The sequence below is a fragment of the Enterococcus sp. AZ009 genome (assembly GCF_050548785.1).
Taxonomy (GTDB): domain Bacteria; phylum Bacillota; class Bacilli; order Lactobacillales; family Enterococcaceae; genus Enterococcus_D; species Enterococcus_D entomosocium.
The window spans coordinates 757672-1219044 of the sequence record NZ_CP172960.1; the positions used below are offsets into that span (position 1 = coordinate 757672).

The following is a 461373-nucleotide window of genomic DNA, read 5'->3' on the forward strand; positions in this document are numbered from 1 at the left end:
TTCAACGTTTTCTTTAAAGAATGCCGCTAGGGCTTCTTTGTCTTTATTTAATGGAATTTGACCATCTACTGGACGGTTGATCTCATTATTCAATTTGAAATAACTGACATCTTTGATTTCTTTCAAGCTCATAAATGGCTAACCTCTTTTCTTGTTTTGTTCGTATAAAAAAGGACTTGCGGTCTGGACGACTGACAAATCCCTCAAAAGCATCACATTGAGAAAAATCTTAGCTCGCTAATTGACGTAGTTGATCTGGACGGAAACCGATGATCGTTTGCGCATCAGAGGTAATGACTGGCACACTTTGAAATCCTTGTTCTTTCAAAAATTCTAATGCTTCAGGCTCATTATCGATATTGATTTCTTCAAAGGCAATCTGATTTTCACTTAAAAAGCGTTTCGCCATTTTACATTGCATGCAGTTGTTTTTAGAAAATAGTTTGATATTCATAATTGTTTCCTCCGAGTTGTAATAGTTATAAACCTAGTATAAATAAGTCTCGGAGAAAGTCAATGAAAAAACACTATATCTTGTGCTTGTGAATTCGGCATACACAATTTATAGTGTTTCTGTGTTTTTTATGCAAATGAAAAAAGCGGAAAATACTTAGAATTACAAGGTTTTTGCGTAATTATTAGAGGGGATATGCAATCAAAATGAGTAAAAAAAATCTCTATTGTGAAGGAAGATTCAAAGTTAAGTCGAAAACAGATTGACTTCCTATGGAAATGGCTCTATTATAATGATAATCATTCTCAATTAAAGTAGGTTAATTAAAAAAACACTTCACAAAAGGAGTAAGAACCAATGAAAATGGCGCAAACTTGGGCTTCTGGGACATACAAAATCGACTCGTTGGCAACAACCAAAGAAATCACGGTTCATTTAAACGATCTTGGCATTCGCACGGGGGTTGAAATCGTTGTGGTGCAAAAAGATCGCAAAGGCGGCATCATTTTGCACCAAGGGACGCGGATTGCTTTAGATGCACGGGTCATGGAACAAATCGATGTCACAGAAATCCAGCAGCAAACGGTCATTACCTCTTTGGATCAGCTGCAAGTTGGTGAAAGCGGGAAGGTCAATCAGATTGGTGCAAAAGGTGCTTTGCGCCGTCGTTTGATGGATATGGGGCTTACGAAAAACGTTCATTTGGAAGTAGTGAAACTGGCTCCATTGGGTGATCCAATGGAGATTCGGCTCCGCGGCTATGAATTGTCTTTGAGAAAGCAAGAAGCAGCGTTGGTTTTTATCGAAAAAGGAGTCGAAGCTTGATGACCTATCAATTTGCATTAGCAGGAAATCCCAATAGTGGGAAAACAAGTACTTTCAATCAATTGACTGGTGCCAAACAAACAGTGGGCAATTGGCCGGGTGTCACCGTAGAACGTAAAGCGGGGCGACTGCGAAAAGACCGGCACGTGCTGATCCAAGATCTGCCCGGGATCTATTCCTTGTCACCTTATACGCCTGAAGAACTGATTTCCCGCAATTATTTGATGGAAGCATCGCTGGATGCGGTGATCAATATTATTGACGGAACTAATCTTGAGCGAAATCTGTATTTAACCTTGCAATTATTAGAAATGAATGTTCCGACCGTGGCAGCCATCAACATGATCGATCTATTAAAGAAAAAAGGCTTGCAGATCAACTTCGAAAAATTGGCTTACGGATTAGGGATTCCTGTAGTGGGGATCAGTGCTTTGAAACAACGTGGTTTAGCCAAAATGATCGAGGCAGCGAAGCAAGCAGCCAACACACTACAGCTCCCTCCCCGCTACGATGCTCGTCTAGAGGCTGGCTTGACCGAGATCATGGCGATTTTGCCAGAGACGATCCCTCAGCAGCGAAAACGCTGGTTTGCCATAAAACTCTTCGAAAAAGATGAAGCGATTCAAACAATGTGTAAACTGACTGATTCCCAGCAAGCAGTCATTCAGGAGACGATTTCGATTTTAGAGATGATCTTTAAAGACAGCAGTGACGCCATTCTCGTCAATGAGCGCTATGGCTTCATTGAAGAATTGTTGGCGCTGGCAGTCATCAAGGAAACAGATCAGCACTTAGCCTTCAGCGACAAAATCGACCGCGTGTTGACCCATCGCGTATTGGCACTACCGATTTTTGCCTTCATTATGTGGGGAATCTACTATTTATCGATTCAGACGATTGGCACGATCGGCACTGATTGGGTCAATGATGTATTATTTGGCAGCTGGATTCCCGAAACAACAGCGCATTGGCTAGAACAGCTGCGGGTCGCCCAGTGGCTACAAGAACTGATTTTGGATGGCATCGTGGCTGGGGTCGGTGCGGTTTTAGGCTTTTTGCCGCAGATTTTCGTGTTGTTTTTTTGCTTGGCTATCTTGGAGGACTGTGGATACATGGCACGGGTGGCATTTGTCATGGACAGACTGTTTCGCAAGTTTGGTCTTTCTGGCAAGTCGTTTATCCCCATGTTAATCGCTACAGGTTGCGGCGTGCCGGGGGTGATGGCAAGCCGAACGATTGAAAACGAAAAGGATCGTCGGTTGACGGTGATGGTCACGACCTTTATGCCTTGTTCTGCCAAATTGCCGATCATTGCATTGATTTCGGGTGCCTTTTTCCCTCAGTATAGTTGGGTCGCACCATCGGCCTATTTTGTCGGCATGGGTGCTGTGATTTTTTCAGGGATCGTCTTGAAAAAAACGCCGCTTTTTGCAGGTGATCTGGCACCATTCATTATGGAACTGCCAGCGTATCACTTGCCGCAGCTCACAACGATTTTGAAAAGTGCCTGTGATCGAGCCATTGCTTTTGTAAAAAAAGCCGGAACGATAATCTTTGTGGCTTGTATCTTTGTCTGGTTTACCTCCAGCTACAGCTTTGCCTTGCAGCGGGTCAGTGAAGACCAAAGCATTTTGGCCTTTTTCGGTCGACTTTTGGCGCCCCTTTTCGCTCCCCTAGGCTGGGGAACTTGGCGAGGCGCCGTGGCGACGATCACTGGCTTGGTGGCCAAAGAAAATGTGATCGGCACATTCGGGATTCTCTACGGACAAACCGGTGAGTTGTCAGAAAGTGGGACGGAGATTTGGCAAGTGTTGCGCGGCGATTACACTGCTGTGGCGGCATACTCTTTCCTCGTCTTTAATTTACTATGTGCCCCCTGTTTTGCTGCCATCGGTGCGATCCACCGTGAAATGGGGGACAGCAAGTGGACGTGGTTAGCCATTGGCTATCAATGCGGCTTGGCGTACTGCGCCAGTTTTCTGGTGTACCAATTCGGACACGTCATCTTTGAAGGCGGACACCTCACGCTAGGTGTTTTTGCGGCAATAGTCATTGCTGGTCTATTAGTATTTGCTCTGGTGAAGAAACCATTCCGAGGGAGTGCGCCCTTGATCCAAGTCGTAGGAGGCGAAAAATGATTGCTACAGTAATTCTAAGCGGACTGATTTTTGGCTATGGCGGTCGTGTGGTGTACCGCATGGTGAAAAAGGATCATTGTTCTGATTGCCACAGCAGTTGTCCCGTGAAGCATGAGGAAGCAAAATAGAAAATAGCGGTTGTAAGTAAAAATTCGTGTGAAAACACCTACGGTAGAATTACAATTGAAACGGTAGATCTATAGCCATGAATAGAGTGTTTGCTTTAAGAAGTTCTTAGTTTATTTAAGAGCTTCTTTTTTTTATTGTGGGTGCAAGCAAAAGATCTGTCCATTTTTGGTTCATTTTTTCCTTGGTAGAATAAGTTTTGTGAACTGCTCAAGAAGGTTATCGAGAAAAACTGGAGGCTAGTAAAAAAAATAGGCAGTATTCCTGGTCTTTTTGAGAAGAGCAGTTCACTTAATCTGGAAGCGCGTACAAATATGTGGTCGCAAATCGTCTATTCAGGCCGAAACTTTTCACTTATAGTGTGTGTATAGGAATTATCTCGAGAAATTCTTTACTAAAACCTAAAGAAATTTTTTTAGAAAGGAAATCGTCGTTTGCAAACTACATTATTAACAAAAGAAAACATTTTACTTCAGCAAGACAGTACCAGTTGGCAAGAAGCAATCAAAAAAGCTGCCCAGCCGTTATTGAGGAATGGCAGCGTTTCAAAACAGTATGTCGAAGCGATGATTCAATCCGTCTTAGATGCCGGGCCGTATATCGTGCTTATGCCTGGGTTTGCATTGGCCCATGCCCGATCAGAAGATGGGGTTTGTCGCTTAGGACTAAGTGCGATGACCTTAAATACCCCCATCTCATTTGGTTCGCCCAATGATCCAGTGAAAGTCATTTTCTGTTTGGCAGCGATAGACCCGACCAGTCATTTGGAACTGATGAGTGAGTTAGCAGAGGTTTTAGCAAGGGACAATATCATTGATCGTTTAGCAAATGTGGAGACACCAGAAGCATTTATACAACTATTAGAAGAAACGAGGAGTTAAGATGGGATTCTTTCAAAAAAAGAAAAATGATGCATCGATCCAATCAGATGCAAAACCTAAGGCGAGTAATGGCAAGAAATTTTTGATAGCGGTTGCATGCCGTGCTGGGATGGGGAGTTCAACGCTGCTTCACATAAAAGTAAAATCAGTGATTGAAGAAAACGGCTATCCCATTGAAACGATTCATGGAAATCTAGATGTTCTCATTGGTTTTACGGGTGATGCCTTTATGAGTATGGCAGATATCGCAGCGGAACCTGATTTTCAAAACAAACCTTATGAAGTCATAGGTATTCAAAATATTATGAGTAAAGAAGAGATCCAAGGAAAACTAGAAACATTTCTTGAAACGATGCAAACAAAATAAATTGATGGAGCGAGGAATAAATTGAATGGCAATTTTAGTAATGAACCAATTCAGAAATACTGCTGTGTTGCTAATGATTTTAGCTTTGATCGGGTTACTTGCACAAAGAAAGCCTGCGAAGGAGACCCTGAGCGGTGTCCTCAAAGTGGGCATTGGGTTTATGATTTTTAATATTGGTGGTGGTCATGTAGGAACGATTGCTGCAAATTTCGCCACGTTGTTTCAGACCGCATTTGGTGTTCAAGGGACGGTTCTGGCAGTAGAGCCTGCTACAGCGTTAGCTATGGATGTATATGGTTTTGAAATATCAATGATTATGGGGCTAGGGTTCATATTCGGATTAGTTATTGCGAAATTGACGCCTTTAAAATCAATTTTCTTAACCGGTCAGCATTATCTTTTCTTTGCTGCTGTCATTGGGTTGATTTTTATTTCGAATGGTATGCCCACTTGGGTAACAGTTATCTTTGGTTCTTTGGTACTAGGTTTTGCAGGAGCAGGGTTGCCCAAATTGGCTCAGAAATATACAGATGAGCTGACAGGTAATGCAGGGGTTGCACTAGGTCACTTTAACTTGATTTTTTACTGGTTCTCAGGTGTCATCGGCAGTGTCATTGGCGGGGAAAATTGGCAAGCAAAGAAAGAGAAAGCAGCCAATCGTGAGCTTCCTGATTTCTTCTCCGTATTCCGAGATATTGTCTTCTCTGTTGCATTTTTCATGATTATTCTTTTCTACATTGCAACGATCGCAGCAGTTTTAAGTGGTCATATGGATGTCGTTCAAGAAATGGCTGGCAACGACTTATGGTTCTTGTATCCGTTGATTCAAGGGTTGCAATTTGCGGCGGGTATGTCTGTACTGATTTATGGTGTGCGTCAATTTATTGCTGAATTAACGGCTGCCTTCGTGGCGATCTCTGAAAAATATATCCCGGGATCAATGCCGGCAGTAGATGTTCCTGTGTTTTTCCAATATGCGCCAACCATGGTTCCTGTCGGTTTTATTACCTCGTTTATAGGTGGCTTAACAGCGACGTTTGCCATGGCTGCTATGGGTTCTCCCGTTGTACTTTTGCCAGCAGCTGGGATTGCTTTTTTCTCGGGTGGAACAATGGGTGTCTTTGGTTCAATAAGAGGCGGGTTGAAAGGGGCGATCATCGCATCCTTCTTAGGCGGTATTTTGCTGACTGCATTGCCTTTGGTGCTTTTCCCAGCTTTTTCTGAATTAGGCATCACAGACGCTGGATTTCCTCAAATCGACTACAATATTATCGGAATTTTACTAGATAAAATCTTAAAACTATTTAGTTAAACAGTATGATTAGCAAGGAGAAAGGTGGATACAATTTCTCCTTGCTATAAGGAAGGAAAATCTGTATTGAATGAAAAAAACGTTTTGTTTGAATATAGTACGAATTTAAAAGCCCAAAGCGATGCTCAATTTTATCGGCTTGAAGAAGAAGAAGTCTATCAACAGATGGTGAAGGCCAAAGAACTTATTCTCCATGCAGAAAAAAATCATAAGCGTGTTCATGTAACAGGCGTGGGAAAATGTTCCTATGTAGCAGGCTATGCAGCTTCACTTTTCTCATCTGTCGGCACGCCAACCTATTTTTTAGACACAACCGAAACTGTGCACGGATCGGCAGGACAAGTCGTGGCTGGCGATGTAGTGATTGCGATAAGTAATAGTGGGAACACCAAAGAATTAGAATATGCACTTGCTGCCTTAAAAGCCAATGGCGCTGTAATTTTAGCGGTAACAGGAAATGAAGATTCTTCCCTAGCTTCCTGTGCTGAAGTCACATTGTCTTCTTATGTTTCCCAAGAAGGGGACTCATTGAATAAACCGCCACGTTCCTCTGTGATCGCCCAAATGATCCAGCTGCAGGTTCTGTCGGTGTTGCTGCAAGAAGCAAAAGAAATCAATTTAGAAGATTACCTTAAATGGCATCCAGGGGGAAGCTTAGGAGCAACGACAAAAAAGGAGCTTACGCAATGAAAATCAGAGGAATTATACCAGCAATGGTCACACCATTAAATGAGAACGGCATCAATGAAGAGGGCACCAGAAAGCTTGTAAGGCATTTGATTGCTGGTGGTGTCCACGGGTTGTTTATTTTAGGAACCAATGGCGAATTTCATACCTTAAGCAAAGAAGAGAAAATCCAGTTTGCAAAAATCGTTGTCGATGAAGTATCGGGCAGAGTACCAGTATTTGCAGGTGCCGGAGACATCGCAACGAATAAAGTGATTGAATTAGTAAATGAGTTTGCAAAAATCGGCGTTGATGCTGCTTCCATCATAACGCCATATCTTTTGAAGTATACCGATGAGGAGCTGATTCATCATTACCGTGTGATTGCTGAGCAAACGACATTACCAATTATTTTGTACAATATTCCGCCAAATACTAGAAATTTCATCAATCGTCATGTTTTCTCGGAATTACTCAAAATTGACTCGATCATTGGGATAAAAGATTCAAGCGGTGATCTAGAAAACTTCAAGGGCTATCTTGAATTAAATCATCGAGAGGATTTCTCTTTGCTGATGGGAAGCGACTCTAAGATTTTAGAAGCGCTACAGTTAGGAGCAGATGGCTCTGTGGCTTCAACCGCAAATGTTGTGACGAAAACAGATGTGGCGATCTATGAACAATTTGTAGCTGGAAACATAGAACAAGCGCGGCAAGAACAAGCAAGTATTGATGATTTTAGAGAAGCCTGCAAATGCTCAACGATTCCGTCTGGGCTGAAATACTGTTTGCGGGCAATCGGACAGGATGTTGGGTTACCGAAACTGCCTGTTCTAGATCTTACGAAAGAAGAAAAGCAGCAGGTAGATCAAGTGCTTCAAAAATATGTACAAGCGGAAGGATTTACATTGAAAGTAGAACAGTAGGCTGCAGAAATGGGGGAACATTGATGGTAAAAATTGACTATAGGACGAGAAAGATGATGATGGCTCTGATTGAAAAACCGACCATCAGTTACGATTATCTTCAGCGGAATTATTCTATGAACCGCACTCAAATAGAGTATACCATTGATAAAATCAACCAGTTTCTATCTGCCCAAAAACTACCACTTAGCGTGAATAAGGAAAGTGTGATTCGACTGCCTGAAAAAAGCAAGGAATATTTGTTGGAGTCATTTTTACGTGAGCGTATGTTTAAGTATTATGAGATGAGTTCAAAAGAACGAGGAAAATATATCTTTTTGACGCTCTTTTACTACGAGAAAGACTATCTGTCGGTCAACCATTTTTTAGATGCGTTAAAAATCGGCAAAACAACCTTTATGAGTGATCTGCGCAAATTACAAGCGGAATTACATGGGTACGATATTTCAATCAGTTACTCGAGAAAAGAGGGGTATCACTTAGCAGGTGATGAACTGATGATTCGTTACGCTTTATTTCGAATGATTTTGGAAGATGTGACTAGCAAGGACGATGATTTTATTTACCGTTACTTTATTCATAACGAACGAATACAATTGGCGGATGAGCAGGACACCTATCTTTCTCTTCTTTTAGAAAAACATGCGATAGAGTTAGTTGAAAATAGATTGATTGAATTGAACTATATCCTTATTTTTTTATACCCAAGAATGGGCTTGAATGAATTTAATCTAAAGCCCTTTTCTAATGATCATGAGTTAGTAAAAATGAAGGAGTACCGCTTTGCTGAAGAAATTTTAGAAAACGCAGGGGTGATGAATAGTATAGAAAAGAACTATCTCTGTGGGTGGGTCCTGGGAATGGCATTAGGGAATGAAAAGGAATGGCTTCAAGGAAATTTGGTCATCATTGACTTGGTAGAAAGAATCGTCGAGAGATTTGAATTGCTTTCAGGTATTCGTTTCAAGGATAAACACTCTGTCATCAAGCAATTATATAGTCATTTTCGACCGACCTATTTCCGGATGCTGTTTCGATTACCGATCATCAATCCTATGCAGGAGAAAATTTTTGAAAAATATAATGACCTTTATCAGATCGTAAAAGAAACCTTGAGACCAATCAGTGATAGCTTTGATTCAAAGCTTCCAGATGAAGAAGTAGCCTTTTTAACAATGCACTTTGCGCTTTTGATCAGGAATTCTGAAGAATATATGGTGCAACAAAAAGTGGGGGTCGTTGTTTGCCCAAATGGTATTGGAAGCTCAGCAATCATTTACAATGAATTAAAGGAAATCTTTCCCTCTTTTATCTTATTGGGACCGATTGAAACAAGCGAACTGCATTCATTTGATCAGTCTTACGATATCATTTTTACGACAAAACCCAACTTTCAACTTTATCCGTTAAAAAAACCGATTTTTGTAGTAAACCCGATCATGTCTTACGAGGAACGAACCCAGTTGTTTTTAGATGTCAAATTCGAAACCAGTACAAGTATAAAGCCCAATACTGTTACGATCGACGGCTTGATGCAAGTTATTCAACAATATTCAACGGTTACCAGCGAGTCAGCTCTGCGGCATCATTTAGAGAAATTTGTACAAGAGACCTGCTCGCCAACGGCATCTATCATGTCTCAAAAAGAAAAAAAGACAAAAGAACCTGCAATGCTGTTGGATATGATGCGTCCAGAATTGATACAATTAAACAAAAAAGCCAGAACGTGGGAAGAGGCCTTTTATCTCGCAGCCAATCCATTGATTGAAAGAAAGATCATCACTAGAAATTACATCGATTCGATCATTCAACAAACCAGATCAGAAGGTGCTTATATGGTGATAGTCGATCAAGTTGCCTTACCGCATACGGTTCCTGAAGCAGGTGCAAAAAAACTTGGCATGGGATTGACAACATTAGAATCTGAAGTATATGTCTTAGGAACGATTCCTGTAAAGTACATCTTTACTCTTTCTGCGTTAGACAGCAAGCAGCATCTAAATGCGATGACTCAGTTTATTACCCTTATTGAATCCAAAGACTTTTTTCGAGAATTAGAAAAACATGAATGTCCGGAAACAGTTTATCACTGGTTTGCAGAGATTTTACGTACTGCTGTTGTATAAATTTTTTCGAAAAAACTGTAAGTATTATAGAATAAAGCATATACTCTTTGGTCTTTATTGAGAGAAGCGTGCGAAGGGGAGTAATTTGCCTTCATCGTTTGCTGCTGTTCATCCGAAAGCGAGGGATGTCATCCAGAACTGTTAACAGCCGAAGGATTATCTAATGATACTAATTTATGCCGTTTGAGGTTAGTCCAGTTCTACAAGAAAGATTCATTCGGAAATCAGCTACCATAGAAGTGGAGAAACAGTTCGATCACGATCGGGCTGTTTTTTATGCTTTATGAAATGACCTATTAAGGGGCTAAAAAGTATAGTATAATTATTTAATAAAAAGATATTATTTAGTGAATGTTGTGCGAAAGGGAATAGAAGCACTCTCTTTCGATTGTAATAGAATAAAAATTTGGGAAAAAGGACATTGAAAGGGTGGGTTCATGAGACAGCAACGAAGACAGGAACATCAGAAAAGGCAGCGGATCATTGCTGGGTTAAGTGTAGCATTATTGGCGATCACATTCGGAGTGATTTATCTAGTGATTCAAGCGACAAGCATCCCCGAACAGCGTCTTACAGCAGAATCGACAAAACCGACTAAGCCAATGCAAGAATCAAGTAGTTCTACCGAAACAAAGCCAGAAGTAAAAACCATCACAGTGACAGCTAGTGGCGATATGCTTTATCATACACCTGTTTATTTAAGCGCTTACGATGGAAAGCGTTATGATTTTGACAATGATTTTGAGCAAGTCAAACCGTTAATTGCATCGGCGGATCTTGCTCTGGGTGATTTTGAAGGAACCATCAATCCTAATAAACCGCTTGGCGGTTTTCCCTTATTCAACGCGCCTATCGATGCCGTTGCCAGCATCAAAGATGCGGGCTTTGATGTGATCGATCTTGCTCATAATCATATCTTAGATACGGGAATCGAAGGAGTCAAAACAACGGCGGCTGCTTTTCACGATCAAGGGTTGGCAACGATTGGTGTCACGGTCGACAATAGTGGAATTTTGGTCAAAGAAGTCAACGGGATCAAAGTTGCTCTCTTGGCCTATGCCTATGGCTTCAATGGACTTGAAGAAAGCTTAACTCAAGCAGAGTATGACACCTATTTGAAAGACTTGTCCCTCGATAAAGTGGAAGCAGAGATCAAAGAAGCGGAAACCTTGGCGGATATCACCATCGTGATGCCTCAGTCTGGTGTCGAGTATTCTTTAGAACCAACGGAAGAACAACAAACTGTTTATCGGAAGATGATCGATTTTGGTGCTGATATTATTTTCGGCGGCCATCCGCATGTAGCAGAACCAACCGAAATCATCGAAAAGGACGGTGAAAAGAAATTTATCATTTATTCAATGGGGAACTTATTGTCGAATCAACGTTATGAAACCGTCAATAACAACTATTGGACCGAACGCGGTGTCATTCCAGAAGTTGAGATCACCAAACAGGGAGCTCGGACCTATTTAAGTAAGATTGCCTTACATCCAACTTGGGTCTCCAAAGAGCCGATCCCTGATCGTACCTATTATGATCCAGAATACGGCGTCTTACAGGCCTTTGATTTTCAAGTTTACTTGGCCGAAGATTATCTACCGGATGGACAATACGCCAAACGTGTTCCTGAAGAAAAACGACAGCGCATAGAAACCGCCTACCATGAAATGCTGGAGCTGTTAGATTTGAAGTGGGAGCAGCAAAAAGAAAATCAAAATGACTAATAAGGCAACCTGACCAACAGGTTGCTTTTTTATTAGCTCTCGAGAAAACGAATCATGAAACGAATGGTGCTCCTTCCAACAAAACATGACAGTAGACTATCATTTATGAACAAAAAATGACACCTCAAACTGATAAAAATAAGTAATAATGTCAACATAAAGCATTCAGAAATGAGTCGGAAAGGATTCAGTAGATGATTTCTGAATAAAAGGGAAAGAAAGCAGGATGTGTCATGAGAATTATTATACTGACGAAAAATATATCATATGAGATTGATTTGCAGCGGGAGTTACAGATTTTGAGTCATGAAGTGTTCGTAGGGAAAAATACAGAAGAGGCGGAATGGTTGATAGAAAGCGCCAAATTATTTGACTGCTTATTTGTCAGTGAAACGATTGCAGATCCAGAATTTTTATTGATCAATCAGGCGTTGGCTCCTTATTATCAAAAACGAATCGTCCGTATCTTGCCAGGGAATATTGAACAAGAAGGTAGGATGGAAAAAGCTGAAAATGCCACGTACCTGAATCGCTCTTTTGTCGAGCTGAGAGAATTTTTGGCTGCACTACCACCAATTAGTCGTAAGTTAGAAAAAGCATCCGTCACGAAAGAATCCTTTCCTAAATTTCTTAGTCTGCAAGAACAGATCTTTTTTAACAATTTAGGAGAAGAGCAATTTATTAACCGAGAAGACCTGTGTTGGAAAATTTGGGGAAATGGTGGAACAAACTCGAGAAAATCTCAGTTGTCAATATTAGCGAAACGAATCAATGAAAAATTAGATGAATACGACTACACTGAAAAACGGGTTCGTACCGCTTGGGGCAAAGGCTATATCTTACAATAAAAAGAAAATTGTGTGATCAAAAGAGCATCGAAGCCTTATTTCTCACGAATAGACCTCTTTGTAGCTTCGACTGCTTTTCAGGTAGAAACGACTCTGTTTTCAAATTGAGTCGTTTTTTATATAAAAATATTAGTATTAAATAAATGATGGTATCGAAAATTATGATAATGCTTTTTTTTAGTGTTAAAATAGAGATAATCAGTAATGAAAAGGAATACTACAGGATTTAAAAAGCACTTTGGAGAAACGTGCTGTAGTATCTTTCAGAGGAGGAAATGTCGTGAAGAAGATTGAGTGTGTGATATTTGATTTAGACGGAACCCTATTAGATTCGAGAGAATGCAGCATCAAGGCGACAAAAGCAGCTTTTACAGAGATGGGACTCAAAGTACCGAGTGAGGTAGTCATTGAACATTACATGGGGATACCGATCGAAGAATCGTTTTTTAAAATGTCAGAACAGCCATTGGATCAAGAAACAGCAACGGAACTGATTCGGGTTTTTCGTACCTATTATCAAACATACGAGGAAAGTACCTTGAACGTATTTCCTGAAATTCCCCATGTCCTAGAAATCTTAATGAAACGAAAGGTTCCTTGTTTCGTGGTTTCAAGTAAGAAGACAGCGGTCGTCAAACGAAATTTGGCTGCTCAGAACCTGGTGGCGTTCTTTGAAGAAATCATCGGCTCAGATGCGGTGTCCCACTACAAGCCTCATCCAGAAGGAATCAATAAAGTAGTAACTCAGTATCAGTTTGATCCGTCAAGGACGATCATGGTAGGAGATGCTATTTTTGATATCCAGATGGGCAAAGCAGCCGGTGTCAAAACCATCGCTGTTACCTGGGGCAGCCACGATGCGAAAAAACTTTCCGCTGAAAAACCAGATGCTTTGGCAGAAGCGCCGCAGGATATTTTAGATTATATCTATGCTTGATCTATTTTTACTGATACAGTTTAAAAATCATTTCTATTTTTGATCTGTAGCGTGAAAAATAGAATGGACTGAACGTCTTCTTCCAGCAGTATATTTGAGGTTTCGACCAATGATCGATAGATTCGATTATTGGTTTTTTTTGTTGGTATGGATATGGGGCGTCTATTTACATGAAGCAACAATTTTAGCTATCTGTTGATTTTTGTGGATATTATAGTCATTTTCTTGTCATTAGAGACGATCTAGTTGCATTCGGGCACTACTTTTTAGCAGAAGGGAACGGGGCCGCCTCTTTTTCACTCTTATTTCTTTTATTTAATAAAAAGTAATTATAAGAGAATCTGAAAGGGAAACTATAATAGGCGTAACTGATTTTCTTAATGTGTCTGCATTGGTAAGAGCTAAAGACCCAATCATTTTTAGTGGTTTTTGGACAGCTAAGCTTCAATTAAAAAACCTATCGGAAGAAAATCAAAGCGAGCAGAAGGGATAGCGCTACTTTCACCAAAAAAAAATAGATGTAAAGGAGTAAGGATATGATATCAGAAAATATCAAGGAACCGAAAGACTATTTGTGTTATTCAAAAGAAGTGTTGCTAAGTTTAGGGGTAATGACAGATTTCCCCAAAATTTTTCATTTTTATCAAGAACTCTGCAATGAATTTGAGTACATTTATTATGATCGATCAAAAAATTTATTTGATCAGCTCAAAGCACTTCTAGCAATAGATGCGCAGATTCAAATTTTACTGGAACTTTTTGAAAATAGTAGAACAAACCTATGCAAAGAGTTTTGTATGGATGAGCATGAAATTATTTGTATGATCAAAAATGATAAAAAATCTTATTATCGCGAGCTTACAGGTCAAAAAAACAATCAAGTACCAAAATGGAGTTTAATTTATTTAAGTGAGGAGTAAGCATATTTTAGGATAATTCAACCATCTCAAGAAAGAACACATGGAGCAATAACGCGATGAACACGGGAGTAGAGGAATAGAAAGAGGGATCACAATAACAGAATCCCATCTTATGATCTAGTAAAATAGTCTAGCGCACTTTCCTTGTGATTTGTTATACTAATTCTAAGGAGCTGATCTTGACACCTTGTGTTCGGCAAGTACGTTCATGTGAGCGCTTTATTGATTGAGTGAGAAAAGAGGGAATGATTTGACGAAAAAAATTGTCTTTTTAGATGTAGATGGAACATTATGTGATGATGCTGGAAATGTACCAGAAAGTGCACGCCAAGCGATCACAGCGGCACATAAGAAAGGCCATGAATTTTTCTTATGTACCGGTCGTTCAAAGGCCGAAATTACAGAAGACGTGTTGGCACTGCCCCTAAGTGGGATGATTGGTGCCGGCGGCGGTTATTGTGAGGTGCATAATGAGGTGATTTTGCACAAAGTTTTTGAAAAAGAAGCTTTATTAAGATTGATTGATTTCTTAAAAGAAAACCAAATCGAGTATTACTTGGAATCGAACCAAGGTTTATTTGCAAGTACCAATCTAAGAAATCGTTTGCTGGAGATCGTCTTAGCAGGTGAGTCTGTTGAAAGTGAAGCAGGAAAACAACGCGTTCAAACTATTCAGTGGTTCCTTGATTTACTGATTGAGGACGAAGCGAAAATCGATTACGATGACGTGAACAAAGTTTCCTTCATCAATCATTCCATTCCTTATGAACAGGTCCATGACCAATACCACGAACAATTCCAAATGATTCGCAGTACGGTACCTGTTTTTGGCAAAGATAGCGGCGAGATCGGCATCAAGAATATCCACAAGAAAACAGCCATCGATTTTCTCTTGAACCATCTAGGGATCGATAACAAAGATACCTTGGCGTTTGGTGACGGCCATAATGATGTCGAAATGTTTGAAGCTGTTGCGACGGGAATTGCAATGGGCAATGCCTGTGAACAGCTATTGGCAGTAGCTGACGAGGTGACGGCTCGACCAGAAGACGGCGGGATTGCGCAAGCGCTCCAAAAGCACGGCCTCGTGTAGCTACTAAAAAACATGATTAGCACATGCTTTTTTATGCTAGTCAGGTTTCATAGCAACAAAGTTCAGAAGACCTGTAAAGTGATCGACAGAGTAGTTTTTTGCTTCATTCTTGTGAAGAAGACTCTGATTAGAAAGAAGTACTATCAGTGACTATACAACATACAATAGGTAAAAGGGGACAGAAGCCGAATTCTGGGCCTCTTTTTTTATTTCTAGATAAGATTTAACTGGGGACAAGACATGCACCCCAACTTTGGAAGCGGATACGTTATAATTTAGATACAATCAAACTTGGCCAAGGGAGATTAAAAAAATGGATAATAATCGCTTGAATTTCATTTATAAGTTAAATCATATTGTGAACGAAAATGAAGTAGGGACGGTTGAATTTGAACTTGCTAAATTTTTCTTAGAGAACTTCAAAAGCGTGACTCGCTGGAACATTTATCAGATTGCAGAAGAGCAGCATGTATCACGGGCCTCCATTCGACGATTTGCGAAACAATTGGGCTACGAGAACTTTTTAGATATGAAAAAAAACGCGGAAACTTTTGATGATGGAATCAATGAATTTCTAAAGTTTTACGGCTACTCTGATTTTTTGCCTAAGCTTCAAGCCAATATTACTTCGCTAATGGAAGAATTAAGTCTGCGGTTTAATACACAAGAAGTCGATCGTCTTGTCCGATTAATCAATGATAGCCGGGAAGTTATGATTTTGTGTTCAAGCAATATTACTGGTAGTGTAAAAACTTTCCAGCAGCGAATGGTTATCTTTGGTAAAAGAATTACTTTATTAACATCAAAGAGCGATCTGACATTAGCCTTGGAACATTGCCAAGATCCCTTGATCATTGTTTTTTCGCTATCGGGTCTCTTCGTCTCTTCTATGCTTGAAATACTAAAAGAGGTCAAGGCACCAACGATTTTGTTTACAAATAATAGAAACCCGATCTATAACCGCTATTTTGATAAATTGTATCATTTAAGTTCACAAACACATGAGAAAGAAATCACTGAGCTGCTTTACTATACGTATGGCATTGATTTCGTACTTGATCTACTATTCAATGGTTATTTACTTAAATTTAAGAGAGAAGGCAATGGGCATGCATTATAAAGATAAACCACTATTTCCAAAGGATTTTTTATGGGGCGCTTCAAGTGCGGCGTGGCAAGTTGAAGGGGCTGTAGCAGAAGATGGGCGTTCAACTGCGATCATCGACTTAAACAGCAAAAAGAAAAAGCCCTATACAGATAATTCGATTGCCGCTGATCATTACCATAAATACAAAGAAGATGTCCAATTAATGGCTGATGCGGGCTTTACTTCATATCGCTTTTCGATTGCTTGGCCTAGGATCTATCCTGATAATTCAGGGGTGCCCAATCAATTAGGCATTGACTTTTACAATCAGCTGATTGATGAATTAGTTGAACATGGCATTACTCCAATCGTCACTTTGTATCACTACGATATGCCAGTCTGGGTTGACGAAGAATTTAATGGTTGGTACGACCGAGGCATCATTGATGCATTTGACCAATATGTTAGAACCTGTTTTGAGTCATTCGGCGATCGTGTGAAATACTGGCTGGCAATTAATGAGCAAAACATGCAAATTGTCTATGGAGACTGGTTAGGAGTATGCAAATACCCAGAGACTTGGTTTGAAGATAAGTGGAAAGTCAATCATATTATGAACCTATGTCATGCAAAAGCGGTGATTGCGTGTCATGAATTGGTTGAAGACGGCAAGATCGGCCCGGTTCCTGGGATGGTTCCGTTTTATCCTGAGTCAGCAAAACCAGCAGATCAGATTGCAGCGATGAATGCAGAAGAACTGACGGAAAAAATCTGGAATGATTTTAATGCAAATCGTGAATACAATGGTTTTATTAAACGTTATTGGAAAGAAAATAATATTGATCCCGATATTCGCCCTGGGGATATGGAATTGGTTGCACAAGCAAAAATCGACTTTTTCGGCATCAACTGTTACCGTAGCAACGTAGCGAAGGAGTCACCAGTGGCATCCGATCATCAAGAAATTGGGTTGAACAAATCGGGGAAAAAAGGGGAATTTGTTTACCCAAATTATCCAGGGATTTTTGCGCAAACGGTCAATCCTTTTGTCGAGACAACCGATTGGGATTGGGAGATCGATCCAGTTGCTATGCGTTACTTGTTACGCTACATGGAAGACCACTATCATTTACCAATGGTGATTACTGAGAATGGTTACGGGGCGCATGAGAAGCTAGGTGAGGATGGAAAAGTACATGATCAAGAACGAATTGATTTTTTAAATGATCAGATTTATCAAGTCGGATTGGCGATTGAAGATGGCGCAAAAGTCTTTGGTTATAATCCATGGTCCTTTACTGATCTTTTGAGTACGGGCAATGGGATGGCGAAACGGTATGGACTTGTCTATATCAATACAACTGATGAAGAGTTACTGGATTTACGTAGAATCCCGAAAGATTCTTACTATTGGTATAAAGAAGTGATCCAATCAAATGGTCAAACGTTAGTACGTCCAAAAGGATGAGAAATGAGCGATAGAAGAAAGAGCTTCTATCGCTCCAAAAAATACTTTGATGAAAGCGGTTTATAAAATAAAGTGAGGATGAATCACTATGTCAAACTATCATGAACTGGTTGCGTATATTATAAAAAATATCGGAGGAATCGAAAATGTTCAAACAGTCAATCACTGTGCTACTAGGCTTCGTCTACAGCTAAGTGATCCGACCGCTTTTGATGACAAGCAATTAAAAGAAAACAAACTTATTTTGGGTACAGTGAGAAGAGGCCATGAAGTTCAACTGATCATCGGTCCGGATGTGCCAAAAGTATATGCAATTTTTACAGAAGAGCGAAATCAAATGAATGGTCAGGCGAAGGAGGAACGAAAAACGAAGCGCACCCTCAAAGACTACGGCTTGCTGGTTGTCGATTTTATCAGTGGAACCTTCGTTCCAGTTCTGCCCGTATTGGTAGCTGCTGGACTGGTATCGGCGGTATTGAATATTGGTGTGACCTTTTTCGGACTTGCAGCTGACAGTGGAACCTACACGATTTTAAATGCCATCAATGATGCGGGTTTTTATTTTCTACCGATTTATATCGGTTATAGTGCTGCCAGAAAACTTGGTATCAATGGGCTGATGGGTATGTTCCTAGGTGCGATCCTCGTCCACTCATTGATCAATGGCGTGGAAGGATTGAATTTCTTAGGAATCGCTATCCCAACGATGAGCTATAATACAACGACTATTCCCGTAATATTTGGTGTTTTGTTTATGGCGGTAATGGATCGAATCGGGGATAAGTGTATTCCGCAATCGATCAAGTATTTCGTCAAGCCATTATTAGTTATTTTAATTACAGTGCCTGTCACATTAATTGTATTAGGGCCAATTGGAAATGCAGTGGGCGGATACATTGCTAGTGGGTTGAGCTTTTTATACGACAAACTCGGTTGGTTTTCAGTTGGTGTCTTAGGAGCAATGACTCCGCTATTGGTCATGACCGGCACCAATCAAGCGTTGTTCCCCTTGGTCTTTGCTATGTTAGGGGACTACGGCTATGATTCATTTGTTATGCCGGCTATGCTAGCAGCTAACGTTGCCGTGGGTGCATCAGCCTTAGCTATTTCTTATACAGAAAAAAATACTGAAAAACGAGCATTGGCTCTTTCTTCAGGACTGACTGGTGTGATGGGGATCACCGAGCCGGCTATTTTTGGCATCTTGATCAACTATCGAAGTGCTTTTATAGGAGCGATTCTAGGTGGTGCAGTAGGTGGGATCATGGCAGGGTTTGTTCAACTAAAACAATATGCAGTTGTTTCACCAGGTCTGGTTGCGATCCCGACTTTTATCCCGACAGATGGTTCTGGATTCAATAGCAATTTTTGGTTTGCAATTGTCGTCATTCTTCTAGCTGTATGCGTTTCTTTTACTACAACGATTCTCTTAGAACGAAAAAGAGTTCAAGCAAGTCAAATGAGTAAAGCCGAAGATGCTTTGAAAGTCAACAGTCCAATATCGGGAAGCGTTATTTCCCTTGAGACAGTCAAGGACCCGATGTTTTCGGAAAAAATGATGGGGGACGGAGTGGCGATCATTCCTTCTGATGAGACCATAGTCGCTCCTTTTGATGGCTATGTGATTATGACTACACCCACCAAGCATGCGATTGGCTTAAGAGGTGAAAATGGGGTCGAACTTTTGATCCACATCGGGATTGACACGGTTCATTTAGATGGAAAAGGATTTACTCTTTATGTAGCTGAAAATCAATACGTTAAAGCTGGAGAAAAACTGATTTCTTTTGACGAAAAAGAAATCAGTGCAGCAGGCTATGATCTAACGATCCCCATCATTGTCACAAACACAGCTGATCATGAACCATTTGCTCAGACGATACAGCAAAAAGTAAATAGCAGCGATTATTTATTTTCAGTTCAATAATGGGTTCCCAATCATTTCTTTTTCAAGCTTCTTAACGCAGACATCAACTATACCTTCAAGTGAAAGCCCTGTCCTGAATTTTCAGCAGGGCTTTTTTATTTGATGTCCTTTCTTTGTCTCTACCAATGAATTGTATCGAAAAAATCCAGAATATTTCGAAAAATACCATTGCTTATTTATGGCAAAACCATTAGTATTATTAGAAAAACTGATGGTGAATCGATGATAAAGCGAGCCTTTAACAGTGAGAAAGCCGAATCAGTGGCATGAAATAGGAGTGATAAGTGTGGAAGAGTTATGGAATGTATTGAAACCAGCCGAACAAGTCGAACTGAAATTAAGAAAATTGTATACGCAGCATCATTTTTCACCTTATCACTCGAACAATTTTGAAGAGTATCGCAACTATCAGCAAAATGATCAGTTCTTGCGTGGTTCTTCCATCATCACGTTTACAGGCACGGATGGCAGGACGATGGCGCTAAAACCCGATGTCACCTTGTCGATTGCCAAAAATACACCTTCTGGAGAAGCGCGCAGAGTGTATTACGTGGAGGATGTCTATCGACAGGATCGCCAAGCAGGGGAATACCAAAAGATCGATCAAATCGGTTTGGAGCTCATTGACCAAATCACATGGGAAGATCAACTGGAGGTTGTAAAACTGGCGTGGGAAAGTTTGGCTCAGGTGGGAAAAGGGACCTTGGATCTGTCTCATATGGGGATTTTGGATGGCATCTGCCAACGCTTCCCCGAAGCGGATCGACAAAAGGTACTGCACTGCCTGCGGGACAAGAGTTCCCATGGCATGGATGCACTGACTGAAAAGGCTGGCTTGTCAGCAACAGAAGCTGAAAAATTAGCGAAACTGGTACGTTTGTCAGGTGATTTTGAAACCAAGTATCAAAAAGCCAAAGAACTGCTGGCAGAATATCCCCAAGCTCAAGCTGGTTTAGCAGAACTGAACCAACTGTATCAAGCATTGCAAAAAGAACAACTGTCAGCCTCCATTCGAATAAGGTTAGATTTTTCGATTTTAAATGATGCCGATTATTACAGTGGTTTGCTGTTTCAAGGATTTATCGAAGAAGCAAGAGAGACGATTTTATATGGGGGCCGTTATGATCGCTTAATGAGTCGGCAAGGCAAAGCGCAAGGGGCGATCGGGTTTGGTATGAAGCTCAACCATGTAGGGCAAAAGGTGCCGACTGACAACGAAAGTTCAGGCTATTTGAACATTGCGCTACCTAAAGGCCGTATGGGGGATGCCGTATACGATTTGTTCACGAAAGCCGGAGTCGCTGCGCAAGGCGTCTTTAAAGACAATCGCCAACTAATTTTTTGTGATGAAGAAAACAAGCTGCGCTTTTTCTTAGTCAAGCCTAGCGATGTAGCAATCTATGTGGAGCACGGAGTGGCGGATATCGGTGTCGTAGGCAAAGATATTTTAATGGAAAGCAAGGCGGAAGTCATCGAATTTCTTGATTTGCATATGGGGGTCTGCCGTTTGGCCGTAGCGGCGCGTAAGGAATTCGAGGAAGATTTCTCCCGACCGCTGCGGGTCTCTACAAAATATCCGCAGATCACCCGCCAGTTTTATCAAGGGTTAGGTCGCTCGGTGGAATTGATCCAACTGCATGGATCGATTGAATTGGCCCCTTTATTAGGTCTCTCCGATGTGATCGTTGACATCGTCGAAACGGGGACGACACTAAAAGAAAATGATTTAGAAGTGATCCAAGACATCGCGCCGTCTTCAGCGCGATTAGTGATCAACCACGCCACGTGGCGTTTCAAGCAAGAACGCATTCAAACAGTGATTGAGAAGGTGAGGGAGCAATTATGAGAATTTTTTCGACCCAAAAAGATACGATCGAAACGATTGTGGCAAGGAAACAGTCGGAAACGAAGGATGTTTCAACCGTTGTCGCCCAAATCATTGCCCGTGTTCAGCAGCAAGGAGATCAGGCGTTGTTTCAATTAATTGAGGAAATCGATCAAGTGACCTTGTCTTCCTTAACCGTCAGTCCAAGGGAGATAGACGCGGCTGTCCATGCCGTCTCACCCGAGCTGCTTAATGTGATGGAACAGGCGAAAGAAAACATTTTGGCATTTCATCAAAAACAAGTCCAGCAAGGCTTTGTCTTAACGAAGGAAAATGGCGTTGTGATGGGACAGCGGGTCTTACCATTAACAAAAGTCGGGGTCTATGTTCCTGGCGGCACAGCAGCTTATCCAAGTACGGTTTTGATGGATGTCCTGCCGGCAAAAATCGCCGGGGTCAAAAAAATCGTTATGATCACACCGACGGACAGTCAGGGAAAAGTTCCGGCTGCTATTTTAGCGGCAGCTTCCGTTGCCGGAGTGGATGAAATCTACAAAGTCGGTGGGGCCCATGGCGTAGCGGCATTGGCTTATGGAACAGAAACAATTCCCAAAGTCGACAAAATCGTCGGACCGGGAAATATTTATGTCGCCACAGCGAAAAAAATGGTGTACGGCGAAGTTGATATCGATATGATCGCAGGGCCCAGCGATGTGCTGATCCTCGCTGATGCCAGCGCAAATCCTCGCTGGCTGGCGGCGGATCTTTTGGCACAAGCCGAGCATGATCCCTTAGCGCAAGCCATCTTAGTCACAACAGAAGCAGCTTTGATTGAAGAAGTACAAGCCGAGCTTGAGTTGCAGCTGAAGCAACTGCCCCGCAAAGACATTGCTGCTGCGGCGCTTGAATCTAGCGGAAAGCTGATTCTGGTCAAAGATTTGACCGAAGCACTTACCATTGCCAATCAAATTGCTCCAGAACACCTTGAATTAGCGGTGGCTGATCCTTTTGCATTATTGGGACAAGTAGAAAATGCGGGCAGTGTCTTTTTAGGTCACCATACACCGGAAGTACTGGGAGATTATTTTGCTGGACCAAATCATACCCTACCGACAGAAGGGACGGCTCGTTTCTATTCGCCGTTATCAGTGGATGATTTTATTAAGAAAAGCAGTTATTTGTATTACCCAGAGGCAGCCATGAAAGCAGCTGGTCCAGCTGTAGCGTTGTTCGCGGAAACCGAAGACTTGATCGGCCATGCCCGTTCGATCAATGTACGAAGAGAGGGAGAAAAATGACCTTTTTACATCAAAAGTATCACAAGCTGACTCCTTATACACCGGGGGAACAAGTAGATGAGCAAGTCGTTATTAAACTGAACACCAATGAAAGTCCTTATCCGCCAGCGCCAAGTGTTCAAGCAGCGGTTGCTGATGCCGCCCAAAAGCTGAATCGTTACTCGGATATTGCTGCTGAAGTGGTGACAAACCCTCTGGCTGCCTATCTTGGCGTTACGCCAGCCCAACTGTTTCTCGGTAATGGCAGTGACGAAGTCTTGTCCTACCTCTTTCAAGGCTTCACGGAAAACGGCATCGCCTTTCCCGATGTGACCTACGGGTTTTATCAAGTATATAGTGCCTTGTACCAAGTCGCTGCCACCGTTGTTCCGCTGCAAGAAGATTTCTCAATCGCGTTAACGGACTACGATTCACTCAAAGGGACCGTCATTTTTGCCAATCCCAATGCCCCGACTGGGGTTTATCAAGAACAAAGCGAAATCTGTGCCTTTCTAAAACGGCATCCCGATCGCTTAGTGATAGTCGATGAGGCCTATATCGATTTTGGCGGCTCTTCAATGGTTTCTTTGATCGATCAATACCCAAATCTCTTGGTTGTGGGGACGTTTTCGAAATCTCGGCAGCTGGCAGGAGCACGCTTAGGCTTTGCGGTTGCCAATGAAGGACTGATCCAAGACTTGAATCGGTTGAAATTTAGCTTGAATCCGTACAATGTCAATAGTTTGACCCAAGCCGCTGGTGCAGCAGTTTTGCAGGAACAAGCGTATGTCGATGAGAAAATCCAAGCAACGATCCACGTGCGTGAGTGGAGCAAGCAAGCCCTAGCGAAATTCGACTTTGAGCAGACCGACAGCCAAGGGAATTTTTTGTTTGCAAGGCACCCTGCGATTGCCGGTAAAGAGTTGTATCAGGCACTGAAAGAGCAGAAAATCTTCGTCCGCTGGTTCAATCAGCCCCGCATCAAAGAGTATTTACGAATTACGGTAGGAACGAAGGCCCAGATGGAACGACTGATGACGGTGCTAACAACGATCATAGAAGAGGTGAAGGAATGAGAAAAGCAGAAGTTACCCGCAATACGACGGAAACCAAGATCCACCTGCAGTTGACGATCGATGGTACTGGTCAGCAATCAATCAAGACTGGTGTGGGGTTTTTAGACCACATGCTGGAATTATTTGTCCGCCACGGTCGCTTTGATTTGACGTTGGTTTGTGATGGCGATACAGAAGTAGATGCCCATCACACAACAGAAGACGTTGCCATCGCCATTGGCCGAGCGTTTTCAGAAAGTCTTGGGGAGCGACGAGGTATCAAACGCTATGGTAGTATGCTGCTGCCGATGGACGAAGCCTTAGTTATGACAGCGATCGATATTAGCGGTCGCGGCATGGCAGTCGTAGAGTTGGCGATACCGAGTGAAAAAATCGGGCAGCAGTTTGATACGGAGTTGGTTGAAGAATTCTTCATTGCTTTTGCCCGTGAATTAGGTGCTACGATCCATCTCCATCAAATCGCTGGCAAAAACAGCCATCACATTGTGGAAGCTTGCTTTAAAGGTTTTGGGCGTGCTTTAGGTGAAGCGGTGGCGATCAATCAAGCAGCCCCAGATGAGATCCCTTCAACCAAAGGGACGATTCAGTGATTCATGAGGGGGAAAATGATTACGTATCTTCCACACAGAGGGATGAGATAAGGAAAGGGGCGTATTATGTTAGCAATCATCGACTATGGGGTCGGAAATTTGTTCAGCTTGTCTCGTTCGCTGGACTATTTGGGTGTTGACTGCCGAATCACGCGTTCACTAGCAGAATTAAAAGCTGCCGACCGCATTCTTTTACCCGGCGTAGGGGCTTTTGGCGATGCCCGCCAAAAGTTGGCAGAGTTGTCGCTGATCGAACCGATCCAAGAATTGGCAGCAGCTGGCAAACCCTTTTTAGGCATTTGTTTAGGGATGCAGCTGTTGTTTGATAGCAGTGAGGAGTTTGGCACACATGCGGGGCTCGGTTTGATTCCAGGACGGATCGTTTCCATGCAAAGCGCCTTTGAAGAAGCCAAACTGAATCTGAAAGTGCCGCAGATTGGTTGGAATCGTTTGACTGTCAGAAAAGAAAGTCCCTTAGTCAGCGGTCTAGGGGAACAAGACTTTGTCTACTATGTCCACAGTTATTTTGCTACTGATTGCCAAGAGTATGTCGTGGCAGACAGTGACTATGGTCTAGCAATTCCCGGTATCGTGCAAAAAGACAATGTCTTCGGCACTCAGTTTCACCCAGAAAAAAGCGGGGCAGTCGGGTTGAAGATTTTAAAAGCATTTACGGAGGTGCCGCTATGAAAATTTTTCCAGCAATCGATCTGTTAGATCAAAAAGTGGTCCGTTTGTACCAAGGAGACTATGAGCAAAAAGAAGTGTTTGGGGATGATCCTGTGGCATTTGCTTGTTCATTTGAAGAAGCGGGTGCCAACTATCTGCACCTCGTCGACTTAGATGGTGCCAAAGCCGGCAAACTCCATTACTTTGATATCGCAAAAAACATCGTCCAGCAGACCAATCTGTTTGTCGAAGTTGGCGGCGGGATTCGTGAGGAGGAAACGATCCAACATTGTTTGGCAGCAGGCGTTCATCGGGTGATCCTCGGCACGATTGCCCAGAAAGACCCAGCATTCACAAAAGCGATGCTCAAGAAATACGGCAATAAGATCGCCATTGGAGTCGATGCCAAGGAAGAAAAAGTGGCAGTGGAAGGCTGGCTCGAGAAAACGGCAACAGACGCGTTTACTTTTTGCCAACAATTGGTGGCATGGGGCGCGCAAACGATCATCTTTACCGAAATCTCCCGTGACGGTACAGGAGAAGGCATCAATCTGCCGCTATACGAAAAACTCAATCAATTGGATTGCGACATCGTGGCATCTGGCGGCGTGGCTTCATTGGCAGATATCAAAGGATTAAAACAGTTGGGGATCTCTGGCGTGATCGTCGGGAAATCCTTATATAACGGCAGTCTCCAATTGGCCGATGTCTTAGCAGCAGGGGAGGAAAGGTCATGATCGCCAAACGAATCATTCCTTGCCTTGATGTGCGAGATGGGCGAGTCGTGAAAGGGGTCAACTTTGCTGGCTTAAAAGATGTCAATGATCCGGTGACTTTGGCGCGTTTTTACAATGAACAAGGCGCCGATGAGCTGGTTTTTTATGACATTACTGCTTCTGCAGAAGAACGCGGCTTATTCACGGACATTTTGCAGCGCGTGGCGTCAGAAGTGTTTATTCCTTTGACGGTGGGGGGCGGCATCAATCAAGTAGCAGATTTTGAGCGAGTCTTAAACTGTGGCGCCGACAAAGTCAGCGTCAATTCGGGAGCGCTTCGCCGACCAGAGCTGATCGCAGAAGGCGCGAAACGCTATGGCAGCCAGTGCGTTGTTTTATCCGTTGATGTTCGCCGTGTCGGTGAGAACTGGCATGTGTTTGCCAAAGGCGGACGGGAAGATACAGGCTTAGAAGTATTGGCGTGGATTCACCAAGCTGAGCAGTTAGGTGCTGGTGAACTAGTCATCAACAGCATGGATACCGATGGCGTGAAGCAGGGGTTTGATCTCGACTTGCTGAAAGCTGTCAGCGAAATCACCAAATTACCGATCGTCGCATCCGGTGGTGCTGGCAAAAGTGCCGATTTTATCGAGCTGTTTCAATTGCCAAATATTGAAGCAGGGTTGGCAGCCTCGATTTTTCACTATGGCGAGGTAAAAATCCCAGAGCTAAAAAAACAATTACAGGCCGTCGATATTCCCGTACGAACCGTATAGCGTTGGCGTTTTGACAGGCAACAGAAGGAGTGGATAACATGGTGCAAGTACGATTTGATAAACAAGGATTGGTTCCAGTGATCGTGCAAGATGTGGAAACGAATGAAGTTTTGACCTTGGCTTATATGAACCAAGAAAGTTTGACCTTGACCTTGAAGGACCGATTGATGACCTTTTATTCCCGCAGTCGCCAAGAATTGTGGCGCAAAGGAGAAACTAGCGGCAATTACCAGCATTTAGTATCATTGACCGCAGATTGCGATCAAGATGCCTTAGTCGCCAAAGTAAAAAAAGACGGACCTGCTTGCCATACAGGCACAGAAAGCTGCTTTACAGAGGTGCTTTATGGTACAAAATCCTCTCCAACCATCGATGCGTTGTATGAGCTGATAAAAGGTCGTAAAGATACGCCACAAGAAGGCAGCTATACCAGCTACTTGTTTGAAAAAGGCAGTGAAAAAATCTTAAAAAAAATCGGCGAGGAAGCAACCGAGGTCGTAATTGGGGCGATGAAGGAAGACCGTCAAGAAACCGTTTATGAGATTGCTGATTTGGCGTATCATACATTGGTTTTAATGGCAGAAATGGGGATTGATTTAGCGGCTATTCGCCAAGAGCTTGCCAAGCGTCATGTTGTGGATAAGAAAGTCAAACAAGAGCGGATGCAATAACGGTCAGGATTTTTCAGTAGAAAGAAAGTAGCTGACGATAAAAAAGAAGCCCTTCAGCTATTGCTTGAAGGGCTTCTCATCCGTGAGGAGAAAGTTGATCTGCTGGTTCTTTAAGTGAGCACATAAAATTGCTATTTGTTTTCTAACTCTTCGATCAATTCTTTCATTTCTTTGATTTCTTTTTCCTGTGCGTCGATGATTTTTTCTGCAAGTTCTTTTACTCTTGGATCAGACAAATCGGTATTTTTACTGGTTAGAATCGCAATCGAATGATGGGGAATCATGGCTTTCATCCAGGCTGTATCTCCCACGGCAGTTTGGCTTCTGACCATAAAAAGTGAACTAAAAAAGAGTGCAACACTGACAACTAGAATGCCGATATTCATTTTCTTGTTGTCATACATCTTCCACATAAACAATAGCATGATGATCGCCATCATCGCGCCCATCATAAGTGCCATAAACAGGCGGGTTTGGCTGAAAAAAATATGATCGAGGGCATAGACATTGAAATACATCATACAAAACATAATCACCGTCGATACCCCAATCATTACCAAAAATTTCCCATACTTCTTCATTTCTTTCCTCTCCCTTTTGTATACAAAATAAAAACAATAAAGCAATCCAAAACATCATCGTACCAGATGCTTTTTTTCGTTTATTGTTCTGTTAGAATAAATTTACTCCCTAAATCAAGTATAGCGGAGGAAGTAGAATGAGAGAAGCGATATACATTATTATGTTAATACTTTGGTATATAAAGCTTTATTATGCGTAGATTGTAAATAAGAGTCTAGCAAGATAAGAATATTGGATTTGATTAAAAAAAATATTAAATATATAATTAACGTTTTAATTATGTTAAAAAAATAAAATTGAGGTGTGACGATGAAAAGATATTATAGAAGATATAACCAACTAACTAGAGAAAAAAATAATAAAAAAGTTGGTAAAGAACTAAGAAAAATTTGTTTAGAAATTATTCCTATTTCATTATCAATATTAGGATCAATTTTTATAAGTTATAAATCAAACGATGTTCAAATGAAAATCTCTGAAAATAGTAGGATAATTCAAGAAGAACAAAATTTGCTTAAAAGAGAGGAGTTTGAGCTCAATAAAGCCAATACACATCCTGCATTTACATTTGACTTAAACGAATCTGAGAATACGATTCTTTACACATTAAATCAAAAAAAAGGAGAAATGAATAATGTGAACTTTTCTGTTTTTGAAATTATTTATGTATATGGTACTTATAATAATAAGAGTTTGTATATTCAAAAAGAGTTACAATATGAACAGTCACAAGAACAATATGAGTTTGAAGCATTATTTCCGAAAAGATTTGACACTTTAGAGACCACAAGAAAAATTAATGAAATGATTGATCAAAGTGGGGTAGATGCAACTATTACAGGGATGATAATCAATAGATTTTATAATGTATCTTATATGAATTTTGAACATGAGTATAGAGATGACTATTTTGAAATTGGTAAAAATGGAATAGGAAAAATTACAGAAAATCCACGATCAGGATATCCCTACAATTCAAATGGGCAATACAAACTTGTGGGAGGATACTTCGGGAGGAATAATACCATAGTAGATGATGATTGGTTAGCCGAGAGAATTTTCAGTTCTATTTCGAATCCAACTTTTCTTATTGAGCCGTCACTCTAAACAATTAATATTTTTCTGTTAGAAATTTTTATAGTTTGTTGGAATAAGGTAACGATATTACCGGGAAAATTAATAAACTATATCACTTGCTCCTTTATTTGTTATAATCAACCTAAGAAATGGATGGTGTATAGAATGAATCACAATGATCGCTTGACGCGTTTACGCTATGCTTTGGATATCAAAGATACTGACATGGTGAAAATTTTTGAACTTGGCGGCGCTTCTTTCACGAAAGAAGAAGTAAGACAATTATTGAAGAAAAAAGACCCTGAGACCTACGAGATTGAGTGTACCAATGAAGCCTTTGAGCGTTTCTTAAATGGTTTGATTCGCTCGCAACGAGGAACAAAGTCAGATGCTGCAGAACCTGTCTTAGAGTTGAACAATGGCAATGTGAATAATTTGATGCTGAAGAAAATAAAAATCGCCCTTTCCCTAACAACGGATGAAATGCTGAACATTTTCGAGCAAGCGGGAGTTACGGTTTCAAAAGGTGAACTGGGCGCCATTTTACGCAAAGAAGGCCATCGCAATTACAAGCCATGCTTAGACAAATATGCCCGCAACTTTTTAAAAGGATTGACGATCGAGTATCGGGATAACTAGTAAAAAATCAATAATAGACTGAACTTACAATGGGGCGCCTAAAGAGATGCATGTTATGTGTCTCTTTTTATGTGTGTAAAAATAACAATTTAAATCAGTGATTGGAACACTGACCGAGTCCAAGCTTGGAGCATGAAGAAGCAGGTTAAGTGAACGATCTGTTTGTTTGAATAACCTGTTCGTTGAAACCTGACAAGTTTGGTCATTTCTGATACAAATGTTGACGTGTTCAGAATGATGAACCATGCAATACTATCAAAATGAACAGGAGCATCCTGTGTCTAAAAGTTGTAATTAACAAGTCATCACCATCATCAGAAGGCGAAGTTTGTAGATAGGTGAAAGATAGGAAAGCGTATCGTATTTAAACGAATATAAAAGGAGAATGTTATGAAAAGGAAATTTTGGGGCTATTTGTCATTGGCGATCTTGTTAAGTCAGCCTGTGTTGGCACCTTTGGCACAAGTTATGGCTGAGGAACAGGAAACCATTCCATCAAACAAGGAAATAACGACACTAGGAACATTAGAAAAAGTGGAGGAGACTACTGAAACAGTCGCTTCTTCTCGTATAGAAGAATTCAACGGGGACACCACAAGTAACTCAGAATCGCAAGAAGTGTTTAATGATGATGAGAAAAATGGCTCGACGGAAAGGACAGAAAAAAAACTACCTGATTCAAGTGAAGACACAGCTAGCTTGGCAACCGAATCGTCAGCAGAAATGAAAGAGGCATTCTCTGATCGCAGCGTTCCATTGGACGCTTGGATGCCGGATAAGAATTTGCAAAATGAGGTAGCGAAAGGGCTAAACAAAACAGTTAATACAATCACTCAAGAAGATATGGCGAATCTAAAACAGCTAGATTTTTCTTCTTTAGTCAAAGACACAGTAGTCGATTTTACTGGCTTAGAATACGCTAGCAACTTACAAGCGTTATATACGACGTCTATTATTGCTGCGAATGTTCCCAAAATCACTATGGCGGACAATGCAACATTGTTTACCCGTCCTAATGTACTAGCACAAATTTTTCCAAAAGGATCTTTTTCAAATATCCACATAGGAAATTATGATGCCTATTTGACAGCCCAAGAATTAATTGGGGTTGGTCAATATCTTAGTGGATGGGTTACAGATTATCTGACGGTCTATGCAAGTAGCATGACGGATTTTTCTAAGTTAGAGCTATCTGCAGAACACCATCAAAATTCCCAACTATCTATTATGACTCAGGAGAAAATACTATTAGAGCCAATGTTAGTAAAAGACGGCCAATCTGATGTTCTTTATAAAGACCGTATGATGGTTGATACCCAAGGAAATGCGTTGCTCTCTTCTTTGTCCAACAAAAAGTATTCTTATTCGATTCGGGGGATAGATAAAAATGGCTATATCTTTCCCTTATATGAAAATGATGGGTTCGAATTGACTGAAGAAGGGATTCAATTTAAACATATTCCCGCCAATGTTGATTATTTATCAATCACTTCTCTTGTTCCTAATCGTTTATCCACCGAGAGAGCTGCTAGTACAGGTACCATTCAATATTTAGTGAATTATCAAATACCAGTGAAGTATGTGAATACTGCAGAAGATGTGACCGTCAAGTATGTTGATGAAAATAAAAAGACATTGTTACCAGACGTCACTTTATCAGGGGTTGTTGGTGAACCGTATACGACACAAGAAGAGCCGATTGCTGGCTATACATTGAAAGAAATCCAAGGGGATAAAACAGGTACTTTCAGTGATACCTCGCAAGAAGTCGTTTATGTATACAAACGCAGTGATGCCGCACCCGTGACAGTAAGATACGAAGATACAGAAGGCAATCAGTTAGCCGAACCAACGATTCTGAACGGCAAAGTAGGTTTGCCGTATGAGAGCAAGTCAGAATCTATTTCTGGTTGGTATGTAGCCCAAACACCCGACAATGCCAAAGGCATCTTCGGCGACACCGCGCAAGAAGTGGTCTATGTGTACGAACGTAGTGATGCTGCACCAGTGACGGTAAAATACGAAGATACAGAAGGCAATCAGTTAGCCGAACCAACGATTCTGAACGGCAAAGTAGGTTTGCCGTATGAGAGTGAAGCCAAAGAACTTTCAGGCTGGACTGTGACTCAAACGCCAGCGAATGCCAAAGGCATCTTCAGTGACACCGCGCAAGAAGTGGTCTATGTGTACGAACGTAGTGATGCCGCACCCGTGACGGTAAGATACGAAGATACAGAAGGCAATCAGTTAGCCGAACCAACGATTCTGAACGGCAAAGTAGGTTTGCCGTATGAGAGTGAAGCCAAAGAACTTTCAGGCTGGACGGTTTCTCAAATACCAAGCAATGCCAAAGGGATGTTCAGTACTACCGCACAAGAAGTCATCTATGTGTACGGTGCTGAAAAAGAGAATAAACCAGAGGATGATTCAGGAGCAGATACGCCTGAATCAGAAAACAAAACCCCTGAAGCAGAAAAAGAGGATAAATCAGGAAACAAAGACAATCAAATGAACACACAAACCAACACACAAACCAACGGGAAAAGTAAATTACCTGCCACAGGAGAACAACTAACAGGTCAACGAATCATGGGCTTTTTGGGAACGATCATTGTTCTATTTTCTTTCTTAGCAATTTGGCGAAGAAAAAGAAAAACTGAGAATTAAAGCTTCTCTATAAAGAGTAAAATATGTCCAGAATGGACGATTGGTTTAAAAAGTTAACCTTTTATGGAGTGGGGCGATCCACTCCTTTTTTGTAGGATGGATTGGACGGTTTCCTCGTCTCCTTAATCTTTGAATGGATTTTATCTGACTATTCCCAGTAGCTCAAAGAATTTCTGATCATTTGAGACTCTGATTCTTTATCAGACTAACGTTCCAAGACAATCTCGAATAACAGAATTATTTAGCAAGAATGTTTCATTGAGAGAAACGAATGAATCAACACCTAGGAAATGAAAATGCACGTTTAAAAGAGTATAATTACTGTAAAACTAAAGTTAAGAGGTATTACTATGTATAAATTTCTTTTAACTAAATTGGATCAAGATGTCTATGAGCTATTTGCGTATTTTTTTGAACATGCCATTGATCGTGAACTATTGAGTGACCTTGCGGATCATGTGCATTTATCAAAAAGAAGAATCGTTTTAGTTTTTGAGCGTGCAAGAGACTTACAAAAATCATACCCTTTTTTTGAAATCGACATGCGAGAAGGAAGGGAGCTAGCCCTTGATTTTGCGCCTAATTTTTTGTTGTCAAAATTCTATTCGGTTATGTTAGCAGAAAGTATGCCCTTTCAAATTTTAGACAGACTCTTTAGTGATAAATACGTGTCTTTGGAAGAAACCGCCCAACAACATTATGTCAGTAATCGCACGGTTCAAAGAAAGCTCAAGGAAGTAGAAACGATTCTTGAGAATTATCAAATCAAATTGAATTTAAAAAAGAAACCGTTATTTGTAGCGGAAGAATACCGAATTCGTCATTTTTTCCATATCATGTATTGGCAGATCTATGATGCGACGAATGTGCGTTATATTGGATTGTCGAAGCAAAGTGTTCGTGCATTGAAGGAGAAGTTGACAAGTTATCCTAGTTTTTATCGCGGTATCGATCAGGAAAAATTTATCCAACTGCTTGCACTAAGTCTTTATCGTTTTAAAAGAGGTTTTCCGGTAAAAGAGATTCCTCAAGAGATGAAGAAAATGGTCCATCACACGATTTCCTACGAGCAATTCAAAGAAGAGCTCATAAAACCATTGCTAAACGCTAACTTGATTCTAAGTGACGTTCCAGAAACAGAGTTTCTCTTCTTATATTATATGTTTTCTGTGATGACGACGTATTTGCCTGAAGAGATTCCTAGCCAACTAAGAGTTGTTGATCACTTCTCGGAAGGATCAATTGCAACAGCAAGACTGTTTGCAAAAACTGCTCAGAAGATCTTTCTCGTCCCTGAAGGGGAGATCGAGTATCTTTTCGTTAATGCCTTGAACATTCATTCTGTGTCACTCCTCTTTGCGTCGAAAAATAAAATTGATGCTTTTGGAAAAACGACAACGGATAAAGATTATCGCAGAGTCTTTCCCAAAATTTTTCCACTCGTGCAGGAGATGTACCAATCGTTAGCCCAACAATCCCCAATTTTTACTACCATGTATGCTTCCAATAATCGACTGCTTTTTCAATACAGCATGCTTCTTTCAATTGTAGCAAAAATCGATCGAACGACAGTCCGCATCTTTCATGAATCAAAATTTGGAAAAATTCAAGAAATCAGACAAAAAGAACGATTGAAACGCTGGTTTGGCTATACCCTCGCTTTCGTTTCAGAAAAACCAGATTTTGTGGTGACCGATTATCCAGTTGATCGGCAAGCCTTTTTGGACCAAAATCCAAACGTCCAATTTTTTAAGTGGAATAGCTTTCCAACCGGTGACCGGTGGCTGGAACTAATTGAAGCGGTGGAAACATTTCAGAATACCTCCAATAAAAAATACAATGAAAATGATTGATTTACCCAAGATTCAGCAAACAGGCAGTATTCTCAAATCTGAGAGGACTGCCTGTTTTTCTTTATAGCCAGAGGATAGAAATTTGCTGAACAACAGTGTCACACCTTCTATAGCTTGCAAAGTATGTTCGGAGATAAAGGTGATTATGTAAATGAACTGTACTAACTAGAATCAGTATTTATATAACAGGACGTATTTTGTATTTAATCAGTCACATATTGACGCGTTTCCAGCTAAAAACCGTGTGATAATACAGACATACAAGACTGGAATAAATCATTTTACATAAGAATCAACCATTAAAATACAGGAGGTGCTGGAGATGGAGGAACCATTTAAAATCCACACATTGCAAGAATATTTGAACTTTTATATTGAGGAATCTGAACGGCTTTTCAGTAAAGATGAGTATGGAAAAATCAAAGAAAAAATCCATAGAAACTGTTTAGAAATTCGCATGGCGATTCAAAAAATCAATCAAAAAAATTTTTTCGAACAGCTTGCGAAAATCAATACCCTTGAAGCAGAGATTTTGATTATTTTAGAGTGTAGTGAGCTTCGAGGCAGTGACAGTGTTGTGCCTTTTACTGAAGCGGAAATCTTGCAAGTGGCAAAAGAAGACAGCAAGACTTACTTTAAAGAAAGGTGCGGGCTGACATTGATCGCCCCAACCCCTCATTCCTTGCATTTTTCGGTGGAGTAGGAATTTATCAGTTGGAATGTACGGATTGACGCTCAAAGACAAAAAAAGCAATAATATGACCAAGTCAATTAACAGACATGGTTTTTACTATGAAAATAAATAGAAAGGGGAAACAAAACGAATGAAGCGATACGATATCAATGAGGACTGGGCACTTTCAGGTGTGATTGAAGCGGGAAATTTTGTTTTCGTGGGCTATTGCGTGGGGAACATCGGGCAGCCAATAGAGCAACAGATTGTAGGGGCATTGAATCATTTAGAAGAACGTTTGAAATTAGTCGATTTGACATTTGCAAATGTGGTTCAAATGGATGTACTTTTTAAAGATGTGTTTGATATTCCAGTGATGGAGAAGATCTTGAAAGAAACCTTCCATGGGAAATTTCCGGTTAGAAAATCAATTCAGACAGCTTTCGCTCATTCTGGAGAGGTAGGCATTCTTTTTCAAATCGATGCCATTGCTTTTAAGGAAGATCAGGGAAAGTAAGTACCTAGAAATCAAAATGGGCTTCGATGTTTTTGCTTGTTAGCCGTAGGATAAGGGGAGAAGATCAAGGGCGTCTTGGCTGTTTCTATGAATAAGAATGATAAACAAAAGGGGCTGAATATCCAGTCTCTTTTTTTTATCTCTATACAGCTATTTTTTCCTTCGAGATAATTGGATTGATCGGATAAACCCAAAGTTTTTTACGAGGACTCCGAACGCTTTGTAAACATAGTGTGAACCAGTTCTAGGAAGCAAGTTAAGCTATATTTCTTTTATTTTGTGCACACTTTCAGAGACACAGTTGTTCATATTCTTTATTTTCGTTTTATAAAATAGGACTTATTTTGTCATTTTCATGACAATTATTGTCGTGTTCGTCCCTGAAAACCATGCAATAATGCAGTCATAAGGAATGAGTCAGCGAACGTATTACATAGATGTAAGAAGTAGTTGTCAATGGGCAGCTTTTTTTAATTGGAGAGAGTGTAGCTGATCTTATTTACTTAATTTGAAAGAGGGAAAAGCAATGAAAAAACCAGCGAAGAAAGAACTTTTATCACGTATTCTGATCAGTTCTTCTGTTTTTATATTAGGCAGCCCATTGATCACGCAAGCAATTGTCAGTGTTCCGGCAGTAGCTGAAACGATCAGCACTTCAACGACAGAAGAAGTAACACGAAGTACAAATGAATTCATATCTGAACAACAAGAAGGAATAGGCGGACAAGCTACAGGTGAAGAAACCGTCGATTCAGAAACACAAGTAGTAGAAAGTACAGGGGAACAAGGGGCATCGGAGTCATCACAAGCAAGTGAAGATCAAGTGGAACCATCCACAGAGCGGATGACAGAATCCTCCAGTGAGCCAGAAGCCACTGAGAGCAGTACAACATCTGACGAGGAGTCGAAAACAAAAGTAGCGGAAGCAGAAAATATCCTTTGGTCAGGTAACTGGGGAACCGCTCCAGCCACATTAGATATTGAAGGAGTTTTGACCGTAGGAGCAGGTACATTGACAACGGCGGTGGACCAAGTGGTTCCTTTAACGGACGAACTTAAGAACATGGTCATAAAAAAAGTTATTCTCACTGCGCCCGTCATTTTGCCAGCCGATGTGGCAGGTTTGTTTGAGAGCTACTCCCACTATGGCACTGTACCCTCTCAATTGAATGAGATTGTTGGGCTGACTTATCTTGATACGAGTCAAGCCACCACGATGAATAGTATGTTTTATGGCTATAGCGGATCTACATTAGATTTATCGAATTTTGATAGCACCGGTGTTATAAATTCTTTGGGTGCTGGGATGAACCAGTTTTTAGCAAATGTACGCTATCTAAGAGAATTAACATTAGGACCAAAATTCAGTTTTGTTGGGTGGAACAATTGGCCAGGCAATTCCTATCCGGTGAACTTGGTTGACCCCAGTGGGATGTACGGATGGAATTCAAGTTATTATACCGGCTACTGGCAAAATGTAGGGACAGGTACCATAGATGCGCCATACGGTGAACATATATTGAAATCAGAGGAGCTAGTGCTGATTTACGATGGCACGACGATGGCTGACACCTATGTATGGCAGCCTCGGTTTATTGAAGGAGCACCAGTCACAGTCAATTACCTAGATGAAGAGGGTAATGAATTATTGCCACCTAATGTATTGACTGGCGGAAATATTGGCGATTCAATTGAAGTTGTTCCTGAGGAGATCCCTAACTATACATTGAAGGAAGTTCAAGGAGAGGAAAAAATTGTCTTTAGCAATGTTCCGCAAACGGTCACGTATATCTATAGTCCTAAAATAGAAAGTAATGAGGAAAGAAAAATTGTCGCACGAGTCATTCACTATTTGCATGAAGACGGTACAGAAGCTGCTCCAGATAAAGTAGACACAGTTGAATTTACTCGAGAAGTAAGGACGAATCTAGCTACTGGCGAAGAAACGTTTGGTGAATGGCAAGCAAGAGATGATGATACGATATTTGATTTAGTCAAAAGTCCAGAGATAGTCAACTACTATACAGACAGGGAGTTTATCGATGAAGTTATCGATGTAAAGGCCGATTCAGAAGATATTGAAGAATTTGTCATGTACTCGCCAAAGATAGTCGAATCTACGGAGACCAAAGAAGTCAAGCGAATGATCCATTATGTGTATGAAGATGGTAAAGAAGCCGCGCCAGACAGTGTCGACACGGTCACCTTTACACGCACAGTGACAACGAATGAAGCAACAGGGAAAAATACCTATGGAGAATGGCAAGCCCAAGATGATGACACGATGTTTGATGAAGTGTTAAGTCCAGAAATAGACAAGTACAATGCAGACCAAAAAATGGTTGAGAAAGTCACTGAGTTGACTGCAGAATCAGAAGATTTCGAAATAACCGTCACTTATTTGCCAAATATGATCGAATCTACGGAGACCAAAGAAGTCAAGCGAATGATCCATTATGTGTATGAAGATGGTAAAGAAGCCTCGCCAGACAGTGTCGATACGGTCACCTTTACACGCACAGTGACAACGAATGAAGCAACAGGGAAAAATACCTATGGCGAATGGCAAGCCAAAGATGATGATACGACGTTTGACGAAGTGTTAAGTCCAGAAATTGACAAATACAATGCAGATCAAAAAACGGTTGATAAAGTCACAGATTTGACGGCAGAATCAGAAGATCTCGAAATAACTGTCACTTATTTGCCAAACATGATCGAATCTACGGAGACCAAAGAAGTCAACCAAACGATCCATTATGTGTATGAAGATGGTAAAGAAGCCTCGCCAGATAAAACGGACACTGTTACTTTTACACGCACAGTCACAATGAATGAAGCAACTGGTAACAAGACCTATGGCGAATGGCAAGCCCAAGATGATGATACGATGTTTGATGAAGTGTTAAGTCCAGAAATTGACAAATACAATGCGGACCAAAAAACGGTTGATAAAGTCACAGGTCTGACTGCAGAATCAGAAGATCGCGAAGTGACTGTCACTTATTCGCCAAATATGATCGAATCTACGGAGACCAAAGAGGTCAAACAAACGGTTCATTATGTGTATGAAGACGGCAAAGAAGCCGCGCCAGATAAAGTAGACACGGTCACGTTCACGCGGACGGTCACCGCCAACGAAGCAACTGGTGACAAGACCTATGGAGAATGGCAAGCCCAAGATGATGATACGATGTTTGACGAAGTGAAAAGTCCAGAAATTGACAAATACAATGCGGACCAAAAAACGGTTGATAAAGTCACAGGTCTGACCGCAGGATCAGAAGATCGCGAAGTGACTGTCACTTATTCGCCAAATATGATCGAATCTACGGAGACCAAAGAGGTCAAACAAACGGTTCATTATGTGTATGAAGACGGCAAAGAAGCCGCGCCAGATAAAGTAGACACGGTCACGTTCACGCGGACGGTCACCGCCAACGAAGCAACTGGTGACAAGACCTATGGAGAATGGCAAGTCCAAGATGATGATACAACGTTTGACGAAGTGAAAAGTCCTGAAATCAAGAACTATCATGCAGACAAAGCAACAGTCGAAGAAGTTACAGAGCTGACAGAAAAATCAGAAAATCGTGAAGTAACAATCACTTACTCACCAAATATGACCGAAACAACAGAAACCAAAGAAGTCAAGCAAACGATCCATTATATGTATGAAGACGGCAAAGAAGCCGCGCCAGATAAAGTAGACACGGTCACGTTCACGCGGACGGTCACCGCCAACGAAGCAACTGGTGACAAGACCTATGGAGAATGGCAAGCCAAAGGTGATGATACAACATTTGATGAAGTGAAGAGTCCTGAGATCAAGAACTATCATGCAGACAAAACAAGCATTGAGAAAGTCACAGGTTTGACAGCAAAGGACAAAGATCGTGAAGTGACTGTTACTTACTCACCAAATATGACTGAGTCAACAGAAACCAAAGAGGTCAAACAAACGGTTCATTATGTGTATGAAGACGGCAAAGAAGCAGCCCCAGACAAAGTAGACACGGTGACCTTTACACGCACAGTGACAACGAATGAAGCAACTGGTGACAAGATCTATGGAGAATGGCAAGCCAAAGAAAACGATACGACATTTGACGAAGTGAAGAGTCCTGAGATTAAGAACTATACCGTCGATAAGGAAACGATCGAAGCAGTTACAGGAGTAGCGGTTGATAATCAAGACATCGAAGTCACCGTTACGTATGTGCCAAAAATGGAAACCGCAACAGAAACTGAGGAAGTCAAGCAAACGATTCATTACGTCTATGAAGATGGTAGCAAAGCGGCGGACGATCATACCGATAAAGTCACGTTCACCCGGGTGATAGCAAAGAATTTGGCAACTGGTGTAGTGACCTATGGCGAATGGAAGGCAAAAGACAACGACACGACTTTTGCTGAAATTTCCAGCCCAATGATTGAATATTGCACACCAGATAATGAGTTGATCGAAGCAATTACGAATATTCAACCCGATGCAAAAGATACCGAGTTGACTGTGATCTACAAAGCAAATACGGAAACGAAAGAGGAAAGTAAAGAGGTTTCGCGGACGATTCATTATGTTTATGAAGATGGTAGCCAAGCGGCAGAAAGTTATACGGAAACCTTAACCTATACACGCACGGAAACAACCAATCTGCTGACTGGTGAAGTCGCATATAGTGACTGGGCAGCCACAAATGGTGACACGACATTTGATGAGGTGAAAAGCAAGCAAATTGAGGGCTACACGGCAGACCTGACGACAGTCAAAGAACAAACAGGAATGACTGCAGAAGATGAAGATACGGAGCTGACTGTGACGTATATAAAAAATGCAACAGACGAAGCCAATCCAACAGACTCATCAAAAGAGTCAAGCAACACGCCAAATGATCAGACAAAAACAGATGATAACACACCGTCTACTGATATGAAAATAGCGACTAACGTATCAGAAACAACAAGAACAGTCACGAGTGAAAAAAGTCTTCCAAAAACAGGAGAGAAAGAGGAACCCTTCATATTATACGCTGGAGTGACTATGGCGGTATCATCCCTGCTAGCATTTTTCTTAAGACGCTTAAGACAGAAACGAAAATAAGAAATCAGAAAAAACTTTCTTATGAAATGAAATAGAATACTGGCGAAGTAGAAGACTGCTGATAAATTCCCATACTAATCTTGGAAATTTGTCAGCAGTCTTTTCATTATGATTTGAAGCTTGTTCAAGTACTGTCACGCACCAAAAATTCTTACCGCTTCAATGGAAAAACTCCTTCGTTTTCTGAAGAAAATTATGATATGATTTTGTGACAGAGACACGCTATGAAAGATAAAGGGAGGGATGGAACTATGAAGATAAAACAAGTGAGTGAAAACTATGATATCACACCACATACTCTTAGGTACTATGAACAAATTGGTTTGTTATCACCCAACTATACTGAGAATGGGTATCGAGATTACTCATACGAGGATATTGAGCGATTAAATACCATTAGAGACCTGCGTTTTTTTGATGTATCACTTGAGGAAATTAAGAACTACTTGGATACAAAGAATAAAGCGCTGACTAAAGAAATCCTTCATTTCGAGATGGAGCAATTAGAAGATAGAATCCATGCGTTAAAAGAGAAACAAGATTTGTTAAAAGAGCGAATTGACTTGCTTGTCTACGCTGAAAAAAAGCAAAACCATGAAATTGAACGTACATTTTATGAAGAACGGTACCTTGTTTTAAGTCAAGAGAAAGACACAATGGGGAAAGACTTGTACTTTGAACTTAAACGCCTGCACAAACAATTTGAAAAAGAACTGCATGCCAATAATCAAAATGTTTTCGGAACGATTTTACTGCCGCACGAAGACGCATTTAGGCATCAAGTTTTCTATTGTCTGACAAACGATTTGGCAGATGAGAAGGCATTTACAATGCCTGCAGGAGAGTATCTCGCTATTTATTATACGGGCACATATAAGCAGCGCTTAGCTGCTTTAGCAGAACTAAAAAGTTACCTAAAGAAAAATAGACTGGTCGCGAAAGGAAATTTTTATGAGTTCTACTTGATTGATTTTCATGAGACGAATTTACCGGAAGAATACGTGAGTAAAATAGAAATTCTCCTTGATCAACCCGATTAAAACAGAATCGATCAAGGAGAAACGTATCTATTGGTACTTAGTGATTCAGCAAGTTTATCGATAAGATGACTTATGAAATAGAACTGTTCTTATTTCTCTACTTTGGTATCCATTGAGTAGGTGGGAGTAGTTTCCTTTAGAATGACTCGTGTTACGTGCTTTTCAGATTCTACTAATAAGAAAAGTAGAGTTGCTGGGATAACACTGATAAGCAGTTCGGATAAAGTTAAAGAGGTGGTCTGTAAGATACTTTGCAATGGTGAAAAATAGACCATTCCTAATTGGAGAATCGCCATAACAAGTAATGAGTAAATCAAGGCTTTATTCTGCTTGATTTTGTTACTGAAGGCTGAATCCGTGATCTCACGACAGTTGATCATGTAAAAAGCTTGACCGAAAACGATCGCATTGATCAAAACGGTTTGTCTGACAGCTTCGTCGCCGAATGCATTCATCGTTAGAAAGCCGAAGAAGGTCAAGAGTAGGCCGACATAAACGATTCGAAAGAGTGTATATTTGGAAATGATTTTTTCTTTCATATCACGAGGTGCTCGATTCATGATCATTTTGTGAGCTGGTTCAAAACCTAACGCATAGGAGAGTGTAATTGACGCAACTAGATTTAACCAAAGAATCTGCACTGTGCTTAGTGGTAAAGGAAGATTTCCCAACATAGAAACGATCAGCAAAAGCCCCTGGGCCAGACAGGTTGGCAAGTAGAAGAGGATCGTCTTTTTTAAATTATCAAAAATTCGACGGCCTTCTTTGATTGCTTTTGCAATCGTTTCAAAATTATCGTCAATGAGGATCATGTCGGCAGCTTGTTTACTAACATCGCTTCCTTTAATTCCCATGGCGATCCCTACATCTGCTTTTCTAAGTGCGGGTGCGTCATTGACCCCATCACCAGTCATTCCAACGATTTCGCCTTGTTCTTGTAAATAAGTAACAATCATCAGTTTATGCTCAGGTGTCGTTCGGGCAAAAATATTAGTATTTTTTACCACTCTTTGCCACTCATCTGTGGATAAACGATCCAGTTCAGTTCCAGTGATTGCCCGTTCAGAATGGTCGATTCCTAATTTTTTGGCAATCGCTTTTGCGGTCGTTGGGTGATCCCCGGTGATCATTACGACTCTGACCCCGGCTTTTTTACAATCTGCTACCGCTTCGATCGCTGATTCTTTTGCTGGATCGATAATGCCAGCTAATCCGATGATTACGAGCTCGTCCATCTCTTCATGAGTCAATTCTGTCGTTGTATCTACATCTTTATAAGCAAACGCGATCACTCGTTGTCCCTCTGAAGCAAAAGCCAAATTGATCTTTTCCCACTGTGCATGATCAAACTCCGCTATCTGCCCATCAATATGTGCAGCAGTCGCTTTATTTAAAACGATATCTGGAGCACCCTTTACAAAAATCCGCTTTTTCCCATTGATCAAATGGCTTGTTGCCATATACTTATATTTTGAGTCAAAAGGTAATGTTTCTAGACTCTTGATCCGCGGTGTGCCAATACGATTGGTCCAACGTAATAAAGCTAATTCTGTTGCATTTCCGGTCACTGGACAGTGGCGATCATCGAAACTCTGTGTTTCTTGACAGTTTTGCATGATTTTTGCTAGCAGTTCATTGTTCGAGGAATCTGCTTGGTCTTCATGGCCAATCACAGTTACCTGTTTATTAGAAAACACATTGGTAAGGGTCATATCGTTTTTGGTCAAAGTACCTGTTTTATCAGAACAGATGACTGTCATTGAGCCAAGTGTTTCGACAGTAGGCAGTCCCTTTACGATCGCATTTTGATCCGACATATTTTTCACGCCGGAAGACAAAATAATCGTCAAAATAGAAGGCAATCCCTCAGGAATAGAAGAAACGATCAAAGCAATGATTGCTGACACGATATACATCGGACTCATGCCATAAATGAAGTAGCTGATCAATCCTAATAAGAAGATAAAGACGCCGATCCCTTTAAAAATAGCATGATTCATTTCGTTCACTTTTTTCAATAAAGGGGTTTCTTTCACTTCAATGGTTGCTAAAGAAGCATTGATTTTACCAATCTCAGTGTCCGAGCCAATTTCAACAACGAGCCCTTTTCCAGTTCCTGACTGTACTTGCGTACCTGAATACGCCATATTGGTTCGTTCAGCAAGTGCTATTTGCCCCTCTAAACGAGCACTTGTTTTTACGACTGCATCAGGCTCTCCAGTCAGAATCGATTCATCGATTTTTAGTTCATTCACGGTTTCCATACGCAAATCAGCAGGAATAACATCACCAGGTGCTAAATAAACACGGTCCCCTGGAATCAAATCTTCTGCATCGATTGAAAGACGTCCGTTTTCAGATTCGACTGTCGCCTTTGAACTAAGTAATTTTGAAATGCTAGATAGTGAATCATCTGCTTTTCTCTCTTGGTAGTAACCAATCATTGCGTTTAAAACGACAACGAGTAAAACGATCGCTCCTTCAACTAAACTTCCCGTAATAAATTTTAAAACAGCTGCACCGATCAAGACATACATTAACGCATCGTGGAAGTAAGATAAAAACTTCTTCCATTCGGGTGTCTTTTCTGATGCTTGTAATTTATTTTTCCCGTGTTTTTCTTGATACGCTTTACGTACCTCATTTGTGATAAGCGTCTTACTTGTCGCTGACTGCACCTTTTCAATATCCAAATTATGCCATTGTTTCATTATTTTCCCTCCGTTTTCTTTACATGAATAGCATAAAGGTTAGAGTGACTATAAGGTCAAACGTTTTTTGAAAATATTTTTTACCTATAGGCTAATTGCAAAAAAAATTCTTTAGATGGGCTGAAAATGGCGATTTGGATCCGTGTTTCGTTATAGGAGTCAAGGCGCTTGATTAATGAAGGTACCTACAAAAAGGCTAGCAAAACTATTATCAAATGGCTAAATCAATGTCCGCTGGTAAACTTGATGCCCAAAATACCAACTATTAATAAGACGACGAAAACCCAAGTCAGAAGGGATAGCTGGTCTTTAAAGAACACGACCCCCACAATAATCGATCCCACCGCACCTATCCCTGTCCAAACAGGATAAGCGATACTTAATGGTAGGTTTTTGACCGCTAAAGCCAAGAAGCCAAAACTGAAAAGCATTCCGATGACTGTTGAAATACTATACCAAAAGTGGCTAAACCCGTTGCTCAGTTTCATGGTAGATGCCCATACGACCTCAAAAAATCCTCCTAAAAGTAAATAAATCCATGTCATAATTTATTCTCCTCCTCAAAAAAATAAGCATTCAGTAAACTCTTCAAGGACCTAATGAGTTTACCAAACACTTCTATCACCCGGTGGTGTTTTGGATATTCAATTAATGTAACAATAATAAAATCTTAGCTGAAAAGGGAGAGATTGTCAAACTCTCTGAATTCAGAATCTTTTCATTTACTAACCATAGTTTGCATGCATTTCACAAAAGTTAGAATCAACAAAAGGAGCTGGATTCCCCAGCTCCTTTTATAATTGCTTTATACAGCTCAAAAAGTGGTGATAGTCACTTTTTTGTAAGATTGCTTGTTGAATATCTTCACGATCCATCAATTCTAATAAAAGACTATAGATTTCTTCGGTATCTTCATATTCGTCTTTTTGAATCGCAAAGAGAAAGACAAATTTAACCAAATCACCATTTCCCCAATCAACACCATCAGGAATGATCGCCACTGAAACGGCTGAGCGTTTTGCCAGCAATGTCATGGGGTGGGGGATAGCAAGCCACTCGTTAATATTGGTCTGATTGATTGCTTCTCGTTTTTTCACACTGTCATAAAAATCTTGGGGCACAAAATCTTTTTGGTACAATTGCTGCGCCATTTCCTTTAGTAAGGTTTCTTTATCTGCATGATTTTCATGAAGAAAAAATGCTTTTTGAAACAATGAATAGATGCCGTCTTTTGTTTCACTGAGCGTTTCAATGAACGGTTCGATTTTGCCAATTTCTTTATCTAGCTTGGCCATGTTGATGTAAATAGAGGGAACCGAAAACTGTTCTAATGGAACGGTTGTGATCACAAAATCAATCGCAGAAAGATCACATTGTTGTAGCTCGACGTAAGAAAAGCGATCAACGACTTCGATCGTTTCTTGATAGTGCTTGATAATTTTTGCTTCAATAATACGACTCATGGCTCGACCAGTTCCACAAACAAGGATGACGCGATGTTTATGATGATTTCTGATGGAATTCCTTTCCATAGCACCTGCGATGTGCAAAGCGATATAGCCGATCTCATCAGGAGAAAAATAAAAACCGTGTTTCAGGCTTACCGTTTCTAAATGAGTCAAACATAAATCATAAGCCTGTGGAAAAGATTTTTTGATCGTTGTCAGCAATGGATTGCTACGGCGTGCATCCATTAGATTCATATTGATAAAGCCCTCAATATGAGATGTCAGATCTTCTATTAGCATCTTGTCTGTCTCTAATGCATAGTTTGACGTCTGTTTGATCGCAGCTAATAATTCTTCCACAATGGCTTTCGCAGTTTTCGTGGAAGAATCGCTTGCATCGCCTGTTTCAACTAAACGTGGTGCGTTCATCGCGAGATAGTAAATGAAGTATTGTTTTTCTCCAGCAGTCAATTGTATATCAAATGCATGATCGATTTCTTCTAAGAAGTGACCTACAACTTTCTGGGCGTCTTTTTTGAGCGCGGGCACATGCAAGGGAAATTCGTTGATCTGATGACCGGCTATAAAGCGACTGATTGCTAAAGCAAAATGAGAAAGAATGTTTTTATGATAGTAATCAGAGTCTAATAAGTCTAAGGGTGCCAGATGATTTAATGACAATTCTTGCAAGCGGGTTAGATCAATCGTATCAAACAACTCAAGTTCCATTTCCGTGAAGCCGACCAAATACTCTTGGAGATCTTTTTCAATCAACAGATCACTGATTGCTTGGCGTTTGGCGAATTCGTTACCCAAGACTTCAAAGCCAATATTTGGACGATTTACTATTTTTAATTGATAGGTCGCTAAATTGTCTCGAGCCGTTTTTAAGTATGAGTAAAAAGTGTTTTTACTAATAAATAATCGATCAAGAAAATCATCCAAGGATAAAGGGGTTTCATTCTTAAATAAAAGGAAAAGTAGATAAGCTTGTCGTTCTTCACTCGTAGTTAGAAAGGACTCGGTAGTCGACATACTTTCAGTCCACCAGTCATGAAATCGTTCTTTTGAACCAATAGACAACAAATAGCCTTGTCCTCGAATCAACTTGATGGAGGCTCCTACATTTGTTAACAAATCATTCAAATTTGCAATGTCGGTCCGAACCGTTCGCTCAGAAATCGAGAAGCTTTTTGTTAACTCCTTCATTGGTAGCGGCGCCGTTTGTCTAGTTAATACTTCCATTAGATCATCTAATCGTTGATAAGCAAGTTTTGACACTTGTTTCACCTCCGTGCTCTTTCTCATCATACAATAGAAAGAATAAGAATGAAATGCTTCACCAGTACCGAAAGTTTCCAGAAGAGTTGGCAATCATTTTGGAAAACGCTTTACTAATGATTGCCGCTTGAATTGGAAATTTGTTGTGTTTACATGGTGAATCAGAAACCGTAAATTAAACGTGTACAGAAAATAAACCACACGAATTACGCTAATGGTTTCATAATAAAGGAAAGGAGCAGATGAGATGGATTTTCAGGAAAAAAATATTCTCTTGAATGTGGCTGTTACATCAAAAGAAGAACTGTTTCACGTAATTGCGCATCATGCCTATGAATCAGGGATCGTTACCAATGCAGCAGATACATGTGAGGCATTCATTGAACGGGAAGCACAATATTCAACCGGCTTACAAGAAGGCTTTGCTATTCCACATGCAAAAGCTGAACCGGTTTTGGAACCGACCGTTTTGTTTATTCGTTTAGAGCAAGCCATCGAATGGGAAACTTTCGATGATTCGGCAGTCAAAAATGTGTTTGCTTTGATGGTCCCTAAAAAAGATGAAGGAACGGTGCATCTGCAAATGCTGAGTCGTCTAGCAACCGCATTGCTTGAAGAGACATTCATCCAGCAGATTCAACAATCAGAAGACAAAGCTTATTTAGCAGAATTGATCAAAAAGGAAATGATGGGAGAGAAAATTATATGAAAATAGTAGGGATTTCCGCCTGTCCAGCAGGATTGGCACATACACCGATGGCGGCAAAAGCTTTAGAAAAAGCTGGTGCGAAACTTGGCTATGAGGTCAAGATCGAACAGCAAGGCTCGTTAGGGCAAGTCAATGAGATCACTGCAGCAGAAGCAAAAGAAGCAGATTTCTTGCTTTTAGCGACTGACCAAAAAGTTGTTGGGATGGAACGGTTTGAAGGAAAACCGCAAATTCGAGTAAATATCAATACGTGTATCAAAGCACCGGAAGCGGTGCTGAAGAAATGTGTCGCTGCTGTTGAACAAAGAAACGCAAACTAAAGGAAAGAGGCAAGGATGATGAAAAGAGTTCTAGCAGATTTAAAAGGCCACTTGATGAGTGGAATTAGTTTTGTACTGCCATTGATTATTGGTGCTTCACTGGTTGTTGCCATTCCGAAAATGATTGCTCTTGGTATGGGGATCACAAGCTTAGATCCTTATGCTGACACGGAAGGCTTTAAACATGCGCTTTATTTGATTGAACAAGTAGGGTGGACAGGAATCGGCTTGATCAATACTGTCTTGGCTGGTTTTATCGCGTATTCTGTTGGAGATAAGGCTGCGCTAGGTGCCGGCTTTATCGGTGGTGCAGTCGCTTCTAGCACCAATGCTGGGTTTTTAGGGGCAGTTATTGCTGGGTTCTTAGCAGGATACTTAGTGAAGTGGGCGAAAGAACATATCAAATTACCGGAGTCGTTTGCTGGGGTGATGCCGCTGGTAATTTTACCCTTGATTGCTACATTGTCTGTAGCAATCGTCATGGGCGCCTTACTCTCTGAGCCATTGGCGTGGATCAATACTAGTTTGGTTGAATGGATCCGAACCATGATTGAAAATGACGTTAACAAAATTTTACTGGCAGTCATCATGGGGGCAATGATTGGCTCTGACTTAGGGGGACCTGTAAACAAAGCTGCTTGGATGGCAGGAAATGTGTTACTAGCGGAAGGGGTCTTTTTGCCAGCTATCATCGTGAATGTTGCGATTTGTGCGGTACCATTTGGATATGCCTTAGCAACTTTGTTCCACAAAAATCGATTCAACAAAGAGCTACTGGATGCTGGGCGTAATAACTTTATCATGGGGTTCATCGGAATCACAGAAGGAGCAATTCCTTTTACATTAGTCAATCCATTACGGCTTGTGCCGATCAACATGTTGGGAGGTGCAATTGCTTCTGGTTTGGGGATCGCATTAGGAATGTATGACAAAATGCCACCAGTTGGGGGAATCTACGGCTTCTTCACTGTTGGAAACGGTTGGGCGTATTTGATTGGACTATTTGCAGGAGCAGCCTTCATCGGTTTTGTCGCGCCTTTATTCGTGAATTTCAATAAGCAAGAAGAACAAACAGAAGATATTGCCCTCGATGATATTGAAGTGAGCTTTGAAAACTAAGAAACAAGGCTGATTAGCTAAATAGTAGCAAAAGAAAAGGCACGATCAGGTGATTTTTCAAGAACGGTTTAAGGTATCTGACAAGGACAAGACTTGGGGAAGAAAACAAGAGTATTTGAAGAGAAACGATTTTCAAAATTCGAAGCATTTATGTAAGGATCAAATTATGCGTACCAGATGGTAAAAAAATTGAGAAAAATTAATAGGCACGAACGACACCCATCGTTACGTGCCTTTTTTAATCACGGGAGAGGAATGATTGAATGAAAAAAACAGTACATGTCGTACCCCACAGTCATTGGGATCGCGAATGGTATTTTACGACGAGTCGCTCGAAAATCTATTTGATGCACGATCTAAAAAACGTCATTGAACAACTAGAAAAGGATGATCCTTATGAAAGTTTCATTTTAGATGGACAGGCTTCTCTGTTAGATGATTACTTGAAATGGCGCCCACAGGACAAAGAAAGGATTCAACAACTTGTCCAACAAGGAAAATTGATCATTGGCCCATGGTACACACAAACCGATCAATTAGTGATCTCGGGAGAAAGCATTGTTCGAAATATGTTATATGGCATGAAAATTTGTGAAGCATTCGGAACCTACATGAATGTCGGCTATGTGCCAGATTCTTTCGGACAAGCAGCTAGTATGCCACAAATCTATCGTGAGTTTGGTATCACTGACACGATGTTTTGGCGCGGTGTCAGTGATGACGATGTTAAACACACAGAGTACAAATGGCGTGGAGAAGATGGTTCTGTGGTCAATGTTTACCAGATCCCAAGTGGGTACTACATTGGCGGTGCCATTCCTGAACGAGAAGCAGAATTAGCAGAGTTCTTACATCAAGAACCGTTTAAAACGACTTGGGGACGCAGTGCAACGGATCAAGTGTATTTTCCAAATGGTTTCGACCAAGCACCAGTTAGAGAAAATCTTCCAGAATTGGTTGATCGAATGAATCAACTGTATCAGGATGAGTATGAGTTACAATTTTCAACGATCGAAAAATACATTGCTGCGGTCAAAGCACGCCATCCTGAGTTGGAAGAAATCGCTGGTGAACTGATCAACGGAAAATTGATGCGAATTCACAAAACGATTTTTTCTTCACGTCCTGATTTGAAGGCGATGAACACTCAGATCCAACATTACTTAGTCAATGTCATGGAGCCTATCTTAACTATGGCTATGCAATTAGGATTTGAGTACCCCGTAGAAACAGTCATAGAGATTTGGAAGTTAATGTTTGAAAATGCGGCGCATGATTCGATTGGTTCTTGTGTTTCTGATACGACAAACGAAGATATCTATATGCGCTACAAGCAAGCGCGAGATATTTCTATGAATCTTGTCGAATTGATGTTACGACAGATTTCTATTGCAATCAACAACCCACAAGCAAAAGAAATTACTTTTACGCTTTTCAATACCTATGACACAAAACGTAATGGGGTGATCGAAGCAGAGGTTTATTTGCCGCAAAAAGAGTTTGCGATCCTTGACCAGTCAGGTCAGGCGTTACCTTATACGATTTTAGAGCTTACCGACCAAACGGAGTATGTGTTGAATCAGGGGAACATATTAGATCCAGTCAAGGAGATCTATTTGCCGGAGAAAGTCTATAAAGCAAAAATTGCCATAGAAACGACTGACGTGCCGAGTATGGGGTATACCCAGCTGACGATTGATTTAAAAGGTGATACAAGCGCACCATTGCAGGAGATTACAACCAATACGATCGAAAATGAGTACTATCAGATCACTGTCAATAGCAATGGTTCGTTGGATATTCTAGATAAAACCAATCAAGTGCTTTATCAAAATCAAGGGATTATTGAAGAAAATGGCGACGATGGTGATTCATTCAATTATTCACCACCTGTGAAAGATTTTGTGATTTCATCAATTGATGCGCAACCAACGATCTCGATTCTGCAATCAGCGATCTACCAAAAGATTGATGTGGCATTCACCCTGAGGGTTCCGAAGGATTTAGCTGAACGTGCAGAAAAGAAGATCTCGGCTTCACTGCCGATCCAATTGACGATCGTGTTAAAAAAACAATCGCAACAAATTGATTTCAAATTAACGGTTGAAAATCAACAAGTGGATAGCCATCGGGTATGTGTGCTATTTGATACCGGAATTGCCTCGAAATTTTCGCTGGCTGACCAACAGTTTGGTACATTGCAGCGTCCGGTTATGTTTGAAAAAGAAATGGCCCTTTGGGAAGCCAATAAAGAGCAATGGAATGAGCAACCGATCGCCATAGAAACGTGTCAATCGTTTGTCAGTTTATTCGATGCATCCCATGGCGTAGCAGTAATGCCTCAGGGTGTACGTGAATATGAGATCGTGGGGGAAGCGTTTGATACGATTCGCTTAACGATTTTCCGAACCTATGGCTTCATGGGGAAAGAGAATCTACTGTATCGTCCAGGGCGTGCTTCAGGAGAATCAGTGATTGCGACACCAGCTGCGCAGTGTCACAAAACGATGCATTTTGATTTTTCTGTTGCTTACTTTGCGCAAGGATTTGATCAAGCAAATGTTGCGCAACGTGCCAAACAAGCAGTAACACCGATCACGCTTTATCAATCCGCAGAATTCCTGAATTCCCGATTGATTTTTACTTTAGGGCCGGTTGAACCAACCTTACCGGCAAACTATAGTCTTTTTGAGATCAATGGCAATTTGACCCTAAGTGTATTGAAAAAAGCCGAAGCTCGTCCAGGTTATATTTTGCGTCTATACAATGGGCTTTTAGATGAAGTTGGACACGCGACGATCACATTTAACCATCCAGTGAACGTAGTAGAAACAGTCGATTTAAAAGAAGCTACAAAAGAAGCACTTCTTGTGGAAAAGAATGTAGTCACTCTTGAAAAGATAGGCCATGCAAAATTTGTGACATTGTATGTAGAATAATTGCTAGTGATCGAGAGTAAGGATATTCAAGTGCAGAGTTGAAGAAAATTCATAGTGAAAAGGTCAACCTCCCGTATACATTTTAACCAGATGTGTATGGGAGGTAGGTTTTATTTTTGACTATTTTTAACAGTTTTTGTTGAGAGTCTATCAATTCACAGCAATGAAAGGCAAAGAATTTTCTCAGCCACAGCTTTTCCTAAAATTTCCCCTCCAGTTTGAGAAAAATGCAGATGATCCCCCGAATCAAATGCAGAAGCTAATCTCGTTTTATCAGAAGGATCTCTTACCATATCATTGATATCGATCGTATTTGCTTGAGTCATTATCCATTGATTAAACGCAGTTCGGATAGCTTCTTTTTCCTCGGTCCAACTCGGCTTTCCTTGGTTGTAAGAATAGTTAAAAGGGGGAAGCGTGAGGGGAACAAACGGAATGTCTGCTTTTTTTGCCAGATTTATTAGAACTTTGTAGTGTTTGATCAACTCATCTTTGGTAGGTAATTCTGAAAGTGGAGAGCCCGTTCCTGGATGAAATAAGTCATTTAACCCAATCAATGAAACGATCAAATCTGGCTTTTGATCCACGACATCTGCTTGGAACCTGTCGATTCCTGCAACACCAAAGCTGTCTTTCCAACGAGAAATCCCTGAACCAGCATGTGTCAGACGATTGCCTGATATGCCAGCATTAAAGCTTGTTGCAATCAGACCACGTTTGTTTAGATTGTCGATGACACTATCACTAAAATATCCTTGATTCGTCAAAGAGTCGCCAAAAAAAGCAATGACTTTTGCATCAACTTTCGTTTCTAGAGCAACTGAAGTAATCCCAAAAATAAAGTTATTGGTTTCTCTTATATTCGAATGGACTACTTGATCAGATAGTAAGTTTGCCGAGGAAGATACTCGATTGATCTCGTTGGAGAATAATGCCTCTATCAGAATATCGGCTCCTTTGGTTACTGAAAAATCAATGTCATCTGTCCATAAAGTGGATCCAGCTGGGACAATGAATTGTGGTCGATTATCTAAGGTAATAACATTGGATTGTTGGTTTCCCGGATTACTACTGATTTTTATCGACTCTACGTTTAAATCAAAAGAATCATAGCGGTTACAAAGTTCGAGTGCTAATCGTTGTCCAGAAAGCGGCTGCTTGATTCTTAAACGTAATTTACGTCCATTAGGAGAAAAGTTTAGTACTTGGTAATTAGAAAATACTTGATGCCAAATTATTTTTTTCATCATATATCACCTTACAGTTCATCTGCAGCTTTCATTTTATCATTGAAACCAAAAAGCCAAGTCAAAAGAAAGGATAGCAAAAATGTTCCTATATGAGAGAGTAGATAAGCATAGAAGTTTTTATCGATCCCTGCAACCGGGTTGATAAAAGAGGCAAATCCTATAACACCACCTGCGAATCCATAGTTGACCAAGTGAAGGAAACCTGCTAGAGAACCACCAAAAATATTTGAAAGGGTCACGAGATAGAAGACTTTTTTGTATTTTAGTAGAATACCATAGATTGCAGGTTCGCCAACACCGCATATTTGTGAAAGAGTGGCAGCAAAGGCAACTTGTTTTAGTTGAGCTTTTTTTGTTTTCAATGCGATTGAGCACGTTGCACCCGCGATACCCATCATCAATACAGACGAGAAGGCATTCATCATACTAAATCCGTTAACAGTTAAATCGTTGACGATGATCGGAATCAATGGCCAATGCATGCCGAAGACCACTAAGACTGGAAAAAGTGCGCAATAGACTGCTCCGCCAATAATCGTGTTAAAGTCAAAAATGGTACTAATTCCGAATGCTAGCCCATCACTAATAATCGTTATGATTGGTCCGATGATAAGAAGAACGGCTAAGCTTAGTACCAGAACTTCAACGATTGGTGACACAATGGAAGAAATCACGAGAGGAACAATTTTCTTTAAAAACTTTTCAACATACGTTGCTAACCAAGCAGCGACCAGAATAGGGAAAACCGAAGCTGTATAATTCATAATGGGGAATTCTATGCCAAAAATAGCGACCTTCGCAGCTGTACTTGAAGCAATAGTGACTATATTTGGATGAATGAGTATCGCACCCACGACTGCCAGAACAATAGGATTCACCTTTAATTTTTGAGCTGCAGTAAAACCTAAGATGACAGGTAAAAAATAAAAAATGCCATCTGCAATCGTGCTAATCAATAGATAAGATTGCGAACTATCTTGTAATAAACCAAACGTCACCAACGAAGCTTGTAATCCTTTGATTATTCCAGCTCCTGCAAGAAGACCGATGACGGGCATCATTGAACCTGTAATTATGCCAATAAACTGATTGAAGCCATTTCGAAATAGCTGAAGAAAATCACTATTGGAATCATTTTCCACCACTCCCTCTGTAGAATCAAAGACTTGATCATTGTTTAACTGGCGCATTACTTCCTCGTAAATAGCATTTACTTTGTTTCCAACAACCACCTGATATTGTCCTTGAGCTTCTACTACGCCCATTACATCATCCAACTCTTTTATCTTAGTTGTATCGGCTTTCTCTTTGTCCACTAGATAGAAACGAACACGTGTAATGCAGTGGATCACATTTTTGATATTATTTTTTCCACCAACGTACTCAATCATGTACTCCGCTAACTGTTTGTCACTCATAATAAAACCTCCTCATTTCTTTTAACCGGTTACGCTCATTTTAAATTTGTTTAAACAAATAATCAAGCATTTGTTTAAACAAATTTAAGTTTTTTGTATAGGTAGAATGATATCATGTTATAATTAACTGAAAGAGTGAGGTGGAACTATGGTGAATAAGTTTCGGGATATATATGACACTTTGAAAAATGAAATTAATGAGGGACTCTATAACGATACAATGGTTTTACCGACCGAAATGGCGTTAATTGAGCGATTTGGTACTAGTAGAAATACAGTTCGCAGAGCGATTCAACTGCTTAATGAAGATGGATTGGTTTATAGTGTGAAAGGAAGAGGGGTAGTTATTCTTGAAAGAATCGAGATTGACAAGAAGTCTTTCAAGGTAGGAAATTTTCAAGGATTGAAGGCACTATCCGCAGATACTGAGGTCGAAAAAAAAACAATTGTGCAAGAATTTCACGAGTTGACTGTTGATGATTCATTAGCAAAAAAAATTTCATTTCCGGTTGGTGAAAGAGTATACCTTGTGAAACGATTACGCCTCATTGATGGGAAAGCGATGATGTCAGATACGAGTTATTTCAAAAAAAGTATCGTTAAGGGTCTTAATGAGAAAATCATAGCCGGATCAATCTACGACCATATCAAACAAAACTTAGATTTTAAAATCGCTGCATCAAAGTCTATAATGAAAGTTGAATCTGCAAAAGATTCTGACTTTAAAGAATTAGCTTTAGGAAAAAATAATTGTGTGGGAATATTGGAAAATGCGGTCTATAATGATATGGGAAAATTATTCGAATATACGACAATCAGGTATATTCCTAACGAATATGCACTCATTTCATTTGATCAAAATTAAAAACTGGTTTAGCTAAATAACATAAAAGATCATAGCAAAGGGATTTCTAGTACATTGTCTGTATACTTTTTTTCTATTGCACTTGTACAAATCAACTAGCTGTCATTTATTTCTAAGTTGATAAATGAATGTGAGTTATCTAAAACAAGACCGAATAAAAGCCAAAAGGTGGGAGAATACTATGAGAATTAGAGCTGCTGCATTGTCTGATCATAAAGAACTAGCTCATTTGTCGAAAGTACTAGGCTATCCAATCGAAGAAGAAGTATTGATCGAAGGCCTAAAGAGAATTTTAGCTGAGGAGGATCATCTCTTGCTGGTCGCTGAAATAGAGGGAAAAGCAGTTGGAATGATTGAAGCACAGCCATATTCAACAGTTTATTCTGCCGGGCGATTTTTTAATGTCCTAGGTTTGGTAGTGGATGATCAAGTGCAAAAGCAAGGCGTTGGCGGGAAACTACTGTCGGCAATTGAAGCAGAAGCCCGACAGCGAGGAATGCAAGGCATTCGATTAAATTCGAATGTCAAACGCCATGCTGCCCACAAGTTTTATGAAAACCATGGCTACCACAGCAGTCATGAACAGAAACGGTTTATCAAGGAATTATAAAAATGCAAAGACGCTGGAGGAGTGACAAACGACTCTTCAGCGTCTTTTTTGTATCCACGTTTTTATTTGTTCAATTTAAGACAGAAAATCTAGGTTCTAAGGGATCAATGCTAGCTGTAGCCTTCAGATACAAATGCATAGATCATGGAGGAACATTTCTTTAATCTTTTAGTGAAGAGGATAATTTTATTAACTGGTCCACGATTAAATAGATATCATTCTATTTCTATGACTTGAATAGTGGTAAGAAAATCACTCAATCGTTGAGGAAAATGGACGTACACTAGATAAACCCATTTAATTGCTACATTTTTATCCGTCTAATCATAGGAATGTATTAATGTTTGCTAAAGATCAATCAGATACTCAAACTTTTTTAGTTTTTGATAAGCTGATTTTCCTTTTCTTGAAAGTTTCACTTTGCTGAATTTAAATCGTCTTCGATTGGCTGATAGCAAGGATCGATGTAATCGAGTATTGATGATAGATTCAATTTCATTCTCTTCTTCTGTGGTTAATTTGATAGGGGAATACCCGCTTTTAATCAAAGAATATGAATATTCCAGACAGCTCATTTTATAAATAAAAGCAGTCAATTTTACTTTTTCGACCCTCATTTAATCACCCTTTCTTCTTAAAATATAGTAGTAAAGAAGATACAAAATTGCCATTCGATATTTACTTCGTGTTATGCAAATATTGAAAAAGAGATGAGTTTATGATGGAAGTTCCCTCTATTTATGGCCTGTTATTTTAGTAAGAAAGTTTTTTTTCTTATCTACTGATTTTTAATAACTAGAAGAAATACCCGGTAGTGATATGAATAGCCTAGCTATATCAAGGGAATGACATAGGAAAGCAACAACTTAAAAAAAGCAAGACCTAAAATTTTTAAAAGCTGCTTTTTTTGTTTTTTTTTTGCACGGTATTTTTGCGAATTTGGTGCCATTTTAAAAATGATTTTTACTATTTTTTTATTAAAAAACAATTGTTTTCTCTGGGGGGGACTTAGTATGCAAGAAATAATAAATGAATATACGGGTTATAAATAATTGTTATTTTTCTCAAAAATGCATGGCGCTATGAAAATTTCGATTTTGATTTTTTCTTACCCACTTGTAATCTATTAGATGCAAGAAGCAAACAGAACGCACCGTTTTTTTTCGAAAAGTTGAATCACTAATTTTAAAAGGTAGACTAAAAGATTTATTTTTCAAAAATATCTGTTAGAAGTGATTCAGCTTTTATAAAAGAAAAATACAATGAGTCATCTAAATTGATGGCTAATTTTCACTAAAGGAGGGTGGTGAATGAAATCAAAAATAGGTGAGGGAATGTTGGTCTTTTGCATAGTAGTTTTCATCCATTTTCCAACTATTGTTTATGGTACACAAACTCAAGAAGTGAAAACTGAAGGCATGATTAGTTTCACTGGTACATACGAACCCATTGGCGCGCCAGAGCCTAAGCCGCCAGTTCACGTTGTCAAGCCACCTTCAGATGGTAGTTCAAGTTTGGAAAAAACTTTTCCACAAACAAATATGATCACAAAAACTTGGTGGAAATCGATTGGATTAAGTTTACTTATCATTGTCGTTTGTTGGTGGGGGAAAGCATTGAAAAACATATATGAATTAAAAGAAAGTAGGAATGAAATATGAAATTTATTCGTTTAGCGTCAATTGCCGTATTATCTACCACTGTTTTAGCTGGAAGTGCGACCAAAGCTTATTCACAAGAGGTTCGAGATGTAACCTCGAATGGACAAGTTGAGTTTCGTCCGGCGGGTGAAGAGGATGGAGAGTTAGAGGTGGTGAATCCAGTACCAAATCCAGATGTGGAGATTGAACCCGAAATTCCTGGGACCACTGGAGAATTATCCATCATGAAAGTAGCAACGATGAATTTCGGTACACAAGTAATATCTAATCAAGATAGAGAATATAACATGGTTGCAGAAATGCAGCAAAAATCTGGAACAACGGGTGACGATAATAAAGTACCTTATGTCAGTTTTGCTCAGGTTCATGATCTACGAGGAACAAATGCCGGTTGGGATCTAGAAGTTAGTTTAAGTAATTTTGAGTCACAAACACAAAACAATATTTTGACGGGTGCTTGGATAGAGTTTGTTGGTTCTGAGATTAGGTACGAGGGAAGCAATAATTTAAATTCACCTAGCGCTCATGAAGATAATTTAGAACTACTCACAAACGGGGCTGCTCGTTCAGTGATGAGAGCGATAAAAGGTCAAGGCGCCGGGGTTTCTTCAGTTGTCTGGGGAAATCAAGAAGAACTGACAAATCAATTTTCCTCAGAAGATTTTGATTCTAAAAATGATGTTGTAGAAAATGGTGCCATCAAATTGCATGTTCCGGGTTCTACTGCTAAAGATGCGACCACGTATAAGGCAACACTGTTATGGGATTTGACAACGACTCCTAATGGCGATGTTGGTGATGAAGAAAATAATATTTAGTAAGAGCAGGCACCAGAAAACTTTATGAAAAATTCTCTACAGCGTTGCATGAATGTGTAGCGTTGTTTTTTTTAGAAAGGATGATTCATTTGAACCATACTCATATATCTACTTATTTACAGCATTTGTTCCTTAAATATAAGGTTTTTTTTCTTCTTTCGATTTTCTTGTTTCCAGCATTGGTCCAAGCCGAAGAAAGTAGCCTGAATTTTCATGTTGTACCGGAATTACCTGCTAGCCAAGTAGACAGTACAAATAGTTACTTTGATCTGAATCTAGCACCAGGTTCAAAAGAGAAATTGTCCTTAAAGCTTCATAACGGGAGTGAAGAAACCATTCAAGTGCGAATCACCCCTCATACTGCTTATACCAATGTGCATGGTTTCGTGGAGTATGGCAAAAAGGCAGAAGAACCGGACCCAACATTACTATATTCTCTTGACGAATTGATTGAATCACCAGATGTGGTCGAGCTCAGTGGAAATGAAACAAAAACAGTGAACTTATCACTTCAAATGCCAGACGCTTCCTTTGATGGATTTCTAGCAGGTGGGCTGCGTATTAGTGAAGTGAAGGAAGAGACAGAAGAAACGGTTAGTGAGCAAGAGGGGGTTGCAGTAAAAAATGAATTTGCTTATGTCATAGGAGTTGTGGTCAGCAATACTCGAGATTCTGTAGAACCAGATTTAGAACTCTTAGATGTTTTCCCAAATCAATTGAACTTTCGCAATGTAATTAGCGCGACGATTCAAAATGTGACGCCAACCTTTGTGAATCGACTAGCCATTAAAGCGAGTGTTCAGCGCGAAGGTGAAACAGAAATTCTTTATGAGGCAAGTGACGAGCAAATGCAGATGGCACCTAATTCCCACTTTCATTTTCCAATTCCTTTGGGAGGCGATCGTTTTGAAGCTGGCAATTATCTTTTGAAACTGACAGCAACTTCTAAAGGGGAGACGTGGTCCTGGGAACAAAAATTTACGATTGATTCTGAAAAAGCGCGAAGTTATAACCGTACAGATGTCACGATTGACGCAAGAACAAACTGGTGGATGATAGGATCACTTGTTTTATTTTTTGCGTTATTGGGGATGATCGTTTACGAACTCTATAAGAAAAAGCTTAAAAGAAAGTCAGGAGGTGTGAGATCGGATGAGTAAATTATTTAGGAAAGCGGTAATTTATATTATCGCTTTCAAAATGATTGCACAATCATTCTCTGTACCATTGAACATGGCTTTTGCAGAAACGCTTACTGATTTTGATGATGTATCTGAAACTAATGAATTTCCTTCTATCGTGGAGCAAACAGAAGCGGACGAATTAAAGGATGAAACCTTTCATTTTTCTGATACTTATCTTAAAGGAAAAGTATCAGAACCGATAATCGTAAAGATTTTTTCAAACAGTGAGTATCTATCTGTTCCTATTACTTTGCCAGAAGAGGCACAGATTGTTGAAGAAAAATTACCAGAGGGTATTTCTATAAAACAAGAAGCACAATTAGGTCGGTGGCTAATTGAATCCGTTCGTCCTCAAGATACATTTGACATTCCTTTGTTTTTCGAAGTTCCAGGGAAATATCAAGTATCTGTATTAGAAAAAATACTTGTTCTTGAAATAGAAGAAGAGCAACCTACAAATGAGGCTAGGGACACAGAGTCAGAGGAAAACAATGGTATTTTTCCTGATGAAGATGGAATTGCTGGACAAGAAAGTGTAGAAACGGGTATTGATTATGAAGCATACAGTGAACATCTTGAGTTATTCAATGAAGTTTTTGAAGGCACACCATTAAACGAGAACAGAAAAGTTATCGTAGATGTGAACAATCTGCAAGACTATTTTCATTTTATTGGCAACGCAAAGAATGACGGTTTTGGTCAAGTGACACTCACGGAAGAAGTAACCAATCAAGCCGGTGCCATAACTCTAAAAGAAAAAATGCTCTCTGGTTATCCTATGCGAGTCACTGGCTCGATTAATACTGGACGTCTCAGTAATACGGGTTTAGGTTCGAGTAGAGGTGGCGATGGGGTCGGCTTTGGTTTTCATGCGGATGACTTAGATGCTGTAGGTGAAACAGGTCAGGGGATGGGGCTTGCAGGATTGGCTTCTTCTTTTGGCTTTAAAATTGATACGTATAGAAACAGTAGCGCAACAGCTCTAACTGAAGCGGACCCCTCGTCAATAGATGGAACTTCAAACTCTGCATTTGGTGCATTTGTTTATACAGACTCAAACTCAGGCATCCTGCGAAACTATCAAGGGAATGAAGCGCCTCCTCGAGTCACAACAAATCCCAGTAATAACTCTTTTCGAAATTTCTCGTTAGTTTACAATCCCGGTGTCGACAACAAAATACTCAGTATTAGCTATGAAGGAAGAGTATGGCGAGTTGATGTTTCTCAGTGGATAGACACAGAAGACTTATCTTTTATCATTTCTGCTGCGACAGGTGGGTCAGTCAACCTCCATCAAATTCGTCTTGATCGCTTTGAGTATGTGGCAGCAGCTACGGAATATGATTTTATTGAAGGGGATCGGACCAATTTTTTGGACCATTTTCATTTGAGCGGTTCGGCAATTTATAATGACCAGACTGGAATCGTCACACTAACCGAGGATAGGAGCAATCAAAACGGTAGTATTTTACTTAAAGAAAAATTGAGTAATATCCATCCCTTTGAGTTTAAAGGCCGTGTCAATATTGGGAATGGAAACGGAGGACAAGGAGCATCGGGTAGTTCTTTGAGCGGAAGTGATGGCGGTGATGGAATAGGTTTTGGCTTCCATCAATCTGAACTTGATACGTTAGGTCAGTCTGGACAAGGGATGGGCATAGCAGGACTGCAAAACGCTTGGGGATTTAAATTAGATACTTATCACAATCGTGTGGATTCGGGATCTGCCACTGCAGATTTAGACGAGTTTCGATCCACTGGTGTTTGGCCTTTGGTTACCCACAATCCACATGGGTCATTCATCTATACCAGAGACGATGGAATGTTGACTAGCCATGTAAGTAACAATAACGATAGTTCAGCAGCAAAGGCGATCTTAAGGAATAATAATAATTTATTTAGAGAGTTTAAAATGACCTATAATCCCGGAGAGTATGATTCGATTTTGTCAATTGAGTATAATGGTCAGGTTTGGCACCATGATGTCAGTGAATGGCTATCTAGTGGAAATGTTACTGCTTTGTCTTTTATTATTTCAGCAGCAACAGGCGCTCAGAGTAATCTACAACAGATAGAGGTAGATTACTTTAAATATATTGTTGGAGAGGGATCGGTCAACGTTGAATACAAAGATATTGATACACAGGAGAATATTTTGTCTGGGGAATCCTTTACGGGCAAGTTGGGTGACTCCACTTTCATCGATCCTAAAAGTAAAGAAAGTGATGAACCATTTCTTAATGGCTATGATTTTGTAGGAATTAGTGAAGACTCCTCTTCGCTGATTGACGACAAAGGATATTACACATTTTCAGATGAAGAAAAGACAATTATTTATTACTTTACTAGAGCAAAAAATGAAGTCAAAGTGATGCACGTCGCCGAGCCAGGAACGATTGTTTTTAAAGAAGAAACCGTTGAAATTCCCGTGAATCAACACAAAGAATTTTCTGCAGAATATTTTGAAGGATATGAACTCTTATATATTCAAAATGATGAGGAAATCTTAGAAGATGTGCAATCTCTTACTTTAAAAATTCAAAGAGACTCTCCCAAATGGATCCGATTCGTTTATATAAAAGAAAATGATCGTGTTTCTCCGTTAGATCCACTAGCTCCAGATAAAGAAGTAAATCCTGAAAATCCCCCATCTCTGCCTGAAAACCAGGGATTGTTCAGTATTGATTTTGCATCCAATTTTTATTTTGGCTCCTTTGCAATTTCCGCACAAGACAAAAGATATTATGCTAAGCCACAAAGATTATTATCAGTTGATGGAATGTTCATTGAAGAGGAGATTCGACCAAATTACGTTCAAGTCAGCGATCGCCGTCCATCAAATACTCGTGGGGGATGGGAGCTCTCTGTGAGTCAAAACGAGCAATTCTATAGCGCTGAAACAGGATCGGAGTTAACAGGGGCAAGCTTTATATTCCAGAATCAACAATTAGTTTCAGTACAAGATGGCATCGAACCTGGCTTGCAGCAGACGACACCTATCACACTTATTCCTGGTGGAGCTAAACGCACGGTTTTAAAAGCTCAAGGAGCTGAAGGGACGGGAACATGGATTTATCGATTTGGTGATTTTGAAAGTGCTGGTCGAAGTGTGATTTTAGAGGTTCCTAAGGGTGCCAATCCTGATGCTGCAAGTTATAAAACGACATTAACCTGGGAGTTAAGTTCGGTACCATCTAATTGATTTCTCTCGTGAAAAAGTTTGTTTCTTTGGCTTATATAGGAAAATATCAAGTGAAAAGGTCTGCGATGGAGTTGATAGCTACTATCCATGCTACCGTTCGTTTAAGTTTGGACAAGTATTAAATCGAGAATCAGAATAGCCTATACGTGCATTTTGACAGATCATCTACACGTCATTCAATAATGATAAATCAATGATTCCTCCCTTTTTTATGGGCGCACATAAATTATTCTGACAGATATTAATAATAGGTGTCTTTCTTTGTTTAGTTGAAGGCTTACGATACTTTTCTGATCGCTTAACAGGTCTCTTTGTGGTGAAGTCTACAATCAAGGTATGTTTCTAAAATGATCAGTGTTGGATAGGGATCCATTGTTCAAGTGATAGAAATTTCTTAAAACATACCAGAGTTCCTAGGTTCTAAAAGAACTAAATGAATGCTAATAGAGCGAATGATACTTATGAACAAAGCGATACTAAAGCGAGTATTAGCAATCTATTTAAGTACTAGTTAGTAGATGGAAAGATAGAAAATGATTACAAATAAAGCGAGGAATATGATGCGTGAACTTCAAATTGCTTTTATTACAAGTCCTATGATCAGAAGATGGATGCGAATTTTAACTATTATAGAACAAGAAGAGACTTTTACAACTATTACGCTAGCTGATAAATTGGCAATCTCCCAACGTACACTAGTCAAAGATATTCATTTAATAAAAGAACACTTCGGTGATAGTGTTGCTATTTATTCAAATAATACTGGTTTTCGTTTTGCTGAAATCGATCGTCTAATGTACCAAGAGAAAAAAGAGGAACTTTTAGACCAAGATGCACTTTATGAAATATTGGAAAGAATTTTTTATGGTGATTTTGCTGACCTCGATGAACTCGCACATCAGTACAATTATGCAGAAACTACCCTAAGACGTTTTTTAAAAAAGACACAACCAACATTGGAAGAATACGATCTTAGCCTCAGCTTTAAACCTGTAAAATTTATTGGAGAGGAGTCAAACATAAGGAAATTTTTCTTTGATTTTTATTATGGAGGCGAACAAACTCCACAAACGGTTCGCCCCCCAGATGACCTGCATGCAATTATTCGAAAAGAACTTTCAGTAGAGTTGAAAACTTATAAAATAGGAACGGGAATTTCAATTGCTGCCTTCTATTCATTACTTTACTTGACTATGGTAAGAGTAAAACAAGAACAGTTGATTAAGGTTCCCGAATGGGCTAAGAGACTCGTTTATCAGGATGAGGATTACCAGTTATTTGAGTCACTGATCCCAATCATTGATAGAGAATACGGAATTCTCCTGCCGAAAGATGAGTTAGTCTGGCTCTATTTAATGATTGTATCAAAACGTACTACAAGTTGCTTGGAATACGAGCAGTGTTTTTTGCTGCGATTTGATCAATGGCCTCAAACTACTGCAATAGTCACTGATTACTTTTCAAATGAACTCTTTAGTCAATGGGATCGTCCTTTGTTAATAACCTTTACGAGGTCTTATTTCATTGCATGGCAATTAAGTAACGCTCTTTGGCCAATATGGAATAAACAGCAAATAGAAGTGAGACATATTGCCATGCAACAATCATCCTATGAAAAAAATGTAGCGTTCCTGAAAAAACATCAGGAGGAATTAAGATTATCTGCTACAGCACTTGAGGAATTAGCTGTTGGATTTACTTTATTTAGTGAACTTTTAATTCATTCTCATCAGCCTCGTCAAAATATTTTATTTTTATTGGAGGGCGATTCAATGGTGGTTCAAAGTATCCGTCTTCAAGCACAACGTTTGTTAGGCGAAAGCTATCAGCTAAATTTTTTATCCTTACCAGAGTTGACAGAGGAGCGCTTAAAATCTAATAAAACAGATTTAATAGTCACGAATTACCGACCATATATTTTTGATTATGAGTTGGAGAAAGATTATCTCCTTATTAATACAATTCCAAATCAGAAAGATTGGGATCAACTAATGCAGAGGTTAAATACTTTAGTGACAAGTTAACTTGATTAAAAAATACGTTTTGAAAATGAAGATAGATAATCTTATTAAAATACTTACTAGGGTTGATGATTTTACTTATTCAAAGATTAAGTACAAAAAGCAAAATTGTACACAAATCGAAAGATTGGAATTCATCATACTTTTTGTGTGCACTATGATTATTTTAAAACTCGTCATATTAAGGTATTGTGATGTTTCTATGGGGATTCACGAGGGAAATTAATGATGAGTCATGCTCATTAAATCTCATAATAATTACCGATTAATCGATGAGATGGTCAAAATGGAATTCGTTACTGGTAAAGTGAGAACATAAAAAATATTAGCTAGCGAGTAGCAGTTACGATTGCGTAGAAAAGGACGTGAGTTCTTTTCTACGTATTTTTTTGGTTTGCCTCATTGATTGAGTTGAAATATTTGGAGGGTTCATTTGTTATATATGGAAGGGATATTTTTCTTATTACATGAGTCGTATTAGGAAGTTTTAAATAAAAGTAGGCAAATTATATAGTAACAAGTTTATATAATGAAGATTTTGATGGCTAATTTATATTAAGCTTATATACCGATACAAAGCGAAATATTCTTTCTTTTTATTAAAATTAACAAAAGATTATGTAGATGGAAACGTTATCGAACCATAATGGGCTTTCTTCTTATTCCAATTTTTAGCGAAGTTTTCAAAAAAGACATATGGTTATTATTTGTTATATTAACGCTAAAAAAATCATCTTTTTATCTGCGTTTCTGAAAAGTGCAATATGCTATGAAAATTTAGATTTTAATTTCTTCACTACCCTGTGTAACCTTATATGTGTAATGAGGATGCGTAATTTCAATACTTTTAATTAGCGATCAAATTCATTGTTTTCGATCGTGGAAATATTCACTATTTGCGGTAAACATCCTTTTTTATTTTATAAAAGCGAAGCAGGTAAGTAATAAAATTTTAGGATCTATAGAAAAGAACGTAGCATGTCATCTTAGCTTTCGAACCAAAACCTTATTTTTCAATGACGCTCCTTAAGAAAAATGGTTCAAGGAAAAGAAGAAGGGGGATGAGTACATCAAATAGTTAGCTATCTCACTACATGTATAAACAGTCATGAGCATTCATTGAAATCATAGCAATGAGTAAAAGTTTAACGCAATGAATGGAAGATTTATCTCAAAAACTGGTCAAACTGATTAAATTGGAGAGTTGTTCAATGTTAAAGCACTCAAAGTTAGTTCAAATTAAAGCAAAACTTAGTAGCTATTATGAAAAAAGTAATATGCAAGGTCAAACGGTCATCTACATTTCGTGGTCAACTGGTCAAAGTAGGGCAGAAGTAAAGTCTTTCTGCTCGAAGGATTTTGATAGAACATGGATTAAGGTTCAAAGATTTTTTGAAAGAAATAATTTGAGTATGGTCAAGTATCTCAAATTTGATGTTGTCATCTACTCAAAGAAAATTCCTTATCAAAAATTTGACGAAATGCTAAAAGAAACACCAAGAAACAACTATTTTCGATATGGGATCGCTTTTGATGAGGAATTACGTATTTCTTTGCTGGAAGAAGAAATTAATGGGAATATGATTTTCCAACCGGATAGAGAGCATAAAATTGGGAAAAATAAACCAAATTTATCTTTCAATCATGTAAATCTGAGCAAATATCTTTTCCGGAAATATAAGAAACCTATTATTTTACCCGATCCCCTCAAGGCTATCACCATTTTTAGAACGAGAGGAATAATGGTGAATGAAGGCTCGGAACTCTATGAGCTTCAGTATCGTGGACCGGGGATCAATGTGAGACAGCATTTGAAGAAAAATATTGTATCTGATTTAGAAAGAGTGATTAAAGATGGGCGCAAATATTTAAGCGACCAAATACTTGATTCAGGAAAATTCATATATGGCTATTTTCCTCAGTTTAATAAAACGCTAATCAACTACAATACGGTAAGACATTTTTCCACTTTGTATGCGTGGTTAGAAGCAGTCGAAGACTTAGAAACCTATGAAGAAGATCTTCCGAAAATTAAGAGTGGGCTTGACTGGGGGATTCAAAACCTAACGACTGATATTGAAGGGCACTTGCTTTTCAAAGATATTATCGATCGAAGAATCGACGCCTTTGAATACAAACTTGGAAGCAATGCGATGGTGCTGTTAGCATTTTCAAAGTATCAAGAAATAACTGGTGATTTACAGTATGAAGAAATTCTTATCAATACGGTGAAAATGATCAAAGAATATTTTATTCAAGATGGAGATACAATTCACGTTCTAAACGAAAAGTTAGAAGTAAAAGAGGCTTTCCGGACAGTTTATTACGATGGCGAAGTACTATTCGGTCTCGCTAGAGCGTATAAGCAAATTCCAGATGATACCACTTTATCATTAGCGGAATCAATTTTGAAAAAATTAGTAGAAAAAAAATATTATAAATACCATGACCATTGGATAAGCTATGCCGTTAATGAGCTATCAGCTTTATTACCTAAAGAGGAATATTATGAGTTTGGTATTCGAAATGCTACAGAAAATTTGAATTTTATCAACAAACGAGACACTGCTTATCCTACCATGCTAGAACTTTTAGTTGCGGCTGCTAAATTTGTTGATCACTTAGATACAAGTGAACAATATTCACATTTGTTAGAGAAGTTTCCTAAAGCGAAGGATATAAAACCAACTATGGATAAGCGAGCGTTGCATGAAATGAACGTAGGGGTGTTTTATCCGGAGGTTGCTATGTATATGGCAAAACCAAATATCATTGCTGGTGGTTTTTTTGCAAGACACGATAATTTTAGAATGAGAATAGATGATGCAGAGCACTTTTTAAGTGGACTAATCAATTATAAGAATTATCTCAAAAGCAATTGAGGTTCACTTAATTGCTAAGTTTATATTTATTTTGAATGTGAACTTAGCAATTAATAGAAATCTTATTAATTACTAAAAGGGAGGAAAAAATGAAAAATCAATTTGATCACGTTCAGTCATTGAATAGGAAAAATATTAAGAAAAAAAATGCTAAAAATAAGCTAATTTACAATGCTATGATTGCTGGTGTAATTACAAGCGGCTTGTTTGTAGCTGAAACAAAAGTAAATGCCGAGTCTGTAAACGTTACAGATAGCACAGGAGGCTATGAAGAAGTTGCACCTCGAATAGGGATTAACTTTGGCTTCACAGATAAGTTCAATAAATTATCTGCAGATGAGGACGGGATTCACATAGCAACAGCAGGTGAATCTAATACATGGCTAAACATTGGTTTGATTTCTCAATTTAAGCAAACGATCTATTTAGATCCTGATTTAGCAGATCAATTCTTCTTAACCCCAAATTATACAGACTATATTTCAGGAACGATTTCTCGACCGTCAACTTTCTTAGGTTGGGGTGATGTAACTGAAGACATTAAAGATGTATGGGATGCGAGAACCGGCATTATCTCAGGTTATGAAACGATGGGGTATGATCCTGATACCCATTCCATCACCTATTATACCCCTAACTATTTAATTCAGTTGAGTAGTGTAGATATTGCTATTGATCTAAAGATTGATTTGGCAAGATGGAAAGAAGATAATCCTCGAGACAACATGGTGATTAGGAAGGATAATTACTCTGTTAGAAGTGTAACAACTAGTGCAGACTGGATTGTTATTGGAGGTAGTGGAACAATATCCGGGGAACTTTCTTCTGAGGGGATTTATAACACTTGGATAGAGAACCCGGTAGAGACGACTACATTATTAACTTCTGACGATCAAAATTTCTATGGAAATGGGAAGCAAGATCTCGTTAATGAACATGATACCGATTATTTTGTTGAACTATTAGTCAATGGTGTACCAAGAGATACAATTGGTATGGATGAAGACGGCAATTGGGAATACGATTTTGGTAGTTTTCTGCGAGAGGGTGATATCGTTACCGCAAGGGTAAAAGGAGTTCATCAATACGTATTGCGCAATGGAAAAAGGTATACAAAATATTCTGGTATTACTTACCATAGCACAGGTACAGATATTGTAGACTATGAAGATTGGGTAGTAAGTAATCCAATAGTTCATCAAGCGTACACTGGTGAGTATTTAGTTACTGGGTTAAACTTGCCACAAAATCGTCAAGCGGGAAGAACGTATGATTTAGTATTGACTATTGAAGGGCAGGAAGTCCTAAGAAGAGAAAATATCTCAAATGATTTTGAATTCTCTTCAATGTGGATCGTGGATGGATCACCAGCGCCGTTGCCTGAAGGTGCAGTTGTTGAAGCATATGTCATTGGAAAACAAGATGGGCATGAAGATAAAGTAAGCTCAACAACTACGATGATTGTTGAAAATATCGATGACTATGATCAATGGGAAGTTCAAGCTGCAAGAGTTGATCCATTAAAAGAAGACGATCAACTGATTAGTGGAAGTGTTCCACTTCAGAGTAGAGCGTACGAGAGAAGCTATAACTTAGAACTACTGGTGAATGGCCGTCTCGTTAATACTGAAGAAGATATTCCAGTAACAAGTAGAAGTTATGTATTCGCATATGATGTAAATGAATTAAATCTAGATCTTTCTTATGGCGATGAAGTAACAGTCAGAGTTGTCGGACAACAACCGGATGTTGCTAATCCGAGTCAGATAAGAACTAAGGCAGTTGAGACAACAGTAAATGTCGATGACACAACTGGCTACAATAACTGGGTAGTCAATCAACCAAAACTAAATGATATCTATGTTGGTGACAATGTAATAACAGGAAGTCATGAACAAGATGATACATTTGGTAGAACGTATTCACTTGACGTTTATATCAATGGTGAACTTGTAGAGAAGAATGTACCAATCAATGCTAGCGGTGAATTTGAAATTCCACTAGATGCTGAGCTCAATCTTGGTGATGAAGTAAGTATTGTTGTAAACGGACATCAGGAAAATCGTGATGATAAACAGTCTGATATGGTTGCTGTAATTATACAAGAACCTATTGATACTGACTCAGATGCTGATTCCGATTCAGATTCAGATTCCGATTCAGATGCTGATTCAGACGCCGATGCGGATGCTGATTCCGATTCCGATTCAGATTCCGATTCAGATGCTGATTCAGACGCCGATGCGGATGCTGATTCCGATTCCGATTCCGATTCAGATTCCGATTCAGATGCTGATTCAGACGCCGATGCGGATGCGGATTCAGATTCCGATTCCGATGCGGACGCAGATTCAGATTCAGACGCTGATGCTGATTCCGATTCCGATTCAGATGCTGATTCGGATGCGGATTCAGATTCCGATTCCGATGCGGATGCTGATTCCGATTCAGATTCAGACGCTGATGCGGATGCGGATTCAGATTCAGATGCAGATTCCGATTCAGACGCAGATTCAGATTCAGACGCCGATGCTGATGCGGATTCAGACTCAGATGCAGATGCCGACTCAGATTCAGATTCCGACGCTGATGCCGATGCAGATTCTGATTCAGATTCAGACGCTGATGCCGACTCAGATTCCGATTCAGATTCCGACGCTGATGCAGATTCCGATTCCGATTCAGATTCCGATGCTGATGCGGATTCAGATTCAGATTCCGATTCCGATTCCGATTCAGATGCGGACGCCGATGCTGATTCAGATTCCGATGCTGATGCGGATTCAGATGCGGATGCGGATGCCGATTCCGATGCGGACGCCGATGCGGATGCTGACTCAGATTCCGATTCGGATGCGGATTCAGATTCAGATTCCGATGCCGATGCTGATGCAGATTCAGACGCAGACGCTGATTCAGATTCAGACGCCGATGCTGATTCCGATTCAGATTCCGATGCGGATTCAGACTCAGATGCAGATTCCGATTCAGATTCAGACGCTGATGCTGATGCTGATGCAGATTCAGACGCCGATGCTGATGCTGATGCGGATGCAGATTCAGATTCAGATGCGGATGCCGATGCCGACTCAGATTCAGATTCCGATGCAGATGCGGATGCGGATTCCGATTCCGATTCGGATGCGGATTCAGATTCCGATTCCGATGCGGATGCGGATGCGGATTCCGATTCCGATGCGGATGCAGATGCTGATTCCGATGCGGATGCGGATTCAGATGCTGATTCCGATGCGGATGCGGATGCGGACGCCGATTCCGATGCGGATTCCGATTCAGATGCCGACGCGGATTCCGATTCCGATTCCGACGCGGATTCCGATTCCGATTCCGACGCGGATTCCGATTCCGATTCCGACGCGGATTCCGATTCCGATTCCGACGCTGATTCAGATGCGGATTCCGATTCCGATGCGGATGCGGACGCCGATTCCGATTCCGATTCCGACGCGGATGCAGATTCCGATTCAGATGCGGACGCCGATTCCGATGCGGATGCGGACGCCGATGCAGATGCAGATGCGGATGCGGATTCCGATTCCGATGCGGACGCCGATGCTGATTCCGATGCGGATGCAGATTCAGATTCCGATTCAGATGCGGATGCCGATGCGGATTCCGATTCAGATTCCGATTCCGATGCGGATGCGGACGCCGACTCAGATTCCGATTCAGATGCTGATGCTGATTCAGATTCCGATTCCGACGCTGATGCGGATTCCGATTCCGACGCTGATGCGGATTCCGATTCCGACGCTGATTCTGATTCCGATGCGGATGCGGATGCCGACTCAGATTCCGACTCAGATTCCGATTCCGATTCAGATGCGGATGCCGACTCAGATTCCGACTCAGATTCCGATTCAGATTCAGATGCGGATGCCGACTCAGATTCCGATTCAGATGCGGACGCCGATTCCGACGCCGATGCGGATGCTGATGCTGATGCGGACGCCGACTCAGATTCCGATTCAGATGCTGATGCCGATGCCGATTCCGATGCAGACGCTGATGCTGATTCCGATTCAGACGCTGATTCCGATTCAGACGCTGATGCTGATTCAGACGCCGATGCTGATGCGGATGCCGACTCAGATTCCGACTCAGATTCCGATTCAGATGCGGATGCCGACTCAGATTCCGATTCCGATGCGGACGCCGATTCAGATGCTGATGCCGATTCCGATTCCGATGCCGATTCCGACGCCGATTCCGATGCGGATGCCGACTCAGATTCCGATTCAGATGCTGATGCTGATTCCGATTCCGATGCGGACGCCGATGCTGATTCAGACGCCGATGCTGATGCGGATGCCGACTCAGATTCCGACTCAGATTCAGATTCCGATTCAGATGCGGACGCCGATTCAGATGCGGATGCGGATGCCGATGCCGATGCAGACGCCGATTCAGATGCGGACTCCGATTCCGATTCCGATTCAGATGCTGATGCTGATGCGGATGCCGATGCGGACGCCGATTCCGATTCCGATTCAGATGCCGACGCCGATTCAGATGCGGATGCGGATGCCGATGCCGATGCGGATGCTGATTCCGATTCAGATTCCGACGCTGATTCAGATGCTGATTCAGATTCAGATGCGGATGCGGACGCCGATTCAGATGCGGATGCGGACGCCGATGCGGATTCCGATGCGGATGCAGATTCCGATTCCGATTCAGATGCGGACGCCGATGCGGACGCCGATTCCGATTCCGATTCAGATGCCGACGCCGATTCAGATGCGGATGCGGATTCCGATGCCGATGCGGATGCTGATTCCGATTCAGATTCCGACGCTGATTCAGATGCTGATTCAGATTCAGATGCGGATGCGGACGCCGATGCGGATGCAGATTCAGATTCCGATTCAGATGCCGACGCCGATGCTGATGCTGATTCCGATTCAGATGCTGATGCCGATGCTGATGCCGATGCTGATGCGGACGCCGATTCAGATTCCGATTCAGACGCTGATGCTGATTCCGATTCAGATTCCGATTCAGACGCTGATGCTGATTCAGACGCCGATGCGGATGCGGATGCCGACTCAGATTCCGACTCAGATTCCGATTCAGATGCGGATGCGGATGCGGACGCCGATTCCGATTCAGATGCGGATGCTGATTCAGATTCCGATTCAGATGCCGACGCCGATGCCGATGCGGATGCCGACTCAGATTCCGATTCCGATTCCGATTCAGATTCCGATTCAGATGCTGATGCTGATGCTGATGCTGATGCTGATTCCGATTCCGATTCAGACGCTGATGCTGATTCCGATTCAGATGCGGATGCGGATTCCGATTCAGGCTCTGGCAATAAGAAACCGGGTAGCAAATTACCACAAACAGGTTCTTCCTCGATTGCAGCCTCAGTTGTTGGTGGTTTAGCATCTGTAGGTGCTGGATTTGGATTGTGGAATAGAAAGAAAAAGAAAAAGAAATAAAAATAGAAAGAAATAAAAATTGGATTGTTGATAGAACACACTCTTCGTGTTCTATCAACAATTTTAAGGATTAATAGTTTAGAGGTCAATGTATATGGCTAAAGACACGCTGAAGAAGTATATATCCAATATACTCATAGTATTTTTAATAATTTTAGGGGCAATAGCTATTTTTAGTGTTCCTCTAAAAAATCAAATCATTAATATGAATGTAAAACAGTTTTCCATCGAAAATATGACAAAGGAACAAGTGAAGGAGAATCATGAAAAATTAACAGAATTAGAAAATGAGCCCAGTGAGGAAAACAGTTTTGATTTTGAGTCAATCTCATTGACAAGTTTGTCTTCGATTGTCAGATTACAGCTAGATGAAAATAACGAAACAGTAGCTAAGGATAGGACGATGGGCGCAATTTTGATTCCAAGCGTAGGTATTGACTTACCTATTTTTTTTGGAGTAACAGATTTTACGTTAAGTTTTGGAGCAGGAACTATGAAACAAGACCAAGTTATGGGAGAGGGAAACTATAGTCTTGCAAGTCATAGAAGTGAAAGTAAAAGCTTATTATTTAGGCCTTTAGAGCATGTGGAAATCAATGATTTGATTTACATAACAGACTTGGAAAAAGTCTATATCTACAGTGTTTCTTTTAAAGAAATCGTAAACCCAGAAAGTACGTATTTAATTGAAGATATCCCCAATCGGAAGATGATTACTCTTGTGACATGTGATGATGCCAGAGGAACAAGAAGACTAGTAATTCAAGGAGAATTGATAGAGACAGTGGAATATCATAATGATTTTTTTGAATCTACTTAAAAATTAAATTAATGCTTACTTTTCCAATGGGACAGACGGTGTACCAAAAAACTCAATTAAGATAGGGTGAAAAAATTGTATATCTATTTATCTGTGCTTCTCGTGAGCATAGCCTTATTAATACTCATCTCATGGAGGATTTTTAAAGAGCGACAATTAAAGAAAACAGAATTAGCAATTGGAAATGATTTGCTGCTAAAAAAAAAATTAATAGTTTTTAAGCAAATACAGCAAAGTGTAAATATCTGGATTATTTTAGGTGTGACTGCCACAATGCTCCTTAGCCTAATTACATTAGGAACATTACAAATGAAAGATAAGAAGTATGTAGAAAATGTTTCGGGAGAATTAACGAAACTAGAAAAACAAGTAGATGAATTATCAAAAGCACAAGAAAAATTTTTGGAACTATCAATCTATAGCTATCCGGAAGAAGGTATTGGTCTTTCTGAGATTGATTGGAAAGATCTCCTTGCACAGATAACGCCAGAAGAGCGTTTTGTTTATGAAGAAAAAATAGGCAGGGATCTTACGCCCTATTTTGGTCGTACTGTGTCAATCATCACTAATAATGTACCTTTACAATACTTAATTTTGTCAATCTATATTGAAGTAAATAATCAACAAGATCTACCAAAGATACAGGAAAATATCGAAGTTTATTTAAGCGAAGTTCAAGACATAAGTTTTTTAAATCAGGCAAACATTCAAATTTTTGATAGCGATACAGAAACTATGATTTCTGATGAAGTATTTTTAAGGACAGATTCTGGTGAACTAGAATTGCTTGAAAAGGGCGATGATAGTGTGGAGCAAGAAAATGAAAATAAGACTGAAGTCAAAGAAAAAGTAGAGCAAAAAGGAGAAGTAATAACGAATGGCTAAGAAAGAAAAAAGTTTTTACAAAAAATTATTAGATGAAATTCAAGAAGTAAATGTTGAGTCTATTGATCTATATGACACTGAGTCTGAGTTAGAAAGCGATAAATTAGTCAAAGAGCACTCTCAGGAGAATAACAATAAGAAACAAGAGCGAACTGAACAACTTGAAAAAAAGGTCAATACATTAGTAGCTGAGAAGAACAATTTGCTTCAAGAACTAGAGATGAGTAAGAAAAACCATCAAAGAATAAATAATGATCTTAGCGCAATAAAAGAAATCCAGAAGCAGCAGGAGAATAATTTAAAAAAGATTACCGAAGATCGAAATAATTTAAAGGAACAATTACGACTAGCTCTTGAAGTAAACGAAACGACTGAAAAGGAATTACAAAAATCATTAAAAGAGAGAAACGAACTTTCAACTAAAGTAAAAGAGATTACAAGCCAAAAAGAAAAAATTGAAAATGACTTGGAATCAAAGAACAAAGAGACTAAAGACGGAAGTAATTTGAAGGAACAATTACGATTGGCTATTGAAGTCAAGGAAACGACTGAAAAGGAACTTCAAAAAGCAATAAATGAAAAAAATGAACTTTCAACTAAGTTAGAAGAAATGGTTAGTCAAAAAAATATGGTTGAAAGTGAATTGAATACACAAAACCTAGAGTTAAGAACAAAATTAGAAGAGATTGAAAATCAAAATAAAAATTCAGAAATAAAAGAAGCGTATCAGGAGTTAAAAAATAAATTCGAAACTAGTAAGAAGGATAACCAATATCTTACACACGAACTAAATAAAGCAACTCAAAAAGTAATTGAATTAACACAATCATTAGAGCAATACGGCCCTAATCATTTAAATAGTGAAGAATTAGAAAAAGAAAATACGGAAGATTATCGAATTGAACAACTAAAAAGCCAATTAACCAATGTTATTGCTGATACACAAAAAAGATATGATGAATGGCAGGTCGAGAAAGAGCAGTTAAAGGCAACCATCAACAAAGTTGAAGAAAGCTATGAAGAAAAATTAGAAGAAAAACAACATGAGATTGATACTTTGAAAGATAAGCTTTCTGAGAAAGAAATAGCAGAATTAGTTATTACAAAAAAAGATATTCCAAAAGCAATCCAGGACCTTCAGGAACTAGAGACAGAACTTGAAGAAATTCAAGAAGTTCAAGAATTAAAAAAAGAGTTGAGTAAATTAACAAAAGAAAAAGAGAAGTTGCAAAAAGAGAAAGAAGAGTTCGAAGAGGAAATTGGTGAAGTATTAGCATTCGCAAAACGAAAAGCTAAAAGAACTGTCGAAGAAGCACAGTTAGAAGCCAATAAAATGATTCGATTAGCAGAAGTACGTGTTAGTTCTATTCATGAGAGAGCAAAAGAGATTCTATTCGACGTAGATGAAACAAAAGACGAAGTGACAAATCTTTTTGAAGATTTGCAATTTAAAGTAAAACAGCTAGCACATAATAAATTACAATTTAATGACTTTGAAGAATACAAATAATTTTTGTGAAAGAGCATTCTTGCAACAGTCAACAGAAACAAGATAATCATACCATTTTTATCGGATATCGGTCATTTATGGTCAACTTTTGCAAAATACTAAGAACAAAGAATATTTAATATAGATAAATTTTTGTGTAATAATCTAACATTTTAAAAAAAAGCGTTTATTTGAATAGAAATAGGAAAGCAAGAAACAATGAAAGAGAGAATGAAGCGCGAGGAGGTATTAAGATGAAAAATAAGAAGATAGGTATCACACTAATCAGCCTAGGTGTATTAGCAGCACAAAGTTTTACCACACCAACTTTGTTGGCAAGCAATTTAACTGATCATCTTTCTGATAAATCAGAAGACGCAAGCCAATCCACCTTCTCAAAGGAAAGGAAGCAATCGAATGTTGATTTGCAAGAACCCAACATAGAGTTAGTTTCGAGTATGCGACAAGTGTCTAATGTAACATCGAATATAGCAATGAGTACCAGCTCCAAAACCGAATTGTCTAATGGTTATGTTCCAATAATAGAAGAGTCAAGTGAATCTTCCGATGAAAGTACCGACTTTCCAGAAGAGTCTCATTGGGAAGATGAAGAGTTGGGGGAAGAAAACACTGAAGAACAAGAGTCAGACAAACCTGAAGAATCGCAGCAACCAGATATCCCAATAGAAGAAACGATTCCGTCTGAAGTACCAGAAGCTGAACAAACAGTACCACCTTCTTCTGAGTCACCAGTGCAGCCCGATCCACCAACTTCCTCAACAAATCAAGAGGATCAAAGTTCTGATTCAGGAGCTAATCCATTTCCACCGAGTGCTCCGGTGACTCGACCACCTGCTACAGATCAAGAGATTGATACTATTTTTGAAGGTTTACTCAATAGTGCAGAGAATCAACTTCCAGATGCATTTAGAAGTAGTGAAGTGGCTGAATCAACGTTAGGGAGTTTCACATTACCGTTATTAGCTAGCTTTGACCACTCCTGGCAAGCTGCGTTGGTGTATCAAACCATTCGACAGGTTGGCGCAGATGACTTAGAGAGTAAAGAAGTCGATACTTGGCTGAAAGAACTTTATAACGAAGTACTGGCGACAAATCTAGAAAATCTTGATATGAAAGAATCAACCTATAATTCATTACAGCCTGGTGATATTCTCTATAAGGAAACTGCGGAAGGGAATCAATTATTGGGAATTTGGCTAGGAAACGATTATTATGGGACAATTGGTACACAAGAAATGTCAGAAACATTGGAACAAGAATCTCAAGAAGATGAAGTGAATGAAGACGTTGATTTAAATCAATCAGCGACTTCAGTGGTTTATCTTGAGAAGCTGTCCTATCAACAGGTCGATCAAGAAGAATGGGATGAAGAAAACATTTCATTATTGATTAAACGTGCGCAATCACCAGAGTTAACTGAAGTAGGTAAAGAGTTGGTGAAAAATTATCCAGCACAACTTGATTTCCAATTTAATACTGCTACACATGAATTTATCAAACAAATTAGTGAAAAAGCTCGGAAACTAGGGCAAGAGTATGACGTCTTTGCTTCAGTCTTGATTGCGCAAGCTATTTTAGAAAGTGGCAACGGTAGTAGTCTTTTATCAAAGGCACCCTATTATAACCTTTTCGGTATTAAAGGAAGTTATCGAGAAGGTGCAGTAGTGATGACTACCAAAGAGGATTTAGGAAATGGCGAAATGATTGAAATTCAAGATGCTTTTCGTGTTTATCCAAGTTACGATGAATCGTTAACAGATTATATTGCATTGATTCGCGGAGGCGTTTCCCACGATTCATTTTTTTATAAATCAGTCTGGCGCTCAGAAGCAAAAAACTATTTGCGTGCAACTGATGCTTTAACCGGAACCTATGCAACAGACACTAGCTATAATCAGAAATTGAATTCTTTGATTGCTGTTTACGAGTTGACCCAATACGATGAGGATCAATCACAACAAAGTGGTGTCTTCATTAAAGGATTGGAAGAAGTTCCAAATGAATATCGGGAGTTAATGACTTTCCCAGCTTATAATGGGAAAGATTATAATACTTCTGGTTCTTATCCTGTAGGTCAGTGTACTTGGTATGCATTTAATCGAGTCGCACAATTAGGTGGTCGTGTAGATGATTACATGGGAAATGGGGGAGATTGGGGAACTACTGGTCTTAGATTAGGTTATCAAGTTAGTCGAACCCCAAAAGCCGGGACCTTGATTTCTTTCAGCCACGGGACAGCGGGGTCGGATCCCAGGTATGGTCATGTCGCATTTGTAGAAGCGGTTGGACCGAATGGTATTTTAATTTCCGAAGCAAACGTTTATGGTGGTACAACGATTTCTTACCGAGTGATTGGCAATGATCTAGCTCGTTCCTCGTTGGTTCAATATATCACACCGAAATAAGCAATAATAAAAGAGGCAAGTAAAAGATGAATGAATCTTATTATGGAAAGGTGTAACTAAAAGAGTCAATAAGGAAATGAAGGTAGTAAAGCAGGAAGAGAAAATGCTCGATAGAACCTTAACATCAAAAGTCTTACAAGTATTAAAAGAAGAACGTCAGTTGCTCAAAATGAATGCTTAGTGGTATCGGCAGTGATGTAAAATAAAAGTAAAATGTTTAATAGTAGACTGGCGGTTATCAGTATTCTTTGGGGGATCTTCTCTTTCCAACTCGTTCGGATTCAAGGGGGATTCAATGAATCCGACGTTAATAGCATGTTTAAAATCACTTTTACATCTTAATCGTTTTTTTGTTGATCAAGAGTGACTCCCATAATGAAGGAGATTTTTATTGGCTATTGTCGCTTCTTCATAAATTACATCTGGAAATTTTTTTAAAGAAGAGGTTTCAAGAGTATCATTCATACATTATCTCACCTATTAAACTACTTTATCGAGAGGCATGCATTTTATTAGCTTCAAAAGAATGTTCACTATTTTTTGGAACGCATTAGAAAGAAATAATCACATAGAGAGGACCTTATGAATCATGCTATTCACAATGAAAGAAGAATATAGCAGCTATTATCAAAAAGAATTTGGGAATGCATCAAGAAAAGAAAAAGATTTGAAAGACTATTTAATTGATTTGTTGCGGCGTTTAAACCAACTAACTGATGAAATCTCAAAAGAAAATTTTTGGAGTGTGCTGCCAAGAATTTTGGGAATTGATGCAAAATTAAACCTATTAGTTGAATTGATTAAATTTGAAGAACTACCAAGCGAAGAAATTATCCGTATCATTGAAAATGACTATCAAAGCTATTTTAAAGAACTATGTGGGTATGATTTAAGTATGGAAACGAGATATTCTTTAGTATTTAACGTCGCATAAATGTATTTTGTTTTTTTGCAAAAAATCGAAGTTGTCTGATGGAAATCCTTTATACTGATTCTGAGAAATTTTCTTAAGAATCAGTATAAAGGATATTTTGTTATCTTCTCGATTCACCAGTACCAGCAGCTCTATTCCTTTCCAACAACAGCCGTTTAATCTCCTCATAAATCTCTCCGGTCTCCGGTGTCGCACGCTGACGATTCTGAATGATAAAAAGGTCACGATAGCGGTACTCTGGATTAAGTTCCTGCCAAGGCAACTCTTCTGGTAATGAAAGTTTCGAGATGATCGATTTGCCGATGTTTTGTTTTAGTAGGGACAAAATCACTTCGCTGTTATTGGCTTTGATGATTTGCGGATGCAAGTGCTGTGCGTACAGATAGGTTTCGTTAATGTAGTACATCCCCGAGTCGTTTTCCCGCAAGACCCAAAAATCAGAAGCGAGGTTGCCTGCTAACACCAATTCATCGCGATAAACGAATTCTTTTTGGATCAATGGCGAAACGATTGATTTTTCTATCAGCCCAATATGGGCTTTGTTTGATTCGACGGCATCGATTACTTCTTGAGAATTCATGATTTTGATTTCAAAGGCAAACGTTGGAAATTCTTCAATCAGCTGCGCCATGATGCTGGGCAGTAAGTAGACGGCGGTCGTATTCGAACAAGCGAGCACACACTCTGTTTTAAAATTTTTGGTGTCTTTGGCTTGCGAAAAAATAGTGGACAATGAGCGGAGAGACTCGACCACACGAGGATACAAAAACTCCGCTTGGCTGGTGGGTAAAATCAATTGTTTTCCTTTACGTTCAAAAAGTTTGAAGCCAAGTTCGGCCTCTAAGCGTTGGATTTGCAAGGAAATCGTTGGTTGAGTTTTATAGAGTTGTTTGGCGGCAAGACTAAAGTTTCTCGTTTCATAAACAACAATGAAGGTTTTGAGCAATTCAATCATTTTGGGGACTCCTTTATTATTAATAATATTTATAAATAGTATTTAAAAGTACAATTTTACAAATAGTTATCAGGTGATTATAGTATAAGTGTAGAGAAAAAAGAAAGCAAATTTAGTTGAAATTTTCATATGTTTAGAAAGGATGAGTTGATGAAAACATCGATCCAGCATTTTTTACATTCATTGCCAATCCCGATTTGTGGCTTGATTTTAGGCACTGTGTCTTTGGGGAATTTATTGTATTCAGAAGGAATGGAGACGGTTGGAAATGCGTTTTGCACCCTTGGTATTTTCATCATGGGGCTCTTCCTTCTGAAAGTATGCTTTACATTTAAGCACACGATGTCAGAGTTGCAAAACCCAATCGTTGCTTCTGTGGCGCCGACCTTTACGATGGCGCTGATGGTGATTTCCACTGTTTTTGAACGGGTCATTCCCGATGCAGTGGTGAATGATCTTCTCTGGTGGGGGGCTATCGGCTTACATTTTGCTTTAATGATCTATTTTGTTGTCGTGCATATTTTGCCTGTCGACCTTTCGCTGGAATACATTTATCCGAGCTGGTTTATTACCTTTGTCGGTATTGGCGTCATTCCCAATACTTCTGCTGTCTTTTTTAAAGAGCTGGGGGAAGTGATCGTCTGGATCGCATTGGTATTGTATTTTGCGCTTTTGCCGATTATTTTAAAACGAATCGTCCATCAGAAGCTGACGGAACGTGCGGCAGTTCCTTTGATCACGATTTTAACAGCACCAGGTTCTCTTTGCTTAGCAGGTTACCTTTCCGTATTTGAACAAGGCTCTGCTTGGTTTGTCGCCTTTATGCTGTTATTGTCACAAACGATTTATTTTTGTGTCGTCGCTTATATGAAAAACATGCTGGCAGTCGGCTTTTACCCAAGCTATGCGGCATTTACGTTTCCTCTTGTGATTTCAGCGACTGCTATGTTCAAATCAGGGCTGTTTTTTGCGAATCACCCACTGATATTTGGGTTTCTACAAGCCTTAACGATTATTGAAACAAGCTTTGCCGTGATTGTCGTCTGCTATGTGGTAGGAAAATATGCAATTCATTTGTATCAACAAACCAAAGCGCTGATTGCCGGCCATAGTTATTAAGGAAACACAAGAGTACACAAGAGAACATACATTTTTTGAGAAAATACGTAATATACGCAAAACAATAGCACAAGTATTTGAAAAGAAAAGGAAGGGTTCGCACATGAAAAGTACAAGCAGAAAAGTTGTCGTTGTCGGAACAGGTTTCGTTGGAACGAGCATTGCGTATTCCATGATCAATCAAGGACTGATCAATGAGTTAGTCTTGATCGATGTCAGTCGGGACAAAGCAGAAGGAGAAGCCCTCGATTTGTTAGACGGTATGTCATGGGGGCAAGAAAACATCAAAGTTTGGGCTGGAGAGTACTCGGAATGTAAAGATGCTGACATCGTGGTTATTACCGCAGGGGTCAACCAAAAGCCAGGACAAACACGGCTTGAATTGATTGATGTGAACGCCGAAATTATGGCAAGCGTCACAAAACAAGTGATGGCTTCAGGCTTTGATGGCGTGCTTGTTATCGCTTCAAACCCAGTCGATGTCTTAACTTATCAAGCATGGCGTGTGTCCGGGTTGCCAGCCAATCGGGTCGTTGGTACGGGAACGACCCTCGATACCACAAGACTTCGAAAAGAAGTGGCGGCAAAATTAGCCATCGATCCACGGAATATTCATGGGTACATCATTGGGGAACACGGTGACTCGGAAGTCGCTGTCTGGTCCCATACAACGATCGGTGGGCAACCGATCGTAGAATTGATCAAGCAAAAGGATCGTTTGACCGTTGCCGATCTAGCGGTTCTTTCTGAACGAGTAAAAAATGCTGCCTATGAAATCATCGATCGAAAACAAGCAACTTTTTACGGGATAGGGATGAGTGTCGCAAGAATCGTTCGAGCGATCTTAAATGATGAGCAAGCGATTCTGCCGGTATCTTCCTACCTTAATGGGGAATATGGCATCAACGATTTATTCACAGGGGTTCCTGCAGTCGTGGACCAAAACGGCGTCCGCGAAATTATTGAATTGACGCTTACCCCTGAGGAAAAACGGCAGTTTGATACTTCGTGTCATCAGTTACGAGCAGTAATTTCCACAATTGGACAAAGCAAAGTCAGCTGATCTCTAGAACACCAATAATGAAATCCTCGTGTTCGTTTTTGCCAAAGCATGGTTCGACTATTTACGGTCTGCCATGCTTTTTTTCATCTAGCAAAGAATGTTAAAAGGAAATGGCGTATTTTACGCGAAACGCCCAGTATTCAACTCTCTTTGTTCACACTCCTTTAGGAAAAAACATCCTCAGTGAATGACAGAAAAAGAATGATCGATCAACCTTACAAACTTTCCGAGTGGTAAAAAGTGACAAAGTGTCACCTTATGTGGTATTCTTCAAAAAGTGACACTTTGTCAATATTTGGAAAGTAGGAGGAAAGAACAATGTTTCTGGCTATAAAAGAAATGCGTTATTCAAAATTAAGATATGGGTTGATCGTAGGAATCATGTTTTTGATCGCCTATGTTGTTTTTATATTGTCTGGCTTAGCTACCGGACTTAACTGGGATTTTAAAAAGGCCATCGTCGACTGGGATTCATCCGCGATCGTTTTATCAGAAGATGCGAATGACACATTTGCGGCTTCGCAATTGACGAGAGGGGATTTAGACCGTGTAGAAGGGACACAAAAAGCCCCAATTGGTTTATACAGCAGTGTCATTACGGTCAACGATGAACAAGTCAATGTGACTGTTTTTGGTACACAAGACGATGCGTTCTTGTTACCAGAAGTCTTAGAGGGCAAGCTGTTTTCAAAAGAAAATGAGATCACGATTTCAGAAAACTTAGCAGAAGAAGGTATCAAGGTCGGGGATCAAGTGAAAATCGGACGCTCAGATGAAACCTTCAAAGTCGTTGGTATCACCCCAGAAACGTCTTATACGGTGTCACCAGTGATTTATACTTCCCTCGATACTTGGACGAAAATGAAGTTTGCTAATCAACCATTCGCATCTGATAAGGAGCAGCCCATCAATATCATTGTGACCAAATCAAGTGATCCGAAAGTCGATAACCAAGAAGGAACCCAGCTTAAAGTGTTGGCAACGGAAGACTTTATTGAAAAGCTTCCTGGATTTTCTGCCCAAAACTTGACCTTAAATGCCATGATCTACTTCTTATTTGTTGTTGCAACGGCAATCGTGGGGATTTTCATGTATGTGATCACCCTACAAAAAACAGCGATTTTTGGTGTGATGAAAGCCCAAGGGATTCGGACCAGCTTTATTGCCAAATCAATTATTGCGCAAGCATTTATGGTCGGTGTGATCGGGGTAGCCCTAGCCTTTGCGGCGGCATACGGCACCAGCTTGTTTTTACCAGATGCCATGCCATTTTTCTTTGAATTAAAGCAATGGCTGCTTTATAGCGGCATCTTGATTCTCGTGGCAGTTCTAGGCGGCTTATTCTCCATTCGGACGGTCACAAAAGTCGATCCAATCACGGCAATAGGAGGGTAACAAAGATGAAAGACATTTTAGTAATGAAGGATATTATAAAAAAATTTGGCAAGCAGCATACCGAAGTAACGGCATTAAAAGGACTGAATTTTCATGTTCAAGAAGGGGAGTTTGTCAGTATCATCGGTCCTTCTGGTTCAGGAAAAAGTACCTTTTTGACCATCGCTGGCGGCTTACAAAATCCAACAACCGGAGAGATCATCATCAACCAGGTGAACTTTTCCCAATTAAATGAAAAGCAACGAGGGAAGTTGCGTTTTAAAGAGATTGGGTTTATCTTGCAAAGCTCGAATTTGATCCCTTTTCTAACAGTAAAGGAACAATTTTATTTGGTCGACAAAGTTTCAGGAAAAGCCAAGGAAAAGGAACGGATTGATGAATTGCTTGCTTCATTAGATATTCTCGATCTTCAAGACAAGTTTCCCCGCGATTTATCTGGTGGGGAACGTCAACGAGTAGCAATCGGCCGGGCGTTGTTTAATGACCCAAGCTTGATTTTGGCGGATGAACCAACTGCCAGCTTAGACACGGATCATGCGTATGAAGTCGTGAAGTTATTGGTGAAAGAAGCGCATGAGAAAAAGAAAGCGACAGTCATGGTCACCCACGACGAGCGAATGATCCAATGGAGTGATCGCATTTTCCGAATGGAAGATGGCAATCTGATCGAACAAAACGCCCCATCAAGAGAAACTGCACAAGTCTGAGTGGAAAAGTAGAGGGATTTGTTTATAATAGAGGGAGTAGATTGCGAATGATGGAGGAGAATCCCTTGCCAAGTACAACATTTTTTCATTTAAAACAAGAGAAAAAAGAAAAAATCGATGCCGTGCTTTTAGAAGAATTTTTTAGCAAGCATATCAGTCAAGTCAAGGTCTCTGCCATCGTCGAAAAATCGCAAATTTCTAGAGGGGCGTTTTACAAGTACTTTCAAAACTTAGAAGATGCCTATGACTATGCGATCACCAACTATTCCAACCAAATCCATTCTGCGATTTTTACGTTTATCAATCGCAACAAAAATGATTTTTTCAAAGGGATCGAAGAATACTTGGCTTGGTGCAGTCAATGGTCACCTGAAGATGATCATTGGAAAATGATCCACTTATGTACCCAAAGCAATGCCTGGACGAAGCGCGATGCGATCCCTGACGATTCGCCCATGATTCGCCAATGGTTGGAGCTGTTGGAAGAAAATCGCTTCACGATCCATGATACGCAAGAAGCCGTCAGTTTCCTTTACTTTATTATGGCGGTCGTGATGGATAGTCTGACAGATTTTATTTCGAATGAATGGACCGCAAAAGAGCTGATCAAAGATTTCCGCTATAAGGTGCAGTGGATCAAGTATGGAATCAAAAAGGACAACAAAGAGTACAACAAAGAGGAATGAATGCTTCGGCAAGAGGATGGAGCAAATACCTCGCACGGCGGAGAAGTTCATTTACAAAGAAAGAGGTGCCAGACAATTGAAATAGTTGTCGGACACCTCTTTTTTGAGCAAATGGTTATTTTTTATTTACACGTTTCGCAATGATTGGCAAGATCAAGCCAATCAAAAGAAAGGCGATCGGCGTAATGATATTTAAGGCCAATTGGAAGAACCAAGCTTGCGGATCTGCCGCATAATCAAGCTTAGGAACCATCCCTAAAATGCAGGCAAAGGCCGTGAACAAGAAGCACCATAAGCCAATCCCAAAGCCAACTTTGGTGTTTTTCACGAATTTATAATCGGAAGTAAAGCGATTGGCGTGTTTGTTGACTAGCATAAAGGCTAAGAAGACCCATAAGTAACGCAGTGGCATGACAACTGAATTCAAGTTCAGCAACCAACGGTACAGTTCGGTCATATTGCCGATTCCTAGTGCTGGAATGATGATCAAAATGCTGACTAGGATACCAGTCATAATATATCCATTTACTGGTGTTCCTTTTTTGTTTAGTTTTGCTAAGCCATTTGGTACAAATTCTGAATCAGCATCAGACAGTAATATTTTCAATGGGGCATCAATTGAAAAGGCCAAAGCAGAGATTTGCGCCAACGCATTGGCGATGGAATAAAGAATGACAAAGAAGTTGCCGATTCCGTAGAAGTTTCCAAGTCGTTGAAAGGCTTCATAAGCGCCGTTGACCATCAAATCTTCTGGAATATGGTTGGCATCAAAAAGCATCCCCATAGCAATCGAGCCGAGCAAGGCACATAACGCCACCATACCAGCTAAAAAGATCATGCCTTTTGGAAATTCTTTTGCAGGATTTTTTGTGTTATTTACGTAAGGCGAGATTTTTTCACAGCCGCCTACCGCAAATACCAGCATCGAGATCGTGGTTAAATAGGTAAAGTCAAATTTAGGGATATAGGTTGAAACAGATGACATGTTTGGTGTAGCAATTTCAGCACCAGTCATTGCTGGAGCGGTGACTGCTAAAAGAATAAAAAGAATCGACATCACGAACATGGCTGTTCCCGCGATGTTCCCAATCATTTTTAAGGTCGTCAATCCTTTAGAGGCAATCCATAAAAAGAATAGAAAAATAGCTAAACAAATCAACGAGACTTCCATGGAACCCATCGTCGATACAAATGTACCATTTCCTTTAAATAACCAACTCAAGGACACTAAGATTCCTTGAGGTTTTTGTGCCAAATAGGGCACGTGCACGACCCAATAAGTCCAAGCAGCAAAAAAAGCCAACCGCTTTGTTGAGGTTTCTTTGATCCATGAGGAGACCCCACCACTTGACTCTTTGAAGGTCGATCCTAACTGACCAACACTTAATGCATAGGGTACAAAATAAAGAGCCATAATTAATAGCCACGAAACAACAACAGTCAATCCTTGTTGAGCGTAATTGTTTACAACATTTCCCAGTCCCCAAACAGAGACGAACGCCATCAGCGCAATATTATACCAGCGTAATTGTTTCTCATTCATCGCTTTCTCCTTCTTAAAATGATTTTTCTGACTGGTTAAAATAGAGCGTTTTTTGAAATTTAGTGAGAAAAAAATTTCTTTCCATAAGCGCTTGATCACTATCAAGTTTCTTATGCACTTTTTCACAAATGTCAAAGGTCAAATTGAATAAAAAAATTTCAGCTGCTCTTTTTTATCCAGTCATTGATTTTCCATAGTTAGGATAAACCTCTGAATTCTTTTGGTCAAGAAAAATTAAATTGTTATTTTAAAAAAATAATAAATTTCTGATGATAGAAAAAGCAAACATCATCATTCATTAATAATCTGAAAGAAATGCTACTACATTCGGTCAAGGGCGTGGATGAAATAGAGAACGTTTCATTTAAATGAATGGACGCATAAAGATGAAAGAAACCCTTTCGAAAGGCTTTTAGCTGGTACTTTTTGGATAGATTTTTAAGCAAAGGAAACAGAAGAGTAGCCATAGTTTTTTTGTTTTTCTAACAATAACTTTACGCTAACATTCTTTCAAAGAAACACGAAAACAAAGTTAGCTGGATTCTTCATTCCATCGAAATCACTGGTTTTTTTTCTTCAATTTATAGGAGTTGGGTGTTATTCGCTCAAATACTGGCCATAAAAGCAAATAAAAGACGAAGTTTCCACTGGCATGAAAGAAATCGAACAGTAGTCCTTGAAGGTAATAGGCAAGAAACGAAGGAAACTGATAAAGCCAAACCTCCATCAACGAAACGATCAAGCCATAAAGAAGTCCGCAAAGAAAGGCAAAGAAAGCTTGCAGGATACGATTTTTCTTGATGATCGGGATTTTTCCAAGCTGTTGAAAAAGAACGATGGTGCCGGTAAGTGCAGCCAATTGACTGATCGTCCAGGGACCCATGCCTAAATAGATATTTGTTCCGAGCAAACTTAGCAAGGCAATCATCAACGCATCGGTTAAGCAGTAAGAAAAAGCCACTAAAAATAAAAGGGCACTCATAGGCTGAACGTTAGGGATAAAGACAAAAACCAACCGTCCAACGATACACGCTGCGGTGAGCAGTGCTAAATGAGAAATTCTTTGAACGGAGAATACCTTGGATTGGGGAGGAAGCATGAAAATCGCCGACTTTCTAATTGATAATCATTCTCATTATACATGGAAAATAATATAATTCAAGATTGAAATACACATTATATAGTACGATAATGAAAACGGAGCACAATATGTTGTGTTTTTAGAAGGAGAGGGAAAGAAATGGACTACAAAAAACAAACGATTGAGAAATTGAACGAGGATATCAAGTTGTTCCAAGAAGTTTCGGCGATCACACCGGATATGACCAAAACATTTGAGGGAATCGCTCGTTTGATTATGTTGGATCGTTACTCATTCAAGGATCAAACCCATCAAACGTTGGGTAAGGATGATTTGGTGATTTTGACAACGAAAGCTGATCCTAAATATCCTGCACGAGGAATCGGTATTGTGAAAGCAATCGATGGGGAACTAGTCTCTATCGAAGTGAATGAAAGAAAACTTTGCGATCAAAGAAAAAGATGGCTTTATCACCTCGATCAACGGCATCAGCCAAGATCAAAAAGCCAATCTATTTTGGGTCTATACCGTCAATGACGAAATGACCGATAAAGGGGCACAAGAGTTGATTTTAAAGAACAATGACACTATCACATTTGATTTGAAAGCATTCTGATTTGTTTGATTCTAAGGATCTTTATTGGTGCAAAAGAACTTGCACATAAAGATCTTTATCTATACAGATAGACTCTTGCGTTGATTTTGGAGGTAGTTTTGCATTCAAGTTCTATTCAAGAGTCTATTCTTGTTTTTCTATCATAGTTTGGAGTGGTGGCTTATTTTATTTTAAAATTGGAATAATAGGAATAAAGATACCATTACATACATAAGTTTTAGCCATGATGTTTCTTTCGTATTTTGGCTTGCGTTCCTATTTTTTGTAGAAAATAATTTTTTTATAGTAGAGTGGAAATGGACAAAAATTTGATTTATCCGTTAGCTTAAGTGGCTAACGCTTCTATTCTCTAATATATGGTTTTACTTACTATTTTTCTTGCGATTGTTTCCCAATCTGCTTGTTGTTCATAAAAACAATGTTATCATTGTATCATCAGATGTGGGTGGCGAACAGTGGTCTAAAACACGAGCGTTGATTACAAATAAGGTTTTTTCGTTCTCTTTGTTTATTGATCAGAAAAGGTAGGAGGAGAATAATGGTTGAGGTACTTTTGATGTGTGGCGTTAGTGGTGCAGGCAAAACCACTTACTCAAAACAAAAAGAGCAAGAAGGTTATGTAAGATTAGCAATAGATGAATTAATTTGGGAAGACTATGGCGTTTATGGTGTTGATTACCCTTCGGAAAAATATGCAAAAGTTTCGTCATTATCTTCAGTTAAATTGAAAGAGCTTACAGTAAGGGCTGTTCAAGAAGGAAAAAACGTAGTTGTCGATTCTAGTTTTTGGGCTAAAAGTCACCGAGACGCTTATAGAGAACTACTGGCAGCATATGATGTGACGATTAAAGTAATCTATCTAAAAGCTGATTATGATACTTTACGAAAACGATTAGCGATCAGAAATAAAGTCCAGACTGCAAATTCCGCTTTTCCTATTACAGAAGAAATCCTTCAACGGTTTTTTTCGGGATTCGAAGAACCGATAAATGAAGATGAAGTAGTGATTGAGCAAAAGAATAAATGAAGTAGCATCAAAATGTTTTTACTCCTTTTCAATACATTTAGTCTTATTACTGTGCAGGACACAAAGGACAGTCATACTAGAAGCAAAACAGTGATTGGCAATTTCTTTTCTTGTTGCATTCTTCGATTAATAAACGGATCAAAAAGCAATCCGCTGAAGACAAAATGACTATGACAGCTGTTAAAGACCAAGAATCAATACAAGAAACCGCCCATTTGGTAAATAGGACGGCAAACAGTAAGCACTTTGAGCAATCGAAACCACAAGTTAAGGCTCAAAAAACGATTACTACAAGACTTGAAGACTTGTAAGAAAAATTAAATATATTCTTCCTCTTTATTTACGTACGTTATAATATGCTTAAGATTTTTAAATAGAAGGAGGAGAAAACATGGAAGTAATTACACCAACGAATGCAAGAAAAAACCTTTATGGAATCATTAAGCATGTTGTGGCTGACAGTCAACCTGTAGAAATTGCGAGTACAAAAGAGGAAGAAAGCGTCATCATGATTAGTAAGAGCGATTGGAACTCCTTACAAGAAACGCTCAACTTACAAAATGTGGGTGTACTTGATCGGATCAAACACTTTTAGAATGAAGAAAGTGAAGACTTAGGTGAAATTGATTGGGATAGAATGTAAAGATCAAAAAGAATGCTCGCAAAGATTTGTCTAAATTGAAGAGTATCAATCTAACTAGTAAGTTTGATGAACTGATCAAAGTCATTAAGGAAAATCCTTTTCAAACACCGCCGCCTTACGAAAAATTAACAGGATTACCTTACTGTTCAAGACGTCTCAATATCAAACACAGGTTGGTATACAGCGTGGAAGAAGAGAGTAAAACGATCACGATTCTCTCTGTTTGGTCACACTATGAACGTGGGATATAATATGCTAAACTATTTCGACTCTTTGTCAATAAGGACTGATGAGTCGTACAAAATCAAATCTGGGTCAGAATAAATAGCATTCTGGCTCAGATTTTTTGTTAGCTTACTTTGATTAGTTGATTGATCAAAATGATTCTAATTCTCATGTTCTCAAATGATTTAAATCTGTAGAATACTCGTTTCGTGATCGGTAAATGAGTCATCGTTTGAGTAAGGGAGAGAATCGTATTGAGATGCCTTCTTCATCGCTCAAACGTTTTTGAAGTTTTACACAGACCTCTTCAAATAAGAAATCCTCTTATCAAAAAAAATCCCTTTATTCGCAAGGTGATAATAATAAACAAAAAAATGGAACAGCATAAATGTTTTCGAAATGCTTTCGCACCAACATTTACCTGTTCCGTGGGTTTGGCACCCAATGGGCCGTGAGGGGCTCGAACCCGCGACCCGCTGATTAAGAGTTAAATAATTGATAGTTTTATTTAGTTTGAAAATGCTTTGGATATGTTGAATTTTAATAGGTATACCAAGGTTTTGAAATGTTTTTTAACACTAAAAAGCATAAACAAATATAAGTTAATAAAGAAAAAAATTAGAAGAATTCAAGAAAAACGTTGGCTTTATGGAAAACAAATCTAACAAATAAAGTGCTATAGAAAAACAATTTGAAAAGAATTATAAAAACTAAATTTAGCGAATATGAATATAGCGATGAATTGAGACAGATTATCAAATCTGTCTTTTTTTATTGCAACTAACTAAAAGGAGTGTACTTATGAGTAAAGTAAAAAAATTAATGACTACTCTCATGCTGTTTCTGACTTTGAGTGGTACGATCGTTGAACCTGTATCTGTGTTGGCAGAAACAGTGAACACGGTTGAGACACAAGAAGTACAAGAAGACACTACTGCAACTGAAGTAGTAGAATCGGCCACAGAAGAAGCAGAAACCAGCACCACTTCCTCCGATCAATCGACAAATACGAAGACTGATCAACAGGAAAAAATCGGAGAGAGTCAAAATGCAAATGATAGTCCGACGAGTGAAACAGCAGAAGAAGCGACGCAACCGTCAACTGAAGAGGCGGATCAATCGGTTTATGATTACCTCCGTGAACAAGGATACGAAATGCTCGCTGATGGCACGATCGTTAGTACGAATGGAACCTCTTATCGAGACGACTATTTGTCCGTTATTCAAGAAGTTCAAAACATGTTAAACCCAAATCCAATCAGATTACGAATGGCAAAAGCAGCGGGTCAATCGGTTTATGTGAACCGTGATTATGGTTCGTCTACAATCGGGTGGACGTATTCGAATGGCATTTCTGAACTAGGATGGTATGCGAAAAAAGATGCAAATGGTGGTATGCTCTGGTGTATTGAACCTGGGGTTCCCTTGAATTGGGGTGCAAACTATCCCTATACAACGTCAGAGGTTTCCCAAGACAAGTATATTCGGGCTTCGTTAGCTGTTTATTATGGATGGGAAAAACAAAAATCTGTCGTCAATGCTTTTTATACAGAGCGCTTGGTACAAGAAATCACTACCCGAGTAACTTCGGGTAGTATATATGATTATGCGGGTATGGCTAGTCAATCAGGCTACAATACGTTCCGTAAGAATATTTTGGAAGAAGTAGAAAGCTTCTTTACACTACCTTCATTTGCAGGTAAATCTTACACGGTAAAACTTGGAGAGACGTTAATATTAACAGATACGACAGGTAACTTACCAAAATACAAAGTGACAGCTGATACGGCTAATATGACAGTATCTCAATCAGGCAATACGTTAAAAATTACACCAAAATCAGATAGTAAGGAATCAGGGACACTAACATTACGCTATCAAATTGCAGCTGAATACGAAGGAGCAACAATTATTTACTCAGCGCCTTATTTACAAGATGTTATGAAGGCTAGAATTGGTGACCCTCGATTCTTCAATGTAAGCTTGAACATTGAATTACAAGGTCAAGGTGAAATCATTAAAGTCGACGAAAACGGCAAAGGATTAGCCGGAGCGCAATTTGAGATCACGAATAAAACGACCAACAAAACGGAAACCAAAACAACCGATAAAGACGGAAAAATCTCTGGTACATGGGATACAGGAACTGTCTTAGAAATCAAAGAAGTAAAAGCACCAACCGGCTATGTTTTGAATACGGAAAAGAAAACACTCACGATTGAAGCAAACAAAACGAAGTCGGTTACGTTCACAAACAAAAGCCAGTTAGGCTCGATTTCTATCGATAAGTCTGGTGTGGAGTTTGGAAAAGATATGGTGAATGGCAATTATACGTTGGCGGGTAATACTTTTGAGGTTTATGCTGGATCAAAAGCAACCGGCACGCCAGTTGCTACAATCACAACGGATGAAAAAGGGCAGGCAAAAACAAAGTCCCTTCCTTTAGGCACCTACACGCTGAAAGAAACAGCTGCTTCTGAAGGGTATTTGTTAAATACGAATACTTGGACAGTTGAAATCACCTATGCAGGTCAAAACGTTGAAATCACGAACGTAGATCAAAAAATTGAAAACCAAGAACAAAAAGGTTCGGTTGTTCTCACAAAACAAGATAGCGAAACGGGTACTGTTTCTCAAGGGGATACAACCTTTGCCGGTGCAGAATTCGATTTGTTCCGCAAGTCAGATAACAAGAAAATCGGTCATTATACCACCAATGACAAGGGACAGCTGACGGTCAATGATTTAGTGATCGACACCTACTATTTTTTAGAAACGAAAGCGCCGATCGGCTACGTCTTAGATAAAACGCCGGTTGAGTTTTCTGTTGAATACTCAGGTCAAACAGCAAGCGTCGCCAAACAAGCGACTGCAGTAAAGAAAAACAAAGTGATCACTGGCGGATTTGATTTGATCAAGACCGTAAATTACAACTGGTACACGACAGCCTGGAACTGGTTGACAGGGAAAGATCCTTCAGACCAACCAACCGTTCTTGAAGGCGTCGAATTTACCGTTACACAAGACTTTGGCAAGAAAGAAGTCGTTGGTAAAGCACTCACAGACAAGCAAGGCTATGTGTCATTTGATAAATTGCCTTATGGAACCTATGTGGTATCCGAAACGAAAGTACCAAACGGATATACAGGTATTGCAGACTTTAAAGTGACGATCAGCGAAGACGGTCAACGTTTCCACTATGTCATTGAAAATAAAGTAAAAGAAGCCAAGGTGAAATTTGTCAAAGTTGATGCTGAAACAGGAAAAACGATCGTTCGTTCAAATGCTGGCTTTGAAATCTATTCAAAAACCACCGGCGAACAATTAGTTATGCAGGATCTTCAAGGCAAAGAACAATCTGTGTTCTACACAGACGAAGAAGGCGTCCTTCAGTTGCCTACGCAATTTGCTTTTGGGAAATACTATGCCAAAGAGGTAAAAGCGCCTGAAGGCTACGTGGTGGCGAAAAACACGATTGATTTTGAAGTGACCGGTGAAGAAAAAGACGGTCTTGTGGTTGTTACGATCAAAAATGACAACCAAAAAGGACAAGTGACCCTACACAAAACGGTTCAAACGGCTATGTCCGTTGAAACAAAAGAAAGCGAGTATGGCAGCTATTCTGAGATTCAATTCGATCAAGCAAATGGCGAAGGCTTCAGTTTCAAGATCCGTCCAACGGAAGATATCGTGACAGCTGAAGGCACGATTCGTTTTACAGCTGGTGAATTCTTACAAAAAGACGGAGAAGATAAAGTTTGGACCACTGATTCTGAAGGGAATTTCCAAACAGACGCTTTCTTGTATATCGGGGCTTATGAATTGGTCGAAACGAGCGCACCTGCTGGTGTGAATTTGGAAGACACTCAACCGATTCCTTTTGAAATTACTTATGCAGGTCAAAACGTTGATATTACTTCAACTACGGCAACTGCTGAAAACTATCTTCAAGAAATCAATATTTATGGTCACAAACAACAGGAAGTGATCACTGGATGGGAAGATGGAAAAGCTGTTGTTGAATTGGAAAATGCCAATAATGGCCAAGTATTTGCACTAAGAACCGGACAAGACTTACAAATCGGTGATACAACACTGAAAGCCGGTACTACATTAGGCTATGCAGTAGTAAATGACGGTGTGCTTTCTTTTGAAAACATGCTGCTGCCGAATATTAAAGCCGATTACTACTTGCAAGAAGTGGACGCTGGTAGCGATCATGTGTTAAACGAAGAGCAATACTTCTTCACTTACACACCGGCAACGAATGATCGTGAACATGAGATCCATGTATGGGCAGACAGCTTTGCAGAAAATAAACAAGCGTTAACACGGATTGCTAGAAATCCAATTCTTAATAAATTGGCCCGTGCGACGGTCAAATTAGTGAAAACCGATGATTTGGACGGTCAAGCACTAGAAAATGTAGCGTTTGATTTAGTTCGTATCGATTCAATGATTGACGAAAACGGTGAAGAAACGACAACAGAAACAGTGATTTCTAAACATGCGACGAATGCAGCTGGGGAGATCGTTGTTGAAAATCTTCCAACTGGAAACTACAAATTCGTTGAATCTCGTCCATTAGACTGGTACGAAGACAATACTGACGATTTAAGCTTTACGGTCACACCTAAAGAAGATGGGTCTGTGATTGAAGTAAATGCAGTCAACTTCCGCAAACCGTTAGAGATCACGACAAAATTTGCGACGACAAAAGATGGGAAAAAACAAGCAAATCCTGATATTGATAATGAATTAACGGACTATGTAGCAGTCGATGGTATGAAACCAGGTCACACGTATTTTGTTGATACAGCATATGTCAATCGTGATACAAAAGAAGTCGTATCCACTTCTACGTCTGAGATCACAACAGACAAGGAAGGAACGTTTGAGTTCACAACAGAATTGTCCTTGCCAAAAGGCACGTTGAAAGACAGCACACGTCTGACTGCAACGCATGTCATTTATGAAGACAAAGACAAAACGAAGGAAATCGGCCGCCATGACGAATTGGAGAATGACGAACAAACCGTTACATTCATATCACCAAAAGTATCTATTCGCACGAAAGCACATACCGGTGACAATAAGACACAGACGTTCACTCACGGGGATATTATCAACGCCTATGACAACGTAGACCTGAGCCATGAGAACGTCTTAGACGGCACTGAAAGAGCATTTGAAGCGATTCTAGTTGCTCAAACACCAGATGGAAAAATGACCGATATTTGGACTTCTGGAAAAATTAATTACGTGGTGAATGACTCGACGATCGTTAAACAAGTGAAAACGAAAGTAGACACGTCTAAATACCCTGAAGGAACGACTTTCTTCTTCAAGGAAGTTGGTTACAACGAAGCAGGCGAAAAGGACTGTGAGCATAACTTCGATGGTAAAGACAAACAACAAGCTCTTACACCAGTGAAGAAAGGGACGTTGCCAAAAACAGGATCAACGACTTCTCTTTATTTGACGGTAGCCGGTGCTGCTTTATTACTAGCAGTGGCTTTGGGATATTTCTTCTTACGAAAAAAACAGATGAATAAATAAAACGAAAGGGAAGAGCCTTCATGGTCTTCCCTTTTTTGAGGGGAGATCATGAGTATGTTAAAAGCAATGCTTATTGGCATTTTTGTCGTTATAGCAGCCTGTATCGTATTAGCTGTCTACGCATGTTGTGTTGTGGCTGGTCGAGCAGACCAAATCGACGAGTTCAGATCAAAATATACAAAATAAAATTTCAGAGTTGGAGGAAATCAAATGAGTGAAACCTTGCACCATGATCCAGGGATTTTACATCTATCACTTGGACTAGACGTCCTACTAAATTATAACGAGGAAGGAACAAAAGTAACGACGGTTCAGTTATCGAAAAGCCGTCTTGGCGAGCTTATTCGTAACAATACGGTCACACGTACCAGTATTTTAGGCGTTCAAAAACTAGGCCTAATCGTTGGCAGCAACAGTAATATCGTGATCAACGTGGAAGACTTGATTGGTTTTAAAGACAAAACACCAGTTGTCCTTAATATCGACAGTGAACAAACAGAACAAACATATGAGGGGAAAGATATCTTTCAGATGTCACACTTTGAATTTATCGTTTCTGAAGAACAAGACCTTCGGCCTTCTCAAATTGAGCTTCTTTTTCATATTAATAAAAAATATCAAGCCTATTTACAAAAACAAGAAGCGGCAAAAAAAAGCGAAGAAGCGTAAAATTGCTATTCGAAAAAGTGCGATTGCGCATAAAAAATAACCTATTAGGAGGAAGCTATGAGTGAAGAAAAAGAGACTCGCTCTCAAAAAACGCCGAGTAATAAGCGAAAAATAGTTATAGCTGTCGCCTTAGGAGCGATATTTTTCAGTACAGCGCTCGGAATTAATGCTCTAAATTCGTCATCCAAAAGTGAATTCAAGGATATGGAACGTGTAACAACCAGTTCCCAAGATCAGAATACAAATAGTTCTTCGCAATCTAAAACCCAATCTGAGAGTGATCGTACTGACCAAAAACAAGATGATGAGAAAAAAAGCAGTGACACAACGTCTGCAGATTCAGGCTTGTTTGATTCTATTTTTTCCCGTATTCAAGGTTCCAGTGAAGAAACAAGCCCTGCTAAGTCATTGCTAACACTTTCAGAGCTGAAGGAAGTAGCCAAAGTAACGGAAACTACGGAAAAAGAAAAAAATTCAGGAAAAGATTTGGCAGTTAATACCGATAACGAAGGGCTTGGTCCTATTTTAGTAGGAAAAGATGTTGAAGAAACAGATAAAGACGAGGAAATAGAACCTACACCTCTACCTACACCAACGCCTATTCCTGATCCTAGTCCGGCTCCTGATCCAGAACCAACGCCTATCTTGCCAGTTGAGTCAAAGCCCAAAATTGTTGTTAGTCAATCCTACTTCGAATTGAACGAAGGCGATTCTTTTGATGTAAGTAACTACTATTCTGTCTTTGATTCAATGGATAAGTCACCAAGTGTGTGGATTGAGAATAGTACGCTTAGTGTTGGAACTAACACCATGATCATTCATGCGGTAAATAAATTTGGTTATTCAGATACAGCAACAATCACCGTACAAGTAAATGGCAGACCCAAAATTCATGCTTTTGCTACCACAATAGAAGTATCGATTCACGAATCTATTGACATGGTTAAATATTTTACAGCCACAGATCCAGAGGATGGGAATTTACAAGAGAAGATTGAATTCCTCTCAACTGTCAATACTGGAATCGAGGGAGAATATTTGGTGACTGCAACGGTATCAGACAGCAAAGGTTTTGAAGCAGTGCCTGTAACTATCCGATTCTTCGTTAAAAATGAAGCGCCTGTCATTCAGGGTGAATCTTCATATACGGTATCGATCGACGAATCATTCTCGATTCTAAATCAGCTATCTGTTACAGATAAAGAAGATGACCGAGATGGTTATCCGATTGAACTGACAAACGATAATATTTTAGAGAATAATCTTGATTTAAGGAAAGAAGGTAATTACACTATCAAAATCGGAAATGTATCCGATCGTGACGGCAAAAAGGTGGACGATAAGGTTATCACAGTGAAAGTTGTAAATGAGGCTCCTGTCGTTACAGTAAGCAATCAAACACTAAAAATTGGCGATTCATTTAATCCACAAGCCTTTTTAGATAGTATTTCAGTTTCTGATAAAGAAGACGATAAAAATCACCTGACACCAACTATATCGGTTGATGAAGAAACCTTGTATTCCATTCGTACAGATATACCAGGCGTTTATGAAATCGCAATAACCGCTACAGATAGTCACGGAAAATCAACAACCATTCTTACAATCATTACAGTTGTAGAAGACGATTCTGCTACAAGTGAAGATCCAGAAACAGAAGAGAATGAGTCGGATACACCTAGTGGGGACGGGGAAAATAGTGAAGTAGTTCCTGAAAATCAGGTTCCTGAAGAAACAGAGAATCACACGTCATTACCTACCGAAAATCACTTAGATTCTGTTGAAGCAGCACTAGAAGAACCTTCTAAAGAGGAACTGATCGAACACACTGATAGTTCTGATCTTGAGATCAATGAACAAGTGGATTTACAGACTCCAGACGTCTGAACAATCTTTAATAGAATAATAAATGGTGAGAGGATTTGATGGCGTGAAGGAACCGTACGATCCTTGTAGTCGTTCTCCACCGATAAGAAAGGAGAGATAATAGTCCTTGAATGAAAAAGAACTTGCTATTAAAAGGCTGCTCATTTCAATTTTAGATGCAATATTTGAACCTTCAGATGTGTATCAAGGGTTTATTGTTAAAGTGGTCCCAAAAGAGCTAAAAAAAGAAGGACAGTACAAGAATTTTGAAAGAACGATTCAACTGAATAACCTAACACGCTCACCACTAGAACTTTACTTGACTTGCTTAAGATGTCTTGCAATGCATATCGACACAGTAAACAACGAGTTCTTTCAAGAATCAGAAGGTGCGTACCCGATTTTACAGAAGCTGCTAGAAGCTTCACTAGAATTGGGTCTTTTTTCCATTCGAGAAATCGACGAACTAGAACAAAGAGGAAAAATAGCTGATATAGTAGCAAATTGCGGAAACTCAGCAGTATGGACATTGAAGTATCCTCTCCTGCCGGTTGCGTATGATGTCTATGTTATAAATGGCTACGCCATTAAGGGCGAGCTTAGAAGGTGGTCATATAATTATCAAAAGGACGGCAAAGTATGGCACAAATCTTTTTCAAGCCAAGAGGAAGCTATCCAGGAAAAGGAGCGACTTTGGGAAACAGCCGCTGAAATCACAGTAGAAGTGACAACGAAGCTAGAACGAATCTTTGACTTTGATTACTGCGTGGCTGTAAAACCGGATCTCGAATTAAATGATCTTTTTCAAGAGCATGGCTATGCTTATGAAGCATATGGCGTAAAGAAACACTATGTAAAAAAAGTACCTACGAAGAAATTCTTTCAAGAAAGAGAGTTTTTGATGCTCTATGAAGTGCCGTTTACTATCAAATTACCAAAATAAGAAAGGAGAAGTGGCATGGCTACTAAAAAAGAACGATCGGAAATCAAGAAAAAAACAATCAAACTCATGTCTTTAGACGGCATGGAGTATGATGAGTGGCTGCATGAACAACATGTAAAGTTCGTGGACGAGCAAGGAGAAAAAATCCTTGATCGATTAATGGACGAAAAATTGCAACAAACGAAAAAAAGCGACGTAAGTCAACCAACACAAGCAATCCATGGAGGAGAAGTAGAATGACAAAAAAGAGAACAGGTTATCAATGGTTAGGATTGGCTTTTGTCCTTTGGGCAATGGCTTTTTTATTTTTCACAATTGACTTAACTGCCTTTGCGGATGTTCAAACTACATTGAAAGATATTGAAACCGGTGCAGGCACACAATTCAAAGCAATCGCAAATATCGGAATCGGGATCATTATCATTCTTTTTGGTGGCGCCCAATTCTTAGGAGCAGAAATCAAGTCATGGGCTAAAAAATTATTGATTGGTGCGATTGTAGGTGCCATTGTAATCGTCAATTTTGACTGGATCAGAGATACTTTCTGGGGTTGGATCGGAGGATAACAAATGGTTGAAGTGGAAATTCTTGACGCTCAGATCAAGGGATTTACACTTCCTCTTTATCCTTTAGAATGGGAAGCGTTTCTGGAGGTTACTGAAGCAATGAATCCTTCAGAAATGCTATCCTTTCAGCTTTTGGAAGTTGATGGAGCGCCTTTTTATCAAGGGAAATATGAAAAACAATCAAGCCTAGAATCTTTCGAAGATGATTTAAAGAAAAAACTAAAACTCTTAGTAAAAAAGAAGGGAATCACAAAAGAAGAGGAGCAACAAATTCTCGAAATGACTGGTTTTATCGATAAAAAGCCTTCCTTACCAACAAAACACAAGCAGAAAGACGAAGCTACTTCCACTAGAATACCTAGACCAAGCAAGAAAGAGAAAATTTCGCAAAGTCAACGATCAAATATTTTTTTCAGGACGTATTCGATTTCCACACTTGTTAAACTTTTCCTGATTTTATTAATAGCAGCTGGTGCGTATTTTCTCAAAGAGGAATTTCTTTCAGGAAAAGAGGAGCCAACAACTTCTATTTCTTCAAGTGTCGAAATAACAAAAATTACCCTTGATAATTATATGGAAGTAGCGGAAAAAGAGACGGATAGACAAGAGGAAGTTGTCAATTTTTTAGTTGAGCAAGAAGCATTTGAACAGTTAGAAGCATTTCAAGAAGCCTATCCAACGGAGATTGGTAAGTTTGAAGTGGCTTTCAATCAAAAGGACTGGCAGACAGTGATAGAAGCGGATATTTCTACACTAAACAATGCGAGGAAAATGATGATGGCGATTGCGTTTATTCAATTAGACCAATTGGAAGAAGCAAAGCTAATAAGCGAAAGTCTGGAAGATGAGCAGTTAGCTATGCAGCTGGCTGTTGGCTATTTACGGCAGAAAAACGTGGATGAGGCAAAGAAGATCCAGGACAAATTAAACGATGATCAGTTGGCAGAAATGATTGATACAACGAAGATCTATGTTCAAATGATCTCTTACTATTCCAAAGAAAAAGATACGAAAAACCAAGAATTGTGGGAAAGAAAACTCGAGAAAATTGGTAACGAGTTTCTTCCATAGGAGGTAAAATTTGAAGACAAAGATAGGGTGCATTAATGAAAATTAGAATATACGGGAATGTATTTTTTAAAACGAAACAGAAATGTTAGTATTGTGGTAATATAATACTGATAAAACTTGATGCAAAAAATAACATCGGACGAAATTTTAGTCCAAATGGTTATTTTTATGCTGACATTGTTATTATAATCACATGTTTGTGTGTTTATAATAAAAAAGAAAGAGGTTTTGTTATGAAAAAGAAAATTTCTGTTTTAGTTTTATTGGGGAGTCTATTTGCACTGGAGTTTTCTCCGGCGGTACTTGCATCAGCTTCTGAAGTGAGCCAAGAACCAGTCACAAACGTGGTCGAAGTAAACGATGCTCCGGAAACTACCATAATTTCTGAAATAGAACTAGATGAATCATCAGGCAAAGAGGAAACTACAATTGTTGATAGCGATGGAAACTATTTAGGCAAGTTAAGTGTTCAAGAAGATGTGAGCATCACAACAAGACAAGCAGGGGACAAATATAAGCTTTCTAATAAAACTTATAGTGTATCTTTTATTGGAGTAACTTGTAACTTTGGTTATAAAGTAACTGTAAAAAACAAAAAGATCACAAGAGCGTATGGAACTTGGTCTAATGGTTTGCTTTGGTCAACTAGCTTAGGAAGCCCATATTATACGTCTACAACCTCCGGAGTAAAGGGGCAAACTTCGGTAGGAATAGATTGGTTAGGGTGGAATACAACGGTCAGACTATATGGAAATATTTCTGGTAACTATTTAGTTACAGGAATGAAGTTATCATAAATGTTTTCCATGAATTTATTGCCTCTCATCGCTATTGATATTTTGCTAATAGCTTTATGTTTTTTATTTGTTTATCAATATAAAAAGGAAAGACTTCTTTTTTGGAAAGTAGCTTTGATCATTAATATTTTCCTCATGATAGTTGTGTTCCTACCACAAATTATGTTTATCAAAGCTTCGCTCTTTTAATAGCTTGATGAATACGGGTCGTCTTCAGTGAATGAAGTCGACTTTTTTACTCCCTAAAATTTATTAACTACTTGAGAGAATAAAACGGACGATTGGATATGAGGAGGATTACACTATTTGGAGATGAAGGGAGTTTTTTAACAAAGAGAAAAAACAAAAATAAACCAGTCTTGAAGGTACACAGTTATCTTTGCAGCTAGCTATTGGATATTTAAGACAAAAGAACGTGGAAGAAGCAAAGAAGATACAGGATAAATTAAACGATGATCAGTTGGAAGAAATGATTGATACAACGGAGATCTATGTTCAAATGATCTCACACTATTCCAAAGAAAAAGACTCAAAAAACCAAGAATTGTGGGAAAGAAAACTCAAGCAAATTGGTAAAGAGTACCTTCCCCAATAACTATGAAAAAAGATGGAGGAGAGGTAAACATATTAACAAAGATCCGAGAATTTCGAGCGCATAGAAAAGTAAGGAAATGGAATAGATTGCTAGCTCAAGAGAATAATAAAGCCCTGGCTATTGGCAAAGGAGTCCGTTACCACCATTAGTGTTCGTAAGACCTATTATTATCAATGCTTCCCCTTTGCTTACAATTTTGTAAGGAGTAATTATTTTTCTATGTGGTATAGTTTTACATAGAAAGTATTAAAATAAGGAGTGGTAGCATGTTTGATAATAGCAGTTGGAGAAGAAGAAAAAAGAACGTTTATTCTAAAAGGAAGAAGCTTTTTACGTGCTTCACTTTAATGCTAAGTCTTTGTATACTTAGTTCGAATGTAATACCGGTTATAACTTATGCTACTGAACTTGATGCTTATGAGAAAAAACAATCAGAAGTTTCAGCTGATAATGAAGTTTTACCAGAAACGTTAGATGAAAATCTTAATTTTGACTCCATTACAAACTTTATTTCGGAACAAGTTGTTGATGATACGAATATCCAATTTACAGATGATGGCGTTTATATTGATGGCAAATTCTATACCCCAGAAGAATTTGATAAACTTCTAGATAAAATGGAGGATCCTACGGAAGTTTCGATCGAATTAACTGGAAATTCATCGGGACCAATTCAGTCCAGAGCTTTTTATATACCTGCCATTGGGTATGCAACTACTTGGCTTTATACTGTTCCTGGGATTGGACAAATAGCTGTGGTTGCAACTGCTGCTGTTGCTGTTGCATATGGGAGCTATATACTTAGTAAAGCCATTATAAAATCTGGACACTGGGCTTATAATAAAATAAGAGCGCATGTCAACGCTCGGCCAAGACCAAAAAATAAAACAACAACTAGATATAATTATCAAAAGTCTGTTTCAAAAAGAGATTATATCGCCTATAATTATAATATTTCAAATAAAATTCTTGATGGTAATGGGAGAGTAAAGATTAGGGATTTCAGGGATAAATTTGGTAATCCTCCCAAAGATTCAGATGGAAAATCGAGTAAAAGGTTTAAAAATGGTCGTTATGATATTCAAAAAGATAGAACAAATCATAAAGGCCGGTATAAATTAAATAAAGATGGTAAAAGAGTTGCCACAGTAGATGGTGATGGTACAATTTCAGGAAAATAATTAATTAAGAAAGTAGGAAATATAATGAACTTAAAAAATGATTGGAAATTAATTGCTGAAAATAATTTAGATCTAAAATTATTTTCAAACGTCGAAAATTCTAATGAATTAGTTATCAGAGATAAAAATGATACAGGGGCGCTCTGTTCCTTTGTAATTTCTGATAGTGATATCGAAATACAAGAAATGTCATGGGCTATTTCTTTAAAAATTAACTGGGAAGATAAAACGATATATTTAACTAATAGTGAAGAAAAAAATAATAGCTAATTGTTGTAGTTTTTCAACTTAGTCTTGATGAAATTTGTATAAGAAAATTTGACCATAGCAAGCAAGACAAGCAAACTATGATGACCTAGCAAGTATCCTCTATTCTTGAAAAAATAATAACCTCATTCTTGAGAGATTCAAGGTGATGAGCAAAGACAGATGACTAATTCATTTGTCTTTTTTTGTGCAAAAAAATCTGTTTTAGCGAATATATGAGAGGAGGTTCTTATGGTAACAAAAAATAAACAAAAAGAAATTAGCAAAGACCACAAAAAGAATTACGAAAAAGAAAAGAAGAATAATCTGCGCTTTTTGGCTAATCGAAAATTTCTTGCTTATTTTTCCGTGATCGCATTTTTGATGCTAATGACATTAGGAAATTGGCTTTTCCACCAGTGTGTTGCCTTTTTAAGCCAACCACTCTTTGATTTTACAGTGAAGCGAGCGCATGTTTCGTATGGTCAAACGATATTCTATTACCCACTATTGCGGTATCCACTATTTTATCTACTTCTTTTCCTTGGGATTGTGGCTTTAATTGGTTACTTTGATTTTAAACTATACACGTCATTTCGACCTCTAGAAGACGATTTAACACAAGGAACCATGCATTTTACCCCTGAAGAGGATATGGAAAAAGAATATGAGACAGTCCCTGTTCAAATTTTTGCTGAAGATGAAGATTTTTATGATGGAAAGCCAGGGTATCCAGTAGGTCGTAAACCGCAAACACCTGAAGAGAAAGAAAAAGGAATATTTCACTATTATGTGGATACGTCTGATTCGAACTCGGCGACCCTTGCCGGTACAAGGCAAGGGAAAGGCATTTACTTTATTGATCCTTTTATTGATATTTTAACCAGGGCCCGCTTAATTGCTAATCGGGCTTCTTTTGTCATGACTGCGACCAAAGGGGACGAGCCGAGAAAATGGTACAAAACACTGAAACGACGAGGGTACAACGTTCGAATCTGTAATACCGTGAATCAATATTTCTCAGACCCAATCCCAACCCTAGCTGTTTTCAATAATTATTATCGACACTACAAACGACTAAAGCAAAAGGCAGACAAAGCGAAACAACAAGAGGATAAAGCGAGTCGCATTAAGTATAACGTATTGGCCGAGCAACAATTAGCTAATGCAGAAAAAGCGATCAACCAAGCTGCATTCCTTTATTTCAAAGAAGTGAATGAAGGCAAAGATGGTGGTTTTTGGACGAAAGCTTGTCGTAACTTGTTTATTTCTACTGGTCTTGCTTTGGCAGATCAAGAGTTTGAACAAAATGAAAAAATGAAAGTAAATCCATATACCATCTACACAGTGGTCAATGACATGATGTCCAAACATATCAAAGAAGGCAGCCATGATTTTTTGAATCAGTTCGCAAAGGATAAAAAGGACCTACAGCGCTTGTTAGCTGAATATGAAGATAAATCATACTTGGATGTCTTTTTTAGTGAAATGCCAAGAAATCACCCTGCGAAACGTTATTTTGATGCAATCAAAGCATCTGCTCCCGCACAAGTGACGCTAGGAAATATCGTGACACATTTTGATGGAGATCTCCAACAATTCCTCATGAGTGCCAACGCAAAAATGACTGCTTATGATGATGGATTTGACCTTGAATCAATCGGATTTGATCGTGAACGCCCGACTGCAGTCTTTGTGGTTTTATCTGATGCAGATTCTTCTAATAATGCAGTAGGGGTCAATTATATTGATCAAATCTATCAATTGTTGCTCAATCGATGCAACTTAGAGGATGACTCTGCTTGTTATCGAGCAGTCCATTTTATTTACGAAGAAGGAGGAAATTTAGGCGTTGCTATTTCTGATTTAGCACGTAAGTGGACTTCAGGGGCGAGTCGAAAGCTATTTCAGCACCTGGTCTTACAAGATACCGAACAATTAACGTCGTTATACGACGAGCAAACAAAGGAAATCATTTTAGGGAATACGGCCAACCTCGTGTATATTCGAACGGGTTCTAAAGCTACTAATGAATATATCTCTGGACGGTTAGGAACTCGCTCAAATTATTCTAAGACAAGGCATAAAGACCCAACGTCGATCAGTTCTTCTGAAACTGAAAGTTCGGAACGAATCGATCTATTAGCCAGTTTTGAGTTAGAAAGAACGAGAACCGGTGAGTCAGTTGTCCTTCGAATCAATAAACATACGGATTTAAAAGGAAATCCGATTTACCAGTACCCAATTTTAAATTCTCAAGAAAATGATTCAAATATGATCCCTTTTTATGAATTTCGGAAGTTAGACAAAGTCTCTTGGGAAGAAATACCTGTAAACAACCAATTTGTGGAAATGGAACTTGAAGATTTGGATTGGTCACTTATGCCCCAAAAGGAAAAATCAGACAAACCAACTGTGGTGCAAAAGGAAGTCTCACCAATCGAAACCTACAAGAAACCTGTTCCTAAGAAGGAGGGGACACAATTGTCTTTATTGTCACTGGAAGAATTGATCCAGTTAGAAAAAAACAGTGGAAAGGAAGAAAGACGGAAAAAAGAAGAAAAAGCAAAAGTTTTAGAACGGCTATATTCGGTTGAAGAAAGGAAGCGATCGGTTAAAGAGTATTATTCAAATGAGCAAGTGGAAGAGATACAGAAAATAATGGCTCGTTTCTTTGTTGGACAAAAAGAGGTGTTACAAGAACTGAAACAAATACTTGAAAATGGCCAGGTACAGTCTTTATGTACATTCTTGTTATCAACCAGTGAAGAACGAATGATCAATCGTTATATACAGCAGTTTCGAGAATGGAAGGAGATAGCTTATGAGTGATAAAGAAATTTTAGAAAAGCTACTCGAATTTGCGCCATTCTTGAGTATTCAGAACATGATCAAGGATATTGGCCGAGCGGTACTCTATTGGATCTCCAGTGTTTTGATGTGGATTGTTGAAAAAGTAGGCGGGGTACTGACTGAAATGGTTAGTGTCTTAGGTTTTTACAAATCTGCAGATATGGCCGGAGACGGTGGAATACTAGAAACCTTTAGTGCTTTTCAAAAATTTGGCATAGGGATCACACTTTTGATTATAGGAGCGGTTCTGTTTCTAGGAAAAACTGAGGAAACCAGAGCTGTTCCGTTGAATGCTCTGTTGATGGTAGTTATCGTTATGTTACTTCCTTCAATCATGTCAGATGGAATTAAGATCGTAAATTCTACTGTCGATGCAGTTAGCAGCGAGCAAGCCGAATTTGGCTTTGACAGCTTCAAAAAAAATGTTACCGATGTTTATGTCTTAGCCGACAATGGGTGGACAACAACGGAACCAAAAAATAAGAATTACTTAGAAGACCGGAATTTTTTTGATGTAAATGAAAAAATCACAGATGCAGAAGATATTGATAATGGAGAGCCTTTGCTATATGAAGTGGTGAACAGTAAGTCAGGTAGTGGGAAAGAACTCCAAAAATTTGATTCTGATGGAGGAACAATCGCCAAATGGCTTATGAAACAGCTTTTTGTTAAAGGCTACTATCGGTGGTCGATCAATTGGCTACCATTGATTGCGACTCTTGCGTGCCTAGCATTCTCCCTGATTATTTCCCTTGTTCGTTGTGGTAGGTTAGGGATTGAACTCGGATTTAACTATATTTGGGCAAATATTGTTGCTTACTTCAGTATTCGAAATATCAAATTTCTCAAGACTGCAGTTTTAGAGCTTTTTTCAGGATTTGTTTTGATTCTCTCTATTTTTGGAATGTATGCGGTGTTTATTGCTTATAATTCCTGGCTAGGGACACAACAATTATCCGTATTAGCTCAGATATTTGGGATTATCGGAGGTGCATGGTTTATCTATGATGGTCCTTCTATCATTCAAAAAACGCTTGGTATCGACGCCGGACTATCTACAGCTGGAAGTTTTGTGATGGGAATCGGTGCAATGAAAGCTGTGAAGAAAGCAGGCGAAATGACTGGTAAGACGGTTAATGGTGCCGCAAACACGGCCGGTTTTGTGAAAGGATTATCTGAAGGAATGTCTTCAAAAGAGGAACCAAAAAATGATGAAAAAGCTGGTCTAAATTCCGAAATGGCGAAGAATACCAACGAGGATCTTCCGGAAGAAGAAAATAAGAACGGCAGTAACAACCAACAACCGGATGTGCAAAATCAAGAAGATTCGAATGAAAATTCCGAAGAACTTGATCAACCTCAAGAGAATGAGCCAGGTACAAATGAAGCAGAAACAGAGCAAGAAACAAACGAAGATCAATTACCACAAACGCCGGAAAATCAAGGAGATGTTGAACTTCAAGAAGAGCCAGAAGCTCGTATTGAAGAAAACCTTGAACTGTCTGAAAATGATGCGAGCTTGGAACAAACTGAGCCGTATGCGAATGATTACGAAAATAATATGGGGGATGATCACAATAACAATAGTGTAGATGACTTTGAAGGGGAATCCAGCGGTTTACCACATGTTGAAGAACAAACAACACTTACAGACCAACCAGAAAGCAACAATGATCAATCAAATCTATCGACAAGTGACAATGAAGTGCCAATCAATGAGTCAACTGCTACCAGTTTAAATTCAGGTGATGTTGATACCGAACAGACGGTTAATGAGAAAGATTCAGCTGTGAAAAATAATTCTGCAACTAAGAATGTCAAAGGAAATCATACGGAAAATAAAAAGCCGCAAAATGATAAAGATGAAGAAATGCCGAATCCATTCTCTAAAAAAGTCAATCAAATGGTCCATACGTCAAACTACCAAAAGAATACGAAAAATAAGGTAGGAAACATGGTTGATGGGTACAATCGAAACAAAGAATTTGGTCAGGAAGTAAATGAATGGTTAAAACAACGTAGAAACAAAAGAGAAGAGCAGCACCCTGAATCTGTCGCTCCTTACCTGGATAGAAAAAGAACAAAAAATAAATCAGAGTAGGTGAAGGAACAGTATGCACGATATTCAAAATGAGATATTCACAGAAACAAAATTTTGGGGCGCTATCTTGTTAAAAGATGGCGTGGCCGGACTTGTTGTGTTTAACCTTGCGAGAAGCGTCCAGAATGCGACTTACGGGCCATTACAAGGATTTTCCTTCTGGTTTGTAATCTTGATGGGCTTTTTTTGGTTATGTCCTAGTGTGAGTAATGCGAAACTGAGGAACTATCAACGATTATTTATTACTTTAACGAACAATCGATCTACCTACCATGCGATTGAGCGAATTGATTTTGAGGTACAGGAACGAATTGAAATGGTCATGGGGACAACCGAAGAAATTCGAGAGGAAGATGAAATGCTTTCCTTAGAAGAGCTAGAAAGCGACCATTTTGATAAATGATAAAGGGAAAGAAAATATTTATGGTACAATGACGGTGACAGTAAAGTTTAATGACGGTGGCTATCCAATTGAATGTGAGGTGGTGCGTATGAGCGTACTTCCAAAACCTTATGAAAGGAGATGCCTTTTGTCTGCGTACGAAACAATTCAGACGATTCTCGGTTTTGGTATGTTTACCATTGCGTTAATCAGTCTGGTTGTCAAGTTGCTTAAAAACGACAAAAAGAAATAACCGTCGCTTTAGCAGGAGTCGGTTATCTCTTTTTTAGATAATTAAATTTCTGTCACCGTTCTTTAAACGGTGCTGTCCAAGGGGAGTTGTTAGTGCAACTCCTCTTTACATAATCATAGTACCATAATTTAGATTTCCTTTCAATTATTGCTTATATAGACGTTCTTCCTTGAAGTAAGAACTAAGTACCTAGAATCAAAAAGTAGCAGCCTTAAATTTAAGAATCTAATAATCTCCCAATTTTGATATAATTATTTTAAAAAATAGGAGATGGTTTAATGAAGCTTAAACTGAAGTTATCCATAGATTCCAAAATTTTCCATTTGGTTGTTATATGGTTTATTTATTTCGCAACTAGTTTTGCGTTATATCTTGAAAGAGGTGGATATTTAACAGACCGTGACACTGTGATAATAAGCAATGTCTTAGTCTATCTGATTGCAATCGAACTGGCTATAATATTGGTACAAGCAGTATTATTTATTTCGAGTTTCGTAATAAATATATACTTTGAAATTCAAGAAAAAAAGAGGGAGAAGATTAGAAAAAATACCTTTCTTTGGATTTCAGAAGATAAAATTGGTGATGTCACTGAGCTTATAACAGATTTAGGATTGAGAGAAATAGAGTTTGATAAGAAATGCGAAAAAAATAAAACTCGATATTCTTATATCAAAAACCATATCCGCAATTCTTTATCAATTGAAGATATTAAACTATGGCATTCCCAATTAAAGGTAAAAGACAAGGACATAACCTATATATCTTTTTTAGTAGCGATTATCATATCTTTCTCTTCGATAAAAGAATTACTCGTATTTATTCCAGTTGCGTACAATTTTTTGATCAACAACGCACCACACAAATTCGTTGGCTGTATCATATTCATTGAAATCATATTCTTAATAGCTGTCTCAGTGAGAGGGCTGCTAAAATATGTAAAATTAGATTCTAGATTGACAAACTTCTTTACTACGATTTTAAACGATTTAATTGAAGAAAATTCGAATTTATAGTTTACCTAAGCATAGAGCGTTTCGTTAACCAAATGTTAATGGAACGCTTTTTTGTATTTATTGGAGGTGCAAATAAAGGAAATGATTAACTCAGAAGCGTTACTACAAGAATTAGATGAACAAGAAACGACCCCTAAAGTAGTGAAAGATCTCTTGCTTGAAGAAAAAAGGCAGAAAGTTCGTCGACTAAAACAAGAGAAGACCGTCTTATCTTTGATTCCGTATCGAAGAATCATATCTGAAGATTGTTTTGCGATGGAAAAAGAAGTCACTAATTTTTATCGAATCGAAGATGCGTCTGCACGTGACGGAAGTGAACAGCAGCGACAAGAAGCATTGCATGATTACCTGGTATTCTTACGTACCGTCCACAAGAATCTCAAATTGATCTTTACCAGTTTTCCAGTCGATATGTCGGAAAACATTGACTATGCACGTCGGCGCTTTAAGATGCGAAAAGGAAACAAAAATGTACAAACAGAACAGGCAATCACCCTTAGTCAACTAGAGTATTTAGATAATAACAAACCAATCAACACGGTTTACTTACAAATATTCGCCACAGATAAAGAAGAGTTAGAAGACGTTGAACGAGAAATTATGAGTGTCACTACGGCGAATTTCCGACCTGTCAAAATGTCATTAACTCAAAAAATCAAGCTACTTGTAAGATTGTATAATCCTTTATCAACAATTCCTATTGGTATTCCTTACCAGGATACGGATGAATCTGGCAGAAGACCGGATGTTCAAAAAATCGTTGATAAAAAAGGATATGATCCACTCTTTATTGGCCAGATTCAACCACTAGGGGGATTGAAACCTCATTCGCCAACAGAATTACAAATTGGTAATGGCTTCATTCGTGTATTGAATCTACTTGTTTATCGGCCAAAAAATAATCCGAATTTTTGGGGACAACATATTTTCAATATGAAGAATGCGGTGACAACGCTAGACATGCGATCGATCGACGTGGCTAATCCTATGGTAGAGAAAAATCTAAACAACTCCTTAGAAGAGTACGAAGATCAAGTAGCTACTTCAAAATCCAGAATATCGAAGAAAAAGGCGAAGAACGAATACTACAAATTAGATCAAACAGTTGAACAGATTCTTGAAGGTCAAGAGGTGCTAAAAGAAATCCATGTCCGTTATATAATCAGTGCGGAATCGATTGAAGAGTTGAACAGTAAAGAAAAAGAAGTCCATATGCAATTAGGTAAACGACAGTTTCAGGCGTCATGTTTCTTAGATGAACAGGAGCGACAATTTAAAGCTTCCTTTGTTTCTTATACGCAAGGACGGCAACTGATTCGAAGAAAAGGGAAAGAAATCAAAGGGTCTGCGCTTGCAGGCAGCTATCCATTTCATTTTACGAATCATATTGATCCAGATGCTCCATACTCCGGCTATCCTTTATACGGATCAGGAATTATCTGTCTATCACCTACACACAAGGATCGCCAAAGAAAATCGTACAGCATGATAATCGTCGGTAGTCAGGGGTTTGGTAAAACGACCGTTTCCAAGAAACTAGCGAAACAATTTGTAGAATATGGCAATAATCATTTTGGCTTCTACATGTCTGATGAAACAAAGCGTTTGACTGAATACCTGGGTGGAATCCATTTAGATGGCGCAGAAGCACGGTTAAATCCTTGTCAGATTTACGCTTCAGATGTGGATGCAAAAACAAAGAGAACGAAAGAACAACAGTCCTATTTAACAAATCTAACAAAAATGCGCTTGATTTTTGCTTTGAACAACGAAATAAAGAGTGATGATCCAGTGATGGTGGAGGCGAAAAAATTATTTCCCAAAGCCTATGCCAAGTATATGGAAGATCACAACCTTGATTTATCGAAAATCACTCAATATGAGCCAGAACAATATCCAATTTATTCGGATATTTTAGACTTTGCAAAGAAAGAACAGGTAAGTGAAGTTGAAGAATTCCGAAAAAAGAGCTTGTATGAGTTGGTATCGCAATTAGAATCTTTTATTGATAATTCAGGGAATATCTTTAATCAACCGTCAGAATTTGATTTTAGTCACCGGCAGTTAGTTACGTTCGATATGCAGAACTTAATCAAATCGGATAAAGCGACCTATAATGCGCAATATTATAACCTTTATACTGCTGCTTTCAGTGAAGCGGTACGTGTCGGGCAGAGGGAAAAATATCTCTTTGACCGAAAACAAAAGCGAGTGGATGAATTGATCTACACGAATATTACTTCAGATGAGTTCCATAATCCGATCCGAACGGAAAATTTGACCCTGTTAAATGAATTGGACCGCTATAACCGTGAAGCTCGCAAGTTGTTGATTGGACAAACGTTTATTTTGCATGACATTGCGGATGCATTTCCGGATTATACGGACGGAAAGATGGGTGAAATATCTAAAGCAGTAATGAACCTGTTTAAATTGACTACCTATCGCTTTTTGCTACAACAGGATAGCTCTTCAGAACAACTTATGAAGAAAATCTTTGGGAAACAGCTAAGTAACTATGATTTAGCGGAGATTTTCAAATTCGAAGAACGGGATATTCTTTTAAACATTAAGGGATCTACAAATATTAAATTTCGTTACGACCTAACCGATCGTGAGAAAGAAATCTTTGATGGAGGTCTATAATGAAGGACAAAAATGAGAAGAAAGAGCAGAAGAAAGAGAAACGAGCTAGACGTTGGCAACAGACGAAAAAGCTGACAAGGCGAATCGTCATTGGCAAACCAAAAGAGCCAGGAAAAAAAATGGAAGCAGCGAAGACAAAGACCCTTTATCTTATTGTGGTTTTTGTCTTTTTTCTTTATCTGCTATTGCAGCTGTTCGTTTAAGTAGGATTGGAGTGATCTAAGTGAGCCAATTAAAAGTGTTTACCGAAAAACAACTGAATTATGCACGTAAGACCAACATGCTCGCCTACATGCTAGAGCGAGGAGAACCATTCGAACAGGTTTCTTCAAAATTTGTTGAGCATAAGGACCATGACAGTTTACGAGCAAATATTAAAACAGGCGTCGTTAACTGGTATTCGCAAAATATTACTTCTTGGAACAACGCCATTGAGCTATCAATGGCGTTTTATAATGAACCTTTTGAAACAACTGTCGAAGACCTTTTACAGTTTCAAAGCACGAGGCGTGTAATGAATCAATCGATCAATAAGTCCTCGGCTAGACAAAATGTCTTAGAAAGCAAAATAGAGCCATTTAACCCTCAACACATTTCGACAATGGGAAATTATGATACAAGTGAACTCGGTCAAAAGGGGCGGTCTTACTTAAAGTCTCGTTATCTATCGGATGAAACAATTGATTATTTAGAAAAGCTAAATCTCGTTTCTACCGATAATAAAAACAATTTATTATTCAAGCACATTGATATAGGCGTCGGTAAAACTGGAAACATTGTAGGTTGCGATATACAGGGAACCTACGCACGATCTCTTGAAAAAAGAACCTCACTCAATGACAAAGGAAAGTTGAAATTAGCTCGTAAGTATTTTAAAGGCATAGGTGAAAACTCCATGAACAAGCGTGGCTTTTTATTTGGAGTGAATGTAGCTTATAACGTTCCGTTGACTTTATTTATCACAGAAGGCCCGATTGAATCAGCTTCTTTGTTTGAGTTGCAAAAAGAATCTCTGCCTGTTAACTCTTGGTTTTTATCTCTTTCGGGGTTAAAAGAAGACACCTTTTGGGAGACAAAAGGTCTATTACAAGAATTGACTAAAGCGCCAAAAGTAGAAAGTATTCTTGCCGTAAATAACGATGAAAAAGGACAAGAATTTGTTCAAGATGTACATGAAACCTACAAAGACGAAAGAGAGTACCAATCCGCCCACACACTCAAATTACTTCTACCTGAATTGGAGAATGGTGATTGGAACGAGATGTTGGAACTTAAAAAAACCGGACTATTAAATAGTCGTGCCGAAAAGTTAAAAGAAAAACGAGAAGCAGAAAAACTTGTTCAGTCGATGCAAATGTCGTACTCAGAGAGGGTTTGATCATGAGAGGATTAAAAATAAAGTTGCTGCTTATCGTAATTATTTCTGTCTTCACATTTTCGGCAGTAGCGATGTTTATAGAGCAAACTCAAACCATGATGGCCGGTATTTTGGGTATTGAACAAACGAGCCAGGCTGTTGAAATAAGTGGAAACAAAGACCTCTCAGCTGACGTCTTAGCATTAAAATCTATCGTTGAAAAAGAAGCACAAGCAGCAGAAATTTCCTCAGAAGTACCGTTTCTACTTGCGATTATGATGGTCGAATCGGGTGGTAGAGGGAGTGATCCTATGCAATCAAGTGAATCAGGAGGCATGCCGCCAAATAGCATTTCAAGTGTTGAATGGTCGATTCGTCAAGGAGTAAAGCACTATAAGACAACGTTAGAATTAGCAAAAAGATACGGTCTGGAAAATGATAAAAAGGCAATCGTACAAGCCTATAATTTTGGCTCTAGCTATGTCTCTTGGTTAGGGAATGGTAATAAAAAACATTCTGTTGATGAAGCCGAAACCTATTCAAGAAATGTTGTCGCACCAAGTCAACGTGCAAATGGGTATCCGAATGCAGGTCAAAAGTATTCTTACGTAAATGAAGTATCAAAAGCAGATGGGCGAACGTATCTTTATAGGGATTCAGGTAACTTCTTTTATGCCGAACTTGTGTACCAATACATTGATAATACAGAAAGCAGTCAAGCTCCTAATGGTGAATATGCTTTGCCAGTAGATAATCCTGTGATTTCGAGTGGATTTGGTTGGCGATCTGATCCATTCGGAGGAGGAACAGCCTTTCATAGAGGTCTGGATTTTGCGAATCCTTATGGTTCAAATATCAAAGCAATTGCAGATGGAAAAGTAATCACGGCCGGTCCACATTATAGCTGGGGGAACCATGTAGTAATCCAACATGCGAATGGTCAAGTAAGCTTGTATGCTCACCAAAGTAAGCTTTTAGTAACAGTCGGTCAGACTGTAAAACAAGGTCAAACAATCGGACAGCTTGGCAGTACAGGGAATTCAACAGGTCCTCATTTACATTTAGAAATAGCTAAATCGAGTGACTTATCGCAATCAAATTTAATCGATCCAGCTGAAGTTCTAGGATTGAAATAGAGAGAAAGGAAGAGGTCGAATGAAGAAAAAAAATAGTGCCGTAATTTTCATACTTGTTAGCGTTCTGAGCTTTGTTTCAGGTGTTTTGATTGCCCTAAATTATCTTCAACCAGTTCTTAAAGAGAAGGAAAATAGTACGTTGTTGTCTGAACAAAAAGCAAATCAGGAGACGATAAATTCTTATGTTGAAGAAAATAAATCTTTGCAAGAAGAACTTGATTCCCAGGAAGTGAATCTTCCAAAAGACACACGATCGGAACTAGAATTCAAGAATATTGAGAAAGTAGCCAAGGCTTTTACAGATGGTTTCTACACAAATAATTCAGATGATATTCAAGAGAAAATGGATAGTATTCAAGAGTATCTCACGCCAAAAGCCAAGGGAAAAATCGTTCCATATTGGGTAGAAAGTAACGACAAGATGACTGTTGAGCAGAGCAAAATCAGTGAAAAATACTACGTGAATTTAGAGAACGTACTGGGCGAAGCTACAGTAACCGGCTTCTTATATGTGTCTACAAGCTATGAAGAAGATAAACCTTTTACAGTACGTTATTTGGTACAGATGGATCTTAAAAAGAATGATAATAACGTATGGCAAGTGAATGAAATCCGAGAAACAGTCACCACGAATGATGTGCCGGAAAGATTCTATGAATAGAGGAGGACGGCACAAATGAAAAAAATTAAAGAACTGATTGAACGGATTGAAACGTTCAGAGATGACTTCCAAAAAGGACAGTCAAAGAAGACAAAAGTAAAACAAAAGCGAGCAAAACTATCACCAATAATCTATAAAGGGATGTTCCTATTTACGATAATAGGAACGCTCTTTTTCTTTACCTCAAGACTTCTATTTGAAGATGATAGTCCGATTATAGATAGCGGTTTTGGTGTAGAAAGTAGTCAGACAATCGGGAATGATACGGTTCAAATCTTCCAACGTATCTACAATCCCGAAACTAGATATATGGAGGTCATACTCCTTACAAGCCGCAATGAAACTAGCGTGAATCGAGAATACCAAGCATTTGCAGGTTCAGTCAAAGAAGGCAATAAAGGGGTCGCATTAGAGTCCAAACTAGAACCACTTTTTGATAATTACTATCTCTTAACTATTCCGGAACTTCCTAAAAAATGGACAACGATCCTGATTGATTTTGGCTACTCCGAGAAGAATATCAGCGTCAATCCCACTTACAATCAAGAAGGAGAAATGGTGTTTGAAGATAAAGAGGAAGTCAATCAAACAAGCTTCAATATAGATTATCGTAAAGTCCAAACGAGTAAAACCCTGGCCAAACGCAATGTGAATGATTATGTCATTGAATTGACCGAAAAAGATATTGAAAAAGCGATCGCTGAACGAAAAAAACTAAATGAGAGCATTCAAAAAATCGAATCAGAGATCGAAAAAACGAAGTCAAAAATATTAGAAAATGAGGCGTCAACTGAGTATTTAACTGCACGTGAAAAAGAAGAAATCGAGAATGCCAATAAGCAGCTGAATAGTCAAATTGATAGCTATTACAAAGCAATTGAAGAAGCACAAAAACAAATTGAAGTAGTAGAAGAACGACGTCAAAAACTGATCGATCGAAATCAAGCTGCTCAAATGGAAAGTGAGAATAAATAACAAAAAATCCATGGGCGACACAGGGGCGAATTGGGGCGAACCAAGGGTGCTAAATGCTAAGAAAAGGGGCGAACGGGGGGCGAATTCCTCAAAAAGAAGGAAAATCAAGGGTGACACAGGGGCGAAAATACTAGAAATTAAGGGCGACACAGGGGCGAAAAAGTAGAAAAATGCAATGCACAGAAAAGCCTTGCACTGCAAGGCATTACACCTTGTGTGTAATCCATTTTCCCTTATGCTCTTACACTAGACAGAGGCGAATAAGCCAATGTTAAGACCCCAGGAAAAAAATAGGGCCTCAATTGGCTATAAAAAAACGAGGGATGGTCAACGATGAGTCGGACAAAGCCACTACAAATTCGTGATGTAGATGAAGAGATCCACCAAAGATTGGTTAAGGTAGCGAAGAAAAAAGGATACAAAAGTCGTGATGAGATGTTGCGAGAAGTGTTAACGCAAATTGCTTATGATGAGTTCCAATTGGACAGTGAAATCAGGTACCGGCAGTTCATAGAAAAGCAAAAACAATTCATGGAATGGTTAGCTATAACCGTCGTTGAAAAATCCTATTCTGAAATAGAAAAGGATCCATTTACTGAATAAGATAGGAGGCAAGACTTATGGAAAAAGAAGAGTTAGAACAAGCAAGTCTAGAGGAAGAAAAGTGGAGAAAGAAAAACTATTGGGTAAAAGAATCCACTATCGATCGTATCCGCTATTGGAATGATGTGAGGAATGATAAGAATGAAGGCTACACCTTAGAAGCACTGTTAGACTTTTATGAAAAGAATCATTCCCAAGAACAGCAAGCGATGGAAGAATTATTGACTCTTCAAAGGCAACAAATGACTATCATACGTGAAGCTGAAATGAACAGTAAACTGAATCAACAATTACTCAACACGATGATGTGGTTTCATGAGATTGAAGGGTTTCAATCAATGGATTCTTTGCCACTAATTGAAGCAAAAAAACAATATCAAGAACTGCTTGAAAGTCAAATCAAAACAGCGCACCACCGGAAAAAATATAACCAAGTTGGTGATGATTGATGGCAAGACAAACAGCTGGCGTCATTTACTCAGCAGCGTTCGTCATCTCTAGTGCCCAGGCTTTCCATGAATTCATTGACTATATGAACCGAAGTTCCGCCGTTCGGAACGAAAACTTTGATAAGTACAATGTGTTTTCGGAACAGAATCAAGCGGATAGTTACAACAGTATTGAAGGTGGAAATGAAACCATGTTCTCCACCTATAACGACTATATGTCGAATCCCGAAAAGACAAGTTCTTCTTTTACTCGCCATTATGATCAAGCGCCACTCGAAGTAATGAATCACTTAAAGGATTACTTTACACAAGCACAAGAAAATCAATCGCCACTTTGGCAAATGGTTTTTAGTTTCAAAAATGAGTGGCTAGTTGACCATGCATTAATGAATGAAAAAACGAATCGAGTGGATACTGTTTCACTGATCGATGCAGCAAGAAAGGCAGTCACAGATTTAGAAAAGAAAGAAGGGTTAGAAGGCGAGTGGTCGGGCGCCATTCACTACAACACGAAACATATTCATGTCCATATCGGGTATGTAGAAAAAGAACCAACGAGGGAGTGGGGATATTATGAACACCCAACTGATCCAGAGAAAACTGGTTGGCAGTATATGGCCAAATTCAAACAGTCCGCCATAAAAAGTACACGCCGGACGTTTGTAAATACGCTTCTCAAAAATGAAACGCAATTCAAAGAGTTAAGCCAGTCGATACAGCAACAAGTGACCTTAGCAAAAGAGAATCGTAGTGAGTTTTTGGCTGGTCGATACGAAACGTTAGCAACCGATTTACTGCAAGCATTGCCTGATAACAAATACTTTTGGAAATATGGCTTTGCCCAAAGGCATGGTTTCAAAGAACCGCTCGATCGGATGGTCAATTTGTTCTTAAACACTGACGGAAAAGAAACGATGGAAAAAGTGGTTCGCCTTTTAAAACCAATTTCTGACGAATACGAATCAGCGTATGGAAATCCAAGAAACGCACCGACGTACTACGAGAATCAGTTGTATGGAAAAAATGGGTTATACGCTCAGATTGGAAACCAAATTTTGCATGAGGTAAGAACATTTGCCAAGAGTCAACAAATGCAAAAAGCAGTGGGAAATATGACTGCAGAAGAATTTGATGCCCTTCAAAAAGAACAAGCGGTTTTACCAATCGATTTAGGATCTTCAACAGAACAAGATTTTATTTCTCCGGAAATGGAAGATGTATTTCACCTGCTAAATGAGATCCCGCCACCTGTGGAAGAAGATGAAATTGAGCAACCGTTCATTGAAAAATCACCTGAAGTTAAGAGCGACTCGATTCCTACTGAACGGTCGAACCAACTCGCTGAAGCATTCGAATTGATGAAACAGCACTTTGACAAGCGAGATGAATCTTTAGACCAGCGTCAAATGGGGATACAGTATAAGCTGAATCAGGAGAACGCCGATCGGGAGGATACGATCGAGCGAAGAGCGATGTACATTCATGCGGTGGATAGTGAGACGGATTTTGTTCACTATGAACCAACAAGTATTCAAAAACATAAAACGTTGGATGAAGAATTCGTGTCAGCAAAAGAACAAAAATCTTCGGAGAGCGAGGAAGGTAACGAGCAACACAATCTTGATCGATTTTCAAAAAAGAACCGCACAATGATCCTGAGTCAAAACCCTGGGGCCACGTTTGTTTATGGTCCACAACAATGGAAACTAAATGGCCGTAAGGTGCGTGAAGACGAGATCGATCAACCGTTGATTATCATTGCGCCCTACAAAATAGAAGACACAGTCGTCTTTGAAGAAATTTGTGTTTACGATATTAGTCAAACAGAAGCCTATCAACCAACAGCTGCAGAACTCGAAGAGCTACTAAAAAAAGAAACCGCAAAGGGGAAAAGCGTGGCTCCAAGAAATGTTTCTCGATTCCAAGATCGTCGCAAAGAAATGGAAATGCGAAAGATGGTTCAATCATTAAGGAGATCTTGCGAAAACAGTCTGCAGCATTATCTAAATGAGCGTGCATATCGTGAACTGCAGTATGAGAGTCAATCAAATATTTAACAAAAACAATAAGAAAGAAAAGACGGTTTGGCGAAAGTGCCTGACCGTTTTTTTAGGAGGGAAATTATGGTTCAGACAGATACTGGAGATCAAGGATTAGATGTTAGAAAAGAACGAGAAAAGATTGTCGCTTATTTTGAAAAAGATCCAACGTTAACGATTTCGGTGGTTCCTGATGAGAATCAGCAAGAGCTGTATGTTTTAGCGGAACGTCTTCAAGACTATACAAAGGTTTATTCTTATCGAGATGTCGAAACCTTCATAGCTCAAAACCAGGGAATGCGCTCATTTCAGGAATTTGAAACACTTTATCGACCGATTGAGGAAGAGGACGAAATTGAAGAAATTGAAACTACCAATCTGCTCATACAAGAAGATGATGAAATGATTATCGAGGAAAAGGTGGCAATTAACAAAAGTAAAAAGAAGCGGAAAGAAAAAGCAAAAGGATTTGAAATGACTTAAATAGGTTCAAAATCTGATTCCCTCTTGTTAATATTAAACTAACGTAGTATAATTAAGTTAGTTTAAAGTTAACAAAAGGGGGGATTTATTTTGAATCAAAAGGTTGCTGATGCTTTAGAAAAATATGGTGGAAATCTATCTTTGAAAGATGCCCGAAAAGAGGGAATCCTCCCTATGACATTAGATCGGTTAGTTAAATCTAAACAAATCGAAAAGGTAGCACCAGGGTTTTATGCGATGAAAGATACGTTTATCGATGAACTATACTTGGCTCAAAGTGTTTACTCTAAGGGCGTTTTTTCTCACGAAACAGCACTAGATATTTATCAAGTGGGAACTTATATTCCAAAAAAGTTAAATATGACATTTCCTAAAGGCTATAATGTTCCTAAAGATCGCCTTGAGAAATATGCTATTCAACCTCACTATACAACAAAAGAAACATTTGAATTAGGGTTAACAGAAACAGAAAGCTTTTATGGAAACAAAATTGTTCTTTATGATCTGGAAAGAACCCTGTGTGACATGTGGAATTCACGATATACGGCAAGTGCAGAAGTAAAGCAAGAAGCGCTAAAAGAGTATATGAATAGCCCTAGTAGAAATACAAGTAAATTAAGAAAGTACATGCAAATTTTGAAATCGCCAAAAGAAATGAGTGCTTATATGGTACCGTTATATTAGGAGGAACAACTAAATGACCCCGACACAGTTTAAGGCAAAGACTCGAAACTTTGCAATGGAAAAACACTTGAACCCACAGATCGTCCAAAGATACTTTATGATGGAAAAACTACTGGAATGTATCTCAGAATCTGACTACCGAGATGATTTCGTCTTGAAAGGTGGATTTTTGATTGGCTCTAAGTATGGACTAGAGAATCGATCAACCGTAGATATTGATACTACTTTCCGAAATTCAAAGTTGACTAAAGAAAAACTAACAGAGATTTTTACTGAGTTGATGGCCAATCCAACAAAGGACGGGATTCAATTTGAACTTCAAGGATTATCAGAAACCCGAGAAGCTGATTTTTATCCAGGTTATCAAGCAAAAATAGTTGCTTATTTAGATACAGCACGTGTCCCTTTTAAATTGGATATTACGTCAGGTGATTCTATTATTCCGGAAGCTGCGATGTACGAACATAAATTAATGTTTGAAGATAAACAAATACAAATTCCTGCCTACCCAACGGAACAAATTCTATCTGAAAAGCTACATGCAACATTCAGTTTTGGTATCGACAATTCAAGGATGAAGGATTTTTATGATATGTATATGATTCCTAAACTGGAGAGTATCGATGCAGAAAGTCTATACAAAAGTATACGTGGTACCTTTAAACAAAGGTCTAATTCCACCTCATTCAAAAATCTATACAACAGCGAAATGCCTCAGCTGACTGAAAGCCGGTCACTGGCAGATAAATGGGAAAAATATCAAGGTGAAAACAATTTTGCTAAAGATATTTCCTTTGAATCTACATTGGAATCAGTTGGTTCCTTGATGAAATTGATACTGGATCAGGAGAAAATGGAGGAAAAAAAGAAATTAAAAAAAGAGAGAAAAATGAATAATGAGATGGAATTTTGAAGGATCAGCATAGCTGGTTCTTTTTTTTACAAATAAAAACTATTGTATATCCATGGATATACGAGTATAATAACGCATGAGGTGAACAGCAATCATGAAAGCAGTCAAAACTAGAATCATTGGAAACTCGCTCGTCATTTCTCTGCCCAAAGAATTACAAATAAAAGAAAATCAATACTTTTATTGCCACCAAAAAGAAAATGGCATTATTGAGCTTGTTCCAAAGATTGAAAATCCATTAAAGCAGAATAGCGATGAAAAGTAACTGGAGTCAACGCAATATTCTATCAGATAACGAGGGACAAATGTATCTAGTCCTTAGTGCAGATGTCTTTTACGACACATATGAGCGAGTGATCGTCTGCAAAGTGACAGATGCTGCAACTGAAGCACCATTAGAGGTCAAGATTAGCTTAGAGACTTCGAAACATTCGATGATTGTCGATTGTTCTGAGTTTTTTACGATCAATCCTTCTGCAGATCTGTACACGTTGTCCGGCACATGCGATGAAGGGGAGTTTCTTATAGTTGCTCAAACCTTCTTAGCCATTTTTGACTTTCCTTTTTTTGATTGAGTTTATCCATGCGCTACACTAACTTTCAGGAGGCGCACATGGACGAAAAGAAACAATCTACCTTACGAATGCTGTTTAAGCAATCATTTGCTGAAACTGTAGAAACGGTACAATCCTTTCAACAGTACTTGGAACAAATAAAGTTCCTCCATAAATACGATGTAAATGACCAACTATTTATTCATGGTCAAAATCCCGAAGCTCGCTATTTAGCGGATTTCGCTACATGGAAAAAAATCGGTCGTCAAGTCAAACGTGGAAGCAAGGCAATCATGACACTTGGGTTTTCCAATAATCAAATGATGGCTTCTTATTACTTTGACGTGAATCAGACCGTTGGGAAAGTGCTAGATTTTCCGGATTACAGTTTGGAAGAACACACGTGGCCAGATTTTATCACACAAGAAAGACAGGATATGATCGACTCTTTTACAGCAGACTTGGAAGATCCTGTTCATAGAAGATTGGCTTTAGAGATAGGTTTAGCCATGGTTCAAAGTAAAGCCTTGATTCAGCCAATTCCTGAATTTGAAGAACTGGCACAACTGCAAAATTTTCGGACGTTTGTGGAAGTAATGACCAAAGCAAACGAGATCAACCGATTTTTAAGTAAAGATATTTTGATTTATAAAACTGAGAGGAGCAAGGAAGATGAAATTGACGTATCAAGAAAACCAGAACGGACAGCTGATCCCGCAAATGGAGTATCCAGAAAACCAACCGCTCGGTCGTTTTGGCTCAATCGCCGTGGAAAAACTGAAGGAAGAACAGCCGACAGAGTATCAGATGAAACTGATGCAAGGGGAACTAATGACTTACGGCCACACTATCGACAAGAAGGTGTGGGAGCGAGTAGCAACACTAGCGGAACAGATGGAGCAACAGAATCCGTTAACCTTAGAGGAGCAGCAGAATCTGGAGACAGCTACCAAGATTCGCAACAACTATCGGGAACAAGCGATCGAACTAGCGATGAGCGAACTTCTGTAAAACAAAATGATCTGGAAACTGGTTTGGAAGAGACAACGTCTTCTGAACCTTTTTTTGTGTCTGCAGATGAGCAAAAAGACAGTAGTGCCTCTTTAGAAGCAGATCTATTTCCTGAATCATTGATTACCCGTCTTTTAAAGGACGGGACTGGAACTGTTGATGGAAAGTTCCGTGTTTCTCTAGCTTTTTCTCAGACAAAAGACATGATACAGCGTGTTCGTTTTTTGAAAAAAGAATTTGGCTGGTATGGCAAAACACTGGATCTCCCTGGAGCAACTTTTTCGTCCATGAATTCACGGCCAGACCGAGGTATTCGAATCACTAAGATAGTTGACGGTAAAGAATATGAGAAAGACTACAAATGGATTGATATTGCAGGAAGAATTGATTTCCTTATTGGTAGGAATGACTATTTGACTGCAGAAGAAAAAGAGCGAGTAAATGAAGTATTCCAAAAAACGAACGAACTTTCTCAGCCGATTGATGTAAGTGACCCAAAAGATGAAGCCACTGAATCACTGGATAAGGTAGAAGAAATCACTCTCTTTGATATTGATGATTTTGAAGCCACTGAAGAACCGCTCCAAGACAGTGGGTACGGCTCTGAGGTCGCCTTTGTTCCAATGCCAAAAGTTGAGAAGCCTTCTGTATCCGTCGAAAAACAAGAAAGCCACAACGTGATAACCAAAGGCAACAATCATTTTTCATTTCCGTTGGAATCGCTAGATGCCTTTTATCCAAAAGCAACTAAAGACAAGATACAGGCCAACATTGATGCGATTGTTTTAGTCAGAAAGCTCGAATCTGAAAGCAGAATGGCTACGGCAGAAGAACAAACGGTTCTGGCGAAGTACGTTGGATGGGGCGGGTTAGCGAGTATCTTCGATACCCGTGATGATCGATTGAAGACCGAGCGTGAACAGCTGAAAAAATTGTTGACTGAAGAGGAATACCGCCAAGCACGTGAAAGTGTGTTAACGGCTTACTACACAGATCCACGGCTAATAGAAGTGATCTATGAGAAGTTACAGACTATGGGATTCCAGGGAGGAAATGTTTTAGACCCTTCGATGGGAACTGGAAACTTCTTTTCTGCTATGCCTGAATCATTAAGAACTCAGTCCAATCTATACGGTGTTGAATTAGATCCATTGACTGGAGCGATCGCAAAACACTTACACCAAGATGCAACCATTGAGGTGACTGGTTTTGAGAATACCCCTCTAAACCAAAATGGCTTTGATCTCGTAATCAGTAACATTCCTTTTGATAGTATACAAATCGAAGATCCTAACTACGACCATAGCTATGCCATTCACGATTACTTTATAAAAAAAGCATTGGATAGTGTAAAAGAAGGCGGTATTGTAGCTGTTATCACGTCCACTTCAACATTAGATAAGCAGAGTGAAAATGTTCGGCGTGAGTATGCAAAAACAGGTGAATTGCTTGGTGCCGTTCGTTTACCAAGCAATGCGTTTAAAAAAATAGCAGGTACCGATGTTGTTACTGACCTTATATTCTTTCAAAAGAATTCGGAAATCGAGCGCTCATATACACCCAGCTGGGTTTTCGTTGGCATGCATAGAGATGTACCAGGAAAACCTTTTAACAACTATTTTGTGAAATATACGGACATGATACTTGGCGAACTTTCACTTAAGAATTTTCGTGGGAAAACCCTCGATGTGAAAGCAAATCCTGAAGCGAATTTGATTGATGAACTAAGGACTGCGATTGAAAAGATACCAGGGACGTTCGAGCTTACGCCTTCCTCTGAAGAGATCTCTATCGTAGAACAAAGAACAGTCAGTGAAGTTTCAGTTTCCGAGATCCCGAATTTCAATTACGGCCAAAGCCAAGGGAAAATCTATTTCAACAACAATGGCTATTTAGAAGCATTTGAAGGATCAGAAAAAGCCGAAAAACAACTTTCCCAATTGATCAAAATCAAAGAAGAGCTATTACAAGTGATTTATGTTCAACGACAAGAAGATTATAGTGTGGAAGAATTTCAGCTTGCACTGGCAAAACTGAATCAGGCGTATGATACCTTTGTATCTGATTTTGGTCCGATTGCGCAAAACTCGAAAGTGTTTCAACGTGACGAATACCTTCCATTACTTAAATCAATTGAAATTGTGCATAAGGACGGCTCTGTTGAAAAAGGGGATGTCTTTTTTAAGGCAACTATCCGGAGAAAAGAACCAGTTACAACAGTCGATTCTGCGATCGAAGCATTACAGCTGTCATTAGGACGGCGTTTAAAAGTAGATTTAGATTTTATGGCGGATGTTTATGGAAAAGACAAAGGAACCATAGTCAAAGAACTCGAAGGTCAAATATTCATTGATCCATTGAAGTATAAAGGGGATCAATTTGATGATGTTTGGGAAGTAAGAGAAGAATATCTAAGCGGTGATGTCAAACAAAAGCTAGTAGAAGCTCGGTACTTCAATGAAACCTATCCAGGACTATTTGAAAAAAATGTGTCCTCTTTAGAGGACGTGCAGCCTGAGCCATTGAAAGCTGGTGAAATCGATTATTCGGTTGGAAGTACCTGGATACCTAAAGAAACGTATGAACAGTTTATGTTTGAAACGTTTGAAACACCGCCGTGGATGGTTCGGGAACATTATGTCCAATTGGATTATGATCCAACCGCTTCTCGCTACTTTATTTCTGGAAAAAGTACACATAAAGGACCGATCGTCAGTAACCGCTACGGAACGGCACGTGCGAATGCGTATCTCATTTTTGAAAATAGTTTAAATCTCCAAAAAATCGAAATCCGTGATCGAGTGGAAGACGGCGATGGAAAATCACACTATGTATTAAATCCTAAAGAAACACAATATGCTCGTTCAAAACAAGAAGAACTGCAAGAGATCTTCAAGAATTGGGTCATGAATCATTCTCAAGTCCTTGAAGAGCTGCAAGGAATTTACGAAGAGCGATTCAATCGATTAGTACCGAGGGCCTATGATGGTAGCTACCTAGAGTTTGAAGGGCTGAATGAACAAATTGAATTGCGACCGCACCAAAAGAATATGGTTGCCCGAATTATTCAAAACGGACGTGGATTGATGGCTCATGTGGTGGGAGCTGGAAAGACGTTAACGATGATTTCTGCAGGAATGATGATGAAAACGCATGGTTTGATCAAGAAAGCGATGTATGTTGTGCCTAACCACCTGACAGGCGATTTTGGTACCGAACTTTTGCGGTTCTATCCGTCCAAAAAAGTGCTAGTTACAACCAAGAAAGACTTTGAGAAAGCCAATCGGCAACAATTCGTTTCTCGAATCGCTGTCGGCGACTATGATGCCGTGATTATTGGCCATTCTCAGTTTGAAAGAATTGCCTTATCTCCAGAACGCCAACGAAATATGTTAAAAGCAGAAATCAATCAGGTATCTGAAGCAATCGCTGCTTATCAAATGGCGAATGATGTTGATTCCTGGTCGATCAAGCAGATGGTTAGTTTTGAGAAAAGGCTCAATGAACGGTTAGCCAAACTGAATAAACAAGACAAGAAAGATGATTTGATTTACTTCGAGGACTTGGGCGTCGATTTTCTGTTTGTGGATGAAGCTCATTTGTATAAAAACCTCTATTCCTACACGAAGCTATCTAATGTAGCAGGGGTCAATGCGTCTAACAGTCTAAGATCCAGTGATATGGAAATGAAAGTGAAGTATATGCTTGAAGAAAATCAGGGTCGTGGTGTTGTTTTTGCGACAGGAACGCCAATCTCTAACTCGATGTCGGAAATGTATACCATGCAAAAATACTTACAACCAGATGTATTAAAAGACTTTGGTGTTTACCATTTTGACGCTTGGGCTTCCACGTTTGGCGAAATCGTCTCTTCACTGGAAATCACGCCTGAAGGCAGTGGCTATCAGATGAAGAATCGTTTTTCTAAATTCCACAATCTTCCGGAACTGATGAGTATGTTTAACTTAATTGCGGACATTCAAACCAAAGACATGCTTAATCTTCCTGTACCAGCAATTAAAGGAGAGAAAGCACAAATCATTGTTACTGAGCCTATTACCTATCAAAAAGATAAGATGGATCAGTTGGCTATGCGTGCGGAAAAAATCAGGAATCGTGAAGTGTCTCCAGAAGTAGACAATATGCTGAAAATCACGAACGAAGCGAAGTTAATGGCACTAGATCCACGCCTGTTAGATGACTACGATGAATCAAAATACGATCCACAAGAATTGAAACAAACCAAAATTGCACGTGCAGCTGAAAAGGTATTTTCCATTTGGTTAGAGACAAAAGAACAACGATCGACACAACTTATTTTCTCTGATTCCGGAACGCCAAAACCTGGGAAATTCAATGTTTACGATGAAATAAAGCGTCAGCTGATTGAAAAAAATATACCTGAAAACGAAGTGGCGTTCATTCATGATGCAAAAACCGAAGCACAACGTGATGCTTTATTTGAGAAAGTCCGAGAAGGTGAAGTCCGAATTCTGATTGGAAGTACCGGAAAAGTTGGGACCGGTACGAATATTCAGGACAAATTGATTGCAGCACACCATGTAGACTGTCCTTGGCGTCCTTCAGATATTGAGCAAAGAGATGGTCGGATTGTTCGACAGGGGAATGAGAACAAAGAGATTCAGATTTATCGTTATGTGGCTAAAGGAACATTTGATAGTTTCTTGTGGCAGATTCAGGAACAAAAGCTAACGTATATCTCTCAAGTAATGACTGGTAAGGCAATTACTCGAACCGTAGACGAGATGTCTGAAACGGTTCTAGACGCTTCTGAGATCAAAGCCGTTGCGACAGGTAATCCGCTGCTAGCAGACAAAATGCGGTTGGATAATGAGATCACGAAATTAAGAATGTTACAATCTTCGTATTTGAATGAGCGAGAGCTATTGAAACGTTCAATCGATCAAATCTATCCGTCAATGATCAAAAGCGGGGAGCAGCATATGGCCACGCTACAAGAAGACATTCAACGCTATAAAGACAATGATCCTGACGAGTTTTCGATCGTGATCGATGGCAAAGAATACACAGAAAGATCAAAAGCAGGAGAAGTCTTTGAAAGTGCCACGTTCCTTTATATGCGCTCTCCAGATTTCGTGGAAATCGGTGAATACAAGGGGTTTTCGTTTTCTGTGCGAAAAAGCGAATTAAGCTATGGAAGTTTGCAAGTACGTCTACATGGTAAAGGGCATTACGATTTACTCGTAGATCCTAGCACCCAAATTGGAAGCATTCGCCGGATAGAGAACAAAATCAATCAACTGCCCGAAATGTTACAAGAAGCAGCTGAAGAAGTCCAAGAAACAAAAGAAAAGATGGAAAGCGCTAAAGAACAAATCAAACAACCTTTCAGCCACGCTCAAGAATTACAAGAGAAGGTATTGCGCCAACAAGAGATTCAATCAGAAATTGAGTCCTCACTAAATAAGTCAGACACACAATCAATAGCTGATGAGATAGAAGAAACCGAGAAATCTCAAGTAGCGTATTCCAAAGAAGATTATTTAAACGAAGAAAGGGAGATGTAGTTTATAACCGCCCGTTGAATTTAATCAATAGCAAACTAAAAAAGATCCTCAATGAACAATTTGTTTTGTTATGAGGATCTTTTCTTTTTATGACTCATGATCGCCTTGATTTTCTCGTTCTTTCAACCATTCTTCAACTAGCTGTAAGTCTTCTTCCGTGGCCAAGTTTAAAATGAAACTTTTGGTTGCAGACTTTTTATTCCTATATTGCTTCGCTTTGGCATTTTTTTGTTCATACCTTTTTACAGCCTGTCTTAATGCTTCACTGGTTTTGTGCGATGAATTATCCAAATTTATCCCCCTTTTCTATTTTACACTATATCAAAAAAATATAAGAATATCCATATAACGTTTGCAAATATAAGCATATCCTTATATAATAGAGTTGTAAGGAAATAGATTTTCTAAATTAGAGGAGGAACCCGTTATGAACATGATGCTAAAAAACAAAGAATACCAAGTAAGATTTGAAGAATATGCCGATAACAACAATGTCGCAATCATGGTAGTAAAACCGAAAAAAGGTAGGATGCGTGAAGAAGAATTAGTCACTACTGCGACCGTAAACACAGATACAGCGATCAAACCAGATTTTGTAGCAATTAAAGGTTGGTCTGAAAATACAGGGATTGAACAAGCTTTGATTGATGCAGATGTCATTTGCCCAGAAAGACTTGGAGCGATCCGATGTGGTATGGCTGTCGCTTATGTTTATGAACTAACTCCTACAGCAAAAGAAGCCAAAAAGAATCAACAGTAGAGCATGGTTTATGGCACAGGAAAACGATTTATCCTGTGCCATATCTCTACATTCACTATGTAAGATCAATAAGGAGAATGCATATGGTAATCGCAAGAGGGAACAAAAGACTGCCAGTAACACTTAATGTACATAGGCAAAAAAGTCTATCACAGCTGAAAAAGAAGTATAGCAAGAGTGAATCAAAACTTTTGTGTATTGCGTTAGATATGTTGGTTGAGCAAGAAAAAGCTGGTTTTGAAATACCGAAACTGAGAGAGTGATACCACTTTATTCCTTAATTCATAATAGTGATGGCACTTTTTTAAATAAAACAGCAGCTTGATTAAATTTAATCAACACTACTTAACGCTTAGGAGGGAAATCATTTGATCACAGCAAAAAGTTACTTCAGCGGAGCCGGCGGTATGGATCTCGGAATGGTAGAAGCTGGTATTAATATTTTAGAGTCTTTTGAAATAGATAAAAAAGCAGTCGCAACATTAAAAATAAATTTCGACCATACAATAACGCAATGTGATATTACTCAGATAACTGTTTTAGATCAACAGGACGCTGATGTTTATATTGCTACTTATCCTTGTACCAAGTATTCAAATATCGCTGATATAAGTGGTACACGTACAGGTGATGATTTGTTTCTTCACTTTTTTAGACATATCGCTTTGTCAAAGCCCGAAGCTTATGTGATTGAAAACGTACCAGGTATGAGGAAATTCCAAGTTGTAATGGAGTGTATGACAAAGCTTCCAGATTACTACGTAAGGGTCGAATGTCCGGTAAACGCGAACTGGTGGCTACCTCAAGAGAGGAAAAGATTGATTGTGATCGGTACTAGAAAACCGTTTAACAACTTGGACTATCCGCTTGCTATTGATCAAATACCCGTAACAGTTGGGGATATTTTGGAAAGTGATCCAGAAATTCATATACCCGAATATGTGTACAAACGTCTTAATGGTGGCTACCGAGATAAACCAATTATTACACCTAGAAACGGTAAAGCACCGACATGTGTTGCGCATTATGCGAAAGACCGTAGCACACGTCTCGTAGATGATGGCAAGCGTATAAGACCTTACAGCGTTTTGGAATATCAAAGGCTCCAAGGTTTTCCCGACTGGTTCAAATTTGAAGGTACTGATAATGATGCGTATAGACAAATTGGAAATGCTGTTCCAGTTGATATGGGAAGATGGATTGGGCAACAGCTGAAAAAATACTTTGAATCTTAAGACAAGAAATGATAGAAAATCACTTTAGAAAGGAAGATGAAAATATGGGACATAGTCAGTTAGAACATAAAAGAATGTGGCTTGAGAAGTTGGAAAAAGACCTGTCAGAACTCAAATCTTCGGGGTATGAAAAAAACTCCGAAACGTATAAAGAGGCTGAACGGCAAACTAATAAAGCACGAAAAAACCTGAATAGGTGACATATGTGGAAATAGTCAAAATGAGAAGGTGCAGGGGAATGGAAACATTGAAAAAAGCACTGGAAAAGAGAAAAATTGAATGTAGGGTTGAAACTCCCGACACGGTTTATTGCGGATCACCGAAGGATTTGTTACTGGCAATATCGGAAAAGGAGTTGCAGCTGGAAGTGATCAATAAACGACTTGAGTCTTTATTTGGTGATAAACGTTGGGATATCGAAGTCGGTTAATGGAAGAAATAAGCAACTAATAAATGAGGAATCTTATTATGAGAACAGAAATTGAAATTCAAAAAGAAAATGTGCAATTTTTACATGATTTGATTAAAGAAAATCCAGAAGTGCGAATAGTGCCCTTGGTAAATTCAAAAATAGTGGAAGATGATGGGTATGCTTCATGGATGGGTTCAGTTGGAAAATCTGAAATCGATTATATATGGGATAACGGGGAAAGAATCTTTTTTAAATCACAAGATGAAGAAGAGCTAATTGAAAAAGAAATGTACGCTATTGAAGACGAGGTTAAATCACTTGATGAAAATCATTCACTATCAAAAGCAATCGGAAAAAGAGCTGTTGCGCGAGTTGAAGGATATAAGTGGGAAAAAGTGATTGTTTTGTGGATTGGGGTGCCTTAGTCAGAGGAACGCAATAGCTGATAAAGTCGCACAAATTATAGGTGAGGTAGTAAATCCATATCCACAAAAGACAGAAATAAGTGAATCGAGGTGACCTTCATGTTTCTGAAGAGTGTAGGGATAGATAGAGAAGAGCTACTAGAATTAATTGTATCTGAATACGTCTACGCTTTGTCAAACTACGGGAAAACACTTTTAGGAAAACCACCAGAAATAATTCTTGCCGAGGGGAAATTGGTGGGTGTTTGTATGGCATTAGGTGTTGGGTATGAAATTGATAATGAGGTCATAACATTCAGGTTGAATTCAAATAATAAAGAAGTGGCTAAGTTCCCTTTTGAGCCAGAAGAACCTTGGTGATTAAGTTATTCACCGGATTCAAAGAAAAGCTGCCCTCTTAGTTTCCGCTAAGAGAGCAGCAAATTATTATGTCTTGTAGAGTATACATGGTTATAAGATCTTAAACAATAAGAAGGTGTTATGATGGTAAGATTTGCCGTTGACTTTTCGTACTATGAGTTCGACCAATTAATATATTCAATATCCTGGGTGAAAGCTAAAACGAAGGAAAATGCAATCGACAAGTTAATTAGCAAATATGACTATATTCATATTCAGAATATTAGAGAATTACTTAATTAAACAAGATAGCATACAGAGAAATAACGGAATTCAAAAATGGATTTTTGTCACTTTTTAAAAAAAATTAGAAAACGCTATCTCATTAATGGTAAACTAAATTAGGAAAAAGGAATTATTGTGATGGATGAAAAAGCAAAACAAAAAATAGTAAAATTACTTGCTTTAGCAAATGACGCTAACGATGAAGAATCGATGTCTGCTTTAGCGAAAGCCCAAGAATTGATGCTTCAACACAATATTGACGAATCTGAAGTATTTAGTTACAAGCAAGAGCAAAAAGCCGAATCAGTGATAGATGTGGCTATTTATCAAGGACGTCCGCAAAAATGGCTCTATAGATTAGCGTCCATAATTGCTAAGAACTTTCGGGTTCGCTACTATTATGTATCTGGCGCACCGATTGAACTCCATTTCGTTGGAATCGAATCGGACGTTCAAGTCGCACAGATCACATTTGAATACGCCCGTGGTAGTGCCAGCTTCTGTGCAAAACAGTTTTTGCAATTGCCGGAAATTCGTCGCAAGTACAAGCGGAAATGGCAGCTCAAGCAAGATTATCTTGAAGGCTATTTACGGGGATTATCGGAGACTTTCAGAAAACAGGTTCTAACAAACGGTTACGCACTCGCTTTACAAGTGCCAGAAGTGGTCCAGGCTGCAGTCAAAGAAATTGGACTTGTCCCTGGGAAAGACACGTCGCATAACGTGAAAGATCGGGAAGCATTTTACTCTGGATATGAAGAGGGAGTACGCTTTACTGATAAAGATAAGTTAAGTGTATAGAGAAATTTTTTAAATATAATTAACAAAATTTTTAGGAGGAAAAGATATGGAGGATTTATTTTTTGACAAGGAACATATTGCCAAATTTAGCTGCATGATGAATGAACTAGGATTTGAAGATCTTCACGACCCTTACTGGACAAGCTTGACGTTTATTCTGTCTGGTAATGACAGATTGTTTAACCAACGTTATACACTAGTTAATTTTACAGGAAAAGAAATCAACAGTGAAACATGGTTTGACGGTAGTTTATCAGGCGGTGAGCAAAAATTACTTGCTTTAGCTTATAATTTATTTACAAATCAGGACTTCTATGAGTTCGAGAGTGGGAAAAAATACTACATTTCTCCTTTAGAAATTTTTTCTGGAGTAGATGAAACGGGTTACAAGCTTGCAAAGAATGCCATTGATGTGAGGCTTAAAAATATCTGAGTATGCTGTAATTAACCTATGCAAGGATAAATAGAGGAAACAAATGAAAAAGTTAGTTAAATAGGAGGGGTCTAGTTGAAAAAACATAGGAAAATCATAATTAAAGTTTTGGCGTATCTTTCTTTGGCCGCTCTGGTATTCTCAATTTTTATTTATTTTAGAAGTTTGACGAGTACTATCGAAAGTCAACAGCAAAGAGTTGAAGCGATGGATCTGAAAATCGATCGATTAGAAAAACAGTTGAATCAAGACCAGGACAAATCTGAACTTGATTATGAAGAAAATAATGATAATGGATTCTACGAGGGAGCAGTGGAATCTTACTTATTCAAAGATGACCAAATTCCTGAAGGAAAAGTATTTTTTACAGAAAATGAAGCGAGACAATATGGAGAATCGTACGCACAAGCAACAAATGTGACTAAGGTTGAAATAACACCGGTCGAAGCTGTACTATATTATAGTGATGGCGAACAAAAAGACGGGTATGTCTACGCTTGTAATATTCATACAGCTGATACAGTTCTAGATTAATATTATAGAGGTAGTACATTCAAACATAATAAATCTGTGCTTCCTCTATTGATCTTCAGCGAGGATCAGTAGAGGAAACAGGGGAAAAGAACTGGAAGTAGACACAATTTCAATATATTAAAAAGTTAGTGAGAAACTTTGAAATGCAATCATAGAATAATACGGATTATAGAAAATAGGAAGAAGGGAAAAAAATGATAGAAAAAGAAAGTAAAGAAAGTAAAGAAAGTAAAGAAACGATGGTAATGGAACTGAATTTAGAAGAAGCATTGATAGTATCTACTGTTCTAGGAATGGCAGATCAATTACTAAAGAAACCAGTACACGAAGAAGAACTCGACGACATAATACCTTTTTATGATGAAGAGGAATTAGAAGATGTAAAGAAACTGTACAAAAAAATCGAGTATAAACGTCGTGATACTTTTTATGGAGGATTACCATTTTAGGTTGGAGCAGACATTTAAATATTGAATATGGAGATACTGGAATATCCGTGCAGAAAATATTAAGTTTCTTCAATTAAGAAATCCAATTTATGAAGAAGGCAACCAGAAGTTTACATTGTAAACTAAGCATTTAATACCGATACGTAAACATTTGGTTTCTTTTATTTCTCATTAAATTTTGTCATACTTAAGCTATCAAAATGAAATGAGGGATAATGATGAAAAAGATTGTATTAACGATTTTACTATGTAGTGTTTCCTTTGTTATGGTAGGTAGTTTAACCACTCCAACAGTTGGGGCTGTGGAAGAGTCAAGTAACTCTGTTGCTTCGGATTATGTAACTAAAGAGGATGGGACTATAGAAATGATAGTTCCTGAAGATGAAGTTGAGCAAGATTTACAAAAACAAGTTGAAGACTATATTTCTAGTAAAACAGGATTAACAAGAAGTCCAACCTGGGTAAATCTCACTCAAAAAGTTATTGAAACAAAATATCCAGTAGCTAGTGGATATGCAGGAAATCAACCAACAAAAGGAACAAAATTTCCTTCAGGAGGTGGATTCTATTGGTCATCTGGAGGTGGACCTAACGTCAGCGTAAGTGCAGGTTTTGCAGGGATTAGTATTTCTACCAATTTAGGAAAATCAGGAACTTCAGGGAATTTTGTAAATGCACCTAACAAAACACAATACTTTAAACTACATGTGAGTGAAAAGTATAAAGTCCAAAAAGTAGCAGTATACGGAGCTCCTTACACAAATCCAAATGGACCAAAACAGTTCTTATATTATACTTACCCCAAAACACTTTATTCTCGAACCTTGTCAGCAAAGGCACAATAATTTAAGAAGGTGAAGCATGTGAAACAGAAATCGACAATAGTTTTGATTCTGATAACTTTATTAGTTACAGGTGCGTTTGTTTTTAATCTGATCACAAATAGAGTTCCTGATATCATTGGTTTTTTTGGTAGTCCAAACGACAATCAAATGACGCAAGTTACCTTTGATAAAAAAGGGAAATATGTATTATATTTTGACGGAAAAGAATATGATCGTGGGGAATATGAAAAATCAACCGAACATGCTTACACTTTAGATTCAAGTAACAATAATGATGGTTTGATAATTTTAACTAACAAGCAAAATTTCCTAATTATCCCCACGTTGCAAAATGATCCTATCTTATTAGATAAGATATCTGATGTACCTACTTTTATTGAATGAATTTTTTAAACAAAGACGCCCTTTTAGATAACTATTCTAAAAGGGTTGTTTTTATTTAAACCTCTAAGAAAGATCCATAAATTAAAAAGGGGTCAGAAACTTAATAGTTTTTGATCTTTTTTTATACCTCACTTTCTAGCTTATACATTACCTCACTATAAGTAGGTTAAGTTAAAATGTAATTATAGAAAAATAGAGCAAACGTCATTGTCCAAAAAGCTCTTTGAACTATAAAGAATCGTTTGTTTGGGCAAGCATTTTATCCATAAATATGTGTGTTTAGATTATTTTCTTCTTAGAGGTTATTAAGGGGTATTTTTTTATTCGCAGGATACTAGGAAATAACTATGAATTTTTGTTTTTCACCCAAAACAACCCTATAGATGAAGATGCTCGATGGAAAAATACTTTTAAACCAACATTGAAACTATGTCTTTATATTTTTTAAAAATCTTCCTCGGGAGCTTATAAGATACACCAGTAGCAAAATCGTTGGGTTATTATAATCTATGGAGACAGCTAAATATGCTAAAATTATTCTCAAGACAGTAATTTTAGATTTAAGAAAATATTTGTTTTTATAAGGAGAGGTCAAGTTAAAAATAAAAACAAGGTTATACAGTTATTAGGTGATAAAACTGCTTTATTTATCTTAGCGTTGTTACTAGGTATCGGAGGAGTCTTTTTATTGTTTAGCAAACTAACGTTCTTACTCGAACCAATTGCTACTACTTTAAAAATTATATCCCCTCCTATTACGATGACGCTTGTGCTGTATTTTATCCTCAAGCCTATAGTGAACTGGTTAACCCAATTAGGATTATCGAAGGTTGTTAGTATTCTTTTGAGCTTATTTGCTCTTGTTTCTGTGTTTATAGCATGTAGGGCAGCTAGTTGTTTGTCTGATTATTGGCAGTTTGACTTTTGTCGGCTTTTTGTTTATCGGAATGCCGTTTTCAGGTACTTTAGCGGTTCTAGTTGGGATAACGGCTATTGTTCCTTATATCGGACCGGTTGTAGCTTTTTTTCCCTGTGCAATCATTGCTTTAATGACTTCAACTATGATGTTTCTGCAATTGTGTATTGTGTGGGTAATAGTGCAGTTGTTAAACGGGGAACTTATCGAACCTCAAGTAATGGGAAAACATATGGTTATCCATCCAGTAACTATTATCTTTGTTTTATGGGTTATGGGTGACTTGTTTGGACTGTTTGGTTTGATCTTTGGTATTCCTTTGTATGCAATTGGAAAGATCTTAGTCATTTTTCTTTTTCGAAGATTTAAAAAGCGATATAATCGAATCCATTCAGAAGAGAAACCATATGAAAAAACATAGTTTAGCTTAGATTCATATATCAACTCTCCCGAAGATGTTTCTGAATAAAGTAATTGTTCAAGAGTTTTTTTCTATGAATCAAGTAATTATAATCTATCAAGCGATTATAGTCTTGAAGTGATTTTTCGAATGAACTTAAAGATTTTTCTCATACCTAGAGCGATGTTGCAGGTTTTCTTTGAGTAGGAAATTTGGAGAGATATCTAGGGAGCCCTTTAAACGAGGCTTTGTTAAGCGGCTATAAAAATGTTTTGATTTAGCTTTGTAATTTTTCAAATTTGAGTATAATAAAAATAGATCTGCTTAATTTAGACTTGCGCTGCCCGTTATTGAAGTTTCAGGCAGCGCTCTTTTTTATTTTACAGAGATATCTCCTTGTTTTTTCTAAATAAGTAATTAGTTGGCTCAGTCTATACATATGATGCGGAAACTTTTTCCATATGATAATGTTAATGAAATCCATGTCAGAGATTTAAAAGATTAATAAATCAAAATGCCCCAGATCTATACTCAATAGATTTGGTTTTTTTATGTTCCTTTAGTCAATATTTAAGAATGAAAAAATTGGGTTTCTAAGCTTTGTGATTTGTCCATTTATTTGAATGGGAAGAAGGTTGCATAAAGCCGTGCAAAAACGTCTTTTTGTTTTTTCTGCAGACTTGATAATCTAATGGAGGAGTAGGTCACTTAAAAATAATAGACACCAACAAAAACTAAGCGCGCTCTGTAAAAGCACATAAACAAGCAGTATTGGTAAACAGAAAATTTGCTGTTGGTAAGATTTGAAAGGAGGGAGCGAATGAAAAATAGCTTGCGCATTGCCAAGGGAATCATAGGTATATTATGTGTTTTTATTTTGATAAATACACCTATCTACGGTTATGCACAGGAAGCACGGTCTGTTGAAACAGAAGGAAGTATTAGCTTTACTGGAAGTTGGCCGTTAGACCCACCAAATCCTACGCCGCCTTCAGGGCCTGATAGAGGACCTGATTTAAATGCCAATCCATCTACACCTGGGTCAAGACCAAGAGGAAGATTACCTCAAACCAATGATGTGGCACAATTTTGGCTTATCTATCTCGGAATTGGGCTGATTTTCTTTGTCTTATGGAAGAAAAAGAAGAACAGTCAGGGAGATGAAAATTGAGCTAATAATATTATGGAGAAAGAAGGAAATAAAATGAAATTTTTACGCTTAGCAACGATTGCTGCTTTGACAACAACGGCGTTTGCTGGGGGAATCACTGCTTTTGCAGAGGAAGCTAGGGAAGTTACTACGGATGGACAAATTGAATTTGGTCCTAACGATTCAGAGAATACGATTGTTGAGCCTCCTGGCCCCGGGGAACCAGATGTCACAATTCCTCCAGTTCCTCCTGGTACTACAGGTCCTCTAACGATCTCTTACGCGCCAACTATGGATTTTGGCCAACAAGTAATTTCGAATCAAGATCAGGCCTATAACCTTGTGGCAGAGATGCAACAACTTACAGGTACAGAAGGTGATGAAAATAAAGTTCCGTATATCTCATTTGCCCAAGTTCAAGATACTCGTGGTACAAATGCTGGATGGGACTTACGGGTAACTTTAAGCAACTTCACTGCTGAAAATACACAAAACAACATTTTGACAGGTTCACGAATCGAGTTCCGATCTCCAGAATTGCAATACAATGGCAATAACCCTGATAATGCGCCAACGATTCATGCCGATGGGTTAATGCTAGAAGCTGGAGGAGCTGCACAATCTGTGCTTTCTGCAGCTGAACGTAGAGGTGCGGGAACTTCTTCCGTTGTTTGGGGAGATCAAGCTGATTTAAGTGCGCAATTTGCAGATGATGAGATTGATGTGGTTGAAAATGAAATGATTCGTCTCCATGTTCCAGGGGCAACTGTCAAAGATGCAGCGATGTATACTGCTACCTTAGATTGGGAATTGAATGATGTTCCAGGAATGACGGGTGAATCAAGATAATCCGAAGCAAATAACTAATAGAAGTGGAAACTCTCAAAAAGAAACTTAAATTATTTAAAATTACACCGAGAAGAAAGTAGGAAAATAATATGAAGTCAATTCGTTTAGTAACAGCAGCAGTACTGACTGCCACTATTTTAGCTGGTGGCGTAACCAATGTATTTGCCGCAGAGAACAGAGGCGCCGAAACGGATAATACTGTAACCTTTACACCTAATGAAGAAGAAGTGGTCATTAATCCACCAGTAATAGAACCAGAAATTGATCCTATTGATCCAGTTCCTCCAGGACAAACAGGCCCATTGACACTAGCATATGTATCACCAACATTTGATTTTGGTGAACAGGCAATCACTACCCAGGATCGCGCGTATTCAATGATTGCGGAAGAGCAAACAGCAGATGGGGAGCCAGTACCTTATGTTTCTTTTGCACAGGTAGTTGATACACGAGGAAAACACGAAGGGTGGACACTATCTGTAGACCTTACTGATTTTGTTTCGGCAACAAGCAACGATAGTCTATTAGGTGCTCAGATTGAGTTTGTCGCACCTTGGGTTGCCTATGAAGGAACTGATACAGATCGTACACCGTCAGCTGCTACAAATAATGGAGAGAGTTTATTTCTAAATGTTGGACAAGACGATGTTGTTGTCATGTCAGCAAATGATGGCCAAGGAGCAGGACGGTCTTCTCTTGTATGGGGTGACCAAACTGACTTAAATAATCAAGCGGAATCAAATGCAGACGATGAAGATGTATTAAACCATGGTATTCGACTTCACGTACCAGGGTCAGCTAACCCAGATGCAGCACGATATGCAGCTACGATGACATGGTCCTTATCTTCAGTAGCTGATAACGAAGGTGAAACAACACCTGAGGACTAATTAGTCAAAAAGAAATGGCCGTAACAGGCAGACAGCTTATTATTTTCTGTCTGCCTGTTTTGAAAGGAGAAAACAAATGATTACACAAAAGAAAAATCATCGTTGGAAACAACTGCTAATCATGTTAGTCACACTCAGTCTACTCCCTTTTTTTCCGTTGAAAGGATTTGCGGATACCGAATCAGAACTTAATTTTTTCGTCACTCCTATTCTTCCAGAGAGTCAGTTGGAAGGGGGGGCTAGCGGGTACTTTGATTTGAATCTAGGTGCGGGTCAGGTGGATTCTCTTGGTTTAAATTTACAAAATAGTTCTGACCAAGATATTGTGATTGAAATTACTGCTCATACAGCTTCCACAAATGTTAACGGTGTTGTGGAATATGGTAAGGATGCTCCCGATCCAGATCCTACACTGCCAGCATCTTTAGATGAATTAATTGAAACGCCGAATGAAATCACACTTTCAGGAAATGAGAGACGAACCATTGAACTGCCGTTAACCATGCCAGAAGAAGAATTTAATGGCGTTCTTGCAGGCGGTATTCGTGTCCGAGAGGTTAAAGCAGATGAAGAACAGACTGAAGAAGGGGAAGGCGTAGCCATTACTAATGCTTTTTCATATGTTATTGGTGTAGTCGTCAGCAATTCTCGCTCAGTAACTGAACCAGATTTAGAATTACTGGACGTCTTTGCGGATCAATTAAATTATCGAAATGTATTTAGTGCTCAGATCCAAAACTTTACACCAACATTTGTCAACAAAATGGAAGTTGAAGCAACTGTGAGAGCTGAAGGAGAAAGCGATATTCTTTATGAAGCCAAACAAACAGGAATGCAAATGGCCCCGAATTCACACTTTAATTTTCCAGTTTCACTAGAGGGCGATCGTTTTCGAAGTGGTACATATGTTATGGATATAACAGCGCGTTCTGAAGGGCAAGAATGGACGTGGGGAAAAGTATTTACCGTTGAAGCGGACGATGCTCGAAGGTTGAACCGTGAAGATGTGACAATTGTTGACGGAACGAATTGGTGGGTGATCGCCGCAATTTCGACTATTTTTGTGCTTGGTAGTGTTCTTTTTTATGTACTATACAAACAGAAAAAAGGAACGCCAAATGAAGGATTAAAGGAGTGAAATAGGATGCCTAAAAAACAAAAGATAGGGACATTTTTAAGTGTGTCTTGTTTAGCTATCAGCACAATTATGTCTCCTGTGGCAGTTGCTTATGCGGATATAACTAGCAGCGCAGAAGCAATAGAGGAAACTGCCAACGATGCAACTGAAATTAGCTCTCATTTTTTGTACCCTGGAGTAGGAGAAGAGGTAGAGCCACGGTTCTTCTTCACTCGCTCCCAGATGCAAGGTTCAGTAGAAGACCCCATACAAGTGACATTTTTTTCTGATCAAGAAGTGTTAGAGGCACGAGTATCTTTACCCGAAGAGGCAACACTCTTAAAAGAGCAGTTACCAACAGGGGTTTCAGTTGAGGAAGGAGAGCAGCCTCGAGAATGGGTTGTTCAGTCAAAACGAGCTCAACATACATTTGTCCTTCCATTGGTTTTTGACAAGGTAGGAAGCTACGAACTGTCTGTGGAAGAAACAACAGCTTATGTAGAAATCCGTGAGCAAGAAGAGACCCATGAAGAAGTTTCAACAGAAGATACAGAATCTTCCGATGAAGATCTCGCAGATCAAGAGGATTCAAAAGAAGATGATGCAAGCGGTGAAGATCAAGAGCAGGAAAATGAGGGGCGTGAGCCTGTAGCAGAAGCTCCGCAGGAGCAACAAACAGAGGAAGAAGAGACCAACGATGAGGAAGAGTTGACTGAGTCAACAGTCTTTGATGGAGAAACAGCAGAAGTCACTACGATGGCGCAATTCAGAGCAGCGGTCGCCAATCCTGATGTTGGCATCATTTCTGTGCAAGCCAATTTGACAGAGTCAACCGCAAATAGAGTAGGAGTTAATCGTCCGTTGCTTATTCAAGGAAATGGGCATACATTGAATTTTGGAATCGACGGGGCTTTCTTTCAATTAGACGAAGTAACACAAGCAAGCACGTTTCGAATTGAAAATGCGACACTGACAAAAGCTGGGACTACACCCTTAATCCATGCGATATCAGTAGCAGCCAGTAAAGATTGGACCGTAGAATTAGAAGATATTACAGAGGTGAATACGAATAATATGCGTTTAGCCTCTCTTCCAGAAGGAAGCGTTCATTTTACAGGTGGTGTATCAAACTTTACACGTACCACTTCTACAACAACCTTCATTGAAGCAAAAGAAGTCTTAGCAACAAATCAAGCAGAAGTCACGATTAGTCGTGGAAATGCGATGGTCTTCTTTTCTTCTGCCACTGTAGCGGATCCGAAGATCACTGTAGAACAGGGTGCGACAGTTACGATAACTACCTCCTCTGGAACAGCAAATACGATTAATCTAAGAGGAGTTAGACCTGAAATCGATTTGCATTCAAGTGGGGAATTGAGGATAACTACTACTGGGACTAACACGGAACCTACAAACACATCAAATAATGGGATTGCATTAACAGGCACCACACCTAAAATAACTATGACCTCTGGCGCACAAATGACAGTCACAAGTACAGCAGCTAAAAGAGGAATTCTTCTGTCTGGAGATGATGCACAGCTTTTAGTCAGTGATTCTGAGTTATCCGTTACTTCTGCGTCACAAGCAGCCATCCGCATTAATGGCCATCACCCCTCTTTTTCGTCAGAAAATAGCACGATTCAGTTATATTCTACGTCGGGCGGGACGACGAGTTTAGATGGTGCCTCTCCACAACTAATTTTTGATTCATCAAGGGTAACTATTACAAGTAGCACTGGTACACGAATAACTCTAAATGGTGCCAATCCAGTATTGAATCTGAGAAATAGTCAATTAGACATGAGTGCGACAACAGGACAAGGGATTTCTTTGGAGGGGGCAACGCCACAAGTACTCATGTATGATAGTCAGTTACTTATAACTGATACCGATGCTTCGCAAGGGATACGCTTACAGGGAACAGATGCATTACTTTCTTTGAACAATCAGAGTACACTGGCAATCACAGGTGGAGGAACTGGAGAGTTAGAGAATATCCAGATTGGGGGAAACAATGCTCGGCCGGAACTTTCAATCACCGGGGAATCTAACCTATCAGTAACAACAACCAGTGGAACAACTCGTGCGTCAAATACAGTAAATAACGTCATTCATTTACAAGGAGATGAACCTAAGCTCAATATCCAGGATGCTGCTTTAGATATCAATGTAGTTTCTGGAGCAAGACGAGGTCTTTTTGTGAATGGTTTGTCTGCTGATATTTCATTTGTTGATAGTAACATCAAGGTAAATACCCGCAATGATGCTAGGGCAATAGATAGTCTAGAAGCGAATACTGGATCTGCAGTAATTAGAAATAGCAAGATTACTATTCCAACGGGACTATTATTCTTAATGACCGGTGAAACACTAGAAATTGACAATTCTGAAATTGATTCTGCTAGATTGTTCCACCATGCTTTCAATGTAGAAATAAAAAACAATTCTTTTGTGAATCTTCATCATGATGGAATCCGATCAGTAACTGGACCTGGAGGATGGATAAGCCCAATCCAGCCTACAGAAGGTGTGATGGGATCCGACAGAGCGGAACAAACTGTTTCAATTACAACCGGTGCAGTAGTATCTATAAGGCGTTCTGACGGTGCCGGACCGAGCGCTAGCGGATTTAGGATGGCACTAGGCAATTCAACTGTTGCTGTAGAACAGGGCGGAAAGCTTTTTATAGATAATTTAGGAAACGGTACGCCTAATGATAGTCAATCTGGAGCTCCAAACGCAGGAGTATCATTTAGAAATGGAGACAATAATCGTTTTATTGTACGGGATCCAGGATCTGAAATATCAATTGTTGCTAGAAATGGTGCTGCTATAACAAATTCTTGGGGTGATAGCAAATTCTCTATGGGTATAGAAGTGAGTAATGGCGGTTATTTCTCAGCAGTTGGCAACACTAGCACAACAGCTTCGGGTACATTTAATGTTTCTACCTTGAATGTAAACTTCGACAATCCCTTATTCTTAGATTTTAGAAATTTACAATCAAGCGGTGGAGTTGTCTTTGCGACTGATAATCAATCCAAATTAACTGCTTTAAACAGTGATTTAGCTTTGTGGCAACGGTTAAGTGATTTAGATTCTGACCCCACTTTTAATTTTCGGCGTTTAGACTATTCATTCTCAGGTAGCAATCTTTCTACGTTGGTTAGCACAAGCAACCCTGAAGAACTGAACACGAATGTTATAGGAACTAGTGGTCTTTATCAGTTCAGTAGACTGTCTTCCAATAATGGCCGATGGGCAATTGCAGATGAACTTAGAGTCCCAACCAATGCCGATAAGAAAATTCACGGGCGAATAAGTCTTCCAGTAGGATTAGAGGATAGTCGTCCTGCTTGGGATGATGAAGCAATCGTTACCGTCGAAGTAGAGTCACCTTCTGGAGAAAGCACACAAGAATATACCGCTAAAACGGTTGGTCATACAGATGGCTCATCAGGAATCAGTATTTATGGAGAAGAACCGCGTGGCGGACTTTTTGAAATCGAATTGGATGAACCGCTAGAGGCTGGATCAAAAGTTCGTATAAGCAAAGTCGAACTAGCTAGTGGCGAACGTACAGATGGCTTTGAACACCAGATTTTGACAGATACCGTTGAAGTCTTTCCCATCATCCCACCCACACCTGCGCAATTTTCTTCGTCGATAATTGCGCAAAACAGTGCTACGATCCAAGGGAAGACAGATAATGTAGATGCCGAAGTAACAGCCACACACAATGGCGAACCGCTCAATACTGAAAAAGTTATGGTAGAACCTGATGGGAGGTTTACATTAGATTTAAGTGCTGTTTCCTTAGAAATGGATGATGAAATACAAGTCTTTTTGCGAGATACAGAAGGATCCGCTGAAGACGCTGGAGTGATCAATCCTCCTAAAACGAATAATCAACGTGGGAACATCAATCCTGCAGAGCCCCTGCTTTATCGAGATGCGGAATTTGAACCAGCCACTATTTTAACTGTTAGTGATTTAGGGCCTGTGTCTCCTGTAGATCCGATGAATCCAGATAGCGAAGTCAGTCCAGAAAATCCACCGGTACTACCTGAAGAACAAGGCTTGATAAGTATTGATTTTGTCTCTCAGTTTGACTTTGGAGAAGTACCGATTAAAGCAGATGGAGGTGTTTATGGTGCGTTACCTCAACAACTACTGAATGAAGATGGAACAGTAAGCGATGAAGAACGGCCAAACTACGTCCAAGTCTCTGATCGACGTCCAATAAATGATGGCTGGGAATTAACTGCGAAGCTTTCAGAAGAAGGATTCCGAAGTACGACTGGGGAGCCATTGAGAGGGGCACGAATTCTATTAGAAAATACCGAGATGGCCACAACGAGCACCAACACTAGTGTTGAACCATTTTACCAAAGTACCGCTATACTAGGGCCTGGAAATCTATGCTCTTTAGCTGTAGCACGTAATTCTGAAGGTGGCGGTACATGGATTCAGCGTTATGGTAACCAAGACACTGCGGGTTCAAGTGTCAAACTAGATGTCCCTGCTGGAGCGAACCCCAAAGCTGATAAGTATGAGGCAACCATTGAATGGCAGCTAAGCTTTACACCAGGGAATGAGTAATTGATTAGACGTTGAAAGTCAAGTTTTCGCTAAAATAAGCGGTGGCTCAAAGCAAGCCACCGCTTACTAACAATATAAATTAGACGTCTATCGAGAAAAGATTGGCATATCAAGGTAAGTGAAATGGTCTTAGAGCCAATCTACAATTGCCTTCATCAAGAATTAAGCAATCAGGAAGTCTTACACGCGGATGAAACAAGTTATCGTGTATTGGACAGTCACAAAGAAAAGACGTACTACTGGCTATATGCCTCAGGGAAAAGTGAAGAAAAAAAGTTGTGCTCTACGAGCACTCAAATTCACGTTCCTTTGACGAACCCCAAAGGTTTTTACAATCATTTAGTGGTTTCTTGCATACGGATGCTTATGCAGCCTACGGGAAGCTGACAGTAAACAATGTTTATTGTTGGGCGCATGTTCGCAGAAAGTTTTTTGAAGCACTAGGTAAATATCCAGCGTCAAAAAGTCACGCCAAAATAGGTTTAGACTACTGTGACAAGATGTTTCGAATCGAACGAACCTTTAATAAACTCAGTGCAGAAGAAAGATTTGTAGCGAGGAAGGAAATGTTGCAGCCTGTGATGACTGAATTTTTTAATTGGTGTGAGAGTTTTGCTTCTTTGCCTAAATCACAGTTAGGAAAGGCAGTCCGATATGCAGTCAAGCATAAAGAAGGACTCCAGCTTGTACTATTTGATGGGCGGTTGGAACTTTCAAATAACCGAGCAGAGCGCGCCATAAAAGAGTTAGTGATCGGTCGAAAAAACTGGCTGTTTTCTAAAAGCTTAAAAGGGACTAGATCAGCTGGAATTATTTTGAGTATCATCCAGACAGCTGTTGCGAATGGGTTAAACATACGCAAATATTTAAATCACCTTTTTACAGAAATTCCTAATCTGTCTTCGATGACACCTGAAGTGCTACGCGCTTATTTACCATGGAATCAGCAGATACAAGAAATCTGTAAATAATCCAGAGACAAATCACCTGATTTGAGTTTATCAAATCGGGCTATTTGTATTTAGGTACTATCCTATGACACGCTTACGTTGCTAAGAGTCATTTTACTGAGTATAGAGAAGAGAGTCATAAAAGAGTGTAATGATTTTATATCTTTTAAGCTACACTCGATTTTCAAGAATAAAATCGTGTGTAATCTTAGGGTTAAGCCAATAAAAGAGCTTGTTCCAGTCACTTGCTTCAGGAATGGACTTAAATAGAATACATTCGATATCTAATAAGTAATCCGTCAAGTAGTCAGAATAATTTGTGACCAACAAATCAATATTGTTTTCCTCAAAATAGTCTTGAGATAAATCACTTGAATTAGGATAGTAGACATTATGAAATTTTCCAAAGTATTTCTGGGACCAACTTTGAACGTAGTGGCTAACATAAACATTTCCTTCAAAAATAAAAGCGATGTTCTTAGGTTCCCCCCAAAAAGAACTAAGAAGTGTTTCTGTGTGCAAGACAAGATTTGAACAAATATCCTCAAAACTGTTCGGTGCAAACAATTCTTTGAACTGAGACGTAGAGGTAAGAAATGAAAAATAGTTAGAGTACTCTTGACTAAAATGATTTATTACAAATCCATTTACATCATCAATGTTTATTGGTGACGCTCCAGTGAGTAATTCTTTTATTTTCATAGTAGTAAAGAATGATTCTAACAATATAACAGCTCCTGCAGTATCTTTAATATCAGGTTGTACTAAAAGATAAAAGCTTTTCGTTAATTCTTTAATTGAAGGCCATGTATTCATTATGTTACAAAATCTGTCTTCAATTATTGGATTGATGATTTTTCTGTGACAAATGATACACCCAAAAATATAAATTAGCTCATTTTCTGATGGGATAAATCCAAAATTTGTTGAAATTGATCGATGGACTTGTTTAAACGTAGTAAACAGTTCTGTTTTATTAATGATTTCTATAAGTTTAGAATCTAGATCTACTTTATGTCCTAATCTAGCTCTCTCAAGAGAAATATAAAGCAAGTAACTAAAATAGCCATACGAAGTAAACTCATGCGAATTCTCAGGAAATAGTTCAGAAATATCATAGATTACTTCTTGAGTGCTTATAGACGGAAACACTGTATGTGGAGTAATATCCATTTCATAGTAAAATGCACAAAGAAAGCTTCGAATATTTACTTCGTCTCCTTCAAGAGTAACTGGATTTGCATGAAAAGTAATCTTATAAGGTGCTAAATGAAGGTTAGCTTCTCTTAAGTATTTTCGTAAAGTTTTTTCAGTCATATGAAGAATTTCAGACCATTCCGATAAAGGATGAATTTCACCAAAAAAAATAGATTCTAAGATAATAAAGATTGGTTCATTTCTTAAGAGGGCTCTCTTCTTTTCTATATACTCACTCGGTTTTATTTCTTCGAAAGAGTATCCGTTTTCTGAAGAGGTTAACTTTAAAGTGCCTCCAAAATAATCTCGTATAGCACCTAAATCGGTTATCAATGTTCGAGGAGAACTACTCGTAAGATCAATTAATTCGCTAAGTATACACGCCTTATTTTTTTCAAAAAAGTTTAAAATTTTTAACCAGCGAATAATGGATTTATCTGTTACAAACTTTAGTTGGAAGTGCTTCAATAAAATCTCCTCCTAATTAAAAAGGGATCGTCAATAATTTTGTGTAAATGATTCTTCCCTACTGCAGATTGTTTCTAATTCTCAATCAGTTGGCTTAGCATTTGTTCAAGTTCGCCTTCGGCCTGTTGAAAGCCTTTATGACTGCGACCTAGGAATTTTTGGTTGTAAGTATCAAAAGACGAGACTAAGAAACGTTCCATCGACTCTTCGTTTTGGAACTGTTCCTTGCGGTGGCTGTATTTCTTGATTTGCTTATTAAAGGATTCAATCAAGTTCGTAGAATAAATACTCTTGCGTATGGCCAAGGGGAAATCATAGAAAGTGAGCAAGTGATCGTTCGAAAGAATCGATTCAACCACTTTTGGATAGCTGGTTTTCCATTTTTCCGCAAAAGCACCACGTGCTTCCAACGCCACCTCTTTAGATGAGGCTTGATACACCATTTTAAAATCATCACAGACTTCCTTACGATCATCGACACGCACTTTGTGACTGATATTACGGGAAACGTGTACACAACAATGTTGAAAACGAGCTTTGGGATAGAACCGACTAATCGCTCCTACCATCCCCTTTAAGCCATCCGTGATGAACAGGAGGACATTTTTCAAACCGCGCTCTTGAAGGTCCAATAAAATTTCCTCCCAAATCGTGATGGATTCAGTCGGTGCAATCGCATAGCTCAATACTTCCTTTGATCCGTCCGGGCGAATGCCAACTGCGATATGAATCGCTTCCTTGGCGACGGTTTTCCGCTTTAACGGAATATACGTTGCGTCCATATAAATAGCAGCATAACGGTCATGAAGCTCCCGCCCTTTAAACGCCGTTACCTCTTCTGTAAATGATTTTGTTATATTGGACATGGTTTGGGGCGTGTAGTGATGCCCATACATTTTCTCAATCAAGTCTGCGATTTCCGACATGGTAATACCTTTTCGGAAGAGGTGAATGACGGTCTCCTCTAACGTGTCATTCGTCCGTCTATAAGCAGGAACAGTCTGTTGCTTGAACTCACCATTGCGGTCGCGCGGAATCTGGAGATGAAGTTCCCCATACTCGGTCTTGACCGTACGGTCATAGGAGCCGTTACGAGAATTACCCGTGTTAAAACCAATGCGATCATACTTTTCGTAATCTAGGAAAGCCGTTAACTCCGTTTTGAGAAGCGTATTGACTGCTTTCTCCAAATGGACACGGAATAATTCATTCAAATCGCCTTTGTTCGCTAGAGTCTTTAGAATTTCTGTAGTAAAATCGTTCATAGGGAAGTCCTCTCTTCTGTGAATGTGTTGTGGTAACTCTATTCTACAGAAGGGACTTCCTTTTTTCTATTTACACAAAATATTTTACACTCTCATTAAAAAAGCTATAGACTATAATTATATATCAATTATATATTTTATAAATAGTAACATGAAATCTTCTATTTGTAATCAATATAATTCGAATAGATTTCTTACCAACAACCCCGCTCAGATAATCAGATATTCAATGGATCTACATTGGGTATTTGATATAAGGAAAGAAACTGCATGATATATCGCAGAAATAGATTTTTAAATATTGATTTAGTTGTGTAGTATTTGGTCTAGGATAAAGAATAGTTAAAATATGATTTCTTATCCTTCAAAAAATTCCCATATCCCATGAGGATTACAAGTGAAAAAAAACTGTTTTGTAGGAGTTATTGAAGTAATTGCAGGATTGGAATATCTTATCTTAATTATATTAGGGAATACATGCTATTAGATAAAATATATTTTACGAGGAGTAAGTCAATATGATAAATGCTGAAAAGATAAGTACTGTTGAAGACTATCTCGCTCCTATTGATGAAAGTCTTGAGAAAAGTGACTTATTTGTAGAAAGTTTACTACTTAGAGAATATTACGAATCATTAAAAAGTGAGTTTAGACTTATCTTGGAGAATTCCAAAAACAACACATTTTTAAAGATTGCGGAACTATTACGGATAGATGCTCAATTTCAAATAATGGTCGAATTCTGTACAAATTTTCATTGGAGTAATTTTGAGTTAGAAGAAGAAGGATTGGTTGAACTGATTAGAAATGATTGTCAATACTTTTATCGGGAGCTTTCAGGGCTAACGATGCATCACCAACCACCCTGGGGCCTCATTTATTTGAGTGAACGTGTATAGAGAGGAACTGAGGATATTGAATAGCTCATTAGACATTTCTAAGGTTAATGCAAATAGAATCAAAAAGTCCTTTACTATTTCTTACCCGACGATAGATAGTTTTGGTCGATTAATGATAACTCAGTTAATGAATTGGTGCATTGAACTTTCGTTTATCCATTTAGAAAATGTTGGATTTGAATACCAGTATTTTGAAAAAAAGTATACAAATTGGATTGTAAATGAGTTCGCTATGAATTTCGAGCGTTATCCTGTATATAATGATCAACTTGTTATTGAAGCATACTCAACAACATTTAATAAATACTTCATGTATAGAACGTTTGATTTTTTTATCGATGAAGAACATGTTGGTTCTTTGGTATTAAGTCTATCTCTTATGCATCTTCAAAAAAGAAAGATTACTTCAATACCTTCTGAAGTTGGTCACGCCTTAGGAGCAAAAAAAAGCAATCGCCTTATTCGGTTTCCTGTAAAATCTAACGTGCAAGAGGGGGCTGTATTATTGACGTGTTTTGAAGTCCATCAAAGTGATATTGACTATAACCAGCATGTCACGAATAGTTCATACTTTAAATGGATATTCGATACTTTATCTCTAGATTTTTTGAAGGATAAAGTCATTCAAAACTTCTTAATGCGTTTTGAATCGGAAATTACAGATACTGCATTTGTTTATATAAAAAAAATTGTTAATGAGGGAAGTACAAATGCTGAAATAAGTTGGGAGATCGGGATAAACGACTCCCGAAGTGCAATAGCTTCTGTTGTTTGGAGCAACGTGTAAATTACTTATTGACCCTTTAATAAATAGGGGAATTATCCCAAAATATTGGGTGTTGATTGCATAGGTTATCTTTCTAATAACTTAGATACGATAAATTGGCTTTGAAATATTTGTATCTTTCATTTATAAATTAAGTAACGATCCTACTTCTCGGTTATCCTTTGTCAGAGGGGATAGTAGCTGTATCAATGGAACTATTTTGCTCCCTCGTAATGAAATATCTTCATTTATATTATCTTATAATTAATCAATCAAACCAACCTTCTATCTAAGAATACTGACTCTCTGGGAAAGGATAATCGAGAATGATACTTATTGTATGAATGAAATGATGCAAGATGAAACTGGAAAATATTGAATAATAAGAAGCGTTTATCTAATCAAAAAGGAAAAGTCCATGTAAATTTTTAAGGTTGATAATGAATGAAAAATAAACTGGTTCACGTAAAAATTGTGAGGTTGACGGAAAATCAAGAGTAGGTTAACTGTTCAAAAACTGTAGCAGGTGTACAAAGTTTAAGTAAGCAACTTGTGATAACGCGGCGTTCACCTCTAAATTACAAAAACATTAAAGGCGTGGTTGTTGTGTATTCGAGTGGGCTAACTAAAAACTATTCTTCTTTGGAACGTTGTTCAATTGAAGAGGAACTTAGTAGTGTAACCATTCAAAGGGTCATTCGAGCCTAATCTACAACACGAGATGGCAGAAAATTCTTTCTTATGTAAATTTGGTTTAGAAAAAGTTTACATCACTGACATTTTGAGCGAATGCTAATGTTTTTAGTCATTATTAAGCGAACAGCTAAGTAGTCAGTGGATGAAATGATTGGGTAATTTTGTGAAAAGACTATTGTTTGTATCAATCAACTAGACTTTTGAAAAATATTTCACCCAAAATTTCTGTTGTTAAAAAATGGAAGCATACTTCTGGGTTCCATAATTAAACGTAATCAGTACTATAAAAAAAGCGGAGGTTTACTATGAAAAAAATTAGTAAAGGCATTTTTTGTTTAGGTACAAGTGTATTGTTACTAGTTAATGCTTCTCCTATAGATTATCCTTTCTCCCCCTTGGCTCGTGGTACTGTTTTGCGCAATTATCGACGAAGAAATGAGCTATTAGAAGCATACAGTGAGTTAAAAGAAGGATAGATATTGAGACAAAGAGAAAGATTTTTCTCTTTGTCTTTTTTATGTATCAAGCTCTCTGTTTCTTATATCCGAGATATAAAAACTGAATCGACAGATAGGCAATGGAAGGGATTAAATGTTTAATAGTATTTAATCAGAATAAATTTAGATAAAGAATGATTAGAAAATAAAGGTTTTCTGAGCACTCTTATTTGGATCAAACTTCTATTATAATTTTTCTGTATTGTGAACGCAAAACTGTAACAAAATCTATGTTCAACTAAAAGTAGGAGTGGATGAATTTTAAAACAATTCATTTTTGTGGTCAGAAACTTAAAAGTTTTTGACCCTTATTTTTCAAATCATTTTGATGGCTCTATCGGCAGCTCACTTAATTAGGTTCATTAAGTACATTACATAATGTTAATTATTAAAATTCAAATACGTTGTTTGTTTAATCATAAGTTATTAAATAAGTAGCTATATAAATTTAGTCAATGATTAAAAAATTCGTATAAAAATGATATAATTGTGATAAGAAATTATATTTGGTGGAGGGGTCAAATTTGAGTCAGTTAGAAGAAAAAATCAATTACTATCAAGGAGCAAATAAAGCAGAAAAACCTCTAAGTGAAGTGCAAAAAACTATTGCACAAGCCATGCAAATGGAAAATCTTTCTATATTGATGGGCGCCGGTTGTTCTAGTTTTCTTATCAATAAAGAAGGAGCAGCCGTAAAAGAAGAAGCAGCCATATCAACAATGGCTGGTCTTTTTAAAGCTTTTATAGAGCAACACCAAGACTTCAAGATATTGGACGTCAGTATAGAAGATAAAGTTAACCAAAACCTTGAAGAACTAATGGACTTTATGAATGCGCTTAGACAAGTAAACCATATTAAGGAAATTGATGAAGAGATCGATAATAAGATTAATATTGTTAAAGAATTCATCACAGATAAAATTACTCAGGGCATGAATTGTAGTGAATTATCTGAAATTTATAAAAAGTTTTATTTAAAAACAATTTCATCAAGTAGAAAAAGTCCGATTAATATAGTAACTACAAATTATGATATGTATAATGAACGCGCATTGGATGAATTGAATTTTATCTATAACAACGGGTTTACTGGTTCATATAGGAGAACATTTAATCCAAATATATATAAATATATGTATGTAGACAACATGAATTTAAATAAGGATATATGGAATAGAGTAGATCATTTTTATAATTTATACAAAATTCATGGATCGATTTCATGGAAGAAAAGTGGAAATGATATATATGAAGTGTCTATGAATGAAATAGATAAAAGTTCTCTCGAAAATGTGATGATATACCCAACCCCTTTAAAAGATAGAAGCACCTTAATGGTACCTTACACAGACTTGATGCGATCATTTCAAGATAATTTAACTCAAAAAAATAGTGTATTAATTACATTAGGGTATAGCTTTGGAGATGATCATATAAACCGAATAATACTAAATAATTTATCAATTCCTTCATTTAGACTAATCATTTTGGGAGAAACTGATTATATAAATGGTGATAGTGAAGAAATAGAGACCAATATAGGAAAAATTAGAAATATGGATGATAGTAGAATTACAATCATTAATTCTAGTAACAAAATTCATTATTTTAAAAATTTTGTTGAAAAGTTGATGCCAGCTATTCCAAGTGAGGAACAAGAAAAACAAAAAATTTCTGATCAAATAAGCAAAGTTTTCTCAGATTTGAGCGAAAGCGGAGGAAACAATAATGGGTAATCGTTCTATTGGAAGACTAATTCTTATAAAAAACTCCATTGTTTTAGCAGAAGTATTCAACAATATAGATAACTATATAAATACATTTGATGGAACCAGGTTTGTTGGAGAGATTGGAACATATGTGTCAATTTATGAATTAGGTCGAACACTCATAGCGGAAGTATTATCTGCTGAAAGTTCTCAGCATGCTTCCAATGCTCCATTAGCTAAGCCCAATGCAAGCAGAATTATTTCATTAAGATTGATAGGCGAAATTACCAATAATGAGTTCTTTTTTGGGGTATCTAAGATGCCATTATTGTATTCTGAAGTCCACATTGTTACAAATGAAGAATTAAATGTGATGTTAGATGTATCCAATTCTGAAATTACCGTTTCGGATAGTAATACAAGAGTCTCAAAATTTTCTTTAGGAAAGTCAGTGTTATTCTCAGAATATGATGTGAAAGTAGATTTAGATAAATTTTTTGGCTACCACTCAGCTATTTTTGGAAATACTGGGGCGGGAAAGTCTAACTCTATTGCAAGAATAATTCAAAACATATTTTTAAAGTCAAATTATTCAGCTCTTGGATCTAGATTGATACTTATTGATTCAAATGGAGAGTATAAAAAATCTTTTTCTGAAATAGAAAAAATAAATAATGATATTAAGTGTCAATTCATAAAACCTCTCTCCGATCAGGATAATTTTGAAGTTCCAATTTGGCTTTTATCAGTAGATGATTGGGCTATCTTGTTAAATGCATCAGAAAAAACACAAATACCGGTTTTGAGAAAAACCATGGAAGTAGTTAAAATTTTTTATTCTGAAAATGATAGTTCTGAAGAAGCTAAGAATCATATATTAGCTTCTACTATCACAGGTATATTAAATAGTTCCGAGTCATCTCCATCTAAATCGGATAAAGTATGTTCATTATTGACCAACTTCCCAACTAAAAGCATAAAACTAGAAACAAAAATTAATAGTAAAAAAAATTTAAGAGACAGTTTGAATGTTAATTATGGAAAAATAGATGATATTGAAAATATAATATCCTTTCTACAAAAATATATAAATTTCTCTCTAATGGAAGAGATAAAATATAATCAATTAGTGCATTTTTCTCCTAATGATTTTTTAACAGCTATGAAATTTGCGATTCTATATGAAGGTAGCTTGAACAGTCAAAGAGTACAGGAGTACACCGCACCATTGGTTTCTAGGATGCAAAGCTTAGTAGAGTCGCCATTCAGTAAAATCTTTAATAAAACTAGATTTAAAAATAAAGAATCCTTTTTTGAGGAACTCTTGGATAACAGTAATATTTTAAACATAGATATAAGCGCTATGGATGATTCGATGTCGGAAGTACTTATAAGAGTATTGGCCAAAATAATTTTAGATTATCAAAAAGGCCATCAAAAAAAAGCAGATAAACCCATAAACTTATTTATTGAAGAAGCACATAGGTATATAAAAGATAATGGTCTTTCACATGGAACATATGATTTTGATATATTTCAAAGGATTTCAAAAGAAGGTAGAAAGTATGGTTTTCTAATATGTGTTTCTACACAAAGGCCTAGTGATTTATCAAAAACAGTAGTTTCTCAATGTAGTAATTTTATTGTTCATAGAATTCAAAATCCGGATGATTTAAATTATATCTCTCGAATGGTGCCTTATATCGACAGAGATACCATTGATCGCTTAACCTATCTACAAACAGGGCATGCTCTCGTTTTTGGCTCTGCAATTAAAATTCCTATGTTGACTTCGTTTGCAGAAGCAATACCTAACACAGATGGAAATAGTGCTAAAATATCAGAAAAATGGTATTTAGAAAAGTAAGTTGATTCTATTAAATAGACTCATTTTCTTCCTCGCATTTTTGATTCCAACATCTGATTTTAATATGACAGAGTATTTGAATAAAATTTTCCGACGAAAGAGACACAAGCTAGTTGTGTCTCTTTGGCGAAACAAGCGCTATCCATTGTGGCTCTAAGAGAAATGCACATTTCTTTTTGAGCCTTTTTCGTTCGCTCGTTTTAAATAAGACATATTGCATATTATAATGGTATTAAGTCTTATTAGGAGGGAGAGAGAAAATGAAGACAGTTGAACCCATTCGAGACAAAAAAAAGATCGATGCCATGAAAGCAATTTTGGCTTCTGGAAAATATGGCCAACGAAATTTGGTGCTTTTTTCAATCGGGATCAATACGGCGTATCGAATTTCTGATTTGCGTCAATTAAAACTGGCCGATGTGTTAGAAATTACTCGTGGCCGAGTAGTGGTAAAAGATCGACTATCAATGAAGGAACAAAAAACGGCGAAACACAATTCGGTGTACATTTCCAATAAATTGCGAAAAACGATTTTAGAATATGTGCAGCAGGAATTTCCAGAGCAGCTCCTTCAGCAGGAATTTGATCACTACTTGTTTCCAAGTCGCAAAGGTACAAACGAACCGCTCAATCGCCAAAGCCTTTGGCGTATCATTCATGATGCTGGCACCGCAATCGGACTAAAAGATATTGGGCCGCATTCAATGAGAAAAACATTTGGCTATTTCCTCTACAAGCAAGGAACAAAAACAGAAATCATTCAATCGCTGCTTAACCATTCTTCCCAGCGTGAAACGTTACGGTATATTGGAATTACGCAAGAAGACAAAGATACAGCAGTAAAAAGTTTAGACTTATAATGGCTTGGTCGGAAGAAAAGTGAAAGGAACAATCTTATGGAAGCTAATAAAAAAAGTTTTTATGAACAATACAAAAAAGAAGTATGGGTAGTAAGTGTAGCTGTTATTGGCTTTAGTTGTATTATTCTTATCCCTTTAGTCGTTCAAGGGTTAATCGATTGGGATACAACACATAAAGGATCGGATGATGGATGGTTAGGTTTTTGGGGAGGATATCTTGGCGCTATTATCGGAGTTGCTGGCGCTTTAATGGCTATTCAACTTCAATTATCCTATGAGAAAAAGCGTTTTAAAAAGGAAAGTATTTCTAGAGATAAAGAGCTAGAAGAAGAGAAACAGTCTAGAAAATCGGACCAAGTAGATAATACCTTTTTTAATCTGTTGAATCTCTTTATTTCTCAACAAAATTCTTTGATTTCAGAAAAAAATCCTGATCGAGATCTATTTGAAGATATGTTGGAAAAAATAAAAGAAAATTCTATGGTTGCTTATAGGGAACAAGGACTATGCTACTTTTATAAGAATAAATCAGATTTACTATTTCTCCTGGATAAAGCATTGAAAGCTTCAGAAACATATGTAGATACAAAGCTGCCCATCTTAACAGAAGTTGAGCGTGAATCATTAGAAACTATGTCAGAATTGGATTGGGCGGTTACGCCACATGAAAATTATGGTAGTCTGGATTTCAAAGATGTATATTTTGAGTCAATTCGAATAAAAAATATTCGAAATCTAAAAGAAGATATTGAAAATGAGAAATTCTTTGAATTAGACTCAAGTTCAAGTGAACTATTTGGAGTTGATAAACTACTAGATAATTTAAATTCTGTCATGTATAGGAACAAACTAATAGAGCCGGAAGATAAAAATTCAGTTATGCAAATATACCATTTTCTCGAGGGATACACTGAAGTAAAACAAAATGTAGAACTTGAAGAAGAAAGAAAAAAAGACGTAGTTGAAAAAGCTCAAGCATCATATTACAAACAAGTCGGATCCTATTTCAGAATATTTCACAGAATAATAAAGTATCTAAATGAGAATGTAAATGATAGAGAAATCAAGAAAAATTATATCGGTTTTCTACGAGCAAACATGAACGAAAATCAAATGGCCATGTTATTCTATAATATTAACTATACTGCGCGAGGTGCGGGCGCTATAGACGAACTCAAAAGGACTGGATTCTTTGGTGAGAAAAACGAACTTAACGATATAAAAACCGCGCACTTCTTTAGTTCTGAGACATTAGTTTGGGGCAATTATGATTTGACAAAAATGCAGGAGTTTTGCTAGTAGAATAAATGTAGATATTGAACATGCTGAATTTTTTCGTATCTGTTTCTTGTGCTATACTTATATCTACAGAATTTAACATTCGTTGCTAAGTATTATATTTTCAAGCAACGTTCTTTTTGGGGGATCGGCTATGGAAGAAGAAAAAATATTTGAAAAACGCTGGCAATTAGCTTCGACTGAACAAAAAGCAAGATATAACAATTTGATATCCTCCTACCCTACTATCGACTGGACATTTAAGGAAAAGAAGTACTTACTTTGGTTATGTCAACTCGATATCGATACGTTTGAAACGTTTGAAGTGATCCTGAGTAAAGTTAAACAAAACAATAACAAAAGAGCGAATCTATAAAAGATTCGCTCTTTTTATTTTGCTACTTCAGTACGATTTAATTCTGGCATGTCAGCTGTAAGATAGTTACGTGCGAAATCCAGATCTGTGATCCAATCTTTTATATGATCTCTTTGAATAATAAGCGGCATACGATCATGTATTGGGGATACTGAATCGTTAGGTTTTGTCGTCATAATAATCGATTCCGTTTCAAATCCTGCACCTGTTTTATGCACACGATAAAATCCGCCCAAATAAAAAACATCATTATCCCCTGCAGTAAACAATAGTTTTCGTTTTTCGGAATCCCATTCATAGAATCCGGAGACTGGTATGACGCAGCGAGTTTCTCTGAAGGCTGTAGAAAAAGTTTTCTTTTCTTCTACTGTTTCTGAACGTGCGTTGATCATAAGTTGACCGGGCTTAAATCCTTGGAACCCCCACTGAGTGATTCCTGGCACTACCATTGAATCCTGATTAAGTCCTAGTGTTACTATATAATTAGTTGGAAAAATTTCATTAAAACCAACACGAATATGTTTAATAAACAAAGCTAATTTAGTTGAAGTAGTTGTTCAATAATCGAAGAGCTGCCTGGTAAAAATAAAAGTAGACTACCTATGACTAACAAGATCCCTAAAACAAAACAGGCTATTACGAATTTGGTTGATCTAGATACTTCTTTATTTGAAACACTTATGATCAACAGAGTTATGCCAACAGCTAACGTTAAAAAATACCAAAATCCCATTGTTATCGCCAACTTTCTTTGAATAGTTTTTACTTTTAAACTGTTTAATAAATTTTATCATAGGCAAGAAGAACTATGTGGATCGGCGAACAATTTTTTTCAACGTATCTTCCTAAACTTCCTGAAGCAAAACATGGAATCACCTTTTCTGCCGCAACGTTCTCTATTGTATTGGCACCGATCAGTGAAGAATACTTGATACGGGTCAAACTTTTACCTTTTTTGATTCGACGCACGAATTTACCAGCTGCAGTTCTTTTCTCTAGTTTCATTTTTTCTGTTTTACATGGGCAGGTTTTTCTACTGCCCTATTTTTTAAACAGCCTGGTCTATTCCTGGGTTGCTCTCAGAACGAAAAAAGCCTATGGATCGATGATCGTTCATAGTGCTTACAATTTTATCGCCCTGATTCCTGTTTTATAAGAAATTTAAACCATTTTTCGTTATACTGATTATCAATCACAAAAAAGAGGTGTGTACGTATTGACTACCGTAATTTTAGCAGAAAAACCAAGTCAAGCAGCTTCCTATGCAGGTGCTTTAAAGCATAGCGTGAAAAAGGATGGCTTTTTTGAGATCCAAGATCCAATTTTTTCAGATGAGACCTTTATCACCTTTGGCTTCGGTCATTTGGTCGAATTAGCAGAACCAGGACATTATGATGAAAAATGGAAGAGTTGGGCATTGGATACATTGCCTATCTTTCCGCAACAATACGATTTTCAGGTCGCAGCTGATAAGAAAAAACAATTTAAGATCGTTTCCGGACTGTTAAAGAAAGCCGATACGATCATAATTGCAACAGATAGTGATCGAGAGGGAGAAAATATCGCCTGGTCGATCATCCATGAATCAGGCGCTTTTTCTACTAAAAAAACATACAAGCGTTTATGGATCAACAGTCTTGAAAAAGATGTGATTCGCAGTGGGTTTCAAAACTTAAAACCAGGAATGGACTATTATCCTTTTTATCAAGAAGCACAGACACGGCAAATTGCCGACTGGCTCATTGGCATGAACGGGAGTATGCTTTACACGTTGAATCTTCGTTCAAAAGGGGCAAATGGAACGTTTTCTCTTGGACGGGTACAAACACCAACGCTTTACATGATCTATCAACGCCAACAAATGATCGAGCATTTTAAAAAAGAACCATTTCATGAAATCGAATCATTGATCAAGGCAACGAATGGCTCGTTCAAAGCCCTATTAAGCCCGTCACAACGTTTTTCTACTAAAGAGGAACTACTTTCCCTTGTTTCTTCTAAGGGCGCTGCAATCGGCGCACAACCAGGAACGATCAAAGATCTTCAAACAAAAATGAAGAAAACGAATAGTCCCAATTTATTCTCATTGAGCAGCCTGCAGTCAAAAATCAATCAGCTGTACAAAGCAACAGCCAGTCAGACGTTGAAAGCCATGCAAGGACTGTATGAAGCAAAATTGTTGAGCTATCCAAGAACAGATACACCATTTATTACAGACAGTGAATTTCAATACTTAAAAGCGAATTACGACAGTTACGCCCGTTTTTTATCCATAGATGAACCCATGACGCAAGATCAGCCAAGAAAGCGATATGTCGATGGTAGTAAGGTGCAAGAGCATTACGCCATTATTCCAACGAAGCAAGTCGCAAGTGAGTCAGCCTTTAATAAATTAGATGATCTACAAAAGAAAATCTATCTGCTCGTCATGAAAACAACGATCGCCATGTTTTTACCAGATTACACGTATGAAGAAACCGTAATAGAAACCATGGTGTCAACTCTCTGTTTTAAAGCGACGGGAAAAGTGCCAAAAGTCGAAGGATGGAAGATCTTATTCAAAGCCGATACCAACAAGGAGAACGAAGAGAGCCAAACATTACCAGCTGTGATGATCGGTGAAGCGATTCAAGCGGAGGTAAAAAGCGTACAGAAAGAGACGCAGCCACCGAAACCATTTACTGAAGGCACGTTGCTTACAGCAATGAAAACGGCTAATAAGACCGTAGATGATGAACAAGCGATCAAGATCCTTCAGGAAGTCGAAGGAATCGGTACAGAAGCGACACGTGCGAGCATTATTGAAACACTGAAGCAAAAAGAATATATCAAAGTAGAAAAAAATAAATTGATCGTCACCGAAAAAGGAAAATTACTGTGCCAGGCAGTCGAAAGCCAGCACTTATTGACGAGTGCTGAAATGACGGCAAAATGGGAAACGTACTTAAAGAAAATCGGTAAAAAAGAAGGGAATCAAGAGACATTTATTGCCAATATCAAGAAGTTTATTGTGCATTTGATCGAACACGTGCCAGATGATGTTCAGAAGTTGAATTTCCACACCTACCAAGCGGAAGTCAAAAAAGAAGCTGATAAGCAGACGATCGGTAAATGTCCGAAATGTGGCGGAAATGTGGTGTTGAAAAAGTCTTTCTACGGTTGTTCGAATTATCCCAACTGTACGTTTACGTTATCTGATCAGTTCCGGAAGAAAAAATTGACGAAAACCAATCTGAAGGATTTGTTAGTCGGGAAAGAAACCGTGGTTTCAGGAATCAAAAAGGTAGACAAGACGACCTATAATGCAAAAATCAAGTTGAGCGATACGGGACAGATCACTTTTGTATCATTTGTCAATGCGCCAAAAAAAGCAAAGAAAGCAGGGAATAAAGCATGATCAATAACGTCGTATTATGTAGGAAGATTAACGAGAGATCCAGAATTAAAATTTACACCGAACGGTGCTGCAGTGGCCACGTTCACTTTGGCCGTGAATCGAAATTTTACCAATCAAAGCGGTCAAAGAGAAGCTGACTTCATAAATTGTGTCATTTGGCGTAAACCAGCCGAAACCCTTGCCAATTACGCAAAGAAAGGGACGCTTCTCGGCGTGACTGGACGTATTCAGACAAGATCTTACGATAACCCACAAGGACAGCGAGTGTACGTCACAGAAGTCGTGGCAGAGACGTTTCAATTAATGGAATCAAAAGATGTGTCTGAGCAGCGTGCGAATGAATTCAACGAAACAGCTGAAAAAAGCAAACCAACACCGCCACCGCTACCTAAACAAGAAACGGATCCATTTGCACAAAGCAGCTCGGCAATCGATTTACCAGATGATGATTTGCCATTTTGAGAAACAAAGACGAAAAAAGACCTGGAAACCCCAGGTCTTTTTTGATATAAAATTCAGGTTCAAACGACAACTGTTTGTATCACCTATCATGAAAAGAGGAATAATGTGCGATTATTTGATGTTCACCAATTTGAATTACCTAAAAAAGAGGTGATCGATTGGGAAAAAACCAAAGGAGAGATCGGATCGATGCTCTCTAGTTATCTTGTTTCAAGAGAAAGGATGGGATTGAGGAGGATGCCGTCGATTCATTCAACGTATTCGCTCTTAGACCAAGATATACCAGAAATCAAACACTCTAGCTTTGTTCAAGAAAATCAGCAGTTCAAACAAGAGTTTCTTTATTTTCACCACTTGTTTTCTTTGGGTCTGACGGCCATTAGCCATCCATATAAACCAGAAATCACCGATCGGAGACGAAAGATTTTTTTGATGCGTTTTGTCTACGGATTATCAATCAATCATGTGAGCGATCGGATCCATTATCAGAAAAATGTGATCGTCGATGATTCTCAATTAGGCTTACTGCAGTTTGCGAATGCTTTGTCTATTTTGGCTTTAAAAGAACAAGAGATCTCTGCCTGATCCTGGTATTTTTTTCTATCGATCACTTCGGGTTGTGTCAGCAACACGGTTTCTGAAGGAGCGGTGGTGGTGGCTGGAGCGACTGAAGGAACAAGCATTTCAATCGAATTTAGACATAAAAAAAACGCTAAAAGCCTTGATAAATATAGGTTTTTAGCGTGAGTTATGGTATAATATGAGTACAGTAAAGTTTGTGACGGTGGCGCTTTTTTTGAAAGTGAGGTGGTGCATTATGAATGTACTATCGAAATCTGAAGAAAGGAGTAGCCTTTTGCAAGATGTGGATATAATCGGCATTTTGTTAGCAATAGCGCCTGTTTTGTTAGCCTTTATTGGTTTAATCGAAGCATGTGTGAAACTAGCAGATACGATTATAAACACTCGTTCTTCTAAGCGTAAAAGCAAGAAGAAACGAAAAAAGAGTGCAAAAAAATAACCGTCAACTTTAGCAGGGTTACGGTTATTTTTAACTAATTGATCCGCCGCCGTCTTAAACGGTGCTGTAGGGGAGTTGTTAGCGCAACTCCTCTTTACATAGTAATTATAGCAAGATTTCAGTGAAATATCAACCTTTTGCTCTACAGACGTGCCTTGCACGTCTATTTTTTTTGCCCTCCTAAGTGGTGGAGGCGGCTGGAACGTGGAGGGCAAAAAAGATCGCTTTTCTTTCTTAAAAAAGGTCTAAGTACCACCATTGTTCCGAAATTTAACCATCCATTTTCTCGGTATTCTTAATCCATCAGGTACTTGAAATACCTTTCATGCGCATGAAGAAACTGAGTGAACAATGGAAAATGGTACAACAGAAAATAAAGGCACCTTTTTAGATCTTTTTTCAGGAATCGGAGGATTTCGTTTAGGGATGGAACAAGCTGGCTACCGATGTGTTGGGTATTGTGAGATCGATGGCCATTCCAGAAAAAGTTATCAATCAATTTTCGACACAAAACAGGAGGTAGAAATGCATGATACCACAAAACTTTCATGTTATAAATTAGTACATTATTCAAATCATTTTGTGTCGTAACCGCTTAATTGAAATACATTTAAACAGGTATTCTTGGAGTCATATTTAGGCTGTTTTTCTAGAAAACCCAATTGATAAAATAATAAAAGATAGATATTTTATTGTTATTGTTATCTATGAAAATAATATACCTAGATCTGTATTGGAAATTTTTTGGGGGTAGATCTTCTTTAAAAACATCACAAATTTTAAATTTACCATAACCAAACACTTTTGAAAAAATATACTCAAGCTCAGCTTTTTTTAGGTAAATAGAAGGAGTACTCTCGAAGAATAAATAAGGTTTATCAAAGACATCATTTACTCTAAGTATTTTATATCTCTCCATACAAACCACCCTTTTTTTGATTTTTCAAATTAATTAAAAAATTTAGTTTTAAATAAACTAAGAGTTTTACCAAAATAAAATATCAAGATGGTATTTATTAATCAAATTTTGTATATAAAAAATAAACAAGGTTCTAGTATCATAATATTTAGTGCAAGCTAATAAATATTTTAATGAGAGATTAACAGAGCATTATAATATGTTTGAAAGCTATCTAATATTTAATTTTTGAATATTTTGTTTTACTAATAGTATCTGAATTTTTAAAGTACTTTTTCTTTATACTTTGATGTTCTATGCCAATAAAATTTAGGATTGGTTAGAAAAAAATGTTTGTTGTCTATAAAATAGAAATTTAATGACTTTGATAAAGAAAATATATTCTAGATTAGTATCCACAGAATATTATAACAAGGTAATTCAGTTTGAAATAGTTGTTTGTATTCGCTTACATTTTATACTAATTAGAACTAAAAATAAAGATAGATAATTTCCTATACTAGCAAGTATTATTTTTAATAATAGCATTTAGTAATGTTGTACTTCAAAAAAAAACATTAATATTTATAGAACGATATACTATAAATTTTAATGTTCTATTAAATACAAACTCATTTATTTAACGATCTGCGTCTCGAGTAAATAAATGAGATGTGTGGAATAGATAAAATAATGAGGCAGAAAAATGAATAGGAATAATGTCTCTCTATATAAAATGGCGATGGATTACTGGAATTTCCCATGTTCTTTCAGGAGTTGATTCACTTTATCTAAGAAATTAAAGGGAAAGTACCATGGACATTAAAGGACGCTCAAAAGATTTTATGTACTGACCCTCCAGAAGTTAGATTTTGGTTTAACTTCTGGGGGTCACTACATTATTGGGGATCATTTGAGGGTCCTTTGTTAGTTGATTCTTCGACATTTAGTGTTGGTATAGATAGATACAACACTAAATGTCGAAGTGCTTTTTATGTTTAATGAAGATAAAAGCTTAATACATAAGAGATTGAATTGTAAGTATCATATAGTCTTCGCCCCAAAGTATCAACTAAAAATGATTTTTGGAAAGTTAAGAATAAGTATTTATCAGATATTAAGAAAATTATTTGAGATGAAAGATGTTGAATTCAATTAAGCTCGTGCAATGTCTGACCACAGTGATAGGTTAGTAAAAATACAGTTTAAGATCAGTATCTCCCGTTTTATGAGCCATCTAAAGGTACGAGGTGAAAACATGCGGATTTAAAATAAAAATATGGAAATAAGGGAATTTCGTCCAAAAGATACCATATGATTACAGATGACGTAAATCAAAAAAACTGAAAAATATATTCGATAACAAGAAGTATTTAATTAGAGATATTATAAGTAAACAAGAGTATGCAGATCCATTTTAATAGTTAAAAAGATATAGGGCTGTGAACGGTTGGGGGTCATTTAAAAAGCACCCGTTTCACGGGGCATTTTACTGGATAATTTCTGCATCAACTTAAATAATTGGGAAAAGAAATAACAGCTACTGCATGGAATACTTTGTTAGATTATACATTTTACAATTATTTTGAAATATAGGTTTTTAGATATTTAAATCCATTAATTTTTTTGATGTGAATTAGCTATAAAAACCTATAGAAGCAAGCCATCCCCATGTTTTATCACTAATTATTGATGGTAACTGAATTACTTTACAGCAAGTAATTTCTTCTCTCGGAGGGAAATTACATACCAAAATATCAATTTTCATATCTTGTAAGACCTTATTAGTAATATTGTCGTCAAAAATAAAATGGGCATTTACGGATGATGGAATGACTTGGTTTGTAATTGCGTTATAATACATTGCATTTGTAGGTGATCCGGTATATGAGAAGAGTACTTCAATACTTTTTTTATAATATAAAGTTAGATGGGAATAAACTAAAAGTGTGGCTTGTACAGCAACATCTTCCGTATATTGCCAACTAAAATACTTGCTTAAGAGATGTGACCAACATTCAAATAACTCTTTGTAAATAACTTTAATTTGTTTTTTTAAAGAGTTATCTACTTTTTGAAAGAGCGGAGATATCTCTGTGAGCAAATCCAAGTTGCAAAAGAGCGCTTGTAAAGAAAACATTAAGTCTGAGTGTTCAGACAATGTAAGGTTATTCATAGAAAAAAATTTAGAAACAACCACTGTATGTTTCGAGAGTCTGTCTTGAAAATTCGATATAAAATAAAACCGTTTATTCTCGTAAATAATTATATCCAACCTTACAATATAAGAGAAAATCAGTTCATCTTCATTATCTATAAGAATATTAAAAAATGAATTACTATTCTTATGAACAATCTTTTTGAAAAAAATATAAGAATCTATACCCATTATTTGCCTTTTCAAACTATTGTTTAAAGATACCATTTTTTGGGCTAAGATTCTTTTAAAAAAAACATATAACCAATTCTTTAGTCTTTGATAATCCAAGTGTAAAGGAGAATGCAAATCTTTTTTTGATTTGACAATAAATTTATCTATCTTTGATGAAAAATATGTATCTTTAATACCTGAAATATTTTGTACATAGTGAAAGAAAAAAATTCGAACATTAACTTCGCTTCCAATTAACTGTAGAGGAGATAAATTTAAATGTATATGGAATGTTTTTAAATATTCTTTTAGAATGTATAGAGCACTTCGGATTGAGGATTGTGACATAAATAATCTTTGTGAATATTCTTCTATCCTAAACGACTTATTATGAAATAGATCATCAATTATTACATATAGTGGATTGTCAGATAACAACTTTTTTAAAGACATATTTAATTTATTCATATTTGAAGTATTTAGCTCAAAAAAATTTTTAGGTTGTTCTTTGATTAGAGGATAATCACCTTCAGTACCTAGACTATTTATTTCAGAAATATCTTTAGTTAAAGTTGCCTGAGAAATAACGTTAGTCTTTTTTAGTTCAGATGCTGATTGTTTTTGAATTGATAGGCTATTTAAGATGTTAACCTTTCTGATAACTGATTTTTTACATATTAATTGATATTCAATATCAGTAATAATCATTATGTGCATCTCCTTCTTCAGGATTTTAAGTAAAAATATATTTTTGATTTTAGATTATGTAATATACTCTGTCAACAATTCAATGGGATATTATGCTAATGATCTGCATCAATTACTACAACTAAATAGTTAAACACAATTAAAATAGTATTTATAAGAAAAAAATTAGCTCTTTTAAAATGAAATAATCTATTATAGCTAAGTTAATATCACTTATGATTAAATGAGGAAAAGTTTAGATATTCTTTAATAAAGCTCATCTACTTAATTTATTCATACATTTTAAATATTTCAAAGTTTTTAAAATAAAAATTATAAATAGATTAACTTTATTTCTTTTCGCAACTTTATTATCATTTTATTTTAATTTTAAAGATGTTAACCAAATGTTTATCACAAAATTTTCCGTTATTATTACTTTAAAAATAAGCTTTTTAAAAAAAATAAAAAAATCCATCTGTTCAAGGTGATCTAGAATGATAGTATAGATTTAGTCCTATTTATATTTTAGATTTACTCAATTTGAGGAGGAGTGATTATTAGATTTGAAAAATTTAAATTGTATTTTTCAAAATAGAATAAAAAAAAGATGGACTATATTTTTAGTTTGCCTCATTCTCATGCTAGGATTTTACTGGTTATTTTTAAGGGCGCAACCAATTCAGGTAACCAGTAGAGAGCTATTACCTGAACTGACGGATGCCCGAGACCGTTCAATCGAAGAAATAGCTCAAGAAGTGGCAGATGCTAATTATTTTACTTTGAATATTAGTCCAGTTGCATACTTTGAAGATGGGGAGAGCGTAGGGGATATTGAAATTATAAATCCAGGAACAAATGTTTACCCGATTTCTGTTGTAATAACACTTGATGAGACGGGAGAAGAAATCTATCAATCTGGTGCGATATATCCGAATCAAGAAATTAGGAAAGCGCGATTAATGAATGTTTTACAAGAAGGAGAGCATTCAGCTACGGCAACAATTGATATATATGATCCAGAAACATCGGAGAAACAAGGATCTACACAAGCAGGATTAATGTTGATAATTAAAAACTAACCAATTGATAATGAAGAGGAGATAAAATCGATGAAAAAAACAATTGCAGTGATTACAACAGGAACTCTTTTAGTTACGGCATTAGGTTTTGCAACACAAGTTAATGCAGAACAAACTATTACTAATGATACGGAAGCTCAAATCCGTGTACGCGGAAGTATTGGAGAGTTCGATTCTACTACACCAGGGCCAGATCCAGAAGATATTAATAAATGGATTAACGTTACTTTACCAACTACAGCAATTTTTTATAGTACTTCTGTTGATAAAACACAATTATCGTCACCAGAATATTCAATTATAAATAATTCTGCACGAGGAGTGTCAGTAAATGTTGCGGGGATTGAACAAGCAAAAGATATTGATATTATTGATAGCCTGAAAATTGGAGAAATTGAATTTATCACCAATGGAGAAGTATCTTTAGAAGAAGAAAGTACTTTATTTACATTGAAGGATAATCAAAGTGACAATAGTGCAGATCGCATAGGAGTATTCAAATTCTCTGGGGAAGCATCAGGAGCATCTAGTTCTGAAGAGGTTAATCCTCATTTCAATGTTGTCTTTAAATTTATTCCTGGTGCAGAGTAGAGAACTACGATATGTATTAAGTCAAACCACAATTGATAATGAAGAGGAGATAAAATCGATGAAAAAAACAATTGCAGTGATTACAACAGGAACTCTTTTAGTTACGGCATTAGGTTTTGCAACACAAGTTAATGCAGAACAAACTATTACTAATGATACGGAAGCTCAAATCCGTGTACGCGGAAGTATTGGAGAGTTCGATTCTACTACACCAGGGCCAGATCCAGAAGATATTAATAAATGGATTAACGTTACTTTACCAACTACAGCAATTTTTTATAGTACTTCTGTTGATAAAACACAATTATCGTCACCAGAATATTCAATTATAAATAATTCTGCACGAGGAGTGTCAGTAAATGTTGCGGGGATTGAACAAGCAAAAGATATTGATATTATTGATAGCCTGAAAATTGGAGAAATTGAATTTATCACCAATGGAGAAGTATCTTTAGAAGAAGAAAGTACTTTATTTACATTGAAGGATAATCAAAGTGACAATAGTGCAGATCGCATAGGAGTATTCAAATTCTCTGGGGAAGCATCAGGAGCATCTAGTTCTGAAGAGGTTAATCCTCATTTCAATGTTGTCTTTAAATTTATTCCTGGTGCAGAGTAGAGAACTACGATATGTATTAAGTCAAACCACAATTGATAATGAAGAGGAGATAAAATCGATGAAAAAAACAATTGCAGTGATTACAACAGGAACTCTTTTGGTTACGGCATTAGGTTTTGCAACACAAGTTAATGCAGAACAAACTATTACTAATGATACGGAAGCTCAAATCCGTGTACGCGGAAGTATTGGAGAGTTCGATTCTACTACACCAGGGCCAGATCCAGAAGATATTAATAAATGGATTAACGTTACTTTACCAACTACAGCAATTTTTTATAGTACTTCTGTTGATAAAACACAATTATCGTCACCAGAATATTCAATTATAAATAATTCTGCACGAGGAGTGTCAGTAAATGTTGCGGGGATTGAACAAGCAAAAGATATTGATATTATTGATAGCCTGAAAATTGGAGAAATTGAATTTATCACCAATGGAGAAGTATCTTTAGAAGAAGAAAGTACTTTATTTACATTGAAGGATAATCAAAGTGACAATAGTGCAGATCGCATAGGAGTATTCAAATTCTCTGGGGAAGCATCAGGAGCATCTAGTTCTGAAGAGGTTAACCCTCATTTCAATGTTGTCTTTAAATTTATTCCTGGTGCAGAGTAGAGAACTACGATATGTATTAAGTCAAACCACAATCGGGAGGAATTAAAATAGCAATGCGACATTATCGATCAGTTCTACTATTAATTTCCATGCTTTTTATTGGGGGAACAACGCATGCGCTAGCAGCAGAGAATCAAAATAGTCTTACAGTTTATGGTCAAATTGGTGTCGTATCAGATACAGTGATATCAGAAACAATAGCTTCAGAAATTTTACCTAAAAGAGAAGTACAGATAATTCTTTCTGGATCGAGCGGACAAATCAGACTTCCACAAACTGGCAGTTTGAATGGATTAACGATGATGGTATTGGGATTGTTACTAATATATAGTTTTTTCTTTCTAAAAAACAAGTATAAAAGCTCACATATTGAATAAACTAGAAGAGAGGAACTGTGTATGTTTTTCCAAAAAGATTCTGGTATACAAAATTACTTAAAGCCGTTTGATGATGCTATGAAGAACGTTGAAGGTCTATATCCTGAACTCTTTCATTACTATAATAGTTTGCAGAAACAGTTATATGGCATAGAGAATAGTGAAGATCTATTTCTGGATAAAGTCAAACTATTGTTAACGATTGATGCAAAAATTCAAATTCTTTTTGAGTCAATTTCTTGGTTAAATGACTGTTTCTCAGAGTATTCTGAAAAAGAATTAATTACTATTATCGAACATGATAGTCAATTTTTTTATCGCGAACGGACTGGGGTGAGCTTGAATTCAGAAGCTCCGTGGTCATTAATATACTTAGGTGAAAGGCAGTTTTTATCTAATAATATATAATGAGGAGGTGACAATAAAATGCCATTAAAGAAAAAAATATTTGTCGGCACTATTGTATTTATGCTTATTTTTTCTATGGATGCAATTCTTCAGTTTTGGGTATTAGCAGAAGCTCAAGAACAGATTGAAAACATAGAGGAAGAGTTATCAGCAGATCAATCTATTACTGAATTTTCAGAAGAGAATCTTGACAATCAAGAATCATCCTATTCTGAATATTCGTTTGAGGAAGACAATACGGATGAATCAAAAGCACAGGATACTGAACGTATGGAAGAAAGCGAATCAAGTGAAGAGCAAATCAATAGTATGCAGGATGAGCGAGAAATTAGCTATGAAAATAAGACGGTAAGAACACATATGATGCCAGCTAGATATTTGTCACCCCAGTGGTATGCTTCCGCATATACAAATGTAGGGTCATTTAACACAACTTGGATATCTCATAGGGTAGCTGAAATTACAATGCAAATTAACGCATATGATATGTTAATGCGTTTAGGGAGAGATGGTTTAGGTTACAAGGTGGGAGACTCTGTCACAGCAAATGGGGATTTATGGCCGAATTTGGGGCCTAATACGTGGCGGGAGTTTAATAATATTTCAGATTACTATGGTCTTGGATTCCAAAGACACAGAGGATGGAATAACGTGGTAAGCGTACCTGCAATAAGCTCAGGAGTTGGTGTAGAGCATGCAATGATGGGATTTGAGATCGCTGGATATTGGGATCCTAGAGTATATAGAACTATTGATGGGGTTCTACAAGTTACGTTACAACATAATTCAGTTCAGTTAGAACGTCTAAAATCGGCTCCATTGACTGATACCAGATGGATACTACATTCTGGAGATCCAAATGTGAGAATGAGTTATCACCACTATCGATGGGGACCAGCGGGAGCCAGGCTAAACGATGAGCTTTCTGTAAATCATTATCATGTTATACACAATAATGGCAGAACAGTTGGGGCATTACCTGCTTGGGATGTAGCAAGGACATTGGTAAATCCACCACAATTGTCAGTTACAGCAAATACAAACAAGGAATTTAAGTTGAATTCTCAACCAGAAGAGATAATAAAAGAACTTGTTAATGTAACCAATACAATGGATGGAGGAAAGTTGGAATATCTTTGGGATTCAGGGGTTCCAGACTTGTCAACGCCGGGGTTAAAAAGCTCAACTATTAGAGTTATTGATCGATTGGGAGATTTTGAGTATTCTTCAAGAGTTAATGTGAATTTTCAAATAGTTGATGAAAGAAATTTTTGGGGCACATCTGAATGGATATTGCACGAAGATGGGAAACTTGAAATTCGAGAAGGACATTTTGATCCATCAAGTTTTAATAACAGACCTACTTGGTATCCATATAGGGATGATATTAAATCCATTGAGTTTGTTGCTAATGTAGAAGCTAACTCATTATCATCATATTTGTTTGCCGATCTTCCAAACTTAAAGGAATTTATCGGTTTAAATCGATTGAATACAAGCAATGTTAAAAATATGAATTATATGTTTAATAACTTACGAGAAATTAAAGAATTAAATTTGGATAGTTTTGATACTAAAAACGTAGAATCTATGGATTATATGTTCAATTATATGTATGGATTAGAAAAATTAGATCTGAGAAGTTTTGATACAAGTAATGTAATAAGCATGGTAGGCCTGTTTCAGGGCATGATTAATTTAAAAGATTTATATATTAGTAATTTTGATACAAGTAATGTGATAAGCATGAATTATATGTTCAGTGGTTTATGGAATATAAGAGACTTGGAAATAAGTAATTTTAATACAAGCAGTGTAGTCAATATGAATTATATGTTCAGCTATTTATATAGTGTGAATCACTTGGACCTTACTAATTTTAATACGAGTAATGTAATAAGTATGAATTATATGTTTGCTGAGTCTTTAATAAAGGAAATAAATTTATCTAGCTTTACCGTAAGTCCAGAAACTACAACTCAGGGAATGTTGATAGGTGCTAGGTATATAGATACACTTCACTTAGGACCATATTTCCGGTTTAATGGCACTGAAGAACTAAGAACGCTGTCAGAAGGAGAAATGTGGAAAGGCGATGTTATAGGGAAAGAATTTAGTACAAGTGAAGATTTTATGTCTAATTTCTATGGAACCGAACAGGCGGATATCTATAGAGTTATTCCTAAATCCATTGAGGTAAAAATACCAGTAGATATGATATTTCGATCAAATATTAATGATTTAACAATCTTGGAATCAAATCAATATCTGATTGAGAATCTCTCTGGATTTTCAATTAACGTAAAGTTAAATTCGATTAAAAATGTAAAAAATTTATCTTCAATAGAATATTTAAAAATAAATGAATCAGTACTCGTTTTAGATGGAAAAGAAAATGTTTTAGAAGATAACTTTCTAATGACGTTACATGCAAACGAGGTTAGGGAACTTTACTTTTCAGGACAAGCTAAAGAAGTTGAAAAAGAAGAAAATCCACAATTTACCATGAGTATGAAGTTTATCCATACTGATTTATAGAATATTTATATTAATAATAGGAGTAAAGTTATATCTGGGATCGAATGAACAAAATTCAATTCCAGATATTTAGCTCGTAGTGATTTTTGCTATTAACGTTATATAGATTTACGAAAATTTTAGGTGTAATGAATTAAAAAATATACCAGAGTTTCATGCTCTAATCTATTATTTTGCTAACAGGCAAAGTAATAGCACTTTATAGTTATAATTAATAAGGTATTGGGTGTCGATCAGCGGAGTATTTTTTCTCTATACCATCTCCTTGTACTTATATTATTCTTTGAGCTCAACAATAACAAACTGTAGAATTGTTTATATATTAATATTATATGTATTGTGTTAACTTTGTAGCGATTACAATTATTCTAATTGATGATTTTCATACAGTTTTTCTAGAGAAATACTAGCAAATATTGCTGTTAATTATGAAAAGTGATAGTTTATCCACTGCTAAACCTAAAATATTGGTTAGTATTAATATGAAATCTTGGTTAGTCATTTTTATCAAAAGATAATTTATTATATATTCAATCCAATTATTAACAAAAAAAGAACAGAGGTAAGAGGAAAAAATGGAAAATTGGAAAGAAAATAAGCTAGTTATACGATTAATGCTTCATATAACTAGCTTGTTATTAGCTTCGATGACTTTATTATTGATTATAAATCAACAACAGCTTATAAAAAATATTGTTGAAAAGTATTTTAAAGTTAATATTCGAACAGCCCTGCTATTTTTAACAGAATCTAATCGAAGAGAACTATTGAGGGAGCAGCTGAGGAATATGAGCATAGAAATCTCAGCTCTTTTTTTTATACAGATATTTTTTTTTGTTTTGGGATTAGTTCTTGTAATTTATTTTTTAATAAAATTAAAGAAAATTGATAGTTGGGGATTCAGTGAGAAGCTAATAATGGTAGGGTGTTTATTTTTAGCAGTATCATCTATAGTAATTTTTATAAAAATTGGTTTAGAATTTTATCAAACTTATATTATAATCGGTCAAAAAATTAACACTATAAGCTATAAAGAACTAAGAGATTTTAAAAATCAAGTTCAAGAAATATTTTTAGGCATTCATTTTTCATTAGAATATTTAGTAACCAATTTTATGTGGTTACTAGAGCAAATATTAAATATACAACAGCATACCCATAGTTTTAGAGAAATCCCTGAATTAGTTATGAGAATGTGGAATCAACTTTTAATTTTAAGACAATGGTTACTTTTTTGTACCTATGTTTCAGGAGGGATTATTTTTGCAGGTAATATAATAGAGGGAGTAAAATTGTTAATAAATTATAAATTTATTCGAATGAAGCTAATTAATAAAAAAAAGAGCAGACATATCGAATTAAATGAGCAACTTACTTTTATTGTTAGTCAGCAAAATAAATTAATAGAGTGTCTTATTGAAATGAATAAAAATTTGAAAGAGTAAAAAAAAGTCTATTCAGTTATTTCCACGATTTAAAACATGCGATCAATGAAGGGTAAGTGTGCTGAAATTAAAAAATTAAAAGTTATCAATATTCATTGAAAATATAAATTTCTTTATGAAATCCTATATCATCGGATATGATCTCTGTCATTTCAATATATTTTATGTCTGTTATTAGATAGCAATCAGAACTTTAGCTAAGTAATAATTATAAGAGACATATTTTACAATATCTACTCAAGAGATAAATAATATGGAAAATAGTTATAGATATTAAGCAGAAAATAAAATATAATTCATTTGTGAAAACGGATTTATTTCTATTTTCTCTTTAGATATTATATAGAAATGAGGGGAAACTATGTTAAGTGAAAGAATGATACAAAATTTTTCTAATCTGGTGAGTATTGACTCTATTTCTAGGAGTGAAGAAAAGGTACATGACTATTTAAAAAAGAAATTTAGAGATTTAGGACTAAAAGTAACAGAAGACAATAGTAAAATAAAAACTAGTTTAGGGGCGAATAATTTAATTGCAACTTTAGAGGGTACTAGTGAGAAAGAACCATTGTTTTTCTCATGTCACACAGATACAGTCTCTCCGGGAGAAGGAATTGAAGTCGTCGAGGAAGATGGAAAACTATTTTCGAAAGGAGATACTATCTTAGGAGCAGATGATAAAGCTGGAATTGCAATTATAATAGAAGCAATTCAACAAATTCAAGAACAAGGGATACCACATGGAAAGGTGGAATTCGTTTTTTCACCAGGGGAAGAAATTGGACTGATTGGTTCTTCGGCTTTGAAGATGGACATGCTTACTGCAACGAATGGCTATGTATTGGATAGCGGTGGAGTAGTTGGTAGAGTAACAATTGCTAGCCCAACCTTGTATATGTATGATGTGACGATATCTGGTGTCGCAGCTCATGCAGGAATTGAACCAGAAAAAGGTATTTCAGCTATTTCTATTTTAGCTGATGCTTTACAAAATATACAAATTGGGCGACTGGATGAGACGACAACAGCTAATATTGGTGTAATTCAAGGTGGAGAATCGACAAATGTTGTTTTAGATCATATGTTAATTAAAGGTGAAGTTCGCTCCGTTGATCCCCAAAAGGCAAACATATTGATTCAGGAAGTATCAAATTATTTCCGTCAAGCAGCTAAAAAGCATGGAGGATCTGTCACAATTGAAATAAAAAGAATGGCTACAGGATTTCATATAAATGACGATGAAAACGTGATGAAGACATTTCTAAAATCTGCGAAAAATTTAGGCTTAGAGGTGGTTCGAGAAGTAAGTGGTGGTGGAAGTGATGCAAATTCTTTCAATGAAAAAGGGAAGAAAGCTGTTAATTTGTCTATAGGATACGAAAAAATTCATACAACAGATGAATACATCCCTGTTGAAGAAATGAAGAAAGCTGTACAATTGGTTATCGAAATAATTAAAAATTCACCCAATAAGATGGAATAACTAACTATGATGACAAAGATGAAGAACTTTATGAAAGTAGTAGTTGCGGTACTCATTTTAGCAATCAGTGTAAATATGTTTCTGGGCCCTCATCATATTGCTGCTGGTGGAGTTAGTGGTATTGGTATATTGGTTGAAACTGCCTTTGGAATCAATAGATCATGGGTTGTATTACTTTTAAATAGCTTAGTTTTAGTTTTAGCAGCGATTTTTCTAGGAAAAAAAGTATTTTTAAATACTGTAGTGGGTAGTATAGCTTTTCCAATCCTATTAAGAGCCGTACCTGAAGTAATGCTTACGAGTGATCGCTTGTTATCAGTTATTTTTGGTAGTTCTATTTTTGCGATAGGAGTATCAATTTTGTACACTATTCAAGCTTCAAGTGGGGGAACAACTATACCACCATTGATTTTTGAAAAATATTTTCATCTGAATAAGTCTATAGGGTTACTTATTACTGACTTTATCATAGTTTCTATGAGTTTATATGTTTTTGGGTTTGAAGAGTTTTTATTTGCGATATTATCAATTGGAATTACTTCTGTAACTATGACTTACATTGAAACAGGCATAAAACGACGGAAAGCAATTATGATTATTAGTCAGACAGAAAGTTCAGCTATAAGGTTTCAGCTTATGGAATCTATCAATAGAGGTTTATCAATTTTGGATATTCGAGGCGGACAAAAGGAGCAAGAGCGTGAAATGTTGTTAATCGTTGTGTCCAACCAGGAATATCCTCAGGTTAAAAAAATTGTGGATAAGATTGATCCTAAAAGTTTTATGATTACTTATAATGTAGCTGATGTCCATGGAGAAGGGTTTACCTATCATCCAATACAGTAAATAAGGAGAATGAATATGGAACCGATTTTGGCATTTACTATCGTCATGTTGATTTGGACGATTGGCGAGTTTGTATCAACTAAAACAAAAGCTCTTGTATCCATGATGCTTGTTGCTTCAATGATTTTTCTGATTGGATTTGCAGGAGATTTTCTTCCGCATGATTTAATCCAAGATTCCGGATTATTAGGACTTGGTAATGCAGTGATTGGTATAATAATTGTTCATTTAGGGACAATGATGAGTATGGAAGACTTAAAAGCGCAATGGCGAACTTTTGTTATCGGATCAGTGACTGTCGTTTTGATGACAGTTATATTGATTTTTGTAGGCCAACTGGTATTTGATCGCAATATTGCTATCGCAGGTACTGCCTCAATTACAGGTGGAACCCTCTCAATACTGATGATACAAGATAAGGTTTTAGAAATTAATTCAGCAAGAGGAGACTTAGGCATATTATCTAGCTATTTATTAGCAGTTTTTCCACTACTGGTACTCAACTTGAAAAACCTTGTAGGATTTTTGGTGACAGCTAATATTTTAAAAAAAGAGGCTTTGCGTGTTCGAGGTGAGTACCGCAAAGGGAATTTAACTTTCTATGAAAAAGAAGTTGAAGAAAATATTAAACCTTCGTATGAGAGCATTTTGCCAAGTTTTTTACAAACAGCTTACGGAACTTTATTTCTCTTAGGATTAACCGTTTATATTTCTCGATTTTTGAGCGCGTTGACAAACGGAGCTTTGAATACATTTGTAATTTCGTTGTTATTAGGAATTTTATTGAGACATTTTAAAGTGTTGAAACCAAATGCTTTATCAGCAACAGATTCTTTTGGGCTATTAATGATTTCAATAATGGTTATTGCTTTTGGCCCTCTGGCTGACATTGTTCCTGCCGATTTATTAACGTTGGTATGGCCAATTGCGTTTTACTTGGTAACAGGTGTATTAATTATTTTTGGTATTTCTTACATGATTGGAAGAAGAGTAGGATATTCTGGGGCTCTTTCTTTAGCAATCGGTATGACTACCTTTTTTGGATTTCCAGGGACAATGGTACTTACCAAAGAGGCAGCTGCAGCCGTTGGTGAGTCAGAGGAAGAAATCGCAGTAATCGAACAAAATATTTTACCAATCATGGTGACAGCCGGATTTTCAACAGTAACAATTACTTCAGTGATAACTGGTGGTTTAATTGTTGGATTTATGGTGGGATAAGTGAGTGTGTTATTTTTTAATCATGCTCTTATCTTTACTGTTTAAATTATAGACAAATTATAAAATAGAAGAGTGGTATGTATATGAGTAAGGATAGTAGAAACAAAATTATAGAAATTGTTTTAGGTATTGTTTTTATAGGATTAGGTATATTTTCATTAAATCGCCCAATCGCAACACTAGGTGTTTTGGTTATCTGGTTTGGTATTTTTTCTATAATTCGAGGGATTGCCACATTGACAGGAATGGGTGCACATGCGGATATTAAATCACGAGGTGTAAGAATTTTTATTGGCGCGGTTGACATATTAATCGGAATCATTTTTGTCACGAATCTTGTCAAAGGTGCGCTTTGGATAGGAATCTTTTTTGCAGTTTGGTTTTTTATAGAAAGTATAGGAAATCTATTTTTAACTGCACGTTTCTCAAAAAAATCCGGTTTTTCAAAAATTGGGATTCTTTTATTAGATATACTTTGTCTAATCATTGCAGGAATGCTTATTTTAAATCCGCTAATTGTAACATTAACCTTACCTATTTTGGTCGGATCTTTTGCTATTCTATTCGGATTTGTTCAAATAGTGCAGGGTCTTCGTCTTTAGTCATAAAAACTTTGAGCTCCCCATGATTTTAGTATTCATGAGGAGCTCAATCGCTTTATTAGCAACAAAATAGGTATAAATTTCCAACGAATATAGAATGAAGGTGGATTTCAAATGAACTATATTAAAAAATCAAAATATTTTTATAGTTTAACATTAGTTTTTATTACCTTGCTTGTATGGTCAGAAGTAAAAAAAAGTGTTGGTTTAATGAGGTTTTTTGAAGTTGTTTTTAGTACCTTGCTTATCCCATTGATAATCTCTATTTTTTTATATTATTTGTTATTTCCGTTATATCTTTTTATTTATAAATATATAAAAAATGAGCATTTTAGTTTGATTAGCACTTTTGCTATTTTTATATTAATATTATATTTTTTGATTAGAGAAGTCATTCCAGTCTTCTTCCAGCAAATAGATATAATCATTGTCGAACTACCAAAATGGATTGAAGAATTAGATCAGTTGATACTCCACTCCAAAGTATTAGGAGAAGAAAATACTCAATACTATCTTTCTTTAATCAACACATCTACCGAAGATATAATCGCTGTATTATTTCTTGGGTTGAAGAGCGGTATTCAAGTTATTCTATCAATTATTGCTAGTTCCTTTTTAGCAGTTAGCTTAGTTCCAATTATTGTATTGTTCATGTTAAAAAAGGCTAATAAACCTAAAAAAATCTACACATGTATACCAGAATCATACCAAGGTATCTCATCTGAATATCTTGATAAGATAGGAAAAGTGCTCTCAGACTATATTTGGGGGAAATCACTTGTTTGCTTATATGTTTTCTTTGGAGCATTAATAACTTTCTATGCTGCAGGGTTAAAGGGTGCATTAGTTTTTGCAATAATCGCTGGAATAATGGATATTGTTCCTTATTTCGGTCCTTGGATTGGCACCTTACCAGCAATTTTATCAGCTTTGGTCTCAGATGAACCAAATGTCATTATTATTGTTATAGGAATTCTGATTGTTCAGCTAGGAGAATCTTATCTAGTTTCTCCATACATTATGAGTAAAGAACTAAAAGTACATCCAGTGGCCATTATAATTGCTATGCTTATAACTGGCCAACTCTTTGGTATTCTTGGAATGATTATTGTCTTACCTATAATTGCTATAATAAAAGTTACAATTATTTATAGCATAAAAATATATAGATTAACTAATAAAAATAAATCAGCTATTAATGAGGGGGCATATAATGAAGAATAAACTACAACAATTGTTTGTATTAACACTAATTACAGTAATTTTGATCTTCATTTTTTACTTGTATGTTCCTTATTTTATATATCTAACAGTAATTACAGAACTATTTTCGCTTATTGTTTGTATTTCTTTAATCTTTTTTGATGAAAGAAATACAACATCAAAGTTTTCTTGGATTCTGGCTATTTTAATGTTTCCCTATTTGGGGATTATTAGTTTTATTTTGATTGGTAGAAATCCAAAGTCGAGAAAATTTTCAATACAACAAACACAAAATGAGCTGGCTATACAAAAATACGTAAAAAAGCTAATTCGTAGTCAAAATTATGTTCAACATTTAAACAATACATTACCGAGTGAAATATTTAAACTATCTGGGAAGTCTCCGGTTGTTGGAAACCAAATAGATGTATTTCACGATGGCAATAAAGCCTTTACAGAAATATTAAAGGATATTCAATCTGCCTCTCACCATATTCATGTATTCTATTTTATTATTAAGGGAGATTCGACGGGAGAAAAGCTTCTAAAACTATTAGCAGAAAAGGCAAAACAAGGAGTTATTGTAAGGTTGATGTATGATAGCGTTGGATCAATTAAACTTCCATATGACCTAATAAGATATATGAAAGAATCTGGAGTAGAAACAAGAGTTTACGATTTGGTCAATTCACCGTTATTAAGTACTCGGGTTAACTGGAGAAATCATCGGAAAATGATAGTTATTGATGGTAAAATTGCTCATGTTGGTGGGATGAATATAGGTGATGAATATTTGAGTAAAACAAAAGAATTTAATTATTGGCGCGACACAAATATTAGAATGATGGGTCTTTCGGTTATTGAGGTACAAGAAATCTTTCTATATGATTGGTTCTTTTTAAATACTGATATTAAAGCTGAAACATTTCTGAAACAGTCAGAGTATTATTTCCCAACTACAGAAAAGAAACTTTCTGGAGAAACTATTCAAGTTATATATGGAGGACCTTATGATTCTGAACGAATAATCAAAGATGCCATCATAAACATTATTGGTAAAGCTAGAAGGTCAATAAAAATAGCCATGCCTTATTTTGTACCTGACGAGGATTCTTTAGCAGTCTTAAGAAGGGCCGCAAGGTGTGGTATTAAAATACAATTAATCATTCCTGGAAAAGGAGATCGAGGCATTTCCTTTCATGGGACTAACTCATTTATTGACCGTTTGTTAGATGTAGGAATCGAAGTTTTTTTCTATAATCCAAATTCCTTCATACATTGTAAAGTGATTATCGTGGATGATGAAATTGCAACGATTGGATCAACGAATTTTGACATTCGAAGCTTTCATTTAAACCATGAATTATCAGTCTTTATTTATGGTCCATCAGAAACCGTTAATAAATTGAACCAACAGTTTGAAAGAGATTTGGAATGCTCAATAAGTGTTTATAACTATCAACAAAAAAAATCAACTTTAACTATTATTAATGAGAAGCTGAGTAAGCTATTTATTCCCTTGCTCTAAAATCAATTAAGTAAGTACTATCTATTTATATTTATTTTTCAATTATACAATAAGAAAAAGTATTTGCTTTGGTTATAACAGTTAGATATAGATTCCTTGGAAGCATTACACGTAATCTTGGATTAAGTTGAGTATAGATAACCAAAATTAATTTTCACGTTAATTAGAGTTTTAGTTATGGTCAAACTCTTATTCAGAAACGCAAGAGATTTTAATAGCATTACATTTGATGATGGAAAATAATATAGTTAGGAAATACAAATTTTCATTGAATAATATAGTTAGATCAATATTAGAAAGAATAAACAAATAAATAAAAAGTGTCCATAAAATAACTATGGGAATTCTTTTTAACAATCAACTGACAATTGGATACCTCTTACAAATCTATTTTTACATCTGGAATATAATTATATTCATTTAAATCGCGAAAATATTAAAGATATTAATTTGTAGGATGAAGAAGTAGAATATTTGATTGTAAATCAAGTACACCATAAGATTTTGAAAGGTTCACCTAAATCCCTATTTAAAGATAAGATAATAATAAAAAAAGTTGACGAAAGTGATTATAAGTTACTAAAGTATTATGTTGAAGGGCTATATAATGATCCTCGCTACATAATGGAATGAGAAAAACAAAAATATGATAATTCAATAGTTCATTGTTAATTTGTGATTTTTTTTCAATTAACGAATTTGTTATTAATTAGACGTAAGGAAGGGATCTAAGAAAATGGAATTGACCAAAATAGAGTATAGAATTATGATTGCATTTTATGAGCAAAATAATCAATTAACAAAAGTTTCATTTCTTGAAAAATATCCTGAGTTCAAGGGAAATACAGTATACCTGACGATTGATCGTTTAGTTGATAAAAATTATCTTGAAGTTCTTGTGGATAAAAAGAAATCAGAGCAGTGTTCATATAAAGTGAAACATTCGTTCTCAGAATTTTTTTCATTGCTAATTGGTAAATCGGTAGTAAGTAATCTTGTCAATCGAAAAATTCGTGAGTCTTGTGATGCAGAATACCTTGACTTACTATCAAAATTAGTTCAATCATCTAAGAAAAAAATATCTGATGATTAGCAATGTTTATTTAGTCTAATTCGTTTTAGCAGGAATATTTTGTTCATTATAATCTCAATTATAGGGATCGAAGATTTTAGAAAAATAGACATTAAATAGCAGAATATTTTGATGTATTTATTGAAAGGGATGTTTGGAAGGGGAATATTTCCTACCCACAATTAGAATAAACTACTATCTTTTTTTATTTTTTAAATGGTCAGGTGTCAAAAAATCAATAGTTTTTGATCCTTTTTTTATTCCACGTTTGATAAATCTTTCAGTAGCTCAATTAATTAGGTCAGAAAGTTTCTTTTTAAGAGGACACCAGAGTATGCCTAAATGTCTTGAATAAGTTTCAAAGAAATGAATAAAAAATTAATCGATCAAACAATTGTATTATCAGTTGTTTGATCGATTTTTTTGTCTTATAATTAAACTGAACAGGAACAAGACAATTAAGTTGAGCATTGGTATTGTTTAAAACAATCAAAAAAGAGGCGATTTTATGGCTAAAATTGGTTATGCAAGGGTAAGTAGTAAAAATCAGAACTTAGATAGACAAATTGAGTCGCTACAGGACGTTTCTAAGCTGTTTTCAGATAAAGTAAGTGGACAATCACTCGAGCGGCCACAATTAAAAGCAATGTTAGAGTATATTCGTGAAGGTGATATTGTGGTTGTCACTGAACTGGATCGATTAGGACGGAATAATAAAGATTTAACGGATATTATGAATCAAATTCAACAAAAAGGAGCAACTCTTGAAGTTTTGAATTTACCGTCGATGTCAGGGATTGAGGACGAAAATCTAAGGCGTTTGATTAATAATTTGGTTATTGAATTATACAAGTACCAGGCAGAATCAGAGCGAAAAAGAATTCGTGAACGTCAACAGCAAGGAATTGAGCTGGCGAAGCAAAAAGGGAAATTTAAAGGTGGTAAGCTGAAGTATCAAAAAGATGACCCAAAATTACAGCATGCTTTTGAATTGTATCTAAAGGGAAGTACCGAGAAAGATATTGAGTTGAAAACTGGAATTAATCGGAGAACATTCAAGAGGTACCGTGAGAGGTATGGGGTAATTAGAAAATAATGTAAGGAGAATAAAAATGAAAAAACAAAAGATAAATTTAAAAGAGTATGTAGATGAAAAGAAGATTACGTTAAGAGAGATTAGTGATCAGACAGGGATTAAAGAGTCGGTTCTGTTGCAAAGTTTTAAATCTACTATCAAATAAGGTAGAATAATAGAAAAAGATAGCAGGAGGAATGACGATGAATCCTTTTAAAGGAAAGCAATTTCAGCAGGATGTGATTATTGTAGCCGTGGGCTACTATCTTCGTTATAACCTTAGCTATCGTGAAGTTCAAGAAATCTTATATGATCGTGGCATTAACGTTTCTCATACGACGATTTATCGTTGGGTGCAAGAATATGGCAAACTACTCTATCAAATTTGGAAAAAGAAAAATAAAAAATCCTTTTATTCATGGAAAATGGATGAAACGTACATCAAAATTAAAGGAAAATGGCATTATTTGTATCGAGCCATCGATGCAGATGGTTTAACCTTGGATATTTGGTTACGTAAAAAACGGGACACACAAGCAGCCTATGCTTTTCTTAAGCGGTTAGTGAAGCAGTTTGATGAACCGAAGGTTGTAGTCACAGATAAAGCCCCCTCTATTACAAGTGCCTTTAAGAAACTAAAAGAATACGGCTTTTATCAAGGGACAGAACATCGTACCATTAAATACCTGAATAATTTGATTGAACAAGACCATCGTCCAGTAAAGAGACGCAATAAATTCTATCGAAGTTTACGCACTGCCTCTACCACGATTAAAGGCATGGAAGCCATTCGAGGATTACATAAGAAAACCCGAAAAGAAGGCACTCTCTTCGGGTTTTCGGTCTGTACTGAAATCAAGGTATTATTGGGAATCCCAGCTTAAATCATAGATACCGTAAGGGATTTTATTCTTTATTTAAAACTTTGCAACAGAACCATTTGATTGAACAAGACCATCGTCCAGTAAAGAGACGCAATAAATTCTATCGAAGTTTACGCACTGCCTCTACCACGATTAAAGGCATGGAAGCCATTCGAGGATTATATAAGAAAACCCGAAAAGAAGGCACTCTCTTCGGGTTTTCGGTCTGTACTGAAATCAAGGTATTATTGGGAATCCCAGCTTAAATCATAGATACCGTAAGGGATTTTATTCTTTATTTAAAACTTTGCAACAGAACCAACTCTTGACAATAATTGTTTACTAGTGTAAACTCTATTTAACGTTAATGTTTACGCGAGTAAACGAAAGGGGGAGAGAATATGAGTACTATAGCTGTAGACCTTCATATAACCGATGCTGAATGGGAAGTTATGCGTGTAGTCTGGGCGAATGGTCGAGTGACTAGTAAAGAAGTCATTTCTACATTGGGAGAGAAAATGGACTGGAAACAAGCGACAACCAAAACGCTCTTAGGTCGACTCGTGGAAAAAGGCGCACTGAATACAGAACAAGAAGGTAGAAAATATATTTATTCGGCAAATATCGAAGAGAAAGAAGCGGTAAGAAGTTTTACAAACGATATTTTCAACCGTATTTGTCGAAAGAGTGTCGGGAATGTAGTAGGGAGTATCATTGAAGATCATGTCTTAAGCTTCGATGATATCCAGCGACTAGAAGAAATATTAGAGATGAAAAAAGCTTTCGCAGTAGAAGAAGTGGATTGTCAGTGTACAGAAGGGCAATGCGATTGCCATTTACATCATCATGGAGAATAAGGAGCGAAAAAATTGGAGAATAAATCGTTTGCCATAGAAGGTATGACCTGTGCGTCTTGTGCGCAGACAGTAGAAAAAGCGGCAAAAAAAGTACGTGGGGTCACACAGGCTTCCGTGAACCTAGCAACAGAAAAGTTGAGTATAGAATACAATGAAACAACTTTTTCGGTAGAAAATCTACAAAAAGCGGTGGATAATTCAGGGTATGAACTGATTGCCCAAGAAGGAACGACGCAAACCTTTGCAATTGAAGGGATGACCTGCGCATCCTGTGCACAGACAATTGAAAAAGCTGTCGGAAAGTTGTCGGGCGTAGATAAAGCTTCAGTCAATTTAGCGACAGAAAAAATGCAAGTTTCTTATAACCCGTCAGCAATTTCAGTATCTGATGTGACTGGTGCTGTATCCAATAGTGGTTATGCAGCCGTATTAGAAACAACTGAGACTCAAGATAATTCACGAGCAGAGAAGCGTGAGAAAAAAGAAAAAAGAATGAAGCAACTTTCAAATCGTTTTGGGATATCCATTATATTTACAATCCCTTTACTAATTATATCCATGGGTCATATGGTAGGTATGCCTCTACCAAATATCGTTGACCCAATGATAAATGCATTTAATTTTTCTCTTTTACAACTTATTCTGACTTTGCCGATAATGGTAGTAAGCTGGGAATATTTCCAGAAGGGATTCAAAACCTTATTTAAAGGTCACCCAAATATGGATTCCCTGATTGCCCTTGGTACCGCGGCCGCTTTTGTATACAGTCTGGCAGCGACGATCGGAGCTGGCTTAGGTTACGGCAACTTTTCCGATTTACTTTACTATGAAGTGACTGGAGTTATCTTAACTCTTCATACGTTAGGGTTATTTTTAGAAGAGCGATCAAAGGGGCAAATGTCCTCAGCGATTGAAAAATTAGTCAACTTGGTTCCTAAAACAGCTCGAGTGATACGTAATGGTGTGGAACAAGAGATTACTGTGGACGAAGTCGCTTTAGGAGATGTTATTCGAGTTCGTCCGGGAGAAAGTATGCCTGTAGATGGTGTTGTTGTTGAGGGACGCACTTCAGTCGATGAATCAATGCTGACAGGAGAAAGTATCCCCGTGGAAAAGGAAAGTGGAGACGAGGTTATTGGGGCTAGTATCAATAAAAATGGTTCCATTGATTACCGCGCGACTCGAGTGGGAAGTGATACAACTCTATCTCAAATCATAAAATTAGTAGAAGATGCTCAAGGGTCTAAAGCACCCATTGCTCGAATGGCCGATATCATTACCAGATATTTCGTACCGATTGTTATAGCATTAGCCGTTTTAGCAGGGATTGCTTGGTTAATTGCAGGTCAATCTGGAATATTTGCTTTATCCGTTATCATAACAACCCTTGTCATTGCTTGTCCATGTGCCTTAGGTTTGGCGACTCCAACAAGTATTATGGTTGGAACCGGAAAAGGGGCAGAACATGGTGTCTTGATAAAGAGTGGTGAGGCGTTAGAAACCACTCATAATTTAGACACGATTGTATTTGATAAAACAGGGACACTGACAGAAGGTAAACCTATCGTGACGGATATTTTGGTAACTCCTCTTATTACTAAAGAAAATCTTTTATATTATGCAGCTTCCGGTGAAACAGGTTCTGAACACCCATTAGGCGAAGCCATCGTACAGAAATCAAAAGAAGAGAACATGACATTAGCTAAACCAGATCATTTTGAAGCGATTCCTGGACACGGGATTCGAATTGAAATTGAGGGCAAAGATATGTACATTGGAAACCGTAAACTGATGCTAGAGCAAAAGATTGATTTATCAAGTGTGGAAAAAGAATCCGATCGTTTAGCAGACGAAGGAAAAACACCGATGTATCTCTCTGTTGATGGAGAACTAGCTGGAATTATCGCAGTAGCTGACACACTCAAGGAAAATAGTATGAAGGCTGTTAAAGAACTTAGAAGACGCGGTGTTGAAGTAATCATGATTACTGGAGATAACAAACGAACAGCCAAAGCGATTGCTAAGCAAGTGGGTATAGACAGTGTATTAAGTGAAGTATTACCTGAAGATAAAGCAGAGGAAGTCAAAAAACTACAAGAGGCAGGCAAGAAGGTAGCGATGGTTGGAGACGGCATTAACGATGCACCCGCATTAGCTCAAGCAGATGTCGGAATTGCAGTTGGATCAGGTACAGACGTGGCGATTGAATCGGCTGATATTGTCCTTATGCGTAATGATTTAACCGCTGTATTGACTGCGATTGATTTAAGTCATGCAACGCTACGAAACATTAAACAAAACTTGTTCTGGGCTTTTGCTTACAACCTTGTAGGTATTCCAGTTGCGATGGGTCTCTTGCATATTTTTGGCGGACCATTGATGAATCCAATGTTTGCGGCAGTCGCCATGAGTTTCAGCTCCGTATCGGTCTTGCTCAATGCTTTACGGTTAAGACGATTCAAACCAGCAGTTGTTTAGAAAACACGTAGCTTATTTGGGATTTAAACTTCTTCCTATTCTATATAATAGGAGAAGATAAAAAAAAAAAGGGGAATAAAATAATGAAAAAAGAAGTCTTATTAGATGGCGTAAAATGTGCAGGTTGTGCGAACACGGTACAAGAAAGATTTTCAGCTATTGAAGGGGTTGAATCTGTAGAGGTTGATTTTGCGACTAAAAAAGCAGTACTTGAAAGTCAAACAGAGATTGATACCGAAACGCTCAATGCTGCTTTAGCAGAAACTAACTATTCAGTATTAAGTGCATAAAGTACAAATACCATTTATTCATAGATAGTAGATAGAGATAAAGTATAGAACCCTTTTCATGAGAATTATATGCAGTGTTAGATGAGAAAGTTCTAAAACTTTAAAATTATTCTCTAATATAATAAGGAGGAATTAAAAATGAGTAATAACAAAAAACATTCGTCACATAGTCATCATAATCACGGCGCCATGGATCACAGCAAGATGGACCATAGTCAGATGGATCACAGCAAGATGGACCATAGTCAGATGGATCACAGCAAGATGGACCATAGTCAGATGGATCACAGCAAGATGAATCACAGTGAAATGGATCATGGCGCAATGGGAGGGCATGCCCACCACCATCACGGTAGCTTTAAGGAGATTTTCTTGAAGTCACTCCCATTAGGAATTGCAATCTTACTCATTACTCCTATGATGGATATTCAGTTGCCTTTCCAAATTATTTTTCCTTATGCAGACGTTGTAGCGGCTGTATTGGCAACAATTCTATACATTTATGGCGGAAAACCATTCTACATGGGTGCGAAAGATGAGTTTAATTCAAAAGCTCCAGGCATGATGTCCTTGATTACTTTGGGAATAACGGTTTCTTATGCCTATAGTGTTTACGCAGTGGCCGCTCGATATGTGACCGGAGAACATGTCATGGACTTCTTCTTTGAGTTTACAACGTTAATTTTAATCATGTTATTAGGACACTGGATTGAAATGAAGGCATTGGGTGAAGCAGGGGACGCGCAAAAAGCATTGGCTGAGTTGGTGCCGAAAGATGCTCATGTTGTTTTAGAAGACGATTCGATTGAGACTCGTCCTGTGTCTGAACTTCAGATTGGAGATGTTATCCGTGTTCAAGCAGGAGAAAATGTTCCAGCTGATGGTATCATTATTCGCGGAGAATCACGTGTAAACGAAGCGCTTGTGACTGGGGAATCGAAACCAATTGAAAAAAATCCCGGAGATGAGGTCATCGGTGGATCAACCAATGGTGGCGGAGTCCTCTATGTGGAAATAAAGCAGACGGGCGATAAGTCCTTCATTTCTCAGGTTCAGGCATTAATCAGTCAAGCTCAAGGCCAATCTTCTCGAGCAGAAAATCTTGCACAAAAAGTTGCAGGATGGCTCTTTTATATTGCGGTTATTGTAGCGCTTATTGCCCTTGTCATATGGATGGTTATAGCTGATGTACCAACGGCAGTTATTTTTACAGTCACCACATTAGTTATTGCTTGTCCGCATGCCCTGGGTCTGGCTATTCCATTGGTGACTGCTCGTAGTACCAGCTTAGGGGCCAGTCGGGGATTATTAGTGAAAGACCGGGACGCTTTGGAGTTGACTACAAAAGCAGATGTTATAGTTTTAGATAAAACGGGAACTTTAACAACTGGTGAGTTTAAAGTATTAGATGTTGAACTCTTTAATGATAAATATACGAAAGATGAAATCGTTGCCTTATTGTCAGGTATCGAAGGTGGATCTAGTCACCCTATCGCTCAGTCAATTATTAGTTACGCAGAACAGCAAGGGATACGTCCAGTAAGTTTTGATTCGATTGATGTTATTTCTGGCGCTGGTGTAGAAGGTCAAGCTAACGGACATCGTTATCAATTAATCAGTCAAAAATCATATGGACGTAATCTGGATATGGATATTCCAAAAGGAGCAACCCTCAGTGTCTTAGTAGAAAACGACCAAGCAATCGGTGCTGTAGCTTTAGGGGATGAATTAAAACCGACAAGTAAAGACTTAATACAAGCCCTTAAAAAGAACAAGATTCAGCCGATTATGGCAACGGGTGACAATGAAAAAGCGGCTCAAGGAGCTGCAGAAATTTTAGGTATTGATTATCTAGCTAATCAATCTCCTCAAGACAAATATGAATTAATTGAAAAACTTAAAGCAGAAGGAAAGAAAGTTATCATGGTCGGTGACGGGGTCAACGATGCACCTTCTCTTGCATTAGCAGACGTTGGTATAGCTGTTGGTGCCGGAACTCAAGTAGCATTGGATTCAGCCGATGTCATCTTGACACAGTCAGACCCTGGCGACATTGAATCCTTTATCGAGTTGGCTCAGAAGACCACACGTAAGATGAAAGAAAATCTTGTTTGGGGAGCAGGGTATAACTTTATCGCGATCCCAATAGCTGCAGGAATACTAGCACCAATTGGCATAACATTAACTCCAGCAGTCGGTGCCGTCTTGATGTCACTTTCGACTGTAATTGTTGCCATCAATGCTATGACATTGAAATTAGAGCCAAAATAAACAGTTATTTGGCACATGAAATAATTGAATGACCTTATCGTGTAAAAATACAATAGTTTCACAGGAAAGGAAGAGATGAAATAATTTAAAAAATCATCTCTTCCTTTTTTAGTTTATAAGGAGGAAAAATTATGAGGCTGGTCCTTTTAGGGTTACCTGGTGCTGGGAAAGGCACCCAAGCTAAAAGAATCGCAGAGGAGTACCACCTGACGGCTATTTCAACTGGTGAAATGTTACGAGAAGCAACCAAGGAGAAAGATACATTCGGACTCAGAGTGCAAGAATATATGAATAAAGGAGAGCTAGTTCCAGATGAGTGGATAATCTCATTGGTTAAGAGTCGCTTACAAGCAAAAGATGTTGAAAATGGCTTTGTTCTAGATGGTTACCCACGTACCCTTCAGCAATAAGCCAGGTATTGCTTTGTTGCAAGCTTTGAATTATATGTTTTCTGGTATAATGGCTGGCTATTTTTTAAATGTTATTTGGCTGGATGCTTTTTTCTTTTACCATTCATTATTGACGAGATCCACTTTTTCATTGAAAAGAACATTCTGCTGAAGCGGTACATTGTGTGAATTTTTCTGTTGATTGTTTCGAATTTTTATATTGCATATATGGTTACTTTTTTTCAGTTCTATTCTTTTTTGCTGTGGGGTATCGAAGGCATCTTCGAATTGCGGAATTTAGTCGAATGCTGCTAAAACTTACTGTTTATGCACTATTAGCGTTATTAATGACGGCTGCACTTATTCTCCCCACATTGTTCTACTTGACGTAAGGGATTCGAAACACTGTTCAAACGATAGAATCAACTTTTTTTACTAAATTCTTAGCAAAGATTTTTAACGGAGTTTATTTTAATCGAACCTTTGTTAATACAACAAAATCAGTTTATCCGCATATATATAGTGACATACAATCACTTGTAGTGGTACCGACTTTCTTTCTCTCAAAGCAGATTACTCGTCGAGAATGTTTAATCTATGGCATGCGTTTCTTTTTAGTTTCCTATGTATCTATTTAATGGCACGGGCTCTAGACTTAGGTTTATGGGAAATGAAGAAAATACTAATCAGCTGAATTTTTTTGGTCAGTGATTCTAGGTTATTTGCTAGTAGTGTAGGAAATAAATTTTGCTTTATGGTTTTGGAATCAATTATTAATATTGCTACTTGCGGTCATTACGAGGATATTCCTTAGGAAAATCACAGTCTGAATCTTCCCTAGAAACTATAGAATGACAAGGGGGAGATGAGCAAATTCCTAATTGATTAAATAGGGTGCGTTACTAGTTAGCTCCATAGTAAGATTTTTTCAAAATTTTCTTGAGGTTGGATCAAAAAGGGCTCTTTTCAATTAGATTAAAGACACTCATAAAAAATAGGGAAACGAACTTATAATCGCGTTCGTTTCCCTATTTAATTTATTATGACCATAAAACAATTTGAATTTAGAAAGCACCTTCTTTCTTTGATAAAAAGTACTACTCGTAATCTGTCAGGACTGATAAGACTTTTTATATTAGCTAAATAAAGATTGGATATATTGATTAGCATTCTTAAATTCAACTGTATCGATCAGTGTGCCTTGTACAATCAATCTCGTTACAGCTTCCAAATCCCCGCATGTAACAAGAGTGATCATTTCTTTATTAGGAATATCATCAATGACTTCTACTTTTGATGGATCCACTTTTTCTTTCAAAGACACTTGGTAAATATAAATATTCTTTAAGTCTGTTACATATATTTTTTCTTTTAGAGAAATAAACTCTAATGGAGAAAATAATATAGTTTTATCTTTAGCACTATGGCTTGCTAAAGCATAATTTCGTTCTCCCATCTGCTGATTTGATTTCATTGTACCAGCCCCAGAAAGTAGTGAAATATTGTCTAAGCCTTTGTATATGGGTAAAGATAATTTTACATCAGGTATAGCGATACCACCTATTATAGGTAAATCACTATTTTTAAATTGTGCTTTTAATACTAACTCATTTGAAATAGATTCAACAGAATCAAAGTCAAAGTTTCCTTTCCTTTTCAGATTGTCTTCCAAATCTTTCTTTGAATAATTTGCTATGTCATATTGTTGAACTTGTTTATTCAGTAAGTAAGATCGAATTTGAAAATTAAATATTAAAACTAAGCCTATAAGAAAAATGGTAATTAAAAGTAAATTTAAAAAAATACGCTTGATTCTTTTTATCATTTTTAGATTCCTAGAAATGGAGCAGGATCTACGAATCCAGACCAATTTGAGCTAGTCGCTATTCCAAAATGTAAATGAACTCCAGTTGAATTTCCTGTAGTCCCCATGGTGCCAATGGTCTGGCCAGCACTCACTGATTGGCCCAGTGTAGCAATAAAATTACTTAGGTGAAGGTAATATGAGTAGTAGCCATCTCCGTGATCAATAATAATGTAATTACCTGCGGATCCATCAAAGGATGCCTGCACTACAGTTCCTGATCTAGATGCCATGATAGGCGTTGACGAAGTTCCACCCATATCTATACCATCGTGAAAAGATCCAGAGAATCCAGTAGGATCAGATCTTCCGCCAAATGGACTTGTGACAATAATGTTGGCTACGGGTGCGCCCCAACCAGAAGAACTAGGGCTTTGAACCTGATTATTATTGGAAGAATTATTGTTGTCTTGGTACTCATCTTGATTAACTGAGTTAGATTCTTTATCCGAAGTTTCATTTGTGATCTGTTTTTCTTCCTGCGTATCAGTATTTCCTTGATCTGTTCCTATGTCTTCGTTACCATCTATTTGTGATACTTCGTTTTTCTGATCTTTTATAATAGATGCAGATTCTTCCTCTTGAGCTTTTAAAATAGCCGCAGCTTCTGCTTCTTTTTTCTTTTCCTCTGCTAGGGCTTTAAGTTCCTCTTCCCTTCTTTTTTCTGCTTCTTGTTTTTGATTTTCAAATTTTTCTTTCTCGGATTGCTCTGTCGCCAAAGAAGCGGATATCTCATTAATTTTTATACTTTGATTCAATTTAGCTTCTATAAGATTTTTTTCTTTCTCTTCGAGAGAGCGAGTTTCCTTTTCCGCATCTATAACTTTTTTCTCAGCTTCTTTTTTTAATTCATCTAAACTTTCTTTATCATCTATCTGAGCCTGCATAATCTCATTACTAGCAGAAATAAGCTTAGTCATACCAAAGGCTGCTGTGACTGCATCTGATAATGATTCAGCGTTTACCATGACAGATATTATAGAGTCACTTTTTTGATTTACTTGTGCATTCCGAGCTTGTTCTTCGATAAGTTTATTTCTAAGGTGTATTTTTTTCTCAAGAGTAGTAATTTTTTGATTAATTTCGGTAAGTTTTTTCTCAGATGTGTTTTTTTCCTTTAGCACTTTTTGATATTCATTTTCTAGCTGAGTTATTTTGTTATCTAAATCAGTAAGATAAATTTTAGCTGATTTTTGATCTTTCACAATCGTTTCAATTTTATCATTTTTTTCTTTAATTTTTTCCTCAATAGTCTGCGCTTTAACTAATATACTATTACTAAAAAATAGCGAAAACACAATGACCGAGGTAGATATAATTATTTTTTTCAAATTGATTTTTCACTTCCCTTATTTTTAATTGTGAAGAAATATTTTACAAATATTCTCCTCTCTATTTTTATGTGTATTACAGGTTCTATTAGGAACTGAAATTGGAATTACTATACAAAAAGTAATAGGATCCATATGCTACATTTCAATTTAATAGACAGATTTAAAATAACTAAAACTTATGGAGATTTTGTGGAGTAGAAACATATCTACATAAAATTCACACAACTGTAAAGTATGATATCAAAAGTTAATATAGGAGAACGAATTTAGTGGATAAAATATTGAGACTTACGAAACCTTGGGACTATCTCATTATTATTGGAGTCATTATGGCATCATTTTTACCATATTTACTATTTGATACTAATAAAAATGAAAATAATAGAGAAAGTAAAGATGTAATTGCAGTTGTTAAAATAGATGGAGAAGTCGTAGACAAATTTAACTTATCACAAGTTAGTGAGTCTTTAGAAAAAACATATTATCCTCAAAAAGGGAAATACAATATTATTGAAGTAGCTCCAGGGAAAATTAGGGTAAAAGAAGATAATAGTCCTGATCAAATTGCTGTTCGTACAGGCTGGATTAGTAGACCAGGGGAAATGAGTATATGTTTACCTCATAAATTGATTGTTGAAATTTTAGGAATAGAAGAGAATCCATTAATTTATTAGTATGACTAATAAATAATACAAATCCTACATTTACATTGATTACAGAATGGAGCCGAACTAGACTTTTAATAAGAAAAGTCATAGATATCAGGCCAAAGTAACTACTATCGTTATAATTGATTATATTAGGAATGTTGCATGTAGCACGTTTTATTAGAGATGACTAGGTTATAAAAATATTAATAATTGATATTAATAGGGATGGTGGTTATCATTACAGTGGATAATACTTATTTAACAGATGTGTTTAATCAATATAAATTACGCGAAAATTTACTGTATCAAACTTGGTTTATCAAAAGTGAAAAACGTTTGAAAGCGTTTAAAAAAGTTAGGAAATACGTACAAGTACTTATCAAACATGTCAATAACGGAACGTTCCCAACAGATTTTAAAAATTCAGCCCTAGAGGACATAATGAATGTAATTGCAGAACAAACAGAAATTTTTAAAGGAGCCAAGCATGCATTTATGTGGAAACCTAAATTGAGAATTCCGGATATTTATGAAAATAGGGAAAATCAGTTAGCTTTTTCACTTTGTCTTGATCAAATTCTTAAAGCTAATCAAGAAATTAAAATGTTATTTACTATAAATATTCTAGCAGAAAAGAAAATCAGAGGGCTTGGTCCAGCTGTCGCAAACATTTTATATTTTCTAGAACCTACCATTTTCCCTCCTTTTAACACAGCTATTGTAAATGGATATAATTATCTTACGGGCTCGAAAATTCGCTTAGGTAAATGGGAGGACTATTTTAAACTCCGTGATGGTATGATTGAACTCAACTGCTTAGGAGGACTTTTTTCGAAAGATTTGGGTGCTATCTCAGCTTTTTTATTTGATATTGGGAAACTAAATTATATTGTTCGCGAAAATGAAGAAGAGTATGTCAGAATTTCAGAAAGTAACACACAGAAATTAATAAAACAGAAGTTGGAAAAAGAGGATGGCAAAAATGTGCACCAAAAAATCCAATATATCTTAGCTACTTTAGGTAATGAGATAGGTTATCATGCTTGGATTGCCTCAAACGATCATAATAGAATTGTAGATGGGAATCGCTTAGGAGATGTGTCTATACCTCTATTACCAGAAACAATCTATCAATTACCAAATCCGTTAAGTAGGACGATTGGTTTGATTGATGTTATTTGGTTTTCAAAAAATGGGGAACCGATATGTGCTTTTGAGGTTGAAAAATCGACGTCAATAATTTCTGGGATGAATCGAATGGATGATTTGTATTCGATTCATCAAGAAAATTTGATGATGTATATTGTCTCACCAGATCAACGTGAAGAGGAGATACGAGCACAATTTAATAGACCACATTATATGCGTAATCAAAATTTGCATGATCACTTACGATACATTCTATTTACAGATTTAGAGAAACATGCTAATTTTATGAAGAAATTTGGCAAAGATTTTACAATTTTAGCCCCGATATCTCATTATCCAAGTGGTGAACTAGTTCGGTAGTTATTCTGGACAAAGAAGTTGAAATTAATACGGTTAATTGTAGTATAAATAAGCATTTGGGCAGAATTGGAAATCAATCTTCCCTTTTTTTACGAGTAGCTTCCACATTTATAATGGCGCTCATTGCTATTGAATGTCTTAGCAACGTCTAGAAGAAAATCATCATATTAATGCTGCCCATGCTTCCATTTTAGTAACTTTTCGTTGAAGAAAATTGCGGATAGAGTGAATACTATCTATTCATAACCTAGAAATGTTATCTAAAAAGGTATTTTCCTTATATTCATCGAAGATAATGGTTTTATTTGCACTTAAAAAAGAAACAATAAATCTTACTTCTAGAATCCCCTGGTGTATGGACTACCCCATACACCAGGGAATGTTATGTACTCTTGGTGGAATGCAACGAGTGGATGGAATGATGAGGATCATTTTCTTTGGTGTCAGAAATACATAAAGAAAGATTATAAACCACGCATGCCTTATTCGTTTTATAAAGAGTAAAGTTAGACTAAATATTTTGAGAGAATCAATTCTATTCTGAACCATGAATTTAGTGAATTTTAAAGGAGTGTGAAATATAAATCACACTCCTTTAACTTATTTTAACCGTGATTTCAAATCGCTTAGTTCACTACTTAAGATATCATTTTGCTCTTTTAAATTTTCAAGATCCTGTTTCAATTGTTCGTCATCTTTTTCATTATGCGATCCTGAGTGCATACCCCTCATCATAAATATCATCATTATCGGACATAATAAAAGTAATAACCACTGCATTGTCATCGCTCCTTAACTAAGTTCTTTAGAGTAGCAACTTCTTCTTTTAATTGCTCAGTTTGGATTTTTAAACTTGCTATATCATTTTCGGAACCAGTGTGTTTTGAATGATCTTCTCCATGCATATGATGATGCCCAGCATGTCCGTGCCCTTTATGCATAAACATCATTGAGATAGGGCAAATTAGTAGTAATAGTAGTGGTAAGAGATTAAGTAATGCTTCCATGTAAATCTTCCTCCTTAGATTTTTTGAGATAGATGTAAGTTAATATAGAGCCAATTAATAGGACTATGGACAGGACTTGAGCCATTCTCAAGTTTGCTGTTAGCATTAAACTGTCGGTCCGTAATCCTTCAATCCAGAATCTCCCGACGGAATATAGTGAAACATAAATTAAAAATATTTGCCCAAAGAACATTCTATTTCTAGACACCAGAAGCAAAATAATGAGTACTCCTATATTCCATAAAGACTCATATAAAAAAGTCGGATGATGGTAGGCCCCATCAATATACATTTGATCAATTATGAAAGATGGGAGTTTCAGAGATTGCAGGAACTCTATGTCTACAATTTCTCCATAGGCCTCTTGATTCATAAAATTTCCCCATCGTCCAATGATTTGTCCAATTACTATACTGGGAGCAACTACGTCAGCAACATTCCAAAAAGAAAGATTTTTCTTCTTGCAATAAATAACCCCTGTCAATACAGCACCAATTAATCCACCATGTATTGCTAGACCACCTTCCCAAATTTTTAAGATACTTAAAGGATCATCAATGTACAAAGGTAATTCAAAAAGTACATAGTATAATCTGGCCGATATAATAGAAACTGGCAATCCATATAACAACAGATCAACAATTGTATCCTCAGGCAATGCCGCACGCTTTGCTCTTCTATTAGCAACAAAATATCCGATTATGATCCCAAACACTATGAAAATGGCATACCAATAAATAGTAAATGGACCAAACGAAATAAATACTCTGTCGTAGGGTTCTCTCAAATTCTTCCCTCCTTCCTAATGAACTTGTTTTGACTATAGCAGGCTATTATGGAAATTTTATGTAGACTTTTTGACAGATACATTAGTACACATTTTCTACACAAGTTTTTTTATCATTATATTAAAAGGAGTGATCTAATATAAATATTAATTTAATGAAAAAAAGCATGCTATTTCTATTATTTTTTGTCTTTGCTGTATCCCTCGCGATTACATTGACAATCAACTTCCCTGGTTTGCTCAAAATCAATTTATTCTTTCAAAGCGATATAAATTTTCAAAACTGGAGTAGATCTCAAGTTAATCAAGATTTTAAAAATTTAATGGGCTATTTAAATAATCCTTTTCAAAAAGAATTGGTTTTTGATAATCTATACGTCTCAGATCGCGGTATAAACCATTTTAAAGATGTTAAATTTTTGTTCCAGCTTAACTATTCATTGCTTCTTTCTACGAGTAGCGTTCCTTTATACCTAAACAGGAAAAAATTAGTAACGCGTGATCAAGTCAGAGAAATCACTAGTTTAATCAAGTGGATGATAATATCAGTCTGTGTAATGGCACTTCTGTTTTTTGATAAAGCATTTGTGCTTTTTCATCAAGTATTTTTTGACAATGATGATTGGATGTTTGACTATCGTACAGATCCAATTATCAGTTTTTTACCGGAAACATTTTTCTTTTTATGCTTTTTATTAATTGTAACTATAAGTGTTTCTACTTTGACAACAATTCATCATTTGTTTAATAAAGAAGAACGTACTTTATGAATAGCCTAAGGAGGGATGGTCTTGGTCGAACGCAAAATACAGGTATCGAATTCAGAGTTAGATGTTTTAAAGTTTATCTGGAGATATGAACCGGTAACATGTGGTTTAATAACACATGGAATGCAAGAGCGTAATAGTTGGCATCCCTCCACAACAAAAACGTTAATAAGAAGGTTGTTAGATAAAAATGTGATCACGTTTAACACTTCAAAAAACCAAAGATACTACACTTCACTGATTAAGAAGCAAGAATTTTTAGAAACCGAAATACAAAGGTTACTTTCTGGAATGGATGAAGGTTGTATCTCAGAAGTAAGCTACTATTTAAACGGATTGGTTAAACGTTCTGACACGGAGGAATTCAATGATTTCAAAATATAATCTTTATGGAATGACTTGTGCAGTTTGCGCAACAACAATAGAGAAAAAAATTCATGAGTTGGATGGAGTATATTTCGCTAAAGTTAACTTAACAACTGAGGTTCTAAAATTGGAATATGATGAAGGTGTTTTGTCTAATCATACAGTTATAACAGCTATTCAAGACATTGGTTATGACGCTGAGATTCGAAAAAAAACTGAGATAAAGGTATTTGGAATAAGTGGAATGACTTGTGTGTCCTGCGCTAACAAAATTGAAAATGTAGTTAAATCAATGACTTATGTCAAATATGCCAACGTAAATTTTGAAGCAGAAAAACTCTCGGTAATATCAACTGACCCTTCAGCGGTTGCAAAAATAAGTGATGTTGTCAAAACTCTTGGATATCAGCTATATGCTCTTTCTGAAGAGGAGGAACAAGTAATTTATAAAACAAAAGAACAAGAGCAACAGAAGCTAAGGCGAAGATTTATCACGTCAATGCTATTTACAATTCCTGTTCTATATGTTGCTAGTGCAAATATACTTGAGTTACCCCTATTTGAAATAATTGATTCTACGACAAACCCTAGTTTTTTTTCGCTGACGCAATTGATATTTACCACTCCGGTTATATTGGCCAATAAAGACTATTATAAAACTGGATTTTCCGCACTCATGAAAAAACATCCGAATATGGATACATTAATTGCTTTAGGTACAAGTATTGCTTTTTTATACGGCACCTTTGCAACAATACAGATTATATTCGGAAATTATCTCTATACAAAAGAGCTCTACTTTGGAGCATCAGCAGTGATATTAACGTTAATCAGACTAGAGAAATACCTAGAGTTGGTGACGAAAGATAAGACATCTGAAGCAATACAAAAATTAATGAGGATGACTCCCAAAACAGCGAAAACTATCAGACATAATAAGGAACAGACTGTTCCTATTGAATCAGTTTTAGTAGGAGATGTGATCATAGCAAAACCAGGAGAGCGTTTGCCACTGGATGGTATTGTAATAAGTGGTAAGTCTTTAGTTGATGAATCTATGCCTACAGGTGAAAATCTTCCTGTTGAAAAGAAAGCTAATGACCGAGTAATAGGACCCAGTAAAAATAAAAATGGCGTAATAAGATATGAAACAACTCATATTGGTAAAGACACCACTTTAGCTCAAATAAGCAAACTAGTGGATGATGCACAATCTTCGAAAGCTCCAATCGAAAAACTGGCTGATATCATTTCAAGTTACTTTGTATATATCATTATTCTAGTTGCGATTGGATCTAGTCTACTTTGGGTGCTATCTGGACAAAGTATTTCGTTTTCATTCTCAGTCTTAATTTCAGTTTTAGTTATAACATGTCCTTGTGCATTCGGTTTAGCTACACGGACAGCTATTATGGTCGGTATGGGAAAAGGCGCTGAAAATGGTATTTTAATTAAAAGTGGTGAAGCTTTAGAAACAACTCATCACGTAAAAACAATATTATTCGATAAAACTGGTACGATTACAAAAGGAAAACCTGTGGTAACAGATATAATACTTGCAGAAAATATGGATAGAAACTTTCTCTTGTTTTTAGCGGCCTCTGCTGAAAAAGCATCCGAGCATCCGCTTGGGGAGGCAATTGTAAAAGAAGCCGAAATCGTGGGGATTGATCTGGTTGAACCTAGTATATTCGAATCTTTCTCTGGATTGGGCATTAATGCTATATTGAAAGGTACCGAAGTAAGTTTAGGAAATGAAGAGTTCTTTAAGCAGTTGAATATAGACATTAGTAAATTTAAGTTAATTTCAGATAATTTAGCATCTAAAGGAAAGACACCAGTGTATATTGCAAATGATCGTATCTTTCTCGGAATAATTGCGATTGAAGACACTATAAAGCCAGCAAGTGCATTAGCAATTCAAAAGTTGAATAAACTTGGCCTCAATGTGGTTATGCTCACGGGTGATAATAAACTTACTGCACAGGCAATAGCTAATCAAGTTGGGATCACCAACGTTATTAGTGAGGTATTACCTCAAGAAAAGGCCTATTATGTTAAAATGTTGCAGTCAAAAGAACATAGGGTTGCAATGGTAGGTAATGGGATAAACGATGCACTTGCCCTCGCTCAAGCGGATATAGGTTTTGTGATGGGTTCTGGTACTGATATAGCGATGGAATCTGCGGATATAATATTGATGAACGACGATCTGCAATTGCTAATGTCCACGATCGATTTAAGCAAAAAAACAATTTGGAATATAAAGTCAAATTTGTACTGGGCATTTGCTTATAACATGTTAAGTGTTCCAATAGCGATGGGTGTTTTGAACATTTTTTGGGGGCCTTTATTAAGCCCGTTAATTGCAGGCGTTGCTATGAGTTTTAGCTCAATAACAGTACTTTTAAATTCACTTCGCTTAAAAAACTTCAAAGTCAAATAGGAAAGGTGATTGTCTTATGACTGAACATTTACAGACCTTATTTATTAGTGGAATGGCTTGTCTAGGATGCGCCGGAGAAATTAAGTATGCATTAGAAAAGAATCCCTCAATTTCTGTTAGGAAAGTAAATCTCGAAGAAGGTTTAGTAACTATTGCAACAAAGACAGATTTATCAATTAGCGTTATTAATCAATTGTTGAAAAATACGAATTATAAGGCATTATAAGTTTGGTGAATCATCACATTAAATATGTGAATTCTTATGGTAAGAAAGTTCCTCTATATTCTACTTTTTTCAAATTGAGATATATAGAAAAACCAGTTTTTTAAATTTATTCACTGCTTTTTGTGCATAAGTATATGTTGAATCCAATGGACGGATTTCTGAGAGGCATTTCATGTTTTTTTGAACTCAAAAATCCTTTGGAATCCCAATGTAGGTTTTTGGTATTAGTTGAAATGGATTTTCACTTGGTAGTAGAGGAGGGTAGAGAGGATTGTGAAATTCTTATGTAGAACAATTATTTATTTGAATAGGAGGAAGAACTATCCAAAATAGCAGTTCTAAACTTATATTTCATATTAGGATGCTTATCGAATATCATCATAGCACTTCTACCTGTTAGGATATTCATGAAACTCGAAACCTATGTTTTGGGCGCGATACTTAGCGATATATGTACATGATATGCAATCATACACTAAACAAATCAATCTGTATCTATCCTATATTTAAAAGCTCTAAAACAAACTCTATACATGGTTTCTCCATAAATTTTCCTTATGATACTTGTAAGACAATTCTTAAAAGATTGATTAGATTAGTAAATCCAATATAGGCGACTTTTTTAAGAAAGAAGGAATTTTATGATGAAATATTTGCAAATAGTGGTTATTGACGGAATGAATTGCTCAAGGTGTGCATCAAAAGTAAGAAATGCTTTGGAAGCAGAGCCAACAGTCAGTGTAAAAATAGTTGATTTGGCTAGAGGTACAGTTACTTTCGATGCTGATTCAAAATTAACTTTAACATTCTTAAATCAACTACTAAAAAATACAAAGTATACTGTAACTAGGGATATATCTATATAAGTATAAGTATATGTGGGGGAATCAACACAAAATCTCCACATATTTTTTTTATGGTAACTACATAATAGATATGGGAGATGATGGGTTGAAGAATAATAAATATATTTGGTTAGCAGCAACAATATCAATGTTGACCCTAGGCGGTGTTTTCATATTGATTCAACAGCAGAACAAGGAGGAGCATGCTGAAGTTGTCTTTCAAGAAGAACAACGACAAATCTCAAGTAGAATGTCCAATATGATGGGGGATAATCAAGAAGCTGATTTGAAGGTAGTACACCAAACGGAGAGACAACTATTGATTCCCCCTGTTCTTGAACCATCTTCAAAAAGCAAAGAAAATGTGATATATGATATAGTTGCTCAAAACGGAGAAGTTCAAATAATGGATGGAGAAAAAACTGAAACATTAGGCTATAACGGGGATTTTTTAGGACCAGTTATTAGACTGAAAAAAGGTCAAAAAGTTACTATCAATACAACCAATAATCTTGATGCTAGCACATCTTTTCATTGGCACGGTTTGAAAGTAGCTTCTGATGCAGATGGAGGTCCACATCAGATTATAGAAGCAGGACAGAAAAAAAGTGTAACATTCGAGGTTGATCAAGAAGCTTCTACACTCTGGTTTCATCCCCATCCGGAAGGAGAAACAGCATCTCAAGTTTATAAGGGTTTAGCAGGTTTGATGTATATTGATGATGACAACTCAAAATCATTAGATTTACCTTCCAAATATGGTGTCGACGACATTCCCTTGATTGTGCAAGATAAATCTTTCAGCTCCACTAATCAAATTAACTATGAAAATGATTTTAACTCTGATGGAACAAAAGGGGAGACGTTGCTTACTAATGGCACTATCAATCCATATATTGAGATAAAAAACCGATGGATGAGGTATAGAATTGTTAATGGATCTAATTCAAGAAACTTCACTTTTACTTTGGATAAAGATGAATCATTCTACCAAATTGCTACAGATGGTGGTTTTCTGAATACTTCTGTTAAACTTAGTAAACTACTTTTAGCCCCCGGGGAAAGGGCAGAAATATTAGTGGATACTCAGAATTATAAAAAAGGTGAGGTAATTCATTTACTAGCAAATAATTTGGTTGCCTTGACAATGAGAATTGAGAATACGATAGAAAACAAAGAGTTTACTCCCTCTGATAGTCTAAATACTATTAGTACTTTAGATGAAAAGAAATTGGAAGATTTAGCAAGACAAAGTATTAATTTAAGAGGAATGTCTCACATGGTAAACATCAACAATAAGCAATTTGATATGGAAAGAATAGATTTATATAAAAAATTAGGTACTCAAGAGATTTGGGAAGTTAACAATATTAGTAGTATGATGGGAGGCATGATTCATCCGTTACATATCCATGGTGTTCAGTTTCAAATTTTATCTAGAGATGGAAATCAGCCCGCACTAAACGAGCAAGGATGGAAAGATACTGTGCTGGTAAATCCGGATGAAACAGTAGAACTTCTTGTGAAATTCGACCGTGAAGGTATTTTCATGTATCATTGTCATATATTAGAACATGAAGAGTATGGAATGATGGGACAAATGGAAATTAAATAGAAAATAATTTAAGAAGGATGATTGTCTATGAAAATTCTTATTGTGGACGATGAAGAAAAAATTTTGGAAATTATTGATGCCTATCTAGTTGCTAATCATTATTCAGTTTATAAAGCAATAAGTGGCGCAATGGCATTGGAAAAGTTCGAGAAAAATAATCCTGATTTAGTTGTGTTAGATTTAATGCTTCCGGATACTGATGGATTGACTGTGTGTAGAAAAATCAGAGAAGTATCAAATGTACCAATTATAATGTTAACAGCTAAATCTGATGAGGATGATATTCTTACTGGTCTCAAGTTAGGTGCCGATGACTATATGATTAAACCATTTAGTCCCAAAGAATTAGTTGCGAGAATACAAACTGTATTGCGCAGAACTGAGACCTTATCAAATCCTAATAAGCTTTCTTCAAGTAATGGGGAATTGATAGTATATCCTGAAAGTCGCCAAGTTTATCTACATCAAGTGGAATTAAACCTCACAACAACTGAATTTGATATTCTACACGCCCTAATATCCACACCTAATAAAGTCTTTTCTCGTAGTGATTTGATAGAGAAAGTTAAGGGAATAGAATTTGATGGACTAGATAGGAGCATCGATTCTCATATAAAAAACTTAAGACATAAAATTGAGAATGATGCTAAATCACCTATGTATATTTTGACAGTCCATGGTACAGGATATAGATTTGGTAGCCACTAATGAGAAAAAGAACGATAAAAACTCAATTAGTTCTTTCCTTTTTAGCAATCGCAACATTAATAATAGGATCGATTAGTTTAGTCGCATTAAGTTTGACGAACAATCATTTTAGTAAATACGTAGAAGAGCGACAAGAAGATTTGTTGAATCAGTATGTATATACAATTGATTTATTGTGGTTAAATAGTGGAGAAACATGGAACAGCGAGGAACTTGCAGCACTTTCTGAGAAAGCATTAGAAAATAATATTTATTTTTCTATAGAAGACGAACAAGGCAACATGGTTTGGGAACTTAAAGGAAAAAATTTGAAGTCAGCACAGGACAAACTGAAAAAAAATGCCTTGAAAGTTTCCGAGAAAAAAAGTGTGAAACTAGACGAAACAATAGAAGCGAAAAAGAAGTTAATTAATGATGGAAACGAGTTTGGAAAAGTAACGTTTTATTATTTCGGACCTTTTGCTTATACTGAGCACGATGCCTTGTTTATCTCTAGTATGAAACAAAGTTTAATGTATGTTGCTATTGCAGCTCTTCTTGTATCATTTATACTTGCTTCGTGGATCTCTGCTAGATTAGGATTACCACTAAAGCATGTAAGCGACTTTACACATAAATTAACCCGTGGGGAATATGCTGATAAAATCCCACAAGAAACTTCAATTATTGAAATTAATTCCTTGATTGATTCCCTAAATGATTTAAGTAGTCAGTTGGAGAAACAGCATGGACTTCGAAAAAGATTAACTACTGATATTTCACATGAATTAAGAACTCCATTAGCTACCCTTAAAGGCAATGTGGAAGGAATGATTGACGGAGTCTGGAAAATAACTCCCGAGCGCCTACAATCTTGTTATGATGAAATAGATCGTCTAACTCGTTTAATTGGAAATATAGAAGTAATCAACAAAATTGAAGCAAAATATGATCATTTAAATAAAACTGAGTTTAACATATATAAGTTGATTGAATCCGTTATTGAAAATTTCGCCAGCAAAATTGAGTCAAAAAACCTTCATGTTGAAATCCAAGGGGATAACATCAATATATCTGCAGATAAAGATAAAATGAACCAAGTTGTTATCAATCTTTTGAATAATGCTATTAAATTTACGCAAAAGGAGGGAACCATTAAGTTTTCTATAAGTAAAAATAAAGACCATGTTCTTTTAATTGTTGAAGACAACGGCATCGGTATAGAAAAAGATCAGCAACTTCATATTTTTGATAGATTTTATATGGCTGACCCCTCCAGAAGTAGAGCTTTAGGGGGGCAAGGTATCGGATTAGCTATTGTAAAGAGCGTTATTGAAGCGCATAAAGGTAGTATAACTGTAAAAAGTAAATTAGGTCTAGGAACTAAATTTGTTATAAAGTTACCATTTCAATAAAGGAGGAGAGTTATTTGTTTCAAAAACAGATAAAAATTGCTAAACTAGTATGTGAATGTTGGGCAAAAAAAATATTTTTTCAACTGATTTCGATAGATAGTGTCGAAAAAGTTCATTTAGATATCTTATCAAATTCTGTAGTAATCTTTTCTAAGAAGGACTTATCAATAGCTACAATTAAAAAAGAAGTTTTTGGATTACAAATTTATGAGATGACCTAAATGTGATTAATTAAAGGAGGATGAAGACAGTGAAAAAGATGACAAAATTAGTATTTGCAAGTCTTGGAATTATTGTATTTTTAGGAGCGTGTAGCAATCAAAGTGAATCGAATAATTCTAAAAGCACAAACGAGGAATCGACTTCTACAGCGTCTAGTGAAATGAATAGTATGGAGGGAATGAATCACGAAGGTATGGTTCCTTCTTCAATGAAAGATGCTGCAAACCCTAAATTCCCGGTGGGAAGTAATGTTATACTGCTAGGCGATCATATGGAAGGGATGAAAGGTGCAAATGCTCAAGTTGTAGGGGCCTTTGATACTACAATGTATGAAGTAAGCTATGAGCCAAAAACTGGGGGACCAATGGTTAACAATCATCGATGGGTAGTACAAGAAGAGTTAAAAGATACTGAGACTGTAGCAAATGAGGGCGATACTGTTATCTTGAATGCCGATCACATGGATGGGATGATGGGAGCTGAAGCAAAAGTAGATAAATCTATTACAGGAACTGTTTACGTTGTTAATTACACTCCAACCGATGGTCAAGAAGAAGTTAAGAATCATATGTGGGTAACTGAAGATGAGATGGAATATGACGAAAATAATGAGTAATTTTATATACTAAACCAATAAGCTGGTACATGGCCTTCGTATTCTCAACATGAGGAAGATGAGCTCTTTGTTAATAAGGACTGATGAGTTGTGCAAAATCAAATCTGGGTCAGAACGAACCTCATTCTGGCTCAGATTTTTGGCTCTTCGACATTTAGTGCTGGTAGAGAGACAACTGAAAATTTAGTCATAACCAGTTAGGCAGAGTGCTTAACTGGTTTTTGTTTTACTTGGAAGATCAAGCCTTGAATGAGATAAATTCTTGCTCGAAAGTTGTGGAAATTTCGATAGCCGTAGGCTACTCGTTTTATCACTTTTATCTTATTATTTGTTCTTTCCAATGCACCATTACTATACCTGGGTTTTAAAGCATATTGAATCCCTAATTTGTATTTATTTAAAAACGTCAGCTTCTTACAAAACCATTGTGGAAGGCATTGATCTAAGCGGTTCTGTTGCAAAGTTTTAAATAAAGAATAAAATCCCTTACGGTATCTATGATTTAAGCTGGGATTCCCAATAATACCTTGATTTCAGTACAGACCGAAAACCCGAAGAGAGTGCCTTCTTTTCGGGTTTTCTTATATAATCCTAGAATGTCTTCCATGCCTTTAATCGTGGTAGAGGCAGTGCGTAAACTTCGATAGAATTTATTGCGTCTCTTTACTGGACGATGGTCTTGTTCAATCAAATTATTCAGGTATTTAATGGTACGATGTTCTGTCCCTTGATAAAAGCCGTATTCTTTTAGTTTCTTAAAGGCACTTGTAATAGAGGGGGCTTTATCTGTGACTACAACCTTCGGTTCATCAAACTGCTTCACTAACCGCTTAAGAAAAGCATAGGCTGCTTGTGTGTCCCGTTTTTTACGTAACCAAATATCCAAGGTTAAACCATCTGCATCGATGGCTCGATACAAATAATGCCATTTTCCTTTAATTTTGATGTACGTTTCATCCATTTTCCATGAATAAAAGGATTTTTTATTTTTCTTTTTCCAAATTTGATAGAGTAGTTTGCCATATTCTTGCACCCAACGATAAATCGTCGTATGAGAAACGTTAATGCCACGATCATATAAGATTTCTTGAACTTCACGATAGCTAAGGTTATAACGAAGATAGTAGCCCACGGCTACAATAATCACATCCTGCTGAAATTGCTTTCCTTTAAAAGGATTCATCGTCATTCCTCCTGCTATCTTTTTCTATTATTCTACCTTATTTGATAGTAGATTTAAAACTTTGCAACAGAACCGCTGATTATTTAGCTTATTAACGATAGACTCAATTGGTTTATTGAAACATACGCTACCTAAAAAATAATTAATCGTCAAATGATTTTTGAATATAGGAACAACAAAAAAAGTTGAAGCTAAAGAAATTGGAGCAGACGTTCAAAAAGACGGAACAGTTACAGTTAAAGGTTTAGACGGAAAAATGAAAGTTTTACCAAAAACAGGTGAAACAGCAAATATTGCATTGTCTGTCCTAGGTTCATTAATGGTATTAGGATCAGGAATCATTTTTAAAAAGAGAATTTAAGTAAATTTAAAAGCATGGTCGCAAGTTTCACTAGCAGCCATGCTTTTATTGAATCATTGTAGGACATTTTAAAGATAAAATTGCCCACTTTAAAATTAAACATGTGCTTAGAATCGTTCTAGGCAACACCAATAACAACAGATAGAATCAGCAACTTGGCTTCATTTTGAAATCATGCTATAATGAATGTGCGAAACGAGATAAGTTCTAATGAATAGCACAAAAGCCCAACCTATTGCGAGTAGGTCGGGCTTTTCTTTGCACTTGTTGCGAATACAAGCGTGTGAGTTAGACAGCAACTTGCTTGCTATCGTCTAATCATCTAACCAATGATCAACTAATGTGATTATTAGACCCACTAAAAGTGGTGCGATAACTAACGAGATAATTTGTTCCATGAATAGCACCCCCTTACGGGGCAAGTTGCCGTTAATTAGTATAGCATACTTAATATTCTAAACAGTTGATAAATTAAGATAAAAGCTAAAATCACTAATCACAAGTGATTTGTGATTAATCACTTGTGATTTACAAGGTGTAACGATATAATTAAATGGAAAACGTGCAAAATATTTACATAAACAGGGGGGAGAAACTTGGAACTAGCATTTAGAGAAAACTTAAAAAAGATGAGAGGTACCAAATCAAAAGAAAAATTCTCCCAAGAATTAGAAATGAGTAGATCAAATTATTCACGAATAGAATCAGGAAAATCAGATCCAACCATAAAAACACTAGAACAAATTGCAAAGTTAACTAACTCAACGCTAGTAGTGGATTTAATCCCAAATGAGCCAACAGAACCAGAATCAGAACAAGTAACATTGGATTTAGAAATGGAAGAAGAAATAATCTCAACTCTCCAAAATCCTCAAAATACCGCTATATCAAGCCATTTCCAGCCTCTACTTTTCCACCCTTGTTATCAATCCCACCAACTCGATGTGGCTTGAGAGGACAGAATGAATGTCATTTGAGTATGTTCGTTCTCGGAAACATATTCACTGCGTTTTTAGCACCATCGGTAGACGGGAACATATCCATTCATGATAAAAAATAACGTGTCTAATTGCATAATCATGATTGAGTAGAGTTGTCAAAAGAATAAACATAACGTATTTCAGTAAGTTTTTTTCCTGTAATTTCAATAATGCATTCATCGTCTTCATTGCATCGCCACTTATTCTTCCGGCTGAATCAATACTACCCCCTGCTCTGAGATGACAATAATGATATCACCTGAAGCTGGTATCCCCTTGTTGGAAGTATATCTTTCAAAAAATTTGACAAAACTTATCATCTAGTACAATTTCCATGCCTAAAACCACAATATTAATATCCCTCGACTACTATAACTTCACCTTCTTCATCAGTTGGGGGTTGAAAATGATCATAATAAGTGGAAGCTGTTTGCTCCGTCAATATGATATCATTTTGATGATTTCCGTTTCTTTTTCGAATACGTTCCATAACAACTTCCTTAGGTGTCTTTATATAATAGATTTTGGGTTCTATGTCGTATTTCTTTAATAATGAAATATATTCATTTCTCATTTCTCTAGACCAAAATGAATAATCGAGAACAATATCAATGTTTTGCATGATAAGTGAAATTAGTTTTTCATCAAGATAGGTTTTAATATCTTCTAAAACCTCCTGAGGTAAAGGATGTTCATTCAAACCTCGTTTGAATGATTCTTCATCATAAGATAGTATTGTCATCCCGGTACTTTCAAATTTTTTTGCTAGTGTTGATTTACCTGCTCCCGCAGGGCCGCACATTAAAATAACTTTACTTTTCGACAAATTATCTACTGTATTTTTCATTGATATAACCTCCTATAACAAACCAAGAAAACATGACACTCTCCTTAAGCATTATTACTATTCACTCTTTTCATGATTTCCTGTACTATTGATGTTTTAGCATTCGCATAGTGCTGGACATGCCTCCATTTATGCATTGGCACTTAATCTCTTATTACTGGAGTTAAATTCATATGATTTTTAATCTGCAAAAAAGTTTATAGCACCGTCGCTTATACCAGAAAATATAACAAACGCCGCATTGTTTTTTTTGTGCACTTTAATAATCTATTCAACTAAGGAATTAAGCTGGCTGTCAAGAGAGTAATATCGTATTGAATCTCAGGTGGAAATTTTCTGCGGTATCTTTTTTGACTGAAATGACATTAGTGTCTTTTGGGGATTGTGCATGTAAGTATTTTTTAAAATCATTTTAACAAATTTTGGACAAAAATTCTCATGAAAAAACAGAATTTAAATAGCATGATAAATTAGAGAAGATAGTTTAATGTGCTTATAGGAACACCCCACTTTTACAGTCACAATCAATAACCTTGCTACTTTCTTTCGAAATTGATAAGAGTCTAAAGGATTGACAACGCTTGATAGTGAGCATAAACTTAATGTACGCTAGTTAGTTTACAAGTGCAAACTAAAAAAGTACGATGTGTCGTCTCTGAAATTCTCCCTGATTCAAGTCATAACCAGAGTACATATCGGTTATTTTTTGATTCCATATTTTTTCCTTTATGTGCTGAGGATTAAGGGGTACCAATTGTAATTGCGCATTATATGGTCTTTGTTTAGAATCGCTCTCCAAAAAGCCAATTTTTTTGCATAGAATTTTAGATGTGGTACCATTAATTAGAATTATTATAAATAAGAAGTAGGTATCATTGTTTCAGTACAAAGACTAGGAGGAATGGAAGATGGAAATAGACTACAAGGATCATGGGAAGAAGCCGTATATCATTAATATTGAAGACGCCACCACAGGAAATGATAATTACCGGACGACCATTTGGACAGGCAGTAAATTGCAAGTCACCGTAATGTCCATTCAACCGGGCGATGACATCGGTTTGGAAGTGCACGAAGGCATTGACCAATTTATCCGTATTGAAGAAGGAGAAGGCGTGTGTAAAATGGGGCCTTCTAAAGATAACTTACATGTTCAACAAAAAGTGATGGATGATGACGCCGTATTTGTTCCGGCGGACATGTGGCACAACATCGAAAACACCGGTGATAAGCCGCTCAGACTGTATACCATTTATGCTGGTCCAGATCACCTTGAAGGAACGGTTCACCCTACTCATGAAGACGCCAAAAACGATCCAAACGAACACTGAGGTACACTAGGATGAAACAAAAGCCCTGCACCCGTATGGATGGTCCACTGGTGCAGGGCTTTTTTATAAAGGAGAGAAGTGGTATGAGTGATTCATTGTTTCAATTAGAGAAGGTTGGTTTTCAGGCAAACGGAAACCAAATCCTTCAAGATATCTCTTTTACAGTAAACAAAGGGGAAGTGATTGTTTTTTCTGGTCCTTCTGGAAGTGGAAAAAGTACCCTTTTGAAATTAATTGGTACGCTGCTTTCCCCAACTTCCGGAAAAATTTATTATCGAGGTACGGATCTGCAAAAAATCGATCCTGTGGAGTATAGAAAAGAAGTCTCTTATTTCTTTCAAAACGCTTCTCTATTCGATGAGACAGTTCAAGAGAACTTGTCTTTTCCTGCCCGCATAAGAGAAGAAGGATTTGATCGGGAACGTGCAAAAAAATTGTTAGAACGAGTTCAAATACCTGAAACTTACTTATCGAAAGAGGTCAAGGAACTATCAGGAGGGGAAAAACAACGGGTTGCATTGGTCCGAAATTTGATGTATCAACCGAAAGTGTTGCTCCTGGATGAAGTTACCAGTTCATTGGACCAAGAAAACAGAGCGATTGTCCTTGATTTAGTCCGAGACATGATGAAAGACCAACAAACTACGGTGTTGGCCGTCACTCACAACCAGGAAGAAATCGACCAAGCTTCTCGTCTGATTACTATCAAAGGTGGAAAAATGGAGGAATCGAAATGACAAACAATTTAGAAATCAGTAATCTTTCTTTGCTTTTATCCTCTGTCCTCTTGATAGTTGCCTTGTTGATTGATTACAAAGAGAAATTGGGATTAGGAAACGACATTTTTATTGCGGGAATTCGCGCTGTCGTTCAATTATTCCTTATTGGATATGTATTGAGCTACGTATTACGAGTGGATAACAACTTTCTCACTTTAGCGATGGTTTTGTTCATTGTGTTCAACGCTTCTTATAACGCCCATACACGCAGTGAGGGGATCAACCGCTCTTTTAAAATTTCAACGACGGCTATTGGAGTAGGAACAGCCTTGTCCTTACTCATTCTTGTTTTTTCAGGAGTCATTGACTGGTCCCCTTCCCAAATCGTTCCAATTACAGGCATGATTGCCAGCAACGCCATGACTGCGATTGGAGTGACCTATCGGTCTTTGAATTCAAAATTTACGGACCAACGCCAACAGGTATTGGAAAAATTGGCATTGGGAGCCAATAAAAAACAAGCGTCCATGAGTATTGTAAGAGAAAGCGTCAAAACGGGCATGGCTCCTTCAATTGACCAAACAAAAACGGTTGGACTTGTCAGCCTACCAGGTATGATGTCAGGGTTGGTTTTTGCGGGAATTGATCCTGTTCAAGCGATTCGTTACCAAATTGTTGTGATGTTTATGTTGATTTCAGTTACTGCGATTTCTTCGTTTATTGCTAGTTATATGGCTTACCGTGAGTTTTATAACAATCGCAGTCAATTAATTATATGATTTGGGATGATACACTACTCTTAAAACCAGTGGTTACAATTTTATGTAGTTAAAAGAAGACCTCACGAGAATAATTGCAAAAAGAACTTCATTTTTTAAGGAAGAAGGATATTTTTGTCATCGAATCTTTGGAACGACTAGGGCGAAACTATGATGAAATTTTTTATATAGTGCAGCAACTGGATTAAAAGGATATCGGACTGATTGTTTTGAACATGCCTATCCTCAACCAATGAGAACTTTCGACGAACGGTTCTGTTGCAAAGTTTTAAATAAAGAATAAAATCCCTTACGGTATCTATGATTTAAGCTGGGATTCCCAATAATATCTTGATTTCAGTACAGACCGAAAACCCGAAGAGAGTGCCTTCTTTTCGGGTTTTCTTATATAATCCTAGAATGTCTTCCATGCCTTTAATCGTGGTAGAGGCAGTGCGTAAACTTCGATAGAATTTATTGCGTCTCTTTACTGGACGATGGTCTTGTTCAATCAAATTATTCAGGTATTTAATGGTACGATGTTCTGTCCCTTGATAAAAGCCGTATTCTTTTAGTTTCTTAAAGGCACTTGTAATAGAGGGGGCTTTATCTGTGACTACAACCTTCGGTTCATCAAACTGCTTCACTAACCGCTTAAGAAAAGCATAGGCTGCTTGTGTGTCCCGTTTTTTACGTAACCAAATATCCAAGGTTAAACCATCTGCATCGATGGCTCGATACAAATAATGCCATTTTCCTTTAATTTTGATGTACGTTTCATCCATTTTCCATGAATAAAAGGATTTTTTATTTTTCTTTTTCCAAATTTGATAGAGTAGTTTGCCATATTCTTGCACCCAACGATAAATCGTCGTATGAGAAACGTTAATGCCACGATCATATAAGATTTCTTGAACTTCACGATAGCTAAGGTTATAACGAAGATAGTAGCCCACGGCTACAATAATCACATCCTGCTGAAATTGCTTGCCTTTAAAATGATCTATCTTGATTCCTCCAAGCTATCTTTTCCATTCATTTTACCTTAAAATCAGTTTATCAGAAAACTTTGCAACAGAACCCTTTAAAGTATTATGAATATTCAAAACAACAGAGGGAGAACAGGAGTGAACACATGGGTGATTTATTAAAAAAAAAGAATTGATGCAATTATTAGAAATTTACCAAAAAATGGGAGAAGAATATCAAAAATTATTTAAAAAAGTGGAAATAAAACTTTATGAACTAACTAAGGAAGCATACATTTCCTAGACTTCGATCCGCCACAAAGCTTATGGCTGCGATTGCTATTCTACCCTGTTCAAATAATGGAAAAGCGATTTGAAATTCAAAAAAAATTTGTTATAATAGTCACATGAGAATCAATGAAGCATATTAAAACTAAATAATGAAAGCTTTGGAATATAACAGATTTTGTTTGTTGGTTATATTCATTGTGATCTGAACAGGCGGTGGACATATAAAAGGTCCATGCAGCCGGGCTGCAATTTTTGCGGCAGCAGAGTATGTAAATAATAAGGGCATACCTGTGGGACAGTTAATTCTGTTCTATAGGTGTGCCCTTTTTTATATATATATTTCTAAATAAAGGGGAGTGAAAAGATGAGATGAAATGGATTTGTAATAATTGGTAAGCAAAAAAACAAAAAATAAGAAAGAGGTTTTAGAAATGGTTGAGTATCTAACAAAAAGTAGGCAAGGACAATTTTTAGTTGTCGGTGTTTTATTTACAATCTTAGGGTTTATCTTTATCCCACTAAATGATGCATACAGTTCCATACTATTTTATATTTCAATTTTCTTTTTAGGCTTCTATGCGGCAAAACATGCTGTTGTTGAAACGATTAAAGATCGCTCACCAAATGTCGACCTATTAATGGTTTTGGCAGCAGTTGGTGCAGTAATCATTGATTTTGAGTCTGAAGGAGCGGCGTTGCTATTGATTTTTGCTGCTGCAGAAGTTTTGGAAGATTATGCAACGAACAAATCCACCAGCGCGATTTCAGAATTAATGGCGCAAGTACCCGACACAGCCCAAGTGCTAAAAGAAAATGGGGATGTAGTGGTTACCCCTACGAAAGAGTTAGTTATTGGGGACATTGTCGTGGTATCGAAAGGTGGTCAAATCCCTATTGATGGCTTGATCGACCGAAATGCAATCGTGAATGAAGCGGCTTTAACGGGTGAGTCTGTCCCAGTAGAAAAAGAGTTAAAGGAGGAAGTTTTTGCCGGAACGATTAATGAAGGAAATGTTTTTCATATAGAAGTAAACAAGACACTGAATCAAACCATGTTTTCCAATATTATCCGGATGGTTGAAGAAGCACAAAACAAACCTTCTCGAATCGCAAAGTTTATAGACCGTATTGAAAGTAAGTACGTGATTGGCGTTTTAATTATCATACCTATTTTCATCTTCTTTCTATATTATTTCCTAAGCCTACCATTAGAAGAAGCATTTTATCGTGGAATGGTACTTTTAACAGTGGCTAGTCCATGTGCATTGATGGCATCAGCTACACCGGCTACGTTAAGCGCGATAAGTAATGGAGCCAAAAACGGTATCTTATTTAAAGGTGGAGCCGCAATGGAAGCGTTAAGTACAATGAATATTTTGTATACAGATAAGACCGGAACATTGACGTATGGCGACTTCCAAGTGGTCGATTATCATTTGGACCAAGAGCTGTTAAAAGAAGTCATTTATATGGAGCAACAATCCAGTCACCCAATCGGAAGAGCAATTGTTTCTGCCTTTAAAGAGATTAACTTAGCACAAGTGAATCAAGCGGAATCGATTGAAGAAATTGCTGGTTCGGGAATTAAAAAAGGGGCAATCCTAGTTGGAAAACCGGATGCATTTAAGCAATATGATAAATTTGATCAGTTTGAAAAGCTACTGGAAAAAGGCGATACGACCATATTTGTAGCGAAGGGAAATGAAGTCGTCGGTTACTTCTCACTCCGGGATCGAATTCGTCCGCAGTCAGCGAGTACGGTTGCGGATTTCCAAAAAGAGGGCATCAAGGTTTATCTTTTAACGGGAGATAACGAAAAGGTTGCGGCACAGGTTGCAAAGGAAGTAAAGGTAGATGACTATATTTCTTCCATGTTACCGGAAGATAAAATAGATTTTGTCTTAAAAAGCCAAGGAAAAGAAGAAGTTGTTGGGATGATTGGCGATGGGATCAATGATGCGCCCGCGCTAGCGAATGCAGATATCGGAATTGCGATGGGAAGTGGCTCGTCAGTCGCAATGGAATCCTCTGATGTCGTTGTAGTGAAGAATGATTTGTCTAAATTGTTTTATAGCTATCAGCTAAGCAAGAAATTAAATAAAATCATTATTCAAAATGTCATTTTCTCCATCGCTGTTATTGTCAGCTTGATTACTTTAAATATGTTCGGCGTTCTGGGACTTCCTTTAGCAGTACTATTCCATGAGGGCTCCACAATCCTCGTCATCTTAAACGGCTTGCGGTTGTTAGGGTCCGAAAAAACAAAAGCGGAATTAAGTGGTGCTTATTAGACTGCATCATGATATTAGCTGAAAGGGTGAGCGAATATCTACAGCTTTTTAAATTTGTATCTGTAGGGAATGAAGCTTACCCTTGGCGAAAGCCTAAATCGTCAAAAAAGCTGATAATTTCTGAACAGAAATTATCAGCTTTATCTATTTTAAATACATGCTAAAAATCGTTTATTCAAACTTGATTGTCATCAATTATTAAAAACAATAAAGGAGCTATCATAGAGTTATACGAAAGAGTAAAACAAAAAAGACCGCGCAGTGAAAAACTATTTTCGAAGGAAAACCACTTCTTGATGAGGATCAATTCTTAATCTGATTCAATCCAGTAGACTTACATTACAAACAACAAACAGGAGGAAAAAATCATGCAAAGGTGTATTTTAGGAAAGAAAAATCAAATCACCGTCATCAGTGGCATATTAATCGTAATAATTTCCTTCGTTATCGATGGCCTCGATTTGGATGGCAACGGACTTATTTTTTAATCTAGCCACTTGAAGCACCTCGCCAATCTCTTGTTCGGACATTTGGGGCTTTGGGGAATTGATGTGAGCCAATCCTTTTTGAATTTTTTCCTGTTCAGCTGTGTGTTCAGATAAGAAAAAGCCCGCCCATTTTTTCATACCCCGGTCTTGATATTCGTCATTCAAATATTTCATGGATAATCACTCCTTTAGAACCATTATAAGAACAAGTGTTCGTTTTGTGAAGGGGGACAAGGAGTAAATGTCCTGATTTTTTTTATCAGCGACTTTCATTTACTGATGAAAAGAGAGAATAATAACAAAAGCAGGGAAAAGAAAAACTCCTATAATCGCAATCGTTTTTCCTTAAAAGACAAGAGTATGGAGTGCTTTTTTCAAAAGCATATCTATTGAAACCATTTTTTCGTTTTGTGTCGCCATACGCCCTGAACGGTTCTGTTGCAAAGTTTTAAATAAAGAATAAAATCCCTTACGGTATCTATGATTTAAGCTGGGATTCCCAATAATATCTTGATTTCAGTACAGACCGAAAACCCGAAGAGAGTGCCTTCTTTTCGGGTTTTCTTATATAATCCTAGAATGTCTTCCATGCCTTTAATCGTGGTAGAGGCAGTGCGTAAACTTCGATAGAATTTATTGCGTCTCTTTACTGGACGATGGTCTTGTTCAATCAAATTATTCAGGTATTTAATGGTACGATGTTCTGTCCCTTGATAAAAGCCGTATTCTTTTAGTTTCTTAAAGGCACTTGTAATAGAGGGGGCTTTATCTGTGACTACAACCTTCGGTTCATCAAACTGCTTCACTAACCGCTTAAGAAAAGCATAGGCTGCTTGTGTGTCCCGTTTTTTACGTAACCAAATATCCAAGGTTAAACCATCTGCATCGATGGCTCGATACAAATAATGCCATTTTCCTTTAATTTTGATGTACGTTTCATCCATTTTCCATGAATAAAAGGATTTTTTATTTTTCTTTTTCCAAATTTGATAGAGTAGTTTGCCATATTCTTGCACCCAACGATAAATCGTCGTATGAGAAACGTTAATGCCACGATCATATAAGATTTCTTGAACTTCACGATAGCTAAGGTTATAACGAAGATAGTAGCCCACGGCTACAATAATCACATCCTGCTGAAATTGCTTTCCTTTAAAAGGATTCATCGTCATTCCTCCTGCTATCTTTTTCTATTATTCTACCTTATTTGATAGTAGATTTAAAACTTTGCAACAGAACCAATTGAACTCACATAAAAAACATCTAAACCAAAATATCTACAAGCTTGGAAAGGATAATAGGTTGTTATTAAAAATAATTTTTATTCCTGAATAATTCATAGCTTTAATTCTTTGACAAATCATATTCTTATAAATTAGACAAGAGAAAATAAATATTCCATATCTACTTTATTGGATCCATAACATGACTAAATTCTGAATACTTTTTAAAGCTTATCATTTGGTAAAACTGAATATAAGTTAATGATATAGACTGAAAATTTTGAATTTTCAGAATAGAATAACTTAAAAGTACTGACAAAATTTTTTAAAGGGACAATATTAATGTTCTGAGATAATCAAATCTTACCGAAAATATCAAAACCCTAATGTGACACAATCAGATTCTGTCACATTCGTTAAAATCGCTCCATCCTTAGAGGCTCTAAGAGGAAATCACTTTTCTTTTAGGGCCTTGTCATTTTAATATTTAAATGGCGCATAGTTTGCTTCATAACTAGCGTTCAAAAAAACTAAAAATGTATCATAAAAAGAAGGCACGCTTATAAACATGCCTTCTTTTATTTGTTGTGTTATTTAACTTTCATCAATCGTAATCCGTTTAATGTTACTAAAAGCGTTGCTCCCATATCTGCTACAATAGCAATCCATAGTGTTAGCCAACCTGGTATGACTAGTAGTAGAGCTAATAGTTTTATACCTAATGAGAAGGTGATATTTTGCTTAATTACTTTTAGAGTTTGGCGGCTAAGTCTAACAATGAATGGTAATTTTTGTAAATCGTCGCCCATTAGAGCAACATCAGCAGTTTCGAGAGCCGTATCTGTTCCTGCACCGCCCATTGCAATACCAACCGTCGATGCAGCTAATGCTGGTGCATCATTAATGCCGTCGCCCACCATTGCTACTTTATTATAAGTTGTCCGCAACGCTTTAATCGAATCTAATTTTTCTTGAGGCATTAGATCTCCTTTTATTTCAGTCACACCTAATTGCTTACCAATAGATTCAGCGGTTTTAGTATTATCACCAGTAAGCATAATAGTGTGTTCAATTGACAACTTGTGGAGTTCAGAAATAACGGCAGCACTTGAATCTCTTACTTCATCCGCGACAGCAATTACTCCTAAAATTTGTTCGTCAGTACCGAAATACATGGCGGTTTTCCCTTGTTCTTGAAATTGTCTGTATTGTACTTTGACCGCTGTTTCTTCGATTACTGATGCAGAAAACAGTTTAGGGCTTCCAATATAGTAACGTATGTTTTGATGTATACCTGTAAGTCCTTTACCTGTGATAGATTGGAAATCCTCGATTTGTATTGACTTGTAATCCACATTAGTTTTATCCGCTTCGTTTAAAATAGCAGAAGCTAATGGGTGTTGAGAAAGAGATTCCAACGATGAAATAATCGATAGATAATTTATATCAGTTTCAGAACTGGTTGCAATGAAATCCGTTACGACAGGCTTTCCTTTTGTTAAGGTTCCAGTCTTATCGAAAGCAATTGCTCTCAAATGACCAATTTCTTCCAGATAGACTCCGCCTTTTACTAAAACACCATTTTTTGCTGCATTACCAATAGCCGAAACAATTGAAACAGGTGTTGAGATCACTAATGAACAAGGACATCCGACAACTAAAATGGATAACCCTTGGTAAAGCCATTTATTCCAGTCACCACCAAAGAATAGCGGAGGAACAACCACTATCAAAAGGGCCATAATAATTATGAATGGCGTATAGTATTTTGCAAATTTATCTACAAAGGCTTGTGCAGGAGCTCGTTCTCCTTGCGCTTCTTCAACTAAGTGAATGATTTTGGCAATCGTTGTATCCGTTACTTTTTTTGTTACTTTGACTTCAAGAACACCTTCTTCATTTAGTGTTCCTGCAAACACTTCATCATCTAACTGTTTTTCAACAGGAACCGATTCTCCTGTTATTGCTGCTTGATTTACTGAAGAATGACCGTTGATAACAAGCCCATCCATGGCTATTTTTTGTCCGGGTTTAATGATCATAATATCGTCGATATCGATTTTATCGACACTGACTAATTGCTCTACATTGTTTCTCCTGATAAGAGCTTCTTTGGGAGCTATATCCATAAGAGAACGAATCGACTGTCTTGCTTTATCCATTGAAAATCGTTCCAAAGCTTCGCTAATAGCAAATAGTATTACTACAATAGAACCTTCGGCCCATTCTCCAATAAATGCGGCCCCAATAATTGCAATAGTCATTAAAGATTCCATGGAGAAGTCCAATTTGATCAAATCAGAGAACCCTTCTTTAAATAAATCAAATCCACCAATTATTATTGCCAATATATAAAGAGCTTTCGTTAATAAATGATCTTCGCCCAATGATAGTTGGGAAATCACAGCAACAAGTATAAAACCAAGAGAGATGATTAAAGCGATATTCCGTTTAATAAAAGACTCTTTTGATCTAACTTGTTCATCATTTTCTTGATCATCACGAATGATAAGATTTTCGAAGGCTCCCGCTTCTTCGAGTTCTTCAATTGTTGTTTGGCCTTCTACTGAAATCTTACTTGCACCAAAGTTTACTGTTGCACTCGTAACTCCTGGCAACTGTTTTACATTTTTTTCAAATTTACCTGCACAATTTGTACAGCTTAATCCTTCTATTCGATAGGTTTTTTCGGTCATTTTCTCACTCATGCTAGCACCTCTTCTTTAAAATTTACGCCAAGCTCCATAAGATTTAAGATTTTGATATTTTTAATAAAATAGTAGACTAACTTACCATCCTTGTGACTATCAACTATTCCCAATTTTTTTAAGGAGTTCAGATGGTGTGAAGTTGTTGCGACCGAAGCATCAATGATATTAGCAATATCACAAACACATAGCTCATCTTCATGAACTAAAGCATGTACAATTTTAAGTCGATTTTCATCTGACAATATTTTAAAGAAACCACTTACTGACGGAGTATCAAAGTTTGCTAGTTTAGATTTAGCACGATTAACTTTGTCTTCATGAATACAAGTTATTTCACAAATTTCATTATTCATACGATCATCCCTTTACATTCAAATGTTTGTTTGAATGTATTGTATCAGAACATCCATCTATATTCAAGTGAATGTTTGAATGTTCATAAAATGACGATTTTCTGGACACTCTTTTTAGATACCATAATTAATAAGTATTACTTTGCTTTCGTGTTCATTAACTCGTAACTAAATCATTGTTCAATTAAAATTTAGATTTATGAGTATTAGGACAAATATTGGATGGGGTCAGAAACTTAAGAGTTTATGATCACTCTTTGGTTGCTATATACTATAAAAGTGTTCAAGATTAGATATTCTTGGACACTTTTTCTATGCTAGATTTTCCCATAGATAACCTTTAGTGATACTACTAACTATGCTATTACTTTCAATTCATTTAGAAATTATGAATAAATAACTTGACCTTATATAGATGATTATCTATATTGTATATAGATAATCATCTATATAAGGAGGGTCGAAAGAATGAATTATGAATCTCTTTCATTAGTATTAAAATCTCTAGCGGATCCAAATCGCATGAAAATAGTAGATGTGCTTTCTTGCGGCAGTTTATGTGCATGTGATTTACTTGAATATTTTGATTTTACACAACCTACACTCTCTCATCATATGAAAGTACTTGAAAAAGCGGGTGTTGTTTGTGTAAGTAAAAAAGGACAATGGCACCATTATTCGTTGAGGGAAGAATTTGTTGTAGAATTTATGGAATCTATTCAACAATTACTTGTAAATAATGAAGGCAACTGTGTATGTAAAGTAAAAGAAGGATCTAAAATAGGGGGAAAGTAAAAATGAAACCAAAAGGTAAATCTGAAGGGTTGGGTTTTTTTGAAAAGTATTTAACTCTGTGGGTAATATTGTGCATGATTGTCGGCGTGTTGATTGGACAATTTGCGCCAGCTATCCCTGATACATTAAGTCAATTTGAGTATTTTCAGGTCTCAATTCCAACGGCTATTTTGATATGGTTGATGATTTATCCTATGATGTTAAAAATTGATTTTACCAGTATTGTTCGTGCTGCTAAAAAACCTAAGGGATTAGTTATCACGTGCGTTACTAATTGGCTTATTAAACCGTTTACGATGTATGGCATTTCAGCACTCTTTTTTTATGTGATTTTCCAACAATTGATTCCAATAGAACTAGCAAAAGAATACGTCGCTGGTGCAGTTATTCTAGGAGCAGCACCATGTACAGCGATGGTTTTTGTGTGGAGCTACCTAACAAAAGGTGACTCTGCCTATACTTTGGTTCAAGTCGCAATCAACGATTTAATTATCCTAGTATTATTTGCACCTATTGTTGCTTTCTTGTTAGGTGTTGATAATGTAAGTGTCCCCTTAGCTACTTTATTACTGTCTACTGTTCTTTTTGTAGTTGTTCCATTGTTTTTAGGCTTCATTACTCGAGTGTTGATCATAAAAAAAAGAGGTTTAACCTATTTTGAAAATGTCTTCTTGAAGAAATTTGATTCAGTGACGATTATTGGTTTATTACTAACTCTGATCATTATCTTCTCCTTCCAAGGTGAAAGAATTATTGCTAATCCATTGCATATTTTATTGATTGCAATTCCTTTAACGATTCAAACGATTTTAATATTTACAATTGCTTATAGTTGGGCAAGATTTTGGAAGTTGCCACATAATATTGCTTCTCCTGCTGGAATGATAGGAGCAAGTAACTTTTTTGAGTTGGCAGTAGCGGTATCAATATCACTTTTTGGATTACAGTCGGGAGCAACTTTAGCAACAGTCGTAGGCGTACTTGTGGAAGTGCCAGTTATGTTACTTTTAGTTAAGGTTTCTAATAAAACAAAAGACTGGTTCATAAATCCGGAATCTTTGAGTGAAATCAAGAACGTATAAAGGATAGGTGTGGAGAAATGAAAATCATCATTATTGGATCTGTCGCTGCTGGAACAAGTGTCGCTGCAAAAGCAAGAAGAAATACGGAAGATGCAGAGATTGTTTTGTATGATAAAGATATGGATGTGTCTTACGCAGTTTGTGGGATTCCATATGCAGTGGGGGGAGAAGTGGAAAACTTTGATGAACTGACGCCTCGTAATGCTGAATGGTTTAAAAAAAGGTACGACGTAGATATTCATACCTCTCATGAAATAACTCAGGTTGACTATGATAAAAAATTGGTGCACGGAATCAATCTAATTACAAAAAAATCATTTACCAATAATTTTGATGTTTTAGTGTTGGCCACAGGATCGGTTTATAATACCCCAGAAATATTTGTTAATAGACATTTTGAGAATGTTTTTCAGGTGAAAAATATTTCGAGTGGGAAAAGTATCAAGAAGTTTGTAGATGAAAACGAGCCAAAAAAAGCAGTTGTCATTGGTGCTGGATATATTGGTTTAGAAATGGCCGAGCAGTTACAGAGACTAGGTCTTGAGGTCTCGTTACTTCAACGAAGTAAATATCCCATGTCCCATTTAGACTGGGACATGTCTTCAAGAATCATTAATGAAATGAAAAGGAAAAACATTGCCTTTTTCCCTGAAGAAACCGTCAGAAAAGTTAACGGTGATGGTAGTCTGAAGTCTATTGAAACGGCTAAAGGAACTATCTTTTCGGCAGATATTTTTGTATTAGCTACCGGAGTAAAGCCGAACACCGCATTAGCAAAATCCATGGGAATTAAATTAGGAATTACCGGAGCTATAGAAGTAAACGATAAGTTAGAAACCAATTTTCCAAATGTTTATGCTGTAGGTGATATTGCAGAAAGTTTTGATCGCATAACTAGGCGACCAATTTATCGACCTTTAGCTTCAACAGCCAATAAAATGGGAAGGATCGCAGGAGATGTTATTACAGGTGGCAATCTACGACACAAGGGAATCTTAGGAACTGGTATTTTACGATTCTTTGATTTAACAATTGCTCAAACTGGTCTCACAGAAAAAGATGCTTTAGCAAATAATATAGCTATTACTACTTTATATAATATTAAACCTAATAAGCCGGACTATATGAATGGTAAAGAAATGGTGATCAAAGCAATCGCAAATAAAGAAAATGGGAAGATACTTGGGGCTCAAATCATAGGTTATGATGGGGTAGATAAGCGGATCGATGTGCTTGCTACTGCTATTTCATTTGGCGCAACTGCTGAAGATTTGTTTCACTTGGATTTAGCATATGCCCCACCTTTTTCTACAACAAAAGATCCCATTCATTATACTGGGATGGCTTTGAACAACGATATAAATAATGATACCCCGTTAATGACCCCTATAGAGCTATTGAGAAGAATTGATAGCGGCGAAAAATTACAAATTATTGATACCAGATCAAGAAAACAGTTTGAAACTTCGAAAGTTGAGGGAGCAATTCACATACCTTTAGCTGAGTTAAGAGATCGATATGAGGAATTGGATAAAGAATGTGTGACAGTAACTTATTGTAATAAAGGCGTTACTGGAAATGCAGCACAAAATATTTTACTGAACAAAGGATTTAAACAAGTTTATAATTTATCCGGAGGAAATAAAAACTATCAAGAAGTTTGTGAAACGATACAAAAATTATGATAGAATTCTAAATATTGGAATAATTAGGAAGAAACTTATTTTGAGGTTTGATGTAACATTTGTATTTTTTTCAAGCTTCATTTTTTTATATATTATGGACTACTAGAGGTGAAATTGAAGATGGTAGATTTAACTAAAATTGAATACCGAGTTTTGATTTCATTATATGAATGCGAGGGAGGGATAACAAAACGTAACTTTGTAAAAAAATACCCAGAATTTAAGCTGAATACAGCTTATTTAGTTATTGATCGGCTAGTAGACAAAGGGTACTTAGAAATGAATTACTCAAAAAAAACTGAATTATCAGAAAAATTGTTTAGTCCAATCAAATCAATAACTGACTTCTATTCTGATATGTTTGGTATTTGCGCTGTTGATCGTACGGTGAAAAAAGTAATACGTGAACTAACTGATTATAGTCAAACAAGTTTTATTCTAGATAAAATAAGAGAAGCAAAAAGATATGCAAAATAAATTTATATAGTTGGAATGAAAAGGTAAAATCTCATACTTATAGTCTTGGTATACAGTAAAAAAGAAATGGAGAAATGTCTATGGGACTTTTACATTTGCTTTGTGTAATATTGTATTCAATTATAGTAATTAGCTTACTTATTTCCTATGATTTATTTGTAAAAAATTTTAAGAAACTCCATTTACGATATTCTTTTAAAATAATTATTGGTTTAATATTATTTGTATCGCAAATGTATTTTATCATAACTTTTTCGATAAATAATGTGGGGTATGTTTATTATGAATATACATTACCTTTATTTATCTTATACTTTAACTCATTCAAAATGAAAAATTATTTTCTTTTATTGGCTCTAATGATGGTGTTTATCGGACTATCGTAATAAGTATTATTGATATCAAGACATTACTTAGTATTCTAGTTCTAAGTATACTGGCATTCACTTTTAGTTTCGTAATTAAAAAAACCTTTTATAAATATAAAATACAGATACCGTTTTATATATTTTTTGTTTTAATTACTCTAATGATGGCTGGATTGAATTCTATGCTCTTTTTTGAATATAAACTTACTTTTTGGGAATATCTATCTTTGTTTATAGGGTCTATAATTATTTGTATTTCTTGGCAATACTATCTAAGTACTCAAAAATAATTCTTAAAAGATATAAATAGAAAACTTATTGAGAGAAACTACGATGAATTGACGAAAGTTAAAAATATTAGAAGCTTAAATGAAGACGTAGATAGTATGACAGATGTTGAAAAGGAAAAGCTTATTTTTATTATGATGGATTTAGATCATTTTAAAAGAATTAATGATCACTATGGACACATTACAGGAAATCGTGCTTTAATATTCTTTTCAAAAAAAATAACAACTTTTCTTAGTGAAGCACACCAAGATCAAGTAGAGGTTTATAGATATGGAGGCGAAGAATTTTTAGTTATTTTCAAAGACAGTACATTAAAGTCTGTTCAAAAGACTATATTAAGATTTCAGGCATTCTTATTAAAAAATAAGTTGAATATTGGAGGGGAAAGAAAGATTACGCTTTATTTTTCTGCTGGCATTTCTAAGTATGATTCTTCTTTAGATGTATATGAACTCATCAATCAGGCTGATCAAGCGCTGTATGCTGCAAAAAAAAGAGGTAGAAACACAGTTGTTGTTTATTCTTGATTTATTATGCAATTAAACATGATTTTGGCTTGATCAAGATCTCTTGGACGGTTCATTAAAATAGTATTGTTTAACAAGGGCATTTTACTTGCTATATATAAATAATTGTTCTAAAATTTTCTAGTGTGTCTCATTAAAAGAGTAGCGGAGAAAGCAGATTGGGGAAGTCTTCTTTTTATATGTTGCTTTTATATTTATAGGTGAGTAAATCTACTGTAATGATAATATATTTATCGTTTTTCAGAAGGTTTCATCAAAGGACGCAAAGAGAAAGTTCTATTTTTCTCTTTGCGTCCTTTTCTAAACTATTTATTGGAAAGTAAAGATCTACTAAACTGAAACCAATCATTGATATAACAAATCATGCACATAACTTAATATTTATCATGCTATTGGAGGGCTTATGGAAGAAAATAAATACATCGAGATTGTTAAAGTGTTCTCAAAACTTGGGTTCTTTGCTTTTGGTGGACCAGCTGCTCATATCGCTATGATGGAAGAAGAAGTCGTGGATAAAAGGCAATGGATGTCTAAGGAAGAGTTTCTAGATTTATTAGGATTTACTAACTTGATTCCTGGTCCAAACTCTACAGAGATGGCAATTATATTAGGTCATCGGCGTGCTGGAAAATGGGGATTATTTTTAGCAGGTATTTCATTTATTTTACCAGCAATGGTCATTGTAATGATTATAGGGCACTTTTATAAATTATATGGAGACCTTCCTAGAGTTCAAACAATTATGGAGTATATAAAGCCTGTCATTGTAGCAATTATTGTAGCAGCTCTAATAAAGCTTTTTAAAACAGCTATAAAAGATATGTCTACATTTATTGTTTTTTGCCTGTCTCTGCTTTTGGTTGTTTTTGGTGCTTCGGAACTCACTGTGTTAATAGTTGCCGCAATACTCTTACTATTAATAAAAAAAGATTGGAATTTTAAAAATTATGTCATAGAGCCATTTAGTCTCTCAATTTTATTTTTAACTTTCCTGAAAATAGGTTTACTTTTATATGGTAGTGGCTATGTATTACTTGCGTTTATCCAATCAGAATTTGTTGATAAGTTACAAGTATTGACCCAAGTTCAAATGATAGATGCCATATCTGTAGGCGAATTTACTCCTGGGCCTGTATTTACTACAGCAACTTTTATTGGATATTTACTTTTCGATATCCCAGGTGCTTTGGTAGCTACAGTAGGGATTTTTTTACCATCGTTTCTACTGGTTCTTATATTAGCACCACTATTTTCCAAGCTTAAACAATCCAATACATTTTCCAAAATGTTAATTGGTATAAATGCGGCAGCATTAGCATTGATGGCTAATGTTACCATCCAATTAGGACAAAATATCTTTGTTGAATGGTATTTCATTTTAATTTTTTTTATTAGTCTATTAGGTATTCTTAAATACAAAATTAACTCTGCATTCTTCATCTTAGGGGGAATTCTATTAGGTCTATTTTTATGATTTAGATTAGATGATCTATTGATAAGAGTTTTGCATAAGAATGTTAGGGTATTTATGTATAAAAACAATAGATTTTTTTGTATTTAAACGAGTTATTAATGACGCGTCTCACTTAGAATATAATTATATTCATCGGGATTTAGAAAAGATTACTGATCCTAACTTGAAGGACGAAGAAGTAGAGTATTTGATTGTAAATCAGATACATCACAGACTTTTAAAAAGTTCACACAGATCGTTATTTGGAAATAAAATAATAATAAAAAGTATTGATGAAAAAGATTACAAGTTATTAAGATATTATGTGGAAGCATTATCGGAAAACCACTATAGAATAAAATAATATTCCTTAAAGTCTTAGGTTTCGAAAAGTTAATTATTACTTATGTGAATGGTTTTTAAATAAATGATTGCTTGATAAAAAATGATTATGAATTCTACAATATTGATTTTAACGGATCAGAAATTATAGGATTTTGCTCTATTTTAAAATCGAGCTGAAGCTGGATCTAAGAATAGGAGACAATAAATAGATGTACTGCTTTATTAACATAAAAAAAGCAATTTTTAATCTGTGATGATTGGCTTGCTAGTTTGTGATATTTTTTAGTTAAAAGTTACTTGCATTTGCTATGTCTAACTGTAGGTAATACCATTTTGGAGGGATGATATGGAAGAAAGTGAGAGTTTTGAACAGCACTGGCTATTGTCATCTAGTATCCAACGTGTAAAATATCTGAAACTTCTTTCCGCCTATCCAAAAACTACTTGGACGGAGGAGGAAAAGAAGGTATTTCTCTGGTTGTGTCAGATGGATATCGATACACTTGAAACAATGGAGATCATTTTTAGCAAATTAGCACACAAAAAATGAATAAGATAGCTACTCATTCTTACAAGTAGCTGCCTTTAATATGAAAAGAGCTTGGCCATTAGAGAGTTTCACTCCTTATGCTAGTTTTTCTAATTCATGTATTGCATTTTCGATTGTAGTACCGGTTGCCACTTTGGTTTCATCATTTTTAGAAAAAACAATAAACAAGTTTAAGTTAGTGTCCAAAGTAACACGATAATCAATTGTTTTGTTAGTGAATGTCATAATACATTCTCCTCTCTCAAATAGTGACGAAAGGTAACGATAACGTTCATAGCGAAATTCTATATAGATAGTATAGCACATTAAAAATAAAATAGTGTATAGTGAGTGATAAGTTTATAAAAAAATAATATTTTTATGTAAAGTTGCAACTAAAGAGTTTGTGTGGTATACTACTTATAGTGATAAACTTTGAAACGTATTAAGAGTGCTATACAGAAATTTATACTCTCCTTTTGCTTATCAAACAATTATTGCAACAAAATGCATTCGTAATGATGCACAAGGAGGAAATAGTATGAATAAAGGTACAGTAAAGTGGTTTAATGCAGACAAAGGTTTTGGTTTTATAACCGGAGAGAATGGTCAAGATATCTTTGCTCATTTTTCTGCGATTCAAGCAGATGGATTCAAGTCTCTCGATGAAGGGCAAGCAGTCACTTTTGATACTGAAGAAGGTCAACGTGGTATGCAAGCTGCTAATATCTATAAAGCATAAAAGTGCCTTTTAACCCGTCTCAACATGTGTGAGGCGGTTTTTTCATACTTCAAAGGAGGGGTAAGAATGAGTTTTTCACAATGGAAACCACAACAACTTTCAATAGAAGGCCAAGCTTTTCATATAGATCAACAGGTCATATTTCGATATAGAAAAAAACAAGCAGCTGGAACAATTATAAAGCTACTCAGCAATTCGGCAGTTGTAACCCTTTCAAATTCAGAAGTGACGAATACTACGGAAAGAACAGTTATAAATTATAAAAATTTAATGAGTAACTGAAATCAATGAAGAATAGATTGAGTTTTTTGATCACGTACTATGTATATGTAAACTGGATAGACGATTGGTTTGAGTGGAGGAATAAAATGCAAAAAGAAGCTATTCATCAGTTAATCGTAAAATTGACACTTAACAAAAATTGGCTTAATGACCCAATGATTGTTAATCAAGTGAAATATCTAGGAGATCAACTTTCTTGTACACGACGTTCTCCGATTAATTATAATCAGATTCAGGGAATCAATGTTTATTATCTGGATGGTTCTGAAAAAATGTATACTTCTTTAAAAAGTTGCTGTGAAGGAGAAAAACTCTTCAAAGGAACCATCCAGAAATATATTTTATCTGATTCACCCATAGCAGATGGCAGATATTTCTGTGTCATTCGCTAATCTATAAACTTCTAAATCCGCCACCATAAGTTTTGCGATAAATATTTCTTTTTATTAAGCAGATTAAGGATGAACATTTAGTTCATTAGATACAGATATACAAAAAAACTAGCTATGATCAGCTAGTTAAATTATTTATACATAAGAGAGTTACATCTAGATTTAGCTTCCTCTAAAGTAGAAAATTTTTCGATATCAATATCGTAAATAAATAATTTGAGTTGAATATTGTGCAACTCTTTCAAATTTAGCACAGCAAATGACGTGATCAAAGGTGGTCTCGATTGAAAATCATACAAATTTGTTTTTGCTTTTGATGAATATAAACGGTAGTCCGAACTAAAAACTTCCACTGGATAAAAATTAGTATTCATATTTGAACACCTACTTTCATGGTACTTATCCAGTATAGCACTTAAAAGAAGTCAAAAGTAAAAATAGAAAAAACGTAAGGGATTCCTAAGCATTGCTTCTACATCGTAATTACTTGCAAAAAAGAAATATATAGCGTAGGCTGATTAAGCAACATGCATTAATCTAAGAAGAGTACCGGCACAGAAAACTTGGGGAAGTTTTTCTGGACTGCGCCGAATACTCTTCGTTTTTTTATTTTAACATTATTCTTACTTAATAAACATTAGAATATGAGAAGTTGCATTTAACTGATTTTATCTATTGCTTAATATTTTAATAGTCTACGGAATGTGAGGAGGTATTTAGTATAGTATTAGCATAGAGACAAGAGGCTTCTGGTTTCTCTAGAGTTAACTCCATGGTTTATTATAAATAAGAAGAATGAGGAGGAGATTCGATGAATATAAAAAAGCAGCTGAAATGTTTGATTTAAGTGTGGATACACTAAGCTATTATGAGCGTGTTGGCGTGATACCACCCGTTCACCGCCACGAGAGCGGCTACCGAGATTATACTACCAATGATTTAAATTGGATTTATCTAGCAAAAAACTTGCGAAATGCTGGATTGTCGATTGAATCTTTAATTGATTTTGCTCAACTAGTTCAATTACGTAAAACACAAAATGATGCTATATAGATAGAAGGAAAAATTTGGGAGGTTATCATTCTGGATGAAAAATAAGCGTAGCTATTAAAGAATTTTACATTTAACTGCTGAAAAGGAATGGTAAGATTCTCCAAAAATTGTCAATGAGGTTCAAACGATAGAAACAACTATTTTAGACGGACGCGCTTCGCCCATGAACTATTAGGAGTCAAACGAAATAAGAGTTACTGAATCATAAGAACAATGTCAGAAACTATGCAACGATCAGTGGCTGCGTAGCTAACGAACTACCGTGTCGAGTAATTATTACAAAACTTATTAAACCCGTGGTGCTAGTTAATTTTTTCCTAGAGGAAAATGTCTAAACATGTTGGTAAATCAACAAAAAAACGCATATAGTAGTCTCAAAACTCCCAAGAAATGAGGACTACATATGCGTTCATCAAAATATACTGAACATTATACAGATACTTTTATAACATTCAAGGAAATTATGAGAACTGTTTCTAACATATACCACAATTGTGTACCAGATAAGATTAAAAACCGAAGAAATACTGATCAACTGAAGCAACGCGATACAGTGATTATTGCTTGTGTTATATGGGGCATAATTAATGGCTATACTAGCCAAAGAGCCACGTATAGAGCGGTTTGTTCCGTCTTATTTCCTAATGGTGACTTTCCTAGTAGGAGTCGATTCACTCGCTTAAGTTCAAACTTAGCTTACACTATCAAGATTATTCGATACTTTTTCATCAAGAAGCTCACCAAAGGTGAACTAGTCGGAATTATAGATAGTTTTCCTAGTTTATTATGTAAACCAGTTAGAAATAGACAAGCAAAACTATTGAATCAAATAGCCAAAGTTGGCTATAACTCAACAAAAAAATCTTATTTTTATGGTCTTAAAATTCATATGATCGTTACTAAGACTGGCTTTCCGATTACTTACTAAATCACGAATCCAGGTGTCCATGACGTGAAAGTGTTAGAGACTTTATCGGAAGAAGCGAATCTTCCCAATATCCTAGGGGACAAAGGATATATTAGCCATAAAATCCATGAAAAACTTGCCCTTAAGGGCATTACTATATCCGTTCCGCCACGTAAAAACATGGATAAATCAGAAAAACTAGACCACAGCTTACTTGGAAAACAAAGAAAAACAGTTGAGACTGTTTTTTCTTCCTTAGAAAAATTAGGTTGTCAAAATTTCAACTCACGTTCTGTTAAAGGGCTAGAGAGTAGATTTGAAAGCATATTACTGGCTTACAGTGTTCTATTAAGTCGAGCACAACGACGTTTTGAAGGAACTTTGAGATATTCTTTAGGATATTAAAATTAACTAGCACCACGGGTGATTTATAGTATACTATGTCAAAAGGAGGAGTTAGATGAACAATCAAATCACACTAGCGTATTTAGATTATGATGATCTAGATGCTTTACAAGTTGTAAGTGTTGTCAGTTTTTATGAATCGTTTATCGATGGCGCAGATCCACTTGATATGCAAGGATATTTACAGACACAATTGACAACTGAAATATTGGCAGTAGAATTGGCACAGTCAACCAGTAAATTTATTGGTATTAAGGATCATCAAATACTCATTGGTTATATGAAAGTCAATGATGAAAAAGATGCTATAGAGATTCAACGGCTCTATCTGCTCAAAGATTATCAAAACAAAGGGTTAGGGCAACGGTTACTCGATGAAGCGAATCGTTATGCTAAAACGAAACAAAAACGTTATTTACGTTTGACTGTTTATGAAAAAAATCATGCAGGTATTCGTTTTTATGAACGTCATGGATTTAAAAAAATCGGGATCAAACATTTTCCTTTAGGAAAACAAGATCGTATTTGTCCGATTTTAGAAAAAGAAATCTAAAAAAACGTCCTCACTTTTGATGCTGAGGACGTTTTTTTAGACTGGTAATGGAACCATAATTCGCTTTCCTTTTTGATAAATCGCTAATTCCGTCACACCTTTTGCTTTTAACAGAGCAAAAAGATCATCGAAATGGAAACGGAAATGTTCAAGGTAATGCCCATCTGATCCAACACTAAACAAGGTACCACCACGTGAAAGATATAAATCGATGACATATTCATATAACGCTAAATTGTCATACAAGTAAGCGCTCTTAGCATTTAATTCGAATGCCAATTTATTTTTGATTACTTGATCTAGAATCGGTAAAAACTGCGCTTCATATTGTTTAAATTCAGCAACGGATAGACCAAATACCCGAAAACCATAGTCAAAATGAGCAAAGACATCTGCTTCTATAACAACTAGTGCTTCTGAAAGTTGTGCAAAATACTGAGGAATCACAATAGCAGGATCCATATCTTTGACTTCGTCATCTAAATAATCAAATTGACCATTATGATGCACACTGAGTAATTTTAAATCGTAATCTTTATCGGCTAAATAGTCGATGATCCGATCCTTTTCAGAAGCGATGTAACCGATTTCGATGCCTTTTAAAACACGATTGCCAAAACGCTTATTTAAGCTATCGATTGTTTGACTGTACATTTCATAATCGGGGATATCATCGACTTTAGTAACAGGATTGGCTAAGTCAAAATGTTCAGTTGTCACGACGTAACCATCGTAGTTTGTTAAATAGTCCTCATTTCTTGGGAGTTTTGAGACTACTATATGCGTTTTTTTGTTGATTTACCAACATGTTTAGACATTTTCCTCTAGGAAAAAATTAACTAGCACCACGGGTAGTATTTTATATTCTTATATTAAAAAGAAAGATGCCGTTTGCATCTTTCTTTTTTTAGTTAAAAGGGAGAATTTATAAAATTAATGAAGTTTTAGTAATGAATCTATTGAAAAATTTTTTTCCATTAGTAATATTGTCTAATAATCAGAATATTCAGAAAAAGGAGGGGCAATATGTCGGAATTTTTTCAGTGGAAATTAGTTTGGGAATATTTTCCAAAGGTTTTAAGTGCTTTGCCGGTTACGTTGATGATAGTAGCAGTGGCGTCGATTACAGGATTGCTTTTAGGGATTTTACTTGCATTTATTCGTGTCGAAAAAGTGCCATTTCTGAGTCAACTGGCGGCAGTCTTCGTTTCATTTATTCGAGGCACACCGATATTGGTTCAACTGTATGTTGTGTATTATGGTGTACCCGCCTTATTACAAATGATTCAAATCGATGTTTCCTCATGGAATAAAATTATTTTCATCTATATCACCTACGGATTAAATACTGCTGCCTTTCAGTCTGAAACTTTCCGGGCTGCGATTCTAAGTGTACCGGTCACACAGAAGGAAGCGAGTATTGCTTGCGGATTGACGAAAACACAAATGTATCGACAAGTGATTTTACCGCAAGTTGTCCGTGTCGCATTACCTGCATTTGGTACAACTACGATTGCACTGCTGCAAGACACATCGCTGGCTTTTACCATTGGGGTAGTGGATGTTGTCGGCAAAGCGCGAGCGATAGGCGCAGTGACCTTCCATACACTTGAAGGCTATGTCGGTGCGGCGATCTTGTTTATTACCTTAAGCTTCCTCTTAGAACGTGTTTTCACCGGTCTGGAACGTCGGATGAGTTTTTCGAAAACAAAACAACAAACAGCAAAAGTACCACTGATATCATGGACCAAAAAACAGCAAAAAATCAAAACAACATAGGAAAATTTTGGGTAGAGGGAAAGGGAGGAATTCAAATGAAAAAAACGATTTTAGGTGCAATTACATTGGTGACACTTTTGGTTTTAGGGGCTTGCGGAAGCAGTTCTGCCGACACTGCAAGCAGTGGAGCAAGTGATGCAACAGAAATCAAGGTGGGTACTGGGAATGAAGCATTGCCATATGCTTATTTAGACGAAAATGGTGAATATGATGGCTATGATGTCGCCGTCGTTAAAGCAATCGACGAAAAATTACTTGATTATACCTTTACCTTTGAAGGAGCGGATTTCCCAACGACGTTATCAAATTTAGAAAGCAATAAAGTCCAGATGGCTGCCTATGAATATGAAGTCAATGATGAACGGAAAGAAAAATTCGTCTATGGGGATGTTGGGTATGTGGTCTGGGATACGTATATTGTCTCTGATCCAGATGCCGGTACGGTCTACGATAGCTTCGAAGATTTAGCAGGAAAAAAAGTCTATGTGACGACTGCTACTAACCAAGCAGCAATGGCTGAGGCTTATCTGGCAGAAAATCCCGATGCTTTTGAATTGGTTTATGGGGAATACAACAACGAGCAAATCGTACAAGCAGTCACTTCAGGTGCGGTCGATGCAACGTTAGCACCAGAATATCAAGTCGATAATTGGAACAATTCATTTAGTGAAAATCTAGAGATCGGCAGCGAACCAGTCCACAACTCAGATGCCTACTTATTGTTCAACAAAGAAGCTGACCAAGACTTTATTGATGCGGTCAATACAGCATTAGAGGAATTGAAAGCAGATGGAACGATCAAAGAATTATCAGAAAAATATCTAGATGGGGATTACGTCCCAGAATAGGGAGGAATGGCGATGAGTTTTCAATTGTCTATTATGATCGAAGCGCTGAAAACAGCAAGTCATTATATTGGTACGACGCTTTTTATGGCGTTGACCGCACTAGTCATTGGCGCGGTGGTTGGGTTGATCATCGCCTTGATTCGTCTGTATAGGATCAAGATCCTCGTACCAGTGCTGCAAGTGATTGTCACGGTCTTAAAAGGGGTCCCAGTGGTTTTAGTGATTTTAGCGTTATATCTTATTTCTGCTAAACAGTTTGATATTTGGGCGGAGTCGATGCATTGGACTTTGCGATTTAAAGATTTCAACATGGTTTGGATAGCGATCGCCGCCTTGAGTTTAATGTCTGCTATCAATAGCAGCGAGATTTTCAGGGGCGCATTTGCGGCAGTCAAAAAAGGGCAGTTCGATGCAGCCAAATCGATCGGCATGACGAACTTACAAGTCATCCGTCGTGTGCTGCTCCCGCAAGCCTGGCCGATTTCATTGCCCATGTTCAGTAATTTGCTGATCTCATTGGTTAAAGCGTCGGCCTTAGCTTCCATGGTCAGTGTTGTCGATGTTTTTGCGGCAGCTAAAATCACGGCCCAGCAAAATTATCGGTTTTTAGAAGCGTATGTGGCTGTTGCGATCATTTATTGGCTGATTAGTTTGGTCATCGAAAAAGGGGCACAATTACTGGAAAATCGGCTGTTGCGCAAACTAAGGAGGGCCGCATTATGATGAAAGTAACGGATATCCATAAGCGATTCGGCAAACAAGAAGTGTTAAAAGGGATTGATCTTGATGTCGCTAAAGGCGAAGTAGTCGTCTTATTGGGGCCTTCCGGTTCGGGAAAAACGACCTTCTTGCGTTGTCTCAATTTTTTGGAACGAGCAGATCAAGGTGTGATTCAATTGGGAGAAACCACCACCACATTGCACAAAGCAAGTAAAAAAGAAATATTGACCCATCAACGGCAAACAGCGATGGTTTTCCAAAATTATGCCTTGTTTCAAAATAAAACAGCCAAAGAAAATATCATGATGCCATTGATCGTGACCAAAAAACAAAGCAAAGAAGCTGCCCTGCGAACAGCAGAGGCTTTGTTGGATCAAGTCGGTTTGTCTGAACGACAAAATTTTTATCCTAGCCAACTGTCAGGTGGACAACAACAGCGTATCGGGATCGCCCGTGCGTTGGCGTTGAATCCTAAGGTCATCTTGTTTGATGAACCTACCTCGGCATTGGACCCGGAACTAGTGGGACAGACATTGGCGCTGCTCAGAGAAATTGCGGAAGCCGGTGCGACCATGGTATTGGTGACCCATGAAATGAAATTCGCGTATGAAGTAGCAGACAAAGTCGTTTTCATGGAGAATGGACATATTGTTGAACAAGGCACACCGCAACAAGTATTCGAGGAAACCAAAGAAGAACGAACCAAAGCCTTTTTAGCCCGCTTTACCACACAGCTGGCCGGCTAACAACTATGCAGGGAGGAAATAGAATGGCCTATCAATTCGCACAACGTATCATGACATTAGAAGCATCTCCATTAAGAGAGAATGCAAAAAAAAATATGGAGTCTGCAGCAGCTATTTCCTTTGCTTACGGATTTCCACCGACAGAAGCATTTCCAATGGCTACATTGAAAGAGATCTCGCAAAAATTAGATAACGAAGCGGACCCAGAGTCTTTCTTGCAGTATGGGGCATCAGAGGGGTATCCGCGCTTACGGACCTTGATCAAAGAACGTTTGCGTCAATTGTCAAATATCGATAACGAAGAGGAGGTGCTGGTGGTTTCGGGCTCGACCCAAGCCATGGATTTGGCGGTAAAAGTCTTTTGTAATGAAGGCGATGTGGTGTTATGCGAGGAGCAAACATTTTCCGGTGCGGTGAATGCTATCAAAGGATATGGGGCGATACCAGTGCCGGTACCGATGGATCTTGCAGCAGAATCAATGGATCTTGACGCTTTAGAAACAATCCTCAAAACAGACGCAAGAGTGAAAATGTTGTATCTGATCCCCACTTTCCAAAACCCTTTAGGCACATCAATGCCATTGGAAAAACGTAAAGCCATTTATGCATTGGCATGTCAATATGATGTGCTGATTTTTGAAGACGATCCTTACGGTGAGTTGTTGTATGAAGGTACACCGATCCCTAAGATGAAAACATTAGATACCGAAGGACGAATCATTTATGCGGGATCTTTTTCAAAAATTTTGGCACCCAGCAGCCGGATTGGTTTTATGATGGCTGCTGGTCCTGCAATGGAAAAATTGATTTTGGCCAAGCAATCCGCCGATTCCCACACCAATTTTTATTGGCAAGTGGTATTGGCCGAATATATGGATCATCATGATTTCGAAGGTCATGTGGCCCAATTGACCTTGTTGTATCAAGAGAAATATGCCCGCATGCTGCAAGCATTACAGGCACTGCCAACGGATAAGCTTACCTTTATCAAACCAACAGGCGGCTATTTTATCACCTGTTTCCTATCGACTGAGATGGACGCAGAGCGGTTCTATGATTACCTTGATGAGGCGAAAGTTGCGGTCATTCCAGGCAATATCATGAGTGTTGCGGGAAAAGGCTATGAGCATTCATTTCGGCTGAATTTTACGAAGCCGACATTGGCACAGATCGATCAAGGGATCGCTTTATTAGGTGATGCGTTGGAATACGCTATGCCGCCAGCATATGAAGGGGTCATTTAGGAGGTGTTGCCAATGAAATTGATTTATTACGGGGTAAGTGAAGAGGAAATTGCTTATATCGAACGGTGGCAATTTATCCACAAAACACCAGTGACGATCGTAATGGAGGGCTTGTCTTGGGAGAATATCCATTTGGCAGCAGGGCACGACGGCATCTGTTTGTATCCTAGTCTGGCTATGCAGCAAGATGAGTCCCTGTACCAACGCTTGCATATTTTAGGGATGAAGCAGTTATCGATCAAATCAACGGGGGTCGACGGTGTTCGTTTTGACTGGGCGCAAAAGCATCAGTTGACGGTCACCAATGTCCCTTCTTATAGCCCAACATCGGTGGGCCATTACACTGTGATGTCGATCTTGATGGCTTTACGCAATATTCCAGCAATGATCAAAGGAAAACTTGATCGACGGTCTGTGATTGGTCGGGAGCTACAAGACGTAACAGTCGGTTTGTTAGGCACTGGTCGAATCGGTGCTCTAGTCGCAGAAGCGATTTATCATATGGGGGGACATGTGATTGCCACTAGTAGGAGTGAAAATCCTCGGTTGAAGGGGATTGTCGAATATGTGTCCTTTGAGACCTTGATTGCTGCATCGGACGTCTTGTCGATCCATATCCCGCTGACAAAAGCATCAGAAGGGCTATTTTCGGCCTCTGTTTTTGCACAGATGAAGCCTGGCAGTTGTCTGGTCAATACGGCACGTGGGGGAATCGTTGATACGGATGCGTTGATTGCCGCACTCGCGCAAGGGCGTTTGTCTGGTGCTGTATTAGACGCTATCGCCAATGAAGAACGGTATTTTTCAGTTGGGTGGGATCAAAATCCTTATTATCAACAGCTGAATCAACTGCCAAATGTGCTTTTGACCCCGCATATTGCGTATTATACCCAATTGGCTGTACAAGAAATTGCAGAAACAGCTTTGAACAATGCAAGAGATATTTTGCTAGAAGGACAATCTGCCAATACGATCGCGCTTTGAGCGATAGAAAAGAAAGGGTGGGAGTATGCTGCAAGCAGAAATCAAAGGATTGAAGAAGTCTTTCGATAAACAAGTCATCTTAAAAAATGTTGGCTTACAAATTGAACGTGGGGAAGTTGTATGCATCATTGGTCCTAGCGGCTCTGGAAAAACGACCTTTTTGCGTTGCTTGAATTTGTTGGAGCAGCCTGATGCGGGGAGTTATTCTATCGGTGACTTCCAGTATGATCTCGCACATATTGGCAAAACCCAACGATTGGAGATCGCCCGCAAAACAGCGATGGTCTTTCAATCCTATGAGCTGTTCAGCCACATGAATGTGTTGCAAAATGTGGCGGAAGGACTACGCACACCACGGCGTTTCCCAAAAAAACTGGCAGAAAAAGCAGCGTTATCTGCCTTAGAAAAAGTGGGTTTGGCAGATAAAGCTATGATGTATCCTAGTCAACTGTCTGGCGGACAGCAACAACGTGTAAGTATCGCCAGAGCGATGGCTTTGACGCCAGAGTTATTACTGTTTGATGAACCCACTTCAGCGCTCGATCCAGAACTTGTCGGTGATGTCCTAAATGTCATGAAGCAACTGGCTGATAGTGGGCAAACGATGATCATCGTGACGCATGAAATGCAATTTGCACAAGAAGTCGCGGATAAAGTGATATTCATGGCGGATGGTGTGGTGGTAGAAGCGGGAACACCAGAAGAAATTTTTGAGGATCCGCAAGAAGAATGTACACAGCAATTTTTGACACAAGTACGTTTTCAATTAGCTGTATAGAAGCGAGGCACAATATGGAAAATGTGAACAGCTCTAGTCGGCTTTGGTCGAAAGATTTTTACTTAGTGATGGTGGTCACGGTACTAGCAATGACAGCCATCACGACCCAAATGGGGACTATGCCGTTATATGTTGCTTCTTTAGGTGGTTCTAAAGCAGTATCCGGCGCCATTGTAGGTGTCTTGGGGCTATCTGCTTTGTTTTGCCGTTTGCCAATCGGTGTGGCATTGGATCGATATGGACGCAAAGTCTTGCTTTGTATGGGATTAGCCATTCTGTTGATTGATTTTAGTTTATTGAATCTGCTGCAGGGGCTATTGATGCTTTTTTGTCTGCGCATCTTGCAAGGGGTGGGCAATAGTTTGCAAGCGACAGCAGCAGCGACGATGGCAGTTGATACGATTCCTGAAGGCAAATTAGCAGTCGGATTGGGGTATTTCAGTATCGCCCAGGCTGTGCCGAGTGCCATCGGCCCGTTGATAGGACTTGCTGTTGTAGAAAATTATGGATTTCCTGTACTTTTTCGGATGGCTGTCTTGTTGAGCGGAACAGCTTTTTTGTTGAGTTTCTTTTTGAAAGAACAGCCCTTTTCACGGAGGAATACGCACTCTGGCGAAGCGAAATCATCGTTACGAGAACTGCTTCGCATCAAAGCGGTTGTGTTTCCTAGCGGTATCCTTTTTTTGATATGCTTTGCCAATTCTGGCGTGGTGGCGTTTATTGCACAATATGCCCTTGAACGTGAGATTATCGGCGCAGGCTATTATTTTACGGTCATGTCGATCATGACGGTCACAACACGGGTCGTATTTCCACGTTTGCTCGCCAAAATCCAAACGGCTACATTGATTTATGGCAGTTTATTATTGATTTTGGTTTCTTTTTGTCTGTTGCCATTTACGACACAGCTCAGTAGCTTGCTTCTGGCCGCGAGTTGTTATGGTGTCGGTTATGCCGGCTTATTGCCTGTGATGAATACGATTGTATTAGAATCGGTGTCTGAGGCGCAGCGAGGGCAAGGGACAGCGGTATTTTCAGCAGCCTTAGATGTAGCTTATGGAGGTGGGGCTTTTTTGTGGGGAATCATCGCCAGTCTTTTTGGCTTTGACATGATGTTTTTTGGGTGTGGTCTGTTTGCTTGTGGGGCGATGATTGTTTATCGCTATTTCCAATTATCTCAGCGTTGATGTTAGGAAATTTAACATAGGATGTAATCTGCAACTTGCGCTTCTGTTGTTTTCTCGATAAACTGAGAAAATAATGAGAACGGGGGATGATTATGGATAACTTAGACCGCAAGATACTGAACATCATGCAGCAAAATGCCCGAGTCACTGTCAAGCAGATCGCAGAGCAATGCTTTATTTCATCGCCATCTGTTTCTGTGCGGGTACAAAACCTTGAAACCCTTGGGTATATCCGTTCTTATCAGGCACTGATCGACTACCAAAAACTTGGTTATCTGATCAAAGCGTATGTCCATTGCGCAGTGAATGCCAAAGATAAAGAAGCCTTCTATGCCTATATCGCAGACATCCCAAATGTGATCGAGTGTGACTGTATCACTGGAGATTATTCTATGCTCTTGAAGGTTTATTTTAGTGATACGGTCGTCTTGGATCGGTTTATCACAGATTTGCAATTTTATGGGGATACCAAAACCCACATTGTATTTTCAACGAATGTCGGACCACGAGGGTTGCAAGTGCCAGTCGATGACCAGTGACCCCTGTATATAAAAAAAGCGTGCCTGTCTATGTGAGATAAGCGCGCTTTTTGGGTTTTCAGAATTGATATCCTCGAGAGGGAACTGGCGTCGAGAAAACGATTTGGGTGTTGGTTCGACCGAATTTTTGCAAGTCATTGATAAAGCTGTCCAATGATTTGGTAGAAGGGAAAACGACTTTGATTAACATTGAATAAGGGCCGGTGACACAATCACATTCCAACACATTGGGGATCGCCTGTATGAAAGGATAGAAACTTGCTTTTTGCTGTGGTTCGATCGACAGGTGGATAAATGCTTTGATCGGCAAGCCGGCTTGTTCATAGTCAATCGTCGCTTGATAATACAACAATTGCTCGGTTTCTTCTAAATGTTTTATTCGTTGGGAAACAGCAGGTGCAGTGATGAATAACGCTTCACTTAACTTTTTGATCGATAACCGACCATTTTGCTGCAACAGATTCAACAACTTTTTATCTAGTTCATCCAAATACTTTCCTCTTTTCTGTTTTTGTACTGTTTCTCTTTGTTTTTCAAAGTGAAAGGAATCAATTTCAAGGATTAACAAAGAGATGGCTGAAAAGGCTCGTGTCTTTTTCTCTTATGTGATATTTTATCACATATAATACAAAAAGGGGTGTTTAAATCATGATGAGGATCGAATCAGATACAATTGGCAGTCTACCTATATACGAGGGGGCTTATTATGGTATTCATAGTTATCGCGCAAAAGAAAATTTTGCTTTCACTGATCAAAAAGTTGATCTGACGATGATCAAACAAGTAGCACGTATCAAAGCCGCAGCTGCGCTAGCCAATCAACAATCTGGCACGCTATCCAAAGAAAAAGCACAAATCATTGTGACTGCTGCGGAAGAAATCATCATGGGCAAGTGGGATGAAGAATTTATTGTTGATACATTTCAGGGGGGAGCAGGAACATCCACCAACATGAATGTGAATGAAGTGATCGCCAATCGCGGGTTAGAATTGATGGGGCATAAGAAAGGGGAATATCAATATCTTCATCCTTTAGACGATGTCAATCAAAGCCAATCCACCAATGATGTCTATCCTAGTGCTGGGAAACTGGCTTTGCTTGTATATATTGAACAATTGGATGAAGCGCTGGTACAGTTGATTGACAGATGGCATATGAAAGCGAAAGAATTTCAGCACGTGGCAAAAATGGGGCGAACCCAACTGCAAGAGGCGGTGCCAATGACAGTAGGGGAAAGTTTCGCTGCATATGCCCACAGTTTGACGCGTTGCCGTGAACGGCTGCACCACTTATCGGCAGAACTATTGACCTTAAATATGGGTGGGACAGCCATTGGGACAGGTCTTAATGCGTCCTATCGCTATCAAGAATACCTCTATCAAGAATTGAACCGACGTTTTCCAAGACCCTTACGGCCAGCGAATGACCTGATTGATAGTACACAGCATACCGACAGTTTCGCCTCGATTTCAGGTGGATTAAAAACGATTGCCATCACATTGAACAAAAGCGCCAATGATCTGCGTCTCTTAGCCAGCGGTCCGCGAACTGGTTTTCATGAACTCAACTTGCCAGCAAGACAAGCAGGCTCATCGATCATGCCGGGCAAAGTCAATCCAGTCATTCCAGAAGTTATCAGTCAAATTGCATTTCAAGTGATTGGAAATGACGGTGCCATCACCTTTGCGGCAGCTTCCGGAGAATTGGAATTGAATGCTTTTGAGCCGGTGATGTTCCATAATTTATTTGAATCATGTCAACTGTTGACCAAAGCGTGTCAAATTTTTGCCGATAAATGTGTGGCAGGTATTACCGTCAATGAAACAGCTTGTTCGAAAGCTGTAAATAACAGTACAGGGACTATTACAGCCCTTTCACCGCAAATTGGTTATGAAAAAGCCACTGCTTTTGTCAAAGAAGCATTGGAAAAAAATTGTTCCATCGAGGAGCTATTAAAGCAAGAAGAATTCTTGCGGACAGAAACTTATCAGTAAGGAAAAACTGAAATATCCATATACCTAAAAGCCTAAAAGCATAAAAAAATAAAAAACTTATCTGTAGTAGGGATTTGTGTCTGGTAAAAGACACTCAATCTCGCTGAGGATAAGTTTTTTAGATTTTTGTCAATGAGTCAAACAAAAGTATGGTAATCCATCTTAAAATTTATATAGACAGAATGATATTCAGTTTAACTCAGGAGAGTGTAAAATATTTTGTGTAAATAGAAAAAAGGAAGTCCCTTCTGTAGAATAGAGTTACCACAACACATTCACAGAAGAGAGGACTTCCCTATGAACGATTTTACTACAGAAATTCTAAAGACTCTAGCGAACAAAGGCGATTTGAATGAATTATTCCGTGTCCATTTGGAGAAAGCAGTCAATACGCTTCTCAAAACGGAGTTAACGGCTTTCCTAGATTACGAAAAGTATGATCGCATTGGTTTTAACACGGGTAATTCTCGTAACGGCTCCTATGACCGTACGGTCAAGACCGAGTATGGGGAACTTCATCTCCAGATTCCGCGCGACCGCAATGGTGAGTTCAAGCAACAGACTGTTCCTGCTTATAGACGGACGAATGACACGTTAGAGGAGACCGTCATTCACCTCTTCCGAAAAGGTATTACCATGTCGGAAATCGCAGACTTGATTGAGAAAATGTATGGGCATCACTACACGCCCCAAACCATGTCCAATATAACAAAATCATTTACAGAAGAGGTAACGGCGTTTAAAGGGCGGGAGCTTCATGACCGTTATGCTGCTATTTATATGGACGCAACGTATATTCCGTTAAAGCGGAAAACCGTCGCCAAGGAAGCTATTCATATCGCAGTTGGCATTCGCCCGGATGGATCAAAGGAAGTATTGAGCTATGCGATTGCACCGACTGAATCCATCACGATTTGGGAGGAAATTTTATTGGACCTTCAAGAGCGCGGTTTGAAAAATGTCCTCCTGTTCATCACGGATGGCTTAAAGGGGATGGTAGGAGCGATTAGTCGGTTCTATCCCAAAGCTCGTTTTCAACATTGTTGTGTACACGTTTCCCGTAATATCAGTCACAAAGTGCGTGTCGATGATCGTAAGGAAGTCTGTGATGATTTTAAAATGGTGTATCAAGCCTCATCTAAAGAGGTGGCGTTGGAAGCACGTGGTGCTTTTGCGGAAAAATGGAAAACCAGCTATCCAAAAGTGGTTGAATCGATTCTTTCGAACGATCACTTGCTCACTTTCTATGATTTCCCATTAGCCATACGCAAGAGTATTTATTCTACGAACTTGATTGAATCCTTTAATAAGCAAATCAAGAAATACAGCCACCGCAAGGAACAGTTCCAAAATGAAGAGTCGATGGAACGTTTCTTAGTCTCGTCTTTTGATACTCACAACCAAAAATTCCTAGGTCGCAGTCATAAAGGTTTCCAACAGGCCGAAGGCGAACTTGAACAAATGCTAAGCCAACTGATTGAGAATTAGAAATAATCTGCAGTAGGGAAGAATCATTTACACAAAATTATTGACGCTCCCGATTTTCTCAAAGGAAGGATAAAAATTGTTGATCAAAATGCTACCACTTTTAATACTCATAGGGTTTTATATTTTTATTAGTATTAAGATAAGAAATGCGAATGATATTAGCAAAACGACTAAATATGTTTTCTACTTTTTTATTGTTTTGGGAGGGGGAATTCTCCTTTATATTGCATTTGTTTTCTTATTTTTTGGTATAAATTTTTGAGGATGGAGGAGATGTAATAGTTATGAAGAAGACACTTGTTTTCTTTAAAATACATTTATAATACTAATATCTAATTCAGCAAATTTGACGCTCCCAAGCTAAAACTCCTATTAATCGATCTACTAAAAATAAATAAAAAATTCTTTTCAATTTTTATTTATGGTATGACATAAATAAAGTAAAGTTATTCTTCTAGGTTAATCTTATTAATACTCTTTCTCACTAGTGTTGCATGCAACACTAGTGAGAAAGAGTATTAAATATACTGCAAGGCAAGACATTTGGTAATTGAAGAATAACAAGCAAAAAAATAGCAGTCAGGTCTCTTGACAAAGTATAGTTGCTATTCTTTTTTTAGGCCCTACTTTAATGAAATTTTTGTTTGGAGGGAACGACTTCATTCCTTTGATTATTTCAGTTGAATTTAATAGAGAAGCCTGGCGTCTATTAAGAAATACTTTTCTTGATGAGCGTCAATTTTTTTAACGGAAATCTATCCTATACTAAATTCAGTAAAGAAAAAGGAGGAATCAAAGAAAGCTATTTTAAACAAACCAAAATTATAGGAGGAATAAATCATGACTGAAAATAAAGCTACTCAAGAAAGAACACCCCAAGAAAGATTGCAAGAAGAACAAGAACACAAGGAACATGTTCATCATACGAAAATTAATGCAGCGGCCATTGCGGATCATCTTTTAGGCAACATGCATACATTACATGTGAAACTGCACCAATATCACTGGTATGTAAAAGGAGCCAATTTCTTTACGTTGCATGAAAAATTTGAAGAGTTGTATAACGAAAATGAAAAATGGTTCGACAAACTTGCGGAGCGTCTAATTACTTCTGGGCATAAACCTGCTTCGACAACGGTTGAATTTGAAAAATATTCGATGCTTTCGGAAGATGCAGTTAATAAATACGCTAAAGCAGAAGACATGGTTGAAAATATTATCGAGGACTTCAGAAGCACTCGTGACCTAACTATTCGCGCGATTCGTTTAGCTCAAGACGAGGGTGACGATGCTTTAGAAGATACATTGATTGCTTTTAAAAATGACTTAGACAAGAACATTTGGATGCTGCAAGCGTTCATTGGTAAAGAAGCATTAGAAGATGATGACGCTCTTGATGAGGATGAAGATTAAGGTAAAAGTAGAAGCTGATTTAGGGATTGGAATTCTTTCCAGTCCTTTTTCCATTTTCTTGATGTGCATCAATTTTTTTGTAGTAAGAGACTTATATAATAAAAGCAGCGAATATAAACAAAATAAATAAAGGGGGAGAATGAATTGACTAAACATACCCATCATGAAATTGGCGACCACGCAGCCTGTATCCGCTTGGTTCCAATATTCAATCACTTAGAGGATAGCGCGATGAATTACATTGCTGAAAAAGCCCACACGAAACAGTATCAAAAAGGAGAGTTTCTGTTTCGTTCACAAGAAAAAGAGGATACTTTATATATTATCAATCGTGGGAAAATCCGTATTTATCGATTGGCAGACTCTGGCAAAGAGCAGCTAGTGCGGATCTTGAACCCTGGTGATTTCACCGGAGAATGGACCTTGTTCAACCCGGATGCAGTACACGAGGAATATGCCGAAGCAACCCGAGATACCGTTGTCTGTATGATTCAGCAAAAAGATGTCCAAGATTTTCTGGAACAATACCCAGCTATTTCTTTAAAACTATTGGCGGAAATGTCTAAACGGTTAGAAAGTTCAGAACGTCAAACGACACAAGTAGCCTTGGAGAGTGTCATTACCCGTTTAGTTTTGTTTTTGGCAGAAAATGTGGAACCTGAAATGGGCAACTCTCCCACCATCACCCTGCCGATGGAAAAAAAGGACATTGCTTCCTATTTAGGAACGACACCTGAGACCATCAGTCGCAAATTTGGAGAATTGGAGGACGAGGGATTGATTCAACAGCTGTCTGGGAAAAGGATCAAGATTCAGGATTTAGATGATTTATTGCTTTACAGCGAATAATCGGACACACTTTTTTCTACACGTTGGTGTTCTGTCGCTCTTCATTAACAACGGGACAGAACTCAGTGCTTTTGCTTCCATCTGTCCGTTTTTGGCTTTTTTAAGACAGAACGACCTTCATTCATTGGAAAAATAAAAGCACAAACATGATAACCCTCAAGTTTTTTTGTTTTATTTTTCTTTAAGATAGGGTTGTCGAACAAAACGTAAAAATAAGTAGGGGTGAATGTGCATTATTTTTGGGTGATAGTTGCCATCACGTTGTCAGCAGCGGGTGCATTCTTTGTCGTCCCTTTCACCAAGAACACGATTGGCGGCGAAGCAAAAACGTCTAACGTTGTTGAGGCAGATAGGTTAGCTATGGAAAAAGAAGAGGAAGTTGTAAAAGGAGCCGGCGTAATCGGACACGGAAAAGTGGCGTATTACGAAGCGAGTGACCAGGGAGATAAAAGTGTATTTACTGTTTGGTTTCCATGGAGCTTAGCCGGAATCTTGTTCAGCATCACCATGACTAGAATGACGCGAAAAATTGAAGAAATGAGCAAATAGAATGGAATTCGTATTAGGCGTTTTGAATCCCCATGCGGTGGAGATTGGTTCTGTTGTGATTCATTGGTATGGAGTCATTATTGCAGCGGGCATATTAGCGGCTCTCCAGTTGAGCACCAAGGAAGCAAAGAAAAAAGGACTGGAAGAGGATACCATTATCGATATGGCCTTATGGGCAATTCCGATTGGACTCCTCGGCGCTCGGCTTTATTATGTGTTATTTGAACTTGGTTATTATCTGCAAAATCCAGGACAAATCCTTGCGATTTGGAATGGCGGCATTGCGATTTATGGGGGATTGATTGCAGGAGGGGGTACGCTATATTGGTATGCAAAGAAAAAAGGTACTTCTTTGGCACTCGTTCTTGATATTTTAGCGCCCAATGTATTGTTAGCCCAGTCCATTGGTCGTTGGGGCAATTTTATGAATCAGGAAGCTCATGGTGGACCGGTTACTCGTCAATTCTTGGAAAATCTTTATTTACCTGAATTTATCATTGAACAAATGAATATCAATGGTACCTACTACCATCCGACTTTTTTATACAAGTCATTGTGGAGTTTGTTGGGCTTTGTCCTCATCGTCACTATACGGAACCGAAAACAGCTTTTGCGTCAAGGAGAAGTCGCTTTGAGTTACGTTTTGTGGTACTCAGTGGGTCGGTTCTTCATTGAAGGTATGCGAACGGACAGTTTATGGATTGGCGAGTAGATCCGCGTTTCACAAGCCTTGTCTCTGGCCCTGTTTATTGGCGCGATTGTAGTATGGTTTATACGCAGACAAGACTATCCACCAATTTATTATTATTCTGATGGCAATAAGGGGCAGAAAAAGACTATTAAGATGGTGAATTGAGCAAAAAGATAAAAAGAAGTGCAAAACTTGATATGCGTCAATTTTCGTTTGCTAAAAGTGAGCTATACTACAGTTGTAAAGAGGAAAAGGCAGTGTTCATTAATCTGCTGCGGATAAAATAAAAACACATAAAGGAGATAGGAATTATGGAAAAAGCTATATTGCAATTAGAAACGTTGTCTTGTCCAAGTTGTATGCAAAAAATTGAAGGTACCTTGAAATCAGTTAACGGTATTGATAAAGACAGCATTAAAGTATTATTCAACTCCAGCAAAGTCAAAACCAATTTTGATTCAGCTGTCACTTCGATTGAAGAGATTCAAAAAGCTATCGAAAACGTAGGCTATCCGGTCCTTAAAGCAAAAGTCAAGGCCGCTTAACAGATTAAATGAACTAGGCAATTCTGGAAGAAAAGCTATTTTTCCGGGATTGCTTTTTTGTTGCAATCCGATTCGAGGTGCTTAGAAACGATAAAAGAGAACTTTCTAAACTTGATAGCCGTAAATTTTTATTCGATAAAAAGAGGGTATCGTTATAACTGTAAAGAGGAATAAGTGTCATTGAGGCTGTTAGATCAAAAAAATAGTGAGAAGGGACACGTATTTTTTCAAAACTTGATGTCAGTCAATTAATTACTTAGGCAATTATCTTATACTGTGTTTATCAATAAAAGAGAAATTAAATTTGGAGGGAAAAAGCATGCAACAATATATATTAAGCAAGAAAAATGTTATCACCGTCATCAGTGGATTGTTAATCGCACTCGGTTTCTTCAGTCACTTTGTTTTAGAAAACGTAGGACTTTCAGAGTGGTCTTTGATCATCGCCTCTGTCTTTGGGATTACGCCAATTGCCATTCAAGCGTTTCAAGCAATGAAAGTCAAAGTCATCAGTATTGATGTCTTAGTCAGTATTGCAGCGATTGGTGCGCTTTTTATTCAAAATTATGAAGAATCGGCTATTGTCACGTTCTTATTCTTATTCGGACACTACTTGGAACAACGAACATTGAACCAAACGCGATCTGCTATCAAAGAATTGACTGAAATGGCACCCGAAAGCGCCTTGAAACAAATGGATAATGGCGAATTTGAAGAAGTAGAAGTGGATGATGTAGATGAAGGGGATATCTTGCTCGTTAAAACGGGTGCGAAAGTTCCAGTGGATGGCACAGTCCTTACGGGCGAAGGGCATATCAATGAAGCTAGCATTACAGGGGAAGCTGTTCCGGTCAACAAGCTAGCTGATGCAGAAGTTTTTGCAGGAACCATTTTAGAAAACGGAACGATTCAAATCAGAGCTGACCGAGTTGGTGAGGACACCACATTTGGAAAAATTATTGAACTCGTGGAAGAAGCACAAGATTCTAAATCCGAAGCGGAACGGTTCATTGATCGCTTTTCTAAATACTACACACCAGCTGTCTTGGTTCTGGCAATTGTTGTATGGGCGTTCAGTCAAAATATTGAGTTAGCAATCACCATCTTGGTTCTAGGTTGCCCAGGCGCATTAGTTATCGGAGTGCCTGTCTCAAACGTTGCCGGTATCGGGAATGGTGCTCGTAACGGTGTTCTTTTAAAAGGGAGTGAAGTCATTCAAGACTTCAGCAATGTGGATACAATTGTATTTGATAAGACAGGTACTTTAACTGTCGGAAACCCAACCGTTGCAGCGACTGAACTGTATGAAAAAGATTCTGCTGAAACGCTTGGCTATCTGGCCAGTGTGGAACGGGAATCAGATCATCCATTAGCAAAAGCGGTCTTAAATCAAATTGGAGAAACAAATTTTTATCCTGTTGAAGGAACTGAAGTCGTGAAAGGCGGCGGAATCGTTTCAAGTGTAGCTGGACATAGAGTGGCTGTTGGGGATGTGGCCTTGATGGAAAAAGAAAATGTCACTCTCAGCAAAAAAGTGCAAAAAGATGTCAAACGGTTTGAACAACAAGGGAACTCTCTCGTTTTGACAGCGGTCGACGGTGAATTAAAAGTACTGATGGGCATTCGCGATCAAGTCCGTCCGGGTGTGAAAGCTAATTTGCAGGAATTAAAAGACTTGGGCGTGAAAAATCTAGTCGTTCTTTCAGGAGATAACCAAGGAACCGTTGATGTGGTCGCCGGCGAACTTGGTTTGACCGAAGCTCACGGCCACATGTTGCCGGAAGACAAATCGGCTTATATCGGAAAACTTCAACAACGTGGTCAAATTGTAGCCTTTGTTGGAGATGGCGTTAACGATAGTCCGTCCTTAGCTTTAGCAGACATTGGAATCGCAATGGGAAGCGGAACGGACGTAGCGATTGAAACATCCGATGTCGTTTTAATGAACTCGAACTTCAGCAACTTGCCTCACGCATTAGGATTAGTAAAAGCCACCGCAAATAATATGAAACAAAATATCGTGATTTCAATTGGAGTAGTGTTGGTCTTGTTGACCAGCGTCTTCTTCAGCGAATGGATGAATATGTCTATCGGAATGTTGGTTCATGAAGGTAGTATCTTGGTGGTAATTTTCAATGGCATGAGATTAATGAAGTATAAGTTGAAAGGTCGAAAAGAACAAAAAGAAGTATCAGCACCTGCAGAGAAAGTAAAAATATCTTAAGAATAAATTAGAAGAGGCTGAGACAATAGTCCATCCTTGAAATGACAAAAGCGGAAACTCAGATTTTTAAATCTGGGATTTTCCGCTTTTTTGAGTTCTTGAAAAAAAAAGAAGAGTATTGTATTAACGGCAGTTGATCGTAAGTTAATTATTTTAATGGGAATCCGTGACCAAGTTCGAGCAGGTGTTAAACAAGACCTACAAAAATTAAAATCACTTGGTGTTAAAAATCTCACTGTATTATCAGGGGATAATCAAGGCACAGTTAATTTAGTTAAAAAGGAGCTAGGATTAACCGAGGCTCATGGCGATATGTTACCTGAGGACAAGCAAGCGTTTCTAAAAGAAAGACAGTCTACTGGTGAAATTATTGCTTTTATTGGTGATGGTGTGAACGATAGCCCTTCTCTAGCTACTGCAGAAGTAGGGATTGCTATGGGAAATGGGACAGATGTGGCTATTGAAAGTTCAGATATTGTTCTAATGAATTCCAATTTTAATCGTCTCCCCCATGCTTTAGGTTTAGCTAAAGGGACATATGCGAATATGAGACAAAATATTCTAATTGCTGTTAGTGTGGTGATAATATTATTGGTTAGTTTAATATTTAGTGAATGGATGTCTATGTCGATAGGTATGTTAGTTCATGAGGCAAGTATTTTAGTAGTTATTTTAAATGCAATGAGATTAAGAAGATATCAATTAAGATAATTGATCTATGTCAATTATCTTAAAAGAAATGTCCTGTATAATTTATTTAAAGGAGTGATAGATATGACTAAAGCAACATTAAAATTAGAAACATTAACTTGTCCATCGTGTTTACAAAAAATTGAAAGTGGTTTAAAACAGACAGCTGGTGTAGAAAAAGATTCTGTAAAAGTACTGTTCAATGCAAGTAAGGTAAAAGTAGATTTTGATGAAGAACAAGTCAATTTGAGTACAATTGAAAGAGCTATTGAAAACCTAGGATATTCAGTTATTAGTTCAAAAGTAAAGGAAGGTGTATAAAATGACAACAGCAAATGAAAGACAAGAAAAATTAGCTGCTGAAAAAGCATATAAAGAACACATTCATCATACTAAGATTAATGCTGTAGCTGTCACAGATCATATACTTGCTAATATCCATACCTTACATGTAAAATTACATCAATATCATTGATATGTGAAAGGCACAAATTTCTATTCATTGCATAGTGTTTTTGAGAATTTATACAATGAGAATGAGACATGGTTTGATAAGATTGCAGAACGTTTACTAGCTTCAGGATTTAAGCCAGCTTCAACAACTACTGAATTTCAGGAATTTACAATAATTTCTGAAGATCCGTCTGAAAAATATTATTCTGCTGAAGAAATGGTCATACAGTTAGTAGAAGATTTTAGGACTAATCGTGAATTTACCGTTCGTGCAATGCGTTTAGCACAAGAAGAAGCAGATGATGCATTAGAAGATTTACTAATTAGTTATAAAGATTACTTAGATATAAATATTTGGCAACTTCAAGCCTTTGTTAACAAGGATGCGTTAGAAGATGATGACTATATAGATAACGATTAATTAGGAGGAAAGCTGTATGGCACACCATCACCACCATAGTCATATAGATTGTATACGTTTAGTTCCGATTTTTAATCACCTAAATGAAGAACAAATGAGTTTAATTGCGCAATCAGCGCAAGAAGTACATTATGCAAAGAATGCGTTGTTATTTGGAAATGGTGATAAAGATGACACACTTTATATTATAAATAATGGGCGTGTACGTGTTTATAACTTAAATGAATCTGGTCGTGAACAAACTGTACGCATATTAAATCCTGGTGATTTTATGGGAGAAGTGGCTATTTTTCAAACTGAAAGTTACCATTCTAATTATGCTGAAGCAATATCAGAAGTGAGCATATGTAGAATTCATAAAAAGGATATGGATGACTATTTAGGCGCTTACCCAGAAATTATGAGAAGAATACTATCAGATGTTACGAAACGTTTACAGGTATCAGAAAAGCAAACGATGCAGGTTGGTATGGAGCAAGTAGAGTCTCGTATTATTGATTTTCTATCAGAATACGTTGAAGATGAAGAAAACCATACTTATGTGACTTTACCAATGTCGAAAAAAGATCTAGCCTCGTACTTGGGTACAACCCCAGAAACAATAAGTCGTAAGTTCTCATCATTGGAAGAGAGAGGTTTAATTAAACAGCATACTCAAAAATATGTTGAGATATTTGATTTAGATAAGTTATTATTTGCATCAAGTTAAGTTAAATGGTTCTGTGTCAAATAGTATTGGTCAGCAACACTATTTTTACCAAATGTTGAAAAATGAGGAACAGGATCTTCTAAACTCAAACCTAAAAACCAGCGATAAGCGATATTCACTTCTATTTCTTTTATTGTTTGTCTCATACTTTTAATACCAAATAGATATTGAATCATTGGTAATTTAATTAGAAGAATAGGATCCAAGCTAGGACGTCCTTGGATTTCATCGTATTTCTCTTTAACCAATTCATAAATAAAGGAGAAATCAATACATTGATCTATTTGCCGCAATAAATGGTCCTGTGGGACCAAGTCTTCAAGAGAAAAGAAACCGATTTGTGCGCGTTTACTCATATCTTGTTTTGAGAGCATCTGGATACACCTCCAATTGATACTCTTATTTTAACGGATAAAAAAAGACAAAGCACTAAAAACTAGTACTTTGTCTACAGTCTGAAAGCCCCATTTAAGGGGCTTTTTTATCTATAAAATAAAGTTCAGAAAAGTCTCAATCGTGCCACTTTCATACATGATGTATAGTCCAAGTGGAATGAATACTAAGGGCACAATGATTCGCTCGTATTTTTCAATTGTCTCGGATATTAACGGAATAGAAGATAGCACCCGACTAAGCTCGCAAAAGATAATTATGCCGATTGCAAACACAAGCAACGCCACGAGGGTCTGTGACCAATCTAACGAAGCAAAATAAGGTATATAGATACCTAAATTATCTCCGCCAGACGCAATTGTCAGCAATGTGACTGTCCAAAACAGTTGATTTGCCTTGCTTTGTTCTAATCTTTCAATAATTTCTTCCTCTTCTTCTTCCTCACCTTCTCCAACAATTGCAAAGCGAATCCCTAAATAGATAGGGATTAAACCAAGCAATCCAACCATCCATGCTTCAGGCACGAAATTGACGACATAAGCAGCAACTAAACTCGCCCCTACAAGTAAGCCAGTTCCTAGATATTGCCCCGCATAAATATGCCATTTCTGTTTATTCTGTGATAGCTGTGCAAATAAAATAATTAAAATAATTAAATAATCGATACTGGTGGAAATATAAACACCAATAGCAGATATGATTGTCTGTCCCATAAAAAAACCTCCAGTATTAGTCAGTAATAAATCAGCAGATTTTAGGAGAGCACAGACACATTAATTTAGCTATCGCTAATGGGTAATGTCGAACGTAGGAAAGCATTTTACTCCTCCTCAAAACGTAGTTACAAAGTAATTTCTAACTGGAATTCGGTGACTACTTCCTTGTAAAGTATAACCCACTATACTTTACAAGGTAAAGTGTGGGCTCTCCGAGGGGTCTTGCAGACGGCTCTGTCGGCTCTTTTGAGCCGAGTATCAGCGCACCCTTATGGTGGCATTTAGCTGATACCTGTTTGACGTTTTGCTACTCTACCTTTTCGGTAGGTATGCAAACCTCAAACCAAAATAAAAACCCCCTTCGACTTTCGTCAGGGGGCTTTTATATTTAAGTGCATTTAATTTTGAAGATTACCCTCAAAATATAGACCAAAAACATCGACATTATTATTAATGGTTTGATGAAAACGAGTGATATTTTTGAACGTAAATTCATCACTATGATTTTCAAAGTATCTTCTTAACTGAATAATATTTTTTAAATCATTATCTGCAACAACAGTTAATAATTCATCTTTAAATTTACCAGTCATCTCTCAAAAATCTCCTAGCTATTTTTCTTCTTTAACCACATACCGTCAATCATCTTGTTGATTGCTAAAGTATTATTATTAATTGCCACGTCAAACAATTCATCTGATTTTTGAATACAAATCATTAAAATGGTAATTATGATATTGATTTTTGGGATTCTTTTCCAGCTGGAATGGACGAGTTAGCGAAAATTTTTAGAATGGTTGTCATGGGTGAAGATACCGTAAAAGGAATTGCATTAACTATGGAAATATTGCGGATGCTGCGACTATAGCTAAAGAAGCCTTAGAGGCGTTCTGTGACTTACTACAAGAAGAAGGAAAAGGTTGCTTTAAAGATCCAGAAAAAATTGCCAAATCATTCAACGTGCAATTACCATGAGTTATCGTTTAGGTAGACTTTCACAAGAATCCATCAATGTCGTTCTAAGTGTTCTTGTACGTGAAATTCGTGCGCTTGAAAAGAACATCAAAGACTTGGAAAAGCAATCAAGCAATTATTTGTCGGCATTCGAGAATATCAATATTTGCCCGGTGTTCCAGGTATTGGAAAGGTGTACTCCACTTAATTAATCGTTGAAATCGGTCAAATTGAACGATTGGAAAATCAAACAAAATTGGCAAAATATGCAGGCTTATATTCGAAAGTCAAACAATCTGGTAACTGTCAGTCATAAAATACACCTCTGACAAAACAAGGGAATCGCTATTTTGGATACTACTTAGTTAAAGCTACCAACTCTATAAAAAAGTATCTTCCTGAATATAAAGTTTTTTATCAAAGCAAATGTAAAGAGGTCCCAAATATAAACACAAACGAGCAATCGTCTTAAGTTACGCGTCTTGTGGATACGCTACTACGTAACCATCGACTCTACGCGTTGCCAAGGAGAGTAATAGGTAAATAACATTCTGTTATTGACGCAAACCTTTGAAATCCCCTGTAAAAAATTTGATTTTAGGCGGAGCTAGTTAAGTGCGCTTCAAAACAGGTTACACAATAAAAATATTTTCAATCTTCAACTTGACTTATTACCATTAGATTTATTGACAAGAGCCTTTAAAATATATCTATTTTCGGTTTTTTATATTCAACAAGAAAAGACAAGATTCTCGAAGTACTGGAAGATTCTCGTCTTTTCTTTCATTTCATTGTTATTTAAGAGTTATCGTTACGATAATTTTGTCCATTTATTTTCTTAAAATCACAACTAAATTTTATCATAAAAAAAATGATTCCTATAAGTTAGACTAAGAATCTAACTTTTGGGGATCGGTTCAAAAAGTCTAGTTTCTTTATAAATTCATGAAATTATCAAATTCTAAAAATTCATTATATCCGAGAATGATTGAGGAAGAGAACAAATCTCTTGTCGAAGAAATAAAAAATGCACGAGAAAAAATTGCTTCTTTCACTGAAGAAAAAGAATATCAAGTCGGAGAGTAGTTAGCAAAAATGTAAGATTCAATCACCACTTTGGAGAATACGATTGAATCATTTAAAGGGAACATTTCAGATAATCAAACCAAAATTTCTGATATCGAAAAGACGATTCAGTTGATTGAATCGAAAATTGACGAACTCAAAAAAGGTGTGTGAGATAACATGTCAAAGAAACGAATTCCGGTATTTTTAGACACGGAACATGAAGATGCTTTGAAAGAATTATAAACCTATCTGCCCGTTGACGAGGATATTAAAGATAGTCCGATGATTCGATATGCGCTGCTTGAATTACTTAATCGGGTGAGAAAAGAAATAAATTTCGAAAAAAAAAGTATTGGATTCTTTGTCTTTATTAGAGATTATGACCAATGCAAAATTGGAGCAAGATCATACCAAAATACAAGACCTTTTTTCTTCTGATGTTTATCAAGAAGCAGTCACAATGAGTAAGAAAGTTGTTCGAAATAAGAACTATCGCTTTAAAAACAGGAAGGACGAATCAAAGAAAGAAGAAAAGAAAAAGGTCAAATCTGTTCAAGAAGATGTCAAAAAAGAACGTGATTTTAATGATATTGTTTCCCAATATTTACCAAAATAATTGAGGGTTGATGGTGGCACCTAGGTGGCACTTTTTACAAAAAGTACCACCTAGGTGCCATCGGTAGTGGTATCTGGGTGCCACTAAAAAAGCCGCAATGATATCACTTTGAAATCTCTTAAAACCCAATAGGCACAGCCTATTTTCCACCTTCTAACTAGAAGGTGGGGGTATCTACCTTATGCTCTTTCCCTTTTTTTGATCTAAAAGAAGCAATCGATTTACCTGTTCCTTCCCTTTTTTATCAATATTTTTTCCTAAACGGTGAGTATAATTGTCGCTTTTCATTTTTATTTTAATATTCAAATTGAAGACAAGGAGTTCGGTTATTTGATTTATACAATTAGTGACATTCAAAAATTATGTACACCAATATTTTTAGAATGGAAAATAAAAAAAGCTTTTCTGTTTGGGTCATACGCTCGAAACGAAGCAACAGAAACCAGTGATTTAGATATTTTAATCGACGGTGAAGGGTCTTTGCTCCAAAATATATTTGATGTGATTCGGTTAAAAAGTAAATTAAGTAGCGCATTAAAAAAAGAGATCGACCTTACTACACTACGTGCAATCAACGCAGAAACAAACCAAAAAAGAAACCCACTTCTCAAAGAAAATATAGAAGCAGATTGTGTAATGATTTATGATTTTAAAACGAGCGACTCATTTAAAGTAAAGGGTTGAAGCGCAGATACCATTGATCAATTTTTACAAAACTTTTGATTAGTTAGAGAGAAAAAACTTTGCAAAATAGTTTACTTTCGTTATGATAAAAAAGAGAAATGGCGTACAGCGTTTGCTGTGCAGACGCTGTAGGATTTTTGCGCTAGCAAAAAATCCTTGTAGCCTTTCTGGTGTCACTTCAGCTTGCTGTGCGAGCTGAAGTGACCGTGAACCCCCATTTACTAATAGGGGGGTTAGGAAACGACTTCCTACATGTAACGAGGTCAGAAAAACCTTAGTGCTGCAAGGGATTGAGCAATTTTAAAGTTGGTTACATTTTTGACCGATAAAAGTTGAGAATGTAACCAACTTTTTTAGACAGAAAATCGCAAATAGTTTTAATGTAAAAAAACGATCGGTACTGATTGCTGCATTTTGATTTTTTCAAAATTTCTTGCTATAATAAATGTGCGAAGCGATATTAAAGAACAAGCATGTTTACACCAAAAAGCCCTCCTACTGCGAATAGGAGGGCTTTTTTTGCGCTGTTGCGACTCCAGCGTTGGGGCCAGAAGGCAACTGCTTCGACTATCGGCTAATCGTCTAGCCAGCGATCAACTAGTAAGAGTACTAGACCCACGAATAGTGGAGCGATAATCAGCGATATTAAAGTTTCTAGCATATTTACACCCCCTCACGGGGCAGTTGCCATTAACGAGTATAACATGAACAATTCAAGTGATCAGTTGTTTCTTTATTTTCTATTGTCTTTATAATAATCCATAAAAAGAGGAGTTGATATTGTGCACGGTGCAGAGGATTCTCGGCTAACCTATGAACTTTCCCGCTACTTGACCAATACAGAATGGGATCGAATCGAACGAACCAAAAAAATTTATGAAAGGATCAAGAGTGAGGAAGAACTGAACCAACTCAGTAAATCCACAAAAATCCCTTTCGACCATTTACGGCTGATCATGCAAGGTGAGATCATAGCGGACGACTATATACTAAAATTACTAGAAGAAAACATGTAGTTTTCTTACTACATGTTCCTCTACTTTGATTGCTGCATTCAATCGGTTTCGCTTGGCAAAGCGAATTCATGTATACTAAAAGAAAAACAAACGAGGTGGCACCCTTGTGACAACGGACAGATAACCAAAACAAATGTTGACAGTAAAAGAACTTGCTGAATTTTTTGGTATCAGCAGACAAGCTAGGTCGTCCCGATTTGCTTGAAGCGTTCGAAGTTCCTGACACAGCAGCTGCACGTATACTAAGACTAAAAACTGATAGACCAACATTAAGAAAAGAGAATATATTACAGAAAATATAACTTTAAGGTGGAATAGTTATGGGTAAATTCTTTTCAAAATATGATTATTTTTTATATTTTATTGTCGCTATTTTAAGTTTAATCGCATTTCTAGCAAGACATAGTACAACTTGGTTAGTGTTATTTTTCGGGTGGTTAAGTATTGGATTTACTCATGTTGCAAGAAAAAAGCACAAGTAGCAAAGTAAAAAAAAACTTGGAAAGAAAAATCTTTGCAAGTTTTTTTTACTTTAATTGAGATTTTATCCATTCTATTGCAGAACTTTTGCTATTATTTGTTTGAACATCTGGATTAATAGGAACATTTTTATAAATTTTATTTGTTCTGTCTTTTACAAAAGCAGAAGTTATTTGTAATGTCGATCCATCGTATAAATAGACAGTTTGATTGGCAGAAGTGTAACCTGCTGAATCAGACCCAAAAAATTTAACATTAGGGATCCCCTTAAAGCACAAAGCGGTTAATTCGCCAGAACTCCCTGTATTACTGTCTATTAATATGGCAATCGGCACTTTTTTTATTTTTTTGTTATCACTTATTTTTATTGTTGAGATGTTACTGTTTAATTTGCCACTTTTAAGAGTTACAGGCTCTAAATCGTTGTTTCTATCGGTTCTGTTGCAAAGTTTTAAATCTACTATCAAATAAGGTAGAATAATAGAAAAAGATAGCAGGAGGAATGACGATGAATCCTTTTAAAGGAAAGCAATTTCAGCAGGATGTGATTATTGTAGCCGTGGGCTACTATCTTCGTTATAACCTTAGCTATCGTGAAGTTCAAGAAATCTTATATGATCGTGGCATTAACGTTTCTCATACGACGATTTACCGTTGGGTGCAAGAATATGGCAAACTACTCTATCAAATTTGGAAAAAGAAAAATAAAAAATCCTTTTATTCATGGAAAATGGATGAAACGTACATCAAAATTAAAGGAAAATGGCATTATTTGTATCGAGCCATCGATGCAGATGGTTTAACCTTAGATATTTGGTTACGTAAAAAACGGGACACACAAGCAGCCTATGCTTTTCTTAAGCGGTTAGTGAAGCAGTTTGATGAACCGAAGGTTGTAGTCACAGATAAAGCCCCCTCTATTACAAGTGCCTTTAAGAAACTAAAAGAATACGGCTTTTATCAAGGGACAGAACATCGTACCATTAAATACCTGAATAATTTGATTGAACAAGACCATCGTCCAGTAAAGAGACGCAATAAATTCTATCGAAGTTTACGCACTGCCTCTACCACGATTAAAGGCATGGAAGACATTCTAGGATTATATAAGAAAACCCGAAAAGAAGGCACTCTCTTCGGGTTTTCGGTCTGTACTGAAATCAAGGTATTATTGGGAATCCCAGCTTAAATCATAGATACCGTAAGGGATTTTATTCTTTATTTAAAACTTTGCAACAGAACCATTTTTTTGATATAAATACTCAGCAGTACGTAAAATTTGTGTTGTTTCACCTGAATATGAAATAAGAATAAAACAGACTTTTTCTTCTCGTTGTGCAGCGGTAACATAAGCTAAGTCAGCTCGTTCTAACACCTGCACTTTTTTTCCTAGACGAATCATTTTATTTTCAAAGCTGTAAGCTGGTTCAATCAAATCGCCTACTGAATAAATGTAGATATGCTCACTTCCATTTAACAATGAGCCAGCTTCCTCTAAATTTTGATAGCGGATTAATTCCAAAGTATCTGATACTGTTTCCTTATAAAGATGACCAATATTATTTGCAATATGCCAGTTACTATCTGTTTCTTTAAAGGGGAAATTTGGATTGATTTCTTTAAAATGAGCGTTAAAGTAATGTATCTCTTCCAAATATTTATTACGAAAATCTCCATAGCCGGTATATCCTAATTTCTGACAAAAACGGACGATTGTAGATGGAGAGATGTATAGTTCATTTGCAATTTTTCGTGTTGAAATGGTTTCTATTTCTTGTTCATGATTTAAAAAATACTGAGAAATACTTTGTTCTATTTCAGTCATTGTATTTTGTTCTTTCAAATGATCAGTAATTAACATATTTTCCTCCTTAACAAATGATTAAATTTTAAATTGAATCAATACATGTAACATATGTTGGCAATACATTGCAGTTGTCAGATAAAGTTACATTAAAAACAAATATAATAAAAAGGTAACCAAAAAAACACTTTTAAAGTGATTCTTGGTTCTGTTGCAAAGTTTTAAATAAAGAATAAAATCCCTTACGGTATCTATGATTTAAGCTGGGATTCCCAATAATACCTTGATTTCAGTACAGACCGAAAACCCGAAGAGAGTGCCTTCTTTTCGGGTTTTCTTATATAATCCTAGAATGTCTTCCATGCCTTTAATCGTGGTAGAGGCAGTGCGTAAACTTCGATAGAATTTATTGCGTCTCTTTACTGGACGATGGTCTTGTTCAATCAAATTATTCAGGTATTTAATGGTACGATGTTCTGTCCCTTGATAAAAGCCGTATTCTTTTAGTTTCTTAAAGGCACTTGTAATAGAGGGGGCTTTATCTGTGACTACAACCTTCGGTTCATCAAACTGCTTCACTAACCGCTTAAGAAAAGCATAGGCTGCTTGTGTGTCCCGTTTTTTACGTAACCAAATATCTAAGGTTAAACCATCTGCATCGATGGCTCGATACAAATAATGCCATTTTCCTTTAATTTTGATGTACGTTTTATCCATTTTCCATGAATAAAAGGATTTTTTATTTTTCTTTTTCCAAATTTGATAGAGTAGTTTGCCATATTCTTGCACCCAACGATAAATCGTCGTATGAGAAACGTTAATGCCACGATCATATAAGATTTCTTGAACTTCACGATAGCTAAGGTTATAACGAAGATAGTAGCCCACGGTTACAATAATCACATCCTGCTGAAATTGCTTTCCTTTAAAATGACTCATCGTCATTCCTCCTGCTATCTTTTTCTATTATTCTACCTTATCTGATAGTAGATTTAAAACTTTGCAACAGAACCAATCGTCGTATGAGAAACGTTAATGCCACGATCATATAAGATTTCTTGAACTTCACGATAGCTAAGGTTATAACGAAGATAGTAGCCCACGGCTAAAATAATCACATCCTGCTGAAATTGCTTTCCTTTAAAATGATTCATCGTCATTCCTCCTGCTATCTTTTTCTATTATTCTACCTTATTTGATAGTAGATTTAAAACTTTGCAACAGAACCATATTCATTTAATGATTGTAGAAAATGGATTGGGGGCAGTAGATAAATTTACAGAAGATAGTTCAATTAATGATGATTACAGAATTAACTACTTAAAATCTCATTTAATAGAAATGAAGCAAGCGATATATGAGGGTGTGGAAGTCTGGGGCTATATGGTTTGGAGTCCTATAGATATTGTCAGTTCAAGCACAGGGGAGATGAAAAAGGGATATGGGTTGATTTATGTCAATAGAAATGACAACCAGAAAGGAAACTTTGAAAGATACAAGAAAAAATCCTTTTGTTGGTATAAAGATGTTATTGGTTCCAATGGGAATAACTTGTAGGAAGCCACTGGTTACTCATGAACTGTAAATGTAGAAAATTTTTAGATTTACAAGTCTCTGATATTTCAATTTAAGAAAAGCTTATTATTAAGATGAGAATTACAAAGGGAATTAATTGGCTAAAATCCTTTAATCCTCACACTTACGTAAAATTGAGATAGGATAAGAAAAAGCTTAACAGGGAGTGGTATATCTTTTTTAATGCTACAAGGTGTAATCAGATATTGTTGAGTATCCATCGGATTACTATCAAAATCGGTTACTTGTATTTCAAAAATATGACAAAATATTTCTATTTGTTTCTATTTGTTTTAAATTCTATTATTTCGAATATTATTTGTTCTATTTGCTATGCTTTATATAAATAATATTTATTAAAAGTATAGGAGAACTGTTTGTGAAAAAAAATATTTTTATTTCCAGTATTTTAATGTTGTTTTCTATGTCAGTGGTTTCTGCATATGCGGAGGATCTAGACAATGAGATCGGTAAACAGGAACAGAAAATTGATGTTATAAAGAAAGAAACAAAGACCATAGAGGAGCAAAAGTTAGATACCGATAATTCAATTAAGAAAATTGATGCCGAGATTAAAGAAATACTCGAAAATAAATCAGTTACAGAAAAAAAAGCAAATGAAATTTCTAAAGAAATAACGGAGCTCACTATAAAGATTAACAAAAGAAAAGATTTACTAAGAAATCAAGCTAGAGATATTCAAACTTCTGATTCATCAAATAGTTTAATGGAGACATTACTCAGTTCAGAATCTATTAGTGATGCAATAAATAAAGCAGTTGCCTCTATTACGATTATGAACGCGAGTAATGGTATAGTGGAACAACAGCAGATGGATATAGAAAAAAGTGTTGTACTTGAAAAAGAATTAGAAAAAAAACTAGCTGACATCGAAGATCAATCTTCTGAATTAGATAAGAAACAGAGAAACTTAGTAGATATCAAATTGGGACAAGAATTAGAAATAGCTGAATTATCCTTATCCCTAAATACTGAAGAAGAAAAGAAACAGAAACTCATTGAGGAAAGAGATGAGGCAGAAAAGAAAAAGAAATTAGCTTTAGAGGCTTTGGAAAAGCAACGAAAAATTGAAGAAGAAGCTAAAAGAATGGCTGATTTGGAAGTATCTAAGAAACAAGAGACAAGTAATAATAATTCAGCAGAGAATGCGGAATTGGTTGATGAAAAACCAATAAAAGAAAATCCAAGCGAGACAAGTAAATCTGAAGAAAATGTTGTATCGGATGAAGAAAAAAGCAACGTAGATTTGTCTTCCAAAGAAAAAGATGTTCCATCAACCGAGGAGTCTAGTTCGTCAAATAATGGTTGGACTAGGCCTCTGGATTCTATTAATATTTCAAGCCGATTTGGGTTTCGCTCAGATCCTACAGGATATTCTGGAAATCAGCATGACGGTTTAGATTTTACCGGATCTACTGGAACTCCGATTTATTCAATTAATTCCGGAGAAGTTGTTGCGGCAGGTTATGGACCGTCTACTGGAAATCATGTGATTATAAAACACTCTAACGGTATGTATAGTTATTATATGCATATGAGTACACCACCGGCGGTATCAGTAGGCCAGTCAGTCTCTTCAAGAGAATACTTAGGAGGGATGGGAACGACGGGTAATTCTACTGGAGTTCACCTTCACTTGGGCATGTCTACAGGATTGTGGTCCGGTTTTGTGGACCCAGCGACTTATATAGGCTTATAGAATTGCAAATTTTTTTGTTTTAGAAAAATCTAGTGTTTAAGGCAGTATGCTTTATTACGCTAGATTTTTCATTTGATTTATACACCTTTTTTTAAACTATTCGAAGTAATAGAATTAACTTTTAATACGTTAAAGAAAAGTATAAAGAATATAAATTAGATAATTATTTCAATATTTTTCAAAATAGTTTAATCTCATTTATAGAATGTGGTTTAGATATCGACGTAAATTTAGGTAAAAATTGGTACTATATGTTCAAAAGTAATCGGTCGAAGCTAATTACACAGAAGAAAAACCGTATTTTTTAAAAAAACATATGAATGATTTGACATATGTGTGATTGGTCATTTATAATATTATTACATTAACTAAAGGATGAGTAAGATGTCAAAAGAAAGAAAAAAAGAAATACGGAGAAAATTGATTAAGCTTTTAAATGAAAATCCTAACTGGTTAGATAGTGATCATACAGAACTAAAAAAAGAAATTCAGTTGTTGGGACAGTTTCTAGGATATAGCTCCAAAAACAAAAAAATTGGAGACTTAACTTTAGAAAAATATTTAAAATTACTTAGCTTAGGTTTCAATAACCAAGAAATAAAAGGAATCTATCAGTTATCTGAGGGTAGCTTTAAGGAGTGGTTGAAAGAGCATGATTTTTATCGGCGAAATGTGGATGAGATTTTAAATGAAAACAAAGGATTCAAAAACTATGATTAATCATAAACAATATTTAGGAGGTAACATAAATGGACAAAGATGAAATCAACAACAAAAATCATTCTCTTAAAAACGAGACTAGTAACCATGGGGGTACTGAGCATAAACATAATGAAGAACACGATCACAGCCATGGGAATATCCCAGTGTATTTTTACTTCATTGGGTTAATCGCATTTTTAATTGCTCTATTTTTAGGAGAAGATCTACTTATACTTTCTAACATGTTATTTAGTATTACGGTGGTTTCTGCAGGGTACCATGTAATCATAGAGGGCTTTGGAGATACAATAAAAGATAGTTTGAAAACAAAAAAATTTATGCCTAATATTCATTTTTTAATGGTATTAGCAGCAGCTGCTGCAATGATTATTGGCAGTTTCGAGGAAGCTGGTCTATTAATTTTGATTTTTGCAGGAGCACATTTCTTAGAAGATTACGCAGAGGGTAAGAGTAAGAGAGAAATTACGAATCTGCTAAAGCTAAATCCCACGGAAGCCAGAAGACTATCAATTGACAACTCTGTTGAAGTCGTGTCAGTTGATCAATTAGTGGTCGGAGATAAAGTGCAAGTTTTAAATGGAGGACAAGTGCCTACAGATGGAAAAATAATCTCTGGAACAACATCAATCGATGAGTCGTCTATAAACGGTGAAAGTATTCCAAAAGAAAAAACAGTAGGTGACGATGTATTCGGAAGTACAATTAATGGTACCGGTTCGTTTGTTATGGAAGTTTCAAAAGATAGTAGTGATACTGTATTTGCAAAAATATTAAAACTAGTTGATCAATCGCAGAAAAATTTGAGTAAAACAGCAACAACCATAAAGAGGTTAGAGCCCAAGTATGTGACCTTAGTATTGATGATTTTCCCATTTATATTGGTCTTGGGTCCAACAGTTTTTGGATGGAGCTGGAATGTAACTTTATATCGAAGTATTGTATTTTTAATTTCATCTTCACCTTGCGCATTAGCAGCTAGTGCGGTACCAGCTACTTTATCAGCGATTTCTAATTTAGCTAAGAGAGGTGTACTGTTTAAAGGGGGATCATTTTTATCTAATTTAGGGGAACTTAAAGCTATTTCTTTTGACAAAACAGGGACTTTGACGAAAGGAAAACCCGTTGTTACAAATCAATATTTCATTGATGGGGTCGACGAAGAAGAGGTAATCGACGTTATTGTATCAATGGAAAAAGAATCAAATCATCCTTTAGCGACTGCTATAGTTAGTAATTTTCCACATACGGAGACAAAAACACTATCAGTAGAAAATGAGGTTGGCAGAGGATTAGTATCAACTTTCAATGATAATGAGTATAGAATTTCTAAACCTTCGGAATTTAACAGTTATGATAAAAACATAAAAGAAAAAGTTAATGAGTATTCAAAAGACGGAAAGACTGTTGTTTTAATAGCAATTAATAAGGAAGTTATAGGTTTAATTGCATTAATGGATGTCCCTAACTCGAATGCAAAAGATGCAATAGAATACTTCAATGATCAAGGTGTTCACACTACTTTAATTACAGGAGATGCTAAACTTACGGGTGAATCGATTGGCAATGAGCTAAAGATTGGTCAAGTAATTGCTAATGTTTTACCGGAAGATAAGGCGAAAATTGTTAAACAGCAACAGGATTCATATGGACTAACTGCAATGGTAGGTGACGGAGTCAATGATGCGCCAGCTTTAGTTAATGCGGATGTAGGAATTGCTATGGGCGATGGAACGGATGTTGCTATCGATGTAGCGGATGTGGTTCTAATGAAGAATGACATATCGAATTTAGTTTATGCTCATAAAGTATCTAGACGATTAAATAAAATTGTCTGGCAGAATATTATCTTTTCAATGTTTATTGTGTTGCTATTAATATCATTAAACTTTTTAGGTAAAATGACTATAGGAATAGGAGTTTTAGCTCACGAAGGAAGTACTGTGTTGGTTATTTTTAACGGATTGAGATTATTAATTCCTCAAAAAGAAATGTGAAAATTATAGGACGGAGATTCTAAATGAAAAATAAGGATTTAGAAAGATCAGTTGAGGGAGCCCAGAAAATCGTAAAAGTACTCAATGATCGAACCAGACTAAAAATACTGTTTTTTTTGTCGAAACAAGAAAGAAATGTCTCTGAATTACAGTCATTGGTCCAAAGATCACACACAGCAACATCGCATCATCTTTCTAAGTTGAAAAGTAATAGGATGGTTTCAGCAGAGCGTAAAGGAAAGTATATGTACTACTCCTTGAATGATGAACATATAAAAACTATTTTAAAAGTTCTGTTTGAACACACTATGGAAGAGGGTGAATTTTGTGGGACACCATCACAAAAAAGATTATTATAGAGATGACCACCATAAAAGTAACACTTACAAAAAAGAACATCATGGTAATCATGGTTCCTATAGAAGTAACAGAGGCTGCTTAGGCTGTTTAACTCAAATATTCCTAGTTTTAATTATAGTATCATTTATCTTTATCAGTGTTAATTTGTGATTATTAGCTGATGTGTTAAGTAATTGAGGTAAATATTTTGATACGGAGGAACTCAATGAATAGAGAAGAAATTTTACAAACAATCAAAGATCTAATAGCTAATGGCAATATTGAAGAAGCAAATGCTCTTTTGAATGAACAAGCTACATTCTTAGCAGATTATTATGATCAGGCAGCTGGATTATTTGAAAATTTAGATACTGTGCAAATACCTTTTTTTAATAACAAGGAAACTATATTGTTGTTATGGGAAAAACTTTCAAATTTATTCAATAAATAAATATTTAGATGATGAGGGCTTTCATGTTATTTGTAAGTGTAATATCAATATTCGTTCTTCTAAGTGTAGATCAGATTGCTAAATTATTGACAGTTAATATTTTTGCATTATATGAAGAAAGAGTCATTATTCCCGATATTTTTTCACTGACCTATATTCAAAATAGTGGGGCAGCTTGGGGGATTTTGAGTAATAATACAAACTTATTGATTGTTATATCGGTGCCCATAATCGCTATGTTGGGTTGGCTAATGTTAAAAAGTAAAAAAAAGATTCTGACGAGTGGCCTGAATTTTATTATTGCAGGTGCATTGGGAAACTTAGTAGATCGAATAAGGATTGGCTATGTAGTTGACATGCTACGTCTTGATTTTCTAAATTTTCCTGTATTTAATATTGCAGATGTAATGTTGACGTTTGGTGTGCTTTTGGTGATCACTGATTATCTATCAGATAAAATATCAAATGTAGAGAATAAAAATCATTGATTTTAATGGTCTTATGCAAGACATTCTGAGAAAAGTGCTATTAAAAAGTATCTGCTTAAATATATTCCATAAATTTTACTGATGTGACACAATCTGATTCTGTCACATTCGTTAAAATCGCTCCATCCTTAGAGGCTCTAAGAGGAAATCACTTTTCTTTTAGGGCCTTTTTTCTATAGCTTGTTTAAATGTGACTTATTATCTGTTATAATCATATTAAGTAACATTTGAGAGGGGACTAAAAATGAAGAGCGTGGAACCGATTCGCGATAAAAAAAAGATCGATGCCATGAAGGCAATTTTAGCTTCCGGAAAATATGGGCAACGAAATTTGGTGCTTTTTTCGATTGGAATCAATACGGCGTATCGAATCTCCGATTTAAGACAGTTAAAATTAAGTGATGTGTTAGAAATTTCCCGTGGTCGGGTGATTGTCAAAGAACGTCTGGCCATGAAGGAACAAAAAACAGCGAAACACAATTCGGTCTTCATTTCGAACAAATTACGAAAAGTGATTCTTGATTATGTTCAATCCGAATTTCCTGAGCAGCTGCAAGTACAAGACTTCAGCAAGTATTTGTTTCCAAGTCGAAAAGGAGCAGATACGCCCTTGACCCGACAAAGCCTTTGGCGGATCATTCATGAAGCTGGAACAGCGGTTGGGTTGAAAGAAATTGGTCCCCATTCGATGCGCAAGACCTTCGGCTATTTTTTGTACAAGCAAGGGACCAAAACAGAGATCATTCAGTCGCTGCTCAACCATTCTTCACAACGGGAGACCTTACGCTATATTGGGATCACTCAGGAAGATAAGGATACCGCAGTAAAGAGTTTGGATTTATGACAGAATAACGCCCTATATAATAGAAGGAAAAATTCAAGAGGTGAGAAAATGAACGAAAAAAAACGGCCTAACTTTCCTGATAAATATCACTTATCTCGCAAAGAGTCTGTGTATTTATTGAAGAAAAACATTGTGGAACTGGTGTATAATGCGGGGAAATTCGAAGGATTGAATACAACGTTGTTACAAACAGAAGAGATTATTAAATATAATCGGGCCAATAACGTGGCTGTAGATGATGTCCTGACCGTCGTTAACTTAAAAAGAGGCTTTGAAATGCTTTTAAACGACGTACAGGAGCCCCTGTTAGAGACAAGTAAGCGGATTAATCGGATAGTTGCAGCGGAAGATGCCCTTTTTCCTGGTGAAATAAGAACCGGCGGAGTAGAAGTATCGACTATTCAAGGAAGATATGTGCCACCAATGTTAACTGAAGATGAGGTAAAGAATCAATATGACGAAATAATGAATCAAGAGATATCAGAGACAGAAAAGGCATTGCGACTGTTTCTATTCATTTCGAAAAATCAAATATTTTGGGATGGCAATAAGCGAACAGCATTGTTAACTGCTAACAAGATAATGTTCAGCCAAGGTTTGGGATTGTTGTCCATTCCTGAAAGTGTATTTGCAAAATTTAATGAACTGTTATCTATGTACTATAATAGCGACCAATCTAGTGATGAATTAAAAATTTTATCATTTATACATGAAGAATGTATTTATGGTATTCGTTATTTATAGTAAACAATAGAACAGTTACTGAATTACAATAAGCCAATAAAAAGGAGAGTATGTAATGTCATTAATGTCAATAAATTATTTTGGATATGCTGTATATAATGTAACTGTGGAAGAATCAATAGTAAACTTGTTACGATTTGAGATATGGATTTGAGTCAATATCTTGGACATATTTTAGTAGAGACTGTTACGTCATTTTTGCTTTTGCCAACTCTTCAAACTCCTGTGGGGTTAGATAGTGAATCGAGCTATGGATTCGATTTCGGTTATAAAACCCTTCAATGTAGCTAAATAGTGCTCGATTTGCTTCTTCAAAATCTGAGTAGCTAGTCGTGTAGACTTCTTCCTTTTTCAATGAAGCATGGAAAGATTCGATTCCAGAATTATCATAAGGTATTCCCTTTCTACTATAAGAATGCCTTATTTTGTTGGTTTCAAGCCATTGTTCCACTTCTCTGGCTGTGTATTGGCTACCCAAGTCAGTGTGTAGAATCATTCCTTCTGGAATGTCATACTGCATTTTTGCTTTGTTCAGCGTTTGAATGACACAATCCACAGTCATTCGTTTTGAAAATGTATAGCTAATAATCTTTTTCGTGTGTAAATCCATGATTGAAGATAAGTAACACCAACCATTTTTCTTAGTAGGAATGTAAGTAATGTCAGCTGCCCATTTCTCACAGATAGTCTTAGTAGAAAAGTCCTGATTTAAGAGGTTCTCTTTTGAAATAATCGGTCTATTAGATCTTTGAGGTCTATATTTTTTAACTACAATCGACCTTAAATTTAATTGTTTCATTAGCTTTTGGACATGTTTAAGAGACACTGAAATACCTTCTTTTAATAAAACTTGATGGATCTTTGTGGCGCCATAGCGTTGTTTATTCGTAAAAAAAATAGTTGAAATCTTCTTTTTCAACGTATTATTTCTGATTTCTGTAACTGTCAATGGTTTGTTCTTATAAAAATAATAGACACTTCTAGGGATTTCTAATAACCGACACAACAAAGAAACAGTGTAATCCTTACACCACTTTTCAATAAATTGAACAAGCGAATTTAGGTTTTTCGAGAGAATATGGCTACGGCTTTTTTTAAGATTTCAAGTTCCTCTTTCAAACGAGCATTTTCTTTTCTCAGTTCAGCCACTTCTTTTCCAGTCAGTCCTGTGGACTGATTAGGTAAATATAAATTCTTCCATTTGTAAATCGTTGCTTCAGATAAGCCATATTCTTTCGCCAACCCTCGAACAGAACGTCCAGTTTGATTCAGTTCAACAATCATCTGTTTAAAATTTTCTTTATATCGGGTCATAAAATTCATCCTCTCGTAGATAAGTTTAATTTATTCTTGTCTCTACGAAAAGCTGTCTAAGATTTGATACTAACACCAAACGTCAAACTGGAACATATGAAACCACCTTGGAGTGGATTCTTCAATCGGTCCCTGATAATGTCATTCAATGATAGAAATCAACTGGATGCGTACTTCATCAGATGTTCAAACAGCCTAACATCCAATAGGAAATCATTTTGGTTGTTAGGCTATTTTTCTGTTTGGCCATTTGCGAGGATTACAAGCAAGAGGAATCTGGCGGTACTGCTCCTCATTAGTAATCATGATGGTCAGTTTGGTCATCGTCGCATGCACAAATCGAGCGTATATGATTCATGAATTTTGCTATGCTGGGTAGGAATTAGGCACTAATGGTAGTAACAAAAGAAATGAAGGCAATCCCCGTGGAATATAGAGAGGAAGATCGTTATGAATAAAATACTATTTGACAGTAAGAAAACTATGATGTACATAGTGGTAATTTTTATATTGACCCTGTTTTTTGGCCCAGTTGCTTTTGCTGATCAATCTGCTGGTTTTTCAGTTAGACCGATTCTGAGTGAAAATCAAGTGAATTCTGAGGTAGGCTATTTTGATCTGAATCTTGAGCCTGGAGAAAGCCAGACGTTATCTTTGGAGTTACGAAATATGTCTGATGAAGAGATCAACTTATCAATATCCGTACATACAGCTTTTACAAATGTGAGTGGTGTAGTGGAATATGGTAGTGACGCCGATATCCCAGATGACACCCTACCATTTTTTTTGGCTGATTATATTCAAGGAGATGGCAAGATTACTCTTAGTGAAGGGGAGACGAAACAATTAGATCTCTTATTAACCTTACCAGAAGATAAACCATTTGAAGGTGTTCTAGCAGCAGGAATTCGCGTGGAAGAAATCAAAGATAGTGAGCATTTGTCAGAAGAATCAATGGCTATTGAGAACACACTGTCTTATGTTATGGGCCTCGTTGTATCGAATAAGCGGGAGCAACTTTCTCCCGAGCTAGATCTTTTAGATGTCTATGCGGACCAATTAAACTTTAGAAATGTGTTTAGTGCTCAGATTCAAAATCAATCGGGGACGTTTGTTAATCAGTTTGAGGTTATTGCATCAATTTATAATGAAGATCAAACAGAACGCCTTTATTCCACAGAGGCATCAGGAATGCAAATGGCTCCTCACTCCAATTTTGCGTTTCCAATTCCTTTGAATGGTGAGTCATTTATCCCAGGAACTTATGTTCTCCATCTACAAGCAAATTCAGGAGAATTAGAGTGGGAGTGGACGAGGTCATTTGTGGTAGATGATGAGACGTCTAAGGAATTTAATCGACAAGATATAACTATTTCTAGTCCAAATAATTACTGGTTATTTATCTCTATTTTTCTTGTTATACTCTTACTCTTAGTGTTTTTTTATAAGAATAAGAAAGCAACTTAAGAAGATTGCATAGTGATAGGAGACCAAATAAGTAAATTCTCTAACAAAAAAAATTAATCCATAAGAATACAGTAAACAATCGTTACAGTTGCTTAAGCTAATTTAAGTCAATTAAGATGATAGGTGAGAGGTTCTGACTAAGTTTCAGTGTTATTTTACATGTCTAAGGGTATATGATATCCACCTGATTACTGTACGAAAAAAATATTTTTAGTCATGTATAGTTTCTTTAAAAGGATACAGACCATAATGATGGCAGTGAAAAGAATTAAAATAATGCGTAGCTAGAATGTACCAAATATAACATTTAAATGTTTGGAAAGGAAAATAAACATGCTTCTATTCACAACAGAAAAAGATTATACTAACTATTTCTGGCAAGAATTGGATGAGTCTCGCAGAGATACAGAAGAAATTCGAGAGTATATCAATAAACAGATAGTTAGACTGATAGAGCTGACTGATAATATTTCAAAAACAACATTTTGGCAAGATCTTCCAGAAATACTGGGGATTGATGCAAAGTTGAATCTTTTAGTGGAATTGTGTAAAATTCAAGAATTTTCAAGTAATGAAATCATTCGAATCACCGAGAATGATTATCGAACCTATTTCAAAGAGTTATGTGGCTATAATTTAAGCATGAAAACGGAAAATTCAATGATATTTAATATCTCTTGATATCAGTAGAAAGAGGAAATAATTATTTTCTTGAAAGTTAGTGGTGGAAGAATATGAAATGTAAACTAAGAACATTTTAAAATGGGACTTTGCTTAGCGTGGACTCAAAATTTTATATTTCTTGATTTCATAAAGCATAAACAAGGACTTTACAATTAATGCAGGAATAGCTTTTTCAGTAAGGGAAAGATTTTCCTAGATATGTAATAATGAGTAGATTTAATTTTAATACATGATTAAAAAAACCTTAGTCATTAAAGATTGATTAGTTGTGCAAAATAAAATCTGTGTCAGATTGAACATCAATCTGGCCCAGATTTTTTGCTTTTCCACATTGAACAATTGATGATCAAGAAAGGGCCTGGTTCTCAATTACTCATATGATTCAAATCCGTAGGAAACTAGTAATATTTCTTTTGTATGGGTATTCTTATCTATTATTTTTCTATTGGGATCAGGATAAATCATCGCATTAGTGATGACTTTTTCTTATTAGGTTAGAAAATTTTGAAGGTTTACTCGAAAACCGCCATATAAAGGTTAAAGAAGTTCAATAAATAAGTAAAAAGAAAAAATTAGGATCTGTGTCTCCAAAGGCATCAATTAACACTTATAAAGAGGAGGTTAGGCGTTCGAAAAAGTTAGGTGACATTTTGATTATTAAAAAGTATTTTGGCAGGACTTCGTGAGAAGATATGAAATTTTGTTATTTATATTAAATAGTTATTTTTAATTCGTTTATAGAGTTTTTTATCGGTGTTATTTCTTAATAAGTGATATATTTTACTGAAATTTGGATTGTATATTGAATCGCTTAAAAAGAAAAATTATATGCTGATAATTTAGCATTGATGGATTGAAATATTTAGAAGTGATAATAATAATTTGTAATTTGAATCAATAATTTTGCGGTTTTAATCATTATTATTTGAAAACGTTTTACTTATTTATACTTTATGATAAAAGTGAATTAAGAAGTTGATGAATACGTACAGAATATGACAACTTTTACAAATAAAGTGAGTAGCATAAAGTAGGAGGGTGAAAAGAATGATAGAAATCAAAAATATCTATTATACAAATGGTAATAACTATTCTCCAAATGATCATGGCGCAAATGGTTGGGCTATCCTGTTGACGAAGAAAGGACTGTATATGGAGAAATCTGAGGTAGAAATAATTCTGATAGAATCACATATGATCTTCCATTACATTTCGCAGAGCTTAATGAATCAAATCATTATTGTCGAGTTGAATTTATTTTGTAAGCCTTCTTCAAATTATATTCAAAAGATTGATCTGATAATCAATCAAGAGTTATCTAGCTTAATTCAGTTACTTTTTACAAGGTTTGAAACGAGAGATCGAACGTATGTAGTGAATCCCGCTATCGAAATGATAATAAGAAAGACATTTCGATTGAATCTTTCTACGCTAAAAGAATACTTTGAAATATTTAAGTTAATAGCATTCATACAAGAGAATTTATCTGGAAATGTGACCGTTAGTGACTTGGCAGAGTTTATGCACATGTCCAAACCAACTTTAAATCGTTTTTGTATGAACAAATTAAATAAAGTGCCTCAGGATTTAATTAATGATATCAAAATTACGTTAGCGAAAAATTTGTTGGAATCGACAGATGAAAAAATTTTTGAGATTGGTGAGAAAGCTGGTTTCTTTAACGCCAGTGCATTTACTATTTTTTTTAAAAAGGAAACCGGGTTATCTCCAAAAGAATATAGACAAAACTATTTTAATTCTTGGAAAGAGCACAGCCTAACTATTTAGAGGTGAAAGTGATATGGGAAGTAGAGAAATAGAAGCTCGTCTAATAGAAATCATGGATGAAATTGTTGCTTTATCAAAAGAATATGTTCTGTTAAAGAATCAAAGATTTGAATACGACAAGAAAGTTTCACAAGAGAGAGTTTATGAAGAATATGTAAGAGAGAATGATTACCAAAAATATAAGAATAATTATGACATTATTTCGTTATATATAGCTTCTTTTTTAAAAGAAAAAGGTATCCCAACTAGATCAAAAACTATTTATGAATACTTGGTGAAAGAAAAGCTAATATAAATATCTTATAGTAATTTGCAAAGCAACTATCTTAAGAGGATGCACGATGATACTCATGTTAATGTTGAGCGAGTATATAGGGGCTATTATCAATATAGAAGAAAATCAAAATGAACGATAAATGAATCCAGTGGTGTCTTCAATCACTAACAATTAATTGAAGGAAGGAGACATACTGTTCTTTTAGAATCACTAGTCTTTGTGTTTCGGATCAACTACTTTTCAATATGTGTCATTCTAGCCTGTACTTATATATATTCTGAAAAAAATTTGGTAAAACTATTTTAGAAAGGAACGCTTTCGTTCTTTTATTGCTCATTGATAACCAAATAGCCCATTTTCTAAATTCTTTTCAGTGATTAAGTAGCAGGCAACTTTTGGCGCCAAGATCTCTTAGATTTGAAGGAGCGATAAACCAAAAGTTGCGACTAAAGCATGGAAACTTTAGGCAAAGAGATAATTGTTGAAGATAATGATACTCACGTAAGCGTCCCGCTGACGAACAGGGGGAGGAGGAGACTCCTGTGTACCTTTTCCAAGGTGGTTTAGAAAATGTTTAAAATAAAAAAAGAACAGCATAAATGTTTTCGAAATGCTTTCGCACCAACATTTACCTGTTCCGTGGGTTTGGCACCCAATGGGCCATGAAGGACTCGAACCTTCGACACCTTGATTAAGAGTCAAGTGCTCTACCAACTAAGCTAATGGCCCAAAATTTATTACTTTGATATAGTATCACTATTTTAAAATGTTGGCAACAATAATCTATGGTTTTTTTTAGGAGGTAAAAATGGAGCGAAACATTTATGACGTCATGTTTGAGAACTATAAAGATCTGGTTGGAATAAATGAATTGAGAGAAATGTTAGGAGGGATAGGGAGAAATAAAGCTTATGGGCTACTAAAATCGAACAAGATAAAACATGTCAAGATAGGCAGCAACTACAAGATTCCTAAAAAGTGTGTGATCGAATACTTACAAGATGCCCAAAATGTGGCAGATGAGCATACGCAGGCTATGGTATAATAAAGATGTTAGAATTGCGTTTTCCATAGCTTGCTTTTTTCATTTTTAGGAGGATTTGAATTGAAATTACGAGCGAATATTGTAGAAAAACGAGGAACTCTCCAAGTTGTCGTTACAATAAAAGATGATTTTGGAAAAACTTCTCAACGATGGAGAGATACCAAACTAAAAATGAAAGGAAATAAAAAAAGAGCTGAAAGAATAAAAGAACAATTTATATCTGAGATCGAGCAAGAAATTGCTATGAAACAAGAGGATTATCTTGTTTTAAAACTGGAAAGAACCGAAACGCCTTTTGTCGATTACCTATATAGTTATCTTGAAACTGCTAAAACACAACTGTCAAAAACGTCTTATTTTAGTTATAAACGTTACATCGATATTAGGATAAAAGATTATTTTGGACCAAGTGGAATTATGTTATCTGACTTAAAACCGGTCCACTTGCAAAGGTTCTATCAAAAAATATTAGACGATGGGTGCACTGGAAATACTGCTCTACACTATCACGCTTTTATTAGAAAAGCTTTACAGGAAGCTTTTATGACAGAACAGATAGATAAAAATATTGCTGATCGTGTACGTAGACCAAAAAAGGACTCCTTCGTGCCAAACTTTTACACAAAGGATGATGTGCTAAAACTACTTCAACTATTTAAAGGTGAGAAGCTCTATCCAATAATTCTATTAACAGTATTTTATGGATTTAGAAGAAGTGAAGTTTTAGGGCTTAAATGGGATGCGATTGATTTTGTGAATAAGACGATTACCATTAAACACGTAGTTTTGGAAAATAAAGAAGACTTAACAACCGTTCTTAAAGAAGACAGAACTAAAAATGCTTCCAGCTATCGTTCTGTTCCTTTAATAGAAACAGTTGAAGAGGAGTTAGTGAAATTAGCGTGGTGGAAGGAAAAAAATAAAAAGCTTTTCGGAGCTGAATATAATTACGAAGACGACGATTATCTCTTTACCATGGAAAATGGCAATATCATAAGACCAGATTTCGTTTCCAAACGATTTGCGAAGGTAATCAAGAGAAACAATATAAAAAGGATACGATTCCACGATTTGAGACATACAACAGCTTCTATAATGATTGGAAATGGTGAGCACATGAAGAAGGTGCAAGAGTGGCTTGGCCATGCCTCTTATACGACAACTGCTAATCTTTACGCACACCTTGATCCAAGTTTCAAATATGCTTCTGCAGAAAATTTAGCAAATACATTTGGATTCAAAAAATAAATAACAAAAAAAGACTTGATCAAAATTAACTGGCAAGTCTTTAAACGATTACTATTAAAAAAAGTCTGTCATTTTGTTGGCAAATTGTTGGCAATTAAAAGGCTTGAAGATTATCAACTAAGTAAACCTCATTAAAACCTCTATAAATCAACGTTTATAAACACACCTCTACATAAGAGGGCAGGTGATTAAGAGTCAGCTGCTCTACCAACTGAGCTAACGGCCCGTACCAAAAGTACTTCATTATCTTAGCACTCCGGTGTTTAAAAATCAATCATTCTTTTGAAAAAAATGTGCGCTTTTTTCAGTTGGAAAACAGGGGTTATCTTAAAAAAACACCATTCGTTCCCCAATTTCAAATGATAGGAAATTCTTAAAAGATTGATCAGATTGCTTTAAAAACTCAGAAAACCGTGATAAAATGTATCTAGTTATCGAAACTAGATGATTAGTTTGTGATAATCTAACCTTCTGTTAGTCAAAATGGAGGATGACATGGAAAAATTACAATCGGACATGAAAACATGGGGTGAATCGCTGCTGGAATTCCATCTGCCTAGGTGGGAAGAGTTGCCAACCCTGGAACTGTATATGGATCAGGTAATCACTTTGATTGACCAATATTTATCACCTGTGATCCAAACAGAAAAACATCCGCTATTGACCTCTTCTATGGTCAATAATTATGTCAAAAAAGGGATGATCCCCGCACCAGAAAAAAAACGTTACAACCAAAAGCATCTCGCATTTTTGATCGCGATCACGATGCTGAAGCAAGTGTTGACAATTCCAGAAATAAAGACAGGCATCCTTTTTCAAGGGAAAGCTGTCGGAATCAGAAATGCCTATAATGTATTTTGTGAAGAACAAGAAAAAGCAATTCATCTTGTTGGCAAAGAAGCAATGGGAGAGCCCGAGCAAATGGCATCGGAACCAATCCCGATTGAATTAGTGGCCATGAAAGGTGCAACGCGTTCCTTTGCTAATAAATTGTTGGCAGAAAAAACCATCGAATTAGAAGTCATTTATTTAGAAACACATAAAGGAGAAGCCCATGAATAAAGAGAAAATTGCCCTATTAGTTGATTCAGGTACCGATGTTCCCGCACAGATCATGGAGCAATACGGCATGTATATGCTGCCATTGCAAATAATCTACAAGGATCGGACCTATACCGATAAAGTTGATATTACTGCCGAAGAAATTTACGAACGTTTGCCGCAAGAGATTCCTAGTACTTCATTACCTGATGGCGCGGCGATCGGGGAAATCTTTGATCGGATCAAAGCCGATGGGTATGAAAAAGTCCTTGCCGTAACCATCTCCAGCGGATTGAGCGGAACGTTTAATGTCGTTCGACTGTTAGGTGAACAACGGACGGATCTTGAGGTTTTTGTACTTGATACGAAAAATATTGGGATCGGTGCAGGGCTGCAAGCGATTCGTGCGGCAGAACTGTTAGAAAAAGGCGTGACTTGGGAAGAATTGCGGGCACAATTAACGAATGAAGTACCGAAAAACAAAGTCTTTTTCAACGTAGCTACCTTAGAGTATTTACAAAAAGGCGGCCGGATCGGTCTGGTTGCATCCATCTTAGGTAATGCTTTGAAATTGAATCCAATTATCTCTTGTAATGAAGAAGGGATCTACTATACGGTCGCAAAATCTCGTGGACGGAAGAAAAGCTTGGATAAAACCGTTGACTTGATCAAGCAATTCATCGGTGACCATCGCCATGTGCGTTTAGCCGTGGCCCAAGGTGATGCACTACAAGAAGCCAAAGAGATGAAAGCAAGATTAGAAGCCGAATTTCCTAAGGTCAAAGAAATCTTGTTTGGGCAAATCTCTCCCGCGTTAGTTGTCCATACGGGTCCTGGGTTGTTAGGGATCGGTATTCAACTCTTAGAAGAGTAAAAAAGAAAGGCCCCGTGCCTTTCTTTTTTTGTGCTTTCCTTAAGAATGAGGCGGCGGTTTTTGGGAAAGATGAAAAGCCTGTTTAAATAATGTATAATAAGTAAGAAACCAAAAAAAATTGAGGTGACATTTTTGAAAAAGATCCTAGTCGTGGACGATGAGAAACCAATTTCTGATATCGTCAAATTTAATTTAACCAAAGAAGGATATGAAGTATATACCGCCTATGATGGAGAAGAGGCATTAGAAAAAGTAGCCGAGGTCGATCCTGATCTGATTTTGCTTGATTTGATGCTACCAAAAATGGATGGATTGGAAGTTGCACGGGAAGTGCGCAAAACCCATGACATGCCGATCATCATGGTCACAGCCAAAGATTCTGAAATCGATAAAGTACTAGGCCTTGAGCTTGGTGCGGACGATTATGTAACCAAACCATTTTCAAACCGGGAATTGGTGGCCCGCGTCAAAGCCAATCTGCGTCGCGGCTCGGCAGCTGCGAAGGAAGCAGACGACAATGCCAACAGCGAATTAACGATTGGTGATTTAACAATTCATCCGGATGCCTACATGGTCACTAAAAATGGTGCAGCCATCGAATTGACGCACCGGGAGTTTGAATTGATGCACTACTTGGCAAAACATCTTGGTCAAGTGATGACCCGAGAACATTTATTGCAAACTGTCTGGGGCTATGACTACTTTGGTGATGTTCGAACCGTTGACGTGACGGTGCGCCGTTTGCGTGAAAAAATCGAAGACAGCCCGAGCCATCCAAACTATTTGGTTACTCGTCGCGGAGTGGGCTATTACTTGCGGAACCCAGAACAGGAATAAGCTATGAAAAATAAGGTTCGCTTTTTTCAATCGGTGAACTTCAAAATCGCCCTGACTTTTATCTTGATCTTATTGATTGCGATCCAGATTATCGGGGCGTATTTTATTCGCGAATTGGAAAGAACAACGGTCGATGCCTTCAAACGCGACATGGAGGCACGGGCCAGCACGTTAGTGGTGACATTAGGCTCTGAATTGAGTCGCATGGATAATGATGACGGGTTGGATTGGGATTCCATGAATGCTTCCCTGAATCGAATCTTAACGAGTACCAACTCTTCAGAAATTTTGGAGATGCGGGTGGTGGATGAGCAAGGGATTATTCGTGCAACCACCAATATCAATGATCGTGGCTCGGTGGGAGAAAAAAATGATTACCGTGATTACGATACGAACCGCAGTGAAGTCCTTTATGATGAATCCAGCGGTCAGCGGGTGTTCAATATCGTCCAGTCGATCCAATCACCGACAGGGGATACCGTTTTAGGAACCCTTTATTTACGGAGCAATCTAGAGTCAAAGTACAATGAAGTCAGTACGACGGCGGTCATTTTTGTTACCGCCTCGCTGATTGCGGCAGTGATTTCGATCATTGTGGCACTATTGGTCTCTCGTTCGATTACCCAACCAATTGGAGAGATGCGGGAACAAGCGATTCGCATCGCTAAAGGAGATTATAGCCGAAAGGTCGCGATTCATGGGAAAGATGAATTGGGACAATTGGCGGAAACCTTCAATCAACTAGGGGAACGAATCGAAGAGACTCAAGAGGCGATGGAGTCCGAGCGAAATCGTTTGGATAGTGTCTTATCCCACATGACAGACGGCGTTGTTGCCACCGACCGACGAGGCAAAGTCATAACCATCAATGAGATGGCGATGTCCTTGTTGAATGTCACTAACGAAGAAGCGATCGGGCAGTCGATTTTGACGTTATTGGAAATCGATGAAGAATACACGTTGCGAAAACTTTTGGAAAATCCTGAAGACATGCTTTTGGAACGTCCTAGCAATGATTTGACGGGAACAAATCTGATCTTGCGCATCGATTTCTCCATGATCCGTCGAGAGTCCGGGTTCATTTCCGGTCTAGTTGCGGTAATGCATGATGTCACGGAACAAGAAAAAAATGAGCAGGAACGGCGAGAATTTGTCTCCAATGTTTCCCATGAGTTGCGAACACCTCTAACGAGTATGCGTAGTTACATCGAAGCGCTGAGTGAGGGCGCTTGGAAAGATCCAGAAATTGCACCGAACTTTCTAAAAGTGACCTTGGATGAAACGGATCGGATGATTCGCATGATCAATGACCTATTGAGTTTGTCGCGGATGGATAGCGGCAATTCACAACTGCAATTGGAATATATCAATTTCAATGAGATGGTTAATTTCGTGTTGGATCGTTTTGACATGATGGTGACGAATGAAAGCAAAAAATATCTGATTCGTCGGGAGTTCACCAAACGAGAATTGTGGGTAGAAGTCGATACGGACAAAATGATCCAAGTGATCGACAACATCATGAATAATGCCATCAAATATTCGCCAGATGGTGGGATTATTACGGTGAAATTGATGGAGACTCATAACAACATCGTCCTTAGCATCAATGATCAAGGACTAGGAATTCCGAAAAAAGATCTCACGAAGATCTTTGATCGTTTTTATCGAGTCGATAAAGCTCGAGCCCGCCAACAAGGAGGCACCGGCTTAGGGTTGGCGATCTCACGTGAAGTCATCAAAGCTCATGGCGGTGCGATTTGGGCGGAAAGTCGAGAAAATCGCGGGTCAACATTTTACATTATGTTGCCGTATGAACCGTATGAGGAGGATTGGTGGGTATGAGAATCTCAGAAAAAATCATTCGAGCAGGTTTAATCGTGATGATCGCATTGAGTTTTTATTTCTCCTATATGATTTGGCTAAATCCGACCGGGTTCAACAATGCCAGCACCGAAACAGATACTGGCGTCAATCCTTCGGTTCAAACGTACAAACAAAAAAGCGATTTGTTTTTGCCCCTATATCTAACATGGAATGATGAAGAGGATATCAAAGAAACCAACTCTGAAGCGGTGATTCGAGAGATCCAAGAGGTGATCAACGAGGCAACGATCAGTGATTTGACCCTGCGAACCTATGGTGAAGAACAGGCTTTTTCGAAAGCCCAAGAGGTCGATCAAGGAATATCCTTAAACTACTATACGACATTTTACTTGAAAGATTACGAGAAAACCTTTGATAAAGAACTGTCCTTAGAGGACGAAAGTGAAACAGAGGATTTTCCGTTTTCTCGCATCCAGTTTGATCTCGAAGAAAATACGATCCAATTTGTTGACTTTACCCATCAACGAGTAGTTCGAGGCAAGATCGACTGGGATAAAAGCCAAGTAAAACACTTGCTAGCAGACAATCCTCGGGAATGGACGGCAATGAGGACTGATCAAGAACGATCTAGCAATCAATACTATACGCAGGATTCGATCAAGCTAAAAAAATACAGCTACTATTCTTCGACACAGTCTCAGAGTTTGTTCCGAGAAGCCTTTTTCAGCAATCCTAAAAATGTCAAGATCAACGACGAAAGTGTCGATACCTACTATTATGAAGGTGGGCAAAACATGACGGTCTTGCAAGATCAGCAGCAAGTCAAGTTTGAAACCACCACAGACGGTTCCGATGAAATGGATCTGGCAATGTTGAGTGCGGATTACATTATTCGTCTAGGCAATAACTTTGGGACGATCCGCTATTTTGATCAACAAGACAAACACTTGGATTATCGGGTTTTCGTCGAAGGCTATCCAGTCTTTAGTACTGGCGGCCAAGGGGTGATCAGTGTCGCTTTTTCAGAAAGTGGTCAGACCGGCAGTCGTGAAATGACGATTTCTGCCAGCTTGAATGCGATCCAAGTGCCGATTCCTTCTGAAACGGAGATTGAATTGCCTTCTAGTTTGTCAGTCAAAAATGATTTGATTGCGGCAGGGGCTGACCCAGCGTTGTTGCAACAGATCATCGTCGGCTATCAGTGGGGGGAGATCAAAGATGCACCACTGGTTGATTTGACGCCTGCTTGGTATGTCAATTATGACTCGTCTTGGATTAGCTATGATGCATTAATGACAAAATTAGCAGAAACGGAGGAGAATTAATTGGATTTTAAACGAATCGAATGGATTTTTTTCCTCGCTTTTCTTGGTCTGAATGTCTTTTTATTCAATGTTTATAGTGAGGCTCGCAGCGAGCATCAGATGGTTTCACAATCAAACCAAACGATTCCTATCGAACAACGACTTGATTCTGAGGACATTCGGTATTCTGGCGAATTATCAGACGAGGTCTTGAGTGGCTATTATTTGAGCGGTGAACAGACGGATTTTGATGCGGAACTACGAAATCCGCAACTCAATACTCAGTTCAAAAGAGGGTCGACGGTCAAAGGGCAGCAGTTGATCCATGTCTCAACCAATGGCTTTTATATCAGTGATGATTCTCAAACGGAAGAAACCGTCAATGGTTTCTTGCAACGAAAAGATCAAGTCCTATTTGGGGATGAATATGACTATTTGGAAAACCTCTCTGTCTTGAACGCCAATCATCCGACCGTGGTGGCGGTTCAATCCTATGAAGGCATTCCTTTCAATGACAGCTCAAGTCGGATCGATATCACCTTAGAACAAACGGATGATCTTTTGCAGATTGCCCGGTACACCCAAACACATATCTCCAATATTACGCCTCTAAGGGAAAAGATGACGGTCTATTCAGAAAAAGAAGCAGTAAATACACTTTATCTGAACAACAAGCTGCCGAGTCACTCGAAAATTCTCTGGACGGAATTAGCCTATACGATGATTTTAAAAGTTAGGGAAAAAAATGTGTATATTCCTGCATGGTTTATTGCTTTCCAATTAGATGGCGATGACACCATCCAAATCGAAACGGTCAATGCCTTCAGCAATCGGATCATCACGAATAATGCCGTTCAAAAGGTAGAAAATCCATAAAAAAGCGGGTATAATGGAACTCGTTGAAACAACCAGAGAGGAAGTCACGTAAACCATGATGAAGGAAAATGCCTTTCAAGTAAGTATTCTAGCCAGCGGAAGCTCAGGGAATTCGCTCTATATCGAAAGCAATAAAAAGCGGATCTTAGTGGATGCCGGTTTGAGCGGCAAGAAGATCACTTCATTATTGGATGAAGTAGGGCGCAAACCAGAAGACTTGGACGCCATTCTTGTGACCCACGAACATCGGGACCACATCCACGGTGTTGGAGTACTGGCACGAAAATACAAACTTGATGTCTATGCGAATACAAAAACATGGCAAGCGATGGATCCAATGATCGGTAACGTCGCTGTCGAACAAAAACATATCTTTGAAATGGGAAAAGTGCTGACCTTGGGTGACTTGGACATTGAAAGCTTTGGCGTCTCTCACGATGCTGCAGCGCCGCAATTTTATCGTTTCCATAAAGACGGCAAATCATTCGTGATGTTGACGGATACCGGTTATTGCAGCGATCATGTGCGAGGCATTATCAAAGGCGCCGATGCGTACCTTGTGGAAAGCAACCATGACCTAGAAATGCTGCGAATGGGTCCTTATCCATGGAGTCTCAAGCAGCGGATTCTTGGAGATCGCGGTCACTTATCGAATGAAGATGGCGCACTTGTCATGACGGATATCTTGACCGACAACACCAAACGGGTCTATCTTGGTCATTTAAGTAAAGAAAACAACCTGAAAGAGTTGGCGCACTTAACGATGGTCAACACCATGAAAGAACATGATCTAGGTGTTGGAGAAACGTTTGAAGTCTTTGATACCGATCCTGACAAAGCGACGGAATTATTTGCGATCTAATCGATCATCAGAGCGATGAATTTGTTGGGTGGAGGCAGTGGGATGTTTGATGAAGAAAAAATCAAGACTTTGAACGAGCTTGAAATGGCAGTTTATAAATACATTGTCCAGCATTTTGAAGAGATCGATCAGCTGACGATTCGCGAATTGTCAGCTGCATGCCACGTCTCAACGTCGACGATTTTACGATGTATCACGAAATTGGGCTATCGTGGATATTCAGAGTTAAAGTATGCAATCTGTCAAAAAAAGGAACAAGACGCACGAGCGTTTGATCTTTTCTATGATGCAACGATTCAAGTCAATACATTCTTAAAAAAAGTCAATAATGAAGATTACCGTAAGTTTATCCAGCCGGCAGTAGAATTGATTCTTTCCGCACGCCATGTGGCGTTTTCCGGTATCGGCACAAGCGGCATTCTGGGCACCTATGGCAGTCGCTATTTTGCCAACTTAGGCATTAATGCTTATAGCATCGTTGATCCCTTTTTGCCAGTACCGTCTCGTGGAATGGAAAATACGTTAGCAATCATTTTATCGGTGTCGGGTGAAACCATTCAAATGATCAAGCAAACGGAAGACTTCAAACGCTATGGAGCAAAAGTACTCAGCATCACCAATGATGAAAAATCGACGATCGCCCAAATGGCAGACTACAATATATCGTATTATATGCCCGTCGTAAGTGGCGGAAAAGAAGTCGATTTGAACCTGACAACGCAAGTCCCGGTGATTACACTGATCGAACTTTTAGCCCATCAAGTCTACAAGCAAATCTAAGCGATCGTAAAAAAACAGCTTCGGCTGTTTTTTTTGTTGGAACATGTTTCATAACTTAGAAAAGCTATAGGCAAGGGGAATATTATCCATTAAGATTTATTTGTAAGCGAATTCACTGGCCGGTGGATGGAATTTTATTTTAGGAGTGATGTGAGATGAACGAATGGATCAATGAGAAATTATTACCCCCAATATTAAAATTTGTTAATACGAAAGCAATCACTGCATTAAGAAACGGTATGCTTTATACGATGCCCTTTTCAATCGTAGGATCGATTTTCCTGCTATTAGCAAACTTTCCCGTCCAGTCGATTGCGGATTGGGTAACGAATAGTGGCTTAGGTGAATACTTCAACCAAGCCTATGGCGCCTCTTTTGCAATTATGGCTTTTTTCGCCGTAATGGGTATCGCCTATTCGTATGTAAAAGCAGAAGGTTACGAAGGACTCCCTGCAGGAATGATTGGTTTAGTTATTTTCTTATTAACTATGGAGTCAAGTGTAACGGATGCTGAAGCAAATGTGACCATCGCAAATGTCATTGATAAAACATGGACTGGTGGACAAGGCATGATCAGTGCCATCTTAGTAGGGCTTTTTGTGGGTTGGGGCTATACTTGGTTCTTAAAACGCGACATCCGGATCAAACTGCCAGAACAAGTACCGACCAATGTTGCAAACTCATTTACAGCGTTGATTCCGGCAGCTGTTTTGACGACCATCGCATTAGGCATTTATGTTTTCTTTGATAAAGTCTTTCAGACAACCGTGGTCGAATGGATCTACACCGTGATTCAAAGTCCGATGCAAGGTGTGACGGATTCTCTTGGCGGTGCAATGATGCTAGGCTTCTTAGTACCATTCTTGTGGTTCTTCGGGGTTCATGGTTCGACGATCGTGGGCGGCATCATGGGGCCGATTTTACAAGCCAATTCATTAGCAAATACGGCTATTCTTGAATCTGGTAAAGCATTGACATTGGAAAATGGGGGACACATCGTGACCCAACAGTTTTTAGATCAATTTATGACGGTAACTGGCGCAGGAATGACGATTGGCATCGTGCTATATATGGTGGCTTTTGCCCGTTCAGCGCAGTTCAAACAATTAGGACGTCTCTCCTTGATCCCAGCATTCTTTAATATCAATGAACCAATTATTTTTGCGACACCGATCGTCATGAATCCGATCATGGTATTACCATTTATTTTGACACCGATGGTTTCAGGCGTGATCACGTATTTTGCACTTTATACCGGTATCGTACCGCTATTTACTGCTGTGCAAGTTCCGTGGACGACCCCACCGATCATTTCAGGATTTCTAGTAGGGGGCATCCGGACCGCTATTTTACAATTTGTTGTTTTAGCAATCGGCTTCTTTATTTACTATCCTTTCATTCGTAAGGTCGATAGTTTGAACTATAAACAAGAAACAGAGATCGTTTAATACCAAGGAAGCAGGTTGAACAGAAATGAATAAACTTAGAAACGATTTTTTATGGGGTGGCGCAGTCGCTGCTCACCAATTGGAAGGCGGCTATCGTGCGGGTGGAAAAGGCGTGAGTGTCGCTGATGTCATGACTGTAGGAGGCAACGGAATTTCTCGCCGAATCACTGAAGGTATCCAACCGGGCGAAAGCTATCCCAATCATGAAGCGATCGATTTTTATCATCGGTATCCTGAAGACATCAAGCTTTTTGCCGAATTAGGGTTGAAGTGCTTCCGAACATCGATTGCCTGGACCCGTATTTTTCCAAAAGGTGATGAACGCGAGCCGAATGAGGAAGGCTTGGCCTTTTATGATCAATTATTCGATGAGTGTTTAAGCTATGGCATTGAGCCGGTTATTACCCTTTCTCACTTTGAAATGCCCTATCATTTAGTTACCGAATACGGAGGTTGGCGTAACCGTAAGTTGATCGATTTGTTTGTCCGCTTTGCAGAAGTTTGTTTTACGCGCTATCAAAAGAAAGTGAAGTATTGGATGACTTTCAATGAAATCAACAATCAAGCAAACTACAAAGAAGATTTTGCGCCGTTTACCAATTCCGGTCTGTTCTTTACCGAAGGAGAAGACCGAGAAAAAATCATGTACCAAGCAGCCCATTACGAACTCGTTGCCAGTGCGAAAGCGGTGGCGCTAGGGCATGCAATCAATCCTGCGTTTCAAATCGGATCGATGATCGCAATGTGTCCAATCTATCCGTATTCTTGCGATCCCAAAGACATGATGGCAGCCACGGTGGCCATGCAGCGCCGCTATTGGTTTTCAGATGTGCATGCCCGTGGACACTATCCGAGATATATGCGTAGCTATTTTGAGAGAAAACAATTTGATTTAGATATCACCCCTGAAGATGAAGCAATTTTGGCAAACGGCTGTGTTGACTACATCGGCTTTAGTTACTATATGTCTTTTGCGATCAAAGGTAAGGAAAATGATCCAACCTATGACTATGATGAGAGCCAAGATCTGGTGGATAATCCCTATGTTGATGCTTCCGAATGGGGCTGGCAGATTGATCCCGTGGGCTTACGCTACGCCATGAATTGGTTCAACGAACGCTACGAATTGCCGCTCTTCATTGTAGAAAATGGCTTTGGTGCCGTAGATACAGTGGAAGAGGATGGGCAGATCCATGATGACTACCGTATTGATTACCTGAAAGCCCATATCGAAATGATGAAAGAAGCAGTAGCTTATGATGGCGTCGACTTATTGGGTTATACACCGTGGGGCATCATTGACTTGGTTTCTGCTGGTACAGGGGAAATGAAGAAACGCTATGGTGTGATCTATGTGGACAAAGACAATGAAGGAAATGGGACCCTTGATCGTCGGAAGAAAGATTCATTTGCATGGTATCAGCAAGTGATTGCGTCCAATGGCATGAAGGTATAAAGAAAAAAACGTTACGCAAAATTTCTGCGTAGCGTTTTTTTCTTTAGGGCATTTGGATATAGCCGTAATGAAGCAACAACTGAATAATAATAACTAAAGTGTTCATTCCCACATGGGTAATCATGGAAGTCCAAATGCTGCCGGTCAAGGCATAAAGCCCAGAAAAGAACAGTCCTAAGAAAATATAGACTAAGAGATGATTGTCATTATGGGCAAAGGCAAAGGCTACAGCGCTGACCACTACACCGACCCAAACATTGCTGTATTTCCCAATGATGCCAACTAAGGCTCTGCGGAAGACAAATTCTTCCATAATTGGTCCACCAACCATTGCCGCGAGGGCGAACAGTGGGTTTTGCAGCACAATAGCAATGATATTTTCGGTATTTTGCGAAGCACTGACTTCACCGAAAAGCGATTCGATAAAAATGGCTAGATTTTGCAACAAGATCGCTGCAATAATACCTGTCAGTCCATAAATAAGAATCGATGAAATTTTTGATCTTTTGTGTTCAAACGATAACGGTTCCGTTTGTTTGAAATACAAGAAAAACATGATCGCAGCACCAACTAAATAACCAATCGTTGTTGCGGCCACTTGATGTCCGCTAGGGATGAAGGCGATCGGTAGAAAAAAGACGATGCCGTAAGTAAGAATCGTGGACAAAGAATATTTTGATAAAGACATAGTTGTTTCCTCACACTCCTTTGCTTCATTATAGACTAGGTTGCTTCTAGAAACAAAAAATCCTACTATTTTTATCAATCAAATAGAAATGCAAAAAAAATTTAGCAAAAGGCTTGCAAAAATTTGGGAAAATGAGTAATATTGAAACTGTAAGTTAGCACTCGATACAAGAGAGTGCTAATACTAAATTCTATAACATTCATTGGAGGGATTTATCGTGTTAAGACCATTAGGTGATCGTGTGATTATCGAAGTCGCAAAAGAAGAAGAAAAAACTGTAGGCGGAATCGTGCTTGCATCAGCAGCAAAAGAAAAACCACAAACGGGTACCGTTATTGCAGTCGGCGAAGGACGCACGCTCGAAAACGGTGAAAAAGCTCCGGTTGCTGTCAACGTTGGCGAACAAGTAATGTTTGAAAAATACGCTGGCACAGAAGTGAAATATGAAGGAACAGAATATTTGATCGTTGCTGCAAAAGATATCATTGCAGTAGTAGAATAAGAAAAATAAAAAATACTTGAGGTGATGAAATCATGGCAAAAGAAATCAAATTTGCAGAAGACGCACGCGCAGCAATGCTTCGTGGGGTAGATAAATTAGCAGATACAGTAAAAGTAACCTTAGGTCCTAAAGGTCGTAACGTGGTTTTAGAAAAATCTTACGGTTCACCATTGATTACAAATGACGGTGTAACGATCGCTAAAGAAATCGAATTAGAAGATCATTTTGAAAACATGGGCGCAAAACTTGTTTCTGAAGTCGCTTCAAAAACAAACGATATCGCTGGTGACGGAACAACGACTGCTACGTTATTGACACAAGCAATCGTTCGTGAAGGATTGAAAAATGTCACCGCTGGTGCGAACCCATTAGGTATTCGTCGTGGGATCGAAATGGCAACAAAAGTGGCTGTAGAAGAGCTACACAACATTTCATCAATCGTTGATTCAAAAGAAGCAATCGCACAAGTTGGTGCTGTTTCTTCTGGTAGTGAAAAAGTTGGTCAATACATCGCTGATGCAATGGAAAAAGTCGGCAATGACGGTGTTATCACTATTGAAGAATCAAAAGGGATCGAAACAGAATTAGATGTTGTGGAAGGAATGCAATTTGATCGTGGGTACTTATCACAATACATGGTAACTGACAACGATAAAATGGAAGCAGCGTTAGAAAATCCATACATCTTGATCACTGACAAAAAAATCTCTAACATCCAAGATATCTTGCCATTGTTAGAACAAATCTTACAACAATCAAAACCATTATTGATCATCGCTGATGACGTTGATGGCGAAGCATTACCAACACTTGTCTTGAACAAAATCCGTGGAACATTCAACGTTGTCGCAGTGAAAGCACCAGGATTTGGTGACCGTCGTAAAGCAATGCTAGAAGACATTGCGATCTTAACTGGTGGTACAGTGATCACTGAAGACTTAGGTCTTGAGTTGAAAGATGCAACCATCGATAACTTAGGTCAAGCAAGCAAAGTGGTTGTGGATAAAGACAACACAACGATCGTTGAAGGTGCTGGTGAAAAAGAAGCAATTGACGCACGCGTTCAATTGATCAAAAACCAAATCGCTGATACAACTTCTGACTTTGACCGTGAAAAACTACAAGAACGCTTAGCAAAACTTGCTGGTGGAGTTGCAGTGATCAAAGTTGGGGCACCAACTGAAACTGAATTGAAAGAGTTGAAATTACGTATTGAAGATGCATTGAACGCAACACGTGCCGCTGTTGAAGAAGGCATGGTCTCTGGTGGTGGAACTGCCTTAGTCAATGTCATCAACAAAGTTGCAGAAATCGAAACAGATGGCGATGCAGCAACAGGTGTCAAAATCGTTTTACGTGCATTAGAAGAACCCGTTCGTCAAATTGCTGAAAATGCAGGCTACGAAGGTTCAGTCATCATCGACAAATTGAAAAACGCTGACTTAGGTGTTGGTTTCAATGCAGCAACCGGCGAATGGGTAAACATGCTAGAAGCTGGGATCGTTGACCCAACGAAAGTGACGCGTTCTGCCTTACAAAACGCAGCTTCTGTTGCCGCATTATTGTTAACAACTGAAGCAGTCGTTGCCGACAAACCAGAACCAGCAGCGCCAGCAGCTCCTGCAATGGACCCATCAATGGGTATGGGCGGCATGATGTAAGCAAGCCTTGAGAACTCCTCTTTTGAGGGGTTCTTTTTTTGTACGATCAAAAAATACTTTAACACAGAAAAAGACAAAAAACCTCTCTTCTTAGTATTCTAAGCACCAAAGAATTGGTTCATTGCTTGAATAAAAGGAGAAAGGACTGGTAGATATGATCTATCTATTTGTCTTGTAAAGGCAGCGTGTTTCCTAAGGAACCGTGAATTACAACCGTTCCCAAAATCCTTGCGCAAAACCAGTAATAAATTCATAAAGAGCCGGCAGTATCACAGAAACACATAAGACGATAAAGACCATTTTCTGACCAGGTGTTAATTGTTTGAGGAAATGGTCTTTTGTGAACAGTAAATACACGATACAGATAACGGCAAGTAGTTGCAATAGGTCAAATAAAATGGACAAGAAGATCACCTTTTCTAATTAGATTATATGGATGTTATAATGATGGATTGTCTTAGTATAGAACAAAGATTTGAATGATATTGTTCTGAGAAAAACGTGAAGATCAACGTTTATAAAGAAACGGTATTTCGACACCGAAGAATGCGAAGATACCGCTTAAAAGAAAGTAAGTCAATAAGCCTAAATAAAAAAGGACTTTCCAATTCAATTTCTTTTTCATTTGATCCACTCCTTTTGTGTATCATAGCATAAAAAAACGATAATATAAATAAATAACGTTAAGATGCAAATATGCATTTTTTAGCAAGTGTAAGCTCTCTCAAGCTACATTTTCGCTATCTTGAAAAACCTGAGCTAAAATAGAAAGAGGAACAAAATCATGGCTCACTTTGATTTTTAAATGAACAATGAGTCGAAAGAAGGAGACATTTCTTTGAAAAAACCATGGATAAAACGCAAAAAGAAGCAAAACGAAAATGAATTATTAACGGAACAGTCCGTTCAAGTCGAGCAAAGTCAAACGAGAGAAGAGCTGCAAGAAGAAGCGGAATTTACTTCTTTTTTTGCGGATGTCATGAAGCGAATGCCGAAAAAATCGGCTGCCCTTGTGATGAAAGGCTATGACGGATCAAAAGCCCAAGCGGAAAAAGTGTTAGCGAAAAGCAAGGATCAATTTGATCAGGTGTTTGAGGAGTTTTTGGTTGGCGTAGATGATGAAACGCGGAAAAAAGCCCACCGCACGATCCATGCGGCTTCTTTGACGGCGGCGATCATCGGCTGTTCACCGATTCCTTTTTCAGATGCAGTGTTACTTGTGCCGGTTCAAATGACGATGATGGCACGTTTGTATCGCATTTTTGGGCGAACGTGGCGTGAAGGGTTAGCGAAGAGTATCTCGAAAGAGTTAGTGGTGGTGAGTTTTGGACGCAGTGCCGTTGGCAATATCTTGAAATTTGTCCCAGCAGTAGGCACCGTTGCTGGAGCTGCAATCAATGCCAGTGTGGCTAGTGGTATCACCGAAGCATTAGGCTGGGTGACTGTCAAGATGCTGAATGATGGGGAAGATGTGTTTGAGCAAGTGATGTCCTTTAAAGGCCAATTTCACACGCTGTTCAATGCGTTGAAAGTTGGCAAGAAATCCAAGTAGGTCAAAAAGAAGAACGAAGCAGGTCCATCAAAAGACGACTTGCTTTTGTTGCTTCTTTTTCTTCACAGCAAAAAAATACTTTTTAAGGAGTGAGTAAAATGAAACAACGAGTGACACGGGAAGAAGTCAAAGAACGGTTGGTCACCGATGCGTATTTTCAAAAAGGTCGTTCTGCTTTGAAGACCCGCCAAACGATTTTGACGATTCTTGCTTGGCTGATGGTCTTGGTTCCGTTTGTCTGGCTGGCCATCCCGCTGACTTTACCGAATCTGGCGGATCGGATCGCCTTTCGGACATATCTGGAAGAAGCAGTGACTTTTGATTTTTTGGCGTTGTTCTTAGGAATTTCTTTTTTGGTCTTGGTTCTGACATTTACTTTGTTGACCTTGAGGAACAACCGGCGTTTCAAACGATTGTTGCAAAAGCAATCGATGCATGACGAAGTTGCCTTAGAAAAACGCAAAGAAGTATTAGAAGCTTTTTACGAAGAACGCTTCGGAACGAAAGAAGAGCGTCACGCTGCCAAGTACTATGCCGTTGCTCCTGAGCAAAACATTGGAGAAACGGAGATCCAAGAACTTTTCCGTAGAAATGGGGTGGGCTGATGGTTGTCAATTTTGATACTGGGTTCCCGTGGTTGGATACATTTTTAACGGTCGTTTTAATGATTCTGTTCACGTACCCAATTTTAGGTGGCTTTGCTTGGTTCATCGGGGTGATCTGCAATCGTTTTTTGTTCCGCTATCGTCAATTAGAGTGGATACCAATCCCCGAAGAGATCGAGCCGATGATCACCATTATGGTACCGGCTCACAATGAAGAAGTCGTAATTGAAGACACGATTCATTATTTAATGAACAATCTAAACTACAGCAACTATGAGGTGTTGGTGACGGATGATGGCTCAACGGATCAAACTCCTGTGATACTAGATCGATTGATGGAACAGTACCCGAATCTAAGGGTTTTGCGTATCGAAAAAAACCAAGGGAAAGCCCATGCCTTTAATATTGGTGTAGGGTTTGCTAAAGGGGAATTGATTTTGAGCAACGACGCAGATACGGTCCCTGAACCTGATGCATTGTGGAAATATGTCAATTATTTCATCCGCCAAGATTCCATCAATATCTCTGCCATTACGGCGAATATGGACGTTCAAAATCGCACAACCATCGTCGGGAAATCGCAAACCGTTGAATTTTCAAGTATCGTAGGAATTATCAAACGAACCCAGCAAGCCGTTTTCGGCGTCATCTATGCCTATAGCGGTGCCAACACAATGTATCGTAGAGCCGCATTGATGGATGTTGGTCTCTTTCGACAAAATCGTGCCACGGAAGATATCAGTATTGCCTGGGACCATCAATTCCATGGTTGGTTGTCATTATTTGCGTCACGAGTGATGTTTTTCATGGAGGTGCCAGAAACACTCAAGATGCTCTATCGGCAACGGAAACGTTGGGCGAAAGGCGGAACGGAAGTGTGGTTGACCAATTTTAAAAAAGTTTTCTTACACCCTTTTGAAAATATCGGACGAACCGCCATGTTTGTGGATCAGTCCTTAAGTATTATCTGGTCATTCTTTTTCTGGTTGTCTTCGGCTTTGTTTGTTTTTTATCTGATTTATTATGGGGCAACTGGGAATTACGAGCGGATCTACCATATGTTTACGATGGCCTTTCTCTTTGTTTGTTTTGAGATGATTGCAGGGGTCATGCAGCTATTTACCAGTCTCTTAGTGGATGATAACCGCAGCAAGCTGAAGTATTTCCGCTTTGCCCCTTTTTACATGCTGTTTTACTGGATGATTAATGCCATAACGATCGTCACTACCTTTATTCCAGCCGTCAAAACCATCCTTGGCTACGGTAGCGGCGTTTGGGTCAGTCCCGAGCGAACGGCGAAAAAAACCGAAGAATCTTAACGAGTTCACCTTTCCTAGACAATAAAAACAAGTCTGAGTTTTCTTCAGACTTGTTTTTTTGTCATTAAGGTTCAGAAAGATAGTAAATCTCACGATTTTGGTAAGGATAACGAGTTTGCGAAAATTCGAAGGGCCGCCCGTCGGAGAGACGAGCAACTTGTTCTAATTCTAAGATCGGATCATTGGGATCAACTTCTAAATATTTGATATCATAGGAATCCGCTTTGTCGGCACGGATTTTACGTATGGCGGGACCTATTTTGAGGTGTAAGGAATCAGTGATATATCGATAGATCGAGTGTTCAAGGATCGCCATATCAATATCGGGAATGGTTTTGATGGGCATGATCGTGTACTCTAATTCAAAGGGTTCGTTATCAACATAGCGCAGTCTTACGATATCATAAACAGGTTCGTTTTCTCGCAAGGACAAGTAATCCATTTCGTTGGCTTCTGGGAAGCGAACATTGAAACTAATGATTTTACTTTGCACTTTATGCCGTCCGCCATATCGGTTGACTAAACCGATATACTCATTGATCTGTCCTTGGTAGGTTGCTGAATTGACATAGGTGCCATGACCTCTTTTGGTGGAAATCAGGCCTTCTTGCTTCAGTTGATTTAGCGCTTTTTGGATCGTCATTCGCGAGGTTTGAAATCGTTTGGCTAACGCAGTTTGTTCCGGTAATTTTGATAAAGCTGGAAAAACACCTTCATAAATGTTCGTCCGCAACTGATCAACGATCTCTTTGTATTTTGTCATAGTCATCACTCCTTATGTAAAGTAATTCATGGACTTGAGTTTTGTTTGAAGAGGATAAAAACAAGGTATATCATTAAAGAATCAACTGAAATTCATATGTACAGAAAAAGCTTTACATGTGTGTTTGAAAAATTTACATGCCGATTTCACCTAATTATAATAGGTTTTGTAAGCGAATACAAATGATGGAGGAATCACTATGACGACATTTTATTGGGGAAACAGTGTCAGCAGTATGCAGACAGAAGGTGGATGGAATGAAGGTGGTAAAAGCTTATCCGTTTATGATATACGGGAAGCTTCGGAACAGGCTAGCGATTGGCATGTAGCAAATGATAACTATCATGCGTATACAGAAGATTTTGATTATATGAAAGATTTGGGGATGAACATGTATCGTTTTCAAATTTCTTGGTCAAGGGTCGTTCACGATGGAGATGGTGCCTTTAATGAAGAAGGGATCGCCTATTACGATCGTTTTATTGATGATCTGTTAGCTCGAGGAATCGAACCTATGATTTGTTTGTACCATTTTGATATGCCCCTGCATCTAGCGAAAACCTATAACGGGTTCATCAGTAAAGAAGTGAAGGACGCATTCATTCGCTTTGGAAAAGAAATGGTGGATCGTTTTGCGGATAAAGTCCATTATTGGTTAACCTTTAACGAACAAAATCTTTTCCACCAAGACCATGGTTTTAAGATCAGCGGCTATTTAGAAGGGGAAGAAACAACAGAAGAATTGTATCAAATTTTCCACAATGTCATGGTTTGCCATGCAGAGATCTGTAACTATCTTCATGAAACAACAAATGCGAAGATTGGCGGCATGCTGGCGTATTCTGAAGCGTATCCAGCGACTTGTCGTCCACAAGACATCAAAGCAGCAAGAGAGTTTGATGAATTTGCGAATTTTACTTTATTAGATTGCTATGCGCACGGCAAGTATTCGGCAGCACAAGACCGATACGTGAAAAATCATCAACTCAATATGAATATTTTACCTGGGGAATTAGAAGCGATCGCAGCGCAGAAAAATGATTACATTGCCTTTAGCTATTATGCTTCTTCTACCTTGAACGCTGAAAAAATCCCTGAAGGAACGCCGCCAAATCGGTACATGACTTTTGGAAAACAAGACAATCCGTATATTGAAACGACGGAATGGAATTGGCAAATTGATCCGCTCGGCTTCCGTGATGTCTTAAATAAAGTCTATCAGCGGTACCGGTTGCCAGTGTTTCCGATTGAAAACGGAATTGGTGTCAGAGAGCATTGGAATGGCAACGAACCGATTCAAGATGATTACCGGATTGCCTACCATCAAGAGCATATTCGAGCGATGCTTGCAGCGATGGTGGAAGATGGAGTGGTCTGTCTTGGTTATCTTGGCTGGGGACTGATCGACATTTTGAGCTCTCAAGGTGATATGGAGAAACGATACGGACTTGTGTATGTCAATCGTGGCAATCATGAGTTGCGAGATATGAAACGTGTGCCGAAAAAATCGTATGAATGGTTCAAAGAAGTGATCAAAACGAATGGTAGTACGATCTATACAAACCCATATGCAGAATAGGAGGAACAGAAAATGGCAGCAGAAAAGCGCACGTTTTTAGATAAATTTACAGAGTTTTCGGTCCGTCTCGGCAATCAGGTTCATCTCAAAAGTCTTCGTGATGCGTTTGCGACCTTAATGCCTGCCTTTATTATCGCAGGGATCGCTGTGTTGTTTAATAATGTCTTCTTTCCGTGGTTCTTAGAAGGGGCTGCCTTGGCGCGAATGCAAGTGTTTGGCAATTCCATCACCAATGGAACATTGAATATCGCCGGTTTGCTGATTGCTCCGATGATCGCCTACTTCCTTTGTCGCAACAAAAATAATCCAAGCGCTATCAATGCAACTTTTGTGGCAACGACTTGCTTAGTGGTCATGTTGGCGATGGCTCATGCCGTGATGCCAGAAGGCGCCCAAGCAGAAGTGACCATCAGTGGTGTGATGCTGTTTGATGATGTCGGGACCAAAGGGATGTTTTCTGGAATCATTTGTGGGCTAGTTGCCACGGAATTATTTATTCGGCTATCAGAAAACAAGCACTTAAAAATCAATTTAGGGGATCAAGTTCCTCCTGCCGTCAGCAAATCCTTCAGCACGTTGATCCCTGCTATTTTAGTGATTTCTTTCTTTGCCTTAGTTGCGACCGTGCTAGCAGCCTTTGATACCGATCTGATTCAAATCATTTCCACAGTGATCCAAGAACCACTGCGTTTATTGAACACATCGATTTTTGGGTTCTTGATCATCTATTCAACGGGCAACTTTCTGTTTACTTTAGGCATTCACCAAACCGTCATCAATGGCACCTTATTAGATCCATTGCTGTTAGTCAATATGAATGAAAACATGCAAGCCGTGCAGGACGGTGCTGCGCCGCCCAATATCTTAAATTCAGCATTCGTGACGGTTTTCGCACAACTAGGCGGGACTGGATTTACGATCAGCTTGATCATTGCAGTGCTCTTATTCGTCCGCAATTACCAACCTTTTCGGGATGTCGTCAATCTATCCCTAGCTCCGGGTATTTTTAATATCAATGAGCCAATCATCTTTGGTTTACCGATCGTCTTCAATTTACCCATGATCATTCCCTTCGTTGCAAGTCCAATTGTGGCGACGTTGATTGGCTACTTTGCTACCGCAGTAGGATTCATTGAGCCACTTTCTGTGATGGTTCCTTGGACGACACCACCAATTCTTAGTGCATTGTTGGCATCAAAAGGGGATTTTAAAGTTGTTTTGGTTCAAGTGATCATCATCGTCGTCTGTGTAGCAATCTATTTTCCATTTTTAAAAATCGCTCAACGGGTTGCAATCAAATCTGCTGAATTGGAGCGGGCAGAATAAAAAAAGGGAATCCTATATTATAGTGACCTACAAAAGTTAGATCAAAATTCTAACGTTTTGGGGTCACTATTTTTTGAGGTGATTTTTTTACTAAGTTTCTATTTTGAATTTTAATTAAATGGTATACTATCCCAAAAGGAGCGACTATGAAACTATCAGAAATGCAAAAAGCGATTTATCAAAACAAGATTGATCACCAATTCAATGTCACCAATATTGAAAAAGAGTTTTTGGCTTTATATGGTGAAATAGGGGAGGCCTTTGATGCCTATCGGAAGCAACAAGAGGTAGGAGAAGAATTGGCGGATGTGGCGATTTATCTTCTTGGGTTAGCAGAAATCCTTTCCATTGATCTTGAAGCAGAGATTCATAAAAAAATGGCCGTCAACCAAAAGCGCCGTTATATCAGTTATGGCAATGGCTATGCAAAACGAATCGATGATTGATACACGCACAAAAATTAGTGGATTCTTCGAGTATAGGCTCGACCGAAATAGAAAGGGAAGCAGGAGATAGGATGGAAAAGAACGTAAGCATGCGTGAATTAACAACGGCAGATTTAGCAGAAGTCGTGGACCACTATATTGCTGTATTTTCAGCAGAACCATGGAATGACCAATTGACAGTGCCGCAAATCACCGACTATGTATCATCAATGATGGCAATGAATACTTTTATTGGTTATCGACTAACAAACCGAGCATCGAATGAATTGATTGGTCTTTCATTGGGCTTTATCAAGCCCTGGTATCAAGGAAAAGAGTATGTGGTCGACACCTTTTTAATTACAGGCACGCACCAAGGAAAGGGCTTGGGTTCCACTTTCTTAGAAATGATCAAAGAGGATCTGCTCAAGAAAGAGATTCCAACGATCCTGTTAGATACCGAAGAAAGTATGCCCGCAGCGGATTTTTACAAAAAGAATGGCTTTAAACCGTTACCAGATAATGTGAGCTATTATTTATCTCTAGATTAATTCAAGCATGTCAATAACTAAAAAGTCTGCGAAAAAATCGCAGGCTTTTTAGTTATGCACAGTTTCAACAGGTTTATCCACAATATATTGTAGGAACGTGTTTTCGCCTACTAAATATTGTGTTTAAGACCCGTTGGAATAAGAAACTGTCGCTTCTTTTGAGGAAGAGTTTCCCTTTATTGCATTGATGGTAGTCATTCGGTGATTTTCAAGGTGAATTGACAATGGTTGAGATAGAAAGTATCATAGCCTGCTTTTTTTTCGATTACAATAAAGACGAGACTCGCCACCCTTCGGCGAAGCCTCGTCTTTTTACAGATCAACAAAAAAAGAAAACGCAGGATTCTACGCTTTCTTTTTCTGTTCTTCTTTTTTCTTGTCTGTGGTCGGTACGGAATCTAGGGCTTTTTTGAAAATCTCTTCTTTTTTCGTTTTGTAGTTATGTTGTCGTTCAGCATAAACTTTTTCTTTCGTCTTTGTTTTCATACTCGGTCACCTCTTCCTTTTTTTTAGTATAGCATAATTTCACAAACTTATGCAAATTCTTGGTTTTCTCCTTGGTATTATAAACTTTCGTATGAAATACATTGTGAAAATATTTCTTTCGGTAGAAGTGAGGGACTTCTCTATCAAAAAATTCGTATCCAGTTGGAAGCGATGTAACAGGATTTCATCATAGCGTCGATCACACTGGTGAAAGAAGCATTCTTTTTGAAAAAACTTTTTCACAGAATCCCGTGTGTAAAAAAGGAATGATAAATGGGTGATTTTAGTATCGATTTTTGAAAAAGGGGATCAGGAAAGAAATGTTATTCAAATAACAGTCTTGATTTTCAAAAAGTGGGTTTGTTTGCAAAAAAAATCCTGTTTTTATTCGCGAATTAAAATAACGTTGAATGAAATAGCATTTTTTTGTTGTTTATAGAAATCTTTGTAAATATAGTGTCAGTGGTCAGCGTCAAAGAGAAAGTGATTAAAAAGAATAACGCAGGAAAATAAATGACACGTTTTATTAAACGCAAATTAAAAAAATACAAAACGAAAACAATATCAAAAAATATTAATTTTTGTTAAAATGGGGTACAGGGGGTGTTTTATTGGAATCTCGGAAAATCAAACGGAAGCGTTTAGTGAAACAAAAACGGTCCCTTTTCGTACAAAAAGGATTGGGTATCACAGCAGCGTTAGCATCAACTTCAGGTGTCTTTACGTCTCTTGCTCATGCGACCGAAACGACGAACGCTTCGTCATCAACCAACACAACTGCTACTCTTGCCAGATCGTCAGCTGAAACGGCGATCAATCGACAATTTAAAACAACAGCTTCACTGAATGTTCGTTCAAATGCTTCAACGAGCGCCTCTATCGTAAGTGGTGTAGGAGCAAATACAACAATCACTGCGGTGGCTCAAAAGAACGGTACCTCAGTGAATGGCAATACAATATGGTATAAGCTATCAACAGGCGGCTGGATCTCAGGGGCTTATGTGAAGAGCACCTCAGGCTCTTCTTCTGCCAATACAGGCTCGTCCAATTCGTCGTCTTCTTCATCGGAAAAAGCAATTTCGAAATCAGTGAAAACGACTACTGCATTGAACGTCCGTTCAAATGCAACGACAAGTTCTAGTGTCGTACGCGGTTTGAGCAGTAATGCGACAGTACAGGTCGTTGCACAAAAGAGTGGGACATCGGTGAATGGCACGACCACTTGGTACAAATTGTCCACAGGCGGTTGGATCACGGCAGCCTATGTCAAAGATGTTTCCAGTAACTCCACAGGCAATAGTTCTTCTGGCGGCAATACAAGTGTTTCTGCAGAAACGGCTATCAGCAAGAACGTGAAAACAACAGCGGCATTAAATGTTCGTTCGAGTGCGTCAACAAGCGGCAGTGTCGTTGGCAGCCTAAGCAACAGCACGACGGTGAAGGTCGTTGCCCAGAAAAATGGCACATCCGTTGGCGGCACCAATGTTTGGTACAAAGTATCGACTGGTGGCTGGATCACAGCGGCATATGTGCGTGACGTCACGTCTAGTTCTGGAAATACAAGTAATAACAATAATTCAAACACAGGTTCAAACAATACTGGTTCATCAAACGGCTCAAGCAATGCGAGTGAGCAAGCCATCAATAAGACGTTCCAAACAACCACTGGGATGAATGTGCGCTCAAATGCATCGACTTCTGCAAGTGTGGTCAGCAGTTTGGGCAGTAATGCGACCTTCAAAGCAGTGGCTCAAAAACAAGGCACGTCAGTCAATGGCAATACCACTTGGTATAAGTTATCAACTGGTGGCTGGGTATCTGCAGCATATGTCAAAGAAGTCAGTGCGACGACTCCTGGCAACAATAACAACGCAGGCAATACCAATGTTCCGATGAGCGTGAACGGAGCAGCGATCGTTGCAGAAGCTAGAAAACATATCGGCACTCCTTATCAATGGGGAGGCAAAGGACCAGATGTCTTCGACTGTTCTGGGTTTACACGCTACGTCTTCTTAAAAGTGACGGGCAAAAACATCGGTGATTGGACAGTCCCACAAGAAAGCGCAGGGACGATCATTCCTGTCTCGCAAGCACAAGCTGGCGACTTGCTGTTCTGGGGTCAAAAAGGGAATACCTACCATGTAGCGATCGCTACAAGTAATACAAGCTATATCCATGCGCCAAGCACGGGTTATACAGTCACCGAAGCACAATCAGGCTTTTCGACTGCTAGCTTCGCTCTACGCGTGAAATAAATATTTTATTGAAAAGGCAAAGGGTTTGTCCTTTGTTAGAAACGCCCCTAAGAAAGCTGCAATCAGTTTTCTTAGGGGCGCTTTTTGTGCTGGGCGCAGATCTTCTAAAAGGTGGGATTTTGCCCTTGTTTTTTTGACAAAAAGGCCGATTTGTCAAAATCACTTGTTTTTACTAGTACAAATTTTTGTCAAAAAAAATAGTTACTGATACCATAAAAACGTACCAATATTAGGAGGGATCTACATGAGATATACGAACGGAAATTACGAAGCTTTTGCAAGAAGCAGAAAACCGAAAGATGTCGAAAAGAAAGAAGCCTATATTGTTGGTGGTGGATTAGCAGGACTTGCTGCGGCAGTCTTCTTGATCCGTGACGGCCATATGGCTGGTGAGAAAATCCACGTCCTTGAAGAACTTTCTTTATCAGGCGGTTCATTAGACGGAAAATTCATTCCCCATGATGGATTTGTGACCCGCGGCGGTCGAGAAATGGAAAATCATTTTGAGTGTCTGTGGGATCTATTTCGCTCGATTCCGTCTTTGGAGGTGGAAGATGCTTCAGTGTTAGATGAGTTTTACTGGTTGGATCACGATGATCCAAATTCGTCTAACTGTCGGATCATCCACAATCGCGGCCAACGAGCAGCAGATGATGGAGAATTTACCTTGTCTGCTACAGCACAAAAAGAATTGACTCAATTATTTATGACTTCAGAAGATCAATTGATCGGGAAAAAAATCGAAGATGTTTTTGGCGAAGAATTCTTTGAATCCAATTTTTGGCTATACTGGTGTACGATGTTCGCCTTTGAAAAATGGCATTCGGCGATTGAAATGCGTCGCTATGTGTTGCGTTTTGTGCATCATATCGATGGCTTGCCTGATTTTACCGCGTTAAAATTTACCCGTTACAACCAATATGAGTCATTGGTCAAACCACTACTTGCTTATTTGGAAGAACAAGGAGTCGACTTCCAATATGAATGCACAGTCAGCAATATCGATGTTCGGATCGTGGGCGAGGAAAAAGTTGCTCAAAAACTTGTGCTAGAAAAAGCGGGGGCAATCGAAGAAATTCCTTTGTCAGAAGATGACTTGGTCTTTGTTACCAACGGATCGATCACTGAAAGTTCCACGCAAGGGGACCATTATACTCCAGCGCCTATCTCAAAAGCACCTGGTGGTAGCTGGCGTTTATGGAAAAACTTGGCGGCGCAATCGCCTGAGTTTGGTCATCCAGAAGTCTTTTATGAAAACTTACCTGAAGAAAGCTGGTTTGTTTCGGCAACTGTCACTTGGCAAAATTTTGATGTTGAACCTTATTTAGAAAAATTGACCCATCGCAAGTTGCGAACAGGCAGAATCGTCACTGGCGGGATCATCACCATCAAAGATTCCAATTGGATGATGAGCTTTGCGACCCATCGCCAACCGCACTTTAAAGAACAAAAAGACCAACAAACGATCACATGGGTGTATGGATTGTTGTCAAATACGCCAGGAAACTACATCAAAAAACCAATTGAACAATGTTCGGGACAAGAAATCGTGCAAGAACTGCTTTACCATTTAGGCGTGCCGGAAGCAGAAATCCAACGCATTTCAAAAGAATCAAGTGTGGCAGTTCCGGTTTACATGCCGTTTATCACTTCCTACTTCATGCTGCGTGAGCCAGGGGATCGGCCATTGGTTATTCCAAATGGCTCCAAAAACTTAGCTTTTATCGGTAATTTCGCAGAGACTGAAAGAGACACTGTTTTTACAACAGAGTATTCCGTTCGGACTGCAATGGAGGCTGTTTATCAGCTATTAGATGTGGAACGCGGGGTACCAGAAGTGTTTGCTTCCGCTTATGATCTGCGTACCTTGGCCAAAGCTGTCTATTATCTGACCGATAAGAAAAAAATCACGGAAATGGAGCTACCATTTATCGAACGGAAACTATTGGAAGGATTCGTTAAGAAAACCGAACATACCTACATTGGCGATCTGTTGAAAGAAAACCATTTGATTTAATTAAAACACAACGACGGCGAGGCGAAAGAAACTGCTCGTGGTCGTTGCGTTTTTTCATTTACTTTTTAGTGTTGTTTAGACGAATCCTTATTCCTCAGATAAAATCCGTACTTGGATCTCTGTCAAATAAGCTTGCTCGTTGCTAAGGGTCGTTTCATGGATCGATCGTTCATAGAAGTAGTCATCGATTTGCCATTGGTGCGCTGCAATCAGCTGCTTGAGTTTTTGATAGAACTGCTTCAATCCTTCGTCATCCCCCTGATAAATGGTGGTTAAATAGCAACCTGCTGGTTTCACGAAGGAAGCTCGTTGTGGTTCTTCTTGCCGCACATAAACGTAGTCGATGTCCTGCGTATTGTCTTTGTTCGTCCGAATCATAAAACCGTATTCGTTATTCGAGAAAAGATAAGGCTGTGCCATCAAAAGGTCGTAGGCTTGGGTGATCATCTCTGGGATGCTGCTGCCGTTTAATCTAGGACTAAGGGAGAAATACTCCTCTGGCTGTTCCTTCAAGGTGAAGGGGGAAGTTTTTTCTGCAGCCAGACGCAAGTCCGCTGCTTTTCGTTCGATGATTTTTTGGATGTTGGACAACTGCTGAATTTTTTCATCGATGGTTTGCCGCTTGGCTTCCAATAAGTTTCTCATGGTCTCGGCATCCCCCTGCAACGCTGTTTGAATCTCTTTTAAGGGCATCGATAATTCTTTCAATGACAGGATCAATCCGAGATCCAAAAGTTGATCAAGGGAATAATACCGGTACCCGTTCTCGTCTTTGCTATTTGGTTGAAATAGCCCAATCTCGTCATAATAGTGGAGTGTCCGAGGATTGATTCGCGCTAAGCGTGCCATTTCCGATACTTTTAATTTGGTTTTCATGGCGCTCCTCCTTGACTTTACAGTTACTGTAAACTTTATACTAAAGATAGTCAACTACTGGGAGGAAGATAGAATGAATAAACAAGTAACATATCGACCATTTAAACGAGAAGATCTGCCTGCGCTTGTGCAAGTAATTATTGATAGCTGGAACTACGACAAGCAATTTGACCAGAAGACCGCCAAACACTTTGCTCATGTCTTTTTGTGTTATGAACTTGCCCGTGCTACCTATTCACGTGTGGCTCTTTTAAATGGTGAAGCTGTCGGTATCTTATTAGCAGACAGTAAAAGAGGGAAGAAGCTTCATCCAATGCGCTATTGGGGGAAAACGATGTGGCATGCTGGCTGCTTAGTGCTTTCTAATCAAGGGAGAAACACGCTGCTGCATTATGCCAAAGAGGTGGCTGAGTTAAATCAAGCGATGTTGAAAGACTTACAAATTCCTTTTCAGACCGAAGTTGGTTTGTTTGCCGTTAGTCCCAAAACACAAGGATTGGGTGTAGGCAAGCAACTCTTTACTTCCTTCTTAGCGATGGTCCAGCATGATAAAACAGCTCCGTTTTTCCTTTATACCGATACCACTTGTAATTACGGTTTTTATGAGCATATGGGCTTGAAGCGGGCAGCTGCTGTGAAACGCTGGATCAAAAAGCCGATCAAGAAGGAAATCGAGTTTTATATCTATACTTCCTAAGAGTGCAGCGATGCACTCTTTTTTTCATTGGCTAGTATGGTAAACTGGAAGCAAAGAAGGACAAGAAAGCTGTTTTCGTTTTATGGAAACGGCGCTTGTTTTGGTCGAAAGCGATGGATCAATTCGCTTTCGTAAAAAGGATGGGAATGGGAAAGGATGGTTTATTTGGAAAAAAAGCAGATTGGGTTTATTTTAAGTGATATCGATGGGACGATCTTGGATCATAAACATCAAATCGATCCGGTTTTGATTGAAGAAATCAAACGGTTGAAGCAGCAAGCGATTCCTTTTGTTTTGGCTTCCGCTCGCTCCCCGAAAGGAATGCTACCGATAGCTGAAGAATTAGAGATAGAAGACTGGCCCTTGGCTTGCTACAACGGTGCCCTGATTGGACGGTACGATCATACGGGTACGCTTGTACCAATATTTAGTCATGAGGTCAAAAAAGCAGAAGCAAAGACTTTGGTTGCTCGCATCAAAGCTGATTTTCCTGCCGTTTCCATCAATGTCTACTCTGGTGATCAGTGGTATTGCGAAAGAGTGGATCAGTGGGCACAGGCAGAAGCGGCGATTACCAAAGAGACCCCTTTGGAAACTTCATTGGAACAACTGTTGGCACAAGAAGCTTTTGAGGTACATAAGTTTCTTTTGATCGGCACAACGGCAGAAATCCAAGCGCTTCATGCTGCCTGCCAGAACGCTGACTTTTTAGAAAGCGCCTTTTATTTATCCAAAGAGAATTATTTGGAAGTCACTCATCAAGCTGTGGGAAAAGATAAGGCGCTAAATGAATTAGCGGCCTATTTCCAAGTGCCGCTGGCGCAAACCTTAGCGATCGGCGATAATTTTAATGACCTGCCAATGATTGCTTCAGCCGGTATCGGTGTTGCGATGGAGAATGCGCCCGATTTGGTCAAAGCAAAAGCTGATTTTGTGACGGCTAGCAATACAGACCATGGGGTTGCTGATGCATTGCGGCGATTTGTCACAGAATAAATAAAAAAACTAGGTTTTTTGAACAAATTGATTGACTTTCATTTCTACTCTCCTTAAACTTTTAGCTATACCTAAAAAGGTAAGTGTTTGTTGGAAAGAAGGAGAAAAATGAATAAGAAGATCGAGAAGACATTGACCAAATTTGCCGAGCCGTTGGGGCTCTCAGTTGATACTTCCACCGGGGTGATTTATGGAACGTATCATAGTTATAAACTTTTTTTAGTTCAAGAGAATAACAATAGTTATTCTCTTGTGGCTCATTTTTCCCTTAGCAAAGAGGGGGAACTTCCGAACCAAGAAGAAGTCAAAGAAGTTTTAAGTGAGTCAAAAGAGATCACCGACTGTGTGATCCAAGGATATCAAGTTGCCTATACATTACGCGGAGCGATGACTGCAGGGAAAACTGTGGACAAGATCCGTACTGCGTTGGACCAATTGACGAATTTCTTGAAGACGAAAGCTTACCAAAATGCTTGTACCTTCTGCGGAACGATCACTGAGCCGGTTTCGCTGTATGCTATTAGCGGCACTCCCGTCATTGCGTGTGAAGCTTGCTTTAAGAAACAACAAGAAGCGGTCCTTGCACAAGAACGGGAAAAAGGGCAGAAAAAAGAAAATTGGCTAGCTGGAACAGTGGGCGCGTTTCTTGGTTCACTGATTGGTGCCGGCGCAATTATTTTATTAGGACAACTGGGATATGTAGCTGCATTGTCTGGAATCGCAATGGCGATCTGTGCCATCAAAGGGTATGAATTATTAGGTGGAAAACTCAGTACAAAAGGTATTATTAGTAGTATCATCGTCATGATCATTATGGTCTATGTCGGGAATCGTATCGACTGGTCGATCAGTGTAGCGAATTATTACACAGACGTTGATGTCTTCTACGCTTTCCGTATTTTACCTGATTTGATTCGTGAAGGGTATTTGGAAGCGAGTCAATATTACGGGAACTTAGGTCTGGTCTATCTCTTTACGGCGATTGGGGCTATTCCAACTATTATCGCTGCGGTACGAGAGGGGAAAGTGACGCGTCAAAGCTATAAAATGGAGTAATCCACTTTTCTATCCAAAGATAAAAAAGCGCAAAGCGCGATCTCTTTCGCTTTGTGTTTTTTGTTTTTGTGTCATAAATAATAACATGCAGTGTTAACATAAAAAATAAATAATAATAAAATGAGAAAAATAGCTTGCTTTTATAATTAATATTTATTAAAATCTTATTTACATTCAGAGTTTTGTAATAATTCTGAAAATTTTGGATTTTCATAAGGGGTAGGTAAGATGAAGAAAAAATGGGGATATGGTGTCATCGCTGTTTGTGGAATCGTATTAGCAGGTTGCTCAACAGGAGGGACATCAAGTACAGGTGAAAGTTCAAGTGGTAGTGGGACAGCAGCTGCCGAACAAATTTTTAATGTTGTGGTTCAACAAGAAATGCCTAGTGCTGATCTATCCTTAGCCACCGATACGATCAGTTTCAGTGCTTTAAATAATGTGTATGAAGGGTTGTACCGCTTAGATGCTGATAGTAAGCCCGAACCAGCAGGTGCCGCCGAATTAGCGGAAGTCAGTGAAGATGGTCTGACCTATAAATTGAAATTACGTGAAGATGCCAAATGGTCAAATGGAGAACCAGTAACAGCAGCGGATTATGTCTTTGGCTGGCAACGCACCGTAAGTGCGGAAACAGGTTCTGAATATGCGTACTTATTTGCGCCCGTAACCAATGCCGAAGCGATAACAGCAGGTGAAAAAGATGCCTCAGAATTGGGGATCAAAGCAGTCAGCGACTATGAATTAGAAATCACGCTGACGACACCTACGCCATACTTCCAATACTTATTGGCATTTCCATCCTTCTTCCCACAAAGCCAAGCAGTCGTAGAAGACAACGGCGATCAATATGCTTCAACAAGCGACAATGCCGTTTACAATGGACCGTTTGTGTTAGCTGGCTTTGATGGTCCAGGAACCGATACAGAATGGTCATATGAAAAGAACGACCAATATTGGGATAAAGATACGGTGAAACTTGATACGATCAATGTCAGTGTCGTAAAAGAATCATCGACCTCTTTGAATCTATTCCAGGATGGGCAAGCGGACGACGTCATCTTAACAGGAGAATTGGCGCAGCAAATGGCCAATGATGAAGCGTTTGTGTCAGAACCATTAGCCCGTACTTCCTATATCGAGTTGAATCAGCGAGAAGAAGATTCGCCATTTCGCAATGAGGATCTGCGTAAAGCAATCTCTTATGCCATCGATCGTGATGCATTAGTGACATCGATTTTAGGTGATGGTTCATTGGCTTCCACAGGATTGATACCAAAAGGAATGACCTTTAACCCAACTGATAATACTGATTTTGTCGATGAAGCGGAAAGTGTCATTGAATACGATCAAGAAAAAGCCAAAGAACATTGGGAAAAAGCCAAAGAGGCTTTGGGAATCGATTCTTTAAGTTTTGAAATTTTGGCCTCTGACACAGACTCAACCAAAAAAGCCATTGAATATATTCAAAGTGCGATTCAAGATACGCTTGATGGGGTGAAAGTTAGCCTAAGTCCAGTACCTTTCTCCGTTCGCCTTGATCGTTCAAACTCAGGTGATTTTGATGTCGTTATGGGTGGCTGGGGTGCTGACTATGCGGATGCCAGCAGTTTTACAGATCTATTTGTAACCGATAATTCATACAACCGAGGTCGTTGGACAAGCGATGAGTACGATGCAGCAGTGAAATCATCTGCCACGACAAATGCTGGCAATCCAGATGCCCGCTGGCAAGATTTGTTGGATGCAGAGAAAATCATCATGGATCAACAAGGGGTTATCCCTGTGTACCAAAACGTTGAAGCTCATTTACGTGCACCAAAAGTAAAAGGGGTCGTTTCTCACGGTGCCGGTGCGCAATACGATTACAAGTGGGCAGTTATTGAAGAATAAGCGCCTAAAGAAGAAGCTGGTTTTGCGTAAGCAAGCCAGTTTTTTTCTTGTGCTTTGTTCTTACTTACACAATGTTAGTAATGAGAGCGGATGCAATTGTTTATAAAAAAACAAAAAAAAGTTGACAAGGATCAATGATCAACTTGTCAACCTCGTTTTTTCTTCATCTATTTCACAGAAATCCAGTGAAAGATTATTCGCTAACTGTTACGTCGCCTGTTACAGAAGCGCCATCTTCGTCAAGTGTTGCTGAATCTTGGAATTCTTTTGAAGTGAATGTTACGTTACCTTCAACTTTTGCACCGTTCAATACAAAGCCGTTTGCATTCACTTCAACGTCACCTTTGATTACACCGTGAACGATGTTGAAGTTTTCTGAGTTAACGATCAATTTAGGAACAGTTACTGTGTACTCAGCTGTTACGTTGCGGTCTTCATCTTGTGAGTACAATGCAAATTTACGGTAGATATCAGCTGAGTCATCGCCTTTATCATGGAATTCGCCATCAACGGTTACATCGTTATCAAATGTCATGTCAGCAGTTACAGCAACGATCCAGTTACCATCTGCACCCAATGCTTTTTCAATGACTGAAGTTTGGTCACTGATAGAAGCAGTTGAAACAACATCATCTGATGATTCAGTTGATGCAGCAGTTGAAGCTGCTGTTGATGATGAGCTTGCAGCTGTGTCGTTATCTGAACTACATGCAGCTAAAAGAGTGCCTCCCATAAGCAATGATGCAGCGATTAAAGTGATTTTAGTTTTTTTCATGTTTCCTTCTCCTTTGTATTCCCATAGTTTTCTTAAAAACAAAATGATTATACCATACCGAAGTGAAGTTTGTGAAACAAAAAACATAAATGAGGAGAAATTTAATAAATATCAGCCTAGGATTAAAAAAATTTCAAAGAAACTAGGAATAAATGCGTGACGCTTACGAATGAATGAGACATCTCATTCACAAAGAACCCTCCATTATGGAGGAAATGCACTTCTTCTATAATGGAGGGTCATTACTACATTCGCTTTCGATCAGTCAACTGCTTGAACTTCGATACGATCAAATCCATGATGAACTGATACATAAAGGCATGGGTTTGGAAATGGGTTTGATGAGGGAAGATGATGGCTTCTTGGACAAAGGGAAGTTCCGAGATCTGTGGGTTGGCGGTGATCACAATGACTTTGGCTTTGGTTCGATCAAAGAAATCTTTTCGAGGCGTTCCATTTCGAATTTGTTGCTTGGTCAGGTAGTCACCGGAATTGGTAAAAATAATAAAAAGCGATTCTTCATCGGCAGATTTGATGATTTCTTCTTGTACGAGATCGTCTTGGAAGGTCCGAATGAACTTGCCGTTGTAAGCTAGTTTGATCTGGAAATCAATAGCAGCCGATTCTGAGAATAATATTCCAAAAGCAAAGACATTTTTATGCGAAACAATTGCTTGTGCGACCCGTTCGATGGCTGGCAGATCAAGATGATGCCGCAGATAATCGATGTCTTGTATCACTGCGTCAAAATAGGAGTCTACGCCTTCTTGCTCCAAAGCAGACAAAATATTCGAGCGATAATTTAGCGGATTGTTGAAGCGGTTCTCGATGAAAGCTGCGTTGTCTTTTAAATCACCATAGTCATCAAAGCCTAAGGTACGGGCGAATTTTGAAACGGTTGACTTTGACACATGGCAAAGAGCGGCGAATTCACCAATACTTAGAGTTTGGATCTGATCGTAATAGTTGATCATGGTCAAACCGATATAGTAGTTGGTGGAATCAGTGGGTGCATTATTTAAAAGATTCAATAAACGAATGATTAAGAGGCCCATTTTCTTTCCTTTCTTGTAAGCAGTTTCCAAATTGCGAACTTTCGCAGGTGAGAGAAAAAAATCTGCTATAGTAACGCCATAAAGCGCTTTATAAATCAAACACGGGAGTGAGTCATTTGGCAAAAGATTATTCAAAACTTGCTAGTGAAATTATAGCACAGGTCGGTGGGGAACAAAATATCGTTAGCCTGTATCATTGCATCACTAGATTGCGTTTTAAGTTGAAAGATGTCGAGTTGGCACGAAAAAATAAGAACAAAATTCAGCAGCTTGATGGGGTATTGTCAGTCATTGAAGGAAATGGCCAGTTTCAAGTCGTGATCGGGAATCATGTGGCAGATGTTTTTCAAACGATCATGAGCAAGTATTCGATCCAAAACGCTTTGGAAAGTGATAGAGATGCCGAAGAATCAACAGAAAAACAAGGCAATGTATTTATCCGATTCTTCAATGTATTGTCTGCGATCTTTAATCCAATCATTGTTGCGCTTGCAGGGGCAGGGATGTTGAAAGCTTTACTAGTTGTTTTTACGACCTATCATTTGATGGACGCAGAAGGAAGCACCTATAAAATATTAGCTGCTGCTGGCAATAGTGTCTTTTATTTCTTGCCTTTATTTTTAGCGATCAGTGCAGCGCGGATTTTCAAAGTCAATATGTTTATTGCTTTAGCAATCGTTGGGGCGTTGCTGGAGCCGAATTTTACAGCAATGGTGACGGAAAACGGTGTGACGGTTGATTTCTTTGGCATCCCAGCTGTGCTGATGGGGTATTCGGGTACCGTGATTCCAGCGATCGTTTCGATCTATATCTACTCGCACTTGGAACGCCTACTCAAACGGATCATTCCTAAGAGTATCGAGATTTTTGCTCTATCGCTAGTGGCTCTTTTGATCATGGTGCCTCTGACCGTTTTGATCATTGGACCGGTAGGTGTAATGCTTGGGGACGGTTTAGGCAATGCCATGAACTTTATCAGCGATAAGAGTGGGCTGTTGGCTGGCTTGTTGATCGGTGGCGGTTGGACATTCTTAGTAATGATCGGGATCCATTGGGGAGTTGTACCGATCATGGTCAATAACCTAGCGGTATATGGCTATGATACGCTGCGCCCGATGATCGCAGCAGCAACATTTGCGAGTGCTGGGGTTGCTTTAGGTGTATTTTTACGCTCTCGCAGAAAAGAAACCAAAGGTCTGGCGCTATCTTCCTTGCTTCCAGCATTGCTTGGAGGAATTACAGAACCCATCGTCTATGGACTTTCGGTAAAATTTAAAAAGCCGTTGATTGCTCAAACCATCGTTGGTGCCATTGCTGGTGCGTTTATGGGCATGATGCAAACCAAGGCCATCGTCTATGTTTTTCCAGCATTGACGACATTGCCAGCTTTCTTTGGGGACACCTTTGTGTACTATTTGATCGGCATTGCCTTTGCGTTCTTCGGTACTGCTATTTTGACCTATGTATTAGGATTTGAAGAAACGCTAGAACCTGTTTTAGAAGAAGGTGCAGGGCTGCAAGTGATGACACCAGTTGCTGGTGAAGCGATCACGCTTGATGATGTCAAAGATGAAGTATTTTCTTCTCGAGCAATGGGAGATGGATTAGCCGTTTATCCATCAGCCGGCTATATTTATGCACCACTTACTGGTACGGTTGTGACAGTGTTTCCAACTGGACATGCTTTTGGGATCCAATCAGCTGCTGGGACGGAAGTGTTGGTTCATATCGGCTTAGACACGGTTGATTTAGCAAAAGGCGTGTTTGAGATTTCGGTGAAACAAGGGGATCAAGTCGTGAAGGGGCAAAAAATTGGCACCTTTGACTTAGCAAAAATTATTGGAAAAGGATATGATCCGACAACCATGTTGGTCTTTACCAGTGTGATCAAAGAAGATGCATTGACAGTTGTGGATCAAGCGAAAAAAGACGTTACCGCATTGGTAGCAAATGATTTATTAAAAGGAGCGATTTCATGAGTGTATTTCCAAAAAATTTCCTATGGGGCGGCGCAATCGCCGCAAATCAAGCCGAAGGAGCTTATTTGGAAGGAGGAAAAGGATTAAGCGTAGCAGATATTTTACCAGTTGGTGAAAAACGTATTGAGCAAGTTTCACTGCAGCTTGAAGAGGAAAACTTTTATCCGAGCCATGAAGCCATCGACTTTTATCATCGGTACCCAGAAGACATTGAACTGTTTGCGGAAATGGGCTTGAAGTGTTTGCGTACCTCAATTGCTTGGAGTCGCATTTTTCCGAATGGGGATGAGACGGAACCGAATGAAGCAGGTTTACAATTTTATGACGATTTATTTGATGCCTTGAATGAAAAAGGGATCCAACCAGTTGTTACGTTAGCTCACTTTGAGACACCACTGCATTTGGTAACGAAATATGGTGGTTGGCAAAATCGTGCACTGATCGATTTTTTTGATCGGTATACAAAAGTGGTTTTTGCACGCTATAAAGGGAAAGTGAAATATTGGATGACTTTCAATGAAATCAACCATACCCATACGATCCCTTTACTCGCAGCAGGTATCGATGTGTTTTCTTTCGAGACTGAAGAAGAAAAATTACAGGCACTTTATCAAGCGAGTCATAATATGTTTGTTGCAAGTGCCAAAGCAGTTCTGAATGGGAAGGCAGTAGATGAAAACAATCAGATTGGCTGTATGCTGTCACTGAGTCCGATTTATCCTGCAACGTGCAACCCGCAAGATGTTTTTGAATCGTATCAACTGCGCCGTCGTTCTTTGTTTTATAGTGATGTGCAATTGCGAGGAGCGTATCCTGAATACTTCGACCGCATCGTGAAGGATAATCATCTGTTGCTGGACATTACAGAAGAAGATCTAGCGATCATTAAAGCGGGGACCTGCGATTATTTAGGCTTTAGTTTTTACCGCAGCTCATTACATGAAGCGGGCATGAAAATTTTAGGTAATACTGGCGGATTATTGGGGAAAAAGAATCCTTACCTAAAAGAAACTGCTTGGGGATGGCCGATCGATCCGTTGGCATTACGCTATGTTTGCAGCGAATTGACTGATCGCTATCAAAAACCATTATTTATCGTTGAAAACGGAATTGGTTTAAAGGATGTTGTCAATGAAGATGGATCGATCGTCGATGAAGAACGGATGGCTTATTTGAAAGACCATGTAAAGGCAATGGCGGAATCGATCAAAGATGGCGCAACGATTCTAGGCTATACATGGTGGGGACCGATCGATATCGTTTCTGCGGGGACAGGAGAGATGGAAAAACGATACGGCTTTATCTATGTCGATAAGCAAAATGATGGTAGCGGAGATCTTTCCCGCAAGAAAAAAGCTAGTTTTGCGTATTATCAGCAAGTGATCGCCACGAATGGGGAAGCGTTGGCGTACGAATCATTTTTGAAAGGCGGCAAGTAAAATGAAAAGTTATTTTCCAAAAGATTTCCTCTGGGGGGGAGCAACAGCTGCCAACCAAGTTGAAGGAGGTTCTGGGATCGATGGAAAAGGCTTGTCGGTTTCTGATGTCTATCTGTTCGATTCCTCAATGCCGAAAGAACGTTGGACTGACCAATGGCATATGATGACTCATCAGCAAGTTGCAGAAGCACAGGATCCTAACAGCACGAAATACTATCCGAAAAGACAGGGCATCGATTTTTATCATCACTTTAAAGAAGATATTCGCTTATTTGCTGAGATGGGCTTCAAAGCCTATCGGATGTCAATTGCTTGGACACGGATCTTTCCAAAGGGGAATGAGGTAGAGCCAAACGAAGCTGGATTGGCATTTTACGACGCAGTCTTTGATGAATGTTTGAAGTATGGGATTGAACCAGTGGTATCACTATCCCATTATGAGATGCCTTTGTATTTAGTGACTGAGTATGGAGGATGGCCGAATCGGCAAGTGATCGACTTTTATGTCCGTTTTGCCAAGACCGTGATTGAGCGATACCAAAAGAAAGTCAAATACTGGGTGACTTTTAATGAAATCAACTGTGTCAAACACCATCCATATGTTAGTGTTGGGATCATTGAAGAAGGCCATCCAAATATTGAACAAGACAAGTACCAAGGGGCGCACCATCAATTTGTCGCCAGCGCAATCGTGACTGACTTTTGCCATCGATTGATTCCCGATGCCAAGGTCGGCTGTATGATCAGCTATCAATTATTAACGCCGTACAGCTGTGATCCAGATGATGTCCAAAAAACAGTCGAAAGTCAACGAACCTCACTCTTTTTCAGTGATGTGCAGGCAAGAGGCTATTATCCAGCATATGCCAACCGCATGTTTGAAGAAAAAGGAGTGGAATTGGTGATCGAACCAGGAGATTTAGAAGTCATCCGGGAAAACCCTGTGGATTTTGTTTCCTTCAGTTACTATATGTCCAGTGCAGTCAGCGCGCATCCAGAACGATTGGAAAGTGCTGTCGGGAATTTGATTACTGGTGGGATCAAAAACCCCTATTTGCCAAGCAGTAAATGGGGTTGGCAGATCGATCCCAAAGGGTTGCGAACAGCATTGAATCAACTCTATGATCGCTACCAAAAACCTTTGTTTATTGCCGAAAACGGTTTGGGAGCAGAGGATGTCGTAAACGAAGATGGCACCATCGATGATTTTTATCGAATCGACTATCTGCGTCAGCATATTGAACAAATCAATGAAGCGTTGCATGATGGCGTCGAGGTCTTTGGCTATACGGCATGGGGCTGCATCGATATCATCAGTGCTTCGACCTCACAAATGTCGAAACGCTATGGTTTTATCTACGTCGACCAAGACGATGAAGGCAATGGCACAAAGAAACGCATCAAGAAAGCGTCATTTGATTGGTACAAAAAAGTAATTGCTTCAAACGGCGCAACTCTTTGATTTTTGATTCTTCCAGATAAAGCAATTGCTAGGCTTAATCATAAGGTTTCTTAACAATTTAGCTTTTTATCAAGAAAAAAAGCCAACTTTATTTGCTATTTTATTTTAACCATGCTATGATGAATAGGTAAAGTTCTGATATGTTAATACTTGTTTATCTTTTCTATTGATACACACTTCAATTACACATCATTTTCTATTACAAACAAATAAACACAGTCGATGTGTAATATGGAGGTATACGTTTATGAATAACGGTACAGTAAAATGGTTTAATGCAGATAAAGGTTTTGGATTTATTACAGGTGAAGACGGCAATGATGTATTTGCTCACTTCTCAGCTATCCAAGGCGACGGCTTCAAAACTTTAGAAGAAGGTCAAGCAGTGACTTTCGACGTTGAAGAAGGCCAACGTGGCTTACAAGCAACAAACATTGTTAAAGGTTAATTGACGTTAACAAGCGAGAATCCATTGGGTTCTCGCTTTTTTTGTTTTATTTTATATAAATATTGAAATGGATCGGGTGTTGATGATCTGCTACAAGAGAATAGTTGCAGGTTTTGAGGACCTGACATGGTAAATAGTACATCTTTGATTTCACTATTCAACTAGCCCTAAGCGTCGCGGTTTACTTACCTATGATTTCTCATTCGATGATAAGCGTATAAAAAGAAAGAGGGGCTGTATACCGTATTCAATAAATTAATAAAGTGGTTGAATAGGTTTAGTGGCGTTGCTACCATTAAAAGCAATGATTACTAGTGATTCAAATGGCATGACTCATGTGAATGGAATAAAGAAACAGGTAAAGCGAAACATGCTACGATTCAATATATGGTACCCCGTACTTATACAAGAGTAATCGATGTGAAAGATCGATATTTCTTATTCGTTTCATCGATATTGTCTTGAATGAATTGTAAAAGTAGAATATATTGGTACAAATTAGCTGCTTTTTTTATTGGAGATGGGAACAAAGATGATTACATTTCGAGGGGGATTTATATGAAGCCAAAAGAAATACTTTGCCAATGGGTTGATGCGTTTAATCAGGCAGATGTAGAAATTATTTCAGAATTATATGATGAGAATGCAATAAACCACCAGGTTGCTAATGAGCCAGTTGTTGGGAAACAAGCGATCAAGCAGATGTTTGAGCAAGATTTTTCTAACGCAAAAATGGTTTGTATCGTTGAGAACATTTTCGAAGATGGACAATGGGCAATTTTAGAGTGGCGTGACCCCTTAGGTTTGAGAGGTTGCGGTTTTTTTCAAATAGTAAATGATAAAATTTTATTTCAAAGAGGCTACTGGGATAAATTATCTTTCTTAAAACAGCACGACTTGCCTATTGAATAAAAGGAATTCCCTTATAGGAATGGTTAGCAGATATGCATGACAGGAAGGTTAATCGCTTCACGTAGAATTCTTAAAGGAGCAACACTGTTTGAAAACAATACCTTTTGTTTTAAGTAATGATTAAGAATAAGTTAGTTTACTTCCGTCGGCGCCTAGTTGCGTGGTATAGTTATTGATAAGCGACAAATATTTTTGTACCACACGTTACTTGTTTTGAAGAAATTTATTCAAACCTGGCGTAACTTCAGAGTTACAAGGATACAATAGAGGTTAGGGATTGTATCGTTTAAATGAGAAATAAATAATAGTAGTAATAGTATGCTGCACTTTCAAAGAATAAATATTGACTCGTCAGATAGCCTTCTCGTTTACCCAAACGAGAGGGCTATCGTTCATTAGAAAAGAAAAAGTGTCTTTTTCCTAAAAGAAAGGAAGAAGACACTTTTTGGCTTTATTCTGCTGTGAGGGGGATCGTCAGCTTGCGATCATCGGTTTGATCGTCGAGCATTGAGTCGACATATTGCTTCAAAAAGTAAGAATAGGTCGCTAACCACTGATACTCCTCGGAGTCTTTGATGGCAGCTATTTCCTCGACTGAGTAAGTATCATTGCCAGTAAAAAGGGCCGTGTTCAGCTTCGTGACAAACGTGCAAAGTTGTGTGATCTGGGCTTCTGACAGTTCAGACACGGCGGACAATTGGTCGCGGACCAGTTGGTCGGTGTCATTTTCAAAAATATTTTTCTGGTAGTTTTGATAGTCCAGTAACTGTTCATCAGTTTGCTTCGTTTCAGCCGCCCAAGCATCGAGATCAATCTGCCGAGCTTCGTAGTCGATATCTTTGTCAGAAAGAGAAAGGACGCCGTAGCCTAATTCTGCTGTTGAATAAGACCCAGTGACTGCTTCATAAAGCGAATCATTCCCTTCGTTAATGTCTTGAATGTGGATATGACCAGAGAAAACGGCTGGCACGTTGAAGCGTTCCAACAAAGCGACAGTCTCAGAGGCGTTGTTGAGAACATAACCGTCTTGTAACAATTTATTATGACTGAACAAGTTATGGTGTAAAAAGACCAGTGGTACTTGCTCTGCTTCTTTTGTCAGGGTTAATTGCTCCTCCAACCAGGTTAGAGTAGCTGGTTTCAACTCACCATTCGTTGTAGGCTCATCCCAATTAACCTCAGAATCGTAGATACATGAATCTAGTAAAAAGAGGCGATACTTGTCATTTAACTGAATGCTGTAGCTAAGGGAAGACTTGTCGATACTGTTGGCTTTTTCGTAACCTTCAGCAAAAATCGTTTGAAAATCCTCAGGACTGATTTGATCGGCATAGTATTCCTTTTCACCTTGAAATGCTCGCGCCCAACCATTGTAAATCTCGTGGTTGCCAGGTAATGCTAAAACCATAATGCCAGCTTCTTGCAATGGTTCAAGCAATCTTGCCAACTCTTGAGCACTTGCTTTCTCGCCATTGAGCGTCATATCACCGGTCAAAATAATTCCCGTTGGTTTCTCCTTTAAGGCTTGAGCGGTGAAGGCCTCGATTGATTGTTCTTGATACATCATCTCTTTGCCAGCAGCTCCTTGCGTGAAGGTCTGAAAGGCTTCGCCATTATCATGAAGCGTGGAGGAAAGAAAATGAATATCACTTAAGAGCCAAAACTCACTGTTGCTTGCCTGTTGCAAAGGTGTATCGGCTTCATGCACCTTACGAAATTGAAAGAATAACAGGAAACAGGTGACAAAAAGTGTAAGAAGTGCCAATGGCCAAAACCATTTTTTGTGTGTACGAATCGCGATTCCCTCCTCGCTTGTTTTATTTATTATAGGAAGGAAAAGGAATCTTGTCACATAAAGGGTCTTTTTTTGAAAGATTTCTTGTTTTCATAGTTTTTCTTGTTAAGATAATTCCGAAAAAACTATAAGTGCTCTTATTTAGGTGCTTTTATGTGATAAAAATAACTAAAATAGAAAGAACATCATTTTTTGAAAATGAAAAGAAAACGCGGTGTTTCATTCAGAAACATTGATTTAACGGTCTTTAATTGTTCTGTTATTTATCGCTGAGATAAAGGAAGTGTTAGATTGAAACATTTTTGTAACATTTCCTTTATCTGTGTGTCATATCATTATGGTAGAATTCATTTGTCGTTAAATCGAACATTAAACTTTCTTAGACAAAATTAAGTTTTTATAAAGGCAGTTCATCTGTCAAATCAACCAGCTAGTCGGAGGAAAAACGAGTGAAGAATAGTTTGTTATCAGCATTAATGGTGTGTTCACTAACATTAACCGCAGTTGCAGCACCTGCATTAGCATTTGCAGATTCCATTGATGATCAAATCGAGCAGCAAGACCAAAAAATCAATTCTCTTAAAGGTCAGCAAGCTGACGCCCAATCACAGATCGATTCTCTAGAAGCAGAAATTGAAACAGTGAGTGCAAAAGTTGCTTCATTAGAAGCAAAACAAGTTGAGTTAGGTCAAGAAGCTGAGAAATTGCAAGACAAAATCGCAACATTGAAATTGCGTATTGCCAAACGTGAAGAAGCAATTCAAAAGCAAGCCCGTGATGTACAAGTTAACGGTCAAAGCACCAATTTCATTGATGCTGTTTTAGAAGCAGATTCTTTAACGGATGTTATCGGTCGCGTACAAGCGATGACAACGATCGTCAATGCAAACAATGATTTAGTTGAACAACAAAAACAAGACAAACAAGATGTTGAAGACAAAGTCAAAGAAAACGAAAGCAAGATCCAAGAAGTTGCTGCAAACCAAGCAGAACTTAGCCAACAAAAAGATGCCATTGCAGCAAAACAAGCTGATTTAAATGTCTTGAAAGCAAACTTAGCAGCAGAACAAGCAACTGCTGAAAAAGACAAAGATGCATTGAACAAGAAAAAACAAGAAGCGGAAGCTGAAAAAGCCCGTATCTTGAAAGAACAACAAGAAGCTGCTGCTGCTCAAAAAGCAGAAGAAGAAAGACAAGCTGCTGCTTTGAAAGAAGCACAAGAAGAAGCTGCTGCCCAATCAACAGAGAGCACGACAGAAAATACAGTTGCTTCTACTGAAACAGCAACAAGTAGTTCTTCAAGCAACACAAGCTCAAGTTCAAGCAATACTAGCAGTTCTAACAGCTCAAGTTCATCGAACACAAGCTCTTCGAACAATGGTTCAAGCAATTCAAGTTCAAGTAACTCAGGTTCAAACTCTTCATCAAACAATGATTCTACCGGAAGTACTTCTACAGGCGGCGGAAAAGATCATTCAAGCTCAGGGAACATGTATGCTTGGGGTCAATGTACTTGGTACGTGAAAAACCGCGCTCCTTGGGTAGGTACTTACTGGGGTAACGGGGCCCAATGGGGTGCGTCAGCTGCAGCTGATGGGTACACTGTCAATGGTACACCAGCAGCCGGTGCTGTTGTAGTCTTTGCCGCTGGTCAATCAGTTGGTGGCGTTTGGACTGCTGATCCAACTTATGGTCACGTAGCCTATGTTGAATCATACAACCCATCAAACAATACGATCACGATCTCTCAAGGCGGAATGGGCTTTGACAGTCCTGGTGGACCAAACACTGCAACATTGAGCGCATCTGGATATACTTACATCCATCGCTAATCAAATCAAAAGCAAAGCATCAACGCAATCGCGTTGATGCTTTTTTATTTGATCGATCGCTTTCTAAATCGGTCAGACAAGAGAATTACCCAGAGAGACAAGACAGGGTTCTCTCAAATCTTATCAAGATTCTATAGAAAATAGGAGGTTTCTCGTTCTACTATCAAATAGTGAGAAACGGTGAAAAGGTCGTTTTTGAAGTTACCATCAGTTCTTCCATTGCACGAGAAATCGCCGTATAGAGAATCCGCTGATCTTGATCGGTATGATAATTTTCTGCTGAAACATCATATAAAAGAACCTGCTTAAATTCCAATCCTTTGGCAAGATGAATCGGTAAAACCGTTCCATGAAATGACACGGCCTGTTTATCGAAGAATTGTTTAAGCTCTTCACTGGATCGACTATCTTTTGTGATGATCGTTACTGGCTGCTTAAGTTCCTTTACTATGTCTACCAAGGCAACGTCAGTCAGATTGGCATAAAACTGTGGCAACTTTCCTGCTGGTCGAACGGCAGAGATTTTTAAATTGGTTTCTTTTGGTAGCATTTGAGCAAATAACCGTGTGATTACACCGCTAGACCGATAACTCGTAGTCAGCTGATACGTTTCGAGGGATTTCGCCTGTTGTTGAAATATCGTTTGGATTTCTGATACGGTGATGGCACTTGTAAAAATCGCCTGTTGCTGATCCCCCACGAGGGTGAAAGCGGTCATAGGAAAAAGACATAATAGAAACTGCAGTTGTGCTGGCGTATAATCTTGGACTTCGTCGATAAAGAGATAGCGCAAAGCAGGGACAGGTTGTTTTTCGGCCACCAAATGACGTATCAGCAATAGACAAACAGTATAATCCAAACTATCTGTTGTTTGCGTCAAAGTGATCTGTCCATGAGTAAAATAGTCGGCACTGTCTGCTAACAATTGTTTCGTATCAAACCACGTAAGGTCGTTGATTTGTTTCGTAACTTTTGCATATTTTTTCTTTAGGAGGCGAAGGGCTGCTTTCTGAATCGTTTTTTCTGAATCATCTTTTAAAACTGTCCCTAAAAGGGGTCGTTGTTCATCTTCAGTCAAAGAACGAACTTGGTCGTGAACATTCGCTGCTAAGGCATTTTTTTGCAATCGTTCCTCCCAAGCGTAAGCCAATTTCTTTTTGACAGCTTGGATGCGATCGCGCAAGGGTGCCTGTTTCGGTGTTTCTTGGAAGAAAGTGTCGATCGTTTCTTCAGAAAAAAGGACGACGTTTTTTCTTTTGATTGGTTTAAACTGAAGCACAAGTTCTTCTGGCAGCTGTTTGCTCAAGGATTGAAGAAAGCGGCTGAAGTCAGCACTGCGTAAAAGTTCGATTGCTTCACTGGGTGCTTGCTGGATGCGGTCAAAATAAGCCTCTTCCGATTCTAAGTCAACGCTAGGAAATGCTTGGCAAAACTGCCGCATGGTCAACGTCAATGGATTTTTTTCACCGAGGGAAGGCAGCACTTGCGAAATATAATCAATAAACCGCGAATTCGGGGAGAGGATCAAGACATTCTCTGCGGTCATCTCTTCACGAAAATGGTACAGCAAAAAGGCGATCCGCTGCATGACAGCAGAAGTTTTTCCGCTTCCAGCAACACCGTTGACCAGTAGGTTTTTATGCGCTAAGTCACGGATGATGACGTTTTGTTCGTGTTGGATCGAAGCAGTGATATCCTGCATTTTTTGGCTATTATTGGCTTCAAGGGCTGCCAGTAACACGTCATCTTGAATCGCCACTGAGGTATCAAAGGCTTGCTTCAATTGATCTTTTTCGATAATAAATTGACGGCGTTGTTCAAGAACGGCAGAAATCGTCTGATTGTTCACTTGATAAGAGACCGGACCCAAGCGTTTGGCATAGAACAATTCGGCAATTGGGGAGCGCCAATCATAGATCAGCCCTTCCTTATTTTCATTAACAAAACCATTGATCCCAATGTAAAAATCTTCTATCGTTTCCTCATCTTCAAATTGTAGGGAGATTTTACCAAAGTAGGGACTATCCAGAAGACGGTCGATGGCAGCTAATTCACGTTCAGCAGATTGAAGAGCGGCGTTCATTTGGTCGATCTCACGATTCTTACTTTCGATGGCAGCAAAAGTATCTAAACGGTCAGCAAAATTATCAAAGTTTAAGCGAATCTCTTCGCCGATGCTTTGCATCGCAAGGCGATCTTTTTTTCTGCCTTCAGTCAAGAAACTGTTCAGCACTGTCTTTCGTGTTAGCAATTGCTGGTACGTGTCTGCGAGATGCTTCTTTTCAGCCTTTAGGTTGTTCATTCAGACTCACATCCATTCTCCAAAGTAACTCAATTATACGGGCATCCACCAAAAATACTAGTCTATTTTTTTGACTCTGGATGCGGTATAATAATAGTGGGAAGAGGCAGCTGATTGTTCCAATGTCATGGGAGCAAGCAGAATGCGTCTATTTTTTTGTTTTAAAAATGAGAAAAAGGGTCATTGCTTGTGTTTTTGAAGGGGCTGTTTATACTGAATATAGAGAAAAATACAAAGCGAAAAATCGTTGAGGGAGTGTCAACATGTCCAAACTATTGTCACCAGTGAAGCTAGCGAATTTAACATTGGCCAACCGCGTCGTTATGTCGCCGATGTGTATGTATGAAGTAAAAAAAGAAGACGGTGTTGCGGAGCCCTTTCATTTTGTTCACTATGGGGCACGAGCATTAAGCAAAGCCGGATTGATCATTATCGAAGCAACTGCCGTTGAACCAGACGGACGAATCACAAACAATGATCTAGGGTTATGGAATGAAGAACAGCAAACAGAACTGACGAAATTGGTGGAACTGCTGCATGGTTTCAATGCGCAAGTAGGCATCCAACTAAGCCATGCAGGACGAAAAGCAGTTGATGCCACCAATCCTTTGGCACCAAGTGCCGTTGCCTTTAACGAACGCTACCCGTTACCGTCAGAAATGACCCTGGCGGAGATCAAACGGGTGCAAGACAGTTTTGTTCAGGCTGCCCAACGAGCAGCTAATGCGGGTGTCGCGATGATCGAACTTCATGGGGCTCATGGCTACTTGATGGACCAATTTCTTTCGCCATTCGTCAATCAACGCACCGACCAGTATGGTGGTTCCTTAGAGAATCGGTATCGCTTTGTAAAAGAAACGGTACAAGCAGTTCGGGCGGTCTTTTCTGGGGCATTGTGGATGCGCTTGTCACTGACAGACTATGAAGAACCAGGACGCCAAAATTCGTTGGAAGATTGGCAGCAAGTAGCCCAATGGCTTCAAGCAGATGGCATTGATTGTCTTGATTGCTCAACCGGTGGTGTGGTGGATAAAAAGCCTAATATTCCGATCTATGATGGCTACCAAGTGCCCTTTGCTGCAGCCATCAAGCAAGTGGTCGATATTCCCGTAGCAGCAGTCGGTTTATTGGATAATCCTGATCTTTGCGAATATCTTTTGCAAACCAATCAAGTGGATTTGGTTTTACAAGGCCGCGCGTTGATCAGAAATGTCAACTGGTTGGCAGATGCAGCGGCTAAACTTCACGATAAGTCCTTTCAAGCGTACAATGATTCCTATCAACGTGGGGTGAAACGTTGAATCACGTTTTATTACATGAGAGTTGATTCGAAAGAATGTCTTGTAAGTGTAGAGATCGGGAATGGAAGAAAAGTAGAGATTTACTTGCGGTTTTTCTTTCAAGAAAATTTTTAGTATAGGTATTAATCGAAATAAGAGAACAATGGACGATGATTTGTCGTTCCTTGTTCTTTTTTTGACTTTTATAGATCAACTTTATGAACGTACCCCACTTTTTTTCGTTCTTTTGCATTAAATAGCTCATAGTGTTGAACTGTTTAGTTCACGATGGTATAGTTTAGGCAAGTTTTCGAAAACGATTACAAAAAATGGAGGTGTTGAAATTGGATATCGGTCAACTGATTGATGAACGATTCATTTTATTTGATGAGCAAATTCGGACAAAAGAAGAATTGTTTACTCAAGCATCTGTTTTATTCGAGTCCTCAGGAGTTATCAGTAATATAAAGAAGTACAAAAAAGATTTATTTCGTCGCGAGAAACAAACCTCTACTGGGATTGAAGATCATTTTGGTATTCCTCATGCAAAAAGTAAGGCAGTACTAAGGCCCGCAATCGCCTTCGTAAAGTCGAGTCCAATTACTGATTATCTAGCAATTGACGGAACGGCTGTCACCTATTCTTTTGTCATCGCAGTACCTGAAAAGAGTACTGACGATCATTTAATCATCTTAAGCAATCTCGCACGATTGTTGATGCACGAAGGATTTCGAAATGCAGTAAAGAAGGCAAAAGACGCCTCAGATATTATTAATAATATTCAATCAAATCAATCAGAAAAGAGGGAACCTGTATGAAAATTGTCGGTATTTCTGCTTGTCCGACTGGAATTGCGCATACGTATATGGCTGCTGAAAAACTGGAAAAAACGGCAAAATCATTGGGATATACAATCAAAATCGAGACACAAGGAGTAAAAGTCGAAAACATTTTGAGTACAGAAGAAATTCAACAGGCAGAGGTTGTCATTTTAGCGGTTGACAAAGAAGTACAGACCGACCGATTTGCTGGAAAAAAAGTTAAAAGAGTGTCAACCGCAAGAGCAATCAGAGAACCAGAAAAAGTAATTCAAGAGGCAATTGATGGGGTAGAAGTGACCACGGTTGCCCAAGCCGAGCATGTTTCAAACGAATCCGGAAAGAAAGCTGGCATTTATAATCATTTCATGAATGGCGTTAATTACATGTTGCCTTTGGTTATTGCTGGTGGAATTTTAATTGCGTTTAGTTTTGCTTTTGGGATCAATGCAGCTGATCCTAGCGATCCATCATACAATCAAATTGCCGAAGTTTTAAGCACGATTGGTGGGAATACGGCTTTTGCATTGATGGTTCCTGCACTTGCAGCAGGAATTGCCACTTCCGTTGCCGGTAGACCGGGCTTTGCCGCTGGTTTGGTTGCGGGAACGATGGCGGCAAGTGGAGGATCTGGTTTTTTAGGTGGGATGGTTGGTGGTTTACTCGCTGGGTATGCTACGGATTATTTAGCGAATAAAGTAACAGTAGCAAAATCATTTGCGGCACTCTATCAGTTGATTATTGTTCCTTTGATCTCAGTTGCTGTGACTGGCTTTGCCATGTTTTATTTCATTGATAAACCAATCTCTTATGTATTGGATGCTTTGACGAATTGGCTTAATGGACTTGGTTCTACGAGTGGTGTGGTATTCGGCTTACTGATAGGCATTATGATGGCAGCTGATATGGGCGGTCCCATCAATAAATCGATTTCAACCTTTAGTATTGGTTTGATGTCGGCAGGAGTTAATGCACCAATTGCGGCTTGTATGGCTGCCGGGATGACACCTCCTCTAGGCATTGCCTTGGCTTCTATCTTGTTTAAGCAAAAATTTACTCAAGAAGAACGAACTTCTGCTCAGTCTTGCTGGGTTTTGGGATTATCTTATATTACTGAAGGTGCGATTCCATTTGCTGTCGCTGACCCATTACGAGTAATACCTAGTTTGATGGCAGGTTCAGCAACCGCTGCTGCAATATCAATGGGTGTCGGCGTAACTTCATTAGCTCCACATGGTGGTATCTGGATCTTACCGATTCCCAATGTATTGAACAATCCGTTGATGTATGTCGTGGCAATCGTTTCTGGAACGGTGGTTACAGCATTGATGTTAGGGTTTTTGAAAAAATCTAGAACTGAAATGGAACGCCAACCAACCGATGAAGGAAAACTGATTTAGAAACTATTTATAAGTTGAAGCGAAACGAATCAAAAGAAAAGAGGAATGTCACAATGTTAATGACAATGAAAGAATTACTTGCTGTAGCAAAAGAACATAAATTTGCTGTTCCAGCATTTAATATTTGCAGTTTTGATATGTTAAAAGCAATCATGGAAGAAGTTGAGGCACAGGATGCACCAGTCATTTTAGAAATTCATCCTGATGAGATCGAATACTTAGGAGATTGTTTCATAGCGACAGTGCGGGAGTACGCATTAAAAAGTAAGGTACCAGTCGTTATTCATTTGGATCACGGGGGATCAATCTACGATGTCATGCGGGCGATCCGTAATGGCTATACCTCGGTGATGATCGATGCATCATTAGCCGATTACGAAGAAAATAAAAAAATCACGAAAGAAGTTGTTGAACTGGCACATATGGTTGGTGTCAGCGTTGAAGCAGAAATTGGTACGATTGGGAACAACGGTTCCGCAGAAGGGGGAGCTGCAGAAATTATTTACACAGATGTCGACCAAGCCGAAGACTTTGTACGTGCTACCGGCATTGACACCCTTGCCATTGCAATTGGAACGGCTCATGGGTTGTATCCAAAAAATATCACCCCTAAGTTGAACATCGATTTATTGAAAAAGTTGAACGATCGTATTGCTTTACCATTTGTATTGCATGGTGGGTCAGGAAACCCAGATCATGAAGTGCGAGAGTCTGTAAAATATGGCGTATGTAAAGTAAATCTTAGTTCTGATTTGAAATCCGTATTTTTTGATTCAGTCAGAAAAGTATTGACGGAAAACCCTGCTATGTATGAACCAAATCAAGTATATATACAACCAATAAAAGATGTGAAAGCTGTTGTACGCCATAAGTTGACCCTGCTGAATACGGTTGACAAAGCACGTTTTTATCAGAGATAATAAATGAAATGATTGATTGGTACAGGATTAAATTGGTGGGAATCTCTTTTTTAAAGGAGTTTAATGTATGGGGAAAGCAAAAGATGAGCGTAAGCAGAAAATCATGATGTATTTAAATGAAACGAAATTTGCTTCTCTGGGGGAATTAGTTGAATTCTTACATTATAGTGATGCTACGGTCAAACGCGATCTGATTGAACTGGAAAACGAAGAACAAATCAGACGTACCCGAGGTGGTGCTGTGCTGATCGATTCAGAGAAGGTCGATGCGGCTTATCTGACAAAAGTGGGGAATTATGTCAATGATGAAGAAAAACGCAGAATTGCAGAACGTGCAGTGACGTATATTGAGGACGATATGACCATTTTCGTGGACAGTTCGAGCACAGCTTTGCACCTGATCCCTTACCTGAAAAAAATTCATGGGTTACGAGTGGTAACCAATAGTGTGCTAACTGCCGCACTACTATCGGAACATACTGCTGCTGAGGTGACCATCGTTGGCGGGACGGTAACGAACAAAAAGTTTACCGTTAATTCAGTTACAGCAGTCAATCAGCTCAGGACCTATCATTTTGACCTTGCACTTCTCTCTTGTAGAGGATACGATGAGGAAAAAGGTGCCACTGAGAATACTGAAGGGGAAGCTGTATTTAAACAGGTATTGAAAGACTGCACCGAAAAAATTATTCTAATGGTTTTAGAATCAAAGCGGAATAAAGTATATTTTTACAAGAGCCTTTTACCCGAGGATATCGATATTGTCATTTAGAAAAAGAGCATCGAGTTTGATAAAAACGGTCTTATTGAAAAGACCGTTTTTATTTTTAACACTAGTGTGCTTTACAAACTAGTGACAAACACGTATACTAGGTATAACACTAGTTTGTATAACAAACTAGATAAAGGGAGCCAAAGGAGGGAAATCGTGAAAGAGACGCAATTACTAAAAGGGGTTTTGGAAGGGTGTGTTTTGCAAGTGATTGCTCAAAAAGAGATTTATGGTTATGAACTGGTACAGGAACTGAAGCAAAGAGGCTTTGAAACGATCGTTGGCGGCACAATCTATCCTTTGCTGCAGAAGTTGGAAAAACAAGAACTTATTACCTCTGAGACGAAAAAATCACCTGAAGGCCCTGATCGTAAGTATTTCTCGATCACCCCGAAAGGCATAGACTATTTAGCACAATTTAGAGAACAATGGACGAACCTAATGAAGAAAGTCGAAGGATTATTTAAGGAGTGAGGAAACATGGTAAATAAACAAGAGACGACCTATTGGCGAGAGCAAACCAATCTGATCGAGCAACAATTCAATGAGAAAAATCGCCAATTTTTTGATGATTTTCGAAGCTACCTCTTACTTTCCAGCCTTTTTTACGATGAGCATAAAGTCACAGAGCAGGTATACGCGATTGCAATGGATTTATTAGAAGCACAAACTCATGGAGAAGAGGCGCAACACTATTTTGGCAATGATCCGAAAGGGGTGGCAGATGAACTATTGGCAAACACGCCAAAGAGCAATCTTAAAGAGCGTCTCAAATTGGCGTATCTAGCGATTGGCATCAGTTGGGGAATCAAGTTTATAGCTGATTTTACAAATCAAGGACCACTGGTTCTTAACCTTTTGGCCTATGTTTTGACAGGGCTGGTAACCGTGTTAGCGGTCATTGGGATTTTTTCAGTCATTAGCAAAACCATTTATCAAAAGAAGGGCACAAAGAAAGCGTTTTGTTTTGGCTCTCTTTGGCTCGTTATGAGTGGATGGATTGGTCTTTCACTTCTGATCAATCTGCTGACTCCAAACTGGTGGCTCCTGACGATCGCATTTCCTTTTGATGTAGTATTGGTTGGCAGTTTGTTGGTAGCGGCGATCGTTTTTGTTGTATTTCGCAAAGAAAAAGCTTTTTATCCGATCGCTTTTCTACTGGGGGTATTTGTGTTGCTTGGTTGCCTGCAAAAAGCTTTGGTATTTTATCACATTGGTGAGCGATCGTGGATGACCGGCGGATTTTTGACACTGTTAGTTGTAGGGTTTCTTATTTTTCTCTGGTGGACCCGTCGAGTGATGAAAGAGCAATAAGCAAAACCAGAAACAAGTGTCTTACTTGTTTCTGGCTTTTTTTACATAGAAAAAGCATTATCCTGAGGAATCTTTCTGCTTCATGCTACACTAAAAAAGAAACGGAGGGAAATCAAGATGTTGACAACAGATCAGTTCTTTCACGGCCACGACAAGCAGACCGCTTTTTTTGAAGGCTGGTACCATAAACACCAAATCGGTGAAGAAGTCTATGCTTTTATTCCTGGTCTTTCGATTCAAAAAGACGGGACCAAAGAAGTGTTCATTCAAGTGATCAATCATGAGGGCGCGCATTACTTTTCCTTTCCAGAAACTGACTTTCAAGTGTCAGAAGAGGAGCGTAAAGTAACGATTGGTGACAATATCTTTAGTGAAGCAGGCATCCAAGTCTCTTTAAAAAATAACGAACTTCAAGTACAAGGGTCAGTAAAGTATAACGACCACAAACCGATTCAGCGGACACGTTATGCGCCGAGTATCATGGGTCCTTTTTCGTATCTGTCATTTATGGAGTGTTATCACGGGGTCTTGAGCATGAGTCATACCTTAGAAGGTACGCTGCAGTGGAACGACGAAGCAATCGATTTTACGAACGGGATCGGTTATTTGGAAAAAGATTGGGGAACCTCCTTTCCAGCAGCTTATATTTGGGTTCAATGCAACAGCTTTGATGCGCCAGATGTTCGGTTCTTTTTCTCCGCAGCCGACATTCCCTTTGCTGGTTTTGCTTTTTTGGGAACGATTTGTGTTCTGCAAGTCGGGAGCCAAGAATATCGTTTTGCTACTTATCATGGTGCAAAGATTCATGATGTCAAACGCACGGAAGACCGTTTAGTGATCCATCTCAAACAAAAACAATGGTCCTTAACGATCGAAGTTTTGACGAAAGAAGGGCATTCTTTGAGGGCACCTTCTATTGGGCAAATGAATCGGATCATTCGCGAAAGTGCCAGTACGGAAATCACCTTGACCCTTTTAGAAAATGGGCAGGAGATCTTAAGGCAGACAGGGATGTCGGCTGGTTTTGAAGAAGTAGCGAATTTGCGAGGATTTCACTATTAAAAAAAGCAGAAAAATTCGTTTCTTTTGATATACTAGTAGGTAGTTACTACGAAAACACGTATATTTGGAGGGAAATGGATGAAAAAAATAACGAATGAGACACTGTTTGAACTGAAAACGATTGCGCAGCCTGCAGTGGGGCAAAATCAGGTTTTTTACTTGGAAACGGTAGTCAACCCAGAGACCAACACGTATGATTCAGCGATTTTTAGTATTGACGCAAAGACCAATGAACGGCGTGAGTGGGGAACAGAAGCGACGACCCACAACAGTCTAAAGGTCTCGCCAGATGAGCAATGGCTCAGTTTTGTGACGACCGATCCAAAGAAAGGTGAAAGTACGTTATGGACGATGGCGGTGTCCGGCGGCAAGCCCCAAGCACTTGTGACTGAAAAAGGTCTGGGCGACTATTTTTGGAAGCAAGACGCAACGGCTATCTATTACCAGCTGGCACAAGAGGAGACGGTTTCAGAGAATCAAGACGACAAAGAAAAGATGGACAAGCAAAAGGAATTTCCACAAGTAAAAGCTACTACGAAAGTCAATTATTTGGCGGATGGCGTCGGCTTTTTAAAAGAAAAAAAACATTCGATCATCAAAAAAACGATCGCGACACAAGAAACGGAACTGATTTTTGAGCATAAGTATCCCTTTGTGTTCTCTGGCTTAGCGGATGATCAAGAGACTTTGTTTCTCACTTTTGACAAAGAGGAAGAAGACGAGTGGGACTATGGATCGAAGGTTTGTCTCCTAAATAGCCAGACGAAAAAGACAGAAAGTTTAGAAAACATTCTGCCAGAAGGAACGTATACTTTTGCTGCAGCGCGCAATGATCAGCTGCTATTATTAGGCAATGACCTCTCTTACGGATTTGTGACCTTGGTTGATTTATTTTTGATCGATTTAAAAACGAAAGCAGTCAAAAATCTTTCCAAGGAGTTAGATGTTGCTTTTGGCAATGCGATCATCAGTGATTTTCAACAAAAAAATCGCGGCGTAGCGATCACCTGGTTGACGGATGACACATTCCTTGTACCCGTAACGGAGCATGGCAAGCTACAATTGTACCGCGCCTCGATCCAAGGAGAATGGACCAAACTGCTTGATGAAAAAATGGATATCCTTGATGCGGCGATCTATTCGGAATCCAAACTTGCTGTTGCTTATGCGACCACAACGATCCCTAGTCGCTTAGGCTTGATTGACTTAGCAAGTGGCGAAGTAACTGATCTATACGATCCCAACCAAGCAATTATGTCACAGTTAGCGATCAGTAAACCCGAAGCGTTTTGGTACGAAGGAGCAGATGGGTGGCAAATTCAAGGCTGGTATTTGCCCCCGACCGAAACACAAGAAAGTCATCCAGCAATTTTGTACATCCATGGCGGTCCGCAAGTCTGCTACGGCGAAACATTTTTCCACGAGATGCAAGTCCATGCCGCTAACGGCTATGGGGTCATCTTGTTGAACCCTCGTGGCGGGCAAGGGTACGGTCAGGCGTTTGTCAAATCGATTTTAGGTGATTATGGCAATAAAGATTATCAAGACTTGCTGTTGGGGGTTGATGCCGTGGTGGCAAACCATCCAGAAATCGATACGAACACGATCCATGTAGCTGGTGGCAGCTATGGTGGCTTTATGACCAACTGGATCGTTGGTCATACCGATCGTTTTTGTGCGGCAGTTACGCAACGCTCGATCTCAAATTGGATCAGCTTTTATGGGACGAGCGACATTGGACCTGCCTTTGTCAAATTCCAATTGTTGCGGGAACTTGATGGGACCGAAGGACTTTGGAAGATGTCGCCTTTGGCCTATGCCAGCCAAGTCAAGACACCTACGCTAGTACTCCATGGGGAAAATGATTTGCGATGTCCGCAAGAACAAGGACAGCAGTTTTACATGGCGTTGCAGCGTAAAGGCGTCGATACGAAGCTGATGCTGTTTCCTCAATCCTCTCATGGTTTATCACGCAATGGCTTGCCGAACTTGCGGATAGAACGCTTGCAAGCGATCAGTGAATGGCTTGCATCACATGAGAACAAATCAGTAAATTAACCGAAAGAAATCACCTGATAAAGGATCACGACGTGGGCTGCTTGAAAAGCCCGACCAGTGATTCCTTAAAGATCAGGTGGTTTTTTTGCGCGATCAAAAGCTACAGGTTCCTGTTACCTTGCCGCCAATGACAGCAACGATTGAAAACAAATTCATATGACGTTTTCTTCACGTGTTAAATAACAAAAAGAAGAAATAGTTTTGCTTGCTTCCTATGTTTGAGTGTGATATGATACAAAACGTAATCGTTACACTTTAACCTTTTTTGGTGTGACGCAAGAGAAAGGAGCTGGTTATTATGAGAAACAATATTATTTTGGCATGTGTGGAGACAGGGGAAAGACTTTATTTGACTAATAAGAACCAGCGCAATACGCCGGAACGTTTAGAATTAAAAAAATATTCACCAAAGTTGCGGCGCAGAGCGATTTTTCGTGAAATCAAGAAATAGGAAGGACAATAACTGAATGGCAAAAAAATCAAAAATGGCAAAATACAACAAGCAAGTACAACTGATCGAACAATACCGAGCAGTGCGTCAAGAATTAAAAGCGCAAGGAGATACCCAAGCATTGGCCAAACTACCGAAGGATTCGAATCCGACTCGTTTGAAGAAACGGGATATGATCGATGGTCGTCCTCGGGGCTACATGAATAAATTCGGCATGTCACGGATCAATTTCCGTAAGCATGCACACCTTGGAGAAATTCCCGGTGTTACAAAAGCAAGCTGGTAACAGAAAGGAGTCAACATGGAAAAAACGGACTTGTCTAGTGCGTATCGACGTTTAAAGAGCCCGAACATCAAAACAAGGAAACGCGCATTAAAAATCATTCATGAATTTAAACGAAACAAACGAAAAAATGCATTGCAGCTGCGTGCATAATGAAAAAGTGAAAGAAAGTTGGAAATGACATGGCAGTACCTGCAAGAAAAACATCAAAAGCAAAAAAGAATAAGCGTCGGACCCACCATGGCGTCAAATCCCCAGCGATTTCGTTTGATGGGACAACAGGAACCTTCAAGCGCAGCCACCATGTATCTTTAGCAGAATACAAAGCACAGCACCCAATCGAAAAGAATTAACGCCGTCTTATGACGCCGTCCAGAAAGCAGGGGGAAAATGGAGATCATCTATCCGTCATTGATTGAAGAAGCCTATCGTCACAGTAAAAAATTTCATCCAGAGATCACCAAAGAGGCCATCTATCGCCATTTTTACGAAGCTGGTTTAATCAAAGAAAATGGCGATCCAACGGAAAAAGCCTTGTCAGAAGGGGTCGTTAAAGATTATACTGAGGACTGGGATCTTACCTTTGAAGAATTTTTGATGATCTACCCGGTGTTTCGTTCCTTTGACTCAAAGCATTTCAAGAAGAGCGAGCATTTTTGGGAAATGGATTTGACTTTGCAAGAACAAATCCTTGCCCAATGGGAGCAAGAAACCTTCACAGAGGAAGAGATCATCGATCTAACTGCTTTTTTTGAAGAGCGATTACCTTCTAAAAAGGAACAGTAAATGAACCATGAAAGGCGTACATGTGATGAAAAAGACGATCCAGCCATTTTTAAAACTTCTAAAGCCCTATGATTATCTGCTGTTTATTCTGTTAGTTGTCGGCTCTTTTTTACCGCTTTTTCTATTTGAAGCACAAGCCCAAAGTGATACTGGGGATCGTTATGCGATCGTGCGAATCAATGGGGAAGAAGTTGACCGTTTCAACTTGGAAGAAATCGATGCGATGGAAAAAACGTATTATCCAGCAGAAGGTCAGTACAATATCGTCGAGATCAAAGATGGTGCGATCCGAGTGCGTGAAGACAATAGTCCCGACCAGATTGCTGTCAAAACCAGCTGGATCTATCGCAATGGGCAGACGAGCATTTGCCTGCCTCATAAGCTGGTGATCGAGATCAAGCAAGCTGGTGCCTCTGACTATTTAATTTATTAATCAAACTTCGTGGTAGTTGGAAACTATACTATTTTGTGTTGGTGGGAAATCGTTGGATTTTCTACTGACACTTTTTTATTGAAACTAGAAAATAAGTGTGTCTGTCTAGAGACAATCTGTCGATCAAACTCAGTCTCATTTGATAAGAAACGAGGAGCACATGAAAAAGATAAGTTTCTGCAAACATCCCTGAAATCAAAGGGATGTCAATAATGCTACATTGCCAGAAATAGGGAACTGTGAAGGGGAAAAGGAAAGATCGTGCCGTTTGTTCAACAAATTTTCTACTAAACCTAGAAAAACAGTTCAGCATTACGAAGCATTGGTTGCGTCTAAATCGCTTGTCCAATAAAGAGGAACGAAAACCCTAAAAATCCTTTTTTATGAAGGGCTATAAGTTGAAGATTTTTTTTATTTGCGATAGGCTATTAGTAAAGCATTCGGGAGATGAAAACACATGAAATTTAAATTGAATCTAAAAGAAAAAGTAACGGAAGTTGCAGAGCATGTCTATGATGTGGTGAAAAAGGAAGATTATGCGATTCGTGTGGCTCCAAAAGGAATCAAAGTAACGAAACAGCGCAAGACGAAAGACACGATCAAATGGCGTTCAAAGAATCACTAATTGAGGAATAAAAAAGAAACTGCACATTCGCAGCTTCTTTTTTTTATTCCTCAATCTCAATCCCCAAGACAGTCAGGTGGCCGTTTGCCACCAGTTTGATGACAAGTTTTGCTAGATGGTCGGGTGTCATCGTTGTTTCTGCCGTTAGCCACCAATGCAAGGTACCAACAAATATCGAGGTCATATAGTCAATGATGAAGTCTAAGGGCACTTCAATGTCTCCTTCGGTGATTCTCAACGTTGAAAAGATCTCTTGGTAACGTTCAGTCAAAATCAGGCCCAACTTTTTACGGATGATCTCAATGGCAGAGGCATCCATGATCGTCAAATAAAAGGAACGATTGTTTTGAATGTGTAAAAAAAGTTCGGTCATGGCCGCTTCGATTTTGCGGATTTTGATGCGATTGCCTTGAACAAAATCTTCAAAATCAAGAATCGCGGTAAATGATTCGACAGCCAAGTCAAATATCTTTTCATACAAGTCTTGTTTGTCTTTGTAATGGGCATAAAAGGTTGCACGGTTGATCATGGCTTCATCGGCGATATTTTGGACAGTCACTTGCTCGAAGCCTTTTTCTTCCACTAAGCGGATAAAAGCTTCAATAATGTACTTATTGGTTCGTTTGACACGTAAATCCAATTTTTTCATATTGTGAATTTCCTTTCAAAATAAACAACAAAAAACGGGTAATTGTTGTTTATCCCACACCTTCCTTAGAATTGTTTGTTGAATTATCAATTAAAAGAATTACAATGAACATAAGTATTATAACAAACGGCTTGTTAGATAATCAACAAAGTGTTGTTTAGATGGAGGCAACAAATGAAAAAATATAAAGCGGGCATCGATGTCGGGTCGACAACAGTCAAGATGGTTCTGTTAGATGAAGGCAATCAAACGTGTTTTTCAAGATATGAACGGCACTATGCAGATATCCAGAAAGCAGCGGAAAAAATCATTAGAGAAGCGCAAGAAGTGATCGAAGATCAGCCGCTTGCGCTGGCGATTACCGGATCAGGTGGGATGGGTCTGGCGGAAGTTTTGCGGATCCCATTTGTCCAAGAGGTCATCGCTTGTACCAAAACAGTTGAGACAGTGATTCCCGAAACCGATGTGGCCATCGAGTTAGGCGGCGAAGATGCGAAGATCACCTTTTTTGAAGGGGCATTGGAGCAGCGAATGAACGGCAGTTGTGCCGGTGGAACGGGTGCGTTTATTGATCAGATGGCAGTTTTATTGAAAACCGATGCCAATGGGGTCAATGAACTAGCCAAAGATTATCAAACCCTTTATCCGATCGCATCGCGCTGTGGCGTCTTTGCCAAAACCGATGTGCAGCCGCTGATCAATGAAGGAGCAGCAAAAGCAGACATTGCGGCGAGTATTTTTCAAGCGGTGGTCAATCAAACGATTGCTGGCTTGGCTGCTGGTCGTAAAATCAAAGGCAAGGTAGCCTTTCTAGGTGGACCGTTGACGTTTATGTCGGAATTGCGTCAACGGTTTATCGATACGTTGAGCCTGCAAGAAGCAGACATCATTTTTCCCGAGAACCCAGAACTGTTTGTAGCGATGGGGGCCGCACTGTATGCAGAAGAAGAGCAACAGCTTTCCGTGCTATTAGCCCGCTTAGCCAACGGAGAAGATGGCAAACTCGCGCCAACTGATACATTAGCCCCATTGTTTAAAGACGAGGTGGAATTGACTGCTTTTCGTGCTCGCCATGCTCAAGCGGTTGCTGCAGAAAAAGCGTTGTCTGAGCATACAGGCGCTGCTTATCTAGGCATCGATGCAGGATCAACCACAACGAAAGTGGTTTTGATCAATGATGCAGGGGAATTATTGTTTTCTTTCTATGGCAATAATGAAGGTGAACCGTTAGCGACAACGATGGCGGTTTTACAAGAGCTTTATCGTCAGATGCCTTCTGACGTTTACATCGCAAAGTCAACGATCACAGGTTATGGCGAGCATTTGATCAAACATGCACTGAAAGTCGATATCGGTGAAGTGGAAACGATGGCCCATTACAAAGCTGCCGAACATTTCCAGCCGGGGGTTGATTTTATCCTAGATATCGGTGGACAAGACATGAAGGCGATGACGGTTAAAGATGGCGCGTTATCTTCGATTCAATTGAATGAAGCCTGTTCCTCAGGATGCGGCTCCTTCATTGAGACTTTTGCCAAATCTATGAATCAGGATGTCAAAGAATTTGCGTTGGCAGCTACAAAAGCCCAAGCACCGGTTGACCTTGGTTCGCGTTGTACCGTCTTTATGAACTCAAAAGTGAAACAGGTCCAAAAAGAAGGGGCTTCTGTTGGCGACATTTCAGCCGGCTTGTCTTACTCGGTCATAAAAAATGCTATCTATAAAGTTATCAAGGTTCGGCGACCTGAAGACCTCGGCGAGAAAATCGTCTGCCAAGGAGGGACTTTCTATAACGAAGCGGTTCTGCGCGCTTTTGAATTGATCAGCGGTCGTGAAGTCGTTCGACCATCGATCGCCGGTTTGATGGGGGCATATGGTGCCGCCTTGATCGCTTTAGAAGAAGCAGCCCTTGACGATGTTAGTACGTTGTTGTCTCCAGCAGAAATGGCCGATTTCCAAGCAGAAAAAGAATTTACGAATTGCGGTCTATGCGAAAACAATTGCTTGTTGACGGTGACCCTCTTTTCTGACGGCCGAAAATTTATTACCGGGAATCGCTGCGAACGTGGTGCGCGAATCAAAATCAAGAAAGAAGACCGCAAAATCAATCTTGTGGATGAAAAATATCGCCGCTTGTTTAAGTACCGTTCCTTACGTAAAAAAGAGGCCGTCCATGGCGAAATCGGCCTGCCAAGAGTATTGAATCTTTATGAAAATTATCCGCTTTGGCATACCTTTTTCACCAAGTTAGGGTTTCGAGTAACCTTGTCGCCACGTTCCAACAAAGAACTATATGAGCAAGGGATTGAAACGATTCCTAGTGATACGGTTTGTTACCCAGCCAAACTAGCCCATGGACACATCCAAGCACTGATTGATCAAAACGTACCGTTGATTTTTTATCCAGGTGTTATTTTTGAGCGACTAGAGAACACTGCCGCTGAGAATCATTTTAACTGTCCAATTGTGCAAAGCTATCCAGAAGTGATTCGTAATAACGTCGATGCGATTCGTGAAGGGGCGGTTGACTACCGCTGTCCGTTTTTGAATTTGGCGGATGAAGCCTCAATGGTCAAAACTTTAACGAGTACTTTTCAAGATTTTGGTTTTGTAGAAGAAGAAATTGCCCAAGCCCTACGCAGCGGTTTCGAGGAGCTGGATCAGTTCAAGACAGATATTGCGCAACGGGGAGAAGAAACGCTACGTATGCTGATGACGACCAATCAAAAAGGGATCGTTTTATCTGGAAGACCATATCATTTGGATCCTGAAATCAACCATGGGATTGCAGAAGTCATTACCCAAGAAGGCTTCCATGTATTGACTGAGGACAGTATTGCTCATTTAGCAAATGTCGGCGATCTGAGGGTTGTGGATCAATGGGTCTATCATTCGCGATTGTATGCGGCAGCTCGAGTGGTCGCGAAAAACAAACAATTAGAACTGGTTCAATTAAACTCATTCGGTTGCGGGATCGACGCAGTCACTACTGATCAAGTCGAAGAGATTATGGCGCAGTATGGGAAGTTATATACGGTGTTGAAAATCGATGAGGGAGCGAACCTTGGGGCAATTCGAATTCGGTTGCGTTCCTTGAAAGCAGCAGTCAGCGAACGGGACAAACAGCACTTTGTTCCTAAAAAGCAATACGAGGAACCGGCAAAGATTATTTTTACCAAAGAGATGCGCAAGCAGCACACGCTCTTATTGCCGATGTTGAGTCCCATCCATCAAAGCGGGTTAGTCGATGTTGCTTTGCAAGCTTCTGGGTATCAAGTGGTCTGTCTACCTAGTGAAGATCGTGAGGCGGTTAATGTCGGTTTACGCTTTGTCAATAATGATGCGTGCTATCCGGCGATCATTTCCATTGGACAGCTAGTAGAAGCATTGCAAAGCGGAAAATATGATGTTGAAAATACCAGTGTTTTGATGACTCAGACGGGCGGCGGATGTCGTGCAACGAACTATATTCCTTTGTTACGTAAAGCACTGAACGATGCAGGATTTCCACAAGTGCCGGTGGTATCTATTTCGATGGGCAACACCGGGGTTGAATCAAATCCGGGCTTTCGCTTTACCTTACGGATGATGAAGCGTTTGGCGGTGGCATTTTTATACGGAGATCTCTTTGAACGGGTCGTTTATCGCACCCGTCCGTATGAGCAAGAAGCAGGGGCTGTCGATCGGCTCCATCAAGAATGGCTGGAAAAAATTGCCAAAAATGTCCGCAATGGCTCCTTCAGTCTGTTTAATCGAAATATGAAAAAAATCATTCAAGCCTTTGATCAAGTGCCGATAAGAGATATCAAGAAGCCGCGTGTCGGTGTCGTGGGAGAGATTTTAGTGAAGTATTCACCGACAGCTAATAACGATGTCGTTCGCCTGTTAGAAGCAGAAGGAGCGGAAGCGGTCGTACCAGATATTGTCGGCTTCATGAATTATTCCCTCTACAATCAGATTTGGCGCTACGAGCATTTGGGGATGGCGAAGAAAAGTAAAATGATCGCTGATTTTGCGATCATGGCGATTGAAAGGCTCCAAAAACCGATGGATAAAGCACTGAGGGCGTCAACGCGTTTTGATGGTATCCATTCGATCCATCAGCTTGCGGAGCAAGCGAGCGAGATTGTTTCCATTGGTAATCATACGGGAGAAGGCTGGTTCTTGACCGGTGAGATGATTGATCTATTGGAAAATAATGTCAACAATATCATTTGTCTGCAACCATTTGGCTGTCTGCCCAATCATGTGGTAGGAAAAGGTGTTATGAAAGAATTACGTCGTCAATACCCGCAGGCGAACATTGCGGCCATTGATTATGATCCAGGTGTCTCAATCGTCAATCAATTGAATCGTATCCGCTTGTTGATGGCCACTGCCAATAAAGCGTTGGCTGAATAAATTCTCAAGCCAGCGACCGAACCAATTTAAAAGAAAAGCGACTGCTCTTGTTTGGACATTTTGTGATAACTTCTTTCTTCTGCCTATAAAATAGGGAAAGAATTCGCACAAATTGAGAAAAACAGAGCAGTTTTTGCTTTTTTTATTAGCTATTTAGGTATATACCAGTTATAATAGGAGGGGAACGGAGGAATGTGTAGTGGTGGAAAAATTACCTGTTTATATCCAAATTCATGATCAAATTAAAGCCAATATTGAAAACAATACATACAAAATCGGGGATCGTCTGCCCTCAGAGCGCGAGTTGTCGAAACAATTCGGCGTGAGTCGCATGACGTTGCGACAAGCGATCCAAACCTTAGCAGATGAGGGGATTCTTGAGCGTAAAATCGGTTCCGGCACTTATGTGGCTCGCCAAAAAGTACAAGAGAAAATGACGGGCACGACGAGTTTTACCGAAATCATGAATTCTCTTGGTCGTAAGCCTTCCAGCAAAGCGGTCGCTTATTTCTTGACGGCACCTAGCTCCAGTGAGATGGAAAAGCTGCAATTAGAAGGTCACGAAACGATTTTACGGATGGAGCGGATTCGGTATGCGGATGATGTGCCGATCTGTTTTGAAGTAGCGAGTATCCCTGAAAAGTTTATTCATGACTTTAGCAAGGAGGAGATCATCTCTTCCCTCTATAAAGTGTTGGAAGAAAAAGGACAGCGGAAAATTGGCGGCGCTTCGCAAACGATCTCAGCTATGGTCGCTTCCGAGCAAATTGCTGATTACTTACAAATCAAACGCGGCGATGCGATTTTACGTATGCGGCAAATCACTTCATTTGAAGATGGTCAACCATTTGAATACGTGCGCACCCAATATGTTGGTAATCGTTTTGAATTTTATATGGAAAAATAACCTGTCTTGAGACGGCTGGAAACAAAAAAGACGCGAAAAGCCGAAAGGACACTGCGAGCATACTTGCTGTTGCTTAGCGTCGCTGGTTGCATGACCGTTTCGGCTTTTCAAATATTTGGGCTTCCTGCATTGGTTGTAGCAAACTTGGCAGCGTCCTCCTTGAGGAAAAGAGCACACACTGGAAGGTCTTTAGTAAGCTGGCTTACTCTGTTGACTGCTCGATCAAGCGTTCTACATATTCGGTAGTCCCTCTGGTCAATTGCACTTGACCTTGTAGCAAATCGATCAGAGCGGCTTCTTGGTCGGCAAGTACTGCTTCAGGAATCATTAAGGTGACAACGATTTTCTCCGTATAAGCAATATCTTTTATATAGATATTCTGCAGTTCTAAGTAGTTTTGGAGCTTGCCTAAAAGTGGATACTCGATGGTCAAGGCAAGTTCTTGATGCAAAATACCCTCGACGATTCCTACCTCTTTGATTCCAGCAGAGGCCGAACTTGAATAAGCGCGAATCAATCCACCAGCACCCAGTTTCGTTCCACCGAAGTAGCGGGTAACAACGGCGATCACATTGATCAGTTCGTTTTTCTTTAACACTTCTAAAATCGGTACCCCAGCGGTGCCGCTCGGTTCACCATCATCACTGCTGCGCTGGATCTCATGATTTTCACCTAATACATAGGCGCTGCAATGATGATTTGCCTTCCAATGCTCTTTCTTGAGGGCTTGAATAAACGCTTTGGCTTCGTCTTCTGATTGAATTCGTTTTAATGAACAGAGGAAACGCGATTTTTTGATTTCTATTTCTGTTTCTCCGTCTTGTCGAATCGTTCGATAAGTCACGCGCACGATCGCCTCCTTTATATTTCTAGTATAGGCAATCGGAAGGAAAGTTACAAATAGAAGAAAGAAACAGGTACGAACATAGACTCTAAAAAGAGGAGGCAGTTGCTTTGGGTAGACGCAAAAAGTACGATACGATCACTCACTATTTAAAAAACAACGGTGGTTCGCAAATCACCTTAACGTTTACGCAGTTTGATGAATTTCTTTTCCCCGCATCCGGTTTGCCCAAAAGTGCCCGCACCAGTAGCGATTGGTGGGCGAATGATTACCGACATCCAGAAAATGGGGCTTATGCGTGGCTGAATGCCGGCTACGAGGTAGTCCTCGTCAATTTAAAAAAAGAGTACGTCGTTTTTAATCGTTTAGTAAAATCAAACTGGTTGCTGGATAGAAAGCGTTGACAAATTTCAAACTTGTTCTATACTAGAGATAGGAAATGTTATCTTATTCTTAAAATTCAAGGAGTGTTCGATATGGCGAAAAAAACAATTATGTTAGTTTGTTCTGCAGGGATGAGTACAAGCTTATTAGTAACAAAAATGCAAAAAGCAGCTGAAGCAAAAGGATTAGAAGCAGATATTTTTGCAGTTTCCGCATCAGAAGCAGATCAACATTTAGAAAGCAAAGACGTAAACGTTTTACTATTAGGACCACAAGTTCGTTTCATGAAAGGCGATTTCGAGAAACGTCTAGCGCCAAAAGGAATTCCATTAGAAGTAATCAACATGGCAGATTACGGCATGATGAACGGCGAAAAAGTCTTAGATCAAGCTTTGACATTGATCGGCGAATAAGCAAGACCTGCTGTTGAAGCAAACAAGAAACCTGTAATCGGTTCAAGTACTTTTCAAAAAGTACTTGAACCGATTTTTTTGCGTACTTAAAACTGAGGTGTATGTTATGACCAATCAAAAAGGAAGACAATTTTTTGTTTTAGATGAAACAATGAGTGTAGGAAAAACTTTTGATTCTCGACCGGCAATGCTCGAGCAGGGGAAGAGAATCGTTTGTCAGCGTTGCGGTTCTTCCCACCACAAGCCGTCGGTTCTATTGCCGATAGGCTGCTATTACTGTCCAACTTGTATTCGCTATGGTCGGATCACATCAGATGGCCAACTCGTAATTCAACAAACGGATCTTCCAGCCTTTGATCACAAGATCGTTTGGCCAGGAGTGTTGACTTCGTTTCAGCAAAAAATTTCTCAGCAACTAGTGGCAAATTGTCGACAAAAGAAATCGTCTCTTGTTTGGTCAGTCACGGGTTCAGGGAAGACCGAGATGATCTTTGAAACGATCCGCCACATACGGCAAGAAGGTGGTCGTGTGGCGATCGTCTCGCCACGGATCGATGTCTGCCGTGAACTGTTCCCCCGGATTCAACAAGCGTTCCCACAAGAGGAAAGCCTGCTCCTTTATGGGAAATCAGAAGAACCTTATCGTTATACAACGATCCTTATTGCCACCACTCATCAGCTACTGCATTTTTATCGCAGCTTTCAACTGATCGTGGTGGATGAGATAGATGCATTTCCCTACGAGGGCGATGCGCAGCTGCGTTACGGATTATACAATGCCTTGGCAGAAAACGGGTGTCTGATCTATTTAAGTGCGACGCCTTCAGAACGACTGCTGCAAGAAATTCGTGGAAAATTCGCTGTCTTGAGAATGCCGCTGCGGTTTCATCAGCGTCCATTGATCGTTCCAAAACCTGTTCATTATAGTCACTGGGCGCAGGCTTATCGCAGAAAACGTTGGCTGCGACCATTGCTGCAGCAGTTGCAGCGGCTGCTTCAAAAAAACTTTGTCTTGGTGTTTTGTCCAAGCATTGCGCTGATGAAGGAAGTAGAAGCGGCTGTCCGCCGACAAGGCACGTCATGGTCTTTGACTAGCGTTTCGTCGCAAGATCAAAAACGGAGCGAAAAAGTAGCGTCTGCTCGTCGACAGATTTACAAGGTGTTGTTTACAACGATGATTTTAGAGCGTGGGGTGACGTTTGAAAACGTCTCAGTCATCGTATTGGGTGCTAATCATCCAGTCTTTACAAAATCGGCGCTCGTGCAAATTGCTGGTCGTGTCGATCGTAAAGGGGCCTATACGGAAGGGGAGGTCATTTTTTTCTACGACCAAATGACGGAAGCAATCCGTCAAGCAATCAAAGAAATCAATGAGATGAACCAATTAGCAAGGAGCTGGTTGACCGATGGAGTGTAGTTGGTGCCAAATATTTTTTTCAAGAGAGGTAACGATCATTGAGCTGTTGGCTCCTTGGCGCATCCCCGAAAAAGAATTATGTCCACAATGCGCTCAGCGATTTACAGTGATTGATTGGCAAAGTTGCTGCCCAACATGTGGCAAAAAGGATACCATTTCCTGCAGTGACTGTCTCTTTTGGGCGAAAACCTGTCCCATGATCCATTTGCAGCATCGGGCACTGTTCGCTTACGATCAAGGGATGAAGGAGTGGATTCACGAATACAAATTAATGGGAAACTATCAGTTGCGAGAGACCTTTGCTGCTGCCATCAGACAAAAGATCAACAACTTTGATTACGATTGTTTGATACCCATCCCGCTATCGGCAGAACGTTACCAGGAGCGAGGGTTTAATCAAGTGACCGCTGTGCTAGACGCAGGCGGAGTTAAGTCGAAAGAATGGCTGGATAAAGTGGTTGATACCGCACCACAAGCTCAACGTTCTCGCAAGCAACGATTAGAGGAGGTGCAACCTTTTGCGGTGAAGCCAGAGGCAACGGTTGAAATAAAAAACAAGAAACTGTTGTTGATCGATGATGTTTACACTACCGGTAGAACGTTATATCACGCAGCTGAAGCATTGCAGACCTTTGGCCCCCAGTCGATTCGATCCTTTTCCTTTGCCCGTTGAATCGTTATTTTGAAAACGCTTAAAGAAATTTGTTCGATTTACTAGGCAAATGAGCAAGAGTTCGATATAATAGAGTTAAGAAGAAGAAAAGAGTGGTCCTTTTCCTTCTTTACTGGTAGACGAAAGGGGTAATTTTTATGTTTAGATATAATGTGCGCGGCGAAAATATCGAGGTAACAGAAGCGATCCGTGATTACGTCGAGAAAAAAGTAGGTAAATTAGAACGTTATTTTAACGATGTGCCGGAAGCAACAGCACATGTTAATTTGAAAGTTTATACTGAAAAAACAGCAAAAGTAGAAGTAACGATTCCTTTACCATTCTTAGTTCTGCGTGCGGAAGAAACCTCACCTGATCTATATGCTAGTATCGATTTGGTTGTTGACAAATTGGAACGCCAAATCCGCAAATTTAAAACAAAAATCAACCGCAAATCTCGCGAGACAGCATTGGTTCCGCCAACAGATGGTGATTTGTTCACAACTGAAGCAAACGATGAAGAAAACAATGGTTCTGAATTAGACATCGTACGTACAAAACGTTTGTCTTTAAAACCAATGGACAGTGAAGAAGCTGTTTTACAAATGAACATGCTTGGACACAACTTCTTTATCTTTGAAGATGCGGAAACGAATGGAACGAGCATTGTGTATCGTCGAAAAGATGGCAAATACGGGTTGATCGAAACCGATTAACAAGTGTTGATACCTTTTTCTCGACACCCCAAAAAAATAGTCTTTTTTGACAGAGTAGCTGAGAAGCCACTCTGTTTTTTTATACTCGTTAAATTGGCTGGAAATCTTTTTTATATAGAGAGTGCCTTGGTTCTTCTTTTGGTTTATTATGTTATACTATAGATGAAATAATACAAGGAGAGTGAATCATGACTACGCTAGCAGATGTTGCTAAAAAAGCAAATGTTTCCGCAATGACCGTTTCTCGAGTGATCAATCATCCGGACAAAGTAACTGAAGAGTTAAAGCAGCTGGTTCATCAAGCGATGCTTGAATTGGATTATCAGCCGAATATTGCTGCCAAATCATTAGTTTCCAAGCGTTCCCATATCATCAAAGTGTATATTTTAGAGGAGATGGATACGACGGAACCTTACTATATGAACTTATTGGTTGGGATCGCTCGTTCTATTGGTAAAGCACACTATTCTTTGCAGCTAGTTACGACTGACGGGGTGGATCGTGGTCCAGCAGATGGCTGCATCATTACGGGCTTTCGCCAGGCTGACATGGACTGGATAAGAAATTTAAGAAAGCCTGTGGTGTTGTTTGGCGAAAATGAAGCTGGGTTCAGTTTTGTTGACAGTGACAACTATCAAGGAATCGTTTCTGCATGCAAACATGCTATCGACACCGGCTATCAACAATTGGTCTATATTGGTTTAGAGTTGGAAGAAGCGTTTACGAAAAGCCGAGAAAAAGGGTACATAGATACAGTCACAAAAGCGGGAATATCACCAAAAATCTATCGTTTTGACAACCGATCTTCCGCCGCCCGCAAGTTTATCCAATCGCAGAATGAGCATTTAATGAAAAACACTTGTTTTATCTGTGCCACAGATCGTTTAGCGTTAGGCATCAATCAAGGCTTACAGTCGATCGGAGTGGAGGTGCCAGATGATTTTGGGATCATCGGCTACGATGGCGTATTCCTTGATCAGGTAAGTTCGCCAAAATTGACAACGATGAAGCAAGCCATTGTGGAAATGGGGGAAGTTTGCGGCGAATTATTGATCCAAAAAATCGAACATAATGATACGAGCCAGCGACAACAGCGCTTTTTACCTCAACTCGTGGTTCGTGAATCCACAAAATGAAAAATTAAGCAAATGGTTGCGCAATTTCTTTTCGATTCCTCGACATCTTAATTTAAAGGCTTTTTCTATTTTTGTTATCGCTAACATTTAGAAAAGGTTTGCCATTTTAAGAAACCGGTTGCATAATGGAGTTACAAATTGCAGGAGGTAAACAGGATGAAAGTGAATTGGAAAAAGGCAGCTCTAGGATTAGTTTCAGGAAGTGCGTTGTTAGCGCTTGCGGCGTGTGGCGGCAACGGTGGTAGTACCGATGGTAGTAATGCAGATGCAGGTTCAGGTAGCGATGAAAAAACGCTCACGGTCTCTGTAGGCGCAGACTATATTGATTATATCAATGAAGTGAAATCTGACTTTGAATCTGAAAATGATGTGACCATCAACGTTGTAGAAATGGATATGTTCGATCAAATGGATGCGCTTCAACTAGACGGTCCCGCTGGGAAAGGTCCAGATGTTACGATGTCTCCTTACGATCGTGTAGGTCAAGTAGGCTCGCAAGGGCATTTGGCAGAAATGACTTTGCCAGATGATGGACGGTACAGCGATACAGACAAGCAACAGGTAACGATCGATGATAAAATCTATGGCGCACCAGCAATGATTGAAGCAGTTGTCATGTTCTATAACAAAGATTTGATCGATGAAGCGCCAGCAACTTTTTCTGATTTAGAAGAGCTAGCAAAAGATGATCGTTTTGCAGAAGGCGATGACAATGTTGGTTTCTTAGCTCGTTGGACAGACTTTTATTATACGTATGGTCTATTAGCTGGTTATGGTGGTTATGTCTTTGGGGATGAAGGGACAGATCCATCTGATTTAGGGATTAACAATGAAGGTTCTGTTGAAGCAATCACGTACGCAACTGATTGGTTCCAAAATGTCTGGCCGCAAGGAATGCTGGATGTATCAGCCAACGAAAACTTGATGTTAGATTACTTTAACCAAGGCAAAACAGCAGCCATCATTTACGGACCATGGGGCGTGAACGGCTTTGAAGAAGCAGGGATTAACTATGGCGTAGCGAAAATCCCAACGCTGAGCAATGGCAATGATTATGAAACGTTTGGTGGTGGAAAAGCATGGGTTGTTTCCAACTACTCACAAAACAAAGACGTTTCTCAACAATTTGTCGAATATTTAACAAACGAAGCTAATCAAGAGAAATTGTATGAAATGCGTCATGATATTCCAGCAAACATTATGGCTCAAGAAACAGTTGCTGCTTCTGATGATCCAGTAGCAAAAGCAGTGATCGAGCAATACAGTGTTTCACAACCAATGCCAAATATCCCTGAAATGTCTGAGGTTTGGGTAGGGGCTGAAAACATGCTGTTTGATGCAGGTTCAGGCAATATGACTCCTCAAGAAGCAGCGGATAATGCTGCCAAAACAATCGAAGAAGCGATTGAGCAGAAATATTAATAAATAGCCGATTACGGTCTGTCATTCATGTCGACGATTCTATAGAGGATGTTTGTCAAAAGGATTCCTTGCAACGTAGCACGCAAGAAATTGCTTGATGAGATTGATTTCTATGGATCGTCGGCCGCTTGGCAGACTTTCGATTTTAAGGAGGATACATATGAGGACGAATTCAAAAGCCACGCAGACAGCGCTTCTTTCAATCATCCCTGGGGTGGGACAATTCAAAAATGGTCAGAAATTTAAAGCGGGACTCTTTTTTGCGGTCTTTCTAATTTTTCTAGGCGAAATGCTTTTGTTCGGTGGACAAGCATTATATAACTTTGTCACACTGGGATCAGTACCGATGGAACACAATTCTTTGTTCTTGTTGATCGAAGGAACGCTACAGGTCATCGTTACCGTTATTTTCATTATCTTTTGGGTTTTAAATATCAAAGATGCCTATCAAGTTCGCCAAAGTATTGAAAAAGGGTTCCCGGTGGCAGTTACGAGAAAAGAGTTTTTCAATAAATTGTATGAGGATGGTTTCGCTTATCTATTGACGATCCCAGCCTATCTGGTGATGATCGTAGCAATTATTTTTCCGGTAATGGTGACACTCTTCATGGCGTTTACCAACTATGATTTTCGACATATTCCGCCAGCAAACTTAATCGACTGGATCGGTTTTTCGAATTTTACGAATATCTTCACCTTAAGTTCTTACCGCGACACCTTTGTAAAAGTGTTTAGTTGGACGGTGATTTGGACCGTTTTAGCAACTACTTTGCAAATTACCTTAGGAATACTGACAGCTGTTGTTGCCAATCAAAAATTTGTGAAGTTCCGTCGGGTCTTCGGGGTGATTTTCTTGCTTCCTTGGGCGGTGCCAGCGTTTATCACAATCATGAGTTTTTCAAATATGTTTAATGATACCGCAGGAGCGATCAATACGCAGGTGATCCCGCTATTGAACAATCTGCCCTTTGTGGATATTGGGAACATTGCTTGGAAAACCGACCCGTTTTGGACAAAGACCGCGATTATTTTGATTCAAGGTTGGTTAGGGTTTCCATATATTTATGTTATGGTCTCAGGGATTTTACAATCCATTTCTGAAGATTTGTATGAAGCAGCCAAAATGGATGGAGCAAATGCGATTCAGCGTTTTCGCAATATTACGTTACCGGCGATCTTTTTGGTGGCAGCACCAACCTTCGTTACGCAATATACAGGGAACTTTAATAACTTCTCCATGATCTATCTCTTTAACGAAGGTGGTCCAGGAAGTTTAGGTGGAAATGCCGGTTCGACGGATATTTTGATTTCATGGATCTACAAATTGACGACGGGCGGCTCGCCACAATACTCGATTGCTTCTGCATTGACCTTGATCATTTCCTTTGTGGTGATTTCCATTTCATTACTGGTGTTTAAAAAGACGAATGCATTTAATATGGAGGATTGAGGATGAAAAAGAAAAAGTTTTCTTTCAGCAAATTATTTACCTACTTGTTTATGATCGCTTTATCGATCGTTATCATCTATCCCTTGTTGATTACCGCAACCTCAGCCTTCAAGGCAGGGAATATGATCGCCTTTCGCTTGGATTTTGATGCGGATTGGACATTGAACAACTTTCGACGATTGTTCAATGAAACCCCCTATTTGACATGGTATAAAAACACCTTGATCGTGGCTGTTTCCACGATGGTGATCCAAGTAATGATCGTAACACTGGCAGGGTATACTTACAGTCGTTATCGCTTTGCCGGTCGTAAGAGCAGTTTGATGGTGTTCTTGATCGTTCAGATGGTGCCAACGATGTCGGCGTTGACCGCTTTTTATGTCATGGGCTTATTAGCAAACGGTCTAGATAGTTTCTGGTTCTTGACACTGATCTATATCGGTGGTGGGATTCCCATGAATACTTGGCTGATGAAAGGGTACTTTGATACGGTACCGATCGACTTGGATGAATCAGCAAAACTTGACGGTGCAGGGCATTTCCGCATCTTTTGGCAAATCGTTTTGCCCCTCGTAAAACCAATGGTTGCCGTCCAAGCATTGTGGGCCTTTATGGGGCCATTCGGCGAATTCTTGCTGGCGCGGTTCTTGCTTCGCTCACAAGAGCGTTTGACCGTCGCAGTCGGGCTGCAGACCTTTATCAACGATGCCCGTAATCAACGGGTCGCACTCTTTGCGGCTGGTGCGATTTTGATCGCCGTACCGATTGCTGCACTGTTTTTCTTCTTACAAAAATACTTTGTTTCAGGTTTGACCTCGGGCGGAACAAAAGGATAGGAATGATAGGATGTCTGAACAACGATTTCCCTTAACATACTTTGGGGCCATATTTTCTCCAACAAAAGTCTATGCATGGCGTAAAAAATTAAATCGCTGGCAGCAAGTGTTTGTCTATATTTTCTTGATGTCCTTGCTGATGATCCCGCTGACCTTGATGATCAGCAAGCAAACGGATCAAGCATTTGCAGCATTTTTCCCCCATGCAAAAACACTCATGACTGCTGAGACAGCAGCCGAATACAGTGAACTGCAGCTGGAAGATGGCAAACTTTTAACGGATGAGTCACAAGTCTTTTCACAAACAGAAGCGGGCATTATAGGTGTTGCGCTTTCAGAAGCGGACCTTGAGGAAGCAAAATATGCCATCAATTTTCGTGAGACAGACTGGACCATCAAAGAGGAAATCGATGGACAAACCTATCATTATGAGATGCGTTACACGGCGGAAATGATGCCTGATCAAGTGCATGATGCGGCTTCGTTTCAGAAAGTGATCGAAGACGGCTTTTATCGCAACAACGAGACGGCGATTTTCTTCAGCCAGACGATCACGGTGGCATTTTTATTGGTGGCAATGAATAGTATCCTCGTCATGGGCGCAGCGTTTTTCCTCTGGCTGACGAAAAAGTCGCGACTGTCGACGATCAGCAGTTTCAAAGAAAGTACCAACGTGATTTTAAATGCACTGGGGGCAGGCTCTCTGGTGGCGATGTTGGCAGGATTTATTGGCGCGGACATCATCTTGATGATTGGGATCCAATCTTTAGGCATGCTGCTGATGCTCTTCTTAGCTTTCTTAAAAACCCGTTTTAAAACGGCCTAATTTGCAAATATTCGCAACAAGTCATTTGGACGTGCGCTGGACTTTGGGCACCGATCGATGGCTTGTTGCGTATTTTTTCCCTTCGTTTCTTTAAAATCTGTGAAAAAAGGTTAAGAATCCGTTTATCACGCAAGATTGATGCGATAGTTCTATCGAAAAATATTTCATTTATGGTGAACTAGTGCTAAAATAGTTAGGAGAGTTTCCAGCTAGGATAATGTAGAAGTAAAAGGAGAATTATTAAGGTATGGCCAATTTTTTTAGAAAATTAATCGAAAACGACAAAAAAGAATTAAAACGTCTTGACCATATTGCGAATCAAGTTGAATCACATGCGGATGAAATGGCCGCTTTATCTGATGAACAATTACGCGGGAAAACCGATGAATTTCGTCGTCGTTTCCAAGAGGGAGAGACTTTGGATAAATTATTACCTGAAGCTTTTGCAGTAGTACGTGAAGCTGCAAAACGCGTTTTGGGTCTTTATCCTTACCACGTCCAATTAATGGGTGGGATCGTCTTGCATGATGGGAATATTCCAGAGATGCGTACCGGTGAAGGGAAAACCTTGACGGCGACATTACCTGTTTATTTGAATGCCTTGAGTGGTCAAGGCGTCCATGTCGTAACCGTCAATGAATACTTGGCAACTCGTGACTCGACTGAGATGGGAGAGCTGTACAACTTTTTAGGATTGACAGTCGGTTTGAACATCAACTCAAAATCAGCAGAAGAAAAACGTGCGGCGTATGCTTGTGACATCACTTATAGTACAAACAATGAATTAGGGTTTGACTATTTGCGGGACAACATGGTGGTTTATCGTCATCAAATGGTACAACGTCCATTAAACTATGCCATTGTCGATGAAGTCGATTCGATCTTGATCGATGAAGCGAGAACGCCATTGATCATTTCAGGACAAGCAGAAAAATCGACCGCGCTATACAATCGGGTCGACAATTTCGTCAAACGCTTGACGGAAGAAGAAGACTACAAAATCGATATTCAATCAAAAACGATCGGCTTGACAGAACGCGGGATCGAAAAAGCGGAAGAGACCTTCGGCTTAGAAAACTTGTATGATATCGAAAACACCGCATTGACCCATCACTTGGACCAAGCGTTGCGGGCGAATTACATCATGATTCGTGACATTGATTACGTGGTGCAAGATGGCAAAGTAATGATTGTTGACCAATTTACAGGTCGGATCATGGATGGCCGCCGCTATTCTGACGGGCTGCATCAAGCGATCGAAGCAAAAGAAAGTGTCGAGATCGAAGATGAAACCAAAACGATGGCGACGATCACATTCCAGAACTACTTCCGGATGTACAAAAAATTGTCTGGGATGACCGGTACTGCGAAAACGGAAGAAGAAGAGTTTAGAGAAATCTATAACATGCAAGTCATTCAGATTCCTACGAACAAACCGATCTTACGGGATGATCGTGCGGACTTGCTTTATCCAACACTTACCAGCAAATTCCAAGCAGTCGTTCAAGACATCAAAGAACGCCACCGCAAAGGGCAACCAGTCCTTGTAGGGACGGTCGCTGTTGAGACTTCTGAATTACTATCATCAATGCTTGATCAGGAGAAAGTTCCTCATGAAGTATTGAATGCCAAGAATCACTTTAAAGAAGCGGAAATCATTTTGAATGCTGGGCAAAAAGGCGCTGTAACGATCGCGACCAATATGGCTGGTCGGGGAACGGATATCAAGTTGGGTCTTGGTGTTGCAGAACTAGGCGGATTGGCAGTTATTGGTACCGAGCGTCACGAATCACGACGGATCGACAACCAGTTGCGGGGACGTGCGGGACGTCAAGGAGATCCAGGGATGTCGCAATTTTACCTGTCGCTAGAAGATGATTTAATGAAACGTTTTGGTTCTGAACGAATCAAAGTGTTCTTAGATCGGATGAAAATCGATGAAGGCGATGCCGTGATCCAAAGCAAGATGCTTTCAAAACAAGTAGAATCTGCCCAAAGACGAGTGGAAGGGAATAACTACGATACCCGGAAAAACGTCTTGCAATACGATGACGTAATGCGAGAACAGCGGGAAGTTATTTACGGACAACGTCAAGAAGTAATCATGGAAGAAACGGATCTTTCACCACAATTAATGAATATGGTGAAACGTTCCATCAGCCGTGTCGTTGACAGTCATACGCAATTAGAAGAAAGCAATTGGAATTATGAAGGAATCGTTGATTTTGCTGCCAATGCACTTGTTCATGAAGATACCATCAGTATTGAAGACATCAAGGGCAAATCAGCTCAAGAGATTAAAGATTATCTAAACCAACGGGCAGAAGAAGTCTTTGAACAAAAGAAAACACAACTTAATAGTCCAGAACAATTACTGGAATTTGAAAAAGTAGTGATTTTACGAGTCGTTGATACGAAGTGGACCGACCACATCGATGCCATGGATCAATTGCGCCAATCGGTTGGGTTACGGGCTTATGGACAAAACAATCCGTTAGTTGAATACCAAACAGAAGGATTCAATATGTTTGAAAACATGGTTGGAGCCATCGAGTATGAAGTAACTCGTCTGTTTATGAAGGCAGAAATCCGCCAAAACGTTCAACGGGAACAAGTAGCCCAAGGAGAAGCACAAGGGGTAGAAGAAGCACCGGCTGCCCAAGCGCCAAGTTTCAAAAACGTGGGCCGCAATGATCCTTGTCCTTGCGGAAGCGGGAAAAAATTCAAGAATTGCCACGGGAAAAATATGTAACAAGTTTTGAAAAAGGTGAAGTAGGCTGGCAGACGTTTTTGTCCAGTCTACTTTCGTTTGTAAGAAAAAAAGAAAGAAGGAATTTTAATGGAAATCGCAGATATTCGGAATCAATTGACCCAGATGAATGAAAAAATAATCAGTTTTAGGGGGTCTCTTTGACTTAGATCAGTTAGAAGAGGACATTGCGGAAGCGGAACACCAAATGGCAGATCCTACCTTTTGGGATGATTCAGAAAAAGCTCAACAAGTCATTAACGCCAACAATGCCAACAAAGAGACTTACGATCAATTCAATCAGCTAGCAGAAGAATTGGAAGAACTCGAAGTGATGTTGGAAATGATTCAAGAAGAAGCCGATCCGGAAATGGAAGCAGAACTTGATGCGCGAATCGGTAAGTTAAATGAGAAAATGGCTTCTTATGAATTGTCGATGTTGTTAGATGAACCCTATGATCGAAACAATGCCATCATCGAGCTGCACCCGGGAGCAGGCGGTACCGAGTCGCAAGACTGGGGCAGCATGCTGTTACGGATGTATACTCGTTTTTGTGAACAACATGGGTATCAGGTGGAAACTTTGGACTATCAAGCCGGTGATGAAGCGGGGATCAAAAGTGTCACATTACTTGTGAAAGGCCACAACGCCTATGGCTATTTGAAGTCGGAAAAAGGCGTGCATCGCTTGGTCCGTATTTCACCTTTTGATTCTGCTAAGAGACGGCATACGTCATTTTGCTCGGTGGATGTGATGCCAGAATTAGATGGGGCGATCGATGTGGAGATCAACTCAGATGATTTGAAGATCGATACGTACCGCGCAAGCGGCGCTGGTGGACAGCACATCAACAAAACCGAATCTGCTGTGCGGATCACTCACATTCCAACAGGTACAGTGGTCGCTAGCCAAGCCCAGCGTTCACAGCTGAAAAACCGTGAGCAAGCGATGGGGATGTTGAAAGCCAAGCTGTATCAATTAGAAGTCGAAAAGAAAGAACAAGAAGCAGCAGCCTTGCGAGGCGAGCAATTAGAGATCGGCTGGGGCTCGCAAATTCGTTCTTATGTCTTCCATCCCTATTCAATGGTCAAAGATCACCGAACGAATTTCGAAACTGGGAATGTACAGGCAGTCATGGATGGCGATTTGGACGGCTTTATCGATGCCTATTTGAAGCTGAAACTGAATCAAAAATAACCTGGTATGACTTAAACAGATTGAAACACAATTGTAATCTGTTGCAAGCAAGGTGAAATATATTCATGCTATAATAAGCCAGAATGAAAATTTGAGATGGAGAGATAGCTGTATGATAGAAATGAAAGATATAATGAAAAAGTACTCTAATGGTACGACTGCTATCCGTAACCTTTCGATTTCAATTGATCAAGGGGAGTTTGTCTATGTCGTTGGACCATCCGGCGCCGGAAAATCAACCTTTATCAAATTGATGTATCGAGAAGAAAGAGCAACAAAAGGCGTTTTGAATGTCGCAGGATATGATTTGGTCGGCATGAAAAACCGTGAGATCCCTTTGATGCGCCGGGAAATCGGCGTGGTCTTCCAAGACTACAAACTTTTACCGCGGAAAACGGTCTTTGAAAATGTTGCTTATGCAATGCAAGTTATCGGACGCAAACCCCGTGATATCAAAAAACGGGTGATGGAAGTTTTGGATTTGGTCGGACTGAAACATAAAGTTCGGGTCTTTCCAAGTGAACTTTCCGGTGGGGAACAACAACGGGTGTCGATCGCTCGTGCCATCGTAAATACACCGAAGGTATTGATTGCGGATGAACCAACCGGAAATCTAGATCCTGAAAACTCATGGGAAATCATGAAATTGCTTGATCGAATCAATGCACAAGGAACAACGGTCGTTATGGCGACCCATAATAGTACGATCGTAAATACGATTCGTCATCGCGTGATCGCGATTGAGAATGGCCGCATTATTCGCGACCAAGCGGAAGGAGAATATGGTTACGATGATTAGAACATTTTTCCGTCATCTCCTGGAGAGTATTAAAAGTTTAAAGCGTAACGGCTGGATGACTATCGCGTCATTGAGTGCCGTGACGATCACATTAACATTAGTCGGTATTTTTCTAGGTGTAATCTTAAATGCAACAAAACTAGCCGAAGATATTCGTGAGAATGTGGACGTGTCGGTTTTCGTTGATATTGGTACAGAACAAGAAGACATGGATGCTTTAGAACAGGCCTTAAATGATCTGCCGAACGTTTCAGAAGTGACATTTTCTAGTCGAGACGAAGAATTGCAGAAGATCCAGGATGCCATGGGGGATTCATGGAACTTGTTCGAAGGCGACAGTAATCCACTGTATAACGTATTTGTTGTAAGTGCCACAGATCCAGAGTATACGACAGAGATCGCAGAACAAGCTGGGGATTTGCCGAATGTCTTTAAAGCCGATTACGGTGGAGATTCTTCTGACCGAATCTTTGAATTGTCTGCGGCTGTGCGGACTTGGGGCTTAGCTGCTGCTGTCTTACTGATTTTTGTGGCAATGTTCCTAATCTCTAATACGATTCGGATCACGATTTTGTCCCGTCAAAGAGAAATTCAAATCATGCGTCTGGTTGGGGCGAAAAACGGCTACATTCGTTGGCCATTCTTCCTTGAAGGAGGCTGGATCGGACTCTTAGGATCAATTGTCCCAATTGCGTTGATGTACTTCGGGTATCATCAAGTTTATGCAATGGTCAATCCATCCTTGCTACGTTCAAATTACAGCTTAATTGCACCAAATATGTTTCTAATACAAGTGTGCGGTGTGATGGCACTGATTGGTATCGTGATTGGTTCGCTTGGTTCCGTCTTATCAATGCGCCGATTTTTAAAATTCTAAACGTATGTTTTATTAAAGTCGATCGTCAGATCGGCTTTTTTTGTTTCATCACAGTGTTTCTTTACTTTAGGTACTATTTTTTGATATGCTTTAGTAGCGGGAAATCGGGGAAGAGGTGGAAAAATGGTTGTAATGGATAATTTGGTAACCATTTTATTTATAGTTAATATTTTGTTATCAATCATTATCATTTTCAGAGAGAGACGTCAGACTGCTCAGACATGGGCCTGGCTTTTGGTCTTGATGTTTATTCCAATCGTTGGTTTTGTGCTTTACTTTTTCTTTGGTAGAGGAATTTCCAAGGAAAAGATTTTCGATATGCGCTCACAAGCAAAGATTGGTCTAAACGTTGAATTAGACGAACAAAAACAAGCGCTCGCGCGTCATTTGTTTCCGCATCCGCCGACTGCTCAAGTAGAAGTCCAGCAGTTAGTCTATCTGCTGACGGTCTTTGGTCAATCCCTCTATACGACAGCCAATAGTATGACACTTTATACTGATGGGCGGCAGAAATTTGATGCCTTGATCGCGGATATCGAACAGGCAAAAAATCACATTCATATGGAATATTATATTTATCGCAGTGATGCATTGGGAAATGAGGTCAAAGAAGCATTGGTACGAGCCGCAAAGCGAGGCGTAAAAGTAAGAGTCTTGTTAGATGCTTGGGGCAGTACCCAGGTATCATTGAAGTTTTTTGATGAATTGCGTCTGCATGGCGGGCAAATTGCCTTTTTCTTTCCTTTGTTCGTTCCTTATGTCAATCCGCGAATCAATTATCGGAATCATCGTAAAATCGTGGTGATTGATGGTGAGATTGGTTATACAGGCGGTTTTAATGTGGGAGATGAATATCTAGGACAAGTGGAAAAATTTGGTTATTGGCGAGACAATCACTTGCGAATTGCCGGTTCAGCTGTCTATTCGCTGCAAAATCGGTTTTTGATGGATTGGAATTCACAACATGCCTTGGAGATCAAATATGATCCTTCTTTGTTTCCTGAAATCAAACAAGCGGGGACAGTCGCAGCCCAAGTTATCACTAGTGGTCCTGATACGGAACATGAAGAAATAAAAATGACGTATTTGAAAATGATCAATTTAGCCAAAAAAGAAATTCTAATCCAAACGCCCTACTATATTCCGGATGAAGCTATTCACAATGCCTTAAAGTTGGCACTGCTTTCTGGGGTGAAAGTCCATATCCAAATCCCTAATAAACCGGATCATCCCTTGGTATATTGGGCGACCTACTCCTTTGCGGCTGAGCTGCTTCATTTTGGCGCAATCATTGAAACCTATGAGAAAGGGTTTATGCATGCGAAAACGATGATTATAGATAGTGGACTTGTATCGATTGGCTCAGCAAATATCGATGTTCGATCCTTTCGTCTGGATTTTGAAGTCAATACGATTATCTATGATGCGCAACTTGCGACTCAAACAAAAGAAGCGTTTCTGGCGGATTCGATCGATTCCAAACCATTAACGATCGAAGCATATCAACAAAGAAAATTGACGATCAAGATCAAGGAAGGCCTGGCACGTCTTGTGTCACCGTTACTTTAAAAAAAATGCCCTTTTCCAAAAGATGGAAGCCATCATTTTGGAAAAGGGCATTTTTTAATAGAATTAACCCATAATACTTGTGTACGCTGCTAAGAAAATCGAGCCGACAGTGAGAATAAGCATGGTCCAGATCACGACTTGCGTGATTTTTGCAAAGGTACTTTTTGGTTTTTTCTCGTTCATTCTAATCCACCTTTTAGAGTTATTCTAGTGACAGTTTACCCTCAATTTCTCAAGAACTCAAGTTGATCCAAGGAGAAATTAAGAAAATTTCAATTTCACCATAAAAAAATTCGTTAGAATGGCAAGATAGGCTTGTTGAAGCTACTCCCTTCTGTTTTAATAGGTAAAGAAATACATTCTCTAAAACTTTCAAAAGTTAGTTGTTGAAATAAGAGCCTCCTTAAAAAATTTCATGGCTGTCTTATTCCGGCTTAAATTTTTAAAAGAACTGAAACATGGATGTAAAGAAAATAAAGTATAGTGACACTAGTTGTTAGAAAGGATTTTGCTGTATGTCTGGATTTAATCCAATCGTTTTGTTTTGGTATATTTTTCCTGTGCTCGTTTATTTTGCTTGTCGTTTTATCGTTTCTGCACTTTCGTTGAATGATCGTTACCATGTGAAGGCACCGGATTTAGCGGTACCATTTTTAATGGTGGGGATTCATCAATTATCAAAATATACTTTTGATCAAGCAATCACATTGTATTATTTGATCTCCATTTTTTTATTAGGCATTCTACTGGCCGTCTTTCAGGCGTACTACTATGAAGAGATCCAATATGGTCGCTATTTTAAGATGTATTGGCGCAGTATTTTTCTATTTACGATCATTTTTCATGTCGTTTTGATCATTCTAAATATCGTAAGTTACTTATAGTGTTTTGCCCCTTGATAAACGTCCATTTTTTTACTTAAAGTTTTTTTAAAGACTTTAAGGAGTCTGATTTCGTCTTTTTGTTCATTTGGTAAAGAAAAGTCAAACAACTTCCCTTTCAAATTTCATATAATTTGTGGTAGAAAGTGGGGGATTGTGGTAGACTGTGAATATCAGGTGGAGATCGGGGGTTATTTATCGATGTTTATGGGTGAATTTCAACATTCGATAGATGCAAAAGGCCGACTAATCGTCCCTTCAAAACTACGAGAAAAACTCGGAGAAAAATTTGTTGTGACACGTGGATTAGATGGCTGTTTATTTGGCTACCCCTTATCTGAATGGGAAAAACTTGAAGAAAAACTAAACGAAATGCCTTTAGCGAAAAAGGATGCTCGGACATTTGTCCGCTTCTTTTATTCTGCTGCAACAGAGTGCGAGATCGATAAACAAGGACGAATCAATATCCCTGTTACATTGAGAAATCATGCAGACCTTACTAAAAGCTGCGTGATCATCGGGGTTTCAAATCGAATCGAGATTTGGGATGAAACGCGTTGGCAAGCATTCTCTGAAGAAGCAGAAGAAAACTTTGATGAAATTGCTGAAACAATGATCGACTTTGGCTTATAGGCTTGATAGGAAGAGGAAAAACACATGGCAGATTTTCAACACTACACCGTTATGCTACAGGAGACCGTTGATGGATTATCAATTCGTCCAGAAGGCGTCTATGTCGATTGTACATTAGGTGGAGCTGGTCATAGTGAATATTTATTGTCACAACTGTCTGAAGAAGGACATCTCTTTGCTTTTGATCAAGACCAAACCGCCATCGACCATGCAAAAGAACGTTTAGCACCTTATGTTGCTAAAGGGATGGTCACGTTTATTAAAAGTAATTTCCGCTATTTAAAGGAAGCATTGAATCAACACGGCGTAAGCCGAGTCGATGGTATTTTGTATGATTTAGGTGTTTCCTCACCCCAATTAGATGAAGCCGAACGTGGCTTTAGCTACCACCAAGATGCACCGCTGGATATGCGGATGGATCAAACTGCAGCATTGACTGCCTATGAAGTGGTCAATCAATTCGACTACCATCAATTAGTCAAAATCTTCTTCCGTTATGGAGAAGAAAAATTCTCAAAACAAATCGCTCGTGAAATCGAGCGGGTGAGACAAGATCATCCCATCGAAACAACGGGGGAATTGGTCGATATCATCAAAACAGCCATTCCAGCTCCAGCAAGAAGAAAGGGCGGTCACCCAGCAAAACGGGTTTTCCAAGCCATTCGAATTGCAGTCAATGATGAGCTAGGTGTAATTGAAGAATCACTTGAACAAGCCATTCATCTTTTAGCAGTCAACGGACGTGTCAGTGTGATCACGTTCCACTCATTAGAAGATCGCATTGTGAAATCGATGTTCAAGGAATACAGTACACCAAAGGATATGCCACCAGGTCTGCCGATGATACCAGAAGAATTTCAACCAACACTAAAACTTATAACAAGAAAACCACTTCTTCCTACTGAGGAAGAAGTAGCTGAAAATAATCGTTCTCGTAGTGCGAAACTACGAATCGCGGAAAAAATCAAGGAAAGCGAAGGGTAACAACTATGGCAGAACTAAAAGTTCATGACTATGAATTCAGAGAACCTCTTGAATCACAACCTTTGGATCACTCTGAACCGACAACTGAAAAACTGCCTACTGATCCCCAGCGTCCTGAGGTCATCCGTGTACCAGCATCTCCGGCTCGTCGGTTAAAAAGTATTTCTACTCTAGAAAAACTGATTGCTGCCTTTGTGATTATCGCTGTATTGACGTTGGCAATCTTGACCATCAATATTCGGACCAATATCAGCCAAGTTGAGCATGATATTTCCTTGATCCAATCGGATATCACTGAGAAAACAACACAAGCAGAACAGTTGGAACAAGAGAAAAATGAACTTTCTAAAACCGAGCGCATCCAAAAGATTGCTGAGGATAATGGATTGTCGATCGATGATGGCAATTTAAGGAAAGTGGACTAAATGAAGTTAACAGATAAATTCAAGCAATACTTAAAAAAGAACAATCAAACTACAACGAACAATCGCAAAAAAGTAGGTATTATTCTCTTTGCTACGAGTATTGGATTGTTCTTTTTGTTTGTCACGCGTTTGAGCTATATCGTCATTGTTGGGGATGTCGCGGGAACTTCATTAGCAGAAAAGACCAAAAATCTTTATGAAGGCAGCGAAGTGATCAAAGCGAAACGTGGAACAATCTATGACCGTAATGGGATTCCGATCGCCGAAGATGTGACCTCGTATTCCATTTATGCTGTTTTGAATCAGAATTACAAAGATGGCAACAAAAATCTCTTTGCAGAAAAAGCAAACTTCAATAAGTTGGCCAAAATTTTGTCAGATGTATTGTCCATTGATCAAGAAACAGCAGTCAATACGTTAGAGGATGGCCTTGAGCAACAATTGTGGCGGGTCTCTTTTGGGAGCAAGGGAAATAATATTACATTAGAACAAAAAAATGCGATCGAAGATGCAATGGAAAAAGAAGATATTGCCGGCTTCCATTTTGATAGCCATCCAGCTCGCCTTTATCCGAATGGGGTCTTTTCTTCTCACTTTATCGGGTATGCTGTTGCCAATGATGACGATACTGGTCTAGTCGGCAAAACTGGGTTGGAAGCTGCTTACAATGATGTATTATCGGGAACTGATGGTGAGATCGTTTATCAAAAAGATAACAATCAAAACCCGCTGCCCGGAACAGTAGCAGAGACCGTCGCAGCCGTTGACGGGAAAGACGTTTATACCACCATCGATAGTCGAATCCAAAGCTATTTGGAAACGCTGATGGACAGCGTCTTTAAAGAAAACAAACCAGAAAACTTAACAGCGAACTTAATGGATGCCAAAACCGGCGAAATCATAGCGATGGCGCAACGACCAACCTACAATCCAGAAAATTTGGATTCGATCAATGATTGGCAAAATCTGTTAGTTGAAGACAACTATGAGCCAGGATCAACCATGAAGATTTTGACGACAGCAGCTGCCATCGATCAAGGCATCTTCAATGAGAACGAAACCTTTACCCCAAGTCCTGATGGATTAAAACTTTATGATGCAACCATCAATGACTGGGACTTTGGTCAAAAAGGAACACTGACGATGCGCCAAGCTCTTTCATGGTCCAGTAATATCGGAATGGTGACCTTGGAGCAGCGGATGGCTGATCGTTGGCAACAATACTTAAAAGAATTTGGCTTTGGCCGTAGCACCTATTCAGGATTGCCTAACGAAAATACTGGAATCACCCCAGAAGATAATCCTGTCAGCCAAGCGATGACTTCCTTTGGTCAAGCGATTGGTGTGACGAATTTCCAAATGATGCAGGCTTTCACATCGGTCGCAAATAATGGAACGATGCTGAAACCACAATTTATTAGTAAAATCGTTGATGGCAATACTGGAGAAGAAACGGTCACGCAACCAGAAGAGGTCGGCCATCCGATCACAAAAGAGGCTGCAACAGAGGTCCGTGAATATATGCGTGATGTTGTCGAGAGTGAAAATTATGGAAGTGCCTATGGCGTTTATGAATTACCTGGCTACAACATTTCTGCAAAAACAGGGACGGCCCAAGTAGCCGATCCAACAACCGGTAAGTATTTGTCTGGTGGCACCAATTATCTATATTCCGTTGTTTTGATGTTTCCTTCAGAAGAACCAGAATACATTTTGTATTTGACGATTAAATTACCAGAGAAGCACGAAAGCACCGTGTTGGGTGAAATTGCCAATCCATTGATGAAACGGGTCATGGATCTGAAAAACTCTGCATTAGAAGAAAGCACAACATCTGGTAGCGAAACAACTGTGGGGGATTATCGCAATCTCGATACAGAATCGGCTGCAACGGATGTTCAAAAAGCTGGATTGATCCCGGTAGTCATCGGGGATGGTGAAAAAGTCATTGCCCAATCGGTTGACAGTGGGACTTCGATCATGCCTGGCGGACGGGTACTGCTCGTTACCGACAGCGATAAGTACTATATGCCGGATACGACTTCTTGGTCAAAAGCAGACTTAATCAAATTTGGTAGTCTGCTGAATGTAGACGTCAGTTTTGAAGGAAACGGCTATTGTACCAAACAAAGCGTGGAACCATACACCGAATTATCAGGACAATCGATCAAGTTTACACTAAGTGAAAACGAATAAATAGGAGAGAACAATATGGAATGGACAGAGATGATATTACCTTTGGCAAGTGGCTTTGCGATCGTAACAGCCACAATGCCTTTGTTTATCGGCTATTTTCAAATGAAGAAATACGGACAGGAAATACGTGGTGACGGCCCCAAATGGCACAATGTAAAGGCCGGTACACCAACGATGGGTGGGTTTGTATTTTTGATTTCTGCAATGATCACTGCCATCTGGGTAGGAGCATGGCAAAATCAATTGACTGCTTCATTGTTCATTCTTTTGTTCATTACCTTGGTTTATGGTGCATTAGGATTTCTTGATGACTTCATCAAGATTTTCCGCAAACGAAATATGGGGCTGAACTCGTTGCAAAAGCTGATTGGACAGATTTTAGGCGGACTCGTCTTTTACTTTGTTTTCCGATCCGAAGGCAATGCGGATGTACTGAATTTCTTTGGGATAGACGTGTCGCTATCGATTTTTTATGGCTTGTTCGTCATTTTTTGGCTTGTTGGTTTTTCAAATGCAGTCAACTTGACGGACGGTATCGATGGGCTAGTCGCAGGACTGGGCACGATTTCTTTTTCAACTTACGCACTGATTGCTTGGCGACAAGATCAAATCGATGTGTTAATCGTTTGTCTTGCGATCATCGGCGGATTGATCGGCTTCTTTCCCTACAATCGCAAACCGGCAAAAATCTTTATGGGGGATGTCGGCTCACTGGCTTTAGGCGGTCTGCTGGCAGCTATCTCGATTCTTTTACACCAAGAATGGACCCTATTGCTTGTCGGACTGGTCTATGTTTGTGAAACAGCAAGCGTGATGCTGCAAGTTGCCTCATTCAAATTAACAGGCAAACGAATCTTCAAGATGTCACCCATCCATCATCATTTTGAAATGAGCGGATGGTCTGAGTGGAAGATCGACACTGTGTTTTGGTGTATCGCGTTAGGTTGCTCGTTGCTCACAATAGCCCTTGTATGGTAGGAGATGAAGAAAATGAAAAAAATTACAACATATCAAAATAAAAAAGTTCTTGTGCTAGGATTAGCGCGTAGTGGATTCAGTGCGGCCAAATTGTTACATGATTTGGGCGCACTTGTGACCGTTAATGACGGAAAGCCATTTGCTGAAAATCCAGAAGCACAAGATCTTTTGGCTTTAGGGGTCAAAGTGATCACTGGCAGCCACCCGATTGAATTATTGGATGAAGGATTTTCGCTAGTCGTTAAAAATCCAGGGATCCCCTATTCACAACCTCTTGTTCAAAAAGCTTTAGAGAAAAAAATTCCTGTGATCACGGAAGTGGAACTAGCGTATCAAATCTCTGAAGCGCCGATTATCGGTATTACTGGTACGAATGGAAAAACCACCACAACGACTATGATCGCCAATGTCTTGAATGCTGGAATGGAAAAAGGACAGGCATTGCTTTCTGGAAATATCGGGTTTCCTGCAAGTTCCGTTGCTCAAACAGCTAAGCCTGAAGATCGCTTGGTGATGGAGCTTTCAAGTTTCCAATTGATGGGAATCGATACCTTACGGCCGAAAATCGCTGTCATCACGAATATATATGAAGCCCATATCGATTACCATGGTAGTCGCCCGGAATATGTCTTAGCAAAATGGCGCTTGCAACAACGAATGACCGCTGACGATTATTTAGTGATCAACTGGAACCAACCGGAACTAGAAGCACTGTCGGCCAAATCAAAGGCGAAAATCATTCCTTTTTCCACCAAGGAAAAAGTAGCAGGAGCATATATGCTTGATGGGATGCTCTACTATAAAGAAGAAGCAATTATGGCAGCGGAGGAACTTGGCGTACCAGGGGCACACAATATTGAAAATGCCTTAGCGGCGATCGCTGTTGGAAAACTTTGCAATATGCCAAACGAAGCAATCAAACAAGCGTTGCAAACCTTCACTGGGGTACCTCATCGGACCCAGTATGTCACCACCATCAATCAGGTGAAATTTTTCAATGATTCCAAAGCAACCAACATCTTAGCAACAGAAATGGCCTTAGGCGGTTTTGACAATGAGAAATTGGTCTTATTGGCAGGCGGCTTGGACCGTGGCAACAGTTTTGATGAGTTGGTTCCAGCACTAAAAGGACTCAAAGCTATCGTAGTGTTTGGAGAAACAAAAGAAAAATTAGCCTCAGCCGCTCAAGCAGCTGGCGTAAAAACGATTGAAATGACAGACAATGTTGAAACAGCCGTCCCAGTTGCCTTTTCTTTAAGTGCTGCTGGAGATACGATTCTATTGTCACCGGCGAATGCAAGTTGGGATCAATACCCTAATTTTGAAGTTCGCGGCGACAAATTTATGGCGGCAGTAGCAGAACTTAAATAGAAATGAGTGAAGGACATGAAAATACTTGTGACTGGCGGCGGTACTGGCGGCCACATCTATCCAGCGTTGTCTTTTGTCGATTACGTAAAAGAGATTGACCCGACAGCCGAATTTTTATACATTGGTGCAACAAGGGGCTTAGAGAATAAAATCGTCCCTCCAACAGGTATTCCTTTTAAAACGTTAGAGATCCAAGGCTTTAAGCGTAAGCTGTCTTTTGATAACGTAAAAACGATCCAGCTTTTCATGAAAAGCTATTATGCAGCAAAGAAAATCATCAAGGAGTTTCAACCGGATGTGGTGATTGGCACCGGCGGCTATGTTTCTGGCGCCGTGGTCTTTGCTGCAGCGAAGTTGAAAATACCTACCATTATTCATGAACAAAATAGTGTTCCTGGAATCACCAATAAGTTTCTAACCAAGTATGTGGATAAAATCGCCATTGCTTTTCACGATGCTTCTCAATACTTTCCAGCGAAGAAAACGGTGCTTGTGGGCAATCCCAGGGGGCAAGAAGTACGGAATAGTCAAAAGTCGACGATTTTGTCTTCTTACGATTTAAATCCGGCGAAAAAAACGATTTTGGTTTTTGGTGGGAGTCAAGGAGCTCTGAAAATCAACCAAGCGATCATTGATGCGCTGCCGCTTTTTGCTCAAAAAGAGTATCAGTTACTTTATGCATCTGGCGAAAGGTATTACAAAGAGATCGAAGAAAAAATCGGGATGTCAAAAGATGCTTTCCCTAATATCAGTATTCGTCCCTATATCGATCAAATGGCAGAAGTGATGGCAAATAGTGATTTGTTGATTGGACGAGCAGGTGCCACATCGATTGCCGAATTTACGGCATTAGGGATTCCAGCAATTCTGATTCCTAGCCCTTATGTGACTAATGACCACCAAACAAAGAACGCCCAAAGTTTAGCTAATGCAGGAGCAGTCAAAATGATTGCCGATCATGAACTAAACAGCCAAAACCTCGTGGAAGCAGTAGATAGTATCATGCAAGATGAAGCCCTTCGTAGTAAGATGGCCAAAGCCTCAAAAGAACAAGGGATCAGCGATGCCTCAGAACGATTATTTCGACTTGTGCAAGAGGTAATCAAATAGTACAATGTGTGGGATAGAAAGGAGCGATTATCATTAGTAAAGACAAAACACCTCATGATGATCAAACCCCCTCGTCAACGGAAGAGTTGACCCCTTGGCAAAAAGAAAATCTAAAATATTTGCAAGAAAAAGGCAATCAGCCAGCTTGGTCTTCACCCGCTTCTGAAGAAACAGAAGACATGAAAGAAGCGCATGAAGATGAAGAGGAGTTGGCAGAAGAAGCACTTTTTGAAGCAGAACAAGCGATAGAAGAAACCGACGCTGGGAAAGAAGAGCTGCCTGAGCCAGAAAAAAAGGCTCGCTCCTTTGCTGACCGGCTACCTAATCTAAAGGCGTACCGCAATCAAGTATTGATTCGCCGTTTAGCGCTGATTATCGGTTTACTGATGATTCCTTTGCTGATTGTTTTGTATTTTGTTTCGCCGCTTAGTCGTTTGGCTAATGTGGTGGTCAAAGGCAATCAAGAAGTATCCGCAGAAGCGATTCTCAAAAATTCTGACCTAGCCGTCAATGAAGAGATGTGGCCGCAATTTTTTGAACGGAATCAGAGTGTAGCAGCAATCAAAAAAGAATTGCCGCGCATAAAAAATGCTTCTATTTCTTTATCCGGTATTAATCGTTTTGATATCACTGTCACTGAATTCCAGGAAGTGGCTTTATTAGCCAAAGATGGCGGCTATGCACCAGTTTTGGAAAATGGCGCTGTTTTGGATGATATCAGTGAGCAGCCAGAGGAAGGATTGCCGGTTTTAGAAAATTTTTCGGCTGAAGACAAAATCAAGGCGACACTCAGTGCCTATCAAGAATTAAGTTCAGAAATTCGAGATGGCATTTCTCAAATCAAATACACCCCCCGTGACAGCAATGATGAACTGTTAACTCTCTTTATGAATGATGGCAATCAAGTGATTGTCAATATCTCAAATATGGTGAGTCAAATGCAGTATTATCCGCAAATTGCCAAAGATTTGACCGAGGACAGTATTGTGGATATGGAAGTTGGGATCTTTACTTACCCAATTTCAAATACACAAGAAGACGATGCAGACGAAAATCAAACAGCTGATAGTGATTCTTAGGAAAAATTCAAGAGTTTTTTTCATTAACTTGTTTCTAAAAAGCGCCATTATATGGTAGAATTGGTAACAGTGAACAAATTATTCGAATGAACTCTAAAAACGGACTGTGATGGTTCGCTATATATCCAATTTAAGTAGGAGGGAACCCCATCCATGGCAAAAACGGGAATGTATGTTGGCCTTGATATCGGTACGACATCTGTAAAAGTTGTAGTAGCCGAATACGTTGACAGCCAAATGAATATCATTGGTGTAGGAAATGCAAAATCAGAAGGAATCAACCGTGGCATCATTGTAGATATCGATAAAACGGTACAAGCCATTCAAAGAGCAGTAAGACAAGCAGAAGAAAAAGCAGGAATTCAAATTCGCAGTGTAAGTGTTGGTGTACCAGCCAATCTTCTTGAAGTGGAAAATTGTCAAGGGATGATCGCTGTCAACAGTGAATCAAAAGAGATCACCGACGAAGACGTCCGCAATGTTGCTTCCGCAGCACTTGTACGTTCAACCCCTCCTGAAAGACAGATCATTGCTATCTTACCGCAAGAATTTACAGTGGATGGTTTTGAAGGGATCAAAGATCCTCGTGGCATGATCGGTGTTCGCCTAGAGATGTTTGGTGTGGTTTATACAGGTCCAAAAACCATCATTCACAACATTCGTAAATGTGTGGAAAAATCTGGTCTGATCGTTAATGAAGTAGTCATTACGCCATTAGCACTGACAGAATCGATTTTATCTGATGGTGAAAAAGATTTTGGTACGATCGTTATCGACATCGGCGGCGGCCAAACGACGACATCAGCGATGCACGACAAGCAATTGAAATTTACCCATGTGAACCAAGAGGGTGGCGAATTTGTCACAAAAGACATTTCGACAGTTTTAAATACCTCCTTCAACAATGCAGAAGCATTAAAAATCAATTATGGGGATGCGTATCCTGAACGGACATCCGCTAGTGAAGAATTTCCAGTGGATGTGATTGGGAAATCAGAACCTGTGAAGATCGATGAACGCTATTTGTCAGAAATCATCGAAGCACGTATGGAACAGATCTTTACCAAATCAAAAGAAGTCTTAGATGAAATTGATGGACTTGATTTGCCAGGTGGCGTGATTTTGACTGGTGGTGCTGCAAGCCTGCCGGGTGTCGTAGATTTGGCTCAAGAAGTATTCGAAACAAACGTTAAGCTTTACGTTCCTAATCATATGGGACTTAGAAATCCTGTATTCACCAATGTAATCAGTATCGTTGACTATTCAGCAAACTTAAGCGAAGTCTATCAGCTTGCCAAAAGTGCGATCACTGGTGAAAAAACAGTCGCGCAACAGCCCGTTGCCATTCAACAACAAGAAGTGCATTACGAACAATATGAAGCTCCAGAAGAAACTTATGAAGAAACAGAAGAAGAGAAAAAAGGTGAGTCGATCACAAACCGAGTAAAAGATTTCTTCTCAAATATCTTTGAATAATCTAAAACGATTCTCAGGAGGAAGATAAACTATGGAATTTTCAATTGATAATAACATCAATGACGGCGCTGTGATCAAAGTCATCGGAGTCGGCGGTGGTGGCGGCAACGCAGTAAATCGTATGATCGAAGAAAATGTCAAAGGCGTAGAATTTATTGCAGCCAACACTGACGTTCAAGCATTAAAAAATTCAAAAGCAGAAACAGTCATTCAATTAGGCCCTAAATATACCCGTGGTCTTGGTGCTGGTTCACAACCAGAAGTTGGTCAAAAAGCAGCAGAAGAAAGTGAAGATTCTATTCGTGAATCATTAGAAGGCGCGGATATGATTTTCATTACCGCTGGTATGGGTGGCGGAACCGGGACCGGTGCTGCACCGATCGTAGCTAAAATTGCCAAAGAAATCGGCGCATTGACAGTCGGCGTCGTTACTCGTCCGTTTACATTTGAAGGACCAAAACGCGGCCGTTTTGCTGCTGAAGGAATCGCTAAATTAAAAGAGAATGTCGATACCTTATTGATCATCTCAAACAACCGTTTGTTAGAAGTTGTTGACAAGAAAACGCCAATGCTTGAAGCATTCCGTGAAGCAGACAATGTCTTGCGTCAAGGGGTTCAAGGGATCTCAGACTTGATCACTGCACCTGGCTATGTCAACTTAGACTTCGCTGATGTGAAAACAGTGATGGAAAATCAAGGCACCGCTTTGATGGGAATCGGCGTTGCTAGCGGCGAAGAACGCGTGATCGAAGCAACGAAAAAAGCAATCTCTTCACCATTGCTAGAAACATCGATCGATGGTGCTGAACAAGTGCTATTGAACATCACTGGCGGATTGGACATGACTTTATTTGAAGCACAAGATGCTTCTGATATCGTCGCTCATGCGGCAACAGGTGATGTAAATATTATTTTAGGTACATCAATCAATGAAGACTTAGGCGATGAAATCCGTGTGACTGTCATTGCAACTGGCATTGACCCTTCTAAAAAAGAACGTGGGTCTCGCTCTAGCAGACAAAGTCAAAGCCAAATTCATTCTATCCCACAAAAACCAACCTTAGATATGGACCAAGCGCGTCCTGCACAAGCAGAAGAAAGCAATGGTTTTGGTGATTGGGATATCCGTAAAGAACAAAATGTACGACCTAAAGTAGAAGAAAACACATTTGAAAATGTAGAAAAGAAAGAATTCGACACCTTCAGCCGTGATGAAGTACGCTCGAATGATGACGACGAATTAAGCACACCACCATTTTTCCGTCGTAAACGCTAGGGGGCAGAGCACATGATTTCTGAGAACTTGCACAAGATCCAGCAAGAGATACAGGACTCCTGTGCTCTTGTTTCTAGAAATGCCAGTGAGGTCTGTTTGACAGCTGTGACAAAATCCGTCGATACAGAAACGACAAGAGAACTTCTAGAAAATGGTGTGCGTGATTGTGCAGAAAATCGAGTAGAAAAGCTACTTGAAAAAAAGGCAGCATTAACTGATTACCCAGATGTCCGTTGGCATTTTATTGGTAATTTACAGCGCAGAAAGGTAAAATCAGTTATAAATGAGATTGATTTTTTCCATGCGTTGGATTCAATCAAACTGGCACAAGAAATTCAAAAACGAGCAGAGCATCCGATCAACTGCTTTGTGGAAGTGAATGTTTCGCAGGAAGCAACGAAACAAGGGATTTTCGTAGAAGAGGTGGTGGCTTTTATTGAAGCACTCGCTTCGTTCGACAAAATTCGTGTTGTTGGATTGATGACGATGGCCCCGCTCACTGCTTCCAAAGACGAGCAGCATCAGATTTTCAAAGAATTAAAAAGGATTCAACAACAGATCGCTGACCTGCATCTTACACATGCCCCTTGCTTAGAAACGAGTATGGGAATGAGTAATGACTTTCCCATTGCGATTCAAGAAGGCGCAACATTTATTCGTGTAGGAACAGCATTATTTCAATAAAAAAGGAGGTTGACCGATGTCGCTCAAAGAGAAACTGACCAATTTTTTTGGATTGACTGACGAAGAAGATTATTATGAAGAAACATTTGCCACTGAAGAACCGGCACGCACGGCAGCGAAACCAGCTGTGAACCAAGGAGGAGCTTTTACCGCCCCTAGAACAACAGCGAGTACGCGTGCTTCTAGCCAAGCGGCTTCTTATACAACAAGTCAACCACAAAATCAAGCCTATCAATACAGACAGCAGCCTCAAACTGCTGCCTATCAACAATCCTCAGCGGCGGCTGAACGAGTAAGATCGGTGCCTAAGACGGAAGAAAAAGTCGTTCCAATGGCGCAACAAAGAACTAATACGAGAGTCAAAGACACAAAAGCAAAAGAAACTTCTCCACAAATGGCTGGAAAAATAACGATCGTAGAACCACGCGTTTATTCAGAAGCTATGGGGATTGCGAAGCAAGTCATCAATGGAGATGCTGTACTTGTTAATTTTCATTTAATTGAAGAGTACCAAGCTCGTCGAATAGTTGATTTTTTAACAGGAACAGTGTACGCTGAAGATGGTGATATCAAGCGTGTTGGCGATGAAATTTTTCTTTGCACGCCTAAGGGTATGGAAATTGAAGGCACTGCCCAAACATTAGCAGATACCAATTTTTTTGATATCTAAAGTGAGGAGGAACGCCAATTTTATTCTTGAGATTCGTTAAATTACTGAGTGATGCTGTTTATCTGTATACCATTTTATTAGTGATCTATGCACTTTTGTCTTGGTTTCCAGGAGGGTATCAGTCCGCTTTTGGCCGTTTCTTAGCAAAAGTGTGTGAACCGTATTTGAGTTTATTTGATCGATTGAAATTAAGTTTTGCTGGTATCGATTTTACGATTGCATTTGCAATTATTGTCTTACAGCTAGCATCACAAGCATTGATATTGATCCTACAATCAATTTTATTTTAACGTAAGGGGTGGTTATCGGTGAACGCAAATGTCTATCAACATTTTCGAAACGATGAACGCCCTTTTATTGATTCCGCTCAAGGATGGATCGAACAAGTGCAAATGCAGTATGCGCCTTACTTGACTGATTTTTTAGATCCGAGACAAGCGTATATCTTAGAAAGCTTGATTCGTCAATCAACGGATTTAAGTTTCCGCTTTTTTGGTGGATATGAAGCTGCTGAGAGACGACGTTGTTTGATTTATCCCGATTACTATGAGCCCACCACCGATGAGTTTGACATGACTTTATTTACGATTCAATACCCGAAAAAATTTACGGTGTTGAGTCATGGAAAAGTTTTAGGCACATTAATGGGGACTGGAGTCAAGAGGGAATACTTTGGAGACATTCTTTCCGATGGTGAAATATGGCAAGTATTCGTTGCTACTGAAGTCAGTCATTTTATTCAACTACAAGTGGATAAAATCGGCAACGTATCGGTACGTTTGGAAGAAACGAAATATACCGATTTGATCGTGCCTAAAGATGGCTGGACCGAGGAAAGAGAAACGGTTAGTTCATTGCGTCTTGATACAGTGATCTCCGCCGTGTACAACATCTCACGCCAACGTTCGAAACAGTTGATCGAATCAGGAAAAGTAAAAGTAAACTGGACAGAAGCATTACGACCAGATTTTGTTCTGGATTTACTGGATATCGTTTCAGTAAGAGGATTTGGTCGGATTCAAATACAGGGGTTAGAAGGAACCACGAAAAAAGAAAAAGTTAGATTGTTATTAGGTGTATTACGTAAATAAATCAAAGAGGTGTATAGAATATGGCATTAACTCCATTAGACATTCAAAATAAAAACTTTTCAGTAAAAATGAGAGGCTACAATCAAGACGAAGTCGATGACTTCTTGGATATGATCGTTCGTGATTATGAAGAAGCCGTTCAACGCAATCGTGAGTTAGAAAAATCGTTGAAACACGCAGAAGAAAAACTTGAATATTTCAATGAATTGAAAGATGCCTTGAATCAATCCATTATCGTGGCTCAAGATACGGCGGATAAAGTAAAAACAAGCGCAAGCAAAGAATCAGAAGTAATCGTTACTTCTGCTCAAAACCGTGCGGATGAAATGGTTGCTACTGCAGAAAAACATGCGCATGCCTTGATGACCTCAGCGGAAGAAAAAGCCAAAGAGATTTTGACGGATGCAACCGACAATGCCCGTCAATTGGCGACAGAAACAAATGACTTGAAGAAGAAAACCAGAGTCTTCCATAACAACTTATTAGTTATGTTGCAAACGCAATTAGAACAAGTGAAGAGTCCTGAGTGGGAAGAAATTTTGGCGCCATTTTCAAGCTATGTACAAGATTCCCACCAAGTGATCAGAGAAGTTTTGTCAAAAGAACTTGACAGTGAAAATGGTTCTGGAGTAAACTCAGAAGCAGTGGAAACATTTGATGTGGACATTGTTGAATCAGATGAAAAAATCGTTGATGTAAGTGAAAGCCCTGAAGTGAAAACATTAGATGATGCGAGAAACTTATTAGACGAATTGAACAAGACAGATAACAACTAAGACACAGAACAGAAAAATTTCTTATATTTTTCAAGCGAGTTTGGGAGAGTGGAAGCCAAATAAAACTCTGTAAGAAATCAGATCATCTGTGAGTTGCGTTCTTGAAAGAGCTGACTTTTCAAAGACTCGAGTAGAGAACGACGCCTGATCCCGTTACCGATCATCAAAGAATTGTCAACCGACAATAAAATTTGGGTGGTACCACGAACACGTTCGTCCCTTACCAGGGACGGACGTGTTTTTTGCTGTGAATCACTGCGATTGGTCCGCAAAGCGGAACAGAGCAGATGATGAACAGTACTAGGCGACCGCCGGGAGCGTAGTAACCAAACGAGGAATCACTAGGATTGGTCCGCAAAGCGGAACAGAGCAGATGATGAACAGTACTAGGCGACTGCCGGGATCGTAGTAACCAAACGAGGAATCACTAGGATTGATTTTTAAAAATCAGTGAGACCTAAACACAAGGAAGTCATGGCAACCTATCCATTTTGATACGTTCAATAGAAGCAATCGGTTGATCGAGTCGATGGATTTTGAAACTATACCAAAACGTTGAGAGACGAAAAGGAGCGAAACAAGAATGAAAATGAAAGAAACACTGCATCTTGGAAAAACCGCTTTTCCAATGCGAGGCAACTTGCCGAACCGCGAAGTGGATTGGCAAAAAGAATGGGAAGAAAATCAATTGTATCAACGTCGTCAAGAATTAAATGAAGGCAAGCCAACCTTTGTCTTACACGATGGCCCTCCCTACGCGAATGGAAACATCCATATTGGACACTCATTGAACAAAATCAGTAAAGACATCATCGTACGTTCCAAATCGATGTCAGGTTTCCGTTCACCTTATGTACCTGGTTGGGATACTCATGGTTTGCCGATCGAACAAGTACTGACCAATAAAGGGATCAAGCGCAAAGAAATGAGCTTGGCAGAATATCGGAAAAAATGTGAAGAATATGCTTTGACACAAGTGGATACACAAAGAGCTGATTTCAAACGTTTAGGCGTTTCTGGTGACTGGGATCATCCATATATCACATTGACACCAGACTATGAAGCAGCAGAAATCCGCGTGTTCGGAAAAATGGCAGAAAAAGGCTACATCTACAAAGGATTGAAACCAATTTACTGGTCACCATCTAGTGAATCATCATTAGCAGAAGCTGAGATCGAATACAAAGATGTGAAATCACCATCGATCTATGTGGCTTTCCCAGTAGCAGATGGCAAAGATTTGCTTGATTCAGATACATCTTTTGTTATCTGGACGACGACGCCATGGACCTTACCAGCGAATCTAGGAATCTCTGTGAATCCAACCTTTGCCTATGTTCAAATCTTGGCCGATGGCCGCAAATTCGTCGTGGCAAAAGATTTATTAGAAACCGTGACGAATGAGATCGGTTGGGAATCTGTCGAAGTATTACAAGAATTGGCTGGCGATCAATTGGAAAAAATGACGGCAAAACATCCTTTTTATGATCGTACGTCTCTATTGATGTTAGGGGACCATGTGACATTGGATGCCGGTACTGGTTTGGTCCACACTGCACCAGGACACGGGGAAGATGACTACATCGTCAGCAAAAAATATGGTCTAGATGTCTTATCACCAGTCGATAGCCGTGGGGTCTTCACAGAAGAAGCACCAGGATTTGAAGGGGTCTTTTATGACAAAGCCAATCCAATGATCACTGAGCTTTTAGAAGAAAAAGGAGCCCTACTAAAACTAAACTTCTTTACTCACAGCTATCCACATGATTGGCGGACGAAAAAACCAGTCATCTATCGGGCAACACCACAATGGTTTGCGTCTATTGATAAGTTCCGCCAAAATATTTTGGATGAAATCGAAAAAGTAGATTGGATCATTCCATGGGGCAAAACTCGTTTATACAATATGATTCGCGACCGCGGCGACTGGGTGATCTCTCGTCAACGTGCGTGGGGCGTTCCGTTGCCAATCTTTTATGCAGAAAACGGCGAAGCCATCATTACGCCTGAAACGATCGAGCATGTGGCAAACTTGTTTGCTGAACATGGTTCAACGATTTGGTTTGAAAAAGAAGCAGAAGAATTACTGCCAGCTGGCTTCACGCATCCGGGCTCACCAAATGGCAAATTCTCGAAAGAGACTGACATCATGGATGTTTGGTTTGATTCAGGTTCTTCTCACGAAGCCGTGTTACGTCAACGTCCAGAATTGACGTTCCCAGCTGACATGTACTTGGAAGGTTCTGACCAATATCGTGGGTGGTTCAACTCAAGTATCACGACTAGTGTTGCGATCAATGAAGTCGCACCATATAAAGCCGTCTTGTCTCAAGGTTTCACCTTAGATGGCGAAGGTCGCAAGATGAGTAAATCTCTTGGTAATACCATTGCACCAGAAAAAGTGATCAATCAAATGGGTGCGGACATTTTGCGTCTTTGGGTCAGCAGTGTTGACTACGAAGCGGATGTCCGAGTGTCTATGGATATCTTGAATCAAGTGTCAGAAGTCTATCGGAAGATTCGCAATACCATGCGTTTCTTATTAGCGAACACGAGTGATTTTGATCCAGCAAAAGACAGCGTACCTTTTGAAAACTTGCGTTCTGTCGATAAATACATGATGGTTCGTTTGAATCAAACGATCAAAACGATTCGGGAAGATGGCTATGAAAAATATAACTTCTTGCATATTTACCGGACAGTCATCAACTTCTTGACAGTCGATATGTCTTCCTTCTATTTGGATTTTGCAAAAGATGTCGTTTATATCGAAGCTGAAAATGATTTCCAACGCCGTGCCATGCAAACCGTCTTTTATCAAACAGCGGTTGCATTGACGAAATTATTGACACCGATCATTCCGCATACCGCAGAAGAAATCTGGTCACACTTGAAAGAAGAAGAGGAATACGTACAGTTAGCGGAGTTCCCTGGCTATGATACATTTGTTAACCAAGAAGAACTGCTCGATCTTTGGCGGGCCTTCCTTGATTTCCGTGACAATGTCTTAAAAGCATTAGAAGAAGCGCGTAATGCAAAATTGATCGGAAAGTCCTTTGAAGCGAAAGTCACTGTTTATCCAACTGAGCCAGTTGCGGCATTGCTAAAAGCTATCGATTCAGATATTGCACAACTGCTGATCATTTCACCAGACTTCTTAACGATCAAAGAAGTCGGTGAAGCAGCTCCTGAAGCGGCATATCAATTTGAGGATGTGGCGATCTTAGTTGAAAAAGCCGAAGGGGAAGTATGTGAACGTTGTCGCCAAGTCCGGGTAGATGTTGGTGTAGAAGAGCAACTGCCAACACTTTGTGGGCATTGTGCAACCATCGTCAAAGAAAACTATCCCGAAGCAGTTGCAGAAGGCTTTGAAAAATAAAAGAACGAAAAAAGATGACCCCATTGCGGGTCATCTTTTTTTGCGCTTGCTCATTCTTATTCCTTGAGAATGGGAGAAAAACGCACGTTTCTGACATGAATATGAGAAAATAGGTGTCAATTGATAACGATTCTCATTTGTTTGCAATAATTTTTCGACAGTTTATTGTATAATAAAAAAACCTTACTAGACGAAGTTTCTTCCTTAAGGTCTGTAGGCAATTGTTTGTTCGAGATAGAGTATTTCACTGTCAACAGAAGAAACCAACGAGCTCGGATCAAGTAAAAAAAACTTGCCAGATAGAAAAACAGGTTGTAAACTGTTAAAAATCGGAATATTCAGAATATTGAAAGAAAGTGTGATTCCATGAGTGATTTAGAGATGATGAGGAAAACGAACCAAACGATGTACGATGCCGCTTTTGAAAAAGATGCTTGTGGGATGGGGTTTATTGCACAAAAAGATGGTCGCTATTCCCGAGAACTTGTGCAAAATGCCTTAACAATGTTAGAACGGATGAACCACCGAGGGGGAACTGGCGCTGAACCTGACACAGGTGACGGAGCTGGAATTTTGATGGCAATGCCTGACCCATTTTTTCAACAGCGAGCAAAAGAGGCCGAAATCTCATTGCCTGAAAAAGGCGCCTATGCTGTTGGGATGTTTTTTTTACCGAAAGAAAAGCTCCGAGCAGCACAGGTCCAAGAAGAAGTAACTAAAGACATTCAACAAATGGGTTTTACCGTTTTATGGCAACGGGATGTGCCTTATGATTATTATCAGTGTGGACCGGGGGCGCAAAAAGTCATGCCCTCATTTGTGCAAGTCTTTATTGAAAAACCTGTCGATGTAGCTGCTGGCCGTCTCTTTGAAGATCAGCTTTACCGGCTACGACGTAAACTGGAAAAAACGTATCATACCGATGAGTTGTCTATCTGCAGCTTGTCCAGTAAGACAGTTGTTTATAAAGGAATGCTGCATGCCTATCAAGTTGGCTTATTTTTCAAAGATCTTCAAAGCCCAGAAATGACCTCTTGTATCGCATTGACCCATTCTCGTTTTTCAACGAATACCTTTCCAAGCTGGAGTCGGGCGCAACCTTTTCGTTTCTTAGCCCATAATGGCGAAATCAACACGTTACGCGGGGCAGAAAATTGGATGCATGGACATCAAATCGAAGTCTATGATGATGAAAATTCTGATTCGGCGAAACTAGAAAATTGTATGGAATATTTGTACCGTCAAGGGCGAGATATTCCTCAAGCACTGTTGATGATGGTGCCAGAAGCGTGGTCCAAAGAAGCTGGCTTGTCACCGGAGCTGACAGCTTTTAATGAGTACAACGCAAGCTTTATGGCTCCTTGGGATGGACCGGCAGCTTTATGTTTTACCGATGGGGATTTGGTAGGGGCTGCACTCGATCGAAATGGGTTACGGCCATCTCGCTACTCGATCACGAAAACTGGTTTTGTGGTCGTGGCATCTGAGTCAGGCGTTGTGGATCTTCCAGCATCGGAAGTGATTGAAAAAGGGGTGCTTGGACCAGCAAATATGTTTTTGGTGGATACCAAAAAAGGGGTGATCTTACGCAATCAAGAAATCAAAGCTCATTATGCGAATGCCCATCCTTACCAGGAGTGGCTAGCGGATCACTTATTGACACCAGAGCTGCTTCCTGAGACTGAGAAGCAGGAGGAAACAGCAGATGATGCGATCCAGACCCTTTGGAAACGAAATGGTTACACGGATGAGATCATTCGCACGTTGATTTTACCAATGGCTCAAACGGGAGAAGAACCAGTGATCTCCATGGGGTTTGATTCACCCTTAGCTATTTTGAGCGAACGTCCCCAATCCTTGTTTACGTACTTCAAGCAACAATTCGCCCAAGTGACCAATCCGCCAATCGATGCGATTCGCGAAAAATTGGTGATCGGAACCGAGCTGTTTTTAGGTCGAGATGGGGATGTTTCAAAGGACATTCGAATCAATTGTAATAAGCTGAAGATTGCTAGTCCGGTGTTAAAAACGAGTGAATATGAAAAAATCAAACAGTTAGATCAAAATGGTCAAAAAGCGGCTTTACAGTCGATTCTTTATGATTATGTACCAGAAAACGGGGCAGCTTTGCAACAAGCGTTAGAAGCGCTTTTTAAAGAGACGGAGCAAAAAATCGATTCTGGGGCAACGATCGTCATTTTAAGTGATCGGGAAGTCATCCAAGCGCAAGAAGGAAAAGTGGCGATTCCGATTCTCTTGGCGGTATCAGGTCTGCACAATTACTTGGTGCGAAAAGGCAAACGTTCCTTGGCATCAATCGTTGCGGATACTGCGGAAGTCTGTGAGGTCCATCATTATGCCATGTTAGTCGGCTACGGAGTAAGTGGGGTCCACCCTTATGGGGCTTACCAGACATTGGCGCATTTTGAGCTTTCAGAGAAGATCGAAAGTTACCGTAAAGCATGTGAAAAGGGCATTGTCAAAATCATGTCACGAATGGGGATTTCAACGATCGCCGGTTACCATGGGGCGCAATTGTTTGAAGCTGTTGGTATCTCTGAGAAAGTCATCTCCGAATACTTTACCGGCACGGTTACTCGTATCGGTGGACTTTCATTAGCGCAAATCGAGCAAGAATACTTAATGCGTTATGAAGCGGCGTATGGCGAGAAACGCGTGGATTATCTTGATTCGGGCGGTAGTTTCCAATACAAAGCCGACGGGGAACATCATCTGTTCAATCCAAAAACGATCTATGGGTTTCAAAAAGCTGTTCGTACAGGCAGCTATGCGCTTTATAAAGAATATGCGGCGGAGATGAACCAAGACGCGTTAGAGAATCCAACGACCCTCCGTTCTATGTGGACTTTTGGGAACACGAGACGCAGTATTCCTTTAGCTGAGGTGGAACCTGTTGAAACGATCGTCAAACGGTTTAAAGTCGGCGCGATGTCTTACGGCTCTCTAAGTGAAGAGGCGCATCGCTGTATTGCTGAAGGGATGAATGCGATCGGTGCAAAATCCAACAGTGGAGAAGGTGGAGAAAATCGGAATCGTTTCAAACCAGTGAAGGGCATTAACTATAACAGTCGTATCAAACAAGTAGCTTCTGGCCGTTTTGGTGTCAATGCCGAATATTTAATGAGTGCGGACGAACTCCAAATCAAAATGGCCCAAGGGGCAAAACCTGGTGAAGGTGGTCAATTGCCAGGCAACAAAGTCTTCCCATGGGTAGCGGAGATTCGTGGCTCAACACCTGGTGTCCGACTGATTTCGCCGCCACCACATCACGACATTTATTCGATTGAAGATCTAGCCCAGCTGATCTATGACTTAAAGGCAATCAACCCGTATGCCCGCATCAATGTCAAATTGGTTTCTAGTACAGGTGTGGGTACGATCGCTACCGGTGTCGTCAAAGCCGGTGCAGACGTAGTCGTGATCTCAGGCTATGACGGTGGGACCGGTGCTTCTCCGAGAAATTCGATTCGGGATGCTGGCTTGCCTTGGGAGATGGGGCTTGCAGAAGCCCATCAAACGTTAGCTATGAATCATTTGCGGCAGCGAATGACCTTAGAGACAGATGGAAAATTGATGACGGGGCGTGACATCGCCATTGCTGCTCTTTTAGGAGCAGAAGAATATAGCTTTGCCTCTTTAGCGCTAGTTGCGATTGGTTGTGTCATGATGCGAGTTTGCAGTATCAATACATGTCCTGTCGGCATTGCTACACAGAACCCAGCGTTGCGCAAATTTTTCGCAGGGAAACCTGAGCACATCATCAATACGATGTACTTTTTAGCAGAAGATTTACGGGAAACGATGGCCGAGCTAGGGTTTCGCACGATTGATGAGATGGTAGGACACGCGGAATTGTTGACACCACGCTTCGTTGCCAAAGGCAAAGCAAAATCATTAGACTTTTCCAGAATGATTGGAACGACGATCCCGATCGAACGCAAAGTGACGGACCCATTCCTTGAGAAACGACAGTGGCCAGAGTTAGACGCTTTTGCCCAAGCAGCTATCGATAACAATCAAGAAATCGTTATGAATCATACGATCAATAATGTTCAACGTTCAGTCGGCGCTCGTTTAGGGGGCTGGATCGCAGAACGCTTTGGCAATTACGAAGTAACGCCAGGTTTGTTGCAGTTTACGTACCGCGGCATTGCTGGACAAAGTTTTGGGGCGTTTGCCACCCAGGGCATCCAGTTGAAACTGATTGGCGAGGCCAACGATTATGTAGCCAAAGGACTGAGTGGTGCCCGTTTGATCATTGTTCCGCCTGATGATGCCGCTTATGACGCAGAGCATTCACCGATTGTCGGTAACGTTGCTTGTTTTGGGGCGAATCGGGGTGAAGGCTATTTCCGCGGCATTGCTGGCGAACGCTTTTGCGTCCGTAACAGTGGAGCCAAAGTCGTTGTAGAAGGTGTTGGGGACCATGGCTGTGAGTACATGACTGGCGGTGTCGTGGTAATTTTAGGAAAAACCGGCCGCAACTTCGGTGCTGGAATGTCCGGTGGCGTGGCGTATGTTTACGATCCCGATCAAACCTTTGCTGATAAATGCAATCGGGAAATGGTTGATTTGTACCGGATTGGTGAAAGCGGTGATGACCATCAGCTGAAGGAGATGATCCAGCAGCATTTTGCCTATACAGATTCATTGAAGGCGGCTGAGATTCTAGAAGATTGGGAAAATCAGCAGCAACATTTCATCAAAGTCTATCCGACAGAGTACCATCAGATGATCCAAGCAACGGAGACTTTGGCTGAGCAAGGATTTATCGGGGAGGAACTTGTGACGAAAGCTTTCGAAGCCGTCGTCGGTCCACAATTGACTATTCCAGGAAAGGAGCGCGACTAATATGGCAGATCCATTTGGTTTTTTAAAGTACCCAAGAGTAGAAAATCCTACCCGACCGGTTTCAGAACGTATCCAAGACTGGCAAGAATTACAGACGCCATTGCCTGAAAATGAGCGTCAAGAGCAAGCGGCGCGCTGTATGAATTGTGGCATTCCTTTTTGTCATACGGGTTCTTTTTACGGCGGGCAACGGGCGGTTTCAGGTTGTCCCAATGACAACCTGATTCCTGAATGGAATGATCTGGTTTATCAAGGGCGTTTCCAAGCCGCCTTTGAGCGTTTAGCCAAAACCAATCCACTACCAGAAATGACAGGGCGTGTCTGTCCTGCTCCATGTGAAAAAGGCTGTACCGAGGCACTGAATGGATCAGGTGTCACGATCCATGACAATGAACGTTTTATTATCGATACTGCTTTTGAAAACGATTGGGTCAAAGCTTCCGGGTTGCCTCAAGATGCGACTGGTTTCAAGGTGGCCATTGTTGGTAGTGGACCGGCTGGTTTATCCGCTGCTTGGCGCTTGAATCAACTAGGACATCAAGTGACGGTCTATGAACGCAGCGATCGCTTTGGCGGTTTGCTAATGTATGGTATCCCAAACATGAAATTAGACAAAGATGTCGTGCAGCGACGTATTGATCTAATGGCAGAGCTAGGCGTGACCTTTGTCGCTAATACGGAGATCGGTCGTGACTTATCAGCAGAAGAATTGTCCGCTCAGTATGATCGGGTCATTTTGGCAACAGGAGCTAGTGTTCCTCGTGACTTGAAGATTCCAGGTCGTGAATTGACTGGGGTGCAATTTGCAGTCGATTATCTGACGGAAGCAACCAAAGATGTCTTAAAGCATGGCAAAGCGGCAACAAGTAATAAACTTGCTGGCAAGCACGTCGTCGTGATTGGCGGCGGCGACACTGGAAATGACTGTATTGGTTCAGCGATTCGGCAAGGAGCCGCTTCTGTGCGTCAATTGGAGATCACGCCCCAACTGCCATTGACACGTACCGACAGCAATCCCTGGCCTGAATACCCAATGACAGCCCGCACAGGCTATGGGCAAGAAGAAGCGGCTGAAGTCCTGCAAACACAAGTGACGTATCATGGGGTGTCCACAACAGCCTTTATCGGCGCCGAACGCGGCCAGTTGATCGCCATCGAAACGGTCTCAGTAGATCAACAGTTTCAGCCGATCCCTGGCACAGAGCAAGTGATCAAGGCGGATTTGGTTTTGTTGGCAATGGGCTTTGTTGGTGCAGAGACCCAACTCTTCGATGCCTTTGGTGTGCGAGAAGTGTACGATGATTACACGACGAACAATGAACGAGTGTTAGTCGCAGGAGATGCTAAAAGAGGACCGAGTTTAGTCATCTGGGGGATTCGCGAAGGACGCTTAGCGGCAGAAAAAGTCGATCAAGCGTTACGATCATTGGTGTATCAATAAGCAATCAATAAAAAACAACCTGAGCAGCTCTTCCTCCCTCTGAATTAGAAGGGGAACAGCGAAATGCTCAGGTTGTTTGCCTGTTAAGCAGTTGGTTCAGATGGATGGGGCTTTGACCGCTGTTCATTTTTTTCCATTGCTGCCTTCGGTAGGCGAATCGAAAAGACGATGGTTTCGTCACGGCTTTCCGCCCAGATTTTTCCACCTAATGCTTCAACGATTTCTTTGGCGATCGGCAGCCCCAGACCGGTCCCACCCGTCGCTGTTGCTCGGGAAGCATCCATGCGGTAGAAAGGCTCAAAAATCAAGCCGATCTTTTCAGCTGAGATCGTTTTTCCTTGATTGGTCAAACGAATCAGGATATCATCAGATTCGCTGATGGCTAACCGCAAAGGGGAGTTAGGATAGCTATAATTGATGGCATTGCGGATCAAGTTATCAAAGACGCGTTCCATCTTCTCTGTATCGACAGTCGCATAGACTTTTTTCTGCAGCTGCAGTTGCCAATGAAGGTTTTTTTCTTCTAACAGCGGCAAAAATTCAAACGTCAACTGTTCCAGCATCAAGCTCAGATCCGTGGTTTCGGTCTGTAAGGCGATCGTTGTAAGATTAAAACGGGTGATTTCGAAAAACTCGCTGATCAATAATTCTAGCCGCTGGGCTTTTTGCAAGGCGATCTTGGTATAGCGTGCGCGTAGTTCGGAAGAAAGCTGCGGTTCTTCTTCTAGAAGTGTCAAATAGCCGATCACACTGGTCAAAGGTGTGCGTAAATCATGTGCGAGATAGACGATCAAATCATTTTTCCGCTGCTCTGCTTCTTTGGCAGCTCGTTGATCCTGTAGATTTTTTTCCCGCAACTGGTTCATTTCTTCTTGCACGTCGATCAGATTGCTGGAAAGAACGATTCGCTTCGTAGGTTCAGCAATCAATTGATTCGTGGCTTGAATCGTTTCATTCAAATAGCTGATGGCTTTACTCATATAATAAATCGTTGTGCTCACCCAAATCAGCAAGGCACCGATCGCTAGACAGACGAGCCAATAATCAGCAAAAAGCCGTAATATTTGATAAATGGGCTCATAGCCGTACCAAACCCTCAATCCTGCTACAAAGCGAACAGTTAAAGGGATCAGAATCAAAAGGAGCATTAAAACACCTGTGGTGATAAAGTATTGAGTCAAAAGTTTCCGGATCAATGGACTTCTATTTTTCAATGATATAGCCGACCCCCCATACAGTTTTGATTAATTTCGGTTTGCGGGGTTGTTCGTTTAGCTTTTCCCGCAGACGGGCAATATGTGCCATCACTGTGTTATTGTTATCTAAATATTTTTCTTTCCAGACTGCTTCAAAAAGAGTTTCCGAGGCAACGACCGATCCTTGGTGTTCAAATAAGTAAAGCAGGATTTTAAATTCGATGGGGGTCAAGAAAACCTCTTTGCCATAAAGAAAACATTGGTGACTGTTGATTTTCAACAGTAAGCCTTCCTTTTCGTATTCTTCAATCTTCTGCGGAACAGCTGACTGATTGTATCGTTGGTATCGCCGTAGTTGCGTTTTGACCCGAGCAACAACTTCTAATGGATTGAAGGGTTTCGTCACATAATCATCTGCACCTAGACTTAGACCGGTAATTTTATCCAGATCTTCTCCTTTGGCAGTGAGCATCAGTACTGGAAAAAAGTGGGTTTTGCGAATGGTCTGTAACAGCTGAAAGCCGTCGATATCCGGCAGCATCACATCTAAAACTGCCACATCGACTGTTTCTTTTTCGAGATAAGCCAAAGCACTCGTTCCATCATAAAAAGGTTCCACTTGAAAGCCTTCATTCCTTAGAAACGTCGTGACTAACTCGGCGATTTCTTTTTCATCATCAACAACAATTATTTTTTCTGCCATCCTTGATTCACTCCAACTATCTACGATCTTTTTTCATTTAAACTACCATTTACTCTACCCACATCATACCGTAATCGGTAAGCGAATGCATTCGTTTTCTACTTTGACATTGAAGGGACGCGGGAACCTAGTCGACTGATCAATTCATTGGGAATGGTTTGTGCTTGATCAGCTGTATTCGTCCAATCGCTGATTACTTCTAACCAACTTTCGACCGCCAGTTCTGGATAGTCCGTTAAATCGATCAAGAGCATATCCATACAAATCAACCCAACCTGCGGGAGTAAAACCCCTTGATAAGACAATTGGAATCCTTGATTTGATAGGGCACGGGGGACTCCGTCACAGTAGCCGATACTAACGATCCCAATCGTGGTAGGTCGATCAAAAACAGTGGCTAGTCCATAGCCGATCGCTTCACCAGCGGCGACTGTTTTTTTGTCCACTAGTAAGGCTTTTAGGGTCAGAATCGGCTGTACGTTTATCTTCTGTTTTGTTGGTTCATTCGGGACACTCAGGGAACCAGTTAAAAGAATACCCGGGCGCACATAATCATAGTGTTTCTCTGGATAATTCAAAATGCCGTAGCTGCTTTGCAGATGCGTCAGACCATAGGCGATATTTCTAGCGGATAAGCCAGCCAATAGATCATCAAAACAAATGATTTGGGCTTGCGTCCGTAAGATACTTGCCGTATCTAGCTGATCTGAAGAGCCTAGGTGGGAAAAAATGCCTGTGATCTTGAGGGATGGCAAGGCATAAAGCCTTCTAACTGTTTCAAGGTCAGGGGCAACGCCTAGACGATGCATGCCGGTATCTACCGCTAAATGGCATTCGATTGGAATGCCTGTTCGGGCTAACGCTTGTCCATGCGCTTCACTGACGATAGTTTGAATTAAGGAATATCGGTTCAGCTCTTTGGCACGTTGGGCAGAAGTGTACCCTAAAATCAGTAAGCGACTTTTAATGCCAGCTCGCCTTAATTCGATGGCTTCTTCTATGGTGGCAACAGCAAAAAAATCGACGCCGGCTCTTTCTAGGGTACTGGCGACCGTCTTCGCATCACAACCATAAGCATCCGCTTTAACCACCGCCATCACTTTTGTTTTTGCGGGGATCAATCGCTTGATTTCCTGCAAGTTGTGCAACAGGGCGGGGGCTGAAAATTCTTTGGTTGCCCGTTGCAAGTGGAGCGGCGTTTTTTTCGGAAACGGGAACAGCTTTTGCAAAGCAAAGAGACCATAAATCAACCCGATGGTCAGCCCTAAGACCACGAAGAAATTGATCAGATTGTTTTGCAGCAAGGGCAGCTTCTGACTAAGAAAATGGGTTACTGCAATGGTATAAGGATGGAGCAAATAGAGCCAAAGGGACAGACGACCCGCTTGTTTCCAGATCATGGGTGCTTGCCATTGCTGAATGATCGGAAATAAAAACAAGAGAACGAAGGGCAAAAAGATATACATGCTGTCATGTTTAGGTGTAGTAAAGTGATGCAAGAGATAACTTTCCAAAAGCAAGCAAATAAGACTAATCATCAGATAACTATAGCGATGGGGAGAAGCAGGTTTTATGGCAAATCTTCTGGCTAGTACCCCTAAGATCAAAAATAAGGGAGCAAAAAAAATGCCGTTGCGAGTTCCATCCAATAGTTGGAAAATCAGTGAATAGAGTGGCGTGATGGGTGTTTGTGCAGCCAGGCCAGACCAACTGTCCCCACCTAAACCAACCACATACAAACCGACAGCAATGAAAAACACCTGCTTGAAAGAAAGACGTGTCAAGAGGCCCATCACTAGTAGACCGCCGGTAATGATCGCAGGAAAATACCAAAGATGGTAAAGAATGCCGTTGACTAGCAAAGTTTGAATAAAAGTGCCTAGTGGCATGTTCAATCCTAGTATGCCGCTGTACCAAGCAAGCGGCAAAAAGAGCAGTGTGGCAATGAGATAGACTTGCAGCTGTTTTTTGATAAATAACCAGATACGTTGTCTGGCAGGATAGCTGTTTTGGGTGGCTAAATCACTGAACACATAATACCCGCTGATCATAAAAAAGAAGGGGACGGCGATTCTGAAAAGAGTCAATGTGATCAGGATATCACCATCGGGCCACAATCGATGAAGGGGCAGACAGTGGATCGCGACCACCATCATCGCTAAAATCACCCGAAACTGCTCAATTCCTTGATTCTTCTTCATGCGAACTGCCTCGCGGTTTGTTCAAGATATTGATAGTATTCTTCCAATGTCCACTGTTGACTGGCGATGATTTGACTATGAGGCAGACCGACATAACGAAAATGCCATGGTTCATAGCCAATCCCTGTAATCTCCTGTTTGTCTGCGGGATAGCGTAAAATAAATCCGTAGTTCATCATTTCCTGTGTAAATAAATCCGCCGCTGCGCTGTCACGAAACCGTGGGCAGATCAAATCACCTTGCTGGCCTTTTAAACCAACATCGATCGCTAAGCCTAACTGATGCTCGCTGCAGCCGGGCAACGCCACAAATTGTTTCGTATAGGCTAATCCATTTTCTTTTAAGGAATATTCCCATAAATGCCGTTGCTGCTTTTCGGTTCGATAGCCATCTAATAAACAGATCTCGTTTTCAAGTTTTAAGGCTTTGACGAGGCGTTCCCATTGTTTGGCTGCTTCAGGCTGCAAGTAAACTTCTTCTTCACTAAAAGCAGCAAGGACGAGGTGGGGCGGCTCTTGGTTTTTTTCTAATGGAAACTCTTTGCTAACTAACTGTAGATAGGGATTCATTTGCCTTCCTCCTTTGCTAAGACAAGCAGTTTTTGTAGTAGTTCTTGATAGGATAAGCCGATTGCTGCCATCATGGCAGGATAGCGGGAGTGACTCGTAAAGCCCGGCATAGTATTGATTTCATTCAAGTATAGTTCTCCTTGATCCGTGACAAAACAGTCGATGCGAGCAAGTCCTTTAAGACCAAGACTGTGATAGAGCAGCTGAGCTTGTTCTTTGACCTTGGTTTCAATCGTTTCAGGCAATGGTGCAGGAACGGTGATCTTGGCGCTAATCAACTGGTACTTTTCTTCAAAATCGAAAAAGCCGTCTACTAATGAAATAGCGTCACAAGCACCGACAGTCAAAGAGTCGTTGCCTAAGATACCGCAACCAATCTCAACGCCAGCGATATTTTTTTGTAAGAGCACTGCTGAACAATAAGCGAAGGCTTCCTTCAAGGCAGGAGCAATTTCTTCGACACAAGTCACTTTTGTGATCCCTTTTGAGGAGCCCGCTTCATTAGGCTTAAAGAAAACTGGAAAGCCATGGGTCTGGATGAAGGCTTCGATTTGTTGCTGTTGGTTGTCTTGATTTGTCAAGAGAATCGTAGGGGCGCTTTGTACGCCAATCGCTGCTGCAGCTTGATGCAGCAGCCATTTGTTCATACATAAGGCAGAGGCTGCCACCCCGCAGCCTACATAAGGTAGCTTCATCAATTCAAACAATCCTTGGATACTGCCATCTTCCCCGTATTTGCCATGCATAATGGGAAATAAAACATCAGGTACCAACGTTTGCTGCGCTTCACTTAGCCAAAAGCCGTTTTCTTCAAAAAGTGGCTGGATTTTCTGTGTATGTTTCGTATCCAACAACCATGTGTCTTGTCGGATGTTTTCCAGTTCTCCTGTGTACAAATACCAATCCATAGCATCTGGGGCGATCCCGATCAAAGAGAGGTCGTAATCATAGGGAGATGATTGGAGTGCTTCGATTGCGCTAGTTGCTGAGGCTAAAGAAACGGTGTATTCCGATGAATTGCCTCCAAAAATAATGGCGATTTTTTTCATATTTTTCTTCCTTCCACTTTTCGATTCTTGCTACATTCAGTCTATCAAGGAAAGAAAAAAGAAAATTACGGGCTTACTGGTATCTTTCTTTTCTTTTTGTGATGAAATTGTGACGAATTTATGACAAAAGGAAGGCGACAGCTGCCGCTCTTTTTACGCAAGAAAGGAAACAGAATTTGAAGTAGAAAAAGCTGCCATAAGATGGAGCGGAGAAAATAGTGAAAGGAGAGCACATTTAAGGAAGGAAAGGAGAGGCAATAGCAGGAACGTTGACACAAAAAAAGCACGCCGAAGCATGCTTTTTCCTTTTGAAAAAGGTTTTTCGCTCATTATACGATTCGCTTATTATGCGTAATGAGCACGAGGACCACCGATATATTTGGGCCGTGATCCCAGAGCTGTGACATGGGCAGCGCCAAGGGTCTTGATAGAGGGACGGATCGGGATTTGAACATGTTTGACATGCATACCGATCGCTGTGTCGCCGATATCGATACCCGCTTTGGCCACAATGTGCTCCACTTCGATAGGCTCATCGAACAACTGGAAAGCCGCAACTGAGCAAGCACCGCCTGCATGCAGCTGGGGCACTACTGCGACTTCTTCTAATTGATATAGTCGAGCCGTTTCACGCTCAACGGCTAAAGCCCGATTGAGGTGTTCACAGCCTTGAACGGCTAAATGAATATTTTTAGGACGCAAGATCGCTCGCAGTGTTTCGACGATGATCATGCCTACTTCTTGACTGGAATTTTTGCCAATCAAGCCGCCCACGACTTCACTTGTTGAACAGCCAAGGACAAAAAGATCGTTTTCACCAACGTTCGCTGTCGTAATGACTTCTTCAACGATCGTAGTTAAATCCGTTTTTAATTGATTGATATCTGTCATAAGAATCACCTTTCATTTAAAGAAAACTTTTTCGTGCGGCGCAAGGCATGCGTCAGCGGTAAAGCAACGATGCTGCCAAAGACCGTTTGGATCAAATTACTTGGAATCGAGGCGATCCCAGCGCCTAACCCGAATAGTAAAACTGTTGCTGCTGCGTAGCCGGCGATCATGATCAAGCTGCCAACAATAACGGCTGCTAGTGGTCGATGGTTCATTCTACCCACGATCCAGCCTTGTACACCATGGATCACAATGGAAAAGAAGGCCCATTCAGGATAGCCTGATAGAAAATCAATGATGCCACCGCTCATTCCGCCTACGAAGGCCCCGGCGCTAGGTCCGAACAAAAGGGCCGAGATATAGATCCCTGCTTCACATAAGGTCACAAAGCCCTTCGTTTGTGGAACAGGAATGATAAAGGTCAAAGAAAGTGCACACGTGAGTGCCGTCAGCATAGCGATCGTAGTTAAATTTCTTACTTTCATACGTATTCATCCTTTCTGAAGTAGGCAAGTTGATTGACGTTTCCGGAGGTACCTAAAGGTAGCCCCTCTTCGATTCCTGCCCAAACAAATGCTTTTGCAGTTTGAACAGCTGTTTCCAATGAAGTACCTTTGGCAAGTAAAGCGGCAATCGCCGATGAAAGGGTACAACCAGCACCGTTGGTTGTGGGGCGGGTACTTTTTTCTGCTTCAAAAACAGTATATTGTCCATAGTGGTATAAAAGGTCGTAGGCTGTTTCCCCAGTTAGTCGACTGCCACCTTTGATCAGGACATTTGGGGCACCCAATGCATGGATTTTTTTCGCCGCGGTTTTCATTTCCGCCAACGTCGTAATGGTTTGACCAGAGAGGTGCTGAGCTTCGAGTAGATTAGGTGTTACTAATGCTGTGTAAGGAAACAATGAGATCAATCCTGCTTGATAGGAGTGGTTAAAGGCAGTATCTCCTTCTTTAAAGGCAAGAACTGGATCGAGCACGATCGGTCCGGTAAATGTTTGTAAAAAATCCCGCAGCAATTCAATGATGGCCGTTTGATGAAGCAGCCCGATTTTGATTGCATCTAGGGATACGGTCGAACGCAGCGAATCCAATTGTGCTCGGATCACAGGCTCAGGAAGATCATGGAACAAAAGATTATCGTTAATGGCGACAACACAGGTCAATAAGGCATGACCAAACACCCCGAATTCCTCAAATGTTTTCAAATCCGCCGTCATGCCGCCGCCTGCCAAACTGTCAAGACCGGCGATCGATAAGACTTGTTTCATCTATGCTGCTCCTTTCGTTTCTCATTTCTTTCTATTATAAACAGTTGGTAAAAAAGAAAAACGGCCAATTGGATGTTTTTTCCTCATCCAATTGACCAATTGCTTATTTTTCATTTAGTAAATCTCGCTCACGATACCATTCATCGGGGCGCCAGATCCATTCAAAACCATCGGCAGCTAAGAGATCATAGGCAGCTTGGGGTCCCATCGTTCCTGCGGCATAGTTTGGAAAATCAGGCGTTTCTTGGTCCCAAGCGTGACGGATCACATCAACGATGCGCCAAGATTGGGCAACTTCATCCCAATGGGTAAAGTTAGTGCCATCCCCGTTCAAAGCATCTAAAATCAATTTTTCGTAGGCTTCAGGGGTGTTTTCGACGATTTCAGTACTATTCCGATAATCTAGCTTCACTGGCAATGTCTCAAACCCTTGGCCAATTTCTTTTCCATTCAATGAAAGAGAGAAGCCTTCTGTCGGTTGAATGTAGATTGTCAGCACATTCGGTGCCAAACTCTCGTTTTGCTTTTGTTCATTCAGGTCTTGCTTAAAGACATTGACAGGGACTTGTTTAAAGACAATGTTGATGCGAGTGCCTTTTTCCGTCAAGCGTTTCCCGGTTCGTACATAGAAAGGTACACCGGACCAGCGGAAGTTGTCGATCAAGAATTTTCCAGCAACGAAGGTTTCAGTTGCCGATTCTTCATCGACATTGGCTTCTTCTCGGTAGCCAGCAAATTCCTTATCTTCTAATTGTCCTTTGGCGTATTGACCACGAACGAAGTGTTGTTTCACTTCTTCTTCGGAGTAAATACGGATCGCATTTAAGGCTTTGATTTTTTCCGTCCGTAATTCTTTTTCAGAAAAAGCCACTGGCGGTTCCATGGCTAATAAGGAAAGGATCTGCAGAATATGGTTTTGGACCATATCTTTCAAGGCACCGCTCTTATCATAATACCCACCGCGTTCTTCAACACCTAAGTTTTCTGCGATATTGATCTGAACATTGTCAATGTACCGATTGTTCCACATCGACTCAAAAATGTTATTGGCAAAACGAATCGCAGAAATGTTTTGGATCATTTCTTTTCCTAAATAATGATCGATCCGGTAGATTTCTTGCTCTGTAAAGACTTGATTGATCTCTTCATTCAATTCTTTTGCTGAGTCGTAGTCGCTTCCAAATGGTTTTTCGATGATCACCCGATGGTAGCCGTCAGTATCCAGCATTCCTTGGGATTTCAAGTGAGAAACGATCGTCCCAAAGAAATTAGGGGACATTGCTAAGTAAAAAATCTGATTGCCTTCTAAATGGTATTTCTGATCTAAGGTTTCCGCCAAATCCTTTAATGAATCATAATGACTCGTATCTGTTACATCATGTGATTGGTAGTAGAAATGAGAAGCGAATGTCTCTGCTTGCTCTTGTGAGTCGCTCAATTCTTTGATCGTACCTATCACTACTTCACGATAGTGTTCATCCGACCAAGGACGGCGAGCAGTACCGATGACTGCAAAATCTTCTTTCAAATCGCCTTTTTTGTACAACCGAAACAAAGAAGGGTATAGTTTGCGTTGGGCAAGGTCGCCCGTACCGCCAAAAATCGTAAAAAGGACCTTTTTTTCCATCATCTTCACTCCTTACAGTTTATCAACAAAAATCGTGCTGGCGGCTTTGTAGCTGACAGCAATTTCTTTTGTGTCATTTTTGATCGTAATCGGACCCTCGTATGCTGCCGCATCGATGATCTCGTATTCTTCATGAATATTCAATTGGATCGAAACAAGGTAATCCAGCAGTTCTCGTTCATCAAGGACACGGGCGATACGAATCTTGGTTCCTACCGGGTAGGAACTCATGGTGTTTTTTTCGCCTTCGTGAATGAGTTCTCCTTGTTCGGGGATCATGCCGCCATGTGGGCAATACCGAGGATGATCAAGGTAGGCTTCTAAGCGGCTCGCCAGTGTTTCCGAGGTGACGTGTTCTAAAACTTCTGCGTCATCATGAACTTCATTCCATGAGTAATGCAGGTGCTCCACAAGAAAGACTTCCCATAAACGATGCTTGCGGATCAGAGCACTTGCAGAAGCTAAACCAGTTTCAGTCAACTGTACCCCTTGATAAGGTGAATGTTCCACTAAGCCTTCTTTTAATAATTTTGAAATCATTTCACTTACTGAAGCTGCTGAGACGTCCAGACCTGACACGATTTGTTTGTTATTGATTTTCTTTTGGTCACCACCAAGCTCCAAGATGAGCTTTAAATAATCTTCACGATTTGGTGTCATCGGATCCATCCTCTCTTATCAAAGACTATCAAAGTAGATTTTATCAAAAAAGCCGGCTGATTACTACGAAAAAACCCGCCGGTTTCCAATATTCTATGTAAAAGAAGGCCGAGGGGAGCAACTCCACCTCAGCCTTTTTTTATTAAGCCCAGTCACCATTGCGAAAGACAGGAATCGTGGTGCCATCTTCTCTGATGCCATCGATGGACATTTGGTCAGAGCCAACCATGAAATCTACGTGGGTTTGGCTGCGGTTCAAACCAGCAGCTGCCAGTTCTTCTTCACTCATCTCAGTGCCGCCTTGCAAGCTGAAGGCATAAGCGGATCCTAAAGCCAAGTGGTTTGAGGCATTTTCATCGAACAACGTATTGAAGAAGATGATGCCGGATTGTGAGATAGGGGAAGGATCAGGAACTAATGCGACTTCACCTAAAGATTTTGCTCCTTCATCGATTGCTAGCAGTTTGCCTAACACTTCTTCGCCCTGTTCCGCAGAAAAGTCCACGACTTTGCCGTCTTTGAAGGTGAACTTCATCCCAGAGATGATGGTGCCTGCGTAGCTCAATGGTTTCGTACTTGAAATATAGCCATCAATGCGACGATTATCTGGGGCAGTAAAGACTTCTTCTGTTGGCATGTTCGCCATGAATTTTTCATTGCGGGTATTGTAACTGCCAGCACCTTCCCACAAGTGGTTTTTAGGCAAACCGATGATCAAATCGGTACCAGGTGCCGTATAGTGCAGAGCACTGAATTGTTCTTTGTTTAATTCTTCGGCTTTAACTTGCAAGGTTTCATCGTGTTTTTTCCAAGCTGCGACAGGATCTTCTTCATAGATACGCGTCGTTTTGAAAATTTGATCCCAAAGCTTGTCTTGTGCTTCTTCAGGGGAAGCATCAGGGAATACTTTTTGGGCCCAATCTTGACCAGCCGCCGCAACCACAGTCCAGCTGACTTTGTTGGCTTGTGTTGCTTGACGCAATTTCATCATCGCTTTACCAGAAGCTGCTTGGAAGGTTGCCACTCGGTCTGAGTCGACGCCCGCTAACGCATCTGGATTCGCGGAAACGACACTGATACGGCTGGCACCTTTTTCAACCCAGTCTTCCGTTTGATCAATTTTGTGCTGAGGAATCGTAGACAAACGATCTTCGGCCGCATGAGTCAGAAATTCTTTTTGGATCTCATCGTCGGTCCATTGGACGATTACTTCGTCTGCACCTAATTCATACGCTTTTTTCGTTAATAGGCGAGCTAAAGGTGCTTGGTCCACGGCGATTTGGATGACGATCGTGTGCCCTTTTTGGACATTTACGCCAACTTCAGTGATCAGTTGGGCATATTTTTCAAGGTTCTGATTAAAGTTTGGTAAAACCATTAAAATTCCTCCATTTATTCTAAATTTATAACTGTCTTCATGATAGCACTAAGTATTTTTGAAAACAAACGAAAAAGTGAGCAAAAAAACAGTGGCCTTCAAATTGAAAAACTGGAAACACTAAGGGCAATAAATTTAAAAGTTTTTTTGCAAACTTAAAAAAACATGATACAATAAGTAAAAGGTATTTCTGAAAGCGATGTATAGCAGAATTAAGGAGATTAAAAAATTATGGCAAGAAAGAAAACTATTACTAGAGACCAGATTTTAAAAGCTGCCTATGAAGTTGTCGCAACCGAAGGATTTACACGTTTTACCGCACGCAATATCGCAGCGAAGATGAAATGTTCAACGCAACCGATCTACTTAGAATTTAAAAATATGGATGACTTAAAAAATGCATTGATCAATCAGATTTACGACTACTTAGCGACAGAAGTTTTTCCAGTTGAAAGACGGGGAGATGTCATCGTTGACTTAACGCTAAATTATATTGGCTTTGCAAATAAAGAAAAACGATTATACCGAGCGCTATACTTAGAAGAGCATGGTGGTGGGGATTCCATGCAACAGTTTTCATTTGACCTTTTTGTGAAATCAGTGAAAAAAGAACCAAAATATCAAGATCTATCTGATGTAAAATTACAATCTTTGCACACCGGTGTCTGGATCGTCGCTACCGGCTTAGCGGCATTGATGTCTTCGGGAATCATTCATCCGACAGAAGATCAGATTGCTAAGCTGATGACGGAAACCACCGATAATATTTTAGCAAGAGAAACACCCATCGATATCAGTTATCATTAAGCAAACAATAAACCTCTGACAGAATCAATTGATTTTGTCAGAGGTTTTCTTGTTTTATTCAGCGAATGCTTCTGCTAGTTTTTTGGCAAAGGCTTCTAAGTTTTGAATATCGTCTTCTTCTGCAGCCAAGTCAACTTTGACGCTGTCAGCTCCTTTTGTCGCACCAGTTTTGCTAAAGGCGGCTTCAAAGTCGTCAACGGATTTACAAAAGTCATCATAAAAAGTATCACCGGAGCCGCAGACTCCAAAGATTTTGCCGCTTAAATCAAGTTCTTGCAAATCTTCATAAAAATCGACGATCTCATCCGGTAGCTCCCCGTCTCCATATGTATACGTTGCGACGATACAGATATCGGCATCTTCAAAGTCATCTGCATCCACTTGGGTACACTCATTCATTTCTACTTCCATGTCAAGATTTTCAAGGGCTTCAGAAACGATATCCGCAATTTCTTCCGTATTCCCCGTCATGCTTGCATAGACTATTTTTGCTAAAGCCATGGGCTTTTTCCTCCAATCTCATTCCTATTCTCAAGGAAAACTCTCTTACAGATTATAGCAAATGCACGAAAGTTTGAAAACAAAACTTGAAAAACTCTTTACAATGTCTGTGAATTTTGTAAAATAAGGGATTTCTATGGTAAAATAAGAGGAATTTAATTAAGGGAGACGAGAACATGATTACATTAAAATCTGCCAGAGAAATTGACCGCATGGCCGAATCCGGCGCGCTGTTAGCAGATGTCCACAAACAATTACGCAGTTTCATCAAACCAGGTATCACGAGTTGGGATATCGAAGTGTTTGTCAGAGATTATATTGAAAGCCACGGCGGCATCGCTGCCCAAATTGGTTTTGAAGATTACAAATATGCCACTTGCTGCAGTATCAATGATGAGATTTGTCACGGGTTTCCTCGAAAAAAACCATTGAAAGACGGCGATCTGATCAAAGTCGACATGTGTATTGATTTAAAAGGCGCCATTTCTGATTCTTGTTGGAGTTATGTCGTAGGGAACTCGACGCCTGAGATTGATCGATTAATGGAAGTAACCAAAAGAGCATTGTATCTAGGAATCGAACAAGCGCAAGTGGGTAACCGAATCGGTGACATCGGTCATGCCATTCAAACCTATGCGGAAAAAGAAGGGTACGGGGTTGTGCGTGATTTCGTAGGACACGGCATTGGCCCAACGATCCATGAAAGTCCGATGATCCCTCACTACGGAGAAGCCGGCAAAGGGTTACGTTTAAAAGAAGGAATGGTCATTACCATCGAACCTATGATCAATACAGGGACGTGGAAAATGAAAATGGACCCTAATGGCTGGACCGCCTATACTCTAGATGGTGGCTTAAGCTGCCAATATGAACATAGTTTGGCTATCACCAAAGAAGGTCCGAGAATTTTAACTTCTCAAGGAGAAGAAGGAACCTACTAAATTTTATAAGTAGGAGACTTCTGGTTGTTACGTATGACAAAGAAAAAAAGGCAGATGATTCGCTGGCGGAGGAAGAAACATGAAAATCGTTGATAAAGTAAAAAGCAATCAAAAGCTGATGCGTTTCATCGAAACGACGCAAAATAGAATAACTGATTCAGAAATGGGGACCACTTCGGTCGTCGTGGCCTACTATTTATTGCTTTCACTTTTCCCGTTAATGATTGCGCTGGGGAATCTTTTGCCTTATTTATCAATTGATCCGAACACGGTTTTATCTTATGTACAGGAATTGATCCCGAATCAAATCTATGATTTTATCGGCCCAGCGATCGAAAATCTCCTCACCACAAGCTCTGGTGGATTGTTGTCGATCTCCGCTTTAGCGGCGTTGTGGTCCGCGAGTCAAAGTATCAATGCCTTGCAAATTGCGATGAACAAAGCCTTCGGTGTGGACCAGCGTTCCAATTTTATCGTGGTGCGCGCAGTATCATTTGTGATCATCCTGCTCTTTATGATTGCGATCGTTGGGGTTACGATGGTATTTGGGCTTGGAAAAATCATTCTTGATTTTTTGCAGCCGATTTTTAAGTTTCAAGACAATCTGATCGATACGTTCCAAACAGTCAAATGGCCAGTCACGATCGTTGCTTTGCTGTTTATCATGATGCTGATCTATTGGTTAGTGCCTAATGCAAAGGTCAAGTTGCGTTCGACTTTGCCGGGGGCGATCTTTGCAACGATTGGCTGGATGTTGCTGTCACAAGTGTTTGGCTTATACGCCCGTTACTTTGCTGCGAAAATCATTGGCTATCAAATTATTGGAAGTTTTATTGTTTTAATGATCTGGTTGAATCTTGCTGCGACGATTATTATCTTGGGTGGAATCATCAACGCAGTGGTAGAAGAGTATGTATCAGGACAAGAGATCAAAGAACGAACAGATCCTGTTCAGCGGATTTCTTCGAAAATCGAAGATACATTTACCAATAAAGAGAAATAACGGAAAGCGAGAATAAACGATGGATTTTGCATTCAAATTTGTAATGCGCTTATTTATAACAATGATCGTGTCTTTAATCCTAACACCGATCATTAAATTGATCTCTTTTAAGATCGGCGCAGTCGATCGACCAGGAGATCGCCGAATCAATACCAAAACAATGCCGACCGCAGGGGGATTAAGCATCTTCCTCTCCTTCTCTTTTGCATTGCTTTGGGAATTTCGCGCAATGATTCCCTTTGACTACGTCTGGCCGATGCTTTTAGGGGCAGCTATCGTCGTAGTTACTGGATTATTGGATGATATCTTCGAGTTGACTCCTATGCAAAAAACGCTAGGCTTGACGTTAGCGGCTTTGGAGATCTATTTTGTTGCCGGCATCAAAATCAGTACGGTTTCGATCCCTTATCTGGGGGTTTTTGATTTGGGCTGGCTTGGATTGCCTATGACGATCTTGTGGATTTTGGCGATCACAAATGCGGTCAACTTGATTGATGGTTTGGACGGTCTAGCGAGTGGGGTCTCCATTATCAGTCTGACGACCATTGGGATCATCAGTTATTTCTTTTTACCAAATTCAGTTGAAGTACCAATGGTGATCTTTACATTAATTGCCGCAATCGTTGGTTTTTTTCCTTACAATTTTTATCCAGCTACGATTTTTTTAGGGGATACTGGGGCACTTTTTCTAGGTTTTATGATCTCCGTCTTATCGTTGCAAGGGTTAAAAAATGCGACCTTCATTACAGTGATCACCCCGATGTTGATTTTAGGGGTACCGATCACTGATACCGTCTATGCCATGATTCGTAGAAAATTCAATAAGCAAAAGATCTCATCAGCGGATAAAATGCACTTGCATCACCGCTTACTTTCCTTAGGGTTTACCCATCGAGGAACAGTTTTGACGATCTATGCCTTGGCAATGGTATTTTCATTTATTGCATTATTGATGAATTATGCCAGCAACACAGCAATCATTTTACTGATCATCAGTACAGGCTTCGGCATTGAATTGTTTATCGAATTGATTGGTTTGGTTGGAGAAAATCGTCAACCATTGATGTGCGCACTGAAATTCCTTGGAAACCGTCGATTCAGGCAAAAAGTCCTCATGGCACGTGCGGAAAAAAGACAAGACAAGCAAGAAGAGGAAAGCGAGGATTTGGATTTGGCTTCCAGTGCTTCTCAAATCAAAGAAAAGCGACGAAAGAGAAAACATTACCAAGCAAAACACAAAAAATAAACGATACAATTGCGGCATAGGAGCCCAACAGGCGAAGCGAATGTGATTGATTATTGAAGAAAAGACAGGAGCAGCCAGCGCTTCTCCTAGTACTTTCTCTCACGATCAGCTGACCATGATTCAATCAACCAGTTGGGCATTCTTGCCGCTTTTTATTTGTGTGAAAACGGCCCGGCATAAAATGAATGCCTACTGAATCCGTCCGTCTTGAATTGACGGATCTAGCCCTTAACGGCTATACTTAAAAAGAGTAGCAGACTAAACAAAGAAAGAAGGATATGAACGAATGCCAAATGTGAAACAAACGACCTCAGAAAAAATGGGAACGATTTATGAGCTTTCCAATGATAGCGGTACCATCGTAAGGCTGAGTCCCGAAGGCGCACGCTTATTGGATTGGGTCGTTCCAGTAGAAGAAGGCCGCGACATTGTGGTCGGTTATGATACGATCGAAGGACATCGCCAAGCACGCTATTATGGTGCAACGATCGGTCCAGTAGCGGGAAGGATCGCAGGTACCCGCTTTGAGGTTGAGGGGCAAGAATACCAAACGGAGGACAATGATGGCGGCAATACGCTTCATGGTGGTTCAAAGGGGCTTGACACGGATATCTGGATCGCTGAAACTTTTGAGGAAGCAGACAGAGCCGGCGTGATTTTTACTACCTCACGACAAGATGGCGACGGCGGCTTTCCAGGAAATGTTCGTTATCAAGTCACCTATACGTTGACTAATGACAATGAACTATTGCTTGCATATGACGCTAACACAGACAAAGCGACTTTATTTAACCCAACGAACCACGGTTATTTCAATTTGACAGGTGATACCCAACAGCCGATCGATGACCACTTGGTTCAAATCAATGCCGAACATGTGGCTGAAACGAACGATGACGTGACGACCACCGGTGAAAAAACGCCTGTCGCAGGCACAAAGTTTGATTTTAGACAAGAACGCCCAATGGGAACGACCATGTTGGATGATCCATTCTTATTGGATCATGAGCAAGAGTGGGATCTGAAAGTAACCAGTCCCGATCAAAAAGTGCAGCTGACTGTAACTACTGACCGTCCTGCTGTTGTTATTTACACAACAGGTGAGGGAGAAGCTGGGGCCCCAATGAAGACCGGTCCTTTTGCCAAACATGGCGGGATGGCGATCGAAACACAAGGTGTTCCTGGCTCTGAGAAATTCACCCACTTTGGTGAGATCGTGCTGCGCCCAGAAGAACCCTTCCACTCTGTGACGACGTATCAGGTCCACTTTTAAACGTTGGAACCAAACCATTTTTAACGAAATAGAAAAAAGCATTGCCAAAATGCAGAAAGTTTGGCGATGCTTTTTTTTGACAAAATACGATTACAGATGTAAACTTAAAAATGTGAATCAGTTATGAAAGGAAGTGGACAAATGCAATCAGTGGTCGAACCAATCAAAATCAGCGATTCTGAATGGGAAGTCATGCGTGTGATTTGGACATTGGGACAATCCGATGCGAAAGAGATTACCGCTTTGTTAAGCGAAAATAAAAATTGGAAAGCAGCGACAGTCAAAACGCTTTTAGGACGACTTGTTAAAAAAGGCGTATTGAAAACAGAAAGCCAAGGGAAAAAGTTTGTTTACTCGCCACTTGTTTCAGAAGAAGCCACTGTTCGCAGTGCAGCTGAGAATCTTTTTTCTCATATTTGTGCCAAAAAAGTCGGACAAACATTAGCAGAAATGATCCAAGAAGCAGCATTGACGGCAGAAGATTTGGCGATGCTCCAAGCAGCAGTCGACCAAAAAGTGCCAGTAGCAGCGATTTCGTGTAATTGTATTCCTGGTCAGTGCCAATGCAAAACCCATGCAACAAAATAAGTAGCCAACAAACTGTTAAAAGAAATGAGGAATAGTAATGAAAAAAAATATGCAAATCAGCGGAATGAATTGCGCCCATTGTGCCGCAAAAGTTGAAAAAGCCTTAAATGAAGTACCGGGTGTGAAAAAAGCTAAAGTCGACTTGAAAAAAGCTCGTGGGACGGTCAAATTTGACGAGTCGCAAGTGACAGAAACAGCCTTAATCAGTGCAATAACTGAAGCTGGTTATCAAGGTGTTTTTGAATAAGCGATGCAAACGCTAAAGTGATAAGGAGAAAAATCTAGAAAGTCCAGCCGCTTGAAGCTTTTGTATGAAGGCGCAAGACTGTACGGATATTCAGTGAAATAGGAAGGGGAATACTAGGATGAATCAGAAAAAAACGTCACCTGCAGACAATCGTCAGACGTCAAGCCATCATAGGCATGAACCTAGGAATGAGCAGGATAATAAAGGGCAAGAAGGACTCACACACCCACAGGCGGAGGAAGTCCCTGAGCCCCGAAGCCATGAGATGAATGGGGTGGATCATCAAGGGGCGACATCAAAACTGCAGGAGCATGAAAGCGCCGATAGTAACCATGCTCACATGGATCATGAGGTTTCCAGTATGGACCATAGCCACATGGATCATGAGATGTCTGGCATGGATCATAGCCACATGGATCATGAGATGTCTGGCATGGATCACAGTCATATGGATCATGAGATGTCTGGTATGGATCATAGTATGCATATGGGAAATTTTAAGCAAAAGTTTTGGCTATCCTTGGTTTTGGCGATTCCAATCGTCATTTTATCACCAATGATGGGTATCGAATTGCCCTTTCAGTTCACGTTTCCCGGCTCAGATTGGGTTGTATTGATTTTAGGAACGATCCTGTTTTTCTATGGGGGGCAGCCGTTTTTAAGTGGTGCAAAAATGGAATTGAAACAAAAAAGCCCAGCCATGATGACTTTGATTGCTATGGGGATTACGGTTTCTTATTTTTATAGTCTTTACGCGTTTATCGCTAATCATTTTCTTGCTGTTCCTCATGTAATGGATTTCTTCTGGGAACTAGCGACTCTGATCGTGATCATGTTGTTGGGGCATTGGATCGAGATGAATGCCGTTTCTAATGCCGGCAATGCATTACAGAAATTAGCAGAACTGTTGCCAAAAGAAGTGATTCGGAAAAATGCAGATGGATCAGAAGAACAGATTCCATTAGAAGAAGTGACCAACAAAACACAGCTGATCGTTCGCTCAGGAGATAAGATTCCTACAGACGGAACGATTCTTGAAGGGGAAACAACGATCGATGAGTCGGCAGTTACCGGTGAATCCAGACGGGTACCTAAAACCATCGGCAGTACTGTCATTGGAGGATCTGTCAACGGCAATGGTACCATTACGATGGAAGTCACAGGGACTGGCGAAGACAGCTATTTGGCAAAAGTCATGGAAATGGTACGAAAAGCCCAAGCTGATAAATCCCGCTTAGAAGCACTTTCGGACAAAGTGGCGAAATGGTTGTTCTATATCGCCTTAGTTGCTGGTGTTTTGGCCTTTGCTGTATGGCTGTTTGTTGCTGACCTACCGACTGCTCTTGATCGAATGGTCACGGTATTCGTCATTGCCTGTCCCCATGCGTTAGGCCTAGCGATTCCCCTCGTTGTGGCTCGTTCAACATCGATCGCTGCCAAAAACGGCTTGCTCTTAAAAAATCGCAACGCATTGGAGAATGCGCATCATGTTGATTATCTGATCCTTGATAAGACCGGTACGTTAACAGAAGGAACGTTTACCGTAACTGGCATCGAGGCGACAGGCAGCCTTTCTGCATCAGAAGTACTAGCTTACCTAGCAGGTCTTGAGAAAACCGCCAATCATCCGATCGCAGAAGGTATTTTAGCCCAAGCAGAAAAGGAAAACATCATAGCCAAAAAGGCGAATGATGTTCAAACAAGGACGGGTATTGGTCTGGAAGGCGTAATCGATGGACAAAAGTGGTTGATCGTCAATCAAAAAGGATTGGAGCAATTAACCATCCAGTATCAAGGGAAATCCTTGAAAAATTATCAAGAGCAGGGCAATACCATTAGCTATTTGGTTCATGACGGCAAAGTGGAAGGAATCGTCGCATTAGGGGATAAGGTGAAACCAGAAGCGAGTCAATTTATTCAAAAAGTGAAAGACTTAGGCATCACGCCAGTTATGGCTACTGGGGACAACCAAGAAGCGGCGCAAGCCGTAGCCGATTACCTAGGAATCGAAGACTTCCATGCGGCAATGTTACCAGACGATAAAGAACGTCTAGTCAGTGACTATGTCAAAGAGGGCAAGCGCGTCGTAATGGTAGGCGATGGGATCAATGACGCCCCAAGTCTTGCAAGAGCGACGATCGGGATTGCGATCGGAGCTGGAACCGATGTAGCGATCGATTCAGCCGATGTCGTTTTGACGAATAGCGAACCTCAAGACATCTTGCACTTCTTGACTTTGGCGAAAAAAACAAGGCGCAAGATGATTCAAAATCTCTGGTGGGGCGCAGGATACAATATTTTTGCTATTCCTTTGGCAGCTGGCGTGCTCGCACCAATCGGGATCATTTTGAACCCAGCAGTCGGAGCTGTCTTGATGTCTATGAGTACGATCATCGTTGCCATCAATGCAATGACCTTATCAATCGAAAAAAGCGGCGATTAGCCGCTTTTTTGTTTCTTTTCCTAGGAGCAGTGAAATACCTCTATAATCTGCTTCTGGATTTATGCTATAATGTGTTCGTTGAGACAAGGAGGACGTTGATTATGGAACTGAAGAAGTTGGATGTTCCCACTACTTCAATTACTGAAGTAAAAAAATCTCCGATGGATGTATTTAATCAAGCGCGAGAAGCAGGAACAGCAGTATATGTATTCAATCGTGAAAAAGTGGCGGGGGTCATGTTGACACAAGAGCAGTACGAAACGTTATTGCAGGAATTAGATTATTTGCGTCAGCGACCGCTGATGGAAGAAGAGCCTGAACAGCCGCCAGTGGCAGGGCTAGAAGAATTCTTACAAATCATGCGGCAAGCACTGATCACCGGTGCCAGCATCTCGGCAAAAAATTTAGATGAGCGGATGGTGGCGTTAGGCTTCATCACTCGTAAAACAGGTTTTGGCGGTGTCGTCGACATGGTGAACGAATTGAAAGAAACAGGCAAGATTGTTTATCAGTTGCGCAAAAAACAAGACGGCAAATCAGTGACTGCTGAAGTCATTGGGGAACAAGACAATCAAACGCAATTATTTGATAAATTGATCATCAAAAAAATCTTTCTAAAAGAAAAATAAACGCTGGAACTTGTCCCAGCGTTTCAGACAGTAGACAAAGTACGGGTGTTTTCGTACTTTGTCTTTTTTTGTAAAAAACTGGAGCTTGTTAACTTTTCAAAACTGTGAAAGATAATGTCCATCCAACCAACAAAAATTCCATCCAACTACAGACTGGGTTTTAAGTCAGCCAGTAAGTTTTTCCGTCTTTCGTCCGTTGCATAAATCCATACTCGATCAAATATCGTCGGACAGTGACATAATCGGTGATCGCTTGTTTTAATACATCGTTTACGGCAGCTTCTGAATAATTTTTCTTCGGATCAAATTTTTGTGCCAGCACACTTAAGACAACGATCTTGCGCTTTTCTTTGCTCGGAAACTGTTTGATAAACCCCGCTTCATCAAAATAAGTAGCAATGATCTTTTCTCTTTCACTAGCCGTAATGGCATAGCGATCATCAAGCATCGTCGCCCCTTTGTGAGGCGGCAGCAACGGGGTTTCTTGCAACAAGGACATGATACTTAGAAAAACAGTCGCTTGTCGCTGCTTTTCTTTTAGCTTAAAGCGATGATTCCTGACAGTCGAAGAAGAGATACCTAAGCGCTGGGCAATCACAGTATCGCTAACATCTTGGGCAAACAGTTGTAAAATCTCCTGTTGGCTTTCTGATAAGCCTGTTTGTTCTTTGGGTAAAGCCAATAATGCGGATAAAACGGTTCCGTGATGCTCAGTGATATGCTGTATCATTCGTTTTTTTGCCGTAAAAAAGGCGCCATCAACGGGATAGATTTCTTCTTTGTCGAAGGTCTCCTGACAAAATACGCAACAATAATCCGTTGTTGTTTCGACATATCCTTGCTGATAATCAGAAATGGTAAACTCTTGATAAAGTTTCATTTTGGGTTCTCCTTTTTTGTTTGATTATATACTAACATAAAATGTTTTTGTTTGTAAATAAGCAAACGGAATTGTGGTTATTAGATTAATTTCATCCGTTGCTTAAAATTGTCGCCTTTTTGTGTTAGGATTAACAACAATAGCGAATGAATTTGCTTAATTCAAAGGAGTGATACTATGGCAGACGTAAGCCAACGCTTCAATCACGAAGTGTACAATATAGCTGTTTCATTGATTCGTAAATTTGATGAACGGGTTTCTTCAATTCCTGATATTTTAAAGTTAACGTTAGGCGAGCCGGATTTTAACACACCAGAGCACGTGAAAAAATCGGGTGTCCAAGCAATCGAACAAAATTTTAGCCACTATTCTGGAATGGCCGGCTTAGCAGATGTTCGGCAAGCAGCCAGCCTCTTTTTGAAAAATAAATATCAGCTTGATTACGACTTTCAATCAGAAGTATTAGTGACGATCGGTGCAACGGAAGCAATCTCAGCTTCTTTATTAGCCACGTTGGAACCTGGCGATAAAGTTCTTCTACCGGCACCAATTTATCCAGGCTATGAACCAGTCATCCATTTAGCCCATGCCCAACCGATCTATCTTGATACGACGGACAATGACTTTGTTTTAGCGCCAGAAGTTTTGGAAGCAGCCTTAAAAGAGCATGGGGAGCAAGTCAAGGCAGTCATTTTGAATTATCCTAGCAATCCAACAGGGGTCGTTTATACCCGAGAACAAGTCAAAGCATTGGCGGAGGTTTTAGAAAAATACCCCGTTTTTGTTATTAGCGATGAAATTTATAGTGAGTTGACTTATGATGAAACCCATGTGTCCATTGCCGAATACTTGCGTGACCAAACGATCGTGATCAATGGCTTGTCGAAATCTCACGCGATGACTGGGTGGCGCGTCGGCTTCATTTTTGCACCAGAAGCGTTGACTGCTCAGATCATTAAGGTCCACCAATACTTAGTGACTGCGGCATCAACGATTTCTCAAAAAGCAGCTGTGCGGGCATTGATCGAAGGCATCAATGATGCAGAAGTCATGAAAGCCGATTACCGTGAACGTCGAGATTACTTGTTTGAAAAGATGACTGCCCTTGGTTTTGACATGGCGAAGCCCTCTGGTGCATTCTACATTTTTGCCAAAATACCAGCAGGTTTCAACCAAGATTCAATGGCTTTTTGTGTCGACTTAGCGGAAAAGAATCAATTAGCAATCATCCCGGGTATCGCCTTTGGTCCCGAAGCAGAAGGCTATGTTCGTTTAAGCTATGCGGCAAGTATGGAAAACTTGGTGGAAGCGATGGATCGCTTGACACGCTATATGCAAAGCAATTGATTCTACAGACATTTCTTTCGTTTTTAGATAAAGCAAGCCCCCTCTGATGGATTCAGCGGGGGCTTTTTGGGCAATCGACAAACTTTACAAAAGATTTACATCGCTTTATCGATTCTTTACATGAAATCCATCAAGGGTTTACACCGCCTTGCTAAACTAAGCATATAACGAAAGGAGATTTACTAAATGAAAAAATTGGGACTTTTATTTTTTGCAACTGGATTATTATTAGCTGGCTGTGGGAGCGGTGGTACAAGCACTGATAGCAGTCAAGCATCAGGCGGATCTTCATCAGGTGCCGCATCAAATGAAAATGTAGAAATTTTAGCGGTAGGCTCAACTGCATTGCAACCCTTGGTTGAAGCAGCAGGTGAAAGCTTCTCAGCAGACAATCCCAATTATACAATTACTGTTCAAGGTGGCGGTAGCGGAACTGGCTTAAGTCAAGTAGAAGCAGGCGCTGTGACGATCGGTAATTCCGATGTTTTTGCGGATGAAAAAGATGGTGTGGATGCCAGCAAATTAGTTGACCATAAAGTAGCTGTAGTTGGTATGGCACCAGTAGTGAATAAAGACGCAGGCGTTACGGATCTTAGCCAACAAGATTTAATCGATATCTTTACAGGCAAAGTGAAGAATTGGTCTGAACTCGGTGGAGCAGATCAAGAAATCTCTGTAATCAACCGCGCATCAGGCAGCGGTACGAGAGCGACCTTTGAAAAATGGGGCTTAGATGGTGCAGAGACGATCCAAACACAAGAACAAGATTCTTCTGGAACAGTCCGTAAAATCGTTGCTGAAACACCAGGAGCAATCAGCTACCTTGCTTTATCTTATTTAGATGATTCAATCCAAGCGCTATCTCTTGATGGGGTAGAAGCGACCCCTGAAAATATTGCAGATAACAAATGGCCAATCTGGTCTTACGAGCATATGTACACGAATGGTGAACCAGATGCTAACGTCAAAGCCTTTCTTGATTACATCATGACAGACGATGTCCAACAAGGAATCGTTATCGAATTAGGATACTTGCCAATCACTGATATGAAAGTAGAACGCAGTGTAGACGGCGAAGTAACGAATGTTGAATAAACAGTTTTCATAAGGTACAAAAAAAGAAGGGAAGAACTCCTTCTTTTTTTGTACCTTTTTTTTATTTTTTATGTAAAATAGATAGTGAATATAGATGAATATTCAGTGAAAGGGGAAAAAAATGAAAAGATTTCCAAAAAAAATGTTAATAGCAGCATTGTATGCGGGAACGGCCTTTGTCATTTTTGGCATGCGTGTTGGTTTTGCAGACACGGAATCAACAAGTGAGTCAAAAGAGGCTGCTATTGTTTACTCTGAGACGAATGATGTGACAAGCAGTGACAGCCAAACAATTCGCTCGAATACAGGTGAAACCAGCGAAGACTCAATTGATTCAACGAGTGAGACAACATCATCAAGTAACCGCAGTGAAACGGGCAGTACGACTGTTGATAGCAGTACAGCCGAAAGTGAAGAAAAAAGCCCAGACAATGCTTCGGATTCTGTCTATGATATCAGCTTAGGATTAGACCCAACGTATCGAAGCCGTTCAGATTTGAAAGTCAGCTTAAGCCGTTCGGCACGGTCTGTTTCTAGTGTTCCTTATATTTCAGCAGGAGATCCCTCAACCCCAAAGCAAGACTTTATTGATATTTCCTCCCACAACGGAGAGATCACTGTGGAGCAGTTCAAGTTGATTAAAAGTTATGGCGTTTCTGCAGTGGTGGTGAAATTGACAGAGGCAACTTCTTATCGAAACCCACTAGCTGCAAGTCAAATTGCAAATGCTAAAGCCGCTGGGCTGATTGTACATGCTTATCACTACAGTTGGTTCACCACTGAGGCACAGGCAAAAGCTGAAGCAGATTATTTTGTAAGCTATGCGAGACAATTAAATTTACCGACTTCTGCTCTAATGGTCAATGACATTGAAGAGCCAAATATTAAGAAAAAAGCAGATCATACACAATTGTCAAAAGTTTTTGAAAATAGATTAAAAGAACTGGGGTATACGAATACGCATCATTATATAGGTGTGTCGTGGGTCACGGATAACGCGATCGACCCTGTTGCTTTAGGAAAAAACAAAGTTTGGATCGCACAATATCCATACGAACCGCAAAATCAGAAGTATACGGATTATAGTGCATGGCAGTGGACATATAACGTTACATTCCCAGGGATCAATGGCACCTTTGATATGAATTCAGATTATAACAAGTATTTTATCAGTCAAGGACAAGGCGGTGCGATCAATGATGGCCGTTATGCCACCGTTGTAAAAGACAATTATACGATTTGGCAAAATTTCTCTTGGACCAAAAAAGCAGACTCTAAAGCTTATCTGGGTCAGACCCTGCAAATAAAAGTGCGTTATGAGCATATTAACGGTAGCACCTATTATTCATTATACGACAACCAAGGGAATTGGGTTGGGTACATTAACTCTGGTGGCGTCAAAGTTGCTGATGGTCCTCAAGGGAATTGGCAATCAAAGCAAACCTATGTCAAATTCAAAGAGCCAGGAACGATATATCGAGATTTTACATTTACTAAGACTGCACCGGTAACTTCAGATATGGTGAAAAATACCTATAAAGTAACCGGTACTTACCATCACTTTGATGGCACGTATTATGATTCAGTTTATGATTTTTCTGGAAAATGGATTGGGTACATCGCTTCAACGAAATTAGCAGTTCAAACGAATCAAGGCCCCGCATTGGCCGATGGACGCTATGTAACGATCACCAGTGGAAATTACTCGATATGGCAAAATTTTTCATGGAAAGTAAAGGCATCCAGCAAGGATTACTTGAATAAAACAGTTTTAGCGAAATATCGCTATGAACACTTAAATGGCAGTATTTATTATTCACTATATGATCAATCTGGTACATGGTTAGGCTATATGAACGCTAATGGTACCAAAACAGCGAATAATGCAGGTGGAACAGCTATTTCAAGTGGTAAATATGTCACTGTTACAAGTAAAAATTATTCGATGTGGCAAAACTTTTCTTGGAAAGAAAAAAATAAAAGCAGTAATTTTTATGGTCAAACACTTCAAGTAAAAGTTTACTACAACCATTTCAATGGTAGCACCTATTCGTCACTATATGATAATAAAGGAACTTGGCTTGGCTATATCAATGCCAATGGAACAAAGGAAGCAAGTAATGCTGCCGGAATAAACCAAAGTTACCATAAAAAAATAACGTTTACTCAGAATTTCCCACTATGGCAAAATTTCTCTTGGAAACAAAAAAGTACTGTGACTAACGCCATGAAAGGACAGACGTTCGAAGCGCGTTACGTGTATCGCCACTTTAATGGAAGTAATTACCTGTCAATTTATGATAATAAAGGAACTTGGCTAGGTTACGTCAATGAATCAGCAACAAAAGTTGTTAAGTAAGTATGGTTCCAAAAAACTAGCCGAGAAAATGCCATTAGACGTTTTCTCGGCTAGTTTTCTTTCTAATGTTCTCAATGAAGCGGCAAAGTCACCGTAAAGGTAGAACCAATTTTAGGGAAACTGTCAACCTTGATGCTGCCGCCTAATAATTTGGTATAGTCTTTGACGATAGCCAGCCCAAGTCCAGTGCCGCCAGAATTGCGAGCACGGGCTTTGTCCACCCGATAAAACCGCTCAAAAATCCGTTCTTGATCTTCTTCATCGATGCCGATGCCTTGATCCTGCACTTGAAAAAGCAGCTGGTCATCTTGCTCGGAATAGGATAATGTGATGACACCACCAGGTTTTGAATAGGTGACCGCATTTTCAACTAGATTTTTTACGATGGGCTGCAGCAGCTCTTTTTTGGTAGATAAAATGAATTGTTCGGGTCCTTCAAATTGAAAGGTCAATTGCTTCTTAACAGCTGCGGGACCATAGGTTTGAACGACTTGTTGCAGCAGCTCAGAAAAGTTGATCGGTTGGTCGACATACTGGAAAGAATCACTGTCTTGAGACAATTGGATGATATCTTGTATTAGATTTTTCAAGCGATAAGCATCTTTTTGAATGATTTCTAAGAAGGTCTGCAACGTTTCAGGGTCTTCTTTGGCGCCATCCAGCAGTGTTTCAGTAAACCCAATCAAGGAAGTTACCGGCGTTTTTAATTCATGGGAAACATTGCCGACAAAATCTTTTTGCATCTTTTCTAATTGTCGGATGCGTGTCAAGTCATAAGAAATACCAATCAACTGGTTTTCTTGGAAGCTTCGCAAGGTAACATCTAAGACTTTTGAACGTTCCCCGCTAAGGGTGGTTTCCGCATGGAAAATAGGGGTCTCGTCATTAAATTGATAGATCAACTGGATCAATTGTGTGTCATGGATCACTTCAGTAAAAGGTTGCGGTAAGATCGGTGCGGTTTCCATCCCTAGCTGTTCTTGCATCGTCGGATTCAACAGCAGCAGTTGATTTTCTTCATTGATGATAAAGACACCGATCATCAGTTCACTGAGCAAGCCGTACAGTTGCTGTTCAGAAGCCGCATAGGCACGATAGGTCTGGCTCATTTGCTCGCTCAGCTGATTGATCAGTTGATACAACTCATCATGTTCAGGGGTTTCTTGCATAATGATTGCTTGTTGATCGGGCGAGGTGATCATTTTTTTTACGACGGGCAGAATCGTTTGGATCGGCCGATTTCGCTGGCGCAAGGTATGGAAAATCAATAGGCTGATCAAAAAGCAAAAAACAAGATAGACAATCAAGATCGACTGCTTGATTCCTTCATTTTTTGCAAAAAAAGCCGCGGTCGGTTCGGCGATTCGCAAGATTTGAGTCAAGTTTCCATCCTCTTTGACAGGAATCGCCACGTAAAGCAATTCTTCATGCAAGGTGTCGCTTTCCCGCAGCGATTGACCGACGGAGCTTCCGCGCAAAACGGCTTGGACTTCTGGACGATTGGAGCGGTTTTCATGCAGTGTATGATCATAGGTATCGAAAATGATCTGACCTTGGTCATCTAACAAAGTGATGCGACTATTGCTATCTTCAACATAGGTATCCGCAAACTGTTCTAAGGCCGCGGTTTGATTATCTGATAGATTCAAAAATACGGTGGCTTTCTCTTGGAGAAAAGCCACTTGCTGGGCAATGACTTGCTGACGGTAAAAACTGCTTAGAACTTGCCAGCACAGGAAAAAAATCAGCAATAGACCGATCGACCATAAACCATAGCCATAGCGTTTTTTCATTAGACTGGCTCCTGAAATTTATACCCGAAACCCCGAACCGTTACTAAGTATTCCGGCCGTTTTGGATCAGCTTCCAATTTTTCTCTTAAATGACTGATGTGAACATCCACGATTCGACTTTGTCCATCAAAGTCGAAGTTCCAAATGCGATTGAGCAAGGTATCGCGATCGATTACGCGGCCTTTTCGTTTCATAAAGTAAACTAGCAGCTCGAATTCTTTTGGCGTTAGGAAGATTTTCTCACCATCCACACTGACTTGGAAATTCGTCAGGTCTGCTTGGATCCCACCGACTTGCAGAATCTCTGCAGGTTGATCTTCTTCTCGTGTTTGTTGACGGGGTTCTAAACGACGGAAGATGGCTTTCATTCTAGCTAATACCTCTCTAGGACTGAAAGGCTTCGTCAAATAGTCATCGGCGCCGATCTCTAAGCCTAAGATCCGATCGATTGGATCATCTTTTGCGGTCAAGACGAGGATCGGGGTCTCGATTTTTTCTTGACGCAATTTCTTCGTGATCTCGATGCCGTCCATATTCGGCAGCATGACATCTAAGATGATAAAGTCAAAAGGCTTAGACAAGGCTAATTCGTAGGCTTTTTGACCATCTGAGGCGGAAACGACTTGATAGCCCTCTTTTTCTAGATTAAAGGTTAAAAGTGTGACGATGGAAGGTTCATCATCGACAACGAGTATTTTTTTCATGGCAAACTCCTTTAGCTTCTTTTTTTCAAGAAACGATTAAATTTCAACGAACAAGTCCTATTTTAGCATGAATAGACAATTGGTACTATTGCAACCACTAAATAAATGCTATAATAAAGGACGATTTCATAGGAAAGCTGAGGGTGCTATATGATCGGAATCAGTGCGTGTCTAGGCGGTGTACTTTGCCGTTATGATGGAAAACACCAAGCAGTGCCACCATTGATCGAACTGGTAAGAGCAGGTCAAGCAATGATGGTTTGTCCAGAAGTTCTTGGCGGCTTGCCGATCCCACGGGAACCGGCCGAAATCGTTGGTGGCGATGGGGTGGACGTTTGGGCGCAACGAGCGAAGGTCGTCACCATCTCAGGGGAAGACGTGACCGAACAGTTTACTACCGGCGCGAAAATTGCTTATCAAAAATTACAAGAGCAAGGCATCACTCAACTGATCCTAAAAGAGAAAAGTCCCTCTTGTGGCAGTCAGATGATTTATGATGGCAATTTTACTGGAATCAAAAGAACAGGGATCGGTGTCGCTTGTGCGTATTTTCGGCAACAAGGCATGACTGTTTTGTCCGATGTCGAATGGCTTGCAAAACAGGAGGAAGCAAATGGAAATTGAAAAGACCAATCGCATGAATGCGTTGTTTGAGTTTTATTCCACGTTATTGACAGAAAAACAGATGAATTACATGGAATTGTATTACGCAGATGATTTTTCTCTAGGAGAAATCGCTGAAGAGTATCAAGTAAGCCGTCAAGCAGTCTATGACAACATCAAACGCACCGAACGTATTTTAGAAGACTATGAAAAAAAACTACATATGTTTTCGGACTATATCATGCGGGAAGACTTGCTGGATCAGCTAAGCGAGTATACGAAAACTCACTATCCAAAAGACGAAACCTTACAGGGGTTTATTCAACAGCTCCAAGAAATTGAAGAATAAAGGAATGAAAAAAAATGGCATTTGAAAGTTTAACTGAACGCCTCCAGCAGGCAATGAGCAAACTGCGCAGAAAAGGAAAAGTATCTGAAGCAGATGTAAAAGAAATGATGCGTGAGATTCGTCTAGCTTTATTAGAAGCCGACGTCAATCTGCAAGTTGTGAAAGAGTTTACCAAAAATGTCCGTGAACGGGCAGTTGGGGTAGAAGTATTAGAAAGCTTATCTCCAGCGCAACAGATCGTTAAAATCGTTGACGAAGAATTAACCAAAACGTTAGGATCAGAAACAGTTGGGATTGAAAAATCACCAAAGATCCCAACGATTATCATGATGGCTGGTCTGCAAGGGGCAGGGAAAACCACCTTTGCTGGGAAATTAGCCAATCACTTGATCAAAACCGAAAACGCACGTCCATTAATGATTGCCGGTGACGTGTACCGTCCAGCCGCGATCGACCAATTGAAAGTATTAGGTCAGCAATTGGATGTACCTGTTTTCGATATGGGAACTGATGTCAGTCCAGTTGAAATCGTACGCCAAGGATTGGCTTTGGCTCGGGAAAAGAAAAATGACTATGTCTTGATCGATACAGCAGGTCGTTTGCATATCGATGAAAACTTGATGGAAGAGCTAAAACAAATCAAGGACTTGGCACAGCCAAATGAAATTTTACTGGTAGTGGATGCGATGACAGGACAAGATGCTGTCAACGTGGCGGAAAGCTTCAATCAACAACTGGGGATCACAGGGGTAGTCATCACCAAACTAGATGGCGATACTCGTGGCGGTGCGGCATTGTCAATTCGTCAAGTTACTGGCGCTCCAATCAAGTTCACTGGTACCGGTGAAAAATTGACCGACCTTGAAGTATTCCATCCAGATCGGATGTCTAGTCGGATTCTCGGTATGGGTGATATGCTGACTTTGATCGAAAAAGCACAGCAAGATTACGACGAGAAAAAAGCAGAAGAACTTGCTCAAAAAATGAAGGAAAACTCCTTCGACTTCAATGACTTTGTTGAACAGATCGATCAAGTCATGGGCATGGGCCCAATTGAAGATCTTTTGAAAATGATTCCGGGAATGAGCCAAATGCCTGGCATCGAGAACGTCAAAGTTGATCCAAAACAAATTGCCCGTCAAAAAGCCATGGTTTATTCCATGACACCAGCAGAACGTGAAAATCCTGATTTGTTAAATCCAAGCCGTCGTCGCCGGATTGCCGCCGGTTCTGGCAACAGTGTCGTCGAAGTCAACCGCATGATCAAACAATTTAAAGAATCCCGCAAAATGATGCAGCAAATGAGCAAAGGGAATATGAACATTCCTGGCATGGATCAAATGTTTGGCGGCGGTGTCAAAGGGAAACTTGGAAAAATGGCCATGAATCGTATGGTCAAAAAACAAAAGAAGAAAAAGAAAAAACGCAAATAATCGTTTAACACTGATAGGAACTAAGAACCGAACCTTCTCTTAGGGTACAATTAAAAAAAACATGACCTGAAAAGACACCAAATCGAGAAGCTGTACCTCCTGATTCTAGCAGCTGCAGCTCCTCAGATTGCCTTCTTTCAGGTCATGGTTTTTTTATGTTCACAGTGTCCTCTTTAAATGAACTCCTTCAAAGAACATCAAATAGAACATCTAAAGAACATCCCTTTTTATAGAGAAAGCCAGCTTTCTACTGAATATCCTAAATCGTCCAAGAGTCAAAAATAGCGAAGAACTATCGTTGCGGACAACTCAAAGGATAAGATAGAAGCAGAACATTCGTGCTTTCTGGCAAATGATGCTACTATTAATTTATAGCAAGTATGAAAGGAGTTTTTACGATGACAAACAAGGATCGCATTGAAGGAAAAGTAACCGAAACAAAAGGGAAACTTACAGGAGATGACTCCGAGGAGTTAAAAGGGAAAACCCAAAATAAATATGGGAAAGCCAAAGATAAGGTTGAAGATTTTGCGGATGATGTTTCTCGCAAAGTAAATGACTTCTTTGACAAAAAAGACGACGACAAACCTAAACATTAAACATAAAAGCGTCCCGGCAACAATTTCTTGTTGTAGGGACGCTTTTTTAAATATTGCTGACCTGTTTGTTTTTTCGTTTGTACCACCAATTCATCAGTGCTTTAGGATAGACAAGCAATAAACTGATGAATAAGCAAGCAACCAGCAACAAGCCAAGCCGAAGGATGATGTTCCAAAGACTGACATCATCCCCCTCATAGAGATCACGGTAAAAAATTTCTAGCGGGTAATAAGAAATCATGGATAGATAGAACCAGGTTCCTAAAGAAAGCAGCCAATAAACCGGGGCGCGCAATTTAGGGATCGTTAAATAATCACCGTCATTTTCTAAAGAAATTTTCGAGAACACTTTTTCGGCAGCAAGAATCAGCAAGCCGCTCAAACCGAGGTAAAGGAGCAGTAGCCACCAAGGATAGACATATCCTTGCGGCCAATCGATCCACGTTTGAAAAGGAAGCAGAAAATCCCCATGACCAAGAAATACAAAACTAAAAAACTCGCGGGTACATTGGAAAAAGCTATACCCCATTGTTCCTAGAGAAAGAGTGAAGAACACCGACAGCACGCCAGTAAACAGATTCCCCAGTAAAACGCCCAACAAGATGCCGACAGCAAATACGAGTAGATTCGTTGCCAAAGTACTAAGGGCGGAAAGCAGCACGTCTTGAAGCGGCACAGCGAGATAGCGAGCCGGGATCATTGTGTATTCGATCAGGATATGACCTAACAGGCCCAACACTAAACAAGCGGTCAAGGGTAAGCCGATAAAAAGCAGTTTCTTGCGAAAGACGTGCTTTCTGCTAAAGGGTAAAGCAAATAAAAAGCGATTGAAATTGGTGCGGCCATCGACAAAAAAGGACAAAAAGCCCCAAATAAACAGGAAGACAATCACAAATTGATTCATGGTGGTCATATACGGGCGATTGTAATAAAAATCATCTGAGTACTCTTTGTTGATTGTCAATACCGCATCGCGGTACTCTGCTGCCGAATCAAAGTAAACCGGGGTTTCACCGTTGTAGCTTTTGACATAGTATTCTCGATTTTCGTTAAAATCTTTGATAAATTCCTCAGATGCCAAATAACGTTCTTGCTGGTGCCAAGAATTTTGTGATTGCCAGCCAGCACTAAGATACATGAAGAGCACGACAAAACAAAAACCGATCAACAGCTTACCGTAGCGTTCTTTAAATATATTGCTTAACATCGTTTTCCACCTCTATCCTTCCACCAATGCTTCTTGTCGTAAATTTGCTTCAAACAGATCTTCCAAAGTCAAAGGTAATTCTTCGAAAACCAAAGGATCAAGTTGCTGGATCTCAGCCGCCAGCTCCTCTGTGTAATTGTCAAACAAAGCAGTCAAGACTCGACCTTGTTTTTGAATCAGCTTGGAGTGCTGCTTGATAAGGGGAGGAATCTGTTTGCTGCGAAAGACGAGTTGGAGTTTGCGAGATTGTTCGCGAATCGTTTCCAAACGGTAGTCTCCTTCAATCGTTTTCCCTTTGATCAACAAGGCACGATCAATAATATGTTCTAATTCATTTAGATTATGAGAAGCGATTAAGGCGGTACGATTCGACTCGCTGAGGCTTTCCAGCAATAATCCAATCACTTTTTTACGGACGATCACATCAAGCCCATCAAAAGGTTCGTCTAACAGTAAGAACGTCGCATTTGAGGCGATCGCAAGAATCATTTTATAAAGACCTTGCATACCTTTTGACATCCGTCGGTAGGAAAGCGTCAGAGGAAGACCGTGACTTTGCATCAATTCTAAGTAAAGATTCTGATCGAAATTTGGATAAGCAAGCCGATAAAATTGATTGAGCTTTTTCAAAGAGTAGGCCGAAAGAAAGTTTTCTTTTTCATCAATATAAAAAAGTTGTTCTTTTAATTGCGGATGCTGATCCAGGCGTTGGTTATCGATGGAAATCTCCCCATCATCTAGTAAATAATGCCCAGCAATCGTCCGAAACAACGTGGTTTTCCCAGAACCATTGCGGCCGATTAATCCTACGAGCTCTCCTTTTTCCAAAGAGAAGTTCACGTTTTCTAAGACAATTGTTTGTTCCATTTTCTTGGTCACATGCTCGATCTTCACTGTGGATCGCCTCCTAACTCTTGTTCAAAGCCATTCATCCAATCGCTCAGCTCACGCATGCTGATCTGTAAATGGCGTGCTTCGATCACCAATTCTTTCAAACGTTCTTTCACTTGTAAGATCCGAATCTCATCGCGTGGCAGATCCTCAGTAACTTTCACAAAGGTGCCTTTTCCTTTGATGGTGACAAGTACTTGCTCATTTTCCAATACTTTGTAGGCTTTGCTGACGGTATTTGGATTCATCAACAGGCGCTTGGCCATTTCACGAACCGAAGGTACTTGGTCTCCGGCGATTAGAACACCGTTCAGAATATCTTCTTTGATACTTAAAACCAATTGCTCATAGTAAGGTTTGCTGCTGGCTTTGTTAATGCGAACCACAAAATCAGCTCCTTTCATTTATGTGTACTAGTATACGTAGTACACTGGTGGAAGTAAAGTCATTTATGATAAAATAAACAAAAAGGAGCTGATGAGGACAATGGAGCGATGTGAATGGGCCAACAGTACACCAGCAATGCAGGAGTATCATGATACGGTATGGGGAAAACCTGAGTATGAGGATCAGCAGTTGTTTCGAAAACTGGTGTTAGATATGAATCAAGCAGGATTGAGCTGGCAAACGATTTTAAACAAGATGGCGAATTTCGATGCAGCATACGATCAGTTTAATATCATAAAAGTAGCGAACTATACGGAAGAAAAAGTGGAAGAACTGATGATGAATCCAGGAATCATTCGCAATCGACGAAAGATTGAAGCAGCGATCATCAATGCCCAAGAAGTTTTAAAAATCCAGCAAGAATACGGCAGTTTCTCCGCATTCTTGTGGCGATATGTCAATCATGAGCCAGTCATCAATGAATTTCAGCAGCAATCCGATGTACCGACCCATTCGGAAATCTCCGATCAGCTAGCAAAAGACTTGAAAAAGCGAGGCTTTAAATTTGTCGGAACGACAACTATTTACGCGTTTATGGAAGCGGTCGGCATGGTTAATGATCACTTAGTCACTTGTGTTTGTCGAAGGTCAGAAGCAATCGTAAAAATAAAGGAGTGAGCCTAATTGGGAAAAGTGGTATTTTATGGTGCAATCAGCCTCGATGGCTATTTAGCAGGTATGGAGGATCAACTGGACTGGCTGTTTCAAACTGATACCGGTGTTGCAACGACCTATGAAGCATTTTTTGCAACCATCGACGCGACCGTGATGGGAAGAAAGACCTATCAAGAAGCAAAAAAACTGATGGATGATGGACTGCTATATCCTGAAAAGACCAACTATGTTTTTTCTCGTACCCGAAAAGAGCCGCTGCCGGATGCAACCCTAGTGTCAACGGATCCAGTTGCATTTGTTTCAGCATTAAAACAAGAGGAAAACGTATGGGTAGTAGGTGGGGGTTCCTTATTAAAACCATTGCTGGAAGCTGATTTGATCGATGAATGGTTTATTCAAATCGCGCCGGTGTTTTTAGGAGAGGGCAAGCGACTGTTTGAACCGGGGGATTATGCGAGACGCTTGACGTTTGTTGAAACAAAACAGATGGGGGAACTGACAGAACTTCATTTTGTCCGAAAGTCTGTGTCAGGCAGCGAGTAAAAAGCGCAAACGATTATTCTTCACAGTAAAAAGACCAAGAAACTCAGTGCCGAGTTTCTTGGTCTTTTTGTTTGGATTCTTAATTAGTTGAATCGTTGAAAGAGTTCAATATATTTTGCAATGATCGTTTCAAAGAAGCTTACTGTATCTGGGTTGATTTCGTTGTTTTCATCAATCAAGTTGGTGATTCCACCGATATAGGCTTCTGGTTGTTGTAGAGTAGGCATATCCAAAAAGACTAATGATTGACGTAGGTGATGGTTTGCTCCAAACCCAGCGATCGCTCCTGGAGAAACGCTGACAACCAAAGCTGGTTTGCCACCCCAACTGCTAGCACCGTAAGGACGAGAACCAACATCTAATGCATTTTTCAATGCTGCAGGAACAGAACGATTGTATTCTGGTGTAAAGAAGAAGACCCCGTCAACGGCGCTTAATGCTTCCCGAAATGCTGTCCATTCAGCAGGAACTTTTCCTTCAACTTCCAAATCTTCATTGTAAAAAGGCAAGTTGCCGATTTCGATGAAAGATGCTTCAAAACCTTCTGGTAATAATGATGCGAATTTTTTCGCTACGAGTTTATTAAATGATCCTTCCCGTAAACTGCCGACGATAAAACCAATTTTTTTTGTCATGTAAATTTCCTCCTTGTTGTTTTCTACTCATTAAGCTTACCAAAAGTAAGTGGATGGTGCAAATAAAACGATTTGACTTTAAAAAGTTTCTCTATTACTAATGATACGCGTCCTGATTCATTCTGGCAAAAGATAACCATGCTTAGAAAATAAGAAAGAAGAAACTTTTTTTAGCTGTAAAGAAAAAACTCTTTACACCATCGGAAAAACCTGTTAAACTAGCTCTTGTGATTAAATCAATGGAGGTGTAAATAATGGCAGTAAAAATTCGTTTAAAACGCATGGGTTCTAAAAAGAAACCTTTTTACCGTATCGTCGTAGCAGATTCACGTTCTCCTCGTGACGGACGTTTCATCGAAACAGTTGGTACTTACAATCCTTTACTAGACCCAGCTGAAGTGACAATCAAAGAAGATTTAGTTCTTGATTGGTTATCTAAAGGTGCGCAACCTTCAGATACAGTTCGTAACATCCTTTCTAAAGAAGGCGTTATGAAAAAACACCACGAAGCAAAATTCACTAAGAAATAAGGTGACTTTGGATGAAAGATTTGCAAGAATTAGTCTTAACGATCGTTTCACCACTTGTTACCAAACCTGAGGATATCAAGCTTGAGCTGGTAGAGTCAGATGATTTCTTGGAATATAATCTTACTGTGGCACCAGAGGATATTGGTCGTATCATCGGTAAACAAGGTCGGGTTGCCAAAGCAATTCGAACAATCGTTTACAGTGTACGGACAAATGGACCAAAAAAAGTTCGTTTGAATATCATTGATGGTAAATAAGCAAGAATGAAAAGCATTTCTCTTTGAGGAATGCTTTTTTTGTAAAATTCATGCTTAAGATGGAGGACAAAAAAAGGTGGTTTTGAGATAATCAAAAGGAGGAGGTGCTTGTATGTCTCAACTAATCGCATGGATCGTCGTTCTTTTGATCCTCGTCTTTATTTATAAAATTGGTTCTTTTCTTTGGCGAACGCTAGGGATCTTGTTGTTGCTCTTTTTAATTTGGGTCTATCGTGAGGAGATCATGACGCAATTGAACCAATGGACACAAAACTTTCGTTGGGGCGACCTATCGACGATCGCCAATCAAGTTTGGCAATGGATCAAGGATGGCTTTCAATCACTGCAAAATTGGGTGACAAATCTTTAAAAAATCAACAAAAAAATGACAGACAATCTGACTTGTTTGTCATTTTTTTTATTGAGGGGTATTCTTTGTATAAGGAGGGGAACATCATGAAAAAAGAACTAGGATTATTCGTTACGCTGCTGACGATGGGCGCCTTAGCTGGCTGCAATAATCAACAGGAACCAGAAACCAGTCAAGCCAGTAGTGCCGAAACAACAGCGACGAGTATGGTGGAAAGTACCCAAACGCAAGCAAGTAGTCAATCAGAAACAAGTCAATCAAGTACGTCTTCTAGTCAGGCGGCTTCTAGGGATTCTTCAAACACGAATAGTACTGCAGATATCTACGCTCAAATACAAGCGGCATTCCCTGATCTTGTCTTGCCCAAGGACATTCCACTTGCTTCAGGTAAAGTGTTGAATGCGGCCACAGCTGGCAGTCAGTCCGATGCTTCGATTCTTTATTATGGACTTGATAAGCAGCTGCCTCTCAATGACAAGGCTTTGAACGAGGAAACACCGATTGCTGCTTTTCAATCAAAAGACTATCAATCAGCGGATGAAGCTGCTGCTGCGGTCAATGTAACAGCTGATGATGGCGGACAAGCCGTTGATCTCGGATATGGCATTACTGGGCATATGCAAGGAGCTGCTGGCTCCAGTTATTTGAGCTGGCAAGAAGGAAATTGGTCATTGACTGTTCGAGCAGTCAATCAAGAGGAACAAGATCCAGTTCCGGTTGCCAAAGAAGTGGTAGCGTATCTGGAAGAAGCTATGCTCCCAGCGCCTGAGGTCGGTCAAATCACTATCGATATGGGAAAAAATGACCATACAGCAACTACAGTGGTTTGGCAACAAGAAAAGACCCTTCGAACGGTGCAACATCAAGATGCACGTTCAGCATTGAAAATGGCCGTTTCTATGAATCAATAAGGTTCATATTAGGACAATGCCCCTTTGATCAAGCGTCGAAGGGGCATTTTTCGCGCGATGATTTTGAGGAAAACATGGGGCGCTAGGAAACGGCTAGAATTCGCTACTTTGCTATGCTAAAATAGAACAGAAGTTAGAAGAAATGGGGAACGAACGTGACAGAATATTTAAACGTAGGAAAAATCGTCAATACACATGGAATCCGTGGAGAAGTACGTGTGATATCACAAACGGATTTTCCAGAAGAACGCTACCGTAAAGGGGCCGAATTGACACTTTTTCGTGAAAATAAAGAGCCAATAACATTGATTGTTTCAGGTCATCGCAAACACAAAAACTTTGATTTAGTGACGTTTGAGGGCTATCCCAATATTAACGATGTTGAACCGTTTCGTAACGGCATTTTAAAAGTTACCAAGGATGATTTGGTGGATTTAGCAGAAAATGAGTTTTACTACCATGAAATTATTGGTCTGGAAGTCGTCGAAGAAGATGGCACAATCATTGGTAAAGTCAAAGAGATCCTTTCACCAGGTGCCAATGACGTTTGGGTCGTTCAACGAAAAGGGAAGAAGGATGCCTTGATTCCTTATATCGAGTCGGTTGTCCACACGATCGATCTTGAAAATGGTCAGGTCACTGTGGAAATCCCAGAGGGGTTGTTAGACGATGAGAATTGATGTATTGACACTATTTCCGCGAATGTTCGAAGGTCCTCTAGGAGAATCGATCATTGGCAAAGCAAGGGAAAAGGGACTGTTAGAAATCAACGTCTCAAATTTCCGTGACTATTCCGACAACAAACATCAAACAGTGGATGACTATCCTTATGGTGGCGGAGCAGGAATGTTATTAAAAGTCCAACCTGTCTATGACAATATCAAAGCGATCGAAGAAGCAGCACCAGAAACGAAGAAACGCGTGATCCTTTTAGACCCAGCGGGGAAACCTTTTGATCAAAAGATGGCAGAAGAATTTTCTACCGAAGAGCACCTCGTCTTCATTTGTGGTCATTATGAAGGATACGATGAACGAATCCGTTCATTGGTCACTGATGAAGTGTCACTGGGAGATTACGTCTTGACTGGCGGCGAATTGGGTGCAATGGTCATGATCGATGCGACGGTCAGACTATTACCAGAAGTTTTAGGCAATCAAACCTCCGCACAAACCGATTCTCATTCCACTGGTTTATTAGAACATCCGCAATATACACGCCCAGCAGAGTTTAAAGGCATGAAAGTACCAGAAGTTTTGATGAATGGCAATCATAAATTGATCGAGCAGTGGCAATTAAAAGAATCATTGCGCCGCACCTTTCAGCGCCGACCTGATATGCTAGAAAATTATCCGTTGACGGAAGAAATGCAGAAGCTTTTAAAAGAAATTGAAGAAGAAGCGAAAGCTGGCAACTAAAATAGTGCCAGTTTTTTTGATATTCTGCGCGATGACAAGAAAATTCTCTTTACAGCCTGTGGTCGACTGTGGTAAGATGTTTCAGTGAGTGTAAACTCAACTATTACGATGTTCCGCTGGAGCTTTCATGCTTTAAGAATGTTTGGGAATAAGGAGAATGATAAACATGAATCCATTGATTCAAGAACTAACTCAAGAACAATTACGTACTGACATCCCAGCTTTCCGTCCTGGGGACACTGTTCGCGTTCACGCGAAAGTTGTCGAAGGAACTCGCGAACGTATCCAGTTATTTGAAGGTGTTGTCATCAAACGCCGCGGTGCTGGTATCAGCGAAACTTATACAGTTCGTAAAGTATCAAACGGTGTAGGTGTTGAACGTACCTTCCCATTGCACACACCACGTGTTGCACAAATCGAAGTTGTTCGTTACGGTAAAGTACGTCGTGCAAAATTGTACTACTTACGTGCATTACACGGAAAAGCAGCTCGTATCAAAGAAATTCGTCGTTAATCATTTATTATCAGATGAAGCAAAAGCCCTTGATTTCAAGGGCTTTTTTCTTTTGTCTGAGGTGACAAAAACTTTCTATTCGTTGTGATAAAATCATGAAACGACTATAAGAATAGGAGGGGATCATTGCTGCATACCACTGGGTAAACTTGTATTTTGATGGGAACAGTCGTCTGAGTGAAACACAATGCCATCGACTGAAACTTTTTGTGGTCATTTATCGGCTATCCGATAGTGACAGATTGCAGGTTGAAGATTGTTTGATCGATCACCTTTCAGCATTATTTGCTTTTATGTGCAGAGAAGGAGAAAAAGGGAGTGAAAATTGTTAGGAAAACACTGATGAGGGACATCACGTTAAATACCAATATGAAACTCAGTGCCTGAAAGAAAATAAATCGTAAATCACCGAATTGATAAAAAAAGGATTAGAGAATAATGGGGAAGACCAAGATTACATGTTTATGTAATTTCCTCTTGATAGGTTTTATTAAAACTTTTGTTATTTATATGATGGTTTTTTTCGCTTTTTTAGTCCTTGTAGTTTATTGAATTTGAAATATAAGAAAAAAACTTGAATTATTTCATTATTTTTTTCTCATAAATGATTACAGAAAAAAAGCAATATATTCCCCTTTTTTTGATGGTTTCTATGGTAACCTTCTCGATAGGGAACTTTCTTTTATCTAGCTATTGCTGACCTCTTCGTGTTAGTTAATTACTTCACAAATAAAAGGAAGTTCTTTATTTAAATGAATTGAAAGAGGTGTCTTTATGAAAGCAGCTGTAGTATCAAACGATAAGGTTGTAAAAATTGAGGAAAAAGAATTGAGAGCGCTTCGTCCGAATGAAGCATTATTGAAAATGGAGTGTTGTGGTGTCTGCCATACGGACTTGCATGTAAAAGATGGTGACTTCGGAGATGCATCTGGAATCGTACTCGGTCACGAGGGAATCGGTAAAGTGGTCGCGATCGGTGATGATGTTACTTCTCTAGCAATCGGTGACCGTGCAAGTGTCGCTTGGTTATATGAAAGCTGTGGATCATGCGAATACTGTGTGAACGGGAATGAATCATTATGCCGTTCCGTTAGAAACGCCGGATATTCTGTAGATGGCGGTATGGCTGAAGAGTGTATCGTTGTAGCTGACTATGCAGTGAAGGTACCAGAGGGCTTAGGTTCTGCTGAAGCCAGCAGCATTACTTGTGCAGGTGTAACCACATATAAAGCGGTAAAAGTTTCTGACATTAAACCAGGTCAATGGATCGCGATCTATGGTTTAGGAGGATTAGGAAACCTAGCCTTGCAATATGCAAAAAATGTCTTTAATGCAAAAGTGATTGGGATTGATATCAACGAGAAACAATTGGACTTTGCAAAAGATCATGGCGCTGACCTTGTGATCAATCCTGCGAAAGAAGATGCGGCAAAAATCATTCAAGAAGCAACCGGCGGCGCACATGCAGCTGTAGTAACAGCTGTTTCAAAAGCAGCCTTCAATTCTGCTGTCGATGCCGTTCGTGCGGGCGGTACGATTGTAGCGGTTGGTCTTCCACCAGAAAGCATGGACTTGAACATTCCTCGACTTGTATTGGACGGTATTAAAATCGTCGGTTCCCTTGTTGGAACACGGACTGATTTAGCAGAAGCTTTCCAATTCGCAGCTGAAGGAAAAGTCGTTCCTAAAGTTGTCATGCGTCAGTTAGAAGAGATCAATGATATTTTTGATGAAATGCTTTCAGGAAAAATCAAAGGGCGAATGGTCATTGATTTTCAAGAGAAATAAATAGAAAAACCAACGGGTGAATTTTAAACGAAGGAGAAGATTTCGTGTGTAACTTATTGATCATTGATAGCAAAGAGCATGGAGCAGTTAACGATATGATTCGTTTGATCGATCGTCATTTTCCGAATGTCATCTTGCTTCCGACGGTTTGTTCAAAAAAAGCGCTTCAGCGTACCTGTCTTGAGCAGCCGGTTGAAATTGCAGTGATTAATGCGGATGGCGAAGAGGACTCTTTTGAATTATATAAAGTATTGCTTTCATTTTGCCCTAATGCAAAAGCAATTTTGTATTCTGCTGTAGAAAGTTTTGCTATCGCTCAAAAAGCGTTGCGTTACGGCTTGATTGATTACTTGGTCGAACCGATCACAAATGATTTTGTTTATGCATTGGATCGGGGAATTCAATCCATCAATCAGATTTCCTTGCTACACATCGAGAAAAATAATGAGGCTTCTCCTTCGCTTTCTTTAAGACATAAGATATTGCGCTATATTCATGAAAATTATAGAGAACATATTACGTTAGATACTTTAGCAGATCACCTGCATTTAAGCCGGTATCACACCAGTCGTTTGATCAAGAATACATTAGGAATGACCTTTTCTTTGTACTTGATGATTTATCGTATTGAAGTTGCCAAAAAAGAACTATCAACAAGTGATCGATCAATCAGTGAAATCTCTGTCAGAGCAGGATTCAATGATCCAAATTATTTTAGTAAGAAATTTAAAAAAGCAACTACTTATACGCCAAAAGAGTATCGGAAAATTTATCGTGGGAAAGCTACCGTGATCGATTCAAGACTTGAGCTTTAAGTATTGAAAAAAACAGATCAGCTTGCAGTTGAATTGATTAGCGAGAAAATGACTTCTATGTGATGCGTATCTGGTTACTTTTCCATAGATGATAAAAGCAAAAGGCCTTTCATGAAAAGGTTTTTTTGCTTGGAAAAACGAGTTTTGAATGAGCTGATAGAAACCAACGGCGTAGGATAAGGTCTGATGTTTTTGTGAATCCAACGATAGATGCTATAATGAGAGCGGATTCATCAATACAACTTATCAAAGAAAAGAGGCAAGAAAATGGCGAATAAAATGGTGTTTATAAATTTGCCTGTCACTGATATCAAACGTGCAACCTCCTTTTATGAAGCGTTGGGATTTGTCAAAAATGAAGAGTTCTCAAACGAGACTAGCAGCGGAATGGTTTGGAGTGAATCGATTTGGGTGATGTTGTTAGAACATGAGTTTTATCAACAGTTTCTGAATGGCAGACGTATTGCGGATACGAAGAACACAAGTGGTGCATTGATTGCGTTTAGCTTCGATACACCAGAAGAAGCGAAGAATTTTGCGAAGATTGCAGAAGAAAATGGCGGCCAATCGTTCCAAGTTGATATGGGGATTCCAGAAGACATGATGGTCGGCTATGAAATCGTTGATCCCGATGGCAATCAGCTTGAATCAGCATGGATGAATGGCTATTAGCAAAGTGATCGTTTAAATAAAAAGTAAAAAAGTGGTTCAGTATGCAGTTCCTTCAAGAAGTTAGGCTTTTGTGCTAACTTTTTGAGGGCTGTTTTTTTTGACGGGATTCTTGAGTTTTGTAAGATTGATCAGTCCCCTTTGTCTAAATGCTAAAAAAGAGGTATGATACAAGAAAAAGGAGTGGAGACGAAGTGAAATATTCAACCAAATACAGCGACGCCATTCACATCCTCGCTTACATCCACCTCTTTAAAGGAACTGATTTATCAAGTGATCGGATCGCCCAGAGTGTTGAAACGAATCCGGCTTATGTTCGCCGGATTATGAGTGATTTACGGGTTGCTGGATTGATCGAAAGCCAAAGAGGAAAACCAAACCCTAAACTAACGAAGGAACCAAATGAGATTTCTTTGTTAGACATTTATGCGAGTGTTGAAAAAGATCACCATCTTTTACATGCAGACAAAAAAACCAACCCCAACTGCTTAATTGGGGGGAATATCCAAGGGGTATTAGAAGAAACCTATGATGTGCTGCAAAAGAAAATCGAGCAAGAGATGAGCGCCATCTCGCTGCAATCAATCATTGAAGGCATTCAAGGAGAGGCCGATCAAGTAGATTGAACGGACACAACACAGTAAAAAGAACTTTCACCTGCTAAGCAATTTCTTGACAGGAAAGAAAGTTTCTTTTATACTCTAGTTGTAACTTGATTAGTAACAACTATTTTAGTCAAACAAAAGATGAGGAAGGATGATTATCATGAAAATCGGTGTTATTGGCGCAACAGGAAATGCAGGTTCAGCTATTTATCAAGAAGCAGTACAGCGAGGACATGAAGTGACTGCTATTGTTAGAAATGAAGTTAAAGCCAAAGAACAATTTGGTGATACAGTCAAAACACTTACAAAAGATGCTTTTTCGTTAACAGAAGAAGACCTCGACGGATTTGATGTGTTGGTCGATGCGTTTGCGACAAGTCCTGACCAAGCGTACTTGCATGTGGATCTGGCAGCAAAATTGGTTCATTTGTTTCGAGAAAAGAACACGCGCTTGTTCTTCATTTTAGGAGCTGGCAGCTTGTTCAATGAAGCGGGTGAACGCAATCTTACCGAATTGAAAAAAGCCCCAGGAAGTGAAAGCTGGATCGCGATCCCAGAAAATCAGTTAGATGAATATCTCTTTTTAGAAACCGTCAAAAATGTTCATTGGGTCGGGATTTCTCCAGGAAATCTATTTCAAGAGGGACCAGCTAAACCAGCGATTTTAGGCAAAGATCACTTGCTTTTCAACGACCAAAAGAAATCAGTAACTTCCAGCGGTACGTTAGCCAAAGCAATTCTTGATGAAATTGAAACAGTGCAACATGAAAATACTCGTTTTACTGTGATTGATGCAGAGTAGGTTCAACAAATGATTGACCCAATCGATCAGAATCGATAGCTGCATAGGTTGGCAAGTAGACTGTTTCAGGCAACATCTTTTTTCACAATTTTTGTTTCCAATACCCAATAATTTAGACAAGACAAATCCTCTGTCTTTGCTTATAATCAAGGACAGAGGTGATAAAATGAATAAAAAAATCGAAGCGTATGAATTGATGCTTCTGCAATTAAAAGGGTTGCTAGAAGCGGAGAGTAATTGGATCGCCAACCTAGCCAACTCTTCTGCTTTACTGAATGAAACATTGGAAGATACAGTGTTTGCCGGCTATTATTTGTTTGAAGAAGGCGAGCTGATTTTAGGTCCATTCCAAGGAAGAGTCTCTTGCACCAGAATCACATTAGGCAAAGGGGTTTGTGGGGAATCAGCGGAGAAAAAAACCACATTGATCGTACCCAATGTCAAAGAACATGAAAATTATATTTCTTGTGACTCAGCAGCGATGTCTGAAATCGTAGTTCCCATGGTGGTTGATGATCAGTTGCTTGGAGTGCTGGATATCGATAGTGGAAAAACGAACAGCTATGATGCGATCGATCAGAAATATCTGGAAGAATTTGCTGCTTTATTGGTAGCAAGACGTCAATAAAGTACTTGTTTTTTAATTTTAACTATAAAACAACATAATGTTTTTAAGTGGGCGTTCATTGAATAATGAACGCTTTTTTTAGTTATTATTTAAAAATGAAGGGCATATTACTTTGTTTAATTAAAATTAGATGATAATATGATAATACAATTAGAAAAACGAGTTTTTAAGGAGAGAATTATGGAAGCAGAAACAATTGTATTAGGTAAAGCATATGAATGTAAACCAGTCGGCTTACAAAGCCGCGTGATCGGTGAAGTGGTCAGAAAAATGGAACGGTGTGTCGTATTAAATGTGATCCGCTACGATGGGATCGATCATGAAGATATCGAAGAACGTTGCGGACGAGTAGTTGCAAAATACAATGAGATCTATCAACCAGCGCTAGTTGAATGCTTTTTTAGCTGATCCATTGGTAATCACCCAATCAAAATAAAATGAAACCATGCATGTAAACCAATTCCCTTAAAAAAAGACTGTTTCTCAGAAGCAGTCTCTTTTTTGATTCTTAGACTCAGGTACCTAGCAAAAGAAGTGCTATAATAGGCGAGAAAACAACAGAAAGCAGGGAATAGGATGGAACTAAAAAAGACGATGGTTGAGGAACAGCAGTTGCTTTTTGAATGGCCGAATGAAGCAGGCCAACTGCAAATTGTTAAGGGAAGTTTAGCGCAAGTCAAAGAAAATACTGTGCTATTTTTTATCAAAGACGGCCAAATTTTCTCAGTAGCAGACGATAAAACCTTTGACGACCAGTTAGAATACGACCGCTTGATGATCCTCACACCACCTTGGGAGATCATGGCTCCTTACTTAGTAGCCTATTATCAAGAACAATATCAGTTAACCAATGGGTCCAAAGCATCCATCGGCATCCCACAAGAGTTGCAGCAAACCATTGCTGCTAGCGCAAAACCATTTGATCGATTTATCGATTTTCTTGGCTATGGATCTACGAGCAAAAAGACGACAAAAGAGGCAAAAAAAGGGGGCAAACCAAGACACAAATGGTCAAAAGAATTACAAGATGAACCCTTCATGGTTGACTATCAAGGAAGTAAAGCAAGGGTCTATTGGCAAAAACGCAACGAGGTTCGAATTGAAAAAGGCGCAATTTTGAGTCAAGAGATTCCCTTGAATAAAGACGGATCGGTTGGTTTTTCTGCTCGTTTAGCGGAAAAAATTCGGCAAGAAAACCAAGCGGCGATCAAAGAGGGACACACGATTGAAGACGTTGTATTAAAAAGTGTCAACGAGGTAGGAATGTTTCTTTACTATGGGGGCACCAATGGTTGGCTACAATTAAAAGATCAGCAAGGAAGAACCTTGAACGAGCGAACGGTGGAGTAGAAAAGAGAGGCACTGAACAAGAAAGCGATCCACCATAGCTAAATCAATCTGCTTTGGTGGATCGCTCTTATAGTTTAACTAGGAGTAGCCTCTTCATTGATCAAGACAAATTCTTGACCGGTCTTGGACAAAACAAGGTTCGGTTTTGCAGTTCCTTCTTTTTCTGCTCGATACGCCTCTCGGTGCTTTTGCAAATGTTCGGGACGTTTTAACCAAGCTTGAAAGGCTTTTTTCTCAGTCCATTTTGACACCAACTGGAAAACGAGGCTGTCTTTTGATTCTGAAAACCATGCTTCAGCAGAGTGACAGCCAGCAAATGTTTTCATTGAGGCGGTATCTTTTTTCATTTTAGCAAGAAAGAGTTCTTTTCCTTCTGGAATGACTTCAAACGCAACGGTACGGATATACATGAAATTCCTCCTTTGACTCGGGACGATTTGGTTTAGTATAGCGCTAATTGAGAATGATTGTCAATTAGATATGGAATCTTGTAAGCTTTTTATCGATAGTCATTTTTTGATTAAATCCCTCAAAAGCCTTGAACAAATGAAAAAAGTACGTATAATTAATATACGTACTGAAGAGTCCGAAGAGTATTGGAGAAAATGGATACTTGGGGAAGTCTTTCTTTTCTCACGTGCAGTACTCTTCGTTTGTTTAGTGTACCACTCCCATTTTAAAATAGATACGTTTTTTTTGCTTTCTGAGGAGATTTCTTTTATTCCTTGAGTTGAAAGGCAAAAAAGTGGGAAGGTTCTGAGAAAGCGCTATGAAGACGAAATTTGCGTCTTTTTTTTTGAAATGTTAGGAAAGAAATATTAGGAAAATAGTGGAAGTTTTTTTTATCCATTTTTCTTCGAAATGATGTATAAGAGAGTAGCCAAAGTTCTGATCGCTAGGAGATCAGAACTTTTTTGTGTGGTTTCTTGGAACTACTCCTTTCAACGATATTTAGCATAAAGTCGCTCTTTTCTAATTTTAACATTCAGAAGAGAACTTCTGACACAACTATGTAACCTCTTACATTTTTTGGTCGTGTTAAATTGACAGGCTGCATAAACATGCGGTAAACTCGGTACAACAAACAGAATTTTTTGAATTATCTGAATGTTAGAAGGGGATGAGTAGAAATGGGGAAACGCAGCAAATATGCAGTATCGCTTGTGTTACTAAGCAGCTTTTTTTTAGCAGCTTGTCAAAATGGCAATCAAGAAAACGAGACGGATTCATCAGCAGCTTCTTCCGCAGAGCAAGTGATCAATGTGCAATTTTCGGCGGAGATGGGCAGTGCCGATATTTCTTTAGCAACCGACTCTTATAGCTTTATTACTCTGAACAATGCTTATGAAGGCCTTTATCGCTTGGATGAGAACAATGTTCCAGTGATTGCCGGGGCAAGTGAAGAAGCTGAAGTCAGTGAAGATGGGCTGACCTACACCATTTCACTGCGGGAAGAGGCAAAATGGTCCAATGGCGATTCAGTTACTGCGGCTGATTATGTTTTTAGTTGGCAGCGAACAGTTGATCCAGCCACTGCTTCCAATTATGCCTATATGCTGGCACCCGTTAAAAACGCTGCCGCTATTTCAGATGGGACGCTAGATAAAAGCGAGTTAGGGATCGAAGCAGTCAATGATCATGAGTTGAAAATCACGTTAGAAAAACCAACACCTTACTTTTTATCTTTACTGGCTTTTCCAACCTTCTTCCCACAAAACGAACGTGTCGTGGAGGAATTTGGTGATCAATACGCCTTAACAAGTGAAAACGCGGCGTACAATGGACCATTCCTATTGACCAATTATGCTGGCCCAGGCACCGATATCCAGTGGTCATTGGAAAAAAATCCGGATTATTGGGATGCCGATTCAGTCAAACTTGAAACAGTTAATTTCGATGTCGTGAAAGACTCATCGACTGCTTATAACTTGTACGAAAGCGGACAAGCCGATGACATTATTTTAAGCGGTGAATTGGCGATGCAGAATGTGAATCATCCTGATTACATTGTTCAGCCTAGTGCAACCACTCAGTATTTAGAAATGAATCAAGCACCAGAAGATTCGCCTTTTCGAAATGCAAATTTGCGGCAAGCCATTTCTTATAGCATGAATCGGCAACAAATCGTTGAGAATATTTTAGGCAACGGCTCATTACCGGCTGTCGGTTTTGTTCCTTCTGACCTAGCTTTCAATCCAGAGACAAAAGCTGACTTTGTTGAGGATGCGGCAACGACGTTAGACTATGACGAAGAAAAAGCCCAAGAGTATTGGGAAAAGGCCAAAGCTGAGCTGGGGATCGATACGTTGTCTTTCGAGCTGCTGACCTCAGATACCGACCAATCGAAAAAAATGGCGGAATACATTCAAGGAACCTTGCAGCAAACACTGGATGGATTGACTGTCGAAGTCACAAACGTTCCTTTTTCTGTTCGTTTGGATCGTTCCAATAGCGGCGATTTTGAGATGGTCATGAACAATTGGATCGGGGACTATGCAGATCCAATCAACTTTTTGGAATTGTTCAAAAAAGACAGTTCATACAATCGTGGGAAATGGCTAAATGATGACTACGACCAATTGATCGAACAAGCCTCCAATGAAAATGCCAACGACCCAGAAGCCCGTTGGGAAAATATGGTGGAAGCAGAAAAAATCTTAAATGAAGATTTGGGCGTTATACCGCTTTTCCAAAGTGCAGAAGCACATCTGCGGTCGCCTAAGATCAAAGGCCTCATCGTTCATAGTGTCGGTGCTGCCTATGATTATAAAAATGTGTTTGTCGAAGAATAAGTAAAAAAAAACAATTCTTTCATACATCTACCGACTGACGTAGTCAAACAGTACTGCAGAAAAGAGGAACGCCAAGCGTTCAGCAACTAGAGCAAGGAATAAAGCCGTTCTTTATCTAGCAGTGAAGAGGAATCATTCATTCCAGCTAGATAAGAACGGCTTTTCCTTTTGGGAGGAACACGAATGAAAATCACAGCAGTTGAAACGAAGCTAATTCCGATCCAGCTGAATGCACCCTTTAAAACGGCGCTCAGAGAAGTGCACGCCGTCGAAGTGATTCGAGTGCTGCTTTTTTTTGATAATGGGATCGTTGGCATCGGAGAAGCAGCACCTACCGAAGTGATCACCGGTGATACAAAAGAAAGTATTTTAAAAGATATCGAAACGGTCTTTGCTCCGTTCCTGTTAGGCAGAAAGGTAGATGCCCAATTGCTAGTAATGGATGAGCTTCATGCGCTGATCCAGCATCATACGAGCCCTAAAGCGGCGATTGATATCGCGTTGCATGATGCACTGGCAAAAGCGGCCAACTTGCCTCTTTACCGCTATTTAGGTGGTTCTGCCAATACACTGACAACCGATTATACGATCAGTGTTGGCTCACAGGAGCAGATGCTGCATGATGCCCAAGCGAAAATCCAGGCGGGATTTCGCTCCTTGAAAATCAAACTGGGAGTAGACGCGATCGAAGAGGAGGTTGCGAAAATTCGCCGCATCAATGAACGTTTGGCAGGAAAGATCCCCTTTCGAATTGATGCCAATCAAGGCTGGACCAAAGAAGAAGCGGTGCAGATTTTAGACCAATGGCAAGACATTCCGATCGAGTTTGTTGAGCAACCCGTCAAAGCCAATGATTTTGCTGGACTTAGCTATGTGACTGCTCGGACGACGATTCCGATCATGGCCGATGAAAGTCTTTTTTCCTATGAGGATGCCAAACGTTTGATTGCTGAAAACTGCTGCAATTATTTGAACATTAAATTGATGAAAAGCGGCGGGATCAAAGAGGGACAAAAAATTTATCAATTGGCAAAAGAGCATCAAATGCCGGTGATGGTCGGTTCGATGATTGAAGGGTATGGGGGAATGGCGGCAGCCGCCCATTTTGCCTTGGGGATGGCCGATGTCCAATTTTATGACCTGGATGTTCCTTTTATGTGGGAGACCCAAACGACTTCCCCTGAAACGCAAGGGATTCTTCAGCGTCCAGGAAGCTTGACCGTCACCGAACGCATCGGTCTAGGAATCAACGAATAAATAGTTATGAGAGGAGAAAAGATGAAACAAGTCGTTCAGGCTGGCTCTTCCTTCTTATGGAAGGAACCCAAAGAAAACAAAGTACTAGCAAAAATCAAAGCATTTCCTTTAGAAGCGCTGCACACTTTTTTGACTGATGAAGATACGATGCGGCTTTATCAGGAAAGCTTAGTGGACTCCGAAGTATTATATGGGACGATAGTAGAAGTCATCACCCAAACGGATGGTTGGGCCCATGTGATCGTCTTGGATCAAAAAAGCAATAAACACCCACTCGGGTATCCCGGTTATCTGCCGAACGAGGTATTGAAGCCATTGCCACCAGATTATGCAACAGCTAAAAGAAGGATTGGGGTGATTGCAAAAGAAGCCGTGCTTGTTTTTGACTCGACCACACGACTTGTTTCTTTTGGAACAGTTTTACCACTTGTTGGGGAAACCGCAGATTCCTATCAAGTGGCTACGCCTAATGGACCAGCAACGATCGCTAAAGCTTTTGCTCACGTCCTATCGGACACATGGGCAAAGCTCCCAGAAAAAATAATAGCCTTGGCAGAACAATTTATAAACCAGCCCTATGTCTGGGCAGGCATTAGCGGCAGTGGCTTTGATTGTTCTGGATTCATGTATTCGCTGCATCGACTTCATGGTATTTTAATCCCCCGAGATACGATCGAGCAAGCACAACAAGCAAACATCGTACCTTACAGTCAGGCACAACCAGGGGATCTGCTGCTGTTTGCTTATGAAGAAGGAAAAGGCGAAGTCCATCATGTCGGTCTATATTTGGGGGATGACGAAATGATTCATTCAAGAACACCTGGGTCACGGGTCATGAAAACCAAAATCACTGGCTCTAATTATGAACCAGAACTCGCAGTTGTGGCGCGTTATTGGCAAAACCAGCCGAATGAATCACAGGAATACTCATGAACATTCTTTTCATGATCGTAAGGAAAGGGGCATTTGATGGGAAAAGATGACTTGCGTGTAGCAATTAAGCCTATTCTAAAAAACTATCAGACAACTTTGGAAATGGGTTTATGGATCGGTACGCCAACGGAATGTCTCATTGACTATCAGAGTCAAAAGTCGTTTTCGGCAGCGAGTATCAGTAAGCTTGTTTTGTATGCCTATTATCTTGAACAGATTATCGAAGAAAAAATCGATCCGCAACAGCTGATCGGTGTGAACGCCGTTGATCTGACAGGGGGGGCTGGGGTGATCCGTCTTTTTCCTCAGAAGAAAGGTTGGACCATCAGTGAGCTTCTCACGGCGATGATCGCCGTATCTGATAATACTGCGACCAATGTACTATTGGACTTAGTAGGGTTGCCCACGCTTCAGGCATGGATTCAGGAGCCGGAGATCCAATTTGAACGGTATATGATGCGACCGATCAAAGACAAAGAGAACCGCTTGACACCCTCGGTGGCTGCCAAACTGCTACTAAGGTGTGTGGAACGAGAAGAAGCTGCACTAGGATTTTCACCTTTAAATCAGCAGCAATTTCAAGATGGATTAGCGGGGAATTTTGCTGAAACTGCGCAGCCTTCTTGCCGCATTTTTAATAAGACAGGTCGTCTTGACCGCATCGAACACGATGTAGCATATTTACAAGCCAATGAAACGACGATCATCATTGCGGCATTTTCCTATGATAAAGCCGGTAGTGGCCGAGGGATCAGTTGGCTAAGAGAAATTGGTCAAACAGTCTATCAGCAGTATTTTAAGTAAAATACGCTGCGTATCGAGTGCCTCTGAGTGAGGATCGATACGCAGCGTATTAATTATTTACAACAATAAAATCCCCCATATCATAGCGGTGCCGTGATTGGGAAAATTCAAAAGGCGTCCCATCGCCGAGGTAAACCGTTTGTTCCACTTCTAAAATGGGATCGGTGGCAGCACAAGCTAAGTATTGCTGGTCGTAGGTGTCTGCACGATCCGCTTTGATACGACGGACAGATGTTCCAATCGAGGAGTGGAGTTGGTTCGTGATGTAGCTATAGACGGAAGAGGCTAAGACTTCTTCGGTAATGCCAGGAATGACATGAAGCGGCATGATGGTATATTCTAAAACAACGGGTATATCGTCAAATAGACGCAAACGAACGATATCATAAATTTGCTGGTCACTGCGAATGTTTAGTTTTTCTTGTTCTTTCTCATCGGGAAAAAGAATGGCAAAAGAAATGATCTTGCTGGTGATCTTTCCTGTTTCTCCAAGGCGCTTGGTCAGCCCGCGATTGATCTTGGCGTTGTAATCGAAGGTTGAATAGGAATCCCTGATAAACGTACCCGTGCCTTTTTTACCGTAAATAATGCCTTCCATTTGTAAAATATTCAATGCTTTTTGAATCGTCACGCGGCTCGTTTGATAATCCGCAGCCAGTTCGGATTGCTTCGGCAATTTTTTCTCTTCTTCGTAAAACCCGTGATTGATTTTGCTCCGTAAATCGGCAGCGATGTCATGGTAGTTCGCCATTTGCTTCACCTCAAAATAATAATAAGTGATAAAACGAAGTATGTAAACTTGGAGCTTTACATACCCTGTTTTGAAGGCTTTTCCTGCGTTTACATTCTTCAGGAAATGAATTACATTTGTAATGTAATCGTTTTCTGACAATTGAAGAATAGGGGTATAGGAGGGAGTTTTATGCAAGGATTTATGGATCGACTCGCTGACGTTTTAGGAAAGTTTGCCAATAGGATCAACAATTTACGCTACATCATGGTCATTAAAAATGCTTTTGCTGCTTTGATTCCAGTAATCATTACAGGAGCGTTTGGTACATTGTTTTCAGCAATGGTTTTTGATGCTGAAAATGGATTGGCACAAATCGAGGCACTGCGCTTTTTAGAAAGTTTAAAACCGATCTCATCTGCGGTCAGTTATGTGACGTTGAGTTTCTTAACGATCTATGCAGTGTTTCTGATTGGGATTGAGCTAGCAAAATTAAATAAGATTTCTGGGGTCTTTCCAGGAATTATCGCAGTGATGTCTTATCTTTCTGTTAATCCAATGATCTTTGAATTTTTGCACGAAGATGCGACGGTGGTTGCCGAAAACGTGCTGGCTAAGCAATATACTGACACGAAAGGCCTATTTTTAGGCATGTTCGTTGCGATCGTTTCCATCGAGCTTTATGCGTGGTTAGGAAGACAAAAACGGCTGCAGATCACGATGCCTGATAGTGTTCCAGGGAATGTTTCGGCAAGTTTTTCGGCATTGTTTCCAACGATTTTCACCGTGACCATCATCGCCACCGCTGGTTTTGCTATCAAAGCACTCACAGGGATGTATGCTTACGATATCATCTACAATGTCGTCCAACGACCACTGGAAGGGATCGTCCAAGGATTACCAGGTATCTTGTTGTTGATGTTTATCGCACAAGTCTTTTGGGTCATCGGGATTCATGGGAACCAGATGGTCAAACCCATTCGCGAACCATTGTTGTTGGCAGCGATCGCTGTCAACACGGAAGCTTTTGAAGCTGGAAAAGAAGTACCCAATATTATTACGATGCCGTTTTGGGATATGTAGATGAGTATGGGCGGCTCTGGGGTTACGATTGGGTTGCTGATTGCGATTTTGATCGTCGGCAAGCGGGAGGACATGCGCCAAATCACTAAATTGTCATTAGCACCTGGGATTTTCAATATCAATGAGCCAGTGATCTTCGGAATACCAATTATGCTGAATCCCATTTTGGCGATTCCCTTTATCCTCACACCGTTAGTAACAGGAACGATTGGGTACGTGGCGACAAGCCTAGGCTTTGCCGCTAAAGCGGTGGTAATGGTCCCATGGCCGATGCCACCGATCGTCAATGCATATCTAGCTACTGCTGGGGATATCGGGGCTGTCATCACGCAAGTGATCTGTATTATCGTAGCGATTTTGATCTATCTGCCTTTTGTTTTGGTAATGAATCGTACGACCAATGAAGTTGCATAAAGGAGTTTTGCAAAAATGGTAAAAATACCTGAGACATTTATTTTAGGCGCTGCTTCGTCTGCTTGGCAGACAGAAGGCTGGCAGGGAAAGAAAGAAGGGCAAGATTCGTATCTCGACCGCTGGTACAAAGAAGAACGATTTGTTTGGCATAATGGCTATGGGCCGGCTATTGCGACGAATTTTATGGAAAAGTTTTCGGAAGATATCCAACTGATGCAGGAGGTTCATTTGACCCATTACCGAACATCGATCAACTGGGCGCGCTTCTTTACCGACCATGAACAGCTGATCGTTGACGAAGACTATGCTGCTCATATCGATCAGCTTATCGACCAATTGCTTGCGGCTGGCGTCGAACCGATGCTTTGTTTGGAACATTATGAACTGCCAGCTAGTTTGATGGATGCCTATGATGGCTGGAGCTCGCGGAAAGTGGTCGATCTATATACCCGTTATGCCGAAATCGCCTTCGAGCGTTACGGTGATCGAGTCAAACAGTGGTTTACCTTCAATGAGCCGATCGTTATTCAGACTCGTTGCTATCTCGATGCGATCCGCTGGCCCCATGAGCAAAACACAAAAAAATGGATGCTTTGGAACTATCACAAAGTATTGGCGTCCGCCCAAGCGGTGGCTGTCTATCATGAAAAGGGCTACGAGGGGCGCATCGGTTGTGTGCTAAATCCAGAAATGGTTTACGCACGCTCTTCCTCACCGGAGGATCAAAAAGCGCAAAAAATGTATGATCTCTTTTTCAACCGGATCTTTTTTGATCCAATGGTCAAAGGTCATTATCCAGAGGAACTTATCACACTTTGCCAAACCTATGACATCTACTTTGATCCGACAGAAGAAGATTTGGAAACGATCCGCACCCATACGGTGGATTTCTTAGGGGTCAATCAGTACTACCCGAAACGCGTGCGGGCACCACGATATCAATGGCATTCGGATACACCATTTCATCCAGAAATGTTTTATGAGACATTTGATTTGCCAGGAAAACAAATGAATAACTCCCGTGGCTGGGAAATCTATCCGAAGGTCATGTACGATATGGCTAATTATCTTAAAGAAAATTATGGCAATATTCCATGGCTGATCACTGAAAATGGTATGGGGCGGGAAAATGAAGAACAGTATATGGATGCCACAGGTCAAGTCCAAGATGATTATCGGATTCAGTTTATTACCGAACATCTTTACTGGCTGCTAAAAGCCGTCGAGGAAGGCGCCAACTGCGAAGGTTATATGCTTTGGGCATTTACCGATTGTGTTTCACCTATGAATGCATTTAAGAACCGCTATGGTCTCGTCCGAATTGAGTTAAATGAAGAACGGACCCGGTCATTAAAAAAATCAGCCGCTTGGTATCGTTCCCTTATTGATGAACGGTGGCTTCCATTTGAAGAAAAGCCATTGATTCTGTAATAAAAACCCACGATTATTTCCTAATCCTAAAGGAAATAATCGTGGGTTTTCAGTTAAAAGGGTTGTTTATGAGGAGCAAGTTTCTCCCAGTCAAATATGACACCAATCCCTGGTTCTTCTGGTGCAATCGCACGGCTATCGGATGGATCGATCACTAATGGTCTCGTGGTGTATTGATCGATTGGAAAACTGTGCATTTCAAGATACCCAGCATTAGGCATCGCCGCCAGTAGACTGACGTGTAATTCCTGCATGCCATGTGTAGAAACAGATAAGTTACTTGTTTGTGTTAAGGCAGCAATTTTCAACCAGCCGGTGATCCCACCGCAATTGGAAGCGTCGGGTTGTGGAAAATCGACATTGCCATATTTGATCATATGAGCAAACTCAATAGGGGTGCGCAAGTTTTCCCCGCCTGCGACCGCAATTTGCCCTTCTTTAGCGATACGAGCGTAGCCTTCGTAATCTTCGGGGATCGTTGGTTCTTCAAGAAACAAAATGTCATAAGGCGCCATCAGTTTGGCGGCTTTGATCGCTTTTTCAACAGACCAGCTCATGTTGGCATCCACCATAAAGACAACATCGGGACCAATCAATTCTCTGACCGCTTTTATTCGAGCAATATCTTCGGCAAGTGTTTTTTGGCCCAATTTGATTTTGACCGCTTTTAATCCCATGTCTAAATATTTTTGATTATTGGCTAAGAGTTTTTCAAGAGAAAAGTTTAGATCGATCGCACCACCATAGCATTTGACTTTGTTACTTGCGCCGCCTAAAAGTTTGTAGAGGGGTTCTTGTGCTTTTTTCGCGCGTAAGTCCCATAAGGCAATATCACAAGCCGCAATGGCGAAACTCGCTAAACCGCCTCTGGCAACATAGTGAATGCCCCAGTTCATCTGATCCCACAAGGCCTCCACACATGCTGGATCTTTCCCTAAGAGGATTGCTTTTAGTTCTTTGTCGATCAGTTTGGCAATCGATTCGCCACCGAAGCCACCAGTATACGTATAGCCCACACCTTCACGTCCCTCATCAGTAACGATCTTGACGATAGGCACTTCAAAGTGGGTGTGTAAGCCGTGCTTCGCATCTTCCATGATTTCCGGAAGAGGTATCCGATAATACGCTGTTTGTACATCTGTAATTTTTGCCATTAAAAATCCTCCTCAAACTAATGTTCACGTGTGCATTTTAATGTTAACGTTTGCATAATCATGTTAGCATGGGAACGCGAGATTGACAAGACAAAAATCGCTCAAATTCAATACTTAGGAAACAAGAATGTCTCTTTTTAAGAGGTCATTCACTTAGGAGCGAAGCTAAAGGACCTCTTCAGAATATAAATAGAAATTGAAGAGATGTTATAAGAAATGAATTGAAAACCTTATAAATTGTCATAAAAAGGTATTTAATGTAATTTATAGACATATTTATTGAATAAAAATCATTTTTGTATTATGATTATCTTAACAACGAGCAATGAAGAGTACTGGGGCAGATGAAAGCTTGGGGAAGTCTTTTATTTGGGATACCTAGTACTCTTATCTTTCTTCAACGACAAGTGAAATACAAAAGAACGACTGAACTTCTTTGGTTCAGTCGTTCTTTTGTATTTCATAAAGCGAGCGAGAGTAACTTGTAGTAAGGAAGAAAAAGTTTTTTCTCAATTGACAAAAGAATAATCATTGGCGGTTAAAACAGTACGAGCTTGTTCTACCTGATGCTCCTTGATTAAAATATAATCAGTATTGAAGGTAGAAACAGCAAAAATACTGATTGACTCCTCGGCTAGAAGGGAAGAGATTTTTGCAATAATGCCAATCAAGCTAAAATCCAGCACACCAATTATTTTCATCGCTTTCCATCCATCTTCTCTGTTTAGCGTTTCAGCTGGAACGTTTGCAGTTGGTAACACCAAAGAAAGTTCTTCTGACGTATGGGCAAAAAAAAGAGGAACAATCTTCAGTATCGAAGGATCAATACTCTTTACTTGGATGACAGAAAAAGAGGGAGCCAGTAAGGTTAGTTTCATCTAATCACGTCCTTCGTTTGATGCAAACATCATATCAAAGGATAAGAACGAAGGGAAGGCGATTATCATTTGATCACGTACGATTCTAAGCGTTGTGTCGTTTCTGCGAGGCATAACAGACGGGTAGATTCTATGCAAATGAAAATAAGCGGTTAAAACTGATGGGTATACCTCTGTTTCTGGAGAAAAAGAAATATCAATTGGATCCGCAATCTATGCTGAATCAGATTTGAAATCAATCGAGTTAATAGAAAATAACTAGCACTCAATCATAAATCAATGGTTGAGTACTATTATTGTACATAAAATTATGGTGGACAGAGGAATGGAACATAAATCACTAATTGTTTGATTGGAAGAAAAATTGATACTGAGGATCATAAAGAGAAGAAGGAACATGCTAAATTTTACGAAGACCTTACAAGATTCAAGAAGAAGGTAAAGAACGCTTTGTAATATTTTGATCAACTTTAGTCAAGGAGGTGTGATGAATGGATAAATTTTTCAACTTTATTGAAAAAGGACTTTCCGAAGAAATTAATTTTTTTTGTTTTCCATAGATTTGGAACATTATTTAGTCGATCACTACGAGGAAATGTATACCGAAAACAAGGAAGCTACATTGTATCTGAATGATTTACTTCCTGATGAGGCTGAGAAAATGGAGCCTGGAATAAATCCAGATAGTTTTTGTGAACGAGTAAAGGAAATTGTAGAGAAATCGAAAACAATTTAATTAGCACTTTTTTTACTGAGGCAGAGTCATATCAAGCCAGCAACGAACTATCATAGATTGCTGATGATCAAGCAGATTATGAAACTTACATCAAGCTTTGATGAAAAGAAACATCTTCAAAAAATTTCATGCGATGAGGCAGGGAAAATAACTATTGTAGAAGCAAAGAAAGCCGTTGAGAACGCAAAACAGGAGTGGAAAAAAGTGTATCTAAAGATACTAAGGAGTAAAAAGCCTTAAATCAAAAATAGAGTAAAAAAATCAGCCCAAGAAAAACTCGTAAAAAAGAGATTCGTATACAATTTGGTGAGAAGGTACACCATTGAAGAGCATTGATTGCTTAAAAAAAGCATCTGACTTCACTTGAACAAATAATGTAGGTTCAATCGGTATAAGAAATACAATCTAAGAAAAGCGAGGAATAGCACATCGGTTTAAAGCTGATAATTAACCACCATTTGACTACCAAACATGAAAAACTACGAAAAACATTGTGGAACTGAAAATACAAAAAAAGTGTTAAAAACCTCTTTAAATCAAGGCTTTGAACACTTAGGAAAAACTACGAAAATCTAATTGATTTAAGCTTATGGAGATGGCGGGAGTCGGTAAAATGCTGATATCATAATGCTTTCAGCTTTTTGACTACCGAATTGACTACCAAAATTAAAAATCCACATAAGTATTGAATCTATTTGCCAGCTGTTCTTTTGCAGTTTTTGAAACGTGAGTATACACATCCATCGTGGTCTGAATATCAGAATGACCTAATCTCGATTGAACATCTTTGATAGATGCCCCGGCTTCAAATAGGAGAGAAGCGTGAGTGTGACGAAAACCATGTATTGAGATCTGTTTAAAATCGTCGGGTAATTTTTTCATTGTGACTAGGTACCATTTTCTGGGTTTGGCTGGCGAAAGAATTCCACCGTCTTCACTTTGAAAGATTAAACCATCCGGAGATTCCTTTTTGAACTCCTTTAATATAGCAATCGTTTTGTCATCTAATGAAATCCTACGAATAGAAGAAGGAGTTTTTGGAGTTTGAATATAGAGTCCGCTAGCGCTTCTTGATACGGCTTTATTAATGTTGAGTGTTTGATTTTTGAAATCAATGTCATTCCATTTTAGCGCTAGTGATTCACCTTTTCGTATGCCGGTGAAAGCCAAGAGACGAAAGTAAACATATGCTCTAAAATTGCTATCACTTTCTAAAGCTGCCATAAATTGTTTTAACTCTTCTTTATCGTAGAAGTTTAAATCCTTATCCTCGGTTATTTCTTTTTTTCTAACAGGTTTCTTTATTACCTTAGTTGGGTTCATGTTGATCAGTTGCATGCGAATGGCGTAGTCGAAAACTAGACCAGCATAATTCATGACCATGCTTGCTCGCACCAATTTTTTATGCCAAATGTTCATTTGGGTTTGTACATCCATAGGCTTTATTTCTAAAATATTTCTTTCACCAAATGCTGGAAGTATATGATTCTTAAAAACTCGTTCGGTCTTTAATAGAGTTGAGGCTTTAACTGTTGATCTATACTCCTCATACCATAAGTCATATATTTCTTCATACGTTTGAATCTCGGGTTCCTCAGCAACCTCTTGCTTTTGCATACCATTTACTTCTAAATCAGCTATTGCTAAGCGAGCTTCTCTTGTTGTCTTAAAACCACGCCTTGTTGTTCGGATTGGCTTTCCTGTATCTGGATCTGTCCCTAGATACAGTTGAAACATATAAGCTTTTTCGCCATTTTTTTTGATGTACTCTTTTATTCGGATATCTTGTTCTTTCCTAGCCAATTGCTTCAACTCCTAGAATTTGTTACAATAGGCGTGACCTAATAAGCCTATTGTTTATTTTGTTATCACGCTCTCTGTCCGCCAAGATTGAGGAGCGTGTTTTTTTATTTATTCATCCCATGTAGCAGGACCGTAAGTAACGGAATATGGTGCATTCCCTTTGGAAGAAAAATGCATAACCACTGTTGCTTTTTTGCCACCTGCAATAGAATTAGGAATATTATTTGAATATGTCGAAGCATCGAAAGTCGCTAATTCTGAGTTTCCATCGTACAGATCAAATGTTTGCGCATTAAAGTCTATTGGTTCGTTCGAAGTATTTTCTACTATCGCTGTTACAACAACAGGATGCTCACCATCTTTAGGATCGTTTAAAGATACTGAATCGTCTGCTTTTACTTCCGTAACAGTAATCCTTTCATTAGTTGTAAAGTCAGCAGGTTCTCCGTATTTAAATGAGCTTGTCGATGATGCTGAGCTGCCATCTTCTTGGGTAGCAGATGTACCTTCGAATAAATTCTCAAAATTTGCTATTCGTTCAGAGAGCTCACTGTTTTCTGATTTCAGTTTTGAATTCTCGGTTGTTAAACTATCCACTGTATCCTGTAAATCTGAATCGTTGGATCCTCCTGCTTGACCATTCTGTCCACTGCATCCGGAAAGTAACAACGCACTAAACAAAACCCCAAAGATTACTTTTTTCATTTTTTTTCCTCATTTCTTTGATATAATAATTTTGTAATCTCTAAGAAATGAGTTTCCCTTATCGAAGCTGTAACTTCGGTAGGGGTATTTTTTCATCCATAGTTTAGCATGCTTTCTCGAACGTAACTTTCGAGATTCCATGGTATGTTGTAATATTCCATGAACTTTACTGCATTTAGTTGCTCTCTCTCTAGATCATATTCGTTTGACCAAATAAATAGAAGTATTTCTATGGCTATCCGATTAGCTTCAAATTCTAACTTTCTCCTACTGTAATCTGTTGCATTATAATAAGCAGAAAGTTCTTCATGCTTTTTGATACAATGACCTAACTCATGAGATATCTCAAAATCAGAATTACTCTCAAGTAGTTTATCGCTTAAAAAAATAGCTTTTTCCTTTGCATAATAAATACCACTTCGATTCATTTCCACAAAATATAAATCCAAACCCATATCATTTACTAGCTTTAGTAAATGCCGATTGACCTCAAACACAAACATCACATCACTTTACTTTTTTTCAGCAGCACGTTTAGCAGCCAAAACAGATTTTAAAAATTCAACCTCTTCATCTGTCACAGGTTCACCATCGAATGCAAAAATACCATATTTTTCAGCCAAGTTTGGTTTCTCTTCGCGTCCTAAAAGATAATCGACAGTTACATCGAAGTAATCTGCAATTTCCTGCAAACGTTCCGCAGAGGGGTTGGAGTTTTTTAACCTATAGAGCACATTTTTTCCGTAACCTAATTCTTCTTCAACTTTGTTTAATGATTTTCCTTGTTTCTTTGCTAATTCTTTTATTCTCTCAAACGTTGTCATATCAATATTCCTTTCGTTCAAGAAAAAATATTTAACATTATTTGTTAAAAATAGTTGATTAAATTAACAAATGGTGTTAATATCATTCTTGTAAACAAGTTTAACAACTAAAAAGACAACAAAAACACTATTGATACTAAAATGCCAACCGCCAAGAAAGCTTTTAAATCAATGTTTTAAAGTCTTATTTAACTATGTTTAGATTTTAACACTACGTGTTAAAATAGTCAACTAAGTTTAATGCATTGTTGTTAAATTTGTTTACAAGTTCATGGGAAAGGAGTTTCAAAATGGCTGACATTGCGGAAATTACCCAAAAAGATAGAGAAAAAATCAAAACGTATGTTGAAAATTCAAATTTCCTAACATACAAGATGCTTGCAGACAGATTCGGAATCGATAAGAGCTACCTGTCTTTAATTTTAAATGGCAAGAGAACATCCGCCGAAGCTAACAAGATTATCGATTCGATTATAGCGATGTATGAACTTTGAGATAGGAGGGAGATTATGCCTGAAATTGATGAAAAAACTATTCAACTTATTTTGAAAAAGTACATTCCTAAGCGATACCTGAATCAGCGTGAGGCTTGTATTTATGCTGGGACAAGTCCAAAGACGATGAATGCATGGATTAAGCGAGGACTGAAACAAATAGTATTTGATGATGATAGTAACCCCAAATATGATGTTCGAGATATCGATGCTTTCATGGAAGAACACAAAATCGGGATCGGGAAGTGATTGTATGAACTACACATTAGAACAAGAGCTAATGATCCACGGTCTTATCAAAGAAAAGATGAGAACTTTACACGATCAACTTAACGATCGGAAAGTACCACTGACTGACACACAGCGAGATCTATCGATTCGGGAATTAAGGAGTTACCAAGAGTTGATTTATCAGAATCGGCTTAATCGGCAAATAGAATTGAGGTGATTTTATGAAAGGTTTACGAAGATCAGCATTCATCATCACAATATTCTTTCTAGGCGTTTGGTTCGGAAACCATCGTCAATTGCCAGATTGGGCAATCATAACATTACCAGTGTCAAGCATGTGGTGGTTTTTCAAGTATGACGAGATTGCTTATAAGAGGTGGTTAAGGAGGGGAATGCAAAATGCTAATAGAAGAAAAGCTTCATCAGTTCCAATGCAAGAGCTGCAATAGAAAAACGCTTATCAATGCTACAGAATTGAAAAAATGTGAGCCGTGGAAAGGTCCCTACTGCACGAAATGTGGCAGACGTCTCAAGGAAGTCAAGAAAGTATACACAAAAAAATAGCGACTCCGCCGGCAAGCATAGAGTCGCATACAAAACATATCTGGCTACATTGTAGCACGAGAGGAGAAATTTTCAAATGATTACTATTACTGGACTTAACGATGACATCTATACAGCAATGCTTGGGAACGCTCAAGAGCGAGTAATTGATAGCATCATGACTGCTGCCAGCCAAGGGCGCACAAGCATTACGATTGCTAGTAAAGGACTAACGCCAGGGTTCTTGTCTCAACTTCAGAACGAAGGTGTGGACAATCTGGTAGAACAAGACGGACGTTACAAATTGTTTTGGGAATTCTAGGAGGGCTTGCAATGGGCGTGGTAGAAGGAGCTAGGAAACAAATAAGAAAAATGGAACACATTATTGATCAAATCAACGAGGCGGAAGATTTGCTAGTAAGTCTAAAAACACCTGCGTTGCATCCTATCAGTAATGAATTAATGAATGACATCGAAATAGGCATTTCTACTCACTTCATGGGCAGTGGCTATTTTAAAGAAGATGCCAAGTATCGATGTCACCGAGTTCATATTGGAGAAGATCTAGGAATCAAAGATATTCAAGGGCAAATTAGGGATCTGGTTGCGGAATCCTGTGAAAAACGAATTGAAGAATTAAAATCCGAATTGCGAAATATGATTTTTTACGCTGGTGATCGCCATGAATGATTTTGATTCATTAGGCGCTCGTCAACAGCCTGAAACTGAACCAAAGCAGATCGCTGTGGATTGGAAAGGCGAACCGCTATACAAAGGCGACTTCGTCTACACAACTGATTTGGGATTGGTTCATGAAGATCAGATTATTGACTACGTAAATGAAAACTACAGAAAAATAAATGTTGGAGGAATTTAAAAATGGCAAATGATTTAACTCAAACAACACAACGTTCATTAGACGAGCAAGTAATTGGCAATCTAGATCGGTTAAAAGATCAAGGGTTAGAAATGCCACCAAATTACAGCCCACAGAATGCATTAAAGAGTGCTTTCTTTGAACTTACAAACAACACAGCAGGCAACTTGCTTCAAGCGGCTGCTAACAACCAAGAAACGAAGACATCAATTTCTAATGCCCTGTTGGACATGGTTATCCAAGGCTTATCGCCTGCGAAGAAACAATGTTACTTCATCAAGTATGGAAACAAAGTACAGCTTATGCGTTCATATTTTGGCACCATGGCAGTTCTTGATCGAGTAACAGGCGGAGCTGACATCACTCCTGTAGTTGTACGAAAAGGCGATGATTTTCAAGTGGGTATGGATGGACCAAACATGGTAGTCACTAAACACGATACCAGTTTTGAAAATCTAGATAATGAAATAGTTGCTGCTTATGTAGTGATCAAGCTTGCTAATGGCAAGCAAACCACAACAGTCATGACCAAGAAACAAATCGATCAGAGTTGGGCTAAGTCAAAAATGAAGGGATCTGGACCTCAAAAAGAATTTCCAGAAGAAATGGCAAAGCGTACGGTGATCAACCGAGCAGCTAAAGCTTTAATCAACACGAGCAATGACAATGATTTATTCGTTCAGGCTGCAAAAGATACACTTGAAAATGAATTTGATGATCGTGAAATTAAACCTGCAGAACCGGTAAAGGTTCAAGCGATTGAAAATAAACTCCAACAGAAAATGGGTATTAAGCAAGCAGAACCAGTTGAAGAATCATCACCAATCGAAGACTTGATGAAACCGAAAGAGGCTGTTGAGCAGGAGGAGGACGAACAACCAGTTGATTTGGAATCGTTAGAAAAAGCAGCAGAAGAAGCAGAACCTGTCCAAGGTGATCTCGGCATAATTCCTAACTTTGACAGAGAGGAAGGTATCAGCGATGAAGGAATCCTCAAAGAAGAAGATTATCCTTTCTGATGATAATTACTACGGAAATGAAGCGGACTGGCAATACATGTCGGTATCTCAATACAAAAACTTTCTCAAATGTCCTGCGGCTGCTTTAGCCAAACTAAAAGGTGACTGGCAACCATCATCTGATCCGATCGCTTTATTAGTTGGAAATTACGTCCATTCTTATTTTGAGGACCTAGCTGTTCACGAAAAATTCAAGGAAGAAAATAAAAACAGGATGTTTTCTTCTAGAAAACCTTATGGACTTTTGAAAGATTTCAAGATCGCTGAACAGATGATCGACCGATTGATTATCGAAGATGCGTTCCTGAATTTATATCAAGGCGAAAAAGAAGTGATCGTAACTGGGGAACTGTTTGGTGTCGATTGGAAGGGGAAAATTGATTGCTTAAATCTCGAAGATGACTATTTCGTAGATATCAAAACAAGTAAAGATATTCATGAAAGAAAATGGAATGAGGTTTACGGTCAACGCTGCACCTTCATTGAAAATTTTGGGTACGTCTTGCAGATGGCTGTTTACTGCGAATTACTCAAGCAGCAATACGGAAAAGATTTCGTTCCTATAATCGCAGCAGTTTCTAAGCATACACCAAGCGAAGCGAAGTTGATCACGCTGGACGAGGATAAAATGTCGTTCGAGTTAATCAACTTAAGAGACAACATCGATCGTATTCAACGGATAAAAATGGGTGAAGAAAAACCAGAAGCTTGTGGAACTTGTGAGTATTGCCGGGCGAATCAACGAATAACCGGATTTACAAGTATGAACGACTTGTAAGGTGGTGAGTAAATGACCGGAGGATGGATAAAGCTTTACCGCCAATTACTTGAAAAACCAATATGGCAAGAATCTACACCAGAGCAAAAAGTCATATTGATCACACTTCTTTCTATGGCGAATCATGAGGAAAAAGAATGGGAATGGCAAGGTGAACCTTATAAAGCTAGTCCTGGTCAATTCGTCACATCACTAGAAAGTATCAAAAGAAAATGCGGTAAAGGGATCTCTATGCAGAATGTAAGGACTGCTCTAAAGAGATTTGAAAAATACGAATTTCTAACAAACAAACCAACAAACAAAAATAGGCTTATAACCATTGTCAATTGGGAGGTTTACCAGTCTAAGGACGTTGACCTAACAAAGGAAGTCACAAGCAACTCACAAGCAACTAACAAGCAGCTAACAACTAACAAGAACTATAAGAATGATAAGAATGATAAGAATAATAATAGTCCTCGCAACAAACGCAAAAAGCGCGTTTACGAAGACGACGACCCTAATAAAATTCTGGCAAAGACTCTTTTCAAACTAATCAAAAAGAACCAAGACATCAAAGAACCGAACCTTGATGATTGGGCGAATACAATTCGATTAACAATCGAATCAGACAAACGATCAGGAAAAGAAGTTCAAGAAATGATTGTGTGGGCTTCTCAACATGAATTTTGGAGCACTGTTGTTTTGTCACCTTCAAGTCTAAGAAAGCATTTTGACAAAATGAAGGCTCAAAAGGACAAGCCTAGAGCAACAAGCGGAACTAACAAACTACAAAATACAGGTTCAGATGAGTATGATGATCTGCCTATATAGATTGAGGTGAAAAATGGAAAGCATAGCCAAAGGTATGCAGATTCTGATAGAAAAAGTACTCATTGTAAGGGGCGAATGTCCAGAGTGCGGCGGTAACTTGTATGGCTATCGTGCAAAAAATAAAGATGGTTCGGAACGGTGTGCGCCTACGTGTATGAAATGCGGATTTTATGATCTTAAACGCAAAGAAGATATTCAAACGGAACGCATCTACAACGAAAGCCTAAAAAACAAAACACTCAATTTCTTTAAATTTGGGTCAGTGATTACCGACAAATCTTTGTTTGACTGTTCTTTTGATAATTACAAAATTATTGATGTTGAAACAGAGACTGCTGTCAATATCACGAAAAGTTTTGTAGAAGCTGTACTGAGTGGTGAACCCAAACATCTTGCTTTGAATGGAAAGTCAGGTAGCGGTAAAAGTCATCTAGCCATGGCTGCTACTTGGGAAATTATTAAACGGTCAGATTATGACAAAAAATGTCTGTTTATTAGCTATCGTGAATTGTTGGAGCAAATCAAGTATTCATTCAATGACGAGCAATTGAGAAAGGAAATTCAAGGTTCGCTAATGAAAGACATTAAAACAGCTGATCTTGTGGTGATCGATGATTTGGGGTCTGAACTAGGAGGAACTACTTATAGTAGTAGCACGAATTTCAATAATGACACATTGAACTCAATCTTAGAAGCTCGCCAAAATCAGGCGATTATTTTAACTACAAATTTGACTGGAAAAGAAATGAAGAACGCATATGGAGAAAGAATAGTATCTCGATTATTCAAAAATTCAAAAGGATTCGCATTTAAGTTCGTAACTACAGCAGATAAACGATTAAGGGCGGTGTAGCTATTGGTTACAAAAACTAGAAGTAAGTACGGAAATACTAAACATGAAGTAGATGGCATTCTCTTTGATTCAAAAGCCGAAGCCAGATACTACAAAATCTTGAAACAAAAAGGGATGAGCTTTTTACCAATATCAGATAATTTTTGCGAAATGCAAAAAAATATGATCTTGCAAGATGGATTCTATAGTGACGGATTGAAGGTAGCGCCAATACATTATCGAGCGGATTTCGTCATTTATGAAGAAGGCAAGCTGGTTAAGGTAGTCGATGTCAAAGGATATCAAGATGCAATCTCAATGTTGAAAATGAAGATGTTTGCTAACCGCTATGGGTTCCCAGTGACCTTTGCAAAGTTCAATTCTAAAACCAATAGATTCGAGGAAATGAGTTGCTTTGAATCAGCTCGTCAGCAGCGCAAAAGAGCAAGCGATCGTCGCAAGAGAAAATTGGAGGGAACCAAGTGATGGAGAAGTCTAAAGAATGGTATGTTCAATTTCTGGACGTAAACGGCGATGTGAAATATCAAATCAGCCAAACCTGTACCGAATCAAAAGCAGTGACACTCGCTCGAAAGCTAGAACAGATGTGGCGAACACGACCGGCAAACGAACGGAGTAGCAAGAAACAATCGAAGTTAGTTGCAGTTCGATCTAGAAAAAATCTTTTATAAAAAACAATTTGGAGGAAAACAAAAATGACTAAACAAGTAAACTTTCGACCAGAGGTAAAAAAGGCTACATCAAAATCAAACGGAAACGTGGAAGTGCTACTAGTGGTAAACAATGGATCACTGAAAGGCCGCTATGACGATTTGAGCGACTTTTTAGGCAAGACAGTATCAGTTACTATCCAACCTGAAACAGTCGGCTACACGCTTCCTATCAATAAACAGACTAAACGTCCGAACGTCAATTATGCAGTAAATAGCGATGGAACAATTGAGGTCTTGAAAGAAGAACAAACTTCATTAGATGTGGGTGATGGTGTTGAAGAAATTGAAATGGTTGAGATCCAAGTTTCCAAAGATACTATTGATGAATTCATCAAAACCGCTACCTCGTTACCGTTACCAGACAGCATCACAATCAATCCTCGTGATGTATTAATTCAAATTGATGAAGGCGAGAAAATTTCCGAAGTAGCTGCTGTTTATGAAATGTCTGAAGATGCATTGATTGATCAGATTGAGATCTCTCGTCAATACTTCGCACCATTCGCTGATACTTGGAGCAAGAAAAAAGATGAAGTTATCTTCAAAGAGTTTTCAGGTGATTCGGATGGGAATGAATGACGGCAAAATAATTATTCTGGAAGATGCAAAATTCTATTGGAACGTTGGTGTGATTAACCAAGCAAAAGATCTCTTTGATAAAGGGTTTAAGCCTAGCGAAGTTGCTCAAATCATGAATGAGAAATTGATCGATGTTGGTTTATTGTACCTTCACTTGTTGGAAAGTAACCAGATTAAGTAGGTGATCCCATGAAATGCAATCGATGTAAAGGCGAAAGGATTATTTGGGGAAAAGATATGTTTGACCGGGCAGTAGCAATCAACTGTCCGGTCTGCAATAAAGATGGTGCTGCTGTTCGCAAAGAAACGAAGGAGTGGGGAAATGGACATTCTCGAAGTATTTTGGACAAACGTTGACTGGCACTTAAAAACTAAGGAAGTAACTTTGAGAAAAACTCACGAAATCGCAAGACAGAGAAGAGCTGGCATTCAATTGCGGACTGTCGAAGATATAGCCAAATCTTTAAAGATCGATGATTATTCGATACTTTTTGAACAAATAGATTGAAATGAGGTCTGCTGTTGAAAAGTGTAGAAAAACTTATCAACCATATTTTGATGGATGTTGAACCGTTAATGGATTCTAAACAACTGAGACGGTTAAATGATGTTTTAACAATTGAGTGTTCGAAATATCTAATTACTGAACAGAAAAATGAGGTTATGATTTACGATGAAACTTCTGATATTGCAGCATATAAGCAATTCTTCGTTTCTAAGAAGATACAGGGACTTTCAAGCGGAACTTTGAATCTTTACATGCAGACAATCAATCTCTTCATGAGGAGCGTTAGGAAGCCATTCAGTGATGTTACTACTAACGACATTCGATTGTTTATTGCCAACAGGGAAATGATCGATAGGGTTAGCAAAGGCACGCTAGCAAGAGAACGAGGTTGTATTGTTCGATTCTTCAAATGGTTATGCAACGAGGAATATATCGCAAAAGATCCTGGGACAAGAGTAGAAGCCATCAAAGTACCCAAGCGTAGGAAACAGGAATTCAGTGAGCTAGAAGTTGAAAAGTTGCGATCGGCAACAGCAAATTCTAAAGAAGCACTTGTTATTGAACTGCTGCTGAGTACCGGATGTCGTGTCTCAGAATTAGTTTCACTGAATTTTCGGGATTACGATCAAGAAAATGATTCTATCACTGTCATTGGGAAAGGCAATAAGCAGCGAACGTTATACTTGAATGCGAAAGCGAAGATAGCTTTGAACCACTATCTGAAAGACATGCCACATATTACTGGTCCAATATTCTTCGGACAAACAGCAGGCAAGGAGATGACGTCTGCAGGAGTTCAGAAGCTAGTAAAGCGTTTGGGCAATCGAGCAGGTGTGGCAAATGTTCATCCGCATAGATTCAGACGTACTGCAGCCACCTTGGCAAGAAGGCACGGGATGCCGATCGAATTGGTGATGAACTTCTTGGGCCATGAGTCAATCGATACAACGCTGAAATATTCGATGATCGGCGACGAGGAATTAAAGCTGTCGCATCAAAAATTTGTTAGTTAAGAAGCGGAAGAAAGAGGTAATTTATGGGAGACATGGGCGAATATTGGAAAGATGTAAAACCGTATCTGAAGGAACGAAGGGCCCAACATGTTAATCGTATAGGTAACTCATCATTAAAAAATGTTGCAGCTTTAGGTTTTGAATTTAAGCATTATCCAAATAATCACCAATTTGCAATCAATACACCGAAAGGCATGATTGATTATTGGGGAACAACTGGTACTTGGATTGATCGTAAAACGAAAAGACGTGGTAAAGGACTGCATAGTTTAAGGAAATACGTTAGTGGCAGTTAGTCAGTAAGCGGAAGAAATTACCAACTTGGAAAGAAAAAAGACCAACACAAGTTGATCTAATTAATCCTTATAATGAATACTTCCATCTGGCTCTAGTCTTGGTGTAATTGCGACGCCTTTTCCGTCAGAACCGATAACAATTGTTTGAATATATTGTACCTGTGTCTCGGGATCAGTAATAACAAAGATTTCGTTGGTTCTGCCTTTATAAACTTTTTCAACTTCAAATTCAATATTGTTCGCCATAGAATCACTCCTTTTAAATAAAATACCATAATAAACAAACAAAATAAATAAATACTATAAATGTTTGTAGATATGAAAATTTAGTCATGACAGAGATAGCGGAATAGGAGGGGAAGAAATGACAGTTGCTGAACTAATTGAGGAACTAAAAAACTATCCATCTGATGCAAAAGTTACCACAACAGTTGGTGGGGAAGTATGCGAAGAACCTTGGTTGGAGTACAACGATAATTACAACATTCTTGATTTAGGCACCACATGATTAAATCAGTAATCCACCAAAATAACCAACTGAAGGAGTGAGGCAAATTGGCAATTTACGGAGTATACGAGCAAGATCAATTCGTTTTTGAGGGAACACCGCAAGAAGTGGCAAAACGGTTAGGTATCAAGATTGACACTGTTTTGTGGTATAGCACGCCGACTGGGATTGCGAGAATGAGCAAACTTAAGAAGAGACGGCGTGAGATTGTGAAACTGGAGGATTAGATTATGAAAGATGAAGATGTAGTTTGGCTTTATAGAGTTTTTGATACAAGTGAGATGGGAAAAGATGAACTTCAAAAAGAACTAGATAAATTTTCAAACAGCTTAACACCGCATGAAATTGCACACAGTGATGGACATTTATTAGTTGTAAGGTTTCAATCAGCGCTTAATCGAAATGCTTATTTAAAAGCTGCGGCTAATACGATGAGTTTTGGTGCATAGTTAGCTATCCGACGAAATAGCAGAAAGTAAAAAGAAAGAGGTAAATAGAGATGAGTAAAGATATATCAATAACAACAGATCAACAAGTAAAATTCTTGGATGAAACAATCCAGAAATTAGAATCATTCCGTCAATCGTTATCCAATGGAGAAGTAACTGTAGAAGATGCAATATTCCAAGACGAGCATACCGCGCCAACGATTGATGAAGCCGGTGGCCGGAATGTCTATGTGCGAATTGATTATCGTTTAACTGAAAAAACAGCAGAAAGCGAGGGGTGAATGTGAGTGAATTAGTAAATAAATCAGAGGTATTAGATATTTGGAATAATTATTGGATTACAGATATGACTACTCTGGATGCAGAAAATCAACTAAGGGAGTTGGCCACGGTAGAATTGAAAAGCGCTCCGCAACTCAACGAGAATCAGAAAGCACTAGTCATCTGGATGCAAGAAAATGAATGCTACACCGGTGACCCTCTGGAATCGATATCTGATTTATTTTTGGAAGCCACACCAAGTGACCATTTTCCTGATTTACCATTAAGTTGCGTAGAAGCTGCTTACCAAAGTTTGACCAATCAACAAAAACTGGAAATGGTAAGTGAGTATTTAAAACAGTATTCGGAACAGGAGGCAGAGTGATGACTCTTAGAGCAGTAGTCATTCGTGAGAAAAAAGAAGAGTGGGACTACACAGCTGCAACTGGTACTCGTTATTGCGTTAGTCGTGAGTACACTGACACAAAGACAAAAGGAAAATTTCATCAATGGATATCCGAATATGCTGCTAACGAGTATGGAGAAAGGTCAAATCTCTACG

Annotated in this window: 435 protein-coding genes, 1 tRNA gene, 16 pseudogenes, 1 riboswitch and 1 other annotated feature (2 of these 454 cut by a window edge); of the genes and pseudogenes, 368 read left to right on the forward strand and 84 right to left on the reverse strand. The window is 39.0% G+C overall.

Annotated features, from left to right (window positions below):
* Positions 1–132: the 5' portion of a class 1b ribonucleoside-diphosphate reductase subunit alpha gene (nrdE, locus tag IGJ74_RS03525; RefSeq protein WP_008377092.1), read on the reverse strand. The gene continues 2028 nt to the left of window position 1, outside the view; the window shows 132 of its 2160 coding nt (coding positions 1–132); its start codon is at positions 130–132; its stop codon lies off the left edge, out of view.
* A gap of 97 nt (positions 133–229) precedes the next feature.
* Positions 230–454: a glutaredoxin-like protein NrdH gene (gene nrdH / locus IGJ74_RS03530; RefSeq protein ID WP_005225182.1), complete on the reverse strand. Its 225-nt coding sequence runs from the start codon at positions 452–454 to the stop codon at positions 230–232.
* A gap of 357 nt (positions 455–811) precedes the next feature.
* Between nrdH and IGJ74_RS03535 the strand changes: the two genes are divergently transcribed.
* The 25 genes from IGJ74_RS03535 (at position 812) to hisIE (ending at position 27428) form a co-directional block, all read left to right on the forward strand.
* Complete coding sequence (locus tag IGJ74_RS03535) at positions 812–1279, forward strand: FeoA family protein (protein ID WP_005237467.1); 468 nt, start codon at positions 812–814, stop codon at positions 1277–1279.
* Entirely contained in the window at positions 1279–3417 is a 2139-nt protein-coding gene (feoB, locus tag IGJ74_RS03540) for a ferrous iron transport protein B (protein ID WP_218193316.1), read from the forward strand. Before IGJ74_RS03535 ends, feoB begins: the two co-directional genes overlap by 1 nt.
* On the forward strand, positions 3414–3545 hold the full coding sequence (locus IGJ74_RS03545; protein ID WP_005237465.1) for a hypothetical protein: 132 nt from the start codon (positions 3414–3416) through the stop codon (positions 3543–3545). Before feoB ends, IGJ74_RS03545 begins: the two co-directional genes overlap by 4 nt.
* A 432-nt stretch (positions 3546–3977) precedes the next feature.
* Complete coding sequence (locus IGJ74_RS03550) at positions 3978–4424, forward strand: PTS sugar transporter subunit IIA (protein ID WP_016611962.1); 447 nt, start codon at positions 3978–3980, stop codon at positions 4422–4424.
* 1 nt (position 4425) lies between these two features.
* The gene (locus IGJ74_RS03555; protein ID WP_005237463.1) at positions 4426–4791 is read left to right on the forward strand and encodes a PTS sugar transporter subunit IIB; all 366 of its coding nucleotides are present in this window, start codon (positions 4426–4428) and stop codon (positions 4789–4791) included.
* Positions 4792–4816: 25 nt separating this feature from the next.
* A complete protein-coding gene (locus IGJ74_RS03560) occupies positions 4817–6103 on the forward strand; it encodes a PTS ascorbate transporter subunit IIC (RefSeq protein ID WP_218193317.1) in 1287 nt (428 codons plus the stop codon).
* A 24-nt stretch (positions 6104–6127) separates the two neighbouring features.
* Entirely contained in the window at positions 6128–6793 is a 666-nt protein-coding gene (locus IGJ74_RS03565; RefSeq protein WP_005237461.1) for an SIS domain-containing protein, read from the forward strand.
* On the forward strand, positions 6790–7695 hold the full coding sequence (dapA, locus tag IGJ74_RS03570) for a 4-hydroxy-tetrahydrodipicolinate synthase (RefSeq protein WP_218193318.1): 906 nt from the start codon (positions 6790–6792) through the stop codon (positions 7693–7695). Before IGJ74_RS03565 ends, dapA begins: the two co-directional genes overlap by 4 nt.
* A gap of 23 nt (positions 7696–7718) precedes the next feature.
* Positions 7719–9821, forward strand: a complete 2103-nt coding sequence (locus IGJ74_RS03575) for a BglG family transcription antiterminator (protein ID WP_218193319.1) — start codon at positions 7719–7721, stop codon at positions 9819–9821.
* Between the two features lie 437 nt (positions 9822–10258).
* Positions 10259–11548, forward strand: coding sequence for a CapA family protein (locus IGJ74_RS03580; protein ID WP_016620579.1), 1290 nt, complete (start codon positions 10259–10261; stop codon positions 11546–11548).
* A 233-nt stretch (positions 11549–11781) separates the two neighbouring features.
* Complete coding sequence (locus IGJ74_RS03585; RefSeq protein ID WP_005237455.1) at positions 11782–12396, forward strand: hypothetical protein; 615 nt, start codon at positions 11782–11784, stop codon at positions 12394–12396.
* Positions 12397–12676: 280 nt separating this feature from the next.
* Positions 12677–13333 (forward strand): HAD family hydrolase, encoded by a 657-nt coding sequence (locus tag IGJ74_RS03590; RefSeq protein WP_034878760.1) that lies wholly within the window; start codon positions 12677–12679, stop codon positions 13331–13333.
* A 536-nt stretch (positions 13334–13869) separates the two neighbouring features.
* Entirely contained in the window at positions 13870–14253 is a 384-nt protein-coding gene (locus IGJ74_RS03595) for a DUF7006 family protein (protein WP_005237452.1), read from the forward strand.
* Between the two features lie 250 nt (positions 14254–14503).
* Positions 14504–15346 (forward strand): Cof-type HAD-IIB family hydrolase, encoded by an 843-nt coding sequence (locus IGJ74_RS03600; RefSeq protein WP_034878757.1) that lies wholly within the window; start codon positions 14504–14506, stop codon positions 15344–15346.
* Positions 15347–15659: 313 nt separating this feature from the next.
* The gene (locus tag IGJ74_RS03605) at positions 15660–16466 is read left to right on the forward strand and encodes a MurR/RpiR family transcriptional regulator (protein WP_005237449.1); all 807 of its coding nucleotides are present in this window, start codon (positions 15660–15662) and stop codon (positions 16464–16466) included.
* Positions 16456–17901: a glycoside hydrolase family 1 protein gene (locus IGJ74_RS03610; RefSeq protein WP_218193320.1), complete on the forward strand. Its 1446-nt coding sequence runs from the start codon at positions 16456–16458 to the stop codon at positions 17899–17901. Before IGJ74_RS03605 ends, IGJ74_RS03610 begins: the two co-directional genes overlap by 11 nt.
* 88 nt (positions 17902–17989) lie before the next feature.
* Positions 17990–19828 carry a glucose PTS transporter subunit IIA gene (locus IGJ74_RS03615; protein WP_087665128.1) on the forward strand — a complete coding sequence of 613 codons (1839 nt, stop codon included), beginning with the start codon at positions 17990–17992 and terminating at the stop codon, positions 19826–19828.
* A gap of 286 nt (positions 19829–20114) precedes the next feature.
* Positions 20115–21674: an ATP phosphoribosyltransferase gene (gene hisG, locus IGJ74_RS03620; RefSeq protein WP_087665129.1), complete on the forward strand. Its 1560-nt coding sequence runs from the start codon at positions 20115–20117 to the stop codon at positions 21672–21674.
* Positions 21671–22951 carry a histidinol dehydrogenase gene (gene hisD, locus IGJ74_RS03625; protein WP_087665130.1) on the forward strand — a complete coding sequence of 427 codons (1281 nt, stop codon included), beginning with the start codon at positions 21671–21673 and terminating at the stop codon, positions 22949–22951. Before hisG ends, hisD begins: the two co-directional genes overlap by 4 nt.
* Positions 22948–24006 (forward strand): histidinol-phosphate transaminase, encoded by a 1059-nt coding sequence (gene hisC / locus IGJ74_RS03630; RefSeq protein ID WP_087665131.1) that lies wholly within the window; start codon positions 22948–22950, stop codon positions 24004–24006. Before hisD ends, hisC begins: the two co-directional genes overlap by 4 nt.
* Complete coding sequence (hisB, locus tag IGJ74_RS03635; RefSeq protein ID WP_005225202.1) at positions 24003–24596, forward strand: imidazoleglycerol-phosphate dehydratase HisB; 594 nt, start codon at positions 24003–24005, stop codon at positions 24594–24596. The genes hisC and hisB overlap by 4 nt, the downstream gene beginning before the upstream one ends.
* 66 nt (positions 24597–24662) lie before the next feature.
* The gene (hisH, locus tag IGJ74_RS03640) at positions 24663–25286 is read left to right on the forward strand and encodes an imidazole glycerol phosphate synthase subunit HisH (RefSeq protein ID WP_087665132.1); all 624 of its coding nucleotides are present in this window, start codon (positions 24663–24665) and stop codon (positions 25284–25286) included.
* Entirely contained in the window at positions 25283–26002 is a 720-nt protein-coding gene (hisA, locus tag IGJ74_RS03645) for a 1-(5-phosphoribosyl)-5-[(5-phosphoribosylamino)methylideneamino]imidazole-4-carboxamide isomerase (RefSeq protein ID WP_087665133.1), read from the forward strand. Before hisH ends, hisA begins: the two co-directional genes overlap by 4 nt.
* Positions 25999–26757 (forward strand): imidazole glycerol phosphate synthase subunit HisF, encoded by a 759-nt coding sequence (gene hisF / locus IGJ74_RS03650; RefSeq protein WP_061053830.1) that lies wholly within the window; start codon positions 25999–26001, stop codon positions 26755–26757. The genes hisA and hisF overlap by 4 nt, the downstream gene beginning before the upstream one ends.
* A 38-nt stretch (positions 26758–26795) precedes the next feature.
* On the forward strand, positions 26796–27428 hold the full coding sequence (gene hisIE / locus IGJ74_RS03655; protein WP_005237439.1) for a bifunctional phosphoribosyl-AMP cyclohydrolase/phosphoribosyl-ATP diphosphatase HisIE: 633 nt from the start codon (positions 26796–26798) through the stop codon (positions 27426–27428).
* A 131-nt stretch (positions 27429–27559) separates the two neighbouring features.
* Here the strand turns inward: hisIE and IGJ74_RS03660 are convergent, their stop codons facing one another.
* On the reverse strand, positions 27560–28009 hold the full coding sequence (locus IGJ74_RS03660; RefSeq protein WP_087665134.1) for a DUF305 domain-containing protein: 450 nt from the start codon (positions 28007–28009) through the stop codon (positions 27560–27562).
* A gap of 310 nt (positions 28010–28319) precedes the next feature.
* On the opposite strand from IGJ74_RS03660, the gene IGJ74_RS03665 reads away from it, so the two are divergent.
* The 8 genes from IGJ74_RS03665 (at position 28320) to IGJ74_RS03700 (ending at position 41577) form a co-directional block, all read left to right on the forward strand.
* Positions 28320–29117, forward strand: a complete 798-nt coding sequence (locus IGJ74_RS03665; RefSeq protein ID WP_207463027.1) for a hypothetical protein — start codon at positions 28320–28322, stop codon at positions 29115–29117.
* Positions 29118–29252: 135 nt separating this feature from the next.
* Positions 29253–29726: a DUF1456 family protein gene (locus tag IGJ74_RS03670; protein ID WP_086299161.1), complete on the forward strand. Its 474-nt coding sequence runs from the start codon at positions 29253–29255 to the stop codon at positions 29724–29726.
* 390 nt (positions 29727–30116) lie between these two features.
* Complete coding sequence (locus tag IGJ74_RS03675; protein WP_207463028.1) at positions 30117–32393, forward strand: MucBP domain-containing protein; 2277 nt, start codon at positions 30117–30119, stop codon at positions 32391–32393.
* 350 nt (positions 32394–32743) lie between these two features.
* Positions 32744–34246: a helix-turn-helix domain-containing protein gene (locus tag IGJ74_RS03680; RefSeq protein ID WP_008377149.1), complete on the forward strand. Its 1503-nt coding sequence runs from the start codon at positions 32744–32746 to the stop codon at positions 34244–34246.
* Positions 34247–34568: 322 nt separating this feature from the next.
* The gene (locus IGJ74_RS03685) at positions 34569–34949 is read left to right on the forward strand and encodes a DUF7006 family protein (protein ID WP_087665135.1); all 381 of its coding nucleotides are present in this window, start codon (positions 34569–34571) and stop codon (positions 34947–34949) included.
* A gap of 121 nt (positions 34950–35070) precedes the next feature.
* Complete coding sequence (locus IGJ74_RS03690; protein ID WP_016622027.1) at positions 35071–35436, forward strand: RidA family protein; 366 nt, start codon at positions 35071–35073, stop codon at positions 35434–35436.
* A 526-nt stretch (positions 35437–35962) separates the two neighbouring features.
* A complete protein-coding gene (locus IGJ74_RS03695; RefSeq protein ID WP_430608685.1) occupies positions 35963–40537 on the forward strand; it encodes a mucin-binding protein in 4575 nt (1524 codons plus the stop codon).
* 251 nt (positions 40538–40788) lie between these two features.
* The gene (locus IGJ74_RS03700; RefSeq protein ID WP_176374326.1) at positions 40789–41577 is read left to right on the forward strand and encodes a MerR family transcriptional regulator; all 789 of its coding nucleotides are present in this window, start codon (positions 40789–40791) and stop codon (positions 41575–41577) included.
* Between the two features lie 89 nt (positions 41578–41666).
* Here the strand turns inward: IGJ74_RS03700 and IGJ74_RS03705 are convergent, their stop codons facing one another.
* From IGJ74_RS03705 to IGJ74_RS03715, 3 genes are all read right to left on the reverse strand, one after another.
* Positions 41667–44288, reverse strand: a complete 2622-nt coding sequence (locus tag IGJ74_RS03705) for an HAD-IC family P-type ATPase (protein ID WP_087665137.1) — start codon at positions 44286–44288, stop codon at positions 41667–41669.
* 224 nt (positions 44289–44512) lie between these two features.
* Complete coding sequence (locus IGJ74_RS03710) at positions 44513–44833, reverse strand: DMT family transporter (RefSeq protein WP_005237430.1); 321 nt, start codon at positions 44831–44833, stop codon at positions 44513–44515.
* Positions 44834–45082: 249 nt separating this feature from the next.
* Positions 45083–47017 (reverse strand): BglG family transcription antiterminator, encoded by a 1935-nt coding sequence (locus IGJ74_RS03715; RefSeq protein WP_140405537.1) that lies wholly within the window; start codon positions 47015–47017, stop codon positions 45083–45085.
* Positions 47018–47264: 247 nt separating this feature from the next.
* On the opposite strand from IGJ74_RS03715, the gene IGJ74_RS03720 reads away from it, so the two are divergent.
* The 4 genes from IGJ74_RS03720 to mngB all read left to right on the forward strand — a co-directional run bounded on the left by IGJ74_RS03720 (position 47265) and on the right by mngB (position 52104).
* A complete protein-coding gene (locus IGJ74_RS03720) occupies positions 47265–47726 on the forward strand; it encodes a PTS sugar transporter subunit IIA (RefSeq protein ID WP_005237428.1) in 462 nt (153 codons plus the stop codon).
* A complete protein-coding gene (locus tag IGJ74_RS03725; protein WP_005237427.1) occupies positions 47723–48046 on the forward strand; it encodes a PTS fructose transporter subunit IIB in 324 nt (107 codons plus the stop codon). The genes IGJ74_RS03720 and IGJ74_RS03725 overlap by 4 nt, the downstream gene beginning before the upstream one ends.
* An 18-nt stretch (positions 48047–48064) precedes the next feature.
* Positions 48065–49165 (forward strand): PTS fructose transporter subunit IIC, encoded by a 1101-nt coding sequence (locus tag IGJ74_RS03730; protein ID WP_008377165.1) that lies wholly within the window; start codon positions 48065–48067, stop codon positions 49163–49165.
* A 263-nt stretch (positions 49166–49428) separates the two neighbouring features.
* A complete protein-coding gene (gene mngB, locus IGJ74_RS03735; RefSeq protein ID WP_087665139.1) occupies positions 49429–52104 on the forward strand; it encodes a mannosylglycerate hydrolase in 2676 nt (891 codons plus the stop codon).
* A 155-nt stretch (positions 52105–52259) separates the two neighbouring features.
* Here the strand turns inward: mngB and IGJ74_RS03740 are convergent, their stop codons facing one another.
* Both IGJ74_RS03740 and IGJ74_RS03745 read right to left on the reverse strand, forming a co-directional pair.
* Positions 52260–53351, reverse strand: coding sequence for a GDSL-type esterase/lipase family protein (locus IGJ74_RS03740; RefSeq protein WP_225869260.1), 1092 nt, complete (start codon positions 53349–53351; stop codon positions 52260–52262).
* An 11-nt stretch (positions 53352–53362) separates the two neighbouring features.
* A complete protein-coding gene (locus tag IGJ74_RS03745) occupies positions 53363–54772 on the reverse strand; it encodes a PTS transporter subunit EIIC (protein WP_087665140.1) in 1410 nt (469 codons plus the stop codon).
* A gap of 148 nt (positions 54773–54920) precedes the next feature.
* On the opposite strand from IGJ74_RS03745, the gene IGJ74_RS03750 reads away from it, so the two are divergent.
* The 14 genes from IGJ74_RS03750 (at position 54921) to IGJ74_RS03815 (ending at position 80037) form a co-directional block, all read left to right on the forward strand.
* Positions 54921–55637 (forward strand): GntR family transcriptional regulator, encoded by a 717-nt coding sequence (locus IGJ74_RS03750; RefSeq protein ID WP_005237422.1) that lies wholly within the window; start codon positions 54921–54923, stop codon positions 55635–55637.
* Between the two features lie 181 nt (positions 55638–55818).
* Positions 55819–56247 carry a GNAT family N-acetyltransferase gene (locus IGJ74_RS03755; RefSeq protein WP_008377173.1) on the forward strand — a complete coding sequence of 143 codons (429 nt, stop codon included), beginning with the start codon at positions 55819–55821 and terminating at the stop codon, positions 56245–56247.
* A gap of 1310 nt (positions 56248–57557) precedes the next feature.
* Positions 57558–57908: a hypothetical protein gene (locus IGJ74_RS03760; RefSeq protein WP_087665141.1), complete on the forward strand. Its 351-nt coding sequence runs from the start codon at positions 57558–57560 to the stop codon at positions 57906–57908.
* Positions 57905–58726, forward strand: coding sequence for a WxL domain-containing protein (locus tag IGJ74_RS03765; protein ID WP_087665142.1), 822 nt, complete (start codon positions 57905–57907; stop codon positions 58724–58726). Before IGJ74_RS03760 ends, IGJ74_RS03765 begins: the two co-directional genes overlap by 4 nt.
* Before the next feature lie 80 nt (positions 58727–58806).
* Entirely contained in the window at positions 58807–59886 is a 1080-nt protein-coding gene (locus IGJ74_RS03770) for a DUF916 and DUF3324 domain-containing protein (protein WP_087665195.1), read from the forward strand.
* On the forward strand, positions 59879–63112 hold the full coding sequence (locus tag IGJ74_RS03775; protein ID WP_087665143.1) for a lectin-like domain-containing protein: 3234 nt from the start codon (positions 59879–59881) through the stop codon (positions 63110–63112). The genes IGJ74_RS03770 and IGJ74_RS03775 overlap by 8 nt, the downstream gene beginning before the upstream one ends.
* A gap of 533 nt (positions 63113–63645) precedes the next feature.
* On the forward strand, positions 63646–65136 hold the full coding sequence (locus IGJ74_RS03780) for a helix-turn-helix domain-containing protein (protein ID WP_016613053.1): 1491 nt from the start codon (positions 63646–63648) through the stop codon (positions 65134–65136).
* Positions 65137–66344: 1208 nt separating this feature from the next.
* On the forward strand, positions 66345–68015 hold the full coding sequence (locus tag IGJ74_RS03785) for a poly alpha-glucosyltransferase (protein ID WP_225869261.1): 1671 nt from the start codon (positions 66345–66347) through the stop codon (positions 68013–68015).
* An 89-nt stretch (positions 68016–68104) separates the two neighbouring features.
* On the forward strand, positions 68105–73483 hold the full coding sequence (locus IGJ74_RS03790) for an LPXTG cell wall anchor domain-containing protein (RefSeq protein WP_430608686.1): 5379 nt from the start codon (positions 68105–68107) through the stop codon (positions 73481–73483).
* A 94-nt stretch (positions 73484–73577) separates the two neighbouring features.
* A complete protein-coding gene (locus IGJ74_RS03795; protein WP_228100822.1) occupies positions 73578–74303 on the forward strand; it encodes a class A sortase in 726 nt (241 codons plus the stop codon).
* A gap of 66 nt (positions 74304–74369) precedes the next feature.
* Positions 74370–75188: a hypothetical protein gene (locus IGJ74_RS03800; protein ID WP_016613756.1), complete on the forward strand. Its 819-nt coding sequence runs from the start codon at positions 74370–74372 to the stop codon at positions 75186–75188.
* Complete coding sequence (locus tag IGJ74_RS03805; RefSeq protein WP_008377200.1) at positions 75181–76698, forward strand: hypothetical protein; 1518 nt, start codon at positions 75181–75183, stop codon at positions 76696–76698. The genes IGJ74_RS03800 and IGJ74_RS03805 overlap by 8 nt, the downstream gene beginning before the upstream one ends.
* A gap of 170 nt (positions 76699–76868) precedes the next feature.
* A complete protein-coding gene (locus tag IGJ74_RS03810) occupies positions 76869–79103 on the forward strand; it encodes a glucosaminidase domain-containing protein (RefSeq protein ID WP_218193500.1) in 2235 nt (744 codons plus the stop codon).
* 589 nt (positions 79104–79692) lie between these two features.
* Positions 79693–80037, forward strand: coding sequence for a DUF7006 family protein (locus tag IGJ74_RS03815; protein ID WP_008377205.1), 345 nt, complete (start codon positions 79693–79695; stop codon positions 80035–80037).
* A 100-nt stretch (positions 80038–80137) separates the two neighbouring features.
* Here the strand turns inward: IGJ74_RS03815 and IGJ74_RS03820 are convergent, their stop codons facing one another.
* Entirely contained in the window at positions 80138–80992 is an 855-nt protein-coding gene (locus IGJ74_RS03820) for a LysR family transcriptional regulator (protein WP_087665147.1), read from the reverse strand.
* Positions 80993–81142: 150 nt separating this feature from the next.
* Between IGJ74_RS03820 and IGJ74_RS03825 the strand changes: the two genes are divergently transcribed.
* The 5 genes from IGJ74_RS03825 (at position 81143) to IGJ74_RS03845 (ending at position 85962) form a co-directional block, all read left to right on the forward strand.
* Positions 81143–82111, forward strand: a complete 969-nt coding sequence (locus IGJ74_RS03825; RefSeq protein WP_087665148.1) for a TDT family transporter — start codon at positions 81143–81145, stop codon at positions 82109–82111.
* Between the two features lie 103 nt (positions 82112–82214).
* Positions 82215–83174, forward strand: a complete 960-nt coding sequence (locus IGJ74_RS03830) for an L-lactate dehydrogenase (protein WP_087665149.1) — start codon at positions 82215–82217, stop codon at positions 83172–83174.
* Between the two features lie 318 nt (positions 83175–83492).
* Positions 83493–84569 (forward strand): ABC transporter permease, encoded by a 1077-nt coding sequence (locus IGJ74_RS03835; RefSeq protein ID WP_005237408.1) that lies wholly within the window; start codon positions 83493–83495, stop codon positions 84567–84569.
* A gap of 5 nt (positions 84570–84574) precedes the next feature.
* Positions 84575–85276, forward strand: coding sequence for an ABC transporter ATP-binding protein (locus IGJ74_RS03840; RefSeq protein ID WP_086333056.1), 702 nt, complete (start codon positions 84575–84577; stop codon positions 85274–85276).
* A gap of 47 nt (positions 85277–85323) precedes the next feature.
* Complete coding sequence (locus IGJ74_RS03845; protein ID WP_087665150.1) at positions 85324–85962, forward strand: TetR family transcriptional regulator; 639 nt, start codon at positions 85324–85326, stop codon at positions 85960–85962.
* Between the two features lie 115 nt (positions 85963–86077).
* Here IGJ74_RS03845 and IGJ74_RS03850 read toward each other — a convergent pair whose 3' ends face one another.
* Complete coding sequence (locus IGJ74_RS03850) at positions 86078–87505, reverse strand: APC family permease (RefSeq protein ID WP_005225272.1); 1428 nt, start codon at positions 87503–87505, stop codon at positions 86078–86080.
* A gap of 559 nt (positions 87506–88064) precedes the next feature.
* On the reverse strand, positions 88065–88604 hold the full coding sequence (locus IGJ74_RS03855) for a hypothetical protein (RefSeq protein ID WP_086299165.1): 540 nt from the start codon (positions 88602–88604) through the stop codon (positions 88065–88067).
* A 141-nt stretch (positions 88605–88745) separates the two neighbouring features.
* Between IGJ74_RS03855 and IGJ74_RS03860 the strand changes: the two are divergent.
* From IGJ74_RS03860 to IGJ74_RS04035, 36 genes and pseudogenes are all read left to right on the forward strand, one after another.
* Positions 88746–89021: pseudogene (locus IGJ74_RS03860) on the forward strand (vitamin B12-dependent ribonucleotide reductase); the annotation flags it as partial.
* A 52-nt stretch (positions 89022–89073) separates the two neighbouring features.
* Positions 89074–89202 (forward strand): DUF4430 domain-containing protein, encoded by a 129-nt coding sequence (locus tag IGJ74_RS03865; protein WP_254910642.1) that lies wholly within the window; start codon positions 89074–89076, stop codon positions 89200–89202.
* A 538-nt stretch (positions 89203–89740) separates the two neighbouring features.
* On the forward strand, positions 89741–90229 hold the full coding sequence (locus tag IGJ74_RS03870) for an AAA family ATPase (RefSeq protein ID WP_005237399.1): 489 nt from the start codon (positions 89741–89743) through the stop codon (positions 90227–90229).
* Between the two features lie 391 nt (positions 90230–90620).
* Complete coding sequence (locus tag IGJ74_RS03875; RefSeq protein WP_218193499.1) at positions 90621–90824, forward strand: type II toxin-antitoxin system Phd/YefM family antitoxin; 204 nt, start codon at positions 90621–90623, stop codon at positions 90822–90824.
* 74 nt (positions 90825–90898) lie between these two features.
* Complete coding sequence (locus IGJ74_RS03880; protein WP_016613766.1) at positions 90899–91123, forward strand: Txe/YoeB family addiction module toxin; 225 nt, start codon at positions 90899–90901, stop codon at positions 91121–91123.
* Between the two features lie 775 nt (positions 91124–91898).
* Complete coding sequence (locus IGJ74_RS03885; RefSeq protein ID WP_218193498.1) at positions 91899–96656, forward strand: MSCRAMM family protein; 4758 nt, start codon at positions 91899–91901, stop codon at positions 96654–96656.
* A 210-nt stretch (positions 96657–96866) separates the two neighbouring features.
* On the forward strand, positions 96867–97325 hold the full coding sequence (locus IGJ74_RS03890; protein WP_218193497.1) for a hypothetical protein: 459 nt from the start codon (positions 96867–96869) through the stop codon (positions 97323–97325).
* 57 nt (positions 97326–97382) lie between these two features.
* Positions 97383–99212, forward strand: coding sequence for a hypothetical protein (locus tag IGJ74_RS03895; RefSeq protein ID WP_218193496.1), 1830 nt, complete (start codon positions 97383–97385; stop codon positions 99210–99212).
* Positions 99213–99318: 106 nt separating this feature from the next.
* Positions 99319–100134, forward strand: a complete 816-nt coding sequence (locus IGJ74_RS03900; RefSeq protein WP_218193495.1) for a hypothetical protein — start codon at positions 99319–99321, stop codon at positions 100132–100134.
* A 15-nt stretch (positions 100135–100149) separates the two neighbouring features.
* Positions 100150–100374, forward strand: a complete 225-nt coding sequence (locus tag IGJ74_RS03905) for a hypothetical protein (RefSeq protein WP_218193494.1) — start codon at positions 100150–100152, stop codon at positions 100372–100374.
* The gene (locus IGJ74_RS03910; protein ID WP_218193493.1) at positions 100371–100700 is read left to right on the forward strand and encodes a hypothetical protein; all 330 of its coding nucleotides are present in this window, start codon (positions 100371–100373) and stop codon (positions 100698–100700) included. The genes IGJ74_RS03905 and IGJ74_RS03910 overlap by 4 nt, the downstream gene beginning before the upstream one ends.
* Before the next feature lie 3 nt (positions 100701–100703).
* The gene (locus IGJ74_RS03915) at positions 100704–101771 is read left to right on the forward strand and encodes a hypothetical protein (protein WP_218193492.1); all 1068 of its coding nucleotides are present in this window, start codon (positions 100704–100706) and stop codon (positions 101769–101771) included.
* Between the two features lie 233 nt (positions 101772–102004).
* Positions 102005–102568 (forward strand): DUF5626 family protein, encoded by a 564-nt coding sequence (locus IGJ74_RS03920; protein WP_218193491.1) that lies wholly within the window; start codon positions 102005–102007, stop codon positions 102566–102568.
* 415 nt (positions 102569–102983) lie between these two features.
* Entirely contained in the window at positions 102984–103163 is a 180-nt protein-coding gene (locus IGJ74_RS03925) for a hypothetical protein (RefSeq protein ID WP_218193490.1), read from the forward strand.
* A 266-nt stretch (positions 103164–103429) separates the two neighbouring features.
* On the forward strand, positions 103430–104344 hold the full coding sequence (locus tag IGJ74_RS03930) for a hypothetical protein (RefSeq protein WP_218193489.1): 915 nt from the start codon (positions 103430–103432) through the stop codon (positions 104342–104344).
* Between the two features lie 24 nt (positions 104345–104368).
* Complete coding sequence (locus IGJ74_RS03935; RefSeq protein WP_218193488.1) at positions 104369–104614, forward strand: hypothetical protein; 246 nt, start codon at positions 104369–104371, stop codon at positions 104612–104614.
* 228 nt (positions 104615–104842) lie between these two features.
* On the forward strand, positions 104843–107422 hold the full coding sequence (locus IGJ74_RS03940; RefSeq protein WP_218193487.1) for a type IV secretory system conjugative DNA transfer family protein: 2580 nt from the start codon (positions 104843–104845) through the stop codon (positions 107420–107422).
* The gene (locus tag IGJ74_RS03945; RefSeq protein WP_218193486.1) at positions 107415–109544 is read left to right on the forward strand and encodes a pLS20_p028 family conjugation system transmembrane protein; all 2130 of its coding nucleotides are present in this window, start codon (positions 107415–107417) and stop codon (positions 109542–109544) included. The genes IGJ74_RS03940 and IGJ74_RS03945 overlap by 8 nt, the downstream gene beginning before the upstream one ends.
* A 13-nt stretch (positions 109545–109557) precedes the next feature.
* Entirely contained in the window at positions 109558–109947 is a 390-nt protein-coding gene (locus IGJ74_RS03950) for a DUF5592 family protein (RefSeq protein WP_218193485.1), read from the forward strand.
* Positions 109948–110035: 88 nt separating this feature from the next.
* Complete coding sequence (pepG1, locus tag IGJ74_RS03955; RefSeq protein WP_304414158.1) at positions 110036–110179, forward strand: type I toxin-antitoxin system toxin PepG1; 144 nt, start codon at positions 110036–110038, stop codon at positions 110177–110179.
* 278 nt (positions 110180–110457) lie between these two features.
* Positions 110458–111195: a hypothetical protein gene (locus IGJ74_RS03960; RefSeq protein ID WP_218193484.1), complete on the forward strand. Its 738-nt coding sequence runs from the start codon at positions 110458–110460 to the stop codon at positions 111193–111195.
* Between the two features lie 81 nt (positions 111196–111276).
* Positions 111277–113841, forward strand: a complete 2565-nt coding sequence (locus IGJ74_RS03965; RefSeq protein ID WP_218193483.1) for a trse protein — start codon at positions 111277–111279, stop codon at positions 113839–113841.
* Positions 113841–114044 (forward strand): hypothetical protein, encoded by a 204-nt coding sequence (locus IGJ74_RS03970; RefSeq protein ID WP_218193482.1) that lies wholly within the window; start codon positions 113841–113843, stop codon positions 114042–114044. Before IGJ74_RS03965 ends, IGJ74_RS03970 begins: the two co-directional genes overlap by 1 nt.
* 20 nt (positions 114045–114064) lie before the next feature.
* The gene (locus IGJ74_RS03975; protein ID WP_218193481.1) at positions 114065–115219 is read left to right on the forward strand and encodes a toprim domain-containing protein; all 1155 of its coding nucleotides are present in this window, start codon (positions 114065–114067) and stop codon (positions 115217–115219) included.
* Positions 115220–115221: 2 nt separating this feature from the next.
* A complete protein-coding gene (locus tag IGJ74_RS03980; RefSeq protein ID WP_218193480.1) occupies positions 115222–116334 on the forward strand; it encodes a lysozyme family protein in 1113 nt (370 codons plus the stop codon).
* Positions 116335–116353: 19 nt separating this feature from the next.
* Positions 116354–116995: a hypothetical protein gene (locus IGJ74_RS03985; protein ID WP_218193479.1), complete on the forward strand. Its 642-nt coding sequence runs from the start codon at positions 116354–116356 to the stop codon at positions 116993–116995.
* Between the two features lie 15 nt (positions 116996–117010).
* Complete coding sequence (locus tag IGJ74_RS03990) at positions 117011–117970, forward strand: hypothetical protein (protein WP_008381264.1); 960 nt, start codon at positions 117011–117013, stop codon at positions 117968–117970.
* A gap of 333 nt (positions 117971–118303) precedes the next feature.
* Positions 118304–118573: a hypothetical protein gene (locus IGJ74_RS03995; protein WP_138314772.1), complete on the forward strand. Its 270-nt coding sequence runs from the start codon at positions 118304–118306 to the stop codon at positions 118571–118573.
* A 17-nt stretch (positions 118574–118590) separates the two neighbouring features.
* On the forward strand, positions 118591–119022 hold the full coding sequence (locus tag IGJ74_RS04000; RefSeq protein ID WP_218193478.1) for a hypothetical protein: 432 nt from the start codon (positions 118591–118593) through the stop codon (positions 119020–119022).
* Entirely contained in the window at positions 119022–121079 is a 2058-nt protein-coding gene (gene mobP2 / locus IGJ74_RS04005) for a MobP2 family relaxase (RefSeq protein ID WP_218193477.1), read from the forward strand. The genes IGJ74_RS04000 and mobP2 overlap by 1 nt, the downstream gene beginning before the upstream one ends.
* A gap of 27 nt (positions 121080–121106) precedes the next feature.
* The gene (locus IGJ74_RS04010; protein ID WP_223597820.1) at positions 121107–121544 is read left to right on the forward strand and encodes a hypothetical protein; all 438 of its coding nucleotides are present in this window, start codon (positions 121107–121109) and stop codon (positions 121542–121544) included.
* 90 nt (positions 121545–121634) lie between these two features.
* The gene (locus IGJ74_RS04015) at positions 121635–122228 is read left to right on the forward strand and encodes a type IV toxin-antitoxin system AbiEi family antitoxin domain-containing protein (protein ID WP_218193476.1); all 594 of its coding nucleotides are present in this window, start codon (positions 121635–121637) and stop codon (positions 122226–122228) included.
* A gap of 13 nt (positions 122229–122241) precedes the next feature.
* Positions 122242–123141: a nucleotidyl transferase AbiEii/AbiGii toxin family protein gene (locus IGJ74_RS04020; RefSeq protein ID WP_218193475.1), complete on the forward strand. Its 900-nt coding sequence runs from the start codon at positions 122242–122244 to the stop codon at positions 123139–123141.
* A 94-nt stretch (positions 123142–123235) separates the two neighbouring features.
* Entirely contained in the window at positions 123236–123406 is a 171-nt protein-coding gene (mazE, locus tag IGJ74_RS04025; protein WP_218193474.1) for a type II toxin-antitoxin system PemI/MazE family antitoxin, read from the forward strand.
* The gene (locus IGJ74_RS04030) at positions 123396–123716 is read left to right on the forward strand and encodes a type II toxin-antitoxin system PemK/MazF family toxin (RefSeq protein ID WP_218193473.1); all 321 of its coding nucleotides are present in this window, start codon (positions 123396–123398) and stop codon (positions 123714–123716) included. Before mazE ends, IGJ74_RS04030 begins: the two co-directional genes overlap by 11 nt.
* 38 nt (positions 123717–123754) lie before the next feature.
* Positions 123755–130255: an SNF2-related protein gene (locus IGJ74_RS04035; RefSeq protein ID WP_430608687.1), complete on the forward strand. Its 6501-nt coding sequence runs from the start codon at positions 123755–123757 to the stop codon at positions 130253–130255.
* Positions 130256–130342: 87 nt separating this feature from the next.
* Here the strand turns inward: IGJ74_RS04035 and IGJ74_RS04040 are convergent, their stop codons facing one another.
* Positions 130343–130546, reverse strand: coding sequence for a hypothetical protein (locus IGJ74_RS04040; protein WP_218193471.1), 204 nt, complete (start codon positions 130544–130546; stop codon positions 130343–130345).
* A gap of 136 nt (positions 130547–130682) precedes the next feature.
* On the opposite strand from IGJ74_RS04040, the gene IGJ74_RS04045 reads away from it, so the two are divergent.
* From IGJ74_RS04045 to tnpC, 19 genes and pseudogenes are all read left to right on the forward strand, one after another.
* The gene (locus IGJ74_RS04045; RefSeq protein ID WP_138314766.1) at positions 130683–131015 is read left to right on the forward strand and encodes a hypothetical protein; all 333 of its coding nucleotides are present in this window, start codon (positions 130683–130685) and stop codon (positions 131013–131015) included.
* A gap of 83 nt (positions 131016–131098) precedes the next feature.
* On the forward strand, positions 131099–131278 hold the full coding sequence (locus IGJ74_RS04050) for a hypothetical protein (protein ID WP_008381280.1): 180 nt from the start codon (positions 131099–131101) through the stop codon (positions 131276–131278).
* A 105-nt stretch (positions 131279–131383) separates the two neighbouring features.
* Positions 131384–132250 (forward strand): DNA cytosine methyltransferase, encoded by an 867-nt coding sequence (locus IGJ74_RS04055; RefSeq protein WP_218193470.1) that lies wholly within the window; start codon positions 131384–131386, stop codon positions 132248–132250.
* 238 nt (positions 132251–132488) lie between these two features.
* On the forward strand, positions 132489–132680 hold the full coding sequence (locus IGJ74_RS04060) for a hypothetical protein (protein ID WP_218193469.1): 192 nt from the start codon (positions 132489–132491) through the stop codon (positions 132678–132680).
* Positions 132681–132718: 38 nt separating this feature from the next.
* Complete coding sequence (locus IGJ74_RS04065; RefSeq protein WP_218193468.1) at positions 132719–133087, forward strand: hypothetical protein; 369 nt, start codon at positions 132719–132721, stop codon at positions 133085–133087.
* A 99-nt stretch (positions 133088–133186) separates the two neighbouring features.
* A complete protein-coding gene (locus IGJ74_RS04070; RefSeq protein WP_218193467.1) occupies positions 133187–133447 on the forward strand; it encodes a hypothetical protein in 261 nt (86 codons plus the stop codon).
* Between the two features lie 402 nt (positions 133448–133849).
* Positions 133850–134512: a DUF2786 domain-containing protein gene (locus IGJ74_RS04075; RefSeq protein WP_218193466.1), complete on the forward strand. Its 663-nt coding sequence runs from the start codon at positions 133850–133852 to the stop codon at positions 134510–134512.
* A gap of 46 nt (positions 134513–134558) precedes the next feature.
* Positions 134559–134945 carry a DUF6075 family protein gene (locus tag IGJ74_RS04080; RefSeq protein ID WP_218193465.1) on the forward strand — a complete coding sequence of 129 codons (387 nt, stop codon included), beginning with the start codon at positions 134559–134561 and terminating at the stop codon, positions 134943–134945.
* A 75-nt stretch (positions 134946–135020) separates the two neighbouring features.
* On the forward strand, positions 135021–135479 hold the full coding sequence (locus IGJ74_RS04085; protein WP_218193464.1) for a hypothetical protein: 459 nt from the start codon (positions 135021–135023) through the stop codon (positions 135477–135479).
* Between the two features lie 194 nt (positions 135480–135673).
* Entirely contained in the window at positions 135674–135928 is a 255-nt protein-coding gene (locus IGJ74_RS04090) for a hypothetical protein (RefSeq protein ID WP_218193463.1), read from the forward strand.
* Positions 135929–136146: 218 nt separating this feature from the next.
* A complete protein-coding gene (locus IGJ74_RS04095; RefSeq protein ID WP_218193462.1) occupies positions 136147–136773 on the forward strand; it encodes a hypothetical protein in 627 nt (208 codons plus the stop codon).
* Between the two features lie 18 nt (positions 136774–136791).
* Positions 136792–137157 (forward strand): hypothetical protein, encoded by a 366-nt coding sequence (locus IGJ74_RS04100; RefSeq protein WP_218193461.1) that lies wholly within the window; start codon positions 136792–136794, stop codon positions 137155–137157.
* 917 nt (positions 137158–138074) lie between these two features.
* A complete protein-coding gene (locus tag IGJ74_RS04105; RefSeq protein ID WP_255324169.1) occupies positions 138075–138494 on the forward strand; it encodes an AI-2E family transporter in 420 nt (139 codons plus the stop codon).
* Between the two features lie 799 nt (positions 138495–139293).
* Positions 139294–139644, forward strand: a complete 351-nt coding sequence (locus IGJ74_RS04110; RefSeq protein ID WP_218193460.1) for an LPXTG cell wall anchor domain-containing protein — start codon at positions 139294–139296, stop codon at positions 139642–139644.
* Between the two features lie 33 nt (positions 139645–139677).
* A complete protein-coding gene (locus IGJ74_RS04115) occupies positions 139678–140472 on the forward strand; it encodes a WxL domain-containing protein (RefSeq protein WP_218193459.1) in 795 nt (264 codons plus the stop codon).
* An 89-nt stretch (positions 140473–140561) separates the two neighbouring features.
* The gene (locus IGJ74_RS04120) at positions 140562–141362 is read left to right on the forward strand and encodes a WxL domain-containing protein (RefSeq protein WP_218193458.1); all 801 of its coding nucleotides are present in this window, start codon (positions 140562–140564) and stop codon (positions 141360–141362) included.
* A gap of 76 nt (positions 141363–141438) precedes the next feature.
* Positions 141439–142500, forward strand: coding sequence for a DUF916 and DUF3324 domain-containing protein (locus IGJ74_RS04125; protein WP_218193457.1), 1062 nt, complete (start codon positions 141439–141441; stop codon positions 142498–142500).
* Between the two features lie 6 nt (positions 142501–142506).
* On the forward strand, positions 142507–147084 hold the full coding sequence (locus IGJ74_RS04130) for a WxL domain-containing protein (protein WP_218193456.1): 4578 nt from the start codon (positions 142507–142509) through the stop codon (positions 147082–147084).
* Between the two features lie 99 nt (positions 147085–147183).
* Positions 147184–148055 (forward strand): annotated as a pseudogene (gene tnpC, locus IGJ74_RS04135) (IS66 family transposase); the annotation flags it as partial.
* Positions 148056–148205: 150 nt separating this feature from the next.
* Here tnpC and IGJ74_RS04140 read toward each other — a convergent pair.
* Positions 148206–149699, reverse strand: coding sequence for a helix-turn-helix domain-containing protein (locus IGJ74_RS04140; protein ID WP_218193455.1), 1494 nt, complete (start codon positions 149697–149699; stop codon positions 148206–148208).
* A 74-nt stretch (positions 149700–149773) separates the two neighbouring features.
* The gene (locus IGJ74_RS04145) at positions 149774–150964 is read right to left on the reverse strand and encodes an IS256-like element ISLgar5 family transposase (RefSeq protein ID WP_002324630.1); all 1191 of its coding nucleotides are present in this window, start codon (positions 150962–150964) and stop codon (positions 149774–149776) included.
* 518 nt (positions 150965–151482) lie between these two features.
* Here IGJ74_RS04145 and IGJ74_RS04150 point away from each other — a divergent pair.
* The 8 genes from IGJ74_RS04150 (at position 151483) to IGJ74_RS04185 (ending at position 159912) form a co-directional block, all read left to right on the forward strand.
* A complete protein-coding gene (locus IGJ74_RS04150) occupies positions 151483–151863 on the forward strand; it encodes a DUF7006 family protein (RefSeq protein ID WP_218193617.1) in 381 nt (126 codons plus the stop codon).
* Between the two features lie 16 nt (positions 151864–151879).
* Positions 151880–152650, forward strand: coding sequence for an acyl-[acyl-carrier-protein] thioesterase (locus IGJ74_RS04155; RefSeq protein ID WP_218193616.1), 771 nt, complete (start codon positions 151880–151882; stop codon positions 152648–152650).
* Between the two features lie 980 nt (positions 152651–153630).
* On the forward strand, positions 153631–153801 hold the full coding sequence (locus IGJ74_RS04160) for a hypothetical protein (RefSeq protein ID WP_218193615.1): 171 nt from the start codon (positions 153631–153633) through the stop codon (positions 153799–153801).
* A gap of 545 nt (positions 153802–154346) precedes the next feature.
* Complete coding sequence (locus IGJ74_RS04165) at positions 154347–155558, forward strand: SIR2 family protein (protein WP_349708532.1); 1212 nt, start codon at positions 154347–154349, stop codon at positions 155556–155558.
* Entirely contained in the window at positions 155551–157398 is a 1848-nt protein-coding gene (locus IGJ74_RS04170; protein ID WP_420699092.1) for an ATP-binding protein, read from the forward strand. The genes IGJ74_RS04165 and IGJ74_RS04170 overlap by 8 nt, the downstream gene beginning before the upstream one ends.
* A gap of 260 nt (positions 157399–157658) precedes the next feature.
* Positions 157659–158258, forward strand: a complete 600-nt coding sequence (locus IGJ74_RS04175; protein WP_005225257.1) for a tyrosine-type recombinase/integrase — start codon at positions 157659–157661, stop codon at positions 158256–158258.
* A 36-nt stretch (positions 158259–158294) separates the two neighbouring features.
* Positions 158295–159557, forward strand: a complete 1263-nt coding sequence (locus tag IGJ74_RS04180) for a putative phage abortive infection protein (RefSeq protein WP_218193583.1) — start codon at positions 158295–158297, stop codon at positions 159555–159557.
* Positions 159558–159690: 133 nt separating this feature from the next.
* Positions 159691–159912 carry a hypothetical protein gene (locus tag IGJ74_RS04185; protein ID WP_086295837.1) on the forward strand — a complete coding sequence of 74 codons (222 nt, stop codon included), beginning with the start codon at positions 159691–159693 and terminating at the stop codon, positions 159910–159912.
* Positions 159913–159926: 14 nt separating this feature from the next.
* Here IGJ74_RS04185 and IGJ74_RS04190 read toward each other — a convergent pair whose 3' ends face one another.
* On the reverse strand, positions 159927–160445 hold the full coding sequence (locus tag IGJ74_RS04190; protein WP_420699096.1) for an SOS response-associated peptidase: 519 nt from the start codon (positions 160443–160445) through the stop codon (positions 159927–159929).
* Between the two features lie 275 nt (positions 160446–160720).
* On the opposite strand from IGJ74_RS04190, the gene IGJ74_RS04195 reads away from it, so the two are divergent.
* The 7 genes and pseudogenes from IGJ74_RS04195 (at position 160721) to IGJ74_RS04225 (ending at position 166849) form a co-directional block, all read left to right on the forward strand.
* Positions 160721–161068: a CPBP family intramembrane glutamic endopeptidase gene (locus IGJ74_RS04195; protein WP_255324187.1), complete on the forward strand. Its 348-nt coding sequence runs from the start codon at positions 160721–160723 to the stop codon at positions 161066–161068.
* A 60-nt stretch (positions 161069–161128) separates the two neighbouring features.
* Positions 161129–163309, forward strand: coding sequence for a DNA topoisomerase 3 (locus IGJ74_RS04200; RefSeq protein WP_218193582.1), 2181 nt, complete (start codon positions 161129–161131; stop codon positions 163307–163309).
* Between the two features lie 72 nt (positions 163310–163381).
* A complete protein-coding gene (gene ssb / locus IGJ74_RS04205; protein ID WP_420699101.1) occupies positions 163382–163771 on the forward strand; it encodes a single-stranded DNA-binding protein in 390 nt (129 codons plus the stop codon).
* Positions 163772–163876: 105 nt separating this feature from the next.
* Positions 163877–164356, forward strand: coding sequence for a transcriptional regulator (locus tag IGJ74_RS04210; RefSeq protein ID WP_218193581.1), 480 nt, complete (start codon positions 163877–163879; stop codon positions 164354–164356).
* Positions 164357–164588: 232 nt separating this feature from the next.
* Positions 164589–164792, forward strand: a complete 204-nt coding sequence (locus tag IGJ74_RS04215) for a hypothetical protein (RefSeq protein WP_010750032.1) — start codon at positions 164589–164591, stop codon at positions 164790–164792.
* A gap of 351 nt (positions 164793–165143) precedes the next feature.
* Positions 165144–165341, forward strand: a pseudogene (locus IGJ74_RS04220) (DNA cytosine methyltransferase); the annotation flags it as partial.
* A gap of 1427 nt (positions 165342–166768) precedes the next feature.
* Positions 166769–166849 (forward strand): hypothetical protein, encoded by an 81-nt coding sequence (locus tag IGJ74_RS04225; protein ID WP_430608756.1) that lies wholly within the window; start codon positions 166769–166771, stop codon positions 166847–166849.
* Between the two features lie 477 nt (positions 166850–167326).
* On the opposite strand, the gene IGJ74_RS04230 is transcribed toward IGJ74_RS04225, so the two are convergent.
* Positions 167327–168769 carry a helix-turn-helix domain-containing protein gene (locus tag IGJ74_RS04230; protein ID WP_420699105.1) on the reverse strand — a complete coding sequence of 481 codons (1443 nt, stop codon included), beginning with the start codon at positions 168767–168769 and terminating at the stop codon, positions 167327–167329.
* 545 nt (positions 168770–169314) lie between these two features.
* Here IGJ74_RS04230 and IGJ74_RS04235 point away from each other — a divergent pair.
* The 24 genes and pseudogenes from IGJ74_RS04235 to IGJ74_RS04350 all read left to right on the forward strand — a co-directional run bounded on the left by IGJ74_RS04235 (position 169315) and on the right by IGJ74_RS04350 (position 192626).
* On the forward strand, positions 169315–169830 hold the full coding sequence (locus tag IGJ74_RS04235) for a hypothetical protein (RefSeq protein WP_420699107.1): 516 nt from the start codon (positions 169315–169317) through the stop codon (positions 169828–169830).
* 30 nt (positions 169831–169860) lie between these two features.
* Entirely contained in the window at positions 169861–170421 is a 561-nt protein-coding gene (locus IGJ74_RS04240; RefSeq protein WP_430608689.1) for a hypothetical protein, read from the forward strand.
* Positions 170422–170479: 58 nt separating this feature from the next.
* Positions 170480–171040 (forward strand): hypothetical protein, encoded by a 561-nt coding sequence (locus IGJ74_RS04245; protein WP_430608689.1) that lies wholly within the window; start codon positions 170480–170482, stop codon positions 171038–171040.
* A 58-nt stretch (positions 171041–171098) separates the two neighbouring features.
* A complete protein-coding gene (locus tag IGJ74_RS04250; RefSeq protein ID WP_430608689.1) occupies positions 171099–171659 on the forward strand; it encodes a hypothetical protein in 561 nt (186 codons plus the stop codon).
* Between the two features lie 53 nt (positions 171660–171712).
* A complete protein-coding gene (locus IGJ74_RS04255) occupies positions 171713–172036 on the forward strand; it encodes an LPXTG cell wall anchor domain-containing protein (protein WP_218193618.1) in 324 nt (107 codons plus the stop codon).
* Between the two features lie 21 nt (positions 172037–172057).
* Positions 172058–172444, forward strand: coding sequence for a DUF7006 family protein (locus tag IGJ74_RS04260; RefSeq protein ID WP_218193619.1), 387 nt, complete (start codon positions 172058–172060; stop codon positions 172442–172444).
* Between the two features lie 18 nt (positions 172445–172462).
* The gene (locus IGJ74_RS04265) at positions 172463–174982 is read left to right on the forward strand and encodes a BspA family leucine-rich repeat surface protein (protein ID WP_430608690.1); all 2520 of its coding nucleotides are present in this window, start codon (positions 172463–172465) and stop codon (positions 174980–174982) included.
* Between the two features lie 575 nt (positions 174983–175557).
* The gene (locus tag IGJ74_RS04270; RefSeq protein ID WP_430608691.1) at positions 175558–176427 is read left to right on the forward strand and encodes a hypothetical protein; all 870 of its coding nucleotides are present in this window, start codon (positions 175558–175560) and stop codon (positions 176425–176427) included.
* Positions 176428–176788: 361 nt separating this feature from the next.
* Positions 176789–177910 carry a M20/M25/M40 family metallo-hydrolase gene (locus IGJ74_RS04275; RefSeq protein WP_218193592.1) on the forward strand — a complete coding sequence of 374 codons (1122 nt, stop codon included), beginning with the start codon at positions 176789–176791 and terminating at the stop codon, positions 177908–177910.
* A 9-nt stretch (positions 177911–177919) separates the two neighbouring features.
* Positions 177920–178756, forward strand: coding sequence for a YitT family protein (locus IGJ74_RS04280; protein ID WP_218193594.1), 837 nt, complete (start codon positions 177920–177922; stop codon positions 178754–178756).
* A gap of 15 nt (positions 178757–178771) precedes the next feature.
* Positions 178772–179977, forward strand: a complete 1206-nt coding sequence (locus tag IGJ74_RS04285; protein WP_218193591.1) for a hypothetical protein — start codon at positions 178772–178774, stop codon at positions 179975–179977.
* A gap of 83 nt (positions 179978–180060) precedes the next feature.
* Positions 180061–180579, forward strand: coding sequence for an HdeD family acid-resistance protein (locus tag IGJ74_RS04290; RefSeq protein WP_218193590.1), 519 nt, complete (start codon positions 180061–180063; stop codon positions 180577–180579).
* Between the two features lie 114 nt (positions 180580–180693).
* A complete protein-coding gene (locus tag IGJ74_RS04295) occupies positions 180694–181803 on the forward strand; it encodes an AI-2E family transporter (RefSeq protein ID WP_218193589.1) in 1110 nt (369 codons plus the stop codon).
* Positions 181793–183310: a cardiolipin synthase gene (gene cls / locus IGJ74_RS04300; RefSeq protein WP_255324188.1), complete on the forward strand. Its 1518-nt coding sequence runs from the start codon at positions 181793–181795 to the stop codon at positions 183308–183310. Before IGJ74_RS04295 ends, cls (IGJ74_RS04300) begins: the two co-directional genes overlap by 11 nt.
* 736 nt (positions 183311–184046) lie before the next feature.
* Entirely contained in the window at positions 184047–184403 is a 357-nt protein-coding gene (locus tag IGJ74_RS04305; RefSeq protein ID WP_218193622.1) for a BlaI/MecI/CopY family transcriptional regulator, read from the forward strand.
* 487 nt (positions 184404–184890) lie between these two features.
* Positions 184891–185478, forward strand: coding sequence for a recombinase family protein (locus IGJ74_RS04310; RefSeq protein WP_218193623.1), 588 nt, complete (start codon positions 184891–184893; stop codon positions 185476–185478).
* Between the two features lie 16 nt (positions 185479–185494).
* Positions 185495–185623 carry a hypothetical protein gene (locus IGJ74_RS04315; RefSeq protein WP_430608692.1) on the forward strand — a complete coding sequence of 43 codons (129 nt, stop codon included), beginning with the start codon at positions 185495–185497 and terminating at the stop codon, positions 185621–185623.
* 37 nt (positions 185624–185660) lie between these two features.
* Positions 185661–186341, forward strand: coding sequence for an IS6-like element IS1216 family transposase (locus IGJ74_RS04320; RefSeq protein ID WP_185953094.1), 681 nt, complete (start codon positions 185661–185663; stop codon positions 186339–186341).
* A 50-nt stretch (positions 186342–186391) separates the two neighbouring features.
* Positions 186392–186586: pseudogene (locus IGJ74_RS04325) on the forward strand (hypothetical protein); the annotation flags it as partial.
* A gap of 135 nt (positions 186587–186721) precedes the next feature.
* The gene (gene tcrY, locus IGJ74_RS04330; RefSeq protein WP_002337544.1) at positions 186722–187177 is read left to right on the forward strand and encodes a copper-responsive transcriptional repressor TcrY; all 456 of its coding nucleotides are present in this window, start codon (positions 186722–186724) and stop codon (positions 187175–187177) included.
* A 12-nt stretch (positions 187178–187189) separates the two neighbouring features.
* On the forward strand, positions 187190–189655 hold the full coding sequence (locus IGJ74_RS04335; RefSeq protein WP_002337543.1) for a heavy metal translocating P-type ATPase: 2466 nt from the start codon (positions 187190–187192) through the stop codon (positions 189653–189655).
* 83 nt (positions 189656–189738) lie between these two features.
* Positions 189739–189945, forward strand: coding sequence for a copper chaperone TcrZ (gene tcrZ, locus IGJ74_RS04340; RefSeq protein WP_005237621.1), 207 nt, complete (start codon positions 189739–189741; stop codon positions 189943–189945).
* A gap of 138 nt (positions 189946–190083) precedes the next feature.
* A complete protein-coding gene (tcrB, locus tag IGJ74_RS04345; RefSeq protein WP_430608693.1) occupies positions 190084–192216 on the forward strand; it encodes a copper-translocating P-type ATPase TcrB in 2133 nt (710 codons plus the stop codon).
* A gap of 131 nt (positions 192217–192347) precedes the next feature.
* Complete coding sequence (locus IGJ74_RS04350) at positions 192348–192626, forward strand: adenylate kinase family protein (RefSeq protein WP_002337547.1); 279 nt, start codon at positions 192348–192350, stop codon at positions 192624–192626.
* A gap of 1114 nt (positions 192627–193740) precedes the next feature.
* On the opposite strand, the gene IGJ74_RS04355 is transcribed toward IGJ74_RS04350, so the two are convergent.
* A complete protein-coding gene (locus IGJ74_RS04355; protein WP_002337548.1) occupies positions 193741–194430 on the reverse strand; it encodes a class A sortase in 690 nt (229 codons plus the stop codon).
* Positions 194431–194432: 2 nt separating this feature from the next.
* Complete coding sequence (locus tag IGJ74_RS04360) at positions 194433–195800, reverse strand: peptidoglycan DD-metalloendopeptidase family protein (protein WP_002337549.1); 1368 nt, start codon at positions 195798–195800, stop codon at positions 194433–194435.
* A gap of 272 nt (positions 195801–196072) precedes the next feature.
* Here IGJ74_RS04360 and IGJ74_RS04365 point away from each other — a divergent pair, with 272 nt between their 5' ends.
* Together IGJ74_RS04365 and IGJ74_RS04370 are read left to right on the forward strand one after the other, a co-directional pair.
* The gene (locus IGJ74_RS04365) at positions 196073–196477 is read left to right on the forward strand and encodes a NusG domain II-containing protein (RefSeq protein WP_002337550.1); all 405 of its coding nucleotides are present in this window, start codon (positions 196073–196075) and stop codon (positions 196475–196477) included.
* A gap of 201 nt (positions 196478–196678) precedes the next feature.
* On the forward strand, positions 196679–197962 hold the full coding sequence (locus IGJ74_RS04370; protein ID WP_218193587.1) for a type II restriction endonuclease: 1284 nt from the start codon (positions 196679–196681) through the stop codon (positions 197960–197962).
* Positions 197963–198562: 600 nt separating this feature from the next.
* Here the strand turns inward: IGJ74_RS04370 and IGJ74_RS04375 are convergent.
* The 3 genes from IGJ74_RS04375 to lgt (IGJ74_RS04385) are packed head-to-tail and all read right to left on the reverse strand — an operon-like array spanning position 198563 to position 199756.
* Positions 198563–198748 (reverse strand): DUF2933 domain-containing protein, encoded by a 186-nt coding sequence (locus IGJ74_RS04375; RefSeq protein WP_002307645.1) that lies wholly within the window; start codon positions 198746–198748, stop codon positions 198563–198565.
* Positions 198745–198969 carry a DUF2933 domain-containing protein gene (locus IGJ74_RS04380; RefSeq protein WP_002307648.1) on the reverse strand — a complete coding sequence of 75 codons (225 nt, stop codon included), beginning with the start codon at positions 198967–198969 and terminating at the stop codon, positions 198745–198747. The genes IGJ74_RS04375 and IGJ74_RS04380 overlap by 4 nt, the downstream gene beginning before the upstream one ends.
* Complete coding sequence (lgt, locus tag IGJ74_RS04385) at positions 198953–199756, reverse strand: prolipoprotein diacylglyceryl transferase (RefSeq protein ID WP_002294779.1); 804 nt, start codon at positions 199754–199756, stop codon at positions 198953–198955. The genes IGJ74_RS04380 and lgt (IGJ74_RS04385) overlap by 17 nt, the downstream gene beginning before the upstream one ends.
* Before the next feature lie 155 nt (positions 199757–199911).
* Between lgt (IGJ74_RS04385) and IGJ74_RS04390 the strand changes: the two genes are divergently transcribed.
* The 4 genes from IGJ74_RS04390 to IGJ74_RS04405 are packed head-to-tail and all read left to right on the forward strand — an operon-like array spanning position 199912 to position 203561.
* On the forward strand, positions 199912–200526 hold the full coding sequence (locus IGJ74_RS04390) for a TIGR01906 family membrane protein (protein WP_218193588.1): 615 nt from the start codon (positions 199912–199914) through the stop codon (positions 200524–200526).
* A 15-nt stretch (positions 200527–200541) separates the two neighbouring features.
* Positions 200542–200907, forward strand: a complete 366-nt coding sequence (locus IGJ74_RS04395; protein ID WP_033604469.1) for a BlaI/MecI/CopY family transcriptional regulator — start codon at positions 200542–200544, stop codon at positions 200905–200907.
* On the forward strand, positions 200891–203335 hold the full coding sequence (locus IGJ74_RS04400; RefSeq protein ID WP_029486063.1) for a heavy metal translocating P-type ATPase: 2445 nt from the start codon (positions 200891–200893) through the stop codon (positions 203333–203335). The genes IGJ74_RS04395 and IGJ74_RS04400 overlap by 17 nt, the downstream gene beginning before the upstream one ends.
* Positions 203336–203351: 16 nt before the next feature.
* Positions 203352–203561 (forward strand): heavy-metal-associated domain-containing protein, encoded by a 210-nt coding sequence (locus IGJ74_RS04405; RefSeq protein WP_002325575.1) that lies wholly within the window; start codon positions 203352–203354, stop codon positions 203559–203561.
* A gap of 340 nt (positions 203562–203901) precedes the next feature.
* Here IGJ74_RS04405 and IGJ74_RS04410 read toward each other — a convergent pair.
* Positions 203902–204021: pseudogene (locus IGJ74_RS04410) on the reverse strand (transposase); the annotation flags it as partial.
* A 181-nt stretch (positions 204022–204202) separates the two neighbouring features.
* Here IGJ74_RS04410 and IGJ74_RS04415 point away from each other — a divergent pair.
* From IGJ74_RS04415 to IGJ74_RS04440, 6 genes are read left to right on the forward strand one after another with little or no spacing between them, the layout of a single operon-like run.
* Positions 204203–204427, forward strand: coding sequence for a heavy-metal-associated domain-containing protein (locus tag IGJ74_RS04415; RefSeq protein ID WP_002294786.1), 225 nt, complete (start codon positions 204203–204205; stop codon positions 204425–204427).
* Between the two features lie 10 nt (positions 204428–204437).
* Positions 204438–206021, forward strand: coding sequence for a multicopper oxidase family protein (locus tag IGJ74_RS04420; protein ID WP_430608694.1), 1584 nt, complete (start codon positions 204438–204440; stop codon positions 206019–206021).
* 27 nt (positions 206022–206048) lie between these two features.
* Positions 206049–206729: a response regulator transcription factor gene (locus IGJ74_RS04425; RefSeq protein WP_029486065.1), complete on the forward strand. Its 681-nt coding sequence runs from the start codon at positions 206049–206051 to the stop codon at positions 206727–206729.
* Positions 206729–208123 (forward strand): ATP-binding protein, encoded by a 1395-nt coding sequence (locus IGJ74_RS04430; protein WP_218193610.1) that lies wholly within the window; start codon positions 206729–206731, stop codon positions 208121–208123. The genes IGJ74_RS04425 and IGJ74_RS04430 overlap by 1 nt, the downstream gene beginning before the upstream one ends.
* A 14-nt stretch (positions 208124–208137) precedes the next feature.
* Positions 208138–208344, forward strand: coding sequence for a hypothetical protein (locus IGJ74_RS04435; protein WP_002307659.1), 207 nt, complete (start codon positions 208138–208140; stop codon positions 208342–208344).
* 20 nt (positions 208345–208364) lie between these two features.
* Positions 208365–208961, forward strand: a complete 597-nt coding sequence (locus IGJ74_RS04440; protein WP_002316691.1) for a YdhK family protein — start codon at positions 208365–208367, stop codon at positions 208959–208961.
* Positions 208962–209158: 197 nt separating this feature from the next.
* On the opposite strand, the gene IGJ74_RS04445 is transcribed toward IGJ74_RS04440, so the two are convergent.
* Positions 209159–209485: a transposase gene (locus IGJ74_RS04445; protein WP_374955047.1), complete on the reverse strand. Its 327-nt coding sequence runs from the start codon at positions 209483–209485 to the stop codon at positions 209159–209161.
* Positions 209464–210144, reverse strand: coding sequence for an IS6-like element IS1216 family transposase (locus IGJ74_RS04450; RefSeq protein WP_162985212.1), 681 nt, complete (start codon positions 210142–210144; stop codon positions 209464–209466). Before IGJ74_RS04450 ends, IGJ74_RS04445 begins: the two co-directional genes overlap by 22 nt.
* Positions 210145–210304: 160 nt before the next feature.
* Here IGJ74_RS04450 and IGJ74_RS04455 point away from each other — a divergent pair, with 160 nt between their 5' ends.
* Entirely contained in the window at positions 210305–210505 is a 201-nt protein-coding gene (locus IGJ74_RS04455; protein WP_002337566.1) for an LPXTG cell wall anchor domain-containing protein, read from the forward strand.
* Between the two features lie 314 nt (positions 210506–210819).
* Here IGJ74_RS04455 and IGJ74_RS04460 read toward each other — a convergent pair whose 3' ends face one another.
* A complete protein-coding gene (locus IGJ74_RS04460; protein ID WP_071869432.1) occupies positions 210820–210903 on the reverse strand; it encodes a type I toxin-antitoxin system Fst family toxin in 84 nt (27 codons plus the stop codon).
* A 198-nt stretch (positions 210904–211101) separates the two neighbouring features.
* Here IGJ74_RS04460 and IGJ74_RS04465 point away from each other — a divergent pair, with 198 nt between their 5' ends.
* Entirely contained in the window at positions 211102–211458 is a 357-nt protein-coding gene (locus IGJ74_RS04465) for a helix-turn-helix transcriptional regulator (RefSeq protein ID WP_002337567.1), read from the forward strand.
* 379 nt (positions 211459–211837) lie between these two features.
* Here IGJ74_RS04465 and IGJ74_RS04470 read toward each other — a convergent pair whose 3' ends face one another.
* The gene (locus tag IGJ74_RS04470) at positions 211838–212332 is read right to left on the reverse strand and encodes an AAA family ATPase (protein WP_002337568.1); all 495 of its coding nucleotides are present in this window, start codon (positions 212330–212332) and stop codon (positions 211838–211840) included.
* A gap of 908 nt (positions 212333–213240) precedes the next feature.
* On the opposite strand from IGJ74_RS04470, the gene IGJ74_RS04475 reads away from it, so the two are divergent.
* The 3 genes from IGJ74_RS04475 to IGJ74_RS04485 all read left to right on the forward strand — a co-directional run bounded on the left by IGJ74_RS04475 (position 213241) and on the right by IGJ74_RS04485 (position 215161).
* Entirely contained in the window at positions 213241–213663 is a 423-nt protein-coding gene (locus IGJ74_RS04475; RefSeq protein ID WP_002307506.1) for a cupin domain-containing protein, read from the forward strand.
* Positions 213664–213746: 83 nt separating this feature from the next.
* On the forward strand, positions 213747–214400 hold the full coding sequence (locus IGJ74_RS04480; protein WP_002307505.1) for an ABC transporter ATP-binding protein: 654 nt from the start codon (positions 213747–213749) through the stop codon (positions 214398–214400).
* Positions 214397–215161, forward strand: a complete 765-nt coding sequence (locus IGJ74_RS04485; RefSeq protein WP_002337614.1) for an ABC transporter permease — start codon at positions 214397–214399, stop codon at positions 215159–215161. Before IGJ74_RS04480 ends, IGJ74_RS04485 begins: the two co-directional genes overlap by 4 nt.
* Before the next feature lie 305 nt (positions 215162–215466).
* On the opposite strand, the gene IGJ74_RS04490 is transcribed toward IGJ74_RS04485, so the two are convergent.
* Complete coding sequence (locus IGJ74_RS04490; protein ID WP_430608757.1) at positions 215467–216147, reverse strand: IS6-like element IS1216 family transposase; 681 nt, start codon at positions 216145–216147, stop codon at positions 215467–215469.
* Between the two features lie 444 nt (positions 216148–216591).
* Positions 216592–216700: riboswitch (NiCo riboswitch) on the forward strand.
* A 130-nt stretch (positions 216701–216830) separates the two neighbouring features.
* Between IGJ74_RS04490 and IGJ74_RS04495 the strand changes: the two genes are divergently transcribed.
* On the forward strand, positions 216831–218690 hold the full coding sequence (locus tag IGJ74_RS04495) for a heavy metal translocating P-type ATPase (protein ID WP_002337545.1): 1860 nt from the start codon (positions 216831–216833) through the stop codon (positions 218688–218690).
* Between the two features lie 422 nt (positions 218691–219112).
* On the opposite strand, the gene IGJ74_RS04500 is transcribed toward IGJ74_RS04495, so the two are convergent.
* From IGJ74_RS04500 to IGJ74_RS04515, 4 genes are all read right to left on the reverse strand, one after another.
* The gene (locus IGJ74_RS04500; protein ID WP_002316697.1) at positions 219113–219352 is read right to left on the reverse strand and encodes a hypothetical protein; all 240 of its coding nucleotides are present in this window, start codon (positions 219350–219352) and stop codon (positions 219113–219115) included.
* A 311-nt stretch (positions 219353–219663) separates the two neighbouring features.
* Entirely contained in the window at positions 219664–220344 is a 681-nt protein-coding gene (locus IGJ74_RS04505) for an IS6-like element IS1216 family transposase (protein ID WP_430608695.1), read from the reverse strand.
* Positions 220345–220991: 647 nt separating this feature from the next.
* Positions 220992–223109 (reverse strand): heavy metal translocating P-type ATPase, encoded by a 2118-nt coding sequence (locus tag IGJ74_RS04510; protein ID WP_001291323.1) that lies wholly within the window; start codon positions 223107–223109, stop codon positions 220992–220994.
* Entirely contained in the window at positions 223106–223465 is a 360-nt protein-coding gene (locus IGJ74_RS04515) for an ArsR/SmtB family transcription factor (protein ID WP_074536946.1), read from the reverse strand. Before IGJ74_RS04515 ends, IGJ74_RS04510 begins: the two co-directional genes overlap by 4 nt.
* A 468-nt stretch (positions 223466–223933) precedes the next feature.
* Between IGJ74_RS04515 and IGJ74_RS04520 the strand changes: the two genes are divergently transcribed.
* From IGJ74_RS04520 to IGJ74_RS04550, 7 genes are all read left to right on the forward strand, one after another.
* Complete coding sequence (locus IGJ74_RS04520; RefSeq protein ID WP_074536842.1) at positions 223934–224260, forward strand: ArsR/SmtB family transcription factor; 327 nt, start codon at positions 223934–223936, stop codon at positions 224258–224260.
* A 2-nt stretch (positions 224261–224262) separates the two neighbouring features.
* Positions 224263–225342: an ACR3 family arsenite efflux transporter gene (gene arsB / locus IGJ74_RS04525; RefSeq protein WP_218193595.1), complete on the forward strand. Its 1080-nt coding sequence runs from the start codon at positions 224263–224265 to the stop codon at positions 225340–225342.
* A gap of 17 nt (positions 225343–225359) precedes the next feature.
* On the forward strand, positions 225360–227027 hold the full coding sequence (locus tag IGJ74_RS04530) for an FAD-dependent oxidoreductase (protein ID WP_218193596.1): 1668 nt from the start codon (positions 225360–225362) through the stop codon (positions 227025–227027).
* Positions 227028–227147: 120 nt separating this feature from the next.
* A complete protein-coding gene (locus IGJ74_RS04535) occupies positions 227148–227504 on the forward strand; it encodes a hypothetical protein (protein ID WP_223597931.1) in 357 nt (118 codons plus the stop codon).
* Positions 227505–228258: 754 nt separating this feature from the next.
* Positions 228259–228690: a GGDEF domain-containing protein gene (locus IGJ74_RS04540; protein ID WP_229045689.1), complete on the forward strand. Its 432-nt coding sequence runs from the start codon at positions 228259–228261 to the stop codon at positions 228688–228690.
* Positions 228691–229093: 403 nt separating this feature from the next.
* A complete protein-coding gene (locus IGJ74_RS04545; protein ID WP_005225247.1) occupies positions 229094–230164 on the forward strand; it encodes a chromate transporter in 1071 nt (356 codons plus the stop codon).
* Positions 230165–230834: 670 nt separating this feature from the next.
* On the forward strand, positions 230835–231038 hold the full coding sequence (locus IGJ74_RS04550) for a hypothetical protein (protein WP_005225249.1): 204 nt from the start codon (positions 230835–230837) through the stop codon (positions 231036–231038).
* A gap of 75 nt (positions 231039–231113) precedes the next feature.
* Here the strand turns inward: IGJ74_RS04550 and IGJ74_RS04555 are convergent, their stop codons facing one another.
* A complete protein-coding gene (locus IGJ74_RS04555; protein ID WP_175445299.1) occupies positions 231114–231263 on the reverse strand; it encodes a hypothetical protein in 150 nt (49 codons plus the stop codon).
* A gap of 295 nt (positions 231264–231558) precedes the next feature.
* On the opposite strand from IGJ74_RS04555, the gene IGJ74_RS04560 reads away from it, so the two are divergent.
* The 6 genes and pseudogenes from IGJ74_RS04560 to IGJ74_RS04585 all read left to right on the forward strand — a co-directional run bounded on the left by IGJ74_RS04560 (position 231559) and on the right by IGJ74_RS04585 (position 235351).
* Positions 231559–231759, forward strand: coding sequence for a cold-shock protein (locus IGJ74_RS04560; RefSeq protein WP_074536940.1), 201 nt, complete (start codon positions 231559–231561; stop codon positions 231757–231759).
* A 66-nt stretch (positions 231760–231825) separates the two neighbouring features.
* Entirely contained in the window at positions 231826–232041 is a 216-nt protein-coding gene (locus IGJ74_RS04565; protein WP_010748155.1) for a hypothetical protein, read from the forward strand.
* 86 nt (positions 232042–232127) lie between these two features.
* Entirely contained in the window at positions 232128–232433 is a 306-nt protein-coding gene (locus IGJ74_RS04570) for a hypothetical protein (protein ID WP_060792665.1), read from the forward strand.
* A gap of 795 nt (positions 232434–233228) precedes the next feature.
* Positions 233229–233474: pseudogene (locus IGJ74_RS04575) on the forward strand (MerR family transcriptional regulator); the annotation flags it as partial.
* A gap of 415 nt (positions 233475–233889) precedes the next feature.
* Positions 233890–234798, forward strand: a pseudogene (locus tag IGJ74_RS04580) (IS982-like element ISEfm1 family transposase).
* Between the two features lie 55 nt (positions 234799–234853).
* Positions 234854–235351 (forward strand): GNAT family N-acetyltransferase, encoded by a 498-nt coding sequence (locus IGJ74_RS04585; protein ID WP_002295755.1) that lies wholly within the window; start codon positions 234854–234856, stop codon positions 235349–235351.
* 36 nt (positions 235352–235387) lie between these two features.
* Here the strand turns inward: IGJ74_RS04585 and IGJ74_RS04590 are convergent, their stop codons facing one another.
* A complete protein-coding gene (locus tag IGJ74_RS04590) occupies positions 235388–236071 on the reverse strand; it encodes a PHP domain-containing protein (RefSeq protein WP_002335147.1) in 684 nt (227 codons plus the stop codon).
* A 306-nt stretch (positions 236072–236377) separates the two neighbouring features.
* Here IGJ74_RS04590 and IGJ74_RS04595 point away from each other — a divergent pair, with 306 nt between their 5' ends.
* The 9 genes from IGJ74_RS04595 to IGJ74_RS04635 all read left to right on the forward strand — a co-directional run bounded on the left by IGJ74_RS04595 (position 236378) and on the right by IGJ74_RS04635 (position 244176).
* A complete protein-coding gene (locus tag IGJ74_RS04595) occupies positions 236378–237130 on the forward strand; it encodes an amino acid ABC transporter permease (RefSeq protein ID WP_003125416.1) in 753 nt (250 codons plus the stop codon).
* A 35-nt stretch (positions 237131–237165) separates the two neighbouring features.
* Positions 237166–237978, forward strand: a complete 813-nt coding sequence (locus IGJ74_RS04600) for a transporter substrate-binding domain-containing protein (RefSeq protein WP_074536903.1) — start codon at positions 237166–237168, stop codon at positions 237976–237978.
* A gap of 12 nt (positions 237979–237990) precedes the next feature.
* Positions 237991–238701 (forward strand): amino acid ABC transporter permease, encoded by a 711-nt coding sequence (locus IGJ74_RS04605; protein WP_074536902.1) that lies wholly within the window; start codon positions 237991–237993, stop codon positions 238699–238701.
* Entirely contained in the window at positions 238698–239444 is a 747-nt protein-coding gene (locus IGJ74_RS04610) for an amino acid ABC transporter ATP-binding protein (protein WP_074536901.1), read from the forward strand. The genes IGJ74_RS04605 and IGJ74_RS04610 overlap by 4 nt, the downstream gene beginning before the upstream one ends.
* A 23-nt stretch (positions 239445–239467) precedes the next feature.
* Entirely contained in the window at positions 239468–240688 is a 1221-nt protein-coding gene (locus IGJ74_RS04615; protein WP_218193534.1) for a PLP-dependent aminotransferase family protein, read from the forward strand.
* A gap of 12 nt (positions 240689–240700) precedes the next feature.
* Positions 240701–241672 (forward strand): NAD(P)-dependent oxidoreductase, encoded by a 972-nt coding sequence (locus tag IGJ74_RS04620; RefSeq protein WP_005470349.1) that lies wholly within the window; start codon positions 240701–240703, stop codon positions 241670–241672.
* 25 nt (positions 241673–241697) lie between these two features.
* Positions 241698–242450: an amino acid ABC transporter ATP-binding protein gene (locus IGJ74_RS04625; protein ID WP_218193533.1), complete on the forward strand. Its 753-nt coding sequence runs from the start codon at positions 241698–241700 to the stop codon at positions 242448–242450.
* A gap of 14 nt (positions 242451–242464) precedes the next feature.
* On the forward strand, positions 242465–243637 hold the full coding sequence (locus tag IGJ74_RS04630; protein ID WP_074536900.1) for an MFS transporter: 1173 nt from the start codon (positions 242465–242467) through the stop codon (positions 243635–243637).
* A 92-nt stretch (positions 243638–243729) separates the two neighbouring features.
* The gene (locus IGJ74_RS04635; protein WP_005470356.1) at positions 243730–244176 is read left to right on the forward strand and encodes an Lrp/AsnC family transcriptional regulator; all 447 of its coding nucleotides are present in this window, start codon (positions 243730–243732) and stop codon (positions 244174–244176) included.
* A 58-nt stretch (positions 244177–244234) separates the two neighbouring features.
* Here IGJ74_RS04635 and IGJ74_RS04640 read toward each other — a convergent pair whose 3' ends face one another.
* Entirely contained in the window at positions 244235–244666 is a 432-nt protein-coding gene (locus IGJ74_RS04640) for an Lrp/AsnC family transcriptional regulator (RefSeq protein ID WP_003125427.1), read from the reverse strand.
* A gap of 158 nt (positions 244667–244824) precedes the next feature.
* Here IGJ74_RS04640 and IGJ74_RS04645 point away from each other — a divergent pair, with 158 nt between their 5' ends.
* The 12 genes and pseudogenes from IGJ74_RS04645 to IGJ74_RS04700 all read left to right on the forward strand — a co-directional run bounded on the left by IGJ74_RS04645 (position 244825) and on the right by IGJ74_RS04700 (position 256203).
* Entirely contained in the window at positions 244825–246171 is a 1347-nt protein-coding gene (locus IGJ74_RS04645) for an aspartate ammonia-lyase (RefSeq protein ID WP_003125428.1), read from the forward strand.
* 297 nt (positions 246172–246468) lie between these two features.
* Positions 246469–247659 carry an IS256-like element ISLgar5 family transposase gene (locus tag IGJ74_RS04650; RefSeq protein ID WP_074536899.1) on the forward strand — a complete coding sequence of 397 codons (1191 nt, stop codon included), beginning with the start codon at positions 246469–246471 and terminating at the stop codon, positions 247657–247659.
* Positions 247660–248499: 840 nt separating this feature from the next.
* A complete protein-coding gene (locus IGJ74_RS04655) occupies positions 248500–249072 on the forward strand; it encodes a Dps family protein (protein WP_002292150.1) in 573 nt (190 codons plus the stop codon).
* Between the two features lie 144 nt (positions 249073–249216).
* Complete coding sequence (locus IGJ74_RS04660) at positions 249217–249921, forward strand: Crp/Fnr family transcriptional regulator (RefSeq protein WP_003125436.1); 705 nt, start codon at positions 249217–249219, stop codon at positions 249919–249921.
* Positions 249922–250149: 228 nt separating this feature from the next.
* Positions 250150–250487 (forward strand): annotated as a pseudogene (locus IGJ74_RS04665) (hypothetical protein).
* Positions 250472–251326: pseudogene (gene lgt / locus IGJ74_RS04670) on the forward strand (prolipoprotein diacylglyceryl transferase). Before IGJ74_RS04665 ends, lgt (IGJ74_RS04670) begins: the two co-directional pseudogenes overlap by 16 nt.
* 146 nt (positions 251327–251472) lie before the next feature.
* Positions 251473–251706, forward strand: a complete 234-nt coding sequence (locus tag IGJ74_RS04675) for a heavy-metal-associated domain-containing protein (protein WP_218193532.1) — start codon at positions 251473–251475, stop codon at positions 251704–251706.
* 319 nt (positions 251707–252025) lie between these two features.
* Positions 252026–253930, forward strand: coding sequence for a heavy metal translocating P-type ATPase (locus IGJ74_RS04680; RefSeq protein ID WP_074536898.1), 1905 nt, complete (start codon positions 252026–252028; stop codon positions 253928–253930).
* Between the two features lie 102 nt (positions 253931–254032).
* Positions 254033–254641, forward strand: a pseudogene (locus IGJ74_RS04685) (HAD-IC family P-type ATPase); the annotation flags it as partial.
* Between the two features lie 63 nt (positions 254642–254704).
* Positions 254705–254941, forward strand: coding sequence for a heavy-metal-associated domain-containing protein (locus IGJ74_RS04690; protein WP_005225223.1), 237 nt, complete (start codon positions 254705–254707; stop codon positions 254939–254941).
* Position 254942: 1 nt separating this feature from the next.
* Positions 254943–255494 (forward strand): annotated as a pseudogene (locus IGJ74_RS04695) (Dps family protein).
* Positions 255495–255510: 16 nt separating this feature from the next.
* Positions 255511–256203: a Crp/Fnr family transcriptional regulator gene (locus IGJ74_RS04700; RefSeq protein ID WP_005225225.1), complete on the forward strand. Its 693-nt coding sequence runs from the start codon at positions 255511–255513 to the stop codon at positions 256201–256203.
* A gap of 41 nt (positions 256204–256244) precedes the next feature.
* Here the strand turns inward: IGJ74_RS04700 and IGJ74_RS04705 are convergent.
* The 3 genes and pseudogenes from IGJ74_RS04705 to IGJ74_RS04715 all read right to left on the reverse strand — a co-directional run.
* Positions 256245–256577, reverse strand: a pseudogene (locus IGJ74_RS04705) (transposase); the annotation flags it as partial.
* Between the two features lie 111 nt (positions 256578–256688).
* On the reverse strand, positions 256689–257309 hold the full coding sequence (locus tag IGJ74_RS04710; protein WP_005237707.1) for a CadD family cadmium resistance transporter: 621 nt from the start codon (positions 257307–257309) through the stop codon (positions 256689–256691).
* A gap of 401 nt (positions 257310–257710) precedes the next feature.
* Positions 257711–257905 carry a hypothetical protein gene (locus IGJ74_RS04715; RefSeq protein WP_005225228.1) on the reverse strand — a complete coding sequence of 65 codons (195 nt, stop codon included), beginning with the start codon at positions 257903–257905 and terminating at the stop codon, positions 257711–257713.
* Positions 257906–258176: 271 nt separating this feature from the next.
* On the opposite strand from IGJ74_RS04715, the pseudogene IGJ74_RS04720 reads away from it, so the two are divergent.
* The 3 genes and pseudogenes from IGJ74_RS04720 to IGJ74_RS04730 all read left to right on the forward strand — a co-directional run.
* A pseudogene (locus IGJ74_RS04720) lies at positions 258177–258813 on the forward strand (transposase); the annotation flags it as partial.
* Positions 258814–259794: 981 nt separating this feature from the next.
* On the forward strand, positions 259795–259950 hold the full coding sequence (locus tag IGJ74_RS04725) for a hypothetical protein (RefSeq protein ID WP_249641318.1): 156 nt from the start codon (positions 259795–259797) through the stop codon (positions 259948–259950).
* A gap of 330 nt (positions 259951–260280) precedes the next feature.
* On the forward strand, positions 260281–260634 hold the full coding sequence (locus IGJ74_RS04730; protein ID WP_034868666.1) for a nucleotidyltransferase family protein: 354 nt from the start codon (positions 260281–260283) through the stop codon (positions 260632–260634).
* 574 nt (positions 260635–261208) lie between these two features.
* Here IGJ74_RS04730 and IGJ74_RS04735 read toward each other — a convergent pair.
* A complete protein-coding gene (locus IGJ74_RS04735; protein WP_115224856.1) occupies positions 261209–261295 on the reverse strand; it encodes a type I toxin-antitoxin system Fst family toxin in 87 nt (28 codons plus the stop codon).
* A gap of 121 nt (positions 261296–261416) precedes the next feature.
* On the opposite strand from IGJ74_RS04735, the gene IGJ74_RS04740 reads away from it, so the two are divergent.
* Positions 261417–261650, forward strand: a complete 234-nt coding sequence (locus tag IGJ74_RS04740) for a hypothetical protein (protein WP_005225230.1) — start codon at positions 261417–261419, stop codon at positions 261648–261650.
* Positions 261651–262177: 527 nt separating this feature from the next.
* On the opposite strand, the gene IGJ74_RS04745 is transcribed toward IGJ74_RS04740, so the two are convergent.
* The gene (locus IGJ74_RS04745; RefSeq protein WP_229045690.1) at positions 262178–262597 is read right to left on the reverse strand and encodes a S41 family peptidase; all 420 of its coding nucleotides are present in this window, start codon (positions 262595–262597) and stop codon (positions 262178–262180) included.
* 41 nt (positions 262598–262638) lie between these two features.
* On the opposite strand from IGJ74_RS04745, the gene IGJ74_RS04750 reads away from it, so the two are divergent.
* Positions 262639–263319, forward strand: a complete 681-nt coding sequence (locus tag IGJ74_RS04750; protein WP_162985212.1) for an IS6-like element IS1216 family transposase — start codon at positions 262639–262641, stop codon at positions 263317–263319.
* Between the two features lie 33 nt (positions 263320–263352).
* On the opposite strand, the gene IGJ74_RS04755 is transcribed toward IGJ74_RS04750, so the two are convergent.
* From IGJ74_RS04755 to IGJ74_RS04765, 3 genes are all read right to left on the reverse strand, one after another.
* Positions 263353–263991, reverse strand: coding sequence for a MurR/RpiR family transcriptional regulator (locus tag IGJ74_RS04755; RefSeq protein WP_218193635.1), 639 nt, complete (start codon positions 263989–263991; stop codon positions 263353–263355).
* Positions 263992–264192: 201 nt separating this feature from the next.
* On the reverse strand, positions 264193–264873 hold the full coding sequence (locus IGJ74_RS04760) for an IS6 family transposase (RefSeq protein WP_430608696.1): 681 nt from the start codon (positions 264871–264873) through the stop codon (positions 264193–264195).
* A 53-nt stretch (positions 264874–264926) separates the two neighbouring features.
* Positions 264927–265088, reverse strand: a complete 162-nt coding sequence (locus IGJ74_RS04765; protein ID WP_427369336.1) for a hypothetical protein — start codon at positions 265086–265088, stop codon at positions 264927–264929.
* Between the two features lie 61 nt (positions 265089–265149).
* Here IGJ74_RS04765 and IGJ74_RS04770 point away from each other — a divergent pair, with 61 nt between their 5' ends.
* The 9 genes from IGJ74_RS04770 (at position 265150) to IGJ74_RS04810 (ending at position 272812) form a co-directional block, all read left to right on the forward strand.
* Positions 265150–265491, forward strand: a complete 342-nt coding sequence (locus IGJ74_RS04770; protein WP_430608697.1) for a family 1 glycosylhydrolase — start codon at positions 265150–265152, stop codon at positions 265489–265491.
* Between the two features lie 397 nt (positions 265492–265888).
* A complete protein-coding gene (locus tag IGJ74_RS04775; protein ID WP_201706032.1) occupies positions 265889–267229 on the forward strand; it encodes a murein hydrolase activator EnvC family protein in 1341 nt (446 codons plus the stop codon).
* 384 nt (positions 267230–267613) lie between these two features.
* Positions 267614–267949, forward strand: coding sequence for a hypothetical protein (locus IGJ74_RS04780; RefSeq protein WP_218193598.1), 336 nt, complete (start codon positions 267614–267616; stop codon positions 267947–267949).
* Positions 267950–267978: 29 nt separating this feature from the next.
* Positions 267979–269946, forward strand: coding sequence for a heavy metal translocating P-type ATPase (locus tag IGJ74_RS04785; RefSeq protein ID WP_074536934.1), 1968 nt, complete (start codon positions 267979–267981; stop codon positions 269944–269946).
* A 23-nt stretch (positions 269947–269969) separates the two neighbouring features.
* Entirely contained in the window at positions 269970–270305 is a 336-nt protein-coding gene (locus tag IGJ74_RS04790) for an ArsR/SmtB family transcription factor (RefSeq protein ID WP_051661423.1), read from the forward strand.
* Between the two features lie 206 nt (positions 270306–270511).
* Positions 270512–270736 (forward strand): hypothetical protein, encoded by a 225-nt coding sequence (locus IGJ74_RS04795; RefSeq protein ID WP_029486039.1) that lies wholly within the window; start codon positions 270512–270514, stop codon positions 270734–270736.
* Positions 270737–270759: 23 nt separating this feature from the next.
* On the forward strand, positions 270760–271224 hold the full coding sequence (gene lspA / locus IGJ74_RS04800; RefSeq protein ID WP_034706604.1) for a signal peptidase II: 465 nt from the start codon (positions 270760–270762) through the stop codon (positions 271222–271224).
* Between the two features lie 244 nt (positions 271225–271468).
* On the forward strand, positions 271469–272068 hold the full coding sequence (locus IGJ74_RS04805; RefSeq protein WP_010821312.1) for a tyrosine-type recombinase/integrase: 600 nt from the start codon (positions 271469–271471) through the stop codon (positions 272066–272068).
* Positions 272069–272116: 48 nt separating this feature from the next.
* Positions 272117–272812: a Fic family protein gene (locus IGJ74_RS04810; protein WP_218193600.1), complete on the forward strand. Its 696-nt coding sequence runs from the start codon at positions 272117–272119 to the stop codon at positions 272810–272812.
* Between the two features lie 187 nt (positions 272813–272999).
* Here the strand turns inward: IGJ74_RS04810 and IGJ74_RS04815 are convergent.
* Positions 273000–274126, reverse strand: a protein-coding gene (locus tag IGJ74_RS04815; protein WP_208787855.1) for an IS3 family transposase whose coding sequence is annotated in 2 segments (ribosomal slippage) — positions 273000–273898 and positions 273898–274126 — 1128 coding nt in all. Because the reading frame shifts where the segments join, the coding sequence is not laid out codon by codon here.
* Positions 274127–274576: 450 nt separating this feature from the next.
* Between IGJ74_RS04815 and IGJ74_RS04820 the strand changes: the two genes are divergently transcribed.
* The 4 genes from IGJ74_RS04820 (at position 274577) to IGJ74_RS04835 (ending at position 278360) form a co-directional block, all read left to right on the forward strand.
* Complete coding sequence (locus tag IGJ74_RS04820; protein WP_074536554.1) at positions 274577–275593, forward strand: DUF916 and DUF3324 domain-containing protein; 1017 nt, start codon at positions 274577–274579, stop codon at positions 275591–275593.
* Between the two features lie 333 nt (positions 275594–275926).
* On the forward strand, positions 275927–276274 hold the full coding sequence (locus IGJ74_RS04825; protein WP_074536553.1) for a DUF7006 family protein: 348 nt from the start codon (positions 275927–275929) through the stop codon (positions 276272–276274).
* Between the two features lie 1050 nt (positions 276275–277324).
* Positions 277325–278065 carry a helix-turn-helix domain-containing protein gene (locus IGJ74_RS04830; RefSeq protein ID WP_074536552.1) on the forward strand — a complete coding sequence of 247 codons (741 nt, stop codon included), beginning with the start codon at positions 277325–277327 and terminating at the stop codon, positions 278063–278065.
* A 13-nt stretch (positions 278066–278078) separates the two neighbouring features.
* Positions 278079–278360 (forward strand): hypothetical protein, encoded by a 282-nt coding sequence (locus IGJ74_RS04835; RefSeq protein WP_255324131.1) that lies wholly within the window; start codon positions 278079–278081, stop codon positions 278358–278360.
* 638 nt (positions 278361–278998) lie between these two features.
* Here IGJ74_RS04835 and IGJ74_RS04840 read toward each other — a convergent pair.
* Positions 278999–279071: transfer RNA gene (locus IGJ74_RS04840), tRNA-Lys, on the reverse strand.
* A gap of 79 nt (positions 279072–279150) precedes the next feature.
* Between IGJ74_RS04840 and IGJ74_RS04845 the strand changes: the two genes are divergently transcribed.
* The 12 genes from IGJ74_RS04845 (at position 279151) to IGJ74_RS04900 (ending at position 291940) form a co-directional block, all read left to right on the forward strand.
* The gene (locus IGJ74_RS04845) at positions 279151–279387 is read left to right on the forward strand and encodes a helix-turn-helix domain-containing protein (RefSeq protein WP_074536550.1); all 237 of its coding nucleotides are present in this window, start codon (positions 279151–279153) and stop codon (positions 279385–279387) included.
* 60 nt (positions 279388–279447) lie between these two features.
* Positions 279448–280635, forward strand: coding sequence for a tyrosine-type recombinase/integrase (locus tag IGJ74_RS04850; protein ID WP_223597470.1), 1188 nt, complete (start codon positions 279448–279450; stop codon positions 280633–280635).
* 495 nt (positions 280636–281130) lie between these two features.
* Positions 281131–281697: a DUF1836 domain-containing protein gene (locus IGJ74_RS04855; RefSeq protein WP_034872437.1), complete on the forward strand. Its 567-nt coding sequence runs from the start codon at positions 281131–281133 to the stop codon at positions 281695–281697.
* Positions 281690–282550 (forward strand): DegV family protein, encoded by an 861-nt coding sequence (locus IGJ74_RS04860; RefSeq protein WP_005237394.1) that lies wholly within the window; start codon positions 281690–281692, stop codon positions 282548–282550. The genes IGJ74_RS04855 and IGJ74_RS04860 overlap by 8 nt, the downstream gene beginning before the upstream one ends.
* Positions 282551–282682: 132 nt before the next feature.
* Positions 282683–283387, forward strand: coding sequence for a response regulator YycF (yycF, locus tag IGJ74_RS04865; RefSeq protein ID WP_010747607.1), 705 nt, complete (start codon positions 282683–282685; stop codon positions 283385–283387).
* 3 nt (positions 283388–283390) lie between these two features.
* Positions 283391–285232 carry a cell wall metabolism sensor histidine kinase WalK gene (walK, locus tag IGJ74_RS04870; protein WP_008377228.1) on the forward strand — a complete coding sequence of 614 codons (1842 nt, stop codon included), beginning with the start codon at positions 283391–283393 and terminating at the stop codon, positions 285230–285232.
* Complete coding sequence (locus IGJ74_RS04875; protein ID WP_005237392.1) at positions 285229–286539, forward strand: YycH family regulatory protein; 1311 nt, start codon at positions 285229–285231, stop codon at positions 286537–286539. Before walK ends, IGJ74_RS04875 begins: the two co-directional genes overlap by 4 nt.
* Entirely contained in the window at positions 286540–287394 is an 855-nt protein-coding gene (locus IGJ74_RS04880; protein ID WP_016620617.1) for a two-component system regulatory protein YycI, read from the forward strand.
* Between the two features lie 55 nt (positions 287395–287449).
* Positions 287450–288256 (forward strand): MBL fold metallo-hydrolase, encoded by an 807-nt coding sequence (locus IGJ74_RS04885; protein ID WP_005237390.1) that lies wholly within the window; start codon positions 287450–287452, stop codon positions 288254–288256.
* A 42-nt stretch (positions 288257–288298) separates the two neighbouring features.
* Positions 288299–289036, forward strand: a complete 738-nt coding sequence (locus IGJ74_RS04890) for a MurR/RpiR family transcriptional regulator (protein ID WP_008377233.1) — start codon at positions 288299–288301, stop codon at positions 289034–289036.
* A 155-nt stretch (positions 289037–289191) separates the two neighbouring features.
* Positions 289192–290484, forward strand: a complete 1293-nt coding sequence (locus IGJ74_RS04895) for a PTS sugar transporter subunit IIC (protein WP_005237388.1) — start codon at positions 289192–289194, stop codon at positions 290482–290484.
* Positions 290485–290509: 25 nt separating this feature from the next.
* A complete protein-coding gene (locus tag IGJ74_RS04900; protein WP_087664408.1) occupies positions 290510–291940 on the forward strand; it encodes a 6-phospho-beta-glucosidase in 1431 nt (476 codons plus the stop codon).
* Between the two features lie 43 nt (positions 291941–291983).
* Here the strand turns inward: IGJ74_RS04900 and IGJ74_RS04905 are convergent, their stop codons facing one another.
* Positions 291984–292628: a CPBP family intramembrane glutamic endopeptidase gene (locus IGJ74_RS04905; RefSeq protein ID WP_008377239.1), complete on the reverse strand. Its 645-nt coding sequence runs from the start codon at positions 292626–292628 to the stop codon at positions 291984–291986.
* Positions 292629–292845: 217 nt separating this feature from the next.
* Here IGJ74_RS04905 and groES point away from each other — a divergent pair, with 217 nt between their 5' ends.
* Together groES and groL are read left to right on the forward strand one after the other, a co-directional pair.
* Entirely contained in the window at positions 292846–293130 is a 285-nt protein-coding gene (gene groES / locus IGJ74_RS04910) for a co-chaperone GroES (protein ID WP_005225291.1), read from the forward strand.
* A gap of 32 nt (positions 293131–293162) precedes the next feature.
* Positions 293163–294791: a chaperonin GroEL gene (groL, locus tag IGJ74_RS04915; protein ID WP_005237384.1), complete on the forward strand. Its 1629-nt coding sequence runs from the start codon at positions 293163–293165 to the stop codon at positions 294789–294791.
* A gap of 207 nt (positions 294792–294998) precedes the next feature.
* Here the strand turns inward: groL and IGJ74_RS04920 are convergent, their stop codons facing one another.
* Entirely contained in the window at positions 294999–295196 is a 198-nt protein-coding gene (locus tag IGJ74_RS04920) for a hypothetical protein (RefSeq protein WP_087664407.1), read from the reverse strand.
* A 400-nt stretch (positions 295197–295596) separates the two neighbouring features.
* Between IGJ74_RS04920 and IGJ74_RS04925 the strand changes: the two genes are divergently transcribed.
* The 3 genes from IGJ74_RS04925 (at position 295597) to IGJ74_RS04935 (ending at position 298267) form a co-directional block, all read left to right on the forward strand.
* The gene (locus tag IGJ74_RS04925; protein ID WP_005225303.1) at positions 295597–296343 is read left to right on the forward strand and encodes a YcjF family protein; all 747 of its coding nucleotides are present in this window, start codon (positions 295597–295599) and stop codon (positions 296341–296343) included.
* A 98-nt stretch (positions 296344–296441) separates the two neighbouring features.
* The gene (locus tag IGJ74_RS04930; protein WP_086332101.1) at positions 296442–296948 is read left to right on the forward strand and encodes a hypothetical protein; all 507 of its coding nucleotides are present in this window, start codon (positions 296442–296444) and stop codon (positions 296946–296948) included.
* Positions 296948–298267 (forward strand): glycosyltransferase family 2 protein, encoded by a 1320-nt coding sequence (locus IGJ74_RS04935; protein WP_218193165.1) that lies wholly within the window; start codon positions 296948–296950, stop codon positions 298265–298267. The genes IGJ74_RS04930 and IGJ74_RS04935 overlap by 1 nt, the downstream gene beginning before the upstream one ends.
* A gap of 64 nt (positions 298268–298331) precedes the next feature.
* Here IGJ74_RS04935 and IGJ74_RS04940 read toward each other — a convergent pair whose 3' ends face one another.
* Positions 298332–299030, reverse strand: coding sequence for a GntR family transcriptional regulator (locus IGJ74_RS04940; RefSeq protein ID WP_034868333.1), 699 nt, complete (start codon positions 299028–299030; stop codon positions 298332–298334).
* A gap of 199 nt (positions 299031–299229) precedes the next feature.
* On the opposite strand from IGJ74_RS04940, the gene IGJ74_RS04945 reads away from it, so the two are divergent.
* From IGJ74_RS04945 to IGJ74_RS04960, 4 genes are all read left to right on the forward strand, one after another.
* Positions 299230–300609, forward strand: a complete 1380-nt coding sequence (locus IGJ74_RS04945; RefSeq protein ID WP_087664405.1) for a glycoside hydrolase family 1 protein — start codon at positions 299230–299232, stop codon at positions 300607–300609.
* A 12-nt stretch (positions 300610–300621) separates the two neighbouring features.
* Positions 300622–301935: a PTS sugar transporter subunit IIC gene (locus tag IGJ74_RS04950; protein ID WP_005237366.1), complete on the forward strand. Its 1314-nt coding sequence runs from the start codon at positions 300622–300624 to the stop codon at positions 301933–301935.
* A 146-nt stretch (positions 301936–302081) separates the two neighbouring features.
* Positions 302082–302381, forward strand: a complete 300-nt coding sequence (locus IGJ74_RS04955) for a MazG-like family protein (protein ID WP_005237365.1) — start codon at positions 302082–302084, stop codon at positions 302379–302381.
* 71 nt (positions 302382–302452) lie between these two features.
* Positions 302453–302911, forward strand: coding sequence for a GNAT family N-acetyltransferase (locus tag IGJ74_RS04960; protein ID WP_008377253.1), 459 nt, complete (start codon positions 302453–302455; stop codon positions 302909–302911).
* A 345-nt stretch (positions 302912–303256) separates the two neighbouring features.
* On the opposite strand, the gene IGJ74_RS04965 is transcribed toward IGJ74_RS04960, so the two are convergent.
* The gene (locus IGJ74_RS04965) at positions 303257–303397 is read right to left on the reverse strand and encodes a hypothetical protein (RefSeq protein WP_005237363.1); all 141 of its coding nucleotides are present in this window, start codon (positions 303395–303397) and stop codon (positions 303257–303259) included.
* Positions 303398–304008: 611 nt separating this feature from the next.
* Between IGJ74_RS04965 and IGJ74_RS04970 the strand changes: the two genes are divergently transcribed.
* A complete protein-coding gene (locus tag IGJ74_RS04970; protein WP_034878740.1) occupies positions 304009–305652 on the forward strand; it encodes an SH3 domain-containing protein in 1644 nt (547 codons plus the stop codon).
* A gap of 244 nt (positions 305653–305896) precedes the next feature.
* Entirely contained in the window at positions 305897–307669 is a 1773-nt protein-coding gene (locus IGJ74_RS04975) for an oleate hydratase (RefSeq protein ID WP_008377255.1), read from the forward strand.
* An 87-nt stretch (positions 307670–307756) separates the two neighbouring features.
* On the opposite strand, the gene IGJ74_RS04980 is transcribed toward IGJ74_RS04975, so the two are convergent.
* On the reverse strand, positions 307757–308545 hold the full coding sequence (locus IGJ74_RS04980) for a MerR family transcriptional regulator (RefSeq protein ID WP_005237356.1): 789 nt from the start codon (positions 308543–308545) through the stop codon (positions 307757–307759).
* 73 nt (positions 308546–308618) lie between these two features.
* Here IGJ74_RS04980 and IGJ74_RS04985 point away from each other — a divergent pair, with 73 nt between their 5' ends.
* The 4 genes from IGJ74_RS04985 to IGJ74_RS05000 all read left to right on the forward strand — a co-directional run bounded on the left by IGJ74_RS04985 (position 308619) and on the right by IGJ74_RS05000 (position 313187).
* Positions 308619–309242 carry a GNAT family N-acetyltransferase gene (locus IGJ74_RS04985; RefSeq protein ID WP_034878738.1) on the forward strand — a complete coding sequence of 208 codons (624 nt, stop codon included), beginning with the start codon at positions 308619–308621 and terminating at the stop codon, positions 309240–309242.
* A 156-nt stretch (positions 309243–309398) separates the two neighbouring features.
* Positions 309399–310238, forward strand: coding sequence for a Cof-type HAD-IIB family hydrolase (locus IGJ74_RS04990; RefSeq protein WP_005237353.1), 840 nt, complete (start codon positions 309399–309401; stop codon positions 310236–310238).
* 108 nt (positions 310239–310346) lie between these two features.
* Entirely contained in the window at positions 310347–311294 is a 948-nt protein-coding gene (locus IGJ74_RS04995) for a hypothetical protein (protein ID WP_005237351.1), read from the forward strand.
* Positions 311295–311522: 228 nt separating this feature from the next.
* A complete protein-coding gene (locus IGJ74_RS05000; protein ID WP_005237349.1) occupies positions 311523–313187 on the forward strand; it encodes a peptide ABC transporter substrate-binding protein in 1665 nt (554 codons plus the stop codon).
* A 193-nt stretch (positions 313188–313380) separates the two neighbouring features.
* Here the strand turns inward: IGJ74_RS05000 and IGJ74_RS05005 are convergent, their stop codons facing one another.
* Together IGJ74_RS05005 and IGJ74_RS05010 are read right to left on the reverse strand one after the other, a co-directional pair.
* Positions 313381–313962: a polymer-forming cytoskeletal protein gene (locus IGJ74_RS05005; protein WP_005237347.1), complete on the reverse strand. Its 582-nt coding sequence runs from the start codon at positions 313960–313962 to the stop codon at positions 313381–313383.
* Positions 313963–314207: 245 nt separating this feature from the next.
* Positions 314208–315017, reverse strand: coding sequence for a MurR/RpiR family transcriptional regulator (locus IGJ74_RS05010; RefSeq protein WP_008377267.1), 810 nt, complete (start codon positions 315015–315017; stop codon positions 314208–314210).
* A gap of 107 nt (positions 315018–315124) precedes the next feature.
* On the opposite strand from IGJ74_RS05010, the gene IGJ74_RS05015 reads away from it, so the two are divergent.
* The 5 genes from IGJ74_RS05015 to IGJ74_RS05035 all read left to right on the forward strand — a co-directional run bounded on the left by IGJ74_RS05015 (position 315125) and on the right by IGJ74_RS05035 (position 321257).
* Positions 315125–316996 (forward strand): beta-glucoside-specific PTS transporter subunit IIABC, encoded by a 1872-nt coding sequence (locus tag IGJ74_RS05015; RefSeq protein WP_087664404.1) that lies wholly within the window; start codon positions 315125–315127, stop codon positions 316994–316996.
* Positions 316993–318435, forward strand: coding sequence for a glycoside hydrolase family 1 protein (locus tag IGJ74_RS05020; protein ID WP_005237340.1), 1443 nt, complete (start codon positions 316993–316995; stop codon positions 318433–318435). The genes IGJ74_RS05015 and IGJ74_RS05020 overlap by 4 nt, the downstream gene beginning before the upstream one ends.
* A gap of 1 nt (position 318436) precedes the next feature.
* A complete protein-coding gene (locus tag IGJ74_RS05025) occupies positions 318437–319897 on the forward strand; it encodes a glycoside hydrolase family 1 protein (protein ID WP_087664403.1) in 1461 nt (486 codons plus the stop codon).
* A 247-nt stretch (positions 319898–320144) separates the two neighbouring features.
* Positions 320145–320345, forward strand: a complete 201-nt coding sequence (locus tag IGJ74_RS05030; RefSeq protein WP_005225331.1) for a cold-shock protein — start codon at positions 320145–320147, stop codon at positions 320343–320345.
* 558 nt (positions 320346–320903) lie between these two features.
* Complete coding sequence (locus IGJ74_RS05035) at positions 320904–321257, forward strand: nuclear transport factor 2 family protein (RefSeq protein ID WP_087664402.1); 354 nt, start codon at positions 320904–320906, stop codon at positions 321255–321257.
* A gap of 451 nt (positions 321258–321708) precedes the next feature.
* Here IGJ74_RS05035 and IGJ74_RS05040 read toward each other — a convergent pair whose 3' ends face one another.
* The gene (locus IGJ74_RS05040; RefSeq protein ID WP_087664401.1) at positions 321709–323109 is read right to left on the reverse strand and encodes a metallophosphoesterase; all 1401 of its coding nucleotides are present in this window, start codon (positions 323107–323109) and stop codon (positions 321709–321711) included.
* A gap of 392 nt (positions 323110–323501) precedes the next feature.
* Here IGJ74_RS05040 and IGJ74_RS05045 point away from each other — a divergent pair, with 392 nt between their 5' ends.
* Positions 323502–324884, forward strand: coding sequence for a CHAP domain-containing protein (locus IGJ74_RS05045; protein WP_223347066.1), 1383 nt, complete (start codon positions 323502–323504; stop codon positions 324882–324884).
* Between the two features lie 163 nt (positions 324885–325047).
* On the opposite strand, the gene IGJ74_RS05050 is transcribed toward IGJ74_RS05045, so the two are convergent.
* On the reverse strand, positions 325048–327186 hold the full coding sequence (locus tag IGJ74_RS05050) for a UvrD-helicase domain-containing protein (protein ID WP_194199594.1): 2139 nt from the start codon (positions 327184–327186) through the stop codon (positions 325048–325050).
* A 263-nt stretch (positions 327187–327449) separates the two neighbouring features.
* Between IGJ74_RS05050 and IGJ74_RS05055 the strand changes: the two genes are divergently transcribed.
* From IGJ74_RS05055 to IGJ74_RS05130, 16 genes are all read left to right on the forward strand, one after another.
* Positions 327450–328487, forward strand: coding sequence for an NADH:flavin oxidoreductase/NADH oxidase (locus tag IGJ74_RS05055; RefSeq protein ID WP_086332109.1), 1038 nt, complete (start codon positions 327450–327452; stop codon positions 328485–328487).
* A gap of 314 nt (positions 328488–328801) precedes the next feature.
* Positions 328802–329284, forward strand: a complete 483-nt coding sequence (locus IGJ74_RS05060) for a PTS sugar transporter subunit IIA (protein WP_308169228.1) — start codon at positions 328802–328804, stop codon at positions 329282–329284.
* Positions 329281–330684 carry a PTS fructose transporter subunit IIC gene (locus IGJ74_RS05065; protein WP_016613797.1) on the forward strand — a complete coding sequence of 468 codons (1404 nt, stop codon included), beginning with the start codon at positions 329281–329283 and terminating at the stop codon, positions 330682–330684. Before IGJ74_RS05060 ends, IGJ74_RS05065 begins: the two co-directional genes overlap by 4 nt.
* A 53-nt stretch (positions 330685–330737) precedes the next feature.
* Complete coding sequence (locus tag IGJ74_RS05070) at positions 330738–331604, forward strand: ketose-bisphosphate aldolase (protein WP_196044298.1); 867 nt, start codon at positions 330738–330740, stop codon at positions 331602–331604.
* 67 nt (positions 331605–331671) lie between these two features.
* Positions 331672–332376, forward strand: coding sequence for a DeoR/GlpR family DNA-binding transcription regulator (locus IGJ74_RS05075; RefSeq protein WP_008377293.1), 705 nt, complete (start codon positions 331672–331674; stop codon positions 332374–332376).
* Positions 332377–332532: 156 nt separating this feature from the next.
* The gene (locus IGJ74_RS05080) at positions 332533–332850 is read left to right on the forward strand and encodes a PadR family transcriptional regulator (protein WP_196044299.1); all 318 of its coding nucleotides are present in this window, start codon (positions 332533–332535) and stop codon (positions 332848–332850) included.
* Between the two features lie 6 nt (positions 332851–332856).
* Positions 332857–333690, forward strand: coding sequence for a hypothetical protein (locus IGJ74_RS05085; protein WP_196044300.1), 834 nt, complete (start codon positions 332857–332859; stop codon positions 333688–333690).
* Positions 333691–333807: 117 nt separating this feature from the next.
* Positions 333808–334752 carry a tocopherol cyclase family protein gene (locus IGJ74_RS05090; RefSeq protein ID WP_196044301.1) on the forward strand — a complete coding sequence of 315 codons (945 nt, stop codon included), beginning with the start codon at positions 333808–333810 and terminating at the stop codon, positions 334750–334752.
* 78 nt (positions 334753–334830) lie between these two features.
* A complete protein-coding gene (locus tag IGJ74_RS05095; RefSeq protein WP_218193167.1) occupies positions 334831–336810 on the forward strand; it encodes an alpha/beta hydrolase family protein in 1980 nt (659 codons plus the stop codon).
* A gap of 298 nt (positions 336811–337108) precedes the next feature.
* Positions 337109–337261, forward strand: coding sequence for a 50S ribosomal protein L33 (gene rpmG / locus IGJ74_RS05100; protein ID WP_005225339.1), 153 nt, complete (start codon positions 337109–337111; stop codon positions 337259–337261).
* A gap of 16 nt (positions 337262–337277) precedes the next feature.
* Positions 337278–337547, forward strand: a complete 270-nt coding sequence (rpsN, locus tag IGJ74_RS05105; RefSeq protein WP_005237326.1) for a 30S ribosomal protein S14 — start codon at positions 337278–337280, stop codon at positions 337545–337547.
* Between the two features lie 15 nt (positions 337548–337562).
* Complete coding sequence (locus IGJ74_RS05110; RefSeq protein ID WP_005237325.1) at positions 337563–337697, forward strand: putative metal homeostasis protein; 135 nt, start codon at positions 337563–337565, stop codon at positions 337695–337697.
* A gap of 29 nt (positions 337698–337726) precedes the next feature.
* Positions 337727–337897, forward strand: coding sequence for a 50S ribosomal protein L32 (gene rpmF, locus IGJ74_RS05115; protein ID WP_005237324.1), 171 nt, complete (start codon positions 337727–337729; stop codon positions 337895–337897).
* Positions 337898–337934: 37 nt separating this feature from the next.
* Entirely contained in the window at positions 337935–338330 is a 396-nt protein-coding gene (locus tag IGJ74_RS05120) for a hypothetical protein (RefSeq protein WP_218193168.1), read from the forward strand.
* 25 nt (positions 338331–338355) lie between these two features.
* Complete coding sequence (locus tag IGJ74_RS05125) at positions 338356–338763, forward strand: NusG domain II-containing protein (protein WP_034868672.1); 408 nt, start codon at positions 338356–338358, stop codon at positions 338761–338763.
* A 457-nt stretch (positions 338764–339220) separates the two neighbouring features.
* Positions 339221–339388 (forward strand): hypothetical protein, encoded by a 168-nt coding sequence (locus IGJ74_RS05130; RefSeq protein WP_005237320.1) that lies wholly within the window; start codon positions 339221–339223, stop codon positions 339386–339388.
* A gap of 43 nt (positions 339389–339431) precedes the next feature.
* Here IGJ74_RS05130 and IGJ74_RS05135 read toward each other — a convergent pair whose 3' ends face one another.
* On the reverse strand, positions 339432–340037 hold the full coding sequence (locus IGJ74_RS05135) for a TetR/AcrR family transcriptional regulator (RefSeq protein WP_005237309.1): 606 nt from the start codon (positions 340035–340037) through the stop codon (positions 339432–339434).
* 174 nt (positions 340038–340211) lie between these two features.
* Here IGJ74_RS05135 and IGJ74_RS05140 point away from each other — a divergent pair, with 174 nt between their 5' ends.
* Both IGJ74_RS05140 and IGJ74_RS05145 read left to right on the forward strand, forming a co-directional pair.
* Complete coding sequence (locus IGJ74_RS05140; RefSeq protein WP_218193169.1) at positions 340212–344438, forward strand: 2-hydroxyacyl-CoA dehydratase; 4227 nt, start codon at positions 340212–340214, stop codon at positions 344436–344438.
* Positions 344439–344637: 199 nt separating this feature from the next.
* On the forward strand, positions 344638–345345 hold the full coding sequence (locus IGJ74_RS05145) for a GntR family transcriptional regulator (RefSeq protein ID WP_005228765.1): 708 nt from the start codon (positions 344638–344640) through the stop codon (positions 345343–345345).
* Positions 345346–345547: 202 nt separating this feature from the next.
* On the opposite strand, the gene IGJ74_RS05150 is transcribed toward IGJ74_RS05145, so the two are convergent.
* The gene (locus IGJ74_RS05150; RefSeq protein ID WP_016613813.1) at positions 345548–346189 is read right to left on the reverse strand and encodes a YigZ family protein; all 642 of its coding nucleotides are present in this window, start codon (positions 346187–346189) and stop codon (positions 345548–345550) included.
* A 110-nt stretch (positions 346190–346299) separates the two neighbouring features.
* Between IGJ74_RS05150 and IGJ74_RS05155 the strand changes: the two genes are divergently transcribed.
* The 16 genes and pseudogenes from IGJ74_RS05155 (at position 346300) to cls (IGJ74_RS05230) (ending at position 362633) form a co-directional block, all read left to right on the forward strand.
* Positions 346300–346593 carry a DUF7662 domain-containing protein gene (locus tag IGJ74_RS05155; protein WP_005237305.1) on the forward strand — a complete coding sequence of 98 codons (294 nt, stop codon included), beginning with the start codon at positions 346300–346302 and terminating at the stop codon, positions 346591–346593.
* 72 nt (positions 346594–346665) lie between these two features.
* Positions 346666–346986 (forward strand): PTS sugar transporter subunit IIB, encoded by a 321-nt coding sequence (locus IGJ74_RS05160; RefSeq protein ID WP_005228768.1) that lies wholly within the window; start codon positions 346666–346668, stop codon positions 346984–346986.
* Positions 346987–347092: 106 nt separating this feature from the next.
* Entirely contained in the window at positions 347093–348403 is a 1311-nt protein-coding gene (locus IGJ74_RS05165; protein WP_087664395.1) for a DEAD/DEAH box helicase, read from the forward strand.
* Positions 348393–349076, forward strand: a complete 684-nt coding sequence (locus IGJ74_RS05170; RefSeq protein WP_086299190.1) for a ComF family protein — start codon at positions 348393–348395, stop codon at positions 349074–349076. Before IGJ74_RS05165 ends, IGJ74_RS05170 begins: the two co-directional genes overlap by 11 nt.
* A gap of 137 nt (positions 349077–349213) precedes the next feature.
* Entirely contained in the window at positions 349214–349771 is a 558-nt protein-coding gene (gene hpf, locus IGJ74_RS05175; RefSeq protein ID WP_005237301.1) for a ribosome hibernation-promoting factor, HPF/YfiA family, read from the forward strand.
* A gap of 188 nt (positions 349772–349959) precedes the next feature.
* Positions 349960–350907: a LacI family DNA-binding transcriptional regulator gene (locus tag IGJ74_RS05180; RefSeq protein ID WP_005237300.1), complete on the forward strand. Its 948-nt coding sequence runs from the start codon at positions 349960–349962 to the stop codon at positions 350905–350907.
* Between the two features lie 156 nt (positions 350908–351063).
* Positions 351064–352329, forward strand: coding sequence for an extracellular solute-binding protein (locus IGJ74_RS05185; protein ID WP_005237299.1), 1266 nt, complete (start codon positions 351064–351066; stop codon positions 352327–352329).
* 160 nt (positions 352330–352489) lie between these two features.
* Positions 352490–353779 (forward strand): carbohydrate ABC transporter permease, encoded by a 1290-nt coding sequence (locus tag IGJ74_RS05190; protein WP_005237298.1) that lies wholly within the window; start codon positions 352490–352492, stop codon positions 353777–353779.
* A 2-nt stretch (positions 353780–353781) separates the two neighbouring features.
* Positions 353782–354615, forward strand: a complete 834-nt coding sequence (locus tag IGJ74_RS05195) for a sugar ABC transporter permease (RefSeq protein WP_005237297.1) — start codon at positions 353782–353784, stop codon at positions 354613–354615.
* Between the two features lie 10 nt (positions 354616–354625).
* A complete protein-coding gene (locus IGJ74_RS05200) occupies positions 354626–355441 on the forward strand; it encodes a maltodextrose utilization protein MalA (protein ID WP_008377324.1) in 816 nt (271 codons plus the stop codon).
* Positions 355442–355688: 247 nt separating this feature from the next.
* Positions 355689–358073 (forward strand): annotated as a pseudogene (gene secA, locus IGJ74_RS05205) (preprotein translocase subunit SecA); the annotation flags it as partial.
* A 45-nt stretch (positions 358074–358118) separates the two neighbouring features.
* Positions 358119–358193, forward strand: a pseudogene (locus tag IGJ74_RS05210) (SEC-C metal-binding domain-containing protein); the annotation flags it as partial.
* Between the two features lie 87 nt (positions 358194–358280).
* Positions 358281–359388, forward strand: a protein-coding gene (gene prfB, locus IGJ74_RS05215) for a peptide chain release factor 2 (protein WP_101495161.1) whose coding sequence is annotated in 2 segments (ribosomal slippage) — positions 358281–358352 and positions 358354–359388 — 1107 coding nt in all. Because the reading frame shifts where the segments join, the coding sequence is not laid out codon by codon here.
* 112 nt (positions 359389–359500) lie between these two features.
* Positions 359501–360187: a cell division ATP-binding protein FtsE gene (gene ftsE / locus IGJ74_RS05220; RefSeq protein ID WP_005237293.1), complete on the forward strand. Its 687-nt coding sequence runs from the start codon at positions 359501–359503 to the stop codon at positions 360185–360187.
* On the forward strand, positions 360180–361064 hold the full coding sequence (ftsX, locus tag IGJ74_RS05225; RefSeq protein WP_005237292.1) for a permease-like cell division protein FtsX: 885 nt from the start codon (positions 360180–360182) through the stop codon (positions 361062–361064). The genes ftsE and ftsX overlap by 8 nt, the downstream gene beginning before the upstream one ends.
* Positions 361065–361187: 123 nt before the next feature.
* A complete protein-coding gene (gene cls / locus IGJ74_RS05230) occupies positions 361188–362633 on the forward strand; it encodes a cardiolipin synthase (RefSeq protein WP_008377328.1) in 1446 nt (481 codons plus the stop codon).
* Positions 362634–362696: 63 nt separating this feature from the next.
* Here the strand turns inward: cls (IGJ74_RS05230) and IGJ74_RS05235 are convergent, their stop codons facing one another.
* Positions 362697–362816, reverse strand: coding sequence for a DUF4044 domain-containing protein (locus IGJ74_RS05235; RefSeq protein WP_005237290.1), 120 nt, complete (start codon positions 362814–362816; stop codon positions 362697–362699).
* Positions 362817–363148: 332 nt separating this feature from the next.
* On the opposite strand from IGJ74_RS05235, the gene IGJ74_RS05240 reads away from it, so the two are divergent.
* From IGJ74_RS05240 to IGJ74_RS05330, 19 genes are all read left to right on the forward strand, one after another.
* A complete protein-coding gene (locus IGJ74_RS05240; protein ID WP_218193171.1) occupies positions 363149–363517 on the forward strand; it encodes a DUF3397 domain-containing protein in 369 nt (122 codons plus the stop codon).
* 198 nt (positions 363518–363715) lie between these two features.
* Complete coding sequence (gene mraZ, locus IGJ74_RS05245) at positions 363716–364147, forward strand: division/cell wall cluster transcriptional repressor MraZ (protein WP_005228792.1); 432 nt, start codon at positions 363716–363718, stop codon at positions 364145–364147.
* Positions 364148–364171: 24 nt separating this feature from the next.
* Complete coding sequence (rsmH, locus tag IGJ74_RS05250; RefSeq protein ID WP_008377332.1) at positions 364172–365131, forward strand: 16S rRNA (cytosine(1402)-N(4))-methyltransferase RsmH; 960 nt, start codon at positions 364172–364174, stop codon at positions 365129–365131.
* Positions 365132–365136: 5 nt separating this feature from the next.
* Positions 365137–365556: a cell division protein FtsL gene (gene ftsL, locus IGJ74_RS05255; RefSeq protein WP_008377334.1), complete on the forward strand. Its 420-nt coding sequence runs from the start codon at positions 365137–365139 to the stop codon at positions 365554–365556.
* Entirely contained in the window at positions 365557–367752 is a 2196-nt protein-coding gene (locus IGJ74_RS05260; protein ID WP_008377336.1) for a penicillin-binding transpeptidase domain-containing protein, read from the forward strand.
* A 15-nt stretch (positions 367753–367767) separates the two neighbouring features.
* A complete protein-coding gene (mraY, locus tag IGJ74_RS05265) occupies positions 367768–368730 on the forward strand; it encodes a phospho-N-acetylmuramoyl-pentapeptide-transferase (protein ID WP_005237283.1) in 963 nt (320 codons plus the stop codon).
* A 12-nt stretch (positions 368731–368742) separates the two neighbouring features.
* Positions 368743–370101 (forward strand): UDP-N-acetylmuramoyl-L-alanine--D-glutamate ligase, encoded by a 1359-nt coding sequence (gene murD, locus IGJ74_RS05270; protein ID WP_005237282.1) that lies wholly within the window; start codon positions 368743–368745, stop codon positions 370099–370101.
* A gap of 15 nt (positions 370102–370116) precedes the next feature.
* Positions 370117–371211 carry an undecaprenyldiphospho-muramoylpentapeptide beta-N-acetylglucosaminyltransferase gene (gene murG, locus IGJ74_RS05275; protein WP_218193172.1) on the forward strand — a complete coding sequence of 365 codons (1095 nt, stop codon included), beginning with the start codon at positions 370117–370119 and terminating at the stop codon, positions 371209–371211.
* A gap of 86 nt (positions 371212–371297) precedes the next feature.
* Positions 371298–372290 (forward strand): cell division protein FtsQ/DivIB, encoded by a 993-nt coding sequence (locus IGJ74_RS05280; protein ID WP_005237280.1) that lies wholly within the window; start codon positions 371298–371300, stop codon positions 372288–372290.
* A gap of 153 nt (positions 372291–372443) precedes the next feature.
* Complete coding sequence (ftsA, locus tag IGJ74_RS05285; protein WP_005237279.1) at positions 372444–373766, forward strand: cell division protein FtsA; 1323 nt, start codon at positions 372444–372446, stop codon at positions 373764–373766.
* Between the two features lie 31 nt (positions 373767–373797).
* Positions 373798–375042 carry a cell division protein FtsZ gene (ftsZ, locus tag IGJ74_RS05290; protein WP_005237278.1) on the forward strand — a complete coding sequence of 415 codons (1245 nt, stop codon included), beginning with the start codon at positions 373798–373800 and terminating at the stop codon, positions 375040–375042.
* Between the two features lie 12 nt (positions 375043–375054).
* Positions 375055–375726, forward strand: coding sequence for a YggS family pyridoxal phosphate-dependent enzyme (locus tag IGJ74_RS05295; protein ID WP_008377340.1), 672 nt, complete (start codon positions 375055–375057; stop codon positions 375724–375726).
* A gap of 16 nt (positions 375727–375742) precedes the next feature.
* Positions 375743–376396 (forward strand): cell division protein SepF, encoded by a 654-nt coding sequence (locus IGJ74_RS05300; RefSeq protein ID WP_005237276.1) that lies wholly within the window; start codon positions 375743–375745, stop codon positions 376394–376396.
* A gap of 26 nt (positions 376397–376422) precedes the next feature.
* Positions 376423–376686 (forward strand): YggT family protein, encoded by a 264-nt coding sequence (locus IGJ74_RS05305; RefSeq protein WP_005228822.1) that lies wholly within the window; start codon positions 376423–376425, stop codon positions 376684–376686.
* Positions 376687–376704: 18 nt separating this feature from the next.
* Positions 376705–377487, forward strand: a complete 783-nt coding sequence (locus IGJ74_RS05310) for an RNA-binding protein (RefSeq protein WP_016613826.1) — start codon at positions 376705–376707, stop codon at positions 377485–377487.
* Between the two features lie 20 nt (positions 377488–377507).
* Entirely contained in the window at positions 377508–378263 is a 756-nt protein-coding gene (locus IGJ74_RS05315; RefSeq protein WP_005237274.1) for a DivIVA domain-containing protein, read from the forward strand.
* Positions 378259–378487 (forward strand) — a binding site (T-box leader). Its footprint overlaps the gene before it by 5 nt.
* Positions 378488–378846: 359 nt before the next feature.
* The gene (gene ileS, locus IGJ74_RS05320; protein WP_218193174.1) at positions 378847–381642 is read left to right on the forward strand and encodes an isoleucine--tRNA ligase; all 2796 of its coding nucleotides are present in this window, start codon (positions 378847–378849) and stop codon (positions 381640–381642) included.
* A 366-nt stretch (positions 381643–382008) separates the two neighbouring features.
* A complete protein-coding gene (gene gltB / locus IGJ74_RS05325) occupies positions 382009–386514 on the forward strand; it encodes a glutamate synthase large subunit (RefSeq protein WP_087664393.1) in 4506 nt (1501 codons plus the stop codon).
* Position 386515: 1 nt separating this feature from the next.
* The gene (locus IGJ74_RS05330; protein ID WP_218193175.1) at positions 386516–387955 is read left to right on the forward strand and encodes a glutamate synthase subunit beta; all 1440 of its coding nucleotides are present in this window, start codon (positions 386516–386518) and stop codon (positions 387953–387955) included.
* A gap of 83 nt (positions 387956–388038) precedes the next feature.
* On the opposite strand, the gene vanS is transcribed toward IGJ74_RS05330, so the two are convergent.
* From vanS to IGJ74_RS05385, 11 genes are all read right to left on the reverse strand, one after another.
* Positions 388039–389169, reverse strand: a complete 1131-nt coding sequence (vanS, locus tag IGJ74_RS05335) for a vancomycin resistance histidine kinase VanS (protein ID WP_303393847.1) — start codon at positions 389167–389169, stop codon at positions 388039–388041.
* Positions 389159–389854, reverse strand: a complete 696-nt coding sequence (gene vanR-C, locus IGJ74_RS05340; RefSeq protein WP_034872470.1) for a vancomycin resistance response regulator transcription factor VanR-C — start codon at positions 389852–389854, stop codon at positions 389159–389161. The genes vanS and vanR-C overlap by 11 nt, the downstream gene beginning before the upstream one ends.
* 98 nt (positions 389855–389952) lie before the next feature.
* Positions 389953–392055: a membrane-bound serine racemase VanT gene (gene vanT, locus IGJ74_RS05345; protein ID WP_087664392.1), complete on the reverse strand. Its 2103-nt coding sequence runs from the start codon at positions 392053–392055 to the stop codon at positions 389953–389955.
* Positions 392052–392624: a D,D-carboxypeptidase/D,D-dipeptidase VanXY gene (gene vanXY, locus IGJ74_RS05350; protein ID WP_008377360.1), complete on the reverse strand. Its 573-nt coding sequence runs from the start codon at positions 392622–392624 to the stop codon at positions 392052–392054. The genes vanT and vanXY overlap by 4 nt, the downstream gene beginning before the upstream one ends.
* Positions 392621–393673, reverse strand: coding sequence for a D-alanine--D-serine ligase VanC (gene vanC, locus IGJ74_RS05355; protein ID WP_218193176.1), 1053 nt, complete (start codon positions 393671–393673; stop codon positions 392621–392623). The genes vanXY and vanC overlap by 4 nt, the downstream gene beginning before the upstream one ends.
* 345 nt (positions 393674–394018) lie before the next feature.
* Positions 394019–394564 (reverse strand): TIGR01440 family protein, encoded by a 546-nt coding sequence (locus IGJ74_RS05360; protein ID WP_176285398.1) that lies wholly within the window; start codon positions 394562–394564, stop codon positions 394019–394021.
* Positions 394565–394569: 5 nt separating this feature from the next.
* The gene (locus tag IGJ74_RS05365) at positions 394570–395049 is read right to left on the reverse strand and encodes an ECF transporter S component (protein ID WP_218193177.1); all 480 of its coding nucleotides are present in this window, start codon (positions 395047–395049) and stop codon (positions 394570–394572) included.
* Positions 395046–395834, reverse strand: coding sequence for a bifunctional hydroxymethylpyrimidine kinase/phosphomethylpyrimidine kinase (thiD, locus tag IGJ74_RS05370; protein WP_218193178.1), 789 nt, complete (start codon positions 395832–395834; stop codon positions 395046–395048). Before thiD ends, IGJ74_RS05365 begins: the two co-directional genes overlap by 4 nt.
* A gap of 103 nt (positions 395835–395937) precedes the next feature.
* Positions 395938–397464: a glucose-6-phosphate dehydrogenase gene (gene zwf / locus IGJ74_RS05375; protein WP_008377369.1), complete on the reverse strand. Its 1527-nt coding sequence runs from the start codon at positions 397462–397464 to the stop codon at positions 395938–395940.
* A 9-nt stretch (positions 397465–397473) separates the two neighbouring features.
* A complete protein-coding gene (locus IGJ74_RS05380) occupies positions 397474–398121 on the reverse strand; it encodes a metal-dependent transcriptional regulator (protein WP_008377371.1) in 648 nt (215 codons plus the stop codon).
* 142 nt (positions 398122–398263) lie between these two features.
* On the reverse strand, positions 398264–399499 hold the full coding sequence (locus IGJ74_RS05385) for an aminopeptidase (protein ID WP_005237260.1): 1236 nt from the start codon (positions 399497–399499) through the stop codon (positions 398264–398266).
* Positions 399500–399730: 231 nt separating this feature from the next.
* On the opposite strand from IGJ74_RS05385, the gene IGJ74_RS05390 reads away from it, so the two are divergent.
* Complete coding sequence (locus IGJ74_RS05390; RefSeq protein WP_005228861.1) at positions 399731–400306, forward strand: TetR/AcrR family transcriptional regulator; 576 nt, start codon at positions 399731–399733, stop codon at positions 400304–400306.
* A gap of 54 nt (positions 400307–400360) precedes the next feature.
* Here IGJ74_RS05390 and IGJ74_RS05395 read toward each other — a convergent pair whose 3' ends face one another.
* Positions 400361–400807 (reverse strand): flavodoxin, encoded by a 447-nt coding sequence (locus IGJ74_RS05395; protein WP_005237258.1) that lies wholly within the window; start codon positions 400805–400807, stop codon positions 400361–400363.
* A gap of 176 nt (positions 400808–400983) precedes the next feature.
* On the opposite strand from IGJ74_RS05395, the gene map reads away from it, so the two are divergent.
* The 8 genes from map (at position 400984) to IGJ74_RS05435 (ending at position 409177) form a co-directional block, all read left to right on the forward strand.
* Positions 400984–401748, forward strand: coding sequence for a type I methionyl aminopeptidase (gene map, locus IGJ74_RS05400; RefSeq protein WP_005237257.1), 765 nt, complete (start codon positions 400984–400986; stop codon positions 401746–401748).
* A 79-nt stretch (positions 401749–401827) separates the two neighbouring features.
* Positions 401828–402751 carry a YihY/virulence factor BrkB family protein gene (locus tag IGJ74_RS05405; RefSeq protein WP_005237256.1) on the forward strand — a complete coding sequence of 308 codons (924 nt, stop codon included), beginning with the start codon at positions 401828–401830 and terminating at the stop codon, positions 402749–402751.
* A 19-nt stretch (positions 402752–402770) separates the two neighbouring features.
* Entirely contained in the window at positions 402771–403997 is a 1227-nt protein-coding gene (locus IGJ74_RS05410) for a glycosyltransferase family 4 protein (RefSeq protein ID WP_086332126.1), read from the forward strand.
* Between the two features lie 286 nt (positions 403998–404283).
* Positions 404284–405270, forward strand: a complete 987-nt coding sequence (locus tag IGJ74_RS05415) for an aldose epimerase family protein (protein ID WP_061053870.1) — start codon at positions 404284–404286, stop codon at positions 405268–405270.
* A gap of 141 nt (positions 405271–405411) precedes the next feature.
* Positions 405412–405858: a CopY/TcrY family copper transport repressor gene (locus IGJ74_RS05420; RefSeq protein ID WP_008377382.1), complete on the forward strand. Its 447-nt coding sequence runs from the start codon at positions 405412–405414 to the stop codon at positions 405856–405858.
* 37 nt (positions 405859–405895) lie between these two features.
* Positions 405896–406105, forward strand: a complete 210-nt coding sequence (gene copZ, locus IGJ74_RS05425) for a copper chaperone CopZ (protein WP_005237251.1) — start codon at positions 405896–405898, stop codon at positions 406103–406105.
* Positions 406106–406223: 118 nt separating this feature from the next.
* Complete coding sequence (locus IGJ74_RS05430) at positions 406224–408548, forward strand: copper-translocating P-type ATPase (protein ID WP_218193179.1); 2325 nt, start codon at positions 406224–406226, stop codon at positions 408546–408548.
* Positions 408549–408649: 101 nt separating this feature from the next.
* Positions 408650–409177 (forward strand): type II toxin-antitoxin system Phd/YefM family antitoxin, encoded by a 528-nt coding sequence (locus IGJ74_RS05435; RefSeq protein ID WP_005237249.1) that lies wholly within the window; start codon positions 408650–408652, stop codon positions 409175–409177.
* Positions 409178–409337: 160 nt separating this feature from the next.
* Here IGJ74_RS05435 and IGJ74_RS05440 read toward each other — a convergent pair whose 3' ends face one another.
* Positions 409338–410057 carry a DUF2087 domain-containing protein gene (locus IGJ74_RS05440; protein ID WP_218193180.1) on the reverse strand — a complete coding sequence of 240 codons (720 nt, stop codon included), beginning with the start codon at positions 410055–410057 and terminating at the stop codon, positions 409338–409340.
* Between the two features lie 177 nt (positions 410058–410234).
* Between IGJ74_RS05440 and IGJ74_RS05445 the strand changes: the two genes are divergently transcribed.
* The 3 genes from IGJ74_RS05445 to IGJ74_RS05455 all read left to right on the forward strand — a co-directional run bounded on the left by IGJ74_RS05445 (position 410235) and on the right by IGJ74_RS05455 (position 414858).
* On the forward strand, positions 410235–411404 hold the full coding sequence (locus tag IGJ74_RS05445; protein WP_005237247.1) for a pyridoxal phosphate-dependent aminotransferase: 1170 nt from the start codon (positions 410235–410237) through the stop codon (positions 411402–411404).
* 186 nt (positions 411405–411590) lie between these two features.
* Entirely contained in the window at positions 411591–412499 is a 909-nt protein-coding gene (locus tag IGJ74_RS05450) for a phosphate ABC transporter substrate-binding protein PstS family protein (protein WP_194188541.1), read from the forward strand.
* A gap of 121 nt (positions 412500–412620) precedes the next feature.
* The gene (locus IGJ74_RS05455) at positions 412621–414858 is read left to right on the forward strand and encodes a GH25 family lysozyme (protein ID WP_218193181.1); all 2238 of its coding nucleotides are present in this window, start codon (positions 412621–412623) and stop codon (positions 414856–414858) included.
* Positions 414859–414929: 71 nt separating this feature from the next.
* On the opposite strand, the gene pnpS is transcribed toward IGJ74_RS05455, so the two are convergent.
* Positions 414930–416651 carry a two-component system histidine kinase PnpS gene (pnpS, locus tag IGJ74_RS05460; protein WP_086299210.1) on the reverse strand — a complete coding sequence of 574 codons (1722 nt, stop codon included), beginning with the start codon at positions 416649–416651 and terminating at the stop codon, positions 414930–414932.
* Positions 416651–417355, reverse strand: a complete 705-nt coding sequence (locus tag IGJ74_RS05465) for a response regulator transcription factor (RefSeq protein WP_005237242.1) — start codon at positions 417353–417355, stop codon at positions 416651–416653. The genes pnpS and IGJ74_RS05465 overlap by 1 nt, the downstream gene beginning before the upstream one ends.
* A gap of 150 nt (positions 417356–417505) precedes the next feature.
* On the opposite strand from IGJ74_RS05465, the gene IGJ74_RS05470 reads away from it, so the two are divergent.
* The 4 genes from IGJ74_RS05470 (at position 417506) to IGJ74_RS05485 (ending at position 420339) form a co-directional block, all read left to right on the forward strand.
* Positions 417506–417979 carry a DUF523 domain-containing protein gene (locus tag IGJ74_RS05470; protein ID WP_016613840.1) on the forward strand — a complete coding sequence of 158 codons (474 nt, stop codon included), beginning with the start codon at positions 417506–417508 and terminating at the stop codon, positions 417977–417979.
* Positions 417969–418307: a putative DNA-binding protein gene (locus IGJ74_RS05475; RefSeq protein ID WP_005228897.1), complete on the forward strand. Its 339-nt coding sequence runs from the start codon at positions 417969–417971 to the stop codon at positions 418305–418307. The genes IGJ74_RS05470 and IGJ74_RS05475 overlap by 11 nt, the downstream gene beginning before the upstream one ends.
* 14 nt (positions 418308–418321) lie before the next feature.
* Positions 418322–419740: a signal recognition particle protein gene (gene ffh / locus IGJ74_RS05480; RefSeq protein WP_005228902.1), complete on the forward strand. Its 1419-nt coding sequence runs from the start codon at positions 418322–418324 to the stop codon at positions 419738–419740.
* 398 nt (positions 419741–420138) lie between these two features.
* Positions 420139–420339 carry a CsbD family protein gene (locus IGJ74_RS05485; RefSeq protein ID WP_008377398.1) on the forward strand — a complete coding sequence of 67 codons (201 nt, stop codon included), beginning with the start codon at positions 420139–420141 and terminating at the stop codon, positions 420337–420339.
* A 46-nt stretch (positions 420340–420385) separates the two neighbouring features.
* Here IGJ74_RS05485 and IGJ74_RS05490 read toward each other — a convergent pair whose 3' ends face one another.
* From IGJ74_RS05490 to IGJ74_RS05500, 3 genes are read right to left on the reverse strand one after another with little or no spacing between them, the layout of a single operon-like run.
* Positions 420386–421546, reverse strand: coding sequence for an ABC transporter permease (locus IGJ74_RS05490; RefSeq protein WP_218193182.1), 1161 nt, complete (start codon positions 421544–421546; stop codon positions 420386–420388).
* 12 nt (positions 421547–421558) lie between these two features.
* A complete protein-coding gene (locus tag IGJ74_RS05495; protein ID WP_005237238.1) occupies positions 421559–422440 on the reverse strand; it encodes an ABC transporter ATP-binding protein in 882 nt (293 codons plus the stop codon).
* On the reverse strand, positions 422437–422823 hold the full coding sequence (locus IGJ74_RS05500; RefSeq protein WP_034872477.1) for a GntR family transcriptional regulator: 387 nt from the start codon (positions 422821–422823) through the stop codon (positions 422437–422439). Before IGJ74_RS05500 ends, IGJ74_RS05495 begins: the two co-directional genes overlap by 4 nt.
* Before the next feature lie 100 nt (positions 422824–422923).
* On the opposite strand from IGJ74_RS05500, the gene IGJ74_RS05505 reads away from it, so the two are divergent.
* Together IGJ74_RS05505 and IGJ74_RS05510 are read left to right on the forward strand one after the other, a co-directional pair.
* A complete protein-coding gene (locus IGJ74_RS05505; protein ID WP_016619836.1) occupies positions 422924–423502 on the forward strand; it encodes a DNA-3-methyladenine glycosylase I in 579 nt (192 codons plus the stop codon).
* 6 nt (positions 423503–423508) lie between these two features.
* Entirely contained in the window at positions 423509–424042 is a 534-nt protein-coding gene (locus tag IGJ74_RS05510) for a dihydrofolate reductase family protein (protein WP_005237235.1), read from the forward strand.
* Between the two features lie 83 nt (positions 424043–424125).
* Here IGJ74_RS05510 and IGJ74_RS05515 read toward each other — a convergent pair whose 3' ends face one another.
* Positions 424126–424677 carry an NADPH-dependent FMN reductase gene (locus IGJ74_RS05515; RefSeq protein ID WP_016613846.1) on the reverse strand — a complete coding sequence of 184 codons (552 nt, stop codon included), beginning with the start codon at positions 424675–424677 and terminating at the stop codon, positions 424126–424128.
* 254 nt (positions 424678–424931) lie between these two features.
* Between IGJ74_RS05515 and rpsP the strand changes: the two genes are divergently transcribed.
* The 15 genes from rpsP (at position 424932) to IGJ74_RS05590 (ending at position 435332) form a co-directional block, all read left to right on the forward strand.
* A complete protein-coding gene (gene rpsP, locus IGJ74_RS05520; protein WP_005228917.1) occupies positions 424932–425207 on the forward strand; it encodes a 30S ribosomal protein S16 in 276 nt (91 codons plus the stop codon).
* 11 nt (positions 425208–425218) lie between these two features.
* Positions 425219–425464 carry a KH domain-containing protein gene (locus IGJ74_RS05525; protein WP_005228918.1) on the forward strand — a complete coding sequence of 82 codons (246 nt, stop codon included), beginning with the start codon at positions 425219–425221 and terminating at the stop codon, positions 425462–425464.
* Positions 425465–425576: 112 nt separating this feature from the next.
* Positions 425577–425834, forward strand: a complete 258-nt coding sequence (locus IGJ74_RS05530; protein ID WP_005228919.1) for a hypothetical protein — start codon at positions 425577–425579, stop codon at positions 425832–425834.
* An 86-nt stretch (positions 425835–425920) separates the two neighbouring features.
* On the forward strand, positions 425921–426745 hold the full coding sequence (locus IGJ74_RS05535; RefSeq protein WP_034878719.1) for a hypothetical protein: 825 nt from the start codon (positions 425921–425923) through the stop codon (positions 426743–426745).
* Positions 426746–426900: 155 nt separating this feature from the next.
* The gene (rimM, locus tag IGJ74_RS05540) at positions 426901–427425 is read left to right on the forward strand and encodes a ribosome maturation factor RimM (protein WP_005237231.1); all 525 of its coding nucleotides are present in this window, start codon (positions 426901–426903) and stop codon (positions 427423–427425) included.
* Positions 427415–428161, forward strand: a complete 747-nt coding sequence (gene trmD, locus IGJ74_RS05545; RefSeq protein WP_005237230.1) for a tRNA (guanosine(37)-N1)-methyltransferase TrmD — start codon at positions 427415–427417, stop codon at positions 428159–428161. Before rimM ends, trmD begins: the two co-directional genes overlap by 11 nt.
* 166 nt (positions 428162–428327) lie before the next feature.
* Positions 428328–428675 (forward strand): 50S ribosomal protein L19, encoded by a 348-nt coding sequence (rplS, locus tag IGJ74_RS05550; RefSeq protein WP_002357176.1) that lies wholly within the window; start codon positions 428328–428330, stop codon positions 428673–428675.
* A 774-nt stretch (positions 428676–429449) separates the two neighbouring features.
* The gene (gene adhP / locus IGJ74_RS05555; RefSeq protein ID WP_086299213.1) at positions 429450–430463 is read left to right on the forward strand and encodes an alcohol dehydrogenase AdhP; all 1014 of its coding nucleotides are present in this window, start codon (positions 429450–429452) and stop codon (positions 430461–430463) included.
* Between the two features lie 95 nt (positions 430464–430558).
* On the forward strand, positions 430559–431278 hold the full coding sequence (locus IGJ74_RS05560) for a helix-turn-helix domain-containing protein (RefSeq protein ID WP_176257029.1): 720 nt from the start codon (positions 430559–430561) through the stop codon (positions 431276–431278).
* Positions 431279–431545: 267 nt separating this feature from the next.
* The gene (locus IGJ74_RS05565; RefSeq protein ID WP_096742382.1) at positions 431546–431950 is read left to right on the forward strand and encodes a VOC family protein; all 405 of its coding nucleotides are present in this window, start codon (positions 431546–431548) and stop codon (positions 431948–431950) included.
* Between the two features lie 191 nt (positions 431951–432141).
* Entirely contained in the window at positions 432142–432573 is a 432-nt protein-coding gene (locus IGJ74_RS05570) for an Rrf2 family transcriptional regulator (RefSeq protein ID WP_061053880.1), read from the forward strand.
* A 130-nt stretch (positions 432574–432703) separates the two neighbouring features.
* Complete coding sequence (locus tag IGJ74_RS05575) at positions 432704–433354, forward strand: NAD(P)H-binding protein (protein ID WP_016613898.1); 651 nt, start codon at positions 432704–432706, stop codon at positions 433352–433354.
* 166 nt (positions 433355–433520) lie between these two features.
* Positions 433521–433982, forward strand: a complete 462-nt coding sequence (locus IGJ74_RS05580) for a GAF domain-containing protein (RefSeq protein WP_400450407.1) — start codon at positions 433521–433523, stop codon at positions 433980–433982.
* A gap of 180 nt (positions 433983–434162) precedes the next feature.
* On the forward strand, positions 434163–434390 hold the full coding sequence (locus IGJ74_RS05585) for a hypothetical protein (RefSeq protein ID WP_005237217.1): 228 nt from the start codon (positions 434163–434165) through the stop codon (positions 434388–434390).
* A gap of 168 nt (positions 434391–434558) precedes the next feature.
* Positions 434559–435332, forward strand: a complete 774-nt coding sequence (locus tag IGJ74_RS05590) for a hypothetical protein (protein ID WP_218193508.1) — start codon at positions 434559–434561, stop codon at positions 435330–435332.
* 74 nt (positions 435333–435406) lie between these two features.
* Here the strand turns inward: IGJ74_RS05590 and IGJ74_RS05595 are convergent, their stop codons facing one another.
* Positions 435407–435742: an antibiotic biosynthesis monooxygenase family protein gene (locus IGJ74_RS05595; RefSeq protein ID WP_016619847.1), complete on the reverse strand. Its 336-nt coding sequence runs from the start codon at positions 435740–435742 to the stop codon at positions 435407–435409.
* Between the two features lie 720 nt (positions 435743–436462).
* Between IGJ74_RS05595 and IGJ74_RS05600 the strand changes: the two genes are divergently transcribed.
* The 4 genes from IGJ74_RS05600 to IGJ74_RS05615 all read left to right on the forward strand — a co-directional run bounded on the left by IGJ74_RS05600 (position 436463) and on the right by IGJ74_RS05615 (position 441118).
* Complete coding sequence (locus tag IGJ74_RS05600; protein WP_016613902.1) at positions 436463–438124, forward strand: peptide ABC transporter substrate-binding protein; 1662 nt, start codon at positions 436463–436465, stop codon at positions 438122–438124.
* Between the two features lie 183 nt (positions 438125–438307).
* Entirely contained in the window at positions 438308–439381 is a 1074-nt protein-coding gene (locus IGJ74_RS05605; protein WP_218193509.1) for a dipeptide epimerase, read from the forward strand.
* A 21-nt stretch (positions 439382–439402) separates the two neighbouring features.
* On the forward strand, positions 439403–440314 hold the full coding sequence (locus tag IGJ74_RS05610; protein WP_218193510.1) for a C40 family peptidase: 912 nt from the start codon (positions 439403–439405) through the stop codon (positions 440312–440314).
* Positions 440315–440350: 36 nt separating this feature from the next.
* Positions 440351–441118, forward strand: a complete 768-nt coding sequence (locus IGJ74_RS05615) for a serine hydrolase (protein WP_218193511.1) — start codon at positions 440351–440353, stop codon at positions 441116–441118.
* A gap of 49 nt (positions 441119–441167) precedes the next feature.
* Here the strand turns inward: IGJ74_RS05615 and IGJ74_RS05620 are convergent, their stop codons facing one another.
* Entirely contained in the window at positions 441168–441869 is a 702-nt protein-coding gene (locus IGJ74_RS05620; protein WP_042890247.1) for a GntR family transcriptional regulator, read from the reverse strand.
* Between the two features lie 171 nt (positions 441870–442040).
* On the opposite strand from IGJ74_RS05620, the pseudogene IGJ74_RS05625 reads away from it, so the two are divergent.
* Positions 442041–443345 (forward strand): annotated as a pseudogene (locus IGJ74_RS05625) (PTS sugar transporter subunit IIC).
* A 15-nt stretch (positions 443346–443360) separates the two neighbouring features.
* Entirely contained in the window at positions 443361–444776 is a 1416-nt protein-coding gene (locus IGJ74_RS05630; RefSeq protein ID WP_218193512.1) for a glycoside hydrolase family 1 protein, read from the forward strand.
* A gap of 53 nt (positions 444777–444829) precedes the next feature.
* Here the strand turns inward: IGJ74_RS05630 and IGJ74_RS05635 are convergent, their stop codons facing one another.
* From IGJ74_RS05635 to IGJ74_RS05660, 6 genes are all read right to left on the reverse strand, one after another.
* A complete protein-coding gene (locus tag IGJ74_RS05635; RefSeq protein ID WP_218193513.1) occupies positions 444830–445930 on the reverse strand; it encodes a mandelate racemase/muconate lactonizing enzyme family protein in 1101 nt (366 codons plus the stop codon).
* A gap of 509 nt (positions 445931–446439) precedes the next feature.
* A complete protein-coding gene (locus tag IGJ74_RS05640; protein ID WP_005237205.1) occupies positions 446440–446808 on the reverse strand; it encodes an ACT domain-containing protein in 369 nt (122 codons plus the stop codon).
* Between the two features lie 1402 nt (positions 446809–448210).
* A complete protein-coding gene (locus IGJ74_RS05645) occupies positions 448211–449347 on the reverse strand; it encodes a tyrosine-type recombinase/integrase (protein WP_430608698.1) in 1137 nt (378 codons plus the stop codon).
* 108 nt (positions 449348–449455) lie between these two features.
* The gene (locus IGJ74_RS05650) at positions 449456–450052 is read right to left on the reverse strand and encodes a DUF4352 domain-containing protein (RefSeq protein ID WP_428220640.1); all 597 of its coding nucleotides are present in this window, start codon (positions 450050–450052) and stop codon (positions 449456–449458) included.
* Positions 450053–450144: 92 nt separating this feature from the next.
* The gene (locus tag IGJ74_RS05655) at positions 450145–450480 is read right to left on the reverse strand and encodes an ImmA/IrrE family metallo-endopeptidase (RefSeq protein ID WP_430608758.1); all 336 of its coding nucleotides are present in this window, start codon (positions 450478–450480) and stop codon (positions 450145–450147) included.
* An 84-nt stretch (positions 450481–450564) separates the two neighbouring features.
* Positions 450565–450876, reverse strand: coding sequence for a helix-turn-helix domain-containing protein (locus tag IGJ74_RS05660; protein WP_101698875.1), 312 nt, complete (start codon positions 450874–450876; stop codon positions 450565–450567).
* Positions 450877–451166: 290 nt separating this feature from the next.
* On the opposite strand from IGJ74_RS05660, the gene IGJ74_RS05665 reads away from it, so the two are divergent.
* The 17 genes from IGJ74_RS05665 to IGJ74_RS05745 all read left to right on the forward strand — a co-directional run bounded on the left by IGJ74_RS05665 (position 451167) and on the right by IGJ74_RS05745 (position 459593).
* Positions 451167–451370: a hypothetical protein gene (locus IGJ74_RS05665; RefSeq protein ID WP_148394822.1), complete on the forward strand. Its 204-nt coding sequence runs from the start codon at positions 451167–451169 to the stop codon at positions 451368–451370.
* Positions 451371–451385: 15 nt separating this feature from the next.
* Positions 451386–451619, forward strand: a complete 234-nt coding sequence (locus IGJ74_RS05670) for a DNA-binding protein (RefSeq protein ID WP_430608699.1) — start codon at positions 451386–451388, stop codon at positions 451617–451619.
* 4 nt (positions 451620–451623) lie between these two features.
* The gene (locus tag IGJ74_RS05675) at positions 451624–451818 is read left to right on the forward strand and encodes a hypothetical protein (RefSeq protein ID WP_430608700.1); all 195 of its coding nucleotides are present in this window, start codon (positions 451624–451626) and stop codon (positions 451816–451818) included.
* Between the two features lie 423 nt (positions 451819–452241).
* Positions 452242–452466, forward strand: coding sequence for a hypothetical protein (locus IGJ74_RS05680; protein WP_060792329.1), 225 nt, complete (start codon positions 452242–452244; stop codon positions 452464–452466).
* An 11-nt stretch (positions 452467–452477) separates the two neighbouring features.
* Positions 452478–452834 carry a hypothetical protein gene (locus IGJ74_RS05685; protein ID WP_430608701.1) on the forward strand — a complete coding sequence of 119 codons (357 nt, stop codon included), beginning with the start codon at positions 452478–452480 and terminating at the stop codon, positions 452832–452834.
* The gene (locus IGJ74_RS05690) at positions 452827–453021 is read left to right on the forward strand and encodes a hypothetical protein (protein WP_430608702.1); all 195 of its coding nucleotides are present in this window, start codon (positions 452827–452829) and stop codon (positions 453019–453021) included. The genes IGJ74_RS05685 and IGJ74_RS05690 overlap by 8 nt, the downstream gene beginning before the upstream one ends.
* Before the next feature lie 2 nt (positions 453022–453023).
* Positions 453024–454040, forward strand: coding sequence for a recombinase RecT (locus tag IGJ74_RS05695; RefSeq protein ID WP_430608703.1), 1017 nt, complete (start codon positions 453024–453026; stop codon positions 454038–454040).
* Entirely contained in the window at positions 454003–454818 is an 816-nt protein-coding gene (locus IGJ74_RS05700; RefSeq protein WP_430608704.1) for a PD-(D/E)XK nuclease-like domain-containing protein, read from the forward strand. The genes IGJ74_RS05695 and IGJ74_RS05700 overlap by 38 nt, the downstream gene beginning before the upstream one ends.
* A gap of 12 nt (positions 454819–454830) precedes the next feature.
* A complete protein-coding gene (locus tag IGJ74_RS05705; protein ID WP_430608705.1) occupies positions 454831–455631 on the forward strand; it encodes a hypothetical protein in 801 nt (266 codons plus the stop codon).
* A 13-nt stretch (positions 455632–455644) separates the two neighbouring features.
* Positions 455645–456484 carry an ATP-binding protein gene (locus tag IGJ74_RS05710; protein WP_213356762.1) on the forward strand — a complete coding sequence of 280 codons (840 nt, stop codon included), beginning with the start codon at positions 455645–455647 and terminating at the stop codon, positions 456482–456484.
* A gap of 3 nt (positions 456485–456487) precedes the next feature.
* Complete coding sequence (locus IGJ74_RS05715; RefSeq protein WP_412273621.1) at positions 456488–456949, forward strand: DUF1064 domain-containing protein; 462 nt, start codon at positions 456488–456490, stop codon at positions 456947–456949.
* Positions 456949–457155, forward strand: a complete 207-nt coding sequence (locus IGJ74_RS05720) for a hypothetical protein (protein WP_034704941.1) — start codon at positions 456949–456951, stop codon at positions 457153–457155. Before IGJ74_RS05715 ends, IGJ74_RS05720 begins: the two co-directional genes overlap by 1 nt.
* Before the next feature lie 24 nt (positions 457156–457179).
* A complete protein-coding gene (locus IGJ74_RS05725; protein ID WP_430608706.1) occupies positions 457180–457776 on the forward strand; it encodes a hypothetical protein in 597 nt (198 codons plus the stop codon).
* On the forward strand, positions 457763–457957 hold the full coding sequence (locus IGJ74_RS05730) for a hypothetical protein (protein WP_430608759.1): 195 nt from the start codon (positions 457763–457765) through the stop codon (positions 457955–457957). Before IGJ74_RS05725 ends, IGJ74_RS05730 begins: the two co-directional genes overlap by 14 nt.
* 8 nt (positions 457958–457965) lie before the next feature.
* Positions 457966–458133: a hypothetical protein gene (locus IGJ74_RS05735; RefSeq protein ID WP_311811683.1), complete on the forward strand. Its 168-nt coding sequence runs from the start codon at positions 457966–457968 to the stop codon at positions 458131–458133.
* 165 nt (positions 458134–458298) lie between these two features.
* Positions 458299–459297 carry a tyrosine-type recombinase/integrase gene (locus IGJ74_RS05740; protein WP_430608707.1) on the forward strand — a complete coding sequence of 333 codons (999 nt, stop codon included), beginning with the start codon at positions 458299–458301 and terminating at the stop codon, positions 459295–459297.
* 23 nt (positions 459298–459320) lie between these two features.
* The gene (locus IGJ74_RS05745) at positions 459321–459593 is read left to right on the forward strand and encodes a hypothetical protein (protein ID WP_430608708.1); all 273 of its coding nucleotides are present in this window, start codon (positions 459321–459323) and stop codon (positions 459591–459593) included.
* Positions 459594–459653: 60 nt separating this feature from the next.
* Here the strand turns inward: IGJ74_RS05745 and IGJ74_RS05750 are convergent, their stop codons facing one another.
* Positions 459654–459839 (reverse strand): DUF6440 family protein, encoded by a 186-nt coding sequence (locus tag IGJ74_RS05750; RefSeq protein ID WP_003126526.1) that lies wholly within the window; start codon positions 459837–459839, stop codon positions 459654–459656.
* Positions 459840–459957: 118 nt separating this feature from the next.
* Between IGJ74_RS05750 and IGJ74_RS05755 the strand changes: the two genes are divergently transcribed.
* The 6 genes in view from IGJ74_RS05755 to IGJ74_RS05780 are tightly spaced (at most 50 nt apart) and all read left to right on the forward strand, a layout consistent with a single transcriptional unit that may run on beyond the window.
* Positions 459958–460101, forward strand: a complete 144-nt coding sequence (locus IGJ74_RS05755) for a hypothetical protein (RefSeq protein ID WP_208769894.1) — start codon at positions 459958–459960, stop codon at positions 460099–460101.
* Between the two features lie 47 nt (positions 460102–460148).
* Positions 460149–460328, forward strand: a complete 180-nt coding sequence (locus IGJ74_RS05760; protein ID WP_195493196.1) for a hypothetical protein — start codon at positions 460149–460151, stop codon at positions 460326–460328.
* A 3-nt stretch (positions 460329–460331) separates the two neighbouring features.
* Positions 460332–460550, forward strand: coding sequence for a hypothetical protein (locus IGJ74_RS05765; protein WP_144316722.1), 219 nt, complete (start codon positions 460332–460334; stop codon positions 460548–460550).
* Between the two features lie 50 nt (positions 460551–460600).
* Positions 460601–460831 (forward strand): hypothetical protein, encoded by a 231-nt coding sequence (locus IGJ74_RS05770; protein ID WP_159160601.1) that lies wholly within the window; start codon positions 460601–460603, stop codon positions 460829–460831.
* A gap of 2 nt (positions 460832–460833) precedes the next feature.
* On the forward strand, positions 460834–461196 hold the full coding sequence (locus tag IGJ74_RS05775; RefSeq protein ID WP_430608709.1) for a hypothetical protein: 363 nt from the start codon (positions 460834–460836) through the stop codon (positions 461194–461196).
* Positions 461196–461373: the 5' portion of a hypothetical protein gene (locus tag IGJ74_RS05780; protein ID WP_325837269.1), read on the forward strand. The gene runs 68 nt beyond the window's last position; the window shows 178 of its 246 coding nt (coding positions 1–178); the start codon lies at positions 461196–461198; its stop codon lies off the right edge, out of view. Before IGJ74_RS05775 ends, IGJ74_RS05780 begins: the two co-directional genes overlap by 1 nt.

Coding starts and splice junctions, on each gene's coding strand:
- nrdH (WP_005225182.1), bottom strand. CDS start 454: ATGAATATCAAACTATTTTCTAAAAACAACTGCATGCAATGTAAAATG.
- IGJ74_RS03535 (WP_005237467.1), top strand. CDS start 812: ATGAAAATGGCGCAAACTTGGGCTTCTGGGACATACAAAATCGACTCG.
- feoB (WP_218193316.1), top strand. CDS start 1,279: ATGACCTATCAATTTGCATTAGCAGGAAATCCCAATAGTGGGAAAACA.
- IGJ74_RS03545 (WP_005237465.1), top strand. CDS start 3,414: ATGATTGCTACAGTAATTCTAAGCGGACTGATTTTTGGCTATGGCGGT.
- IGJ74_RS03555 (WP_005237463.1), top strand. CDS start 4,426: ATGGGATTCTTTCAAAAAAAGAAAAATGATGCATCGATCCAATCAGAT.
- IGJ74_RS03560 (WP_218193317.1), top strand. CDS start 4,817: ATGGCAATTTTAGTAATGAACCAATTCAGAAATACTGCTGTGTTGCTA.
- dapA (WP_218193318.1), top strand. CDS start 6,790: ATGAAAATCAGAGGAATTATACCAGCAATGGTCACACCATTAAATGAG.
- IGJ74_RS03575 (WP_218193319.1), top strand. CDS start 7,719: ATGGTAAAAATTGACTATAGGACGAGAAAGATGATGATGGCTCTGATT.
- IGJ74_RS03580 (WP_016620579.1), top strand. CDS start 10,259: ATGAGACAGCAACGAAGACAGGAACATCAGAAAAGGCAGCGGATCATT.
- IGJ74_RS03585 (WP_005237455.1), top strand. CDS start 11,782: ATGAGAATTATTATACTGACGAAAAATATATCATATGAGATTGATTTG.
- IGJ74_RS03595 (WP_005237452.1), top strand. CDS start 13,870: ATGATATCAGAAAATATCAAGGAACCGAAAGACTATTTGTGTTATTCA.
- IGJ74_RS03605 (WP_005237449.1), top strand. CDS start 15,660: ATGGATAATAATCGCTTGAATTTCATTTATAAGTTAAATCATATTGTG.
- IGJ74_RS03610 (WP_218193320.1), top strand. CDS start 16,456: ATGCATTATAAAGATAAACCACTATTTCCAAAGGATTTTTTATGGGGC.
- IGJ74_RS03615 (WP_087665128.1), top strand. CDS start 17,990: ATGTCAAACTATCATGAACTGGTTGCGTATATTATAAAAAATATCGGA.
- hisD (WP_087665130.1), top strand. CDS start 21,671: ATGAGAATTTTTTCGACCCAAAAAGATACGATCGAAACGATTGTGGCA.
- hisC (WP_087665131.1), top strand. CDS start 22,948: ATGACCTTTTTACATCAAAAGTATCACAAGCTGACTCCTTATACACCG.
- hisB (WP_005225202.1), top strand. CDS start 24,003: ATGAGAAAAGCAGAAGTTACCCGCAATACGACGGAAACCAAGATCCAC.
- hisH (WP_087665132.1), top strand. CDS start 24,663: ATGTTAGCAATCATCGACTATGGGGTCGGAAATTTGTTCAGCTTGTCT.
- hisA (WP_087665133.1), top strand. CDS start 25,283: ATGAAAATTTTTCCAGCAATCGATCTGTTAGATCAAAAAGTGGTCCGT.
- hisF (WP_061053830.1), top strand. CDS start 25,999: ATGATCGCCAAACGAATCATTCCTTGCCTTGATGTGCGAGATGGGCGA.
- hisIE (WP_005237439.1), top strand. CDS start 26,796: ATGGTGCAAGTACGATTTGATAAACAAGGATTGGTTCCAGTGATCGTG.
- IGJ74_RS03660 (WP_087665134.1), bottom strand. CDS start 28,009: ATGAAGAAGTATGGGAAATTTTTGGTAATGATTGGGGTATCGACGGTG.
- IGJ74_RS03665 (WP_207463027.1), top strand. CDS start 28,320: ATGAAAAGATATTATAGAAGATATAACCAACTAACTAGAGAAAAAAAT.
- IGJ74_RS03670 (WP_086299161.1), top strand. CDS start 29,253: ATGAATCACAATGATCGCTTGACGCGTTTACGCTATGCTTTGGATATC.
- IGJ74_RS03675 (WP_207463028.1), top strand. CDS start 30,117: ATGAAAAGGAAATTTTGGGGCTATTTGTCATTGGCGATCTTGTTAAGT.
- IGJ74_RS03680 (WP_008377149.1), top strand. CDS start 32,744: ATGTATAAATTTCTTTTAACTAAATTGGATCAAGATGTCTATGAGCTA.
- IGJ74_RS03685 (WP_087665135.1), top strand. CDS start 34,569: ATGGAGGAACCATTTAAAATCCACACATTGCAAGAATATTTGAACTTT.
- IGJ74_RS03690 (WP_016622027.1), top strand. CDS start 35,071: ATGAAGCGATACGATATCAATGAGGACTGGGCACTTTCAGGTGTGATT.
- IGJ74_RS03695 (WP_430608685.1), top strand. CDS start 35,963: ATGAAAAAACCAGCGAAGAAAGAACTTTTATCACGTATTCTGATCAGT.
- IGJ74_RS03700 (WP_176374326.1), top strand. CDS start 40,789: ATGAAGATAAAACAAGTGAGTGAAAACTATGATATCACACCACATACT.
- IGJ74_RS03705 (WP_087665137.1), bottom strand. CDS start 44,288: ATGAAACAATGGCATAATTTGGATATTGAAAAGGTGCAGTCAGCGACA.
- IGJ74_RS03710 (WP_005237430.1), bottom strand. CDS start 44,833: ATGACATGGATTTATTTACTTTTAGGAGGATTTTTTGAGGTCGTATGG.
- IGJ74_RS03720 (WP_005237428.1), top strand. CDS start 47,265: ATGGATTTTCAGGAAAAAAATATTCTCTTGAATGTGGCTGTTACATCA.
- IGJ74_RS03725 (WP_005237427.1), top strand. CDS start 47,723: ATGAAAATAGTAGGGATTTCCGCCTGTCCAGCAGGATTGGCACATACA.
- IGJ74_RS03730 (WP_008377165.1), top strand. CDS start 48,065: ATGAAAAGAGTTCTAGCAGATTTAAAAGGCCACTTGATGAGTGGAATT.
- mngB (WP_087665139.1), top strand. CDS start 49,429: ATGAAAAAAACAGTACATGTCGTACCCCACAGTCATTGGGATCGCGAA.
- IGJ74_RS03740 (WP_225869260.1), bottom strand. CDS start 53,351: ATGAAAAAAATAATTTGGCATCAAGTATTTTCTAATTACCAAGTACTA.
- IGJ74_RS03745 (WP_087665140.1), bottom strand. CDS start 54,772: ATGAGTGACAAACAGTTAGCGGAGTACATGATTGAGTACGTTGGTGGA.
- IGJ74_RS03750 (WP_005237422.1), top strand. CDS start 54,921: ATGGTGAATAAGTTTCGGGATATATATGACACTTTGAAAAATGAAATT.
- IGJ74_RS03755 (WP_008377173.1), top strand. CDS start 55,819: ATGAGAATTAGAGCTGCTGCATTGTCTGATCATAAAGAACTAGCTCAT.
- IGJ74_RS03760 (WP_087665141.1), top strand. CDS start 57,558: ATGAAATCAAAAATAGGTGAGGGAATGTTGGTCTTTTGCATAGTAGTT.
- IGJ74_RS03765 (WP_087665142.1), top strand. CDS start 57,905: ATGAAATTTATTCGTTTAGCGTCAATTGCCGTATTATCTACCACTGTT.
- IGJ74_RS03770 (WP_087665195.1), top strand. CDS start 58,807: ATGATTCATTTGAACCATACTCATATATCTACTTATTTACAGCATTTG.
- IGJ74_RS03775 (WP_087665143.1), top strand. CDS start 59,879: ATGAGTAAATTATTTAGGAAAGCGGTAATTTATATTATCGCTTTCAAA.
- IGJ74_RS03780 (WP_016613053.1), top strand. CDS start 63,646: ATGATTACAAATAAAGCGAGGAATATGATGCGTGAACTTCAAATTGCT.
- IGJ74_RS03785 (WP_225869261.1), top strand. CDS start 66,345: ATGTTAAAGCACTCAAAGTTAGTTCAAATTAAAGCAAAACTTAGTAGC.
- IGJ74_RS03790 (WP_430608686.1), top strand. CDS start 68,105: ATGAAAAATCAATTTGATCACGTTCAGTCATTGAATAGGAAAAATATT.
- IGJ74_RS03795 (WP_228100822.1), top strand. CDS start 73,578: ATGGCTAAAGACACGCTGAAGAAGTATATATCCAATATACTCATAGTA.
- IGJ74_RS03805 (WP_008377200.1), top strand. CDS start 75,181: ATGGCTAAGAAAGAAAAAAGTTTTTACAAAAAATTATTAGATGAAATT.
- IGJ74_RS03815 (WP_008377205.1), top strand. CDS start 79,693: ATGCTATTCACAATGAAAGAAGAATATAGCAGCTATTATCAAAAAGAA.
- IGJ74_RS03820 (WP_087665147.1), bottom strand. CDS start 80,992: ATGATTGAATTGCTCAAAACCTTCATTGTTGTTTATGAAACGAGAAAC.
- IGJ74_RS03825 (WP_087665148.1), top strand. CDS start 81,143: ATGAAAACATCGATCCAGCATTTTTTACATTCATTGCCAATCCCGATT.
- IGJ74_RS03830 (WP_087665149.1), top strand. CDS start 82,215: ATGAAAAGTACAAGCAGAAAAGTTGTCGTTGTCGGAACAGGTTTCGTT.
- IGJ74_RS03835 (WP_005237408.1), top strand. CDS start 83,493: ATGTTTCTGGCTATAAAAGAAATGCGTTATTCAAAATTAAGATATGGG.
- IGJ74_RS03840 (WP_086333056.1), top strand. CDS start 84,575: ATGAAAGACATTTTAGTAATGAAGGATATTATAAAAAAATTTGGCAAG.
- IGJ74_RS03845 (WP_087665150.1), top strand. CDS start 85,324: ATGATGGAGGAGAATCCCTTGCCAAGTACAACATTTTTTCATTTAAAA.
- IGJ74_RS03850 (WP_005225272.1), bottom strand. CDS start 87,505: ATGAATGAGAAACAATTACGCTGGTATAATATTGCGCTGATGGCGTTC.
- IGJ74_RS03855 (WP_086299165.1), bottom strand. CDS start 88,604: ATGCTTCCTCCCCAATCCAAGGTATTCTCCGTTCAAAGAATTTCTCAT.
- IGJ74_RS03870 (WP_005237399.1), top strand. CDS start 89,741: ATGGTTGAGGTACTTTTGATGTGTGGCGTTAGTGGTGCAGGCAAAACC.
- IGJ74_RS03875 (WP_218193499.1), top strand. CDS start 90,621: ATGGAAGTAATTACACCAACGAATGCAAGAAAAAACCTTTATGGAATC.
- IGJ74_RS03885 (WP_218193498.1), top strand. CDS start 91,899: ATGAGTAAAGTAAAAAAATTAATGACTACTCTCATGCTGTTTCTGACT.
- IGJ74_RS03890 (WP_218193497.1), top strand. CDS start 96,867: ATGAGTGAAACCTTGCACCATGATCCAGGGATTTTACATCTATCACTT.
- IGJ74_RS03895 (WP_218193496.1), top strand. CDS start 97,383: ATGAGTGAAGAAAAAGAGACTCGCTCTCAAAAAACGCCGAGTAATAAG.
- IGJ74_RS03905 (WP_218193494.1), top strand. CDS start 100,150: ATGGCTACTAAAAAAGAACGATCGGAAATCAAGAAAAAAACAATCAAA.
- IGJ74_RS03910 (WP_218193493.1), top strand. CDS start 100,371: ATGACAAAAAAGAGAACAGGTTATCAATGGTTAGGATTGGCTTTTGTC.
- IGJ74_RS03915 (WP_218193492.1), top strand. CDS start 100,704: ATGGTTGAAGTGGAAATTCTTGACGCTCAGATCAAGGGATTTACACTT.
- IGJ74_RS03920 (WP_218193491.1), top strand. CDS start 102,005: ATGAAAAAGAAAATTTCTGTTTTAGTTTTATTGGGGAGTCTATTTGCA.
- IGJ74_RS03930 (WP_218193489.1), top strand. CDS start 103,430: ATGTTTGATAATAGCAGTTGGAGAAGAAGAAAAAAGAACGTTTATTCT.
- IGJ74_RS03935 (WP_218193488.1), top strand. CDS start 104,369: ATGAACTTAAAAAATGATTGGAAATTAATTGCTGAAAATAATTTAGAT.
- IGJ74_RS03940 (WP_218193487.1), top strand. CDS start 104,843: ATGGTAACAAAAAATAAACAAAAAGAAATTAGCAAAGACCACAAAAAG.
- IGJ74_RS03945 (WP_218193486.1), top strand. CDS start 107,415: ATGAGTGATAAAGAAATTTTAGAAAAGCTACTCGAATTTGCGCCATTC.
- IGJ74_RS03950 (WP_218193485.1), top strand. CDS start 109,558: ATGCACGATATTCAAAATGAGATATTCACAGAAACAAAATTTTGGGGC.
- pepG1 (WP_304414158.1), top strand. CDS start 110,036: ATGAGCGTACTTCCAAAACCTTATGAAAGGAGATGCCTTTTGTCTGCG.
- IGJ74_RS03960 (WP_218193484.1), top strand. CDS start 110,458: ATGAAGCTTAAACTGAAGTTATCCATAGATTCCAAAATTTTCCATTTG.
- IGJ74_RS03965 (WP_218193483.1), top strand. CDS start 111,277: ATGATTAACTCAGAAGCGTTACTACAAGAATTAGATGAACAAGAAACG.
- IGJ74_RS03970 (WP_218193482.1), top strand. CDS start 113,841: ATGAAGGACAAAAATGAGAAGAAAGAGCAGAAGAAAGAGAAACGAGCT.
- IGJ74_RS03980 (WP_218193480.1), top strand. CDS start 115,222: ATGAGAGGATTAAAAATAAAGTTGCTGCTTATCGTAATTATTTCTGTC.
- IGJ74_RS03985 (WP_218193479.1), top strand. CDS start 116,354: ATGAAGAAAAAAAATAGTGCCGTAATTTTCATACTTGTTAGCGTTCTG.
- IGJ74_RS03990 (WP_008381264.1), top strand. CDS start 117,011: ATGAAAAAAATTAAAGAACTGATTGAACGGATTGAAACGTTCAGAGAT.
- IGJ74_RS03995 (WP_138314772.1), top strand. CDS start 118,304: ATGAGTCGGACAAAGCCACTACAAATTCGTGATGTAGATGAAGAGATC.
- IGJ74_RS04000 (WP_218193478.1), top strand. CDS start 118,591: ATGGAAAAAGAAGAGTTAGAACAAGCAAGTCTAGAGGAAGAAAAGTGG.
- mobP2 (WP_218193477.1), top strand. CDS start 119,022: ATGGCAAGACAAACAGCTGGCGTCATTTACTCAGCAGCGTTCGTCATC.
- IGJ74_RS04020 (WP_218193475.1), top strand. CDS start 122,242: ATGACCCCGACACAGTTTAAGGCAAAGACTCGAAACTTTGCAATGGAA.
- mazE (WP_218193474.1), top strand. CDS start 123,236: ATGAAAGCAGTCAAAACTAGAATCATTGGAAACTCGCTCGTCATTTCT.
- IGJ74_RS04030 (WP_218193473.1), top strand. CDS start 123,396: ATGAAAAGTAACTGGAGTCAACGCAATATTCTATCAGATAACGAGGGA.
- IGJ74_RS04035 (WP_430608687.1), top strand. CDS start 123,755: ATGGACGAAAAGAAACAATCTACCTTACGAATGCTGTTTAAGCAATCA.
- IGJ74_RS04045 (WP_138314766.1), top strand. CDS start 130,683: ATGAACATGATGCTAAAAAACAAAGAATACCAAGTAAGATTTGAAGAA.
- IGJ74_RS04050 (WP_008381280.1), top strand. CDS start 131,099: ATGGTAATCGCAAGAGGGAACAAAAGACTGCCAGTAACACTTAATGTA.
- IGJ74_RS04060 (WP_218193469.1), top strand. CDS start 132,489: ATGGAAACATTGAAAAAAGCACTGGAAAAGAGAAAAATTGAATGTAGG.
- IGJ74_RS04065 (WP_218193468.1), top strand. CDS start 132,719: ATGAGAACAGAAATTGAAATTCAAAAAGAAAATGTGCAATTTTTACAT.
- IGJ74_RS04070 (WP_218193467.1), top strand. CDS start 133,187: ATGTTTCTGAAGAGTGTAGGGATAGATAGAGAAGAGCTACTAGAATTA.
- IGJ74_RS04075 (WP_218193466.1), top strand. CDS start 133,850: ATGGATGAAAAAGCAAAACAAAAAATAGTAAAATTACTTGCTTTAGCA.
- IGJ74_RS04080 (WP_218193465.1), top strand. CDS start 134,559: ATGGAGGATTTATTTTTTGACAAGGAACATATTGCCAAATTTAGCTGC.
- IGJ74_RS04090 (WP_218193463.1), top strand. CDS start 135,674: ATGATAGAAAAAGAAAGTAAAGAAAGTAAAGAAAGTAAAGAAACGATG.
- IGJ74_RS04095 (WP_218193462.1), top strand. CDS start 136,147: ATGAAAAAGATTGTATTAACGATTTTACTATGTAGTGTTTCCTTTGTT.
- IGJ74_RS04110 (WP_218193460.1), top strand. CDS start 139,294: ATGAAAAATAGCTTGCGCATTGCCAAGGGAATCATAGGTATATTATGT.
- IGJ74_RS04115 (WP_218193459.1), top strand. CDS start 139,678: ATGAAATTTTTACGCTTAGCAACGATTGCTGCTTTGACAACAACGGCG.
- IGJ74_RS04120 (WP_218193458.1), top strand. CDS start 140,562: ATGAAGTCAATTCGTTTAGTAACAGCAGCAGTACTGACTGCCACTATT.
- IGJ74_RS04125 (WP_218193457.1), top strand. CDS start 141,439: ATGATTACACAAAAGAAAAATCATCGTTGGAAACAACTGCTAATCATG.
- IGJ74_RS04130 (WP_218193456.1), top strand. CDS start 142,507: ATGCCTAAAAAACAAAAGATAGGGACATTTTTAAGTGTGTCTTGTTTA.
- IGJ74_RS04145 (WP_002324630.1), bottom strand. CDS start 150,964: ATGAACGATTTTACTACAGAAATTCTAAAGACTCTAGCGAACAAAGGC.
- IGJ74_RS04150 (WP_218193617.1), top strand. CDS start 151,483: ATGATAAATGCTGAAAAGATAAGTACTGTTGAAGACTATCTCGCTCCT.
- IGJ74_RS04160 (WP_218193615.1), top strand. CDS start 153,631: ATGAAAAAAATTAGTAAAGGCATTTTTTGTTTAGGTACAAGTGTATTG.
- IGJ74_RS04170 (WP_420699092.1), top strand. CDS start 155,551: ATGGGTAATCGTTCTATTGGAAGACTAATTCTTATAAAAAACTCCATT.
- IGJ74_RS04175 (WP_005225257.1), top strand. CDS start 157,659: ATGAAGACAGTTGAACCCATTCGAGACAAAAAAAAGATCGATGCCATG.
- IGJ74_RS04180 (WP_218193583.1), top strand. CDS start 158,295: ATGGAAGCTAATAAAAAAAGTTTTTATGAACAATACAAAAAAGAAGTA.
- IGJ74_RS04185 (WP_086295837.1), top strand. CDS start 159,691: ATGGAAGAAGAAAAAATATTTGAAAAACGCTGGCAATTAGCTTCGACT.
- IGJ74_RS04195 (WP_255324187.1), top strand. CDS start 160,721: ATGTGGATCGGCGAACAATTTTTTTCAACGTATCTTCCTAAACTTCCT.
- IGJ74_RS04215 (WP_010750032.1), top strand. CDS start 164,589: ATGAATGTACTATCGAAATCTGAAGAAAGGAGTAGCCTTTTGCAAGAT.
- IGJ74_RS04225 (WP_430608756.1), top strand. CDS start 166,769: ATGATTTTTGGAAAGTTAAGAATAAGTATTTATCAGATATTAAGAAAA.
- IGJ74_RS04230 (WP_420699105.1), bottom strand. CDS start 168,769: ATGATTATTACTGATATTGAATATCAATTAATATGTAAAAAATCAGTT.
- IGJ74_RS04240 (WP_430608689.1), top strand. CDS start 169,861: ATGAAAAAAACAATTGCAGTGATTACAACAGGAACTCTTTTAGTTACG.
- IGJ74_RS04245 (WP_430608689.1), top strand. CDS start 170,480: ATGAAAAAAACAATTGCAGTGATTACAACAGGAACTCTTTTAGTTACG.
- IGJ74_RS04250 (WP_430608689.1), top strand. CDS start 171,099: ATGAAAAAAACAATTGCAGTGATTACAACAGGAACTCTTTTGGTTACG.
- IGJ74_RS04255 (WP_218193618.1), top strand. CDS start 171,713: ATGCGACATTATCGATCAGTTCTACTATTAATTTCCATGCTTTTTATT.
- IGJ74_RS04260 (WP_218193619.1), top strand. CDS start 172,058: ATGTTTTTCCAAAAAGATTCTGGTATACAAAATTACTTAAAGCCGTTT.
- IGJ74_RS04265 (WP_430608690.1), top strand. CDS start 172,463: ATGCCATTAAAGAAAAAAATATTTGTCGGCACTATTGTATTTATGCTT.
- IGJ74_RS04270 (WP_430608691.1), top strand. CDS start 175,558: ATGGAAAATTGGAAAGAAAATAAGCTAGTTATACGATTAATGCTTCAT.
- IGJ74_RS04275 (WP_218193592.1), top strand. CDS start 176,789: ATGTTAAGTGAAAGAATGATACAAAATTTTTCTAATCTGGTGAGTATT.
- IGJ74_RS04280 (WP_218193594.1), top strand. CDS start 177,920: ATGACAAAGATGAAGAACTTTATGAAAGTAGTAGTTGCGGTACTCATT.
- IGJ74_RS04285 (WP_218193591.1), top strand. CDS start 178,772: ATGGAACCGATTTTGGCATTTACTATCGTCATGTTGATTTGGACGATT.
- IGJ74_RS04290 (WP_218193590.1), top strand. CDS start 180,061: ATGAGTAAGGATAGTAGAAACAAAATTATAGAAATTGTTTTAGGTATT.
- IGJ74_RS04295 (WP_218193589.1), top strand. CDS start 180,694: ATGAACTATATTAAAAAATCAAAATATTTTTATAGTTTAACATTAGTT.
- cls (WP_255324188.1), top strand. CDS start 181,793: ATGAAGAATAAACTACAACAATTGTTTGTATTAACACTAATTACAGTA.
- IGJ74_RS04305 (WP_218193622.1), top strand. CDS start 184,047: ATGGAATTGACCAAAATAGAGTATAGAATTATGATTGCATTTTATGAG.
- IGJ74_RS04310 (WP_218193623.1), top strand. CDS start 184,891: ATGGCTAAAATTGGTTATGCAAGGGTAAGTAGTAAAAATCAGAACTTA.
- IGJ74_RS04315 (WP_430608692.1), top strand. CDS start 185,495: ATGAAAAAACAAAAGATAAATTTAAAAGAGTATGTAGATGAAAAGAAG.
- IGJ74_RS04320 (WP_185953094.1), top strand. CDS start 185,661: ATGAATCCTTTTAAAGGAAAGCAATTTCAGCAGGATGTGATTATTGTA.
- tcrY (WP_002337544.1), top strand. CDS start 186,722: ATGAGTACTATAGCTGTAGACCTTCATATAACCGATGCTGAATGGGAA.
- tcrZ (WP_005237621.1), top strand. CDS start 189,739: ATGAAAAAAGAAGTCTTATTAGATGGCGTAAAATGTGCAGGTTGTGCG.
- tcrB (WP_430608693.1), top strand. CDS start 190,084: ATGAGTAATAACAAAAAACATTCGTCACATAGTCATCATAATCACGGC.
- IGJ74_RS04350 (WP_002337547.1), top strand. CDS start 192,348: ATGAGGCTGGTCCTTTTAGGGTTACCTGGTGCTGGGAAAGGCACCCAA.
- IGJ74_RS04355 (WP_002337548.1), bottom strand. CDS start 194,430: ATGATAAAAAGAATCAAGCGTATTTTTTTAAATTTACTTTTAATTACC.
- IGJ74_RS04370 (WP_218193587.1), top strand. CDS start 196,679: ATGGTGGTTATCATTACAGTGGATAATACTTATTTAACAGATGTGTTT.
- IGJ74_RS04375 (WP_002307645.1), bottom strand. CDS start 198,748: ATGACAATGCAGTGGTTATTACTTTTATTATGTCCGATAATGATGATA.
- IGJ74_RS04380 (WP_002307648.1), bottom strand. CDS start 198,969: ATGGAAGCATTACTTAATCTCTTACCACTACTATTACTACTAATTTGC.
- IGJ74_RS04390 (WP_218193588.1), top strand. CDS start 199,912: ATGAAAAAAAGCATGCTATTTCTATTATTTTTTGTCTTTGCTGTATCC.
- IGJ74_RS04395 (WP_033604469.1), top strand. CDS start 200,542: ATGGTCTTGGTCGAACGCAAAATACAGGTATCGAATTCAGAGTTAGAT.
- IGJ74_RS04400 (WP_029486063.1), top strand. CDS start 200,891: ATGATTTCAAAATATAATCTTTATGGAATGACTTGTGCAGTTTGCGCA.
- IGJ74_RS04405 (WP_002325575.1), top strand. CDS start 203,352: ATGACTGAACATTTACAGACCTTATTTATTAGTGGAATGGCTTGTCTA.
- IGJ74_RS04415 (WP_002294786.1), top strand. CDS start 204,203: ATGATGAAATATTTGCAAATAGTGGTTATTGACGGAATGAATTGCTCA.
- IGJ74_RS04420 (WP_430608694.1), top strand. CDS start 204,438: ATGTGGGGGAATCAACACAAAATCTCCACATATTTTTTTTATGGTAAC.
- IGJ74_RS04425 (WP_029486065.1), top strand. CDS start 206,049: ATGAAAATTCTTATTGTGGACGATGAAGAAAAAATTTTGGAAATTATT.
- IGJ74_RS04430 (WP_218193610.1), top strand. CDS start 206,729: ATGAGAAAAAGAACGATAAAAACTCAATTAGTTCTTTCCTTTTTAGCA.
- IGJ74_RS04440 (WP_002316691.1), top strand. CDS start 208,365: ATGAAGACAGTGAAAAAGATGACAAAATTAGTATTTGCAAGTCTTGGA.
- IGJ74_RS04450 (WP_162985212.1), bottom strand. CDS start 210,144: ATGAATCCTTTTAAAGGAAAGCAATTTCAGCAGGATGTGATTATTGTA.
- IGJ74_RS04460 (WP_071869432.1), bottom strand. CDS start 210,903: ATGGAACAAATTATCTCGTTAGTTATCGCACCACTTTTAGTGGGTCTA.
- IGJ74_RS04470 (WP_002337568.1), bottom strand. CDS start 212,332: ATGAAAAATACAGTAGATAATTTGTCGAAAAGTAAAGTTATTTTAATG.
- IGJ74_RS04475 (WP_002307506.1), top strand. CDS start 213,241: ATGGAAATAGACTACAAGGATCATGGGAAGAAGCCGTATATCATTAAT.
- IGJ74_RS04480 (WP_002307505.1), top strand. CDS start 213,747: ATGAGTGATTCATTGTTTCAATTAGAGAAGGTTGGTTTTCAGGCAAAC.
- IGJ74_RS04485 (WP_002337614.1), top strand. CDS start 214,397: ATGACAAACAATTTAGAAATCAGTAATCTTTCTTTGCTTTTATCCTCT.
- IGJ74_RS04495 (WP_002337545.1), top strand. CDS start 216,831: ATGGTTGAGTATCTAACAAAAAGTAGGCAAGGACAATTTTTAGTTGTC.
- IGJ74_RS04500 (WP_002316697.1), bottom strand. CDS start 219,352: ATGAAATATTTGAATGACGAATATCAAGACCGGGGTATGAAAAAATGG.
- IGJ74_RS04505 (WP_430608695.1), bottom strand. CDS start 220,344: ATGAATCCTTTTAAAGGAAAGCAATTTCAGCAGGATGTGATTATTGTA.
- IGJ74_RS04510 (WP_001291323.1), bottom strand. CDS start 223,109: ATGAGTGAGAAAATGACCGAAAAAACCTATCGAATAGAAGGATTAAGC.
- IGJ74_RS04515 (WP_074536946.1), bottom strand. CDS start 223,465: ATGAATAATGAAATTTGTGAAATAACTTGTATTCATGAAGACAAAGTT.
- IGJ74_RS04520 (WP_074536842.1), top strand. CDS start 223,934: ATGAATTATGAATCTCTTTCATTAGTATTAAAATCTCTAGCGGATCCA.
- arsB (WP_218193595.1), top strand. CDS start 224,263: ATGAAACCAAAAGGTAAATCTGAAGGGTTGGGTTTTTTTGAAAAGTAT.
- IGJ74_RS04530 (WP_218193596.1), top strand. CDS start 225,360: ATGAAAATCATCATTATTGGATCTGTCGCTGCTGGAACAAGTGTCGCT.
- IGJ74_RS04535 (WP_223597931.1), top strand. CDS start 227,148: ATGGTAGATTTAACTAAAATTGAATACCGAGTTTTGATTTCATTATAT.
- IGJ74_RS04540 (WP_229045689.1), top strand. CDS start 228,259: ATGACAGATGTTGAAAAGGAAAAGCTTATTTTTATTATGATGGATTTA.
- IGJ74_RS04545 (WP_005225247.1), top strand. CDS start 229,094: ATGGAAGAAAATAAATACATCGAGATTGTTAAAGTGTTCTCAAAACTT.
- IGJ74_RS04550 (WP_005225249.1), top strand. CDS start 230,835: ATGGAAGAAAGTGAGAGTTTTGAACAGCACTGGCTATTGTCATCTAGT.
- IGJ74_RS04555 (WP_175445299.1), bottom strand. CDS start 231,263: ATGACATTCACTAACAAAACAATTGATTATCGTGTTACTTTGGACACT.
- IGJ74_RS04560 (WP_074536940.1), top strand. CDS start 231,559: ATGAATAAAGGTACAGTAAAGTGGTTTAATGCAGACAAAGGTTTTGGT.
- IGJ74_RS04565 (WP_010748155.1), top strand. CDS start 231,826: ATGAGTTTTTCACAATGGAAACCACAACAACTTTCAATAGAAGGCCAA.
- IGJ74_RS04570 (WP_060792665.1), top strand. CDS start 232,128: ATGCAAAAAGAAGCTATTCATCAGTTAATCGTAAAATTGACACTTAAC.
- IGJ74_RS04585 (WP_002295755.1), top strand. CDS start 234,854: ATGAACAATCAAATCACACTAGCGTATTTAGATTATGATGATCTAGAT.
- IGJ74_RS04595 (WP_003125416.1), top strand. CDS start 236,378: ATGTCGGAATTTTTTCAGTGGAAATTAGTTTGGGAATATTTTCCAAAG.
- IGJ74_RS04600 (WP_074536903.1), top strand. CDS start 237,166: ATGAAAAAAACGATTTTAGGTGCAATTACATTGGTGACACTTTTGGTT.
- IGJ74_RS04605 (WP_074536902.1), top strand. CDS start 237,991: ATGAGTTTTCAATTGTCTATTATGATCGAAGCGCTGAAAACAGCAAGT.
- IGJ74_RS04610 (WP_074536901.1), top strand. CDS start 238,698: ATGATGAAAGTAACGGATATCCATAAGCGATTCGGCAAACAAGAAGTG.
- IGJ74_RS04615 (WP_218193534.1), top strand. CDS start 239,468: ATGGCCTATCAATTCGCACAACGTATCATGACATTAGAAGCATCTCCA.
- IGJ74_RS04620 (WP_005470349.1), top strand. CDS start 240,701: ATGAAATTGATTTATTACGGGGTAAGTGAAGAGGAAATTGCTTATATC.
- IGJ74_RS04625 (WP_218193533.1), top strand. CDS start 241,698: ATGCTGCAAGCAGAAATCAAAGGATTGAAGAAGTCTTTCGATAAACAA.
- IGJ74_RS04630 (WP_074536900.1), top strand. CDS start 242,465: ATGGAAAATGTGAACAGCTCTAGTCGGCTTTGGTCGAAAGATTTTTAC.
- IGJ74_RS04635 (WP_005470356.1), top strand. CDS start 243,730: ATGGATAACTTAGACCGCAAGATACTGAACATCATGCAGCAAAATGCC.
- IGJ74_RS04645 (WP_003125428.1), top strand. CDS start 244,825: ATGATGAGGATCGAATCAGATACAATTGGCAGTCTACCTATATACGAG.
- IGJ74_RS04650 (WP_074536899.1), top strand. CDS start 246,469: ATGAACGATTTTACTACAGAAATTCTAAAGACTCTAGCGAACAAAGGC.
- IGJ74_RS04655 (WP_002292150.1), top strand. CDS start 248,500: ATGACTGAAAATAAAGCTACTCAAGAAAGAACACCCCAAGAAAGATTG.
- IGJ74_RS04675 (WP_218193532.1), top strand. CDS start 251,473: ATGGAAAAAGCTATATTGCAATTAGAAACGTTGTCTTGTCCAAGTTGT.
- IGJ74_RS04680 (WP_074536898.1), top strand. CDS start 252,026: ATGCAACAATATATATTAAGCAAGAAAAATGTTATCACCGTCATCAGT.
- IGJ74_RS04690 (WP_005225223.1), top strand. CDS start 254,705: ATGACTAAAGCAACATTAAAATTAGAAACATTAACTTGTCCATCGTGT.
- IGJ74_RS04700 (WP_005225225.1), top strand. CDS start 255,511: ATGGCACACCATCACCACCATAGTCATATAGATTGTATACGTTTAGTT.
- IGJ74_RS04710 (WP_005237707.1), bottom strand. CDS start 257,309: ATGGGACAGACAATCATATCTGCTATTGGTGTTTATATTTCCACCAGT.
- IGJ74_RS04715 (WP_005225228.1), bottom strand. CDS start 257,905: ATGACTGGTAAATTTAAAGATGAATTATTAACTGTTGTTGCAGATAAT.
- IGJ74_RS04725 (WP_249641318.1), top strand. CDS start 259,795: ATGAGTAAGAAAGTTGTTCGAAATAAGAACTATCGCTTTAAAAACAGG.
- IGJ74_RS04735 (WP_115224856.1), bottom strand. CDS start 261,295: ATGCTAGAAACTTTAATATCGCTGATTATCGCTCCACTATTCGTGGGT.
- IGJ74_RS04750 (WP_162985212.1), top strand. CDS start 262,639: ATGAATCCTTTTAAAGGAAAGCAATTTCAGCAGGATGTGATTATTGTA.
- IGJ74_RS04755 (WP_218193635.1), bottom strand. CDS start 263,991: ATGTTAATTACTGATCATTTGAAAGAACAAAATACAATGACTGAAATA.
- IGJ74_RS04760 (WP_430608696.1), bottom strand. CDS start 264,873: ATGAGTCATTTTAAAGGAAAGCAATTTCAGCAGGATGTGATTATTGTA.
- IGJ74_RS04765 (WP_427369336.1), bottom strand. CDS start 265,088: ATGAATCATTTTAAAGGAAAGCAATTTCAGCAGGATGTGATTATTTTA.
- IGJ74_RS04780 (WP_218193598.1), top strand. CDS start 267,614: ATGTCAAAAGAAAGAAAAAAAGAAATACGGAGAAAATTGATTAAGCTT.
- IGJ74_RS04785 (WP_074536934.1), top strand. CDS start 267,979: ATGGACAAAGATGAAATCAACAACAAAAATCATTCTCTTAAAAACGAG.
- IGJ74_RS04790 (WP_051661423.1), top strand. CDS start 269,970: ATGAAAAATAAGGATTTAGAAAGATCAGTTGAGGGAGCCCAGAAAATC.
- IGJ74_RS04795 (WP_029486039.1), top strand. CDS start 270,512: ATGAATAGAGAAGAAATTTTACAAACAATCAAAGATCTAATAGCTAAT.
- lspA (WP_034706604.1), top strand. CDS start 270,760: ATGTTATTTGTAAGTGTAATATCAATATTCGTTCTTCTAAGTGTAGAT.
- IGJ74_RS04805 (WP_010821312.1), top strand. CDS start 271,469: ATGAAGAGCGTGGAACCGATTCGCGATAAAAAAAAGATCGATGCCATG.
- IGJ74_RS04810 (WP_218193600.1), top strand. CDS start 272,117: ATGAACGAAAAAAAACGGCCTAACTTTCCTGATAAATATCACTTATCT.
- IGJ74_RS04820 (WP_074536554.1), top strand. CDS start 274,577: ATGAATAAAATACTATTTGACAGTAAGAAAACTATGATGTACATAGTG.
- IGJ74_RS04825 (WP_074536553.1), top strand. CDS start 275,927: ATGCTTCTATTCACAACAGAAAAAGATTATACTAACTATTTCTGGCAA.
- IGJ74_RS04830 (WP_074536552.1), top strand. CDS start 277,325: ATGATAGAAATCAAAAATATCTATTATACAAATGGTAATAACTATTCT.
- IGJ74_RS04835 (WP_255324131.1), top strand. CDS start 278,079: ATGGGAAGTAGAGAAATAGAAGCTCGTCTAATAGAAATCATGGATGAA.
- IGJ74_RS04845 (WP_074536550.1), top strand. CDS start 279,151: ATGGAGCGAAACATTTATGACGTCATGTTTGAGAACTATAAAGATCTG.
- IGJ74_RS04855 (WP_034872437.1), top strand. CDS start 281,131: ATGGAAAAATTACAATCGGACATGAAAACATGGGGTGAATCGCTGCTG.
- IGJ74_RS04860 (WP_005237394.1), top strand. CDS start 281,690: ATGAATAAAGAGAAAATTGCCCTATTAGTTGATTCAGGTACCGATGTT.
- walK (WP_008377228.1), top strand. CDS start 283,391: ATGAAAAATAAGGTTCGCTTTTTTCAATCGGTGAACTTCAAAATCGCC.
- IGJ74_RS04875 (WP_005237392.1), top strand. CDS start 285,229: ATGAGAATCTCAGAAAAAATCATTCGAGCAGGTTTAATCGTGATGATC.
- IGJ74_RS04885 (WP_005237390.1), top strand. CDS start 287,450: ATGATGAAGGAAAATGCCTTTCAAGTAAGTATTCTAGCCAGCGGAAGC.
- IGJ74_RS04890 (WP_008377233.1), top strand. CDS start 288,299: ATGTTTGATGAAGAAAAAATCAAGACTTTGAACGAGCTTGAAATGGCA.
- IGJ74_RS04895 (WP_005237388.1), top strand. CDS start 289,192: ATGAACGAATGGATCAATGAGAAATTATTACCCCCAATATTAAAATTT.
- IGJ74_RS04900 (WP_087664408.1), top strand. CDS start 290,510: ATGAATAAACTTAGAAACGATTTTTTATGGGGTGGCGCAGTCGCTGCT.
- IGJ74_RS04905 (WP_008377239.1), bottom strand. CDS start 292,628: ATGTCTTTATCAAAATATTCTTTGTCCACGATTCTTACTTACGGCATC.
- groL (WP_005237384.1), top strand. CDS start 293,163: ATGGCAAAAGAAATCAAATTTGCAGAAGACGCACGCGCAGCAATGCTT.
- IGJ74_RS04925 (WP_005225303.1), top strand. CDS start 295,597: ATGAACAATGAGTCGAAAGAAGGAGACATTTCTTTGAAAAAACCATGG.
- IGJ74_RS04930 (WP_086332101.1), top strand. CDS start 296,442: ATGAAACAACGAGTGACACGGGAAGAAGTCAAAGAACGGTTGGTCACC.
- IGJ74_RS04935 (WP_218193165.1), top strand. CDS start 296,948: ATGGTTGTCAATTTTGATACTGGGTTCCCGTGGTTGGATACATTTTTA.
- IGJ74_RS04940 (WP_034868333.1), bottom strand. CDS start 299,030: ATGACAAAATACAAAGAGATCGTTGATCAGTTGCGGACGAACATTTAT.
- IGJ74_RS04945 (WP_087664405.1), top strand. CDS start 299,230: ATGACGACATTTTATTGGGGAAACAGTGTCAGCAGTATGCAGACAGAA.
- IGJ74_RS04950 (WP_005237366.1), top strand. CDS start 300,622: ATGGCAGCAGAAAAGCGCACGTTTTTAGATAAATTTACAGAGTTTTCG.
- IGJ74_RS04955 (WP_005237365.1), top strand. CDS start 302,082: ATGAAACTATCAGAAATGCAAAAAGCGATTTATCAAAACAAGATTGAT.
- IGJ74_RS04960 (WP_008377253.1), top strand. CDS start 302,453: ATGGAAAAGAACGTAAGCATGCGTGAATTAACAACGGCAGATTTAGCA.
- IGJ74_RS04965 (WP_005237363.1), bottom strand. CDS start 303,397: ATGAAAACAAAGACGAAAGAAAAAGTTTATGCTGAACGACAACATAAC.
- IGJ74_RS04975 (WP_008377255.1), top strand. CDS start 305,897: ATGAGATATACGAACGGAAATTACGAAGCTTTTGCAAGAAGCAGAAAA.
- IGJ74_RS04980 (WP_005237356.1), bottom strand. CDS start 308,545: ATGAAAACCAAATTAAAAGTATCGGAAATGGCACGCTTAGCGCGAATC.
- IGJ74_RS04985 (WP_034878738.1), top strand. CDS start 308,619: ATGAATAAACAAGTAACATATCGACCATTTAAACGAGAAGATCTGCCT.
- IGJ74_RS04990 (WP_005237353.1), top strand. CDS start 309,399: ATGGTTTATTTGGAAAAAAAGCAGATTGGGTTTATTTTAAGTGATATC.
- IGJ74_RS04995 (WP_005237351.1), top strand. CDS start 310,347: ATGAATAAGAAGATCGAGAAGACATTGACCAAATTTGCCGAGCCGTTG.
- IGJ74_RS05000 (WP_005237349.1), top strand. CDS start 311,523: ATGAAGAAAAAATGGGGATATGGTGTCATCGCTGTTTGTGGAATCGTA.
- IGJ74_RS05005 (WP_005237347.1), bottom strand. CDS start 313,962: ATGAAAAAAACTAAAATCACTTTAATCGCTGCATCATTGCTTATGGGA.
- IGJ74_RS05010 (WP_008377267.1), bottom strand. CDS start 315,017: ATGGGCCTCTTAATCATTCGTTTATTGAATCTTTTAAATAATGCACCC.
- IGJ74_RS05020 (WP_005237340.1), top strand. CDS start 316,993: ATGAGTGTATTTCCAAAAAATTTCCTATGGGGCGGCGCAATCGCCGCA.
- IGJ74_RS05025 (WP_087664403.1), top strand. CDS start 318,437: ATGAAAAGTTATTTTCCAAAAGATTTCCTCTGGGGGGGAGCAACAGCT.
- IGJ74_RS05030 (WP_005225331.1), top strand. CDS start 320,145: ATGAATAACGGTACAGTAAAATGGTTTAATGCAGATAAAGGTTTTGGA.
- IGJ74_RS05035 (WP_087664402.1), top strand. CDS start 320,904: ATGAAGCCAAAAGAAATACTTTGCCAATGGGTTGATGCGTTTAATCAG.
- IGJ74_RS05050 (WP_194199594.1), bottom strand. CDS start 327,186: ATGAACAACCTAAAGGCTGAAAAGAAGCATCTCGCAGACACGTACCAG.
- IGJ74_RS05055 (WP_086332109.1), top strand. CDS start 327,450: ATGTCCAAACTATTGTCACCAGTGAAGCTAGCGAATTTAACATTGGCC.
- IGJ74_RS05065 (WP_016613797.1), top strand. CDS start 329,281: ATGAAAATTGTCGGTATTTCTGCTTGTCCGACTGGAATTGCGCATACG.
- IGJ74_RS05070 (WP_196044298.1), top strand. CDS start 330,738: ATGTTAATGACAATGAAAGAATTACTTGCTGTAGCAAAAGAACATAAA.
- IGJ74_RS05075 (WP_008377293.1), top strand. CDS start 331,672: ATGGGGAAAGCAAAAGATGAGCGTAAGCAGAAAATCATGATGTATTTA.
- IGJ74_RS05085 (WP_196044300.1), top strand. CDS start 332,857: ATGGTAAATAAACAAGAGACGACCTATTGGCGAGAGCAAACCAATCTG.
- IGJ74_RS05090 (WP_196044301.1), top strand. CDS start 333,808: ATGTTGACAACAGATCAGTTCTTTCACGGCCACGACAAGCAGACCGCT.
- IGJ74_RS05095 (WP_218193167.1), top strand. CDS start 334,831: ATGAAAAAAATAACGAATGAGACACTGTTTGAACTGAAAACGATTGCG.
- rpmG (WP_005225339.1), top strand. CDS start 337,109: ATGAGAAACAATATTATTTTGGCATGTGTGGAGACAGGGGAAAGACTT.
- rpsN (WP_005237326.1), top strand. CDS start 337,278: ATGGCAAAAAAATCAAAAATGGCAAAATACAACAAGCAAGTACAACTG.
- IGJ74_RS05110 (WP_005237325.1), top strand. CDS start 337,563: ATGGAAAAAACGGACTTGTCTAGTGCGTATCGACGTTTAAAGAGCCCG.
- rpmF (WP_005237324.1), top strand. CDS start 337,727: ATGGCAGTACCTGCAAGAAAAACATCAAAAGCAAAAAAGAATAAGCGT.
- IGJ74_RS05120 (WP_218193168.1), top strand. CDS start 337,935: ATGGAGATCATCTATCCGTCATTGATTGAAGAAGCCTATCGTCACAGT.
- IGJ74_RS05125 (WP_034868672.1), top strand. CDS start 338,356: ATGAAAAAGACGATCCAGCCATTTTTAAAACTTCTAAAGCCCTATGAT.
- IGJ74_RS05130 (WP_005237320.1), top strand. CDS start 339,221: ATGAAATTTAAATTGAATCTAAAAGAAAAAGTAACGGAAGTTGCAGAG.
- IGJ74_RS05135 (WP_005237309.1), bottom strand. CDS start 340,037: ATGAAAAAATTGGATTTACGTGTCAAACGAACCAATAAGTACATTATT.
- IGJ74_RS05140 (WP_218193169.1), top strand. CDS start 340,212: ATGAAAAAATATAAAGCGGGCATCGATGTCGGGTCGACAACAGTCAAG.
- IGJ74_RS05160 (WP_005228768.1), top strand. CDS start 346,666: ATGGCGAAAAAAACAATTATGTTAGTTTGTTCTGCAGGGATGAGTACA.
- IGJ74_RS05165 (WP_087664395.1), top strand. CDS start 347,093: ATGACCAATCAAAAAGGAAGACAATTTTTTGTTTTAGATGAAACAATG.
- IGJ74_RS05170 (WP_086299190.1), top strand. CDS start 348,393: ATGGAGTGTAGTTGGTGCCAAATATTTTTTTCAAGAGAGGTAACGATC.
- hpf (WP_005237301.1), top strand. CDS start 349,214: ATGTTTAGATATAATGTGCGCGGCGAAAATATCGAGGTAACAGAAGCG.
- IGJ74_RS05180 (WP_005237300.1), top strand. CDS start 349,960: ATGACTACGCTAGCAGATGTTGCTAAAAAAGCAAATGTTTCCGCAATG.
- IGJ74_RS05185 (WP_005237299.1), top strand. CDS start 351,064: ATGAAAGTGAATTGGAAAAAGGCAGCTCTAGGATTAGTTTCAGGAAGT.
- IGJ74_RS05190 (WP_005237298.1), top strand. CDS start 352,490: ATGAGGACGAATTCAAAAGCCACGCAGACAGCGCTTCTTTCAATCATC.
- IGJ74_RS05195 (WP_005237297.1), top strand. CDS start 353,782: ATGAAAAAGAAAAAGTTTTCTTTCAGCAAATTATTTACCTACTTGTTT.
- IGJ74_RS05200 (WP_008377324.1), top strand. CDS start 354,626: ATGTCTGAACAACGATTTCCCTTAACATACTTTGGGGCCATATTTTCT.
- ftsE (WP_005237293.1), top strand. CDS start 359,501: ATGATAGAAATGAAAGATATAATGAAAAAGTACTCTAATGGTACGACT.
- ftsX (WP_005237292.1), top strand. CDS start 360,180: ATGATTAGAACATTTTTCCGTCATCTCCTGGAGAGTATTAAAAGTTTA.
- cls (WP_008377328.1), top strand. CDS start 361,188: ATGGTTGTAATGGATAATTTGGTAACCATTTTATTTATAGTTAATATT.
- IGJ74_RS05235 (WP_005237290.1), bottom strand. CDS start 362,816: ATGAACGAGAAAAAACCAAAAAGTACCTTTGCAAAAATCACGCAAGTC.
- IGJ74_RS05240 (WP_218193171.1), top strand. CDS start 363,149: ATGTCTGGATTTAATCCAATCGTTTTGTTTTGGTATATTTTTCCTGTG.
- mraZ (WP_005228792.1), top strand. CDS start 363,716: ATGTTTATGGGTGAATTTCAACATTCGATAGATGCAAAAGGCCGACTA.
- rsmH (WP_008377332.1), top strand. CDS start 364,172: ATGGCAGATTTTCAACACTACACCGTTATGCTACAGGAGACCGTTGAT.
- ftsL (WP_008377334.1), top strand. CDS start 365,137: ATGGCAGAACTAAAAGTTCATGACTATGAATTCAGAGAACCTCTTGAA.
- IGJ74_RS05260 (WP_008377336.1), top strand. CDS start 365,557: ATGAAGTTAACAGATAAATTCAAGCAATACTTAAAAAAGAACAATCAA.
- mraY (WP_005237283.1), top strand. CDS start 367,768: ATGGAATGGACAGAGATGATATTACCTTTGGCAAGTGGCTTTGCGATC.
- murD (WP_005237282.1), top strand. CDS start 368,743: ATGAAAAAAATTACAACATATCAAAATAAAAAAGTTCTTGTGCTAGGA.
- murG (WP_218193172.1), top strand. CDS start 370,117: ATGAAAATACTTGTGACTGGCGGCGGTACTGGCGGCCACATCTATCCA.
- ftsA (WP_005237279.1), top strand. CDS start 372,444: ATGGCAAAAACGGGAATGTATGTTGGCCTTGATATCGGTACGACATCT.
- ftsZ (WP_005237278.1), top strand. CDS start 373,798: ATGGAATTTTCAATTGATAATAACATCAATGACGGCGCTGTGATCAAA.
- IGJ74_RS05295 (WP_008377340.1), top strand. CDS start 375,055: ATGATTTCTGAGAACTTGCACAAGATCCAGCAAGAGATACAGGACTCC.
- IGJ74_RS05300 (WP_005237276.1), top strand. CDS start 375,743: ATGTCGCTCAAAGAGAAACTGACCAATTTTTTTGGATTGACTGACGAA.
- IGJ74_RS05315 (WP_005237274.1), top strand. CDS start 377,508: ATGGCATTAACTCCATTAGACATTCAAAATAAAAACTTTTCAGTAAAA.
- ileS (WP_218193174.1), top strand. CDS start 378,847: ATGAAAATGAAAGAAACACTGCATCTTGGAAAAACCGCTTTTCCAATG.
- gltB (WP_087664393.1), top strand. CDS start 382,009: ATGAGTGATTTAGAGATGATGAGGAAAACGAACCAAACGATGTACGAT.
- IGJ74_RS05330 (WP_218193175.1), top strand. CDS start 386,516: ATGGCAGATCCATTTGGTTTTTTAAAGTACCCAAGAGTAGAAAATCCT.
- vanR-C (WP_034872470.1), bottom strand. CDS start 389,854: ATGGCAGAAAAAATAATTGTTGTTGATGATGAAAAAGAAATCGCCGAG.
- vanT (WP_087664392.1), bottom strand. CDS start 392,055: ATGAAGAAGAATCAAGGAATTGAGCAGTTTCGGGTGATTTTAGCGATG.
- vanXY (WP_008377360.1), bottom strand. CDS start 392,624: ATGAATCCCTATCTACAGTTAGTTAGCAAAGAGTTTCCATTAGAAAAA.
- vanC (WP_218193176.1), bottom strand. CDS start 393,673: ATGAAAAAAATCGCCATTATTTTTGGAGGCAATTCATCGGAATACACC.
- IGJ74_RS05360 (WP_176285398.1), bottom strand. CDS start 394,564: ATGACAGATATCAATCAATTAAAAACGGATTTAACTACGATCGTTGAA.
- IGJ74_RS05365 (WP_218193177.1), bottom strand. CDS start 395,049: ATGAAAGTAAGAAATTTAACTACGATCGCTATGCTGACGGCACTCACG.
- thiD (WP_218193178.1), bottom strand. CDS start 395,834: ATGAAACAAGTCTTATCGATCGCCGGTCTTGACAGTTTGGCAGGCGGC.
- zwf (WP_008377369.1), bottom strand. CDS start 397,464: ATGATGGAAAAAAAGGTCCTTTTTACGATTTTTGGCGGTACGGGCGAC.
- IGJ74_RS05380 (WP_008377371.1), bottom strand. CDS start 398,121: ATGACACCAAATCGTGAAGATTATTTAAAGCTCATCTTGGAGCTTGGT.
- IGJ74_RS05385 (WP_005237260.1), bottom strand. CDS start 399,499: ATGGTTTTACCAAACTTTAATCAGAACCTTGAAAAATATGCCCAACTG.
- IGJ74_RS05390 (WP_005228861.1), top strand. CDS start 399,731: ATGGCAAGAAAGAAAACTATTACTAGAGACCAGATTTTAAAAGCTGCC.
- IGJ74_RS05395 (WP_005237258.1), bottom strand. CDS start 400,807: ATGGCTTTAGCAAAAATAGTCTATGCAAGCATGACGGGGAATACGGAA.
- map (WP_005237257.1), top strand. CDS start 400,984: ATGATTACATTAAAATCTGCCAGAGAAATTGACCGCATGGCCGAATCC.
- IGJ74_RS05405 (WP_005237256.1), top strand. CDS start 401,828: ATGAAAATCGTTGATAAAGTAAAAAGCAATCAAAAGCTGATGCGTTTC.
- IGJ74_RS05410 (WP_086332126.1), top strand. CDS start 402,771: ATGGATTTTGCATTCAAATTTGTAATGCGCTTATTTATAACAATGATC.
- IGJ74_RS05415 (WP_061053870.1), top strand. CDS start 404,284: ATGCCAAATGTGAAACAAACGACCTCAGAAAAAATGGGAACGATTTAT.
- IGJ74_RS05420 (WP_008377382.1), top strand. CDS start 405,412: ATGCAATCAGTGGTCGAACCAATCAAAATCAGCGATTCTGAATGGGAA.
- copZ (WP_005237251.1), top strand. CDS start 405,896: ATGAAAAAAAATATGCAAATCAGCGGAATGAATTGCGCCCATTGTGCC.
- IGJ74_RS05430 (WP_218193179.1), top strand. CDS start 406,224: ATGAATCAGAAAAAAACGTCACCTGCAGACAATCGTCAGACGTCAAGC.
- IGJ74_RS05435 (WP_005237249.1), top strand. CDS start 408,650: ATGGAACTGAAGAAGTTGGATGTTCCCACTACTTCAATTACTGAAGTA.
- IGJ74_RS05440 (WP_218193180.1), bottom strand. CDS start 410,057: ATGAAACTTTATCAAGAGTTTACCATTTCTGATTATCAGCAAGGATAT.
- IGJ74_RS05445 (WP_005237247.1), top strand. CDS start 410,235: ATGGCAGACGTAAGCCAACGCTTCAATCACGAAGTGTACAATATAGCT.
- IGJ74_RS05450 (WP_194188541.1), top strand. CDS start 411,591: ATGAAAAAATTGGGACTTTTATTTTTTGCAACTGGATTATTATTAGCT.
- IGJ74_RS05455 (WP_218193181.1), top strand. CDS start 412,621: ATGAAAAGATTTCCAAAAAAAATGTTAATAGCAGCATTGTATGCGGGA.
- pnpS (WP_086299210.1), bottom strand. CDS start 416,651: ATGAAAAAACGCTATGGCTATGGTTTATGGTCGATCGGTCTATTGCTG.
- IGJ74_RS05465 (WP_005237242.1), bottom strand. CDS start 417,355: ATGAAAAAAATACTCGTTGTCGATGATGAACCTTCCATCGTCACACTT.
- IGJ74_RS05470 (WP_016613840.1), top strand. CDS start 417,506: ATGATCGGAATCAGTGCGTGTCTAGGCGGTGTACTTTGCCGTTATGAT.
- IGJ74_RS05475 (WP_005228897.1), top strand. CDS start 417,969: ATGGAAATTGAAAAGACCAATCGCATGAATGCGTTGTTTGAGTTTTAT.
- ffh (WP_005228902.1), top strand. CDS start 418,322: ATGGCATTTGAAAGTTTAACTGAACGCCTCCAGCAGGCAATGAGCAAA.
- IGJ74_RS05485 (WP_008377398.1), top strand. CDS start 420,139: ATGACAAACAAGGATCGCATTGAAGGAAAAGTAACCGAAACAAAAGGG.
- IGJ74_RS05490 (WP_218193182.1), bottom strand. CDS start 421,546: ATGTTAAGCAATATATTTAAAGAACGCTACGGTAAGCTGTTGATCGGT.
- IGJ74_RS05505 (WP_016619836.1), top strand. CDS start 422,924: ATGGAGCGATGTGAATGGGCCAACAGTACACCAGCAATGCAGGAGTAT.
- IGJ74_RS05515 (WP_016613846.1), bottom strand. CDS start 424,677: ATGACAAAAAAAATTGGTTTTATCGTCGGCAGTTTACGGGAAGGATCA.
- rpsP (WP_005228917.1), top strand. CDS start 424,932: ATGGCAGTAAAAATTCGTTTAAAACGCATGGGTTCTAAAAAGAAACCT.
- IGJ74_RS05525 (WP_005228918.1), top strand. CDS start 425,219: ATGAAAGATTTGCAAGAATTAGTCTTAACGATCGTTTCACCACTTGTT.
- IGJ74_RS05530 (WP_005228919.1), top strand. CDS start 425,577: ATGTCTCAACTAATCGCATGGATCGTCGTTCTTTTGATCCTCGTCTTT.
- IGJ74_RS05535 (WP_034878719.1), top strand. CDS start 425,921: ATGAAAAAAGAACTAGGATTATTCGTTACGCTGCTGACGATGGGCGCC.
- trmD (WP_005237230.1), top strand. CDS start 427,415: ATGAGAATTGATGTATTGACACTATTTCCGCGAATGTTCGAAGGTCCT.
- rplS (WP_002357176.1), top strand. CDS start 428,328: ATGAATCCATTGATTCAAGAACTAACTCAAGAACAATTACGTACTGAC.
- adhP (WP_086299213.1), top strand. CDS start 429,450: ATGAAAGCAGCTGTAGTATCAAACGATAAGGTTGTAAAAATTGAGGAA.
- IGJ74_RS05560 (WP_176257029.1), top strand. CDS start 430,559: ATGATTCGTTTGATCGATCGTCATTTTCCGAATGTCATCTTGCTTCCG.
- IGJ74_RS05565 (WP_096742382.1), top strand. CDS start 431,546: ATGGCGAATAAAATGGTGTTTATAAATTTGCCTGTCACTGATATCAAA.
- IGJ74_RS05575 (WP_016613898.1), top strand. CDS start 432,704: ATGATTATCATGAAAATCGGTGTTATTGGCGCAACAGGAAATGCAGGT.
- IGJ74_RS05580 (WP_400450407.1), top strand. CDS start 433,521: ATGAATAAAAAAATCGAAGCGTATGAATTGATGCTTCTGCAATTAAAA.
- IGJ74_RS05585 (WP_005237217.1), top strand. CDS start 434,163: ATGGAAGCAGAAACAATTGTATTAGGTAAAGCATATGAATGTAAACCA.
- IGJ74_RS05590 (WP_218193508.1), top strand. CDS start 434,559: ATGGAACTAAAAAAGACGATGGTTGAGGAACAGCAGTTGCTTTTTGAA.
- IGJ74_RS05595 (WP_016619847.1), bottom strand. CDS start 435,742: ATGTATATCCGTACCGTTGCGTTTGAAGTCATTCCAGAAGGAAAAGAA.
- IGJ74_RS05600 (WP_016613902.1), top strand. CDS start 436,463: ATGGGGAAACGCAGCAAATATGCAGTATCGCTTGTGTTACTAAGCAGC.
- IGJ74_RS05605 (WP_218193509.1), top strand. CDS start 438,308: ATGAAAATCACAGCAGTTGAAACGAAGCTAATTCCGATCCAGCTGAAT.
- IGJ74_RS05610 (WP_218193510.1), top strand. CDS start 439,403: ATGAAACAAGTCGTTCAGGCTGGCTCTTCCTTCTTATGGAAGGAACCC.
- IGJ74_RS05615 (WP_218193511.1), top strand. CDS start 440,351: ATGGGAAAAGATGACTTGCGTGTAGCAATTAAGCCTATTCTAAAAAAC.
- IGJ74_RS05620 (WP_042890247.1), bottom strand. CDS start 441,869: ATGGCGAACTACCATGACATCGCTGCCGATTTACGGAGCAAAATCAAT.
- IGJ74_RS05630 (WP_218193512.1), top strand. CDS start 443,361: ATGGTAAAAATACCTGAGACATTTATTTTAGGCGCTGCTTCGTCTGCT.
- IGJ74_RS05635 (WP_218193513.1), bottom strand. CDS start 445,930: ATGGCAAAAATTACAGATGTACAAACAGCGTATTATCGGATACCTCTT.
- IGJ74_RS05640 (WP_005237205.1), bottom strand. CDS start 446,808: ATGAAACTAACCTTACTGGCTCCCTCTTTTTCTGTCATCCAAGTAAAG.
- IGJ74_RS05650 (WP_428220640.1), bottom strand. CDS start 450,052: ATGAAAAAAGTAATCTTTGGGGTTTTGTTTAGTGCGTTGTTACTTTCC.
- IGJ74_RS05655 (WP_430608758.1), bottom strand. CDS start 450,480: ATGAATCGAAGTGGTATTTATTATGCAAAGGAAAAAGCTATTTTTTTA.
- IGJ74_RS05660 (WP_101698875.1), bottom strand. CDS start 450,876: ATGACAACGTTTGAGAGAATAAAAGAATTAGCAAAGAAACAAGGAAAA.
- IGJ74_RS05665 (WP_148394822.1), top strand. CDS start 451,167: ATGGCTGACATTGCGGAAATTACCCAAAAAGATAGAGAAAAAATCAAA.
- IGJ74_RS05670 (WP_430608699.1), top strand. CDS start 451,386: ATGCCTGAAATTGATGAAAAAACTATTCAACTTATTTTGAAAAAGTAC.
- IGJ74_RS05675 (WP_430608700.1), top strand. CDS start 451,624: ATGAACTACACATTAGAACAAGAGCTAATGATCCACGGTCTTATCAAA.
- IGJ74_RS05680 (WP_060792329.1), top strand. CDS start 452,242: ATGATTACTATTACTGGACTTAACGATGACATCTATACAGCAATGCTT.
- IGJ74_RS05685 (WP_430608701.1), top strand. CDS start 452,478: ATGGGCGTGGTAGAAGGAGCTAGGAAACAAATAAGAAAAATGGAACAC.
- IGJ74_RS05690 (WP_430608702.1), top strand. CDS start 452,827: ATGAATGATTTTGATTCATTAGGCGCTCGTCAACAGCCTGAAACTGAA.
- IGJ74_RS05695 (WP_430608703.1), top strand. CDS start 453,024: ATGGCAAATGATTTAACTCAAACAACACAACGTTCATTAGACGAGCAA.
- IGJ74_RS05700 (WP_430608704.1), top strand. CDS start 454,003: ATGAAGGAATCCTCAAAGAAGAAGATTATCCTTTCTGATGATAATTAC.
- IGJ74_RS05705 (WP_430608705.1), top strand. CDS start 454,831: ATGACCGGAGGATGGATAAAGCTTTACCGCCAATTACTTGAAAAACCA.
- IGJ74_RS05710 (WP_213356762.1), top strand. CDS start 455,645: ATGGAAAGCATAGCCAAAGGTATGCAGATTCTGATAGAAAAAGTACTC.
- IGJ74_RS05720 (WP_034704941.1), top strand. CDS start 456,949: ATGGAGAAGTCTAAAGAATGGTATGTTCAATTTCTGGACGTAAACGGC.
- IGJ74_RS05725 (WP_430608706.1), top strand. CDS start 457,180: ATGACTAAACAAGTAAACTTTCGACCAGAGGTAAAAAAGGCTACATCA.
- IGJ74_RS05730 (WP_430608759.1), top strand. CDS start 457,763: ATGGGAATGAATGACGGCAAAATAATTATTCTGGAAGATGCAAAATTC.
- IGJ74_RS05735 (WP_311811683.1), top strand. CDS start 457,966: ATGAAATGCAATCGATGTAAAGGCGAAAGGATTATTTGGGGAAAAGAT.
- IGJ74_RS05745 (WP_430608708.1), top strand. CDS start 459,321: ATGGGAGACATGGGCGAATATTGGAAAGATGTAAAACCGTATCTGAAG.
- IGJ74_RS05750 (WP_003126526.1), bottom strand. CDS start 459,839: ATGGCGAACAATATTGAATTTGAAGTTGAAAAAGTTTATAAAGGCAGA.
- IGJ74_RS05755 (WP_208769894.1), top strand. CDS start 459,958: ATGACAGTTGCTGAACTAATTGAGGAACTAAAAAACTATCCATCTGAT.
- IGJ74_RS05765 (WP_144316722.1), top strand. CDS start 460,332: ATGAAAGATGAAGATGTAGTTTGGCTTTATAGAGTTTTTGATACAAGT.
- IGJ74_RS05770 (WP_159160601.1), top strand. CDS start 460,601: ATGAGTAAAGATATATCAATAACAACAGATCAACAAGTAAAATTCTTG.